This window comes from Pseudomonas oryzicola (assembly GCF_014269185.2).
Taxonomy (GTDB): domain Bacteria; phylum Pseudomonadota; class Gammaproteobacteria; order Pseudomonadales; family Pseudomonadaceae; genus Aquipseudomonas; species Aquipseudomonas oryzicola.
The window spans coordinates 2,195,094-2,637,788 of the sequence record NZ_JABWRZ020000001.1 but is presented as its reverse complement, the minus strand read 5'-3'; the positions used below and the strand labels follow the sequence as shown (position 1 = coordinate 2,637,788).

Annotated in this window: 477 protein-coding genes, 6 tRNA genes and 7 pseudogenes (2 of these 490 running past the window's edge); 220 read left to right on the top strand and 270 right to left on the bottom strand. The window is 62.8% G+C overall.

Annotated features, from left to right (window positions below):
* The 3 genes in view from HU760_RS12170 to HU760_RS12160 are tightly spaced (at most 52 nt apart) and all read right to left on the bottom strand, a layout consistent with a single transcriptional unit that may run on beyond the window.
* A protein-coding gene (locus HU760_RS12170; protein WP_186674320.1) for a translocation/assembly module TamB domain-containing protein crosses the window boundary here: on the bottom strand, positions 1-1,211 show its start. Its footprint begins 2,464 nt before the window's first position; only the first 1,211 of its 3,675 coding nucleotides appear in the window; it begins with the start codon at positions 1,209-1,211; the stop codon falls past the left edge of the window.
* Positions 1,208-2,950, bottom strand: a complete 1,743-nt coding sequence (locus tag HU760_RS12165) for an autotransporter assembly complex protein TamA (RefSeq protein ID WP_186674321.1) — start codon at positions 2,948-2,950, stop codon at positions 1,208-1,210. The genes HU760_RS12170 and HU760_RS12165 overlap by 4 nt, the downstream gene beginning before the upstream one ends.
* 52 nt (positions 2,951-3,002) lie before the next feature.
* Positions 3,003-3,653, bottom strand: a complete 651-nt coding sequence (locus HU760_RS12160) for a GNAT family N-acetyltransferase (protein WP_186674322.1) — start codon at positions 3,651-3,653, stop codon at positions 3,003-3,005.
* Between the two features lie 161 nt (positions 3,654-3,814).
* Here HU760_RS12160 and xthA point away from each other — a divergent pair, with 161 nt between their 5' ends.
* Positions 3,815-4,627: an exodeoxyribonuclease III gene (gene xthA / locus HU760_RS12155; RefSeq protein ID WP_186674323.1), complete on the top strand. Its 813-nt coding sequence runs from the start codon at positions 3,815-3,817 to the stop codon at positions 4,625-4,627.
* Between the two features lie 75 nt (positions 4,628-4,702).
* Here xthA and HU760_RS12150 read toward each other — a convergent pair whose 3' ends face one another.
* Both HU760_RS12150 and HU760_RS12145 read right to left on the bottom strand, forming a co-directional pair.
* Positions 4,703-5,455 carry an anti-sigma factor family protein gene (locus HU760_RS12150; RefSeq protein ID WP_186674324.1) on the bottom strand — a complete coding sequence of 251 codons (753 nt, stop codon included), beginning with the start codon at positions 5,453-5,455 and terminating at the stop codon, positions 4,703-4,705.
* Entirely contained in the window at positions 5,452-5,973 is a 522-nt protein-coding gene (locus HU760_RS12145; RefSeq protein ID WP_186674325.1) for a sigma-70 family RNA polymerase sigma factor, read from the bottom strand. Before HU760_RS12145 ends, HU760_RS12150 begins: the two co-directional genes overlap by 4 nt.
* A 123-nt stretch (positions 5,974-6,096) precedes the next feature.
* On the opposite strand from HU760_RS12145, the gene HU760_RS12140 reads away from it, so the two are divergent.
* The 5 genes from HU760_RS12140 (at position 6,097) to HU760_RS12120 (ending at position 10,218) form a co-directional block, all read left to right on the top strand.
* Positions 6,097-7,149, top strand: a complete 1,053-nt coding sequence (locus HU760_RS12140) for a catalase family peroxidase (RefSeq protein ID WP_186674326.1) — start codon at positions 6,097-6,099, stop codon at positions 7,147-7,149.
* A complete protein-coding gene (locus HU760_RS12135; RefSeq protein ID WP_186674327.1) occupies positions 7,146-7,679 on the top strand; it encodes a cytochrome b in 534 nt (177 codons plus the stop codon). The genes HU760_RS12140 and HU760_RS12135 overlap by 4 nt, the downstream gene beginning before the upstream one ends.
* An 84-nt stretch (positions 7,680-7,763) precedes the next feature.
* On the top strand, positions 7,764-8,969 hold the full coding sequence (locus HU760_RS12130; protein WP_186674328.1) for an MFS transporter: 1,206 nt from the start codon (positions 7,764-7,766) through the stop codon (positions 8,967-8,969).
* Positions 8,970-9,051: 82 nt separating this feature from the next.
* A complete protein-coding gene (locus tag HU760_RS12125; RefSeq protein ID WP_087500627.1) occupies positions 9,052-9,597 on the top strand; it encodes a cupin domain-containing protein in 546 nt (181 codons plus the stop codon).
* A gap of 21 nt (positions 9,598-9,618) precedes the next feature.
* Positions 9,619-10,218 (top strand): eCIS core domain-containing protein, encoded by a 600-nt coding sequence (locus HU760_RS12120; protein ID WP_186674329.1) that lies wholly within the window; start codon positions 9,619-9,621, stop codon positions 10,216-10,218.
* Between the two features lie 27 nt (positions 10,219-10,245).
* Here HU760_RS12120 and HU760_RS12115 read toward each other — a convergent pair whose 3' ends face one another.
* Positions 10,246-11,235 (bottom strand): bile acid:sodium symporter family protein, encoded by a 990-nt coding sequence (locus HU760_RS12115; protein ID WP_186674330.1) that lies wholly within the window; start codon positions 11,233-11,235, stop codon positions 10,246-10,248.
* Between the two features lie 118 nt (positions 11,236-11,353).
* Here HU760_RS12115 and ampC point away from each other — a divergent pair, with 118 nt between their 5' ends.
* Positions 11,354-12,496, top strand: coding sequence for a class C beta-lactamase (ampC, locus tag HU760_RS12110; RefSeq protein WP_186674331.1), 1,143 nt, complete (start codon positions 11,354-11,356; stop codon positions 12,494-12,496).
* Between the two features lie 299 nt (positions 12,497-12,795).
* Positions 12,796-13,128: a hypothetical protein gene (locus tag HU760_RS12105; protein WP_186674332.1), complete on the top strand. Its 333-nt coding sequence runs from the start codon at positions 12,796-12,798 to the stop codon at positions 13,126-13,128.
* A 46-nt stretch (positions 13,129-13,174) separates the two neighbouring features.
* Here HU760_RS12105 and HU760_RS12100 read toward each other — a convergent pair whose 3' ends face one another.
* From HU760_RS12100 to HU760_RS12085, 4 genes are all read right to left on the bottom strand, one after another.
* Positions 13,175-13,486, bottom strand: coding sequence for a hypothetical protein (locus tag HU760_RS12100; protein ID WP_186674333.1), 312 nt, complete (start codon positions 13,484-13,486; stop codon positions 13,175-13,177).
* A 139-nt stretch (positions 13,487-13,625) separates the two neighbouring features.
* Positions 13,626-13,814, bottom strand: a complete 189-nt coding sequence (locus HU760_RS12095) for a hypothetical protein (RefSeq protein ID WP_003253897.1) — start codon at positions 13,812-13,814, stop codon at positions 13,626-13,628.
* A gap of 139 nt (positions 13,815-13,953) precedes the next feature.
* Positions 13,954-14,274: a YbjQ family protein gene (locus tag HU760_RS12090; protein WP_003258990.1), complete on the bottom strand. Its 321-nt coding sequence runs from the start codon at positions 14,272-14,274 to the stop codon at positions 13,954-13,956.
* Between the two features lie 60 nt (positions 14,275-14,334).
* The gene (locus tag HU760_RS12085) at positions 14,335-15,219 is read right to left on the bottom strand and encodes an EamA family transporter (RefSeq protein ID WP_186674334.1); all 885 of its coding nucleotides are present in this window, start codon (positions 15,217-15,219) and stop codon (positions 14,335-14,337) included.
* A 236-nt stretch (positions 15,220-15,455) separates the two neighbouring features.
* On the opposite strand from HU760_RS12085, the gene HU760_RS12080 reads away from it, so the two are divergent.
* A complete protein-coding gene (locus HU760_RS12080; RefSeq protein WP_186674335.1) occupies positions 15,456-16,853 on the top strand; it encodes a purine-cytosine permease family protein in 1,398 nt (465 codons plus the stop codon).
* A gap of 181 nt (positions 16,854-17,034) precedes the next feature.
* On the opposite strand, the gene HU760_RS12075 is transcribed toward HU760_RS12080, so the two are convergent.
* Positions 17,035-17,646, bottom strand: a complete 612-nt coding sequence (locus HU760_RS12075; protein ID WP_170029671.1) for an FMN-dependent NADH-azoreductase — start codon at positions 17,644-17,646, stop codon at positions 17,035-17,037.
* Between the two features lie 133 nt (positions 17,647-17,779).
* Here HU760_RS12075 and HU760_RS12070 point away from each other — a divergent pair, with 133 nt between their 5' ends.
* Entirely contained in the window at positions 17,780-18,682 is a 903-nt protein-coding gene (locus HU760_RS12070) for a LysR substrate-binding domain-containing protein (protein ID WP_186674475.1), read from the top strand.
* Positions 18,675-19,034, top strand: coding sequence for an MmcQ/YjbR family DNA-binding protein (locus HU760_RS12065; protein WP_186674336.1), 360 nt, complete (start codon positions 18,675-18,677; stop codon positions 19,032-19,034). Before HU760_RS12070 ends, HU760_RS12065 begins: the two co-directional genes overlap by 8 nt.
* A gap of 75 nt (positions 19,035-19,109) precedes the next feature.
* On the opposite strand, the gene HU760_RS12060 is transcribed toward HU760_RS12065, so the two are convergent.
* Together HU760_RS12060 and HU760_RS12055 are read right to left on the bottom strand one after the other, a co-directional pair.
* Positions 19,110-19,523 (bottom strand): DUF1294 domain-containing protein, encoded by a 414-nt coding sequence (locus HU760_RS12060; protein WP_186674337.1) that lies wholly within the window; start codon positions 19,521-19,523, stop codon positions 19,110-19,112.
* A complete protein-coding gene (locus HU760_RS12055) occupies positions 19,516-20,346 on the bottom strand; it encodes an undecaprenyl-diphosphate phosphatase (protein ID WP_186674338.1) in 831 nt (276 codons plus the stop codon). Before HU760_RS12055 ends, HU760_RS12060 begins: the two co-directional genes overlap by 8 nt.
* A 299-nt stretch (positions 20,347-20,645) precedes the next feature.
* Here HU760_RS12055 and HU760_RS24705 point away from each other — a divergent pair.
* The 12 genes and pseudogenes from HU760_RS24705 to HU760_RS12000 form a co-directional block, all read left to right on the top strand.
* A pseudogene (locus tag HU760_RS24705) lies at positions 20,646-21,407 on the top strand (cache domain-containing protein); the annotation flags it as partial.
* A gap of 138 nt (positions 21,408-21,545) precedes the next feature.
* Entirely contained in the window at positions 21,546-22,280 is a 735-nt protein-coding gene (locus tag HU760_RS24700) for a methyl-accepting chemotaxis protein (protein WP_437179856.1), read from the top strand.
* Between the two features lie 190 nt (positions 22,281-22,470).
* On the top strand, positions 22,471-23,037 hold the full coding sequence (pnuC, locus tag HU760_RS12045; RefSeq protein WP_186674340.1) for a nicotinamide riboside transporter PnuC: 567 nt from the start codon (positions 22,471-22,473) through the stop codon (positions 23,035-23,037).
* Positions 23,034-23,603: an AAA family ATPase gene (locus HU760_RS12040; protein WP_186674341.1), complete on the top strand. Its 570-nt coding sequence runs from the start codon at positions 23,034-23,036 to the stop codon at positions 23,601-23,603. The genes pnuC and HU760_RS12040 overlap by 4 nt, the downstream gene beginning before the upstream one ends.
* Positions 23,604-23,901: 298 nt before the next feature.
* On the top strand, positions 23,902-24,333 hold the full coding sequence (gene fapA, locus HU760_RS12035; protein ID WP_186674342.1) for a functional amyloid chaperone FapA: 432 nt from the start codon (positions 23,902-23,904) through the stop codon (positions 24,331-24,333).
* A gap of 1 nt (position 24,334) precedes the next feature.
* Positions 24,335-24,913, top strand: a complete 579-nt coding sequence (gene fapB, locus HU760_RS12030) for a fibril amyloid subunit FapB (protein WP_186674343.1) — start codon at positions 24,335-24,337, stop codon at positions 24,911-24,913.
* A 49-nt stretch (positions 24,914-24,962) separates the two neighbouring features.
* The gene (fapC, locus tag HU760_RS12025) at positions 24,963-26,414 is read left to right on the top strand and encodes an amyloid-like fimbrin subunit FapC (protein ID WP_186674344.1); all 1,452 of its coding nucleotides are present in this window, start codon (positions 24,963-24,965) and stop codon (positions 26,412-26,414) included.
* 62 nt (positions 26,415-26,476) lie between these two features.
* The gene (fapD, locus tag HU760_RS12020) at positions 26,477-27,157 is read left to right on the top strand and encodes a fibril amyloid maturation endopeptidase FapD (protein WP_186674345.1); all 681 of its coding nucleotides are present in this window, start codon (positions 26,477-26,479) and stop codon (positions 27,155-27,157) included.
* 44 nt (positions 27,158-27,201) lie between these two features.
* Positions 27,202-27,948, top strand: a complete 747-nt coding sequence (gene fapE / locus HU760_RS12015; protein ID WP_186674346.1) for a fibril amyloid subunit FapE — start codon at positions 27,202-27,204, stop codon at positions 27,946-27,948.
* 46 nt (positions 27,949-27,994) lie between these two features.
* A complete protein-coding gene (gene fapF, locus HU760_RS12010) occupies positions 27,995-29,275 on the top strand; it encodes a fibril amyloid transporter FapF (protein WP_186674347.1) in 1,281 nt (426 codons plus the stop codon).
* Between the two features lie 135 nt (positions 29,276-29,410).
* A complete protein-coding gene (locus HU760_RS12005; RefSeq protein ID WP_186674348.1) occupies positions 29,411-31,612 on the top strand; it encodes an LTA synthase family protein in 2,202 nt (733 codons plus the stop codon).
* Positions 31,613-31,707: 95 nt separating this feature from the next.
* Positions 31,708-32,436 (top strand): DUF899 domain-containing protein, encoded by a 729-nt coding sequence (locus tag HU760_RS12000; RefSeq protein WP_186674349.1) that lies wholly within the window; start codon positions 31,708-31,710, stop codon positions 32,434-32,436.
* Positions 32,437-32,497: 61 nt separating this feature from the next.
* Here HU760_RS12000 and ureG read toward each other — a convergent pair whose 3' ends face one another.
* The 9 genes from ureG to HU760_RS11955 all read right to left on the bottom strand — a co-directional run bounded on the left by ureG (position 32,498) and on the right by HU760_RS11955 (position 39,251).
* A complete protein-coding gene (gene ureG, locus HU760_RS11995) occupies positions 32,498-33,121 on the bottom strand; it encodes an urease accessory protein UreG (RefSeq protein ID WP_186674350.1) in 624 nt (207 codons plus the stop codon).
* A gap of 11 nt (positions 33,122-33,132) precedes the next feature.
* Complete coding sequence (locus HU760_RS11990; RefSeq protein ID WP_186674351.1) at positions 33,133-33,807, bottom strand: urease accessory protein UreF; 675 nt, start codon at positions 33,805-33,807, stop codon at positions 33,133-33,135.
* Positions 33,807-34,352, bottom strand: a complete 546-nt coding sequence (locus HU760_RS11985; protein WP_186674352.1) for a HupE/UreJ family protein — start codon at positions 34,350-34,352, stop codon at positions 33,807-33,809. Before HU760_RS11985 ends, HU760_RS11990 begins: the two co-directional genes overlap by 1 nt.
* A gap of 17 nt (positions 34,353-34,369) precedes the next feature.
* Positions 34,370-34,873: an urease accessory protein UreE gene (gene ureE / locus HU760_RS11980; RefSeq protein ID WP_186674353.1), complete on the bottom strand. Its 504-nt coding sequence runs from the start codon at positions 34,871-34,873 to the stop codon at positions 34,370-34,372.
* Between the two features lie 10 nt (positions 34,874-34,883).
* Complete coding sequence (ureC, locus tag HU760_RS11975; protein WP_186674354.1) at positions 34,884-36,587, bottom strand: urease subunit alpha; 1,704 nt, start codon at positions 36,585-36,587, stop codon at positions 34,884-34,886.
* A complete protein-coding gene (locus tag HU760_RS11970; protein WP_170029652.1) occupies positions 36,584-36,901 on the bottom strand; it encodes an urease subunit beta in 318 nt (105 codons plus the stop codon). The genes ureC and HU760_RS11970 overlap by 4 nt, the downstream gene beginning before the upstream one ends.
* A gap of 19 nt (positions 36,902-36,920) precedes the next feature.
* Positions 36,921-37,223, bottom strand: a complete 303-nt coding sequence (locus HU760_RS11965) for an urease subunit gamma (protein WP_186674355.1) — start codon at positions 37,221-37,223, stop codon at positions 36,921-36,923.
* 9 nt (positions 37,224-37,232) lie between these two features.
* Positions 37,233-38,066: an urease accessory protein UreD gene (locus tag HU760_RS11960; protein WP_186674356.1), complete on the bottom strand. Its 834-nt coding sequence runs from the start codon at positions 38,064-38,066 to the stop codon at positions 37,233-37,235.
* A gap of 270 nt (positions 38,067-38,336) precedes the next feature.
* Positions 38,337-39,251, bottom strand: a complete 915-nt coding sequence (locus HU760_RS11955; RefSeq protein WP_186674357.1) for a site-specific integrase — start codon at positions 39,249-39,251, stop codon at positions 38,337-38,339.
* 214 nt (positions 39,252-39,465) lie between these two features.
* On the opposite strand from HU760_RS11955, the gene HU760_RS11950 reads away from it, so the two are divergent.
* Complete coding sequence (locus HU760_RS11950; protein WP_186674358.1) at positions 39,466-40,647, top strand: NnrS family protein; 1,182 nt, start codon at positions 39,466-39,468, stop codon at positions 40,645-40,647.
* Here HU760_RS11950 and HU760_RS11945 read toward each other — a convergent pair.
* The 5 genes from HU760_RS11945 to HU760_RS11925 form a co-directional block, all read right to left on the bottom strand.
* Positions 40,644-42,917 (bottom strand): ATP-dependent DNA helicase, encoded by a 2,274-nt coding sequence (locus HU760_RS11945; protein ID WP_186674359.1) that lies wholly within the window; start codon positions 42,915-42,917, stop codon positions 40,644-40,646. The genes HU760_RS11950 and HU760_RS11945 overlap by 4 nt on opposite strands.
* Positions 42,914-44,563: a VRR-NUC domain-containing protein gene (locus HU760_RS11940; protein ID WP_186674360.1), complete on the bottom strand. Its 1,650-nt coding sequence runs from the start codon at positions 44,561-44,563 to the stop codon at positions 42,914-42,916. The genes HU760_RS11945 and HU760_RS11940 overlap by 4 nt, the downstream gene beginning before the upstream one ends.
* A gap of 85 nt (positions 44,564-44,648) precedes the next feature.
* Positions 44,649-46,004 (bottom strand): GntR family transcriptional regulator, encoded by a 1,356-nt coding sequence (locus HU760_RS11935; protein ID WP_186674361.1) that lies wholly within the window; start codon positions 46,002-46,004, stop codon positions 44,649-44,651.
* The gene (locus HU760_RS11930) at positions 46,004-47,389 is read right to left on the bottom strand and encodes a hypothetical protein (RefSeq protein WP_186674362.1); all 1,386 of its coding nucleotides are present in this window, start codon (positions 47,387-47,389) and stop codon (positions 46,004-46,006) included. Before HU760_RS11930 ends, HU760_RS11935 begins: the two co-directional genes overlap by 1 nt.
* 510 nt (positions 47,390-47,899) lie before the next feature.
* The gene (locus tag HU760_RS11925; protein ID WP_186674363.1) at positions 47,900-48,922 is read right to left on the bottom strand and encodes a zinc-dependent alcohol dehydrogenase family protein; all 1,023 of its coding nucleotides are present in this window, start codon (positions 48,920-48,922) and stop codon (positions 47,900-47,902) included.
* Between the two features lie 206 nt (positions 48,923-49,128).
* On the opposite strand from HU760_RS11925, the gene HU760_RS11920 reads away from it, so the two are divergent.
* Positions 49,129-50,043: a LysR family transcriptional regulator gene (locus HU760_RS11920; RefSeq protein WP_225932812.1), complete on the top strand. Its 915-nt coding sequence runs from the start codon at positions 49,129-49,131 to the stop codon at positions 50,041-50,043.
* 212 nt (positions 50,044-50,255) lie between these two features.
* Here the strand turns inward: HU760_RS11920 and HU760_RS11915 are convergent, their stop codons facing one another.
* From HU760_RS11915 to gcvA (HU760_RS11895), 5 genes are all read right to left on the bottom strand, one after another.
* Positions 50,256-51,893 carry a BCCT family transporter gene (locus HU760_RS11915; RefSeq protein ID WP_186674364.1) on the bottom strand — a complete coding sequence of 546 codons (1,638 nt, stop codon included), beginning with the start codon at positions 51,891-51,893 and terminating at the stop codon, positions 50,256-50,258.
* Between the two features lie 311 nt (positions 51,894-52,204).
* Positions 52,205-53,701: a CoA-acylating methylmalonate-semialdehyde dehydrogenase gene (locus tag HU760_RS11910; protein ID WP_186674365.1), complete on the bottom strand. Its 1,497-nt coding sequence runs from the start codon at positions 53,699-53,701 to the stop codon at positions 52,205-52,207.
* Positions 53,702-53,745: 44 nt separating this feature from the next.
* A complete protein-coding gene (locus HU760_RS11905) occupies positions 53,746-54,903 on the bottom strand; it encodes an iron-containing alcohol dehydrogenase (RefSeq protein WP_186674366.1) in 1,158 nt (385 codons plus the stop codon).
* A gap of 122 nt (positions 54,904-55,025) precedes the next feature.
* On the bottom strand, positions 55,026-57,524 hold the full coding sequence (locus HU760_RS11900) for a CoA transferase (RefSeq protein WP_186674367.1): 2,499 nt from the start codon (positions 57,522-57,524) through the stop codon (positions 55,026-55,028).
* A gap of 213 nt (positions 57,525-57,737) precedes the next feature.
* A complete protein-coding gene (gene gcvA / locus HU760_RS11895; protein WP_186674368.1) occupies positions 57,738-58,661 on the bottom strand; it encodes a transcriptional regulator GcvA in 924 nt (307 codons plus the stop codon).
* Between the two features lie 80 nt (positions 58,662-58,741).
* Here gcvA (HU760_RS11895) and acuR point away from each other — a divergent pair, with 80 nt between their 5' ends.
* On the top strand, positions 58,742-59,374 hold the full coding sequence (acuR, locus tag HU760_RS11890) for an acrylate utilization transcriptional regulator AcuR (RefSeq protein ID WP_202883407.1): 633 nt from the start codon (positions 58,742-58,744) through the stop codon (positions 59,372-59,374).
* A 47-nt stretch (positions 59,375-59,421) separates the two neighbouring features.
* A complete protein-coding gene (gene acuI / locus HU760_RS11885; protein WP_186674370.1) occupies positions 59,422-60,405 on the top strand; it encodes an acrylyl-CoA reductase (NADPH) in 984 nt (327 codons plus the stop codon).
* Positions 60,406-60,487: 82 nt separating this feature from the next.
* Here the strand turns inward: acuI and HU760_RS11880 are convergent, their stop codons facing one another.
* Positions 60,488-62,014, bottom strand: a complete 1,527-nt coding sequence (locus tag HU760_RS11880; protein ID WP_186674371.1) for an FAD-dependent oxidoreductase — start codon at positions 62,012-62,014, stop codon at positions 60,488-60,490.
* Between the two features lie 263 nt (positions 62,015-62,277).
* On the opposite strand from HU760_RS11880, the gene nhaA reads away from it, so the two are divergent.
* Positions 62,278-63,639, top strand: coding sequence for a Na+/H+ antiporter NhaA (gene nhaA / locus HU760_RS11875; RefSeq protein WP_186674478.1), 1,362 nt, complete (start codon positions 62,278-62,280; stop codon positions 63,637-63,639).
* A gap of 129 nt (positions 63,640-63,768) precedes the next feature.
* Here nhaA and dctM read toward each other — a convergent pair whose 3' ends face one another.
* From dctM to HU760_RS11855, 4 genes are all read right to left on the bottom strand, one after another.
* On the bottom strand, positions 63,769-65,049 hold the full coding sequence (gene dctM, locus HU760_RS11870) for a C4-dicarboxylate TRAP transporter large permease protein DctM (RefSeq protein ID WP_186674372.1): 1,281 nt from the start codon (positions 65,047-65,049) through the stop codon (positions 63,769-63,771).
* Complete coding sequence (locus tag HU760_RS11865) at positions 65,046-65,678, bottom strand: TRAP transporter small permease (protein WP_186674373.1); 633 nt, start codon at positions 65,676-65,678, stop codon at positions 65,046-65,048. Before HU760_RS11865 ends, dctM begins: the two co-directional genes overlap by 4 nt.
* Positions 65,679-65,732: 54 nt before the next feature.
* The gene (gene dctP / locus HU760_RS11860) at positions 65,733-66,728 is read right to left on the bottom strand and encodes a C4-dicarboxylate TRAP substrate-binding protein DctP (RefSeq protein WP_186674374.1); all 996 of its coding nucleotides are present in this window, start codon (positions 66,726-66,728) and stop codon (positions 65,733-65,735) included.
* Between the two features lie 114 nt (positions 66,729-66,842).
* Positions 66,843-68,465, bottom strand: a complete 1,623-nt coding sequence (locus HU760_RS11855) for a mechanosensitive ion channel family protein (RefSeq protein ID WP_186674483.1) — start codon at positions 68,463-68,465, stop codon at positions 66,843-66,845.
* A 385-nt stretch (positions 68,466-68,850) separates the two neighbouring features.
* On the opposite strand from HU760_RS11855, the gene HU760_RS11850 reads away from it, so the two are divergent.
* The 4 genes from HU760_RS11850 (at position 68,851) to HU760_RS11835 (ending at position 74,113) form a co-directional block, all read left to right on the top strand.
* Positions 68,851-70,098, top strand: coding sequence for an MFS transporter (locus tag HU760_RS11850; protein WP_186674375.1), 1,248 nt, complete (start codon positions 68,851-68,853; stop codon positions 70,096-70,098).
* Positions 70,099-70,105: 7 nt separating this feature from the next.
* Positions 70,106-71,359, top strand: a complete 1,254-nt coding sequence (locus HU760_RS11845; protein ID WP_186674376.1) for an arsenic transporter — start codon at positions 70,106-70,108, stop codon at positions 71,357-71,359.
* A gap of 176 nt (positions 71,360-71,535) precedes the next feature.
* Positions 71,536-72,954 (top strand): DUF2252 domain-containing protein, encoded by a 1,419-nt coding sequence (locus tag HU760_RS11840; RefSeq protein ID WP_186674377.1) that lies wholly within the window; start codon positions 71,536-71,538, stop codon positions 72,952-72,954.
* Positions 72,955-73,012: 58 nt separating this feature from the next.
* Entirely contained in the window at positions 73,013-74,113 is a 1,101-nt protein-coding gene (locus HU760_RS11835) for a hypothetical protein (RefSeq protein WP_225932811.1), read from the top strand.
* Here the strand turns inward: HU760_RS11835 and HU760_RS11830 are convergent.
* The 3 genes from HU760_RS11830 to HU760_RS11820 are packed head-to-tail and all read right to left on the bottom strand — an operon-like array spanning position 74,110 to position 77,596.
* On the bottom strand, positions 74,110-75,024 hold the full coding sequence (locus HU760_RS11830) for a transporter substrate-binding domain-containing protein (protein ID WP_367615770.1): 915 nt from the start codon (positions 75,022-75,024) through the stop codon (positions 74,110-74,112). The two genes, HU760_RS11835 and HU760_RS11830, sit on opposite strands and share 4 nt — an antisense overlap.
* Positions 75,021-76,352: a putrescine-ornithine antiporter gene (gene potE, locus HU760_RS11825; protein ID WP_186674378.1), complete on the bottom strand. Its 1,332-nt coding sequence runs from the start codon at positions 76,350-76,352 to the stop codon at positions 75,021-75,023. Before potE ends, HU760_RS11830 begins: the two co-directional genes overlap by 4 nt.
* A 53-nt stretch (positions 76,353-76,405) precedes the next feature.
* Positions 76,406-77,596 (bottom strand): cation:proton antiporter, encoded by a 1,191-nt coding sequence (locus tag HU760_RS11820; protein ID WP_186674379.1) that lies wholly within the window; start codon positions 77,594-77,596, stop codon positions 76,406-76,408.
* A gap of 234 nt (positions 77,597-77,830) precedes the next feature.
* Here HU760_RS11820 and HU760_RS11815 point away from each other — a divergent pair, with 234 nt between their 5' ends.
* Complete coding sequence (locus tag HU760_RS11815; protein ID WP_186674380.1) at positions 77,831-78,403, top strand: bifunctional pyr operon transcriptional regulator/uracil phosphoribosyltransferase PyrR; 573 nt, start codon at positions 77,831-77,833, stop codon at positions 78,401-78,403.
* Between the two features lies 1 nt (position 78,404).
* Here HU760_RS11815 and HU760_RS11810 read toward each other — a convergent pair whose 3' ends face one another.
* The gene (locus HU760_RS11810) at positions 78,405-79,295 is read right to left on the bottom strand and encodes a universal stress protein (RefSeq protein WP_186674381.1); all 891 of its coding nucleotides are present in this window, start codon (positions 79,293-79,295) and stop codon (positions 78,405-78,407) included.
* A 69-nt stretch (positions 79,296-79,364) separates the two neighbouring features.
* On the opposite strand from HU760_RS11810, the gene HU760_RS11805 reads away from it, so the two are divergent.
* Positions 79,365-80,354 (top strand): universal stress protein, encoded by a 990-nt coding sequence (locus HU760_RS11805; protein ID WP_186674382.1) that lies wholly within the window; start codon positions 79,365-79,367, stop codon positions 80,352-80,354.
* 52 nt (positions 80,355-80,406) lie between these two features.
* On the opposite strand, the gene HU760_RS11800 is transcribed toward HU760_RS11805, so the two are convergent.
* A complete protein-coding gene (locus HU760_RS11800) occupies positions 80,407-80,898 on the bottom strand; it encodes a BCAM0308 family protein (RefSeq protein WP_225931945.1) in 492 nt (163 codons plus the stop codon).
* Positions 80,899-81,053: 155 nt separating this feature from the next.
* Between HU760_RS11800 and HU760_RS11795 the strand changes: the two genes are divergently transcribed.
* Positions 81,054-82,013, top strand: a complete 960-nt coding sequence (locus HU760_RS11795; protein WP_186674383.1) for a ribose-phosphate diphosphokinase — start codon at positions 81,054-81,056, stop codon at positions 82,011-82,013.
* A gap of 14 nt (positions 82,014-82,027) precedes the next feature.
* Here HU760_RS11795 and HU760_RS11790 read toward each other — a convergent pair whose 3' ends face one another.
* From HU760_RS11790 to HU760_RS11775, 4 genes are all read right to left on the bottom strand, one after another.
* The gene (locus HU760_RS11790; RefSeq protein ID WP_186674384.1) at positions 82,028-82,918 is read right to left on the bottom strand and encodes a universal stress protein; all 891 of its coding nucleotides are present in this window, start codon (positions 82,916-82,918) and stop codon (positions 82,028-82,030) included.
* A 27-nt stretch (positions 82,919-82,945) separates the two neighbouring features.
* Positions 82,946-84,565, bottom strand: coding sequence for a chaperonin GroEL (gene groL, locus HU760_RS11785; protein WP_186674385.1), 1,620 nt, complete (start codon positions 84,563-84,565; stop codon positions 82,946-82,948).
* A 111-nt stretch (positions 84,566-84,676) separates the two neighbouring features.
* Positions 84,677-86,959, bottom strand: coding sequence for a heavy metal translocating P-type ATPase (locus tag HU760_RS11780; protein ID WP_186674386.1), 2,283 nt, complete (start codon positions 86,957-86,959; stop codon positions 84,677-84,679).
* A gap of 5 nt (positions 86,960-86,964) precedes the next feature.
* Positions 86,965-87,216: a hypothetical protein gene (locus HU760_RS11775; RefSeq protein ID WP_170029627.1), complete on the bottom strand. Its 252-nt coding sequence runs from the start codon at positions 87,214-87,216 to the stop codon at positions 86,965-86,967.
* A gap of 200 nt (positions 87,217-87,416) precedes the next feature.
* Between HU760_RS11775 and HU760_RS11770 the strand changes: the two genes are divergently transcribed.
* The 3 genes from HU760_RS11770 to HU760_RS11760 are packed head-to-tail and all read left to right on the top strand — an operon-like array spanning position 87,417 to position 90,386.
* Positions 87,417-88,064 carry a BON domain-containing protein gene (locus tag HU760_RS11770; protein ID WP_170029626.1) on the top strand — a complete coding sequence of 216 codons (648 nt, stop codon included), beginning with the start codon at positions 87,417-87,419 and terminating at the stop codon, positions 88,062-88,064.
* 20 nt (positions 88,065-88,084) lie between these two features.
* Positions 88,085-89,932: an ATP-dependent zinc metalloprotease FtsH gene (gene ftsH / locus HU760_RS11765; RefSeq protein ID WP_186674387.1), complete on the top strand. Its 1,848-nt coding sequence runs from the start codon at positions 88,085-88,087 to the stop codon at positions 89,930-89,932.
* Positions 89,933-89,960: 28 nt separating this feature from the next.
* Complete coding sequence (locus HU760_RS11760; protein ID WP_186674388.1) at positions 89,961-90,386, top strand: potassium channel family protein; 426 nt, start codon at positions 89,961-89,963, stop codon at positions 90,384-90,386.
* A 6-nt stretch (positions 90,387-90,392) separates the two neighbouring features.
* Here HU760_RS11760 and HU760_RS11755 read toward each other — a convergent pair whose 3' ends face one another.
* Genes HU760_RS11755 through HU760_RS11745 form a run of 3 tightly spaced genes read right to left on the bottom strand, consistent with a single transcriptional unit; the run spans position 90,393 to position 93,884 of the window.
* Positions 90,393-92,771 (bottom strand): phosphoketolase family protein, encoded by a 2,379-nt coding sequence (locus HU760_RS11755; protein ID WP_186674389.1) that lies wholly within the window; start codon positions 92,769-92,771, stop codon positions 90,393-90,395.
* A gap of 33 nt (positions 92,772-92,804) precedes the next feature.
* Positions 92,805-93,269, bottom strand: a complete 465-nt coding sequence (locus HU760_RS11750) for a CBS domain-containing protein (protein ID WP_186674390.1) — start codon at positions 93,267-93,269, stop codon at positions 92,805-92,807.
* A gap of 57 nt (positions 93,270-93,326) precedes the next feature.
* Positions 93,327-93,884, bottom strand: coding sequence for an Hsp20/alpha crystallin family protein (locus tag HU760_RS11745; protein ID WP_186674391.1), 558 nt, complete (start codon positions 93,882-93,884; stop codon positions 93,327-93,329).
* Positions 93,885-94,078: 194 nt separating this feature from the next.
* On the opposite strand from HU760_RS11745, the gene HU760_RS11740 reads away from it, so the two are divergent.
* On the top strand, positions 94,079-94,801 hold the full coding sequence (locus HU760_RS11740) for a hypothetical protein (RefSeq protein WP_186674392.1): 723 nt from the start codon (positions 94,079-94,081) through the stop codon (positions 94,799-94,801).
* Here HU760_RS11740 and HU760_RS11735 read toward each other — a convergent pair.
* Positions 94,776-95,507: a helix-turn-helix domain-containing protein gene (locus HU760_RS11735; protein WP_186674393.1), complete on the bottom strand. Its 732-nt coding sequence runs from the start codon at positions 95,505-95,507 to the stop codon at positions 94,776-94,778. The two genes, HU760_RS11740 and HU760_RS11735, sit on opposite strands and share 26 nt — an antisense overlap.
* A 213-nt stretch (positions 95,508-95,720) precedes the next feature.
* Between HU760_RS11735 and HU760_RS11730 the strand changes: the two genes are divergently transcribed.
* The 3 genes from HU760_RS11730 (at position 95,721) to HU760_RS11720 (ending at position 98,700) form a co-directional block, all read left to right on the top strand.
* Complete coding sequence (locus HU760_RS11730) at positions 95,721-96,605, top strand: universal stress protein (protein WP_186674394.1); 885 nt, start codon at positions 95,721-95,723, stop codon at positions 96,603-96,605.
* Positions 96,606-96,701: 96 nt separating this feature from the next.
* Positions 96,702-97,271, top strand: a complete 570-nt coding sequence (locus HU760_RS11725; RefSeq protein WP_170029617.1) for a GNAT family N-acetyltransferase — start codon at positions 96,702-96,704, stop codon at positions 97,269-97,271.
* Between the two features lie 61 nt (positions 97,272-97,332).
* Entirely contained in the window at positions 97,333-98,700 is a 1,368-nt protein-coding gene (locus HU760_RS11720; protein ID WP_186674395.1) for an erythromycin esterase family protein, read from the top strand.
* 17 nt (positions 98,701-98,717) lie between these two features.
* Here HU760_RS11720 and HU760_RS11715 read toward each other — a convergent pair whose 3' ends face one another.
* Genes HU760_RS11715 through HU760_RS11695 form a run of 5 tightly spaced genes read right to left on the bottom strand, consistent with a single transcriptional unit; the run spans position 98,718 to position 103,074 of the window.
* On the bottom strand, positions 98,718-99,371 hold the full coding sequence (locus tag HU760_RS11715) for a dienelactone hydrolase family protein (RefSeq protein WP_186674396.1): 654 nt from the start codon (positions 99,369-99,371) through the stop codon (positions 98,718-98,720).
* Between the two features lie 4 nt (positions 99,372-99,375).
* Complete coding sequence (locus tag HU760_RS11710; RefSeq protein ID WP_186674397.1) at positions 99,376-100,068, bottom strand: phosphoribosyltransferase; 693 nt, start codon at positions 100,066-100,068, stop codon at positions 99,376-99,378.
* A gap of 57 nt (positions 100,069-100,125) precedes the next feature.
* The gene (locus HU760_RS11705) at positions 100,126-100,734 is read right to left on the bottom strand and encodes a hypothetical protein (RefSeq protein ID WP_186674486.1); all 609 of its coding nucleotides are present in this window, start codon (positions 100,732-100,734) and stop codon (positions 100,126-100,128) included.
* A 55-nt stretch (positions 100,735-100,789) separates the two neighbouring features.
* A complete protein-coding gene (locus tag HU760_RS11700) occupies positions 100,790-102,157 on the bottom strand; it encodes an MBL fold metallo-hydrolase RNA specificity domain-containing protein (RefSeq protein ID WP_170029613.1) in 1,368 nt (455 codons plus the stop codon).
* A complete protein-coding gene (locus HU760_RS11695; RefSeq protein WP_186674398.1) occupies positions 102,148-103,074 on the bottom strand; it encodes a universal stress protein in 927 nt (308 codons plus the stop codon). The genes HU760_RS11700 and HU760_RS11695 overlap by 10 nt, the downstream gene beginning before the upstream one ends.
* Positions 103,075-103,258: 184 nt before the next feature.
* Between HU760_RS11695 and HU760_RS11690 the strand changes: the two genes are divergently transcribed.
* Entirely contained in the window at positions 103,259-103,807 is a 549-nt protein-coding gene (locus HU760_RS11690) for a GNAT family N-acetyltransferase (protein WP_186674399.1), read from the top strand.
* A 26-nt stretch (positions 103,808-103,833) separates the two neighbouring features.
* On the opposite strand, the gene HU760_RS11685 is transcribed toward HU760_RS11690, so the two are convergent.
* A complete protein-coding gene (locus HU760_RS11685; RefSeq protein ID WP_186674495.1) occupies positions 103,834-104,760 on the bottom strand; it encodes a universal stress protein in 927 nt (308 codons plus the stop codon).
* 479 nt (positions 104,761-105,239) lie between these two features.
* Between HU760_RS11685 and HU760_RS11680 the strand changes: the two genes are divergently transcribed.
* Both HU760_RS11680 and HU760_RS11675 read left to right on the top strand, forming a co-directional pair.
* Positions 105,240-106,061: a helix-turn-helix domain-containing protein gene (locus HU760_RS11680; protein ID WP_186674400.1), complete on the top strand. Its 822-nt coding sequence runs from the start codon at positions 105,240-105,242 to the stop codon at positions 106,059-106,061.
* On the top strand, positions 106,046-107,287 hold the full coding sequence (locus tag HU760_RS11675) for an MgtC/SapB family protein (protein ID WP_186674401.1): 1,242 nt from the start codon (positions 106,046-106,048) through the stop codon (positions 107,285-107,287). The genes HU760_RS11680 and HU760_RS11675 overlap by 16 nt, the downstream gene beginning before the upstream one ends.
* Before the next feature lie 23 nt (positions 107,288-107,310).
* Here HU760_RS11675 and HU760_RS11670 read toward each other — a convergent pair whose 3' ends face one another.
* A complete protein-coding gene (locus HU760_RS11670; protein WP_186674402.1) occupies positions 107,311-108,198 on the bottom strand; it encodes a MerR family transcriptional regulator in 888 nt (295 codons plus the stop codon).
* 146 nt (positions 108,199-108,344) lie between these two features.
* Here HU760_RS11670 and HU760_RS11665 point away from each other — a divergent pair, with 146 nt between their 5' ends.
* The 7 genes from HU760_RS11665 to HU760_RS11635 all read left to right on the top strand — a co-directional run bounded on the left by HU760_RS11665 (position 108,345) and on the right by HU760_RS11635 (position 113,839).
* Positions 108,345-108,791, top strand: a complete 447-nt coding sequence (locus tag HU760_RS11665) for a PAS domain S-box protein (RefSeq protein WP_186674403.1) — start codon at positions 108,345-108,347, stop codon at positions 108,789-108,791.
* Positions 108,792-108,895: 104 nt separating this feature from the next.
* Positions 108,896-109,318 (top strand): nuclear transport factor 2 family protein, encoded by a 423-nt coding sequence (locus tag HU760_RS11660; RefSeq protein ID WP_186674404.1) that lies wholly within the window; start codon positions 108,896-108,898, stop codon positions 109,316-109,318.
* A complete protein-coding gene (locus tag HU760_RS11655) occupies positions 109,315-110,067 on the top strand; it encodes an SDR family NAD(P)-dependent oxidoreductase (RefSeq protein ID WP_186674405.1) in 753 nt (250 codons plus the stop codon). The genes HU760_RS11660 and HU760_RS11655 overlap by 4 nt, the downstream gene beginning before the upstream one ends.
* A 5-nt stretch (positions 110,068-110,072) precedes the next feature.
* Positions 110,073-111,320, top strand: coding sequence for an NAD(P)/FAD-dependent oxidoreductase (locus tag HU760_RS11650; RefSeq protein WP_186674406.1), 1,248 nt, complete (start codon positions 110,073-110,075; stop codon positions 111,318-111,320).
* Entirely contained in the window at positions 111,317-112,126 is an 810-nt protein-coding gene (locus HU760_RS11645; protein WP_186674407.1) for a DUF1365 domain-containing protein, read from the top strand. The genes HU760_RS11650 and HU760_RS11645 overlap by 4 nt, the downstream gene beginning before the upstream one ends.
* Positions 112,101-113,348, top strand: coding sequence for an SAM-dependent methyltransferase (locus tag HU760_RS11640; RefSeq protein ID WP_186674408.1), 1,248 nt, complete (start codon positions 112,101-112,103; stop codon positions 113,346-113,348). Before HU760_RS11645 ends, HU760_RS11640 begins: the two co-directional genes overlap by 26 nt.
* A 2-nt stretch (positions 113,349-113,350) precedes the next feature.
* Positions 113,351-113,839, top strand: a complete 489-nt coding sequence (locus HU760_RS11635) for a DUF2878 domain-containing protein (RefSeq protein WP_186674409.1) — start codon at positions 113,351-113,353, stop codon at positions 113,837-113,839.
* Here HU760_RS11635 and HU760_RS11630 read toward each other — a convergent pair.
* The 10 genes from HU760_RS11630 to HU760_RS11585 form a co-directional block, all read right to left on the bottom strand.
* Positions 113,813-113,959: a DUF2256 domain-containing protein gene (locus tag HU760_RS11630; RefSeq protein ID WP_186674410.1), complete on the bottom strand. Its 147-nt coding sequence runs from the start codon at positions 113,957-113,959 to the stop codon at positions 113,813-113,815. The genes HU760_RS11635 and HU760_RS11630 overlap by 27 nt on opposite strands.
* Positions 113,956-115,497, bottom strand: a complete 1,542-nt coding sequence (locus HU760_RS11625; RefSeq protein ID WP_186674411.1) for a cryptochrome/photolyase family protein — start codon at positions 115,495-115,497, stop codon at positions 113,956-113,958. Before HU760_RS11625 ends, HU760_RS11630 begins: the two co-directional genes overlap by 4 nt.
* Positions 115,491-115,796, bottom strand: a complete 306-nt coding sequence (locus HU760_RS11620; RefSeq protein ID WP_186674412.1) for a DUF6482 family protein — start codon at positions 115,794-115,796, stop codon at positions 115,491-115,493. The genes HU760_RS11625 and HU760_RS11620 overlap by 7 nt, the downstream gene beginning before the upstream one ends.
* Positions 115,793-116,329, bottom strand: a complete 537-nt coding sequence (locus tag HU760_RS11615) for a DUF3833 domain-containing protein (protein ID WP_186674413.1) — start codon at positions 116,327-116,329, stop codon at positions 115,793-115,795. Before HU760_RS11615 ends, HU760_RS11620 begins: the two co-directional genes overlap by 4 nt.
* A 2-nt stretch (positions 116,330-116,331) precedes the next feature.
* Positions 116,332-116,853, bottom strand: a complete 522-nt coding sequence (locus HU760_RS11610) for a chalcone isomerase family protein (protein WP_437179796.1) — start codon at positions 116,851-116,853, stop codon at positions 116,332-116,334.
* Positions 116,854-116,968: 115 nt separating this feature from the next.
* Positions 116,969-119,407, bottom strand: a complete 2,439-nt coding sequence (locus HU760_RS11605; RefSeq protein ID WP_186674415.1) for a TonB-dependent receptor — start codon at positions 119,405-119,407, stop codon at positions 116,969-116,971.
* Positions 119,408-119,482: 75 nt separating this feature from the next.
* Positions 119,483-120,313 (bottom strand): FecR family protein, encoded by an 831-nt coding sequence (locus HU760_RS11600; RefSeq protein WP_186674416.1) that lies wholly within the window; start codon positions 120,311-120,313, stop codon positions 119,483-119,485.
* Complete coding sequence (locus HU760_RS11595) at positions 120,310-120,834, bottom strand: RNA polymerase sigma factor (RefSeq protein ID WP_186674417.1); 525 nt, start codon at positions 120,832-120,834, stop codon at positions 120,310-120,312. Before HU760_RS11595 ends, HU760_RS11600 begins: the two co-directional genes overlap by 4 nt.
* Before the next feature lie 93 nt (positions 120,835-120,927).
* Complete coding sequence (locus HU760_RS11590; protein ID WP_225932810.1) at positions 120,928-121,713, bottom strand: DUF2238 domain-containing protein; 786 nt, start codon at positions 121,711-121,713, stop codon at positions 120,928-120,930.
* Between the two features lie 14 nt (positions 121,714-121,727).
* Positions 121,728-121,886, bottom strand: coding sequence for a hypothetical protein (locus HU760_RS11585; RefSeq protein WP_186674418.1), 159 nt, complete (start codon positions 121,884-121,886; stop codon positions 121,728-121,730).
* A 150-nt stretch (positions 121,887-122,036) separates the two neighbouring features.
* Between HU760_RS11585 and HU760_RS11580 the strand changes: the two genes are divergently transcribed.
* Positions 122,037-122,732, top strand: a complete 696-nt coding sequence (locus HU760_RS11580; protein WP_186674419.1) for a type 1 glutamine amidotransferase domain-containing protein — start codon at positions 122,037-122,039, stop codon at positions 122,730-122,732.
* A gap of 202 nt (positions 122,733-122,934) precedes the next feature.
* On the top strand, positions 122,935-123,345 hold the full coding sequence (locus tag HU760_RS11575) for a response regulator (RefSeq protein WP_186674420.1): 411 nt from the start codon (positions 122,935-122,937) through the stop codon (positions 123,343-123,345).
* A gap of 59 nt (positions 123,346-123,404) precedes the next feature.
* Here HU760_RS11575 and HU760_RS11570 read toward each other — a convergent pair whose 3' ends face one another.
* The 4 genes from HU760_RS11570 to HU760_RS24555 form a co-directional block, all read right to left on the bottom strand.
* A complete protein-coding gene (locus HU760_RS11570) occupies positions 123,405-124,211 on the bottom strand; it encodes a DUF3618 domain-containing protein (protein ID WP_186674421.1) in 807 nt (268 codons plus the stop codon).
* Complete coding sequence (locus HU760_RS11565) at positions 124,208-124,636, bottom strand: phage holin family protein (RefSeq protein ID WP_186674422.1); 429 nt, start codon at positions 124,634-124,636, stop codon at positions 124,208-124,210. The genes HU760_RS11570 and HU760_RS11565 overlap by 4 nt, the downstream gene beginning before the upstream one ends.
* Complete coding sequence (locus tag HU760_RS11560) at positions 124,636-125,235, bottom strand: hypothetical protein (RefSeq protein ID WP_186674423.1); 600 nt, start codon at positions 125,233-125,235, stop codon at positions 124,636-124,638. Before HU760_RS11560 ends, HU760_RS11565 begins: the two co-directional genes overlap by 1 nt.
* A gap of 175 nt (positions 125,236-125,410) precedes the next feature.
* Entirely contained in the window at positions 125,411-125,545 is a 135-nt protein-coding gene (locus tag HU760_RS24555; RefSeq protein ID WP_264081708.1) for a hypothetical protein, read from the bottom strand.
* Positions 125,546-125,710: 165 nt separating this feature from the next.
* On the opposite strand from HU760_RS24555, the gene HU760_RS11555 reads away from it, so the two are divergent.
* On the top strand, positions 125,711-126,931 hold the full coding sequence (locus HU760_RS11555) for a zinc-dependent alcohol dehydrogenase (RefSeq protein WP_186674424.1): 1,221 nt from the start codon (positions 125,711-125,713) through the stop codon (positions 126,929-126,931).
* On the top strand, positions 126,928-127,344 hold the full coding sequence (locus HU760_RS11550; RefSeq protein ID WP_186674425.1) for a short chain dehydrogenase: 417 nt from the start codon (positions 126,928-126,930) through the stop codon (positions 127,342-127,344). The genes HU760_RS11555 and HU760_RS11550 overlap by 4 nt, the downstream gene beginning before the upstream one ends.
* A 51-nt stretch (positions 127,345-127,395) precedes the next feature.
* Here the strand turns inward: HU760_RS11550 and HU760_RS11545 are convergent, their stop codons facing one another.
* Positions 127,396-127,920 (bottom strand): hypothetical protein, encoded by a 525-nt coding sequence (locus HU760_RS11545; RefSeq protein ID WP_186674426.1) that lies wholly within the window; start codon positions 127,918-127,920, stop codon positions 127,396-127,398.
* Positions 127,921-128,069: 149 nt separating this feature from the next.
* A complete protein-coding gene (locus HU760_RS11540; protein WP_186674427.1) occupies positions 128,070-128,303 on the bottom strand; it encodes a PLDc N-terminal domain-containing protein in 234 nt (77 codons plus the stop codon).
* 187 nt (positions 128,304-128,490) lie between these two features.
* Between HU760_RS11540 and HU760_RS11535 the strand changes: the two genes are divergently transcribed.
* The 3 genes from HU760_RS11535 to HU760_RS11525 are packed head-to-tail and all read left to right on the top strand — an operon-like array spanning position 128,491 to position 129,968.
* Positions 128,491-128,994, top strand: a complete 504-nt coding sequence (locus tag HU760_RS11535; protein WP_186674428.1) for a CinA family protein — start codon at positions 128,491-128,493, stop codon at positions 128,992-128,994.
* Between the two features lie 11 nt (positions 128,995-129,005).
* Entirely contained in the window at positions 129,006-129,512 is a 507-nt protein-coding gene (locus tag HU760_RS11530; RefSeq protein WP_186674429.1) for a hypothetical protein, read from the top strand.
* 12 nt (positions 129,513-129,524) lie between these two features.
* Positions 129,525-129,968 carry a DUF421 domain-containing protein gene (locus HU760_RS11525; RefSeq protein ID WP_186674430.1) on the top strand — a complete coding sequence of 148 codons (444 nt, stop codon included), beginning with the start codon at positions 129,525-129,527 and terminating at the stop codon, positions 129,966-129,968.
* On the opposite strand, the gene HU760_RS11520 is transcribed toward HU760_RS11525, so the two are convergent.
* Both HU760_RS11520 and HU760_RS11515 read right to left on the bottom strand, forming a co-directional pair.
* Complete coding sequence (locus HU760_RS11520; RefSeq protein ID WP_186674431.1) at positions 129,952-131,022, bottom strand: zinc-binding metallopeptidase family protein; 1,071 nt, start codon at positions 131,020-131,022, stop codon at positions 129,952-129,954. The two genes, HU760_RS11525 and HU760_RS11520, sit on opposite strands and share 17 nt — an antisense overlap.
* A 69-nt stretch (positions 131,023-131,091) precedes the next feature.
* Positions 131,092-131,388 (bottom strand): DUF6555 family protein, encoded by a 297-nt coding sequence (locus HU760_RS11515; RefSeq protein ID WP_186674432.1) that lies wholly within the window; start codon positions 131,386-131,388, stop codon positions 131,092-131,094.
* A 191-nt stretch (positions 131,389-131,579) separates the two neighbouring features.
* On the opposite strand from HU760_RS11515, the gene HU760_RS11510 reads away from it, so the two are divergent.
* Both HU760_RS11510 and HU760_RS11505 read left to right on the top strand, forming a co-directional pair.
* Complete coding sequence (locus HU760_RS11510; RefSeq protein ID WP_186674433.1) at positions 131,580-132,044, top strand: PA2171 family ribosome-binding persister protein; 465 nt, start codon at positions 131,580-131,582, stop codon at positions 132,042-132,044.
* Between the two features lie 51 nt (positions 132,045-132,095).
* Positions 132,096-132,341 carry a hypothetical protein gene (locus HU760_RS11505; protein WP_186674434.1) on the top strand — a complete coding sequence of 82 codons (246 nt, stop codon included), beginning with the start codon at positions 132,096-132,098 and terminating at the stop codon, positions 132,339-132,341.
* Between the two features lie 26 nt (positions 132,342-132,367).
* Here the strand turns inward: HU760_RS11505 and HU760_RS11500 are convergent, their stop codons facing one another.
* Entirely contained in the window at positions 132,368-133,081 is a 714-nt protein-coding gene (locus HU760_RS11500) for a DUF72 domain-containing protein (protein ID WP_186674497.1), read from the bottom strand.
* A 145-nt stretch (positions 133,082-133,226) separates the two neighbouring features.
* Here HU760_RS11500 and HU760_RS11495 point away from each other — a divergent pair, with 145 nt between their 5' ends.
* The gene (locus HU760_RS11495) at positions 133,227-133,370 is read left to right on the top strand and encodes a hypothetical protein (RefSeq protein WP_186674435.1); all 144 of its coding nucleotides are present in this window, start codon (positions 133,227-133,229) and stop codon (positions 133,368-133,370) included.
* 3 nt (positions 133,371-133,373) lie between these two features.
* On the opposite strand, the gene HU760_RS11490 is transcribed toward HU760_RS11495, so the two are convergent.
* The gene (locus tag HU760_RS11490; protein ID WP_186674436.1) at positions 133,374-133,670 is read right to left on the bottom strand and encodes a hypothetical protein; all 297 of its coding nucleotides are present in this window, start codon (positions 133,668-133,670) and stop codon (positions 133,374-133,376) included.
* A 221-nt stretch (positions 133,671-133,891) separates the two neighbouring features.
* Here HU760_RS11490 and cyoA point away from each other — a divergent pair, with 221 nt between their 5' ends.
* The 5 genes from cyoA to HU760_RS11465 are packed head-to-tail and all read left to right on the top strand — an operon-like array spanning position 133,892 to position 138,917.
* A complete protein-coding gene (cyoA, locus tag HU760_RS11485) occupies positions 133,892-134,815 on the top strand; it encodes a ubiquinol oxidase subunit II (protein ID WP_186674437.1) in 924 nt (307 codons plus the stop codon).
* A 5-nt stretch (positions 134,816-134,820) separates the two neighbouring features.
* A complete protein-coding gene (cyoB, locus tag HU760_RS11480; RefSeq protein ID WP_186674438.1) occupies positions 134,821-136,794 on the top strand; it encodes a cytochrome o ubiquinol oxidase subunit I in 1,974 nt (657 codons plus the stop codon).
* Positions 136,795-136,797: 3 nt separating this feature from the next.
* Positions 136,798-137,409: a cytochrome o ubiquinol oxidase subunit III gene (gene cyoC / locus HU760_RS11475; protein ID WP_186674439.1), complete on the top strand. Its 612-nt coding sequence runs from the start codon at positions 136,798-136,800 to the stop codon at positions 137,407-137,409.
* The gene (cyoD, locus tag HU760_RS11470; RefSeq protein WP_186674440.1) at positions 137,409-137,747 is read left to right on the top strand and encodes a cytochrome o ubiquinol oxidase subunit IV; all 339 of its coding nucleotides are present in this window, start codon (positions 137,409-137,411) and stop codon (positions 137,745-137,747) included. The genes cyoC and cyoD overlap by 1 nt, the downstream gene beginning before the upstream one ends.
* 45 nt (positions 137,748-137,792) lie before the next feature.
* Positions 137,793-138,917, top strand: a complete 1,125-nt coding sequence (locus tag HU760_RS11465) for a mechanosensitive ion channel family protein (protein WP_186674441.1) — start codon at positions 137,793-137,795, stop codon at positions 138,915-138,917.
* Between the two features lie 34 nt (positions 138,918-138,951).
* Here the strand turns inward: HU760_RS11465 and HU760_RS11460 are convergent, their stop codons facing one another.
* Positions 138,952-139,170, bottom strand: a complete 219-nt coding sequence (locus tag HU760_RS11460; protein WP_186674442.1) for a hypothetical protein — start codon at positions 139,168-139,170, stop codon at positions 138,952-138,954.
* 502 nt (positions 139,171-139,672) lie between these two features.
* Between HU760_RS11460 and HU760_RS11455 the strand changes: the two genes are divergently transcribed.
* Positions 139,673-140,182: a ferritin-like domain-containing protein gene (locus HU760_RS11455; RefSeq protein ID WP_186674443.1), complete on the top strand. Its 510-nt coding sequence runs from the start codon at positions 139,673-139,675 to the stop codon at positions 140,180-140,182.
* Between the two features lie 43 nt (positions 140,183-140,225).
* Here the strand turns inward: HU760_RS11455 and HU760_RS11450 are convergent, their stop codons facing one another.
* The 5 genes from HU760_RS11450 to HU760_RS11430 all read right to left on the bottom strand — a co-directional run bounded on the left by HU760_RS11450 (position 140,226) and on the right by HU760_RS11430 (position 147,279).
* Positions 140,226-141,104, bottom strand: a complete 879-nt coding sequence (locus HU760_RS11450; RefSeq protein WP_186674444.1) for a manganese catalase family protein — start codon at positions 141,102-141,104, stop codon at positions 140,226-140,228.
* 60 nt (positions 141,105-141,164) lie between these two features.
* Complete coding sequence (locus tag HU760_RS11445) at positions 141,165-141,584, bottom strand: con-10 family general stress protein (RefSeq protein ID WP_186674445.1); 420 nt, start codon at positions 141,582-141,584, stop codon at positions 141,165-141,167.
* A 227-nt stretch (positions 141,585-141,811) separates the two neighbouring features.
* A complete protein-coding gene (locus HU760_RS11440) occupies positions 141,812-145,945 on the bottom strand; it encodes a CheR family methyltransferase (protein ID WP_186674446.1) in 4,134 nt (1,377 codons plus the stop codon).
* 297 nt (positions 145,946-146,242) lie between these two features.
* Complete coding sequence (xth, locus tag HU760_RS11435) at positions 146,243-147,040, bottom strand: exodeoxyribonuclease III (protein ID WP_186674448.1); 798 nt, start codon at positions 147,038-147,040, stop codon at positions 146,243-146,245.
* Positions 147,037-147,279 carry a hypothetical protein gene (locus HU760_RS11430; RefSeq protein ID WP_186674449.1) on the bottom strand — a complete coding sequence of 81 codons (243 nt, stop codon included), beginning with the start codon at positions 147,277-147,279 and terminating at the stop codon, positions 147,037-147,039. The genes xth and HU760_RS11430 overlap by 4 nt, the downstream gene beginning before the upstream one ends.
* 157 nt (positions 147,280-147,436) lie before the next feature.
* Here HU760_RS11430 and HU760_RS11425 point away from each other — a divergent pair, with 157 nt between their 5' ends.
* Together HU760_RS11425 and HU760_RS11420 are read left to right on the top strand one after the other, a co-directional pair.
* Positions 147,437-147,859 (top strand): low affinity iron permease family protein, encoded by a 423-nt coding sequence (locus HU760_RS11425; RefSeq protein ID WP_186674451.1) that lies wholly within the window; start codon positions 147,437-147,439, stop codon positions 147,857-147,859.
* Positions 147,860-147,937: 78 nt separating this feature from the next.
* Complete coding sequence (locus tag HU760_RS11420) at positions 147,938-149,725, top strand: thiamine pyrophosphate-requiring protein (RefSeq protein WP_186674453.1); 1,788 nt, start codon at positions 147,938-147,940, stop codon at positions 149,723-149,725.
* 616 nt (positions 149,726-150,341) lie between these two features.
* Here HU760_RS11420 and HU760_RS11415 read toward each other — a convergent pair.
* The 10 genes from HU760_RS11415 to pedF form a co-directional block, all read right to left on the bottom strand.
* Complete coding sequence (locus HU760_RS11415) at positions 150,342-152,066, bottom strand: PAS domain-containing hybrid sensor histidine kinase/response regulator (protein WP_186676909.1); 1,725 nt, start codon at positions 152,064-152,066, stop codon at positions 150,342-150,344.
* Positions 152,050-153,213 (bottom strand): alcohol dehydrogenase-like regulatory protein ErcA, encoded by a 1,164-nt coding sequence (gene ercA / locus HU760_RS11410; RefSeq protein ID WP_170029553.1) that lies wholly within the window; start codon positions 153,211-153,213, stop codon positions 152,050-152,052. The genes HU760_RS11415 and ercA overlap by 17 nt, the downstream gene beginning before the upstream one ends.
* 89 nt (positions 153,214-153,302) lie before the next feature.
* Positions 153,303-153,575, bottom strand: coding sequence for a pyrroloquinoline quinone biosynthesis peptide chaperone PqqD (pqqD, locus tag HU760_RS11405; protein ID WP_186676911.1), 273 nt, complete (start codon positions 153,573-153,575; stop codon positions 153,303-153,305).
* Positions 153,576-153,625: 50 nt separating this feature from the next.
* Positions 153,626-153,697: a pyrroloquinoline quinone precursor peptide PqqA gene (pqqA, locus tag HU760_RS11400; protein WP_003243383.1), complete on the bottom strand. Its 72-nt coding sequence runs from the start codon at positions 153,695-153,697 to the stop codon at positions 153,626-153,628.
* 271 nt (positions 153,698-153,968) lie between these two features.
* Positions 153,969-155,489: an acetaldehyde dehydrogenase ExaC gene (gene exaC, locus HU760_RS11395; protein WP_186676913.1), complete on the bottom strand. Its 1,521-nt coding sequence runs from the start codon at positions 155,487-155,489 to the stop codon at positions 153,969-153,971.
* Positions 155,490-155,650: 161 nt separating this feature from the next.
* Positions 155,651-157,435: a PQQ-dependent alcohol dehydrogenase PedH gene (gene pedH / locus HU760_RS11390; protein WP_186676914.1), complete on the bottom strand. Its 1,785-nt coding sequence runs from the start codon at positions 157,433-157,435 to the stop codon at positions 155,651-155,653.
* 167 nt (positions 157,436-157,602) lie between these two features.
* On the bottom strand, positions 157,603-158,535 hold the full coding sequence (locus HU760_RS11385) for a quinoprotein relay system zinc metallohydrolase 1 (protein WP_186676916.1): 933 nt from the start codon (positions 158,533-158,535) through the stop codon (positions 157,603-157,605).
* 41 nt (positions 158,536-158,576) lie between these two features.
* Entirely contained in the window at positions 158,577-159,338 is a 762-nt protein-coding gene (locus tag HU760_RS11380; RefSeq protein ID WP_186676918.1) for a quinoprotein dehydrogenase-associated SoxYZ-like carrier, read from the bottom strand.
* Between the two features lie 144 nt (positions 159,339-159,482).
* The gene (locus tag HU760_RS11375; RefSeq protein ID WP_186676921.1) at positions 159,483-160,358 is read right to left on the bottom strand and encodes a substrate-binding periplasmic protein; all 876 of its coding nucleotides are present in this window, start codon (positions 160,356-160,358) and stop codon (positions 159,483-159,485) included.
* A 5-nt stretch (positions 160,359-160,363) separates the two neighbouring features.
* Positions 160,364-160,825: a cytochrome c-550 PedF gene (gene pedF / locus HU760_RS11370; protein WP_170029546.1), complete on the bottom strand. Its 462-nt coding sequence runs from the start codon at positions 160,823-160,825 to the stop codon at positions 160,364-160,366.
* A 253-nt stretch (positions 160,826-161,078) separates the two neighbouring features.
* Between pedF and exaA the strand changes: the two genes are divergently transcribed.
* Both exaA and HU760_RS11360 read left to right on the top strand, forming a co-directional pair.
* Positions 161,079-162,959 (top strand): quinoprotein ethanol dehydrogenase, encoded by a 1,881-nt coding sequence (gene exaA, locus HU760_RS11365; protein WP_186676924.1) that lies wholly within the window; start codon positions 161,079-161,081, stop codon positions 162,957-162,959.
* A gap of 79 nt (positions 162,960-163,038) precedes the next feature.
* On the top strand, positions 163,039-163,689 hold the full coding sequence (locus HU760_RS11360) for a pentapeptide repeat-containing protein (RefSeq protein WP_186676927.1): 651 nt from the start codon (positions 163,039-163,041) through the stop codon (positions 163,687-163,689).
* 248 nt (positions 163,690-163,937) lie between these two features.
* On the opposite strand, the gene HU760_RS11355 is transcribed toward HU760_RS11360, so the two are convergent.
* Entirely contained in the window at positions 163,938-164,576 is a 639-nt protein-coding gene (locus tag HU760_RS11355; protein ID WP_186676929.1) for a response regulator, read from the bottom strand.
* On the bottom strand, positions 164,573-165,850 hold the full coding sequence (locus HU760_RS11350; RefSeq protein ID WP_186676931.1) for a HAMP domain-containing sensor histidine kinase: 1,278 nt from the start codon (positions 165,848-165,850) through the stop codon (positions 164,573-164,575). Before HU760_RS11350 ends, HU760_RS11355 begins: the two co-directional genes overlap by 4 nt.
* 157 nt (positions 165,851-166,007) lie before the next feature.
* On the opposite strand from HU760_RS11350, the gene HU760_RS11345 reads away from it, so the two are divergent.
* From HU760_RS11345 to HU760_RS11320, 6 genes are all read left to right on the top strand, one after another.
* Positions 166,008-167,186 carry an ABC transporter substrate-binding protein gene (locus tag HU760_RS11345; RefSeq protein WP_186676933.1) on the top strand — a complete coding sequence of 393 codons (1,179 nt, stop codon included), beginning with the start codon at positions 166,008-166,010 and terminating at the stop codon, positions 167,184-167,186.
* 32 nt (positions 167,187-167,218) lie between these two features.
* Positions 167,219-168,208 carry a YVTN family beta-propeller repeat protein gene (locus HU760_RS11340; RefSeq protein WP_186676935.1) on the top strand — a complete coding sequence of 330 codons (990 nt, stop codon included), beginning with the start codon at positions 167,219-167,221 and terminating at the stop codon, positions 168,206-168,208.
* Positions 168,205-168,945, top strand: a complete 741-nt coding sequence (locus tag HU760_RS11335) for an ABC transporter ATP-binding protein (RefSeq protein ID WP_186676937.1) — start codon at positions 168,205-168,207, stop codon at positions 168,943-168,945. Before HU760_RS11340 ends, HU760_RS11335 begins: the two co-directional genes overlap by 4 nt.
* Positions 168,942-169,733 (top strand): ABC transporter permease, encoded by a 792-nt coding sequence (locus HU760_RS11330; RefSeq protein ID WP_186676939.1) that lies wholly within the window; start codon positions 168,942-168,944, stop codon positions 169,731-169,733. The genes HU760_RS11335 and HU760_RS11330 overlap by 4 nt, the downstream gene beginning before the upstream one ends.
* A gap of 172 nt (positions 169,734-169,905) precedes the next feature.
* Complete coding sequence (locus HU760_RS11325; RefSeq protein WP_186676941.1) at positions 169,906-170,466, top strand: PQQ-dependent catabolism-associated CXXCW motif protein; 561 nt, start codon at positions 169,906-169,908, stop codon at positions 170,464-170,466.
* A 56-nt stretch (positions 170,467-170,522) separates the two neighbouring features.
* Positions 170,523-171,188, top strand: coding sequence for a response regulator (locus tag HU760_RS11320; RefSeq protein WP_186676943.1), 666 nt, complete (start codon positions 170,523-170,525; stop codon positions 171,186-171,188).
* A 6-nt stretch (positions 171,189-171,194) separates the two neighbouring features.
* On the opposite strand, the gene HU760_RS11315 is transcribed toward HU760_RS11320, so the two are convergent.
* From HU760_RS11315 to pstS, 9 genes are all read right to left on the bottom strand, one after another.
* Positions 171,195-173,144, bottom strand: coding sequence for a PAS domain-containing hybrid sensor histidine kinase/response regulator (locus HU760_RS11315; protein WP_437179787.1), 1,950 nt, complete (start codon positions 173,142-173,144; stop codon positions 171,195-171,197).
* Positions 173,074-174,237: a nitric oxide-sensing protein NosP gene (gene nosP / locus HU760_RS11310; protein WP_186676955.1), complete on the bottom strand. Its 1,164-nt coding sequence runs from the start codon at positions 174,235-174,237 to the stop codon at positions 173,074-173,076. Before nosP ends, HU760_RS11315 begins: the two co-directional genes overlap by 71 nt.
* Positions 174,238-174,413: 176 nt before the next feature.
* Positions 174,414-175,598: a porin gene (locus HU760_RS11305; protein WP_186676957.1), complete on the bottom strand. Its 1,185-nt coding sequence runs from the start codon at positions 175,596-175,598 to the stop codon at positions 174,414-174,416.
* Positions 175,599-175,886: 288 nt separating this feature from the next.
* A complete protein-coding gene (locus tag HU760_RS11300; protein ID WP_186676959.1) occupies positions 175,887-176,513 on the bottom strand; it encodes a hypothetical protein in 627 nt (208 codons plus the stop codon).
* Entirely contained in the window at positions 176,513-177,211 is a 699-nt protein-coding gene (locus HU760_RS11295; RefSeq protein ID WP_186676961.1) for a Fic family protein, read from the bottom strand. The genes HU760_RS11300 and HU760_RS11295 overlap by 1 nt, the downstream gene beginning before the upstream one ends.
* A gap of 46 nt (positions 177,212-177,257) precedes the next feature.
* Complete coding sequence (gene pstB / locus HU760_RS11290; RefSeq protein WP_217858976.1) at positions 177,258-178,019, bottom strand: phosphate ABC transporter ATP-binding protein PstB; 762 nt, start codon at positions 178,017-178,019, stop codon at positions 177,258-177,260.
* Between the two features lie 75 nt (positions 178,020-178,094).
* The gene (pstA, locus tag HU760_RS11285) at positions 178,095-178,988 is read right to left on the bottom strand and encodes a phosphate ABC transporter permease PstA (protein ID WP_186676964.1); all 894 of its coding nucleotides are present in this window, start codon (positions 178,986-178,988) and stop codon (positions 178,095-178,097) included.
* Complete coding sequence (pstC, locus tag HU760_RS11280) at positions 178,988-179,953, bottom strand: phosphate ABC transporter permease subunit PstC (RefSeq protein ID WP_186676966.1); 966 nt, start codon at positions 179,951-179,953, stop codon at positions 178,988-178,990. Before pstC ends, pstA begins: the two co-directional genes overlap by 1 nt.
* A gap of 72 nt (positions 179,954-180,025) precedes the next feature.
* A complete protein-coding gene (pstS, locus tag HU760_RS11275; RefSeq protein WP_186676968.1) occupies positions 180,026-181,057 on the bottom strand; it encodes a phosphate ABC transporter substrate-binding protein PstS in 1,032 nt (343 codons plus the stop codon).
* Positions 181,058-181,346: 289 nt separating this feature from the next.
* Between pstS and HU760_RS11270 the strand changes: the two genes are divergently transcribed.
* From HU760_RS11270 to HU760_RS11260, 3 genes are all read left to right on the top strand, one after another.
* Positions 181,347-181,679, top strand: a complete 333-nt coding sequence (locus HU760_RS11270) for a hypothetical protein (protein WP_186676970.1) — start codon at positions 181,347-181,349, stop codon at positions 181,677-181,679.
* A 17-nt stretch (positions 181,680-181,696) separates the two neighbouring features.
* Positions 181,697-183,160 carry an MFS transporter gene (locus tag HU760_RS11265; protein ID WP_186676973.1) on the top strand — a complete coding sequence of 488 codons (1,464 nt, stop codon included), beginning with the start codon at positions 181,697-181,699 and terminating at the stop codon, positions 183,158-183,160.
* Between the two features lie 97 nt (positions 183,161-183,257).
* On the top strand, positions 183,258-183,638 hold the full coding sequence (locus tag HU760_RS11260) for a termination factor Rho (RefSeq protein WP_186676975.1): 381 nt from the start codon (positions 183,258-183,260) through the stop codon (positions 183,636-183,638).
* A 31-nt stretch (positions 183,639-183,669) separates the two neighbouring features.
* Here HU760_RS11260 and HU760_RS11255 read toward each other — a convergent pair whose 3' ends face one another.
* Positions 183,670-183,918 carry a hypothetical protein gene (locus HU760_RS11255; RefSeq protein ID WP_186676977.1) on the bottom strand — a complete coding sequence of 83 codons (249 nt, stop codon included), beginning with the start codon at positions 183,916-183,918 and terminating at the stop codon, positions 183,670-183,672.
* 184 nt (positions 183,919-184,102) lie between these two features.
* Between HU760_RS11255 and HU760_RS11250 the strand changes: the two genes are divergently transcribed.
* Entirely contained in the window at positions 184,103-184,978 is an 876-nt protein-coding gene (locus HU760_RS11250; RefSeq protein WP_186676980.1) for a universal stress protein, read from the top strand.
* 233 nt (positions 184,979-185,211) lie between these two features.
* Positions 185,212-186,439 (top strand): annotated as a pseudogene (locus HU760_RS11245) (MFS transporter).
* 6 nt (positions 186,440-186,445) lie between these two features.
* Here HU760_RS11245 and HU760_RS11240 read toward each other — a convergent pair.
* Positions 186,446-187,270 (bottom strand): helix-turn-helix domain-containing protein, encoded by an 825-nt coding sequence (locus HU760_RS11240; RefSeq protein ID WP_186676983.1) that lies wholly within the window; start codon positions 187,268-187,270, stop codon positions 186,446-186,448.
* Between the two features lie 190 nt (positions 187,271-187,460).
* On the opposite strand from HU760_RS11240, the gene HU760_RS11235 reads away from it, so the two are divergent.
* Positions 187,461-187,889 (top strand): MAPEG family protein, encoded by a 429-nt coding sequence (locus tag HU760_RS11235; protein WP_186676986.1) that lies wholly within the window; start codon positions 187,461-187,463, stop codon positions 187,887-187,889.
* Between the two features lie 33 nt (positions 187,890-187,922).
* On the opposite strand, the gene HU760_RS11230 is transcribed toward HU760_RS11235, so the two are convergent.
* Both HU760_RS11230 and dapF read right to left on the bottom strand, forming a co-directional pair.
* Positions 187,923-188,972: an alpha/beta hydrolase family protein gene (locus tag HU760_RS11230; protein WP_186676988.1), complete on the bottom strand. Its 1,050-nt coding sequence runs from the start codon at positions 188,970-188,972 to the stop codon at positions 187,923-187,925.
* A gap of 120 nt (positions 188,973-189,092) precedes the next feature.
* A complete protein-coding gene (gene dapF / locus HU760_RS11225; RefSeq protein WP_186676990.1) occupies positions 189,093-189,899 on the bottom strand; it encodes a diaminopimelate epimerase in 807 nt (268 codons plus the stop codon).
* Between the two features lie 158 nt (positions 189,900-190,057).
* Here dapF and HU760_RS11220 point away from each other — a divergent pair, with 158 nt between their 5' ends.
* The 3 genes from HU760_RS11220 to HU760_RS11210 all read left to right on the top strand — a co-directional run bounded on the left by HU760_RS11220 (position 190,058) and on the right by HU760_RS11210 (position 191,578).
* Positions 190,058-190,300, top strand: coding sequence for a hypothetical protein (locus tag HU760_RS11220; RefSeq protein WP_186676992.1), 243 nt, complete (start codon positions 190,058-190,060; stop codon positions 190,298-190,300).
* Between the two features lie 252 nt (positions 190,301-190,552).
* Complete coding sequence (locus HU760_RS11215) at positions 190,553-190,990, top strand: DUF3592 domain-containing protein (protein ID WP_186676994.1); 438 nt, start codon at positions 190,553-190,555, stop codon at positions 190,988-190,990.
* 72 nt (positions 190,991-191,062) lie between these two features.
* Positions 191,063-191,578 carry a hypothetical protein gene (locus HU760_RS11210; protein ID WP_186676996.1) on the top strand — a complete coding sequence of 172 codons (516 nt, stop codon included), beginning with the start codon at positions 191,063-191,065 and terminating at the stop codon, positions 191,576-191,578.
* Positions 191,579-191,884: 306 nt separating this feature from the next.
* On the opposite strand, the gene HU760_RS24695 is transcribed toward HU760_RS11210, so the two are convergent.
* The 8 genes from HU760_RS24695 to aepX are packed head-to-tail and all read right to left on the bottom strand — an operon-like array spanning position 191,885 to position 199,578.
* Positions 191,885-192,163, bottom strand: a complete 279-nt coding sequence (locus tag HU760_RS24695) for a helix-turn-helix domain-containing protein (protein ID WP_186676999.1) — start codon at positions 192,161-192,163, stop codon at positions 191,885-191,887.
* Between the two features lie 25 nt (positions 192,164-192,188).
* Positions 192,189-192,827, bottom strand: coding sequence for a site-2 protease family protein (locus tag HU760_RS11200; RefSeq protein ID WP_186677001.1), 639 nt, complete (start codon positions 192,825-192,827; stop codon positions 192,189-192,191).
* Between the two features lie 2 nt (positions 192,828-192,829).
* Positions 192,830-194,134: a CDP-glycerol glycerophosphotransferase family protein gene (locus HU760_RS11195; protein WP_186677003.1), complete on the bottom strand. Its 1,305-nt coding sequence runs from the start codon at positions 194,132-194,134 to the stop codon at positions 192,830-192,832.
* The gene (locus HU760_RS11190) at positions 194,131-195,975 is read right to left on the bottom strand and encodes a sulfatase-like hydrolase/transferase (RefSeq protein ID WP_186677005.1); all 1,845 of its coding nucleotides are present in this window, start codon (positions 195,973-195,975) and stop codon (positions 194,131-194,133) included. Before HU760_RS11190 ends, HU760_RS11195 begins: the two co-directional genes overlap by 4 nt.
* Complete coding sequence (locus HU760_RS11185; RefSeq protein WP_186677010.1) at positions 195,968-196,660, bottom strand: YidC/Oxa1 family membrane protein insertase; 693 nt, start codon at positions 196,658-196,660, stop codon at positions 195,968-195,970. The genes HU760_RS11190 and HU760_RS11185 overlap by 8 nt, the downstream gene beginning before the upstream one ends.
* Positions 196,661-196,668: 8 nt before the next feature.
* Positions 196,669-197,454, bottom strand: coding sequence for a phosphocholine cytidylyltransferase family protein (locus tag HU760_RS11180; RefSeq protein WP_186677011.1), 786 nt, complete (start codon positions 197,452-197,454; stop codon positions 196,669-196,671).
* Between the two features lie 13 nt (positions 197,455-197,467).
* Positions 197,468-198,667 (bottom strand): pyridoxal phosphate-dependent aminotransferase, encoded by a 1,200-nt coding sequence (locus HU760_RS11175; RefSeq protein ID WP_202883412.1) that lies wholly within the window; start codon positions 198,665-198,667, stop codon positions 197,468-197,470.
* On the bottom strand, positions 198,667-199,578 hold the full coding sequence (gene aepX / locus HU760_RS11170; RefSeq protein WP_186677019.1) for a phosphoenolpyruvate mutase: 912 nt from the start codon (positions 199,576-199,578) through the stop codon (positions 198,667-198,669). The genes HU760_RS11175 and aepX overlap by 1 nt, the downstream gene beginning before the upstream one ends.
* On the opposite strand from aepX, the gene HU760_RS11165 reads away from it, so the two are divergent.
* A complete protein-coding gene (locus tag HU760_RS11165; RefSeq protein WP_186677021.1) occupies positions 199,571-199,801 on the top strand; it encodes a hypothetical protein in 231 nt (76 codons plus the stop codon). The genes aepX and HU760_RS11165 overlap by 8 nt on opposite strands.
* 144 nt (positions 199,802-199,945) lie before the next feature.
* Here the strand turns inward: HU760_RS11165 and HU760_RS11160 are convergent, their stop codons facing one another.
* Positions 199,946-201,130 carry an MFS transporter gene (locus HU760_RS11160; protein ID WP_186677023.1) on the bottom strand — a complete coding sequence of 395 codons (1,185 nt, stop codon included), beginning with the start codon at positions 201,128-201,130 and terminating at the stop codon, positions 199,946-199,948.
* Between the two features lie 100 nt (positions 201,131-201,230).
* On the opposite strand from HU760_RS11160, the gene gcvA (HU760_RS11155) reads away from it, so the two are divergent.
* The gene (gcvA, locus tag HU760_RS11155; RefSeq protein WP_186677025.1) at positions 201,231-202,130 is read left to right on the top strand and encodes a transcriptional regulator GcvA; all 900 of its coding nucleotides are present in this window, start codon (positions 201,231-201,233) and stop codon (positions 202,128-202,130) included.
* A gap of 108 nt (positions 202,131-202,238) precedes the next feature.
* On the opposite strand, the gene HU760_RS11150 is transcribed toward gcvA (HU760_RS11155), so the two are convergent.
* The 7 genes from HU760_RS11150 to HU760_RS11120 all read right to left on the bottom strand — a co-directional run bounded on the left by HU760_RS11150 (position 202,239) and on the right by HU760_RS11120 (position 207,970).
* A complete protein-coding gene (locus HU760_RS11150; RefSeq protein WP_186677027.1) occupies positions 202,239-202,970 on the bottom strand; it encodes a hypothetical protein in 732 nt (243 codons plus the stop codon).
* 399 nt (positions 202,971-203,369) lie between these two features.
* Positions 203,370-203,729 (bottom strand): cupin domain-containing protein, encoded by a 360-nt coding sequence (locus tag HU760_RS11145; protein ID WP_186677029.1) that lies wholly within the window; start codon positions 203,727-203,729, stop codon positions 203,370-203,372.
* Positions 203,726-204,319 (bottom strand): GNAT family N-acetyltransferase, encoded by a 594-nt coding sequence (locus HU760_RS11140; RefSeq protein WP_225931881.1) that lies wholly within the window; start codon positions 204,317-204,319, stop codon positions 203,726-203,728. The genes HU760_RS11145 and HU760_RS11140 overlap by 4 nt, the downstream gene beginning before the upstream one ends.
* A gap of 326 nt (positions 204,320-204,645) precedes the next feature.
* Entirely contained in the window at positions 204,646-205,020 is a 375-nt protein-coding gene (locus HU760_RS11135; RefSeq protein WP_186677033.1) for a MerR family transcriptional regulator, read from the bottom strand.
* 72 nt (positions 205,021-205,092) lie between these two features.
* The gene (locus tag HU760_RS11130; protein WP_186677035.1) at positions 205,093-205,668 is read right to left on the bottom strand and encodes an NAD(P)H-dependent oxidoreductase; all 576 of its coding nucleotides are present in this window, start codon (positions 205,666-205,668) and stop codon (positions 205,093-205,095) included.
* A gap of 308 nt (positions 205,669-205,976) precedes the next feature.
* Positions 205,977-207,410 carry an MFS transporter gene (locus HU760_RS11125; RefSeq protein WP_186677037.1) on the bottom strand — a complete coding sequence of 478 codons (1,434 nt, stop codon included), beginning with the start codon at positions 207,408-207,410 and terminating at the stop codon, positions 205,977-205,979.
* On the bottom strand, positions 207,407-207,970 hold the full coding sequence (locus HU760_RS11120) for a cupin domain-containing protein (RefSeq protein ID WP_186677038.1): 564 nt from the start codon (positions 207,968-207,970) through the stop codon (positions 207,407-207,409). Before HU760_RS11120 ends, HU760_RS11125 begins: the two co-directional genes overlap by 4 nt.
* A gap of 143 nt (positions 207,971-208,113) precedes the next feature.
* Here HU760_RS11120 and HU760_RS11115 point away from each other — a divergent pair, with 143 nt between their 5' ends.
* Positions 208,114-209,010: a LysR family transcriptional regulator gene (locus tag HU760_RS11115; protein WP_186677040.1), complete on the top strand. Its 897-nt coding sequence runs from the start codon at positions 208,114-208,116 to the stop codon at positions 209,008-209,010.
* 604 nt (positions 209,011-209,614) lie between these two features.
* Here HU760_RS11115 and HU760_RS11110 read toward each other — a convergent pair.
* The gene (locus tag HU760_RS11110; protein WP_186677043.1) at positions 209,615-210,001 is read right to left on the bottom strand and encodes a cupin domain-containing protein; all 387 of its coding nucleotides are present in this window, start codon (positions 209,999-210,001) and stop codon (positions 209,615-209,617) included.
* Between the two features lie 72 nt (positions 210,002-210,073).
* Entirely contained in the window at positions 210,074-210,898 is an 825-nt protein-coding gene (locus tag HU760_RS11105; protein WP_186677046.1) for an AraC family transcriptional regulator, read from the bottom strand.
* Positions 210,899-211,355: 457 nt separating this feature from the next.
* Here HU760_RS11105 and HU760_RS11100 point away from each other — a divergent pair, with 457 nt between their 5' ends.
* The 4 genes from HU760_RS11100 to HU760_RS11085 are packed head-to-tail and all read left to right on the top strand — an operon-like array spanning position 211,356 to position 215,257.
* Complete coding sequence (locus HU760_RS11100; RefSeq protein WP_186677049.1) at positions 211,356-212,765, top strand: circularly permuted type 2 ATP-grasp protein; 1,410 nt, start codon at positions 211,356-211,358, stop codon at positions 212,763-212,765.
* 3 nt (positions 212,766-212,768) lie between these two features.
* Entirely contained in the window at positions 212,769-213,719 is a 951-nt protein-coding gene (locus tag HU760_RS11095; RefSeq protein WP_186677051.1) for an alpha-E domain-containing protein, read from the top strand.
* The gene (locus tag HU760_RS11090; protein WP_186677053.1) at positions 213,716-214,495 is read left to right on the top strand and encodes a transglutaminase family protein; all 780 of its coding nucleotides are present in this window, start codon (positions 213,716-213,718) and stop codon (positions 214,493-214,495) included. Before HU760_RS11095 ends, HU760_RS11090 begins: the two co-directional genes overlap by 4 nt.
* A 39-nt stretch (positions 214,496-214,534) precedes the next feature.
* Positions 214,535-215,257 (top strand): proteasome-type protease, encoded by a 723-nt coding sequence (locus HU760_RS11085; protein ID WP_186677055.1) that lies wholly within the window; start codon positions 214,535-214,537, stop codon positions 215,255-215,257.
* 222 nt (positions 215,258-215,479) lie between these two features.
* Here HU760_RS11085 and aroE read toward each other — a convergent pair whose 3' ends face one another.
* Genes aroE through HU760_RS11060 form a run of 5 tightly spaced genes read right to left on the bottom strand, consistent with a single transcriptional unit; the run spans position 215,480 to position 219,318 of the window.
* Complete coding sequence (gene aroE, locus HU760_RS11080) at positions 215,480-216,298, bottom strand: shikimate dehydrogenase (RefSeq protein WP_186677056.1); 819 nt, start codon at positions 216,296-216,298, stop codon at positions 215,480-215,482.
* Entirely contained in the window at positions 216,295-217,527 is a 1,233-nt protein-coding gene (locus tag HU760_RS11075) for a CaiB/BaiF CoA transferase family protein (RefSeq protein WP_186677057.1), read from the bottom strand. The genes aroE and HU760_RS11075 overlap by 4 nt, the downstream gene beginning before the upstream one ends.
* On the bottom strand, positions 217,524-217,979 hold the full coding sequence (locus tag HU760_RS11070; protein WP_186677058.1) for a MaoC family dehydratase: 456 nt from the start codon (positions 217,977-217,979) through the stop codon (positions 217,524-217,526). The genes HU760_RS11075 and HU760_RS11070 overlap by 4 nt, the downstream gene beginning before the upstream one ends.
* Entirely contained in the window at positions 217,976-218,374 is a 399-nt protein-coding gene (locus tag HU760_RS11065; protein WP_186677059.1) for a VOC family protein, read from the bottom strand. The genes HU760_RS11070 and HU760_RS11065 overlap by 4 nt, the downstream gene beginning before the upstream one ends.
* Entirely contained in the window at positions 218,371-219,318 is a 948-nt protein-coding gene (locus HU760_RS11060) for a ketopantoate reductase family protein (protein ID WP_186677060.1), read from the bottom strand. The genes HU760_RS11065 and HU760_RS11060 overlap by 4 nt, the downstream gene beginning before the upstream one ends.
* 90 nt (positions 219,319-219,408) lie before the next feature.
* Here HU760_RS11060 and HU760_RS11055 point away from each other — a divergent pair, with 90 nt between their 5' ends.
* Positions 219,409-220,332, top strand: coding sequence for a LysR family transcriptional regulator (locus HU760_RS11055; RefSeq protein ID WP_186677062.1), 924 nt, complete (start codon positions 219,409-219,411; stop codon positions 220,330-220,332).
* A gap of 35 nt (positions 220,333-220,367) precedes the next feature.
* Here HU760_RS11055 and HU760_RS11050 read toward each other — a convergent pair whose 3' ends face one another.
* On the bottom strand, positions 220,368-221,507 hold the full coding sequence (locus HU760_RS11050; protein ID WP_186677063.1) for a glutathione-independent formaldehyde dehydrogenase: 1,140 nt from the start codon (positions 221,505-221,507) through the stop codon (positions 220,368-220,370).
* Between the two features lie 132 nt (positions 221,508-221,639).
* Positions 221,640-221,834 carry a hypothetical protein gene (locus HU760_RS11045; protein ID WP_225932809.1) on the bottom strand — a complete coding sequence of 65 codons (195 nt, stop codon included), beginning with the start codon at positions 221,832-221,834 and terminating at the stop codon, positions 221,640-221,642.
* A 90-nt stretch (positions 221,835-221,924) separates the two neighbouring features.
* On the opposite strand from HU760_RS11045, the gene HU760_RS11040 reads away from it, so the two are divergent.
* Together HU760_RS11040 and HU760_RS11035 are read left to right on the top strand one after the other, a co-directional pair.
* On the top strand, positions 221,925-222,383 hold the full coding sequence (locus HU760_RS11040; protein WP_186677064.1) for a hypothetical protein: 459 nt from the start codon (positions 221,925-221,927) through the stop codon (positions 222,381-222,383).
* Positions 222,384-222,565: 182 nt separating this feature from the next.
* Positions 222,566-222,964, top strand: a complete 399-nt coding sequence (locus tag HU760_RS11035) for a tetratricopeptide repeat protein (protein ID WP_186677066.1) — start codon at positions 222,566-222,568, stop codon at positions 222,962-222,964.
* Positions 222,965-222,971: 7 nt separating this feature from the next.
* Here HU760_RS11035 and HU760_RS11030 read toward each other — a convergent pair whose 3' ends face one another.
* Together HU760_RS11030 and HU760_RS11025 are read right to left on the bottom strand one after the other, a co-directional pair.
* Complete coding sequence (locus tag HU760_RS11030) at positions 222,972-223,676, bottom strand: SDR family oxidoreductase (protein ID WP_186677068.1); 705 nt, start codon at positions 223,674-223,676, stop codon at positions 222,972-222,974.
* An 89-nt stretch (positions 223,677-223,765) separates the two neighbouring features.
* Entirely contained in the window at positions 223,766-224,671 is a 906-nt protein-coding gene (locus HU760_RS11025) for a LysR substrate-binding domain-containing protein (RefSeq protein ID WP_186677076.1), read from the bottom strand.
* A gap of 155 nt (positions 224,672-224,826) precedes the next feature.
* Here HU760_RS11025 and HU760_RS11020 point away from each other — a divergent pair, with 155 nt between their 5' ends.
* The 3 genes from HU760_RS11020 to HU760_RS11010 all read left to right on the top strand — a co-directional run bounded on the left by HU760_RS11020 (position 224,827) and on the right by HU760_RS11010 (position 227,008).
* Positions 224,827-225,288 carry a GNAT family N-acetyltransferase gene (locus tag HU760_RS11020; protein ID WP_186677078.1) on the top strand — a complete coding sequence of 154 codons (462 nt, stop codon included), beginning with the start codon at positions 224,827-224,829 and terminating at the stop codon, positions 225,286-225,288.
* Between the two features lie 112 nt (positions 225,289-225,400).
* The gene (locus HU760_RS11015; protein ID WP_170029481.1) at positions 225,401-226,306 is read left to right on the top strand and encodes a LysR family transcriptional regulator; all 906 of its coding nucleotides are present in this window, start codon (positions 225,401-225,403) and stop codon (positions 226,304-226,306) included.
* Between the two features lie 99 nt (positions 226,307-226,405).
* A complete protein-coding gene (locus tag HU760_RS11010) occupies positions 226,406-227,008 on the top strand; it encodes a hypothetical protein (protein ID WP_186677080.1) in 603 nt (200 codons plus the stop codon).
* 75 nt (positions 227,009-227,083) lie between these two features.
* Here HU760_RS11010 and HU760_RS11005 read toward each other — a convergent pair whose 3' ends face one another.
* The 5 genes from HU760_RS11005 to HU760_RS10985 all read right to left on the bottom strand — a co-directional run bounded on the left by HU760_RS11005 (position 227,084) and on the right by HU760_RS10985 (position 231,214).
* Entirely contained in the window at positions 227,084-227,962 is an 879-nt protein-coding gene (locus HU760_RS11005) for a DMT family transporter (protein WP_186677082.1), read from the bottom strand.
* A gap of 214 nt (positions 227,963-228,176) precedes the next feature.
* The gene (locus tag HU760_RS11000) at positions 228,177-228,671 is read right to left on the bottom strand and encodes a GNAT family N-acetyltransferase (protein WP_186677086.1); all 495 of its coding nucleotides are present in this window, start codon (positions 228,669-228,671) and stop codon (positions 228,177-228,179) included.
* 117 nt (positions 228,672-228,788) lie between these two features.
* Positions 228,789-229,724, bottom strand: coding sequence for a catechol 1,2-dioxygenase (gene catA, locus HU760_RS10995; RefSeq protein WP_186677088.1), 936 nt, complete (start codon positions 229,722-229,724; stop codon positions 228,789-228,791).
* Between the two features lie 43 nt (positions 229,725-229,767).
* A complete protein-coding gene (gene catC, locus HU760_RS10990) occupies positions 229,768-230,058 on the bottom strand; it encodes a muconolactone Delta-isomerase (protein ID WP_186677090.1) in 291 nt (96 codons plus the stop codon).
* 31 nt (positions 230,059-230,089) lie between these two features.
* Positions 230,090-231,214, bottom strand: a complete 1,125-nt coding sequence (locus HU760_RS10985) for a muconate cycloisomerase family protein (protein ID WP_186677092.1) — start codon at positions 231,212-231,214, stop codon at positions 230,090-230,092.
* 135 nt (positions 231,215-231,349) lie between these two features.
* On the opposite strand from HU760_RS10985, the gene HU760_RS10980 reads away from it, so the two are divergent.
* Positions 231,350-232,234, top strand: coding sequence for a LysR family transcriptional regulator (locus HU760_RS10980; protein WP_186677094.1), 885 nt, complete (start codon positions 231,350-231,352; stop codon positions 232,232-232,234).
* A 122-nt stretch (positions 232,235-232,356) separates the two neighbouring features.
* On the opposite strand, the gene HU760_RS10975 is transcribed toward HU760_RS10980, so the two are convergent.
* The 3 genes from HU760_RS10975 to HU760_RS10965 all read right to left on the bottom strand — a co-directional run bounded on the left by HU760_RS10975 (position 232,357) and on the right by HU760_RS10965 (position 236,283).
* On the bottom strand, positions 232,357-233,850 hold the full coding sequence (locus tag HU760_RS10975; RefSeq protein WP_186677096.1) for an aldehyde dehydrogenase: 1,494 nt from the start codon (positions 233,848-233,850) through the stop codon (positions 232,357-232,359).
* 165 nt (positions 233,851-234,015) lie between these two features.
* Entirely contained in the window at positions 234,016-235,398 is a 1,383-nt protein-coding gene (locus HU760_RS10970; RefSeq protein WP_186677100.1) for an aspartate aminotransferase family protein, read from the bottom strand.
* A gap of 42 nt (positions 235,399-235,440) precedes the next feature.
* Positions 235,441-236,283, bottom strand: a complete 843-nt coding sequence (locus HU760_RS10965; protein WP_186677103.1) for a helix-turn-helix transcriptional regulator — start codon at positions 236,281-236,283, stop codon at positions 235,441-235,443.
* Positions 236,284-236,559: 276 nt separating this feature from the next.
* Here HU760_RS10965 and HU760_RS10960 point away from each other — a divergent pair, with 276 nt between their 5' ends.
* Together HU760_RS10960 and HU760_RS10955 are read left to right on the top strand one after the other, a co-directional pair.
* The gene (locus HU760_RS10960) at positions 236,560-237,936 is read left to right on the top strand and encodes an APC family permease (protein WP_186677105.1); all 1,377 of its coding nucleotides are present in this window, start codon (positions 236,560-236,562) and stop codon (positions 237,934-237,936) included.
* A gap of 201 nt (positions 237,937-238,137) precedes the next feature.
* Positions 238,138-239,496 (top strand): 8-oxoguanine deaminase, encoded by a 1,359-nt coding sequence (locus tag HU760_RS10955; protein WP_186677107.1) that lies wholly within the window; start codon positions 238,138-238,140, stop codon positions 239,494-239,496.
* 67 nt (positions 239,497-239,563) lie between these two features.
* Here the strand turns inward: HU760_RS10955 and HU760_RS10950 are convergent, their stop codons facing one another.
* Positions 239,564-240,055 (bottom strand): GNAT family N-acetyltransferase, encoded by a 492-nt coding sequence (locus HU760_RS10950; protein ID WP_186677109.1) that lies wholly within the window; start codon positions 240,053-240,055, stop codon positions 239,564-239,566.
* A gap of 155 nt (positions 240,056-240,210) precedes the next feature.
* Between HU760_RS10950 and HU760_RS10945 the strand changes: the two genes are divergently transcribed.
* Positions 240,211-240,795, top strand: coding sequence for a biliverdin-producing heme oxygenase (locus tag HU760_RS10945; protein WP_186677111.1), 585 nt, complete (start codon positions 240,211-240,213; stop codon positions 240,793-240,795).
* 199 nt (positions 240,796-240,994) lie between these two features.
* On the top strand, positions 240,995-241,363 hold the full coding sequence (locus tag HU760_RS10940) for a hypothetical protein (RefSeq protein WP_186677468.1): 369 nt from the start codon (positions 240,995-240,997) through the stop codon (positions 241,361-241,363).
* Positions 241,364-241,405: 42 nt separating this feature from the next.
* On the opposite strand, the gene HU760_RS10935 is transcribed toward HU760_RS10940, so the two are convergent.
* Complete coding sequence (locus HU760_RS10935) at positions 241,406-241,552, bottom strand: DUF2986 domain-containing protein (protein WP_186677112.1); 147 nt, start codon at positions 241,550-241,552, stop codon at positions 241,406-241,408.
* A gap of 155 nt (positions 241,553-241,707) precedes the next feature.
* On the opposite strand from HU760_RS10935, the gene HU760_RS10930 reads away from it, so the two are divergent.
* On the top strand, positions 241,708-243,486 hold the full coding sequence (locus tag HU760_RS10930) for a phosphoethanolamine transferase CptA (protein ID WP_186677113.1): 1,779 nt from the start codon (positions 241,708-241,710) through the stop codon (positions 243,484-243,486).
* Positions 243,487-243,696: 210 nt separating this feature from the next.
* Here the strand turns inward: HU760_RS10930 and HU760_RS10925 are convergent, their stop codons facing one another.
* Genes HU760_RS10925 through HU760_RS10910 form a run of 4 tightly spaced genes read right to left on the bottom strand, consistent with a single transcriptional unit; the run spans position 243,697 to position 247,103 of the window.
* Entirely contained in the window at positions 243,697-244,230 is a 534-nt protein-coding gene (locus HU760_RS10925; RefSeq protein ID WP_186677115.1) for a PqiC family protein, read from the bottom strand.
* Positions 244,231-244,241: 11 nt separating this feature from the next.
* Positions 244,242-245,882, bottom strand: coding sequence for a PqiB family protein (locus tag HU760_RS10920; protein WP_186677125.1), 1,641 nt, complete (start codon positions 245,880-245,882; stop codon positions 244,242-244,244).
* Positions 245,866-246,510: a paraquat-inducible protein A gene (locus HU760_RS10915; protein ID WP_186677128.1), complete on the bottom strand. Its 645-nt coding sequence runs from the start codon at positions 246,508-246,510 to the stop codon at positions 245,866-245,868. Before HU760_RS10915 ends, HU760_RS10920 begins: the two co-directional genes overlap by 17 nt.
* Positions 246,507-247,103 (bottom strand): paraquat-inducible protein A, encoded by a 597-nt coding sequence (locus HU760_RS10910; RefSeq protein ID WP_186677131.1) that lies wholly within the window; start codon positions 247,101-247,103, stop codon positions 246,507-246,509. Before HU760_RS10910 ends, HU760_RS10915 begins: the two co-directional genes overlap by 4 nt.
* Before the next feature lie 149 nt (positions 247,104-247,252).
* On the opposite strand from HU760_RS10910, the gene HU760_RS10905 reads away from it, so the two are divergent.
* Positions 247,253-247,726: a YMGG-like glycine zipper-containing protein gene (locus tag HU760_RS10905; RefSeq protein WP_186677133.1), complete on the top strand. Its 474-nt coding sequence runs from the start codon at positions 247,253-247,255 to the stop codon at positions 247,724-247,726.
* 47 nt (positions 247,727-247,773) lie between these two features.
* Here HU760_RS10905 and HU760_RS10900 read toward each other — a convergent pair whose 3' ends face one another.
* The gene (locus HU760_RS10900; RefSeq protein WP_186677134.1) at positions 247,774-248,679 is read right to left on the bottom strand and encodes a LysR family transcriptional regulator; all 906 of its coding nucleotides are present in this window, start codon (positions 248,677-248,679) and stop codon (positions 247,774-247,776) included.
* Positions 248,680-248,873: 194 nt separating this feature from the next.
* On the opposite strand from HU760_RS10900, the gene HU760_RS10895 reads away from it, so the two are divergent.
* Positions 248,874-249,260: a VOC family protein gene (locus HU760_RS10895; protein WP_186677135.1), complete on the top strand. Its 387-nt coding sequence runs from the start codon at positions 248,874-248,876 to the stop codon at positions 249,258-249,260.
* Positions 249,261-249,399: 139 nt separating this feature from the next.
* Here HU760_RS10895 and HU760_RS10890 read toward each other — a convergent pair whose 3' ends face one another.
* From HU760_RS10890 to HU760_RS10860, 7 genes are read right to left on the bottom strand one after another with little or no spacing between them, the layout of a single operon-like run.
* A complete protein-coding gene (locus HU760_RS10890; RefSeq protein WP_186677136.1) occupies positions 249,400-250,770 on the bottom strand; it encodes a sensor histidine kinase in 1,371 nt (456 codons plus the stop codon).
* The gene (locus HU760_RS10885; RefSeq protein ID WP_186677137.1) at positions 250,767-251,429 is read right to left on the bottom strand and encodes a response regulator; all 663 of its coding nucleotides are present in this window, start codon (positions 251,427-251,429) and stop codon (positions 250,767-250,769) included. The genes HU760_RS10890 and HU760_RS10885 overlap by 4 nt, the downstream gene beginning before the upstream one ends.
* 2 nt (positions 251,430-251,431) lie before the next feature.
* The gene (locus HU760_RS10880) at positions 251,432-252,073 is read right to left on the bottom strand and encodes a tetratricopeptide repeat protein (protein ID WP_186677139.1); all 642 of its coding nucleotides are present in this window, start codon (positions 252,071-252,073) and stop codon (positions 251,432-251,434) included.
* Positions 252,070-252,876 carry an SDR family oxidoreductase gene (locus HU760_RS10875; protein WP_186677141.1) on the bottom strand — a complete coding sequence of 269 codons (807 nt, stop codon included), beginning with the start codon at positions 252,874-252,876 and terminating at the stop codon, positions 252,070-252,072. Before HU760_RS10875 ends, HU760_RS10880 begins: the two co-directional genes overlap by 4 nt.
* Positions 252,863-253,543 carry an iron-containing redox enzyme family protein gene (locus HU760_RS10870; protein WP_186677144.1) on the bottom strand — a complete coding sequence of 227 codons (681 nt, stop codon included), beginning with the start codon at positions 253,541-253,543 and terminating at the stop codon, positions 252,863-252,865. Before HU760_RS10870 ends, HU760_RS10875 begins: the two co-directional genes overlap by 14 nt.
* A gap of 15 nt (positions 253,544-253,558) precedes the next feature.
* A complete protein-coding gene (locus tag HU760_RS10865) occupies positions 253,559-255,019 on the bottom strand; it encodes an AMP-binding protein (RefSeq protein WP_186677147.1) in 1,461 nt (486 codons plus the stop codon).
* Positions 255,009-255,686, bottom strand: coding sequence for a thermostable hemolysin (locus HU760_RS10860; RefSeq protein ID WP_186677149.1), 678 nt, complete (start codon positions 255,684-255,686; stop codon positions 255,009-255,011). The genes HU760_RS10865 and HU760_RS10860 overlap by 11 nt, the downstream gene beginning before the upstream one ends.
* A 110-nt stretch (positions 255,687-255,796) precedes the next feature.
* Here HU760_RS10860 and HU760_RS10855 point away from each other — a divergent pair, with 110 nt between their 5' ends.
* The gene (locus HU760_RS10855; RefSeq protein WP_186677151.1) at positions 255,797-256,366 is read left to right on the top strand and encodes a hypothetical protein; all 570 of its coding nucleotides are present in this window, start codon (positions 255,797-255,799) and stop codon (positions 256,364-256,366) included.
* Between the two features lie 60 nt (positions 256,367-256,426).
* Here HU760_RS10855 and HU760_RS10850 read toward each other — a convergent pair whose 3' ends face one another.
* The 3 genes from HU760_RS10850 to HU760_RS10840 form a co-directional block, all read right to left on the bottom strand.
* Positions 256,427-258,103: an MFS transporter gene (locus tag HU760_RS10850; RefSeq protein WP_186677153.1), complete on the bottom strand. Its 1,677-nt coding sequence runs from the start codon at positions 258,101-258,103 to the stop codon at positions 256,427-256,429.
* A gap of 181 nt (positions 258,104-258,284) precedes the next feature.
* Positions 258,285-258,695 carry a VOC family protein gene (locus tag HU760_RS10845; protein ID WP_186677155.1) on the bottom strand — a complete coding sequence of 137 codons (411 nt, stop codon included), beginning with the start codon at positions 258,693-258,695 and terminating at the stop codon, positions 258,285-258,287.
* Between the two features lie 81 nt (positions 258,696-258,776).
* Entirely contained in the window at positions 258,777-259,703 is a 927-nt protein-coding gene (locus HU760_RS10840; protein ID WP_186677156.1) for an alpha/beta fold hydrolase, read from the bottom strand.
* A gap of 253 nt (positions 259,704-259,956) precedes the next feature.
* On the opposite strand from HU760_RS10840, the gene HU760_RS10835 reads away from it, so the two are divergent.
* A complete protein-coding gene (locus HU760_RS10835; protein ID WP_367615769.1) occupies positions 259,957-264,828 on the top strand; it encodes an NEL-type E3 ubiquitin ligase domain-containing protein in 4,872 nt (1,623 codons plus the stop codon).
* Positions 264,829-264,835: 7 nt separating this feature from the next.
* Here the strand turns inward: HU760_RS10835 and HU760_RS10830 are convergent, their stop codons facing one another.
* Complete coding sequence (locus tag HU760_RS10830; RefSeq protein ID WP_186677157.1) at positions 264,836-267,352, bottom strand: UvrD-helicase domain-containing protein; 2,517 nt, start codon at positions 267,350-267,352, stop codon at positions 264,836-264,838.
* Positions 267,353-267,527: 175 nt separating this feature from the next.
* On the opposite strand from HU760_RS10830, the gene HU760_RS10825 reads away from it, so the two are divergent.
* Positions 267,528-268,226 carry a pirin family protein gene (locus tag HU760_RS10825; protein WP_186677159.1) on the top strand — a complete coding sequence of 233 codons (699 nt, stop codon included), beginning with the start codon at positions 267,528-267,530 and terminating at the stop codon, positions 268,224-268,226.
* Positions 268,227-268,360: 134 nt separating this feature from the next.
* Here the strand turns inward: HU760_RS10825 and HU760_RS10820 are convergent, their stop codons facing one another.
* Positions 268,361-268,846: an isochorismatase family protein gene (locus HU760_RS10820; protein WP_186677161.1), complete on the bottom strand. Its 486-nt coding sequence runs from the start codon at positions 268,844-268,846 to the stop codon at positions 268,361-268,363.
* 156 nt (positions 268,847-269,002) lie between these two features.
* Positions 269,003-269,179, bottom strand: coding sequence for a hypothetical protein (locus HU760_RS10815; protein ID WP_186677162.1), 177 nt, complete (start codon positions 269,177-269,179; stop codon positions 269,003-269,005).
* A gap of 427 nt (positions 269,180-269,606) precedes the next feature.
* On the opposite strand from HU760_RS10815, the gene HU760_RS10810 reads away from it, so the two are divergent.
* The 10 genes from HU760_RS10810 to HU760_RS10765 all read left to right on the top strand — a co-directional run bounded on the left by HU760_RS10810 (position 269,607) and on the right by HU760_RS10765 (position 280,585).
* Positions 269,607-269,810, top strand: coding sequence for a hypothetical protein (locus HU760_RS10810; protein ID WP_186677164.1), 204 nt, complete (start codon positions 269,607-269,609; stop codon positions 269,808-269,810).
* Positions 269,811-269,868: 58 nt separating this feature from the next.
* Positions 269,869-270,735, top strand: coding sequence for an McbB family protein (locus HU760_RS10805; RefSeq protein WP_186677173.1), 867 nt, complete (start codon positions 269,869-269,871; stop codon positions 270,733-270,735).
* A 789-nt stretch (positions 270,736-271,524) separates the two neighbouring features.
* On the top strand, positions 271,525-272,730 hold the full coding sequence (locus HU760_RS10800) for a YcaO-like family protein (RefSeq protein WP_186677182.1): 1,206 nt from the start codon (positions 271,525-271,527) through the stop codon (positions 272,728-272,730).
* On the top strand, positions 272,727-273,479 hold the full coding sequence (locus tag HU760_RS10795; protein WP_186677185.1) for a hypothetical protein: 753 nt from the start codon (positions 272,727-272,729) through the stop codon (positions 273,477-273,479). Before HU760_RS10800 ends, HU760_RS10795 begins: the two co-directional genes overlap by 4 nt.
* On the top strand, positions 273,476-274,183 hold the full coding sequence (locus tag HU760_RS10790; protein ID WP_186677193.1) for an ATP-binding cassette domain-containing protein: 708 nt from the start codon (positions 273,476-273,478) through the stop codon (positions 274,181-274,183). The genes HU760_RS10795 and HU760_RS10790 overlap by 4 nt, the downstream gene beginning before the upstream one ends.
* Positions 274,184-274,530: 347 nt before the next feature.
* Positions 274,531-276,267 (top strand): type I secretion system permease/ATPase, encoded by a 1,737-nt coding sequence (locus HU760_RS10785; RefSeq protein ID WP_186677195.1) that lies wholly within the window; start codon positions 274,531-274,533, stop codon positions 276,265-276,267.
* Positions 276,268-276,273: 6 nt separating this feature from the next.
* The gene (locus HU760_RS10780; RefSeq protein WP_186677197.1) at positions 276,274-277,614 is read left to right on the top strand and encodes an HlyD family type I secretion periplasmic adaptor subunit; all 1,341 of its coding nucleotides are present in this window, start codon (positions 276,274-276,276) and stop codon (positions 277,612-277,614) included.
* A gap of 1 nt (position 277,615) precedes the next feature.
* On the top strand, positions 277,616-278,944 hold the full coding sequence (locus tag HU760_RS10775) for a TolC family outer membrane protein (RefSeq protein WP_186677200.1): 1,329 nt from the start codon (positions 277,616-277,618) through the stop codon (positions 278,942-278,944).
* A 91-nt stretch (positions 278,945-279,035) separates the two neighbouring features.
* A complete protein-coding gene (locus tag HU760_RS10770) occupies positions 279,036-279,899 on the top strand; it encodes a sensor domain-containing diguanylate cyclase (protein WP_186677202.1) in 864 nt (287 codons plus the stop codon).
* Positions 279,900-279,916: 17 nt separating this feature from the next.
* A complete protein-coding gene (locus tag HU760_RS10765) occupies positions 279,917-280,585 on the top strand; it encodes a class I SAM-dependent methyltransferase (protein WP_186677203.1) in 669 nt (222 codons plus the stop codon).
* Between the two features lie 19 nt (positions 280,586-280,604).
* On the opposite strand, the gene quiC is transcribed toward HU760_RS10765, so the two are convergent.
* A complete protein-coding gene (quiC, locus tag HU760_RS10760) occupies positions 280,605-282,512 on the bottom strand; it encodes a 3-dehydroshikimate dehydratase QuiC (RefSeq protein ID WP_186677204.1) in 1,908 nt (635 codons plus the stop codon).
* 288 nt (positions 282,513-282,800) lie between these two features.
* Here quiC and HU760_RS10755 point away from each other — a divergent pair, with 288 nt between their 5' ends.
* Complete coding sequence (locus HU760_RS10755) at positions 282,801-284,174, top strand: MFS transporter (RefSeq protein WP_186677205.1); 1,374 nt, start codon at positions 282,801-282,803, stop codon at positions 284,172-284,174.
* A 35-nt stretch (positions 284,175-284,209) separates the two neighbouring features.
* Here the strand turns inward: HU760_RS10755 and HU760_RS10750 are convergent, their stop codons facing one another.
* The 5 genes from HU760_RS10750 to HU760_RS10730 form a co-directional block, all read right to left on the bottom strand.
* Positions 284,210-285,622 carry a DOPA decarboxylase gene (locus HU760_RS10750; protein WP_186677206.1) on the bottom strand — a complete coding sequence of 471 codons (1,413 nt, stop codon included), beginning with the start codon at positions 285,620-285,622 and terminating at the stop codon, positions 284,210-284,212.
* A gap of 118 nt (positions 285,623-285,740) precedes the next feature.
* The gene (locus tag HU760_RS10745; RefSeq protein ID WP_186677207.1) at positions 285,741-286,685 is read right to left on the bottom strand and encodes a LysR family transcriptional regulator; all 945 of its coding nucleotides are present in this window, start codon (positions 286,683-286,685) and stop codon (positions 285,741-285,743) included.
* 55 nt (positions 286,686-286,740) lie between these two features.
* Positions 286,741-287,451, bottom strand: coding sequence for a YebC/PmpR family DNA-binding transcriptional regulator (locus tag HU760_RS10740; protein ID WP_186677210.1), 711 nt, complete (start codon positions 287,449-287,451; stop codon positions 286,741-286,743).
* A gap of 97 nt (positions 287,452-287,548) precedes the next feature.
* Complete coding sequence (locus tag HU760_RS10735) at positions 287,549-288,940, bottom strand: FAD-dependent oxidoreductase (RefSeq protein WP_186677226.1); 1,392 nt, start codon at positions 288,938-288,940, stop codon at positions 287,549-287,551.
* Between the two features lie 15 nt (positions 288,941-288,955).
* The gene (locus HU760_RS10730) at positions 288,956-290,272 is read right to left on the bottom strand and encodes an MFS transporter (RefSeq protein WP_186677227.1); all 1,317 of its coding nucleotides are present in this window, start codon (positions 290,270-290,272) and stop codon (positions 288,956-288,958) included.
* Positions 290,273-290,516: 244 nt separating this feature from the next.
* Between HU760_RS10730 and HU760_RS10725 the strand changes: the two genes are divergently transcribed.
* Together HU760_RS10725 and HU760_RS10720 are read left to right on the top strand one after the other, a co-directional pair.
* A complete protein-coding gene (locus HU760_RS10725) occupies positions 290,517-291,386 on the top strand; it encodes a LysR substrate-binding domain-containing protein (RefSeq protein ID WP_186677244.1) in 870 nt (289 codons plus the stop codon).
* Positions 291,387-291,441: 55 nt separating this feature from the next.
* Positions 291,442-291,813: a DUF2784 domain-containing protein gene (locus tag HU760_RS10720; protein ID WP_186677246.1), complete on the top strand. Its 372-nt coding sequence runs from the start codon at positions 291,442-291,444 to the stop codon at positions 291,811-291,813.
* Here the strand turns inward: HU760_RS10720 and tam are convergent.
* On the bottom strand, positions 291,803-292,579 hold the full coding sequence (gene tam / locus HU760_RS10715) for a trans-aconitate 2-methyltransferase (RefSeq protein WP_186677248.1): 777 nt from the start codon (positions 292,577-292,579) through the stop codon (positions 291,803-291,805). The two genes, HU760_RS10720 and tam, sit on opposite strands and share 11 nt — an antisense overlap.
* 90 nt (positions 292,580-292,669) lie before the next feature.
* On the opposite strand from tam, the gene HU760_RS10710 reads away from it, so the two are divergent.
* Entirely contained in the window at positions 292,670-292,843 is a 174-nt protein-coding gene (locus HU760_RS10710) for a hypothetical protein (RefSeq protein WP_186677480.1), read from the top strand.
* Between the two features lie 3 nt (positions 292,844-292,846).
* Here HU760_RS10710 and HU760_RS10705 read toward each other — a convergent pair whose 3' ends face one another.
* Positions 292,847-294,256 carry an amino acid permease gene (locus tag HU760_RS10705; RefSeq protein WP_186677250.1) on the bottom strand — a complete coding sequence of 470 codons (1,410 nt, stop codon included), beginning with the start codon at positions 294,254-294,256 and terminating at the stop codon, positions 292,847-292,849.
* Positions 294,257-294,580: 324 nt separating this feature from the next.
* On the opposite strand from HU760_RS10705, the gene HU760_RS10700 reads away from it, so the two are divergent.
* From HU760_RS10700 to HU760_RS10690, 3 genes are all read left to right on the top strand, one after another.
* Positions 294,581-296,005, top strand: a complete 1,425-nt coding sequence (locus HU760_RS10700; protein ID WP_186677252.1) for an aminotransferase-like domain-containing protein — start codon at positions 294,581-294,583, stop codon at positions 296,003-296,005.
* Between the two features lie 116 nt (positions 296,006-296,121).
* Positions 296,122-296,517, top strand: coding sequence for a hypothetical protein (locus HU760_RS10695; RefSeq protein WP_189665531.1), 396 nt, complete (start codon positions 296,122-296,124; stop codon positions 296,515-296,517).
* 176 nt (positions 296,518-296,693) lie between these two features.
* Positions 296,694-297,236 carry a WYL domain-containing protein gene (locus HU760_RS10690; RefSeq protein WP_186677254.1) on the top strand — a complete coding sequence of 181 codons (543 nt, stop codon included), beginning with the start codon at positions 296,694-296,696 and terminating at the stop codon, positions 297,234-297,236.
* A 35-nt stretch (positions 297,237-297,271) separates the two neighbouring features.
* On the opposite strand, the gene HU760_RS10685 is transcribed toward HU760_RS10690, so the two are convergent.
* A complete protein-coding gene (locus HU760_RS10685) occupies positions 297,272-298,009 on the bottom strand; it encodes a hypothetical protein (protein WP_186677256.1) in 738 nt (245 codons plus the stop codon).
* Positions 298,010-298,167: 158 nt separating this feature from the next.
* On the opposite strand from HU760_RS10685, the gene HU760_RS10680 reads away from it, so the two are divergent.
* A complete protein-coding gene (locus HU760_RS10680) occupies positions 298,168-298,791 on the top strand; it encodes a glutathione S-transferase family protein (protein ID WP_186677259.1) in 624 nt (207 codons plus the stop codon).
* Positions 298,792-298,838: 47 nt separating this feature from the next.
* Here the strand turns inward: HU760_RS10680 and HU760_RS10675 are convergent, their stop codons facing one another.
* On the bottom strand, positions 298,839-300,026 hold the full coding sequence (locus HU760_RS10675) for an MFS transporter (RefSeq protein ID WP_186677261.1): 1,188 nt from the start codon (positions 300,024-300,026) through the stop codon (positions 298,839-298,841).
* Between the two features lie 94 nt (positions 300,027-300,120).
* Between HU760_RS10675 and HU760_RS10670 the strand changes: the two genes are divergently transcribed.
* From HU760_RS10670 to HU760_RS10645, 6 genes are all read left to right on the top strand, one after another.
* Complete coding sequence (locus HU760_RS10670) at positions 300,121-301,044, top strand: LysR family transcriptional regulator (protein WP_186677265.1); 924 nt, start codon at positions 300,121-300,123, stop codon at positions 301,042-301,044.
* A gap of 95 nt (positions 301,045-301,139) precedes the next feature.
* Positions 301,140-302,105, top strand: a complete 966-nt coding sequence (locus tag HU760_RS10665) for a 5'-nucleotidase (protein ID WP_186677266.1) — start codon at positions 301,140-301,142, stop codon at positions 302,103-302,105.
* Positions 302,102-302,872 carry an SDR family NAD(P)-dependent oxidoreductase gene (locus tag HU760_RS10660; RefSeq protein WP_186677276.1) on the top strand — a complete coding sequence of 257 codons (771 nt, stop codon included), beginning with the start codon at positions 302,102-302,104 and terminating at the stop codon, positions 302,870-302,872. The genes HU760_RS10665 and HU760_RS10660 overlap by 4 nt, the downstream gene beginning before the upstream one ends.
* 101 nt (positions 302,873-302,973) lie before the next feature.
* Positions 302,974-304,731 carry an OPT family oligopeptide transporter gene (locus HU760_RS10655; RefSeq protein WP_186677278.1) on the top strand — a complete coding sequence of 586 codons (1,758 nt, stop codon included), beginning with the start codon at positions 302,974-302,976 and terminating at the stop codon, positions 304,729-304,731.
* Positions 304,732-304,806: 75 nt separating this feature from the next.
* A complete protein-coding gene (locus tag HU760_RS10650; RefSeq protein ID WP_186677281.1) occupies positions 304,807-305,187 on the top strand; it encodes an NUDIX domain-containing protein in 381 nt (126 codons plus the stop codon).
* A 105-nt stretch (positions 305,188-305,292) separates the two neighbouring features.
* Positions 305,293-306,507, top strand: a complete 1,215-nt coding sequence (locus HU760_RS10645) for an aldose 1-epimerase family protein (protein ID WP_186677284.1) — start codon at positions 305,293-305,295, stop codon at positions 306,505-306,507.
* A 27-nt stretch (positions 306,508-306,534) separates the two neighbouring features.
* On the opposite strand, the gene HU760_RS10640 is transcribed toward HU760_RS10645, so the two are convergent.
* The 3 genes from HU760_RS10640 to HU760_RS10630 all read right to left on the bottom strand — a co-directional run bounded on the left by HU760_RS10640 (position 306,535) and on the right by HU760_RS10630 (position 310,530).
* Complete coding sequence (locus HU760_RS10640) at positions 306,535-309,246, bottom strand: AAA domain-containing protein (RefSeq protein WP_186677287.1); 2,712 nt, start codon at positions 309,244-309,246, stop codon at positions 306,535-306,537.
* Between the two features lie 74 nt (positions 309,247-309,320).
* Positions 309,321-309,749, bottom strand: a complete 429-nt coding sequence (locus HU760_RS10635; protein ID WP_186677290.1) for a helix-turn-helix domain-containing protein — start codon at positions 309,747-309,749, stop codon at positions 309,321-309,323.
* Positions 309,750-309,843: 94 nt separating this feature from the next.
* Positions 309,844-310,530, bottom strand: coding sequence for a hydrolase (locus HU760_RS10630; RefSeq protein WP_186677304.1), 687 nt, complete (start codon positions 310,528-310,530; stop codon positions 309,844-309,846).
* Between the two features lie 228 nt (positions 310,531-310,758).
* Here HU760_RS10630 and HU760_RS10625 point away from each other — a divergent pair, with 228 nt between their 5' ends.
* A complete protein-coding gene (locus HU760_RS10625) occupies positions 310,759-311,226 on the top strand; it encodes a RidA family protein (RefSeq protein ID WP_186677307.1) in 468 nt (155 codons plus the stop codon).
* Positions 311,227-311,242: 16 nt separating this feature from the next.
* On the opposite strand, the gene HU760_RS10620 is transcribed toward HU760_RS10625, so the two are convergent.
* Both HU760_RS10620 and HU760_RS10615 read right to left on the bottom strand, forming a co-directional pair.
* Positions 311,243-312,208, bottom strand: coding sequence for a LysR family transcriptional regulator (locus HU760_RS10620; RefSeq protein WP_367615768.1), 966 nt, complete (start codon positions 312,206-312,208; stop codon positions 311,243-311,245).
* A gap of 152 nt (positions 312,209-312,360) precedes the next feature.
* Entirely contained in the window at positions 312,361-313,185 is an 825-nt protein-coding gene (locus HU760_RS10615) for an AraC family transcriptional regulator (RefSeq protein WP_186677310.1), read from the bottom strand.
* A gap of 128 nt (positions 313,186-313,313) precedes the next feature.
* On the opposite strand from HU760_RS10615, the gene HU760_RS10610 reads away from it, so the two are divergent.
* The 6 genes from HU760_RS10610 (at position 313,314) to HU760_RS10585 (ending at position 316,639) form a co-directional block, all read left to right on the top strand.
* Positions 313,314-313,832 carry a carboxymuconolactone decarboxylase family protein gene (locus tag HU760_RS10610; RefSeq protein ID WP_186677325.1) on the top strand — a complete coding sequence of 173 codons (519 nt, stop codon included), beginning with the start codon at positions 313,314-313,316 and terminating at the stop codon, positions 313,830-313,832.
* Between the two features lie 168 nt (positions 313,833-314,000).
* A complete protein-coding gene (locus HU760_RS10605; protein ID WP_186677328.1) occupies positions 314,001-314,246 on the top strand; it encodes a DUF2790 domain-containing protein in 246 nt (81 codons plus the stop codon).
* A 31-nt stretch (positions 314,247-314,277) separates the two neighbouring features.
* Complete coding sequence (locus HU760_RS10600; protein WP_186677331.1) at positions 314,278-315,294, top strand: alpha/beta hydrolase; 1,017 nt, start codon at positions 314,278-314,280, stop codon at positions 315,292-315,294.
* Positions 315,295-315,401: 107 nt separating this feature from the next.
* Complete coding sequence (locus tag HU760_RS10595) at positions 315,402-315,677, top strand: hypothetical protein (protein ID WP_186677334.1); 276 nt, start codon at positions 315,402-315,404, stop codon at positions 315,675-315,677.
* A gap of 2 nt (positions 315,678-315,679) precedes the next feature.
* The gene (locus HU760_RS10590) at positions 315,680-316,036 is read left to right on the top strand and encodes a DUF1413 domain-containing protein (protein ID WP_186677338.1); all 357 of its coding nucleotides are present in this window, start codon (positions 315,680-315,682) and stop codon (positions 316,034-316,036) included.
* Between the two features lie 243 nt (positions 316,037-316,279).
* Positions 316,280-316,639, top strand: a complete 360-nt coding sequence (locus tag HU760_RS10585) for a hypothetical protein (RefSeq protein WP_186677352.1) — start codon at positions 316,280-316,282, stop codon at positions 316,637-316,639.
* A gap of 97 nt (positions 316,640-316,736) precedes the next feature.
* Here HU760_RS10585 and HU760_RS10580 read toward each other — a convergent pair whose 3' ends face one another.
* Positions 316,737-317,591: a LysR family transcriptional regulator gene (locus HU760_RS10580; RefSeq protein ID WP_186677355.1), complete on the bottom strand. Its 855-nt coding sequence runs from the start codon at positions 317,589-317,591 to the stop codon at positions 316,737-316,739.
* 74 nt (positions 317,592-317,665) lie between these two features.
* On the opposite strand from HU760_RS10580, the gene HU760_RS10575 reads away from it, so the two are divergent.
* Together HU760_RS10575 and HU760_RS10570 are read left to right on the top strand one after the other, a co-directional pair.
* Positions 317,666-318,631 carry a DMT family transporter gene (locus HU760_RS10575; protein ID WP_186677357.1) on the top strand — a complete coding sequence of 322 codons (966 nt, stop codon included), beginning with the start codon at positions 317,666-317,668 and terminating at the stop codon, positions 318,629-318,631.
* Positions 318,632-318,808: 177 nt separating this feature from the next.
* Entirely contained in the window at positions 318,809-320,263 is a 1,455-nt protein-coding gene (locus tag HU760_RS10570) for an MFS transporter (RefSeq protein ID WP_186677360.1), read from the top strand.
* Between the two features lie 14 nt (positions 320,264-320,277).
* On the opposite strand, the gene HU760_RS10565 is transcribed toward HU760_RS10570, so the two are convergent.
* From HU760_RS10565 to HU760_RS10545, 5 genes are all read right to left on the bottom strand, one after another.
* Positions 320,278-321,129 (bottom strand): LysR family transcriptional regulator, encoded by an 852-nt coding sequence (locus HU760_RS10565; protein WP_186677363.1) that lies wholly within the window; start codon positions 321,127-321,129, stop codon positions 320,278-320,280.
* A 41-nt stretch (positions 321,130-321,170) separates the two neighbouring features.
* Positions 321,171-322,085: an AraC family transcriptional regulator gene (locus HU760_RS10560; RefSeq protein ID WP_186677365.1), complete on the bottom strand. Its 915-nt coding sequence runs from the start codon at positions 322,083-322,085 to the stop codon at positions 321,171-321,173.
* Between the two features lie 132 nt (positions 322,086-322,217).
* Positions 322,218-322,619 carry a phage infection protein gene (locus HU760_RS24690; protein WP_437179855.1) on the bottom strand — a complete coding sequence of 134 codons (402 nt, stop codon included), beginning with the start codon at positions 322,617-322,619 and terminating at the stop codon, positions 322,218-322,220.
* A gap of 365 nt (positions 322,620-322,984) precedes the next feature.
* On the bottom strand, positions 322,985-323,908 hold the full coding sequence (locus HU760_RS10550) for an NADP-dependent oxidoreductase (protein ID WP_186677370.1): 924 nt from the start codon (positions 323,906-323,908) through the stop codon (positions 322,985-322,987).
* A 55-nt stretch (positions 323,909-323,963) separates the two neighbouring features.
* Positions 323,964-324,395 carry a DoxX family protein gene (locus HU760_RS10545; RefSeq protein WP_186677373.1) on the bottom strand — a complete coding sequence of 144 codons (432 nt, stop codon included), beginning with the start codon at positions 324,393-324,395 and terminating at the stop codon, positions 323,964-323,966.
* Between the two features lie 274 nt (positions 324,396-324,669).
* Here HU760_RS10545 and HU760_RS10540 point away from each other — a divergent pair, with 274 nt between their 5' ends.
* The 3 genes from HU760_RS10540 to HU760_RS10530 all read left to right on the top strand — a co-directional run bounded on the left by HU760_RS10540 (position 324,670) and on the right by HU760_RS10530 (position 326,685).
* Positions 324,670-325,407 carry an SDR family oxidoreductase gene (locus tag HU760_RS10540; RefSeq protein ID WP_186677375.1) on the top strand — a complete coding sequence of 246 codons (738 nt, stop codon included), beginning with the start codon at positions 324,670-324,672 and terminating at the stop codon, positions 325,405-325,407.
* A 27-nt stretch (positions 325,408-325,434) separates the two neighbouring features.
* Entirely contained in the window at positions 325,435-325,689 is a 255-nt protein-coding gene (locus HU760_RS10535; RefSeq protein WP_186677376.1) for an Atu4866 domain-containing protein, read from the top strand.
* Between the two features lie 96 nt (positions 325,690-325,785).
* A complete protein-coding gene (locus HU760_RS10530) occupies positions 325,786-326,685 on the top strand; it encodes an AraC family transcriptional regulator (protein WP_186677378.1) in 900 nt (299 codons plus the stop codon).
* Between the two features lie 37 nt (positions 326,686-326,722).
* Here the strand turns inward: HU760_RS10530 and HU760_RS10525 are convergent, their stop codons facing one another.
* Together HU760_RS10525 and HU760_RS10520 are read right to left on the bottom strand one after the other, a co-directional pair.
* Positions 326,723-327,484 carry an SDR family NAD(P)-dependent oxidoreductase gene (locus tag HU760_RS10525; RefSeq protein ID WP_186677388.1) on the bottom strand — a complete coding sequence of 254 codons (762 nt, stop codon included), beginning with the start codon at positions 327,482-327,484 and terminating at the stop codon, positions 326,723-326,725.
* Between the two features lie 149 nt (positions 327,485-327,633).
* Positions 327,634-328,539 (bottom strand): LysR family transcriptional regulator, encoded by a 906-nt coding sequence (locus tag HU760_RS10520; RefSeq protein ID WP_186677477.1) that lies wholly within the window; start codon positions 328,537-328,539, stop codon positions 327,634-327,636.
* A gap of 238 nt (positions 328,540-328,777) precedes the next feature.
* On the opposite strand from HU760_RS10520, the gene HU760_RS10515 reads away from it, so the two are divergent.
* A complete protein-coding gene (locus HU760_RS10515; RefSeq protein ID WP_186677391.1) occupies positions 328,778-330,055 on the top strand; it encodes a bifunctional O-acetylhomoserine aminocarboxypropyltransferase/cysteine synthase in 1,278 nt (425 codons plus the stop codon).
* Between the two features lie 63 nt (positions 330,056-330,118).
* Entirely contained in the window at positions 330,119-330,883 is a 765-nt protein-coding gene (locus tag HU760_RS10510; RefSeq protein WP_186677394.1) for a hypothetical protein, read from the top strand.
* Positions 330,884-331,016: 133 nt separating this feature from the next.
* Here HU760_RS10510 and HU760_RS10505 read toward each other — a convergent pair whose 3' ends face one another.
* From HU760_RS10505 to HU760_RS10495, 3 genes are all read right to left on the bottom strand, one after another.
* Positions 331,017-331,160 carry a hypothetical protein gene (locus HU760_RS10505; RefSeq protein ID WP_186677397.1) on the bottom strand — a complete coding sequence of 48 codons (144 nt, stop codon included), beginning with the start codon at positions 331,158-331,160 and terminating at the stop codon, positions 331,017-331,019.
* A gap of 91 nt (positions 331,161-331,251) precedes the next feature.
* Entirely contained in the window at positions 331,252-331,614 is a 363-nt protein-coding gene (locus tag HU760_RS10500) for a hypothetical protein (RefSeq protein WP_186677399.1), read from the bottom strand.
* Between the two features lie 140 nt (positions 331,615-331,754).
* The gene (locus HU760_RS10495) at positions 331,755-332,417 is read right to left on the bottom strand and encodes an HD domain-containing protein (RefSeq protein ID WP_186677406.1); all 663 of its coding nucleotides are present in this window, start codon (positions 332,415-332,417) and stop codon (positions 331,755-331,757) included.
* Between the two features lie 367 nt (positions 332,418-332,784).
* On the opposite strand from HU760_RS10495, the gene HU760_RS10490 reads away from it, so the two are divergent.
* Both HU760_RS10490 and HU760_RS10485 read left to right on the top strand, forming a co-directional pair.
* Positions 332,785-333,027 carry a hypothetical protein gene (locus HU760_RS10490; RefSeq protein WP_186677407.1) on the top strand — a complete coding sequence of 81 codons (243 nt, stop codon included), beginning with the start codon at positions 332,785-332,787 and terminating at the stop codon, positions 333,025-333,027.
* Between the two features lie 85 nt (positions 333,028-333,112).
* On the top strand, positions 333,113-333,376 hold the full coding sequence (locus HU760_RS10485) for a DUF3077 domain-containing protein (protein ID WP_186677409.1): 264 nt from the start codon (positions 333,113-333,115) through the stop codon (positions 333,374-333,376).
* An 86-nt stretch (positions 333,377-333,462) separates the two neighbouring features.
* Here HU760_RS10485 and HU760_RS10480 read toward each other — a convergent pair whose 3' ends face one another.
* Together HU760_RS10480 and glsB are read right to left on the bottom strand one after the other, a co-directional pair.
* Positions 333,463-334,269: an HNH endonuclease gene (locus HU760_RS10480; RefSeq protein ID WP_186677415.1), complete on the bottom strand. Its 807-nt coding sequence runs from the start codon at positions 334,267-334,269 to the stop codon at positions 333,463-333,465.
* 190 nt (positions 334,270-334,459) lie between these two features.
* On the bottom strand, positions 334,460-335,368 hold the full coding sequence (glsB, locus tag HU760_RS10475) for a glutaminase B (RefSeq protein ID WP_186677418.1): 909 nt from the start codon (positions 335,366-335,368) through the stop codon (positions 334,460-334,462).
* Positions 335,369-335,782: 414 nt separating this feature from the next.
* On the opposite strand from glsB, the gene HU760_RS10470 reads away from it, so the two are divergent.
* Positions 335,783-336,745, top strand: coding sequence for a hypothetical protein (locus tag HU760_RS10470; protein WP_186677420.1), 963 nt, complete (start codon positions 335,783-335,785; stop codon positions 336,743-336,745).
* Between the two features lie 150 nt (positions 336,746-336,895).
* Positions 336,896-337,966 (top strand): DUF4365 domain-containing protein, encoded by a 1,071-nt coding sequence (locus tag HU760_RS10465; RefSeq protein ID WP_202883413.1) that lies wholly within the window; start codon positions 336,896-336,898, stop codon positions 337,964-337,966.
* Between the two features lie 167 nt (positions 337,967-338,133).
* On the opposite strand, the gene HU760_RS10460 is transcribed toward HU760_RS10465, so the two are convergent.
* Complete coding sequence (locus HU760_RS10460) at positions 338,134-338,574, bottom strand: hypothetical protein (RefSeq protein WP_059396403.1); 441 nt, start codon at positions 338,572-338,574, stop codon at positions 338,134-338,136.
* Positions 338,575-338,833: 259 nt separating this feature from the next.
* Between HU760_RS10460 and HU760_RS10455 the strand changes: the two genes are divergently transcribed.
* Entirely contained in the window at positions 338,834-339,538 is a 705-nt protein-coding gene (locus HU760_RS10455; RefSeq protein ID WP_186677422.1) for a hypothetical protein, read from the top strand.
* A gap of 89 nt (positions 339,539-339,627) precedes the next feature.
* The gene (locus HU760_RS10450) at positions 339,628-340,734 is read left to right on the top strand and encodes a hypothetical protein (RefSeq protein WP_186677425.1); all 1,107 of its coding nucleotides are present in this window, start codon (positions 339,628-339,630) and stop codon (positions 340,732-340,734) included.
* Between the two features lie 93 nt (positions 340,735-340,827).
* Here the strand turns inward: HU760_RS10450 and HU760_RS10445 are convergent, their stop codons facing one another.
* The 10 genes from HU760_RS10445 to thrS form a co-directional block, all read right to left on the bottom strand.
* A complete protein-coding gene (locus tag HU760_RS10445) occupies positions 340,828-341,613 on the bottom strand; it encodes an Abi-alpha family protein (RefSeq protein ID WP_186677427.1) in 786 nt (261 codons plus the stop codon).
* A 667-nt stretch (positions 341,614-342,280) separates the two neighbouring features.
* A tRNA-Pro gene (locus tag HU760_RS10440) sits at positions 342,281-342,357 on the bottom strand.
* A gap of 101 nt (positions 342,358-342,458) precedes the next feature.
* Entirely contained in the window at positions 342,459-342,815 is a 357-nt protein-coding gene (locus HU760_RS10435; RefSeq protein ID WP_170030400.1) for a MerR family transcriptional regulator, read from the bottom strand.
* Positions 342,796-343,098 (bottom strand): integration host factor subunit alpha, encoded by a 303-nt coding sequence (gene ihfA / locus HU760_RS10430; RefSeq protein ID WP_003250679.1) that lies wholly within the window; start codon positions 343,096-343,098, stop codon positions 342,796-342,798. Before ihfA ends, HU760_RS10435 begins: the two co-directional genes overlap by 20 nt.
* 4 nt (positions 343,099-343,102) lie before the next feature.
* On the bottom strand, positions 343,103-345,484 hold the full coding sequence (gene pheT, locus HU760_RS10425) for a phenylalanine--tRNA ligase subunit beta (protein WP_186677430.1): 2,382 nt from the start codon (positions 345,482-345,484) through the stop codon (positions 343,103-343,105).
* Between the two features lie 33 nt (positions 345,485-345,517).
* Positions 345,518-346,534 (bottom strand): phenylalanine--tRNA ligase subunit alpha, encoded by a 1,017-nt coding sequence (gene pheS / locus HU760_RS10420; protein ID WP_110743936.1) that lies wholly within the window; start codon positions 346,532-346,534, stop codon positions 345,518-345,520.
* Between the two features lie 109 nt (positions 346,535-346,643).
* On the bottom strand, positions 346,644-347,000 hold the full coding sequence (rplT, locus tag HU760_RS10415) for a 50S ribosomal protein L20 (protein WP_003250671.1): 357 nt from the start codon (positions 346,998-347,000) through the stop codon (positions 346,644-346,646).
* Positions 347,001-347,027: 27 nt separating this feature from the next.
* On the bottom strand, positions 347,028-347,222 hold the full coding sequence (gene rpmI / locus HU760_RS10410) for a 50S ribosomal protein L35 (RefSeq protein WP_003250667.1): 195 nt from the start codon (positions 347,220-347,222) through the stop codon (positions 347,028-347,030).
* A gap of 61 nt (positions 347,223-347,283) precedes the next feature.
* On the bottom strand, positions 347,284-347,835 hold the full coding sequence (infC, locus tag HU760_RS10405) for a translation initiation factor IF-3 (RefSeq protein WP_013972005.1): 552 nt from the start codon (positions 347,833-347,835) through the stop codon (positions 347,284-347,286).
* Complete coding sequence (thrS, locus tag HU760_RS10400; RefSeq protein WP_186677432.1) at positions 347,835-349,757, bottom strand: threonine--tRNA ligase; 1,923 nt, start codon at positions 349,755-349,757, stop codon at positions 347,835-347,837. The genes infC and thrS overlap by 1 nt, the downstream gene beginning before the upstream one ends.
* Before the next feature lie 337 nt (positions 349,758-350,094).
* Between thrS and HU760_RS10395 the strand changes: the two genes are divergently transcribed.
* Together HU760_RS10395 and HU760_RS10390 are read left to right on the top strand one after the other, a co-directional pair.
* Positions 350,095-350,400, top strand: coding sequence for a hypothetical protein (locus tag HU760_RS10395; protein ID WP_186677434.1), 306 nt, complete (start codon positions 350,095-350,097; stop codon positions 350,398-350,400).
* Between the two features lie 162 nt (positions 350,401-350,562).
* Positions 350,563-350,775 (top strand): cold-shock protein, encoded by a 213-nt coding sequence (locus HU760_RS10390; protein WP_003250656.1) that lies wholly within the window; start codon positions 350,563-350,565, stop codon positions 350,773-350,775.
* Positions 350,776-350,859: 84 nt separating this feature from the next.
* Here the strand turns inward: HU760_RS10390 and HU760_RS10385 are convergent, their stop codons facing one another.
* Positions 350,860-351,180, bottom strand: coding sequence for an I78 family peptidase inhibitor (locus HU760_RS10385; RefSeq protein WP_186677436.1), 321 nt, complete (start codon positions 351,178-351,180; stop codon positions 350,860-350,862).
* Between the two features lie 272 nt (positions 351,181-351,452).
* Here HU760_RS10385 and HU760_RS10380 point away from each other — a divergent pair, with 272 nt between their 5' ends.
* A complete protein-coding gene (locus HU760_RS10380; protein WP_170030407.1) occupies positions 351,453-351,665 on the top strand; it encodes a hypothetical protein in 213 nt (70 codons plus the stop codon).
* Here HU760_RS10380 and HU760_RS10375 read toward each other — a convergent pair.
* The 7 genes from HU760_RS10375 to HU760_RS10345 form a co-directional block, all read right to left on the bottom strand.
* Complete coding sequence (locus HU760_RS10375) at positions 351,637-352,638, bottom strand: nucleoside hydrolase (RefSeq protein WP_186677438.1); 1,002 nt, start codon at positions 352,636-352,638, stop codon at positions 351,637-351,639. The two genes, HU760_RS10380 and HU760_RS10375, sit on opposite strands and share 29 nt — an antisense overlap.
* Before the next feature lie 166 nt (positions 352,639-352,804).
* Positions 352,805-353,203, bottom strand: coding sequence for a D-ribose pyranase (rbsD, locus tag HU760_RS10370; RefSeq protein WP_186677441.1), 399 nt, complete (start codon positions 353,201-353,203; stop codon positions 352,805-352,807).
* A complete protein-coding gene (gene rbsK, locus HU760_RS10365; protein ID WP_186677443.1) occupies positions 353,200-354,108 on the bottom strand; it encodes a ribokinase in 909 nt (302 codons plus the stop codon). The genes rbsD and rbsK overlap by 4 nt, the downstream gene beginning before the upstream one ends.
* Before the next feature lie 15 nt (positions 354,109-354,123).
* Positions 354,124-355,146 carry a LacI family DNA-binding transcriptional regulator gene (locus HU760_RS10360; RefSeq protein ID WP_186677446.1) on the bottom strand — a complete coding sequence of 341 codons (1,023 nt, stop codon included), beginning with the start codon at positions 355,144-355,146 and terminating at the stop codon, positions 354,124-354,126.
* 4 nt (positions 355,147-355,150) lie between these two features.
* On the bottom strand, positions 355,151-356,146 hold the full coding sequence (locus tag HU760_RS10355) for an ABC transporter permease (RefSeq protein WP_186677449.1): 996 nt from the start codon (positions 356,144-356,146) through the stop codon (positions 355,151-355,153).
* Positions 356,143-357,696, bottom strand: coding sequence for a sugar ABC transporter ATP-binding protein (locus tag HU760_RS10350; RefSeq protein WP_186677452.1), 1,554 nt, complete (start codon positions 357,694-357,696; stop codon positions 356,143-356,145). The genes HU760_RS10355 and HU760_RS10350 overlap by 4 nt, the downstream gene beginning before the upstream one ends.
* Positions 357,697-357,717: 21 nt before the next feature.
* Complete coding sequence (locus HU760_RS10345) at positions 357,718-358,674, bottom strand: sugar ABC transporter substrate-binding protein (RefSeq protein ID WP_186677455.1); 957 nt, start codon at positions 358,672-358,674, stop codon at positions 357,718-357,720.
* A gap of 293 nt (positions 358,675-358,967) precedes the next feature.
* On the opposite strand from HU760_RS10345, the gene HU760_RS10340 reads away from it, so the two are divergent.
* The gene (locus HU760_RS10340) at positions 358,968-359,210 is read left to right on the top strand and encodes a DUF1654 domain-containing protein (RefSeq protein ID WP_186677458.1); all 243 of its coding nucleotides are present in this window, start codon (positions 358,968-358,970) and stop codon (positions 359,208-359,210) included.
* 19 nt (positions 359,211-359,229) lie between these two features.
* Here HU760_RS10340 and HU760_RS10335 read toward each other — a convergent pair whose 3' ends face one another.
* The 4 genes from HU760_RS10335 to HU760_RS10320 form a co-directional block, all read right to left on the bottom strand.
* On the bottom strand, positions 359,230-359,655 hold the full coding sequence (locus HU760_RS10335; protein ID WP_186677461.1) for a GTP pyrophosphokinase: 426 nt from the start codon (positions 359,653-359,655) through the stop codon (positions 359,230-359,232).
* A 91-nt stretch (positions 359,656-359,746) separates the two neighbouring features.
* Positions 359,747-360,316, bottom strand: coding sequence for an SPOR domain-containing protein (locus HU760_RS10330; protein WP_186677464.1), 570 nt, complete (start codon positions 360,314-360,316; stop codon positions 359,747-359,749).
* Positions 360,317-360,447: 131 nt separating this feature from the next.
* Positions 360,448-360,524: transfer RNA gene (locus HU760_RS10325), tRNA-Val, on the bottom strand.
* A 189-nt stretch (positions 360,525-360,713) separates the two neighbouring features.
* A tRNA-Val gene (locus HU760_RS10320) sits at positions 360,714-360,790 on the bottom strand.
* A gap of 203 nt (positions 360,791-360,993) precedes the next feature.
* On the opposite strand from HU760_RS10320, the gene HU760_RS10315 reads away from it, so the two are divergent.
* Complete coding sequence (locus tag HU760_RS10315; RefSeq protein WP_186674499.1) at positions 360,994-362,277, top strand: NAD(P)/FAD-dependent oxidoreductase; 1,284 nt, start codon at positions 360,994-360,996, stop codon at positions 362,275-362,277.
* A 121-nt stretch (positions 362,278-362,398) separates the two neighbouring features.
* Here the strand turns inward: HU760_RS10315 and HU760_RS10310 are convergent, their stop codons facing one another.
* The gene (locus HU760_RS10310) at positions 362,399-363,085 is read right to left on the bottom strand and encodes a peptidase C39 family protein (protein ID WP_186674500.1); all 687 of its coding nucleotides are present in this window, start codon (positions 363,083-363,085) and stop codon (positions 362,399-362,401) included.
* Positions 363,086-363,306: 221 nt separating this feature from the next.
* Here HU760_RS10310 and HU760_RS10305 point away from each other — a divergent pair, with 221 nt between their 5' ends.
* Positions 363,307-363,483, top strand: coding sequence for a hypothetical protein (locus tag HU760_RS10305; RefSeq protein WP_186674501.1), 177 nt, complete (start codon positions 363,307-363,309; stop codon positions 363,481-363,483).
* Between the two features lie 129 nt (positions 363,484-363,612).
* Here the strand turns inward: HU760_RS10305 and HU760_RS10300 are convergent, their stop codons facing one another.
* On the bottom strand, positions 363,613-364,365 hold the full coding sequence (locus tag HU760_RS10300; protein ID WP_186674503.1) for a TerC family protein: 753 nt from the start codon (positions 364,363-364,365) through the stop codon (positions 363,613-363,615).
* Between the two features lie 28 nt (positions 364,366-364,393).
* Entirely contained in the window at positions 364,394-364,633 is a 240-nt protein-coding gene (locus HU760_RS10295) for a hypothetical protein (protein ID WP_186674505.1), read from the bottom strand.
* Between the two features lie 134 nt (positions 364,634-364,767).
* On the opposite strand from HU760_RS10295, the gene nhaR reads away from it, so the two are divergent.
* The 3 genes from nhaR to HU760_RS10280 all read left to right on the top strand — a co-directional run bounded on the left by nhaR (position 364,768) and on the right by HU760_RS10280 (position 367,715).
* Entirely contained in the window at positions 364,768-365,661 is an 894-nt protein-coding gene (nhaR, locus tag HU760_RS10290; protein ID WP_186674506.1) for a transcriptional activator NhaR, read from the top strand.
* Positions 365,662-365,767: 106 nt separating this feature from the next.
* Complete coding sequence (gene sstT, locus HU760_RS10285) at positions 365,768-366,979, top strand: serine/threonine transporter SstT (RefSeq protein WP_186674508.1); 1,212 nt, start codon at positions 365,768-365,770, stop codon at positions 366,977-366,979.
* An 88-nt stretch (positions 366,980-367,067) separates the two neighbouring features.
* Complete coding sequence (locus tag HU760_RS10280; protein WP_186674510.1) at positions 367,068-367,715, top strand: YceH family protein; 648 nt, start codon at positions 367,068-367,070, stop codon at positions 367,713-367,715.
* A gap of 4 nt (positions 367,716-367,719) precedes the next feature.
* On the opposite strand, the gene HU760_RS10275 is transcribed toward HU760_RS10280, so the two are convergent.
* From HU760_RS10275 to HU760_RS10225, 11 genes are all read right to left on the bottom strand, one after another.
* Positions 367,720-367,908 (bottom strand): hypothetical protein, encoded by a 189-nt coding sequence (locus HU760_RS10275; protein ID WP_170030426.1) that lies wholly within the window; start codon positions 367,906-367,908, stop codon positions 367,720-367,722.
* A gap of 168 nt (positions 367,909-368,076) precedes the next feature.
* Positions 368,077-369,639: an alkyl hydroperoxide reductase subunit F gene (ahpF, locus tag HU760_RS10270; RefSeq protein ID WP_186674512.1), complete on the bottom strand. Its 1,563-nt coding sequence runs from the start codon at positions 369,637-369,639 to the stop codon at positions 368,077-368,079.
* A 126-nt stretch (positions 369,640-369,765) separates the two neighbouring features.
* On the bottom strand, positions 369,766-370,329 hold the full coding sequence (gene ahpC, locus HU760_RS10265; RefSeq protein ID WP_054884952.1) for an alkyl hydroperoxide reductase subunit C: 564 nt from the start codon (positions 370,327-370,329) through the stop codon (positions 369,766-369,768).
* 139 nt (positions 370,330-370,468) lie between these two features.
* Positions 370,469-372,952, bottom strand: coding sequence for a fimbria/pilus outer membrane usher protein (locus tag HU760_RS10260; protein ID WP_186674514.1), 2,484 nt, complete (start codon positions 372,950-372,952; stop codon positions 370,469-370,471).
* A 13-nt stretch (positions 372,953-372,965) separates the two neighbouring features.
* Positions 372,966-373,703: a fimbrial biogenesis chaperone gene (locus HU760_RS10255; protein WP_186674516.1), complete on the bottom strand. Its 738-nt coding sequence runs from the start codon at positions 373,701-373,703 to the stop codon at positions 372,966-372,968.
* Positions 373,704-373,765: 62 nt separating this feature from the next.
* Positions 373,766-374,290, bottom strand: coding sequence for a fimbrial protein (locus HU760_RS10250; protein WP_186674518.1), 525 nt, complete (start codon positions 374,288-374,290; stop codon positions 373,766-373,768).
* A 198-nt stretch (positions 374,291-374,488) separates the two neighbouring features.
* Positions 374,489-375,844 (bottom strand): glutathione-disulfide reductase, encoded by a 1,356-nt coding sequence (gene gorA, locus HU760_RS10245; RefSeq protein WP_186674520.1) that lies wholly within the window; start codon positions 375,842-375,844, stop codon positions 374,489-374,491.
* Positions 375,845-375,941: 97 nt separating this feature from the next.
* Positions 375,942-376,781 (bottom strand): UTP--glucose-1-phosphate uridylyltransferase GalU, encoded by an 840-nt coding sequence (galU, locus tag HU760_RS10240; protein WP_186674522.1) that lies wholly within the window; start codon positions 376,779-376,781, stop codon positions 375,942-375,944.
* A 255-nt stretch (positions 376,782-377,036) separates the two neighbouring features.
* The gene (locus tag HU760_RS10235) at positions 377,037-377,951 is read right to left on the bottom strand and encodes a c-type cytochrome (RefSeq protein WP_186674523.1); all 915 of its coding nucleotides are present in this window, start codon (positions 377,949-377,951) and stop codon (positions 377,037-377,039) included.
* Positions 377,948-378,598, bottom strand: a complete 651-nt coding sequence (locus HU760_RS10230; RefSeq protein WP_186674524.1) for a c-type cytochrome — start codon at positions 378,596-378,598, stop codon at positions 377,948-377,950. Before HU760_RS10230 ends, HU760_RS10235 begins: the two co-directional genes overlap by 4 nt.
* 77 nt (positions 378,599-378,675) lie before the next feature.
* Positions 378,676-379,035: a hypothetical protein gene (locus HU760_RS10225; protein ID WP_186674525.1), complete on the bottom strand. Its 360-nt coding sequence runs from the start codon at positions 379,033-379,035 to the stop codon at positions 378,676-378,678.
* Between the two features lie 160 nt (positions 379,036-379,195).
* Between HU760_RS10225 and HU760_RS10220 the strand changes: the two genes are divergently transcribed.
* From HU760_RS10220 to csrA, 8 genes are all read left to right on the top strand, one after another.
* Positions 379,196-379,498, top strand: coding sequence for a DUF1883 domain-containing protein (locus HU760_RS10220; RefSeq protein WP_004375922.1), 303 nt, complete (start codon positions 379,196-379,198; stop codon positions 379,496-379,498).
* 7 nt (positions 379,499-379,505) lie between these two features.
* The gene (locus HU760_RS10215) at positions 379,506-379,676 is read left to right on the top strand and encodes a hypothetical protein (RefSeq protein ID WP_170030435.1); all 171 of its coding nucleotides are present in this window, start codon (positions 379,506-379,508) and stop codon (positions 379,674-379,676) included.
* Between the two features lie 45 nt (positions 379,677-379,721).
* Entirely contained in the window at positions 379,722-380,810 is a 1,089-nt protein-coding gene (locus HU760_RS10210; RefSeq protein WP_186674526.1) for an NAD(P)H-dependent flavin oxidoreductase, read from the top strand.
* A 79-nt stretch (positions 380,811-380,889) separates the two neighbouring features.
* On the top strand, positions 380,890-381,648 hold the full coding sequence (gene modA, locus HU760_RS10205) for a molybdate ABC transporter substrate-binding protein (protein WP_186674527.1): 759 nt from the start codon (positions 380,890-380,892) through the stop codon (positions 381,646-381,648).
* Entirely contained in the window at positions 381,648-382,328 is a 681-nt protein-coding gene (modB, locus tag HU760_RS10200; RefSeq protein WP_186674532.1) for a molybdate ABC transporter permease subunit, read from the top strand. Before modA ends, modB begins: the two co-directional genes overlap by 1 nt.
* 1 nt (position 382,329) lies before the next feature.
* Positions 382,330-383,421 (top strand): molybdenum ABC transporter ATP-binding protein, encoded by a 1,092-nt coding sequence (modC, locus tag HU760_RS10195; RefSeq protein WP_186674535.1) that lies wholly within the window; start codon positions 382,330-382,332, stop codon positions 383,419-383,421.
* 58 nt (positions 383,422-383,479) lie between these two features.
* Complete coding sequence (locus tag HU760_RS10190) at positions 383,480-384,523, top strand: DNA topoisomerase IB (RefSeq protein WP_186674537.1); 1,044 nt, start codon at positions 383,480-383,482, stop codon at positions 384,521-384,523.
* A gap of 231 nt (positions 384,524-384,754) precedes the next feature.
* Positions 384,755-384,952 carry a carbon storage regulator CsrA gene (gene csrA, locus HU760_RS10185; protein ID WP_004375914.1) on the top strand — a complete coding sequence of 66 codons (198 nt, stop codon included), beginning with the start codon at positions 384,755-384,757 and terminating at the stop codon, positions 384,950-384,952.
* Between the two features lie 45 nt (positions 384,953-384,997).
* On the opposite strand, the gene HU760_RS10180 is transcribed toward csrA, so the two are convergent.
* The 4 genes from HU760_RS10180 to HU760_RS10165 all read right to left on the bottom strand — a co-directional run bounded on the left by HU760_RS10180 (position 384,998) and on the right by HU760_RS10165 (position 388,346).
* The gene (locus tag HU760_RS10180; protein WP_186674538.1) at positions 384,998-385,351 is read right to left on the bottom strand and encodes a response regulator; all 354 of its coding nucleotides are present in this window, start codon (positions 385,349-385,351) and stop codon (positions 384,998-385,000) included.
* A gap of 12 nt (positions 385,352-385,363) precedes the next feature.
* Positions 385,364-386,809, bottom strand: coding sequence for an ATPase domain-containing protein (locus HU760_RS10175; protein ID WP_186674540.1), 1,446 nt, complete (start codon positions 386,807-386,809; stop codon positions 385,364-385,366).
* Positions 386,810-386,814: 5 nt separating this feature from the next.
* Positions 386,815-387,972 (bottom strand): two-component system sensor histidine kinase NtrB, encoded by a 1,158-nt coding sequence (locus HU760_RS10170; RefSeq protein WP_186674542.1) that lies wholly within the window; start codon positions 387,970-387,972, stop codon positions 386,815-386,817.
* A 98-nt stretch (positions 387,973-388,070) separates the two neighbouring features.
* Positions 388,071-388,346 carry a hypothetical protein gene (locus tag HU760_RS10165; protein WP_186674544.1) on the bottom strand — a complete coding sequence of 92 codons (276 nt, stop codon included), beginning with the start codon at positions 388,344-388,346 and terminating at the stop codon, positions 388,071-388,073.
* A gap of 201 nt (positions 388,347-388,547) precedes the next feature.
* On the opposite strand from HU760_RS10165, the gene HU760_RS10160 reads away from it, so the two are divergent.
* A tRNA-Leu gene (locus HU760_RS10160) sits at positions 388,548-388,632 on the top strand.
* A 104-nt stretch (positions 388,633-388,736) separates the two neighbouring features.
* Positions 388,737-389,150, top strand: coding sequence for a DoxX family protein (locus HU760_RS10155; protein ID WP_186674546.1), 414 nt, complete (start codon positions 388,737-388,739; stop codon positions 389,148-389,150).
* A 1-nt stretch (position 389,151) separates the two neighbouring features.
* Here the strand turns inward: HU760_RS10155 and HU760_RS10150 are convergent, their stop codons facing one another.
* Entirely contained in the window at positions 389,152-389,349 is a 198-nt protein-coding gene (locus HU760_RS10150) for a hypothetical protein (protein ID WP_186674548.1), read from the bottom strand.
* Between the two features lie 259 nt (positions 389,350-389,608).
* Between HU760_RS10150 and HU760_RS10145 the strand changes: the two genes are divergently transcribed.
* The 5 genes from HU760_RS10145 (at position 389,609) to trbK (ending at position 393,212) form a co-directional block, all read left to right on the top strand.
* Positions 389,609-390,283: a polysaccharide lyase family 7 protein gene (locus HU760_RS10145; protein WP_186674549.1), complete on the top strand. Its 675-nt coding sequence runs from the start codon at positions 389,609-389,611 to the stop codon at positions 390,281-390,283.
* A gap of 222 nt (positions 390,284-390,505) precedes the next feature.
* Positions 390,506-391,516, top strand: coding sequence for an alcohol dehydrogenase AdhP (adhP, locus tag HU760_RS10140; protein ID WP_186674553.1), 1,011 nt, complete (start codon positions 390,506-390,508; stop codon positions 391,514-391,516).
* Between the two features lie 157 nt (positions 391,517-391,673).
* Positions 391,674-391,895, top strand: a complete 222-nt coding sequence (locus HU760_RS10135; RefSeq protein ID WP_186674555.1) for a hypothetical protein — start codon at positions 391,674-391,676, stop codon at positions 391,893-391,895.
* Between the two features lie 51 nt (positions 391,896-391,946).
* Positions 391,947-392,183 carry a hypothetical protein gene (locus HU760_RS10130; RefSeq protein WP_186674557.1) on the top strand — a complete coding sequence of 79 codons (237 nt, stop codon included), beginning with the start codon at positions 391,947-391,949 and terminating at the stop codon, positions 392,181-392,183.
* Between the two features lie 783 nt (positions 392,184-392,966).
* Positions 392,967-393,212: an entry exclusion lipoprotein TrbK gene (gene trbK / locus HU760_RS10125; RefSeq protein ID WP_186674565.1), complete on the top strand. Its 246-nt coding sequence runs from the start codon at positions 392,967-392,969 to the stop codon at positions 393,210-393,212.
* A gap of 376 nt (positions 393,213-393,588) precedes the next feature.
* Here trbK and HU760_RS10120 read toward each other — a convergent pair whose 3' ends face one another.
* The 7 genes from HU760_RS10120 to HU760_RS10090 all read right to left on the bottom strand — a co-directional run bounded on the left by HU760_RS10120 (position 393,589) and on the right by HU760_RS10090 (position 396,197).
* Positions 393,589-393,759: a hypothetical protein gene (locus HU760_RS10120; protein WP_186674567.1), complete on the bottom strand. Its 171-nt coding sequence runs from the start codon at positions 393,757-393,759 to the stop codon at positions 393,589-393,591.
* A 477-nt stretch (positions 393,760-394,236) separates the two neighbouring features.
* The gene (locus HU760_RS10115; RefSeq protein WP_186674569.1) at positions 394,237-394,443 is read right to left on the bottom strand and encodes a hypothetical protein; all 207 of its coding nucleotides are present in this window, start codon (positions 394,441-394,443) and stop codon (positions 394,237-394,239) included.
* Entirely contained in the window at positions 394,433-394,741 is a 309-nt protein-coding gene (locus HU760_RS10110) for a hypothetical protein (protein ID WP_186674571.1), read from the bottom strand. The genes HU760_RS10115 and HU760_RS10110 overlap by 11 nt, the downstream gene beginning before the upstream one ends.
* Before the next feature lie 90 nt (positions 394,742-394,831).
* Positions 394,832-395,059, bottom strand: a complete 228-nt coding sequence (locus HU760_RS10105; RefSeq protein ID WP_186674572.1) for a hypothetical protein — start codon at positions 395,057-395,059, stop codon at positions 394,832-394,834.
* A 75-nt stretch (positions 395,060-395,134) separates the two neighbouring features.
* Entirely contained in the window at positions 395,135-395,395 is a 261-nt protein-coding gene (locus HU760_RS10100; RefSeq protein WP_186674574.1) for a hypothetical protein, read from the bottom strand.
* Positions 395,392-395,754, bottom strand: coding sequence for a hypothetical protein (locus tag HU760_RS10095; RefSeq protein WP_186674576.1), 363 nt, complete (start codon positions 395,752-395,754; stop codon positions 395,392-395,394). The genes HU760_RS10100 and HU760_RS10095 overlap by 4 nt, the downstream gene beginning before the upstream one ends.
* The gene (locus HU760_RS10090; protein WP_186674577.1) at positions 395,751-396,197 is read right to left on the bottom strand and encodes a structural protein P5; all 447 of its coding nucleotides are present in this window, start codon (positions 396,195-396,197) and stop codon (positions 395,751-395,753) included. Before HU760_RS10090 ends, HU760_RS10095 begins: the two co-directional genes overlap by 4 nt.
* A gap of 93 nt (positions 396,198-396,290) precedes the next feature.
* On the opposite strand from HU760_RS10090, the gene HU760_RS10085 reads away from it, so the two are divergent.
* Complete coding sequence (locus HU760_RS10085; RefSeq protein ID WP_186674578.1) at positions 396,291-398,261, top strand: acyltransferase family protein; 1,971 nt, start codon at positions 396,291-396,293, stop codon at positions 398,259-398,261.
* 16 nt (positions 398,262-398,277) lie between these two features.
* Here HU760_RS10085 and HU760_RS10080 read toward each other — a convergent pair whose 3' ends face one another.
* From HU760_RS10080 to HU760_RS10050, 7 genes and pseudogenes are all read right to left on the bottom strand, one after another.
* Complete coding sequence (locus HU760_RS10080) at positions 398,278-398,655, bottom strand: hypothetical protein (protein ID WP_186674579.1); 378 nt, start codon at positions 398,653-398,655, stop codon at positions 398,278-398,280.
* Positions 398,636-399,949, bottom strand: a complete 1,314-nt coding sequence (locus HU760_RS10075; protein WP_186674580.1) for a hypothetical protein — start codon at positions 399,947-399,949, stop codon at positions 398,636-398,638. The genes HU760_RS10080 and HU760_RS10075 overlap by 20 nt, the downstream gene beginning before the upstream one ends.
* A 59-nt stretch (positions 399,950-400,008) precedes the next feature.
* Positions 400,009-401,277, bottom strand: a pseudogene (locus HU760_RS10070) (host specificity factor TipJ family phage tail protein); the annotation flags it as partial.
* Positions 401,253-401,825, bottom strand: a complete 573-nt coding sequence (locus HU760_RS10065) for a putative metallopeptidase (protein ID WP_225932808.1) — start codon at positions 401,823-401,825, stop codon at positions 401,253-401,255. The gene HU760_RS10065 and the pseudogene HU760_RS10070, both read right to left, overlap by 25 nt.
* Before the next feature lie 58 nt (positions 401,826-401,883).
* On the bottom strand, positions 401,884-402,330 hold the full coding sequence (locus HU760_RS10060; RefSeq protein WP_225932845.1) for a lysozyme inhibitor LprI family protein: 447 nt from the start codon (positions 402,328-402,330) through the stop codon (positions 401,884-401,886).
* Between the two features lie 110 nt (positions 402,331-402,440).
* Positions 402,441-402,752 carry a hypothetical protein gene (locus tag HU760_RS10055; protein WP_186674583.1) on the bottom strand — a complete coding sequence of 104 codons (312 nt, stop codon included), beginning with the start codon at positions 402,750-402,752 and terminating at the stop codon, positions 402,441-402,443.
* Positions 402,749-403,075, bottom strand: coding sequence for a hypothetical protein (locus tag HU760_RS10050; RefSeq protein ID WP_063912510.1), 327 nt, complete (start codon positions 403,073-403,075; stop codon positions 402,749-402,751). The genes HU760_RS10055 and HU760_RS10050 overlap by 4 nt, the downstream gene beginning before the upstream one ends.
* Before the next feature lie 98 nt (positions 403,076-403,173).
* Here HU760_RS10050 and HU760_RS10045 point away from each other — a divergent pair, with 98 nt between their 5' ends.
* Together HU760_RS10045 and HU760_RS10040 are read left to right on the top strand one after the other, a co-directional pair.
* Positions 403,174-403,356, top strand: coding sequence for a type II toxin-antitoxin system HicA family toxin (locus tag HU760_RS10045; protein WP_063912511.1), 183 nt, complete (start codon positions 403,174-403,176; stop codon positions 403,354-403,356).
* Positions 403,357-403,435: 79 nt separating this feature from the next.
* Positions 403,436-403,861, top strand: a complete 426-nt coding sequence (locus HU760_RS10040) for a type II toxin-antitoxin system HicB family antitoxin (RefSeq protein ID WP_186674585.1) — start codon at positions 403,436-403,438, stop codon at positions 403,859-403,861.
* Between the two features lie 260 nt (positions 403,862-404,121).
* Here the strand turns inward: HU760_RS10040 and HU760_RS10035 are convergent, their stop codons facing one another.
* From HU760_RS10035 to HU760_RS09990, 10 genes and pseudogenes are all read right to left on the bottom strand, one after another.
* Positions 404,122-404,643 (bottom strand): hypothetical protein, encoded by a 522-nt coding sequence (locus HU760_RS10035; protein ID WP_186674586.1) that lies wholly within the window; start codon positions 404,641-404,643, stop codon positions 404,122-404,124.
* A gap of 117 nt (positions 404,644-404,760) precedes the next feature.
* On the bottom strand, positions 404,761-405,441 hold the full coding sequence (locus HU760_RS10030) for a hypothetical protein (protein WP_186674587.1): 681 nt from the start codon (positions 405,439-405,441) through the stop codon (positions 404,761-404,763).
* On the bottom strand, positions 405,438-405,584 hold the full coding sequence (locus HU760_RS10025; RefSeq protein ID WP_186674588.1) for a hypothetical protein: 147 nt from the start codon (positions 405,582-405,584) through the stop codon (positions 405,438-405,440). Before HU760_RS10025 ends, HU760_RS10030 begins: the two co-directional genes overlap by 4 nt.
* A complete protein-coding gene (locus tag HU760_RS10020; RefSeq protein ID WP_186674851.1) occupies positions 405,581-405,940 on the bottom strand; it encodes a RusA family crossover junction endodeoxyribonuclease in 360 nt (119 codons plus the stop codon). The genes HU760_RS10025 and HU760_RS10020 overlap by 4 nt, the downstream gene beginning before the upstream one ends.
* Positions 405,937-406,239: a nuclease domain-containing protein gene (locus HU760_RS10015; protein WP_186674589.1), complete on the bottom strand. Its 303-nt coding sequence runs from the start codon at positions 406,237-406,239 to the stop codon at positions 405,937-405,939. Before HU760_RS10015 ends, HU760_RS10020 begins: the two co-directional genes overlap by 4 nt.
* Entirely contained in the window at positions 406,230-406,505 is a 276-nt protein-coding gene (locus HU760_RS10010; protein WP_186674590.1) for a hypothetical protein, read from the bottom strand. The genes HU760_RS10015 and HU760_RS10010 overlap by 10 nt, the downstream gene beginning before the upstream one ends.
* On the bottom strand, positions 406,505-406,903 hold the full coding sequence (locus HU760_RS10005; RefSeq protein ID WP_186674595.1) for a recombination protein NinB: 399 nt from the start codon (positions 406,901-406,903) through the stop codon (positions 406,505-406,507). Before HU760_RS10005 ends, HU760_RS10010 begins: the two co-directional genes overlap by 1 nt.
* Entirely contained in the window at positions 406,896-407,117 is a 222-nt protein-coding gene (locus tag HU760_RS10000) for a hypothetical protein (RefSeq protein ID WP_186674596.1), read from the bottom strand. Before HU760_RS10000 ends, HU760_RS10005 begins: the two co-directional genes overlap by 8 nt.
* Positions 407,114-407,305 (bottom strand): hypothetical protein, encoded by a 192-nt coding sequence (locus HU760_RS09995; RefSeq protein ID WP_061550567.1) that lies wholly within the window; start codon positions 407,303-407,305, stop codon positions 407,114-407,116. The genes HU760_RS10000 and HU760_RS09995 overlap by 4 nt, the downstream gene beginning before the upstream one ends.
* Positions 407,305-407,448 (bottom strand): annotated as a pseudogene (locus tag HU760_RS09990) (ATP-binding protein); the annotation flags it as partial. The pseudogene HU760_RS09990 and the gene HU760_RS09995, both read right to left, overlap by 1 nt.
* Here HU760_RS09990 and HU760_RS09985 point away from each other — a divergent pair.
* From HU760_RS09985 to HU760_RS09970, 4 genes and pseudogenes are all read left to right on the top strand, one after another.
* Positions 407,440-408,018: pseudogene (locus tag HU760_RS09985) on the top strand (hypothetical protein); the annotation flags it as partial. The pseudogenes HU760_RS09990 and HU760_RS09985 sit on opposite strands and share 9 nt — an antisense overlap.
* Positions 408,015-408,578 carry a siphovirus Gp157 family protein gene (locus HU760_RS09980; protein ID WP_186674597.1) on the top strand — a complete coding sequence of 188 codons (564 nt, stop codon included), beginning with the start codon at positions 408,015-408,017 and terminating at the stop codon, positions 408,576-408,578. The pseudogene HU760_RS09985 and the gene HU760_RS09980, both read left to right, overlap by 4 nt.
* 7 nt (positions 408,579-408,585) lie before the next feature.
* Positions 408,586-409,128: a hypothetical protein gene (locus HU760_RS09975; RefSeq protein WP_186674598.1), complete on the top strand. Its 543-nt coding sequence runs from the start codon at positions 408,586-408,588 to the stop codon at positions 409,126-409,128.
* Positions 409,129-409,208: 80 nt separating this feature from the next.
* Complete coding sequence (locus HU760_RS09970; RefSeq protein WP_186674599.1) at positions 409,209-409,736, top strand: hypothetical protein; 528 nt, start codon at positions 409,209-409,211, stop codon at positions 409,734-409,736.
* Here HU760_RS09970 and HU760_RS09965 read toward each other — a convergent pair.
* Positions 409,717-410,253, bottom strand: a complete 537-nt coding sequence (locus HU760_RS09965) for an NYN domain-containing protein (protein WP_186674606.1) — start codon at positions 410,251-410,253, stop codon at positions 409,717-409,719. The genes HU760_RS09970 and HU760_RS09965 overlap by 20 nt on opposite strands.
* A 110-nt stretch (positions 410,254-410,363) precedes the next feature.
* On the opposite strand from HU760_RS09965, the gene HU760_RS09960 reads away from it, so the two are divergent.
* The gene (locus tag HU760_RS09960) at positions 410,364-410,777 is read left to right on the top strand and encodes a hypothetical protein (protein WP_186674608.1); all 414 of its coding nucleotides are present in this window, start codon (positions 410,364-410,366) and stop codon (positions 410,775-410,777) included.
* Positions 410,778-411,025: 248 nt separating this feature from the next.
* Here HU760_RS09960 and HU760_RS09955 read toward each other — a convergent pair whose 3' ends face one another.
* Positions 411,026-411,196, bottom strand: a complete 171-nt coding sequence (locus HU760_RS09955) for a hypothetical protein (protein WP_170931045.1) — start codon at positions 411,194-411,196, stop codon at positions 411,026-411,028.
* Between the two features lie 151 nt (positions 411,197-411,347).
* Between HU760_RS09955 and HU760_RS09950 the strand changes: the two genes are divergently transcribed.
* The 12 genes and pseudogenes from HU760_RS09950 (at position 411,348) to HU760_RS09895 (ending at position 417,448) form a co-directional block, all read left to right on the top strand.
* On the top strand, positions 411,348-412,565 hold the full coding sequence (locus HU760_RS09950; protein ID WP_186674609.1) for a DNA-methyltransferase: 1,218 nt from the start codon (positions 411,348-411,350) through the stop codon (positions 412,563-412,565).
* 17 nt (positions 412,566-412,582) lie between these two features.
* Positions 412,583-413,506, top strand: a complete 924-nt coding sequence (locus HU760_RS09945) for a DNA cytosine methyltransferase (protein WP_186674610.1) — start codon at positions 412,583-412,585, stop codon at positions 413,504-413,506.
* A 289-nt stretch (positions 413,507-413,795) separates the two neighbouring features.
* Positions 413,796-414,395 (top strand): DUF3850 domain-containing protein, encoded by a 600-nt coding sequence (locus tag HU760_RS09940; RefSeq protein ID WP_186674611.1) that lies wholly within the window; start codon positions 413,796-413,798, stop codon positions 414,393-414,395.
* Between the two features lie 338 nt (positions 414,396-414,733).
* Entirely contained in the window at positions 414,734-414,934 is a 201-nt protein-coding gene (locus HU760_RS09935) for a hypothetical protein (RefSeq protein ID WP_186674612.1), read from the top strand.
* Positions 414,931-415,181 (top strand): annotated as a pseudogene (locus HU760_RS09930) (hypothetical protein). Before HU760_RS09935 ends, HU760_RS09930 begins: the two are co-directional and overlap by 4 nt.
* Positions 415,178-415,390, top strand: a complete 213-nt coding sequence (locus HU760_RS09925) for a hypothetical protein (protein ID WP_054883282.1) — start codon at positions 415,178-415,180, stop codon at positions 415,388-415,390. The pseudogene HU760_RS09930 and the gene HU760_RS09925 overlap by 4 nt, the downstream one beginning before the upstream one ends.
* The gene (locus HU760_RS09920) at positions 415,387-415,782 is read left to right on the top strand and encodes a DUF2591 domain-containing protein (RefSeq protein WP_186674613.1); all 396 of its coding nucleotides are present in this window, start codon (positions 415,387-415,389) and stop codon (positions 415,780-415,782) included. The genes HU760_RS09925 and HU760_RS09920 overlap by 4 nt, the downstream gene beginning before the upstream one ends.
* Before the next feature lie 43 nt (positions 415,783-415,825).
* Positions 415,826-416,089, top strand: a complete 264-nt coding sequence (locus tag HU760_RS09915; RefSeq protein WP_186674614.1) for a hypothetical protein — start codon at positions 415,826-415,828, stop codon at positions 416,087-416,089.
* 67 nt (positions 416,090-416,156) lie between these two features.
* Positions 416,157-416,708 carry a hypothetical protein gene (locus HU760_RS09910; protein WP_186674616.1) on the top strand — a complete coding sequence of 184 codons (552 nt, stop codon included), beginning with the start codon at positions 416,157-416,159 and terminating at the stop codon, positions 416,706-416,708.
* Between the two features lie 38 nt (positions 416,709-416,746).
* A complete protein-coding gene (locus HU760_RS09905) occupies positions 416,747-416,923 on the top strand; it encodes a hypothetical protein (protein ID WP_186674618.1) in 177 nt (58 codons plus the stop codon).
* A 9-nt stretch (positions 416,924-416,932) separates the two neighbouring features.
* Positions 416,933-417,175: a hypothetical protein gene (locus HU760_RS09900; RefSeq protein ID WP_186674620.1), complete on the top strand. Its 243-nt coding sequence runs from the start codon at positions 416,933-416,935 to the stop codon at positions 417,173-417,175.
* A gap of 27 nt (positions 417,176-417,202) precedes the next feature.
* Positions 417,203-417,448: a helix-turn-helix transcriptional regulator gene (locus HU760_RS09895; protein ID WP_054904585.1), complete on the top strand. Its 246-nt coding sequence runs from the start codon at positions 417,203-417,205 to the stop codon at positions 417,446-417,448.
* Here the strand turns inward: HU760_RS09895 and HU760_RS09890 are convergent.
* From HU760_RS09890 to sohB, 3 genes are all read right to left on the bottom strand, one after another.
* Positions 417,445-418,422 carry a tyrosine-type recombinase/integrase gene (locus HU760_RS09890; RefSeq protein ID WP_071984553.1) on the bottom strand — a complete coding sequence of 326 codons (978 nt, stop codon included), beginning with the start codon at positions 418,420-418,422 and terminating at the stop codon, positions 417,445-417,447. The two genes, HU760_RS09895 and HU760_RS09890, sit on opposite strands and share 4 nt — an antisense overlap.
* Positions 418,423-418,561: 139 nt before the next feature.
* A tRNA-Cys gene (locus HU760_RS09885) sits at positions 418,562-418,635 on the bottom strand.
* Positions 418,636-418,789: 154 nt separating this feature from the next.
* Positions 418,790-419,815, bottom strand: a complete 1,026-nt coding sequence (sohB, locus tag HU760_RS09880) for a protease SohB (RefSeq protein ID WP_186674622.1) — start codon at positions 419,813-419,815, stop codon at positions 418,790-418,792.
* Between the two features lie 197 nt (positions 419,816-420,012).
* Here sohB and HU760_RS09875 point away from each other — a divergent pair, with 197 nt between their 5' ends.
* The 4 genes from HU760_RS09875 to HU760_RS09860 all read left to right on the top strand — a co-directional run bounded on the left by HU760_RS09875 (position 420,013) and on the right by HU760_RS09860 (position 423,208).
* Positions 420,013-420,723, top strand: coding sequence for a histidine phosphatase family protein (locus HU760_RS09875; RefSeq protein WP_186674623.1), 711 nt, complete (start codon positions 420,013-420,015; stop codon positions 420,721-420,723).
* Between the two features lie 56 nt (positions 420,724-420,779).
* The gene (locus tag HU760_RS09870) at positions 420,780-421,097 is read left to right on the top strand and encodes an SCP2 sterol-binding domain-containing protein (RefSeq protein WP_186674624.1); all 318 of its coding nucleotides are present in this window, start codon (positions 420,780-420,782) and stop codon (positions 421,095-421,097) included.
* Between the two features lie 239 nt (positions 421,098-421,336).
* The gene (locus HU760_RS09865; RefSeq protein ID WP_186674625.1) at positions 421,337-422,404 is read left to right on the top strand and encodes a phosphotransferase family protein; all 1,068 of its coding nucleotides are present in this window, start codon (positions 421,337-421,339) and stop codon (positions 422,402-422,404) included.
* Positions 422,405-422,440: 36 nt separating this feature from the next.
* Positions 422,441-423,208, top strand: coding sequence for an SDR family oxidoreductase (locus HU760_RS09860; protein ID WP_186674626.1), 768 nt, complete (start codon positions 422,441-422,443; stop codon positions 423,206-423,208).
* Here the strand turns inward: HU760_RS09860 and HU760_RS09855 are convergent.
* Both HU760_RS09855 and HU760_RS09850 read right to left on the bottom strand, forming a co-directional pair.
* Positions 423,209-423,382, bottom strand: a pseudogene (locus HU760_RS09855) (SAM-dependent methyltransferase); the annotation flags it as partial.
* A gap of 109 nt (positions 423,383-423,491) precedes the next feature.
* Positions 423,492-423,842 carry a hypothetical protein gene (locus tag HU760_RS09850; RefSeq protein ID WP_186674627.1) on the bottom strand — a complete coding sequence of 117 codons (351 nt, stop codon included), beginning with the start codon at positions 423,840-423,842 and terminating at the stop codon, positions 423,492-423,494.
* 113 nt (positions 423,843-423,955) lie between these two features.
* Between HU760_RS09850 and HU760_RS09845 the strand changes: the two genes are divergently transcribed.
* From HU760_RS09845 to HU760_RS09825, 5 genes are all read left to right on the top strand, one after another.
* On the top strand, positions 423,956-424,246 hold the full coding sequence (locus HU760_RS09845) for an RcnB family protein (protein ID WP_186674628.1): 291 nt from the start codon (positions 423,956-423,958) through the stop codon (positions 424,244-424,246).
* A gap of 132 nt (positions 424,247-424,378) precedes the next feature.
* Positions 424,379-424,576, top strand: a complete 198-nt coding sequence (locus HU760_RS09840; protein WP_186674852.1) for a hypothetical protein — start codon at positions 424,379-424,381, stop codon at positions 424,574-424,576.
* Between the two features lie 71 nt (positions 424,577-424,647).
* Entirely contained in the window at positions 424,648-425,031 is a 384-nt protein-coding gene (locus HU760_RS09835) for a glycine zipper domain-containing protein (protein ID WP_186674629.1), read from the top strand.
* Between the two features lie 139 nt (positions 425,032-425,170).
* Complete coding sequence (locus HU760_RS09830) at positions 425,171-427,000, top strand: SLC13 family permease (protein WP_186674630.1); 1,830 nt, start codon at positions 425,171-425,173, stop codon at positions 426,998-427,000.
* A 138-nt stretch (positions 427,001-427,138) separates the two neighbouring features.
* Complete coding sequence (locus HU760_RS09825; RefSeq protein ID WP_186674853.1) at positions 427,139-428,563, top strand: GGDEF domain-containing protein; 1,425 nt, start codon at positions 427,139-427,141, stop codon at positions 428,561-428,563.
* A gap of 1 nt (position 428,564) precedes the next feature.
* On the opposite strand, the gene HU760_RS09820 is transcribed toward HU760_RS09825, so the two are convergent.
* Positions 428,565-429,326: a sulfite exporter TauE/SafE family protein gene (locus HU760_RS09820; protein WP_186674631.1), complete on the bottom strand. Its 762-nt coding sequence runs from the start codon at positions 429,324-429,326 to the stop codon at positions 428,565-428,567.
* Between the two features lie 98 nt (positions 429,327-429,424).
* Here HU760_RS09820 and HU760_RS09815 point away from each other — a divergent pair, with 98 nt between their 5' ends.
* The 4 genes from HU760_RS09815 (at position 429,425) to HU760_RS09800 (ending at position 433,118) form a co-directional block, all read left to right on the top strand.
* A complete protein-coding gene (locus HU760_RS09815) occupies positions 429,425-430,330 on the top strand; it encodes a LysR family transcriptional regulator (RefSeq protein WP_186674632.1) in 906 nt (301 codons plus the stop codon).
* A gap of 536 nt (positions 430,331-430,866) precedes the next feature.
* On the top strand, positions 430,867-431,445 hold the full coding sequence (locus HU760_RS09810; protein ID WP_186674633.1) for a cysteine hydrolase family protein: 579 nt from the start codon (positions 430,867-430,869) through the stop codon (positions 431,443-431,445).
* A gap of 149 nt (positions 431,446-431,594) precedes the next feature.
* Positions 431,595-432,638, top strand: a complete 1,044-nt coding sequence (locus HU760_RS09805; protein WP_186674634.1) for an alpha/beta fold hydrolase — start codon at positions 431,595-431,597, stop codon at positions 432,636-432,638.
* A gap of 294 nt (positions 432,639-432,932) precedes the next feature.
* A complete protein-coding gene (locus HU760_RS09800) occupies positions 432,933-433,118 on the top strand; it encodes a hypothetical protein (RefSeq protein WP_186674635.1) in 186 nt (61 codons plus the stop codon).
* Positions 433,119-433,209: 91 nt separating this feature from the next.
* Here the strand turns inward: HU760_RS09800 and HU760_RS09795 are convergent.
* A tRNA-Ser gene (locus tag HU760_RS09795) sits at positions 433,210-433,297 on the bottom strand.
* A 133-nt stretch (positions 433,298-433,430) separates the two neighbouring features.
* On the opposite strand from HU760_RS09795, the gene HU760_RS09790 reads away from it, so the two are divergent.
* The 8 genes from HU760_RS09790 to HU760_RS09755 all read left to right on the top strand — a co-directional run bounded on the left by HU760_RS09790 (position 433,431) and on the right by HU760_RS09755 (position 439,254).
* A complete protein-coding gene (locus HU760_RS09790) occupies positions 433,431-434,102 on the top strand; it encodes a Bax inhibitor-1/YccA family protein (RefSeq protein ID WP_186674636.1) in 672 nt (223 codons plus the stop codon).
* Positions 434,103-434,273: 171 nt separating this feature from the next.
* Complete coding sequence (locus HU760_RS09785) at positions 434,274-435,653, top strand: nucleobase:cation symporter-2 family protein (RefSeq protein WP_186674637.1); 1,380 nt, start codon at positions 434,274-434,276, stop codon at positions 435,651-435,653.
* Positions 435,654-435,821: 168 nt separating this feature from the next.
* Entirely contained in the window at positions 435,822-436,214 is a 393-nt protein-coding gene (gene tusD / locus HU760_RS09780) for a sulfurtransferase complex subunit TusD (RefSeq protein WP_186674638.1), read from the top strand.
* Between the two features lies 1 nt (position 436,215).
* Positions 436,216-436,575: a sulfurtransferase complex subunit TusC gene (gene tusC, locus HU760_RS09775; protein WP_186674639.1), complete on the top strand. Its 360-nt coding sequence runs from the start codon at positions 436,216-436,218 to the stop codon at positions 436,573-436,575.
* The gene (gene tusB / locus HU760_RS09770; protein WP_186674640.1) at positions 436,575-436,871 is read left to right on the top strand and encodes a sulfurtransferase complex subunit TusB; all 297 of its coding nucleotides are present in this window, start codon (positions 436,575-436,577) and stop codon (positions 436,869-436,871) included. Before tusC ends, tusB begins: the two co-directional genes overlap by 1 nt.
* Positions 436,868-437,203 (top strand): TusE/DsrC/DsvC family sulfur relay protein, encoded by a 336-nt coding sequence (locus HU760_RS09765; protein WP_186674641.1) that lies wholly within the window; start codon positions 436,868-436,870, stop codon positions 437,201-437,203. The genes tusB and HU760_RS09765 overlap by 4 nt, the downstream gene beginning before the upstream one ends.
* Positions 437,200-438,201, top strand: a complete 1,002-nt coding sequence (locus tag HU760_RS09760; protein WP_186674642.1) for a glycosyl transferase family protein — start codon at positions 437,200-437,202, stop codon at positions 438,199-438,201. Before HU760_RS09765 ends, HU760_RS09760 begins: the two co-directional genes overlap by 4 nt.
* A 93-nt stretch (positions 438,202-438,294) precedes the next feature.
* Positions 438,295-439,254, top strand: a complete 960-nt coding sequence (locus tag HU760_RS09755; protein WP_186674643.1) for a glutathione S-transferase family protein — start codon at positions 438,295-438,297, stop codon at positions 439,252-439,254.
* Between the two features lie 33 nt (positions 439,255-439,287).
* Here HU760_RS09755 and cysG read toward each other — a convergent pair whose 3' ends face one another.
* The 4 genes in view from cysG to HU760_RS09735 are tightly spaced (at most 30 nt apart) and all read right to left on the bottom strand, a layout consistent with a single transcriptional unit that may run on beyond the window.
* Positions 439,288-440,679, bottom strand: coding sequence for a siroheme synthase CysG (cysG, locus tag HU760_RS09750; RefSeq protein WP_186674644.1), 1,392 nt, complete (start codon positions 440,677-440,679; stop codon positions 439,288-439,290).
* Positions 440,680-441,960, bottom strand: a complete 1,281-nt coding sequence (serS, locus tag HU760_RS09745; RefSeq protein WP_186674645.1) for a serine--tRNA ligase — start codon at positions 441,958-441,960, stop codon at positions 440,680-440,682. It abuts the gene before it with no gap.
* A 30-nt stretch (positions 441,961-441,990) separates the two neighbouring features.
* Positions 441,991-442,365, bottom strand: a complete 375-nt coding sequence (crcB, locus tag HU760_RS09740; protein WP_186674646.1) for a fluoride efflux transporter CrcB — start codon at positions 442,363-442,365, stop codon at positions 441,991-441,993.
* Positions 442,362-442,695: the 3' end of a replication-associated recombination protein A gene (locus HU760_RS09735; protein ID WP_186674647.1), read on the bottom strand. Its footprint extends 992 nt past the window's final position; only the last 334 of its 1,326 coding nucleotides appear in the window; its start codon lies off the right edge, out of view; it ends in the stop codon at positions 442,362-442,364. Before HU760_RS09735 ends, crcB begins: the two co-directional genes overlap by 4 nt.

Below are 442,695 nucleotides of genomic sequence, written 5' to 3'. Positions count from 1 at the left end.
GTGACCTGGCTCAGGTCCCCTTGGAACGGGCTGGCCAGGCTGAACGGTCCGGCCGGGCCGTCCAGGTCGCCATTGAAACTACCTTGGAAATTGCCATCGCGATAATGCACCTGGGCGATGAAGCGCTTGAGCGTGACCTGAGGCGGCGTCTGCAGCGGGTACAGGCGCAGCCACGGGAAGTCCTGCCAGTCCAGTTGCGCGTCGCCGGCCAGCCCTTGCTGCCAGTCGGCGGTGGCTTGCAGCTTGACACGCTGGGTGTCGCTGGCGCTCAGGTCCAGGGCATCCAGCCTGGCCCCTTTGCTGTCGACCACGCCAGACAACAGCAAGGCCACTGGCGACTGCTCGGCGGGCAGACTGGCGGAGCCCGATAGCTGATAACCCGTCAGCAGGTCGCCCTTGGCATCGAGGCTGAGCTGGTTGAACTGCAGGGTGTCGGGCAGCGAGCCGGCTGGCTTGAATGCCTCGGAGCGTATCTGCAAGGCCGCCGGCAGATGCTCGGCCAGCGCCTGCAGTTGCCCGTTCAACGTGGCGTCGAGGTAACCGCTGCTGGTACCGGCGAGCTTCAGGCTCGTCTGCAGTCCACCGCTGGCGCTCAACGCCAGCTGCCAGGGCTTGCCGTCTATCGCTGGTAATTGCACCTGAGCCTGGAGTTGCACCGGCCAGTCACCTTCGGGCTGCAGGTTGCCCTGCAGCTTCAATTGCAGATCGTCGCGCTGCAATTGCAGGTTGTCGATGCGCATCCCGGTTGCGGTCCAGTGCGCTGCCAGTTGCAGGTCACCAAGCAGGTCGCTGCCGTCCAGGCGCAACTGGCCGACCTTGACTTCACCCAACTCGACAGCCACCGGCAAGCGCACGGCCGGCAACTGCAGCGGGCCGCTCTCGGCCGGCTCGGAACCGGGCGCAAAGGCCATCTCGATGCGTTGCGCCTGCAACTGGTTGATGCACAGGGTGGCGCGCAGCAAGCATGCCGGCGACCAGCCCAGCAGTGGCGCCTGCACTTCGACCTTGCTGTCGCCGTCGGCCCAGACCAGCCGGCTGGCTTGCCAGCGACCGGCCAGGCGGCCCTCGAAGTCGGTCACTTCAAGCGCGGGCACCCGGCCCAGCACCCAGCGGCTGCCCGCCTCGGTCCCCAGTAGCAGGCCCAATGCCATGCCCAGGCTCGCAATTACCCCGAGCAGGCCCGTCAGCAGGTACTTGATCACACGTTTCACAGCTCAGGCCCCATGGAAAAGTGCAGGCGAATGCCCCCTTCGTCATCCAGCGCCCTGGCCAGGTCCAGGCGCAATGGCCCGACCGGCGATACCCAGCGCACACCAAAACCGACGCCGGTCTTCAGGCTCGGCAGTTCAAGGTCGTTGAACGAGTTACCCTGATCGACGAAGGTAGCCAGCCGCCACTTCTCGCTCAGCGAATACTGGTACTCGACACTGCCAGCTACCAGGTAACGCCCGCCAATGCGATCACCGTCGCTGTTCTTCGGCGACAGGGTCTGGTAGTCGTAGCCGCGCACGCTCTGGTCGCCACCGGCGAAGAAGCGCAGTGAAGGCGGAACGTTGTTCCTGAAACCATTGGTCGCACTGCCACCGAACTGCACCCGGCCGAGCAGCCGGTGGTTGTGGCCAAGGGTGGTCAGGCCCTTGAGCAGCACGTTGCCATGCAACAGGTTGGTGTCCGAGACCAGGCCTTCCTTGGCGGCCTGCACATCGAACTGCAGGCGGTAGCCGTTGTGCGGGTCGATCCGGTTGTCACTGCGCAAGAAGGAGAAGCTGACCCCCGGCATCAGCAGGTTGCTCAACCCCGAATCATCGCCCAGGCGATACTCCTCACGCTGGTACTTGAGCGAAATTACCCGCTGCCAGCCGCTGGGCAGCTTGCTGTGCCACTCGGGGCCGACCGTCAGCAGTTTACTGAGGGTATCGGTGCCGGCGAGTTCCTCGTTCTGGTAGCCGCCAGCGAAGCGCAGCTTGTCGGTCAGCGGCGGGTCGAGCGGTATGTCGTACCACAGGCCGACGTTCTGCCGGGGTGCCGACAGTTCGGTTTCCCAGCCATAGCTGTGGCCTTGCGGGTTGACCCAGTGGCGGGTCCAGTTGGCCTTGCCACGCGGGCCGACGTCGGTCGAGAAGCCCAGGCCCAGGCCCAGGGTGCGCGGCTTGCGTGTTTGCAGGTGGACGTCCACCGGCACTTCCTCACCGACCGCAGCGGTGGGCGCTGCATCCACGCGCACGCCTTCGAAGTAACCGCTCGATTGCAGGTCGTTGTTCAGTTCGGCGACCAGTTCGGAGTCGTAGGGTGTACCCGGCTTGAACGAGACCATGCGCTGCAGCAGGTCATCGTCCAGCGGGGTGTCGCCGCCGAAGGTAACGGCGCCCAGGCGGTAGCGTGGGCCGCTCTGGTAGACCAGCTCGATGTCGGCCACGCCTGCCTGGGGGTCGACCGCCAGGCGCTGGCGGCTGAAGCGCCCATTGAAAAAGCCATAGCGCGAAGCCTGGTTCTGGATCAGCCGTTTGGCATCTTCGTAATGGCCATGGTTGAGTTGTTCACCTGCACGTAGCGCCTTGCTGTCGGGCACGCGAAAGGCCTTCAGCTCGCTGGCCGGCCCTTCGATGCGCACGATCACGTTGCGCAGGCGAACCGGCTCGCCCGGGGTGATGGTGATGATCAGTTGCGGGGAATGGTCAGCCGCGCTGGCAGGCTTGACCTCGGTATCGATCTGCGCCTGATAGTAGCCAAGTGCCTGTGCCGCTTTGCGCGCCTGCTCCTGGGCGCCGCGACTGAAGCGCAGCAGCGCTTCCTCATCGCGGTCGCCAAGGGTACCGATGTAACCTTCGACATTGGCCTTGAGCGCCTTGTTGGCCGGTTTTACCTTCACCAGCAACTCGCTCTGGCCCCATGCTGCGAAACTGGCGGCCCAGATAACCAGGCCCCAGGTCAATCTTCCTGAATACGTCATGCGGCGCATGCTACCAGAGCCGCGCGCTCAAGGGAGCCGCTGCGCTGCCCGCTCAGGCAAAAGCGGAATCGGACGAGACCGGGTTGGGATGAAAGAACACCCTCTCTCGGATTGGCCCTACAGCCACCTCTCCAATTTCTTCATAGCCCTGGCGCTGATAAAACGCCAGGTAGTGCTCGTTTCCGGTGTCCAGTACCACTCCCTGGGTGCTCGCGTCGGCTGCGCACCAGTCGTGCACAGCTTGCAACAATTGCTCGCCGTACTGCTTGCCCTGAAACTGCGGGTGAACCCCCAACAACGGCAGCACATGGACTTTTTCGCTGGGCAGACAGCTGGCCAGGGCAGCCTGGTAGTCCATGTAGCGGCGGGTGCAGCGCAGGCCGGTACCCAGCATCATGCGCAGGCGCCAGGCCCAGCTGTCGGCCACGCCCAGCCGCCGTAGCGGCGGCACGATCAGGGCCAGGGCGATCAGGCGGTCCTCCAGCAGCAGGCCGATGGCCGGCAGTTGCAGGTAGAAGTGCTGGCGAACCCACTCGCGCACCATCACCCGCAGGCGCCGCTCATAACCCGGGCGCTGGGCCTCGAAGATATAGGCGAAGGTCGGTTCGTGGCGGTAGGCGTTGTACAACAGTGAACGCGCTTCACGGCTGTAGCCGTCGTCGAGCAGGCACACACGCGCCGGAGCGGCAGTGGTTTCGGGCATTGCGGGCAAACCTCCTGGAATGGGCAGACAGTGCCTTGGGGTGCCTCAGCGAGCATCGTTCCCCCTGCAAAGCACGTTAGCAGCCGCCCCGCGAAGCCGCCATGCTGGTGATGACAGGCGATGTCAGCTAGCATCGCGCCTTTTACCGGGATTGTCTTTCCATGAAGATCGTCTGTTTCAACATCAACGGCCTGCGAGCCCGACCGCACCAGCTGGCGGCACTGATCGAAAAGCACCAGCCGGACGTGATCGGCCTGCAGGAAACCAAGGTCAGCGACGATCAGTTCCCACAGGCAGACGTGCAGGCACTGGGTTACCACGTGCATTACCACGGCCAGAAAGGCCATTATGGCGTCGCGCTGCTGTCGCGCGAGGCACCGCTGAGCCTGCACAAGGGCTTTGCCACCGATGAGGAAGATGCCCAGCGCCGCTTCATCTGGGGCACCTTCGCCGATGCCGACGGCAACCCGATCACCATCATGAACGGCTACTTTCCCCAAGGCGAAAGCCGCGACCATCCCACCAAGTTCCCGGCCAAGCAGCGCTTCTACGGCGACCTGCAGGCGCTGCTGGAAGGCCAGTTCCGCAATGACCAGCCACTGCTGGTGATGGGCGACATGAATATCTCGCCGCAGGACTGCGACATCGGCATCGGCCCGGACAATGCCAAGCGCTGGCTCAAGACCGGCAAGTGCAGCTTCCTGCCGGAAGAGCGGGAGTGGCTTGAGCGCCTGAAAGGCTGGGGCCTGGTCGACAGCTTCCGCCACCTGCACCCGGACGTGGCCGACCGCTTCAGCTGGTTCGACTACCGCAGCCGTGGTTTCGAGGACGAGCCCAAGCGCGGCCTGCGCATCGACCTGATCATGGCTTCGCAGCACCTGGTGCCACGGCTCAAGGCCGCGGGCGTGGATTACGAACTGCGCGGGATGGAAAAGCCTTCGGACCATGCACCGATCTGGCTGGAGTTGAGCTGATCGACTAGCCTTGGTGCCCCGCAGGGTCGGCCTTTCAGAAAACCAGGCCGCCCTGCGGCGGCGCACCCGTGCAGCTCACAATCCCAACCGCAACGCCTCGCCTACCCCTGCCCCGCGCACATCGTCCGCCGCGCTGACCAAGGCAAAGTTGTAGGCCCCGTGCGACCAGTACCGCGCCTCCAGCTGGCCGTCCACCCGCTGCCCATCCGGCATGCGCCGGTACTGCTCGCCCGGTGACCGCAGGAACAGGCTGATGCGCTGCCCCTTGCCATCCTCGAACACCAGCAACGCCGCCGGCCCTTGCTCGTTGCTGAGCAAGCGCGCGCCCACCGGTTTGAAACCATAACCTGCCAGGTCCGGCAACTGGCCCACGCGGCTGAAATGCCGGCCCAGCCAGTCGCGCAACTGCGCCGGGTCGCTGGCCTGGATATCCAGCGCCTCGCTGCCGGCAAACAGGCGGTGCGCCTGGACGGCATCGGCCATCGGCAGATTCGCCTGCGCCAGGGTCGCGTCGCGCACCTGCCAACCGCCCAGCCCGCCCACGCCCAATGCCAGCAGCAGCACTGCCGCCCTGGCCCAGCGGCGCTGACGGCGCTGGCGTACTTGCCGCTGCAACTGGCCCAGGTCCAGCTGCGCCGCCCCAGGCAGGTCGGCAAAGCCGGCCAACGCCGCGCGCAAGCGGCGGGCATCGGCACGCCAGCCCTCGACCTTGGCCGCGGCCTGCGGGTTGGCCGCCAGCCAGGCGTGCACCTCGGCGCGGCGTGCAGGCTCCAGGCGCTCATCGACATACGCGTGCAATTCGTCTTCGCTGGGGATCAGGCGCGTCATTTCAGTCTCCGCAAGGCTGGTGGCTGGGGGGCTCCCTCGGTCAGCTGGCGCAAGGCATTGCGCGCGCGCGACAGGCGCGACATCACGGTGCCGATGGGGATGCCAAGTGCCTGGGCGGCCTCCTTGTAGCTCAGGCCTTCGACAGTGACCAGCAGCAGCAAGGCACGCTGCTCCGCCGTCAACCGGGCAAACGCCTGCAGGTCGGCCTGGGCCTGGACGATGGCTTCGAGGTTGTCGCCAACCGGCTCTTCATCACGTTCACCACGGCCGAACCAGGACAGCCAGCGTGCATGCAGGCGCTCGCGACGTTTACCGTCGAGGAACAGCCGATAAAGGATGGTGAACAACCAGGCGCGCAGCGCATCGGCGTCACGTTGTTGAGCGCGCCGGCTCAGGGCCCGCTCGACCGTGGCCTGCACCAGGTCATCGGCGCTGCCCGGCTCGCGGGTCAGCCACACGGCAAAGCGGCGCAGGCGGGCAAGCAGTTCGCGCCACTGGTGGTCGTCCAGGTCGTGCATGGCAAGGTCCGGCCTCTGGGTTGGTCAGTGTAAGCAGCAGACGCCTGTCCGCAAATTCTATTCCCGTCGAGGGAATAAGTTTTACCTGACACCGTCGTACCGGCACCTTCACTGAACCGGACCATGACCATGAAATCACCCCTGCACGGCCAGGCCCTGGCCCTGCGCCTGGCTGCCATCGGCGCCGTGGTGCTGGCCGCCGGTGCCAGCTTTGCCTATGCCGCCGGCTGGCTCGGCGAGCCCCGGCTGACCCCACAACGGATCATCGACACGTTCGAAGCGCAGGCCGGGCATTACCCGGGTTACCGCAAGAACCACGCCAAGGGCCTGTGCGTCAGCGGCTACTTCCAGGCCAGTGGGCAAGCCGCCAGCCTCTCTACAGCGCGCGTGTTCAGCCAGCAACGGGTGCCGGTGACTGGCCGTTTCGCCATCGGCGGTGCCAACCCGTTCGCCCCGGACACCGGCATACCGGTACGCAGCCTGGCCATCCAGCTGAGCACCGACGACGGGCAGGTCTGGCGCACCGGCATGAACAACCCGCCGGTGCTGGCGGTCAGCACGCCGCAGGGGTTCTATGAGCAAGTGCTGGCGAGCGCGCCCGACCCGGCCACCGGCAAGCCGGACCCAGGCAAACTGCAGGCGTTCTTCGCCGCCCATCCGGAAAGCGCGGCGTTCCGCCAATGGGCGGCGGGCTACAAACCGAGCAACAGCTTTGCCAGCACGCAATACCACAGCATCAATGCCTTCCGCCTGGTCGACAGCACCGGCGCAGCCCACCCCGTACGCTGGCAACTTGAACCGCACACCGCGTTTGCCGCGTTACCTGCCCAGGTCGATGACAAGCAGTTCCTGCAACACGACCTGCAGCAACGCCTGGCCCAAGGCCCATTGCGCTGGACCCTGCGCCTGGCCCTGGCCGCCCCGGGCGATGCGCTGGACGACCCTGCCCGCCCCTGGCCTGCCGAACGGCGCAGCGTGGATGCCGGCACCCTGGTGCTGGAACAGGTCGACGCCCCCGAGCAAGGTGCCTGCCGTGACCTCAACTTCGACCCGCTGATACTGCCTGCAGGTATAGAAGCGTCCAACGACCCGATCCTCGCCGCGCGCTCCGCCGCCTATTCGGAATCCTTCAACCGCCGCAGCCATGAATCGCTCAGCACTGGAGCCCAGCCATGAGACCCGAAGCCTTTCACCCGATCGCCCGCCTGTTGCATTGGTTGATGGCCCTCCTGATCCTGGCCATGTTGTTCATCGGAGTGAGCATGGTCGTGGACCTGTCGCCACGTCATACCCTGCTGCTCAGCCTGCACAAGGCCACCGGCCTGGCCCTGCTGGTGCTGGTGGTGCTGCGCATCACGGTGCGCCTGGCCCTGCCTCACCCGCCTTTGCCGCACAACCTGCCGGCGCCGCAGCGTTGGGCGGCCGGGGCTTCGCATGTGCTGCTGTATGGCCTGATGCTGGGCATGCCACTGCTGGGCTGGGGCATGTTGTCTGCGGGTGGTTACCCAGCCCCGCTGGGCCTGCCGGCGATCGCTCCACACGACTTGCAGCTGTATGCCGTGTTGCGCCAGGCCCACGGCTGGGCCGGCTACCTGCTGTTTGCCACCGTGCAGGTGCACCTGGCCGCGGCCTTGATGCATGCGTGGGTGCGCCGTGACGGCGTGTTGCGTAGCATGTGGCCAGGCCCCCTGCGCCGCACCCCGTGACCGGCAGCAGACAGGGCCTTCGACGATCGATGATAATGCCCACCCACTCGGCTTACTGTTTGCCGTACTGCCCTGGACTGCCTGATGAATCTTGCAAAGGACCCTGCCACTCTCCTGCCTGCCAGCACGCTGAACCTGCGGCCGCTGTTGCTGGCCAACATGGCCTGCACCCTGTCGATGATGGCTTTTGTCGCCCTGATCGGCCCGCTTGCCCGGCAGCTTGGCATGGCCACCTGGCAAGCCGGTGCTGCGGTGACCGTGGCGGGTGTGGTCTGGGTGTTGCTGGCACGCCCCTGGGGGCGCGCAGCGGACCGCCTCGGCCGCCGACGCGTCCTGCTGCTGGGCAGTGCCGGCTTCACCCTGGCCTACTGGCTGTTGTGCCTGTTCGTCGAAGGCGCTCTGCGCTGGCTACCGGGAGCGACCCTGGCGTTCGTCGGCCTGACCGTGGCACGCGGTTGCATCGGCGCCTTCTATGCCGCCATTCCAGTGGGCTGCAACGCGCTGATCGCCGACCACGTCGAACCACAACGCCGGGCCCGCGCCATGGCCGCGCTGGGCGCCGCCAACGCCGTCGGCCTGGTGGTCGGGCCAGCGCTGGCTGCGCTGCTGGCACGGCATAGCCTGAGCCTGCCGTTCCACATCATGTCGCTGTTGCCGGCCTGCGCCTTCCTGGTCCTGCTGCTGCGCCTCAAACCGCAGGCGCTGCCGCAGCGCCATGCCCCCAGCCCGGTGCGGCTGACCGACCCGCGCCTGCGCCGGCCGCTGCTGGTGGCATTCTGCGCCATGCTCAGTGTCACGGTGTCGCAGATCATCGTCGGTTTCTTCGCCCTCGACCGCCTGCACCTGGGCCCGACCGAAGCCGCCCAGGCTGCCGGAATTGCCCTGACCACGGTAGGCGTGGCGCTGATCCTGGCACAAGTGGTGCTGCGCCAGCTGGAATGGCCGCCACTGAAAATGATCCGGGTCGGTGCCACGCTGGCGGCCCTGGGCTTTGCCTGTGGTGCGCTGGCAACCACCGCGCCGTGGCTATGGGCCTGCTACTTTGTCGCGGCAGCGGGCATGGGCTTCGTGTTCCCGGCGTTCTCCGCCCTGGCGGCAAATGCCATGCACGCCTCGGAGCAAGGCGCCACGGCCGGTTCCATCGGTGCGGCCCAGGGCATGGGCGCGGTGGTCGGGCCGCTGGCAGGCACCCTGGTGTATGCGCTGGACCCGCGCTTGCCGTTCCTCGCCGTTGCGGCCCTGTTGCTGCTGGTAGGGCTGTGGCCGATGCCCCGCGAACAAAGGGCCTGACAAGCACAGCGCGCAAGCGAGCAGAGTGTGTTTTAATGCGCATCGCTCATTATTTTTGACACCTCTTGATTACAAGGCGGCTATGGACACGGGGACGCGACTCAAACTGGTGCGTGAACGCAACAACCTCTCCCAACGGGAACTGGCCCGCCGCAGCGGGCTGACCAATTCGACGATCTCGCAGATCGAACAGAATCGCGTCAGCCCTTCGGTCAGCTCCCTGAAAAAACTGCTCGAAGGCATTCCCATGAGCCTGGCGGAGTTCTTCAGTTTCGACGAACCGGTGCGCGAAGAGCGCTACGTGTTCCGTGCCGGCGAACAGCCAGACCTGGGGCGCAACGGCCTGCGCATGCTGCTGGTCGGCGCCAGTGTCGAAGGCCGGCAGATGCGTATGCTGCGCGAACTGTATGCACCGGGCGCTGACTCGGGCGAGCCGATCGTGCATGCCGAAGGTGAAGAGTGTGGCCTGGTCACCCGCGGCACCGTCGAGTTGTGGGTCGATGGCCAGGTCAGCGTGCTCAACTCGGGCGACGGTTACTACATCCCCACGACCTTGCCGCACAGTTTCAAGAACATCGGCCCGGACGAGGCCGAGATCATCAGCGCCAACACTCCGGCGAATTTCTGACCCTTGCTGAACAGGCCCGGAATGAAGCGGATCACTATGCTGCTGGGGCTTGTGCTGGGGCTGGCCCAGCCTGCGCTGGCCGGCCAGGCGTGCCCGCCCGGGCAGTATCAGGTCTGCCTGATGGGCTGTTTCTGCGCCCCGATCGACCCCGGCCAGGCCGGGCAGATCCTCAAGGATGTGGAAAGCATGGCCTCGTCCAGCCTGACCTACGCCTTGCAGCAGGCCCGCGACGAGGCCACCGCCGACGGCGTGCAACCGATACCGTTGCATATCCGTGCGCAGCTCGAGCCCTGGTATGACTTTGCCGTGCTGGACGCGGCGCGCTACCGGGTAGGCGATGAACAGCAGGTCAGCGCCGCCAATGCGCTGTTGCAGAACCCCGATGTGAATGCCGTGACCTTGATCGACACGATCATCTTCCGGCGGGCCAGCGACGCCGAGGACAACGTGGCGCTGTGGGCACATGAGCTCAAGCACGTGCAGCAGTATCAGCAGCTTGGGGTGGAGGAATTCGCCCGGCGCTATACGCGCAATTACGACGACCTGGAGGCCCCGGCCTACAAGATCGAGGCCGAGGTTGCCAAGGCGCTGCGCGAGCGCGCTTCGGGCCAGGCCAGGTAGCGATTGCGCTGCCTCGGGCTGCAGCGGTCAGGCCGCAGAGGCCTCCTCGGCCCCCTGCTCACGGCTGGCGTAACGTTGCGCCAGCACCGCACAGACCATCAACTGGATCTGGTGGAACAGCATCAGCGGCAGGATCATCGCACCGATGCCACTGCCAACGAACAGCACCTGGGCCATCGGTACCCCGGTGGCCAGGCTCTTCTTCGAGCCGGCGAAGAGGATGGTAATGCGGTCCTCCAGGTCGAAACCCAGCAGTTTGCCCAACTGGTGGGTAGCGAACAGCACCACCGTCAGCAAAATCGCGCATACGCCAAACAATCCGGCCAGATGCTGCGGCGATACCGTGTGCCACAGCCCGGTAACTACCGCCTCGCTGAAGGCGGTATACACCACCAGCAGGATCGAGCCCTGGTCCACCACCTTCAACCAACGTGCTTTGCGCTTGACCCAGGCGCCGATCCAGCGCCGCGCGAGTTGCCCGGCCACGAACGGCACCAGCAGTTGCAGGGTGATCTTCAGCACCGCATCCAGGCCTGAGCCGGTATCACCGCTGGCGCCCAGCAGTAGCATCACCAGCAAGGGCGTGAGGAAGATGCCCAGCAGGCTCGAGGCCGCCGCGCTGCAGATGGCCGCTGGTACGTTACCCCGCGCCAGCGAGGTGAAGGCGATGGCCGACTGCACGGTGGCTGGCAAGGCACACAGGTACAGCACGCCCAGGTACAGTTCGTTGCCCACCAGCGGCACGAACAACGGTTTGAACGCCAGGCCCAGCAGCGGAAACAGCATGAAGGTGCAGGCGAACACCAACCCATGCAGGCGCCAGTGCCCGGCACCGGCAATGATTGCCTCCCGCGACAGCTTGGCGCCATGCAGGAAGAACAGCAAGCCGATCGCCAGGTTGGTCAGCCAGCCGAAATACACCGCGCCGTCGCCCGAGCAAGGCAGCACGGTGGCGATCAGTACCACCCCGAGCAAGGCCAGGGTGAAATTGTCGAACAGCAAGCGCAAATATTTCATCACAGTTTCCGTCTTGTCATCGTGCAAGGGCAGACGATAAGGTCTTCGGCCTTTCGCCGCTAACGCCGGAACCCCCACCGGTATCGCCCAACGGACACCTCCCGCACAGGACCCGCCCATGCCCTTGCCCCGCCTGGCCGCAGTTGCAGCCGCCCTCACCTTCACCCTGGGCCACAGCGCCGCCAAGGCAGACGACCAGCTGCAGGCCAAGGTCGACCGGATCATCCGCCCGCTGATGCAGGAACAAGGCATATCCGGCATGGCCGTGGCGGTCTATGCCCGCGACCACGCCTACTACTTCAGCTATGGCGTGGCCAGCAAGGACGACCCTGTACCAGTCAGCCGTGACACGCTGTTTGAAATCGGTTCGCTGAGCAAGACCTACACCGCTACCCTGGCCGCACTGGCCAGCGCCGAGGGCACGCTGGACCTCGCCGCCCCGGCCAAGCGTTATCACCCCGCACTGGCCGGGGCGCCCCTCGGCGAGGCGAGCGTGCTGGACCTGGGTGCCTACAGCGCCGACTGCCTGCCTTTGCAGTTCCCGGATACGGTGCAGACAGCGCAGCAGGTAGTCGAATTCTTCCGCCACTGGCAACCTCGGGCCGCAGCGGGCACCCAGCGCTGCTATTCCAACCCCAGCCTGGGGCTGTTCGGCGACCTGGCCGCTCGTGCCCAGCATCAACCGTTCTCGACCCTGATGAGTGAAGGCTTGCTGGCGAAGATGGGCTTGCAGAACACCTACCTGCAGGTCCCGGCCGACGCCCGGGGGCTGTATGCCCAAGGCTACGACGCCAGCGACAGGCCGGTGCGGGTCGGGCCCGGCCCGTACGCAGATGAGGCGTACGGCATCAAGACCAGCGCCAGCGACCTGCTGCGCTATGTGCGCCTCTACCTGCAACCGGAAGGCCTGCCCCCTGCTCTGGCGCAAGCTACAACCATTACCCGGCAGGGCTACTTCCAGGTCGGCGCCATGACCCAGGGCCTGGGCTGGGAGCGTTACCCGTACCCAGTCACGCTGGCAACCCTGGTCGACGGCAACAGCTCACGGCTCATTCGCGAGCCGCAGGCGACCACGCGCTTGCAACCCGCCCTGCCCGCGCTGTCGGCAGCCTGGTACAACAAGACCGGCTCGACCAACGGTTTCGGTGCCTACGCTGCGTTCGTGCCTGCCGAGCGACTGGCCATCGTCTTGTTGGCCAACCGCAATTACCCGAACGAAGCCCGCGTGCGCGCAGCCTTCGAGATCCTTTCGGGGCTGTAGTGTCGGCAACAATTGTCGAACAAAACGACACAATGTAGTGAGAAAAAATATTCACTACAAAATGGTTGACGCCGTTCATCGCCCTTGGGCATGATGAAGCCGTCTCTCTGATCGGGAGCGGTGGCAAGGGTGTTCCAGACGGCCTGCGCGGTAACGCAGGCCGTCCGTGGAGAGGGAAACTGTCCAAAAGGCAGCGTGAGAAAGCCCCTGTTGCGATGCTGCTGTAGCAGCCTTGGTAGTGCGCTACACCGTGGTAGCGCCAACTGTGAAAATCACTACGACTGGGTAATGGGGGCTTTATGATGAACTTGAACAACAATCCGACTATCGACCAATTGGCTCAGCTGTTCGCCATGCGCAAGGACAGCCTTGACGACCACCTGCTGTGGGTCAGCCAAACCGGTGAAGTGCGCCTCGACCGCCTGCCACCGAATACTGTCGAAGATGAATTCGAAGAGCACCTGCCCAGCATGCGTGCCCGCTTCAAGGTCTACCGTCGTGGCCAGGGCTACGTCGGCAAGAAGGCCGCCGCCGACACCGAGTTCGTCGGTCGCGTGCTGCAGACCCTGCAACAAGAATGGCCCGCTGCCCGCGAGCAGCAGGCCGTCAAGGTGATCGAATCGATCAATTGAGGGTTCGCACCCTTGAAAAAGCCCGGCCCATACAGGCCGGGCTTTTTCATGCCTGACGCCGACGGTTGCGGGTTGCCGGCAAAGGCAAGGCCCCGGTGGCCATCGCCCGGGCACGGTCGACACCCCAGACCAGGGCGCGAGTCATGGTCTCGCCAGGCCGCGCGGGGTAATACTCTTCCAGCAGTGCGCGCCCATCCCCGGCATACAACCCCAGGAACAACTGGGTCGCCCCCAGGCGCGACAGGCGCACCTGCACGTCCAGCGTGGTGCCGTCACTGAGCGCTTCATCATGGCTGCGGCTATGCAGTTGGGCGTCAGCCCACTGCCAATAGGTCTCTTCCCTGACTCGCATGAGCATTTAATCCTCCGTTGCGCAATGCGGCGTCAGGAAATCACAGTCTTGGCCATCGTGCGAGTGGTACCCGGCAATGCCATGAGGCGGATCAACGAATAGCAACAAAAACCCCGCCGTTCGGCGGGGTCTCGTTGGGGCGGGCTCACTTCTTCAGTGGGACCCGCGGCATGAAGCGGCCTTTTTTGCTGCGCTGCAGGTGTGCGGGTTGGAGCTGTTCGGAATCATCCAGTGTCATGTGGGCGAAACCCAGGCGGAATGCCGCCTGGCCGCAACGGACCTGGCTGTTGATCGGGAACGCATCGTTCAGGTCTTCGAAAAAGGATTCGCTCATGCCCTGTCTCCCTCCAGTGGCGGACGCGCCGGCAACCAGAAGGGTTGCCCAGGTAAACGCGACCAGTGGAAATGAGACTAGCTGGTCATTTGCAGACCGCCCGGACTGAAATACCGGGCCCGACCAGCGGCCAAACGCGCTACTTCAAGCGCACCGCCGTGCCGGTGGCAAATACCACGACCATGCCACCCTGTACCGATGGCATGCTGATCTCGAAATCCACCCCCACTACAGCATCGGCCTGCAATTGGCGTGCCCGCGCTTTCAATTCTTCGGTGGCCTGCTCCCGGGCCTCGCGCAGTGCGCTTTCCAGGGTTTGCGACCGCCCGCCGAAGAAGTCGCGGAAACGTGCAAAGAAATCGCGCACAAAGTTGATACCCTGCACCGATTCGGAGCTGACCACGCCCAGGTACTCGGCGATCGGGCGGCCTTCAAGCTGGCTGGTGGTGGAAATGATCATGGGTGCACTCCATTGGCCTGGCAAAAGAGGCCGATTCTACCAGAGTGCAGCACCGGCGATTCACGCGTTGACCGCGCGCAAGCGCTGGCCGATGCGCGCGCCGAACACGTTCACCAGCAACCCCGCCATCACCAGCAAGGCGCCCCAGCCCTGCGTTGCCGTCAGCCGCTCGCCGAGCAACAGCGCCGATGAACTCAAGCCAATCACCGGCACCAGCAGCGAGAATGGTGCTACTTTGCCGGCTGGGTGGCGCGACAGCAGCTCGCTCCACAGGCTGTAGCCCAGCATGGTGGCGACGAACGCCAGGTAGGCCAGGGCCAGCACCGAACTCCAACCGATGTTGGCCAAGGCATGACCAATGCGCTCCGGCCCCTCCAGCCACCAGGACAATGCCAGGAACGGCAGCGGCGGAATCAGCCCGCCCCAGATCACCAGCGCCACCAGGTCAACCGAGCCAAAGCGGCGGGTAATGATGTTGCCCAGGCCCCACATGGCGCCGCCGCACAGGGTCAGCACCAGCGCCAGCATCGGTACATGGCCACCGTCTTCGCTGCCGATGAGGGCCAGGCCGCTGGCGGCCACCAATAGCCCGAGCACGCTCGCCAGGCGCAGCCGCTCGCCCAGGAACAGGGCAGCAAAACCCAGCGTGAAGAACGCCTGTGATTGCAGGATCAACGAGGCCAGCCCTGGTGGCATGCCGCTGTACATGGCCTGGAACAGGAAGGCGAACTGGCCCAGGGAAATGGTCGCACCGTAGGCGACCAGCCAGCGCCAGGGCAACCTGGGCCGCCTGACCAACAGGATGGCCGGAAACGCCACCAACAGGAAGCGCAATGCCCCCAGCAACATCGGCGGCAAGCCATCGAGGCCAACCTTGATGACCACGAAGTTGACTCCCCAGGCGACGATCACCACCAGGGCGATCAGCAGGTCCTTGAGCGGCATTGCAACATCCTTCTTCCAGGCTTTTAGACATATTTCGTTACAGCATAAGGCTATTCCTTCACCGCCGACCGGCACAGTTGCGGCCCATCATTGCGCAACAGTGCCACTGTTCCATTCGCGACACCCTCGCTTGACCCTGCTTGTATATACATGCTCACATGACGCCAACGTCATCCACCTCGTGCCCCATCGATGACTGACTCGCTTGCACAAATACAATGAAGCGGAGCCACCGAATGACCAGCAAACCCGTATTCGAGCGGCGCTCGATCGACTACATCCCCGAAACTGAACGTCATGGGCGCGTGTACAGCCAGTTCACCCTGTGGCTCGGCGCCAACCTGCAGATCACTGCGATCGTGACCGGCGCGCTGGCCGTGGTGCTCGGTGGCGATGTGTTCTGGTCGTTGATCGGCCTGCTTCTCGGCCAATTGATCGGTGGCGCGGTCATGGCTCTCCATGCAGCGCAGGGCCCGCGCCTCGGGTTGCCACAGATGATCTCCAGCCGCGTGCAGTTCGGGGTGTACGGCGCGGCCATACCGATGGTGCTGGTGTGCCTGATGTACCTGGGCTTTACCGCTACCGGCACGGTACTCTCCGGGCAGGCAATCGGCCAGTTGTTGAACGTCGGCGACAGCACCGGCATCCTGATTTTCGCCAGCGTCATCGTCCTCGCTACCCTGGCCGGCTACCGGGTGATCCACTGGATCGGGCGAGTCGCCAGCGTGCTGGGGATCATTGCCTTCGTCTACCTGTTCAGCCGCATCCTGATGCTGGCCGACATCGGGCAGTTACTGGATAACCGCCACTTCAGTTGGGCATCGTTCATGCTCGCCGTGTCACTGGCAGCATCCTGGCAGATCGCCTTCGGCCCGTATGTCGCCGACTACTCGCGCTACCTACCAAGCAGCACCTCACCACACAAGACGTTCCTCGCCGCAGGGCTGGGTTCGGTGATCGGCGCGCAGGCGTCAATGGTGCTCGGGGTATTCGCCGTCGCCATTGCCGGTGGCCAGTTCGCCGGCCATGAAGTGGCATACATCGTTGGCCTGGGGGGTGCCGGAAGCACCGCAGCGCTGCTGTATTTCTGCATCGCCTTCGGCAAGGTGACCATCTCGACGCTGAATTCCTATGGCAGCTTCATGTGCATTGCCACCATCATCAGCGGCTTCCGCGGCCACCTGGCGATCAGTCGGGCACAGCGCCTGTTGTTCGTCCTGGCCATCGTCGGCGCCGCGACCCTGCTGGCCCTGCTTGGCCAGCATTCGTTTCTCAGCGCGTTCAAGTCGTTCATCCTGTTCCTGCTGACGTTCTTCGTGCCATGGAGTGCGGTCAATTTGGTCGATTACTACTTCATCACCAAGGAGCGTTACGACATCCCTGCCCTCGCCGACCCACAGGGCCGCTATGGCCGCTGGAACTGGCCCGGGATCATCGTCTACAGCGTTGGTGTGCTGATCCAGATGCCGTTCATCGACACCAAGCTGTACACGGGGCCGATGGTCGAGCACCTGGGCGGTGTGGATGTATCGTGGCTGATCGGCCTGGTAGTACCGAGCGTGCTGTACTACCTGGTGGCACGTCAGCGGGCCCACCACGCGCCCGTGTCGATGATCGTGCCTGAGAGTCACTGAGCCGCGCAGAAACGGCTTGTAGCAACCGCCAGGCCGACGCGGTCATGCAGCGCGGCCCGGATCGCGAAAAAGCCGCAAAGCGGCCCCCAGTTTCAGCGTCATCGCCGAGATCTCCGGGGCCGCCTTGCGGCTCTTTCGCGACACAAGGCCGCTGTTACAGCGTCAGCGTTTGGTACCTGACTCAGGCAGCCGCAAACAGTTCGTTGGCAATTTGCGCCTGGGCAGCGTCGATCGCCTGGCTGCGCTGCTCAGGGCCGTAAGCCAGGCCATGGGCGCGGACGATTTCCAGGTCGGTGATGCCGATGAAGCCCAGGAACACCTTGAGGAATTCCTCATGCCCGGCACCGCTCGGCTGGCCAGCGTGCAGGCCACCGGCGGTGGACACCAGCACGACTTTCTTGTTGCCGCACAGGCCTTCCGGGCCGGCTTCGGTGTAGCGGAAGGTCTTGCCGGCGACGGCAACGCGGTCGATCCAGGCCTTGAGCTGGGTCGGCACGGTGAAGTTGTACATCGGCGCGCCGATCACCACGGCATCCGCCGCCAGGAACTCTTCCAGAGTCTCTGCGCTGAGCTTGGCCTCGAAGGCCTGGGCTGCGTCGCGCACGTCTTCCGGGGTCCCCGCCGCTACCAGCGTGGCAGCAGAGAAGTGGGCGATGGCGTCGGCAGCCAGGTCGCGGTACACCACTTCCACGCTCGGGTCGGCAGCTTTCCAGGCCTCGACCACTTCGCGGCTCAGTTGGCGGGAGGCGGAATTGTCGCCCAGGATGCTCGAATCGATATGCAACAGTTTCATGGGACTCTCCTGTGAATGACGACCGCGACATTGGGCGATCACGATGGGGAGAATCCTACCGAGGGAGCCAATGGGTGATAAGTCAGCAAAAATGCGTTAGTTTGTCCCACAGATGGAACAGTGAGACATGCCCATGCAAGACCTCAACGACCTTTTCTATTTTGCTCGCGTGGTCGAGGCCGGCGGTTTCGCCGCAGCCGGTCGCCAGCTGGGCATCCCCAAGTCGCGCCTGTCGCGGCGTATTGCCGAGCTGGAAGAACGTCTGGGCACTCGCCTGCTGCAGCGCACCACGCGGCAACTGAAGCTCACCGCGGTGGGCGAGCGCTACCTGCACCACTGCCAGGCCATGCTGCTTGAGGCCGAAGCCGCCGACGAAGCGGTGGCCAGCATGAGCAGCGAACCGCGTGGGCGCTTGCGGGTGTCCTGCCCGGTGGCGCTGGCCCATGCCTTCCTGCCGGACGTGATCAGCCGCTTTCTTGAGCAATACCCGCTGGTGCAGCTGGACATGGTGCTGCTCAACCGCCGGGTCGACCTGATTTCCGAAGGCATTGACGTAGCCCTGCGGGTGCGCGATCTGGGCGATGAAGACCCGGCCCTGGTCACCCGGCGTCTGCGCCAGGCGCAGATGCAACTGGTTGCCGCCCCCGGTTTCGCCGACCACATTCGCGAACCCGGCGAGTTGGCATCGTTACCGGTGCTGGGCGCTGCCGAAGCGGACCGGCTGGTACACTTCCGCTTGTTCGGCCCGCACGGCAAACAGCAGGAAATCGCCTTGGAACCGCGCCTGGCGATCGATGATTTCGTGGTACGTAATGCGGCTGTACGGGCAGGCCTGGGGTTCACCGCGCTGCCCAGCATGTTCTGCGAGGATGAACTGGCACGCGGCGAACTGGTGCGCCTGCTGCCGGACTGGTCGTTGCCGGGCGGCTACCTGCAGGCGGTGTATCCGCACCGGCGCGGTTTGCTGCCTGCGGTACGGGTGTGGATCGACCACCTGGCGGCTTCGTTCGAGGCCTGCGGAGAACGGTATGTCTGAGCGGCACATGAGCGAAGCCCAGGTGGCAGCGTACTGCCTGAGCCTGCCGGGGGCGCGGGAAGACTACAAATGGGGCGGCGTCCGGGTATTCTCGGTGGCGGGCAACAAGATGTTCGCAGTGCTCGACCTGGCCGGTGCGGGGCTGTCGTTCAAGGTGGCTGACGAGCTGTTTCTCGGCTATTGCGATCGGCCAGGGGTGCGGCCTGCGCCGTATCTGGCACGGGCGCGGTGGATCAGCATGGCACCACCTTACCCGATGGGGCGCGACGAGCTGTGTGATTTGCTGCGGCGCTCGCACCAGCTGGTGGTCCAACGCTTGCCCAAACGGCTGCAGACGGGCTTGGTGTTGTGATCTAGCTTCGCTGGCCTCTTCGCGGCTTCACCTGCAGAGCGGGTTTACCCGAGAAGAGGCCGACACAGCCACGAATCAGCCAACGGCTAGATAACGCCCACCAAGAAACAGCCAGTCCGCCCAGAACACCTGGTGCAGCAGCACGATCCCCCAGCACACCAGCTGATACGAAACCTTGCGCGTCTTGTGCCGGAACAGCTGCTGCGCCAGCAGTGCCCCCGGCCAGCCACCCAGCAGCTCACTGGCATGCAGCACCTTTTCAGGGGTACGCCAGGCCTGGGTGCGTGCCTGCTGTTTATCCTGCCAGTACAGCAGCAGGCTGATCAGGCTCATCGCCGGGTACAAGGCCAGTGGCCACCAGGCCTGGTCGGCCCAGGCCATGCGCGTTGCGCCGAGGCCGGGCAGCAGGCACAGCAGGCCCAACAGCAGCAGCTTCAGGCGTACATTGCGCACGCCCTCCAGTCGCACTCCCCTTGCGGCCTCAGCCATGGGCGGTCGCCCAGTCAACCCAGCCGAACTGCCAGGTCGCCAGGATCAGCAGGCCGAAGGCGATGCGATACCAGGCGAACGCCGCGTAGCTGTGGTTGGCAATGAACTTGAGCAGCGCGCGCACGGCGATCATGGCAAAAATGAACGAGGTCACGAAGCCAAGTGCAAACACCGGCAGGTCGCCGGGCTGGAACAGGTCGCGGTACTTGTAGCCCGAGTACACCGCCGCGCCCACCATGGTTGGCATCGCCAGGAAAAACGAGAACTCGGTCGCTGCCTTGCGCGACAGGCCGAACAGCAACCCACCGATAATGGTCGAGCCGGAGCGCGAAGTGCCCGGGATCATCGCCAGGCACTGGATGAAGCCGATCTTCAAGGCATGGCTCCAGCGCATGTCATCCACATGGTCGACCTCCACGCGGTGCTCGCGACGCTCGGCCCAGAGCATGATCACCCCACCCACTACCAGTGCCGCCGCCACGGTAATCGGGTTGAACAGGTATGCATGGATCAGGTCGGCGAACAGCACACCCAGCACCACCGCCGGCAGGAACGCCAGCAACAGGTTGCCGGTGAAACGCCGCGCCGTCGGTTGGCTGGCCAGGCCGAAGACCACGTCGAGTATCTTGCTACGAAACTCCCACACCACCGCCAGAATCGCCGCCAGCTGAATGATGATGTTGAAAGCCATGGCCCGTTCGCCACCAAACCCGATCAGGTCGGCGACGATGATCTGGTGGCCGGTACTGGATATCGGCAGAAACTCCGTCAGCCCTTCGACCACGCCCAAGATGATTGCCTGAAAGGCAGTCCAAAAATCCATCGTTCCCCCGCTGGAGCGCTGCTCGTTGCAGGCCCCTTGTTCTTGATTTGCTTGAAATTGCCGCGCGCGGCCCGCGCTGTTTTACAGCGTCTGTTGGGCGCAAGGCCAGTAGAAAAGTTCACGCCCCCTAAAGGTTTCATCTTGCGCGGCCGAAATCCTAGCAGAGCGTCTTTGCACTCGCCTTGTACGACCGCTGCAGACTATCAGTCGCATAGCACTTAGCCATTAGTCGAGTAGGGCCCTTGCGCAAACCATGCTTGGATGCACCTGAATAAAAAGAACAATGCGGGAGCTATGGGATGAAAACCCTGAGATCGATGTCTATCAGCCGCCGCCTGTGGCTGATCCTGCTGGTCGCGGTGGCCATGCTGCTGGTGCTGGGCCTGCTGATGCTGCGCCAGATCCATGGCGACCTGTACCAGGCCAAAGCGGAAAAGACCCGCCACGTGGTGCAGACCGCAGCGGGCGTACTGACCTATTACCAAGGCCTGGAGGCGGCCGGCAAGCTCAGCCGCGAGGCTGCCCAGCAACAAGCGCTGCAAGTGGTGCGCGCGCTGCGCTACGACCATGACGACTACTTCTGGATCAACGACCTGGGGCCGAAGATGATCATGCATCCGGCCAACCCCAAGCTTGACGGCCAGGACCTGTCAGGCATCCGTGACCCCGATGGCTTTGCCGTGTTCAACGAGATGGTCGCGCTGGCCCGCAAACAGGATGCCGGCCCGGTCAATTACCGTTGGCCCAAGCCCGGTGCCAGCGAGCCGGTGGCCAAGACCTCCTATATCCAGCTGTTCAAGCCGTGGGGCTGGATCATCGGCTCGGGCGTCTACATCGACGACGTGCAGGCCGAGTTCAACCGCCAGTTGCGTGACGCCTCGCTGGTCGGCCTGGCCATCGCCCTGCTGATGGCGCTGGTGGTGATGCTGATTGCCCGCAGCATCGCTCGTCCCCTGCAGGAGGCAGTGCAGGCCATGAGCAATATCGCCAGCGGCGAAAGTGACCTGACTCGGCGCCTGGACACCCACGGCCGCGACGAAATCACTCACCTGGGCGAGCACTTCAACCGCTTCAACGGCAAGCTGCAAGGCGTGGTCGGCCAGTTGCAGGGGGCAGCCCATGCCCTGGCCCAGTCGGCCGGGCATGTGGGTGACAACGCCGGCGCCGCGCAGCAGCACAGCGCCCAGCAATCGCTGCAGATGGACCAGGTGGCTACCGCCGTCAACGAGGTAACCTACGCCGTGCAGGACGTGGCCAAGACCGCTGAGCAGGCTGCCGGGGAAATGCGTACTGCGCAGCAGCAGGTGGCGCATGGCCAGGAGGCCATCCACGGTAGCCTGGCGCAGATCGACCGGCTGTCGCTGACCATCGACCAGGCCGTGCAGGTGATCCGTGACCTGGCCGGGCACAGCACGCGCATCGGCGGCGTGCTGGACGTGATCCGCTCCATCGCCGAGCAGACCAACCTGCTGGCGCTGAACGCGGCCATCGAGGCTGCACGGGCCGGCGAGCAAGGCCGTGGCTTTGCCGTGGTCGCCGACGAGGTGCGCCTGCTGGCCCAGCGCACAGCGCAGTCGACAGCCGAAATCCACACCATGATCGAACACCTGCAAAGTCAGTCGGACGCGGCGGTCAAGGCCATCGACACCAGCAGCGAAGCCTCCCGCCAGACCGTCGAGCAGGCCCGCGAAGCGGGTGCCAGCTTGGACGCCATCAACCAGGCGCTGAACAACCTCACCGGCCTGAATGCCTCGATTGCCAGCGCCACCTTGCAGCAGTCGCATGTGGTCGAGGAGATCAACCGCAACGTGCTCGATACCGCCGGCTTGTCGCAACAGACCGCCGATGCCGCGCGCCAGTCCAGCGAAGCCGGCTTGGCGCTGGGGCGGTTGAGCGAAGAGCTGGAGCAATTGTTGCGGCAGTTCCGGGTTTAGGTCGAGAATGCCGGGGGCGCTCTGCGCCCCTTCGCCGACCGCGCCGCTCCTGTGGTCGGATCTATTGCCCCCTTGGGCTCTGTGTCGCGATGGGCTGCAAGGCCGCCGCAAGGTCACCGACGCGCTACACCTTCCCTGACCGACCCGCTACAATCGCGGCCCTCTTCGATAGTCTCTCCAAGGATCGCCGATGTCCGGCCTTGAACTCATCGCCGCCGCCCTCGGCGTCATCGCTGTCTGGCTCACGGTCAAGCAGAACGCCTGGTGCTGGCCGATCGGCCTGGTCATGGTGCTGATCTATGGCTGGCTGTTCTACGAGGTGAAGCTGTATTCGGGCATGCTGCTGCAACTGGCCTACGCCATTCTGCAACTGTACGGCTGGTGGCAATGGAAACGTCCGGGTCATGTTGAAGTTGCCCGCCAGGTCTCACGCCTGCAGCGCCCCGCACTGCTCAGCGGCCTGGCCGGCGGGGTGCTGCTGAGCGCCACGCTGGGCGCCGCCATGGCCAACTGGACCGACGCTGCCCTGCCCTGGCTGGACGCCAGCCTGACCGGGTTCAGCCTGGTCGCGCAGTTGTGGATGGCGCAAAAACGCCTGCAGTGCTGGCCGCTTTGGGTGGTGGTGGACGTCATCTACGTCGGCCAGTACCTGCACCAGCAACTCTATTTCACCGCGGGCTTGTTCGCCGTGCTCACCCTGATCGCCTTGCGCGGCTGGCTGGAATGGCATCGCGACCCGGCGCTGGTACAGCCATGAGCACGGCACAGGACATGAAGGTATTGGTGCTGTGCGGCCCGGAATCCAGTGGCAAAAGCTGGCTCAGCGGCGTGATCCAGGCACGTTTCGGCGGCATGGTGGTGGCGGAATACGTGCGCCACTTCATCGACCAGGAATGCCGCGACACCTGCTACGCCGATATCCCCACCATCGCGCGCGGCCAGCTGGCCTGGGAAGACAGTGCTCGTGCAAAGGCACCGCCACTGCTGATTCTCGATACCCACCTGCTGAGTAACATGCTCTGGAGCCAGGCCCTGTTCGGTGACTGCCCGCCCTGGCTGGAACAGGCGTTACTGGCACGGCACTACCACCTGCATCTGTTACTCAGCCCGCAAGGCGTGGATTGGGTTGCCGACGGCCAGCGCAGCCAGCCAGAACTGAGCGACCGTCAGCGTTTCTTCGATGACAGCCTGCACTGGCTGCAACAGCACACACAGGCGTACAAAATAATTGAAGGCAATTGGCCGCAACGCCAGTTGCTGGCGCTGCAAACAGTCGCTACGCTGATTGATAGCGATACGCCACCCGGCTTCACAGAGTGTTAAATCTTCGACACACCTCGTTAGGCCAAAGCCCGCGCAATAGAGGCGCTTCGCCCTGTTTCGCAGGCACTGTCAACGCGCTGAAACAGCTGGCAAAAAATCCCTTCCCGTCAAAGCCGCCACCGGCTCGCCCAATACCGCTCCGCGGCGCCTGTTTCAGGGCTGAGACAGAATACGCCGCAGTTTGTCATCTCCTTGCCCTAACCCTCTGATCGACCGAGTTTTTTCAAAAGCGGCACACCTCCTGCTGTCCCGTTCGCAACGCTGAACAGGACCAGCGCTCACAAAAGGAGCTGCCGTCGTGAGGAAAACTGACAAAGGCCTTCATCTGCTGCTGGTCTGCCTGTTTGGCGCATTGAGCCTGACTGCCCAGGCGGACAAAGGCATCATCATCATCACCCGCGACGTGCAGACGCGTAACGCGACGGTCCCGCCGCTGATCCCCGATCCGAATCCCACCACCGCCAATGCCAACCCGTCTGCCCAGGTACTCAGGCAAACCAGCGAACTGAGTGATGGCGACTTTGCCAGCATCAGCAGTGGCGCTGGCATCAGCACCCTGATTACCCAGCAGAGCAACAACCTGGGCGGTAACCTCGGCAACCAGACGCAACTGCCCAACCTTTCCGGTGGACGCGGCACCGGCTCGGGCAACGGCATCTCCAACATGGTCAATTCCAGTGTGCAGCGTGGCCTCGCCCCGCTGCAGATTCTGACTGGGGGGAGCAAGTGAGATGAAGCCCATGCTGCTGATCCTGGCCACCCTGTGCAGTGCCTCGGCCCTCGCCCAATCGCCAGCCCCGGTGGTCGACAATGCCGACATCGACAGTTCTGGCAGCCACTACCAAGGCAACCTCTCGGTCAACCAGGCCGCAGGAGACCAGCAACAGCAGGTGAATGCGCGGGCCATTGCCGTCGGGCCTGCAGCGAACGCCAGCACGCAGATACGGCAACGCCTGGCTACGCCCGCCAATCCTGCGCTGGACGCCCGCGCGCAGCTCCAGGGCAACGCCTTCAGCAACGGCAGTGGCGCCCTCGGGGTCAACCAGAGCGCCGGCGCCAATACCCAGCAAGCGAACGCACTGAGCATCAGCATCGGTGCCCAGCCGCAAAGCATCGACGACAGCGTCCTCCTGCAGCAGAACGTGGCGCTGCTCAACAACTCCGGTGCAACTGACACCCCAACAGGCCATCGCCAGGTCACGACCAGTGATCAGGCCTTCACCGGTAGCCGTGGGGTGATCCAGTTGAACCAGAGTGCCGGGGTGGGAAACCGCATGGCCAACACCCTGAGCATCCGGGTCGCGGATTGACCCAGTCAGTCAAGAACGACACTTAACCAATAACGTACGGAGAATCACCATGAAACCCTCGATGGCAATCAAGCCTCTGGTTTTCGCAATTGCTGCGGTCATGGCTGTTGCTGTACAAGCTGAGCAGAACGACCGGAGTGGCGGGCACCACAATGGTCACCATAACAACGGGCACCACAAGCCTCCTCCCACCAGGATCCCTGTGTTTGCCACGGCCAACGCCATTGACAGCCAGCGCAGCACGGGCAACAAAATCACCAACCAAGGCACCGTCAACGCGGCCGAGATGAGCAGTTCGGCCGCCGGCGCCAGCGGCAACGTGGGTGTCAACGTGGCAGCCGGCAATGGCAACCAGCAGGATAACGCCGCAGCCATTGCCAACGCGTCGTCCGAGTCCAGCCTGGACAACAGCTTCGTGTTCGGCACCGCCGAAGCCACCGCTGATGTCCGCCAGTTCAGCAACAACAACCGCGTCGACAACTGGTCCACGCAGAACTCGGCGGTCATGGCCGGCTCGGCCGATGGTGCAGAGGGCAACGTCGGCGTCAACATCGCCGGCGGCGACCTCAACCAGCAGAAAAACACCATGGCCATCGCCAACACCGGTGCCCCGCTGGGCAATGCCACCGCCACCGCCTCGGCCGAGCAGAATGGCCCGGGGCTGGTGGTGAACAATGGCGCCGACCGCACCTACCGCGTGGACACCCTCACCATCACCACCAGCAAGAGCGGTTCGAGCTCGCGTGAGGGCACCTTCAACTCGTCCGACGACCGCAGCTCGTCCTCGAGCTTCAGCGTGGCCGGCTCGCAAAGCGCCAGCTCCAGCGGTTCCAATGGCTGGAGTTCCAGCGGCTCGAGCAGCGCCAACGCCAGCGGTTCGCACAGCTCCACTGCCAGCGGCTCGAACAGCTGGAATGCCAGTGGTTCGGTGGCCGGCAACGCCAGCTCGTCCAGCAGCGCGAGCCTGAACGCCACGCTGGCCGCGGCAGCCGATGCCACCCGCACCGTGACCACCGATGACGGCCGTCGCGAGCGCACGCGCACCGACAGCTTCGACGCCTCGCTCAATGCCTCGCTCAATGTGGACGTCGACCGTTCGCGGGAAAGCGCGTACGACGCTTCGTTCGAGAAGGCATTCGACTCGTCGTACGACAAGGCTCGCCAATCGAGCTACGAGAAGTCTCGCGACTCCTCATATGAAAAGGCTCACGAGTCGTCCTATGCCAATGCATCGGAGTCGGCGTTTGAAAAGTCTGGCGAGAAATCGTCGCAATCTTCGAACGACGTGGCGAAGAGCTACAGCGAAAGCAGCGCCTACGACTTGAGCAATACCGTGTCCTTCCAAGTGCTGACCCCGACCGGCTGGGCCAACCCTGTGACCAACACTGCAACCCTTAGCGGCTCGGTGAATGGTGGCAGCGGCAACCTGGGCGTGAACGTGGCGGCCGGTGTGGGTAACCAGCAAAGCAACTCGCTGGCCATCTCCAACACCTCGTTCTGATCGCTGTGCTTGAGGCCCCCTGCGGGGGGCCTTTCCACCACAGAAAGGGAAGGCATCCGATCATGCGTATTGTCGCCTTGGCGTGTCTGCTGTGCCTGGCCTGCGTGAGTGAGGCTGCACAAATGCCACTGTCGGTGCTGCCCGGCGGCGCCGTGGTATTCAAACCCATCCAGAGTGTGCGCGAGCGCAAGTTCGCCGACCTGGTGCAACAGAAAACCGACTTCAGTTGCGGCGCCGCCGCACTGGCCACCATCCTGCGCCAGGCCTACTGGCTGGATGTGAACGAGCAACAGATCATCGAAGGCATGCTGGCCCACGCCGACCAGGACCTGGTCCGCACCCAAGGCTTCTCGATGCTGGACATGAAACGCTACGTGGAAAGCCTTGGCATGCGCGCCCGCGGCTACCGGGTGGCGCCCGAGACCCTGCACAGCGTTCGCATCCCGGTGGTGGTGCTGATGGAGGTGCGCGGCTACAAGCACTTCGTGGTCATGCAGAAGGTCGACCGGGGCTGGGTGTACATCGGTGACCCGGTGCTGGGCCACAAGCGCTACAAGGTCGACGATTTTCTCAAAGGCTGGAACGGCATCATCTTCGCCGTGATCGGCCAAGGCTACGACAAGCACAACGTCTTGCTCGACCCGCCCCTGCCACTGACCGCCAAGGGCCGGGTGAATGACTTCGCCCCGGTGCAGGACGCAGAGCTGCTGGATTTCGGTTTCATCAAAAGCGACTTCTTCTAACGACGCGGCGAACGACAAGGGGCATGACGCTCCGGGGAGCACCCATGAAACATTCACTGTGGCTTGCCATGGCCTGCCTGGCAGCCAGCCTGCCAACCCAGGCAGAGACTTTCAGACCCATCGAACTGAAGGACCAGGAACTGGCGAGCTTGCGTGGCCGTTATGTGATGCCGGGGCGCATCGTCAGTTTCGGCATCGTCATGTCCAGCACCTGGCAGAATGCCGCAGGCGATATGATAGGCGCGACGAGTACCCTGCAGATTCAGCGATCGACCATCAAGCCGCAATTCTATGTGACGATGATTGACGAGAAAGGCACTGGCACGGCGTCAGCTGGCGCATCTACCCGCGGTAGCGTGACGGGCGGCGCCGGGCTTGCTGCCACTGAAGGCGTCACCCAGGTGGTCCGTGCGGCCGGCGACAACAACAGCGCCTACAACAATGTCGACATCAACGTGACCAAGGCCAATCAGGCGCCCACCGTACAGCCGCAGGGCCAGGCGCTGGCGGCCGGCCAGACGCTGACGGGCGCCAACGGCGCAGGCGCGCTGAGCGTATCCGCCAGCGGTGTCGGTGTGCAGCTCAATATCGATGCCAGCAACAACCAGGGCAGCAGCGTGCAGCGCCTGGCCCAGGGTGGCCTGATGCAGAACACCACTCTGCTGGGCAGCGGTAACCGCGTCAACAACATCACCTCCCTCAACGTGGTGATGCGCGAAAGCGTGCCGACAGCGGCTTCGCTGAACGGCAGCCTCGACCAGCTCAAAGGTCTTCGCAGTTTCGGATATTGATCTACGCTCAGTTTCACAAAAATGAGTCGGTAGGGACGGCAATTCCATGCACCGATCGATAACGCTGAAAGCTGTTGTGTGTTTGGCCAGCCTGGCCCCGGTTACATTGCTCCATGCAGCCACCGACCCGCAGGTCGAGGCCCTCAAGCAGGAACTGACCGAACTGAAACGCCGCTACGAAGCCCAGCAGCAGGCGCTGATGGTGCTGGAGCAGCGCGTGCGCCAGGTCGAGGAAACCCCTGCAACACCCCCGCCCAAACGCCTGGTCAAATCCCCCGCCGAAGGGGTCAAGGGCGCGCAAACTGTCGCATCCGGCGCGCCGGGTACTACCGGTAGCTCCTATGGCCAGGCGCTGACAGCCGATTCCGAGCCGGCGCAGAGCGTGTCCAACCTGTATGACGAGGCCAGCGGCTTTTTCGGCGGCGGCAAGTTCAGCTTCGAGACCGGCATCACCTATACCCACTACGATACCCGCGCCCTGGTGCTCAACGGCTTCCTCGCACTGGACTCGATCTTCCTCGGCAGCATCAATCTTGACCGGATCAAGGCGGACAACTGGACCCTGGACATGACCGCCCGCTACAACCTGGCACAGCGTTGGCAGTTTGATATCAACGTCCCGGTGGTGTACCGCGAGTCCACCTATTCTTCCGGCGGTGCAGGTGGCGCCGGGGCGAGCACGTCGGACGAAACGGTGACCCGCGACCCGGAAATCGGCGACATCAACGTCGGCGTCGCCTACAAGTTCCTCGACGAAGACGAGACCTGGCCCGATGCAGTGGCCACCCTGCGCATCAAGGCCCCCACCGGCAAGGACCCTTACGGCATCAAATTGCGCGAAGTGCCCGGCAACGACAACCTGTCGGTACCGGAAAGCCTGCCGACCGGCAACGGCGTCTGGTCGATCACCCCGGGCATCTCGCTGGTCAAGACCTTCGACCCGGCCGTGCTGTTCGGCAGCCTGTCCTACACCTACAACATGCAGGACTCGTTCAGCGACATCAGCCCGCAGGTCAACAGCAAGGTGCCGGGTGACGTGAAGCTGGGCGACTCCTGGCAGATCGGCGGCGGTATCGCCTTTGCCCTGAACGAGAAGATGAGCATGTCGTTCTCGGTGTCTGACCAGTTCGCCAGCAAGAGCAAGATCAAACCGGATGGCGGTGACTGGCAGTCGATTTCCAACAGCGATTACAACGCGGCCAACTTCAATATCGGCATGACCTTCGCCGCCACCGACAACCTGACCATCGTGCCCAACCTGTCCATTGGTCTGACCGACGATGCGCCCGACTTTTCCTTCAGCCTTAAATTCCCTTATTACTTCTGATACTTGCCACCGTCCGGGCCCGCGCGCGCGGCCCGGTTTTTGGTTACCAACCTTGTAGCGAACCGTGTTCCCTGGCCCAGGCTGTTATCATCGAGCACAGATGCATGACGATTTGATGGCAAAAGGGAATTTTTTGTGAACAACCTGTCAGACCACCTAACTACCCGGTTTACCGCCCTGGCAAGCCTGGTTCTGGTGATCCCACTGGGTACGCGCGCCATGCTGGGTTGGTCCAACCCGCTCGGTTACCTGTCCGACCTGGCCCTCGGCAGCCTGCTGGTATTGCTGCTGCACCGCCGCCCCTGGTGGCTTGCCTTGCCCGTGCTACTGGCATGGGCTGCCCTGTGGGTGGCCTCGGCTGAACTGGTGAGTGCGGTGGGCAGGTTGCCCACCACCACCGACCTGGCCTACCTGGCCGACCCGCAATTCATGGAGAATTCGACCGGCGGCGGTCTCGCCCATGCCTGGCTGCCCTGGGCGCTGGGGGCCGGCCTGCTGGTCTGGCTGGCCAGCGCCTGGCATCACCGCACCCAACGCAGCCAGCCTCTGCCACGCAAGGCCTGGGCCATCCCGCTGTTGCTGTTCGCTGGCCATTGGAGCAGCCAGCAGCTGGCACCTGCCGATGCCGAGCAATGGCGGCTGTACAACCTCCCCCATCAGCTGCTGTCGGCCGCCGCTGGTGATCTGCGGCGCCACGTCCAGGGCTGGACGGGGCAGACACAAACCTTCACGCCGCTGGCCAGCAGTGGCCTGACCCAATCCGACCTGCATGGCCAGCGCCTGCTGGCCGGGCCCGGCACCGCCCGCAACCTGCTGGTCATTACCGTGGAAGGCATCCCCGGCGCCTACCTGCGGCCCAACCGCCAGGCGCTGCACAGCCGCTTCGACGAAGACCTGATGCCCAGGCTCAGTCAATGGGCCGAACGTGGCATGAACACCCCGGACTACGTACTGCACACCCACCAGACCATCCGTGGCCTGTACGCCATGCTCTGTGGTGACTACGACAAGCTGGCCAATGGCACGCCCAAGGGGGTCGAGCTGCTGACCCAGAACCAACGCAACCAGGCCTGCCTGCCGGCGCAGCTGCGCCAGGCCGGCTTCACCACTCACTACCTGCAGGGGGCCGGCCTGCGCTTCATGGCCAAGGACCGCATCATGCCACACATCGGTTTTGATGCAGTGCATGGCCAGGAGTGGTTCCGCAACAAGAACTACCTGGACTTCCTCTGGGGCAAGGACGACCGGGCCTTCTTCGAGGGTGCCCTGGACTATGTCGGCCAGCTGCAGAAGCAGGACAAGCCGTGGATGCTGACCCTGCTCACCGTCGGTACCCACCAGCCGTACTCGGCTCCCGCCGAATACCTCGAGCGCTACGACACGCCAAAACAGGCAGCGGTCGCCTACCTGGACGACGCGCTCGGTGCCTTCCTCGACGACCTCGAACGTCTGGGCGTACTCAAGGACACCCTGGTACTGGTCACCTCCGACGAGTCCCACGGCATCGATGGCGTGCGCCTGGCTTCGTCCTGGGGCTTCAACCTCACCCTGGCGCCAGAGCAGGCACAGTTGCCACGCATCAAGCGCGGCACCTACGGCCATGTCGACCTGGCCACCTCGCTGCTGGACTACTTTGCCCTGCCCATTCCCATGGCGCTTGGCGGCCGCTCGCTATACCGTGACTACGACACCGGTCGCGAAATGATTTCCTATACCAACGGCATGCTGCGCTATCACGACGGCCACGGTGTGTTCACCGAGTGCGACTTCCAGCAGCACTGCCGGCGTTACGCCAGCGAGGGCTTCATCGCCGACCAGGCACGTTACCTTGGCCCGGGCGATGACCTGCTCGGTCAACAGATCGGTGCGCTGGCAGCAGTACTCGACCAGTCCCTGCAGCACACCCCTCTGAATCTGCGCTACCAGTTCGGTAGCCCTTCGCCTATCCGCTTGCGCAAGCGCATTCATGACGAATGGGCAGACAACCTGATCGGTGCGCAATACCTGGAAATGCCCGAGGGCTCGCACACCCGCGTGCGGGTCAAGGTCCGCTCGCTGGACCGGAAACACACAGCCTATATCCAGCTCAAGGCCAAGCAGTTGGAACAGGACGTACCGTTAGGCTTGCCTGGTGAGATGAAGGTCACGGCCGACGAACCCCTGGAGATCGAGTTCAGCTTTGACAACCCGACCGCACGCAAGGCGTTTTCCTTCCATCTGCTGGGCTATGGCGGTGGCCAGGTGGAGGTGAGCGACTTCAGCGTGATCACTGCACTGCCCGGCGACGATGACACCCTGGATGAAATGGCCGACGGGCATATCGCCCATTCTGGCTGAAATCAGCTACCGCTCATCGCCCGGGAAGCGCTGCCTGTCGATTCAACCCACCGGTGCTCGACCAGTGTGTGAACCCCAAGCATGGAGACACCACCATGAGCACCCACGAAAACAGGCATCCCGTGGTTTCACGCAGCCAGTGGCTGGCGGCTCGCCGGCAACTGTGGCTGCACGAGAAGGCCGTTACCCACCACCGCGACGCGCTGGCCGCAGCCCGTCGCGCCTTACCCTGGGTCAAGGTCGAGCAGGACTATCGCTTTCACAGCCCCGATGGCGAACTGAGCCTGGCCGAACTGTTTGCCGGTCGCAGCCAGCTGCTGGTTTACCACTTCATGTTCGCCGAGGGCTGGACCGAAGGCTGCCACGGCTGCTCATTCCTGGCCGATCACTTTGACGGCGCCAACCTGCACCTGGCGCACCACGACGTGTCGCTGGTGGCGGTGTCGCGAGCGCCGTACACGCAATTCCAGGCGTTTCGCCAGCGCATGGGCTGGCGCTTCCCCTGGTATTCGTCCCACGGCAGCAGCTTCAACGAGGATTTCGGGGTAAGTGTTGGCGGCGAAGGTGAGCGTGAGTACAACTATGCACCCTATGACGGTGATGAAAGCGAGTTGCCCGGGCTGAGCGCGTTCTACCGTGAGCCCGACGGCAGTGTGTACCACACCTATTCTACCTATGCCCGCGGGCTGGATATCCTGGTCAACACCTACAACTTCCTCGACATCGCGCCACTGGGGCGCAACGAAGAGGGGACCATGGACTGGGTGCGGTACCATGACCGCTATGAAGGGCAGCCGGACAAGCCTCATTGCTGCCACAAATGATGCTGGCAACGCACCTCCCTGTGGGAGCGGGCGTGCCCGCCCCCACAGGGGCCGTGGAGTGTCAGTCGCGCACACCCAGCATGCCGCGCTCGACGATGAAGTCGATCACCGCCTGCAACCCCTCGCCCTTCTTCAGGTTGCTGAAGGTCCACGGCCGCTGCGGGCGCATGCGCTGGGTATCGCGCTCCATGACCTCCAGCGAGGCCCCCACATAAGGCGCCAGATCGGTCTTGTTGATGACCAGGAAGTCCGACTTGGTGATCCCCGGGCCGCCCTTGCGCGGTATCTTTTCGCCTTCGGCCACGTCGATCACGTAGATGGTCAGGTCAGCCAGCTCCGGGCTGAACGTGGCGCTGAGGTTGTCCCCGCCACTTTCGACGAAAATCACCTCAAGGTTGCCAAACTTGCGCGCCAACGCTTCGACCGCCGCCAGGTTCATCGAGGCGTCCTCGCGTATCGCCGTGTGCGGGCAGCCGCCGGTCTCCACGCCCACGATGCGCTCCGGCTCCAGGGCGCCGGCTTCGGTAAGGATGCGCTGGTCCTCCTTGGTGTAGATGTCGTTGGTCACCACCGCGATCTGGTAGTGGTCACGCATGGCCTTGCACAAGGCTTCGAGCAATGCGGTCTTGCCGGAGCCGACCGGGCCGCCGACACCGACGCGCAGGGGTTGTTGATAGCTTTGCATGCAGGCAGTCCTCAAGAACGGAACAAACGGGTGTATTGGATTTCGTGACACGATGAGGCAATGGCCAGCAACGGCAGGCCACTGCCGAGCTGGTCATCGCCCAGGGCCAGGGCCTGGTCGAGGACTGTAGGCAAGCCTGCAGCCAAGTCGCGCAGCAAGGTCTGGGCAGCCTGCTGGCCGAACGGCACCAGCTTGACTCCGGCCATTACCGCGCCCTCCAGCCAGGCAAAGCCATGGCCCAGGGCCAACTGGCGCAGCGGGATTGCCCAGTGCACGGCCAGCCAGGCCATGCCGCCCAACTGGGTAAGTTCGAGGCTGGCGCGCCAGGCCGGCGCCTGGCCCAGCTGCCAGCCATCGAGCAGCCGTGCCAGCGCGGCGCCGCGTTGCTGTTCCTCCAGGCGCAGCTCGGCGGTTTCGCGGTTGGCCAGCAAAAACCGGCTCCAGCGGCCAAAGGCCTCGGCGTCCTCGGCCTGGCAGGCCTGGTACAGGCGCGCCAGTACCGGCCAGTCGAGGCCGGCCAGGGTGTCGTCGATCTGTTCACGCTGCCATGCAGCGAAACCGTCCACGCCCCTTACCCAGCCCGCCTCGACCGCCCATTCCAGGCCCTGCGAGTAGGTAAAGCCGCCCACCGGCAAGCCGGGGCTGGCCAACTGCAGCAGGCGCAGCAACGCCAGGTCGCTGTCCATCAACCGGCCAGTACCAGCGCGGCGCCGGCCAGCAGGCCACCGCCAAAGGCTTTCTGCAGGCCGCTGTGCCGGCGCAACAGGCAACCGATGGCAAAGCCGGCCGCCAGCAACAGCCCGCTGACCGCAACAAAACCTGCGCTGAACTGCCAGAACGCGCTTGGCGTCGCTTCCACACCATGGGCCCAGCCATGGAACAGGGCGAACACCGGCATGGCCATGGCCAACAGCAGCTGCCGAGCGGGCAGCAACACGGCGGCGGCCGCCACCAGCAGCGATACGGCGATCAGGGTTTCCATGCCCAGCACATCGCCGAACAGATGGCCACACACGGCACCGCCGAACATGGCTGCCAGGGTAGCCGCCGGCAATGCCAGGCTGCGCCGGGTCAACGCGGCAAGCACGCCGGTACCGAGCAACATCAGCAGGTGGTCAAGGCCGGTCAGCGGGTGCAGCAAGCCATCCTGCAGCGGCTGGCTGTCGTGGCCCGGGTGGGCGAAGGCTGGCAGCGCCAGCATCAGCAGAAACAGGGCGAAAGTCTTTTTCATTGGTTACTCCAGGCAGTTCAGGAATGGGCGGGCAGGCGCACGAACGGGTGGTCGTGCGCATGACCATGGCTGTGGCTGTGGCTGTGCGCTGCGCTCTGATAGGCGCCCGCCTCCGGCTCGAACGGGGCCTGCTCGGCCTCCACCGTCAGGCCCAGGCCACGCAGCATGTCGTCCAGCACATGGTCGTGCTGGAAGCGCAACAGGCCGGGCTCGATCTGCAGCGGCACATGGCGGTTGCCCAGGTGGTAGGCCGCACGCGCCAGCAGGTGTGGGTCAGCGCAGCGCACCGTGGACACTGCTTCCGGCGCCGCCAGCACGCGGATCAACTGGGTGCCCTCGGCATCGGCCAGCAGTTCGCCGCCGCGCAACAGGTGGCCGCGCTCAAGCATCAGCCCGGCCTCGCGGCCATCGTCCAGGGTGACTCGCAGGCGGCTTTTGATCCGGCTGTCGACATCAAGGGTGACGCTGCCGGTTTCGCCTTGTGGGCCGGGTTCGGTGATTCGGCGGGTCAAGACAATCATCGGTCCTCCTTCAGAACAGGAAATAGCGTTGCGCCAGCGGCAGTTCGCTGGCCGGCTCGCACACCAGCAGTTCGCCATCGGCACGCACCTGGTAGGTCTGCGCGTCGACCTCGATCAGCGGTTGCAGGGTGTTGTGGACCATGTCGGCCTTGCGCACACGGCGGCAGCCATGGGCCACGCCAATCAGGCTGCGCAGGTTGAGTTCTTCGGCCAGGCCACGGTCCATCGCCGCCTGCGGCAGGAAGGTCATGCGCGTGGCATGTCGCGCCGCGCCGAGGGCGCCGAACATGGGCCGGTAGTGCACCGGCTGCGGCGTAGGAATGGAACCGTTGACGTCGCCCATGGGGGCGGTGACGATCATTCCGCCCTTGATCACCAGCGCCGGCTTGACCGCAAAGAACGCCGGTGCCCACAGCACCAGGTCGGCCAGCTTGCCCGCTTCCACCGAGCCCACTTCGTGGCCGATGCCATGGGTCAGCGCCGGGTTGATGGTGTACTTGGCGATGTAGCGCTTGACCCGGAAGTTGTCACTGTAGGGGCTGTCCGGCGCCAGTGGCCCGCGGCGCAGCTTCATCTGGTGGGCCACTTGCCAGGTGCGCAGTACCACCTCGCCGACCCGGCCCATGGCCTGCGAGTCGGACGAAGTCATGGCAAAGGCACCCATGTCGTGGAGGATGTCCTCTGCGGCAATGGTTTCGCGGCGGATGCGCGACTCGGCGAAGGCCACGTCCTCGGCGATGCTCGGGTCCAGGTGGTGGCAGACCATGAGCATGTCCAGGTGCTCGTCCACGGTGTTGACCGTGTACGGCAGGGTCGGGTTGGTCGAGGACGGCAACACGTTGGCCTGCCCCGCCGCACGGATGATGTCCGGCGCATGCCCGCCGCCGGCCCCTTCGGTGTGGAAGGTGTGGATGGTGCGCTCGCCAATCGCCGCCAGGGTGTCTTCGATGCAGCCGGACTCGTTCAGGGTATCGGTGTGGATCGCCACCTGGATGTCCATTTCCTCGGCAACTCCCAGGCAGCAGTCGATGGCTGCCGGTGTCGAGCCCCAGTCCTCGTGCAGCTTGAGGCCAACAGCACCGGCGGCGATCTGCTCATGCAACGCTTCAGGCCGCGAGGCGTTGCCCTTGCCCAGCAAGCCGATGTTGATCGGCAGGCTGTCGGCGGCCTGGAGCATCCGCGCCAGGTACCAGGGGCCGGGCGTGCAGGTGGTGGCATTGGTACCGGTGGCCGGCCCGGTGCCGCCGCCGATGAAGGTGGTGACGCCACTGTTGAGCGCCTCGTCCACTTGCTGCGGACAGATGAAATGGATATGCGAATCGACGCCGCCTGCGGTGACGATCTTGCCCTCGGCCGCGATCACTTCGGTACCGGGCCCCACCGGCACGGTGACGCCCGGTTGCACATCAGGGTTACCGGCCTTGCCGATCACCGCTATGCGCCCGTGCTTGATACCGATATCGGCCTTGACGATGCCCCAGTGGTCAATGATCAGGGCGTTGGTCAGGACCAGGTCCATGGCCGCGGCGGCCAGCATCTGGCCCTGGCCCATGCCGTCGCGGATGACCTTGCCGCCACCGAACTTGACCTCTTCGCCATAGACCGTGAAATCCTGCTCCACCTCGACCCACAGGGCGGTGTCGGCCAGGCGCACGCGGTCGCCTACGGTAGGGCCGAACATGTCGGCATAGGCCCGGCGGGAAATACGGCTCATGCCCTGCCCTCCAGCGCGCCCATCACCTTGCCCTGAAAGCCGTACACCTCGCGCTTGCCGGCATAGGCCACCAGCTGCACGGTGCGTGCCTGGCCGGGCTCGAAACGCACGGCGGTGCCGGCGGGGATGTCCAGGCGAAAGCCCAGGGTCGGCGCACGGTCGAACACCAGCGCCTGGTTGACTTCATAAAAGTGGTAGTGCGAGCCGACCTGTACCGGCCGGTCGCCATGGTTGGCCACGCTGACGCTGACCGTCGCGCGACCGCTGTTCAGCTCGATGTCGCCATCGGCGACCTGGATTTCACCTGGGATCATGCGGGGCTCCTGGGCAATTTCAGACGATAGGGTCATGCACGGTCACCAGCTTGGTGCCATCCGGGAAGGTCGCTTCGACCTGCACGTCGTGGAGCATTTCGGCAATGCCGGGCATTACCTGCTCGCGGGTCAGCACTTCGCGGCCCAGGCTCATCAGTTCGGCCACGCTGCGGCCATCGCGAGCGCCTTCGAGTACGGCGGCACTGATCAGCGCGACCGCTTCCGGGTAGTTGAGTTTCAAGCCACGGGCCAGGCGCCGCTCCGCCAGCAAGGCGGCGGTGAACAGCAGCAGTTTGTCTTTTTCTCTCGGGGTAAGCTCCATGGCGCTCTCTCAGGTGGCCCAGATACGCGGAGGGCAGGCCGGCAGGCCAAGAATGGCCGGGCGCAGCACATGCCACAGGCGTTGCAGGGTGCGTTGCAGGTGTTGGTTGTCATGGTCGAGCAGGCGGATCACCAGCAACGACCCGAGCAGGGTCGCGCCGGCCGGGTTGCCCAGGTGTTCAAGCAGTGGGCGAACCTGCTCCAGCACGCCCTGGTCGGCAGGTGCAGCACAGAAGGTGGCCATCAGCGGATGCCCGCCAAGCTTGGCCAGGCGCCCGCCTTCCAGGCGCAGGCGCTCATGCAGGCCGACTTCGCCAGGCAGTTCGATGCGCAAGCGGCTGTCCAGTGCACCATGCTCGAAACGCTCGTTCATCACCGGACGCCCCAGGCACAAGGTTTCCCACGCCAGCAGGCGTGCCCCCGGCTCCAGGGTGAAACGGCTGTCAAGACTGGCGCGGGCGCCGGAGAAGAAGATGCTGTCCTGGGGCAACCATTCCAGGGTGCTGTCGGCAGCCAGGTGAAAATGCTGGGCCAGCCGTGCAGTCGGGCCGATGCTGCGGTAGAACTTGCTGGCCCCGGGCATGGTCAGCAACGCGTGGCAACCTGGTTCCAGCTGGATGTTCAGTTCCAGGCGGTCGCCGGCGACAACCCCGCCGGGGGGATGCAGCACGTAGACATGGCACGGCCCCCCCTCGGGGTAGAACGGCCGCTGCACCAAGAGAGGTCCAAAATGCCGCCATGCACCAAGACGGGTCTGCGCATCGCGCCTGACGAAGCGCAACTGCAGGTAGGCGCTCCAGCCTGCGTCGTCTTGTGGTTGTTCGATCTGCTCCGCGAGCGACATCTTGCAGCCCTTGAAATTCGTGGCCTGCAGGCCGTTTAGAGGGCAAGGCATGCGCAACGACAGCGCGCGCGGCCTGACCACTCGATCAAATTCTCAGGCTGGATATAGCAGGTTGCGGGCCAACTCCGCAGGTGAACCAGGATGAAACATCTGCGCCCACCGCTCTGGTATCGGGCATGCGCGAGGCTGGCGCACAAAGCGGGGGCGTGCCCGGGCCCTGTTCAGGTGCTCACGCAGCGCCCTGCAGGAGTGCGTCAATCGGTAGGGTAATCAGTAGTCGAAGCGGTCCACCGCGCGTCGGCGCTCATTGTCATCACGCCGGTCATAGATGGCTGTGGTCTGGATATTGGCGTGGTGCGCCAGCTTCTGCGCAATCGATAGATCGTGCTCCTCGATTACCCGGGTAATGAAGGCCCGGCGGAAGTCGTGCGGCATGATCTTCACGCCTACCTGGGCACCGCGCTGGCGGGCGATGTAGTAGATGGCATGCTTGGTGATACGCGCCCGGGTGATGTGGCTGCCTCGGCGGATGCGGTTGAACAGGAACGCGTCGTCCTCGGCGCCTGCCGGCAGCTCCTGGCGGCGCAGGTCGAGCCACGCCTGCAACTTCTCGAACGCCCATGGCGGCGCGTACTTGATCAGCTGGCGATTGCCCTTGCCCAGTACCTGCAGGCTACGCGCCTCGAAGTCGACCTGGTCCAGGTCGATATCCACCGATTCGGACTTGCGCATGCCGGTACCGTACAACAAGGCGATGATCGCCGCATCACGGACACCCTGTGGCCGGGGGTCGGCTGCACACACATCCATCAGTTCGCGAATCAGGCTACGCCGCAGGTTGCGCCCCGGCGGCAGGCGGCTGCCACTGTCCGGCTTGACCTCGCGGATGCGCAGCAACTGTTCATGCTCGATCAGCCCCTGGCGCCAGGCTTCGTTCATCACCCCGCGGATGGCATTGACGTACAGCGACGAACTGTTGGGCGCATAGCCGTCGGTGCGCAGGGCCGCGACCAGGGCGATCACATGGCCGGGCTCGAGCCGGTGCCAGGGCACATCGACGATATTGCAGTCGACAAAACCCAGCCGGTCGGCAGCGTCCTGGAGAATGTAGCGCATGGTTTGCTGGCTGGATGGGGCCAGGCGGGCCATGTACTGCAGCAGCGGGTTTTTCGAAAGATCGGACACAACGTGAATCCTGTAGCGAAGCGTTGGCCAGCGGCGAACCGGCCGGCCCCTGAAGCAAGTCGAAACGACATACCAGCGAGTCGGTATGACTGCGCTGCACGCAGGTCATTCTGACACGGAGAGGTGCCATCACCTTGATATACAAGGGCTTTACAGCTGGCACGGATCGTGATCTTACCCCAATTGAAGCTCACTAACGAACCCAGGTCCGCCCATGCTCGTGCAACCGATCGATTCACGCCCACGCCAGGCCGTCTGGGGCCTGGGTTTCCGTCCATTCTTTCTCGGCGGCAGCGTATTTGCACTGCTCGCCGTGCTGTTGTGGGCCGGCGTACTTGCCGGCGTCATTGCCCCTTCACCCGCCGGCGGCATGCTGGCGTGGCATCGCCACGAGATGCTCTACGGCTTCGCCGCGGCCATCGTCGCCGGGTTCCTGCTGACTGCGGTGCAGAATTGGAGTGGCATCCCGGGCCTGCATGGGCGTGCGCTACAAGGCCTGTTGCTGCTGTGGCTGCTGGGCCGCGCGAGTTGGTTCGTAGCGCTGCCGGGCGGTTTGCTGGTAGTGATCGAGGGCAGCTTTTTGCCCCTGGTGGCGCTGGCCCTGGCACGGCCGATCGTGCAACGGCGCTTGCGCAACAACTACCCCATTGTCGGCCTGGTGCTGCTGATCGCCGCTTGCCAGTGGCTGAGCCTGGCCGGCTGGCTGCGCCAGGACGAGCTGTGGCAACGGCGCGGGGTGTTCGCCGGCTTGTGGCTGGTAGCTGCCATGATGACGATGCTGGGCGGGCGGGTGATCCCGTTCTTTACCCGGCGCGCGCTGGGCAACATGGCCCCGGCCCCTGCCCGCCCCTGGCTGGATCGGGCCTGCCTGCTGCTGAGTGTGGCGGTGCCGCTGGCCTTTGCCTCGGGCCTGGCCGACACGCCGAATATCGGCGTGGCACTGCTGTTCGGCGCCTTGTTCGCGCTGCAGGCTACCCGCCTGGTGCACTGGCATGATCGCGGCCTGTGGCGGGTTCCCCTGCTGTGGTCGCTGCACCTGGCCTATGCCTGGATTGCCATCGCCTGCCTGGGCATGGCGCTATGGCACGCAGGGGTGGCGCTGAACCCGAGCCTGGTCACCCATGCGTTGACCGTCGGTGCCATGAGCGGGCTGATCCTGGCAATGATGGCGAGGGTCAGCCTGGGTCATACCGGCAGGCCGCTGCAGGTACCGACCCGCATTGCCTGGGCGTTTGCCCTGATGCAGCTGGCGACATTGGCGCGAGTGGTACTGGCCGTATTCACGCCGTTGGGGTTGAGCCTTGCGGCGCTGTGCTGGAGCCTGGCCCTGTTGTTGTTCCTGCAACACTACCTGCCCATCTTGCTGCAGCCACGTGCCGATGGCATGCCGGGTTAACCTGCGCCCAGCTGTTCGGCCACTGGCCACCACCCCGGGAACATCTGCTGCACCCGGGGTTCGGCGAAGCGTTCGTCGATCAGCACCAGCACGCCACGGTCCTGGTCACCACGGATAACCCGGCCCGCCGCCTGAATGACCTTGCGTACGCCCGGGTACAGATAGGCGTAATCGAACCCCGCACCAAACTGCCGCCCCAGGCGCTGCTTGAACTGCTCGTTGACCGGGTTCACCTGGGGCAGCCCGAGCGTGGCGACGAATGCGCCGATCAAGCGCGTGCCAGGCAAATCCACGCCTTCGCCGAAAGCGCCGCCCAGGACTGCAAAACCGACACCACGGCCATCCGCCACAAAGCGGTCGAGGAAGCCCTGGCGGGCGGCTTCGTCCATGCCTGGCTCCTGGCGCCACAAGGGAATCTGCGCATGCTGCTCGGCCAGCAGCCCGGCCACCTGCTGCAGGTATTCGAAACTGCTGAAGAAGGCCAGGTAGTTACCGGGCATTCGCGCATACTGCTCGGCAATCAGCTCGACGATCGGCGCCAGCGAGGCCTGGCGTTGCTGGTAGCGGGTGGACACCTGGCTGGCGATACGCACTTGCAGCTGTTCGGCGCGAAACGGTGCCGCCACTTCCAGCCAGGCAGTGTTCGCCGGCATGCCCAGCAGGTCGCTGTAGAAATGCCGCGGGCTAAGCGTGGCGGAAAACAGCGTCACGCTGCGCGCCGCCTGCATGCGTGGGGCCAACAGCCGCGCCGGGCTGACGTTGCGCAGGCTCAGGGTGGCCAGCCGCCGCTTGCGCGGCCCCTGGCGCTGGCTGATGTCGAACAGGAAGTGCTCGTCGAACAGCTCGGCGACGCGGCTGAACTGCAAGGCCTGGTAGAAGAACTGCAGGACCTGCGGGTCCATTTGCGCAGGTGCCTGGTTCATCTGTTCCTGAATAAGCCCGATGCACTGCTGCAAGGCACGCAGCAGGCCTTCCGGCAGCGACTCGCTGGCCTGGTAAGGCGCGCGCTGCTCCTTGTAGAGCGCATTCCATTGCCGGTTCAGGCGGTCCAGCGCACTGACCAGCCCGACGGGCTTGCTCTGGCGCAGGGCCAGCAGTTGGCCCTGGTCGAGGCTGGCGCTGTACATGCCACGCCCGCGCTCGACCAGGTTGTGCGCCTCATCCACCAGTACCGCGACCTGCCACTGGTTGACCTGAGCCAGGCCGTACAACAGGGCGTGGGCATCGAAGTAGTAGTTGTAGTCCGCCACCAGCACGTCTACCCAGCGCGCCATTTCCTGGCCCAGGTAATACGGGCACACCTGGTGCGCCAGGGCCACGTCACGCAACTGCGCGCGATCGAGCAACGGCAGCGCGGCGGCCGCTTCGCGCGCCGCAGGCAGGCGGTCGTAGAAGCCCGCTGCCAATGGGCAGGACTCGCCGTGGCAGGCCTTGTCGGGATATTCGCAGGCCTTGTCGCGGGCAATCAGTTCCAGCGTGCGCAAGGCCGGTTGCGGCGTGGTGTCGGTGACCTGGCGCATGGCATCGAGGGCCAAGGCCCGGCCCGGTGTCTTGGCCGTCAGAAAGAACAGCTTGTCCAGGCGCTGCGGCACCATGGCCTTGAGCAGCGGGAACAAGGTGCCGAGGGTTTTGCCGATGCCGGTGCTGGCCTGGGCCATCAGGCAACGGCCGGTGCTCACCGCCTTGTACAGGGTTTCCGCCAGTTGCCGCTGGCCTTGGCGAAACGCCGGATACGGAAAAGCCAATGCCTGCAGGCCGCGGTTACGCTCGGCCAGGCGCTGCTCCTGCCGTTGTGCCCAGGCCAGGAAGCGTTGGCACTGGGTTTCGAAGAAGGCCTGCAATTCGACGGCGGTGCAGTGCTCGCTGATCAGCGTCTGGCCGTCGGTGTCCACATCCAGGTACACCAACGCCACCTCGATGGCCGGCAGTTGCCGTGCCTGGCACATCAACCAGCCGTAGACCTTGGCCTGCGCCCAGTGCAATTGGCGATGGTTGGCCGGCTGGCGTGCGAGGTCGCCACGGTGGGTCTTGATTTCTTCCAGGCGATTGCAGGCGGGGTCGTAACCGTCGGCGCGGCCACGCACCTTCAGGGTTTCGAACTGGCCTTCAAGGGCGATTTCCGACTCGTAGCCCGCTGCGCGCCGTGCCACCACCCGCCGATGCCCGTCGATCCCTTCCTGGGCGGTGGGCGATGGCGTGAAACGCAGGTCCAGGTCGCCGACCTTGGCGCTGAACTCGCACAAGGCACGGACCGCCACGCTGTAGCTCACGGCGTTTCGCTCCAGCGCACATGGCACACCGCGACGGGCAGACCGTGGGCCCGGCAGAACTCCAGCCAGCGTAACTGGTTGTCCTGCAGGCGGTCGCCGGGCCCCTTGACCTCGACCATGCGGTAGCGGCCTTGCCCGGGCCAGAACTGGATCAGGTCGGGCATCCCGGCGCGGTTGTTGCGGATATCCTGCAACAGGCGCAGGAAACACTGCTTCAAGTGCGCTGCGGGCAGGCAGGCCAGCGCCTGTGCCAACAGCGTTTCGCTGAGCATGGACCAGAACACGAACGGCGATTGCAGGCCTTGCTTGGCGGCGTAGCAGTCAAGAATGGCCTGGTGATGGCTCCCGTCGTCAAGCCGCCCCAGACAACGCTCGAACTGTGCGCTGCGCCGCTGCTGGAAGTCGCTGTCATGCAAGTCCTGCGGCGCAGCCTGGAACGGGTTGAAAAACGCGCCAGGCACCGGGGCGAAGATCGCTTCCCAGCACAGCAGGCCGAACAGGCTGTTGAACAGCGTGTTCTCCACGTAATGCACCGGCCCACCCTCCTCGGCCAGGTGTTGTCGTACGGCCTCCTCCACCCCCAGCGCGGCGTGTTCGCGCGGCAGTTCCAGCTCGATCAGTTCCAGGGCAGCTGCACGCTGGCGCGGTTGCGGCGGGCCGCCGAGCTTGCGCGCCAAGCGTGGCAGCATGCGCTCCAGCGCCTGCACTTCCAGTGCGTTGGCCGGTGCCGCGGCCAGTTGCAGCGCCAGGGCGTGCGCCTGGGGCCATTGCTCGCTGCGCTCCAGCACCCGCACCTGGCGAATACGCGCCTGGGCATGGCTGCATTGCGCGTAGACGGCCATGGCCTGCGCCCAGTCGCCCTGGCGCTCGCACTGCTGGCCCAGGGCAAATTGCAGGCGCGCATAACGCCGGGCCAGCCACGGATTCTCGCTGTGCAGGCCGTGCAGGGTTGCGAGGATCGACCCTGGGTCCTCGCCTTGTTCCAGGCGTTCGGCACACTGATGCAAAGCCATGGCCAGGTCGACCTCGGCGCGTTGCTGCAAGGCACGTGAATCGGTGCTGAACGGCACCTGTTCGTAGCGCAGCAGGCCAAGATCGGCGAGGACGAAGTCCGACCAGTCCTGGTGCAGGTTGCCAAAAAACAGCAGGCGCATGCGGTCGCATAGTGATTGCAGGCGCCACTGCAGGATGCGCAGGCCGCTGCCCGGGAACCACTCGGCCAATGGCCGGGCTTGCAGGCCCAGCGGTTGCAGTTGGGCCAGCAACTCCTGCTTGGCAGCGCGCGGGCGGCTCAGGTAGCGGGCAAAACAGCTGGCAAGCTCGTCCTTGCGCAACAAGGCGAACAGCTGCGCCAGCGCCAGTTGTGCAGGTTCCTGCACCCAGCCGAGGGCCAGCAACGGCTGCAGCGCCTGGCCGGTGTCACCGATTTCGGCATAATCGAGGCGGTCGCTGCGAAACAGCTCACCTTTGCGCATGACCATGCGCACCATCAGCGCCTGCGCCGGTTTGGCCAGCTGACCGAACGTGCGGATGAAAGCCAGTTCCTGGTCGTCGAGCAGGTCTGCGTAGCGTTGTTCGACCCACAGCAGCACCTGGCGAAAATTGTGCAGGTAGTAGAACGGGTCATCGACGGAATGGGCGATCACTGGCAATGGGGTCAGGCGGCTGGATTGGGTACTGGTTATACATACAGACCAGCCCGACTGGCAAGTGCCGTGGGTCGCGCCGCGTTCAACCCGCAATACCGACGGGCCGCCCGCAACGCAGCTCCAATGCCTGGGCCAGGCGCACCACAGCCTGTTGCAGGGCCTCGGTATGCTCTCCCATCCACACCAGCGCCAGATACTGCTGATACCGCCCCTGCAGGCTGAAGTGCGTGCCTGGTAGCGCGTGCAGTGCCGAACCCGCCAGGGCTGCGGCGATGCCCTCCCATGCCAGCGGCTGGCGAAAACGCACCCAGAGTGCCTGGCCGCCTTCAGGCGTTTCCAGCACCACTCGCTCACCGAACTGCAGCTCCAGCGCGTGTGCCAGGCATTGCACGCGCCTTTGCAGCCCTGAGCGCAGGCGTACCAGTTGTGCCTCTGCTTCCCGCTTGCCGAGCATTTGCGCAAGCGCCTGCAGGCGCAGGGGCGCAAGCCGAAACGCACGCTCGGCGAACGCACCGGCCAATAGCCCATCAGGCCCCAGTACATAGGCGTAAGGCGCCTCGGCCCCGACTACGGCTTCGAACGCCCCCATCACCAGCAGCCAGCGCGGATCGGCCCAGTCACGCAGGCGCTGGCTCGGCGGCCCGCTGTAGCAGTGCTCGCTGTCCAGATCGTTCTCCAGTAACCATACCGGGTGCCGGGCCAACAACTGGCCAAGCTGGCGCTGATAGTGTGGCGCCACCACTCGCCCTTGCGGCATGCCAAGGCACGACGGCATGACCATCATGCACACCGGCTCGCTCCCCAGCAGCCGAGCCACGGCGCGCAGGTCCGGGTTGCCGCGCGGGTCTGCCGGCACCTCCAGCACACGCATGCTGGCACGCGCCAGGGCGCGCAGCACCTGCGGGCAACAGGGCGCGTGCACCAGCACGGTCCCCCCGCGCAAGGCCAGCGCAGCCAGCAGTGTCTCCAGCAGCGCCGGTACATCCGGGGCCAGTTGCACATCCTCGGCACGCCAGTACTGGCTGGAGGAGCGGGTATAGCGCTGTGCCAGCGCAAGGCGCAGGCGGGCGCTGCCGACTTCCGCCCAGGCGGTGGCACCGTGCATGCGTTGGCGCGCCAGGCGCCGCTCGTGGCTGAACAGGGCACGCTCAAGCGTTGGCTGGGCCGGCAAGGGAGCCTGCGTGGGCATGCTCGCAGCCTCGCCTTTGGCAGCCCCCTGGATAAAATAACCCGATCTCGGCAGGCACCGAACCCGGCCCTCCTCCTCCAGCAGGTTGTAGGCGCTCTGCACGGTGGCCAGCGATACTCTCAACTGCCGCGACAGCGCACGCAGCGACGGTAGGCGGCAAGGGCCTGCGTCGGGCGCCTCGTCGATCAGCGCTATCAGGTAGCGGTACACCTTGCGATAGGCAAACTCGCCACGTGCAGCCCGCGCCATCAGGGCTGCCCTGCCGCGCTGCGCCGCCGCTCTGCCGTGCCGGGTGGCAACCACCGCAGGTGGATATCGCGTTGCGCCAGGTTGCTCATCAGGCGCCAGGCTGCCAGACGCAAGCGCCCGTCATAGATCGCCCGCAGTTGCCCCAACGGCAGGCCACTGGTGTTCACCAGCCAGTCCTTGACCGCCTCCGGGCAGGTTTTGCCCTGCAGGGCCCGGTGCAGATAGGGCAACGCCACCAGCATGTCCGCATGCCGGCACTGCAGGAACCGCTCGAGGTTCTTCCCCTGCCGGGCAAACGGACTGAACAGGACGCACACCAGTTGGGTCTGGTTGATACCGTAGGCTTTGCCAAACTGTACCTGCTGCACATCGCCGTGCCGGCTGCCGCCAGGCTTGCCAGGCAGGCGTAGCGCTGGTCGACCAGCCTGCGGCTCCAGGCTGCGGGCGCGCAGTTCGTGCAATTGCGTCAAGGCCATTGGGTCGATGAACGCCGCCAGTGGCCAGGCATCCTGGTCGGCCTCGACGCCACAACCGAGCATGAGGTCGAGTTGCTGCACTTCGAGCAAATGCGGCAGCAGGTCATCAATGGCAAACGCGCGCACAGGCAGCCCCTCCGGCACAACGCCCGCTGCCCCCCCGCCCTGGGCATCGAGCGCCCCACCGACGCTGCCATGCAGCCAGCCCAGCCCCTGGGCCAGCGTCGACAGGCACTGGTGCACCCTGTGCGGCCCCTGTGCCCCTGCCAGCCGCAGGGTGCGCCGGGCCCAGGCCAGGTAGCGCCGCCGCAGGCGCGCCGGAACGGCAGTAACCAGTGCGTCGGCAGGTGCCTGGGCCCGCAGAGCGGCACCCACGGCGTCGGCCAACTCCAGATGCAGGCGGCTACCCAACAGGGCTTCCGGCCTGGCATCCACCAGGTGGCCAAACATCAGCAGGGCATCACGCGCTTGCAGCCGCCGCTCGCCGGCTGCCGAAGGCCGAGACCTGAAGGGTACCACTTCACGCCCTTCGACCATCTGGAGCTGAACCCGCGGATCCTCCTGCAGGAACAGGACACTGAAGTTGCGTTCATGGCTTTCGAGCGTAGCGCTGTCGGCGACGGGCAAGCTGACCACCAGCACCTGCAACTGGAACGTGACCGGCGCACGCAAGGCAATGCTCAACTGCGCGGCACGCAGTATGGCCAGCAGCCGGGCACTGCGACGGTCGCAGCCCTGCAGCACCAGCAGGCGGAAGGTGCCGATGTATTCGGGCCCGCCTGCAGCCACCAGCAAGCGTTGTATCAGTAACTGCAGAGAGGCACGCTGGGCCTTGGACATGTGTTTCAACAAGCGCTCGAGCACTTGCTGGTAGATGTAGTGCATTGCTTGGTCGTGAATAGCCGTCACGGAGTCACCTCATCAACTTCAAATAGCCAATACATGCCGAACAGAACACTGCTCAAGTACATGCCTCGGCCTTACCAGAAGAAATTTCCTACAACTTAAAGGAAGTAATGACGTAACCATTCACTGTCGCCAGGCCATCGAGAAAAATCCCCCCTTACCGCTGCCCACCGCTAACAACCACCGCCCTGGCTCGTGCGTAGCCCTGCTCATCTCAAGCTCCTTGCGCAAACTATCAATGGGCCATTATCAAGGGAAGCAAAGCGAATGAAAGATACAGATGAGGGTATAAAAAGCATTCAGAAAAAATGAAAAATCACATTGACCGCGATGCAAATACAATTCAAGCCAAAAAACTTGCCGAGATATGTCGATGAATCACGACAAACTCGGTTTTCATGTAATCAGATTCGCGCATTGTTGTAGGAACCTTCTGTTTTTAGCGCCTTAACTTTTCCCCGAGGCACAAAAAACCCGGGGCAGGCCCGGGTTTTCTGATCAATCGAACCACCGTCAGTGGTGCCCCATATCCAACACCACACGCCCACCACACGGGCATTGGTCCATGTAGCGGTGCGCCTCCACCACCTGCTCGAAGGGGTACACCTTGATGATCTGGGGTGTCAGCAGCTGGTCGGCAGTGAACTGGTTGATGTCGCGCAGGGCACGCTGCAACGCCACCTGGTCCTGGCTGATACCCAGCTCCGGCTTGCCGGTGAAGTTGCCGATGCAATGCACATAGAACTGGATGTTCTTCTGGAACGCCGCGCACGCCGGGAACGGCGTCTGGTTGCCGCCTTGCAGGCCATACAGCACCAGGCTTCCACGCGGAGCCAGGACATCGCCCAACAGCGACATCTGCGGCCCGCCCATGCCGTCGAGGACCATGTCCACGCCGCGGCCGTCGGTGTACTTGCCAACCTGCAGCAGCAAGTCCTGTTCTTCGGTGACGATCACCTTGTCGGCGCCCAGGCCCAGCAGGTACTCACGCTGTTCCGCTTCCTTGGTAGCGGCAAACACCTTCAAGCCCAGGGCCTTGCCCAGTTGCACGAAGGCCGGGCCCGCGCAATGGCTGGCATCGGTGACCAGCGCGGTCTGCCCGGCCTTGGCCCGGGCCAGGTCGACATAGGCGAAATAGGCGATCAGCAGCGGCGTGTAGTGCACGCTGGCCTCGATTGGCGTGAGTACATCCGGGTAGCGGGTAATGGCAGTACGCGGCAGGACGATGACATCGCCGTATACCGGGTGGTCGTTGGCACTGGTCGCCGGGAAACTGGCCACCCGGTCGCCTACCGCGATATCCTCGACGCCTTCGCCGACCGCCGTCACCACCCCGGCCATCTCGTGGCCGATCCCCGCCGGCAGGCGAGCCTGGGACGGTGCCAGGTTCTGCCGCCAGAGCACGTCATACCAGCTGACGCCAATCGCCTCGACGCGGATCTGCACCTCGTCGGCAGCGGGTGACGGTTCGGCCTGCTCCTCGCAGCGGAGCACATCGGCAGCGCCGAACTTGTGGAAACGGATCATGCGGGACATCGCATACCTCGCCATTGTGAACCTCTAATTACCACGAACTCTATCCGGGCTTTACCGGTTAGACCATCAGTGGTCATTAATAGTCGACATGCTTGTCATCGATTGGGCACCTGACTTTCCTTGCGATTGGCCCCCGTAAACCCGTGCAGGGTACCAGCCTTTGGCCTTAAGATTCACCCCTGCACCCTTTCAGGCGAAGCGCCCCGATGAATCGAAACGACCTGCGTCGCGTAGACCTCAACCTGCTGATTGTGTTCGAAACGCTGATGCACGAGCGCAGCGTGACCCGTGCCGCGGAAAAACTGTTCCTCGGCCAGCCCGCCATCAGCGCGGCCCTGTCACGCCTGCGCAACCTGTTCGACGACCCGCTGTTCGTGCGTACCGGCCGTAGCATGGAGCCCTCGGCCCGGGCGCACGAGATCTTCGCCCTGCTGTCTCCCGCGCTGGACTCGATTTCCACCGCCGTCAGCCGCGCAGCCGAATTCGACCCGGCCACCAGCAATGCGGTGTTCCGCATCGGCCTGTCGGACGACGCCGAGTTCGCCCTGCTGCCGCAGTTGCTCAAGCGTATCCGTGCCGAAGCACCGGGCATCGTGCTGGTGGTGCGCCGGGTCAACTACCTGCTGATGCCAACGCTGCTGGCTTCGGGCGAGATCTCGGTGGGGGTCAGCTACACCAGCGAACTGCCCGCCAACGCCAAGCGCAAGGTCCTGCGCCGCAGCATGCCGAAGCTGTTGCGCGCCGACAGCGTCCCCGGCGCCATCAGCCTGGACGATTTCTGTGCCCGGCCGCATGCCCTGGTGTCGTTCGCTGGTGACCTGTCGGGGTTCATCGACGAGGCCCTGGAGGAAATCGGCCGCAAGCGCCATGTGGTGCTGGCGGTGCCGCAGTTCAATGGGCTGGGGAGTTTGCTGGCGGGCACCGATATCGTGGCCACGGTGCCGGACTACACGGCCGATGCGCTGACCGCAGCCGGTGGGCTGCGGGCGGAGGATCTACCGCTGGAGGTGCGCAGTTTCGAACTGCACATGGCCTGGCGCGGGGCGCAGGACAATGACCCGGCAGAGCGCTGGTTGCGGTCGCGGATACAGATGTTCTTTGGCGATCCCGACAGCCTTTGATCGAGCTTCACCAAACACCACAAATCCTTTTAATACAAAGGGTTATGAGGGCCAATCACATCGCCCCACTCAAAACCGAAAAGCCAGGATCGAGGCACCGCCCAGAGGCAGCGCAGCAGTGGACCGACTACCTCGACCGGCTTCGCGACAACGCCAGAATGGCGGCGCATTCGGGATTCGAACTCTTCGCATGCAACAGGCAAGATAACCGCTTAACGCCTGGGCTCGGGATGAGTCGCAAGCAAATCAATTACCGCAGCCGGCGGCGCATCAGCCTCCATCGTATTAGCAAGGGTGGCCGCATCGTCCAAAACAATTTCCGTCGCTTCCAGTTCACGCCCAAGATCTGCACGAATCATGCGAAGCAGTGACCAGGCCAGCACGCCAAGCACCGGTATCAACGGCAGCGCGACGACAATGGTAGATGTTTGCACAGCTTTCAGCCCCCCGACTTTGAGCAGGCCGATGCCGATCACCGCCAGCAACAGCGCCCAAACCACTCGCAGCCAGCGCTGAGGTTCCTCATAGCCGCTAAGCTCATTCGATGTCACTGACGCAAGCACGTAAGCTGCCGAATCAAGCGTCGTCGCCAAAAATACAAAACAAAGCAGAACGAAAGCGCCAATAACAAGACTTGAAAACGGCATGGTTTTCAAAATGGCCAGTACTGCCGCCGGAATGCCTTGTGCTGACAAAATAGCATTGACATCCAATGCGCCCGACAACTGGAGGTTAAGCGAGTAGCCACCCCAGACCGCGAAGAACACCCAGCAACCCAGGCTGCCCCAGACCAGCTCAGCCAATATCAGCTCTTTGATCGTCCGCCCGCGGGAAATACGAGCCACGAACAACCCCATCATGGGCGCATAGGCAATCCACCAGGCCCAATAGAAAATCGTCCAGTCCTGAGGAAACGTACCTTTTGCAACGGGGTCGGTCCACAGGCTCATGTGGATGAAATTATTGAGCATCAGCCCCAGGCTGTTTGCCCAGCCATTGATGAGCACCAAGGTCGGACCGACAGCCGCAGCGAACAAAAGCAGCGCAAAGGCCAGATAGACGTTGATATCGCTGAGTATCTTTATCCCTTTGCTCAGCCCGAACCACACGCTCATGCCGAACATCAACGTCCACAGGGCCAGCACACACATATCGAATACGAAGGACTGCTGTATTCCGAAGATATCCCCGGCCAAGGTCGAGACAAGAGGAACAGCCAGGCCAAGGGACGTGCCTACGCCACCGACAATCCCGAAGACCACCACCGTATCGAGGGTGAGACCGAGCCACCCATTGGACTTATCGCCAAGGGCGCCACGCGCCGCCACCGATAATCTCACCCCAGGCTGGCGGCGCACATACATCGAGTATGCAATGGGCAGAGCCGGCAAGCAGTAGAATGCCCAAGGGGTCAGCCCCCAGTGGAACTGCCCATAGGTCAATGCCCACTCTGCCGCTTCACGACTGTGTGCAGCCACATTCAATGGAGGCCCATTGAAATAATAGATCGGCTCGACCCAGGCCCAGTTGACAATGGCTATGCCGATACCACCACAAAAAATCATGGCGACCCAGCTGAAATAGGAAAACTCTGGTGTATCACTCTTGCGACCAAGGCGGATATTTCCGTAACGCCCGAACGCCATCCACAACAGGAACACGACGGTCATCAGGCCGAAAAGCAGATAGAGCCAACCAAACTTGCCGGTGGCAAAGGCGAACATTTGATTGATCACTGCATTGCCCGCGTCGGGAAATGCGATCAGCGGAACCGTAACACCGAGTATCACTGCAATCGATGGCCAAAATACCCGACCATCCAGTGCTGCACCTTCTTTCAAGTGACTCATTTGGCATATCTCCTCAGAACCGTCGACTCAACATCGAACATCTGTTGAATACAAATAGGTCAAGCACGAACCCAAGCCCCTGCTCTAACCGATTTCGTCCATGGGAGTAATGAAAGGCCACCGGCCTTTCTCGAACATATAGTGTGCTTATTATTCATATTCGCCTCTAATTTTATTTAATTATTATTTCAGCGACACAGCCAAACCGACCTCACATCGCACATGACAACCCAGGCAGCACGACTAAGCGTCAGCCGCCAGGCACTGCAATGTGTGCCTGGCGGCTGTCAGGCACACATCCTGTCCTGTCGTTACTTCATCGTCGGCATGGAGAACTCGGCGCCTTCCCGAACGCCTGATGACGGCCAGCGCTGGGTGACGGTTTTACGTCGAGTGTAGAAGCGCACGCCATCGGGGCCGTAAGCATGCAGATCACCGAACAGCGAGCGCTTCCAGCCACCGAAGCTGTGGTAAGCGACCGGCACTGGCAGGGGAACGTTGATGCCGACCATGCCCACTTTGATGTTGTCGGAGAAATAGCGCGCCGCCTCGCCGTCGCGGGTGAAGATGCAGGTGCCGTTGCCGTACTCGTGCTTGTCGATCAATGCCATGGCTTCCTGCATGCTGTTCACCCGCACGACTTGCAGAACCGGGCCAAAGATCTCTTCTTTGTAGCTCTGCATGTCCGGGGTGACGTGATCGATCAACGTGCCACCCACGAAGAAACCTTCCTCGTAGCCTGCGACGCTTGGCTCACGACCATCGACGACCACGGTGGCGCCCTGCTCTTCGGCACTGTTGATGTAGCCAACCACTTTTTGCTGATGCTGGCGGGTGATCACCGGGCCGAAGTCGTTCTTACTGTCGGTGTAGGCCCCGACCTTCAGGTTCTTCATGGCTTCTTTCATTTTGCCGATCAACGCATCGGCTGCCGCGTCCCCGACCGCCACGGCGACCGACAACGCCATGCAGCGCTCACCCGACGAACCGAATGCAGCGCCCAGCAGTTGGTTCACCGCATTGTCGATATCGGCGTCTGGCATGACGATCGCGTGGTTCTTCGCCCCGCCCAGTGCCTGGCAACGCTTGCCGTGGGCAGTGGCGGTGGCGTAGATGTACTCGGCAACCGGCGTCGAGCCCACGAAGCTGACCGCTTGAATGCGCGAGTCGCGCAGCAGGATGTCGACCGCTTCCTTGTCCCCGTTCACCACGTTCAGCACGCCCTTGGGCAAACCCGCTTCCTGCAGCAGTTGAGCGATGAACAGAGTGGAACTCGGGTCACGCTCGGAAGGCTTGAGGATGAAGCAGTTCCCCGCCGCAATGGCAACTGGCACCATCCACAGCGGCACCATCACCGGGAAATTGAACGGCGTGATACCTGCGACCACGCCCAGCGGCTGGAACTCGCTCCAGGCATCGATGTTAGGCCCGACATTCTTGCTGTGTTCGCCTTTGAGAAGCTCGGCGATCCCGCAGGCGTACTCGACGTTCTCGATGCCACGTTGCAGTTCGCCTGCTGCGTCATGCGAGATTTTCCCGTGCTCTTCTCCAATCAGCTTGCAGATCGCATCGGCGTTCTGCTCCAGGAGCTCTTTGAAACGGAACATGATGCGGGCCCGCTTGATGGGCGGCGTATCACGCCAGGCTGGGAAAGCCGCCTCGGCAGTCGCAATGGCGTGCTCCACGGTCTGGCTCGAGGCCAGGGCGACTTGGCGGGCCACTTGGCCGGTGGCGGGGTTGAAGACATCCTGGGTGCGCTTGGATTCGACAACGACTTCGCCGTTGATCAGATGACCGACAGTATTCATGTAAAACTCCACTTTTTATTATTCAGGTATGCGTTGGTGTTGAATTACCAAAGGCTTCGGTAAAGCTCGACCATCTCGGCCTCGGTCGGAACTCGGGGGTTGTTGCCTGGAGATCCGGAAGCCAGCGCCTGGGCGGCCATGGCAGGCATCAGCTCGAAGAATTTTTCGCGGTCGATTCCGAATTGAGCTGGGGTGGGGACATTCAGCTCCTCGTTGATCGCGACCAACTCTTCGAGCAGTTTTTCCACCGCGGATTGGTCGGTGTCGCCTTGCGTGGCGACACCCATGGCACGTGCGCAATCTGCGTAGCGGTCACGTGCAGCGGGGATGGAAAAGGCCGTCACTTCGGGCAGCAGCATTGCGTTGGACAAGCCATGCGGCACATGGAATGCGGCACCGATGGGACGGCTCATGCCATGCACCAAGGCAACGGAGGCCGCCGAGAAAGCCAGGCCTGCCAGGGTCGACCCCAGCATGACGGCCTCCCGCGCGGCACGGTCGGCACCGTCGTGATAGACCTTGCGCAGGTTTGGCCCGATCAGGCGCATGGCAGCCAGTGCCTGGGCGTCACTGAACAAGTTGGCTTTCTTGCTGACGTACGCCTCGATCGCATGGGTCAGGGCATCGATACCGGTGTCCGCTGTCACGCGAGGTGGCAACGAGAGCGTCAGTTCATAGTCGACCAGTGCAGCGACAGGCATGAACCCCGCCCCGACGCACAGCATTTTCTCGTCGGTCGACTCATCGGTGATGATGGTGAAACGGGTCACTTCCGAGCCGGTACCAGCAGTCGTTGGGATGGCGATGATCGGCAAGCCCATTTCAGTCACATTGCGCGGGAACTTGTAATCACGCATGACGCCGCCGAATCTGGCCAGGATGCCAATCGCTTTGGCACTGTCGATCGGGCTCCCGCCACCCAGGGCGATGATGCTGTCGTACCTACCTTCCCTGGCGGCAGACACGCCAGCTTGAATCGAAGCGACTGTCGGCTCGGGTACGGTGTCGGAGAAAACGTCGACGTTTATCCCCTGCTCTGCCAGTACTGCACTGATCCGCCCTGCATAACCCAATTCCACCATCATTCGGTCGGTGATGATGAGCGGCTTATGGCAGCCGAGGCTGTCCAGTACCTGATGAATTTGCTGGCTAGCGCCGGCACCGGTTTGCAGGATACGTGGGAGGATGCTGTTGTAAGTCATGGCTCTATCTCATTTCCTGGGCATGAACGCGCCCGCGAGCAGCCTTGGGCTCGTGTTCGCTTGTTCGGTAAATCGGCAAATCGGGGGGCATGGAAGGCCGCCCCCTCGACGCCGCAGAGCACTCAGCTCGGCAGGTATTCCTCACTCCAGGACTCGCCGATTGCGCCGGCATCCAGGAGCGACTGAATCTGCATCTCGGTATAGCCGTATCGCGTCAACACCTTGCGCGTGGAGGCACCAAACTTCTCGGCGGGTGGCAAGGCCCGGATTCGCGCTACCCGTGGACGAATGGCATACGGATCGAGCTGGGTAACCCGATGCCCGCTCGGATGGTCGCTGTAGACGCTGAAGGAATAGCTGCCATTCTCCGTCCCTGGCAGACCATCAGCGGTTCGGCTGTATTGGCTGCGCAGGTGGTCAATGTTGTCCGGCACTGCGGCGGCGATATTGGCGGCCTGGAGACGCTCTTGAAGGAAGGCACTGCTCATGCCGCCAATGACGGTTTGCAGATAGGCAGCACGATCAGGTGCAGACGCCAGCCCGGAGAATTCCCTGAGGGCTGCGAACTTGTGCAACTCGGGCTCGGAGGCATCCAGGTAGAGCCAACCATCCGCCGTCTTGTAGAACCGGGAAAGATCGCTGTAGCCAACGGCATCGCGCCCGGAAGGCTCATTGAATGGCCCTCGGCCTGGGTAGTCGTAGCAGAACGGGATCTGTACCAGATTCCCCAGCGAGGCCAGAGAGGTACGCGCCCGGTAGACTTCGCCGCAACGGTGCTTGCGATAGAGCGCCGTGGCAACACCCAGCGCGGCAGCGAATCCGCACATCACGTCGATGGTGCCGACGTGGGCATGCTCTTCCGGGGTTTCCATGCCGCCACCAAAGCGCAGCATGATACCCGTGGTGGCTTGGATCAGATCGTCATACCCCAGATAATCGGTGCGCGGTCCGCGGCGTGGGCCACCGAAGCAATCAAGCTGACAGAAGATCACCCCTGGATTCACCGCCTGCAGGCTTGCCTCATCCAGGCCCAGCGGGGCCAACTGACGATCAGGAGCGTTCATGACGATGACATCGACCTCCCGCACCAGACGATTGAAAACGTCCCGCCCTTCGGACTTGTTCAGGTCAATCAGAACACTTTCCTTGCCCCGTGCCGAAGACATGCCGAAGACCACGGTATTCCAAGGATCATAGTTAGGCACGACAGGGTCGAGCTTGATGACATCGGCTCCGAAGCGCCCCAGGAACGACGTCGAGTGAGGCCCTGCGATGACGTTGGTCAGGTCGAGAATCTTGACGCCTTCCAGCCAGCCGCCAGGCATGTCGAGCTTGGCAGGCGGCAAGGCCTGAGCCGGATGTTCGGACAGCGTGGCCAGCGCTTGCTCATAGCTCACCTCGCGACGCGAAAGCGGTGTCAGCATCGGCTCCGAGCAGCCTTCGAGCCACGCAATGGGGCCAGGCTGTTTCATGACGCCGTACTCGCGATCGTCCACCTCGACGATCAGCCCGGCAGTATTGGAATGCTCGTCATGGAGCCACTCCTGGGTCGACCTGTGAGGGGCGCCGGGGAACCGCCCTTCGCCAAAGATCACTTCCCATTGCGCGGCGGTCTTGGTCAGGAACACTTCCTTCATCCGGGCGCTGATGCGTGCGGCCCAATCGGCAGGTAGCGGATAGACGCCCAGCGATGCATTGCCTTCCCACTGGTCAATCGGCAGATAGGGGTCGTCAACTTTGGGCAAGCCGGCAGCGACCATCTCTTCGTAGATGCCCATCGCTTGCAGGCAGCGCTTGGCATGCTCGCGATGAGACGGGCAAACGGCGTAGAATTTGCGGCCATCGGCACATTCATAGGTGCGGTAGAACGGGTCGAGGAACTCCTGCAGATCCTGGTAGCTCAGGTTCATCGGCAGGTTCTCTGCACGGCGGCGCTCGCTCTCCTGCTCACGCAGTGTCTTGTAGCGCAGCGGGTACCCGTCGATCTGGATCGAGTTGTACGACAGACCTTCCATCACCGCTGATGCCAAGGGCACTTCGATCTGATCGCCCACGCCATGCTTTTCACGCGCCTGCAGTGCAAGCACCACAGAAGAGACGGCAAGCATGGTGCCATACGCTGACGCCAGAGGAAGCGGCGAGAAACTAGGGTTGATGCCCATCAGCACACGGTTCTGGCCCATGTCGGTGAAGACACCGGAAGCCGAAGCGATCACCGCCTCGGTAGCACGCCATTGCGCACGCAGCTCATCATCACTGGCAAACCCTGGAATCGACAACGTGATCAGTTCAGGACGAGTACGCCGCAGCTCTGCGAAATCGAGACCCAACCTGGACATGACACCAGGCCGGAAGTTTTCGATCACGATATCGGCACGGGAGATGAGTTGGCGAGCTTGATGCAGCCCTTCTGGCGTCTTCAGATCCAGGCGCATGCACAGTTTGTTGCGGTTGAGCGTGGCATTCGCCGGGCTGTCCCAGAGGGGCCCACCCAATGGGTCGATGTGAACGACAGTCGCCCCCAGATCAGCGAGGATCATCGCTACTGCAGGGCCTGCAATGTATTGCCCAAGATCGATGACATTGACGCCTTGCAAAGGCAATTGGTTAGAGTGTTCCATGACGATAACCCTACGTAGCCCCGAGCCAGCGAGATTTTCCGGCGCGGTTATTGTTGTTATTGAGACCTCGTACTAACCGGTCACCTGGACGACTGCAGCATCCAAGGGCTTGCGATGTGCCTGTTACTTTCAGAAATTCGAAGGCATCGCGAAAGCAATAAAAAATGGCCCTGAGGGGCCATTTTTCTTATTGCTGAGGCGCTTTGCTTATCGCTAAGGGTGTTCGCCCTCCTCCACACTGGACTCGACCTTGAACGCCTGGGCCTCTTCGCACAGCCACTGGGCAAAGGCCGCCGCATCGGGATTGACCATACTTTGGGCTGCATAGACCAGGTAGAACGCTTCCTTGGTCGGTACATGATGCCCCAGGGGTGCAACGAGCCGGCCCTCGTCCAGAAGATGCCTGACCAGTGAAGACCGCGCCAACGCAACACCCTGGCCAAGTTCAGCGATCGTCAATGCCGAGATGAGGGTGTCGAACTGCATCCCCTGAGACGAGTCAACGCTCTCTGCAGCGTTCTTCTTGAGCCAGTACCCCCACCCTTCCTCATAGCCCAGCACGTGCAGTAACGGGTGCAGGGCAAGATCCTCAGGACGTCGCAACGGACGCTCTTGCGTGATCAACGCCGGCGAACACACTGGCACCAGCGTGTCCCAGGTCAGTCGCTCGGCCTTCATGCCAGGCCAGCGCCCTTGCCCGTACCTGATTTCGAGATCGGCATCGAACTCTGTTTCATCTACCCAGATGTTACTTGCGACTCGAATGCTCACATCAGGATGCTTTGCTCTGAATCGGGGTAATCGGGGGGCTATCCAATGTGTGAAGAACACCAGACTGCTACGAATGCTGAGCGCACTACGATGGCCTTGCCCAAAGATTTCGTCCGTGGATGCGGCGAGGCGCTCAACTGACTCTCTGACCACTGGAAAGTAGGATTTACCTGCCTCGGTGAGCTCAAGTCCACGCGGGAGGCGCTTGAAAAGCGCTACGCCTAATTGAGACTCCAAGGCCTTCACCTGCTGACTGATCGCCGCTTGAGTAAGATTGAGCTCTTCAGCGGCATGCGTGAAATTCAGTAGCCGGGCAGAAACCTCGAATGCTCGAAGCCAGTTCAGGGGAGGCAAACGCTTTTTCATAACGCATCCAACACTAGGTTCATTGGGGATCGAATCGCTCAGTGGTTGACATTAGAGACGATCAGTCTAAATTACAACGCATGAATAGCTCCAAACCTACCCCCCGAAGAGGCCGACCGCCCAAAGTCGCACGTGAGCATGGCGAAACGCTTGAGCTCTTGTTGCGCTGCGGCATGGAAGTCCTCACCGAACAGGGCTTTGCTGCCACCGGCATCGATGCTGTACTCAAACGCGTGCAGGTACCCAAAGGCTCGTTCTATCACTACTTCGACAGCAAGGAAGCATTCGGCCAAGCGGTGCTGCAGCGCTATGCAGACTACTTCGCTCGAAAGCTTGATCGCTGCTTCAGCGACCTGAGCGTGTCGCCGCTGCGAAGGCTGTCCAATTTCGTGGAAGAAGCGAAAGTGGGGATGGCTAGGTACCAGTTCCGAAGAGGCTGCCTGGTAGGCACCCTCGGCCAGGAGGTATTGGTGCTGCCAGACAGCTTCCGTGAACAATTGGAAATCACCCTGCAGGACTGGGAGCAGCGCTTGTCTGCCTGCCTGGAAGAAGCGGTGAAGCTGGGCGAGGTGTCTTGCGTGCATGACTGCAAAGCCCTCGCAGCCTACTTCTGGGTTGGCTGGGAGGGTGCCGTGCTTCGTGCACGCCTGACGCAGCAAGTCCGCCCCCTGGACATCTTTTTCCAAGGATTCCTGACGGGAATCACCCGGTGATTCCTGCCGGACAATTTAAAGACAACCGGTCTAAATGAGGATAAGCAATGTTCAAAGCCATTCTGGTTGATAAGCTGGAAGATAAGTATTCGGCTCGACTCGCCGACCTGACGGATGATCAGCTACCAACCGGGACTGTGACGGTAAAGGTGGCCTACAGCACCCTGAACTACAAGGATGCGCTGGCAATCACCGGCAAGGGGCCGGTTGTTCGTCAATTCCCGATGGTGCCGGGCATTGACCTCGCGGGCACTGTCGAAGCGAGTGACGATCCTCGATACCAGCCTGGCGATCGCGTACTGCTCAATGGCTGGGGGGTGGGTGAAAGCCATTGGGGCGGGCTTGCGCAAAAGGCAAGACTGAACGGCGACTGGCTGATCCCTCACCCAGAGCGCCTGAGCGGACGCCAAACCATGGCCGTCGGTACCGCTGGATACACCGCCATGCTTTGCCTGATGGCACTGGAGCGCCATGGATTGAAACCCTCCCATGGCCCGGTGCTGGTCACAGGCGCCACAGGCGGCGTCGGTAGCTTCGCCATCAATCTTCTGGCCGGTGCCGGGTATACCGTCACTGCCGCAACAGGAAAATCCAGCGAAGAGGCTTATCTGAAAAGCCTGGGTGCAACGACCATCATCGATCGAGCCGAGCTCTCAGCCCCGGGGCGTCCTTTGGCGAAAGAAAAATGGGCAGCAGTAATCGATTCGGTCGGCAGCCACACACTGGCCAATGCCTGCGCAAGTACAATGTCTGAAGGCTTGGTGGCAGCGTGCGGTTTGGCCCAGGGCATGGATTTCCCGGCAACCGTTGCACCTTTCATTCTTCGAGGGGTAAGCCTGCTCGGCATCAACAGCGTCACTCAGCCTTTCAAGCGGCGAGTCGAAGCTTGGGATCGGCTGTCCGATCAACTGAACCTCGATGCATTATCGTTGATGACCAAAGAAATCCGCTTGGAGAACGCGATTGCAGCCGCCTCTGAACTGATGGACGGGAAGATCCGTGGCCGGTTGATTGTGGACGTGAACGGCTAGGAGGGTCGCATAATACGATGCGTTTCGTCCCTTGCTAGTGACCGTTCGTTCAATGTGCAGTCTTCAGCAGTCAGGGATACCCTCAAGCGGGCAGCAGAACGCCATGCTCCTCGAAATATCGGCTCAAGGTACATGCCTCCCCCTCAGGATCAGCCAGTGCGACATAGCTATCAGGCCGCAACAGATAAGCGGCATTCCTGGCAACGCCGGTGTTCTCGTATGCATGCTCCCAAGCGAACACATGCAGTGCAATGCCATGCTTCGCGCACCACTGGGTCAGGTCTGCCTTGGCCTCACCGAACACCTGAACTTGCCAGTCAATGGCGGCCAGTGAGTCGTAGTTGTCCGCCAACGCCCCTGGCAACCAAGGCAGACGATCGCCGCCGTGAACCTCGCCTGCCTTGCCCTGACTCAGTGGACTGTGGCGATATTCAAGCGTCGTTTGCGAAACCGCTCGAAACAGGTACTCACGCACGTTGCCACTCTTGTACGCAACGCTGGCGAACAGCGGCGCGACGCGCGTGCGCACAAAGTCAGCGAACCGCCCTTGGGCGGTAACGAACGTGAACAGCCTGTCGGTTGTATCCACCAGCTTGCGCGCGAAGGCCTGGCGTTCAATCTGGTAGCTGTCGAGCAACGTATCGGGCGCCTTGCCCTTCACCACCGCGGCCAATTTCCAGGCCAGGTTGTTCGCATCCAGAATGCCGGTGTTCATGCCCTGCCCGCCTGCCGGACTGTGGACATGCGCAGCATCGCCGAGCAGAAATGCCCGGCCACGGCGGAAATGGTCCGTGACACGATGGTGGACCCGGTAGGTGGAAAACCAGTACACCTCGGTAATCTTGAGGTTCAAGCCGTTGATGGCATCATGGCCAACGTCTGCGAACGTCAGATGCTCCGGGTGCTCGGCACGCTCGTCCCGCACGGTACCAATCAGGCGGTATCGGTCCTTTTCGCCATAGCACAAGAGCAGCACAAAATCGGACTGGTCGAAAGCGATGTGCGCCTCACCCGCAGGCTCGATGCCCGTCACCCTGACGTCCGCGACATAGAAAAGCTGTTTGTAGGTGCCGCCCTCGAAACCGCTGCCGATCTGATGCCGAACGCGCGATCGGGCGCCATCACATCCTGCCAGGTAAGTCGCCATGACCGCCTCTTCCCGCCCATCAGCCTGTTTCAGGAGGGCAGTGACATGGCTTTCACCCTCTTCGAAGGACAGCAGTTCGGTCCGCCATTCCACATCCACAGCCAGTGCCTGGAGTTGCTGCACCAGCAGGCGCTCATGGCGATCCTGGGGGTAAATCAATACAAAGGGATATGCGGAAACCCGTCTGCCCGCATCACCCAAAGGGATACGCGCCCTGTGGCGGCCGAGTGCCCACATGTTCATGGCTGGGGTCTTATACCCGGCCTCTACCACTGCCTCGGCCAGATCGAGCTGGCGATAGAGTTCCAGCGTGCGTGCTTGAACAGCCATGGCGCGAGAAGCTTCACCGGGGCCATTGTTCTTGTCGATGATCCTTGCGCTGACGCCTTGCCTGGTGAGCCACAGCGCCAGAGCCAGACCGGTCGGGCCGGCCCCCACAATGAGAACGTCGGTCTGCGCCATGATCCCACCTCGGAAATAGACAGAAACAGATGCACATGCCATCTCTTGGCATCGTTCGATCAGTATCCACTCAAGTAAACTTCAGCGAAACCCGCAGGTACGACCACTACGCAGCAGGCAAACTCACGGATGGGGTTTGGCACTTTTCGTTCATCTCAGGGCGTTTGTTCGGTAGACTACCGGGCGGGTGCCAACTGCACGGTGCAGAGCGGCAGGTTAAAGAACAGCGCAGGTCGGGCCGCCATGCGGGAGTACTTGCGCCTATGCATAAAAAGGAACTGCCTCGCGCCCAGGAACTGGCCGAGCGTGCCTTCGCCAACCTTGAACGCTTCGTACACATCGAAGCAGTCAGCGGCATTGTTCTACTGGTTGCCGCTTTGGCTGCACTGATCTGGGCGAACTCTCCAGCTGCCGACAGCTACGAAAGGCTTTGGCACACGTCGTTGACCATCGGTTTGGGCTCGCTGGTTCATTCACAGTCCCTGCATTTCTGGATCAATGATGGCTTGATGACCATCTTTTTCCTGGTCGTCGGCATGGAGATCCGTCGCGAGATCCACGAGGGCGCACTGTCCAGCCTGCGCCAAGCCACGCTACCCATGGCAGCCGCCGTCGGCGGTGTCGCCGTGCCCGCCCTGCTCTATCTGGGTTTTGGCCACGCATCGGCAGAACAACAAGGTTGGGCCGTACCGACGGCCACGGATATCGCCTTTGCCGTAGGGGTACTGGCACTGCTTGGCAAGTCGATCCCGTCCAACGTCCGCGTGTTCCTCCTGGCCCTGGCGATCATCGATGACATCATCGCAGTGCTGATCATCGCGTTCTTCTATTCAGGTGGCCTTGATTACAGCGGTTTCGGCGTTGCAGTGATCGGCCTGCTGATGGTGATCGGGCTTCAGAAGATCGGTGTGGGTGCTGCCTACGCCTATATCATTCCTGGCGCAATCACTTGGCTGGGTGTCCTGTTGACCGGAGCCCACCCGACCCTCGCAGGCGTTGTGTTGGGCTTGATGACGCCTGTAACCGCAATGCCGATGCGCGAGCGCCCGCTGGATGCAGTTACCCGTTTTACCGGAGAGCTGCTGGGACGCGCCAGGGCGCCAGAGCGGGATGCCAGCGACCTCATGCCCCCGTTGAAAAGGCTGCGCTTGGCCCAGCGTGAACTGGTGCCGCCGGTGGTGCGCATGCAAGGCACCCTGCATCCTTGGGTGGCTTTCGGCATCATGCCAGTGTTTGCCTTGGCCAACGCCGGGGTAAATCTGTCCGGAGTCGATCTGTCCGCTGAGGCTCCCCAATGGGTAATGATTGCCGTCGCTGTCGCCCTGGTAGCTGGCAAACCCTTGGGCATCGTCGGCGTCAGTTGGCTGATGGTGCGCTTGGGCTGGTGCGCGCTTCCCGCCGAAGTGAACTGGCGCAGCATTTTTTTGATCGGGTTGCTGGCCGGCATCGGTTTTACCATGTCGATCTTCATTGCCAATCTCGCCTTCGCCGATCCAGGTGCGCTGGCGGCGGCCAAACTTGGCGTGCTCTCCGCCTCGGTGCTGGCGGCACTGCTAGGCCTGGCCTGGGGGGCATATAACCTACGCAGAGCGTCTGCCGTGAGCAAAGCCGGTTCCAGCTCCTAGCGGTCTACGCTGGCACCTGACACAGCTGCCCTCTGTGTCAGGTCCGGCAGGGCTTTCAACGTCAAGCGTGCTTGGCCCCCCCAGCCATGACGGCTTGCGTCAATACAGAGACGCTTTCCTGCCCTGAGTTCACATGCCCAGCATCTCAGGCAAAACCAGCGCGATCCAGGGCACATAAGTCACCAGAATCAGGAACAACAACAGGACCAGCAACCAGGGCAATGCTGCACGCACGGTGTCCACCAGCGGCATGCCGGTCACGGCGGAGGTGACGAACAGGTTGAGCCCAACCGGGGGAGTGACCAGGCCGATTTCCAGGTTGATCACCATGATGATGCCAAGGTGCACCGGATCGATGCCCAGCCGTGTGGCGATCGGGAACAGGATCGGCGCCAGGATCAGGATGATCGCCGACGGTTCCATGAACGCGCCAGCCACCAGCAGCACCACGTTGACCACCAGCAGGAAGGTCACGGGGGTAAGCCCGGCCTCGATGACCCAGGCGGTAATCTGCTGCGGTAGCTGTTCGGTGGTCAGCACATGGGCGAAAAGCATGGCGTTGGCGATGATGAACATCAGCATGATGCTCAGCCGGGCAGACTCGAGCAGCACCTTCGGCGCTTCGCGCCAGGACATGTCGCGGTACACGAACAGCGCGATGAAGGCCGAATATACCGCCGCGACCGCAGCCGCCTCGGTCGGTGTGAACATTCCGCTGTAGATGCCACCGAGAATGATCAGGATCAGCAGCAGGCCCCAGATTGCATTGCGCGCCGCGCTCAGCCACTCGCTGAACGTAGCCCGGGGCAACGCTGGCAGGTTGCGTTTCACCGCCACTATGTAGATGACAATCATCAGGATCAGCCCGAGCATCAATCCCGGCACCACCCCTGCCATGAACAGTTTGCCGACCGAAGTCTCGGTAGCGGCGGCGTATACCACCATCACGATCGAGGGTGGAATCAGGATGCCCAGTGTGCCTGCGTTGCAGATGATGCCTGCGCCAAAAGCGGTTGGATAACCCGAGCGCACCATACCGGCGATGGCGATCGAGCCGACCGCGGCAACCGTCGCCGGGCTGGAACCGGAAAGTGCGGCGAACAGGACGCAGGCCAGCACAGCAGCGATGGCCAGGCCTCCGCGCACATGGCCGATGCAGGCGTTGGCGAAGTCGATCAGGCGCCGGGCCACACCACCGGTGGTCATGAACGCTCCGGCCAGCAGGAAGAACGGAATGGCCAGCAAGGTGTAGTGCTCGGAGGTTTCGAACAGTTTGATCGCCAGCGAGCGCACCGAGTCCTGGCTGAACAGCATGATCGCCAGTGAGCCCGCCAACCCCAGGGAAATGGCGATCGGCACGCCGATGAACATCAGCACGAACAAGGCCGTGAACAAGAACAGGACGGTCATGGTTTATCTTCCTCGTGCTCGGTCAGCTTCATGGCCTCGGAGGCTTCATCCGCAAGGCCCAGCCCCACCTGGCGGCCCATGAGGATGCGCACCATGATTTCGGCGAAGCGGATGAATACCAGGGTGAAGCCCAGCGGCACGATCAGGCCGATGTGCCACTGCATGATGCCGATATGGCCAAGGTCTTCGGCGCCGATGCCGGCAGTCAGCAAAGTCTCGATCCACTCGAAGCTGGCGACGCTCAGCAGCCCGGCATAAACCATGCAACTCGCGCAGGCTATTATTCCGATGAAGCGTTGTAGTGGCTTGCTGGCCAGCTTCACCAGCGCATCGACGCCAATATGGCCGGCGGTGCGCACGCCATAGGCCAGGCCGAAGAATATCAACCAGGCGAACAAGGCCTTGGTCAGCGCATTGCTCCAGGTCATGGCCTGGGCGGCGTCCATCACGTGATCGCCAACGGCGTTGAACAGGTCGGCCGCCCCCGGCCAATGCTCGGCCACGCTGTAGAACAGGGTGTAGAGGTTGTTGAGGATCACGTAGACGAAGGTCACCAGGGTCATGGCGGCCAGGAGAAAGACGATGAAACCTTCCTCGAAGTGTTCCCAGATACGTCTGAGGGCGTGCATGGCGCGATCTCCAGAACGAAGCCGGCCCCAACTCGCGCAGGGCCGGCTACTGGCTTACTGAGGCGTGTTGGCGGCTTCGGCGGCCTTGATCAGGTCAGCACCGATTTCACCTTCGAACTTCTTCCACACAGGCTTCATCGCATCACGCCACGCTTCGCGTTGCTCCGGGGTCAAGGTGATGATCTCGGTGGTCTTGGCATCGATGATGCGCTGCTTGTCGCCCTGGTTGAGCGCCTCGGCTTGCTTGTTCACCTCGGTGGTGACCTCGCCGACGATTTTCTCCAGTACCGGTTTCACGTCTGCTGGCAGGCCGTTCCAGAACTTGGTGTTGGTGATCAGCATGTAGTCCAGCACGCCGTGGTTGGACTCGGTGATGTACTTCTGCACCTCATGCATCTTTTGGCTGTAGATGTTCGAGTACGGGTTCTCCGCCCCATTCACCACTCCGGTCTGCAAGCCTTGGTAGACCTCGGCGAAGCTCATTTTCCGCGGGTTGGCCCGCAGGGCCTTGAATTGTTCTTCGAGCACGGCCGAAGCCTGTACACGGAATTTCAGGCCACGGGCATCCTTCGGCTCACGAAGTGGTTTGTTGGCCGACAATTGCTTCATGCCATTGTGCCAATAGGCCAGGCCGGTGATGCCCTTGTTTTCCATGGACTTGAGCAGGCCTTGCCCGGCCGGGCTCATCTGGAAGCGGTCGACGGCATGGATGTCGTCGAACAGGAACGGCAAGTCGAACAACTGGACCTGTTTGGTGTACTGCTCGAACTTGGCCAGCGACGGTGCAATAATCTGTACGTCACCGAGCAGCAAGGCCTCCATTTCCTTGCCATCACCGAACAACGACGAGTTGGGATAAACCTCGACCTTGACTTTGCCGGGCAAGCGCTCTTCCACCAGTTTCTTGAACAACAGCGCGCCCTGGCCCTTGGGCGTGTGTTCGGCGACAACATGGGAGAACTTGATGGTAATCGGCTCAGCCGCCTGGGCCAGGCCAGTAGCGCTCAAGGCAAACGCGCAGAATAAAGCTTTGATCGCAGGAGTTAACATCCGATGATTCCTCTTTATTGTTGTTGTGGCCAGTGACCTTCAGAGTCTAGGTGGCATTTGCCATATTGTTCTCCCTATCGCCCCAAAGCCCCCCAATGGTTTTCAGACAAGCGACTATTCACCCTGCCGATCACCAGCCCGTGCTGGTGCCGCGAACCAGCGTTCGGGCGGTACCCACTTCTCCTGCGCAGGATCACCCAGGTAGTGCGGCGACATGATCTGTACCCCGTACTCGTTGAACACATCCTGGATGTTGGCATGCAGCAGGCTCAGCAGTTCTGCCCGGGGCCTGGGTTCGCTCGGCACCGCCTGGGCGACCAGGCGGTATTCGGGGTAAAAGTCCGACAAGCCGGTCTGGAACACTTGCGGCCTGGGCTTTTCCAGCACGCCGTCGGTACGCCTGGCAGCTTCCACCAGCATCGCTTCGACCTGGCGCCAGGGCGTGTCATAACCGATGGTCACCACGGTATCGACGATGTACCCCTGCCCTTGCACCACACGTGAAAAGTTGCGCGTCACAGAGCCGGTGATCATCGAGTTGGGCAAGGTCAGCACCTCGCCCAGGCCGGTGCGGATCGTGGTGTTGAACATGCCGACTTCGCTCACCGTGCCTTCATGGTCACCGACCCGCACATACTCGCCGGCCTTCAAGGTGCGGGAATAGGTGAGGATCAGGCCCGCTGCCGCCTGCCCCACTATGCTCGAAGCGCCGAGCGAGATCATCAGCCCGAGCAGTACCGACAGCCCCTTGAAGGCGTCGGTACCGGAGCCCGGCAGGTACGGGTAGGCCATGACCAGAGCGAACAGCCAGATGGCCAGCGAGGTCAGGCGGGTGGTCGGTTGCAGGGTTTCTTCGGTCAGCCACCTGAGGTTGCCCGGCCGGGCCATGCGCTGCAGCAGGCGCCGGCTGAAGCCACTGATACCGCGGGCGATGAAAAAGATCATGATCGCCACGGCGATACCGGGGATCGCATCCATGATGCCCTGGAGCAGGTAACGCAACAGGTCGAGCAGGTAGACGTTGAGGCTTTCCCCCCAAGGCCGGGTGTAGGGGAACTGCGACAGCACGAAGCTCAGCCACTGGTAACTCAGCAGCAGCACCACGGCCCAGTGCAACAGCCGCAGCAGGCGCTCGATCAAGGCGTAGACCAGTTGCATGTCGAACAGCGGCATCTGCCCGAAGCGGATCTGCCGGGCGCGCTCGCGCATCAGCTGCGGCAACAAGCCTTGCAGTTTGCGCCGTGCCAGGTTGGTCGCTTTCAACAAGGCCAGGTAGATCAACGTAGCCAGTGCCGAGTAGCCCGCCGCCTTCAACAAAAAGTGCAGGCTGCGTGCCTGGCCGGTCTCGTCGACCACCTGGCGCAGCACGGCGGCGGCCTGCTCGGCCGCTGCGCGGGTATCGCCATCATCCGGGCCCAGGTCACGCGGAGCAATGATGAAGGCACGACGCCCGCCCAACAGCACCAGATGGCTATTGAGGATGGGGTCGACAGTGACCTTGAGCTCATCCGTGCCGCGCAAGGCCTCGTCGATCACCGCAGTAGCCCGTTGTACGCGCGCCGTCGGCGTTTCCCCCAGCAACGTGGCGTGGAAGGTGAAGATGTTGCGGTTGGCAACGGTCAACTGGGCAGGTTCAGCGGGGATGCCATCGGTGGCACTGCCTGTGGTTTGGTCGCCATGGCCGGCCATGGGCCGCACGGTCAACACGATCAACAGCAGGCAGAAAAGGCGCTTCATCATGAAATTCCCGGTCCTCTGTGACCATAAGGCATGCGGGTAGTGATAGCACAGCGGCTGGTGGCCCGCGTCCCGCAAAGCTACTGACGCGTGCGGAGCTTGCGCCTGGACGTGCCTACTGCATTTCAAAGCCCCGCGCGGTATGATGGACCCACGCCAGGATTGGCGATGTGCCATGGCCTTCAGAGTATCGCCAGCGCGGAAAATCGGATTTTCATCAAGTTCCATCGTGAAACGTGACATTCTCCTCGCTGTTCCACTGCCTTCGGCCATCCATCGCTCACCCGCTTCGTTACCCCATCGCGAAGCGCCCCTGCCTATCGGCTGAATCCGGCACACGCGGCTATCGCTCGCGCTCCCCCATGGCTTTCACGAGACGACCTTCTTGGCATATTCAAGGCCCCTCGCTTCCCATCACCGTGCCCTCGACTGGCTGAACTTCTTCCTTGCCGACGTACGCGACGGCCTCGGCCCTTACCTGGCCATCTACCTGCTCGCCGTGCACCAGTGGCAGCCGGCCAACATCGGCCTGCTGATGAGCCTGGCCGGCATCGTCGCGCTGCTGGCGCAGACGCCGGCCGGAGCCTTGATCGACCGCACCCCGGCCAAGCGCGCGGTGCTGGTGATTGCTGCCCTGCTGGTAACCGGCAGTTGCCTGTTGCTGCCGCTGATTTCGTCGTTCGCCTGGGTGGCCTTGACCCAGACGATCAGCGCCTTGGCAGGCTCGGTGTTCGCCCCCGCGATTGCCGCGATCTCGCTGGGTATCACCGGCCCCAAGGCGTTCACCCAGCGGGTCGGGCGCAACGAAACCTTCAACCACGCCGGCAATGCCTGCTCGGCGTTGCTGGCCGGCGGCCTGGCCTACCTGTTCGGCCCGGTGGTGGTGTTCTACCTGATGGCGATCATGACCGTAGCCAGCATCGTCGCCGTCGCGCGCGTGCCCGCCGCAGCGATCGACCACCAGTTGGCGCGCGGGTTGGCCCATGGCCCAGGCGGTGATGACCACCCTGCCGGATTCAAGCTGCTGCTGCACAACCGTACCCTGCTGGTCTTCGCGGTGTGTTGCGCATTATTCCACCTGGCCAATGCCGCGATGCTGCCCCTGGTGAGCCAGAAGCTGTCGCAGGTCGACCTGCGCCTGGCCACCCCGCTCACCTCCGCCTGCATCGTCGCGGCGCAGCTGGTGATGGTACCCATGGCGCTGCTGGTCGGGGCCAAGGCCGAGCTCTGGGGGCGCAAGCCGTTCCTGCTGGCCGGTTTTCTCATCCTGCCACTGCGTGGGGCCTTGTACGTGGTGTCCGACAACCCGTTCTGGCTGGTCGGCGTACAGCTGCTCGATGGTGTCGGCGCGGGTATCTTCGGCGCGCTGTTCCCGATCGTGGTCAAGGATCTGACCGACGGCACCGGGCGCTTCAATGTCAGCCTCGGTGCGCTGGCGGCGGTGTTCGGCCTGGGCGCCGCGCTCAGCCCGGGCATCGCCGGGCTGGTGGTACAGGCCGCCGGCTACGATGCCGCATTCCTGACTTTGGCCGCGATTGCCGGCGCCGCCTTCGTGGTGGTACTGGTCGCGCTGCCCGAGACCCAGCCCGGCGCTTCGCCATCGCCTTCCTTGACAACCCTTGCCGGAAACTGAACAGCCCATGCCCGTCAGCGAACATGCATTGATCATCTGGGCGATAGCCGCCCTGGCTACCTTTGGCGTCATTCTGCGCCCCTGGCGAATCCCGGAATACGTCTGGGCCATGGGCGGTGCCTTGCTATTGACCGGCCTGGGCCTGATCACAGCGCACAGCGCCTTGGCCGCAGTCGCCGAAGGCACCGACGTCTACCTGTTCCTGATCGGCATGATGGTGCTGGCCGAGCTGGCCCGCCAGGAGGGGCTGTTCGACTGGCTGGCGCGCTACGCGGTGCAGCACGCGCAGGGTTCCGGGCAACGGCTGTTCGACCTGGTATTCCTGGTCGGTACACTGGTCACCGTGTTCCTCTCCAACGATGCCACGGCGGTGGTCCTCACGCCGGCGGTGTACGCGGCGTGCAAGGCGGCCAAGGCCGAACCTCTGCCGTACCTGTTCATCTGCGCGTTCATTGCCAACGCGGCCAGCTTCGTGCTGCCGATCTCCAACCCGGCCAACCTGGTGGTGTTCGGCAGCCAGATGCCACCGCTGCCAGACTGGCTCCGGCAGTTCACCCTGCCATCGCTGGCGGCCATCGCCCTGACCTACCTGATGCTGCGCCTGGCACAGCGCCGGCAGATCAATCAGCCGCTGGCCTTGAGCGTGCACACCCAGCCGCTATCGGCCGGCGCCCGCCTGTGTGCGCTGGGCATCGCGCTGACCGCAGCCTTGCTGCTGGGCGCCTCGGCACTGGACATGGCGCTGGGCCTGCCAACGTTTGCAGCCGGCGTCGCGATCACGGCGCTGATCCACCTGCGCCAGCGGCGCAGCCCGATGCCGGTACTGCGTCACGTCGCGTGGGGGGTGCTGCCGCTGGTGGCGGGCTTGTTCGTACTGGTCGAAGCGGTCGCCCAGACCGGCCTGGTCGTGCGCCTTGCCCAGGCGCTGGCCACGCTGGCAGAGGCTGCGCCGGGCAAGGCCAGCTGGCTGGCCGGCGTGGGTGTCGCCATCGCCAGCAACCTGATGAACAACCTGCCCACCGGCTTGATGGCCGGGTCCATGGGGTCACTGGTGCAACTGCCGCAACAGACGACAGCTGCGCTGCTGATCGGCGTCGACCTGGGGCCGAACCTGTCGATTACCGGGTCGCTGGCGACGCTGCTGTGGCTGGTCGCGATCCGTCGCGAAGGCGAGCATGTCAGTGCCTGGCAGTTCCTGCGCCTGGGGCTGCTGGTGATGCCCCCTGCCCTGGTGGCGGCGCTGCTGGCGCTGTGGGTGTGATCAGCGGGTAGACAAAGGCGCCCGTGAACGGCGCCGTTTGCTGCTACGCTTTGAATACCTGTCCAGGAATCCGTCACGCTGGATTTGCCGGCTCACACAGAACCTAGCACAGCTGAGTTCCGTTGTTCTTCAGGCCTACCCTCTGCACATGACCTTTGCCCATCAAAGGTACCGATATGTCTGAGCCCAGGAAACGTTCGAGCAAACGCAAGCCCAAGACGATTGAAGACCTCCGGGAAGACAGGAACTTCCAGTCGCGCAAGCAGCGGCTCGAGGCCGGCAAGCGCTTGCGCGACAGTGTTCCACGGGCGGCACATGCAACGTGGAAACCTTCCTCGAAGCAGCGTGACCCGGTCGCGTTGCTGGAACAGTCCAACCGTCACCGGCATCCCGAACTGGTGCCTGTTCGCTACGGCCGCATGCTGCGCAGCCCCTTTACCTTCCTGCGTGGCTCGGCCGGCCTGATGGCGCGGGACCTTGCCAGCCTCCCCAATACGGGCATCCGAGTGCAGGCCTGCGGCGACTGCCATTTACTGAACTTTGGTCTGTTCGCCACACCTGAGCGCAACCTGATCTTCGATATCAACGATTTTGACGAAACCCTGCCCGCGCCCTGGGAGTGGGACATCAAACGGTTGGCAGTCAGTTTTGCCGTCGCGGCCCTGGACAACCGGCTCGAGCGCAAGCAGGCCCGGCAGTTGGCCATGGCCTGTGTCAGTGCCTACCGCAAGCGCATGCGCGAGTTGTCGCTGATGAGCCCGCTGGACGTATGGTATGACCGCCTGGATGCGCAAACCCTGATCGACATGGCGCCCAATGCTGCGTACCGCAAGGCACGCGAAGCGTTGATGGCCAAAGCCAGGACGCGCATCGGCGATTATCTGTACCCGCAGATCAGCGATGAGGTCGGTGGCCGACGGCGCCTGGTCGACCAACCGCCGATCCTGTTCCATGTGCATGAAGCCGATTTCGCCAAGCGGGTGAAGCTGGCGCTCAAGGACTACCGCAATTCGCTGCAGCCGGAGCGCCGGGTGCTGTATGACCGTTATCGCCTGGAAGACTTTGCCGTGAAGGCCGTTGGCATTGGCAGTGTGGGCACGTTCTGCTTTGTCGGCCTGTTCTTTTCAGCCGAAAACAACCCGTTGCTCTTGCAGTTCAAGGAGGCCTGCCCTTCGGTACTGGCGCCCTACGCCGGTGCCAGCGAGTTCGCGAACCAGGGTCAGCGCGTGGTCACCGGCCAACGGCTTTCGCAATCGGCCAGCGACATCTTTCTGGGCTGGACCGAAGGCAGCAAGGGCCGACAGTTCTTCGTCAGGCAGTTGCGTGACATGAAGATGTCACTACCGGTCGAAGGTGCGTCGTTCGAGCAGATGGCAATGTATGCCGAAGTGTGCGGGATGACCTTGGCGCGGGCGCACGCCAAATCCGGCGACGCCGCGTTGATCAGCGGCTACCTGGGTAAATCGGACGCTTTCGATAGCGCCATCGGCAGCTTTGCCCTGGCCTATGCCGGTCAGAATGCGAAGGATTACCGGGCGCTGGTCGACGCGGAAAGAAAGGGCCGGATCAAGGCGCTTCGTGAGGTAGACGATTAGGCACGTTCAACCTGTGCGCTGGTGAATGACCCGCTTGCATTTACCCGGGTGCGAAAAGATGAGACAGCAGCGTTTTTCCGGATTGCGGGCAACCTCAGGTCAACGTGCCGTGCTCGTCGCCGCCACCCTGTTGATGGCCGCCTGTTCGACACTCGGCCCCACCACCATCGAGCGCGATCGAACCGACTATGCGGGGGTCATAGCCACCACCTGGAAAGAACAGACCTTGCTCAATATCGTCAAGCTGCGGTACGCCGATGCGCCCGTCTATCTTGAGGTTTCGTCGGTGATCAGTTCCACCGCCATCCAGAGCCAGGTGAACTTGTCCGCCAGCTGGTTCAGCGGCTTGCCTGCCGACGGCAATAGCCAGGCTATCGGCGCCTCCGGCGTTTACACCGATCGCCCGACCATCAGTTACACACCGCTGTCCGGCGAACGATTTTCCCGCTACCTGCTCACCCCGCTGTCGCCAGCGGCGGTATTTTCGCTGATCCAGGCGGGCTACCCGGTGGACCGCGTGCTGCATCTGACCACGCGTGCCGCTAACGGTCTCTACAACCGCTCTGCTTCACCGTCCCGAATGCGCGCCGCCGACCCTCGCTTCTATGCCGTGCTGGATGCGCTTCGTCGCATACAACGCTCGGAAAAGCTCGGCATGCGGATCAGCCAGCGCAGCGGCGATGACAGTGAATTGTTCCTGATCGCCGACACCTCGTCGGCACAGTTGGAGGAGGACCGCCGACTGGTGCGTGACTACCTGCGCCTGCAACCCGACCAGGAAGTCCTGCACCTGACCTTCGGCTCCGTGCAGAGGAGCGATACCGAAGTGGCGCTGCTGACCCGGTCGATGTCGGAAATCTTTGCGGAAATCGCCGCCACGATCGAAGCGCCGCCCATCCATGTGCAAGAAGGGCGGGCCAACCCGGCACCCGCCCTGCCGGTTACCAGCGAATGGGACGCTCCGCTGGTGCGCATTCATTCCAGCACGCAACGCCCGGACGATGCCTACGCCGCCGTGCGTTATCGCGACTACTGGTTCTGGATTGACGACCGCGACATGAAGTCCAAGTCCGAATTCCTGTTCATCCTGGTGCTGCTTTCCCTGGCTGAAACGGGCGTAGCCCCGGAGCTGCCGGTGATCACGGTGCCGGCCAATTAGTCCGGCAATGGATACAGACTTTGCAACAGGCGGTCCTGGGCCGACAGCGGGCCCAGGTAGCGCACGAACAGCTCCTCGCCCCGCCTTCCGGCAAGCGCCTTGCTCAAGGCCCTGTCCACCAGCAACCGGAAGTCCTCATCCCCACGTGGCATAGGCAGCGCCACCCGGCTCATGACAAACATCCGCTCCGGGACCCACAGCTGCTCACGCTCGGCTTGCCGGGCCTGGTAGGCAAGCAGCACGACCCGGTCCCCCAGCAGCGCATCGACCTTGCGCTCGGCCACCCGCTGCACGCCTTCCTCGTAGCTCGACACCTCCTCGAGGGTGGATTGCAAGCCTAGCTGGCGTATCCGTTCATGGGCCCAGCGGCTGCTCAATGTGCCACGCAATACAGCAAAGCTGTGTTTGCTCAGCCCTGCGTTGATCGTTGCACGCCAGCGTGGGCCACTGTCCTGGGCCTTGCCACTGAGTGGCCCCAGCAAGGTAGCCGGTGCGTCGCGCCTGACCAGCACAGCCAGGCCGGAAGTAAAGACCGGGATGGAAAAATCCGCCACGGCACGTCGGCCAACGGTTTCCACCATTGGCGTACACACCAGGTCCACCTGCCCTTCAGTCAAGGCAGGAACCACCTGGGCCTCCGCCAGGGCGCGCCAATGCACCTGCAGGCCAGCAAGCCCAGGCGCCTGACGGATCCGCTCGACCACCGCCATGCACAGTTCCACGGCGTACCCTTGCGGGGATTGCTCGCTACCTGACGAGAACGGCGCAAGGCCTTCCATGAACCCCAGGGTCAGCACCTGGCTGTGTTGTAACCGCTCCAGGACATCGGCAGCGGCAAGCCTGTTGTCGGCTAGCCCGCAGAGCAACAGGCTTGCAAGGCACAGACCGGCGAATTTCGCTCGTTTTTTCACGACGCCCCCCCGATCGTATCCAGCACCTTGACGAAGCGCTTGGCAATGAAGCCGAACAACAGGTAACCCAGCGCCATGATCAGCGCGGCGCCAAACACGGCTTCCAGGCCCGAGGCGTACAGGGCATAGAAGCAGTAGCACACGGCGACCACCATGATGATGGCGTTACGGCGAAAAATGCTCAGCGGCACCTGTGCCTTGTACATGATCACCAGCAATCCGGTCAGTGAGGTGATGTAGGGGATGATGTTGGTCACAGCCGCCAGGTTGACCAGCTTGCTGAACTGGGCGCTGGCATTTGGCGAGAGCGTCGACAACGCAATCAGGCTTTGCAGCACGGCGCAGGTCAACAAGCCCGCCAACGGCACGCCGCGCGGTGTGACGCGGGTAAAGAGCCGGGGAAACAGCCCCTCTCCGGCGGTAACCTTGGCGGTTTCGGCCAGGGTGAATTGCCAGCCAAGCAATGACCCCACGCAGGCGATCACCGCCAGGCCCATGATCAGGTTGCCAACGGTGTCGTTGAACATACGCGCGTAGACCAGGGCGAAGGGTGCGCTGGCATTGGCCAGCTCCGGGTTGGGCACGATCCCTTGGATGACACTGGTCGACAGGATGTACACCACGGCTGCGCCAAGGGTGCCGAACAGGCAGGCCAGTGGCACATTGCGCTTGGGGTTTTCCACCGCATCCGAGTTCTGCGCAGCCGACTCCATGCCAAGAAAGGCCCACAGCGTCAGCGGGATGCTACTGGTAATGGCCTGGGCAACAGGCATCTGCCCTGGGTTCCAGGCCTCCCGGAAGGTTGTCGGGCTGAACCAGTACCAGCCGATCAGGCTCAGCCCGGCAACCGGCACGATCACCCCCCACACGCTGATCGCCCCGAGCCGACCGGTGATCTTGGCGCCGCCCAGGTTGGCCAGGGTAGTGAACCAGATCAGCATGACCGCCCCCGCCAGCAGTGGCACAGCACCGCTGCCCAGCCACGGGAAGAATGGCGTGAGGTAGCCCACCGCCGAGATGCCGATCGCCACGTTGCCGATCATCAATGAAAGAAAATACAGATACGAGCACAGGAAAAAGGCAGACTTGCCGTGCGCTTGCTCACTGTAGGCGGACATCCCGCCGGAACGCGTACAGTAGATGCCGCATTGGGCGAAACAATAGGCAATGGCCATCGACCCCACGGCGGTGATCAGCCAGGACAGCAGCGACACAGCCCCGATCTGGGCCATGCTTGCCGGCAGCATGATGATGCCCGAGCCCATCATGTTCACCGTTACCAGAGTGGTCAGCCCGACCAGGCTCATTTTCTTTGCTGGATCATCCATGCTGCACCTAGACCTAAGCGTGTCGATGAAACCGGCGATCGCGCATCACGCCATCATTCAGCGCTGCGACCGAGCCGGCGAGCCCCTGGCAATGCGCTCATCCCATGCAGTACCACGCTGAGCACGACGCAAGCGATGGTAGTAGCGATGATGGTAGCGCCTTCTTGCAATTGCGCATCCAGCACCAGCACGGCAAAGACGATCGAAGCCAGCCCACGGGGTCCGAACCAGCCGATGAACAAGCGGCTCTCGGCGCTGAGCGCGCTGCCGCTCAGGCTGATCCAGACAGGCAGCATGCGCACCAGCGACAGGCTTGACAGGGCGTAGAACCATACCGCGGGCGACAGCATTTGCGCTGCCTTGGGCGCCACGTAGGCACCAAACACCACCCAGGTCAGCAGTGACAAGGCCTCACCACAAGACTCGCCGGTCGCTAGCAGCGGCTGGGTTTCCTGCTTGAACCGGCAACCTGTCAGCAGCCCCGCACAGAAGGCGGCGATGAAGCCACTGCCACCCAATGCCTGGGCGCAGGCGAAACTCAGCAATGCCAGCGCCGGCATCACCAGCTGTTGCCACGCTTCGATCTGCAGGCAATGGCGTTGCGACAGGCGCAACAGCCCGCCCACCAGCAACGCCAGCGCCGCTCCGGTCAGGGCGCCGACGCCCAACTCCTCCAGGAACAGATAACCGGCCAAGGCAAAAGGCACCGTCGAGTGCGCTTCCGTCACCAGGGCCAGCAGCAAGAGCAGCACCGGCACACAGATGCCGTCGTTCAAACCGCTTTCCACATTCAGGCTTTCGCGCACATTGGCCGGTACCTCCGGGTTGCTGACCACGGCCTTGCCAAGGGCGGCATCGGTTGGCGCCAGTATCGTCGCCAGCAGCGCCATTTCCAGCCAGGGCATTTGCGGAAAGAGCAGCCACGCGGCAAACCATCCCGCGACCAAGGTCAGCGGCAGGCCAATGGTCAGCAAGCGTAGCGGCAGGCTGCGGAAGTGGCGCAGCTGGGCCAGATCGGCCTTGGCGGCATCACTGAACAGCACAATGGCCAGGGTCAGTTCAGCCAGCAGCCGCAAATCGTTGCGGTCCAGCGAAAGGTTCAGCAACCCCAGCCCGGATGGGCCGGCCGCCAGGCCCGCCAGCAGAAACAGCAGAGGCCCGTTGATGGGTCTGGATTCCAGCGCGCCGGCCAGGCTGGCGTAGAGCACCAGCAAGGCGGCCAGAACTGCCAGGTTCTGATACATGGCCACGCCCCGAAAGCAAAAGCCTATGCAAGAACGCTATCACTGCATCTACAGCGCGACGATGTAAAAAGCGGCAGAAGTTATCCTAGGTCAATAAAGCCGGTAATTGACATCTGCCAACTGCCGGCGGAGCACTTCGCCGTGGCGGGAATGGTCACGACTTAACTTTTATCAAGCCCGCCTTGCGCTGCCTGGGTAAGGTGCAGTGACCCAAGCTCGACAAAGGCACAGACCATGAACAGCCCACCTCCCGCAAGGGTTCGCCTGTATGACGAGGAAGAACTGGACGCAGTGCTGCGCACGATGGCCCACCAGGCATTGGCCTGCCTGCCTGCGTCGCGGCTGGCGCTGGTAGGCATTCAACGGCGCGGCGAGCCTTTGGCACGGCGCCTGCAATTGCACCTGCAGCAACTGACCGGTGCAGCGCCGTTGCCACTCTATCCGGTCAAGGTCAAGCGCTATGCCGACGACCTCAGCATCCTGCACACCCATACGCAGCTCACCGGCAACCCTGAGCTCGGCAACCTCGACCTTGCCGGTACCACCTTGCTGGTTGTCGATGACGTGCTCTACGAAGGGCATTCGCTGCTGCGCACCTGCGCCTACCTGGCCGAACTGGGCGCGCGCCAGGTACTCAGCGCAGTGCTTGTCGACCGGCACGTCTGTCGCCAGCCGGTGCATGCCGATATCGTGGGTATTCACCTGCAGGTAGCGGCGCAGGATATCGTCGAATGCCATGTGCCGCCCTACGAAGCGCAATTCTGCGTGGAAGTGCTGCGCCACGGTCGACCAGGCGATACCGCCTGATTCAGCGGGCCGGCGCGGGCCTGATCGTCAGGATGCTGCACGGCGCCTGGCTGACCAGCCGTTCGGTGGTATCACCGATCAGCTTCGCCCAACGCCTGGCTTGCACCACGCCGACCACCACCACATCGATGTTCAGGGCGTCAATCTGAGCCTTGATCACGCGCAATGGCGCGCCTTCGCTGAAATGCCGATGAGCGTGCACGATGCCATGGGCATCGGCCAACGCGTCGAAGGGCAGCTGGCGGGCGTCGCGCACCTCGTCTGCCCAGGGGCCGGCGAGGTCGGGATTGGCCAGCATGGCGATAGGCAGGTCGTAAGCCGAGAGCAGGTGCAACTGGCCCTTGCACTGCGCCACCAATGTTTGGCCGGCAGTCACCAGCGCATGGTTGAGTGCGTCATTTTCCGGCGACGGGTTGGCAACATCTACCGCTACCAGGACATTGCCAGGCACGGCCGGGGCGTTCGCCGGGACGAACAGCAACGGCGCCGCGCTCGCGTGCAGCAGCGCCTGGTCCAGCGAGTTGCGGGCGATCTGGTCGAGCAACGAGCAACCGGGGCAACCCTTGATCACCAGGTCAGGTGCATAGCGGGCGATGCAGGCAGGCAACAGGTCGCGCGGGCTGAGGCTTTCCACGGCCTCGAAGCTCAGCTGCAGCCCCAGCGCTGGCTGCTCATCGAGCAGTGCCTGCATGCCGGTACCGAAGTGCACGAAAGCGGCAGAAGGCAGCTGGGCGTCCCGCAACTCGTGACGCAGCTGCAGCTCACTGGGTTCATGGATGCCCAGCACATGCAAGGACGCGCCAGAGGTCGCAGCCAGGGCCATGGCGCGGTACAGCGCAGCGTTGGCCTGGACCTCGGTCATGATCAGCAGAATCCGGCGATACCGGTTCATCGGCCACCTCCCGGCGCGGAAACAAGGTTGTGCGCCCTTGCCATTGTCGGCGCGGGTGCTGGGCCATTCTTGATAAATATCAAGGCACCCGAGCGCCATCGCGCCACCCTACCCTTGAACCGCTGTGCCGTCATCGTGGCGGCCATCGCTGTGGAGGCCCTCATGAACGCTCTGTCGCGACTGTTACTGATCTGCCACCCAGACCTGCACCCCTCGCCTGCCTTGGCGCGTGCCCAAGCGTTGGCCAAGGCGACAGGCGCTACCTTGCACCTGGTGGTGCTGAGCCAACTGCCATCCCGCCTGGCCACCTTGGACCACGTGTTGCGCGGCAATGTCCGCCGGCAGGATGCCGAGCACCGCAAGGCCTGGCTGAACGACCAGGTCAAGGCGCTTGGCGAGCTAGGCACGACTGCCTATGCCGAAACCCTGGATGACGAAGACCCGCTCAAGGATCTGATCCGGCTGGCCCAACTGCACCGGGTCGAGATGCTGATCAAGGATGTCCGCCATGAAACCCTGGTCAGCCGCGCCCTGCTCACACCACTGGACTGGCAGCTGCTGCGCCGCTGCCCGATCCCGCTGCACCTGGTGGCCCAGGCAGACACCACACTGCCAGCTCGGGTGCTGGCGGCAGTAGATCTGGTCGAGCACGACCACGCGGTGGCCAAGATCAACGAGCGCATCCTGCAACATGCACAGGTGTTGGCGCAGCGCTGCAAGGCGCAATTGCATCTGCTGCAGGCGTATGAGCCTGGCCCCAGCTTCCTGGCCTATGCCGCCGCGCCAGTGGCGTGGACCGAGGACCGGGTCGAGGAAATGACCGGTCGGGCGCGCGAACGCCTGGCGAAGTTCGCCAGCCACTACGGTATCAAGCCGGATCACCTGCATCTGGTGCGAGGCCCCGCGCGCAATGTTGTCAGCGAATACGCCAACCAGCATGGCTTTGATGTCGTCGTGATGGGTACGGCTTACCATGAGGGCATGACCAAGGTCATCGGCAGTACCACCGAGCAAAGCCTGTACAAGGTGCACTCCAGCCTACTGGCGATCCATGCTTGATTCACCGCCTGGTGTGCACGGCGTCCTTGCGCAGGCAACCAGGCGGCAGGTTTCAATCGCGATGCCAGTCGACGCTCAGATACACCTCGCTGTCACTGTAACGGTAACTGCAGGTGCCGTCATAGGCGGCTTCCAGGTCATGGCCGATGCGGTTGGCCAGGTGCGTACCCGTGGTAGTCGCCAGCAGTTCGTCATCCTTGCAATCGACCGCGATCAGCCGTTCAAGCACATGCGTCTGCCGTTCTTGCTGTTCCGCATGGTGTATCAGCTGGCGGATCTCTTGCTCATGGGTTGCCAGGAAACGCCCGGATATGCGCACTTGTCCGGCCGCGGCACGGTCCTCGATACGGCGGCAGGCCGGGCAGACCGTCGCGTCCACCGGGCCGGGGCCAACAGGCCCATGCAGGTGCCATTCACCCTCGTGGTAGGCGGCACCACATTGCGGGCAGCGCGCGCTACCGCCCGGGCGAAGCGGTGTGGCATAAGGATCGAAAGGGTGGGACTTGAACAATTTGTCCTTGCGGCTTTTCTGATACTTGTCCATTGGCGTGCTCACTTTGCAGGTTGTGAGGATCGCAGCCCTTGGCATGCGTTGACCTGCCCAGTGTCTGCCGGCCGGCGACACAGGACTTGATAATGGTCAAACCAAGGGCTGCCCACGCTTTCGGGGTGCCGGCCATGAACGACGGAGCACAGTACATGAACCACATACCGCCGTTATTGTTTGCGTTGCAAGGTAGCGAGGGCTACGGCAATGCCGTGGCGCAACGTCTGGGCTGCAGGTTGTCGGCGCATGAGGAACGGGACTACGAGGACGGCGAACACAAGTGCTGGCCGAGCGAAGCGGTCGAAGGCCGAAACGTTATCGTGGTTCATTCGCTCTATGGTGATACACGCCACAGCGCCCACGACAAGCTGTGTCGGCTGCTGTTCTTCTGCGCGGCAATCAAGGATGCCGGTGCCATCCGGGTGACCGCGCTGACGCCCTATCTGTGTTATGGCCGCAAGGACCGCAAGGTAGAATTCCAGGATTCCACCATCACCCGCCATGTGGCCCGCCTGATGGAAAGCTGCGGCATCGACCGGGTGGTGGCGCTGGACGTGCATAACCCCAGCGCGTTCGACAATGCCTACCGCATCCCAGCCTGGAACCTGTCATGCGTGCAATTGTTTGCCCAGCGCATTGCCCCGCTGCTGGCAGAACAGCCGGTCACGGTAGTGTCGCCGGACATCGGCGGCGTCAAGCGCGCCGAGCACTTTCGCCAGGCGCTGGCACAATTGCTCGGCCGCCCGGTCAGCACCGCCCTGATGGAAAAGCACCGCCAGCACGAGGCCCTTAGCGGGGACTACCTGGTAGGCGATGTGGCCGCAAGCACCGTGGTCATTTTCGATGACATGATCAGCACCGGCCAGACCCTTCTGCACGCTGCGCAGGCCTGCCGGCAGGCTGGCGCGACCCGTCTGCTGGCCGCCGCTACCCACGGCCTGTTCACCGCCGCAGCCCAGTTGTTCGACAGCAGCATGTTCGAGCGGATCCTGGTCAGCGACAGCATCGAGCCCTTTCGCCTGCCAGCGCATTGTCGGCAGGCACTGGTTATCGTCGACACCAGCGCCCTGGTCGCCGCGCACCTGGCCCGCGGCCGCGGGCCAGCGGCATGACCAGGCGCATGCCGCTACACCACCAGGATATTGCAGGGTACCTGGTACAGCACATGCTCGGTGGTGCTGCCGAACAGGCGGTCCAGCCCACGGGCCAGCGGCCGTCCCATGACAATGACGTCCACGGCTTGTGACTCGGCGTATTCGCCCAGCACCGCGACCGGCCGACCCAGTACGAAGTGGCGGCGTTCGGGCGGTGCTCCGAAACGCTCGGCCAGCGCCGTGAAATCGTCCTCGAGTGCCTGCCGCAAGGGGCCGGCGATATCGCCGATGGCCCAGGCGGAATAACCCATGTCACCCATGTAGGCCATCGACAGGTCACAGGCATGCAGCAGATCCAGTTGCGCCCCGGTCTGCAAGGCCAGGGCACTGGCTTGCCGGACGATACCGTCGTTGCGCGCCAGCCCTTCGTCCGAGGTATCGGCCACATCCACCGCGGCCACGACCTGGCGCGGCAATGCCGGCCTGGCGGCGCCCAGCAGGTAGACCGGGGTCGGGCAGTGGCGCAGCAACTGCCAGTCCAGCGGGGTGAAGAACGCGCGCTTGAGCACCGGCTCATGCTCGACCTGCTTGAGCAGCAGGTCGGGCTGCATCTCCTGCACATGCGCCAATATGTCGTCCTGCACGTCGCTGCTCCAGGCAACCTCGGTCGTGACCTGCACGCCCGAGGCGCGCAAGGCACTCACCTGGTTTTCCAGTTGTTGGTGTTGGGTTGCCAGATAGGCCTGCCTGGCAGCTTGATGATCACCCGTTTCCAGCAGCCTGAGTTTGTCCAGTGACTCCAGCAGGGCGACAATGTGCAGGCTGGCAGAACTTGAACGGGCCAGCGCAGCCGCCTGCTCCAGGGCGCCAGCCTGGCGCAGCAGCGGGCGCATTACCAGCAGCAGGCGTTGATAGTGGCTCATGATTGCCTCCAACGGTCGGTTGGCCTGTCACTCAGGCAGCGGGGGTTGCATGGAAGGGGGGTTCTTTTCAGGGATATCGGTCATGGTGGCTTCGGTCAGCAGCAGGATGCTGGCGACCGAGACCGCATTTTCCAGGGCGATGCGCACTACCTTGGTGGGGTCGATAATGCCCGCCTCGTACAGGTCGACATAAGCGTTGGCTGCGGCATCGAAACCGATGCTACCCGTTTCGGCGAGCATCCGAGCCACCACCACGCCGGCATCCACGGCGGAATTCTCGGCGATCATCCGCGCCGGCGCTTCCAATGCACGCCGCAGAATCTGCAAGCCTGTACGCGTATCGCCTTCGCTGCCCGCCTCTTCGGCAAGCAATGCTGGCACCGCCTTGAGCAAGGCAAGGCCAGCGCCTGGCACGATGCCTTCGGCGATCGCCGCACGGGTGGCAGACAAGGCATCGTCCAAGGCGTCCTTGCGCGCCTTCATCTCGGCTTCGGAGGGCGCGCCAACGCGAATCACCGCAACCCCGCCGGCAAGCCTGGCCAGGCGTTCCTGCAGTTTTTCCCGGTCGTAATCACTGCTGCTCGCGTCGATCTGTGCACGGATCTGCGAAACGCGGGCAGCAACCGCTTGCTGGGTGCCCTTGCCGCCGATCAGCGCGGTGCTGTCCTTCAACACCACGGCGCGGTGAACCTGACCCAGCTGGGACAGTTGCAGATGTTCGAGATTGACGCCCAGCTCTGCCGATACCACGGTGGCGCCAGTGAGCACGGCAATGTCCTGGAGCATTTCCTTGCGCCGTTCACCAAAGCCTGGTGCTTTTACGGCTACCGCGCGCAACACGCCGCGAATCTGGTTGACCACCAACGTGGTCAGCGCCTCGCCGTCGATATCCTCGGCAATCACCACCAACGGCTGGCCGCTCTTCGCCACTTGCTCGAGCAGTGGCAGCAGGTCGGCCAATGCGCCAATCTTGTGGTCGCACAGCAGCACGCAGGCATCGGTCAGCTCGACCTGCATCTTCTCGGTATCGGTGACAAAGTACGGCGAAACATAACCTCTGTCGAAGCGCATGCCATCCATGATGTCGACCACTGTCTCGGTGGTCTTGGATTCCTCCACGCTCACTACACCTTCCACCCCGACCTTCTCCAGCGCATCGGCGACCAGCTGCCCGATCAAGGGATCGTTGTGCGCCGACAACGTGGCCACCTGGGCCTTTTCCTTGAGCGTACTGACCGCGCGTGACTGCGCCAGCAATGCCGCCATTACCAGCGCAAGGCCTTTGTCCAGGCCACGCTTGAGGTCGATGGCACTGGCGCCGGCCACCACATTACGCACGCCATCGGCCAGGATTGCATGGGCAAGTACCGTCGCGGTGCTGGTGCCATCGCCAACCGCCTCTCCGGTGCGCTCGGCCGCTTGGCGCAGCATCTGCGCCCCCAGGTTTTCCTCGGGGTCCTGCAGGTCGACCCGCTTGGCGATGGACACTCCGTCATTGCACACCGTCGGCCGTCCCCAGCTGTTTTGCATCAGTACCGATTTCGACTTGGGACCCAGGGTGACGCGCACGGCATCGGCGAGCTGGGTGGCGCCACTGAGGATTTTTTCCCGCGCAGCCGATCGGAAGAGGATTTTGCTATGCGGCATGATTTCGACTCCCGTACAGGCCAGGGGATGGACCACTCTGATGCTGCCAGCATCCCCTTCCCCTTCGCCTGGCGCTTGATTTTTATCAATCGCACCGGGTCATCATGCGCCTCAGCGCCGGTCCAGATGCCGGTACAAGGCATCCTCCTGTTCAAAATGCAGCTTCACCAACGTGTCCAGGCGAATAAGCTGATGCTGGATCTCCTCGGCACTTGGCGTGGCTGCTGCCTGTGCGAAATCCCCGCTCATGCGCGCCAACAAATGGATCAACCGGAAAATTTCCCGGTGCGTGTGGCTCATCGCCGCAAGCGGATCCTCACCGCCTATGTACCGGCTCAGCAGTGGGTATAACCGACGCTCGTCATCCCGCTCATGCCGCTCCAGCACGTCATGTAATGCGGCAATGAGCGCAGCCAGGTCGGTGCGCGCCTGAAGCACAGGGCGGCTGGAAAAATCCCGAGCCATCTGGCTCAGGTCTGTCAAAAGGCTTTGCAGCTGCCGATGCTCGTCCTGCAGGCGGTCCAGGTCACCACTGGCAAGCCCGTTGCGGCCATCGCCGCCCCAGGGCCCGAGCGCGCGCAATGCATTGAGGATGATCAGCAGGTCGATGCCTTCCTGCAGCACGGCACCCATCACCGCTGGCAGGTAGCCTGCTGCGGCAATGAGCATCGCCAGCATTGACAAGCTCATGCCAACCCAAACCCCCTGCCGGGCGATGTGCACGGCATTGCGGGCAATGTCCAGTGCCTCGACCAGGCGGCCCAGCCGGTCGACCAGCAGGACCACGCCGGCCGCCTGCGCCGAGGCAGTCACCCCCGCGGCCCCCATGGCTACACCGACATCGGCCGCAGCAAGCGCCGGTGCATCATTGATGCCATCGCCAACCATCAGTGTCGGCCGTTCGCGGCAACCTTCCCGCACCAGACGCGTCTTGTCTTCGGGCGAAAGGCCGGAACGCAGTTCATCAATACCCGCCCTCAAGGCAATCGTTTCGGCCGTTTGCGCCCGATCGCCCGTCAACATGACGATCTTGTCGATCCCCCGCGACCGCAGCAGGCGCAGGGTCTGAGGGGTCTCCTGGCGTACATCGTCGGCCAGCCGCAACATCGCTTTCAACTCGCCATCTATCGCCACGAAACTGCCACTGCTGGCCAGATAATCCAGTTGCCGCAAGCGCGCCTGCACCCAGCGATCATGGTCTTCCGCGCCCTGCACGTAGGCCAGGGTACCCAGGCGCACGGCCCTGCCCTGCACCTGGCCGGCAAGCCCCTGGCCTGGGCTTTCCTCTACCTGTTCCGGCGCCGTCAGCGCCAGGTCGCGCGAGCGGGCAGCGTGAACGACAGCCTGGGCAATCGGATGGGTGGATGCCTGGGCCAACGAAGCTGCCCATTGCAGTACCTGCAGCGGCATACCCTCCCCCTTGAGCTCGATCGACTGCAAGCGGGCTTGGCCGCTGGTCAAAGTGCCAGTCTTGTCGAGAAACACCTGGCGGACCCCGGCAAGTGCTTCCAGTACCTCACCGTCACGGACGAGGATATTGCGCCGAGCCGCGCGCGAGATGCCCGACAGAATGGCAATCGGTACAGCCAGGATCAGCGGGCATGGGGTGGCGACCACCAGCACGGCCAGCACCCTCTGGACGTCGCCACTGGCCCACCAGGCGAACGCCGCGAGCAGCACCGTCAGCGGAATGAACGCCAACGCGTAACGGTCGGCCAGGCGCACGAACGGTGCCCGCGACTGGCGTGCCGCCTCGGCCAGGCGCACGATGCCGGCATAGGTGCTCTGCGCCGCGGTATGTGTTGCCAGCAGCAATAGCGGCGCGCCGACATTGACCACTCCACTGGCAACCCGCTCGCCGGCATGGCGCGTTACCGGTAACGATTCGCCGGTCAATGCGGCCTCGTCCAGCGTTGCGTGAGCGCTCTGTAGCCGGCCATCCACCGGTACTATCTCGCCCAGGCGCACCAGCACGGTCTGTGCAGGTTGCACCTGGTCCACCGCAACCTCACGCAGGCCGTCCTGTTCCCGAACCCAGGCATGCTGGGGCGCGCGATCGATCAGTGCGCGCAACTCACGCTCTGCATGATGCAGGCTGAACGATTCCAGCGCACGACCAGTGGCCAGCATCAGTGCGAGCACGGCAGCCACCAGCATTTGCTCCAACGCCAAAGCGGCGGCGATTGACAGTAACGCAATCAGGTCGATGCCGGTTTGGCCCTTCGCCAGGCGCCTGGCCATTTCCACCGCCAGCACCAAGGCCATGATGGTGCCACCCGCCGCCCAGGCCACAGCGGCCCACGCAGGCCGCTGGACCGCATAGGCCATCCCCCCGGCCGCCAATGCCAGTACACAGGCCAGCAGCAGGCCGGGGTTCAACCATCGTAGCGCCATGGCGGCTACTTGCGTCTGGCCTGTTGCAGCAGTTGCTGGACCTGCTCCTGGGCCTGCGTCGCCCTGCGCAGCGCTTCGTTGGCCGTCTGCTCGACCAGGTCGATGCGGTAGCACACCTGGTCGGCACGCAAGCGGGCAGTGGCAGCGTTGTCCTCTGCCGACTCCAGGCGCGCGTCGTACTCTTCAGCGTGCCATGGGGTACAGGCGGCGCTGGCCAGCAGCAGGCTCGCCCACCCCACAAGCAGATAGCGTTGCATGGACATACCCTCACGCGTGGCGGAATACCCCAAGTATCGGTGGCGAGGCCTGCGGTGGCCTGACATTTGTCAACCTGCGAAGGCGCGTGCAAGTTGTTCTGGCTGTCTTGACCTTTATCAATCACGCCGTTCGGCGCAAGGGTAGAAACAAAGACTCAGGGCCACCCGGCCCACCTCTTGACCTGCTACCGGAGCCGAACATGAACGACCTTGACTTGCGAGACCTGGTGCTCGAAGAGCTGGAATTCAAACCCGATATCAATGCCGCCAGCATCGGTGTGACTGTGCAGGACGGTGTGGTCACGCTGTCCGGCCATGTCAACAGCTACGCCCAGAAAGTCAGTGCCGAGCGCACCGTCAAAGCCATCAAAGGCGTGCGTGGGCTGGCCGAGGAAATCGAGGTACGCCTGAACAAGCTTGAAGGTACGGCGGACGACACGATTGCCAGTCGCGCCCTGAAAATCATCGCCTGGAGTTCGGATGCCAATGTGGAAGGCATCAAGGTCACCGTGCACAAAGGTACCGTGACCCTGGAAGGCCAACTCGACTGGCAATACCAGAAGGAGGAGCTCGAACAGGCGGTCTGGCGGCTGTCCGGCGTGGTCGGCGTGCACAACCGCATCACCCTCAAAGCCCGGGCTGACGTGGGTGATATCAAACGCCATATCGAAGACGCGCTCAAACGCAGTGCGGAAATCCAGGCCGAAGGCATTCGCGTCAGCGTCAACGGCGGCGTAGTCAGGCTGGAAGGCAAGGTGCACCTGCTGCGCGAGCGGGAGGTAGTCGAACGCGCAGCCTGGTCGGTGCCTGGTGTGAGCAAGGTCGAAGACTATCTGCTGATCGCCTAGCCTTGCAGCGTGGTGGAGGGATGAGCATGAACAAGGACCAGCCCTGGAAGTTCTATCTGCTGGCAGTCGGCTTGTCGGTGCTGGCGGCGGTCCAGTTCGGCCTGTTCAGCCAACCGGCGGTGCAGGCCATCCCTTACAGCCAGTTCCTGCAGTTGCTGGAACAGCAGAAGGTCAGTGACCTGCGCGTCGAGCACGAGCGCATCCTGGGCAAGCTGCAGGAGCCCATCAACGGGCGTTCGGCATTCTCGACGGTACGTATCGACCCGGCGTTGAGTGAGCAACTGGGGCGCTCGGGCGTGGCGTTCACCGGCGTCGCCGAGGACACCGCGCTGGCGAGCCTGCTGGGCTGGTTCATGCCGCTGCTGATGATGCTGGCGCTGTGGTACTTCCTGTTCCGTGGCCTCGGCCAGAAACAGGGCCTGGGCGGGTTGATGGGCGTCGGCAAGTCACGCGCCCGGGTCTATGTCGAGCGGGACACCAAGGTGACCTTCGCCGATGTGGCCGGCATCGATGACGTCAAGGAGGAGCTGACCGAAATCGTCTCCTTCCTGCAGAACCAGGCTTGGTACGCTCGCCTGGGGGCCCATGTGCCCAAGGGTACCCTGCTGGTCGGCCCACCCGGTACCGGCAAGACCCTGGTCGCCAAAGCCATCGCCGGGGAAGCTGCCGTGCCGTTTTTCTCGATCTCCGGCTCGGAGTTCGTGGAAATGTTCGTTGGCGTGGGCGCTGCGCGGGTGCGCGACCTGTTTGAACAGGCCCGCCAGGCGGCACCTTGCATCATTTTCATCGATGAACTGGACGCCTTGGGCAAGATGCGCGGCATCGGCAGTTTCGGCGGCAATGACGAGAAGGAACAGACCCTCAACCAACTGCTGGCCGAGCTGGATGGCTTCGACCCGCGTGAAGGCGTGGTGCTGCTGGCGGCAACCAACCGCCCCGAGGTGCTCGACCCGGCACTGCTGCGCGCCGGGCGCTTCGACCGGCAGATCCTCATCGACCGGCCCGACCGCAAGGGCCGCCTGGCGATTCTCAAGGTGCACCTGCGCAAGATCGTCTACCAGCACGACCTGGACTGCGAGCGCATTGCCGAAATCACCCCCGGACTGACCGGCGCCGACCTGGCCAACCTGGTCAACGAGGCGGCCATCGTCGCCACCCGGCGCGCCAGCCAATGGGTTGAACTGCAGGACTTCACTGCGGCGATCGAACGCCTGGTGGCGGGCGTCGAACGCAAGGGCAGCGTGCTGCGCAGCGACGAGCGCCAGGTAGTGGCATACCACGAAATGGGCCATGCCCTGGCCGCCAGCAGCCTGCCGGCCATGGACCCGGTGCACAAGGTGTCGATCATCCCCCGCGCAGCCGGCGCGCTGGGGTATACCTTGCAACGGCCGACCGATGACCGCTTCCTGATCAGCACGCAGATGCTGCGTGACCGCATGGTGGTGCTGATGGCCGGGCGCGCCGCTGAAAGCCTGGCGTTCGGCCAGGTGTCCACCGGCGCTGCCGACGACCTGGGGCGTGCCACCGATATCGCCCGGCAACTGATCACCCGCTTCGGCATGAGCCCGACGTTGGGCCAGGCGGTGCTGGAGCGGCAACAGGCAAGCTATCTGGGCGAATCGATCTTGCGCCAGGAACGCAAGGACTACTCGGAACAGACTGCTCGCGAGATCGACCTGGGGATCCGCGACCTGCTGGAAGAAGCCTATGGCCGCGCCCGGGCATTGCTCGAACAACGCCGCGACGATCTGGAAGCAGGTGCGCGCCTGTTGCTCGCCAGGGAGACTATCACCCCCGAGGAATTCCCGCCATTGCTGCCGCAGGCCAGTGAGCCGGCCACCTATACTCTGGTCGACACCTCGAAATGAACCGTCAGGGCCAGCCAGGGTATCTGCAATGCTGACCGTCACCTTGATCAACATGCTGGTGGTGATTGTGGTGGTGATCATTCACTACGAATGCCTGCTGCGCCTGAACGACTGGCTCCCGCGGCTCAAGCTGTGGAGCCGGTTTCGCATAGTGGTGGGGGTATTCGGCGCGCTGCTGGCGCATGCCCTGGAGGTGTGGTGCTTCGCAGTGGTCTACTACCTGATGAACCATGCCGAGGGCTGGGGCAGGCTCAGCGGCAACTTCGACGGCAGTCTGCTCGATTGTGTGTACTTTTCCTTCACCACTTACACCACGATAGGCTTCGGCGATATTGCCCCCAGCGGCCATCTCAAATACCTCACTGGCCTGCAGGCGTTGACGGGCCTGGTGCTGATCACCTGGACCGCCTCGTTCCTGTTCCTCGAGATGCAGAAGTACTGGAAGGCCAAGTAACACCCGTCACCCACGGTTCGCCGGCGAGGTCCAGCGCCACTGGGCCACCTCCGGCATATCCTCACCATGCTCGATCAGGTACAGCTTGTGCTTCTCCATGGTCGACCAGTAGCGGGCCCGCGCCTGTTCCACTTGGGGCTGCAGGCGCGGTACATGCTCGAAGACATCGAGTACCAGCTGGTAGCGGTCCAGATTGTTGATCACCGCCATGTCGAACGGCGTGGTGGTAGCACCCTCTTCGCGAAAACCTCGCACATGGAACCGTTGGGGGTTGGCACGCTTGTAGATCAGGCGATGCACCAACGCCGGGTAACCATGGAAGGCAAAGATCACCGGCTGATCCTCGGTGAACAAGGCAGTGAAGTCACGGTCGGACAAGCCGTGGGGGTGCTGTTGCGACACCTGCAGCGCCATCAGATCGACAACATTCACCACTCTCAGCCGCACCTCAGGCGCCTGTTCGCGAAGCAGCGTCACCGCTGCCAGCACCTCCAGCGTCGGCACATCGCCGGCGCAGGCGAGCACCACCTCGGGCGCATCGTCATCATGGCTGGCCCAGGCCCAGCGACCGATACCCGCCTGGCAATGCACCGCAGCGGCTTCCCCGTCGAGCCATTGCCATTCCAGCTGCTTGCCGGCAACGATGACATTGATGTAGTTGCGGCTGCGCAAGCAATGCTCGGCCACTGACAACAGGCAGTTGGCATCAGGGGGCAGGTAGATTCGCGCAACATTGGCCTTCTTGTTGGCCAGCAGGTCGAGGAAGCCAGGGTCCTGGTGCGAGAAGCCGTTGTGGTCCTGGCGCCACACATGCGAAGTCAGCAGGATGTTCAACGACGCAATCGGCTTGCGCCACGGCACCTCGGCAGCGGTCTTGAGCCATTTGGCATGTTGATTGATCATCGAATCGACAATGTGGATGAAGGCTTCGTAGCAGGAGAACAGGCCGTGCCGGCCGGTCAACAGGTAGCCCTCCAGCCAGCCCTCACAGATGTGCTCACTGAGTATCTCCATGACCCGGCCCTGTGCCGAAAGGTGTTTGTCATCGCTACCGCAGGTATCCAGCCACATCTTGTCGGCAGCCTCGAACACTGCGTCCAGACGGTTGGACGCCGTTTCATCGGGGCCGAACAGTCGGAAGTTGTGGGACAACCGGCTGTTTTTCATGACATCGCATACATACCTGCCCAACACCCTGGTCGCCTCGGCCCGTACCTGCCCCGGCCCTGTCATCGACACGCAATAGTCCGCGTAGCGCGGAAGATCCAGCGCCCGCAGCAGCATCCCCCCGTTGGCATGCGGGTTCGCACTCATGCGCCGGCGGCCGCAAGGCGCCAGCGCGGCCAGCTCGGGCAGCAACGCGCCTTGCGCGTCAAACAGCTCTTGCGGACGGTAGCTTTCCAGCCATTGCTGCAACTGTAGCAAGTGCGTCGCTTGGCCAAGGTCCGCGAGGGGTAACTGATGGGAGCGACAGGTACCTTCGACGCGCTGCCCGTCGACGTATCTGGGCCCGGTCCAGCCCTTGGGCGTACGCAGCACAAGCACCGGCCACAAAGGCCTGTCGATGGCCTGAGGGTTTTCGGCGTGGCGCGCAAGGCGCTGAATCTGGCAGATCTTCTCGTAGATGACCTCCAGAGTCCTGGCCAATGCGCGGTGGACCTCCATGGGTTCATCACCTTCGACGAAATAGGGGTCATAGCCATACCCGTACATCAGGCTGGTCAACTCATCTTCGCTGATCATGGACAGCACAGTCGGGTTGGCGATCTTGTAGCCATTCAGATGCAGAATTGGCAGTACCGCCCCGTCCCGGGCGGGGTTGAGAAACTTGTTGCAGTGCCAGCTGGCTGCCAGCGCGCCGGTTTCCGCCTCACCATCGCCAATGACGCACGCCACGATCAATTGTGGATTGTCCAGCGCAGCACCATAGGCATGCACCAACGAGTAACCCAGCTCTCCCCCTTCGTGGATGGAGCCTGGGACATGCGGGCCGACATGGCTGCCAATACCATAGGGCCATGAAAACTGCCGAAACAGCCGGGTCATGCCAAGCACATTGCGTTCGATCGCCGGGTTCAGCTCGGTATAGGTACCGTCAAGATAGGCCTGGGCAACCAAGGCCGGCCCCCCGTGGCCGGGGCCGGTGACGAACAGGACGTTGAGGTCGTACTGGCGTATCAGCCGGTTCAGATGGGTATAGATCAGGTTGAGCCCCGGTGAAGTTCCCCAGTGCCCCAGCAACCTGGGCTTGATGTCGGCCAGCGTCAGCGGGCTTGCCAACAAGGCGTTACCCTGCAGGTAGATCTGGCCAACGGTCAGGTAGTTGGCGGCTCGCCAATAGGCATCCAGCCCTTCAAGTTCCTCGGTACTGGGAAAATCGCTCATGCTCGCCTCCTGTGGGGAATCATCCCCGCGCGCTCACAGATCCTCACCGCGCAGGTCTTCCTCCCGCCGGCTTTGCTGACGAATCAGCAGCGACAGTTCGTGCAGGTTGTCTGCCAGCAGCCCTACCAGGTCGTCCGCAGTGGCGATGCCGACCAGCAGGCCGAAGTCATCCACCACCGGGATGCGCCGGATGTTGGCCCGCCGCATGTTCAGGATGACATCGAACAGGTCTTCATTCTGGTTCGCAGTGATCAATGGTCGTGGCAGCACATCGATCGCCTGCAGGTCCTCCTGGTCCGGTGGGTTGCGCGCAATGATCCGCAAGGCCAGGTCACGATCGGTGATCAGGCCGACGGGCCGGAAACGCTCGCGGTCGACCGGCTCGGCCAGTACCAGGTCGCCGACGTGATACTGGTTCATCATGCGTGCCGCAGCGTAGATGGAGATGCCGGGTGGTGCAGTGACCACATCCCGGTTGCAATATCTGCCAATGGACATGCTGGTTACCTCTGCTGGATGGAGCGTCCCTGCTCCTGAAAGTGACCGGACCGTCATTTACTTGCTGCTGTTGATCGGGATCACCTTTTCCGGGTGAATCGCCTCGGCACGTTTGGGCAGATGCACCAGCAGCACGCCTTTGGCGAACTGCGCGTTGATCTTCTCGGCGTCGACCTCAGGAGGCAGCTGGAGCACTCGCTCGAAACTGCCATAATGGCGCTCACTCAGGTGATATTCCTTGCGTTTCTCATCGACCTCCTGATGCTTCTCGCCGCGAATCACCAGGTTGCCATTGACCAGCTTGATCTCGATGTCCTTGTCGTCCACACCCGGCAGTTCGGCACTGATGCGGTACTCCTCGGCCTGCTCGCTGATATCCATCGCCGGCATGCCATGGGTGAACAGGTCACGCCGCCAGAACGGCTCGACATCGAACGGCGTGTGGCTGAACGGCATGCGCAATGGCCGCCGCCCGAAATCCTCGAACAGGCCGTCGATCTGACGGCGCAATTGCTGAAAAGGCCGCCAGAGATCAGCAGGTTCGCTGCTGGGCGGCGCAGCTTTCGCTGGCGTGGCGGCTGGAGTGACAGGTACTTTCTTGGCTGCTTCCGACATGGCGCGCTCCTCGAATAAGTAATGCCTCCCAGGGAGACGCCTTCGATCTTGCGCGGCACGGCAGCCCCTTGCTTGACCTTTGTCAACCTGCGTGAAGCCACGGTCACCTGCCGGTTTGATCCTGGTCAAAGCGTTGCCATGGCCTGGGCATAGGCTGAATCAAGCAAGGTCACCACATACAGTGCGAGGCGACTATGGGCCGGGGCGGCAGTGCAAGCGTCCGCTTACTCGAGGCGGTGCCGGGCTCCGGTACCCAGCAATACCTGCGCCTGGCCCTTTGCAGCCCGCAACGTAGCGAAGCGATGCCAGGCCAGTACTGCCTGCTGAGCAGCCACAACGAATGCTGGCCCTGCAGTTATGTGAGCCTGCCTGGCGCCAGCGGTCGCTTTCTGGTGGCCACCTGCAGCGTGAAACCCGTGGGGCAGGCCGGTGACCTGTTCGGCTATTCCGGGCCGCTTGGCAACGCCTGGCCGCTGCCCCTGCAAAGCGCAAGGCTGCTGGCCATCAGCCGCGCCGAAGGCCTGTTGCCGCTGTTGGCGGTGCTGGATGAAATCCGTTGCTGGCTGCCTTGGGTCCAGGTGAGCTTGTCTCATGCGGGTATCCCTGCCGAACGCCTGCCAGACGCTTGTCCAACCTGGCTTGCGGCGCTGGCGCACGACAGCAGCAGCGGCTGGCTGCAATTGCAGCGAACGCTGGACACCTTTCGGCCGGACACGGTGTATTGTTGCGCGCCACCCCAGGTGGCGCGCCAGGCTGCCCGCCTGTGCTGGCAGACAGGCATTGCCGCGCAGCGCATCTGGTTGCGCACGGATCATCTGCCACGCCCAGCCTGGGGCGGCCCGCCCCACCTGGAGTGGCCTGTGCAACGCTATGACCGGGTGCTGGCGGCACTCAAGTGGGTTCCTCCAGGCGGGTGAGGTTGGCCAGGCCTTGCGGGTCGACAAGCCTGACTTCGCGCCCGCTGCATTGCAGAAACCCGGCCTGGGCGAAACGACCGAACAGCCGGCTGACGGTTTCCAGGGTCAGGTCCAGGTAGTTGGCAATATCGCCGCGCGACATCGGCAGGTTGAACACATCAGCCCGCAACCCGCGCGCCTGGTAACGCGCCGACATGCCCAGCAGGAAGATCGCCAGCCGCTGCTCGGCACGCCCGTGGCAGCAGCGCAACTGCTCGTCCTTGCCCTGGATGCCCAGGCTGAGCATATGCAACAGCTGATAACGCAGCCCCGGAATCTGGCCGGAGAGATCCATCAGCTGGTCGAGCCTGATGGCACAGACCAGCGAGACCTCCAGCGCCACAGCAAAGCCTCGGTAATGACTGGCGCCGATGGCATCCAGGCCCAGCATTTCACCGGGCAGGATGAAGCCGCCGATCCGCTCGTTGCCATCGGCGTCGAGCAGAAAGTGCTTGATTGCCCCCGAGCGCAGGGCAAATACCTGTTCCATCGGCTCTTCGGCCTTGAACAGGTACTCGCCGCGCTTCAACGGGCGGTTGCGGCGAACGATGCGCTCCAGCCTGTCCACTTCCTCCGCACTCAGGCTGGCGGGCAGACAAAGTCGGCTCAACGAGCATGCAAGGCACTTCACATGGGGCCTCGCCCCCAGATCCATAGGGCCTGACATGATGACGCCTCCGCCTTTTGCGCGTGGCCATATATTCAAACTAGCTGGCGCACTGACTGTTTGCGGGGTTGGCGACCAAGGGTCGGCCGCCCCACGGCGGGAATTGATGCAGGTCAAACCCAGCCAATGCACCTGCTGCATGCTCTAGCGTCGCGTAATGCATTACCCCTGCTTGCCTACAGAGCGGCCATGCCAACCAAGAGGGTGCCTATCATGCAAATCCGTAGCCTGGTTGTCGTTGCACCCAGTCAGAATCGCTACAGTGCGGCCATGGAACAGGCGATCGACCTGGCCACGGCCGTCGACGCCACGGTGACGGTGGCCATCCTTGGCTCGGCCGGGTCCGACGGAAAGCGCGTCGACATTCGGGCTCGCCAGAAAAGCCTGGCCACGGACCTGCTCGACAGAGGCGTTCGCATCAATGCCGAAGTCGTTGTGCTCAAGCCTGGGGTGAATGCGCTGGTCAGGCTTGCCAAGGCATGCACCGCCGACCTGCTGATCCTGGACCCGGCGCTGGTGCAGGCAGACGCTGGCGCCGACTTCGTGCTCATGCTGATGCAGCAGGCGCCCTGCCCCGTGCTGTCAGCGCAGGAACAGCCCATTCGCAGTCATGGCAAGTTGTTCGTCGCCGCGCCAGCCAGCTGCGAAGACCTTGACCAGATAGCGCTGAACACGCATGTGGTTGCAGTGGCCAGGGCCATCAGCCAAGCGCGCAAGGCCCGCATGCATCTGTTCACCGTCTACGACCAGGCGGCTTTGCTGCGTCACAGCAAGCACTACAGCCTGGCGGAAATCCCTCGCTACGAAACCCTCGTGGCCGAGGTCAGAGGCTTTGCCGCGCAGCTCGGTATCCCCGCCGTTCATCATCATCTGATCGTCGGCGCCTGTGCCCATACCCTCTGCGCCTATGCCAATCGCTGTGGCTACGACCTGGTAGTGATCGCAAGCCCGCTGAACGCCCGGCAGCGCGATACGTTGAGCTATCTGATGAACCATTTGCAATGCAGCTTGCTGGTGGTCAATGCCAACGCCAGCGATGACCGCGTGGCCAACCTTCGCTCCCCAGGCCTGTTCGATTCGCTTGTTTCACCGGCCTAACAGGCGGTGCGCGGGCAATTGACAAGTATCAAGTCAGCGCAAGGCCGAAAGCCGACACTGAACGTCCCTTGTTCATAACACGCAGAGGACATTGCCATGGCGCCCGCCGAGACTTCCCGTCCACATACCCTGCCTTCGTTTCCGACGCCCGCTGGCGAGCACTGGATCGAAGCCCTGGAAAACGGCACCCACGTACTGATCCGGCCCTTGCAAGCCAAGGACCGGGAACGCGAGAGGGCCTTCATCGAACGCCTGTCGCCCGAGTCGCGGCATTTTCGCTTCCTGTGCCAGCTCAAGGAGCCCGGCGAGGCGATGCTCGACCAACTGATGAAGGTCGACCAGGACCGACAGGCGGCTTTCGTCGCCCTGGCCCATGTCGACGGCGAACTGCAGGAAGTGGGTATTTCCCGCTATGCCGCCTGCACAGACAAGGATGAATGCGAGTGCGCCGTCACCGTACTCGACAGCTGGCAGCACCACGGCCTGGGCCGCCTGCTGCTCAAGCACCTCACCGACCATGCCCGCGCCAAGGGCTTCCGGCAGATGTACTCGATCGACTCCGCCGCCAACCAGGCAATGCGCGATCTGGCCAAGGCGGCAGGATTCACCACGGCCACCGACCCGGATGACCCGAGCCAGGTGATCCACCGGCTGGTCCTGAACTGACCCCAGGGCCGCCGCACCATCATCCCTTGTGGCGCGGCGGCCTGCCTATGGGAGCATGCCCATGAACGGCCCCTCGAAAAAATTGATGGAAAGGCTCTATGGCCAGCAGTATCAGGTCGAAATCGCCGATATCGCGCCACTGCTGCATCAATATGCCGAACCCCTGCCGGACCTGGACACACCGGCCTTCGCGGCACTGTTCGACCGCTACGCTGACGCCCGGGTGGTCCTGCTTGGTGAGGCGAGCCACGGCAGCAGCGAGTTCTATCGCGCCCGTGCAGCGATTACCCGACGGCTGATCGAGCAGCATGGTTTCAACATCGTGGCCGTCGAGGCCGACTGGCCGGATGCCGGGCATGTCGACCAGTATGTCCGGGGCCTGGCGCATTCAGCATGGAAACGCCATATATTCAGCCGCTTCCCGACCTGGATGTGGCGCAACGGCGAAGTCAAGGCCTTTGCCCAGTGGCTGCATGGGCATAATCGCCTGCTCGCCGATGACCTTCGCGTGGAGTTCCGAGGGCTGGACGTCTACAGCCTGCGTAATTCCATCCATGAGGTGCTGGCCTATCTGGACCGGGTCGACTCAAAACTGGCCCATGAGGCCCGTCGGCGCTACGGTTGCCTGACGCCCTGGCAGGACGACCCGGCGCAATATGGCCACTTTGTCGAGCGGGGCGGCGTCATGCCTTGCGAGCAACCGGTAGTCCAGCAGCTGAATGTCATGCTCGCCGAACAACTCTCCGGGCTGATACGCAATGACGAAGCATTTTTCAATGCCACGCAGAATGCCCGGGTGATCATCGCTGCGGAGCAATACTACCGCGCCATCTATCGGGGGTCGGCCGCCTCCTGGAACCTGCGCGACCGGCACATGTTCGATACCCTGCGTGCGCTGCTGGAACGCCGTGGGCCGCACGCCAAGGCGGTGGTGTGGGCGCACAATTCGCATATCGGCAACGCTGGCGCTACAGAGATGGGCTGGAAAGGCCAGTTCAACATCGGCCAGCTGTGCCGCAACGCCTTTGGGCAAGATGCCGTGCTGGTCGGCATGGCCACCGGCCGAGGCCAGGTGGCCGCCGCCGACGATTGGGATGGCGACATGCATATCAAGAATATCCGGCCCCCCCGTGCAGACAGCTGGGAGCACCAGTTCCACCTGGCCGGCATACCGGCCTCCCTCACCGACTGGCGCGACCCGCAGCGCAAGGAGCTGCGTCGGATGTTGTCGACGCCGTTGCTCGAGCGCGCCATCGGTGTCATCTATCGCCCGGAAAGCGAACGGCTCAGCCATTACTTCGACGCCGTGCTGGCCGAGCAATTCGATGCCCTGCTGTGGTTCGAGCAAACACACCCGGTCAGTGCGCTGCCGTTACCGACACGCCAGCACCTGGAGCCGGAGGACGAGACCTATCCGTTCGGTGTGTGAAAGCCTGTGGCCAGGCTTCAGGCGGCTTGCAAGTGCGTGACAAACCAGTCGCCAGCAAGGGCGGCAGCCTTGCCCAGGGTGCCAGGCTCTTCGAACAGATGCGAAGCGCCCGGCACCACTTCAAGGCGATGCGCGCAATGCAAGCTGCGCCCAACCAGGCGGTTCAACTCCAGCACCTGCGCATCGTTACTGCCTGCAATGTGCAAAGTCGGCGCTTTCACCCGCGCCAGCACCGGCCCGGCCAGGTCCGTCCTGCCACCCCGGCTGACCACTGCCGCCACCACGCCCGGGCGCTCTGCAGCCGCACACAGCGCTGCCGCGGCACCTGTGCTTGCACCGAACAAACCAACGCGCAAGGTGTGCAGTTGCGGGTCGCGCCCAACCCAGTCGACGACATCGATCAAGCGCTTGGCCAACAGCGGGATGTCAAAGCGCAATTCACCGGTCTGGTTGTCCAGCTGCTGCTCGTCCTGCGTCAGCAGGTCAAACAGCAACGATCCCAGGCCACGTGCCGCGAGCCTGTCGGCGACGTACTGATTGCGTGCACTCAGACGACCGCTACCGCTGCCATGAGCGAAGATCACCAGTGCATGGGTAGCGGTTGGCAAACGCAGGTCGGCAAGCAATTCGACACCTGGCAGCTTCATTGTCTGCGATCGTACTTCAGTCATGTCCTCACTCCTGGGCAGGCCCTTGGACAGCAGCCTGCCTGTCAGCTTGGCGCATCAGCGCGGTGACTTCGGCGTCCGAAACCTGCGGGAAGTCCTGGTACCAGTAACCAACCGAAACCATCCGCTCGGGTACCAACGGGCATACCAGTTCATCCACTTCGCCGTACATCGCCTGCAACGTTTCCGGCGGCGCGACCGGCACCGCCACCACGATCCGCGCAGGTGACTGCGCGCGCACGGCCAGGATGGCCGCCCGCATGGTCGCGCCGGTCGCCAGGCCATCATCGATCAGGATCACCACCTGATCCTTGAGTTGCAGCGGTGGGCGGCCGCCCCGGTAAGCATGCTCCCGCCGCGCCAGTTCCCGGGTTTCCTCGGCGACCACAGCGTCGAACAGCGCCGGGTCGACGGGGTAAGCCCGCAACACGTCATCGTTGAGGAATGTCACACCGCCCGTGGCAATTGCGCCCATGGCAAGCTCGGGATGAAACGGCATGCCAAGCTTGCGCACCACCAGCAGGTCGAGACGGACCTTGAGCGCAATCGCCACTTCATAAGCCACGGGAACACCCCCACGCGGCAGTGCCAGCACGATCACGTCAGACCTGCCGTCATATCCGGCTAGCGGTTCGACCAGACAACGCCCGGCCTCGCTGCGGTCTGGGAACAGCGTTTGCAGAGCAAGGTCATGTGACATGGAAACCTCCCGCGCCGCCATGGGCGCCCATCGTTTCGGTTTGTGGCTGATGCCGAGTCATGGCGTGGTCGCCTGAGCCTCTTCGGGCAGCAGGTCGAACTGCGCCAGGCAGCGTTGCTCGTCATCGGCAGTCAGCGCCTGCAAGCCGGCCACTTCCTGCAGGGGGGTTCCGAGCAAGGCCAGGCGCAGCACCCCGTTGCGCTGCAAGAACGCCTGCGCCAGGCACGTGCACACCGGTTTGCCGACCAGCGCGGCAAGCTTCTCATCCTCGGGTATGTCCACCTGAGCCTGCAGATTGGCTGCGCAGCTGTCGACGATGCGCGCCGCCGCGTTCCCCGCCAACCACAAGGTCCCCCCGCCCAACAAAACCAGGAGCAACAGCATCGCCAACAGGATGTTCGACTCCCGGGTTACCGAGCGAAGGAAGGCCAGCCTGGCCTGCCAGCCGGTTGCCTGGCCAGCGAATATGGCCTTGCCCACCGTGCGCTTCACGCCCCGCTGCACCGCCCAGCCCAGCGCCACGCTCAACGCCAGCAAGGCCAGCAATACCGCGGGGTCGCGCATCGGCAGGCGCCAGCTCGGGCTGACTGCACGATAGGCGGACGCCGCCACCAGTAGAGCGACGATGGCCACGATCCAACCCAGGCTGCCTCTGGGCCGGTGCATCCAGGCCCGCAGTTTCGCCCTCGCTTGCGTATTCATGCATACCTCCCACACCGGGCTAGCGCACCGGGTCGATGGCAACGGTTTCCTGGTAATCGGGCACACACACCTGCCAACCCAGCTCAAGGCAGATCCGCCGTCGCAATGTGTCGGCGGCATGCGGTTCGCCATGAATGACGTAGGTCTGCCGCGGCGGCCGAGTGAAGCCACGCAACCATTCGATGATCTCGTCGGCATCGGCGTGTGCGGAGAGGGTGTCCATGGCATATACCTGCGCCCGGATGGGCACATCCTCGCCCTGCAGGCGCACGCTGTGGGCACCTGCAACGATATCGGCACCGCGCGTGCCGCCGGCCTGGAAGCCCGAGAACAGGATGCTGTTGCGCGGGTTGGGCGCCAGCGCCTTGAGATGGTGCAATACCCGCCCACCGGTCGCCATGCCACTGGCGGCGATGATCACGGCAGGCTCGCGCAACTGGTCCAGATGCCTGGATTCATCCACCGTACGGACGATATGCGTGCCCTTGCACATCGCGGCGCACTCGGCCAGGGTCAGTCGATGCTCGCTGCGGAACTGCTGATACAGCACAGTGGCGTCGGTGGCCATGGGGCTGTTCAGGTACACCGGTATATCCGGGATCAGCCGGTCGCGCTTGAGCTTGTACAGGTAGTACATGAGCAACTGGGCACGGCCAACGGCAAACGACGGCACCAGGGTGATGCCATGGCGCAGGAGCGTCTGGTTGATGACCTTGGCCAGATACGCCTCGGTCGACTCGGCGGGATGCTTGCGATCACCATAGGTGGATTCCACCAGCAGCACGTCCGCCGTCCTGACCAGCTCCGGCTCGCGCATGATCGGGTCCTGCGGGCGTCCCAGGTCGCCGGAAAACAGCAAGGTCTGCCCGTCGGCATGGATCTGCACGGTGGCCGCGCCGAGGATATGCCCGGCAGTGCGCAACAGCAGCTCCATACCCTCGGCAATCACCATTGGGTGGTGCAGTTCGACCGGGCGAAACAGTGCCAGGGCGCGTTTCGCATCCTCCTCGGTGTACAGCGGGCGTGCCGGGGTATGCTTGGAGTAGCCGTGGCGATTGGCGTGTTCGGCCTGCTCTTCCTGCAAGCGGGCGCTGTCGAGCAGGAGGATTTCCGCCAGGGCACAGGTCGCCGGGGTGGCATAGATCGGCCCGCTGTAGCCTTCGCGCGCCAGTACTGGCAGGTAGCCGCTGTGGTCGAGGTGGGCATGGGTCAGCACCACCGCATCGAGCGCCCGCAAGGCCGGAGGCAGCGGCTCCCAGTTGCGCAGGCGCAGCTGCTTGTAGCCCTGGAACAGCCCGCAGTCGACCAGTATCCGGGTACTGTCACGGGTCAACAGGAACTTGCTGCCGGTCACGGTGCCGGTGCCACCCAGAAAAGTCAGTTGCATGGCGAGGGCTCCCAGGTTTCGGCCGCCTCAGGATGAACCGCAAGCACACTGCACGGCGGACGGCCGACGATGCGCTCGGTGGTGTCACCCAGCAGCTTGTCCAGCCCCTTGGGCTGCACCACCCCCATCACCACCGCATCGATATCCAGGGCGGCCACCTGTTCACGGATGACCTGCACCGGGCCACCTTCGATAAAGTGCCGGCGGTCCGCTGCGACCCCTTCGGCATCGGCCAGTTCCGCGAACGGTTCCTGCAGTGCCTCGCGCATTTCATCGATCCAGGCCTGGGTGACGTTCATGTCCGAAGCGAATACCCCGGCCAGGTTGTACGCCGACAGCAGGTGCAATTGCGCGTCACACTGCAAGGCCAGGGCCTGGGCTGCACGGATCAGCCCCCGGTTGAAGTGTTCCTGGATGGCTGGCGTCTCGCTGAACGCGGTGTCCACGGCGACCAGGATACGTTGCGGCAACGACACCGCCGCCGCCGGCACGAACTGGGTGACGCCCTTGCAACCTCGCATCAACGCACAGTCCAGCGGGGTACTGAACAAACGGACCAGGGTCGCTGCAGCCTCGCTGTCCTTGATGACCATGTCGGGCTGCAGTTCGTTGATGTAGTCGATGGCCTGGCTGCGAATGTCGTCGGCGTGCAGGCTATCGACGGTCAGCGCGACGCCACTGTTGCGGTGCCGCTCGACCAGGGCCGCCAGGCGCTCGCGATAGACTTCGTACTGGCGCTTGATATCAGCCTCGTTCAGCCGCTCTTCGCGCAGCAGGTGTTCCTCGCTCGGCTCGAACAAGCCCAGCACGTGCACGCTGGCGCCGCTGACATGCGCCAGGGCCAGGCCCCTGCGCAACGCCGCGGAATGCGGATCGACCTCGGTGAGCAGCACCAGCAGTTGTCGATATTGACCCATGGCGAACCTCCGGGCTTGCGCGGCTGGGGGGTGATGCAGGAAATCTTCCGGCCACTGGCCTGATGCCGCTTGATGCAGATCAGAAAACCGCCACCCGGCCGGAACTTGACGATTGTCAGAACCGCACCGGCGCCTGGCGTTACAACAGCAGCAGCAGGCAAACATCAGCCAACCGGGAGGCGACATGAACGGGCAGCCAACTGAACAGCCCCAGGCGTGCGAGCACTGGGTCGAAAAGCTCGCGGACGGTACGCCAGTGCTGATCCGCCCACTGCGCGAGGAGGACCACGAAAGGGACAAGCGCTTCCTCAGCACCATCGCCTACGAAACCCGGCGGTTCCGTTTCATCGCCGGGCTGAGCGGCGGCTGGCCGAGCCTGGACACGCTGCGGATGCCGGTTGATTACCACCAGCGCATGGCCTACATCGCACTGGCGCATGTCGAGGGCAAGCTGGTCCAGGTCGGTGTCAGCCGCTATGCCGGCATACCTGGCAGCCAACAGTGCGAATGTGCGGTCGCGGTCGATGAAGCCTGGCAGCGCAAAGGCCTCGGCAGGCGCCTGATGACACACCTGATCGACGCGGCGCGCAGCAATGGCTACCAGTGCATGGTGTCCAGGGACCTGGCGAACAACTACGCCATGCACCGGCTGACCAAGGCGCTGGGTTTCACCTCACGCTACCTGGGCGGCGACGTCAGCGAGATCCTCCACGAGCTTGACCTGCGCAGTTGAAAACAAGGCCCTTGCGGGCCTTGCTGCTACCCCTGGGAACGCTCCGGCGATATCACCAGCACGCTGCTGGACAGCCGGTGCAGAACCCGCTCGGCGGTACTGCCGATGAACCAGCCGATACCATGATGGTGATAACTGCCCATGACCAGCACATCGATGTCATTGTTGTCCATGAACACGGCCAGGGCCTTGGCCGGGTCGCCTATGCGCATATGGCGGTGTTCGGCGGCGATCCCGTTGCGTTCGGCAAGCGCCTGGAACGCATCGCTCTGCACTTCGTGCAGGGTCTGGGCGAGGTTCGATTCGAACAGGAAGGAATGCTCGCGGCCACCGCCGGCGTCCACGTACATGGCGCCCAGATCGTAGACATACAACAATTCGATCTGCGCGTTGCACTGCAAGGCCAGCTTCAACGCTTCGCCGATGATCTGGTCATTGAAGCCTTCAAACTGGTCTTCCGGCCGGGACAGGTCGACCGCTGCAAGGATCTTGCGTGGCAGCGCATTGCTGGCCTTGTGCACCAGGTGCAGCGGGATGCGGGTTTCGCGCAGCAGCTGGATATCCAGCGAGGTGAACATGGCGCGCATCCACCAGGGCTCGTGTTCGAATGCCTTGATCAGCATGGCGAAGGGTTGTTCGCGCAAATGCACGAGTATTTCCTTCAACGGGTGCTGTACCCACACCACTTCCGTGGTAACCGTGACCCCGTTGCGCCGCATCGGTAGCGCCTGTGTCTCCAGCCATTCACGGTGTTGCTTGACATAGCCCTCGCGCATCACAGCCAGTGCCTGGTCGTTGACCAGGCCTGCCGTGGCCAGCCCTTCCAGGTAGTCGAAAGCGACGATGTGCAGCGCCATCCCCTTGGCCTTGGCCAGCGCTGCGGCACGGTCATAGACCGGGGTCCGGCGCATCAGCGGGGAGGCAATCAGCAGCAGTCTTTGCGGGGTTTCCATGGCACACCTCTGCGGTTGCGGTACGTAACGTGGAGCATCGGCCAACCGCGCCTGGCGGACTTGATGTTTGTCAAGCACAGCCCACTGCAGACAGACGGCATGGGCCACGGCACGCAAACTTGATGCGGATCAATATCCCAGCGTTTTGACGGCGCAGGCTATCTTCATATCCGCCCTGGGCCATACCCCGCTGTCGGCAGGGACGCCTTCGTGTTGCATCAGTCAGCAGTCGTCTAGCTCATGCATGCTTTGGAGGCTCCAATGAAGGTTTGCGTCGAGAACGATACCGAACAGAACCGCTGGTGGGTTTGCATAGACGATTGCCGGGTGAGTTTCAGAACGGCCGCCGAAGCCGAGCAGTTTGCCGAGCGGCTTACAACCCGCCTCAACGCCCCACACTCCCTTGACATGCTGGCCGACGCGCACCATGCGCGCGCAGCGAAGCACACCGACCTCCGATGCACGACGAGGCTCTGAACATGACCGGCCAACTGAAAGTCACGCTGCTCGACCCGCCAGCCCCGTTGCATGCGGCAAACCCCATCCACCTGAAACCGCTGGTGTCCCTGTGCAGGGACTGCCGTGTCAGCGGCCTGTGCCTGCCCACCGGCCTGCCCGTTCTCGACCACAGCTGCCTGGGCGCATTGATAGGCCCACGCATGCGCGTTCGCAAAGGCGCAGCGTTGTTCAATGCCAACGACCCACTGACCATGCTCTATGCGGTGCGCTGCGGCAGTTTCAAGACCAGCCTGAACAGCGTCGAAGGCCAGGGCGTGGTGATCAACTTCTGGATGCCGGGTGACGTGCTCGGCCTCGATGCGATTGCCACCGAGCGCCATGTGTGCGACGCCATTGCCCTGGAAGACAGCGAAGTCTGCCCGGTACCCTACCGCCGCCTGCAAACCCTGGCGCGAGAGTTTCCGGTGCTGCAGCAAAGCCTGAACCGCTTGATGAGCCGGGAGATCGTGCGCGAGCACCAGCGTGTGCTGATGCTGTGCAACCTCACCGCCGAACAGCGCCTGGCGAGCTTCCTGGTCGGGCTGTCGCGGCGCTTTGTCAGCCGCGGCTACTCGGCCCATGGCTTCATGTTGCGCATGTCCCGCGAGGACATGGCCTCGTACCTTGGCCTGCGCCTGGAAACCGTCTGCCGTTCGGTTGCCCGCCTGCGCGCGCTGGGCATCGTCAGCCTGCATGGGCGGCTGGTGGAAATTCTCGACCCGGCTGCGCTGATGGCCCTGGAACAAGGCGGCGGAGATGCTGCGCACAAGGACGCCACGAAGGCGCCATGCTCGACACCCTGACTGTCAGCCACGGCGCCGTAGCGCTGGGCATCGGCATGCTGGTCGGGCTAGAACGCGAACGCAAGAAAGGCCGCAACGAAGACCACGCTGCCGCCGGGCTGCGGACCTTCGCCATCACCGCCCTGCTGGGCTATGTCAGCATGCTGCTGGCCGGGGCGATGCTGGTCGGGGTGGCGAGCCTGGGCCTGGTGCTGATGCTGTGCATGCACTACCGCAAACATGCCGACAAGGACCCCGAAGTCACCAGCGAGATCGCCCTGCTGCTGGTGTTGACCCTGGGCGCGCTCAGCCTCGACGAGCCTGAACTGGCCACCGCAGCCGGGGTGGTGCTGACCGTGCTGCTGGCCCTGCAGCGGGAGCTTCATCATTTCGTGCTGCAGCAACTGAGCGAACAGGAACTGCGCGACGGCCTGATGCTGCTGACGGTAGCCCTGGTGGTGCTGCCGTTGACACCCGACCGGTTCCTGGGGCCGTACAACGTGCTCAACCCGCGCACCATCTGCACGCTGGTGGTGCTGCTGATGACGGTCGGTGCGGTGGGCCATGTCGCCATGCGCCTGATGGGCCCTCGCTACGGCCTGCCCTTGAGTGCAATCGCCTCGGGCTTTGCCTCAGGCTCGGCGACCATTGCCCTGCTGGCGCACGAAGCCCGGCGCCAGGAAGTTGCCGTCAGGGCCCTGGCGGCAGCGGCCGTGCTGTCCAACCTCGCCAGTATCACCCAGTTCGCCCTGGTCCTGTTCATCATCGACCCTCGGCTGGTGCGCCCGTTCGCGACCTCCATCGGGCTCGGTGCCTTGGTTACCGTGGTGTATGGCGTACTGCTGCTGGCCCCCTGGCGGGCCCCATCAGGCGGAGCCGCGGCGCATCAGGGCGACGGCGCCTTCAGCCTCTGGACAGCCCTGATCATTACCATTGCCCTCACCGGCATCGTCCTGTTCTCGGCGTTTCTGCTGGAACATCTGGGCCACGGCGGCGTCAGCATCGCGGCGTTCGTCAGCGGGCTGGGTGATGCCCATGCGGCCATTGCGTCGGTGGCCTCGCTGGTGGTGGCCGGGCGGCTGGAGATGGTCGATCTGGTGGTGCCGGGCATGATGGCCCTGACCGGGAATACACTGAGCAAATGCCTGTTGGCGCTCAGCAATGGCGGTTTACGATTTGCCCGTTATCTGCTGCCGGCCCAGGCGATCATCCTTGGCGCGATGTGGCTAGGGCTGCTCATGCGCTGACACAGCCTGCATGCCCGCTGGAGTCACACATCCAGCACGCCCCTGAGCAAGGCGTTGAGCACCGATGCCACATCACCGCGTTGGGTATCGAGCAGGCACACCGGCGCGCCGTCGAGTAACGCCTGCGAGAGCGCAGGGCCCTCGCCTGCCAGGGCCAGCGGGCAGGCGATCTCCATCTGCAGCCAGCGCAGGCGCTTGGCCAACGCGGCATGCGCCGGCCCTTGCAGCGCGACCACGAGCGCCGCAGGTTGTACCGCCGCACACACCAGCGCCACCTCTTCCAATGGCAGAGGCCCACCCAGGACCTCGATGCGCTGCTGCTCGCCACTGAGCACCAGTGCAGTGCCCAGCAGTACCAGCTCTGCCTGTTCGTCGCCAGCCACCAGCAGCACCCGCGGCGCCGCAGCCTGGTTCAACTGCAGGCGCAGCAGCAGCCGGGCACGCAGGAAAAAATCGAGAAACAGCCATTGGCTGCGGGCCCCCGGCGCGTTGCTGCTGCGCAGTTGCTGCCACACCGGCAGCAACACCTGCCTGAGCACGGCCACTTTCGGCAACAGCGTGAACAGCTGCCCGTGCAGCGCTTCCAGCGCCTGTACATCGTAAGCGGCAGTCGCCCGCGCCAGCGCTGCGCGCCAATCGGCGAACTGCTCGTCACCCTGCCGGCACTCGACAGGCTGCCGTTCGAGCAACGGCCCCACCTTGCTGATCGGCAGGCCATTGGCAGTCCAGCGCAGGATATCGCGGATACGTTGTACATCGCCGGGCGTGTACAGGCGGTGGCCGCCTTCGGTGCGATGCGGCTGAATCAGCCCATGGCGGCGCTCCCAGGCACGCAAGGTAACCGGGTTGATGCCTGTCAGGCTGACCACGTCACGCATGGGCAGCAAATCGGTGGGGGTGGTTTCAGTCATACAGGAGTTCGTCCGCAAGGTGTGCCCATTCTAGCCTCATCCACCCCTTCTGCGGCGAGCCAGTATGGGCCATCATGTGGAAAACGCGCCGCCTGCCCTGACGAGCCAGACGACGCATGTGCGAACATACTCCCGGGTAGGCTCGAATGATCAACGCAAAGCTCCTGCAACTGATGGTCGACAACTCCAACGACGGCATCGTCGTGGCCGAACAGGAAGGCAACGACAGCATTCTCATCTATGCCAACCCCGCGTTCGAACGGCTGACCGGTTATCGCAGCGACGACATCCTGTACCAGGATTGCCGCTTCCTGCAGGGTGATGACCACGATCAGGTGGCCCTCGAACGCATTCGCGAAGCGATCCGTGAGGGCCGCCCTTGCTGCCAGGTGCTTCGCAATTATCGCAAGGACGGTAGTTTGTTCTGGAACGAGCTGTCCATCACCCCGGTGCACAATGACGCCGATGAACTGACCTATTACATCGGCATCCAGCGCGATGTCACGGCGCAGGTGCATGCCGAGCAGCGGGTGCGAGAGCTGGAGGCGGAAGTCGCGGAGTTGCGTCGGCAGCTAGCCGTACAGAAATCTTGAACAAATAATTGTACAAGGCCGTTGCGCTTGTACAATTTTAGCCATAGGCTTCAGTCATACCTGTACACATCATGTGATTTGTACAGATTTAACTGGAGCTGCACATGTCCGTCTACCTTCAGCGGTTCGCCGAGCGGTTCGCCTGCCTTCAGCGCGACAACCTGCACATCCTCAGCGAGCTATATGACGATTCGGTCACTTTCCGCGATCCGCTGCACCATATCGAGGGGCTCGATGCGTTGCGCGCCTATTTCGGCCAGTTGTATGCCAACGCGCGCGATATCAGCTACAGCTTCGCTGGCTACGACGAGGTGCGGCCAGGCCAGGGTTACCTGCGCTGGCGCTTGCGCTTCTGCCATCCGCGGCTGAAAGGCGGCGAGCCCGTCAGCCTGCAAGGTTGCAGCTTCCTGCAATGGCGCGAACGGGTGTTCAGCCACCAGGACTACTTCGACGCCGGGGCGCTGTTGTATGAGCACGTTCCGGTCGTCGGCGGCGCGGTTCGCTGGCTGAAAGGGCGGCTGACGTGAGCCGCTGCTGGCTGACCGGCGCAAGCAGCGGTATCGGCGCCGCGCTTGCCGAGCAGTTGCTCGAACAAGGCCACCAGGTCGCCGTGGGCGGGCGCCATGCCGAACGCCTGGCGCCGTTGGTGCAACGCTTCCCCGGCCAGGTACTGCTGGCGGTCGGCGATCTCGACCACCCGCAGCAGGTCGAGCAGATCGCCGCCCGGATCGACCAGGCCTGGGGCGGCCTCGACATCGCCATCCTCAATGCCGGCACTTGCGAATACCTGGAGCCGGGGCAGTTCGACCCGGCCCTGATCGAGCGGGTGCTGCGCACCAACCTGCTGGCGACCAGCCATTGCCTGGCGGCCGCCCTGCCCTTGCTGCGCGCCGGCAGCCACCCCCATCTGGTGGTGGTGGGCAGCTCGGTGTCCTGGCTGGCCCTGCCCCGAGCCGGCGCCTACGGTGCGTCCAAGGCGGCCTTGCGCTACCTGGTGGAATCACTGCGCATCGACCTGTTCAGCGAAGGCATCGACGTCACCCTGGTCAGCCCGGGGTTCGTCGACACACCGCTGACCCGGCGCAACGATTTCCCGATGCCGCAATTGTGGACAGCCTCGCGCGCGGCACGCTTCATCGTCAGCCGCCTGCCCCGGCGACCGCTGGAAATCAGTTTCCCGCGCGGCTTCATCCTGGCGCTGCGGCTGCTCGGCGGGTTGCCCGCCCGCCTGCGCCTGGCCATCGGGCTGCGCCTGGCACGCAGGCAGCAAGGGTGAAGCGCATGCGTATCGCGATCATTGGCAGCGGCATTTCCGGCCTGACTTGCGCCTACCTGCTGTCACGCCGGCATCAAGTGACGGTGTTCGAAGCCGACAGCTGGGTCGGCGGGCATACCCACACGGTCGATGTCAGCTGTGGCGGCACGACCTACGCCATCGACACCGGTTTCATCGTCTTCAATGACTGGACCTACCCGCATTTCATCCGCCTGCTCGACCAGCTCGGGGTCGCCTCGCTGCCAACCGAAATGAGCTTCTCGGTGCACGACCCGGCAAGCGGCCTGGCCTACAACGGGCACAGCCTGAACACCTTGTTTGCGCAACGGCGCAATCTGCTGTCGGTGGGTTTCTGGGGCATGCTCAGGGATATCCTGCGCTTCAACCGCGAAGCGTTGGCCGACCTCGACGCCCAGCGCCAGCGGACATACCTCACCCTCGGTGAGTACCTGCACGCCGGGGGCTACGGCCAGCGCTTCATCGAGCACTACATCATCCCCATGGGCGCGGCGATCTGGTCGATGTCGCGCACCGACATGCTCGCCTTTCCGCTGGCGTTCTTCGTACGGTTCTGCCGCAACCATGGTTTGCTGTCGGTCAACCAGCGTCCGCAGTGGCGGGTCATCCAGGGTGGTTCGCGCAGTTACGTGGAACCGTTGTGCAAACCGTTCGCCGACCAGCTCCGCCTTGAGTGCAAGGTGTACCGGGTGATACGCGACGACGGCGGGGTCACCCTGCACAGTGCCGCCGGCACCGAGCGCTTCGACAGCGTGGTGTTCGCCTGCCACAGCGACCAGGCGCTGGCCTTGCTGGAAGCGCCCAGCATCCTCGAGCGCAAGGTGCTCTCGGCTATCCGCTATTCCAGCAACGACGTGGTGCTGCATACCGACACTCGCCTGCTGCCGCCCATCAAGGCAGCCTGGGCCAGCTGGAACTATCGCCTGGGCGGGCCCGCCCAGGCGCCGGCGGCGCTGACCTACAACATGAATATCCTGCAAGGCCTGCAGGCACCGCAAACCTTCTGCGTCAGCCTCAACCAGACCGCGCTGATAGACCCAACGCAAATCCTTGCCCGCTTCCAGTATGCCCACCCGCAATACAGCCTGGCGGCGACCGCGGCACAGGCACGCCACGCCGAGCTGCAGGGCCACCTGCACAGCTATTACTGCGGCGCCTACTGGGGCAACGGCTTCCACGAGGACGGCGTGGCAAGCGCGCTGAAGGTCGCCGAACGGTTCGGAGAAACATTGTGAACAGCAAGCTTTGCCAGGGCTGGGTCGGCCATCGCCGGTTGCTGCCACGCCCGCACGCGTTTCGCTACCGCATCGGCATGTTCGACCTCGACCTCGACGATACCGACAGGCTGCCGGCGCTATCGCCCTGGCTCGGGCGCTGGCGCCTGGCGCCGCTGTGCTGGCGCGAGACCGATTACCTGCCAGACCTGACCCGCCAGGGGCTGAGCCTGGCCGATGCCGCCCGCCACCTGATCGGGCGGGCCACCGGGCAGGCGCCCACCGGGCCGGTTCGCCTGTTGACCCAGCTGCGCTGCTGGGGGTTGTCGTTCAACCCGGTGAGCTTCTACTTCTGCCACGACGCCGAGGCACACCTGGTGGCCATCCTGCTGGAAGTGCGCAACACGCCCTGGCGCGAACGCTTCCATTACGTGCTGCCGGTGCAGGCAGGCCTCGACCGGCCCTACTGCATGGCCAAGGCCTTCCATGTGTCACCGTTCCTGCCGCTGGCCATGAACTACCGTCTGCGCTTTCACCTGGATGCCGAACACGTGCGCCTGCACATGGAAAACTGGCACGCCGGGCACAAGGTGTTCGAAGCCGACCTGGCGCTGCAGCGCCAGCCACTCGATAGCCGGTCGGTGCACCGCCACATCCTGGCATTCCCGTGGATGAGCCTGCGTACCTTGTCGGCCATCTACTGGCAGGCATTGCGCCTGCTGTTCAAGCGTACCCCTGTCCATGACCACGCTGCCAGCCAGGGCAATCTGGCCGTCGGCCAACCTTGTGAGGATCCTGAGCATGCACAATCCCAGCGTGAGCGTTAGCAAGTCTCCCGGACTGGTCCCGTGGCTGGGCAGCCTGGTGCTCGCTCAGCTCGGCAAGCTGCGCCACGGTTACCTGCGGGTGACCCACGGTGGCCAGCAATGGTGTTTCGGCAGCGCCGACAGCCCCTTGCGGGCCGAACTGGAAATGCTCGACGACAGAGCCTGGCGCCTGATCGCCTGCAACGGCTCGATCGGCGCCGGCGAGGCGTATATCCACGGCTACTGGCGCAGCCCTGACCTGGCCGCCGTGACGCGCCTGTTCGTGGCCAACCTCGAGGTCCTCGACGCCATGGAAAGCGGGCTTGCCCGATTGGGGCGGCCGGCGCTGCGGCTGCTGCATTGGCTGAACCGCAACAGCCGACGCGGGGCCAGGCGCAATATCCTGGCGCACTACGACCTGGGCAACGCCCTGTTCGAACAGCTGCTCGACCCAACCATGATGTACTCGGCAGCGATGTTCGAGCATGACGGGCAAAGCCTCGAGCAGGCCCAGTTGAACAAGCTGGAGCACATCTGCCAGAAACTCCGCCTGCACCCCGGCGATCACTTGATCGAGATCGGTTGTGGCTGGGGCAGCCTGGCCATTCACGCCGCCACCCAGTATGGCTGCCGGGTGACCACCACGACACTGTCGGAAGCCCAGTATGCGCATACCCGCCAGCGCGTGGAGGCGCTGGGCCTCGCGCAACGCGTAACCGTGCTGCGCGAGGACTACCGCGACTTGCGCGGCACGTTCGACAAACTGGTGTCGATCGAGATGATCGAGGCCGTCGGCCACCGCTACCTGCCCGACTACTTCAACCAATGTGCCCGGCTGCTCAAGCCAGACGGCCTGATGCTGCTGCAGGCCATCACCATCCGCGATCAACGCTACCACCAGGCGCGCCGCTCGGTGGACTTCATCCAGCGTTATATCTTCCCCGGCGGTGCCTTGCCCTCGTTGACCGTGCTGCTGCACAACGCCACCCGGCACACGCCGCTGAACCTGGTGCACCTGCAGGATTTCGGCCTGGACTACGCGCGCACATTGCGCCATTGGCACGACAACCTGCGCCAGTCGCGCAGCGCCCTGGCAGCCCTGGGCTATGACGACGCGTTCCAGCGTCTGTGGGAGTTCTACCTGTGTTATTGCCAGGGCGGCTTCGAGGAGCGTGCGATCGGCGTGGCGCAACTGTTGCTGGCCGCGCCCAAAGCCTTGCGCGCCCCGCTTCCCGAGCATTGAGCATGACCGGGCGCGGGCTGCTGGCCAACGTCATGTGGTTGCAGGCAGGTTGGTGGCTATGTGTGTACGGGGCCCATCAGCCCTGGTTGCTCTGGCTGATCCCCCTCGGCCTGGCCTGGCATTTCAGCTGCTGCCGGGACCGCCAGGGCGAGTGGCATGCGGTGCTGCGCTGTGCCCTCGTCGGCTGGGTACTCGACAGCCTGCTGGGTATGCTGGGGGTGTTTCGCTTCGACCGTTGGCCGCTGCCACTGTGGCTGGCGCTGCTCTGGACCGTGCTGTGCTGTGGCCTGCGCCATAGCCTGGCATGGCTGGGCCGGCACACCTGGCTTGCCGCCCTGTCAGGCGCGGTGGGTGGCCCGCTGGCCTATGTGGCCGGGGCCAGGCTGGCCCAGGTCGAGCTGCCCCTGGGAACGCTGGCGACCGCTACGCTGCTGGCGGCAGTCTGGGCATTGGCCCTGCCCTTGCTATTGCGCCTTGCCACGTGGCGCTGAACGTCGGCAGCGCTCGGAGCAGTAGACCACCGCCTGCCAGCAACGCGCCCAGCGCTTGCGCCAGTTGAATGGCCGGTTGCACACCACGCAGAGCTTGCTTGGCAGGTGCTGCTTCTTCACAGGGCTGCTCCTGCATCGAGCTGCGCCAGCAACTGTTCACCACGTGCCCACACGGCTTCCCGTCGCGCCGCCGGCATGCCGTCCAGGCTGCGGTACACCAGGTGCAGCCGCGGGTTGCCGGCCAACTGCTGGCGATGGCGGATCACGAAATGCCAGTACAGCGCGTTGAACGGGCAGGCCTGCTCTTCCGTCACCTGCCTGACGTCGTACGCGCAAGCCTTGCAGTGATCGGACATGCGCTGGATATAGCGGCCACTGGCACAGTAGGGTTTGGAACCGAGAAAACCCCCGTCTGCATGCATGACCATGCCGAGGGTATTGGGCAGCTCCACCCAGTCGAACGCATCCAGGTATACCGCCAGGTACCATTCGCAGATGGCCGCCGGCAGCACCCCGGCGAGCAAGGCGAAGTTGCCGGTTACCATCAGCCGCTGGATATGGTGGGCATATCCCAGGCGCAGCGTCTGGCCGATGGCTTGCGCCATGCAGCGCATGCGCGTGCGCCCGGTCCAGTAGAAGTCCGGCAGCGCCCGCTGGCTGCCCAGATGGTTGAGCGTGGCATATTCGGGCATGCGCAGCCAGTAGATACCGTGGACGTACTCGCGCCAGCCGATCAGCTGGCGGATGAACCCTTCGGCGGCATTGAGCGGCACGCGGCCATCACGCCAGGCGTGCTCCACATCCTGGCACAGGCGGCGCACGTCCAGCAGGCCGATGTTCAGGGCGGCGCTGATACGCGCATGAAACAGGTACGGTTGGTCTTCGGCCATGGCGTCCTGATAGTCGCCGAACGCCGCCAGGCCGAAATCGAGGAAGTGCTGCCACAGCTGTTCGGCCTGGGCATGGGTGACGGGGTAGGAAAAGCCTTCGAGCGCACCGTAGTGGTCAGTGAACCGCCGGCTTACCAGGCTGATTACCGCCGCCGTGATGTCATCCACGGCAAACTGCAGCGCGAAGGGCCCGCGCAGCCCACGCGGCAGGGCCTTGCGGTTGTCGCTGTCGAAGTTCCAGGCTCCGCCGGCTGGGCCACCATCGGCTGCCAGCAACAGCCCACAGCGTTTGCGCATGCCGCGGTAGAAATGCTCCATGCGCAGCTGCGTGCGCCCCTGCGCCCAACGGGCGAAAGCACCCCGCGAGCACAGGAAGCGCGTATCCGGGTGCCATACCAGCGGCAGCTCGGCCTCCCGCAAGGCCTGTTCCAGCCGCCACTCGCCGCACTCGGTCAGGTGAATCTCATCGCAGCCCAGCGCCTGCTGCCAGCGGCGCAGTTCGCCGACGATAGTGCCAGTATTGCCGGGCTCCTCCAGCTCGACATACTGCACCCGCCAGCCCCGCTCGCGCAGGGCCTGGGCAAAGTGGCGCATGGCACTGAAAATCAGCACGATCTTCTGCGGATGGTGCGGCACATAGCTGGCTTCGGCTTGCACTTCGGCCATCAGCAGGGTGTCGCGGGCCGGGTCCAGCGCTGCCAGGCTGGCCAGGTCGAACGACAACTGGTCACCCAGCACCAGGCCCAGGCGTGACGATCGCGCTACCATTGCGTACTCAGCGACAAAGGCACCCGCAGCGGCGCGATGGGGCCGTCGCGCTGGCCGCACATTTCGTCATGCACCACTTGTTGCACCAGCATGCAGGGCACCTCCGGCCAGCCGGCGAGCAGTTGGCGCACCTCGGTTGTAGAGCGCAGGCGCGTGGCCTGCCCGTGCTCATCGCTCAAGGTCACCGGGCCGGCGCCGGTCAGGGCCCGCAGCACGTAGAAACCGCCCTCCAGTGACAGCAGTTCGAGTTCGTTGACGGCGCCGGCGGCGGCCAGTTCGGTAAGGCGTTGCAGGTTCATGGTGTGACCTCCGGCATGCGGCGAAAGAACAAGGTAACCTGGCCAACCTCGACGCCCAGCTTGCTCATGCTGGAGCGGTTGATCAGCGTGTCTTCATCCATCAGGTACATCCAGTCGTCCAGCTCCACTTCCCAGTGCCTGCCGTCTACCGGCAGGTCCAAGCGGTAGCGCCAGCGCAAGGCGTTGCCCGCCACCTGCCCGCGGGCCTCGCCGATCACATCGCCCGCGGTGCCCTTCCACTGGCCGCGGCCGTCCGGCACCAAGGTCCAGGTGCGCTGCTGTCGGGTGCCATCGCTGTAGGTGAAGTGCTCGTCCAGGATCAGCCGCTCGCCGTCGCGTCGGCTGTCGATGCGCACATGAAAGCGCTTGACCACTTCGCCGGAACGCTTCTGGAACATGCCCCAGGCTTGTACCGGCCGCGAGAAGAACGCCGCCAGGTCAAAGGCCGGTGTTTCCCGGGCATAATGATCCACGTCGACATTGCCGCAGCTGGCCAGCAGCAGGCAGGCGGTCATCAGCAGCACCTTGTACATGTTCACCCCCATGGTTGACGGCCCAGTAGGCGGGCGCGCAATTGCTGGTCCCTGGCACCCTCGCCCAGCCAGATGGCGAAAAATGCCTTGGCGAAGGCGGTATCGCCGATTTCGCGACGCAACCTGTCATCCACGTAGAAGCGGCAGCCCAGGCCTGGCAGATACACGCCAGTGATACGCTGGCCTGGGCGAACATCGACAAAAGCCGCCTCCAGCAAACCACGCCAGGCATCGAGTTGCTCCGGAGCAGCGCCAAGCCTGCGCATTTCCTTGAGGCTGGCTTGCACCAAGGTGTCGCGGGACAGTTCCACGTGGTAGCGCAGTTCAAGTGCGAACGCATGCTGCCCATCCTGGACAGGCCCGCTAGACCAGAGCCGGGCGCTGTACAGGCGCATTCCGAACCAGGTGAATTCACCGCTGCCGGACAGCTGGGCAGCAGGCACTACCGAGCGCCAGTCGGCGGGGGCCGGCCCGGCGAACAGGAGCAACAGAGCCAGCCCGGCCCAACGCGCTGCGGTTGGCATCGCCATCGCCTCGACTCAAATACTATACAAAATAAAATTATTGTACAGATATAGTCGAATTTCTATACATGGCGACTACCATCGGTCCCCACCCGCCTGGGCCGAATGATGCAGGTCACCAATTGTGCGTATAGCTGGCGGTCACCACCGCGCCGGGGGCTGGCAAGTGGCTGGTATTGTTGTTGTTGCGCAACAACTGGCTGTAGAGCGGGTAGTAGTCCCGGTTGAACAGGTTCTGGATGCCGACGCTGACCTTGTCGTCAGCAGAGACCTGGTACTGGCTGATCAGGTCGACGGTCGTATAGCTGCTCACCTCGTGCCGGCCAAAGCTGTCCAGGCCATCAAGCCTGTAGTCCTTGCCATCGAAGAACGTGGCTTGCAGGCGGTTGCTCCAGTCCAGGGTCGGCTTGTATTGCACATAGGCAGTCAGCTTCAGCGGCGGCACCCGGTAGCCGGTCATGTCCTGCCAGCCTTTGCCGTCCGGCTTCTCGCGCCCGCGCATCCAGCTCGCACTGCCCCCAGCCCCCCACACTGCATCGTCCGACAGCCAGTCGGCACTGGCTTCGACTCCATAGATGCGCTCCTTGGTCCGGGTGAGGATCAGGCCATTGTTGAAACTCTGCACGTCGCCCAGCTTGGAGGTGGTGTAGAACAGTGCCAACGTGCCGAGTGTGTTGCCGCCCAGCTCGCCGCGCCAGCCGAGCTCATAGTTGTTGGTCTTGACAGGCTCCAGGTTCGAGGCGCCAAGGTCGAAGCCACGCCGTGCATTGCGCAATTGGATGCCCACGTCAGGCAGTTGGAAGCCCTGGCTGAAGGAGGCGTAGAGCTCCTGGCCAAGCACCGGTGAATAGACGATGCCGAGGTTCGACAGCAGTGCATCGTAATGGATCTTTCCGCCCTCCACCGCCACGGGTGAAGCCGCCCTCGATTCGGACAACGGCACGAAATCATCGAATTCGGCGGTGGAGTACTCGTAGCGCAAGCCGCCGTCCACCGACCAGTGCTCGTCAAAGCGATGCTGCAGCTGGGCGAACGCTCCGGCGCTACGGGTCTTGAGTGGTGGCATGTAGGTCAGCCCGCCGATCTTGTCGAAGACCAGGCCGCCGCTGGCATCGTAAGCCGCCGGGTCGAACACATCGATCGGCATGTCGCTGCGTTCCTGGTTGTAGTCGCCGCCCCACACCAGCTCGGTGTTGCCGCTGTCGCCAAGCGGTGTGCGCAAGGTCAGGCGGCTGCCGAACACTTCGCTGTTCTGCATGATCTGGTCGACATTGCCGCCACGGGTGGCGACGGCGCGGGCATCGAAGGGCGTGAAGCGGGTGAAGTAGTCCCGGTAGTACAGCTGGGCAGAGAGCTTGCTGCCGAGGATGTCGAGGTGCTCGTACTCCAGGTTCAGCAGGGTGTTGCGGATATGGTTCTGCTCGTCCAGGTCCAGGCCCTTGATCGCGTTGGCCGGCAGCGAACCTGCCGGGTACCTGGCGACACTGGGGTCGGTGGCATGGTCGCTATCCTGGCGTGCCTCGTAGTGGCTGGCCGCGAGCTGGATACGCTGGTTGTCGTCGAGGTGCAGCCCCAGCTTGCCGCCAACGTTGTAGATGTTCGAGTCGAACAGGTCGCCCTGGCTGGGCTCCGGGGCGATGCGGTCGCCGTGCGCGTCGTATGAAGCACCGATATGGCGGGTACCGAAGTCGAAGGCATAGTCCACCGCGCCCTGCGAGCCGGCAACGTACTGCTGGAACTGCCCACCCAGGCCATCGCTGCCCAGGCGGGTCAACGGCGAGGTGGCGCTGAGGCTGGTTTCAGCCCGGTTGTCGCCACCGGCAGGCCGTGTGGTGATGGAAATGATGCCCCCCGTGGCGCCGCTGCCATAGATGGCGCTGCTGCCACGGATGACTTCGACCCGTTCGATCAGTGCCGGGTCGATGTTGGCCAGGTTGCGCGACGAGTCGCGGTTGGTATTGAGCGGCACGCCGTCGACCATGACCAACAGGCTGCGCCCGCGCAAGGTCTGCCCGTACTCGGTGACGGTGCGGCTGGAGTCGGACATGCCCGGCACCGCCTTGGCCAGTACCGTGGCCAGGCTCTCCGAGCCCTGGCGCAGCTCCTGCAGTTGCTCATGCTCGATAACGGTGGACTGCCGCGTCGCGGAAACCAGGCTGCTGCTGGTACGCGAAGCGGTGATTTCCATCTGCGCCATTTCCACGGGCGCAGTCCGGGCTGTCGGCATGGCAGTGGGTGAACCCTGTGGGACGACGACAAAGGTGCGTTCATCCCTGGCCTCGACTTGCAGGCCGCTGTCCTTGAGCAGTGTCCGAAGTGCTTCCTCGATGGTGAAGCGGCCCTTCACCGCAGGGGTCTGGCGACCTGCAGCAAGATCACTGGCGAACAGGATCTGTACCGAAGACTGCTGCGCCAGGGCGTTGATGGCCTCACCCAGCGGGGCAGCAGGCAGGTCCACGTTCACCCGTTCACGGCCTTCGGCCGACATTGCGATGAGCAAGCTACTGGCCAGTAGTGACAGGCGGAGTTGACGATTGCGGAGCGGAAAATGCACTTCTCGAGATCCTTTGTGGGTAGGCTTTTCTTGTAGCCGCCACGGACATCGAGCAACCCTACCTGCGCCTGAGAATTATTTTCGTACTGGTTTGCGCCGGATCTGCACGCTGCCATCGCCTTCCTGCTGCACCGAAACCGGCAGGATGCTCGGTAGCAGCGCCAGCAGCCGGTCGACATTGTGCGCGTCGAACACCCCGCTCAGCTTGAGCGCGGCCAGGCTCGGGTCGTCCAGGCGAATGGCTGCCTTACGATAGTGGCGCAACACCGACACTGCTTCACCCAGCGGCGTCTGCTCGAACACGATGCGCCCTTCCTTCCAGGCCATCGCCCTGGCGGCGTCAGCGTTGGTCACCGGCAGCAGTCGCCCGCCAATCGCATCAACCTGTTGCCCTGGCATGAGGCTGACAGGCGTTTGCGCCGCAGCGGCGACCTGCACGCGCCCGCGCGCCAGTGTCACGCGCACGTTGTCGTCATCCAGGCGGCGCACATTGAACAGCGTGCCTAGCACCTCGACTTTCGTCAGCCCTGCCGACACCACGAACGGGCGGTACACGGCCGAGGACACATCGAACAGGACCTGCCCGGCGTGCAGGCCGGCTTCGCGACTGCGCAGGCGCCAGCGAACATCGACGCGGGAACCGCTGTCGAGCAGCAGTCTGCTGCCGTCGCCCAGCAACACAGCGCGTTGTTCACCAATGGCGGTAGCGAAACGCTCGGTCTTGTACACGGGGTTCAGCCAGGCCAGGGCTACAAAGGCGCATGCAACCACCAGCGCAATAGCCGCCGACTTGGCCACTTTCGTGCGTGCGGGCCTGGGCGGCGGGACGGGGAACAGCTGGCGGAGCTGGTCACGATGCCGCTCCAGCGCCTCGTCCAGTGGCAACTGTTCCGGCGTGTGGCTCATGCGCACACCCCGTCACGGCCAAGCCGCTCCTTGCATGTCGCCACCCCGAGGCGCAGGTGCTTTTCCACGGTCTTGATGGAAAGCCCCAGGTGTGCGGCGACCTCGGCCTGGGGCATCTGGTGGATCTTGTGCATGATGAAAACGGCCTGGCAGCGGGGCGGGAGGCTGGCGATAGCGTTGACCAGCAGTTGGAACTCGCGCTCGGCATCATACCTGCCTCCGGGCGTCGGTGCCGGGCAGACCACCTCCGGCAGCTCGGCGAACGCCTGCACCCAGGCGCCCCGACGACGATCGCTGCGATAGCGGCTGATGGCGGTGTCGTTGGAGATCTTGCGCAGCAACGCCAGTGGTGCCCGAACGTCGTCCTTTTCGCCGCGTTCGAGCAACTGCACGCACACGTCATGCACAACGTCGCGAGCCATGCCTCGGTCGCCGAAGCGTCGGCGAATGTGGTCCACCAGCTCGTCGTAGTGACGTACCAAGGTAGACAACAGCGTCGGTTTGGCGGGCTCGAACGACACGATAGATCCTGCAAGAGCGCTAGGCTGCGAAGAGAGGCGCCAAGTGTAAATGAGAAATAATCGCGAATAAACACCCTCTTCGCTCGCGCACGCCTAGGCCGCCGGCCCTGGTCTATTGAACGCCGCCAATTGCTGGATCAACAAACACACCACAGCGCCGGACAACGCCAGGGCCATGTCCTTCTGTGCGTCCCAGGGGTCTTTCTGGGTCGCCAGGAACGCTCGCGCCCGGTCGTCGCCCAGGTACTGGCCGCCCACCCATTCGAACAGTTCATACAGTGCCGACGTCGCCAGCACCATCGACACGGTGCCCAGCGCAAGCCAGGCGCCGTTCAGGCCGGCCTTTCGTTGCAGCAGCTCCTTGATCGGCCAGACGAACAGCAGGCCGTAGCTCAGATGCACCAGCCGATCGAACTGATTGCGCTGCCAGCCCATGGCGGTATTCAGCGAGTGGCCGGTGAGCGCTTCCAGCCAGTCATCGTAGGGCACCTTGGCATAGGTGAAATGCGCGCCCAGTTCGTGAATCGCCAGTAGCACGACGATGGCCAGATAGGCCGCTGGGGAAAAGCGCCAGCGCCGACAGGTCAGTGCCAGGCTCAGCAGCAACCCTACCGGCAAGACGTTTTCCACCAGCCAGTCTGCCCGGTCCAATGGCGCCACCCCGGAGGCAAGGACCATCACCGTGGCCACTGCCAGCAGGGCTGCGCTCTGGCGGGGCGTGGCCGACGGGGCGCAACTGGCAGGCAGCCTCAGCTTCTCGTTCATGGCTTTGCGCTCGGGCCGGGCACAGATGACCGTGTCGTGCCGATCACCGGCGAGCCGTGACCGGGTCAGCCCTTGGAGCGCCTCGGGTCGGCGGCGGACATGATAAGTGTCCATCGCACTGCTCCTGTTCAAAGCGGCTCGTCATCGTCCGGGATATCCTGCTCGGCTTGGGCTGCGTCCGTGGCATCCGCATCGTTCAGTGGGGGTGACGCGGGCTTGAGGGGGTCGTTGATGAACGGGGCCTTGCCCGGCCCTTGCTCTTCAAGCCCTTCGGTTTCTGGCTGCATGAGGAATCCTCCAAGTCACCTTTACATTCGGCAACGCCATCGACGCTGCGGTTCCTGCAACGTCATGGAACGCTTTGCTGCGCGCAACCCTCCCAGAGTAATGCAGGGCGAGTCGCGCACTGCCCATTCACCTTCGGAGGACATGCTTGCATGAAGAACATTCTGATGGTCCTGACCTCTCACGACCAACTGGGCGACACCGGCAAGAAAACCGGCTTCTGGCTGGAGGAATTCGCCGCGCCCTACTACGTGTTCATCGACGCCGGTGCCGATGTCACGCTCGCCTCGCCCAAGGGCGGCCAGCCGCCACTGGACCCGAAGAGCGACGAGGCTGACGCCCAGACCGAGGCAACCCGGCGCTTCGCCCACGACACCGAAGGGCAAATGGCCCTGGCCGACACCGTACCACTCGGGGAAATCGACCCCTACCACTTCGATGCGGTGTTCTACCCCGGCGGGCACGGGCCATTATGGGACCTGGCCGAGGACGCAGATTCGCGGACCCTGCTCGAAGCGTTCTATGCCGCTAACAAGCCGATTGCCGCTGTGTGTCATGCACCCGCCGTGCTGAAGGAGGTGAAGGCACCCGACGGGCACCCGGTGGTCAAGGGCAAGCGAGTGACCGGCTTCGCCAACAGCGAAGAACAGGCGGTGGGGCTGAGCGAGGTGGTGCCGTTTCTGGTGGAGGACATGCTCAAGGCCCACGGTGGTGAATATTCCAAGGCTGCCGACTGGGCCAGCCACGTGGTCGAGGACGGCCATTTGATCACCGGCCAGAACCCCGCGTCATCCGAAGCGGTGGCCAGGGCACTGCTCAAGCGCCTGGGTCAGCAACCCGGCGCCTGACCTGGCCGGTAACTCCGGGCAACGCCAACGTGTTGCGCTGCCCGGTCTGCATCACTGCACAAAACCTGTCAGCAAAAAGGAATTTTTGGCAAACAGCCGCTGTCGCAGTGATAGCGCACTGCCACCGCCTGCATTGATTGATCGTCGCAAGCTGACCCGGAGGTCCCTTCTTTCCACCCGTGCGCGATGTTTGAGTATTGCCATGAACACCTACGAGTCATCCGCTGTTCACCCAACCATCCTGCTGGTGGAGGACGAGCCGATCCTGCGTGAACTGCTGACCTGCGCCCTGGAAGACCTGGGCGCCACGGTCTTCCCGGTGGGTACCGCCGAAGAGGGCCGGCGGCTCTCGCTACGGCAGGCATTTTCACTGCTGCTGACCGACGTCAGAACGCCCGGCCCGTTGAACGGGCTGGCGCTTGCGCAGGAACTTCATGACCGCCAACCGGCGACCCGGATCATTGTCATGAGTGGTTACCACGATGCGGCCAGCACCACGCTACCGCCAGGTGCGGTATTTCTGCCCAAGCCCTGGGCGCTTGACCAGTTGCTCGCGGTTATTGGCGACCAGTTGGGGAAGGTCAAACCGCCGAGCGTCAGACCTGCGGCCTGACCCCGGCAGCGGCCCCTTCAGCGCAGGCCGAAGGGGCTGGTGCTGCAGGGGCCGCAGGATCAGGGGTTGAAGCCCAACCCTGATGACAGGTCGGAGCCGTCAGCGCCGCGCCCCGGCCGGGCCGGCGGTTTGTCGGCCCCTTGTTCGAGCGACTGCGCAACCGCCGCCTTCACCTCGCTGCCTTTGGCCTTGAGCGTGTCGCTCAGGCGGTCGCTGCTGGCACCCATGAGCTGGTCTTCCTTGCGGGTACCCGGTAACGCCGCTCCTAACGCAGCACCCAGCGCAATGCCCAGCGCAGCCAACACCAGCGGCTGTTCTTGCAGCAGGTGGTCGAACTGGCCCTTGAGTGCGGTTGCCTGGTCACCAACCTTGTGTGCGGAACTGCGCAGGGTATCTGCAGAGGCGCCCATCGAATCCCGCGCACCGCTGCTCAGGTCACTGGCCCGATCACGCATGTCATGCGCTTTCATGCGCACTTTCTGGCTGGCATCGTGCATCGCCTCGCCTGCCGATGCGAAGGCGCCCTTCACGCTATCCACCGCCTCGCCGAGCTTGTCGCCCAGCCCCGGCCCGTGGTGCGCAGGCCCCGGATTGAACGGGCGGTTCTGGTTGAGCCCGAGCCACGCCAGGCCCAGCACGGTCAAGGTGGCAGGCACCGGGTTGTTCTTGAGGGTGGTGCCCAGGTTGGTGAAGAACTCACCGCCGTTGCCCTTGGCGTAAGCCAGTACCCGGTCGACCATCTGGCCCGGGCTCAGCCGCTGTTCCAGGGCATCCACCAGGTCACTGATATGCTCGCGTTTGGCATTGATTTCCTGTTCGAGCTGCTCCGGGTCCTTGTGCGCCTCATGTTCGAAGGAAGTAGTCATGGCAGTTTCCTCGTCAGCGTGTCCTTGTCCTGTTGCATGGCATGCAAGGTACGGTCAGGGGCCAGGTGGCCAGGCTCGAACTGTTTCTTGCCCGACTGCAGCATGATGAAGCCGATCACCACCGTGACCGCGCCCACGATCAGCGCCGCCAGCCAGGGCTGGAGCACCAGGGCCAACGCGTAGACCGCCGCCAGCAACAGCATGATGAAGCCCGCCAGGACCACGATTGCCCCGGCCGCCACGGCTGCTGTGCCGGCCTTCAGGGTGGCCAGGTTGTGCTGCAGTTCGGCCTTGGCCAGGGCCAGTTCCTTGGTGAACAGCTCCGGTACCTCACGCATCAGCTGACGCAACAGGCCACCGACGCCGACCGGGTCATCAACCGGAGTGTGCAACCCTGGGGTAGTGTGCAAAGGATCTTTGTTCATCATTCGCCTCCTTTGAGCGGATCGCGTTCGAATGGGCTGCCACTGACCGACGTGCCGGCACCGGGCCCGATCGGGTCGACCGGGGTGTAGGGTTCACGGGTGGATACGTCACTGCCTCGGTCGGGTATCACTGGCTGCGTGGCGCGTGGCGCGGTGAAGCCATGCGCTGCTGTAGCGGAGGGTGTGTCCGCATGGGTGTCGCTGGCGCGCATGAAGCGCGAAATGGCAAAACCGACGGCCACGCTGCCGGCCAGGAACAAGGCCGGATTGCTGCGCGCCAGTTGCGTGCCGCGTTGCAACAGGCTTTCGGCGCTTTGGTGGCGCACCTGCTCGGCAAACTCGCCCATGCACTCCGCCGCCTGGGTCAGGTACCGCGACAGGCCAAGGCTGTCATTGCCTTCCAGGGCCGCTGCGGCCGAACGTGCGCCTTCCTGGAGGGAGTCGAGCTGATCGGCCGCACTGTCGCGGTAATGCTCCAGCTGCTCACCACCTTTCTGCCTGGCCTCCCCCAGCAAGGCCCCGGCTTCTTCACCAATGGCATGCACGTGGTCCGGGTTGCGGTTGGGCGGAGAGGTCGAGCTTTGATCGGTCTTTTCCATCATTGCGTCCTCGAAGCGGATTGTTGGAAAAATGCCGGATTTCTGCAGGCATCCATTCGAGGGACGTAGCCACGCCTCGCCGAGTTCAGTCGTGATGATCTGTGACATTTACCCAGCGGGCCAATGAACCGCGCACCGACAACCCACGGGCCGTGCATTTGGTGCAAGGGTTTCATCAGCCATGGTAATCGGCACCGGCAATGGCCTTGAGCCGGCGCTGCTCGATGCTTATCTGCCCGGTAAGCGCATTCATGTTGGCCGCCCTCCCCCCTGTTTGCCAGTCGAGCCCGGGCGAGGGGTCAAGGTTCATTCGAGGCAGGCCCCGCGCGCCCTGCCGCCCGTTGTCTGCCCAGGCGCACAGCGAGCTCACCGAGGCAGCGGACTGCCACTGAACGATTCCACCTGAACTTTCCCTCTGCCCCTGGCTTCCCCTGCATAGAGCGTTACCTCATCCGCCACTGCAGGAGCTGAACCCATGAGAGCATTGACATACCACGGGGCCCAGGACGTCAGGGTCGACACTGTGCCTGACCCGGCCATTCAGGACCAGGACGACATCATCCTGCGGGTCACGGCCACCGCCATCTGCGGCTCCGACCTGCACCTCTACCACGGCAAGATTCCGCAGACCGAACCTGGCGATATCTTCGGCCACGAGTTCATGGGCGTGGTCGAGGAGACTGGCCGCGGCGTCACCAACCTGCAGGTCGGCGACCGCGTGGTGATCCCTTTCGTGATCGCCTGTGGCAGTTGCTTCTTCTGCCAGCTCGAGCAGTTCGCCGCTTGCGAAACCACCAACACCGGCCGGGGTGCGATCCTCAACAAGAAGAGCATCCCGCCGGGTGCAGCGTTGTTCGGCTACAGCCACCTGTATGGCGGCGTGCCCGGTGGCCAGGCCGATTTCGTGCGGGTGCCCAAGGCCAACGTCGGCCCGTTCAAGGTGCCCACCGCCCTGCCCGACGACAAGGTACTGTTCCTCTCGGACATCCTGCCCACGGCCTGGCAGGCCGTGACCAATGCCCAGGTCGGCCAAGGCTCGACCGTGGCCATCTATGGCGCCGGGCCGGTCGGCCTGCTGAGCGCGGCCTGCGCACGCATGCTTGGTGCGCAGACGATCTTCATGGTCGATGACAACGACTACCGCCTGGCATTCGCCCGCGAGGCCTACGGCGTGGTGCCGATCAACTTCGAGCAGGATGACGACCCGGCCGACAGCATCATCCGTCTGACCCCAGGCATGCGCGGCGTGGATGCGGTCATCGATGCGGTCGGCTTCGAGGCCAAGGGCAGCACCACCGAAACGCTGCTGACCACGCTGAAGATCGAGGGCAGCAGTGGCAAGGCGCTGCGCCAGAGCATCGCCGCGGTGCGCCGGGGCGGTGTGGTCAGTGTGCCCGGGGTGTATGCCGGGTTCATCCATGCCTTCATGTTTGGCGATGCCTTCGACAAGGGCCTGACCTTCAAGATGGGCCAGACCCATGTGCAGAAGTTCTTGCCCGAACTGCTCGAACATATCGAGGCCGGGCGGCTGGAGCCGGAACTGATCGTCACCCATCGCCTGGCCCTGGAAGAAGCAGCCATGGGCTACCGGATGTTCGACCAGAAGCAGGACGACTGCCGCAAGGTCATCCTCGTGCCGGGCGCTGCCGCCGGCACCTTGGGGCCAGACCACGCAGTCGGGGGGGGCCAGCCATGATCGATCCGGCAACCGGCATGCGGCCGGGCGAGCGCTACAGCGTGGAAAGCCTGGAGCGGGTGCATCAGTTTCCCGGGTTCTTCCTCGACGGCAGGTATTACCTGGGGCCCGAGCTGCTGACCGCGGTCGGCTGGCTCGAAGGGCAGCGGTTCATCTACGACGCACTCGATGCCACCGGCGAACCGGTGTTCCCGGGGCGGGCGGCCGGCGACATCAAGGACCTGACCCTGACTTTGGTCGACGGCACGCGTCTGGCGCTGACACCCATCGATGCCTGGGCAGCCGGGGAAGCCCTGCCCAGGCAACCAGGCGGGCGCCCCAAGCGGCACGACAAACCTGGCGTGCTGGCGGTTGCAGCCATGCTGCTGTTGGGTGGCTGTTGCCTGGCAGCACTGCATCGCGCACGACGGTAAGCCCGCACAGGGGGTCGCGCAAGGCCCCCTTCGACGCTAGGAGCTGTCGGCTCATGCCAGCTGAATGAACACCGCATAACCGCCCAATACGATCCAGAACAGCAGAAAGATCCAGGGCGTACGCAGCGAGAACAACAATGACTTGCGGTGCCCCGCCTGCGAGGTTTCGGCCTCGCTGAACAGTGGTGACTCGTCATAGGCCAGGCCCATCAACGGCTCGCTGCGCAGCAGGTGGCTCTGCTTCAATTGCCAGTGCTCAATGATCTTGTAGGCAGCCCGAATGCCCGGCCAGGCATTGAGTGAGCTGAGCACCCCGAGCAAGGCGAGGAACGGCGGCACGATCAGGGTGAACATCTCGCCCCAGCTCTGGTTCAGGTTACCCATCGAAGACACGAACGCAATCACCAGAAAGGACTGTGCGGTGAGGTAGGCATCGGTGCGATTGGCCAGGATGCTGGTTTCGTACTGGATTTCATGGCGGTAGAAATCCAGCCGCTCTTTTGGCGAGCCGAACATGCGGGCGTTGTGTTCGTTGATTTCGTGCTCAGGGGTAGCGGGAGTGATGATGCGTGGCACGATGGCTCCTGGAAAGTGTAGGTGATCCGGACTGCACAGGGTTCATTGATCCGGCACGGCGCGTGTGGGAGCGGGTTCACCCGCGCAAACCGGCGAAGCCGCTGCCATGCAGCGCCTCTCCCACAACGACCGTACTGCCGCCCCGCCGTCTATCCTTTGCTGTGTTCAGGTGAGGACGGCCCGGTGCCGCGCTTGATGCCGCGTGGCCCGAGCCCCCCCCAGATGGCCAGGCCGACCACCGGCAAGGCCAGCAACAGCAGCGCCCACATGGCCTTGGTTGCATCGCGTTTGTCGCTGCGGAACACACTGACGATGGCCCACAGGTCGACCAGCAGAATGATCGCCGCCACCGCGATCCAGAAATACGTCACAGGCTCGGTCATGATCGCCTCTCCTCTGGTTGGACCGGCAGCAGTGCAATGCTGCGCACCACCACCTCGTACTAAGAGGAAGCCAGCAGGCCGGGCAAAGTTCAGCAGGCTTTATCCGGCGTTGATGGGCGGCTCACATGCACTGAACCAACCGCGCAGGAAACACGTCCACCACAAAACAACGCATGAGTGACCTGCCATGGCGACCGACCCCGTACTCGAGGCCATCGACTACCTGAAAACCCACAAGCTGGTGCTGACCACTGCAGAGTCCTGCACGGCCGGCGCCATGGTCGCGCTGCTGGCGGCAGTCCCCGGCACCGGCGAGGTGCTGGAGAGCGGCTACGTGGTATACGCGCCCAGCGCCAAGAAACGCCTGCTCGGCGTCAACCCGCAGACCATCGAACGCTACGGCCTGACCAGCGAAGCAGTGGCCTGGGAGATGGCGCTGGGCGCCCTGAAAGACAGCGATGCCACGGTTGCCATTGCCTGCACCGGTGTCGCCGGGCCGGAGCCGCAGGGTGCCATCGCACCCGGCACCCTGTGTTTCGCCTGGGCCTTTGTCGGCGAGCCACTGGCCGTGTTCACCCGCACCCAGCGCTTCTTTGGCGAGCGCTCCGATGTCATGCGTCAGGGCGCCTTGTATGGCTTGTCGCACCTGGCCCATTACCACCAGCGCTGGTTGCGCGGCGAACGCGCCTGAGGGCTACGCGCATGAGCGACGACGAGCTGCTTTCAAGGCACCACCCGGTCGAGGAAGACATGCGCATGCAGCAGCGTGTCTGGCGTTTCGAACGGGTGGGCTGGTATGCGCTGGTAGTGATCGTGCTGCTGGCCCTGGCCGGCCTGTTTGGCAACGGCCCGCTCAGTGACGCCCAGGTGGCCAGTGATGACGGTCGCGTGCAGGTCGACTATCAGCGACTCAGCCGCAGCGGCACTACCGATAACCTGCGTATCACGGTGCGCGGTACACCAGGTGAAGCGGTGCAGGTGGTGCTCGGCGGCAATCTGCTGCGCGAAGCCAGCATCGAAACGATGCAGCCCGAGCCGCAAGTCTCCCGATCCCATGGCAAGTCGCTGCTGTTGCAACTCGGCACCAGCCAGGACGGCGTCGCCACCCTGTACCTGACCTTGCGCAGCGAACATGTCGGCAGGCTCGAAGGTGTGGTCAGGGCCGGGCAGAGCAGCGCCGTGCACTTCGCCACCTTCCTCTACCCCTAGGAGTTCGATCACATGGACTCGATCCTGCGCGCCACAGCCATGTACATCGCCCTGATGCTGCTGTTTCGCGTGGCCGGCAGGCGCTCGCTGGCCGACCTGACCACCTTCGACTTCGTCTTGCTGCTGATCATTGGCGAAGCCACCCAGCAGGCATTGCTGGGCGAGGATTTCTCCTTCATCAATGCCATGCTGGTGATTGCCACGCTGATCGCGCTGGATGTCGGCCTGTCACTGGCCAAGCTCAATTCCAGGCGCCTGGCCCGCCTGCTCGACGGCCACGCCACGCTGGTGGTGGAACAGGGCCGATTCCTCCATCAGCGCATGCGCCGGGCCCGGCTGACCGAAGACGACATCCTCGAATCGGCCCGCGACAGCCAGGGCCTGGAACGCGTCGAGCAGATCAAGTTCGCCATCGTCGAACGCAACGGCAAGATCTCGATCATCCCTCGGGAGTGAGCGCGGCATGCGGTTGCAGCACATACTCCAACAGGCTGGCAGCACAGGCGCTGATCCCCTCCAGCAGCACCATCTCGAAACCGTGGGTGTTCTCGGTCGGGATGGCAATGCACCCGGCGCGGGCATCGGCCCCACTGCTGAGCACTGCGCTGGCATCGGAAGCGAAATCCACCAGCAGCGCTGGCTGCGGTGCGTAGCCTGCCCGGCGGGTGGCGGCCATCAGCGCCTGCACCACGCTGCGGCTGTAATAGCCCTTCTGGTCGCCGGTATTGATGATCGGGTCGGCTGACAGGCGGGTCCCGTATTCATCCAGCACCGGCCCCACCTCCACCGCAATGGTCGTGTCGCCTGGCAGCCTGGCGGCGGCGTACAGGGCACCGGCGTTGGACTCTTCTTCATGGCTGGTCAGCACGAACCAGACATCCTGGCGCAGTTCGCTGCGCCGCCGTTGCAGCAGGTGCGCGCAACGAATCACCGCCGCCAGCGGTGCGCGGTCATCGAGAAAATGCGCGGCAAGGCAGTCCTCGACCTGGTACGGCTGCCGCCAATGCTGGCTCAGTACCACCCGTGTGCCCGGACGCACGCCGGCCTGTTCGAGTGCCTGTGGGGTCATGCGGGTGACGACATGGACGTCCTTCCATTGCACGGCGCCGGACAGCACATCGCGCCCACTCCCGGACTCCCCGCTGTTGTGCATCGAACCGTAGGACAGAACACCCGGGAGCAAGCGATGATCGCCCATGATATCGACCGGGCATACGCCAAAACTGATGGGCTGCGCGCCGCCAAGCGCCAACACCTCGAGGTTGCCATCCGGGCGGACTTTCTTGACGATCATGGCAATTTCATCAAGATGGGCCATGACCCGTATCGCCGTAGCAGGGTCGGCAGGGGCCGCTGCGCGAATGACGCCGACCAGGTTGCCGGCACTGTCGCCGTGCACCTCCTCGCAACAAGCGGCCAGCGCCCGCTGCGCGACCACCCGGACCTCATCTTCCTGGCCTCCGGGGCCACGTGCCAGCAACAGGGCATTGAGTAACGGCAGAATCTCCACGAACCTTCCCCTTCGATCAAGGGCCGCTGGTGCGGCCCTGACTACCCTCGTAATGGCCAGCGAAGCACCTCACGCTTCCCCGGAAGACCCATTCGAGAACTTCTTCACGTCTATGGGTGGGGCGACGAACTCAGGCCCCTGGCCCGACGCGCGCCAACGCACATTGGCCAGCCCGTAACGCTCGGCCATCGGCCGGCTGACCTTCTTGATCTTGTGCTGGCCAAACCTGGGGATGATCCCCACGCCGGCATCGCAACTTGCCCAGTGCCAGGCTTCGGCATTGTCCATGCGCTCCTGGCGGATGATGAACGTGCGAAATTCCCCGTGAAGCTCGTACTCGATCACAAACAACTGCGGTCCTGCCATTGGACTCTCCTCCATCGATTCAGGCTAATTGAGCCCGCGCTTGGCAAAAAGATTCATTTATTCTGACTTGCTGGTCATCACCCGCCCTTGCGCGAGCGAGCGGTACGTTGATCAACCGCTTTGAACCTTGCGACCCGCGCTTCACTCCATCGAAGGCAACCGTGATTTTTCCGAGCCCGAAGAGGTGATTCATGAACGCAATCGATCTGTTGGTGCAGGACCATGAGCTGGTGAAGAAGCTGCTGGAGGAGCTGTCCTCCACCACCGAGCGTGCAGTGAAAAAACGCACCGAGCTGCTCGAACGCATCAAGCAGGAGGTGACCATCCATACCGCCCTGGAAGAGGAAATCCTCTATCCGGCGATCAAGCAGGCCGGTGGCAAGGAAGAGGCGAAAATGTACTACGAGGCCAAGGAAGAGCACCGTGCCGTCGATTCCCTGGTGCTGCCGGACCTGCTGCAGACCGACACCGGCACCATCGAGTTCGCCGGCAGGGTCAAGGTCATGAAGGAGCTGCTGGAACACCATATCGAGGAAGAAGAAAGCGAGCTGTTCCCGACTGCCCGCAAACTGCTGGGCAACCAGGCGCTGGAAGAGATGGGCCAGGCCATGCAAGCCCAGAAGAAGCTGCTCAAGGGCGAGCTGAACGCCGCCTGACAACCGCCTGCGCGCCCCGCCGGGCGCGCAGGCGCGCCGTGGAAGCCTGTGATGGAATATTGGATCGACTTGTTGCAATGGCCCGCCATGGCCCTGACAGTTCTGGCCGCCTGGTGCATTGGCTCGCGCCGCCCTGGCCGGCGCAAGCTGGGTTTCTGCTGTTTCATTGCCAGCAACCTGCTGTGGGCGATCTGGGGCTGGCAGGTCCAGGCCTGGGCACTGATCATGCTGCAGGTTTGCCTGTGCGCGATGAACCTGCGCGGGTGGAAAAAGAACACCGCAATGGAAGCGGGCTGAGCGCCCATCCTTCAGCTTTACCTCGCTCAGCGCAGATAGCGCTGCAGCCTCAAGGCGCCCCCCACTGCAGCGCCGGAAGCCGTGTTGTCGAAGATGCACCAGGTCGGCACGCCAGCGGCGCGGCTGCGCTGCAACTGCTCGGCCAGGCGTCGAAGATAGTCATCGGCGTAGGCACTGTGATAGATGCGCGGTTCACCATGCAGGCGCCAGTAGACCAGGCCCGGCCAGCCACCTGGCTGGGCGTCGCTGTCGAAGCGTGCAGGGCTGGCTGCCACCTGGGCGATATGCAGGTCGACCAGCATCGACTGTGCGCCTTGCCAGCTGGCGTGCCTGGGTTCCAGCGCCACCGGCCCGGCATAGCGGGCGCGCAAATCGGCAAAGAATTGCCAGGCGGTTTCGCGGGTGTAGTCCAGCGAAGGGGGCAATTGCACCAGCAGGCAGCCGAGCTGCTCGCCCAGCTGGCCGCACTGGGCGAGGAACGCTTCCAACGCTGGGATGGCCTCATGCAGGCGCCGTTCGTGGGTGATGCTCTTCGGCAGCTTCACGGCAAAGCGAAAATCCGCCGGAACGGACGCTGCCCAGCGGGCATAGGTATCAGGCCGATGCGGCCGGTAGAACGAGCTGTTGATCTCGACTGCGTTCAAACCCGTGGCGTAGCGCTGCAGGTGGCTGCCAGGGGATGGAAACTCATCGGCGTACTGGCGAGGCAGGCTCCAGCCTGCGCAACCCAGATGAATCATCACGTCAACTCCCTGTTCGTTCCCCTGTGACGGCTCCTTCAATGGAACACTTTGGAGGCACGACGTTCCGTTGGTGACATCCAGTTGAACAGCTTGCGGACCAGGGCGACCTAAGCCAGGTGACCAACCTGCGAGGAGACACGCCATGATCGACCCCAACCACCCCGACCCGTATGTCGACGAGGTGCCGCACAACCCCGGCGAGCCTGTACCCGAACCGAAGCCGGAACAAGAGGCGCCCGACTGGCCAGAGGGCCAGGTGCCACCCGAGCAACAGTCCGACGGTTGAGGCTCAGCCGCCGAGCGACTCGGCGCTGAACGCCCGGCGCTCGGCGGCAACCCGCCGGGCACGCCCTACCCCCCACACCAGCGCCCGGCTCATGGTTTCACCGGGGCGCTGGGCATAGGCGCGTTCGTACAGCGCCGTGCCATCGGCCAGATACACCCCGATGAACAGCTGGGTTGCGCCTGTACGGGACAGGCGCGTCTGTACCTCCAGGCGGGTGTCGTCGTCGAGGGCTTCCTCGTGGACCTGATGGTGCAGGATCGGATCGCACCAGCTGCGGTACGTCTCGCCTCTCTTTTTCATGTGGCAGCCCTCGTTGGTGGTGTCTTCCATAGAGCGTCGGGTTCCGCCGCACAGTGCAAAAACAATCCGAACCATCGGACAGCCGGCCAGGCTGGACGCACGTCGCACACGGCCAACCGCCACTCGTCGCCAATGCGCAGATTCCATACAACCTTCCTCCGCCTGCCGTTCTTCTAACTCAACAAGCCTGAACATTCGGTAACACAATACGGGACAAACACATGGCAAAGGCATATACGGAAGCCGCCAGGCTGCTCGGCCTGCTGGTGCTCGGGGGTATCGCGCTGCAGTTGTCGGGTTGCGACATGGTGCTGTTCAACCCCAAGGGCCAGGTCGGCCTGGAGCAGCGCAACCTGATCATCCTCGCCACGCTGCTGATGCTGATCGTGGTCCTCCCGGTGATGATCATGGCGTTGGTGTTCTCGGTGCATTACCGGGCCTCCAACGTCAAAGCGCGGTATACACCGGAGTGGAGCCACTCGCGGGCTATCGAACTGGTGGTCTGGGGCGTGCCGCTGGTCATCATCATCGTCCTCGGCATCGTCACCTGGCGCTCCACCCATGCGCTGGCCCCCTACCGCCCGCTGCAGTCCGACGCCCGCCCGCTCAAGGTGCAGGTGATCGCCACCGATTGGAAGTGGCTGTTCGTCTATCCCGAACTGGGCATTGCCTCGGTCAACGAACTGGCCATGCCGGTGGACACGCCGGTGGACTTCCGGGTGACCTCGGACGGTGCCATCACCTCGTTCTTCATCCCCGCCCTGGGCGGGCAGATCTACGCCATGGCCGGCATGCAGACGCAGCTGCACCTGATCGCCAACCATGCCGGCAGCTATACCGGCATCGCCGCCAACTACAACGGCCCCGGTTTCTCCAACATGCACTTCAAGGCCCTCGCCCTCGACCCGGCCGGTTTCGACGCCTGGGTGGCGCAGGTGCGCGGTTCGCAGCGCCGCCTCGACCAGGCCAGCTACACGCAGCTGGCCAAGCCCAGTGTCGCCCACCCGGTCGAGCACTACGCCGCGGTCGACACGCAATTGTTCCAGTCGCTGATCGACAAGTACCACGGCGTCAAGCGCTCGCGCGAGGTCGAGCGACGCCTGAGCGACCCACAAGGTGATGCGCCACAACCCGGCAAGGAGTAACGCACATGTTCGGAAAACTGACCTGGGATGCCATCCCTCTCGGCGAGCCCATCATCATGTACACCCTGGCGGTGGTCGGGCTGATCGGCATCGGCGGCGTAGGGGCGATCAGCTACAAGCGCAAGTGGACGTACCTGTGGCGGGAATGGTTCACCTCGGTGGACCACAAGCGCATCGGCGTGATGTACATCGTGGTCGCCCTGGTGATGCTGCTGCGCGGTTTCGCCGACGCGCTGATGATGCGCACCCAGCAGGCCATGGCCGCCGACGGCTCGCCGGGCTACCTGCCACCGGAGCACTACGACCAGATCTTCACCGCCCACGGGGTGATCATGATCTTCTTCATGGCCATGCCGTTCGTGGTCGGCCTGATGAACATCGTGGTGCCGTTGCAGATCGGTGCCCGCGACGTGGCCTACCCGTTCCTCAACGCCGTCAGTTTCTGGCTGTTCGTTGCCGGTGCCCTGCTGGTCAACATTTCCCTCGGCATCGGCGAGTTCGCCCGCACCGGCTGGGTCGCCTACCCGCCGTTGTCCGGCATCGGCTACAGCCCGGGGGTCGGCGTGGACTACTACATCTGGTCGCTACAGATATCCGGCATCGGCACCTTGCTCACGGGCCTGAACTTCTTCGTCACCATCCTCAAGATGCGCACCACCGGCATGACCCTGTTCCGCATGCCGGTGTTCACCTGGACCGTGCTGTGCACCTCGGTCCTGATCCTGGCGGCCTTCCCCATCCTCACCGCGACGCTGTTCATGCTCACCCTGGACCGTTACCTGGGCATGCACTTCTTCACCAACGAACTGGGCGGCAACCCGATGATGTACATCAACCTCATCTGGGCCTGGGGCCACCCGGAGGTGTACATCCTGATCCTGCCGGCCTTCGGCATCTTCTCCGAAGTGGCATCGACGTTTTCGCGCAAGCGCCTGTTCGGCTACTACTCGCTGGTGTGGGCGACCATCGTCATCACCGTGCTGTCGTTCATCGTCTGGGTGCACCACTTCTTCACCATGGGCGCCGGGCCCGACGTCAACGCGTTCTTCGGCATCATGACCATGATCATTGCCGTGCCGACCGGGGTGAAGATCTTCACCTGGCTGTTCACCATGTACCGTGGGCGGGTGCGCTTCGAGACACCGATGCTGTGGACCGTAGGTTTCATCGTCACCTTCAGCATCGGCGGCATGACCGGTGTACTGCTGGCGGTGCCGGGTGCGGACTTCCTGTTGCACAACAGCCTGTTCCTGGTCGCGCATTTCCATAACGTGATCATTGGCGGTGCGGTGTTCGGCTACCTGTGCGGGCTGACCTACTGGTTCCCCAAGGCCTTCGGCTTCAAGCTCTACGACCCGCTGGGCCGCGCGGCGTTCTGGTGTTGGCTGGTCGGCTTCTATTGCGCCTTCATGCCCTCCTACTTCCTCGGTTTCATGGGCATGACCCGGCGCCTGAACCACTTCGACGTGCCGCAGTGGCGGCCATTCCTGCTGCTGGAGATGCTGGGTGTGCTGATCATCCTGTGCGGCGTGGCCTGCCAGGTCATGCAACTGGTGGTGAGCATCCGCAAGCGCCACGAAAACCGCGACCACACCGGCGACCCGTGGGATGGCCGTACCCTGGAATGGGCCACTGCCTCGCCGCCGCCGTTCTACAACTTTGCCGAGCAACCGGTGGTGCATGGCATCGACGCTTATTGGGGGATGAAGGAAAAAGGCGTGAAGACCCTGGTGGAGGCAGACTTCCGCAAGATCCACATGCCTTGCAACACCAGCCTGGGTGTGGTGCTCGGGGGGCTTGCCACGGTGATGGGCTTTGCCCTGGTCTGGCACATCTGGTGGCTGGTGATCGCCAGCCTGCTGGCCACGGTGGCGACGCTGGTGGTGCGCAGCTATGACCAGCACACCGAATACTACGTGTCGGCCGAAGAAGTCGAGCGCGTGGAAACCAGACGGCGGCAACTGCTGGCGGAGGCCTGAACCATGTCCCATATCGTGCTGAACGAAACTGCCCACCAGCAGGAGCAAGGCTACGAGGATGCCGGCTCCCTGAGCCTGTTCGGCTTCTGGATCTACCTGATGACCGACTGCATCCTGTTCGCCACGCTGTTCGCCACCTATGCCGTACTGGGCCAGGCGGTGGCCGGCGGGCCGAGCGCAGCGGACATCTTCGAGCTGCCGTATGTACTGGTCGAAACCTTCCTGCTGCTGTTCAGCAGCATCAGCTACGGCTACGCCATGCTGGCCAACCACCGCAAGGACAAACGCCGGGTGCTGCAGTGGCTGGGGGTGACCTTCCTGCTCGGCCTGGGCTTCATCGCCATGGAACTCAACGAATTCCACCACCTGATTGCCGAAGGTGCCGACCCGCAGCGCAGTGCCTTCCTGACTGGCTTCTTCACCCTGGTCGGCACCCATGGCCTGCATGTGCTGGTCGGCCTGGTGTGGATGGCCTTGCTGATGATCCAGGTGCAGCAGCGCGGCCTGTGCTGCGTCAATTCCACACGCCTGAGCTGCCTGAGCCTGTTCTGGCACTTCCTCGACATCGTGTGGGTATGCGTGTTTACCGTCGTCTACCTGTTCGGGGTGATCTGATGTCCAGTGAAAGCCAGGTCCACAGCAGTGCCGGTGCCAGCCAGAGCAGCCACCAATCCTACAACGTGGGTTTCCTGCTGGCCGCCATCCTCACCCTCGTGCCCTTCGGGCTGGCCATGTACCCGAGCCTGCCACGCCAGCTTACCTTCCTGCTGGTGCTGCTCTGCGCGGTGGTGCAGATCGTGGTGCACATGCTGTTCTTCCTGCACCTGACCACGGCACGCGAACAACGCTGGAGCCTGGTGGCGCTGGTGTTCACGGTAGTGATCATCGTGCTGCTGGTGGGGCTGTCGTTGTGGATCATGTACTACGTGCACGCCAACATGCTGGGCCTGTAGGCCCAGCCCCTGTCACCCGACCCTGACGGAAGGAGGCAAGCCCTCATGAGTGACCGCATCATTGCACTGTTCGCCGATACCACGCTGTTCGGCATTTCCATCCTCAACCTGTTGCTGGCATTGGCCGTTGCCATCGGCACCTTCCTGGTCGCGCGGGCGACCATCAGCTTCGTGCTGCGCCGGGTCCGGCGCTGGTCCGAACACGACGGCGCACTGAGCCAGGTGCTGGCCAAAGTGCTCGCCGGCACCAGCAATTTCCTCTTGTTGCTCGCCTCGCTGCTGGTCGGCCTGAGCATGCTCGACCTGCCCGAGCGCTGGCTGACGCGGGTCGGCAGCCTGTGGTTCGTGGTCGCGGCGTTGCAGATCGGGTTGTGGGCCAACCGCGCCATTGGCCTGGGCCTGAGCCGCTACTTCGCACGCCATGGCAGCAGTGGCTTGAACCAGGGCAGCGCGCTGGCCACCCTGTCGGCCTGGGGCGCGCGGGTGTTGCTGTGGTCCGTGGTGCTGCTGGCGATGCTGTCCAACCTGGGCGTCAATATTACCGCCTTCGTCGCCAGCCTGGGTGTGGGCGGCATCGCCGTCGCGCTGGCAGTGCAGAACATCCTCGGTGACCTGTTCGCCTCGTTGTCGATCGCCGTGGACAAGCCCTTCGAAGTGGGCGACTTCATCGTCATCGGCCCGCTGGCCGGTACGGTGGAACACGTCGGGCTGAAGACCACGCGCATTCGCAGCCTGGGTGGCGAGCAGATCGTGATGGCCAACGCCAGCATGATCAGCAGCACCATCCAGAACTACAAGCGCCTGCAGGAGCGGCGCATCGTGTTCGAGTTCGGCCTTTCGTACGACACACCCACCGAGGCGGTGAAGAAGGCGCCGGCGATCGTCGAAGAAGCCATCAAGGCGCAGGAGCAGGTGCGCTTCGATCGCGCCCACCTGCGTGGCTTCGGCAAGGAGGCGCTGGAGTTCGAGTGCGTGTACATCGTCAAGGACCCGGGCTACAACCTGTACATGGACATTCAGCAGGCCATCAACTTCCGCCTGCTTGAGCGTTTCTCGAAGATCGGTGCGCAGTTCGCCGTGCCGGTGCGCGCGATCAAGGTCACTGCCCTGCCAGAGGAAACCCGCGCTCAGGAGCAAGGCCGCGGGAGCCTGGGTATCCGCGGAGCATGAAGGGGCGTCCTGCCCCGTTCATGCCGCGTGAGGTTCAGGGCTGCTGATAATGGCCCGGCGAGGTGCTGGGCTGATGATCGTGTTCCAGGCGCTGCACCTGCACATCGGTGAAAGACGTTGCCTCGGTACGGTGAAGGCCCTGCAGGTAGTCGCGTGCAACCTCTCTGCTCAGGTCCTCTTCGTCGCTGCGCAACTCACAGGTGCCCGGTTGGTTGTCGAGAATGTAGCTGATCAGGTACAGGTACTTGGCCATCGAATATGCTCCCACTTGGCTGGATGTAAACGGACGACGCACTGGGTTGATCCAGCTGTGGGTGATTCCGTTCAACAGCGATGACGGCTGGCCGCAGAACATTCATTGCGGTGCAGGAAGGCACCGGCTGTGCCGGTGATCGCGGCTGCCGCTCCTACAGGTAACGCGTCAACCCGAAGCCGGCGCGGCTCACACACGTAGGAGCGGAGTTATCCGCGAAGCAGGCGAAGCGCTGGCTGGCACCGGCTGTGCCGGTGATCGCGGCTGAAGCCGCTCCTACCGGTACCGCGCAAGCCCGAATCCGGCGCGGTTCACCATGTAGGAGCGGATTTATCCGCGATGCAGGCGCCGCGGTAAATGCCACCGGCCATGCCCGCTGCCACGTGGATTGCCCAGGCCTTTAGCTCCACAGCTCCTGCTGCCATCCGTCGAGTGGTTCGACCGTTCCAGCCCTTGCGGGCCTCCCAACAGTACCTATCACTGGAACGGAGAGGTACTTGAAATGGCAACGGTACAAGACAACCTGCTGGACTGGCTGCGCGACGCCCATGCCATGGAGCAACAGGCCGAAAGCATGCTCAAGGGCCAGGCCGAACGCCTCGAGCACTACCCGCAGCTCAAGGGCCGTATCGTGCAGCACATCGAAGAAACCCAGGGCCAGCAACGTCTGCTGCTGGAATGCATCGAGCGGTTGGGGGGCAGTACGTCCACCCTCAAGGACCTGGCCGGCAAGCTCATGGCGTTCGGCCAGGCCGTCGGCGGCATGGTCATGAGCGATGAGGTGGTCAAGGGTGCCATGTCCGGCTATGTGTTCGAGAACATGGAGATCGCGTCCTACACGGTACTGATCGAAGCGGCCGAGGCAGCTGGCGACGGCGCCACGGCGCAGGCATGCAGGTCGATTCTGAAGGAAGAGGAAGCCATGGCCCTATGGCTGAAGGAGCACCTGCCAGAAATCACCCGGGCATTCCTGGCACGCTCCGCCGATCCGGATGCCGAAGCCAAGCGCTAGAATGGGCCCCGCAGCGGATCGGATGATCCGTTGCGGGGTGTCATTACAGCGGCTCGTCGCCGTTGACCTTGCCCAGTTCTGCCCCGGTCAAGGGCTGCAACTCGGGGTTGGACATTGTTCTGGCCTTCATCGCTTCGGCTGCTGCCGCCGACTGTTCGTCGAGCTGCACCGTGGCCATTCCGTCGCCTCCGTTCACCGCCGACTCGGGCTGGTCGACATAGATCCAGTCCTGGCCTTCGTTCCATGAGCCGCGCATTTCGCCGCCGTGGGACATGTTGAAATAGGTGCGGTTGACTTCCGGGTCGCCCGGCAGCTTGCCTTGCGGGAAGTTCGGCTGGATCGAGTGCAAGGCTTTTTCGAACGACAGCTGGTGAGCGATTTCACGGCTCATCAGGAACCCCAGCGCATCCTTGATACCCGGGTCATCGGTGACGTTGATCAAGCGTTCATAGACGATCTTCGCCCTGGCCTCGGCGGCAATATTGGAACGCAGGTCCGCCGTCGGCTCGCCGATGGTGTCGATGTAGGCTGCGGTCCAGGGTATGCCACCGGAGTTCACCAGCGCTGCACCACCGCCATACAACAGGCTGGTGATATGCGAATCGTTGCCGGCCCCGGTCAACGACCGGTACAACTCGCCTTCGGCTTCCACCCCTTCGGCCAGGCGCCCCTTGGCACCCTTGTTCAGCATCACCACGATCGAGCCGATGATCTCCAGGTGGCTCAGCTCTTCGGTGGCAATGTCGAACAGCATGTCCTTGCGCCCCGGGTCATCCTCGGTCACCGCCTGGGTGAAGTAGCGCATCGCTGCAGCCAGTTCGCCCTGCGGCCCGCCGAACTGTTCCAGCAGCAGGTTCGCCAGCCCTGGGTTGGGCTGCGCGACGCGAACCGTATACTGCAGTCGCTTGTTGTGCATGAACATTGGCAAATCCTCATCAGCGTGCCGAGGCGGCCATGGCCGCCTCGGTCGGTTCAATGGTGATCAGCGGTTGTCATCGCTGTTGCGACCGCCGCCATGGCTGTGCTGGCCGCCTTTGCGGCCGGCCTCGGAGGCCTTCTCGCGGTCGTTGGCAAAATTGCCGCCGGAAGCCTGCCCACCCTTCTGGCCTGCTTCGGAGGCGCGTTCAGGGTCGTTCTTGAAATTGCCGCCGGACATCTGCCCGCCTTTGTGGCCGGCCTCCGAGGCACGTTCAGGATCGTTCTTGAAATTACCGCCTGACATCTGCCCGCCCTTATGCCCGGCTTCAGCGGCGCGTTCAGGATCATTCTTGAAGTTGCCGCCCGATGCCTGGCCGCCCTTGTGGCCGGCCTCCGATGCCTTCTCGCGATCGTTGGCGAAGTTGCCGGGGTTGGTGTTGGCGCTGCCGCCCTGGTTGCTGCGTTTGTCGTCGTTGCTAGCCATGATCGTTCACCTCATGTGGTTAACACAGGTTGGTCTGTGTTCACTAATGACCGAAGGCAAACGCTGCGGAGTGAAAGTGATTTCGCTATCGCTGACGAAATGCTTTAAGCACTTGGGCACAAGATATTCGGGTTACCGAACCCTCGACGCGATATTGCTGTGGGATTTGCATCCGCGGCGCCAATTGCTGGCAAGCGGCCTTGTGTTGCACCAGGCCGCCCAAGGTTTCAAGCCTGGCCGATGCGGCAAACCGCTTCGATGGCTTCGACCAGCTCGTCGTACTGCACCGGCTTGGTCAGCCGACGATCGAACAGCGCCGCCTCGTCTGCCCGCTTGGCCTGATGGGTGCCGTAACCGCTCAGCGCGATCGTCGGGGTGAGACGGTGCTGTTTTTTCTCGCGCAAGGCGCTGACGAACTCATGCCCGTCCATTTCCGGCATGCCGATATCCGTCAGGATCACATCGAAACGTTTCTCGGCGGCCTCCTGCAGCGCCTGGCGTGGGTCGAGGTAGCTGCTGACCAGTGCGTCTTCCATTTCCAGCAGCATGCGCATCACGTCGACCACTTCCGGCGAATCGTCCACCAGCAGCACTCGCAACCCTTTCAACCGGCCATCACCATCCTCGGAGGGGTCGGCTGGTGGTAATTCGGGCTGAGCCTGGTTCGACAGCGGCAACTCGACGCTGAAGGTCGAGCCATGCCCCAACCCGGCCGACCGGGCGACCACGGCACCGCCATGGGCTTCGACCAACTGCCTGACCAAGGCCAGGCCGATACCCAGGCCATCGCGGCGGTGGCTGGCATGCCTGGCCTGTTTGAACAGTTCGAAGATGCTGGACAGGTCGGCAGCGGACAACCCCGGCCCGTTGTCGCTCACGTCCAGACGCGCGCAGTTTTCCGTGCGGCTCAGCATCACCCGCACGCGGGCTCTCTCGCCACTGAACTTCAGGGCATTGTTGAGCAGGTTCCACACCACCTGCTCGATCCGCGTCGGGTCACCATCGACCACCAGCGAGGTGCCCGGCTGGGGCAGCTCGAGGGTGATACGTGCCGACGGGTACTCCTCCGCTGCGATGGCATGGATCGACTTGACCAGGCCGACCAGGTCCAGCAACTGTTTCTTCAGTTTCAACTTGCCGGTGCGCAGGCGGGCCGTGTCGAGCAGGTCGTCGATGATGCGCGCCTGGCTGGTCACCGCGTCGTTGATGGTAGCGATGGCCTTGCTCGCCTGGACCGTGTTGCGTACCGCCGGTAGCCGACGAAGAATCTCGGCGTTGAGCTGAATCAGGTTGAGCGGATGCTTCAGTTCATGCGACATCACCGCAAAGAACTCGTCCTTGAGCATGCTGTCGCTCTGCGTCTCGGCCAGCTGTTTACTTTGCTCGTCCTGCAGGCGCTTGTGCCCGGTGAGGTCGCGGGCAATCTTGACGAAGCCTGCGGTCTCGCCGCGCAACCGGGCTGTTTCGCCACTGCAATAGAAGCGGCTGCCGTCCTTGCGCACGTGCCAACGCTCGTCCTCCGCCCGGCCATGCTCCTGCGCGCGGCGCAATTCTGCCTCGGGCACGTCGGCGGCCTGGTCCTCGGCAGTGAACAGCACGCTGAAGTGGCTGCCGACAATCTCCTCGGGGGTGTAGCCGAAAATATACTCGGCGCCCCGGTTCCAGTCGCTGACAAGGCCGTTGCCATCGAGGATGATGATGGCGAAATCCTGCGTGCTTTCCGCCACCAGGCGCATGCGTTCCTGGCCCAGGCGCAGGTCTTCTTCCGCTTCACGGCGCTTGGTGATGTCGATGAAGGTCAGCACCGTGCCGTCGATATGGTCTTCGCTGGAGCGGTAAGGCAGCAGCCGGGCAATGTACCAGCGCTGGTCGCTGCTGCTGACTTCGCGTTCCATCATGGTCAGCGACTCGTAGACGGCAGTGGCATCATCGGCCAGTTGCGGGTAGTCGAGGCGGTGCGTGATGTCCAGCAGCGAACGGCCGGTGTCCACCGGCAGCATGCTGAAAATATCCTTGGCCCGCGGGGTGAACCAACGGATGTGCATGTTGCGGTCGACGAACACCGTGGCGATGTCGGTGGAGGCGATCAGGTTGGCCAGGTAATCGTTGATCTTGTCGGTTTCCTCGACCTTGCTCTTGAGTTCGTAGTTGACCGTCAGCAGCTCTTCGTTGATCGACTGCAATTCTTCCTTGCTGGTTTCCAGCTCTTCGGTGGCGGAACGCAGCTCTTCGTTGATTGCCTGCATCTCTTCGTTCGAAGCCTTCAGCTCTTCGCTGGAAACCTCCGACTGCTCGATGGTTTCCTGCAGGTGCAACTTGGTGCGCTGCAGCTCGCTTTCGAGGCTGGCCATCACTTTGTTCTCGGTCAGCTGGTCGAACTCCAGCATCTGCTCGCCGATACTCACCGGCGCCGCATTGAAGACAATGGTGCAGACTTCCTGAGCGGTTACATCGTCCTTGTAGGGCCGTGCGGCGATGTCGAGCCAGTAGTCGGCATCGCCCTCACTGAAGCGTACCTTGCGCGACAGGGTAGCCTTGCCGCTCTGCTGCGCCTGGAACAGCGTGGTGCGCAACTCGAGCCGCAACTCGGGCATGATCAGCACCATCACGTTGCGCGCGACTTCGCCAGTCACGTAGCGCAGGAAACGCCCTGCCCCTTCGTTCATGTGCAGGATGTCGCCATTGCTGTCAACAATCATGCTGGGCGGCATCTGCTGGGCCATGGCCCGGTTATGGATGTCGGCGTAGGAAAACTTGCGCTGCACCTGTACCAGCGGCGCGGGCATTGCCAGGCTGGACAGGGTGAACCCGCCCCTGGGCATGGTCGGGGCGCGGCGGTTCACGCTGGCGCCGACCTTGGCGCGGAAGATGCGGTTACGCTTGTCTACCGGGGTGAACAGTTCAGGGCAGGCATCGGCGGATTCCGACGAACCCATGAACAGATAGCCACCAGGCCGCAGCGCAAAGTGGAACATCTGCAGCATCTCCTTCTGGATATCGCGGTCCAGGTAGATGAGCAGGTTGCGGCAGACAATCAGGTCGATCTGCGAGAATGGCGGGTCGGACAGCAGGCTGTGCTTGGCGAACAAGACCTTTTCACGAACTTCCTTGCGCACCCGGTAATGCTCGTTTTCCTTGACGAAATACTGCCGCAGGCGCATCGGCGGCACGTCGGTGACGATGGCTTCCGAATACAGCCCGGCGCGGCCAACGGCAATCGCGCGCTCATCGATGTCGGTGGCAAACACCTGCAGCTTCAGCGGGTGGGATTCGAGCTTCTGGTGTTCCGCGCTCAGGATCGCCAGGCTGTAGGCCTCTTCGCCGGTCGAGCAGCCAGCGGACCAGATGCGCACCTCTTCACGGTTGTCTTCCTCGTCCCTGGCGCTGAGCAGCGAACCCAGCACATGGCGTTCGAGGGCTTCGAAGGCCTCGCGGTCGCGGAAGAAGTTGGTAACTCCGATCAGCATGTCGCCAAGCAGCTTCTTGGCTTCATCCGAAGTTTCTTCCAGGTAACGCAGGTAGCTGGGTAGATCCGGCTGGGTCGTCACTTGCAGCCTGCGCTCGATGCGGCGCAACACGGTTGCACGCTTGTAATGCTTGAAATCGTGCCCGGTGCGGTTACGCAAGGTGCGCAGGATGTCCTGAATGACCCGCTCTGCGTCCTCGCGTGCATGCTCCTCGGTCTGTGCAGCCACTTTCAGGTCATGCGGAGCGGGCAACTTGATGGTCTGCGTGTTACGCCACAACTCCAGCAGTTTGTGCGGTATTTCTGCCACCGGCAACACCGCATCGACCATGCCGGTGGCGATTGCCGCCACCGGCATGCCGTCGAACTCGGCATCGTCGGGGCTCTGCACGATGGTGATGCCGCCCTGCTCCTTGATCCGCGACAGGCCCACCGCGCCGTCACTGCCGGTACCGGAAAGCACCAGGCAGAAGCTGTATTCCTTGTGCACGTCCGCCAGATCACGGAAGAACAGGTCGATGGCAATATGCCTGCCCAATGGCCGGGCCGACGGCACCACCTTCAGGTAGCCATCATTCATTGCCAATTGACTGGCGGGCGATATCACGTAGACATGATTCGACTCGATGCGCGAGGTGCCCGTTACCTGAATGACCGGCATGGCAGTGCAGGCCTGCAGGATCTTGTCCGCCACGCTTTCGTGGTCTGGCGACAGGTGCAGGACGATGACGAACGCCATGTCGCTGTTTGCCGGCATGTGTTCGAAAAATACTTTCAGGGCGGCAAGCCCGCCAGCAGAGGCACCGATGCCTACTACCGGGAAATTGAGATGACTTGGCACAATCCCGTCCCGCTCAGGCTTGGAGCTGGGAGAAGGTGTGATCGTCCTTTTCATTGTTGCTCTCGTATTCGATGAAACCCTGGCGAGACAGTGTGTTCTCGTGAGACTGGCGCAGGAGAGTAAAGCGTCAATGATAACAAGTATTGATCTGCCGGGCGGTCACAGGTGGCGGACTCGCACATTCGCGATATATGGCAGATAGAGCGGGGTTATTTGCGCTTTAAGTTCTACAGAAGTTCAACCTTGTATAAGTTATGAAGGCGCTTGCGCACCGGCCAGGAAGACCCGGCTGCGGCCACGCCAGGGTCCGCGGGCGCACTCGCTAGCGCTGGGGCGTGCAAGCTGGAGCAACTATGTTTGCCGGCGCCGCGTGCCCAGTTCGATCCAGGTTGGCGCATGGTCGCTGGCCCTGGCTTCGTTACGCACCCAGGCATCGACGCCCGCCCGCTTCAGGTAGGGCGCCAGGTCAGGGTTGAGCAACAAATGGTCGATACGAAGGCCGGCGTTGCGTGCCCAGTGGTTGCGGAAGTAATCCCAGAATGTATAGATACGTTCGTCGGGGTAGAGATGGCGGATTGCATCGACCCAGCCCTGCCCAAGCAGCCGGGCGAAGCACGCCCGAGACTCGGGTTGCAGCAAGGCATCCTTCAACCAGGAGCGCGGGTTGTAGATATCCATGTCGGTGGGTACCACATTGAAATCACCCGCCATCACCGTCGGGTGGCCGCTGCCGTACAAACCCTGCGCGTGCTGGATCAGGCATTCGAACCAACGCAGTTTGTAGTCGAATTTCGGCCCCGGTTGCGGGTTGCCGTTCGGCAGGTACAGGCATGCCACCAGCACGCCATGCACTGCCGCTTCCAGATAGCGGCTTTGCGTATCGTCCTCCATGCCTGGCAGGCCACGACGCACCTCCAGCGGCTCGCTGCCCCGCGCCAGGATGGCCACGCCGTTCCACGACGGCTGGCCCTGGTAGACACAAGCATAACCCGCCGCTTCGAGTGCCTGGCGGGGAAATTGCTGATCCGCCGCCTTGAGTTCCTGCAGGCAGGCGATGTCCGGCTGTTCCCGTTCCAGCCAGGCCAGCAAGGCCGGCAGGCGGCTGCGAATGCCATTGATGTTGAACGTGGCGATCTTCAGCGCTTTCATGCGTCAGGGTCGCTGACATGGGCCTGCACGGCGTCTTCAAGGGCGTGCACATGGGCATCATCGGCCAGTGCCTTGAGGGCCAGCCAGTCGTCCCAGTCAATGGCGCCATCGTCGCGCAGGGCTTCAGCGGTGCGAACCAGTTCGTGGTGGTAGGCGTCCGGTGACTCGCGCCGGTAACTGATGTCGTCGTACTGGGCATACCAGGCCGCAAGCTCGGGGATGCTGCGTTCAATGCTCATCAAGAAGCCCTCACTGTACCCTTTGCATGTAAGAGCACCGTCGTGGTGTGACGTTCAACTTCAACGCGGCAGACCGTGCGTCCTGGGCCTACGGAAAAAAACAACTTCCCGACCGTTGCCAGGGTCCCAAGCTACAGGCGCACCTGGAGACGAGATCATGAAATTCGCCCAATTCTGCCAATGGTTGTCCAACCACGCCGGACGCCCCCAGACCTTCCTCATCGCCTTGCTGCTCATCGTGATATGGGGCCTCACCGGGCCGTGGTTCCATTACAACGATACCTGGCAGCTGATCATCAATACCTCCACCACCATTATCACCTTCCTGATGGTGTTCCTGATCCAGAACACCCAGAACCGCGACAACGACATCATTCACGTCAAGCTAGACGAGCTGATCCGTGCGACCAAGCATACCGAGATGTCGGTCCTCGACCTGGAAGACATGGACAGCAAGAAGCTGCAGGCGCTACGCAAGGAATACCGGGCCCTGGCTGAAGGCGAGCAAGCCGCAGGCCTGCAACCCCGCGCGGACCAGGAGGAAGAACCGGATCAACGGATGGGCGACCAGCAACGCTAGGGCGCGGGTCACACAGGTGAAACTTTCCCGAGCCGCGCCAAGTCCAGACCCCTATCGATGACAGCCCAGGAGAACGGCATGACAGGCACGATAGGCGACTTTCTGGTGGAACGCCTGTACCAATGGGGCGTAAGGCGCATCTTCGGTTACCCTGGCGATGGCATCAATGGCGTGTTCGGTGCACTGGCCAGGGCCAATGGCAAGATCCAGTTTATCCAGGCCCGGCATGAGGAGATGGCCGCCTTCATGGCCAGCGCGCATGCCAAGTTCACCGGCGAGCTGGGCGTGTGCATGGCCACCTCCGGCCCCGGCGCTTCACACCTGCTGACCGGCCTGTACGACGCCCGCATGGACCACCAGCCGGTGCTGGCCATCGTCGGGCAGCAGGCTCGTGCGGCACTGGGTGGGCACTACCAGCAAGAGCTTGACCTGCTGTCGATGTTCAAGGACGTGGCCGGTGCATTCGTGCAGCAGGCCTCGACGCCCGCGCAAGTACGCCATCTGCTCGACCGCGCAGTACGTACCGCCGTCGGCGAACGCCGGGTCACCGCCATCATCCTGCCCAACGACCTGCAGGACCTGCCCTATCACGAACCGCCCAAGGCACACGGCACTGTGCATTCCGGCATCGGCTACAGCAGGCCCAGGGTGCTGCCCTTCGAGGCAGACCTGCAGCGCGCGGCCGACGTGCTCAATGGCGGACGCAAGGTGGCGATGCTGGTCGGTGCCGGTGCCTTGCAGGCAAGCGAGCAGGTCATGGCGGTAGCCGAGAAGCTCGGTGCAGGGGTGGCCAAGGCGCTGCTGGGCAAGGCCGTGCTACCCGACGACCTGCCCTGGGTCACCGGTGCCATCGGCCTGCTCGGCACCGAACCCAGCTACCAACTGATGAGCGAATGCGACACCCTGCTGATGATCGGTTCCGGCTTCCCATATTCCGAATTCCTGCCGCGGGAAGGCCAGGCCCGCGGCGTACAGATCGACCTGCAGCCGGACATGCTCAGCTTGCGCTACCCGATGGAGGTGAACCTGGTCGGCGATGCCGGTGAAACCCTGGCGGCGTTGTTGCCGCTGCTCGAACACAAACGCGAACGGGGCTGGCGCGACAGGATCGAAGGCTGGCGTGCGCAGTGGGACAAGACCCTGGCCAAACGCGCCCACGCCACAGCCAAGCCTCTCAACCCACAGCGCGTGGTGTACGAGCTCTCCCCGCTTCTGCCGGACCAGGCCATTGTCACCAGTGATTCCGGTTCCTGTGCCAACTGGTTCGCCCGCGACCTGCAGATTCGCCGGGGCATGCAATGTTCACTGTCCGGTGGCCTGGCCAGCATGGGCGCTGCCGTGCCCTACGCCATCGCCGCCAAGCTCGCCCACCCGCAGCGCTGCGTGGTGGCGCTGGTCGGTGACGGCGCGATGCAGATGAACAACCTGGCCGAGCTGATTACCGTGGCGAAGTACTGGCAACAATGGCAGAACCCGCAGTGGATCTGCGCGGTATTCAACAACGAAGACCTCAACCAGGTTACCTGGGAACAACGGGTCATGGAGGGCGACCCGAAGTTCGAGGCCTCACAGTCGATACCTGATGTGCCCTATCACCTGTTCGCCCTGTCCATTGGCCTGCTGGGCATCTATGTGGATCGCGAGGAGGACATCATCCCCGCCTGGGAGCGGGCGTTGGCGGCGGACCGGCCGGTGTTGATCGAGTTCAAGACCGACCCGAACGTGCCGCCGCTACCGCCGCACATCAAGCTGGAGCAGGCGAAGAAATTCGCCAGCAGCTTGCTCAAGGGCGACCCTGACCAGGCCGGCGTCATCCTGCAGACGGCCAGGCAAGTCCTCAGTTCGGTATTGCCTGGCAAGAAATGAGCAACCGGGTAGCTGCAGGTGAACCCGCACACAAGTAATGCGCCGGCTTCGCATTGACGCTGCACCTGGAGGAGCGGCTTCAGCCGCGATCACCGGCACAGCCGATGCCAGCCATCGCGCCGCCTGCATCGCGGATAAATCCGCTCCTACATGCACTACGCCGGCTCCGCGTTGACGCTGCACCGGTAGGAGCGGCTTCAGCCGCGATCACCGGCACAGCCGGTGCCAGCCACCGCGCCGCCTGCATCGCGGATAAATCCGCTCCTACATGCACTACGCCGGCTCCGCGTTGACGCTGCACCGGTAGGAGCGGCTTCAGCCGCGATCACCGGCACAGCCGGTGCCAGCCACCGCGCCGCCTGCATCGCGGATAAATTCGCTCCTACATGCACTACGCCGGCTCCGCGTTGACGCTGCACCGGTAGGAGCGGCTTCAGCCGCGATCACCGGCACAGCCGGTGCCAGCCACCGCGCCGCCTGTATCGCGGATAAATCCGCTCCTACATGCACTACGCCGGCTCCGCGTTGACGCTGCACCGGTAGGAGCGGCTTCAGCCGCGATCACCGGCACAGCCGGTGCCAGCCAACCGCTTCGCTAGTGAATGACCAGCAATGCCTAGCCCAGCAGTTGGCTCAATACTGCACGCAGTTTCCCCGGCTTGACCGGTTTGTTCAGCAGCGGCGCACCGAGCTTGTGCAAGGAGCGCCGGCACTGATCGCTGCGGTCAGCGGTGATGATCACTACCGGAATGGTACTGCCGAAATGCTCGCGCAAATGCCTGACCACTTCGCAGCCGACCACACCGTGATCCAGGTGGAAATCGGCCAGGATCAACTCCGGGGCCTGCCCCTGCAAGGCCAGCAATGCCCCAGCCTGATCGGTTGCGGTCACCACTTCACACCCCCACTGCCCAAGCAGTGCGCCCATGCTCTCGAGGATGCTCACCTCGTTGTCCACCACCAGCAGCCGCCGGCCCGGCAACGGGTTACCGGTGCCGGGCTGCGGTACGGCCGGGTGGACCGGCAGCGGTACCGCCTGGCCGAGCGGCACCTCGATACTGAACACCGAGCCACGCCCCGGCCACGAGCGCACCTCGACCCGGTAGCCAAGGATCTTGGCGATCCGTTCGACGATGGCCAGCCCCAGGCCTACACCCTTGCGGTCGGCGGCACGGCCCACGTCCAGCTGGTTGAATTCAAGGAAGATCGCCTGCAGCCGATCCTGGGCGATACCCCGCCCGGTGTCCCACACCTCCAGGCGCAGGTGCCTGCCACGGCGCCTGGCCCCCAGCAGGATCCGACCTTCATCGGTATAGCGGCAGGCATTGCTGAGAAAATTGCGCAGGATGCGCGTCATCAACCGCAGGTCGGTGCTGATGGCATAGTCGCCAATGCGTGCGCGCAGTTTAAGACCTGCCGCGTCAGCCACCGTGCGGAACTCCGAAACCAGCGGCCCGTACAGTTCGTCGAGACGATACGAGGCCACGTCCGGCTTGACCGCTGCCTGGTCAAGCCGGGAGATGTCCAGCAGATCGGTCAGCAGGTCCTCAGCGCCCTCCAGGGCTTGATGGGTACGTTCCACCAGCACTTTTTCCGCTTCCGGCAACGGCCGTTCGCGCAAGGTCGAAATCAGCAGCCGCGCAGCATTCAGCGGCTGCAGCAGGTCATGGCTGGCAGCCGCGAGGTATTTGTCCTTGCTGCGGTTGGCGGTTTCCGCAGCGTCGCGGGCATCGCGCAGGGCGCGGGCGATCTGTTTGCGCTCGGCGATCTGCTGTTGCAGGTTGCGGTTGGCCTCCAGCAGCTCGTCGGTGCGCGCAGCCACCCGTTGCTCGAGCTCGTCGTTGAGTTGCTGCAGGCGCTGCTGGGCCAGCTTGCGTTCGGTGATGTCGGCGACAAACCCTTCCACCAGGCCTTCATGGCCAGGCTTGAGCAGCAGGTTCATCAGCACATCGATATGGCTGCCATCCTTGCGGCGCAAGCGGGTTTCATAACCGTGCAGGCTGCGTTCACGGGCCAGTGTCGCGGTGATGGCGTGCAGCTCGTCGGCCTCGACGAACAGGTCGCTGGCGAAGTCGGTCAGGCACTGCAGCAATGCCTGCGGGCTGTCGTAACCAAGCATGCGCGCCAACGCCGGGTTGGCCGCGCGCATGCCGTCTTGCAGGCTGGCCTGGAAAATCCCGTGCACGGCATTCTCGAACAACCACTTGTAGCGGTTGCGTTCGGCCTCCAGCTCGTCCAGGCGGGCCGCCAGCTCCGGGTAATGGCTCTTGCGTGCCGAGTGGTCGCCCAGCCCCAGCAGCCCGGCCAGGGCGCGCTGCTGGTCGTCAGAGGGCCTCGCCATAAACCACCTCGACATCACGCTGGCTCGACGCACGCGGGTTGGTGAGGATGCACGGGTCGTCCATGGCATGTTGCGACAGGAACGGAATATCGGCCGTGCGCACTCCATGCAGGCCCAAGGTCTCATGGAAGCCGATGGCGCGTTTCAGCGCGATCAGGTGCTCCACCAGGCGCGCGCAGATCTGCCGGTGGTTGAGGCCGCGGCAGTCGATGCCCAGCACTTCGGCAATCACCTTGAAACGCTCCGGCGCCGAGCTGTAGTTGAACGCCACCACATGCTCTACCAGCACCGCGTTGCACAAGCCATGCGGCAGGTCGAGGAACCCGCCCAGGCTGTGCGACATGGCGTGGACTGCGCCGAGGATGGCATTGGAAAACGCCAGCCCCGCCTGCATGCTGCCCAGCATGATCTTCTCGCGCAGGGCTATATCGCCAGGGTTGGCGATCATCTGCACCAGGTTGCCGTTGATCAGGCGCATGGCTTCCAGTGCATGGGGGTCGGTCAGCGGACCGTGGCCGGTGGAAACAAAGGCTTCGATGGCATGCACCAGCGCGTCGATGCCGGTGCAGGCGGACAGGAACGGGTCCATGCTCAGGGTGGTTTGCGGGTCGATCAACGACACGTCGGGTACCACCGCCTTGCTGACGATGGAGAACTTCATGCGCTCCTGCTGGTTGGAAATGATCACGAACTGCGAAACGTCGGCCGAGGTACCGGCCGTGGTCGGGATCAGGATCAGCGGCGGGCTGGGCACGCGGATCATGTCCACGCCTTCGAACTCGAGGATGCTGCGCCCATGGGCGACCACGATGCCGATGGCCTTGCCGCAATCCATCGGGCTGCCGCCACCGACCGCGACAATCACGTCACAGTGGTTCTGCCGATAGATCTCGGCGCCTAGCATCACTTCCTCGACCCGTGGGTTGGGCGACACGCCACTGTACAGGCAGTAGTCGATACCCTGCGCCTGCAGGCTGGCCTCGACGTCGGCGACCCAACCGGCGGCGATCACACCCGGGTCGCTGACCACCAGGACCTTGCGCGCGCCGAAGGTCTTGGCGTAATTGGCCACGTTATGCCGGCAACCGGCACCGAAAATGATTTCAGGCGAAACGAACTTGCGAAGCGGGCTGAAACTCTGGCTCATCGGAAAGCCTGTTCTTATTGTTCTGGAAGGTAACCGCCAGCGTAAAGCATCCCGTGGCGAAAGCAACCAGACCAAAGCCTGGCCACGGCTCATTCGACCCAGCACTTGGCGCGGGCCACCTCCAGGAACGCCAGCACGTCCTCGTCGAGCCCGGTCACCCCGGGGAAACGCTGCGCCAGCCGGGCGATGACCGCCGCCACGCTACGCTGGCCGTCGAGCAGTTCGAGCACCCAGCCGGCACTGGCGTTGAGTTCGATGACGCCCCCCGCATGCAGCAACACCGGGCACGCCAGGTGCGGCTCCCAGCGCAGGCGGAAACCGCGGGCCAATGCCAGGGTCTGCTCGGGATCGATCAACTCCATAGGGGTTTGGCACACAAGGCCCGGCCATCGCAACGATGGCCGGCCAGGCATCAACGATTGGCGAAGTACATCGTTACTTCAAAACCAATGCGCAGGTCGGTGTAGGCGGGTTTAGTCCACATGGGGCGGTCCTCTTGTTATGCCGGGCGATTCCGGTAGAGGCATTAATGCATGCTCGGCGCCAGGGCCGAATGCTACTTTGGGACAGGTTTGCGGAGTGCGTTGGTAGGGGTAACACGGAGCAACTGTGGATTTGGGCATGGCAGTGCCGGTCTCTTCGCGGGCTCGCCCGCTCCCACAGGGATTGCGCAAGATCCATGGCCTGCGCGGTCCTTGTAGGAGCTGGCTTGCCTGCGATGGGCTGCAAGGCAGCCCCCAAGGCCAGCTCAGGCTTTAGAAGAAGCCCAGCGGGTTGATGTCGTAGCTCACCAGCAGGTTCTTGGTCTGCTGGTAGTGGTCGAGCATCATCTTGTGGGTCTCGCGGCCCACGCCAGACTTCTTGTAGCCACCGAATGCGGCATGCGCCGGGTACAGGTGGTAGCAGTTGGTCCACACCCGCCCGGCCTTGATTCCCCGGCCCATGCGGTAGGCACGGTTGATGTCGCGGGTCCACAGGCCTGCGCCCAGGCCGAACTCGCTGTCGTTGGCGATCGCCAAGGCCTCGGCCTCATCCTTGAAGGTGGTCACGCCCACCACCGGGCCGAAGATTTCCTCCTGGAACACGCGCATCTTGTTGTGGCCCTTGAGCAGCGTCGGCTGGATGTAGTAACCGCTGGCCAGGTCGCCGGCGAGCCGCTCGGCAGCACCACCGGTGAGCAGCTGGGCACCCTCCTCCCGGGCAATCTGCAGGTAGGAAAGGATCTTGTCGTACTGCTGCTCCGAAGCCTGGGCACCGACCATGGTCGTGGTGTCCAGCGGGTTGCCCCGGGTGATCCTGGCGATCTTCTTCATCACTTCGGCCATGAACGGCTCGTAGATCGATTCCTGGATCAACGCCCGCGACGGGCAGGTGCACACTTCGCCCTGGTTGAAGAACGCCAGCACCAGGCCTTCGGCGGCCTTCTCGATGAACGCCGGCTCGGCCTGCATGATGTCTTCGAAGAAGATGTTCGGCGACTTGCCGCCCAGCTCGACGGTAGACGGGATGATGTTCTCGGCGGCACATTTCATGATGTGCGAGCCCACCGGGGTGGAACCGGTGAAGGCGATCTTGGCGATGCGCTTGCTGGTGGCCAGGGCCTCGCCGGCTTCACGGCCAAAGCCCTGGACGATGTTCAGCACGCCGGCAGGCAGCAGGTCGGCGATCAGTTCGGCGAACACGGTGATCGACAGCGGCGTCTGCTCCGCCGGCTTGAGCACGATGCAGTTGCCGGCGGCCAGGGCCGGGGCGAGTTTCCAGGCAGCCATCAGCAGCGGGAAGTTCCACGGGATGATCTGCCCGACCACACCCAGCGGCTCATGCATGTGGTAGGCCACGGTGCCTTCGTTGATTTCCGCAGCACCGCCTTCCTGGGCGCGGATGCAGCCGGCGAAATAGCGGAAGTGGTCGGCTGCCAGCGGCACGTCGGCATTGAGGGTTTCGCGCACGGCCTTGCCGTTGTCCCAGGTTTCGGTAACGGCCAGCACTTCGAGATGCTGTTCGATACGGTCGGCAATCTTCAGCAGCACCAGGGCACGGTCCTGCACCGAGGTCTTGCCCCAGGCTTCGGCCGCGGCATGGGCGGCGTCCAGGGCGCGCTCGATGTCCTCGGCGCCAGAGCGCGGGAACTCGGCAATCGGCTGGCCATTGACCGGCGAGCTGTTGGTGAAGTACTGGCCGCCCAGAGGCGGCACGAACTCACCATTGATGAAGTTGCCGTAGCGTGGCTTGAAGGACACGATGGCGCCAGGGGTTCCGGGTTGTGCGTAGATCATGCTGAGCCTCTGTGGTCGATGCCTGTCCGGCGACAGGCGATGAACCGATGGTAAAAAGCCCCGCCTGCCGGGCGAATGCATCGTTGGCAGCGGGGCTCTCGTCATTTGGTAGTAGGGCCGCTTGCCGCCGGTTGGCTGGCGGCAAGCGGCAAGGCATGGCGTCAGCGCTTGGCGCTGGCGGTTTGCAGTTGCTTGGGCAACTTGAAGGTCCAGAGCATGCCGCCCTGGTTGAAGTCCTTGACCCGCTTGGCCACTTCGCCGCCCCACAGCGGCACCGCGCCGCCCCAGCCGGAGACCACCGAAACGTACTGCTCGCCGTCCATTTCCCAGGTGATCGGCGAACCGAGCACGCCGGAACCGGTCTGGAACTCCCAGACCTTGTCACCGGTCTTGGCATTGAAGGCCTGCAGGAAGCCTTCCGGCGTGCCGGTGAACACCAGGTTACCCTTGGTGGTCAGCACCCCGCCCCACAGCGGTGCGTAGTTCTTGTGGCGCCATACTTCCTTGCCGCTGACCGGGTCGATGGCACGCAGCACGCCGATGTAGTCTTCGTTGAGCGGCTTGATGGTGAAACCGGCACCAAGGAACGCCGCGCCCTTCTTGTAGGCGATGCCTTCGTTCCAGATATCCATGCCCCACTCGTTGGACGGCACATAGAACAGCCCGGTGTCCTTGTTGTAGGCCATCGGCATCCAGTTCTTGGCGCCGAGGAAGGCCGGGGCGACGAACACCGAGCTGCCCTTGGCTTCGCTGCCCGGCGCCCCTGGGCGGCTGGCCTCGTTGTAGATCGGCCGGCCATCCTTGTCCAGGCCGGTGGCCCAGGTGATCTTGTCGACGAACGGGAAGCCGCGGATGAACTTGCCGTTGGTGCGGTCCAGCACGTAGAAGAAGCCGTTGCGGTCGGCGGTGGCGGCCGCCTTGATCTCTTTGCCGCCGGCCTTGTAGTTGAACGAGATCAGCTCGTTGACGCCGTCGAAGTCCCAACCGTCATGCGGCGTGCTCTGGAAATGCCACTTGATGGTGCCATCGTCCGGGTTCAGGGCCAGGCGCGACGAGGAGTACAGGTTGTCGCCCGGGCGCAGGTGCGAGTTCCACGGCGCCGGGTTGCCGGTACCGAACAGGATCAGGTTGGTTTCCGGGTCGTAGTAGCCGCCCAGCCAAGGTGCTGCACCGCCGGTCTTCCACAGGTCGCCAGGCCAGGTCTTGCCTGCCTCGCCGCCGGAAATGCCGTTCTCGATCGCCTTGCCGTCCTTGTAGACGTAGCCCATGTGCCCTTCCACGGTCGGGCGCATCCACAGCAGCTCGCCGTTTTCCGGGTTGTAGGCCTGGATCTTGCCCACCACGCCGAACTCGCCACCGGCCACCCCGGTGATCAGCTTGCCGTTGACGATCATCGGCGCGGCGCTGATGGAGTAGCCTTCCTTGTGGTCGGCCACTTTCTTGCTCCACACCACCTTGCCGGTGTCTTTGTTCAACGCCACCAGCTTGGCATCCAGGGTGCCGAAGAACACCAGGTCACCGTACAGCGCCACGCCCCGGTTGATCACGTCGCAGCAGGGGCGGATGTCATCGGGCAGGCGCGCATCGTATTGCCACAGCTTCTTGCCGGTACGGGCATCCACGGCGAACACCCGCGAGTAGGAGCCGGTCAGGTACATCACCCCGTCCTTGACCAGCGGCTGGGCCTGCTGGCCGCGCTGCTTCTCACCGCCGAAGGAGAACGCCCAGACCGGCCGCAGGTCCTTGACGTTGTTGCTGTTGAGCAGGTCCAGCGGGCTGTAGCGCTGGCCCTGCACCCCCAGGCCGTTGGTCACGATCTGCTGCGGGTTCTTCGGGTCCTGGAGGATTTCTTCATTGCTGACAGCAGCGTGGGCCGCGCTGGCAAGCAGCATGGCGCTGAGCACCAGGCTCACGGCGAACACGGGACGACGTGGGGATCGGGTCATGACGGCTACCTTTGGTTTTTTTGTTGTGCCCGGGAAAATTTCCCGGTGTGCCGAGAATTCTTGGTCGCTGCCTGTTTGCCAACAATTGCCCGCAGTGCGGAGTTTTCTAGTTCCTTGGTATGGGGCTCGGCGCCGAGACCTGCGCGCCCCTTGCAGGAGCGGCCACGTCAGTGCGTGGCGTCGATGCGCCGCAACTGTTGGCGCTCGTAGCGGGGATACAGGTGGCTGACACTGCGGATCAATTCATAACGGGTCAGGCTGATACCGGCAAAGCGCTCCGGGATCGGGCTGCGTATCATCTCGGCCATGTCATCGCCACGCGCCGCGCCGGCACGCATCAGCCTATCCAGCCAGCCCAGGTAGTCACGCATCTGGGCAAACGGCCGGGTATCGCTGGCCAGCGGACCGTGGCCAGGTACCAGCTGTTTCCAGGGCAGCGCCTGCAAGGTATCCAGGTCTTTCAACCAGACCTCCAACCCTGGGCTGTTGGGCGTGGTCAGCGCCCGTTGGTAGAACACCAGGTCACCGGCAAACAGCACGCCGGTGGTTTCATCCAGAATCGCCAGGTCGGCACCGGTATGCCCACCCAGCGCCAGCAGCCGCAGGCGATGCCCGCCAACCTGATGCATACCCGGCTCCAGTACCCGGGTTGGCAACACCACCTCGGTGCCACGCATCCAGTCGCCAACCAGGCGATACATGTTCTCGGCCATGGCCTCGCCTTGCTGGCGCAGCAGCTCGCCGGTGCCGGCCAGCGCGCTGATCGGCACATCGGCGAAGGCCTGGTTGCCCAGCACATGGTCGGGGTGATGGTGGGTCAGCAACACTTCGACTACTGGCTTGTCGGTGGTGGCGGCAATGGCCTGACGCAGCGCTTCGCCGTAGCGTTTCGATGGCCCGCTGTCGATCACCACCACCCCGCTGTCGGTGACGATGAACGCGGTGTTGACGATGTTGCCACCGTTGTCCTTGGCGAAATTGGCGGTGCTGCCTTCCAGCAGCCAGGTGCCTTCGGCGATCTGTCGGGGCTTGAGGTGATAGTCCAGGTCTGCCTGGGCCGGCAGGCCCAGGCACAGCAGCAACAGCAGGATCCAACGCATGACGGGCGCCTCGGGTCGGTAAGTGAAGCCTGGCAACGCACTCAAGGCAGCGCCGCCTCGAAGCGGTTGCCGCTGTTGTCCTGCAACACCAGCCGGGTCGGCCCGGAACCGAGGATGTCGAAGCCCAGGTTGGGGTTTTCGCTGACTGCCGGATACAGCGCGAGGCTGGCCAGGCGCTGGCCATCCGCGCCTTGCAGCTCGGCATGGTTGAGGAAGAATTCCGGGATGCCGCTGACCAGGCCATTGTCCATCGGGTGGGCCACCTGCAGGCGCAGGCGGCTGCTGTCGCCGCGCGGGTAGCGCCCGCCCAGCACTTCGCCCAGGTGCTCCTCCCAGCCGGGCTGGGTGCGGACCACACTGGGCGCGGTACAACCGCCTCCGGCGGCATCGATCAGGGTCGAGCCGACATGCCACAGGCCGTCGCGAGTCAGCACCGCGGCACGCAGCGGCGTGGCCTGTTCGATACGGATGCGGATCGACAACCAGGGCAGCACGCGCTCGCCGGGTTCGAAGTCGACAATGCGCGGCAGCGGGTTGAGCTCGGCCCAGGCCAGGATCCGTACCACCTCACCGCTGAATGCCCGCGCGTCGATCTCCAGCGGCACCTGGCGTGCGTCCTCGGCGAATGGGGGCGCCAGCAGCTTGACCCGGTCATCGAAGACGAACGCTGCCTGGCCCAGCAGCTGCTTGTGGTAGAAGTCCCACATCACCGACGGCACCGGGTCCGACGTGGCATTCGGTTCGCTGGCGTGGGCTGCCCAAGGCAGCCAGCAGGCCAGCAGGAAAGTCGCTCGCCAGTTCATGGCCCGCTCCTTGATGACGCGATTATCCTTGAGCCAGCGCCGCCCCTGTGGGAGCGGGCATGCCCGCGAACACGGGCCAAGCCCGTGCCAACCACCGCAGCGCCTGCTTCGCGGGCACGCCCGCTGCCACAGGGCGATGTGCACCTACTGATACATTTCCGGCACCTCGTAGCGCAGGCCGTAACTGGCGTAGATCGCCTTCATTCGCCCCTCGCGGATCAGCGCTTCGAGCGCCTCTTCCACCGCATAGGCCAGCTGCCGGTTGCTTTCATGCACTGCCATGCCGATGTCCCAGGCCTGCTTGCCGAGGTTCGGGTAGGCGTTTTCCGCCAGGGCCAGCTGCGGGTCGGCGGCCTGGTGCAGTTGCCAGTCGACCTCGCCGCGCATGGCCATCACCGCGTCCACCTGGCCAGCCTGCATGGCGCCGAACGCTTGCTGAACGTTGGGGTAATGGTGGGTCCTGGCGCTGAGCATGCCGTTGAATACCGAGGTCAGGTAGAACGACGGCACACTGTCCACCTCGACCCCGATGGGGTGCTGCTGGAACACCGCGACACTGGCTACCGAGGCCAGGCGGCGGCGATCATAGGCCACCTGCCAGCGCTCCTGCTGATAGGGGCCGAACATCACCACCTGGGCGTTTTCCAGTTCCCCGACGTCATTGCGCCGCTGCGCGTAGGCGTGGTCGTAAGGCACACGCATCATCAGGTCGGCCAGCTGCTGGTTGCGCAGCGGGCTGCCGCGCCAGATATAATCGCGCAGGTCGTCGTCGAGCTTTTCCCCGGGCGGCGCCCAGATCAGTTGCAGGTGCACCCCCAGCGCACTGGCCAGGGCCTGCGCCAGCTCCACGTCGACTCCGCGTGGCTGGCCGTGGTCCTCGAAGCTATAGGGCGCAAAGTCCTTGTACACCGCCACCTTCAATTCGCCGGCGGCGATGATCGCGTCGTAGTTGCGTACCTGCGCCTGGGCTGCCGCGCAACACAGCAGCAGGCCAGTCAACAGCACCGCCAACAGGCGCATGGCCGTCACTCCTCGACGTGCACGCTGTCCAGGTAGGTGCGTACCGCCCACAAGGCTTCCTGGCTCAGGTAGTCGGCCATCTTCGGCATGTACACCCGGCCGTCGCGAACCGCGCCGTGGCGCACCCGCTCGACGAACCACTCGTCGCCGGCCTCACCGGCGTCGAGCATGCGCAGGTCGGGGGCGATACCGCCAGACTTCGCTTCCAGGCCATGGCAGGCGGCGCAGTTCTGGTTGTAGGCCGAGGCGCCAATTTCCACGGCCTTGTCGTGCTCGGGGGACTCGCGATACGGGTTGACCGCTGCCCAGCCGTCGCCGTCCACGGCCACACCCGCATCCTTGATCGGGGTCAGGCCCTTGGTTTCCACAGCCTGGGGCACCACATTGCCATGGGCCCAGACCGTACCGGTCAGCACAGCGCCGGCCAGCAGGCCTGCAGCAAGCAAGACGTTTCGTTGTGTTGTCATTGTTATGCCCTCACCATTGCACGCAAGGCCTCAACCACAGAGGCCGTGCCGCCATCTTAGGAACAGCCCGTGCAGCGCCGTATCCTGCTTTGGTGGCCGGGCCTTACTCCCTTGGTAGTAGGGCATGTGGCGAAGGGCCAAAAGAGGTGCCGTACGGGAACTTTTCCCGGCCAGCGCGGGAAGTTTTCCGTATCCCGCGACAACCGCACCAGCTCACCCTGTGCAGGCCAAAACTCCACAGGGAACTGCAACCATGACAACAACAACGCTACCTGCCCTTTCCCCTTTGTGCCTGAGCCTGCGTGCCTTGCTGCTGGCCGGCAGCCTGGCCCTGGGCACGGTGGCCACGGCGGCGCCTGCCGGCAAGAACGTGACCTGGGAAGACATCGCCAACGATCACCTGACCACCCAGGACGTGCTGCAATACGGCATGGGCACCAACGCCCAGCGCTGGAGCCCGCTGGCCCAGGTCAATGACCAGAACGTGTTCAAGCTGACCCCCGCGTGGTCCTTCTCCTTCGGCGACGAGAAACAACGCGGCCAGGAATCCCAGGCCATCGTCAGCGACGGCGTGGTCTACGTCACCGGTTCCTATTCGCGGGTGTTCGCCCTCGATGCCCGGACCGGCAAACGCCTGTGGACCTACAACCACCGCCTGCCGGAGAACATCCGCCCGTGCTGCGACGTGGTCAACCGCGGCGCGGCGATCTACGGCGACAAGATCTACTTCGGCACCCTCGATGCGCGGGTGATCGCCCTCGACAAGCGCACCGGCAAAGTGGTGTGGAACAAGAAGTTCGGCGACCACAGCGCCGGCTACACCATGACCGGCGCCCCGGTGCTGATCAAGGACAAGACCAGCGGCAAGGTATTGCTGATCCACGGCAGCTCGGGTGACGAGTTCGGCGTGGTCGGCCAGCTGTTCGCCCGCGACCCGGATACCGGCGAGGAAGTGTGGATGCGCCCGTTTGTCGAAGGCCATATGGGCCGCCTCAACGGCAAGGACAGCACCCCGACCGGCAACGTCAAGGCACCGTCCTGGCCGGATGACCCGACCACCGAGACCGGCAAGGTCGAAGCCTGGAGCCACGGCGGCGGCGCCCCTTGGCAAAGCGCCAGTTTCGACCCCGAGAGCAACACCATCATCGTCGGTGCTGGCAACCCGGGCCCGTGGAACACCTGGGCACGCACCTCGAAGGATGGCAACCCGCACGACTACGACAGCCTGTATACCTCCGGCCAGGTCGGCGTCGACCCGAGCACCGGCGAGGTGAAATGGTTCTACCAGCACACCCCCAACGATGCCTGGGACTTTTCCGGCAATAACGAGCTGGTGCTGTTCGACTACAAGAACCAGGACGGCAAGCTGGTCAAGGCCACTGGCCATGCCGACCGCAACGGCTTCTTCTATGTGGTCGACCGCAGCAACGGCAAGCTGCAGAACGCCTTCCCCTTCGTCGACAACATCACCTGGGCCAGCCATATCGACCTGAAGACCGGGCGCCCGGTGGAGAACCCCGGCCAACGCCCACCCAAGCCGTTGCCGGGGGAAAGCAAAGGCAAGCCGGTGGAAGTCTCGCCGCCATTCCTCGGTGGCAAGAACTGGAACCCCATGGCCTACAGCCAGGATACCGGCCTGTTCTATATCCCCGGCAACCAGTGGAAAGAGGAGTACTGGACCGAGGAGGTGAACTACAAGAAGGGCTCTGCCTACCTGGGGATGGGCTTCCGTATCAAGCGCATGTATGACGACCACGTCGGCACCTTGCGCGCCATGGACCCGAGCACCGGCAAGCTGGTCTGGGAGCACAAGGAACCCCTGCCGCTATGGGCCGGCGTGCTGGCGACCAAGGGCAACCTGGTGTTCACCGGCACCGGTGACGGCTTCTTCAAGGCCTTCGACGCCAAGACCGGCAAGGAGCTGTGGAAGTTCCAGACCGGCAGCGGCATCGTCTCGCCGCCAATTACCTGGGAACAGGACGGCGAGCAGTACATCGGCGTGACCGTGGGCTACGGCGGCGCGGTACCGCTGTGGGGCGGCGACATGGCCGAGCTGACCAAGCCGGTGGCCCAGGGCGGCTCGTTCTGGGTGTTCAAGATCCCCAGCTGGGACAACAAGACCGCACAGCGCTGACCGCCTGAGGTAACGCTTCGCTGGGGCTGCTTTGCAGCCCCCTTCGCGCTTGTCTCTCATTCCGACAGGACCTTCCGCCATGAATTACCTGCCCTTTGCCTTGTTGTTGCTGCTGTCCCCTGCCCTGGCCGCAACGACCGACGACGATGTCCCCCTGATCATCAACGGCTGTGTCATCGCCGAAGCCAGCCAATGCCCCGGGGCCGACCTGCGTGGCGCCAAGCTGGCCAACCAGGACCTGCGCAAGATGAACCTGGCCGGCGCCGACCTGCGCGACGCCGACCTGCGCCATGCCCGGCTGGACTTGGCCAACCTGGAAAAGGCCCGCCTGCAAGGCGCAAACCTGACCCGCGCCAGCCTGCAGCAAAGCAACCTGCGCCTGGCCGACCTGAGCGCCAGCAAGCTGGTGGCAATCCAGGGCTGGGGCCTGTTTGCCCAAGGCGCGCAATTCGCCAAGGCCGACCTCGGCGCGGCCTACCTGGAGTTCGCCAGGTTGTCCGGGGCGCAGATGCAGCAAGCCAACCTGCGGGCGGCGGACCTGGAGATGGCCTGGCTGAGCAAGGCCAACCTGCAGGGGGCGAACCTGGGCGATGCCAACCTGCAGGAGGCCAAGTTCGGCCAGAGCAACCTGGAGGGCGCCGACCTGCGCGGGGCGCGGCAGCATTACGGGAATTTCCAGGATGCCAACATGCAGGGGTGCAAAGGCTGCCCAGAGACCTGGGACAAATGAGCGAAGGGTCCGGCGTGACAGGTTCAGCGCCTGGGAGACCGAGCGCCGCCCGCGCGGCGCATCGCGGATAAATCCGCTCCTACATTTGTTTCGGGCCAGTAACGCCTGTGACAGACGCGCGCGGCCGCCTGGTTCATACGACGCGATATCACCGCATGCACCATAACCCCTGTAGGAGCGGATTTATCCGCGATGCGCCGCGCGAGCGGCGCTCGGGCTCACAGGCGCTGCATCTACCAGGCCGAACCTCACCCCGCCACCCGCACCACCCCCAAGTCGATCCCCAAATGCACCAGTTCAGCATGCGAGCTGACCTGCAGCTTGCTCTTGAGCAAGGTCAGGTGGTTGGACACGGTCTTGGCACTGATGCACAGCTGCTCGGCAATCGCCCGCACCGGTGTGCCCTTGGCCAGCATCACGAAGATCTCCAGCTCACGCTGGGTCATGCACTGCAGGCGTGGGTCGCTGGCTGGCTGATGCGAGGTGCAAGCCAGCTGGGTGGCCAGCGGTTGCTCGATATAGGCCTGCCCGGCCAATACTCGCTGTACCGCCTCGATCAGCACCTCGGGCGCCGAGTTCTTGGTCAGGTAACCTGAAGCCCCCGCGTCCAGCGCCTGGCGCACCAGCGGCAGTTCATCGTGCATGCTGAAGAACAGCACGCGCAGTTGCGGCAAGCGCTGGCGCAGGCGTCGGGTGGTTTCCAGGCCGCTGATACCGGGCAGGCCGAAGTCCATGATCACCAGGTTGGGTACCTGCTCCTGAACGCGCGCCAGCGCCTCTTCACCACTGGCCGCCTCGCGCACCTGCATCGTCGGCAGCACCGCCCGCAGCAGGCTGGCATAGCCCTGGCGGACCACGGCGTGGTCATCGACCAACAGGATATTCATTGCACCTCCATGGGAATGTTCACCGCCAGCGCCCAGCCGGCACCCGGGCGGCTGAGGATGCGCAGTTCGCCGCCGAGGCTGCGGGCGCGCTCGGCCATCGAGTGCAGGCCGACCCCGTGGCGCAGCGGCCGCGGCGCCCCACAACCGTTATCACGAACCAGCAGGCGCAAACCCCTGGCACTGCGTTGCAGGCGCACCCGTACCTGGCTGGCCGCGGCGTGTCGGGCGACGTTGGTCAACGCCTCCTGCAACAAGCGATACAGGTGGGTGCGGCTGGGCCCGGGCAACGCTGGCAGGCGCGCGCCGACCCGCAGGCGGCAATCGATGCCCTGGCTGGCCTGCCACTGGCTCACCAGCAGGGCAAAGGCTTCCGCCAGCGGCATGTGCTGCAGCGCCAGCGGATACAGGTCATGCACCAGCGCGCGAAAGCCCTGCTGCAGGCGCTGGCATTCAAGTTCCAGGGTGCGGGTGGTCTGCGCCACCGCTGCAGGCTGGTCGGCCACCATGCGCAGCAGGCACAGCTGGGCACGGATACCCGCCAGGTATTGCCCGAGGTCGTCGTGCAGGGCTTGCGCCAGCTGGGTGCGCTCCCGCTCCTGCACGGCCAGCAGCGCCTGGGTCAGTTGGGCATTGTCGGCGCGGGCCTGTTCCAGCGAGGCGGTCATGTGGTTGAAATGCCTGGCCAGCTGGCGTGCCTCCGGCAGGCCGGTTTCGCGCAGGCGCGCGGTCAACTGCCCGCCGGAGACCTGGCGCAGGGCCTGCAGCAGTTCATCGAGCAGCCCCATGCCCCGGCGCACGGCCCAGCGGATGGTCAGCAAGCTCAGCAACAATGCCAGGCCGCACAGCCCCGCCAACTGTTGCAGCGAGTCGCGGACTTCGTCGATTTCATCCCGCGCATCCACGGCAATCGCTACTCGGCGGCCGTCACCCAGCTCCAGCAGCCGGGAGCCCTGGTGGCGCTCGCCGAGCAGGTGGCGCCCCAGCCAGGCATCCAGGCCGTGCTCCTGCGGCATCGGCACCGCTTCATCCGCCCCCAGCCAATGGACCCGCACGTGGCGCAGGCTTTGCGTCAGCCGTGGCTGCAGGCGCGCGGGGTCACGTTCGGCGGTATCGCCGAGGTACGCCACCACCGCTTCGGCCGATTGCAACTCGCGCTCCACATCGGCCACCGCCTGGTGCAACAGCACACCGGCACAGGCCAGCATCACCAGCAGGAAAAACAACGTGACCCAAAGGTTGATCCGCCACAGGGCCGACAGGTCAATCAGGCGCATGCGCGGTTCTCCTCAGTGTGGCGAGATTGCGGCCCATCGTAAGACCGGGGCCAGCGTGGCGAATTACTACCTTGGTACCGGCCGGGCGCTACTTTCTGCATATTTCCCCGTCGTGGTGGGCTTCCTATGCTGGCGCCATCTGCCGTGGAGTCGCTTTATGCGCCAGCCTGCCCACCTTGCCCTGACCTGCCTGCTGGCGCTCACCGCCACCCTGTACGCCGCCTGGGGCCAGGCTGCGGAGCCTTTGCAGGTACGCATCGGCTACCTGGCCTATCGCCCCGACCCTGGCCCGCTGCTGTCCAACGTCATCCCCGAGCCCACCGATGCCGGGCTGCAAGGCGCCAGGCTGGCGATTGTCGACAGCAACAGCAGCGGCCGTTTCCTGCAGCAGCAATTCCACCTGACCGAGGCCAGCGTCGACAGCCCCGAAGCCCTGCTGCAAGCCGCCAAGGCCCAGCATGAGCAAGGCCTGCGGCTGTTCGTGGTCAATGCTCCCGCTGCCAGCCTGCGGGCCTTGGCTGCCGCATTGCCTGACAGCCTGCTGTTCAACGCCGGTAGCCCGGACGACAGCCTGCGCAGCAGCCAGTGCCTGGGCAATGTGCTGCACAGCCTGCCCGGCCGCGCCATGCTGGCCGATGCGCTGGCGCAATTCCTGGTACTGCGCAAATGGCAGCGGGCCCTGCTGATCGTCGGCCAGACCGATGACGACCGGGCCTACGCCGCTGCCCTGCGGCGTGCGGCAAAGCGCTTCGGCCTGCAGCTGGTAGCGGAAAAACCGTGGACCTTCGACAACGACCAGCGCCGTAGCGCCCAGGCCGACATGCCGCTGTTCACGCAAACTGCCGAGTACGATGTGGTGCTGGTGGCCGACGAACGCGGCGATTTCGGCGAGTACCTGCCCTACCAGACCTGGTACCCACGCCCGGTTGCCGGAACCCAGGGCCTGACCCCCACCGGCTGGCACAAGACCGTGGAAACCTTCGGCGCGGCGCAGTTGCAAAAGCGTTTCGAGGCCCAGGCCGGGCGCTGGATGAACGACCGCGACTTCGCTGCCTGGATGGCCGTGCGCAGTGTCGCCAGCGCAGTCAGCAAACTGCGCCAGGCCGAGCCCCGCGCCGTGCAACAGCTGCTGCTCAGCGAGCAGTTGCCACTGGACGGCTTCAAGGGCCGCAAGCTCAGCTATCGGCCGTGGAACGGCGAGCTGCGCCAGCCGATCCCGCTGGTGCAGCCGCGGGCGCTGGTCAGCACTTCGCCGCAGGAAGGTTTCCTGCACCCGTTCAACGAAATGGACAGCCTGGGCTACGACAAGCCCGAGGTCAGCTGTAGCTACCCCTGAGCCGATAACCACAACAAAAAAAGGATTTCGCCATGCCTCGCCGCCTGCTCCACCGGGCCCTGCTTTACCCTAGCCTGCTGTCGGGCGCCCTGGCGCTTGCCAGCGGCCAGGCCATGGCTGCCACCGCCTGGGTCTCCAACGAGAAGGACAACAACCTCAGCCTGATCGACCTGCAGACCCTGGAAGTCACCGAGACCTTGCCGGTAGGCCAGCGCCCGCGCGGCCTGCTGCTGTCCCACGACCACAAGCTGCTGTACATCTGCGCCAGCGACTCGGACCGGGTGCAGGTGATGGACGTGGCCACCCGCAAGATCATCAAGGAACTGCCTTCCGGCAAGGACCCCGAGCAGTTCGCCCTGCACCCCAACGACCGCTGGCTGTACGTGTCCAACGAGGACGACGCATTGGTGACCGTGATCGACACCCAGACCGACAAGGTGCTCGGGCAGATCGATGTCGGCATCGAGCCTGAAGGCATGGCGGTCAGCCCGGATGGCAAGTGGGCGGTCAACACCAGCGAAACCACCAACATGCTGCACTGGATCGACACCAGCACCCAGACCCTGGCCGAAAGCACCCCGGTCGACCAGCGGCCGCGCTTTGTCGAGTTCAGCCAGGACGGTACGCGGTTGTGGGCCTCGGCGGAAATCGGCGGCACCGTGACCATTCTCGACGTGGCCACGCGCCAGGTGCTGAAAACCCTGAATTTCCAGATCAAAGGCGTGCATCCGGACAAGGTCCAGCCGGTGGGGATCAAGCTGAGCGCCGATGGCAAGTACGCCTTCGTCGCCCTGGGCCCGGCCAACCATGTGGCGGTGGTCGATGCCAGGACCTTCGAGGTGCTCGACTACCTGCTGGTGGGACGGCGGGTATGGCAGCTGGCGTTCACCCCGGACCAGAGCCAGTTGCTGGCCACCAACGGCGTCAGCGGCGACGTATCGGTGATTGATGCGAAGAACCTCAAGGTGCTCAAGTCGGTGAAGGTCGGCCGCTACCCCTGGGGCGTGGTGGTGACGCCATGAACACGCTGGAAGTCAGTGACGTGAGCTTTGCCTACGGCCAGCGCCAGGCGCTCAGGCAGGTCACGTTCAGCCTGGCGCCCGGGCGCTTCGCCGCGCTGCTGGGCCCCAATGGTGCCGGCAAGTCGACCTTGATCGCCCTGCTCACGCGGCTCTACGACCTGCAGCAAGGCGACATCCGCGTCTGCGGCTGTTCCCTGCGCAATGCCGCACGCCCGGCCTTGCGCCAGTTGGGCGTGGTGTTCCAGCAAAGCACCCTGGACCTGGACCTCAGCGTCGAACAGAACCTGCGCTACCACGCCTCGCTGCATGGCCTGTCGCGGCGCCAGGGCAACCTGCGGGTAGATGCCGAACTGGCCCGCCAGGGCCTCGATGAGCGCCGGCGCGAGCCGGTCCGGGCCCTGAACATCGGCCATCGGCGCCGGGTGGAGATTGCCCGCGCACTGCTGCATGAACCGCGCCTGCTGTTGCTCGACGAAGCCAGCGTCGGCCTGGACCCGGCCAGCCGCCTGGCGCTCAACCAGCACCTGCGGCTACTGTGCCGCGAACAACGCCTCAGCGTGCTGTGGACCACCCACCTGCTGGACGAAGTGCACCCCAGCGATGACCTGCTGATCCTGCATCAGAGGCGCCTGGTGGCCAGCGGCACGGCCGATGCCCTGAGCCAGGCGCACGGCGGCGACCTCGACCACGCCTTTGCCCGCCTGACCAGCGCGCCCCCAGGAGTGAATACCCAATGAACGCCTACTGGCAGTGCTTCAACGGCATTCTGCTGCGCGAATGCCTGCGTTTCGTCTTGCAACGTACGCGCTTTCTCAGCGCCCTGGTACGCCCGCTGCTGTGGCTGCTGGTGTTCGCCGCAGGGTTTCGCGCGGCCCTGGGCATTGCAATCATCGAACCCTACGACACCTATATCCCCTACGAGGTGTACATCATCCCGGGCCTGGCCTGCATGATCCTGCTGTTCAACGGCATGCAGGGCTCGCTGTCGATGGTCTATGACCGCGAGATGGGCAGCATGCGCGTGCTGCTGACCAGCCCGTTGCCACGGCCGTTCCTGCTCGGCAGCAAACTGTTGGCGACGTCGTTGATTTCCCTGCTGCAGGTCTACGCCTTCCTGGCAATCGCCTGGCTGTACGGCGTGCAACCACCGGCCGCTGGCTTGCTGCTGGCGTTACCGGCGCTATTGCTGGTGGCATTGATGCTCAGCGCCCTGGGGTTGTTGCTGTCGAACGCGATCCGCCAGTTGGAGAACTTTGCCGGGGTGATGAATTTCGTGATTTTTCCGCTGTTCTTCCTGTCTTCGGCGCTGTACCCGCTGTGGAAGATGCAGGAGGCCAGCCAGTGGTTGTACTGGCTGTGTGCGGTCAACCCGTTCACCCATGCGGTGGAACTGGTGCGCTTTGCCCTGTACGAGCGGCTGAACCTGCTGGCACTGGCTGTATGCCTGGGCTTGACCGCGCTGTTCACCTTGCTGGCGATCCTCACCTTCAACCCTCAGCACGCGGCGTTGCGCAAGCCACGCTGATTTACCACGCCTGTGAACGCGCGCCCACAGGCGGCGCATCCAATCTGCAAATCGGTGCGTCCGTCCGCGCTCTCGATCTACTACTTTAGTACTGCCTTTGCTATCTGATCGTCGCATTCACAATGCACCGCCGCTGGCATGTAATGGGGCTATAACAAAAAGGACAACCCCCATGCCACGTGCCCTGCCCCGGCTGCCGCGCCCCTTGCTGGTGGCCTTTTCGCTGAGTCTGTCGCTGGGCATCGCCCAGGCTGGCACGGAACCGTTGTTTTCCGCCGCCGGGTATCGCACCAGCGTCTACCGCAGCCCGACCCCGCAGCAGGTCGACGGCGCCCAGGTGATCGACACCGCCACGCTGCAAGGCCTGCTCAAACAGACCCCCGCCCCGGTCCTGATCGACGTCTATCGGCGCCAATGGCTGCAAGGCCGCTTCATCGAAGACGAACCGCACAGCAACATCCCCGGCAGCCGCTGGCTGGCCAACACCGGCGATGGCGAGCTGAGCCCGGCCTGGCAAGGTTACTTCGCGCGCAACCTGCAAGACGCCACCGCCGGGCGCAGGCAGCAGCCACTGGTGTTCTACTGCCGTTCGGATTGCTGGTTGAGCTGGAACGCGGTAAAACGCGCGAAGGCCCTGGGCTATGACAATCTGTTCTGGTATCGCGACGGCCTGGACGCCTGGCAGCAGGCCAATCTGCCCCTGGCGCCGGCGCAACCGGAACCCTTCCCGTGAATTCGCCGATTCAATGCGTGCCCCGCTCCATCCCATAAAAACGAGGTGAAAAGGCCATGTACAAAATTCTGATTGCCGACGATCACCCGCTGTTTCGCGAAGCCATCCACAATGTCATCAGCGACGGGTTCCAGGGCAGCGAAGTCATGGAAACTGCCGACCTGGACAGCGCCCTGGCACTGACCCGCGAGCACGATGACCTCGACCTGATCCTGCTCGACCTGAACATGCCTGGCATGCACGGCCTGAATGGCCTGATCACCCTGCGCAACGAGGCCCCTACCACACCGGTGGTGATCGTCTCGGCCGAGCAGGAAAAGCAGATCGTGCTGCAGGCCATCACCTACGGTGCGGTGGGGTTCATCACCAAGTCGTCGCCACGTTTGCAGATGATCGAAGCGATCGAGCAGATCCTCAACGGCAATGTCTACCTGCCGCCGGATATCATCCGCGCCCAGAAAAGCGCCACCAGCCGGCGCCTGAACGATACCCCGAGCTTCCCGCCGGAAATGCTCCAGGCGCTGACCCGCAAGCAACTGCTGGTGCTCGAACGCATGACCAAGGGCGAGTCGAACAAACAGATCGCCTACACCCTGGACATCGCCGAAACCACGGTCAAGGCGCATGTTTCGGCGATCCTGCGCAAACTCAACGTGCACAACCGGGTGCAGGCCATCCTCAGCGCTGGCGATATCGACTTCGGGGATTACCTGCGCCGCTGAACGGGGCTATGCGCGAAGCGATGGCTGGCTGCTGGCAAGCAGGTGGCTCATCGCGGTTTTCAGCTTCATCGGCCGCACCGGCTTGTGCATCAGGGTATGGCCCAGCTCGCGGATCTGTTGCTTGAGCTCGTTGCTGTAGTTGGCGGTGATCATCAGCGCCGGTAGCGGCTGGGTGCGGCGGGCATTGATCCGCGCCACCGCATCGACACCATTGCAGTCGTTGTCCAGGTGGTAGTCGGCTATCAGCAGGTCGGCTTCGGCGTGGTAGTTGTCCACCTGGCGCGCCAGGTCCTCTTCCGACAAGGCAGTGACCACGCGGCAGCCCCAGCCCTCCAGCAGGGTGCGCATACCGGCGCAGATCGCGGCATCGTTATCCAGCACCCACACCCGTGCCCCGCGCAGGCGTTCCAGCATCGGTTCGCTGATCGCCAGGCTTGGCTGGGCCTTGGGCGCGGTGGTGCTCAAGGGTACCTCCACGGCAAACACCGAGCCTTTGCCAAGCCAGGAGCGCACCCGGATGCGGTGGCCAAGGATACCGGCGATCTTTTCCACGATCGCCAGGCCCAGGCCCAGGCCTCGGTCCTGTTGCGGGCGCTGCACATCGCCGCGCCGGAACTCCTGGAACATTTCTTCCAGGTGCTCTTCGGCAATGCCGATGCCGCTGTCCCATACTTCGATGCGCAGGCCGCCTCGCAGGCGCCGGCAGCCGAGCACCACACGCCCATGCGGGGTGTAGCGGATGGCATTGCTGAGCAGGTTGCGCAGGATCCGCGCCAGCAACTGGATATCACTGCGCACAACGGCCGAACAACTGACGAAATGCAGCTCCAGCCCTTCGCTGCGGGCCACCTGGGCATACTCGGCGGCAAGGTTGTCCATCAGCTCGCCAAGGGCGAAGGGCGCGACATCGGCCTTGATCACCCCGGCATCGAGCTTGGAAATATCCACCAGGGTGCCTAGCAGGTTCTCCACATCCTCCAGGGAGTTGCTGACATTGCGTACCAGTTGCGTGCTGTCCTGCGGTTCGCGGCTTTCGAGCAGCGCGCTGGTAAACAGCCGCGCCGCGTTCAACGGTTGCAGCAGGTCATGGCTGACCGCCGCGAGGAACTTGGTCTTCGACAGATTGGCCTGCTCGGCCTCGCGCTTGGCCTCGCGCAGGCGCGCTTCGGCGCGGCTGCGCTCCTCGATCTCACGCAGCAGTTGTTCATTGAGGCTGGTCAGTTCGGCCGTGCGTTCGCGTACCCGTTGTTCGAGGTGCTGATAGGCCTGGTGCAGCGCCTGCGCTGTATTGCGCCGCTCGGTGATGTCACGGATCAGCACGAAGATGCCGGCGACCTCGCCATTGGCCAGGCGGTTCGGCACGTAGGAACGCAGCATGTAGCGCTCCTGCCCGCTGCTGTTGGTTTCAGCGAATTCGAAGGTGACGCTCTCGCCGGCCAGCGCGCGTGCCACGTAGGCTTCCAGGCGCTGGTAATGCTGTTCGCTGTGGGCCTCGCGCAGGCGCTGGCCGAGCATCACGCCGGGTGGCCAGCAGTACCATTCTTCGTAGACCTTGTTGGTGAATTCGTAGACCAGGTCGGCGTTGAGATAGGCGATCAGCGCCGGTACGTTGTCGGTGATCAGGCGAATCTGGTGCTGGTGGGCAGTCTCGGCCCGCTGCCGCGCCTCGCTGAGCAGGCGGTTGACCGCCTTGAGCTCGGCCATTGCCTGGTTCAGGGCATCGGTGCGTTCGCGCACCTGCTCGGCCAGCACCACCGAGTGCTGAAACGCCGCGTAAGGGTCGTTGCCACGCGTCACACCGGACTCGACGCGCTCGATCAGCGCACCGTTGATACGCTGCAGCTTATGGTTTTCATGTTGCAGCCGGGTAATTTCCAGCTGCAGGTCAGCGATTGACGGGAGGCCGGTTGCGGGCAATGGCGACGCCGGTGAAGGTCTGGTTGATGTGCATGCCATTGAACTGTTCTCCGTAGGTGTTGAAGCCGATCACCCGCTGCTCTCGCAGGAACGCGCCGATCGGCTCCAGGCCGTGTTGGCCTTCCAGTTCCAGCCGCCGCAGAAAGCAATCGCAACCGATGGTCAGCAACAGAGGGCCGAGACGCTGCTGCAAGCCGTCGAACAGCTGCTGCAGGTTGGGCAACAACGGCCCGGGGGTCATGGCGGTGAGCACGATGCCGTTCTCCACCGCACAGTAGAAGCTCAGGCTCTGGTCCGGGTGCACCTGCTGGATCGCCCGCACGTAATACTGGTCATGGATGCGCACGGCCAGCGGGTGGGCAGCGAATACCTGGTGGTCGAGGTCGGCCACCGGCACGCCGATGTGCCGGGCGTACTCCTCGGCTGCCGGCTCGGCATTCAGTTCGAAGACCCGGCGCAAGGCACTGTCGGCCCCCGTGACCACCAGCTTTTCCTGCCGTGGCAGGATGTGGTGAGTGGTGAACACCTCGAAGTCGAGCCAGGTATTGACCAGCACCACCACCGCCGCGCCGTTATGGAACGCGCCGCCGAAGTACACGTGGGTGCGGGTCAGGTAGTTGTCGTCACCGGCCGAACCGCCAAAATGCGGAATATCCCCGAGGGCGGCGCTGAGCGCCGCGAGCACCATCTCCTCACGGCTGGACAGGCCGTCGAGCAGGGTCAAGGCAAAGCTGTGGCCCTTGATCGGCGCCAGGGTATTGCTGCGGCAGGTGCTGACCAGGCGCTCGACCATCTGCTGGGCATCGATGAGGCTGAAGTGCTCCATCTCATCGATCAGCTCGGTGGCGATGGAGAAATGCCGATGATCGAAGCCCACCGCGGTGATGCAGTTGCGGCCGTAGCCCAGCGGGGTGATCTCGCCGGCGCTGGTGCAACCGACCAGGCGGATACCGCCAAACCCCTGCTCCAGGGCCTCGCCCAGGACCTGCAGGTCGTATTCGGCGGAGCAGAAGAACAGCACGAAGCCCAGGTGCGGGTGCAGCAGCTGCGCCGCCAGCTCCTCGGCCGCCAGCCGGGCGTCGGTGGCCTGGGACATGGCGCTGACCACACCGTCGTTGTGAGCCTGCTGCATCCTGGTCTCCGGCGCGGTTTGGCTGAGCAAAGAGTGTACGAAGGCGATCATTGGCGACGAATGCTACTTGGGTAGCGGGTGAGCAGTTCCATGGATGTAAAGCGTCCGGTATTCGCGGCTGCCCTGCAGCCCCCGGCCACGGCGCGATGCGCACACCGCGGCTGGGGACCCGGCCATTACCAGGTCAACACCGCCCCCACCGCGAAGGTATCGGTGTCTTCGTCCTGCGCACTGGTTTCATGCCCATCGATGGAGAACTGGTTGTACTCGGCAACCAGCTTGAGGTTGTCATTGATGTCGTGGAACAGCGCGACGCCACGGGTTTCATAATCCGCACCACTGTCGACCGCGCCGTTGCCATCGTCCTTGGTCTTGCCATAGGACAGCGCCACGCGGTTCTTGCCGAACTTGTACGAGCCCTGCAGCAGGTAGCCGTCACTGTCGACATTGCGCAAGGTCGGCTCGCCCGCGTTGTTGGTGAAGAACGGGTTGATGCCCTTGGCCTGGAAGCCCGAACCGGTCAGCGACAGCCCGCCCATCTTCGCCTGCACGCCATAGCCGACACCTTTGGAGGTGACCGACTGCACCGCCGGGTCGGTGTTGTCGGAGGTCTGGTAGCTGCCGTTGAGCCAGCTGTAGATCTGCGCCCCGCCCAGGTCGAACTGGTAGGTGATCTCGCTTTCGGTACGCGGGTTTTCCTGGTAGGCCTTGCCGGTCGGGCTGCTGTCGTTGGTGTCCACCGGGTCCATGATGCCGACCGCCACCCGCAGGCCGTCCATTACCGGGGTGCGGTAGGTGATCTGCGAGGTGGGGAACGGGTATGGGTAGCCGCTGCCGATGTTGCCGAACGATACCCCGCCGCCGTCCACCAGGCCCAGGGTGTCACTGACCTGGCCATAACCGGCCAGCAGTTCGTCGAGCAGGATGTTGGAGCGGGCGAACAGGCCAAAATCCTTGCCGATCAGGACTTCGCCCCATTCCGGGTTGGCCACGGTACCGTAGAACTGGCGCACATCGATGGCGGTGTCGGTGCCGTTGGTTTCGCTGTCGTTGATGGTCACCCAGAACGACGCACGCGCGCCGAGCTTGAGGTCATCCACCTGCTTGCCCATGTTGAAGCCCAGGTAGTTTGGCAGGAAGCCCATCTTCACCCGCGACTGGCGGCGGTCATACTGCTCGCCCTCGCGATCGACATCGCTGTTGACGTAGAAGGCGTTGATATAGCCGTCGGTGGAAAACGTCGTCTGGTCCTTGTCGTACAGCATGATCTCGGCCTCGGCGACACTACTCAGGCAAAGGCTCGACAGGCTGACGGTGACAGCCGCCAGCAAACGGGGGGACAGATTCTTATTGTTGTACATGGCGCGCTCCGAAACGGGGACGGGATGTCGGAGGCGATTATCAGAAGCGGGCAAAACGCCAGAAACGCTGCTTTGGAGCGGGCTGGCGGGTGCTTTGGGCCGGTGCGTGGGGGGCGACCATTCGGGCCCGCTACCGGGTTGGGCCGGGAGGCGAGACTTAGGGTTTAGGCATTAATGGCAGGCAGGTACCAATACAAAAAGCCCGCCTTCAACCTGACGCCGTACCTGTAGGAGCGGCTTCAGCCGCGATCACCGGCACCGCCGGTGCCAGCCACCGCGTCGCCCACCTCACAATCCGAGCGCAATCGCGTCGTTTCGCGAAGCCAGCGCTTGCGGACGCAGCCGCACCGGCATTTCATAGCGGTGCGGTTGTTGCCAGGCCAGCTGTGCCTGTACATCGACAGCCGCATCCTTCACCTTCTGCGCCCAGTGTTCATCCTTCGGGCACACCACCAGCACACGGAAACCGTGATCGATGCCTTCCAGCCGCACACCTTCGGAATCATCCACATGCAGATCAATGTCGAAAGCCGAGGGCAACTTCGAAGGTGCATGGCCAAGCCCGTTCCTGGCCAGGACATGCTGGTGCCGGTCACTGTTGACCACGCCGTCGACGCGGATGCCGTAGAGCATCAGCCAGCGGCGGATATAGGACGGAGTGCGCCCCGACGAGGTGTAGATCCAGATGCTACAGCCCTGGCGGCGCAGGTCGCGGATCAGCGCGCGCGTGCCACTGCGCAGGGGTTCGCCCAACCAGCGGTGGACAAAGGCCGGCAGCTTGCTGTGTTCGGCGGCGGCGTGGTCTGCCTGGCAGGCCAGCGTGTCGTCGATGTCGAACGAGATGCGCACCTTTGGCCGGTTGAAGCGGCGTTCGATGGCCTGCCAGCCACGTTGCAGCAGTGACGAGCGGTGCATCAGCGGCACCTCTCGCAGGCAGGTACGGACACGCCATCAAGGAAGAACTTGCCCGCTTCAGGCGCCTTCGCTTCGAGGAAGGCGGCATACTTCTTCTTGATCTTGGGTAGTTCGTACAAGGCCTTGACACCGTGTTTGGCGGAATTGCGGATGACCGAGGACGGGTTGAAGTAACCCTCGGCGTTGTCCAGCGACAGCACGAAGGGCGGCAGCCCTGCGCGCATCAGCAAGTAGCTGACGATCAGCGACCCGGTGCGGTTGTTGCCTTCGATGAACAGCTGCGGCTTGCTGAGGATACGCACGTAGACACCGGCTGCGCGCTTCCACACCGAGTCACTGCGGTAGGCGCTGTACCAGTTGTAAAGGTCTTTGATGCCGCCCTCAACGTTATTGAAGAAGTGCGCTTCGGTCGCGGCGAGATGCGCAGCGAATTCCAGGCGGCGGGCGGGGTCGCTGCCGCACAGCACGGTGGCATTGATCTCCAGCATCAGGTTCAGCTGCTGCAGGTCGAAAAGGTCGATACCGCGTGCGACATACTCGTCAATCAGGGCATAGCCTTCAACCACATTCAGCAGCACCTCGTCGGTGAACGGATCGCGCGGCTCGGTGAAGTGTTCGCTGAGTTCGGCAAAACGGCCCTGCACCTCACGCAGTGCGCGCTCTACCGCTGACAGGTCAAGACGACGCGTGGCAGGCATTGGAAACCCCGAGTAACACTTCAACGGAAAATGATGCGGCCAAGGTTCAGCTGAACTTGCCGCTGATGTAGTCGGCGGTCAGTTGCTCGCGCGGGTTCTGGAAGATCTGCGTGGTCGGGCCCATTTCGACCAGGTAGCCGGTGCGGGTGCCCTGGGAAATATCGACCGAAAAGAACGCAGTTTCGTCAGCCACACGAATCGCCTGCTGCATGTTGTGGGTGACCAGCGCGATGGTGTAGTCCTTCTTCAACTCGACCATCAGTTCTTCCACCCGGCGGGTGGCGATGGGGTCGAGCGCCGAGCACGGCTCGTCCAGCAGCAGCACTTCCGGTTCGGTGGCGATGGCGCGGGCGATGCACAGGCGTTGCTGCTGGCCACCGGACAGCGACAGGCCGCTGACCTTGAGCTTGTCCTTGACTTCGTCCCACAGCGCGGCGCCCTGCAGCGCATGCTTCACGCGGTCGCCGATGTCGCCCTTGTAGCGGTTCAGGCGCAGGCCGAAGGCGACGTTGTCGAAGATGCTCATCGAGAACGGGTTGGGCTGCTGGAACACCATGCCAATGTAGCGGCGCACCACAACCGGGTCGACCCCCTTGCCATAGACGTCCTGGCCCAGGAAGTGCACGTGGCCTTCGAAGCGGAAGCCCTTGACCAGGTCGTTCATGCGGTTGAGGCTGCGCAGCACGGTACTCTTGCCGCAGCCGGACGGGCCGATGAAGCCGGTGATCTGGTTCTTGCGGATCGGTACGTGGCTGTCGCGCACGGCCATGAAGTTGCCGTAGAAGATCTTGTCCAGCTTGCAGTCCATGACGATGGGGGCTTCGCTGACCACGGGAGCGGCTTTTTGCGCAGTGGATACGTTCAAGGTCGAATGCTCCCTTTCTCAGTACTTGGGCTTGCCGAATACTCGGCTCAGAATGTTGATTACCAGCACGATCATCACCAGTACCAGCGAGGCCGCCCAGGCGAGCTCGAGCTGGTTGTCGAATGGCATGCCGGAGAAGTTGTAGATCAGCACGGCCAGCGAGGCCGTCGGGTTCATCACGGCCAGGTCGCCGTCATGCAGGATCCAGTAGTTGCTGAACAATGCGGTGAACAACAGCGGCGCCGTTTCGCCAGCGGCACGCGCCACGGCCAGCATGACGCCGGTGAGGATGGCCGGCAGGCCGGTGGGCAGGACGATTTTCCAAATCACCTGGGCCCGGGTGCAGCCCATGCCGTAGGCGGCATCCTTCATGATCTTCGGCACCATCTTCATCGACTCTTCCGCAGTCAGCACGACGATGGGCAGCATCAGTACCGCCAGGGCCACGCCGCCTGCCGGTGCCGAGTAGGTGCCGGTGGTCATCACCACCAGGGCGTAGGCGAATACCCCGGCCAGGATCGATGGCAGGCCGGTGAGCATCCTGGCGGCGAAGCGCGCAGCGTTGGCCAGCTTGCTGTCCGGGCCGAGTTCAGCCAGGAACACGGCGGCCAGAATACCGACCGGCACGGCGATGGCTGCGGCAATACCGACCATGACGAAGGTGCCGACCATGGCGTTGCCGAAGCCCCCGCCCATCTCGAAGCCGGTGGGTGGCAGCTCGGTGAACACCTCCAGGTTGAGGCGGGCACCGCCACGGGTGATCAGCATGTACAGCACAGAAACCAGCGGCACGCTGGCCACCAGCGCCGCGCACCAGGCCAGCGTGGTCAGCACCAGGCTGCGCAGGGAACGGCCCTCCAGCTTGCGCTGCAGGCTCGGCAAGGCCTTGGTCGGGGTAGTCAGGTCGGTCATCATTTGTTACCCCGCTGGGCGTAGAGCATGATCATCGAGCCGAGTACGTTCACCAGCAGGGTGATGAACATCAGTACCAGCGCGGCGTACATCAGTACCTCGACCTCGTTCGGGCCGGCCTCCGGGAAGTTCAGGGCCAGCAACGCCGCCAGGGTGTTGGCCGGGGCGAACAAGGACACGGAAATGGTGTTGGCGTTGCCGACCAGCATGGCCAGGGCCATGGTTTCGCCCAGTGCCCGGCCCAGGCCGAGCACCAGCGAACCGAAGATGCCGGTGGCTGCGGATGGCACCATCACCTTGAGGATCGCCTCCCAGTGGGTGGCGCCCAGGCCGTAGGCCGCCTGCTTGGTTTTCATCGGTACGCTGGTCAGCGCATCCTGCGAAACGGCGGCGATGGTCGGCAGAATCATGATGGCCAGCACCAGCGCGGCAGGCAGGAGCCCGGGCCCGCTCAGCGAGGTGCCAAAAAACGGAATCCAGCCCAGTTCGCTGTTCAGCCAGGTGGTCAGCGGGCGGATGGCCGGGATCACCACGTAGATGCCCCACAGCCCGTAGACGACGCTGGGGATGGCAGCGAGCAACTCGACAATGGTGCGGAAGACTGCCGCCAGCTTGGCCGGCAGGAAGTCCTGGGTGAGGAAAATGGCCATGCTGACGCCGAAGAAACCGGCGATCAACAGGGCGATCAGGGCGCTGTACAGCGTGCCCCAGATCGCCGGCAGAATGCCGTACTTGCCTTGGTTGACGTCCCATACGCTGCCGAACAACACATCGAAGCCGTGCTTCTCGATGCCTGGCAGGGCCTTGCGGCCCACTTCGTAGACCAGCGCGAAAACCAGCGCCAGTACCAGCACCACACCGATGCGAGCCAGCGCACGGAAGCTGCGATCCACCAGGAAGTCTTTCGCAGACGGCGGCTGGCATGCGGAGTGGGGGTTATCCGGGATGGCGAAAGGTGAGTTCATGGGCAAGTTCCGGGACAGGGGGCAAACACCCCCGGCCTGGCCACAGGACCACGCCGGGAGCGCCTGAAGGCGTTACTGGATGTTGGCGGACGCTTTGCGAACCTGGTCGACCACCGATGGCGGCAGCGGGATGTAGCCCATCGAGTCGGCGATCTTCTGGCCTTCGGTCAGGCTGTACTCGACCATGTCGCGCATGGCTTTGGCCTTGGCCGGGTTGCCGTTGTCCTTGCGGAAGATCATCCAGGTGTAGGAGGTGATCGGGTAGGACTTGGCACCGTCCGGGTCAGGCAGCCAGGCCACCAGGTTTTCCGGCATGTTCACCGCAGCCAGCGCCTCGGCACCGCTTTCGGCGTTTGGCACCACGTATTGGCCGGCCTTGTTCTGCAGCTGGGCGAAATCGACCTTGGCCAGCTTGGCGAAGCCGTATTCGATGTAGCCGATGGCACCTGGGGTCTGGCGCACGGTGGCAGTCACCCCATCGTTCTTCGGCGACTTGATGAACTTGTCGCTGGCAGGCCAGTTGACGGTGTTGCCCTCGCCCAGCGCTTGCTTGAAGTCAGCGTTGATCGCCGACAGGTGCTTGGTGAAGACCGCCGTGGTACCGCTGGAGTCGGCACGCACGACCACGGTAATCGGGGTAGCTGGCAGTTTCAGGTCGGGGTTGGCCGCGACGATCTGCGGATCGTTCCACTGGGTGATCTTGCCGAGGAAGATGTTCGAGTAAACGTCGCGCGGCAGCTTCAGCCCTTTCGGGTTGCCCGGCAGGTTGTACGCCAGGACGATTTCACCGGCGGTCATTGGCAGCAACTGCACGCCTTCGCCGACCTTGGCGATTTCTTCAGCCTTCATGGCCGAGTCGCTGGCGGCAAAGTCGACAGTCTTGTTCAGAAAATCCTGAACGCCCGCCCCGCTCCCCTTGGACTGGTAGTCAACGGTGACGCCGTCGGTTTCCTTGCTGAACGCCTTGAACCAGGTCAGGTAGATCGGTGCAGGGAAGCTGGCGCCAGAACCGGTCAGGCGTACGTTCTCTGCAGCGAAGGCGGCCGAAGTGGCACAGACAGAAACGGCAACGGCAAGTGCAGCAGACTTCATCAGGCGTATCATCGAAAAGCGCTCCGTGTGATGGCCGGCACACTTTGCAGCAGCAATGTTACAGCTTTGTGACCGATGAATGGCATGCCGCGGGATAGAGCCGCCCGGTCGCGCCATCACGGCGCACCCCGGCTCTCGGAGGCAACGACGCATGCGAACGCGTCTGCCGCCACGTTAACGGCCTGATATGGCGATTGCATGACCGTTCAAATGGCCCTGGTGCCCGTCTGTCGCCAGCGCGGCACCCGAGCACAGGTTACGGGCCGAACAGTGGGTGCCCCATCGGAAAAGGAGACTCGCCATGCAACTGAAAACGGTTCGATCAATGCTGCTCGCCCTGTGCCTGGGCACTATCGCCCCTCTGGCGCTGGCCGCCACCGACATCATCGACCAGCCGACCCCGGGCAGCCAGCCCCACGATAACGGCCACATGAACGGCCAAGGGGGAGCGAGCGGCTCGGGCACCCCGGCTGACGGCATGGGCACGGGCGGCACCGATGACAACGGCACCGACAGCACCGGAGGCGATGGCACTACAGAGGAGTCGGGTAGCGGTAGCGACACGGGTACCGGTGCGGGCAGTGGCAGCGGTTCGGGTGGCGCGGGTGGCAGTGGTGCAGGCTCGGGAAGCTGAGGCACCGGGTAACTGGCGTGACGACAGCTTCCGACGCTGCCTCGGCGCAGGTGCGCCTGCACAGCACCGACATCCCCGCCCGCCTCGACCGGCTGCCCTGGACGCGTTTTCATACGCTGCTGGTGCTGGCGCTGGGGATCACCTGGCTACTCGATGGCCTTGAAGTCACCTTGGCTGGTTCGCTGTCGGGCGCCCTCAAGGACAGCCCGGCCCTGGCCATGAGCAACACCGACATCGGCCTGGCCGGCGCTGCCTATGTCGCCGGCGCGGTGTCTGGCGCGTTGCTGTTCGGTTGGTTGACCGACCGCCTGGGGCGGCGCAGGCTGTTCTTCATCACCTTGTTCCTGTACATCGGCGCTACGGCGGCCACGGCATTTTCCTGGAACCTGTGGAGCTTCCTGGTGTTCCGCTTCCTCACGGGTGCCGGCATTGGCGGCGAGTACACTGCGATCAACTCGACCATCCAGGAATTCACCCCGGCGCGTTACCGCGGCTGGGTCGACCTGACCATCAACGGAACCTTCTGGATCGGCGCGGCGCTGGGCGCGGTGGCTGCGGTGGTGCTGCTCGACCCGGCCGTGGCAGGTGGCGAACTGGGCTGGCGCCTGTGCTTCGGCATGGGCGCGCTGCTCGGCCTGGTCATCCTGCTGATGCGCCTGTGGATACCGGAAAGCCCGCGCTGGCTGATGATTCACAACCAGCCGGAGGAAGCCGAGCGCATCGTTGCCGACATCGAGCGCCATTACCGGCAACGCGGCATTGCCCTTCCTCCGCTGCAGGTGCCTGCACTGCGCCTGCGTGGGCGTGACCATACGCCGCTGCGCGAGGTCTTCCACAGCCTGTTCGTCCTGCATCGGCGCCGAGCGCTGGTGGGCCTGACGTTGCTGACGGCCCAGGCCTTCTTCTATAACGCGATCTTCTTCACCTACGCGTTGGTACTGACCGACTTCTATGCCGTGCCGTCGGCGCAGGTGGGCTGGTATGTGCTGCCCTTCGCCCTGGGCAACTTCTGCGGGCCGTTGCTGCTGGGCCGGCTGTTCGACCTGGTCGGGCGACGCATCATGATCAGCGCGACCTATCTGGCGTCCGGCCTCCTGTTGACGGTCAGCGGCTACCTGTTCCAGCAACAGATGCTCGATGTCATGCAGCAGACCCTGGCCTGGATGGTGATTTTCTTCTTCGCCTCGGCTGCGGCCAGTTCAGCCTACCTGACAGTGGCAGAGACCTTCCCGCTGGAAATCCGCGCGCTGGCCATCGCCGTGTTCTATGCCTTTGGCACAGGCCTCGGCGGCATCATCGGCCCCACCCTGTTCGGCGCGCTGATCGCATCGGGGGAGCGCCTGAACGTGCTGTATGGCTACTTGTTCGGCGCGGTGTTGATGATCATCGCCGCGCTCACCCAGGCGGTGTGGGGCGTGGCAGCCGAGCGCCGCCCGCTCGAGCACGTGGCCAGGCCCCTGTCGCAGGTGAGCGACAGCTGAGCCAAGCCGGCCGGGCCAGGGGACCGTTCGTCCATTGCCCGGCACTCCGGCCATGCACAGGGTTCAACCGTGCAAGCTCACAGCAGGAGTGACGACCATGCCTCGCGGCGACAAGGATAAATACACCGACAAGCAGAAGCGCAAGGCCGAACATATAGAGGAAAGCTACGAACACAAAGGCGTGCCCAAGGATGAAGCCGAAGCCCGTGCCTGGGCCACGGTCAACAAACAGTCCGGGGGTGGCGAGAAGAAAGGCGGCTCCGGTAGCACAACCTCGTCTGCAGAAAAGAAAACCGCGCGCTCGGATTCGGCCAGGCGCGCCGCCAAATCACGTCAGGGCCACTCGCGCACCTCAGGCACTTCGCTGGCAACCCAGACCAAGGAAAGCCTGATGAAGGAAGCGCGCAGCAAGGACATCAAGGGGCGCTCCAGCATGACCAAGGCCCAGTTGGTGGAAGCGCTGCGCAAGCACGCTTGATACACCATCGAAACCTGCGGCACGACGGGGGTCAGCCAATGGCCCCCAGTCCGTTGCCAGCGATAGGCGTGGCATCGGCATCCGGGCAACGGTTGCGGCATTCACACTCGAACTCGGCTTGTGCGCGAGTCGGCAGGTTCAGGCTCAGGCGGACCTTGTCTTGCGTGTCGTAGAGGTCGTAACCCTCCCCCAGGGCGGCGGGAAAGCCAAGCCGGCGAGGATAGGTTTCTTTCTTGAGTGGCACAGCGGGAACCACAACGAAACGCGTCTGCATGATCATCCCCCTTCGGCAACACCTAAGTATTAGTATGGCTATGTGAAAGCATCAAGCTGGCTCATGCAAAAAATCGCCAGACACAGCGCTACAACCCTGTGCCGCACTCCTTTGACGTAAATCAAGCCGCCGCCCGAGGTTCGCGCGACGATGGCTGCACGCACGCCCGGCTTAGGACAAGGAGCCCCACATGAGCCCGCTGAAACACGTACTGGTAGCCACCGACCTGTCGACCTCTGCCCGCAACGCGGCGGAGCGCGCGGCATACCTGAGCAAGGCGCATCAGGCGCCACTGGACCTGCTGTACGTTGCCAACCCGGCCCCCTTCGAGCGCCTGAAGCAACTGGCTGCAACGGATGACGGCCTGTTGAAACGCGTGCTGGATACCGCTGGCGAGAAAATTCGCGCATTGGCCGCGATGCTGTTCCAGCGTTATGACATTGGCGCCGGCGTGGAAGTCGCCACCGGCTCGGTCGCCGCCGAAATCACCCGCGTGGTGCAGGACAAACGCAGCGACCTGCTGGTGTGCGGGGCCAAGGGCCAGAGCGTGGCACGCCGCCTGCTACTGGGCTCCACGGTACAGAAAATGCTCGACCGCATGCCCTGCCCCGTGCTGGTGGTCAAACAGGCGCCGCGCGATACCTATCGCACCTTGCTGGTGCCGGTCGATTTTTCGCCGGTGTCACTGCGCAGCCTCGAACTGGCCAAAACCATTGCGCCACAGGCAGAGATCGTTCTGCTGCATGTATACCAGGCCCCCTTCGAAAGCAGCATGCGCTTCACCAGCATCGATCACGACACCATCAAGCACTATCGCAATGTCATCCGCCAGGATGCACAGGAGCAACTGGCGGCCTTGAGCGCACTCGCCGGGCTGTCCGAAGCCCGGCAAATCGTGCTGCACGGCGACCCCGGCTGGCGGATAGCCGAACAGGAACAGGCGCTGGAATGCGACCTGATCGTGGTCGGCAAACAGGGGCAAGGCGCACTGGAAGAGCTGCTGATCGGCAGCGTCACCCAGCATGTGCTGAACGAGTCCCGATGTGATGTGCTGGTTGCGCCGTAAGCTGGCGTGATGTGGAGGACAGCCGTCCTCCATTGCTGCGAACGGTGGCCTGCTCTCCTGTTCTCCCAGGCCAACAACGGGTGCCACGCGCAAGGCGTTGCATCGATCGCATCGATGATTACTATCGAGCGACGCGCCTGTTGGCCTGACAAACCCGCCCCTTACAATCGCTTTCAGCTCCTCCCCGCTCCTGCGCCTGCTTCAGGCGATCTCCCCTTTCGGAATCCGATACCATGGAAAATTCCAGCCAGGCTCCTCGTGGCCTGCCCGAACATGCCCAACAAAGCGTCAAGCAACAAATGGCTGGCGATTCTCTCGGTCGCCGTCGGCGCCTTCGCGCTGGTGACCAGCGAGTTTCTGCCGGTGGGTGTACTCAACGATGTGGCCAGCGACCTTGGCATCAGTGCCGGCCACGCCGGTTTGATGGTGACCCTGCCCGGCATCATGGCCGCCCTCGCCGCGCCGTTGCTGTCGGTGGGCATTGGCGCCCTGGACCGTCGCTACCTGCTGATCGGCCTGACACTGATCATGATTATTGCCAACGCCGTGGTGGCCTATGCCAGCGACTTCAGCCTGCTGCTGTTCGGGCGCGTGCTGCTGGGCATCAGTATCGGTGGCTTCTGGGCGACCGCCATCGCCCTCAGCGGCCGCTTGGCGCCCAAGGGCGTGGGCGTTGCCCAGGCCACCTCGATCATCATGGTCGGGGTGACCCTGGCCACCGTGCTGGGCGTGCCGGTAGGCACCTGGCTGAGTGGCCTGATGGGCTGGCGCATGACCTTCCTGATCACCGCGCTGCTGGGTGTCCCCGTGCTGCTCGCGCAGGTACTGTTGCTGCCCCGGCTCAACCCGGACAAGGCCATCCGTATCAGCGACCTGCCGGCCCTGTTCATCAACCCACTGGCGCGCGTCGGCCTGATCGCCGTCCTGCTGATTGGCCTGGCGCACTTTGCCGCGTACACCTATGTCGCCCCGTTCTTCAAGCAAAGCTCCGGCTTCGACGGGCCGACCATTGGCTCGTTGCTGCTGCTGTATGGCGTGGCCGGGGTAATCGGCAATCTGTTTGCCGGTTTCGCGGCCAACCGCAGCGTACGTCATACCCTGCTGCTGGTCGCGGTGATGATTGGCACCAGCACTGCGCTGTTCCCGCACTTCGCCACCAGCCTCAGCGGTGCCGCGATGCTGATCGGGCTGTGGGGCTTCGCCTTCGGTGCGTTCCCGGCCTGCGCCAGCATCTGGATGTTCGTGGTCGCGCCGAAGGACGTCGAACGCGGCATGCCATTGTTCGTTGCCATGTTCCAGGTGATCATTGCGCTGGGCTCGTTCTTCGGCGGGCGCATCGTCGACCAGCTGGGCAGCGCGGTGCTGTTGAGCCTGGCCACGGCGCTGGTCGGCTGTGGCTTCGCCACGGTGCTGGTGCTGGGTCGTAATGTCAGCAACAGCCTGGCGGCGCAACCCGGCTGAGGGCCATCAGCGATAGCCGTGTGCCAGGTTCCACTGCTCGAACGCCTGCGCCATCCGTTGCCGGGTCGACAGGTCGGCGGGTATCAAATGTTCGATTCGCAGTGACTCCACGGTAATGTCCAGTGGCATGCCGAAGGTGGTGAAGGTAGAGACGAAACTCAACTCACCATTTGCCGTGCACACACGTGTCAGCAGCATCGGGCTGGTAACCGTTGCCTGCATGGCATTACCCGGGGGCGGAAGGCTGCTCAGGCGCTTGGCAAGGGCCGGATTGCAGGCCGACTCCCGGGCCGCACGGTGCCAGGCAGCGGCACGGACCTCCTGCGCATTTGCCAAGCGGTCACCCAGGCCCCCGGGGCTGAGCAGCGTCTCCAGCAAGTTGAGGCCTGCAGCCGAATCCTGCGGTATGCCCGCCATGGCCAACAGCAGGCCGGTGCTGACATTGGCAGCTGTAATGTTCCAGTTGTTGTCGAGGACGATGGCAGGCACCGGATTGTTCGCCTGCAGGATCTGCTCGATGGCCGCATGAACTACATCCAGGGCGGGCGATTCGAGCGGCGTTGCGGCGTAGCGAGGGGCATAGCCAGCAGCGAGAAATACTTCGTTGCAGTACTCCAGCGATGCCCCCAGGGCCGAAAGCAGGGCGTGCAAGGTACCGGGGCTCGCTCTGGCGCGGCCAGTTTCGACACAGCTGAGGTGGCGTTGGGAAACGCCGGCCATGAGCGCAAGGTCCAGCTGACTGAGCCCCGCCTGACGGCGCAGGTTACGCACATGCTGGCCCGCCGTCGTAGTTGGGGTGATGGTCTTCTGGTAGTACCGCAAGCGATCCATGCCTTACCTCCGATTAATCCTTGTGTCCTGTGTCATGACCTCACAGGTCATTGAGCGTAAAGCACCCTGTCCGTACTGTGCCAGCAAACCCTACCAAGGACAGGACCATGGCAGTTCGCCTGTTTGCGCTGGCTTCTTTGCCGCTTTTTTCGCTGTTTCCCTATCCCACCATTGACCGGGGGCGCCAGGAATGAACGGTGCATTGACGGCCTATGCATCATGCGTGGTGGTGCTGTTCCTGAAGATGTTTGCGGTGTCTTGCTACCAGGGCTTGTTCCGGTTACGTCACAAGGCATTCACCAATGCAGAGGATGCCGCTGTGTTCAAGCGGGCAGCTCGGGACCAGGAGCTGGCGCAAGTCATCCGAGGCAGCCGGGCATGGGCGAACGACCTGGAAAACATTCCGGCGTTCTTCGCGCTCGGTGGGCTGGCCATTGCCGTGAATGCCCCTGCACCCGTCACGGCCAGTCTGAGCATTGTGTTTACCGTCGCCAGAGTACTGCACACCCTGGCCTACCTGAAGGGCATCCAGCCTTGGCGAACGGCCTGCTACGGTGTCGGCATCTTCTGTTTGCTGGGGCTCTGCGCATCGCTCATGAAGACCCTGCTATTGCCGTGATCGAGCCGGCCAGGTGTCAACTGTCCAACGGCCTCAGCGATCAGCCATGGCGAAATGCTGCTGCAGGAAGCCACTGACCAGTGAGGCAATCTGCAACTGGATCTGCGTCCGCGCGCGGGCGCTATTACCATCTCGGCAAATAACGCCGTCCCCAGCCGCGTCCTCTTCAAGCAACGCCACCGCACCTGGTTTGCACGGCGACAGGAAGCTGAAGTGGCTGGCGTCCGCGATCTCGACATAGCGGCTGGTCGCCGCAGGCAGGCGCTTGGCCAGGTCGGCAGACTCCAACTGCGCCGGGAGGTCTGCCGAAGGCGCACCCGCCGCAATCACCAGCGCCGGCACCGGCAGTGCCGCCAGGCTTTCATCGCTCAGGCCTCGTGACAGGCCAAGATCCAGGGTAACGATGGCGGTGACACGGTCGTCGCGCAGATCGCCGCCCAGGCGTGCCTGCGATACCGGGTCGCGGTCGGGATTGATCTGTTTGTAAACGCTGCAACTGGACAACTGCGGATGGGTGACGCAGTCCTGGGCAAAGCGCGCGGGATCGAACCGGGCGCCGGCGATTTCCAGCGCAGTCCAGCCCCCCAGGGAATGGCCGACCACCGCGACCTGCCCTTTCGCCACCCGTCCAACCTGGTCCGCCCGGGCCATCACCGCATCAATGGCCCGGCGCAGGTCGATGGGGCGCTGCCACAGCTGTGCTGCGGCCGCAGGGCCGCGATCGCGGGTGGTGGTGCCGGGGTGGTTGACCGCCGCCACGATGAAGCCTTGGTGGGCCAGTGCACTGGCCAGCCACGACTGGTTGCCCCAGTTACCGCGAAAGCCGTGGGAAAGCACCACCAGCGGGTATGTGCCTGCAGCTGGAGGTGCGTCGTGCACGGCGAGGTCACCGATGAACACTGCGGTATCAGCGACCAGCCGGGGTGCGGCAGTGGTCGTACTCGGGTACCAGATGACCAGCTCCAGCGGGCGGGCATTTTGCTCGTCCGATAATATCGAGGCTTGGAAGCCGATGGTCTTGTAGCCAGCGAATGCCGGTAGCTGCAGGCTAATGAAGAGCAGCAGGCCGAGGACTGTTTTCATTGTTTTTGTCTTCCTTGACGGGGTTCAGTGTCGAGAGGATGCGAACCGTGCGCAGGCACCATACCAGCCATGCTGGCGGTACACCCATACATTTGCGCAGCGGGGTTGCGATGAGCGCATTCAGCCGATCTGTGACAGACACTCTTGATCCAGCCAATACCGCCCAATCTTGCACACCGGGCCCTGCATGAGGACGTTGTAGGCCTCATCGAGCTCGATGGTGATTTGCCCCCCCGGCATGTGCACGGTCACCTGATCATCAACGAACCCAAGCCGATGTGAGACTGCCGCAGCGGCACAACTGCTGGTGCCCGAAGACAGGGTGTAGCCCACGCCACGCTCCCAGATCTGCACCGTCAGGTTTCGGCGATCCACAACGTTGACGAATTGGACGTTGGTTCTGTTTGGAAAAAGTGCCAAGTGCTCAATGATTGGCCCGAATCGGCGTGCAAGTGTCTCGGTGGGTTGCTCGACGAACACTACGCAATGGGGGTTGCCCATCGACACGGGGTTCAGTTGCAGTTGCATGCCATCGACGTCCACTGCGTGGCGTTCGGTCTCAGGGAATGCCGCCATGCCCATGGCGATGGAAATGCGTCTTCCGTGGTCGAGTACCTGGCAATGAACCTTGCCGCCTTTGGTTGCCAGTTCGAACGCTTCGTCTGTAACGATGCCCTGGTCCCAAAGGTAGCGACACAGGATTCGCAGGCCGTTGCCGCTCTTCTCCGCCTCGGAGCCATCGGTGTTGAAAATACGCACCGAGAGCATTTTGCCTGGCTCGATGACAGGCACCAGGATGCCGTCACTGCCCACTCCTTTATGCCGATCGCATATCACCGAGATAGCCGGGGTCGAGAAATCGAATGGGGTATCGTCGTGGTAGACGAGATAGTCGTTGCCAGCTGCGTGATATTTTACGAACTGCATGAGTTGGGGCACCAGGACGATTCGGGGCGGGAAATGATGAAGTGTGGCTGAAACATAGCACACGACCGTTGCGCCGTTAGCGGGCCCTGGGTGGGGGCGTCACGTTGGCCGAGAGCAAACGTTATGAATACCGGCAAGCGCGGGAGGGGGAGGTGCACATGTCCGAACCTATCCAGGTAGTCATCTTCGTTGCGCTGGCTTTTCTATTTGAACGAATCCTTAAACCGTACCGGCTGCGTAAGTGGCTAGGCGTTGCAATGATCATTGCAGGACTGATTGGTAGCGTTGCGCTGAGCCGGATCCATTTGCAGAGCTTTGACCTGGGGTTGATGTCTGCCCTTGCTGTGCTGGTCGGCATCGGGTTGTTGCTGACTAGACGACGATTTGAGAGGCAAAAGTAGACGCTTGTAACCCCTTCTGCGTCGTAGCAACTTCTTGCGCAGTTGACTTATTGGTCAATAAAATAGCTGACCAAGCCCCCAAACTGATCGCAGTGAAGCCGAGGCACGGTACCGCCTGCCATCCGCAGGAGCCAATAACGGCGTCACATGTCGAAACCCGCCGGTTACCAAGCCCGCTGGCTCCGCACTTGACAGCGTGTCGCAAATTAATTGCAATGGTCGCCGTTTCAAGGATGATGCAAGGAAACTGTCATGGCCAAGACGCCATCCTCACCCCGGGGCGACTTGCTCCGCGCCCTGGTTTTCCTTCCCCTGGGCCTGTGCCTGCTCTATCTCACACTTTGGCTGGTTGACGACCGGCTGGGCTTTCTGGCTCAGGCGCAACGCGCCCAAGGCACTGTCAGCACGCTGAACGCGGGCGGCAGCCATCCCCAAATCGACTTCACCGACGCCACCGGCAAGGTAACCAGCTACCCCGAAAGCGGTTTGATCTTCGGCTACGCGGTAGGCGACCAGGTGGGCGTGCTGTACCGCCCGGAAGCGCCCGCCGCCAGCGCGATCATCGATGACCGGGGCGCGCTATGGGGGGCGAGCCTGCTGGCCGGCCTGTTCGCTCTCGTTTTCACCTTTGGAGGCGGCTACCACTTGGCCGCGTGGATTCGCCGACGCCGAACGGCGCGGCCTGTATAAGGATGTTCAGATGCATATTCCCTACCCGTCAGCGTCAGCGACTGGCGCTACAAGACCGCCAGCGGCGGCGGCTTGACCGTTGTCTTCGCCGCTGCTGCTGGCGGCGCGCTGACACTGACTGACCCGCAGGGGGTTGACCAACAGTTTCGCTACGGCTCGCTGGGTGTCGGTGTTGGCCTTGGCGCGCGCTTGCCGCGCTTTGGCAAGGTCAATTTGCATGTGCGTGGCAAGAGCGTCCGAGCGGCGGGCGCCAGCGAGGACTTCCCCGCCGTCGGCCGTGTGCTGGTGGCCGACTCGATCGCTGCCCGTGGCCTGGTTCGCGAGGACTTCGAAGGCCCTTGTGTGTTCATCGAAGGCGGGGTCGGATTGGTGGGTGGCGCCAGCGGCTCGGCAATGCTGTTCGGCCTGGACGCCAAGCTGTTGGCGATGACGGCTGCTACGCTGACGCCGATTGGCAATCTGCTTCTGCCGCACGACAGTGCCGTGCGCCTGCTGCGCTCGGCCAAGGGCGTGATCATGTCTGCCGGCCTCAACGTCGGGGTACAGGCTGGTGCTGGTGCGACGATTTCCCTCGGCGGGCTGTTCTAGGCGATTGCCGACGGACACCTGTCCAAGCCAGCTCCTACAGGTACGGCGGTCACTGTAGGAGCGGATTTATCCGCGAAGCAGGCGACACGGTGGATGGCACCGGCTTTGCCGGTGATCGCGGCTGAAGCCGCTCCTACAGGTACGCGTCAAGGGCATGCCTGTTCCCTCAGGGATCGTCCAAGCCTTCAGATGTTTGGCAGCACAGTTGCTCCCACAGCAATAGCCCCCGCCTTCAGGACTGCGCTGTAGCTGTGGGAACCGCGCTTGCCGGCGATGGGCCGCAAAGCGGCCCCGGTGTTGCCTGAATCAGCCCGCCAGCGCCAGCGTCCTGGGCACCCCGCCACGCGGCAAGTCTTCCAGGCCAACCACACCCCTTGCCAGGTAGCGACTGCGCCATTTGAACACCACTGGTGCGGTGACATTCATGCGCAAGCTGACCTCCTTGGGCGTCATGCCGCTGTCCAGCAGCAGCAGGATCGAGGCCCGGGTGACGCTGCGATAGGGCATCAGCCCTGAGCGAGCGATCTTCTGCAGTTGCGCTCGGTCTTCGTCCGACAAAAGAAATTCGAGTGCCTTCCTGGCCATGCAGCCTCCTGGTTCAGGTCCATAACTAGCCATGCAAAATGTTTCCTGGCAGTAAACTCAACAGCGTGCGGGCCGCCCACAGCAGGTACTGCCCGAGCAGCCCGGTAAACAACAAGCCAGCCACCAGCACCTGCAGGTACGGTTGCAGGCTTTCATGGCGCAACCGCCAGCGTTGCGCGCACAACGCCTGGATGCAGGTAGCCCCATCCAACGGCCGCACCGGCAGCAGGTTGACCACGACCAGAAGCACGTTGAGCGAGGCACTGGTCTCGAGGAACGCCAGCCAGGCGCCAGACCCGGCAAGCGGGCGTAGCGCCAGGCTGGCCGAAGCCAGCAGCAGGTTGGCCAGCGGCCCGGCCAACGCGGTGCACAGCAGGCCCAGGCGGCTGCTAGCCAATGGCGCGCCGAACGGTACCGCCCTGCCCCAGCCAACCAATGCACCCGGCAGGTGTGCCAGCGTACTCAGGGTAAATGCCGCGCAGGGCACCAGTGCCGTACCCAGCCACGAGCAATGCCGCAGCGGATTGATCGATAGCCGTCCGTTGTCCCGCGCCAGGTGGTCACCGAACAACGTCGCCACCAGCGCATGGGCCGCTTCGTGCGCAGTCACCGCCAGCACCAGCGCCGGCCACAGCATGGCCAGGCTTTCGATCACCCCGGCCATGCTCACTCCGCCTGCCGCGACAGCGCAGCAGCCGACGGCTCGCTGACGCCCTGCCCGATCAGTGCCTCGATAGCCGTCAGGATGGGGCCGACGGCATGGCCGAAGTTGACCACGTACTGCTCACGCAAGTGGCGGATGTTGCGCGGGTAGCGGCTGTCCTCGAGCACCTGTGGCAGGTACTCGGTCAGGCGTGGAATCTGCTCCTCGCTCAGGCGCAGGCCGATGTCATCGAGCACGGTCAGTTCCCACGGATCGTACGGCAGGTCGTTGGCCTCGGTGCCCTCACGCACCGGCTCGATGCCAACGGTGACTACCGGGCGTTCGAACAGGAAGGCGTAGTCGAAGATCACCCCGGAAATGTCCGACACCATCACGTCGCTGCGCGCCATGGCGCTGAACGGTGTCGATGAGAAGTCCCATTGCAGCCGCGGGCCATTGGGGAACAACGCCTGCAGCCCCTGGATCAGTTCGGGCTCGGACACCATGCTCTGCGGGTGCGGACGGATGATCAGGTTGATGTCCTGGGCGGTCATCGCGCTCAGCAGCTTGCTGCCGTGCAGGCGCAGCAGGCCGTTGCGCCCCCAGGTCGGCGCCAGCAGCACGGTGCGGCCTGGGCTGACCAGTTCGGGGGTCTGGTTGCGCAACTGCTCGAGCAGATCGTCGTAGTACAGGCAGCCACCCATGATCAGGGCCTTGGCCGGTAGACCACGCAATTGCTCCAGGTAGCGCAGTGTACGCTCCTGGTGCGGGCCGTTGATCACCACCGAGTCGAAGTAGTCGAACGAGTATGGCCGGTTGAACGCCTTGTCGGTCGGTGCGTGGACCAGATGCATGTAGTGGCGCACCCGTTTCGAGCGCTTGAACTGCATGACGTCCAGCCCCGGGGTGGTGGAGATGCACAGGTCGGCGCGCAAGCGCGCCAGCAATGCCCAGGCCTTGTGCCCACTACCGATGAAGCAGCCGGTTATCTCGCTCCGCGCCTGCAGCCCTGGGTCCTCGCTGTCGGAACTCAGGTACAAGGTCCTGATCCGGGCCTTGGCCAGGGCTGCCAGCAGTGGCCGGAACGTGCCGTAGTACTGCCGGCCTTCGGAATAGATGACCACCGGCCAGGCTTCCTGCACGCTGCGCTCGGCGGTGGCGGCAACACCCTTGCCGCCACCGCCGAAGCGGTAGTAAAGGCCCTTGACCGAATAGAACGCGGTGGTAACCACGCCGGCGATGAGCGAGAACAGCAGGCTGCCGGTGCCCGGATCGAGGTACAGGCCGACATAAGGAACAGTGACCGCATGGTCCAGCAACCCGGTCATTGCAGCTTGCTCCAGTTACCCGGCACCGAGACGTCGTCCTTGACCTGGTAGGTACTGAGGATCTTGTAGGAGTCGGCATTCTGCCCCTGGGGTTGCCACGGAGTCTCATACAGCTGAACCGGCTCCGTGAGCGGTTGGTTGCTGATGTGCTTGCCAGTGGCACGGTCCACGCAGCCGCCGATCACCTCGCAAACGATACCGGGCACGTTGGCATTGGAGATGAATTCGCGACTTTCCCTTGGCGCCCCGGTGGCCGCGAACGGCTTGATCAGCAGCAGGTTCTGGAACTGCGAGTACAATTCCTGCCGCTCGGCGTCGCCAACGTCCTTGAGCAATGGGTTGCGCGATGGCCAACCATGGTCGGACACCAGCACGAACATGGTGTTGTCGTAGATACCCTGCTGCTTGAACCAGTCCAGATAACGGGTCACACCATTCATCGCGCAATAGAAGGTGTCATAGATCTCCACCGTGTCCTGGCTGCGCAATTGCTCCAGTTCCTGGGCCGAAGTCGCCAGCTGCTTGTTGGGCACGCAGCTCTGGTCGAGCTTGAGCACCGCACGGGTGATGTTGTTGGCCATGAAGGTGAAAGTCGGCCCCGGTGCGTTGGTGTCCGAAAGGCCCGGCAGCGCCAGCAGCGAGAAGTAGTTCTCGAGGAACTTGTCCTCGCGCTTCCACCAGGACAGCGAGGCGCCCTGCCAGTCGCCGCCGTCGTACACCTGCCCCTTGAGGCTGTTGGGGGCCGCCTTGTACAGCGAAATCGCCAGGTACTGCTTGAGCACGCCCCACAGGTATTCGCTGTGTTTGGTCGACATGTGCGCGTTGGTCTGCTGACGGCCGACCGTGTCGATGACATGGATGCAGTCACCGGCACCCTGGGCAACGAACTTGTTGCAGTCGCCGCGGCGGGCGAAGCCGTACCAGAACGGGTCGACGTAACGCACCCCGTAGCCCTTGGCAGCAAAGTTGTCCGGATAGAGCATATAGGCCTGGTTGACCTTCTCTTCCAGGCTGTTTCCCGGGTGTTTGTTGATGTTGGCGGCGGTGTAGTCAAAACCGCCGAACACCGCTGGCAAGGCATTGAAGGTACGGTTGCCGGTAGACACCACGTTGGAGTACCAGGTGAAACCGCTCAGACGCTCCGCCGCCGCCGGGTCATGCGCCAGCAGACGAGGCATGTAACCGGCCATGGAACCGTCGATCATCAGCACGACGATGTTCTTCTCGGTCCTGGAGTACGAAATGGTCTGCTTGCCGTCATTGGCCGGCAGTGGAATCGCCGCAATCTTCGAGGCCAGGGTTACACCGCTGAACAGGGCATAGGCAGCGCAGATCAGTACGAACAGGGTCAGTGCCTTGCCGACCTGCTCGGCAAAACGGCGCACCAGCAGCCAGGCGGCCCACAGCGCCGCGCCGGCCACTACCACATCGAGCAGCGCCCGCTGGCTGGAAAAGTTCATGGCACGGGGCTCGGAGAACCTGAAGTTGTCGATCATCCCGGCGTCCAGCGGCAACAGGAAGCTGTAGACGCCGGCCACGATCAACAGCCACAGGCCGAGCACGCACAGCACCTCGAGCAGCGCGCGCGGGGCGAACTTGCCGAGCAGCGCCAACAGCGCCAGATAGGCGCTCAGGATCAGCGCATGGGTGGTCGCGTACAGGCGCAGGTAGCCTTCGAGGCCGGTGGCGTCGTCCTCGAAGCTGGTCAGCGCCAGCGGCACCGCCAGCACCAGCAACAGGTACAGGGCAAGGAACGACAGCACGAACAATTTGAGCGGTTTGTCCGCCTTGGCCGCCGCGCTGGCCGGCAGGGCAAGCGCGGGGCGGGTCGAATTAGGCATTGGAAGTCCTTCGAAGGGTCGAGCTGGAGCGGGCCACTCGATACACCAGGTTCTTGATCAGGGAAAAAAGGTTGTTGCAGGTCCAGTACAGGACCAGCCCGGCGGGCGACGGATACAGCAGCACGAAGAACAGCATCGCCACGATCCAGGTCTGCAGACGCTCCTGGGAGGACAGGTCACGGTTGTAGACATGGGCCGCCATCAGGTTGATCACGGTCATGACGATGGGCAGCAGGTTGACTCCGCCAAGCAGGCCATCGGCTGCGCCGAGGTTGGCGATACCCATGAAGTGCTCGTACTGCAGCGGCGGGTAGTCGCTGAGCAGGCCATAGGCGGCGATGAACACCGGCACCTGGATCAGCAGCGGTACCAGACCGCGCAAGGCGAACACCGGGTGGTAGTGGTGCAGGCGGTACAGGGCGGCAATCATCATGTGCCGCTCCTGGCCCGTGAAGCAGCGCTTGAACTCCTCCAGCTTGGCCTGCATCGCCGCCCGTGCCGCACGTTCGCGGCCCTGCACCTTCTCGGCGAAGTGGTAGGCCGGCAGCAGCACCAGGTTGAACACCAGGCTCAGCATCAGGATCGCCAGGCCGAAGTCGTGGGTGCGCTGATAGCTGGTCTCCAGCACCCACTGGAAACAGTGAGCGATCGGCAGGATCAGCCAGTCATGCAGAACGGCGAACATGCATCACCTCAAGCGTGGGCCAGCGCCGCGGCGCTGAACAGATCGTTGGCGATATCCAGGTCTTCGGCGGTGTCGACTTCGAACCACTTTTCCTGGCCGACCAGCAGCGCGTCGATGCGGTAGCCACTGTCGATCAGGCTGTCCATGGCGTACTCCAGGGGCGCCTTGACGCCCTTTTCGGCTACCGTCTGGCGGATGTGACGCTGCAGCAGCCCGGCGCCGGCGTGGGTCATCGCGGTGATGTTCACGGTCTTGTACGAGGCCTGCAGGGGGAACCCGGCATCGCGCACCGACTCATGCTTCCAGGCGCTCACCCGGCCACCCTCGACCAGCGCGAAAGTACCGCTCAGCTCGCTCGACCACGGTGCCAGCACGGTGGCGAAACCTTCCTCGTCGAGCCCTTGCAGCGAAGCCAGGGCACGGGTGACCAACCCATCCTCCACCACCACATCGCCCTCGAACACCAGCACATCGTGGCCCTCCGGCACCGCCTCGAGGCACAGGCTCAACGAGTGCACCGAACCTGAACGGGCATAGATCGGGTTGGTCACGAAGATGCTGTTGAGCTGTGGGTGGTTGCTGCGGATATAACTCTCGAGCACATCGCTGAGGTAGCCGACACCGACGATGACGTTGCTGACCTGGTGCGCCTGCAACTGCTCCAGCAGGCGGCTGATGATGGTCTTGCCGGCCACCTCGACCAGGCACTTGTTCTTCGCCAGGGTCTGGTCTTCCAGGCGCGAGCCAAGGCCGGCCGCCAGGATGATCACCGAAACAGGGGTTTGCTTACTCATTAGCCGATGCTCCTCAATTGAACCGGGCGAAGAATTCGCGCAGACGTTGCATGCCCGTGGCCACATCAGCGTCGCTCACGGCGTAGGAAATGCGGATACCGCTCGGGTCGCCGAAGCCGGCGCCAGACACCACGGCCACCTTGGCCTCGGCGAGGATCAGCTCGACCAGTTCGTCGGTGCTGCGCACCGGCTTGTCGCCATAACACCGGCCGATGAACCACTGGATGTCGGCGAACACATAGAACGCCCCCATCGCCGGCGCCACACGCAGGTGCTCGATACCGGCCAGGGCCTCGTGGATGACCTGCAGGCGCGCGTCAAGAATCGCATTGGCGGTGGCGATGAAATCGGCCGAGTCGTCGAGTGCCCGGGACACCGCGACCTGCGCCACCACGTTGGGGTTCGAGGTGGTGTGGCCCTGGAGGTTTTCCATGGCCTTGATCACCTGCTCCGGTGCACTGACGTAACCCAGCCGCCAGCCGGTCAGCGCCATGCTCTTGGAGAACGAATTGACGATGACCGTGCGTTCCTTCAGCTCGGGCATCAGCGTGACGATGCTGTGATGCTCGCCGCCGTTGCGGATCAGCCGCGAATAGCATTCGTCGAAGATAATCCACAGGTCGTGACGGATGGCCAGCTCACCGATGCGTCGCAGGGCTTCGCTGTCATAGACCGCGCCAGTAGGATTGTTCGGTGTATTGATCAGAATCGCCCGGGTCTGTGGGGTAATGGCTGCAGCTACACGCTCGGCAGTCAGCTGGTAGCCCTCCGGCCGTGTATCGACCAGCACCGGCTTGCCGCCGGCCAACTCGATCTGGGTCGGGAAGGTTACCCAGTACGGGATCGGAATGATCACCTCGTCACCCGGGTTGATCAGCACCATTGCCGCATTGTAGAGCGCCTGCTTGGCGCCTGCGGTCATCCCGACCTCGTTCCAGGCGTAGGCCACGCCCAGCTGCTCGCTGACATGCGCAGCCAATTGTTGGCGAATCTTCTTCTCGCCGAGGGCGGGCGTGTAGGTGTTGCATTTGCCCCTGATCGCCTCGATGGCGGCCTTTTTGAGGCTATCGAGAGTGTCGAAGTCGAGTTCGCCGGCGGCAAAGTTGATCACCGATTCGCCGCGTTCCTTGAGTTCGTTGGCGATGCCGCGCATGCGCGAGGTGCTCGGCGCAACGACCAGGTCATTGCGCAAGGCCAGAGTTGGGCTGGTCATTATTTGGTACCCGGAATGAGTTCGAGGATTTCCTTGATCGACAGGCAGCGAGGCTCGACTTCGAGCGTCCGCCCGGACAACAGAATATTGTCGGCCACCTGTTTCATTGCCATATAGGCGGAGCGCAACATATGGTTGGCATAAATGACAATATTGAACCCTTCTGCCTCGAGCGCCTCGAACGGAATACTCGAATAACTGGTCGGCACACACACCAGCGGCACAGTTGGATGACGCTCGCGGAACGTCCGGGCAAAGGCGAAGATTTCGTCCGGCGTTTCCTGGCGACTATGAATCATTATCCCGTCGGCACCCGCTGCAACATAGGCATCGGCCCGGGTCAGTGCATCGTCAAGACCGGCATCGAGGATAAGGCTTTCAATGCGCGCAATGATCATGAAGTCACTGGAAATTTGCGCACGCTTGCCCATGCGAATCTTGTTGCAGAAGTCTTCGATAGTTTCCTGCTGCTGGAAGACGTCATTGCCGAACAACGAGTTCTTCTTCAGGCCGGTCTTGTCTTCGATGATGACCGCCGACACCCCGAGGCGCTCGAGCGAACGGACGTCAAACGCAAAGTGCTCGGGCTTGCCACCCGTGTCGCCATCCATGATCAGCGGCTTGCTGGTAACTTCGAAGATATCATTGACATTGGCCAGCCGATCCTTGATCGCCAACACTTCGATATCCGGCTTGCCACGCGCAGTAGAGTCGGTCAACGAGCTGGACCAGAAACCATCATAAACCCGCAGTTCGCCGTCGACCGTTTGCGAGGCATGTTCGGCAAGAATTGCGGATATCGGGTTATGGGCCTCGAGAAAACGCAGGCAACGCTTATCGCTTAGTAAGTTCCTGAGTGATGCAGCGCGGCGATCTGCAGAAATAAATTTGAAGGCTGCTTGAGTGCTCATTATTTTCCCCCGGCAAAAGTTGGCCATTACACCGAACATAAACATTCGGCGCCCCTATGTACTGACCTCTATTGTTCTCGTGCAGCAGACGACATACCCGACAAGTCGGGCAGTCCTGTTCGTCAACAGCGATGCCCACCAGGCGCAGCTGGCGGCCACCTTAAAAAAGCATAGCCACAAGGCAAAAGCAACAAATTATTACAATCTTATTAACACGGCTTGATTCGACGGAAACAAACTATGCGCCATCCCGAGCACGATTCGTTTACTTATTATTATGCACCCGAAAGTACCCACCCCATAGGCCAGGACCCATATTCAGGAGGCTTCGCCGTTAATGATCAGGCCAACATTCATCAAATATGAATTAACGTACTTTCCCTCCAGCAACTTCCTGGTCCGCCGCTGCCGGGTGGGCCATTGGCAGCAGCACGGCAGGCCGTTGGGCGCAGGCCAAGGCACTGATCGCCAATGCCAGCGCAGCCAAGGCATACACCCAGACCGGCGCCATCAAGGGCAGCACCACCGCCGCCAGCAGGGGCCCGACACCTGCCCCGATATCGCGCCACACCGCATTCGCCGCCAACGCCCGGACGCGCTGCTGCCCGGGATTACGCTCGGCGACTATCGGTACCACCAGTGGCAATTGCAACGCGCGCAGCACCAACACCAGGCCACCACCTGCGACCAGCCAGTGGCAACCGAATGCCACCAGCGCCCCGGCGGTGAGTAGCGCTAACCCGAGCAGCATGCGCGTCGCCCCCCAACGCTGCGCCAACATGCCGCCCAGCGGGCTGAGCAGCAGCTCGGACAGGTAGCGAACCGCCAGCAACCCGCCCGCGACCAGCACTGCGTCCGCTCCCAACAACTGCTGTGCCAACAGCGAAAGACCGATGATGAACAGGCCATCCAGGGTCAACCCCTCGGTGAATGACCAGACCGCCACGCTGTCCGGTCGCCGGAAGCGGCGATGCTCTGCAGGCAATCGATGCGCCGCAGCGGGCAGTCTTCTGGCCAGCCATACCCCAAGCAGTGAGCTGGCCACCATTGCCAGGAAGATCAGGCGAGGCCCGTGCTCCAGGCTCAGCAGCGCCCCCAACGGCAACGCCACCATCGGGCCAACGGCAACCAGCGCTCGCGAACGTCCGCTGCGGCGCGCGGCGCCAGCAGCCTGCGCAGTCGCCATGACCTGGGTCGACAGGTTCAGCGCTGCATAGGCCAGCCCCCAGAGCAGACGCAGCAACAACAAGGCCCAAAATCCGCAGAGCGTGGCATAACCCAACGCGCACAATGCCGCGCAGCCGGCCGCCACCATCGAGCTGGGGCGGTCTCCCCAGCGGGCGTAGCCCTTCATCACGTAGTGGTAGCCGAAGATTCGCACCAGCCGGTTGGCCGCCAGCAAGATCCCGGCCTCGCCCAAGGTAATGCCGAACGCCTGGTATTGCATCGGCAGCAGCAGGTAGAGCAGGACGTCGCCGGGCAAGCACAGGCTGAGGATCAACGCTGCGCGCAGCGAAGCCCGATCAGCGAAGCAGATGGTGGTGGCACCCATGGACGACGACCAGGACAAGTAGAGCGGCATTCAGAGTGGCGTGAAGCAGCGCCGCTGACAAACGCTTTAATTGTGCGTCTGATGTCAGTAAATTAGACACATGATCAGCGACCTCCCCCCCTTGAACGCCGTCCGCGCCTTTGCCTCTGCCGCGCGTCACCAGAGCTTCAGCCGTGCTGCCGAAGAGCTGCATGTCACCCACAGTGCAGTCAGCCGCCATATACGCCTGCTTGAAGAGCACCTGGGCGTACTGCTGTTCGAACGGCGCAATCGGCAGTCAGTACTCACCCCGATCGGCCAGGCGTACTACCAACAGATCAGCCTGGGCCTGGCGCAAATCGCCAACGCCACCCAGGCACTGACCCGCAGTAGTGCATCGCGCAAGGTGACCATCAATGTGCGCCCGTCCTTTGCCGTGCGCTGGCTGATCCCACGGTTACCCGATTTCATGGCGCAGTTCCCGGAGATCAAACCGGAAGTCGTGACCAGTACCCTGGCCCCGGACCCATCGCGTGAAGCCTTCGATGTGGTGGTGCGCCGTGGCAGCTCGGGCTGGGCGGCCAATCTGGAGCCGAACGTGTTGCTCGAGGACGACCTGCTGCTGGTTGCGGCCCCTTCCCTTCTGCAGGCGATACCGGTCCAGGCGCCAGCGGATGTGCTGCGCCATACCCTGCTGTCGGGCAGGACACGCAGTGGCGATTGGCAGGCCTGGTGCAAGCTGGCCGGGGTCAACCAGGCAAGGCAACAGCCGGCGCTGCAGTTCGATCACATGCACCTGGTGCTGCAAGCAGCCGTCGACGGCCTTGGCGTGGCGCTGTGCCCGGCCTCGCTGCTGGGCAAGGACCTTGCCACTGGCCGCCTGTACAACCCCCTGCCCCATCTACGCCTGCCGCTGACTCGCTATTACTATGGCGTGTCGCAGGATGCGGTTGCCGAGACGCAGGTGTTCATCGACTGGATGTTTTCCCGGTTCCAACACGACACCGCTGCCCCCGCCTGACTTACCAACGGTCTGGCGCCTGGCGTCGACGGCGTATCAGGAAAGTGACTGTAGCAAAGTAAAAGAGTCACGCTCGGCGTGACTCTTTTACTTCAGCGGACTGCGCTTTTAAAGTGACTGCAGAGAAATACTGGCATTTGTCGAGTCTTGCGGACTATCAGCGTCCATCCAGACCCACTGAGTACCGTCGCCTTGCAAGTTGTTACTGATACTTTGAATCTGCGTCGCGACAATGTTGACCGCGCCGGGTTGCGAAGCGGTAGGCCCGATATTGGTGACTTGCCCAGCCAGCAAGCCGTTGGACGTTTCATTCACAACAAACACCGTCGCAGCAGCTTCGCGGAACTGACACGAGATAAACTGGGTGATCTTGCTGACGATGGTCAGATTCATCCATTTTGATGGCGGCACCGCATAATAGCGACTGTATTTGTTGAACGGGTACTGCTCGCCGTTGGCCTGCAAGGGGTTATTGCTAAGCCCGCTGGTGTTGGTCGGCATGCTGGTACTGCCCAGCCACAGTTCGACCTGGGCCATGCCACTGTTGCTGGGTAACGAGACCGAAATAGTCTGGGTGTCGGTACCCGAGACAAAGCCCATCGAGGCCAACCCTGCATTAGCCGTGGTACCTGGCACGGTAATGTGTGCCGGCGGCTGGCTATTGCTCCATACCACACTGACGGTGGCATTGTTGTCATTCCCCGCCGAGTTATAAAGGAAAATCCCATATATCTGACCCGGACGTAACGTGGTGCAGGTGGCGGTATCCCCCGGATTCAAAGTGATCCTCTGGCCACCATTCCAGTTGATTTGTGATGCGGCGATAGCGAAGCTTTCCATTTGGATAGTCCTTTAATAGATCCGTCATGATTGGCGCGCGTACATCCTTAATATCCGTTGCGCGATTACGAGCTTAGTCAGCGGGAAAAAAAAGGCTATCGCGTGATTAGAATCATTGGCGATTAGTGAAATATGGCTAAAAGCCATTTATCTTTCCTGATTAAACGGCGGCTATCTCCATGCAAATGGATAGTGCAACAATGCCTGTAATGACAAATGGATGCCTGCTACTTTTCGGATTCTACTGACTATTCCCAGCGCTTCGGCTGTGCGACCAACGGCACGCCGTCGCGTTTCCCACCATCGGCAATACGCGGATGGTGAGTGCGGCCTTGTTGCGAAGGGGCTGCGCAGCAGCCCCGGCAGTTTTCAGGCAGACTCTGGCACGCCCTCCCATGCCTAGTTCGCGGGCAACAGGATCACGAAGTTCTTTTTCATGTCTTCCAGCACGGTCCATTTGCCCTTGGCGCCCGGTTCGATGATGAACGTGTCGCCAGCGGCCAGTGTGATGGGCTCGCAACCCTCAAGCTCGATGACACAGCATCCACTCAGGACATGGCAGAACTCCCAGACTTTGTAGTCGATGCGCCACGCTCCGGTGCTGGCTTGCCACTCACCGGAAATGCGACCTTGCTGTTCATCGTGATAGTACTTGGACGTCAGCGTATGAGGGGTGCCTTCCACAATCTCTTCAAAAAAAGGAAGATCGCGCACCGGTTGGATATCGAGTTCGCGGAACACGGTCAGTTTCTGGGTCATGGTTTTTTCTCGAGCACGTTGTGGTTAGGGCGATACATCAAATAGGCTTCACCGGTTACGCCCAGCATCGGGTGCGGAACGATCTGGCAGGTTTTGACGATTTGAAAACCGTGACGTTCGTAGAAGCGGCGTGCACCGTGGTTTTCTGCATAGTCGATCAGGCACAGCCCATCCAGGCCAGCGTCATCAGCGCGCTGCTGGGCGTGGCGAAGAAACTGGGCGCCCAGCCCCTGGCTGCGCCAAGCCTCATCCAGGGCCAGGCTGGATATGTACAAGGTGTCAGGTATTTCCATGTCGGAATAAGGCGCAAGGACCGGGTCAGTCTCGACCGGCCTGTCAGGGGTCTCGCGCAAGGCATAGCTGTGCATCATGCCGATGACCCGGTCTTCGAAAGTGGCCATCAGGCAGTTCTTGTAAGAAAAGTCGCCCTGCTCCCTGGCATAGCGAGACGCACCGACACTCAGCAATGCTTCTCCAGGTGCGGCAAGCTTGCTCCATATGTAATCGGCCATGCCTTCCGATGTCAGTTGAAAGAAGCGCGCTATATCGTGCGCGTCCGAGGCTTGAGCGGGTCTGAAGTCGACAGGCATGTACGGTGCTCCCATGGGATCGGGTGATTGGTTTTCAAGGATTGCGCCTTTGACAGGGTGGCAGCGTAGGCGGGTTGAACGGCGCCCATCATGCTCTGGGCGAACACCGTCAGCACGGCGTGCGACGTTGCCCCATGCTCAAAGGCACGTGGCTGTCCAATGGCTAAGGACTGGGGAAGCGATCGTGCAGTTGCCGGAGGTAGTGGCTAGCTCAGCACAATCGGGAATAAACCCACGTCATTTACAAGTTTGCACCACCCATCCTTGGTCGAACCCGCTCCTGCGGCGATCGCATTCAGATCGGAGCCAGCAGCTCGCTTCGTTGCTTATGGCAGACGCTCAAGCCCGCACTGATACCTGGCACCTGCAAGGCTTGCTTCAAACGCCTCGAGCCCTGCGTATATCTGTTGCAGCCCAGTGATTTGCCCCAGCACTTCGCGTTTCTTGTCGGCAATGGCCTTGCCCGCCAACTCCCACGGCAAATCAGCACCCTGATGCGTCAGCAGAATCGTTTGCAGTTCTTTCAGTTTGAAACCCAACTGCTGCGCGCATTTGATGAATGTCAGCAGCTCGACACTCTGCTGAGTGTAAACGCGGTACTGCCCCTGGCGCTCGGGCGGCGGCAGCAGGCCGATCGCTTCATAGTGGCGGATGGTCTTGACCGTGGTGCCCGACAGTTGGGCGGCTTTGCCGATATACATGAATGTCCTTTTCATAAGGGAGCGGGACATCATTGCATGGCGCCAGCGGTTCGGGAACCACATAGCAGCAGGTCAGCTGGCGATGCTTCGTGCCAGTTCGAGCCAGGTTCCACGCCGCCGCGCGCTGGAGCCGAGCAGCGGCCCGAACATCAGGGTACGCAGCGTTCTGATACCGCAGAACTGCAACGTGGTCTTGCGCACTTGGTGAAGGCCAGGCATGCGATACACCCAGCGGTAGTACCACGGCGGTGTATCCATCGTCACCAGCAGATGCGCTGTTCGCCCCTTGAGCAATTGTTCGGGGAAGGCCTTGCCCGCCCTGTACTGAAAGGCGAAACCGGGCAGGAACACGCGGTCGAAAAAGCCTTTCATCAATGCAGGGATGCCGCCCCACCAAATGGGGTAGATAAAGGCCAGGTGCTCGGCCCAGGTGATGTCGGCCTGGGCCCTGAGCAGGTCGGGTTCCAGTGGCTGCGCTTGCCGGTAGCCGCTGCGCAGCACCGGGTCGAAGCTCAAGGCATCAAGCCGTAACACCCTTACATCATGGCCGGCACTTCTGGCCGCCTCGGCATAACTCTCGCTCAGCGCTGCGCAGAAACTCTCGCTTGACGGGTGCCCCAGCACCACTAGTACTCGTTTGCTCATCATCACTTCATCCTGAACATGAAGCGTGCAGGGTAAAGCCTGACCCTAACGGGAGAGTCAACTGCTCAGCCTGCTTTGCGGCCGTTGCAGTGCGTGACATCCAGCGGCCAGGGCTAGAAATTCGTACCCGTGACGGACTCTCTTGCCTTGGGGCTTGCGTGGATTCGGATGTGTTCGCCTTGGGGTATGTAGCGCCTATGAGATCGGGGCCGCGCGGGCGCGCTCGATCTCATGGGCAATGAGGTTGTCTCGGGTCGAACTTCATCCATGACACGCTAATGATAAAAATCGATGTCTTGGGATTCAGTGCATTAGTTAGAAACTGATGCTCTAGGCATGCCTTGCAGTGTGCTTATAAGGGCAGCGAGTAAGTTCAATGAGGCTCCCGCGCAAAGGGCAAATTGAGGCGCAGAGTCGGCGGGAAGCAGGTTAAAGAGCAATGTCATGATGACAGCACCAGCCGTTTGCCCGAGTAGGCGAGCGGTACCCTGCATGCCCCCAGCCGCACCACTCCGACTCTTTGGCGCCGCGAGGAACATGTTGCGGTTGTTGGCCACGTTGAAGAGGCTGAACCCGACACCGCAGAGCATGGTCAGCGGCACAAGGATGATTAGATTTTCCCGCAGAGGCCAAAGTGCAGCCCCTGTTAATCCTGTGGCAAGACAAACTCCACCCACGGAGCAGAGCCAGGCAGTCGAACATCGGTTTGCTAGGCGGCTCGCTAGCGGAGCGAACAGGGCGACTGTTAAAGGCCAGGGAATCATATAGAGGCCTGTCTCCAGCACCCCTTGTCCGAGGCCATGCTGCAGGTAGAAGGGCAGCGCTACCAAGCCTGCAGTTAGCCCGGCAAAGGAAAGCACGGATGCAATAACCGAAATACGGAATGAATTGGAACTGAGTAGATCTAGCGGAATCAGTGGTGCTTCCTTCTGCCGTTCACGTTTTACCAATAGCGCCAGTTGGATAGCAGAAATAGTCAGTAATGCTGCAGCCAGCACAGGGTGTTCCGTGATGACGCCAGCGGCTATGACCAGTGACGCAAATGTTCCGGCATCCAATGCCATGCTCAACAGATCGGCTTTACGCGCGGTACCGTCCACTACCGGTAGTGCGCCAGCCGCTAGCATTACCCAGAGCCCGAAAGGGAGCAGAACAGCAAACAGCCATGGCCAGGCGACCACGACGAGAATCGCAGCTCCCAAGGCGGGCCCTGCTGCTGATGACAGAGCAACAACAAGTGCATTCCAGCCTATCGCCGCGCCTAACTGATGGCTCGGTACAACTTGGCGCAACAGTGCAATGGCGAGAGCCATAATTGCCGCACCTCCCAGCCCCTGGAGCAACCGCGCAGCAATCAGCCAGGAGAGCGTCGGGGCCACAGCGCACATCAGCGTACCAGCCAGAAAAATCGCAATGCCCCAGCGAAATACCTTGCGGTAACCAAGACTTTCTCCCAGTGCCGCACAGGGCAGCAACGTGGTCAAAAGGGCCGCCTGGTTAGTGGTGATGATCCAGATTGATAACGCTGGAGGCACTTGCAGCGATTGGGCAATCGTTGGCAGAGCCGTATTAGTTATTGCGGTGTTGAGTACCACGAGTGCCAGAGCTGCCAGCACTGAGGCGATGGCAGCGAGGTGCCGCGGTGCGGGTAGCAGTAGGCGCGCATCCAAAGCATGCTCCGTTGCGGCAGCATGCTCAGGTTGTGGGGCGCGGACGCCGGTTTCGGGAGCAGGATCGCGTTTCATGACTTCAGCCATCCGGGGGTACACTGGATAGCCGGGACCCAGTCACCATCCTGCTTGACGTACCTTGTTAGCTTGCCGGCCTCTTGGTCTTCCTTCTTCAAGTCTCGCTCGGTGAAGCGAAAGAGCAACGCGGGTCCGCTGATGCACTGCGTATCGTGGATATCGCCAGGCAAGAAGACCAGAGTTTGACCGGCGCTCACCGTTGTGGATCCGCGCTTCACCAGTTTCACCTTGCCATCCGAGTCCTGAACCTTGGCATAGGTGCCCATTTCTATTTCACCCTGCTGCACTGCGTAAATGACCCAGCTCCGACCGTGATCATGAGGCGGCCGGTAGAGCCCTTCAGGCTCGGTATGTGCCAGCAGTACAAATCCGTTGTCCGGATCTCGGTGCATCTCTTGTTGAGCCGGTGCTTGCTGGTGCAGTTCAGCCAGCCAGGGCTCGGTGGCAGGTGTCTTCAGGAGTTCATCCAACTGCTGCTGGCAGCCGGCGACCACTGCAGAACTTAGCGGTGCCCAGATTGATTGGACACGCTCGACAAATCTGTTCAACGAGCTCATAGATTCTCTCCTCATTCAGTTCGGTACGGTTGTGCCGATGGAGAGAACTGTATTCAGCGTATACGTATGGCGGAAGGCGCAATAATTGCACTTTATAGTTGCGCCGGACGCTATATGTCAGCGGATTGGGCTAAGATGAGGCTATGTCAAATCCAGACCTCAATCTGCTCATTACCCTCGACGCAGTTCTTGCTGAAGGCAGTGTCACGCGTGCAGCCAAACGCCTACGCCTCAGCCCCTCAGCCATGAGCCGGGCACTTGCGCGGCTTAGAGAAACCACTGGAGATCCGCTTTTAGTCAGGGCGGGACGAGGGCTCGTGCCAACTCCCAGGGCGATCGAGCTGCGTGAGCATGTCGCTCAGCTTGTGCGTGATGCACAGGAAGCTTTGCGGCCAGCGGAGCTCCTTGACCTCGAAACACTGGAGCGGACCTTCGCAGTCAGGACCAGTGAGGGGTTTGCTGAGAATTTTGGTCCGGCCCTTATCGCACATGTTGCGCAAAAGGCACCAGGAGTAAGACTGTTCTTTATGCAGAAGCCGGACAAAGACAGTAAACCATTACGCGATGGAATCGTGGATCTAGAAACCGGCGTCATAGATCTGGCCTCTGCCCCCGAGCTCAGAGGCCAGGCTTTGTTCAGGGACAATTACATTGGCGTGGTACGCGCCACGCATCCACTGAGCCGCGGCACAATCACTTCGGAAAAGTATGCGGCTGGCATGCATATCTCCGTATCACGAGAAGGGTTGGAAAAAGGTCCCTTGGATGACGCGCTGCTGTTGCTCGGGCTGCAACGAAGAGTAGTAACGATAGTCGGTGGCTTTTCGACCGCGTTAGGATTGGCTCGGGGCTCAGACCTCATCGCAACCGTGCCAGAGCGCCATACCGCGAGTTTGCGCGACGGTATGTATAGCTTCCCGCTTCCATTCCATATGCCGGAGTTCACCGTTTCATTGCTTTGGCATCCACGATTCAGTGCAGATCCCGCTCATCGATGGCTTAGAGATTTGATCCTGCACGTTTGCAAGAAAGGTGAATAGGTTCGGTGCTCTGTGAACCTCTACATATTTACTGATGTTTGCTCAACTTGCCGGTAATCAGTCCGCTTTTGGCCGATTGCTGTCCTCCACGAAGGGCAGCTATGGGTCGGAAGCTGCTGGTCACGAATGACCGCTATCGACCCATAGCGGACTGTCCTGTCTCGGGGCTTGCGTGGTGCCTGATGTGCTTGCCTGAAGATCTTCATTGCCTATGAGATCGAGCGCCGCCCGCGCGGCGCATCGCGGATAAATCCGCTCCTACATTTGTTGCAACGTGGCCATGCCTGTGAGGCCACGGTTGTCAGCCTTGTTGGTATGACGGGATTTCTGGGTGGGCATTGATGCCGCCTCGCATGCCTTGGGATATGCACCAAGGCAGGCAACCATGGCGTAACAGGTTCGGCACGTTGCAACAAATGTAGGAGCGGATTTATCCGCGATGCGCCGCGCGGGCGGCGCTCGATCTCATAGGCAACGAAGATCTTCAGGCAAGCACATCAGGCACCACGCAAGCCCCGAGGCAGGACAGTCCGCTTCGGGTCGAAAGCAGTCACTCACCCTACCGCTCTCGCCCCTGAAACACTTCGCCCTTGGCCACGTCGATTCAGATCCAGACGTCATTCACCGCCGTTCGCTCCTCTCCTTCATGACCGGTATTCAACACACCGCGCGGTTCGATCATCATCAGTTTCGCTTCCGCCAGCGCCGCTGTCCTGTGCTTGACGCCGCGCGGCACCACATACAGTTCGCCGGCATTCACATGAACGCAGCCATGCGGGAGATCGATGCGCAAGACGCCTTCGAGTACCAGGAACGCCTCATCGGTTTCCGGGTGCGAGTGCCAGATGAACTCACCTTCGATGCGCACCACCTTGAACTGGTAGTCGTTCATTTCCGCGACCACCCGTGGGCTCCATTGTTGTTCGATCAACCCGGCCTTGTAGGCCAGGTTGACAGGTTGTGACACGCGTTGTTGATGGGCTTCGGACATGACAGATCCTCTCTGGTTGGAACGCTCAGGCTAGCGAACCCAAAGCGCGCTGCTCTTGTACGATCCTGCAACTCAGCGGGCAGGCCGCAAGCGCTCCAGCCAACGCAGCGGCGGTACGCCGTAGGTGCGGGTGAAGTGCCGGGTCATGTGGCTCTGATCGTGAAAACCGGCAGCGAGGGCGGCGTCGACCAGGGTAAAGCCATCCACGATCAGCCTGCGAAAACAGTCCAGACGGCGTAGCGTGACAAAACGGTAAGGGCTGGTGCCGTAAAGGGCACGGAAATCTCGTGACAAGCTCCACCGCTCACGCCCGCTGGCCTGTTCGAGCATCTCCAGCGTGATGCCCAGGTGCAGGTGCTCCATGATGAACGCCCTGGCCCGCTCGGCCGCGCGGTAGTCCAGACGTTTGCGACCGCGTGGCTTGCCGCCGACCGCACGCAGCGCCATTGCCAGGTCGTACAGGGCGTCCTGCGCTTCCAGTGTTTCCAGAGGATGATCCAACGCCTGCACGAAGGCCTCGCTGGCGCTGTACAGGCGCGGGTCACAGGACAATCCGCCAGCGATGAAAGGCAACGGCTCGCCGCCCAGCACGTTCTGGATCAGCCCAGGGTCGATGTAGGCCATGCGGTAGCGAAAGCCCATGTCGGTGCCCGCCATGCCGTCATGTACTTCGTCAGGGTGCAACACGAGCGTGTTGCCAGGCACACCGTGGCGCAGCGCCCCTTTGTAGTGAAAGCTCTGCACACCGGCCAGGGTACGGCCGATCGAGTAGGTATCGTGACGATGCGGGTCGTAGCCATGGCCGCCGAACCACGCTTCGATGCGCTCCACGCCGCCTGGCATGGCGCTGCGGATGACCCAATCGGAGGGGGCCGACCGGTCTGCTTGTGCTTTCATCAATATGCCTGCCGCTACGCTGCCATCCAGTGGCTGTACGCCATCCTATTGCAGAAAGCGGCAGGCACCCAGTCGATTTTCTGACCGATGGCCACCATCGGGATTGGCAAGCACCAACTCGGGTCAAAACCTGCAGCCATGCGCAGAATGCGCCTTTTTGATGCATGCCCACCGGTAGCCCTGCATACAGTCCTGTCACGAGCACTCGCTGCGCAACAGTATCCAGTAAAGAAAAACCAACCATTCCAAAGACTTGCCGCTCCCTCACCACAACTCCCGCGCTACGCCGGGCTTTCGGCACCTTCATTGCAAAGGCTTCTTGCAGGCAAGACACACTTGCCTGACCGAATCAGAGGCTCACGACAGAAACAGGACCCACCTACCCCAGCAAGGCCGCACCCAGAAATGTGTAGATGAACCGCAATGAAGCTGCCGGCAACGGTGGCAAGGAGTGGGTATGTCCCGGGCATTTTTCAATGAAATGTACGAAACGAACGGCAGTTGCCGCCCGCATTACCAGGAGTTCGCCCGCTGGTTGGCCAACACCCCGATGGAGTTGCTGGAACAGCGCCGACGCGAAGCCGACCTGCTGTTCCACCGCGCTGGTATCACCTTCACCTTGTACGGTGACGAACAGGACACCGAGCGCCTGATCCCCTTCGACATCATCCCGCGCAGCATTCGCGCCAGCGAATGGCGCATGGTCGAGCGCGGCTGTATCCAGCGCGTGCAGGCCCTGAACCTGTTCCTGGAGGATATCTACCACGACCAGCGCATCCTCAAGGCCGGCATCATCCCGCCCGAGCAAGTGCTGGCCAACGAGGGCTACCAGATCGCCATGCAGGGCCTGGGGCTGCACCGTGGCCTGTATGCCCATATCGCCGGCGTCGACCTGGTCCGCGATGGCGATGGCAGCTACTTCGTGCTGGAAGACAACCTGCGCACCCCCAGCGGGGTCAGCTACATGCTCGAAGACCGCAAGATGATGATGCGGCTGTTCCCCGAGCTGTTCGCCGCCCAGCGTATCGCCCCGATCGACCACTACCCCAACCTGCTGCTGGACACGCTCAAGAGCGCCAGCCCGCTGGACAACCCGACCGCCGTGCTGCTCACCCCCGGGCGCTTCAACAGCGCCTATTTCGAGCATGCCTTCCTGGCCCGGGAAATGGGCATCGAGCTGGTCGAGGGCGCCGACCTGTTCATCCGCGACGAACATGTCTACATGCGTACCACCGCCGGCCCACAGCAGGTCGACGTGATCTACCGGCGCCTGGACGACGATTACCTCGACCCACTGTCGTTCAACCCTGACTCGATGCTGGGCGTGCCGGGGCTGATCTCGGTGTACCGCGCCGGTAACGTGGTGCTGGCCAACGCCGTGGGCACCGGGGTCGCCGACGACAAGTCGATCTACCCCTATGTCGACGACATGATCCGCTTCTACCTGAGCGAAGAGCCGATACTGAACAACGTCCCCACCTGGCAATGCCGCAGGCCGGCCGACCTGTCGCATGTCCTGGCCCACCTGCCCGAGCTGGTGGTCAAGGAAACCCAGGGCTCCGGTGGCTACGGCATGCTGGTAGGGCCGGCATCGACCCGTGCCCAGATCGACGAGTTCCGCGCCCGCATCAAGGCCCGCCCGCATGCCTACATCGCGCAACCCACCCTGTGCCTGTCCACCTGCCCGACCTTCGTCGACAGCGGCATCGCGCCGCGCCATATCGACCTGCGCCCGTTCGTGCTGTCCGGCAGTGAAACCCGCCTGGTGCCAGGCGGCCTGACCCGTGTGGCCTTGCAGGAAGGCTCGCTGGTGGTCAACTCGTCGCAAGGCGGCGGTACCAAGGACACCTGGGTGGTGGAGGACTGAACCATGCTTTCGAGAACCGCTTCCGACCTGTACTGGATGTCACGCTACCTGGAGCGCGCGGAAAACCTGGCGCGCATGCTCGAGGTCAGTTACTCGCTGTCACTGATGCCCCAGGCCGGGCGCAGTGACGGCCATGCCGAGCTGGCCATGTCGCTGCTGGCATCGGGGACGCTGGACGACTACCGCCGCCGCCACGGCGAGCTCGACAGCGAGCGCATGCTGCACTTCTTCGCCCTCGACGCAACCAACCCCAGCAGCATCTATTGCTGCCTGCAGGCGGCCAGGACCAACGCCCACGCGGTGCGTGGCCGCATCACCGCCGACATGTGGGAGAACATCAACGCGACCTGGATCGAGATGCGCAATATTGCCGGCAATGGCCTCGGCCGTTATGGCATCAGCCAGTTCTGCGAATGGGTCAAGGAACGCTCGCACCTGTTCCGCGGGGCAACGTCGGGCACCATCATGCGCAACGATGCCTACAGCTTCATCCGCCTGGGCACCTTCCTGGAGCGGGCAGACAACACCCTGCGCCTGCTCGATGCCCGCTACGAAATGTTTGGCGAGGCGTCCGAAGAGGTCAGCGACGACTCTGCCCGCGGTTATTACCAGTGGAGTGCCTTGCTGCGCGCGCTGACCTCCTACGAAGCCTTCAACGAGTTGTACCGGGCCGCGCCCAGTGCCCGGCCGGTGTCCGAGTTGCTGTTGCTGCGGGTGGACGTGCCCCGCTCGTTGCACGCCTGCATCGAGGAGCTGGACCAGATCCTTGCCAGTCTGCCAGGCAGCAGCCGCCGCGCCGCCCAGCGCATGGCCGCCGAGCTCAATGCGCGCCTGCGCTACACCGCCATCGACGAAATCCTCGAAGCCGGCTTGCACCCATGGCTGAGCGACTTCATCGGGCGCATCAATCAATTGGGCCAGGCGGTCCACCACTCCTACCTGGAGGTCGTATGAAACTGTCCATTCGCCACGACACCACCTACAGCTATGCCAGCGACGTGTGCAACAGCATTCAGTTCCTGCGTCTGACGCCGCGCAGCAGCGAGCGCCAGCGCATCGACGCATGGCAACTGGACCTGCCCTGCGAAGTCAAAGGCCAGATCGACCCGTATGGCAACATCCTGCACGTGTTGACCCTCGACAAGCCCCACGGCCACCTGGCCCTGACGGCGAGCGGCCAGGTGGAGATCGACCCGGAATGCGAGCAGGAGGCCGGCGACCAGTCGCCATTGCCGTTCCTGCGCGGCAGCCACCTGACCCAGGCCGATGACACGCTCAAGGCCTTCGCCAACCGCCACTGCGGCGAACACCGCGACCGCGCGGCGCTGACCGGGTTGATGCAAGGGCTGGCCGAGCACATGCCCTACAGCCCGGGCGCGACGTCGGTGGGTACCACCGCCATCGAAGCGTTCAGCGGTGCTGCCGGGGTCTGCCAGGACCACACCCACGCCTTCCTCGCCTGCGCACGCAGCCTGGGGATACCGGCACGCTACGTTTCCGGTTACCTGTGCACCGAAGACGAGCAGCACCTGGCCAGCCATGCCTGGGCCGAAGCCTGGGTCGACGGCGCCTGGTACAGCTTCGACATCACCAACCGCCTGACCCGGCCAGAGCGACACCTGAAGCTGGCAGTGGGCCTGGACTACCTCGACGCCTGCCCGGTCAGGGGCGTGCGCCGTGGCGGCGGTGCCGAATCGCTGCAGGCCAGCGTCCATGTGCACCGCCAGTGACAGGCGCTGCCCCATCATGAAAACAACAAGGGAAACAGCATGACCTACTGTGTCGCCATGCACCTGGCGGACGGGCTCGTCTTCATCAGCGATTCACGCACCAATGCAGGCATCGATCAGATCGCCAGCTTTGCCAAGCTGTTCGTGTTCGGCGTAGCGGGCGAGCGCCTGATCGTCCTGCAGACCGCTGGCAACCTGGCAACCTCGCAGTCGGTGGTGAACCTGCTGCGGCAGCGCACCCGCGGGCCCGGCCCCCACTTGCTGAACGTGGCCACGCTGTACGATGCAACGGTACTGGTAGCCGACACCCTGCGCGAAGTGGTCAGCCGGGACCGCAGCAAGTTGTCGGCCGGGATCGACCTGAGCAGTTCGTTCATCGTCGGAGGGCAGATTGCCGGCGATCCGATGGCCATCTACAACGTCTACGCGCAGGGCAATTTCTTCCAGGCCACGCCGGACACACCGTTCCTGCAACTGGGCGAAAGCAAGTACGGCCGACCGATTCTGGACCGCAACCTGGGTTTCCACACACCGCTCGATGAAGCCTTGCGCTGCGGCCTGATCTCGTTCGACTCGACCATTCGCAGCAACCTCTCGGTGGGCATGCCGCTGGACCTGCTGGTGTACCACAAGGACAGCCTGGAAGCGCCGGAACGGCAACGCATCACCAGCGACGATGCCTATTACCAGCAGATCCGCAGGCAGTGGAGCGACGGCTTGAAACGGTTGTTGGCCGAGCTGCCCGCGCCGCCCTATGGCTGAATCGATACGGTGCTGATTTCCAGGCTGGCGCTGTATCTCTGCAGGAGCGGTTACCCGCGACGCGGGCGACGCGATGGATGGCACCGGCTGTCCCGGTGATCGCGGATAAATCCGCTCCTGCAGGTACGGTGTCAACTGTAGGAGCGGATTTATCCGCGAAGCAGGCGACGCGGTGGATGATAGCCCTGGCCTTCCGGTGTTCGCGGCATGCCCGCTCAGGGCCTATGCCAAGGGAATGGTCAGGCGGTCGATCACCGCCCGGGTTTCCGGGCGCACTCCGCGCCACCAGGCAAAGGCTTCCGCCGCTTGCTCCACCAGCATGCCGACACCGTCGGCCAGGCGCGCCACACCTTGCCCCTGGGCCATGCGCAGGAACGGCGTCAGGCCTTTGCCATACGCCAGTTCGTAGGCCAGCCGTGTCTGGCCCAGCACATCGTCCGGCAGCGGTGGCAGCTCACCGCTGAGGCTAGCGGAGGTGGCGTTGACCACGATGTCGAACGCCTGCCCCTGCAGTTCCTCATAGCGGCTTATGCGCAGGCGCGGGTGGTCCAGTTCGTTGCGCAAGGTCAGTGCCTTGGCCATGTCGCGGTTGGCCAGCACCAGCTCGCGCGGCCCGGCCTGCAGGAACGGCAGCAACGCCCCGCGCACCGCGCCACCGGCGCCGAGCAGCAGCACCCGGCGATTGGCCAACGGCTCACCGAGGTTGTCTTCGATATCGCGCAGCAAGCCAATGCCATCGAAGTTTTCGGCGAAGATCCGGTCATCCTCGAACTTCAACGCATTGGCCGCCCGCGCCAGCTGTGCGCGTTCGCTGCGCTGGTCGGCCAGCTCGAACGCGCGCAGCTTGAACGGCGCGGTGATGTTCATGCCCAAGCCGCCCTCATTGCGGAACTGCAGCACCTGAGCCTCGAATCCTGCGAGTTCGCCCTCGATGGCACCGTACGCCAGGGATTGCCTGGTGGCCTGGGCGAACAGACCATGAATCAAAGGGGACTTGGTGTGGTTGATCGGCCGGCCGATCACTGCATAGCGGTCGTTCATGGTGTATCTCCGTGGGTGAACAGCACACCGTCTGCCTGCATGGCGGTGATTTCTTCAGGGCTGAAACCAAGCCCGGCGGCCACTTCGGCATTGTGCTGGCCCAGGTCCGGGGCCACCTGGCGGATGGTGGTATCGCAGTCGGAAAAGCGGAACGGCAGGTTCGGCAGGCGCAAGGTGCCGTAGCGCGGGTGCTGCTGCTCCAGCACCATGCCACGCGCCTGGATCTGCGGGTCGGCCACCACCTCGTCGATGCGCTGCACCTTGGCGCTGGGAATATCGACCGCATCGAGCAGTTGCAGCACATCTGCGACCCGACGTGCGCCAACCCAGTCACGGACCACGGCGAGGATCGCCTGGCGATGCGCATTGCGCCCGTTCAGGCTGTGGTAGCGGCTATCGTTGCCGAACCCGGGTGGGCCACCGTTGGCTTCGAGCATCGCGGCAAAACGTTTCCAGGCATCGTCGACCTGGGCGGCGATCACCAGGTCGCCATCGGCGGCGCGGAACACGCCGTACAGGGTCGAGGTCGGCATGTCGTGGCCGGTCTGTTCGGGCAGGACAGTGCCGTCGGACAAGGTGTAGCACTGCACCGCGTACTCATGCATCGACACCAGCGTGTCGTACAGGGCCATGTCGATGTGCTGGCCGCGGCCACTGTTGACCCGGCCCAGCAGCGCCGCATTGATCGCCGCCACGGCATGGATGCCGGTGTACATGTCGCCCAGGGAAATGCGCAGCAACGGCGGCGCTTCGCCCGGCACGCCGACCATCTGCATGATCCCGCTCTTGGCCTCGGCGATCAGCCCGAAGCCGGCGCGGTGGGCATCCGGCCCGGTGTGGCCGTAGGCGGAGATCGAGCAGTACACCAGGCGCGGGTTGCGCGCCGCCAGCTCGGCATAGCCCAGGCCCAGTTTGTCCAGGGCACCGGGGCGGTAGTTTTCGATGAACACGTCGGCCGAGTCGGTCAGGCGCTGCATGAACGCCTTGCCGCGGGGGTCCTTCATGTTCACGCTGACGCCTTGCTTGCCCATGTTCAGCTGCAGGAAGTAGCCGCTCTGCTGATCGTCCAGGGTGAACGCGTGCTGGCGGCCGGCATCGCCGCTGCCGGGCCGTTCGACCTTGATCACCTCGGCTCCCAGCGCTGCCAGGCAGCGGCCCACGTAGGGCCCGGCGAGGAAGTGGCTGTAGTCGATGACGCGGATACCCGCCAATGGCAGTGCCTGGCTCATGCCTGCGCCCTCCGCGGTACCATCAGCCGGTGCTCGCCACGCTGCACGACCTCGCCGTGCTGGTTGATCAGTTCCGATGGCAAGACCACGATGCCCCAGCCCAGGCGGCTGTTGCTCGGGCGCATCGCCCCCACGCGCATGCGCACGTGCAGCACATCGTCGACCTTGATCGGCAGCACGAAGTCCCAGGTCCAGCCCAGCGACATGCCCGGCACGAAGCGGTACTCGCACTGGGTCTTCAGGCCGTCGGCGATCGACAAGCCGAACAGGCCATGGGCAACCAGGCAGCCGAAATGGCTTGCATTGGCATACGCCTCGTCGACATGCACCGGGGTGTGGTCACCGGTGAGGTCGGCGTAGGCCAGGATGCGTTCGCGGGTCACGGTGTAGCTGGGGCTGATGCATTCATCGCCTTCGCGGGCATCGTCCCAGTATTTTTCCACCACGCTCATGCCTGCACCTCCGCACGCGGGTCGATGGCCAGTGCCTGGGCGACGCACTGCGCCGGCCTTGCCTGGATGAATTCGACGGCCAGGCCGTCGGGCAGGCGCAGCCAGTTGCGGCCCTGGGGCATTTCGCTGACGCCGAAACGCTGGGCGGCAGCCAATGCGGCCTCAAGGTCTTCGCACATGATGCCCAGGTGCGCCAGGCGCCCTTCCGGGCCGGTGAAGTCCGGCTGGTGGATGAACTGCAGGCCACCGAGGGTCCAATACTGCGCAGGCTGCTCGACGTCGCCCTGGACCTCGCGCATGCTCATGCCGCACACCTCGCTGAAAAAGCGGATGTGCCAGTGGATGTCGCGCACCCAGAACGCAACGTGTTCAAGGTAGGCTTTCGGCTGGCTCATGGATGACTCCCCTTCTGCTGATCGGCCATGGCGCGCTCGATACCCTTGATACAGGCCACCAGGGTCGCGTTGACCGGTGTAGCCACGCCATGGCGCTGGCCCCAGCGCACAACGGAGCCGTTGATGAAATCGATTTCGCTGACCGAGCCCTTTTCCAGGCTCTGCAACATCGAAGTGCGGAAGCTCGCCGGCAGGCCCTCGGCGGCCAGCCGCCACGCGGCGTCCGGGTCGGCAAGGCTCAGGCGGATACCGGCACGTTCGGCGACGGTGATGGCTTCGGCCACCGCTGCCTTGGCGGTGCTTTCCAGCAGCGGCTCGCTGTACAGCTGACCATAGCTGAGCCGGGTAATGCCGCTGAGTGCGCCAGTGGCGACGTTGACCAGCAGCTTGTCCCACATGGTGCCGAGAATGTTGTCGCTGACCGTGGTGGCGAGCCCGGCGCCGTTGAACACCTCGGCGATGGCCTGCACACGTGGGGTGCGTTTGCCGTCGAGTTCACCGATGAAGGTCTGCTTGCCGGCCACACCGGCCCGGATCGAACCTGGGGCCAGCAGCACGCCGCCGACGTAGGTCTTGCCGGCCAGTACCCGCTCCGGGCCTACGGCCTCGGCCAGCAGGTCTTCGTGGCCAAGACCGTTCTGCAGCGACAGCACCAGCGTCTGCGGCCCGATCAGCGCGGCAGCACCGGCGATCGCCTCGCGGGTGTGGAACGACTTGACCAGCACCACCACCAGGTCGGCCACACCGACGTCTTCGGCGGCGCAGGCGGCATTCACCTGTACCTGCCGCACGCCGCGCTCGTCCTGCACTTGCAACCCGTGCCGCTGCATCGCCTCGACATGCGCGCGGCCACGGTTCAACAGCCAGGTTTCATGCCCCGCCTCGCTCAAGGCTGCACCAATGGCGCAACCCAGGGCGCCGGCACCCAGAATGCAGATTTTCACGTCGCAGACCTCCTGTGGTTTGCGACTACCTTATGCAGCAGGGCTTATTTGCGCTATACAATAGCGTCAATACACGTATTGAGATTTGCAATGACGACCGCACTCGACACCTTGCCCGATCCCAAACTGCTGCAGCTGTTCGATGTGCTGTACCAGTGCCACAGCGTGACCCGGACGGCAGAGCAACTGGGCCAGAGTCAACCGACCGTGAGCATCTGGCTGGGCCGCTTGCGCGAAGAACTGAACGACCCGCTGTTCGTGCGCACCCCGGGCGGCATGGCCCCTACCCCGCGGGCTGACCAGCTGATCGGGCCCTGCCGCGAAGTGCTGGAATCGCTGCGGCGCCTGACCACCTGGGCACCGCAATTCGATCCGGCCACGACGCAGCGGCGCTTTCGCCTGTGCGTCAGCGATGCGAGCCACATCACCTTGCTGCCCAGCATCCTCAACCACCTGCGCAGCCATGCGCCCGGCATTCGCCTGGAAGCGGCACGCATCGATGGCAATACCGAAAGCGCCCTGGAATCGGGCGAAGCGGACCTGGCCATCGGCTTCGTGCCTTGGCTCGGCGCGGGCATGTACCAGCAGGTGTTGTTCGAACAGGACTGGGTCTGCCTGAGCAACCCGCACCACCCGCGCCTGGGCCAAGGCATCAGCGTGGCGCAGTACCAGGCCGAAGGGCATGTGCAGGTCAGTGCCGGGACCGGGCAGAAGTTGCTCGAGGCCGGCCTGGCGCGGGCCGGCATCGAACGCAGGATCATGTTGGAGCTGCCGGGCTTTCTCGGCCTGGGCATGATTGTCGGGTCGACCGACCTGGTGGCCACGCTGCCACGGCACATCGGCCAGACGCTGGCCGCCATGCATGGTTTGCAGGTGCACGATTGCCCGTTTGCGGTAGAAGGTTTCACCGTCAAGCAGCATTGGCACGCACGGTACCAGCAGGACAGCGGCAATCGCTGGATGAGGGAGGTGATCCGGGCGTTGTTCCAGAGCGCAGGCAGTCAGCAGCGCTGACCCTGCTTCCGTCCGTGGAGGCAGGGCATGATGGATCAGGCAGCAGGCTTGAGCACCACCTTGGTCCAGCCATCATCCCGCGCATCGAAATGCTTGTAGGCATCGGGGCCTTCGGCAAGCGTCAGGCGATGGGAGATGATCTGCGAAGGCTTGGCACGCCCATGATGGATGAGCGCTGCAAGGCGCCGGTTATAGGCCTTGACGTTCGCCTGGCCGGTGCGGATATGTTGGCCCTTGAACCAGAACGCGCCGAAATCGAAGGCCATCTTGCCCTCTTTTGCCAGGTCGTTCTTCGCCCCCGGGTCTTCTGGCACGAACACCCCCACTACGCCTATACCACCGGTAGCCTTGGTCGAGGCAACCAGGTTGTTCATGGTCAGGTAATTGACTTCATGGCCATGCCTGTTGCAGCACTGATAGCCCACGCATTCGCAGCCCCGGTCGGTGCCTTTGCCGTGGGTCAGGTTCATGATTTCTTCCACGGCCTTGTGCTCGACGGCGTTGATCGGCGTTGCCCCAAGCCGCGCGGCAAGCTGCAGCCGATCTGGCTGGTTGTCTACCACGAACACCTGCGAGGCGCCCTTGATGATTGCCGAGTAGGCCGCCATCAGCCCCACTGGGCCGGCGCCATAGATCGCAATACTTTCGCCCGGCTGCAGACCGGCCAGCTCCGTTGCGTGCCAGCCAGTGGGGAAGATATCCGCGAGCATGACGTAGTCGTCTTCGCGCTCCTGGGCGTCCTCCGGCAGCACCAGGCAGTTGAAATCAGCGTAAGGCACACGCAACAACTCTGCCTGGCCACCTTGATAGGGGCCCATGTCGGCGAAGCCGTAGGCAGCGCCGGCGGCCCCCGGGTTGGCCGTGAGGCAGAATCCGGTCAGGCCTTTTTCGCAGTTCTCGCAGAACCCGCAGCCGATATTGAAGGGCAGGCAGACACGGTCACCGACCTTGACCCGGTCGACCCCGGCGCCCACCTCGATCACTTCGCCAAGGTTCTCATGGCCGAACACACGCCCGGCTTCGAACGAGGTACGGCCCTCATACATGTGCAGGTCGGAGCCGCAGATATTGCTGGTGGTGATGCGTACCAGCACGTCAGTGGGCTTTTCGATTCTTGCGTCCGGTACATCCTTGACGGCGACGTCACGCGGGCCGTTATAGACGATAGCTTTCATACTGAACTCCCGAATGTCAGGGGCACGAAAGGCACCCTACCTTGTTGGGGTAATGGCTTTGCCCTCAGTGTTCAGCCTGTGTGTGACCAGCCGGATCAGTGGCGCTAATCACCAGCGCGCCAGCGGTGGCTCTCAGCCCGTGAACAAATACTTGCCGTTGACTTTCCAGGGCCCGACGAAGGCGAAATCCGGGAAGATCTTGCCCCGGACGTACCAGACAAAAGCCAGCAGAACGATATTGATGGCCATCACGACAGTGGTGGTTGCCGGGTCGGAGCGTGGCCGAAAAGGGCTCCTGGACAGGTGATGCTCAGGGATTGGATCCATGCGTATTCTGTCGGGTTAGCGGAACTCGAAACCGAACCCAATGTCGTATTGGCTACCAAGCACCCCTGCGCCTTCTGGAGGCGAACAAACATGAGAAAAACCCTGGTAGCCCTCTTTACTTGTGCCTTTGCGTTCGGCGCAACTGCCTTGTTGCCAGCCGATGTTTCACCGATTGCCTCGGCGTATGCCAAAGGCGGCGGCGGTGGCGGTGGCCACGGTGGTGGCGGCGGCCATGGCGGCGGTGCCGGCCACGGCGGCGGGCTGGGCGGTGGTCAGGGCGCTGGCAAAGGTAGCCACACTGGCAATGGCATGGGCCTCAGCGATGATCACGCCGGCAAGGCCACGCGCGACCATGGCTTGAGCGGCAACCACTACGGCAGCTCGCGCAACAGCGACAACGGCCACGGCACTACCACCTCCGGTGTTGCCCAATCCAGGGACACCCGCGGCCTGGCGAAATCGACGGCGATCTCCGCCACTACCCCGGGTGACCACAACACCAAAGGGCTGAGCGGCGCAACCCGAAACTCTTCGAAGAACGATCGCTGAACCGTAGCAGCGACTTCGTCGGGCACGGTTGAAAGCCTGCACGCTCCAGCAGCGACCCCCAGCTGCTGGAGCGTGCAGATGAATCTCGCTGAACCACCCGACCAACCCATCATCTCCCCCGACAACATTTCCCTCGCTGCACGGCTCGCACAACCGCCAGGGCCTTGTCGAGACCACCGCCGATGCCCAATACACCTATCCTGTCAGCCTTGCTGTGGTTGTTCAGCGCCATCATGGCACCCGCTGCACTGGCCGGCGAGCGCTCGCCACCGGCGCGCAGCAACAATGCCTCGACCGCGCTGATCGAAACAGCGTCGCAACAGTATGCCGAAGGCCAGCTGGACCAGGCGGCGGCCACCCTGGAGCGCGCGCTGCACATCCAGCCAAACAACCCGGCGACCTTGCACTACCTGGGCGTGCTGCGCCTTGAGCAAGGCCAATTCGAACAGGCCGAAACCCTGGCGCTGCGCTCCAACCTGCGGGTCGGCGCCAACCATGCGTTACGCAATCGCAACCTGCAACTGATAGAGGCCGCGCACAACGCCCGGCGCTCAGGCATGCTGCCGACCGCTGCGCATTGACGGCGGCCTAGACACTACGCGTCAGGCCACCATCGACCCTGATGTTCTGCCCGGTGATATAGGCGGCGCCTTCGCTGGCCAGGAAGGCAATGGTGGCGGCGATTTCCTCGCTGGTGCCATAGCGTTTGAGCGGTACGCTGTCGCGACGCTGCTCGGTGGCCGGCAGGCTGTCGATCCAGCCAGGCAGCACGTTGTTGATGCGCACGTTGTCGGCGGCGTAGGTATCGGCGAAGATCTTGCTGAACGCGGCCAGGCCGGAACGGAACACCGCCGAGGTGGGGAACATCTCGTTGGGTTCGAATGCCCAGGCGGTGGAGATGTTGATGATGCTGCCACCCTTCTGCCGTTGCATGATCGGCGTCACCAGGCGGGCCGGGCGGATAACATTGAGCAGGTAGGTGTCCATGCCCTTGTGCCAGTCTTCGTCGCTGATCTCCAGGATCGGCGCGCGCGGGCCGTGGCCGGCACTGTTGACCAGCACGTCGACGCGTCCCCACTGCCCGACCACGGCATCGACCAGGCGCTGCAGGTCGGCAACCGACTGGTTGCTGCCGGTAACGCCGATACCGCCCAGTTCCCTGGCCAACGCTTCGCCCTTGCCCGAGGACGACAGGATACCGACCTTGAAACCGTCGGCGGCCAGGCGGCGTGCCGCTGCGGCGCCCATGCCGCTGCCACCGGCGGTGATGATGGCCACTTTTGCTTCTGACATGTTGCCTCCTTCGCTAATCCAGCACTGTGTTTGCAAGTGCATTCACACTAGCAGCCACGCTGGCAGCGAGGGAGGCAGCCCGGCTTCGCCTAGACGATAGATTTCCTATCGCCTGCCTGAGCCTGCAACCACGCCCTGACAAGCTGCAGGGCCGCCGGCGCCTGCCGCTTGCGCGGCCATACCAGGTAAAACGCCTTGTCCAGCCGCAATTGCTGGGGGAACACCTGCACCAGGCGCCCGGCAGCCAGGTCGTCGCTGACGAAGGCCTGGCTGGCCAGGGCGATGCCCTGCCCGCCAATCGCGGCTTCGATGGCCAGTGAAGTTTGGTTGAAGCGCACGGTCCGGGCGCTGGCCGGCGAATGGCCTGGGAACACTGCTGCGTAGAACTGCGGCCAGAAGTTGTGCGCATCGTGCAATGCCACATAACGCTGCAAGGCGGCGAAATCGCCGGGCCGCCCCATTTCGGCCAGCAACCCGGGGCTGGCCACCGCGACCACTGTGGGGGCCATCAGCAATTCAGCGTTCAGCCCCGGCGCAAATGGCGGCTGGCCATAACGCACGGCCAGGTCCACACCGTCGGTATGAAAGTGGGAAAGCCGGTCGGTCGCCAGTACCCGCAGGTCAATCTCGGGGTGGCGCTCGGCAAAGTGCCCGAGCCTGGGGATCAGCCATTTCGAGGCAAAGGTTGGCGTCACGCTGACGGTGAGGTGGGACGGCACCGGGCGCAACAAGCGCGTGGCTTCCTCGATCATTGCCAGGGCGCTGCGCACGCTGGTGCTGTAGGCGTGCCCGGCATTGGTCAGGCCAAGGCCGCGCGGCAGGCGCTCGAACAGGCGCACCTCCAGGCTGGCCTCCAGCCCGCGAACATGCTGGGCGACAGCCGCCTGGGTCACGCCAAGCTCCTCGGCCGCCAGGCGGAAGTTGAGGTGACGCGCCACCACTTCGAACACGCGTAGCGCATTGAGCGAAGGCAAACCGGGGTAACCTGCAGGCATGGCGATGGTTTTTCTATCGGCTGGACATTGCGCGAGGCTAACCTTGTCAGCCAAGGAAGTCGATGCCTGGCGCCCGTACAGCGCCGGTTTCGATTGCGGCAACGGCGTCCTGCTGGGCAAACTGGAGAACCGCACGTGCAGACAAGGATGATGCCATGCAGATACGCCCACTGACCCACGATGATCTGCCCCACGCCAGTGCCCTGTGCCTGGATGCTTTCACCCAGGCGGTCGCGCCCACGCTGCCAGCGCAGGGTGTGGCAACGTTTGCCAGGGTGGCAGCGGCCGACGCGTTTGCCGAACGCATGCAAGGCGACAACCTGATACTGGTCGGGGTGGTGGATGGCGCCATGGTGGGCCTGGTCGAACTCAAGCAAGGCTGCCATATCGCCATGTTGTTCATCGCCCCCCGCTGGCAACGCCAGGGCATCGGCGCGCGCCTGATGAACGCAGCGCTGGAACACGCCAGGGTGGAGGTCGTGACCGTCAGGGCATCACTGCCTTCGGTACCTGCCTACCAACACTACGGTTTCACACTGGCAGGCGAGGTGAATGCGTTTGCCGGGATGGTCTATCAACCCATGGAGAAGCGCTTGCCCGGCTGGCGTGGGCAATGAAACGCGCACCCAGGTTGTATGCCGAACGCCCTGCGCACATCCCTACAAGGCACAACCCCCGGCAACATGCTTCACTACAGCGCCAACCCCCCTGTTCCGGAACCCGAGCCCCATGAACCGCAACGACCTGCGCCGCGTCGACATGAACCTGCTGGTGTTGTTCGAAGCCCTGATGATCGAACGCAACCTGACCCGCGTCGGCGAAAAGCTGTTCATTACGCAGCCCACCGTGAGTGCCGCGCTCGCGCGCCTGCGCGAGCTGTTCGACGACCCGCTGCTGATCCGCAACGGCCGGGCCATGGAGCCCACGCCAAGGGCCATGCAGATCTTCGCCGAGCTGGGCCCGGCCATGGACGTGATCTCCGCTGCCATCAGCCGCGCCCGCGAGTTCGACCCGGCCAGCAGTTGCAACGTGTTCCGCCTGGGGTTGTCGGACGATGCCGAATTCGGGCTGTTCCCGGCCCTGCTCCAGGCCCTGCGCGAAGAAGCCCCGAACCTCAGCGTGGTGGTGCGGCGGGCCAACTTCCTGCTGATGCCGGGGCTGCTGGCCAGCGGCGAGATTTCGGTCGGCGTCAGCTACACCACCGACCTGCCGGCCACCGCCAAACGCCGCAAGCTGCGCGACATCGGCGTACGGGTATTGCGCGCCGACGACCGCCCAGGCCCGCTGACCCTCGACGAATACTGCGCCCGCCCGCATGTGATGGTGTCATTCTCGGGCGACATGAGCGGCAACATCGACCTCGACCTGGCGCGCATCGGCCGCTGCCGCAAGGTGGTGCTGGCGGTGCCGCAGTTCGGCAGCCTGCGCGCCTTGCTGCGCAATACCGAACTGATCGCCACGGTGCCGGACTATGCCGCCTGTGCCTTGGCCGACGATGGCAGCCTGCGCGCCGACCCGGCGCCGTTCGACATCACCGAGGCCGAGCTGTCGATGGTCTGGAGCGGTGCCCAGGACAACGACCCGGCCGAGCGCTGGTTGCGCGAGCGCATCCTGCAGTTCATGGCGGCGCGGTAAACCATCGACCTCATCGATAGCCACCATGAATGCCATCGAGTTCCGCTGCGCCTGGCCCGGGCGGAAGATGGCGGCATTCCCTGATGGATGAGGCCTCCCATGAAAACCGGCATGCTCGCAGCCCTGCTCGCCTTGCTGGCCGCCCTCGGCGGCTGTGCCAGCCCGGCCAGCACCGACACACAGCCCTACGGGCACTTCCATGCGGCCACCGCCCTTTCCAGCGTCGCCCTGGCCCCTGGGCAGCGAGTCGCGGTGTTGCTGGGGCGGGACGCCGAGGCCACCCTGGAATACCTTGGCAGCCATCAAGCCCAGGCCACCACGCCGGCCCGGGGCCAGCGCATTCCGGTTCCGGTAGCGACCCTGAACAGCGAGAGCCAGGCGTACGACTGGCTGGCACGCTCGCTGGCGCAGCAGTTCGCCGAAGTGACCTTCTATGACGACCTGGACACACTGCTGGGCGACCACCCGGATGTCATCGTGCTGCTCGATAGCGAAAGCCGCCTGGCCAGTGCCGAGATCGAAAGCCGGGTAGTGGCGCGCTTCTTCGACGACCAGCTGACCTACATCGGCCGCGCCGAAGGGCGGTCGCACAAGCGCCTGGGCGATGTGGCGCGGGTGGCCGCGGACGAACGCGCGGTGCAGGCCGATGCCTTGCGCGACTTTGACGATTCGCTGCAGGTGCTGTTGAAAAGGCGGGCTTGAGGGCCCTTTCGCAGGCAAGCCCGCTCCCATAGGCACACCAGCTGGCTTACTGGCGACAGGGCCGCTGCAGGCATGCTACTTGCCCCGCTGCATCCATGCCGCGCCCAGCCCACTCAGGCAGATCACTGCGATACCGACCAGGCTCAGGGTGTCCGGCACCTGGCTGTAGACCACCAGGCCCAGCAACCCGGCAAACACGATCTGGCAATAGCTGAACGGCGCCAGCAACGCCGGCGCCGCATGGCGGAAGGCCTGGGTCAGCAGCAGGTGCGCAGTCATGCCGAAACCGCCCAGCGCCAGCATCAGCAGCGCATGGTCCCAACGCGGCACCTCCCAGAAAAACGGCACCAGCGCACTCATGGCCAGGGTGTTGCACAACCCCGCATAGAAGTTGCTGGTGGTCGGGCTATCGTGCGCCGCCAGGATGCGCGTGAGCAATTGATAGAAGCAGAAGCCCAGCGCCGAACCGAACGGGTACAGGATCGCCGGGGTGAACATCGCGCCTCCCGGATGCACCACCACCAGCACGCCGATGAAGCCCATCACCACCGCAACCCACTGCCCCACCGTGACCCGCTCCTTGAGCAACGGCGCCGACAGTGCAGTGACCAGTACCGGAGCGAGGAAGTTGACCGCAGTCGCCTCGGCCAGCGGCAGGTACTGCAGGCCGCTGGTAAACAGCAGGCTGGTACTCAGCAGGCTCAAGGCACGCAAGGTCTGCAGCAGTGGGCGGCGGGTGCGCAGCACGTTGAGCCCGGCCTTGGGCAGGAAGATGCCGGCCATCAGCAGCGTGTGCACCACATATCGCGCCCATACCACCATGATGATCGGGTACAGGCCGCCAAGGAACTTGGACAAGGCATCGTGGCTGGCGAACAGGAATGTCGCCATCACCACCAGGGCGATGCCGCGCAGCGGTTGGTTGATTCCGGACAGCGGTGTGCTGGAACTCATGGCGCTCTCGATGACGGCGCGGCTGGATATGGCGCCAGGGGAAGGCTGCGCAGGCACAGCCTGGCAGATACAACAGTTCGGATTCTAGAAGAGATGCCAGAGCATAAGGAAGTTCCCTCCCCGCTTGCTCCTGGCCAATGGCGATTTGTGTTCGCTGATCGACCACTTTCTACTTCGGCTGCTGGCTCAAGAGGCAGGACGACCCGCAACGACTTCAATGACGAGCGCCCGTGACCAGGAGATTGAACAACTCCGGTTCGTCTTCAAAGGCCATTGCCTGCGCCGGGCGCGACAATCCTGCCACCACGGCGTTGCAGAAGGCCACGGCCGGTACGTCCTGGGCGTAGCAGCGCAACAGCCAATCGCCCTCGCCCTGCAAAAACTGCAACGCCACCGCGCGGCCGATGCCCTGCCGGCGGTACTTTTTCAGGATGAACAGGTCGGCCAGCTCGAACGCCTCGATACCAGGCAGTTCGCTGCGCTCCACCAGCACGAAGCCGGCGATGAAGCCGTCTGCCAGCACCAGGTAGGCACCCCAGCCATCGGTTTCCCAGTAACGTTGCAGGTGCTCGTCGTGGATGTAGAAGCGGCCATCCACCTCGACGTCTTCCTGCTCCCAGTCGGACGACTCGTAGGCGTAGAACTGGTAGAGGTTGCGGATCAGCGGGGCCTGGTCGGCGGTGGTCGCCAGCAGTTCGATGGGCAGCATGGTGCGGGGCTCGGGTAAAAGGCGGATTCTAGATCACTTGCCCCTGGCAGGAAAAAGCCCAGGCCCTCCCCGCACGGAAAGGCCCAGGCAAAAACACGTGTCAGCGCGCTTCAGCGTTCAGGGGTTTTGCAATGCCCGCGGGCGCTGGCTGCGCGCCTCCGCTGCCGGGGCCTTGGCTGCCTGCAGGCGGAAGTCGAAGGCCAGCTCGGCAAAGCGCTCGCCCTGCACACCGCGGTCGCGGGCTTTTGCAGCATCATCGACAAAGCGCAGCTCGCCGACCAGCCCGTCGCGGGTGGCATAGGCAAAGTCATCCCACAGGTACTGGTCACCGGCAAAGTTGATCTGCGTGGTCAAATGACGGTGCCCGGGCGCCGAGATGAAGAAGTGCACATGCGCCGGGCGCTGGCCGTGGCGGCCGAGCAGGTCCAGGCATTCCTGGGTCGGCCCCTGTGGATCGCAGCCATACCCCGAGGGCACGATGGAGCGTGCGCGATAGCAGCCCTCGGCATCGGTGATGATGCGGCGGCGCAGGTTGTACTCGGACTGGCTGGAGTCGAAGTAGGAGTAAGTGCCCTGGGTATTGGCGTGCCACAGGTCGACCGTGGCGCCGGCCAGCGGCTTGCCGTCGGCACCGAACACCCGGCCCTGGAGGAACATCACCACGCCCGGGTCGGTGCCGTCGTCCATGCGCGCTTCACCCTGCGCCAGCGGCGCGCCCGCCACATACAGCGGGCCCTCGATGGTACGCGGGGTGCCGCCGGTCAGGCCGGCCTCGGCGTCCTTGGCGTCCTGCAGCAGGTCGAGGAAGTGCTCGAGGCCCAGGCCCGCCGCCAGCAGCCCGGCTTCGTTGCGGCCACCCAGGCGGTTGAGGTAGTCCACGGCATGCCAGAACTCGTCCTCGGTGATGTCCAGGTCCTCGATCAGGCGGGCGCTGTCCTGCAGCACGCGCAGGATGATCTGCTTGAAGCGCGGATTGCCTGCGGCATGGCCCAGGCCCGCCACTTCGCTGAAGAACGCTTGAACATCGGCAGTGTGGGAAATCTTTACGGTCATCGTGCTTACCTCATCTTGTTCTTGTCGGGCTCACAGGTGCGAATCAGCGGTCGTCGCTGCGGATCGACGAGGGGTGTCGGCACAAGCCGTCGACCTCGATGTCCATGTACGGGAACAGTGGCAGTTGCATCAGGGTGTCGTGTAGCGCTTCGACACTGGCTACATCGAACACGCTGTAGTTGGCATAGTGCCCGGCGATGCGCCACAGGTGCCTCCAGGTACCTTCGCGCTGCAGGCGCTGGGCCAGTTCCTTTTCGTCGGCCTTGAGCCGGGCAGCCTTGGCCGGGTCCATGTCGACTGGCAGTTTCACGGTCATCTTCACGTGGAACAGCATGGGGAAGTCTCCTTGCGTATGACTGGATCGTTCAGTAGCGGCGGGCGAAGCGCGCCAGGCGCTGCTCGTCCAGGGTCAGGCCCAGGCCAGGGGTGCGTGGCAGGTGCAACTGGAAATCGCGGTACTGCAGCGGCTCGTTGACGATTTCTTCGGTGAGTAGCAGCGGCCCGAACAGTTCGGTACCCCAGGTCAGCTGGCGCAGGGTAAGGAAGGCATGGGCCGAAGCCAGGGTGCCGATCGAACCTTCGAGCATGGTCCCGCCATACACGGCAATACCGGCGGCTTCGGCAATTTGCGCGGTGCGCAGCACGGCGCGCGGGCCGCCGTTCTTGGCGATCTTCAGGGCGAAGATGCTGGCCGCGCCGTCGGCGGCCAGGCTGAAGGCGTCTTCGACGCTTTCGATCGATTCGTCGGCCATGATCGGCGCCGGGCTGCGCTGGTTCAGGCGCACCTGGCCACTGCGGTTGCTACGTGAGATCGGTTGCTCGATCAGGTCGATGCCGTTGTCGCCGAGCACCTGGCAGGCGCGGATGGCCTGGGATTCGTCCCAATACTGGTTGACGTCGACCCGCACGCTGGCACTGTCGCCCAGCTCGCGCTTGATCGCCAGCACATGCTTGAGGTCCTGCGCCACCGGGTTGGCGCCGATTTTCAGCTTGAACACCCGGTGTCGGCGGCTTTCCAGCATTTGCCGGGCTTCGGCGATGTCGCGGGCGGTATCACCACTGGCCAGGGTCCAGGCCACTTCCAGGCTGTCGCGCACACGGCCGCCGAGCAGTTCGCTGACCGGCAGGCCGAGGCGCTTGCCTTGCGCATCGAGCAGGGCGCTCTCGATGCCCGACTTGGCAAACGTGTTGCCCTTGGCCAGCTTGTCCAGCTTGAGCATGGCGGCATTGATGTTGTCTGCCGGCAGGCCGACCAGCGCCGGCGCCAGGTGCGCATCGACGTTGGCCTTGATGCCCTCGGGGCTTTCGTAGCCGTAGGCCAGGCCACCGATGGTGGTGGCCTCGCCGAGGCCTTCGACGCCATCGCTGCAGCGCACCCGCAATACCACCAGGGTCTGCTGTTGCATGGTGTGCATCGCCAGCTTGTGCGGGCGGATGGTCGGCAGGTCGACGATAATGGCTTCTATACGTTCAATCAGCGCGCTTGTCATTGTTGCCAGGTCCCGTTATATCGGGCTGACAGTTGCAGGCCCGAATGGTGCATTTACTTGATCGCTCAAGGATTGCGCGAGACCCTGATGGCCGTCCAATATCGAATGAATCTCCCACCATACCCTGGAGGTCTGATGGAACTGCGCCACCTGCGTTATTTCAAGGTGCTGGCCGAGACCCTGAACTTCACCCGTGCCGCCGAGCTGCTGCACATTGCCCAGCCACCGCTGAGTCGGCAGATCAGCCAGCTCGAAGACGAGCTGGGCACGCTGCTGGTGCTGCGCGAACGACCGCTGCGGCTGACCGAGGCAGGTCGCTTCTTCTACGAACAGACCTGCACCCTGCTGCAACAACTGCACAACATCAGTGACAACACCCGCCGCATCGGCCAGGGCCAGCGCCAATGGCTGGGTATCGGCTTCGCCCCCTCGACCCTGTACACGGTGTTGCCGGAACTGATCCGCGAACTACGCCAGGACAGCGAACTGGAGCTGGGCCTGAACGAAATGACCACGCTGCAACAGGTGGACGCGCTGAAAAGCGGGCGCATCGACATTGCCTTCGGGCGCATTCGCATCGATGACCCGGCGATTCAGCAGCAGGTGCTGTGCGAAGACCCGCTGGTGGCCGTGCTGCCCAAGGGCCACCCGCTGGCGGGCGCGCCGCTGAGCCTCGCCGAACTGGCGGGCGAGGCGTTCATCCTCTACCCGGCCAACCCTCGGCCCAGCTATGCCGACCATGTACTGGCGCTGTTCGCCCAGCACGGCATGAGCATCCGCGTCAGCCAGTGGGCCAACGAACTGCAGACTGCCATTGGCCTGGTGGCTGTCGGCGTGGGCGTGACCCTGGTGCCGGCCTCGGTGCAACAACAGCACCGCACCGATATCGAATACGTCGCCCTGCTCGACAGCGGAGCCGTCAGCCCGATCATCCTCAGCCGGCGCAAGGGCGACGTGAGCCCGATCGTGCAGCGCTGCCTGGCATTGATTGCCCAGCAAGCCAACTCCCACAGCATGTAGGAGCGGATTTATCCGTGAAGCGGGCGACGCGGTGGATGGCACCGGCTGTGTCGGTGATCGCGGTCGAAGCCGCTACAGGGCCGGCGCAGGGCCGTAAGGCAGCCGCGATCGGTCAACCGGCATCAGGCGCGCAGTTGATACCAGGTGGTCTTGAGCTGCGAATACTTGTCGAACGCATGCAGCGACAGGTCGCGACCAAACCCGGACTGCTTGCCACCGCCGAACGGCACCGCCACATCCAGCGCATCGACCGTGTTCACCGACACCGTGCCGGCCTTCAGCGCCCGCGCCACGCGGTGGACCTGATTGAAGTCATCGCTCCACAGCGACGCCGCCAGGCCGTAGATGCTGTCATTGGCCAGGTGCACGGCCTGCTCCTCGGTGTCGAACACGCTGACCGCCAGCACCGGCCCGAACACCTCCTCCCGTGCCAGGCTCATGTGGCCCTCGACACCGGCGAAAATGGTCGGCTCGATGTAATTGTCCGAACCGTCGATCGTCAGGCGCCGGCCCCCGCACACCCGCCGTGCGCCGTCCTGCCCTGCGCGGGCGATGGCCGCCTCGATCCGGCCAGTCTGTTGCGCATCGACAATCGCACCGGCCCGGCTCGCCGGGTCCAGCGGATTACCCGGCAGCCACTGGCGGGCCTTGGCCTGCAGGCGCTCGATGAATGCGTCATGGATGGAACGCTGCACATACAGCCGCGAGTTGGCCGAGCACACCTCACCCTGATTGAAGAAGATGCCGAATGCGGCCCGTTCCGCGGCGAGGTCCAGGTCCTGGCAGCTGTCGAACACCAGGTTGGGGCTCTTGCCACCGCACTCCAGCCATACCTGCTTGAGGTTGGACTGCGCCGAATACTGCATGAAGTACTTGCCCACCTGGGTGGAACCGGTGAACACCAGGCAATCCACGTCCGGGTGCAGGCCCAGCGCCCGTCCGGCCTGCTCGCCCAGGCCCGGCAGCACGTTCAGCACACCTTCCGGCAGGCCGGCCTGCAACGCCAGCTCGCCCAGGCGCAGGGCCGAGAACGGTGACTGCTCGGCCGGCTTGAGGACCACGCTGTTGCCGGCGGCCAGCGCCGGGGCGAGCTTCCACGCGGCCATGTCGAGCGGGAAATTCCACGGCACTACCGCAGCGACAACCCCCAGGGCCTCACGGGTAATGGTGGCCAACGCGTTGGGTGCGGTGGGTGCCACCTGGTCGTACAGCTTGTCCAGTGCCTCGCCATACCAGGCGAACACCTGCGCCGAGCCCGGCACGTCGAGGTTGCAGGCGTCCATGACCGGCTTGCCCATGTTCAGCGAGTCCAGCAGGGCCAGTTCTTCGCGATGGGCCATGATCAGCTCGGCCAGGCGCAGCAGGACCTTCTTGCGCTCGACCGGCGCCATGCGCGGCCACGGGCCATGTTCGAAGGCGCGGCGGGCGCTGGCGACGGCCAGGTCCACTTCGGCCTGGCCGCAAGCGGCAACCTGTGCCAGCACGGCGTTGGTGGCGGGGTTGATGGCGGCGAAGGTGGCGCCGTCCTGGGCGTTGGCGGGCTTGCCGTCGATCAGCGCCTGGGCCGGGAGATGCAGGCCCGAGGCGCGTTGTTGCCAGAATTCGAGGGTGTACATTTGTACTCCTGGTTACGGTTGGAGCAGCGTTTTCACAAGAGCTACGCAATTTCTATGGGAGCGGGCGTGCCGGCGAATCAGGCGCTGCGATGAATGGCACCGGCTTCGCCGGTGTTCGCGGGCTCGTCCGCTCCCACAGGGAAATGTGGTGCCCTTACCAGCGGTTCAGAACTTGCCGACCAGGCGCGCCGTGCGGTCCACGGCGATGCGGGTCTTTTCCACCAGCTCATCCAGCTCGCTGTGGTTGGCGACCAGGGCCGGGGCCATGATCATCCGGCCCAGGGTCGAGCGAATGATCACCCCTTGCTCGAAACCGAAGGTGCGGCATTGCCAGGCCAGGTCGTTCTCGTTGGCAAAGCGCTTGCGCGTCGGCTTGTGCTCGGCGAACTGCAGCGCCGCCACCAGGCCGGCGCCCTGCACCTGGCCGATCAACGGGTGGTCGGCGAACACTTCGCGCAGGATGCGCTGCAGGTACGGCCCAGTGTCGTCCCTGACCTGGCGCACGATGCCTTCGTCACGCAGCGCTTTCAGGTTGGCGATGGCCACCGCCGCCGCCACCGGGTGGCCGGAATAGGTCAGGCCGTGGGCAAATACCCCGCCCCGCTCCACCAGCGCTTCGGCGATACGCTTGCTCAGCACCAGGCCGCCCATGGGCACGTAGCCGCTGGTCAGGCCCTTGGCGATCGACAGGGTGTCGGGCTCGAAGCCGAAGTACTCATGGGCGAACCATTCACCGGTGCGGCCAAAACCACCGATCACTTCGTCGGCACACAGCAGCACGTCGTACTGGCGGCAGATGCGCTGGATCTCGGGCCAGTAGCTCTCCGGCGGGAAGATCATGCCGCCGGCGCCCTGGAACGGTTCGGCGACAAAACCGGCGACGTTCTCGGCACCCAGTTCGAGGATCTTTTCCTCCAGCTGCAAGGCACAGCGGCGGCCGAACTCGGCCGGGCTCAGGTCGCCGCCTTCGGCGTACCAGTACGGTTCGTCGATGTGCGCCACGTCCGGGATCAGCCCGCCCATTTCGTGCATGAACTTCATGCCACCCAGCGCCGTGGCGGCCAGGGTCGAGCCGTGGTAGCCGTTCCAGCGGCCGATCATGATCTTCTTGGCCGGTTGGCCGACCACCTGCCAGTAGCGGCGCACGGTGCGGATCAGCACCTCGTTGGCCTCGGAGCCGGAGTTGGTGTAGATCGCGTGGCTGTAATGCGCCGGCAGCAGGCTGAACAACAGTTCGGACAGTTCGATCACCGCCGGGTGGGTGGTGTGGAAGAACATGTTGTAGTAGGCCAGCTGGTCCATCTGCGTGGCAGCAGCGGCGGTCAGGTCGCGACGGCCATAGCCGAGCTGGGTGCACCACAGGCCGGACATGCCATCGAGGTAGCGCTTGCCCTCGCTGTCCCACAGGTGCAGGCGTTCTCCCCCGACGATCACCCGCGGCCCTTCGGCGTTCAGCGCTTTCTGGTCGAGGAAGGCATGGATGTGGTGCGCGGCGTCGGAAGCCTGGTAGTCGCGGGTCTGGCGTTGCGGGGCGAAAGGCGCATTCATTGTTGGTTTTCCTTTGCGGTGGGGGTGCAGGGCTGCCGGCGCTCAGCGCAGCTTGCCCATGTAGCTTTCCAGCGGGTCCTTGCCCAGCACGCCCTGGGCATTGGCCAAGGCGTCGATGAACAGGGAAAACAGCTCGGACTGGGTGCCGATGTCGAGCTTGGCGTAGACGTTCTTGCGGTGCGACTTGATGGTGTCTTCCGACACGCCCAGGCGTTCGGCCAGCGACTTGGTGGAGTGGCCCCGCAGGATCAGTTGGGCGATGCGGCACTCGCGCTCGGTGAGCAATGAGCTGCCGAAATTGTTCAAGGCCGCATGGATGCGCTGCTCAAGGATGTTCTCGAAGCGCCCGGCACGGCTGTCGAGCCCGGCGAAGTGCCTGCCGAGCACCGCCAGCACCCACGGCGTAATGCAGCCGAACAGTGCGCGGCTGTGCCCATCGAGCTTGTCGGTGAAGGCCAGCGACACGGCCAGGCTGTGCCCGGGCACAAGCTGCAGGATGTAGTTCAGCTCATCCCGCAGGTGCGAATGGCGGTAGAACGACTGGTAGTACTCGCTCACCTCGAAATGGTCCGGCGCCACGTCGAACAGGCCATAGCAGCCAGACTCGAGCTGCTCCACGCAAGCACCGTAGAACGGGTCGAGCAGGTAGAAGCCCGACAGGTAGCGGCTGACATTGCCTTCGGGCTGCCAGGGTGCCTTGTCGTCCTGCTCGAACAATGCGCTGGGCATGCCGTGGTGCGGGTAGAGGTACACCGTGGTCGCCTGGATCGGGTGGATCACGCCCAGTGCGGCGAACAGGCTGGCAGCAAAGCCCGAGCGGCCGATGGCCTCGGTGACCTTGGCCTGGTGCTCGAACCACTGTTGTGTAAGCAATCGATGGGTCACGGTGGGCCTGCCATAGCGTAGGGCACCGCCACAGTGCGGTGCGTTGTTGGGCAGATACTCCCATGGCGGCGCCTGCATCGAAATCACCCTTTGGGGTGAGCGCCTGCGCGCCTCGTCCGGCTCACCCCAAAGGGTGATTCCGGGTACCTGCGGGGTGTGGGAGCATCAATCCGCCCCACGCTGCGAGCCCCGCGCTCGACCTCCTTGCACAACGCCCACCGGCAGCGAGCCCTCTCGCCTGCTGCGGTGTCCTGCATCCCTTTCCAGGAGTTAGCAATGCATACAACAACAAGTACAGCCCATTTCCCCGCCGCGCATGCCTCGTCCCCAGCCCCCACCGGGCGCTTCCGCACGTCCATGGGCATGACCGCCCTGATCCTGTTCGGCCTGGCCTACATGGTGCCACTGGCCGTGTTCACCACCTACGGGCTGGTTACCCAGATGACCAAGGGGCACCTGCCCACCGCCTACCTGCTCACCCTCGCCGCCATGCTGCTGACCGCCTACAGCTATGGGCGCATGGTCCAGGCCCACCCCTATTCCGGGTCGGTGTATACCTACACGCGCAAGGCGTTCGGCAGCCACATCGGCTTCATCACCGGCTGGACGCTGCTGCTCGACTACATCTTCCTGCCATTGCTCAGCTACCTGCTGATCGGCATCTACATGGCGGAATATTTCCCGGCCATTCCTGCCTGGGTGTGGGTGCTGGGCTCGATTGCCCTGGTGACCTTCCTCAACCTGATCGGCATCGAATCCATCACCCGGGTCAACTGGCTGCTGGTAGTGCTGCAGCTGGTGTTCATCGTGGTGTTCGTCGCTCTGTCGATACGCAACCTCGGTCACCAGGCCGAACCGCTATCGCTGCTGGCGCCCTTCCATCACGACGGCTTCAGCGTGCCCCTGATCATGACCGGCGCCGCCGTGCTGTGCCTGTCGTTTCTGGGCTTCGATGCGGTGTCGACCATGGCCGAGGAAACCAGCAACCCGACCTACCGCATCCCCATGGCAATCCTCGCGGTGTCGCTGATCGGCGGCCTGCTGTTCCTGGTGGTGTCGTACTGCGCGCAGATGGTGTTCCCCGACTGGGGCAACTTTGCCGACCCCGATTCGGCGTCGGTGGACGTGATGCGGCGGGTGGGCGGTGAACTGCTGGTGACCGCCTTCACAGCCACCTATGTGGCGGGCTGCTTCGCCTCGGCCATGGTGTCCCAGGCCAGCGTGTCGCGGGTGCTGTTCGCCATGGGCCGCGACGGCGCACTGCCGCGGGCATTCGGCCAGCTGCTGACGAAAAAGCGCGTGCCGGCGGCGGCCATCGTGCTGGTCAGCCTGCTGTCGCTGGTCGCCCTGGTGATCACCCTCGACACCGTGGCCAACATGATCAGCTTTGGCGCGTTGTTCGCCTTCTCGGCGGTGAACCTGGCAGTGGTCAAGCACTACCTGGTCGACCGCCGCTTGCGCGGGGTGCGTAACTATCTGCTGTATGGCGTCGTGCCTGGCCTGGGCTTTCTCAGCACGCTGTGGCTGTGGAGCAGCCTGACCCACCTGTCGTTCAGCATCGGCCTGTGCTGGATGGGCGTGGGCCTGGTGGTACTGCTCGGGCTGACCCGGGCGTTCCGGGTGAAGCTGCCGGAGTTGCAGATGGCCGAGTGACAAATACGCCTGCGCGATCCCTGTAGCAGCGGCGTGAACCGGTGCCATTCACCGTGTCGCCCTTCGCGGGTAAACCCGCTCCCACAAGGAGCGCGCAGGCCCCAGGCCTGGAGGATGTATACAATCCAGAAAAACTCTGTTTACATGTTGCAGCGCCTACGACAGCGACAATCGTCGCTGGGTATTGCGCAGGCACATGCTATGCCCAAGACGCTATTGGTAAAAAACGCCGCCCTGCTGGTCACCATGGACGGCGAACGCCGCGAGATCAGCAACGGCGGCCTGTTCATCGAAGACAACCTGATCCGTCAGGTCGGCCCCAGCGACACCCTGCCCCAGCATGCCGACGTGGTGCTGGACATGGCCGGCAAGGTGGTCATCCCTGGCCTGGTCAACACCCACCACCACATGTACCAGAGCCTCACCCGCGTGGTGCCGGCGGCCCAGGACGGCGAGCTGTTCAACTGGCTGGGCAACCTGTACCCGATCTGGGCACGCCTGACCCCCGAGATGATCGCGGTGTCGACCCAGACCGCCATGGCGGAACTGCTCCTGTCCGGCTGCACCACCTCCAGTGACCACCTGTACATCTACCCCAACGGCTGCAAGCTCGACGACAGCATTCACGCCGCCGACGAGATCGGCATGCGCTTCCACGCCGCCCGCGGCAGCATGAGCGTGGGCCGCAGCCAGGGCGGCCTGCCGCCTGACGCGGTGGTGGAAAGGGAAGCCGACATCCTCAAGGAGTCCCAGCGCCTGATCGAGGACTACCACGATGCCGGTCACGGCGCGATGCGCCGCATCGTGGTGGCGCCGTGCTCGCCGTTCTCGGTCAGCCGCGACCTGATGCGCGAAGCGGCGGTGCTGGCGCGCCAGTACGGCGTGTCGTTGCACACCCACCTGGCCGAAAACGTCAACGACATTGCCTACAGCCGCGAGAAGTTCGGCATGACCCCAGCCGAATACGCCGAGGACCTCGGCTGGGTCGGCCACGATGTGTGGCATGCCCATTGTGTGCAACTCGACCAGCACGGCATCGAACTGTTCGCCCGCACCGGCACCGGTGTGGCCCACTGCCCGTGCTCGAACATGCGCCTGGCCTCGGGCATCGCCCCGGTACGCAAGATGCGCGACCATGGCGTGCCGGTAGGCCTGGGGGTCGACGGTTCGGCCTCCAACGACGGCGCCAGCATGATCGGTGAAGTGCGCCAGGCCTTGCTGCTGCAACGGGTCGGCTTCGGCCCCGACGCGATGACCGCGCGCGAAGCGCTGGAAATCGCCACCCTCGGCGGCGCCAAGGTGCTCAACCGCAACGACATCGGCGCCCTCGCCCCCGGCATGGTCGCCGACTTCGTCGCCTTCGACCTGGGCCACGTGGCCTATGCCGGCGGCCACCATGACCCGCTGGCGGCGCTGGTGTTCTGCACCCCGACCCAGGTGCATACCAGCGTGATCAATGGCCGCGTGGTGGTGCAGGACGGGCAACTGCTCACCGTCGACCTGCCACGGGTGCTCGAGCGCCATAACCAGCTGGCGCACCAGCTGGTGAGCGGCGGATAGCAAGGCTGGCCGCGTGTCACGACCGGGCTGCCAGGCAGCCTGTCGTGACACTGGCCGCTGCGGATGCTCAGAGGGCCATGACCATCTCATGCCAGGCCATGCCACCGTGCTCCGAAGGCGATGGCTGCACATACTGGTAACCCATCTTCTGGTACAGCGGCACATGCTGCTGCTTGCACATCAGGTGGATGGTCTGCTTGCCCGCGGCCTTCATGCGCGTGACGAACTCGTCCATCAAGCGCCTGGCGTAGCCTTTGCCCTGGTGCGCCGGGTCGACCACCACCGACATGATCACCACGTTCGGTGCTTGCGGGTCGTGCCCGACCAGTTCCTTGAAAGCTTCATCGGCCATCACCACCTGGTGGGCGCAGCCGCTGTTGATGAAACCGACGATTTCTCCCGCCTGCTCCAGCACCAGGAAGCCTTGCGGGTACTGCGCGATACGGGTACGGATCTTCTCCAGTGTGGCCGCTTCATCCCCTTCATAGGCACCGATCTCGATGGCGTAGCAACGCTCGGCATCTGCGACGGTTGGGGTGCGGAACTGCGGGGTGTTCATGACGGGTTTCCTTGACGATAGTGGGCAAAGCGGCCGCCATGGTAAATGACTACCCACCTGGGCAGGCAGCTTTCTCAAGCCCGTTGCGTGGTGCTTGCTGGCGGTCACCGATGACAAGCATCATGGCGCATTGCCCACTCGCGATGGATATGCCGATGGCCTCAGTGCCGCTACCGCCCACCGAACCCGGCCGCTGCAAACGCTTGAAGGCTGCCAGCAGCCAGGCCCACGACGATGTCGATCAACGGGTGATGGCCGCCAGACCTTTCGCAACTCGCGAGCGCTACGGCCATTTCCTGCAGGTGCAGCATCGTTTTCACGGCAGCCTGCTGGCGTTGTACCGCGATGAACAACTCAACCTGCTGCTGCCTGGGCTGGCGCAGCTGTCGCGCTTTGCCGCAATCGAGCACGATCTGGACGCCTTGGGCCTGCCAGTGCCTGCGCCCCCTCGACAGGTCTGTGCCAGCCCGGCCCAGGCCCTGGGCTGGCTGTACTGCAGCGAGGGGTCGAACCTTGGGGCTGCGTTTCTGCTCAAGCATGCCCAGCGCCTGGGGCTGGACACCGACCTGGGTGCCCGCCACCTGGCGCCGCCTCCACAGGGCCGGGCGTTGCCCTGGCGCCAGTTCGTCGCCAGGCTGGATGGCCTGTCGCTGAATGCGCAGGAAGAAGCCGAGGTGGTCGCTGGCGCGATCGCTGCGTTCGGCAGCTATCAGGCGCATCTGCGAGCAGTGTTTGCCTGAATCTGCAACCGCTGATCGGGTTGTTTCAAAAGTTGTACAACTTGTTGCCACAGCGAACTTTTTCCCGTTTGCCGGTCTATGTGGGAGGCACAGAAAGGTAGCGGGACGCGAGACAGATTCGCCAACCACCTGCTGGCCAGATGGCTCAATTTGTTCTCAGAGGTTGGCTTCGCTCATGAAAATACATGTCGCAAGGTGGATGTTGCTCGGCCTGTTCTCGTTGGCGGCAATGGGCACGGCGTCGGCAACGTCCATGAAGGCGTCCGTTGCGGCTGCCCCGGCCGGGCAATCAGCGTCGCAGCCTGCCGGCAGCCCTTGGCCGAACCTGGCCAGTGTGGCCGCTGGGCAACCGGCCACGTTGCTGGCCCACGATGACGACCGCTGGCATGACCATAGAAGCGACTGGCGCCGCGAACAGTGGCGCCGCGAGCAGGCCCGACGTGACTGGGAGCGCCGGCGCGACTGGGAATATCGCCGCGACTGGGAACGCCGCCGTGACTGGGAGCGCCGCCATGAGCGGGCCATGCACCAACGCTACCATGACGATGATCGTTACTACCGCCGTTGATCCTCGGCAGCCTGCGCGGTCCTGAAGGGCCGCGCGGGTCCATCAGATGGCGCTATCCGCCGCCGCCTCGGCTTCCATCTTCAAGCGGTCGGCCTTGCAAATGTACTTTGGCTTGCGCGGCGCCAGTTTCGCGCTGGCCTTCTTGGCATGCGCCTGCAACAGCTGCTTGATCTTCTTGCGACGGTTCATTCTGGTTCGACCTGTCAGTGCGGTTTGGCTGGAGGCATCATACCTTGCCTGGGTCGACACCTCATTGACGTTATTTTCACACGCGGCAGATTAGCGTCACGCCCTTTACCGGCGCCGCACAGATCCGCGGGCCGCCACGGTACGACGAGGCATACGTGTCACATACTCCATCCCCTTCTTCGCCCAAGCGCGTGGACTGGGCCGGCCTGGGCTGGCTCCTGTTGTTCTTCTGGTACTTCTCGGGCGTGACCCAGGCACTGCTGCTGTTCAGCGGCACCACCGGCTTCGCCGGTTTCCGCGACGCCCTGTTCCTCAGCAGCCTGTGGCTGGCCCCGGTGCTGCTGCTGCCGCGCTTCACCCGCGCCACCGCAGCGGCCATCGGCCTGGTTCTGTGGGCCGCATCGCTGGTGGGTTTGAGCTACTTCGGCATCTATCGCCAGGAGTTCTCGCAAAGCGTGATCTTCGTGATGTTCGAGTCCAACACCGCCGAGGCCGGTGAGTACTTCAGCCAGTACTTCAGCGCCTGGCTTGGCCTGGCGCTGTTGCTGTACACGCTGGTCGCGGTGTTGCTGTGGAAGCGCGTGCGCCCGGTCCGCCTGCCGCTGCGCAGCCGCCTGCCGGTGGTCGCCCTGTTGCTGCTGGCCAACCTGGTGTACCCGTTCTACAAACAGATGGTCACCCAGCAGCGCAACTTTGCCGACGCCGTAGAAAAGGTCCAGCAGCGCATGGAGCCGGCCGTGCCCTGGCAGTTGCTGGTCGGCTACCGCCAGTACCGCCAGCAACTGGACAACATGCAGCAGTTGCTGGCCCGCAACGCTGCACTGCCGCCCCTGCAGAACCTGCAAGACAGCAGCGGTACAGCGCCACGCACGCTGGTGCTGGTGCTGGGCGAATCGACCACCCGCGAGCACATGCACCTGTACGGCTACAACCGCGACACCACGCCCAACCTCGATGCGCTGGCTGCCAGCGACGAGGGCCTGACGGTGTTCCGCAATGTGGTGTCGCCACGCCCGTATACCATCGAAGTGATGCAGCAGATCCTCACCTTCGGCGACGAGCAGAACCCGGACCGTTTCCTCACCGATCCGTCGCTGATCAACCTGATGAAGCAGGCCGGCTACAAGACTTTCTGGATCACCAACCAGCAGACCATGACCAAGCGCAATACCATGCTGACTACCTTCTCGCAGCAGACGGACGCGCCGGTCTACCTGAACAACCAGCGTAACCAGAATGCCAGCCAGTACGATGACGTGGTACTGGCACCGTTCGAGAAGGCCCTGCAAGACCCGGCGCCGAACAAGTTCATCATCGTGCACCTGCTGGGCACGCACATGGACTATCGCTACCGCTACCCGGACGACTACGCGCACTTCACCGACCGCCAGGGCGCCCCCGGCGTGCTGACGCCCGAGCAGGTGGAAACCTACAACTTCTACGACAACGCGGTGCGCTACAACGACTATGTGGTCTCAAGCCTGATCAAGCGTTATTCGGCCACCACCCCCAATGGCTTCCTGCTGTACCTGTCCGACCATGGCGAGGACGTGTACGGTTCCGGCAACCACGACCGCCTGGGGCGTAACGAAGGCGCGCCGACCCGACCGATGTACACCATCCCGTTCCTGCTGTGGACCTCGCCAAGCTGGCGGGCCGAGCACCCGCGCGACTTGCAGGCGATGGCCGAGCGCCCCTACAGCAGCTCGCACCTGATCCACACCCTGTCCGACCTCGCCGGGCTGAGCTATGACCGCTACGAACCGGCCAAGAGCCTGGTGAGCCCGCAGTTCGTCGTGGCACCGCGCTGGATTGGCGACCCGTACCGCAAGAATGGCCTGCGCGAATTCGACCACCTGCCGCTGGACAACGCCGAGCAGGCGCAGCAGACGGTCAGTAACAGCCAAGCGCAGAGCGGTGCAGGCCCGAACTGACGGTGGGTAATTGCGCCCCTTTCGCGACACAACGCCACGCCTGTCCAGCTAACGCGGTCCCTGTAGGAGCGGATTTATCCGCGAAGCAGACGACGCGGTGAATGACACCGGCTGTGCCGGTGTTCACGGGCATGCCCGCTCCGGCAAAGCCGGGCAAGCCGCCAGGTCTTGAGCAAGACAGAAGCTTGCACAAGCTCAACCTCGCTTCGGTCAGGCCGGCTGGCTACAACTCCCCTGGCGGGCACTGCTTCGTACGGCCTCGGCCAGCTTGCGCAGGTTGGCCTGGTGGGCATTGACCAGGCTGGCGATGCTGTTGTCCGCTGGCGTTTGCAGCGAGGTGCGGCAGGTCAGCTCGGCCCGCCCCGGCTGGCTCAGGCGCCACAGGGCTTCCAGCGAGGCGTAGCGCCCCGGCACCATGTCGAAGCGCTGCACGTCCACGCGCAGCAGCGCCTTGCTGCTACCCACCGGCCCGCCCAGTTGGTCTTGCAGGGCACTGCGGAATTCATCCACCAGGTTGGCCCCCCACCATTCCGTCTCGAGGATGGCCAGGCCGCTCTGCCCTTGCCGTACCACCAATTGCGGGCGATCCACCTGCGGCGGCACCGCCACCCTGACCACCTGGATGCGTTGGCCGCCGTCACGCAGCGGCTCGCTCGGCACCAAGGTGTGATAGTTGTTCGGCGTGCTGCAGCCCCACAGCAGCGCCAGCAGCCCGGCCCCACATACATTGCGCAGTCGTTGCATCGGCTGTCTCCTCAAGGTTCCAGGCCCGCGGCCCCGGCCGCTTTTGGCCGACCACGAATCAGCGATTCGGGGTGGCGGCCCAGGTAATCGGCAAGGTCACGCAGCGAACGCGACATGCGCTCCAGTTCGTCCAGGGTCTCGCCCATCCGTTCGCGCTGCGGCGAGTCTTCGGCAATCGCCGAGTTGGCCGTACGCAGGGTCTTGTGCATCTCGTCCAGCGCCACCTGCACCTCCGGCAACGTCTGGCCATTGAACTGCTTGAGGCTGGCACGCAGCTCGCGCAGGCTGCCGTCGAGGTTGCTGGCGATGCTTTCCAAGGGCAGTTTGCTGATGCGCTCGACTACCCGTTGCAGCTGTTCCTGCAATTGCTCCAGGCTGCCGGGCAGCGTGGGAATGGTGATCGGGTCGGCCTTCTTGTCGAAGGCAACCTTGGGCGCGTCCGGGTAGAAGTCCAGGGAAATGAACATCTGCCCAGTGATCAGGTTGCCACTGCGTGCCTGGGCCCGCAGCCCATGTTCGACGAAGGTGCCGATCAGGCGCCGGGCACCGTCCATGTCACCCTCGCTATGCTTGAACGCAGCGAGCATCTTGCGGTGCACCGGCCCCAGCCGCTGAGGGTAGATCACCGCATCGACCACGACCGGAAACGCCTGCCGGGTAGCATCGTAATCGAGCTTGATGGAGGTCACCCGGCCAAATTCCACGCCCTTGAACTCCACCGGCGCGCCCACCGACAGGCCGCGCATGGCCTGGTCGAAGCGCAACTGCAGGTACTGCGCCTGGCCACTGGGCGGTGCCAGAGCGGTATCCCGGTCGGCAAACAGCTGGAAGCGCGCCTGGTCGGCAGCGGGCTCGGCTTGCGGGGCGAAGTCGGGCGAGCCAAAAGCCAACCCGCCCACCAGGATGGACGACAGTGACTCGGTATCGACCTTCAGGCCATTGGCACCGATCTGCATGTCGACGCCGCTGGCGTTCCAGAAACGCGTATCGGCGGTGACGAAGCTGTCGTAGGGGGCCTGCACGAACACACCAATCTCCACGCCCTTGCCATCGCCCTGCAGGGCAAACGACACCACCTCGCCCACCGGGATCTTGCGGTAGTAGATCGATGAGCCGACATCCAGCGAGCCGAGGTCGCTGGCAGTGAGCACAAAGCGCTTGCCTTTTTCGTCATAGGTGATCGGCGGTGGCAGTTCCAGGCCGACAAACGACTTTTCCGCCACGTTCGACTCGCCGGCATCCGCGCCGATGAAACTGCCCGAAAACAGTGTATCCACCCCGGAAACGCCGCCGACCCCGATGCGTGGCCGCACCACCCAGAAGCGCGCCCCCTGGGTGGCGAAGGCGCGGGCATCGTTGGACAACTGCACCTTGGCGACCACGCTCTTCTTGTCGTCGGCCAACTCCACCGTAGTGACTTCACCAATCACCACGCTGCGGTACTTGACCTGGGTCTTGTGGGCCACCAGCCCCTCCCCGGTGTGGAAGGCAATGGCAATGACCGGGCCCTGCTGCATCCAGTTGCGCACCACCAGCGACGCGCCGATCAAGATCGCCACGATCGGCACTATCCATACCAGCGACACGTTCCAGCGCCGGGTGCGTACCTCGACCTGCCCGGCGCCATCGTGGTTGTCAGTCTGCTGCCCCATCAATCCGGTCCCCCTCGTTGGCATGGCGATCCCAGATCAGCCGTGGATCGAAGCTCATCGCAGACAGCATGGTCAGGACCACCACCATGCCGAAGAACAGGATGCCCACCCGCGGCTCGATGGTGCCCAGCCCTCGCAGCTGCACCAACGCCGCCACCAGCGCCACCACCATCACATCGAGCATCGACCAGTAACCGATCAACTCGACGAAGCGGTACAGCTGCGAACGTTGCCGGCAGGCCCAGGTAGAACCGCGCTGGGCGGTGTACAGCAACAGGCCGAGCGAGAAGAACTTGATGGCCGGCACGCCGACGCTGGCAATGAAGATGATCAGCGCGATGTCCCACGCCCCGGCCTCCCAGAACTCCACTACCCCGCCGCCAATGGTGCTTTCGCTGCCACTGCCGAGCATCTCGGTGTGCATCACCGGCAACAGGTTGGCGGGGATATAGAAAATCAGCGCGGCCAGCAGAAAGGCCCAGCCGCGGCTGATGGCATTGGTCTTGCGCCGGTGAATGGGTGCACCGCAGCGGCTGCAGGTGTGTGCACCATTGCCCAGTTGGCAGGCCTGGCCACAGCCATGGCACAGGCACAGGCCCAGGTCTTCGGCGCTGGCCGGGGTGTTCATGGCTGTTGCCACAAGTCGCGGATGTCCTTGCCGGCGACATGGATGATCAGCATGCTCAGCGCGGCCAGGGCCAACAGGCCGATGCCGGGGATGACCTCGAGCAACCCCGCCAGTTTGATCACCGCCACCAGCGCCCCCAGCAGGCACACTTCCAGCATGCTCCACGGCCGCAGGCCTTCCAGGCTGCGCATGCACACGGCAAAACCCGGCGCGCGCTGGCCGGCCAGGGCAAAACCCAGCAGCCAGCACAACAGCCCGATCTGCAGCACCGGCGCCACGATGATGGACAAGGCCATGACCAGGGCGATGAAGGTGATGCTGCCGTGGCTGAGGATCTGCACCGAATCCCACAATGTCGCCGAATGAGTCAGCCCCTGCATGCCGATGGTCATCACCGGGTAGAAGTTGGCGAACACCAGCAGGATACCGCCCGTCACGCTCAGTGCCAGCCGTTGCTGCACGGTCAGCGAGGTGTACCGGTACAGCACGCCGCCACAGCGCTGGCACAGGGCCCGCTGATGCTTGAGCAGCGGCGCCCGGTGGTACACCGAGTCGCAATATTCGCAGATGATCAGGTGCTGGGTCTGGCTCATGGTGCTTCCACACGTGGCCCCGGTTCAGGCCGGGATGCGCCGGCGAACAACGCTTGATATCCGGTTTAGCCCATCTGGGCAAAACTGCCATCCGCTCGGCCAGGGCGAACTATTCTGAGAGTCGGGATCCTGCCCGCTGGAGGTGTAGCATGCGTAGGTCGACGTGGAGTTACCTGGTGGTGCTGCTGTGCGCGGCCCCGGCTGCCCTGGCGCAGTCGGTGGTGCCGCTCAAGGGCCAGAGCAGCCAGCAGATGCAGCTGGATATCAACGACTGCAATACCGTGGCGACCAATGCCGCGAACAGCGCCGCGACCTCCAACGACCCGCATGTCGGTGGCCGCGTGCGTGGTGCCGCCGCTGGCGCGGTTGCCGGTGCAGCGGGCGCACAGGTGCGCGGTAACCAGCACGACGCGCTGTATGACCGGGCCAGTGACGATGCCAAGCAGGCGTACCGGCAGAACCGTGCCGGCGAGGTGGCTGCCGCCGGTGCCGCCGTCGGCGGCATGCGCCAGCGCCAGGAGCGCCGCGAGGACCGCCGTGGCCAGGACGAAGCGCAGGCGCAGGCCCATGCCAGTGCCTATGCCGGCTGCCTGCAGGGGCGCGGCTATCAGGTCAATCCCTGAGCAGCCGGCACGCCATGCCGCGGCAGTGGCGGCATGGCGTGCCCGTTTCAGAACTTCGCCAGTTCTTCCCGGCAGAATTCGACGAACAACTGAGCCGGCTTGGTCAGTTGCACCCGCTTCAACCAGGCTGCAGCCAGCCCGGACAGCGCGACCGGCTCGGCGATATCCAGCATGGCCAGGCGCTGGCCGTCGTAGGTATACGGCGAATGCGGGCGCGTCACCAGCAAGGAAAAACCGAAGCCCTGCCCGACCATGCCGCGCACCATCTCGATCGAGGGCGAGCTGAAGACGATGTTCGGCGTCAGGCCCATTTCGTTGAACAGGCTGACGAAGTACGTGCGGCTCGGGGCCACGTCCAGCAGGATCATCGGCTCGGGGCACAGATCGCGCAGCGACACCTGAGCCTGGCCGGCAAACCGGTGCTGCTCGGGCAGCAGCACATACGGCTTCTGCGGCGGCATCAGCGGTTCGGCTTCGATGGTGCCGTCGAGGTCGTGATCATAGAGAAATGCCAGGTCGAAGGTGCCGGCAGTCAGGCCCTGGATCAGGTCCTGCTGTTCGCCATCTCGCAGACGGATGTCCACTCCCGGATAACGTTGGCGAAAGCCGGCAATCAGCCGCGGCAGGTACAGCGGGGCCACGGTTTCGAAACAGCCGATGTCAATCTGCCCGGCCACGGTGTCGTTATCGGCCAGGGCGTTCTGCTCGAACTCGTGGGCCATCTGCAGCAGCGACTTGGTCTTGGCGTAAAAGCGCTTGCCACTGGGCGTCAGCGACACGCCCTGGGCGTGGTGGCGGATGAACAACTGCACGCCAAAGCTCTCTTCCAGGCTCTTGATCGCCGTGGAGATGGATGGCTGGGCAATGTACAGCTGGCGCGATGCCTCGGCAACGCTACCGGCCTCCACGGTGGTCACGAAGTATTTGAGTTGTCGCAGGGTATAGGCAGCCACGGGCACCTCGCTGGCGCCACTCCGGGCGCTGGAATCATGCCTGCCACTTTACCCCTCGGCAGCTGGCACGTGGGGGCCAGGTGGTGAAGGATTTACCTATGGCTTGAACAGGTTTTTCGTAAGGGCGCCACTGGTCAAATACCCCCAAGCGTCTTTACTGGTATTCATCGGCCCCAAGCATACGGTGTGTGTCTATGAAGATCGTGGTCACCAGCATCCTTGTCGACGACCAGGCCAAGGCCTTGGCTTTCTACCACTATGTACTCGGCTTCGAGCCCAAGCACGACATCCCCATGGGCCGACACCGCTGGCTGACCCTCACCTCCCCCAACGACCCCAACGGCGTCGAACTGCTGCTGGAACCCGACGCGCACCCGGCCGCCAAGGCCTATAAGGCTGCGCTCAAGCAGGACGGCATCCCGGCTACCTCGTTCGGCGTGCGCGACATCCAGGCCGAGTACACCCGGCTGTGTGCAGCGGGCGTGCAGTTCACCCAGCCGCCCACCGCCATGGGGCCGGTGACCGTGGCGGTGTTCGATGACACCTGCGGCAACCTGATCCAGATCGCCCAGAAGCACTAGGCTATGTGTGAAAAGTCTTGAGACGAAGGTCAGGCAAGGCGAAAACAGCCGAGGAAGCGGCGTTTACGGGTTGTAAATGAGCATTCCGAGGCTGTTTGCAACGCAGCATCACCGAGTATCAAGGCTTTGCACACAGAGCCTAGGCAGGGGTTATCGGTAGCCACAGGGTCGCACGCAACCCATGCGGCAACTGGTTGCGCAGCGCCACGCTGCCGCCCAACCGCGCCATGATGGTACTGACAATCGATAACCCCAGCCCCGCGCCATTGGCCGAGCCCTTGCTGTAGAACCGTTCGAACACCCGCTGTTGGTCGGCCACGGCGATGCCCGGCCCTTCGTCGTCGACACTGACCCATAGCGCCTGCCCTTCACGCTGCAGGGTCACGGTGATGCGCCCGCCCGGCGGTGAATGGTCGACGGCATTGGTCACCAGGTTCTGCAAGGCGATGCCCAGCGCGCCGGCGTCGGTATGCACATGGTAGTCGCCAGCGGCGATATCCAGCGAAGGCTCGAGCCCACGCTCCAGTATCCACGGGGTCAGGTCGGCCAGGGTCTCGGCCACCACCCCCTGCAGGTCGACCAGCGGCCAGTCACGGCGACCGGGTCGGGGCTCCAGGCGGGCCAGGGTCAACAGTTGGTTGACCACCCGGGCAAGGCGGTCGACACCCCCCATGAGAAAGCCCAGGGCCTTGTCCCGCTCGGCGGTGCTGGCGGCATTGAGGGCGTTCTGCGCATGCAGGCGCAGGACCGCCAAGGGGGTGCGCATCTCGTGGGCGGCATCGGCGATAAAACGATGCTCGCGGCTCAGCAGGTCGCCGATCTGGCCGAGCAGGCGGTTGATCGCCGCTTGCATCGGCTCCAGTTCCTTCGGCAGTGGCACCAGTTGCAGGGGTTCGAGTGAGTCGGCGTGGCGGGCACGGATGACCCTGGCCATGTTCTGCAGCGGCCGCAGCCCCCAGCCGATAGCCGCCCACACCAGCAAGGCCAGGGCCAGGCTGCCGAACAGGAATGGCAGCAGCGTGTGCCGCACGATGCGTTCGACCAGGTCGATACGCACGTCGCTGCGTTCGCCAACCCAGATCACCCAGCGCTTTTCCGGGACCGGCAAGACGAAGCTGCGCCAGCGTTGCGTACCCACCACCACATCGGCGAAGCCCGATACCTGCGGCGGCTGTTGTAACTGCGGAGCACTGGGCGTGTGTACCAGCAAGGTGCCGTCGTCGGCCCATACCTGGAACGCCAGCTTGCTCTCGTAGGGGTGCCCGACCCGGTGCCGCCCGGCTTTGCTCAACGCCTCGTCGAAGGCGCGGTACAGCTCAGCACGGCTCTGCTCCTGCACCGGCAGGCTCATGATGCCCTGCAGCAGCCGGGCATTCTGTGCCAGGTGGGCGTCGTACACCTCGGCGATTTCGTGGCGGCTGTCGTGGTAGTTGTACAACGCCAGCAGACCGCTGCCGAGCAGCAACAGCAGCATCACCCGCCACAGGGTGCGTTGGCGCAGCGAGTTCATGCCTTGCCTTCCACCAGGTAACCGATCCCGCGCACGGTACGGATCAGCCCGTTGAAGAGCTTCTTGCGCAAGTGGTAGATGTTCACTTCCAGGGTGTTGCTCTCGGGCTCTTCATCCCAGCCGTACAGCAACTGGGTCAGGCGCTCGCGGGTGAATACCTTGCCCGGCTGGGCCAGCAGTTCGTGCAGCAGCAGGTATTCCTTGGGCGTGAGCACCACCTGCTGGCCCTGGTAATGCACCTGCTGGGTAGCCGGGTCCAGGCATACCCCGGCGTGCTCGATGAGTAACCGCGCGCGGCCGCTGCTGCGGCGCAGCAAGGCCCGCAGGCGGGCCTTGAGTTCGTTGAGGTCGAAGGGCTTTACCAGGTAGTCATCGGCGCCGGCGTCCAACCCGGCGATACGATCGTCGGTGGCGTCGCGCGCAGTCAATACCAGCACCGGCAGGCTGTTGCCGGCGGCGCGCAGGCGCCGCAACAGCTCGATGCCATCCAGGCGTGGCAAGCCCAGGTCGAGGATGGCCAGGTCGAACGTCTCGTGACACAGGGCATGCAAGGCGCTGGCGCCATCCTGCAGCCAGTCGAGGGTATAGCCCTCGCGGCGCAGGCCGTCACAGATCCCCTCCCCCAACGCAACGTCATCTTCCACCAGCAGCAGGCGCATGCTCAATCCTGTTTGTCCTTGATCGCTTTGAGTAAAGCATCGATTTCACCGCGCCGGCCCTGGTCCGCCAGTTCCCGGCCTGGCCGGGGCGGTGCCTGCAGGGCCTTTTGCAGGGCGGCGCGGGCTTCATCATAGCGCTTGAGCCGGTACAGGTGGTCAGCCCAGAAGTAATTGCTGTCGATGCCGTCGGGGTTGATCGCCAGTGCCTGGCGCAGCAGGCCCTCGGCCTTGGCCTGGTCGCCGAAGCTCAGCGGCCAGCCCGGCACCTGGTCATACAGCGCGCCCAGGCTGGTGTAGGCCGAGCCCTGCAACGCCTTGGGGTCCGCGGCCAGGGCCTGTTCCAGGCTGGCGCGGGCGGCCTTGACCTTGCCCAGGGCCCCCAGCCCCCCTGTGGCACCCGCCCAGCTGCTGTTGACGATGCCATCCCAGATCAGTGGCTCGGCCGCGCCCGGGTGCTGACGCACCAGCGCTGCCGACTGTACCGCCAGGGCCTCGAACGCCCCGGCACGCTGGGCTTCAGGCATCTCATAGCGAATCACCGCCCAACGCTGCTGAATGGCAGCGAGCTGCTGGGTGCCATTCTGGTCAAGGGCCCAGGTGAATGGGGCGATGGCCAGCAGGCTGGCCAGTAACAGACGTTTCATTTGCTCGACTCCTTGTTGTGCCAGGTGCTGTAGCGGCGAATCAGCGGCAGTTGCTTGCGCAGGGCGCGGTCGACCACGCCCGGCAACATGCCGTTGAGGCGCACGAAGAGTTTTTCCGGCCAGCCCAGGTACAGTTCGCTACGCTCGGCCTGCACCGCGTCGAGCACCGCGCGGGCCACGTCCTGCGGGTCGTCGACGCCCACCTTCAAGGCCTGGTTGAGGGCCTGCGCGGCACTGCTGTTCATCGCCGTGCGGGTGGTGCGCGGTGCCGCATACAGCACGTTGACCGAGGTATCGGCCAGCTCGCGGCGCAGCGCCTCGGAAAAACCGCGCAAGGCGAACTTGCTGGCGCAGTAGGTGGCATAGCCGGGGTAACCGATCGAGCCATAGATCGACCCCACGTTCACCACCAGCGCACTGGGCTGCTCGCGCAGCAGCGGCAGGAACAGGCGGGTCAGCTGTATGGCGGCCTTGACGTTGAGATCGAACAGCTCGTCCAGGGCGGCTTCGTCCAGCTGTTCGAGCAAGGCGAAGCGGTTGACTCCGGCAGCGTTGATCAGCAGGTTGCAGTAGCCCAGCGCCCGGGCCGCTGCCAACACATCGCGGCGGCCTTCGGCACTGCGCAGATCGGCTTGCTGCCAGTACAACTGCTGCGGGTAGCGTGCCATCAGCTCGGCCAGCTTGCCCTTCTGCCGGCTGACCGCCAGCACCCGCGCACCGGCGCTGCACAACTGGTCTGCCAGTTCCAGGCCGATACCACCGCTGGCACCGGTGAGCACCGCCACGCAATCAGGCAGGCGCATGCTGGGCCTCCTGCTGCGCGGCATGCGGCAGCCCTTCGAACATGGCGGTGTACAGGCGATACACCACTTTGGCGGCGTGGATCACCGCCTGATGATCCTCAGGGTCCTCCAGGCGGTTCATCAGGCCACGGTAAGTGGCCATATGGTCCTGGTCCAGCGCGCCATGGGAACTGAGGTAGCTGAACGCCCGGTCCGGCAGGCCGAGGCTACCCTGCAGGGTCCCGGCGGCCTGGGTCGCGAGGGCAATGCTGGTGCCTTCGAGGACGTTGACCATGCCGAACAGCCCGACCGGGTTGCCACGGGCGATCTGATCGTAGAGAAACGCCACCATCAGCTCGATCGGCAATGCCGGACGGCCACTCGCCACCTGCAGCGGGTCGCCACCACAGGCGGCGATGTCATCGAGAATCCAGCGCTCATGGCCGTACTCCTCCTCGATGTACTCGCACACTGCGCCGCGCAGCCACTCCAGCCGCGTCGGCAAACGCGCTCCGCAGGCCATCATCAGCGGCACGGTATGCCGCACATGGTGGTAGGCCTGGGTCAGAAACGCCACATAAGCCTCGAGGCTGGCCTTGCCGGCCAGCGCGTCGCGGATGACCGGGACATTGAACAATGCCGTACGCTCGTCGGCGGTTTGGTGTTGCAGCCTATCGAAAAAGAGCATGGCAAACCTCGTGGGTCATTGAAGGTCGGTTAACAAGCTGTGGTAACACCGCAGGATCTGTTCGCGGCGCGGCCGGCCGTTGGCGGTCAGGGTTTGCCCGGCGGCGCTCAAGGGTTCGGGCAGGCGCCGCCAGGCATGCACCCGGGCGTAGTCCGGCAGCCCGGCGTTGGCCTGGCGCACGGCTAGCTCGAGCGTGTGGTCATCGGCGTGCGGGTCCAGCGGCCAGAGCAGCGCCAGGTTGTGTGCCAGGCCTTCGCCGTGGACGAAGGCCTGGGCGATCACCCCGCCCTGGGTCAGCTCGGCCTCGACCCACTCGGGGTTGACGTTGCGCCCGAAGCTGGTGCTGTACTGGTGCTTCTTGCGCCCGGCCAGGTAGAGGAAACCGTCGTTGTCGAAGTGCCCGAGGTCACCGGTCGACAACCAGGGTGCGTCGAACGCTGGCTCGCCCAGGTAGCCGAGCAACGCCGAGCCGGCCACCTGCACCTCGCCATCCTCGGCAATGCGTACCTGCACATGCGGCAGCGGCCGGCCGACACTGCCCGGGCGCCTGGCGCCGGGGCGGTTGAGGCACACTACCGAGGCACATTCGGACAAGCCGTAACCTTCGAACACCGGTAGCCCGACCGCCTCGGCACGCGCCAGCAGGCTCGGCGCCACCCGTGCCCCGCCTACCGCCACGAAGCGCAACGGCCCCACCCGCATCAGGCCACGCTCGATGGCCGTGACCAGGCCGAGCAGCAGCTGTGGCACCAGGATCAGGCTCTCGGCACCACTCAAGGCGATGGCTCCCAGCAATTGCTTGAAGTCGACCTGGCTGGCGCCACGGAAACCCAGCTGCGCCTGCGGGTACAGGACAATGCTCGCCCCGGCCAGCAGGGCCGCATACAGGCCGAGGTTTTCCAGCAGCACTGCCAGCGGCAACACCGCCAGGTACCTGGTCGGTGCCGTCGGGCGGCTGGCGGCCTCGAGTTCGCGCGCGACCCGCAGCATGGCCTCGGCACCCAGGCAGACCCCCTTGGGTGCCCCGGTGCTGCCGGAGGTGTAGGTAATCTTTGCAGTGCCCGCTGGCAAGTCCACGCCCGCGCTCGGCGGGCGGCTCCAGAAGCGCTCGCCGGCACTGAAGCCGCAGGCCTGCAGATCGTCCGCGAAAGCCTCGTCGGCCAGCGCCAGCACCGCGCCACTCTGCGCCAGGCAATGACGACGCTGGGCACTGCTGAAGAACGCCGGCAGGATGACGGTGGGGCGCGCCGCGAACAGCGCAGCCAAGTCCCAGAGCAGCGCTTGTGGCCCGTTTTCCAGGGCCAGGACGAAAGTGCCCGGCGGCTGCGCGCTCAGCCAGGCCTGGCGTTGTTCGACCTCATCCAGCAACTGGCGATAGGTGAAGCGCTCGGCAGCCCCCAGCAGCGCCGGTTGCGCCCCCCGGTGGCGGGCATGCAGTTGCAGCACTTCCTTGAACAGCTGGCATTCATGCGGCATGGCCAGCCTCCGGCACGCTGCTGGGCAACCCCAGTCGTTCGAACACACCGCCACGGGCCAGGGCTGCATGGCCGTAACCGATGCTGCCGACGAACACCTGCGGATGCTGCGCGTAGTAGCTGCCCCAATTACCGGCGTCGCCATTCAGCCGACCAGGATCGGCCATGGCCAATGCCGTGGGCACCAGGCCCAGGCGGTGGAAACTGTTGACCAGGGTCGCGGCCCCGGTAAAGGCTACCCATTGCAGGCCGCGGGCGGCCAGCAGCCAGGTCACGGCAATGATCATGATCCGCGCACTGCCAGCGCTGAGCGCGGCCAGGTTACCCACTTCGACCAACTGCGCACGGCTCACCGGGCTGGCTGCCAGCCGGGTCACGGCCACCTCCAGCGGCTCATCCAGGTAACGTTCGATAAAGGTCGGGCCGGTGCTGGCCTGGCGGATGCCCACAGCGGCCATCAAGCGCCCGTGGCTGTCGTGCAGGCCAAGCAGTTCGGGCAGGTAATGCTGCACATCGGCATGGTGGGCGCAGGCAAAGCGGGCATGAATGAACTGCTCCAGCTCGTCGCGCCCTGGTTCGCCCGGGTGTTTCAGGGTCAGATGGGCGAGGCGGTCGCCGTGGCTGCCGATCGCCAGCGGAAACAAGCTGGGGCTGTCTGGCTGGGTCATAGCTGTCCCCCTTCAAGTAGGTGTCGAGGGGGAGTATCGGGGGCGAATCTGAAGCCAATCTGAAGTGCTACATTTGCCATGGTCCGCAAGCGCACTCACAAGGAACAAAGATGCGCCACGAATTCAGCGAAGTGCTCAACGACCTGGTCGACTATTTTCTGCTTGGCGATATCCAGCTGCTCGAGCGCTTCAAGCTGGAACACCAGCTGCCCGACGACCTGGCCCATGCGTTCACCCACGGCGACAGCGGCGACCAGGCGGTACGCGAAGGCATCGTGCTGCCGCTGGCAGGGGTCGACAACCTGCCCTACCGTATTCTGTTCACCCTGGACCAGCACACCCCGGCCCTGCGTGAACCCGGCAGCCGCCTCAAGCACCGCCGCAACGGCTACGTGCTGCGGGTCGAACACGGTGCACTGATGCTGTACACCTGGCGCATCCTGCAACATTTCACCCCCAAGACACTTGGCGACCTGATGGCGCGCTACCAGGTGCCGGGGCGCCCGATCATCACCCTGGACAATGGCTGCTATGACGTCGAGGTGCTGGCCGGCGCGCTGGTGCGCGATGGGCTGTACGAACCGGCGTTCGAGTTCGTGCTGACCAAACGCTGGAGCCAGGGTGAGGCAGCGGCGGTGGATACCGGGTATGCCTTCGGCTTGCGCGGGTACTTTGACTGACCGCTGGCCAGTACCAGCCCCTTCGCGGGTTCACCCGCGAAGGGGCTGGTGCCCCCCGTCTCAGGCGTGATGGATATCCCGGTCCTTGGTCTCCGGCAGGAACAGGATACCCAGCACCGCAGTCATCACCGCGATCACGATCGGGTACCACAAGCCGTAATAGATATCGCCGGTCGCCGCCACCATGGCAAACGCCACGGTCGGCAGGAAACCGCCGAACCAGCCGTTGCCGATGTGGTACGGCAGGGACATCGAGGTATAGCGGATACGCGCCGGGAACAGCTCTACCAGCCACGCGGCGATCGGCCCGTAGACCATGGTCACGTAGATCACCAGGAGGGTCAGCAGCAACAGCACCATCGGGTAATGGATCTTTGCCGGGTCGGCCTTCTCCGGGTAGCCCGCCTCTTTCAAAGCGCCGCTCAGGGTGGCGGTGAAGGCCTCGCTCTGCGCCTTGAAGTCGGCCGCCGCCAGGCTGCTGCCGTCAAAGCTTGGCAGTACCCGTTGGCCAATGCGGATCTGCGCCACGCTGCCGGGCTCGGCCGCTTCGTTGGTATAGGGGATGGCCCGCTTGGCCAGCAGGCTCTTGGCGATATCGCACGAGCTGGTGAATCTGGCCTTGCCCACCGGGTCGAACTGGAACGCGCACTGGCCAGGGTCGGCTACCACCACCACCGGGTTCTGCTCCTGGGCGACGAACACGTCCGGGTTGCCGTACTGGGTCAGTGCCTTGAAGATCGGGAAGTACGTCAGCGCTGCGATGATGCAGCCGGCCATGATGATCTTCTTGCGGCCGATGCGATCGGACAGGCTGCCGAAGAAGATGAAGAATGGCGTGCCGATCAGCAACGAGCCGGCGATCAGCAGGTTGGCGGTCTGTGGCTCGATCTTGAGCATCTGCAGCAGGAAGAACAGCGCATAGAACTGCCCGGTGTACCACACCACCGCCTGCCCGGCAGTACCGCCCAGCAGCGCCATGATCACCACCCGCAGGTTGTCCCAGCGGACGAACGACTCGGTCAGCGGGGCCTTGGACGCCTTGCCCTCGGCCTTCATCTTCATGAACACCGGCGACTCGTTGAGCTGCATGCGGATGTACACCGAAATGGCCAGCAGCAGGATCGACAGCAGGAACGGCACGCGCCAGCCCCAGGCCTCGAATACCTCGGTGCCCATGGCGGTACGGCAGGCCATGATCACCAGCAGCGACAGGAACAGCCCCAGGGTGGCAGTGGTCTGGATCCAGGCGGTGAAGAAGCCACGTCGCCCCTTGGGCGCATGCTCGGCCACATAAGTGGCAGCGCCGCCGTACTCGCCGCCAAGCGCCAGCCCTTGTAGCAGGCGCAGGGTGATCAGGATGATCGGTGCCGCGACACCGATGGTCGCGTAGCCGGGTAGCAGGCCGACCACCGCCGTGGACAGGCCCATGATCACGATGGTGATGAGGAAGGTGTGCTTGCGCCCGATCAGGTCGCCCAGGCGGCCGAACACGATGGCGCCGAACGGGCGTACGGCAAAGCCGGCGGCAAAGGCCAGCAGGGCAAAGATGAACGAAGTGGTTTCATTGACCCCGGCGAAGAAATGCTTGGCGATGATCGCCGCCAGTGAGCCGTACAGGTAGAAGTCGTACCATTCGAACACCGTGCCCAGGGACGAGGCGAAAATGACCTTGCGCTCCTCCCGGCTGATACCGCGTTGGGGCGCGCTGCCCGTGGATGCTTCGTCGAGAACCGCCATGGGGTGCCTCCGTCTTGTCGTCATGCAGGCCGGGAGCACCTCATCCGCTGTTTCACCGTCGCACCCAGGCCCTGGGGGCTTGCTTTGGTTATGCGAAGCACGACGAGGCAGGCCGCCTCGGATCGCAGCAAGGTTACTGAAGCATAATAGGCTTTGGCGGAATAGCCACTGCGGGCCGCGGCTACAGCACCGGCCCTTTCAGCTCGACCTGGTTGCCATCCGGGTCGTAGCAGTACAGCGACAGCCCCTCACCTTCAGCGCCATAGCGTTTTTCGGCTGGCGCCACCTGCACCCCCGCGGCTTGCAGGTATGCCCTCAGTGCCGGTTCGTCGAACGGCTCGATGCGCAGGCAGAAATGGTGCAGGTTGCGCCCCTCGGCCCCCGGTGCCGCACCGCCAGGCTGGCCCAGCGGGCCGTCGAGGGTGACCAGGTCGATCATCGCCGTGCCGGTGGCCAGGTGAACCATGCCCAGGTCTTCGCGCACGCGGCTGACCGTGCAGCCGAGCAGCTCGGTGTAGAAGGCAATGCTGCGCGGCAGGTCACTGACCCGCAGTACCAGGTGGTCGATGTGCTTGATGGCAAACGGGCGCATGCCGGGCTCCTTGTGGTGGTCGGCTTCCAGAGGCAACGCCCATCACCATAGCTCACGGGCACATGCCCCGACCATATCCCGCTATTCGTTCACCAAGCGTTGCAGCACGCCCCCTTCATGCCGGGCCAGGATACGCAGCAACTGGTCGACCAGGGCCCGGTCCGGTGCATCCAGGTGGAAGTGGTGCCCGCCCGGGTGCCAGGACACCTTGGCGTGGCTGGGCAAGGCCGCCTGGCGCCGGGTAAAGGCCTCACCGGTGAATGCTCCCTGACGACCGAACAGCAGGTACAACGGGCAGCGGATCTGGCTGAGCAGCTCGCAGGCTTCGCGCTCGGTCAGCGGCATGGGTTCGGGCAGCACCAGGCGCGGGTCGTGGCGCCAGCAATAGCCATCGCCCAACTGCAGCAGGTCGCGCAGCGCCAGCAGGCGTGCCGCTGCTTCCGACAGCTCGGTGTCCAGGCGTTCGCGACGTTGCTCCAGCGCGGTGTCCAGGTCTTCGAAACGGCACACGTCCGGCTCGGCGAAACCCTGCAGTTGGCTACGCTGGACCATGCGCTTGAGCCGGTAGGCGCGGGCCAGATGTTCGACGCGGTCGTGCTCGGCCACGGTGAACGGTGCGCCCATGCCGTCGAGGAAGGTCATGCTGGCGATACCGCTGGTCATGGCCGCAAGGAGCGATGCCACGCCGGTGCCCATGCCATGGGCCAGCACATGAAACTGCCCCAGGCCCAGGCTTTCGGTCACCGCCAGCATGTCCTCGGCATGCTCCCACAGGTAATAACCACTGTCGTGGCGGCGATGATCGGAGCGGCCGTGGCCGACCAGGTCAGGGGCGACCACGAAGCAACCTTCGAGCATCGGTGCCAGGCGCTCGAACGAGGCGGCATTGTCCAGCCAGCCGTGCAGGGCCAGCACCGGTATGCCGTCCTCCGCCCCCCAGGTGCGTACCGCTATTTCAATACCGTCGAGGTCCAGCAGGTGATCCTTGGGACTGCACAGCGAATGCATCGTAGTTCTCCCTGATAGAGCGCCGGCCCATGGCCAGGCATCACATGACACCGGCCCATACCCCATACGCCGGCGCCATCCACACGACATGCCTACCCCATGCCTTGCTCCACCATCTCCCAACAGCCCTGCCCGCGCTGCTCCCCTACCGACGCTCTCGTGCACAGGACCGACCTTGCATTCACCTAAATACCACCGTGTGCCGAGGCGAACCCTGTCGACTGATGCCTCCATTGACCACGGAGTCTTCCGCATGACCAGCACACCCTTGCCTTTCCATCAGGCCCAGATTGTCCGTAACCTGCCCAGCTGGTGCCGAACGATGCACCCCGAGCATACCCGCCGCGTCGTGCAGAGCATCCGCAAGGACTACCTCGACGAAAATGGCTCGCCTTACGCTTGGTACGCTGCAGCCAGCGATGAAGACCAGGCGCATTTACGGCAGCTGATCAGCGCCCGCGATGCCGGGTTCAAATCGCTGCGCGGCCTGCTCGAGGACTTCAAACAGATCAGCGAATTCTGCAAGCCTTTGCTCGACAGCGGGCTGGGCCCGGATGTCAAAGCGGACCAGGCCCAGTACCTGCACCAGCCGTTCAAGGAGTACACCACGCTGGTGAATGTCCCCGGCTTCGATTTTTCCCTCGGCGGTGACGATAGGTACATCAAGCGCCCCGAAGGGCCGCCCCAGAAGCGCTCGCTGCTGGAGGCCGCCCTGCACAATTTCGAAGGCACCGACGAAGTGGGCCCGTTCGACACCCTGACCCTTGGCCCGGACAGCGACGCCTCACTTCCTGGGCTGGAACCCGAAGCGTTCGTGAACCTTTGCCGAAGCCTGGACCTGGGCCGGCAGTATCAAGACCACCTGCAGAGTATCCATGAAGGCCCCAGAAAAGCCGCAATCGAGCAGCAGTGGATCGATGCAAGCCAGCAGGCACTGAAAACCGAGGCGATGATCGCTTACCTCAAGAGCCTGCTGACGCTCAAAGGTCGCGATGCCCTGGTACAGCTATGCGACAACGAAAGCACGCCTCGCTATGGCGAACACAAGCTTCGCTGCTGGCGCTTCAGCCTGCTCGGCATCCCGATTCATGGCGTACTGCTGCTGGGCCCTGATGAAGCCGACCAGACCAACCCCTGCATGCTCTACATTCCCCAGGATGCACAACACCCGCTGAGGGAGTTCGCTTCTTTGCAAAAGGCCGGTGCTCACATACGTCAACGCCTGCTGCAAACCACGTTTCGCCAGCACTTGATCAGCTTCGCTGACAAGGACCACCAGGTCGAGTTCAGCCGCAAGCTCGAACATGCCCTGTTCGAGCAGGGTACCTCCACGCGCAGACCCAAGGACAAGCCTGAACTGCACTTCAAGCGAACCCGCCTGGCGCATCCCATCTGGCAGGTGCTGTACACAGACCACAAGCGCCGCCTCAAGGCAACTGCCAGAACGATCGCGGTACCAACCGCCGATGCCGATGCCAAGGCACGCAAGGAACGGCTGCAACACTGGCTGGACGCCGGCATGAATGTTCTGAACGTGGCCGCCTTCTTCGTGCCAGGGCTGGATGCCGCGATGCTTGGGGTATTCGCCTACGACCTCATGGATTCGGTGTTCACCGGGTTCGAAGCCTGGGAAGAAGGCGATACCCAGCAAGCACTGCAACAACTCGAGTCGCTGGCCATCAATGCCGCCGTTGTCGCCGGCTTCGCCGCCGGCAGCAGCGCGCTCAAGGCATCGGGGTTCGTCGATGCGCTGGAAAGTGTCTTGAAAGGTGGCCGCGAACGGCTTTGGCACCCTGACATGGGCCCTTACAGCACCTCGGACTCCTTGCCGGTCGGCATGCCGACAAATTCCGAAGGGCTCTACATCTTCGATGGCAAAAGCCACGTCTGGCTGCAAGGCAAACTGTACGAGGTGTTCGAAAGCGACGGGCAGTGGCATGTGCGCCATCCGAACGCCGCCGATGCCTACGCGCCGGCCTTGCGCTACCTCGGCGACCAGCGTTGGCAATTGGCCCATGACAACCCGCTCGAATGGGACGATGCGCAGTTGCTCGAAGGGCTGGGCCAATTCAGCCAGGGGCTGGATGCGTCGGAGCAACTTGCCGCGTTGCGTATTACCGGCGTCGATGCAGACACCTTGCGTCACAGCCAGGTCAACGGCTCGCGGCCGCCGGCTCTGCTGGCCGATGCCTTGCTGCGCCTGCGACTGACCAACGACGTGCAGAGCATCATCACCCGGGTGCGTCACGGCCTGCCTTTGGCTGCGCATATGAACTTCGCGCTGCCGGAATTGGTACAACTGCCGACCTGGCCCGCGAACTACAGGCTGAAGGTCTTCACCGGTGCCGAAAAATGGGGAGCGGCAGACTATTTCGGTGCGGAGCCAAAAGCAGACACAGTACAGATCGAGATCGGCCGCGAAGAGCTTGACGATGGCGAACTGAGCAAGGTTGTCCTGGCGGGGATGGATGAAGATGTCATAGAGCAGCTGCTACCCGATACGCCAGCAGAGCAGCGCCCGAACGCCCTTGACCAGCTATTGGCCAACCGCCTGTCAGCACGCCGTCGCGAAGTCTTCGCGAGCATGCTGAAACGCCATCGGGTACCGCTTGGCGACGACGCGAAGACCTTGGGCCGCCAGTTCCCCGGTTTGCCTGACAATGCCCTGGAAGAGCTCGTCGCGCATGCCGACAGCGCCGAACGCGATCGCCTGAAAAGCGGACGCGTGCCCTTGCGCGTGGCTGAAGAAGCTCGCTACCTGCAGGCCCGCGCCCGCCTCGATCGTGCCTTGACCGGCCTGTACCGAGCAGACCTGGCCAATGATGACAGCCAACTGCTGCGCGATGCATTGGTAGCCGAACAGCCGCAGGCGACTGAGGCCGAAGTGTTCGCCAGCGCCGTCGCCGACCGCTCGGGCTGCGCCGTACTGCTGGGCCAGCAGCCGATCAAGCCAGGCTTTCGCTCGCCCATGCGCCTGGCACATGGACGATTCGGTTACCCACTCAGTGGCCGAGGCACAGGCCCGATCAGCGCATACGCCGCAACACGTCGGCTCAGGTCGCTTTTCCCCTCGCTGAACAGCAGCGAGATCAGCGCCCTGAGGGTCAAACTGAGCCAGACCGGTGACCTGGGCGCGGCAGTGCGGCGACTGCAGGCAGAGTGGCAAGGCCTGAAACGCTATCTGGATACGTGGTACATGAGCCCAGGTGACATCAGCGAGCGTTTCGAGCGACAAAAATGCGCCGAGCAACTCGAGGCTGCCTGGCGGCGGGAGGGTCCCGCCAACCTGGGCACGCTCGTTCTGGAGCGAATGCAGTTGCACGAGTTGCCAGCGATCACAGCCAGCCTGCTCCACATCCGTGAGCTCAAGCTGAACGAGCTGCAGCTGCAACGACTCGACAGCACGTTCCTGTCACGTTTCCCCAACCTGGAAGTACTGGAAGTCACCAACAACCGAGAAATCGACGGGGAAGCGCTGTTCCAGGCACTCGAATCGGTACCCAGGCTGCGCACACTGGACCTGACCAACAACACCCTTGCTACCCTCTCACCCACCGCACAGCGAGTGCTGGCAGCGATGCCGAACCTGCGCCGGCTGAACCTGCGGCGCAACCAGCTGACACTGGATGAAGCGACATTGAAGTTCCTCTGCGGTCGGCCTCTGGATGTCCTGAAGCTGGGGCACAATCGCATCACGCTCGATGAAAACCTCGCCACGCGCTTCCAGGACATGATCCATCCGCAGCGATTGGAGCTGGACTTCAACCCACTGCAGCACGCACCTGATGTGCGCTACATGGCGCGGTTGCAGCACCTGAACCTGTCCGACGCTCATTTGCAGGCATTTCCACAGGGCTTGGGCACCCTGATGAACCAGTCACAGTACCAGTTGCGCTACCTGGACCTTTCATCCAACCGCATTCACCATGTTCCGGACCTGGCAAGCATCCTGCGCAGTCCTTATGCGCGAGACGTCGCCGCCCGCTTGCCCGAGCGCCGCTGGTTCTTCAACTACAACAATCTGGAAGCCGAGTCGGCCAGGCGGCTGCGAGCCAGTGGCGTCAATGTCTTCGAGCACGCCCCCGACAGGCAGGAGTGGCAAGGGTTCTGGCGCGATGCCGCGACCGACCGTCAGAAGCAGCTTTGGTCCGACCTGTTCGATCAGAACGATAATGGCGACCTGCAGGCAGTGTTGGAGCGCCTTACCGACTCGTTGGAAGCAAGAAGGGATGCTGAAGGCCTGCGTGCGCGAGTGTGGGAACTGTTGGAGCACGCCCATGGGGACACGGCGCTGCGCGAGCGTTTGAACGAGGTGGCGCAATCCTTCCCGCCAACTTGCGGTGATGCCGGCGCCGAAGCATTCAGCGCTCTGGAAGTGGAATTGCTGGCCAACCAGGCGTCAGGTTGGGCACGGGATACGGCCAAGCCGCTGCTCGACCTTTACCGCAAGTTGTACCGTCGCGAGAAAGTCAACGAACTGGCCGATCGCATCAGCCTGCGACGCGGCCTGCGCAAGCAGGCGCTACAGGCACATGCCGGCCAGTTACCGGCTCGTGATGAGCTGGATGTCCCGGCGGCCTTCCCCGATACGGACCTGGCCAGGGGCTTGGTCGACGACATCGAAGTCCGCCTGGCACTGCGCCAGTCCTTGAGCGGAAAGCTCGATTTCCCCGAACCCAGCAGCGGCATGCTCTATCGCGATACCGCAAGGATCAACCAGCAAATCATCGACAACGTTCGCGCTGCCGTGCTGGAGCTCGATGCGGACACCACCGCCAGGCAGCAGTGGATCAGCGAACAGCCGGCCTGGGTTGGCTACCTCAAGCGCCAATATGCCAGCCAGTTCGAAGCCATTAGCGACTTCTGGCGCCCAGGCCTTGATTACCTCATTTATTGCCTGGACGAAAGCCAGGAGCCGATCACTTACCTGGACGACGCGATAATCAAAGTATTGTTCCCGAAAAAGCCCGTACCGGCGCTGGACGAAAACGGCACATTGCGCAGGGTTCCGCTCAATGAGCAAGCGTATGTCAAGGCCACGAACGCCTTGGCCCAGGCACAGCAGGAGGTGGAAGCCGGGCTACTGCTGAGCCTTACCCGGCAAGCGGACATCCTCGATGCCTGAACACTGATCAATGACCACGCAGGTCTTCGAAGAAGGCCTGCCGCCCATCCACCTGGCTCGACGCACGCGGCGCTGCCGCCGCCTCTGCGTTGGCCGCCTCCACATGCCAGTAGCAGTGCCTGATCGCGCGGGTTACCGCCACGTAGGCCAGGCGCTGCACTTCTTCCTTCTGCGCGGTATCGAACGGCTGGGCATCACCGGCCTTGCCCAGCCCGGCCTGGCGATACACCTGGTTCTTGTAGGGCGAGCTGGTCAGGTACTGGCAGTCGCCCAGCATGAACACTGCATCGGCCTGCAAGCCCTTGGCACTGTGGTAGGTCAACTGGCGCAGGCGGCGCTGCTCGGCCGGCAACGCCGCTTCGGCGTGCAGCACGCCTTGCAGGTGCTCGTTCATCAGCGCCCTGTCGCTGCCCTTGCGGTAAAGCATCATCACCGTCTCGCCACGCTGGTAGTGCTCGATCAGGGTTTCACCCAGGGCTGCCTCGTCACGGTCGAACACCTTGACCGGCGAGCCTGGCAACTCGGCCGCCGGGCCACTGGCCCGGGCTTTCTTGCCGGCTATCGCCGGGGTGCCCTTGACCAGATGCTCGGCCGCGTCGATCACCTGCTGCTGGCAACGGTAGTTGTCGACCAGCATCACCCGGGTGTTGGCCGGCGACGGGAAGGCCTTGGTGAACTCCATGAAGTACTTGGGCGAACTGCCACGCCAACCGTAGATCGACTGCCAGTCATCGCCGACGCACAGCAGCGACGAATGCTGGGCATGGCGCCCGATGTGCATCGCCGGGCCACGGCGGCGGATCTCGGCGAGGCTGGCGCGCAGCCAGCTGACGATCTGCGGCGACACGTCCTGGAACTCGTCGATCATCAGGTGCGCCAGCGGCCGCAGCAATGGGTCGGGCAGCAGTTGCAGGTTTTCCGGGTTGTTTTCGCCGAACAGGGCAAACATGCGGTTGTAGCTCATCACCGGCGGCGACTGGTCCAGCAGGTGCGCCTCCAGGGCCTTCCAGTACAGGGCCAGGGCCTCGAAGAACAGCGCATCGCTGTCGCCGGAGGGGAAGCTCATCGCCGCCACGGCAGTGTTCACTTCCAGGCCGAGGTTCTCGATGAAATTCGCCGCACCGACAAAGGCATCGAGCAGTGGCGCCGGGGCCAGTTCGCCCTTGACCTTGTATTCGAAGCCGGGGCCGGCCACGGCATCACCGGCCAGCGAGGCTGCCAGGCGCCGGGCCATGGCGTAGTTGTCGAGCCAGATCAGCGGCTGGTCGCAAAAGGCCTGCAACAGGGTGCGCTTGACCGCCCACTCGGCACGCACCGCCAGCTTGGCGCCGGGGCGCTGGTACTGCGCGCTTTCCGCAGGGTCGAAGCCGAGCACAAGCAAAGGCCCCTGGCCGGCCAGACGACCGTGCACATGGAAGCGGCTGCCACGGATCTCGATGGTCTCGCGGCAGGGTTCGATGCCCTTGATCGGCCAGGCGCCGGCGGCGAACCACAGGTCTTCGATCACATCGCACAGTTCTTCGTCGCGCTGGGCAGCCAGCTGGGTTACCTGGGCGCGCTTCTGCACATCGGGGTTGTTCGGGTCCAGCGGCTTCAGTTGCAGTGCTTCGCTGCGCAACAGGCCGACCAGCTCGGCAAAGCGCGGGCTCTCGCCCAGCAGGGTGCTGTAGCACTGGTTCAGCTGCTGGCGCTGGGCATCGTTCAGGCGCAGGTCGAACGGGTTGCTCTCGGCCTCGGCTTCACGCCCGGCTGGCATCTCGTTGCCCAGCGTTTCGAACGCGCGCACCTGGCCAAAGCCCGGCAGGCTGCGCACTAGCGGCAGGATGCGCGAGTGGAACGTGCGCACCAGCTCGCGGGCCTGTGGCGGTTGCAGGTTGATCTGCCACAGGGCGAAAACCTGCAGCAGGCGCTTGATGAAGTCCTTGCGCGACTCGCGGGTGAAGGTGACCACGGTCATCGCATCCAGCTCGTAGCCCAGGTAGTGGCGCAACAGCAGGATGCGCAGCACCAGCGAGGTGGACTTGCCCGCCCCGGCCCCTGCCACCACGCAGGTGGACGGTGTGTCACTGAAAATCAGCTTCCATTGCGCGGCACTGGGTTGCGCCTCGGCGGGCAGACGCTGGGCGACATCGGCCTTGAAACGCTTCTTCAGCTCGGCAGTCAGGGGCAGGCGCCAGTCATCGAACAGGTTGTCATCCCGGCCCGGCACGGCGGCCATGTCTGGCCGGGTGTCACGGATCACCAGCACCTGGCGCCCGGCCTCGTAACCTTCCACCCGCCCGCGTTCGAACCCCTCACGCACGCCATCGGCATGGCCACTGCGCTGGCCGCTGGCGTGGCCAAGGAACCAGGAGTCGCGGTGCTGGGCCTGCAGGCGGGTCAGGCCACGCCCCAGCAGGCGGGCCGCCAGGCGGCGAAACCAAGGCAGTTGTGCAGGAGGGGTAAGGTCGGCGGGGGCCTGGGGTTGCTCGTGGGCCACGGTCACTCCGTTGAAAAACAAAATCAGCGGGCATGTTCGCCGCATCGACAAGAAATCGCCAGCGAATGCTTGCAGATCAGTGGATTAGGCGATGAAGCGAACAAAACACGCCACCTATATAATCGATTTTACTGATTATTTTGAGTCGATATTTACGCTTATTTTCGATGCTTCTTTGACGCATCATGGCCTCATTCCACCTGATTCAAGGAGCACGACCATGCTGCAACTGCGACCGTTCGAAAGCCTTGGCCATGCCAACCACGGCTGGCTCGACGCCCACCACCATTTCTCCTTCGCCGAATACTACGACCCGGCGCGCATGCACTGGGGCAACCTGCGGGTATGGAACGACGACCTGATCGCTGCCGGCAGCGGCTTCCCACCGCATCCGCACCGCGACATGGAAATCATCACCTATGTGCGGGAAGGCGCCATCAGCCACCAGGACAGCCTGGGTAACAAAGGCCGTACCGAAGCCGGCGACGTGCAGGTGATGAGTGCCGGTACCGGCATCGTGCACAGCGAGTACAACCTGGAAGACGTGGATACGCGCATCTTCCAGATCTGGATCGTGCCGGAGCGTACCGGTGAAGCACCGCAGTGGGGCACCCGGCCGTTTCCCAAAGGTGAGCGCGGCGAAGGCTTCGTGACCCTGGCCAGCGGCCGCGCGGGTGATGAGGACAGCCTGCAGATCCGTACCGATGCCCGCCTGGTGGCTGCCACCCTGCGCGCCGGTGAAACCGCCGAGTACCGCTTCGATGCCGCACGCCGGGGCTACCTGGTGCCGGCCAAGGGGCTGGTGGAGGTCAACGGGCTGCGGGCCAAGGCGCGCGATGGCGTGGCGATCGAGCAGGAGCAGGTGTTGCGGGTGACCGCCATCGAGGACAGCGAGATCGTGCTGGTCGACGTGGCCTGAAGCTTACGTCTGACGGCTTGATGCGGCCGCTCCTCAACCTGGAGCGGCTTCAGCCGGTGCCAGCCACCGCGTCGCCTGTTTCGCGGATAAATCCGCTCCTACATGGCCTGAGCGGCTTCAGCCGCGAACACCGGCTAGCCTCGCACGGCCAGTTCGGCAAGCACCTCGGCGGAGGTGGTGACCTGGCGGAAGTGATGCTTCCACAGGTCGATGCCCAGCTTGCCCGATCGATCCAGCGAGGAGCCGACTGTCATGTCGGTGACCAGGGTGGGCATCAACCCGGCATCGAACAGGGCAAAGCCAGCCGCCAGTACACAGGTCTCGGTCTGTAGCCCACACACCAGCACCCGCTCCACGCCCAACTCGCGGATGTATGCGATAGCCTCGACGCTCTGCCCATAGCCATGCTTGACGAAGACCTGGTCAGCCTCGACCAGGTTTTCGTCCTCGGCGGCCGGGTGCCAGCCGAGCTGGCGTTCGAAGGGGGTGACCTGTTCGTCGTGCAGTTCGACCGAGGCAATGGTGGGAATGTTTGCTGATAACCGGCGCAGGCCATCGACCAGCCACTCTGGCGGGCTGAAGGTGGACTGGACATCGACGATGAGCAAAACCTGGCGCATGGGCGGCTTCCGGCACTGGCAAAAGGCGCGGAGTATAACGTGTCTTCCCCCCGATAGCGCCCCACGCCTCTGCTGAAGCGGCCTTGTCGTTCTGCCCCCAAGCAGCAGAACGAACTCAAATGTTCGTCAAAGCACAACATCTTCTCGATTCAGGCGTTACGGGTAAACCGTATTGATGCCCGCAGGCGGTATCTGATAATCGCCCAGCTCTTCAGCCAGCTCCGCTACGCAGATGACCCGCGGGGTTCCATTCGGCGCAAAAACCTCTTGGCCGTCCAGCGCATTCAGAGCGACCTCGTCATGGTTGCTCCTCAAGCTGTCATGCACCTTCACCGGTTCGCTCCCTAATTTTGGTTCTGCGGCCAAACGCCGAACGCGGTGATATTGTCCGAGGCCGGTTATATTCTTTGAGACAGACGTATTAAGTTACAATTATTGGTTTTTAAACAACACCCACGTCGCACTCTGCGAATTTTCAAGACCTACATATCAAATACGACCAGTCTGCTATTTATCAAAGAAGTACCCTAGTCAAGAAACCGAATTTTCCTACCCTCGACTCAGTCGTTTAGCGCACCCACCAACCCTATTTCGATATAGCTCGAAGCAACTTATCAGAAACATCCCACAAACAGCTTCATATATAAACAGCGCACAACTCTAAACCGTAAGGCACAGCCAGCGAAACAATTGACGCTTGTCAATTTACGTTCTAGAACTCCCACTACTCCGCATTTCGCGGAGAAAAAAGGAGAATCAAATGAACGATGAATTTGGAGTTACCTTAATGAGTCTGCAGCTTTCTAAAGAATGCGAGTTAGAGGCAGAGTTTTTTGGCGGGTCTGGTAGTGCAGGAGGTTGTGGTGGTAGTGGAGGCTGCGGAGGTGGCGGAGGGTGCAACGGAGGCAGTGGCGGTTGCAAAGGTGGAGGAAATGCTATTACCAACCGCGACCCCGAGGATTAATAGGTAATCAGCGAGCGTCCTGCAAACAGGGCGCCCGCACCGACTTAGAGGACCGAATATGAATCAGATGCGCATTTATAACTATGAAATTCTTAACTTCGACCAACAGCCTACGATTTATTCAAACACGGGCTTCAGTAAAATAACTGACCCAAGAATGGTTAGCGTATTGCAGCGCCTTGAAGAAAAGCAGGAAGAAACCATTAACAAGGCTGAACTTGAGCAAATCATAAAGAACGAGCAACTCGACCCAACAGCAACAGTTGCTTTTCTGAAGTCACTCACAATTATTGGAGAACCTGCCGTATCACCCTACTTCAAGAAAACCTCCGTTTTCACTGATTGGGAAGTTTCCACCGAACTGAAATGCAGCTTGACAAAGCGACTTGGTGGAAAAATTCAGTTTCATACAACCCTTCCTGTGGAAACCATCCCCACAGACCAACCAACACTCTTCATATTCGTTTACCTAAAGCTAAAACCCAAAGAACTTAGAACGATTTACACAAACCTCGCCCAGAGGAATCCTCATTGCGGCTTCAGCGTAGGCTTCATAAGCGGGCGACACTTTCACTTAACGGCGGCGTATATTCCCGACGTGGGTAACCCATGTGCTTTTTGTACGCTCGACCGGATAGCTCACTACGAAACCTTGAGATCCAGCCAACACTACTGGAGCAAGATATGGACTTTCTGCCTAACCAGGAAAATTGATTTACCCACGACAAAAATTGACGAGTTTCAAAATGCACTCATCCTAGGAACAATTACGTCGTTTTCGCACCAACTTACTTATCATCAGAGAGCCAGGCGAACCCAAGACCAAGTTTTACTATCAAGAACACTTGACTTAACTAGCGGAGAAACTACAGAAGACTGTAATGTCCACTGGCCATTTTGTGAATGCTTAGGATTAAAACCATGAATATCTCTCATGACCAATATTTAAAATACACTCAACAGGATGTACTAGACGAAACTCTTTTTTTCCATGCCAAGGGCAACTATGTGACCCACGACTCTGTTCGACACATGAGTACGCTCCATCACATTCCTGCCAGTGAATTAGACAAACTAACCGGCAACGAACTCAGATTAAATATACTTGACAACGAACCCTCCGACCAATTTTTTTTAGCGCCTTTGTCTTCAGATCACCAGCTATGCAGAACAGACTCTTGTGACAGATTCGATGGTCGACCACTGTCTTACGACTCCCTCCGAGCCCTCCTCTCTCCGCTGCTCATAAAAGACAATTCAACCTACAGGAGAGGCTATCCAAGCGGCGGGGCCCTCTATCCGGTCGAGGTGTTTTGCGTAAACCTTAATCATGATAGTAATCCTTGGCCGGGTGGTAGCAGCGTATTACATCTATTACCCGCCTCGAAGACTTTCGAACTGCACACCCCTGAAATCAACCTGCAGAAACTCAGAAGCGCGATCACCTCTCAAGCTGCAGATACGGGCTCAGCGAGCTGGGCTCTAATTTACTTCATCTACCTTCCAAAAGCGCTATTCAAATATCGGTACAGGGGTTACCGCTTAGCACTAATGGAAGTTGGATCAATGTACATGCTAATAGATTTACGCTGCAAAGAACTCAGTTTGAGAAGTCGACCCTTGTCTGGTTTTACCGACCATGAAATCACTCGACTGCTCAGGCTGAACCCTGCATTACTTCTACCTGCATGTATTCAACTAGTAGGCTAAAACAATGAACACCCTTAACGAAGTACATACACCCAACCATGCTGATTTTGTATTTCACCGCCCAAATGCAGTAGCGCACTTTCCGCACAGTATCGAATGTGCCACACGCTGGCAAACCTATGGATCAAGCAGTGGCTGGTCAACCGTTTTAGCAAATAGCGCTCTTGGAGAACACTTCGAGCGCAAGCATTTTTACCTAGACATTCCGACACATAAACTTAGCACCCTAGACCTAGAACTAACCCCTGAAGAATGTGACGCATTCTATACAGCATTTACGCAAACCTCTAGCACTTACACGCATGACGACCTGAAAACACTTCAACTAAGCTTTACTAACGCATATAGATTAACCAACTTCACAGCATGCAGAATCCCCACAGCCTGCATTTCAATTTTACCTAGCGAAAATCCTACAGACAACTTGATCTACCCAATGAGGGACACTTGCGGATGTAGTGCACACGTTACTTTGGAGCATTCAATCACCGGAGCGCTAAAAGAGTCGTTAGAGCGACAATTCTTGCTACGGTTCTGGCTGACAGGCGTATGCACTGAATCTCTCGAATTCGAACAGGGCTACGCAGCGCTCAGGAACAGCGCAAGCCTACAACTGTTCAGAGAGCTAAAAAAGTCTGGAAAACTAACCATACTCAATCTTACCGACAACAACTCTCCCGGCAGCTGCATCTTGCTTTATTATGGAAACGACAACAACCAAAGGCAACCCGTTCAATATTGCGCAGGAATGGCTTATGCCAAAAACACCAGCGACGCCTTAGAAAAAGCAACAATAGAATTATGGCAAACTTTCCGATTCATGCACTCCCTCTATAACGAACCATTCAAAACAGACAACATTGAAGACCCATATTTGCGACACTTTATCAATTGCAACCAATATGACACCTACCAAAACATTACCAATATCGCCAAACAAGAGACCCGCAACACTGCGCAGTTGAACCCAACAGAATTTAACCTAAACAATATCATATCCGCAATAAATAGACAGAACCTAGACGGATACCTGTATGTATCGCAGTCAAATTTCAATAAGTCTACCCTATATTTCTGCAAATACGTTTCACCAAATTTATTCCTACACATGAACAACGCCTCACATTTCAATCTGCGCAATCGATATTCTCAATCGTTTGAAAATAGCATCCTTCCGAAACAATTAAACAAAATGGTGCCATTCCCATGAATAGTCATACCATCTCCTTAGCATCACAACTCAATGGAATTTTAAAAATATCCCGGATATTAATTAAAGAACATCTTAGAGAACCCTCCGCCCTTCTGTGGACAGGCCTCGCCCCTTGCCTGATGTTCATGATCGTGACATCCAGCTACCGGCCAGGCAGCATGGATTACCAGACGGATGCCGCCTGGTTCTACGCATACATTTCCGCAAACGTGGCGTTTTTCGGCTTCAGTTTCTACCTGATCGGGCGTCGCGAAAGTGGCTTCATTCGCTCGTTCATCTACCAACGAAAGGCCATCCTCCTGTTCCTTGCCTCGCACACTACCAGCTACACGATAATCAGCATCCTTTACTGCAGCTTGTTCTATGCCGCGACCAAACCACTCTACGGCCACTACTCGCTGACTGAGTTTGCTGTGTTGCTGGCCGGCTTCTACACTGGATACTTGGCATTTTCCTGCATCGGTCTCGCCATCGCCGCACTGCCGCTGAAGTTCAGCACCGCCGGCACTTTGTTTTCCGTGGTCTCTTTCCTGATGCTGGTTTCCGGTTATGCCGCGGCGGCCCACGCCCCACTCGCCCACTCGTGGGTCAACAGCGTCAATCCGCTATTCCTGACCACACAGATTGTCAACGGCACTTACTCCTTGTCAGGCAGTTTCATCGCCGCCTGGGCCGCGTTGTCCGCAGGCTTGCTGTTGACGGCCAGGTACTTCCGGATCCAACCCATCTGGAGTCGATACTCATGAACATCCTGACCCTTGACCGTATTGGTTTCGCCTACACTGCCGAACCGTTTCTAGAAGACGTATCTCTGCATTTGGCCAAAGGTGAGACAGTTGGAATACTAGGCTGCAATGGGGCCGGCAAGACCACGTTGTTCGACCTTATCTGCGCATTGAGAGCGCCTCGCAGCGGGAACATCGTCAATGCCTCGCACCGACAGGTATATCTGACCCAGGTGCTGACGCCTCCTCCAGCATTGCGGATGGTAGACGCCGGCGCCCTGGTTACCCTGCTGAACGCAGCCTGCGCGCCCAGTCATGCGGATATCCTTTCACGGCTGTGCACCTGGTCCCCTGCCCTCGGCCGGCGGTATGCCGAGATATCCCGGAAAAAGGCCTCCACCTGCAGCTATGGCGAGATTCGCAGCTATTTCACCCTGACGCTTTTGCTGATGGACAGCGACCTGATCATTCTCGATGAACCTACTGCCGGCGTGGATCCGGAATTCCGGCATTACATATGGCTTGGCATCAGCAGCGCCTGCAAGGACGGCGCAAGCGTGCTGGTCTCATCGCACTACACGCAGGAAGTCGTCGACTGCTGCGATCGGTTCTACATGCTGGCGCGCGGCCAACTCGATGCGTTCGCAAGCGGCGAACAATTTCTGGCAGCACACCAGGCGACCACACTCGACGAGGCCTTTATCAATGCCTCGATGCAGAGTTGACGTCTGCGCAGCAGGTGTGAAGGCATGGCACCGGCGTGTCCGTGAAGCATCCGCAACGGTGCCATCGCTGTGTGCTGTCAATATTTCGTCCGGAACGCTTGCAAGCTGCTGAGAATGCGTTGCAAGCGGATGTTTTCCCGCCACTTATAAAGGGTTCAAAGTAGCGATAGAGCAAATCGATATTATCGGTCGTTTCGCTGCAACCTACGCTCCAACATATGAAAGCAACGCGGCGCGTTGGTCCACTTGCCCTTCAAGCGCCCCGCCTGTTAGCCGACCAGAAGCCACGACTACCGCTGTACGGGGCGCCGCAACGGGCTTCCCCGTTTTGTGAAAGGGGGCCACTGATGCACAAGCCGCCACGCAGCCGTTCCGAACTGGCCGAGGTATTGTTCAGCCTGCGTCGCAGCTTTTTCGCCCTGGGCGCCTTCAGCGGTGTGATAAACGCCATGATGTTGACGCCAGCGGTATATATGTTGCAGGTGTACGACCGCGCGCTGGTCAGCCGCAACCTCACCACCCTGGGCATGCTCACGTTGCTGGTCATCGGCCTGTACATGATGATGTCGGCACTGGAGATGATCCGCACCCGGGTACTGATCCGGGTCGGCAACTATCTGGACATGGACCTCAACCGGCGCATCTTCAGCGCCGCCTTCGAGCGCAACCTCAGCCGTGCCGGCGGCAACCCGGCCCAGGCCCTGCATGACCTGGCACAGGTGCGCCAGTTTCTCACCGGCAGCGGCCTGTTCGCCTTCTTCGATGCACCCTGGACGCCGATCTACCTGCTGGTCAGCTACCTGATCCATCCGCTGCTGGGGCTGGTCACGCTGATCGGCTCGCTGATCCTGGTGGCCCTGGCCTACCTCACCGAGAAAGCCACGCAAAAACCCTTGGCCGAAGCCAACCAGGCGGCCCTGTCGTCAGCCAGCTATGCCAACAACAACCTGCGCAATGCCGAAGTGATCGAGGCCATGGGCATGCTGCCGGCGATCGGCAAGCGCTGGTATCAAGGCCACCTGCGCATCCTGCAGATGCAGACACTGGCCTCCGACCGTGCCGCACTGATCAGCAGCACCGGGCGTTTCGTGCGCATTACCTTGCAGTCGGTCATCCTCGGTACCGGCGCACTGCTGGCGATCGAAGGCAAGATCACCCCGGGCATGATGATCGCCTGCTCGATCCTGGCCGGCCGTGCCCTGGCCCCGGTAGAACAGGTGATTGCCTCGTGGAAGCAGTTGCTGGGTTGCCGTTCGGCCTGGGGCCGGCTGAACGAGCTGCTGCGGGACTACCCGCAGCGGCCATCGGGCATGCCATTGCAACGCCCACTGGGCATGCTGGCCGTGGAAAACGTGATCGCCAGCGCCCCCGGCAGCAACACGCCCATCGTGCGTGGGGTGAGCTTCAGCCTGACCCCGGGCGAAAGCCTGGGGATCATCGGCCCGTCGGCCTCGGGCAAGTCCACCCTCGCCCGCCTGCTGGTCGGCGTATGGCCGGCCCAGGTCGGCAAGGTGCGCCTGGACGGCGCGGACATCTTCAACTGGAACAAGGCCGAACTGGGGCCCTGGCTTGGCTATCTGCCACAGGACGTCGAGCTGCTCGAGGGCACCATCGCCGAAAACATTGCCCGCTTTGCCGAAGTGGACAGCGAAGCGGTGATCCGTGCGGCCCGCAGCAGCGGCGTGCACGACATGATCCTGCGCTTCCCGCAGGGCTATGACACCCGCCTGGCGGCCGATGGCTCGCCACTCTCCGGTGGCCAGAAGCAACGCATTGCCTTGGCCCGCGCGCTCTACGGCGAGCCCAACCTGGTGGTGCTTGACGAGCCCAACGCCAACCTCGACGACGTCGGGGAAAAGGCCCTGGTCGATGCACTGGCCGAACTCAAGGCGCGCGGGGCAACCGTGATCCTGATTTCCCATCGGCCCAACGTGCTGTGCGCGGTCGACCAGGTGCTGATGCTGCGTGACGGCGCCGTGCAGATGCTCGGCAGCCGCGACGAAGTGTTCACGGCGCTGCGCAAGGCCAGCGTGATCCCGGCGGCGAGCGCGGCACCGCTGGCTTCGGTGAAAGCACGGGAGTGACCGCTCATGCCGATGACCCACCACACCGAGTTGATTCCCGCCGAGGCCCCGCACCTGATTGACCTGGACGCCGGCCGGCCGGCCCGCTGGGGCCTGTGGCTGGTGATCGCCGGCTTTGGCGGTTTCCTGCTGTGGTCGGGCCTGGCCCCCCTGGATGCCGGGGTGGTCGCCACGGGCACGGTCAAGGTCACCAGCAACCGCAAGGCGGTGCAGCACCTGAGTGGCGGCACGGTCGAGGCGATCCTGGTGCGCGAAGGCGACGTGGTGAAGAAGGACCAGGAAGTGGTACGCCTCGACGCGCTACGGGCAGTGGCCGAACAGGGCGCGGTCAGTGCCCAGTACATTGTCGGCAAGACCGTGGAAAACCGCCTGGAAGCCGAGCGCGACGGCCGTGACAGCATTACCTTCGACCCTGCCCTGCTCAAGCGCTATGGTAACGACCCGCGCCTGCTGGCGGCCATGGACCTGCAACAGCGCCTGCTGGAAACCCGCCGCGCCGGCCTGGCCGGCGAGCTGAGCATCCTCAAGGAAAACCTGGCCGCCACGGCGGTACAACTCAAGGGCCTGCAGCAGGTGTACGGGGCCCGCGCCTCGCAGATCGGCTTCCTCAACCAGGAACTGCAGGGCACCCGCGTGCTGGCTGCCGAAGGTTATGTGCCGCGCAACCGCCTGCTGGAACTGGAGCGCAACAATGCCGACCTGTCCGCCGGCCAGGCCGAGAACCTCAACAACATCGCCCGGGCACGCAGCCAGGCCACCGAGATCAAGCTGCGCATCCTCCAGCGCCAGCACGACTACCTGAAGGAAGTGGAGTCGCAACTGACCGACACCGCCAAGGAAAACACCACCCTGGCCGACCGCCTGCGCGCGCTGGACTATGAGGTGACCCACACGGTGATCCGTTCGCCGATCGACGGCATGGTCCAGGCGCTGAGCATTGCCACGGTCGGCGGCATCATCCAGCCAGGGGCGAAGATCATGGAAGTGGTACCGCTCGACCAACCGCTGCAGGTCGACGCGATGATCCCGGTGCAGGCCATCGACAAGATGGTTCCTGGCCTGGACGTGGACATCGCCTTCCCGGCCTTCAACCATGCACGCACACCCAATATCCCGGGGCGGGTCAAGACCGTGTCCGCCGACCGCCTGATCGACGAGGAAAGCAAACAACCGTTCTACCTGGCCCAGGTGGAAGTGACCCAGGCCGGCATGGGCCTGCTCGGCAGCAACCACATCCGCCCCGGCATGCCGGCCACCGTCACCATCAAGACCGGAGAACGCAACCTGCTCAGCTACCTGCTCAAACCGATGCTCGAACGCGTGGATGCTGCATTCAAGGAGCAATGACATGAACCGCCCGTGCCTGATGCTGTGCCTGTTGGGGGTGGCCATGCAGGCCAGCGCCATGGACCTCAAGCAAGCCTGGGACCTGTTGCAGTACCAGGGCCCGATCTACCAGGCCGCCGTGCACGAGAAACAGGCCGGCAGCGAGAACCGGGCGATCGGCCAGGCCGGGTTGCTGCCACAGATCAACGCCGTGGGCTATTTCAACAAGATCAACGGCAGCCAGAGCCAGTATGGCCTGGACAGGGACCTGGATTACGACTCCAAGGGCGCCAGCGTGCGCCTGCGCCAGCCATTGTTCAACAAGCAGAAGATGGCCGAGTACCGCCAGGGCCAGCAACGTGCCGAGTACAGCGTGGCGGTGTTCGATGCCAAGAGCCAGGACGCTGCGGTGAGCCTGGCCGAAGCCTACTTCGACGTGCTGCTGGCCAGCGAAACCATCAACCTGGCCAAGGCCAAGCTCAATGCCTTCGAAGAGCAGCTGGCGTCGGCCAGGCGGCGCATGGAACTGGGTGACGGCACCGTCACCGACATCGACGAGTCGGTTGCCCGCCGCGACCTGGCCGAAGCCGACCTGATCGAAGCCCAGGACAACCTGGTCAATGCCCGCCGCAAGCTGGAGGAGTTCATCGGTGAAACCCCAGCGTCGCTGACCACCTTGCAGCCCGGTTTCAGCACCCCACCGCTGCTGCCGGACAACCTGCAGGACTGGCTGGTCAAGGCCCAGGCCGACAGCCCCCTGATTCAAGCCCGCCGGCATAGCTATGAGGTGGCCGCAGAAGAAGTGAAACGCGCCCGCGCCGGGCACTGGCCAACCCTGGACTTCGTCGCGGGCTATACCGCCAGCAGCAGCCAGTCGATTTCCGAGCTGAACCAGCGCAACCATTACAGCTCGGTCGGGCTGGAGCTGAACATTCCGCTGTACAGCGGCGGCGGCACCAGCGCCCTCACCCGCCAGGCCGGCGCCAACAGTTCCAAGGCCCTGGATGAGCTGGACGCCGCCCGCCAGGCGGTGATTTCCGAAACCACCCGTGAGTTTCATGGCGTGCAGAGTGGCGCCTTGCGTGTCCAGGCGCTGGAAAAGGCGGTGGCCTCCAACGAGCGCTCGCTGCTCTCGACCCGCAAGGGCTTCAAGGAAGGCGGCACCAGCACCAACTCGGATGTGCTCAATGCCGAGGAGTTGCTGTACGACGCCCGCCACGACCTGTTCGAGGCGAAGTTGAACTACCTGTTGTCGCGGCTGCGCCTCGCCTCGTCGGTCGGTAGCCTGGGCGACGACGATATCCAGCAGATCAACGACTACCTCGGGCCAGAGCTGGTGGTCAGCAATTGAGTGTCGGCCGCTGTCGCCGCGGCAACGGTGCTTGCCGCAGGTTGCCGGATTCAGGCTATGATCGGTCACCCTGCCGCGGACGTCCTGACCCATGCCCGTAGACCTGCAAACGTTGTACCCCAGGCTGATCCACCTGATGCTGGACACGGTATTCGTGGTCGATCGCAACAACCAGATCGTCTTCGTCAGCGATGCCTGCGAGGCGTTGCTGGGCTACCAGGCCAGCGAACTGGTCGGCACCCTGATCACCGACTACATGCACCCTGACGACCTGGCGATGACCCGCGCCTCGATCGTGCGAGTGATGAGTGGCCACCCTCATTACGACTTCCGCAACCGCTATATCCGCAAGGATGGCGGCGTGGTGCATATCCTGTGGGCGGCCTGCTGGTCCGACGAGGCCAATGCCCGCATCGGTGTGGCGCGGGATGTGACCGCCCAGTGCCAGGCTGAAGAGGAGCTGCGCTTCCTGGCCCACCATGACCCGCTGACCCGGCTGGCCAACCGCACCAGGTTCAATGAACAGCTGGACACCGCCCTTGCTGCGGCCCGCCGCCATGATCGGCCACTGGCCCTGCTGTTCCTCGATATCAATGATTTCAAGCAGATCAACGACAACCACGGGCACAGCATGGGCGACCGGGTGCTGTGCACCCTGGCCCGGCGCCTGGAAAGCTGCGTGGGCGCCACCGACACGGTAGCGCGGATGGGCGGTGACGAGTTCACCGTGCTGCTGCCCGATTGCCCCTCGCCAGAGGTCATTGCCGAGCGCGTGACACGGATACTGGCGACCATGGCCGAGCCGCTCGGCGCCGAATTCGCCGGCATCGCCACCCCCACCTGCAGCATCGGCGTGGCCTGCTTCCCGGAGGACGGCAACGACGCCGACACACTGCTGCGCCATGCCGACGGGCAGATGTACCGGATCAAACGTCAGCGCGCGGCGGCCGGTTGACCGCGAGGATACCGACCATGCACAACCCGGAAGAGGCCTTGCTCGCCAGCTGGCAGCACAATGCCCAGGCGTGGATCGCAGCCGTGCGCAGCGGCGCTATCGCGAGCCGCCGCCAGGTCACTGACCAGGCCATCCTGTTGGCCATCCTGGGCCGTCAGCCGCAACGCGTGCTGGACCTGGGCTGTGGCGAGGGCTGGTTGCTGCGCGCACTGGGCGAGCGTGGCATCCAGGCAGTGGGGGTCGACGCAGACCCGGCACTGGTGCAAGCCGCGCGCGCTGCGGGCAGCGCACAGGTGCACCTGGCCCGCTTTGCCCAGCTGGCCAATGGGCAAGCGCAGGTAGGCCAGGACTACGACCTGATCTGCGCCAACTTCGCCCTGTTGCAGCAGGACATCATTCCGTTGCTGGCGGTCATGCGCGACTTGCTGTTGCCCGGTGGCGCGCTGGTGGTCCAGACCCTGCACCCGTGGAGTGTGGCCGATGGTGAATACCAGGACGGTTGGCGGGAGGAGTCGTTTACCGAGTTGGCCGGGGATTGGCAGGTGATGCCCTGGTACTTCCGCACCCTGGCCAGTTGGCTGACTGCGCTGGACATGGCCGGGTTGCGGCTGGCCAGCCTGCAGGAGCCGCAGCACCCGCAGAGCGCGGTGCCGCAGTCACTGCTGATGATAGCTGAACGCCCCTGAAGCGATCAGGGGCCAGCGTTCAGAGCACCGGCTTTCGCACTGCCCCACTGCGGGCCTTGGCCATGGCCGCCAGGCGCACCGCCACGTTGGCCGCACCGTAACCGGCATAGCCGCCCTTGCGCTGGATGATCTCGAAGAAAAAGCGCTCCTCGAACGGCTCGGTGTACACATGGAACAACTCGCCACCCTGCGCATCACGGTCGTACAGCACGTTGTAGTACGCCAGTTCGCTGAGGAATTCGTCATCGAAATCGAAGCGCGCCGCCAGGTCGTCGTAGTAGTTCAGCGGAATTTCCAGCAGCGGCACCCCGGCCAGCTTGGCACGCGCCACTTCACGGAAGATGTCGTCACAGTCGAAGGCAATATGGTGCACACCTGAACCCCGGTAGCTGGACAGCGCATGGGCAATGGCGGTGTTGCGGTTTTCCGAGATATTCAGGGGCAGGCGCAAGGTACCGCACTGGCTGCGCAGGGCGCGGCTCTTGACCAGGCCGTAAGGGTCGGGCAACACCACTTCATCGTCGGCGGCGAAGCCGAACAGGCTCTTGTAGAACAGCACCCAGCTGTCCAGCGATTCAGCCGGCAGGGCCAGCGCCATGTGGTCGATGCGGCGCAGGCCACCGGTGGCGCTGGCGTTCTTGTCCAGGCTGAAGTCGGTGTCATACAGGGTCTGGCCGGCCGTGCCCTGCTCCACCAGGTACAACAGGCTGCCATCCGGTGCACGTACCGCCGGCACTTCGCACTCGTTGGGGCCGACCAGGCCACGGAACGGTTGGCCACGGAAGGCGGTGGCGCGCTTCAGCGCCGCTTGCTGGTCCTTGACCCGCAGGGCAGTGGCGCACAGCGACGGGCCGTGGGCCTCGAAGAAGTTGTGACCAAAGGAATACGGTTCGGCGTTAAGGACGATATTGATATCGCCCTGGCGCAGCAGTTGCACCTCTTTGCTGCGGTGCTTGCCGGCTTCGGCAAAGCCCAGGCGCTTCAGCCAACCGCCCAGGCGCGCGCCAACGGCTTCGTCAACCGCGAATTCGAGGAACTCGACACCGTCATAAGTGCTGGCCGCCGGTGGGCTGAACAGCACGCCGGGTTCGATCGGCGTACCCTCCTGCTCCAGGCGCAGGCGAGTCTGCTCTTCGAGGTACAGCAACGAGCGCAGGCCGTCGGCGGCATTCTGCCGGGGCGGCGCGGCGCGGAAGCCGTCATTGAATATTTCCAGCGACAGCGGGCCGCGGTAGCCGGTGGCCAGGATCGGCGCCAGGAAACCGGCCATGTCCATCTCGCCCTGCCCCGGGAAACAGCGGAAGTGGCGGCTCCACTCCAGCACGTCCATGGCCAGGATCGGCGCGTCGGCCATCTGTACGAAGAAGATCTTGTCGCCGGGAATGTCGCGGATCGCCCGCGGGTCGCCCTTCAACGACAGCGTGTGGAAGCTGTCGAGGATTACCCCGAGGGCCGGGTGGTCAGCCTGGCGTACCAGGTTCCAGACTTGCTGGTAGGTGTTGACGTGGCGGCCCCAGGCCAGGGCTTCGTAGCCAATGCGCAGGCCGCGTTTGCCGGCGTGCTCGGCCAGCAGGCGCAGGTCGTCGACCAGCAATTGCTCCTCTCCCAAGGCATCGGCCTGGACGTTGCTGCACACCAGCACCAGGTCGGTGCCCAGTTCCTGCATCAGGTCGAACTTGCGCTCGGCACGGTCGAGGTTTTTCTGCAGGCGGTCGCGGCGGCAGCCTTCAAAGTCTCGAAATGGCTGGAACAGGGTGATGGCAAGGCCTGCATCAGCACACATCTGCCGTACCTGGCGCGGGCTGCCGGCGTAATAAAGCAGGTCGTTCTCGAAGATCTCGACGCCGTCGAAACCGGCGGCGGCGATGGCTTCGAGCTTTTCCGGCAGGGTGCCGCTCAAGGACACAGTGGCGATCGAACGCTGCATGGCGGGAGTTCCTTGTTGTTAGAGGCTGACGGTGCCAGGCGCAAGCAAGCACCGGTCACCGTTTCTGGCACGATCGATTATTCGCAGGTAAAGTCGGCGCTTCAATATTTTTGTACGGAATGGTTAGTTTTGCGTTCGATTACCGCACAAAACCCGTTCTGACGAATTGCTAGACCGCCGGCCCGTGGTCAACATGAACCACAACGCAGGCCCACCGGCCGCTGCCCCCCTGCCCTTGCGAAAGCGATGGCCGACCCTGCGCAAACAACAATAACAACGGAGACAACGATGGCTCACTCCAGCTCGCAAGCCAAGAAAGCGACCGCCAGTGGATGGATAGGCTCGGCACTCGAGTACTACGACTTTTTCATCTACGCCCAGGCCGCTGCGCTGATTTTCCCGCAGATATTCTTCCCCAACACCGACCCGAAAATGGCCATCATCGCCTCGCTGGCCACCTACGGCGTGGGCTACCTGGCGCGCCCGGTCGGCGCCTTCGTGCTGGGCCACTGGGGTGACACCCGCGGCCGCAAGAACGTCCTGCTGCTGTGCATGTTCCTGATGGGCCTGTCGACCATGGCCGTGGGCCTGCTGCCCACCTACCATGACATCGGCCTGCTCGCCCCGGCCCTGCTGGTGGTGCTGCGCCTGGTCCAGGGCTTTGCCGTGGCCGGGGAAATTTCCGGTGCCAGTTCGATGATCATGGAGCATGCGCCGTTCGGCCGCAGAGGCTACTTCGCCAGCTTCACCCTGCAAGGCGTGCAGGCCGGCCAGGTACTGGCAGCAGCGGTGTTCCTGCCCCTGGCCTACTTCATGCCCAGTGAGGCCTTCAATGACTGGGGCTGGCGCATTCCGTTCCTGATGAGCGCCTTCGTGCTGGTTGCCGGCTTCATCATCCGCAGGGAGGTACATGAAACACCGGCCTTCGTGAAGGAAGAGAAGCAGGACAAAGTCGCCAAGTCGCCGATCCGCGAGGCCTTCCGCCACAGCTGGAAGCACATGGTGCTGGTGATGTTCATGGCCCTGATGAACGTGATTCCGGTGGTGGCCACCATCTTTGGTGCCGCCTATGCGGTGCAGCCGGCCTATGGCATCGGCTTCGACAAGAGCGTGTACCTGTGGATCCCGGTCGTCGGCAACATCGTCGCGGTGCTGGTGATTCCGTTCGTCGGCAACCTCTCCGACAAGATCGGCCGCCGCCCGACCATGATCGCGGGCTGCCTGGGCTCGGGCCTGCTGGCCTTCGTCTACCTGTATGCGATCAGCATCCACAACGTACCGCTGGCGTTCGCCACCTCGATCGTCATGTGGGGCATGGTCTACCAGGGTTACAACGCGGTGTTCCCCAGCTTCTACCCAGAACTGTTCCAGACCCGCTACCGCGTGTCGGCCATGGCCATCGCCCAGAACATCGGCACCATGCTGACCGCCATGCTGCCGGCACTGTTCGCCCTGGTCGCCCCGCCCGGTTCGGACAACATCCCGCTGGTGATCGGCGGGCTGGCGTTCTTCATCACTTGCCTGTGCGCCCTGGCGGCCTACATTGCCCCGGAAACCCATCGTTTGTCGATGGAAGACCTGGGCAACCCGCAGGCCAAGCCGATGGAGAAAGCGGCGTATGAAGCCAGCCGCAAAGGCAGCTTTCAGGCGGTGAGCCACTGATGGATCGCCGGGGCCGCAATGCGGCCCCGGCAATCTCAACCTACGACCACATCCTGCAACCGCTGCCACAACCGCTCGACGTCCCCGCGCTCGGTCGGCAACGCCCCGATCGACACCCGCACCATCCAGCGCCCATCCAGCATTGCCGGCGTCACATAGGCATCCCCGGACGCATTCAGCCGCTCGGCCCAGCCCTTGGTATGCGCATCCAGCGCTTCGCCCTCCAGCCCCGCTGGCCGATGGCGAATGCACAAGGTCTGCAACGGCACCGGTGCCAGCACTTCCCAGTCCACCGCCGCATTGACCTGCGCGGCCAGCCACTGGGCATTGCCCAGGTCACGCCGCAGACGCGCCTGCAACGCTTCAACGCCCTCGCTACGCAACATGAACCACAGCTTCAACGCCCGGAACCGGCGGCCCAGCGGGATGCCCCAGTCACGCAGGTTCTTCACCTCGCCATCCACCGCTGATTGCAGATAGCTGGGGTTGGTGCTCATCACCCGGATCAGGTGCTGCGGGTTGCGCACATAATAGATCGAGCAGTCGAAAGCCACGCCCAACCACTTGTGCGCATTGACCACTACCGAGTCGGCCAGCTCGATACCGTCCCACATCCAGCGGCACTCCGGCAGGATCATCGCCGAGCCGGCCATGGCCGAATCCACATGCAGCCACAGGCCATGGGCCTGGGCGATCGCGCCGATCGGGCGCAGCGGGTCGAGCGCTGTAGTGGCCGTGGTACCGGTGGTGGCGACCACGGCGCAGGGCTGGTTGCCAGCGGCCAGGTCCTGCTCGATCGCTGCCTGCAATGCCTGCGGGCGCAGCGCGTAGTGTTCGTCGGTCGGGATCAGGCGGATGTTGTCGCGGCCAAAGCCGGCCAGCAGCGCCGCCTTGTCCACCGAACTGTGGGCATGGGCACTGACGTAGACGATCAGCGGCCTGGCCTGGGCCTGCAGGCCGCCGCGCACCAGGGCGTAGTCGCTGGTGCGCTCACGGGCACAGATCAGTGCCACCAGGGTGCTGGTGGAGGCGGTGTCCTGGATCACCCCGCTCCACTGCTCGGACAAGCCGAGCAGCTGGCGCAGCCAATCGAGGGTGGTTTCCTCCAGCTCGCTCAGGGCCGGGCTGGATTGCCACGACAGGCCGAGTACCCCCAGGCCGGTGCTGAGGAAATCGCCGAGCACCGACGACAGGCTGCCGTTGGAGGGGAAGTAGCCATAGAAATCCGGGTGTTGCCAGTGAGACAGGCCGGGCATGAGCAACTGGTTGACGTCGTCGATGATCGCGGCGAAGGGTTCGCCTTGCTGGGGGGCGCTGCCGGGCAAGGCGGCCTTGAGGTAGCCGGGCTCGACCTGGGCCATGACCGGGCGTTCGCCGACACTCTGGCGGTAGTCGGCGATCAGGTCGATCAGCTGGTGGCCGTACTGGCGGAATTGTTCGGGGGTCACGTGGCGCTCCTGTGGTTTATCTACTGCCTGTACCGGCGACAGGGCCGGTACAGGCAACACAATGCCCCCAGTCTAGGCAGCTATCGCGCAGTGAATAACCCCGCTTCGCGCATACCTGCTATGGCAAACCCGCATGCCCGCCCTGCACGCCGAACTGCGACTGGCGCCACAACTCGAACACCCGGTTGCGCAGCCAGCGGTGCTCGGCCGAGGCCTGCAGGCGCTGGTGCCACACCACCCAGTAACGCTGGCTGTGATCGATGAAGCCCAGCGGCCGCCAGGCCAGCTGATGCAGACGGCACAATTGCCGGGCGATGTGCTCGGGCACGGTGGCCACAGCCTGGCTGTTGGCGATCACCTGCACGGTGGCGGAGAAGAACGGCACCTCCAGGCTGACCCGCCGCTGCAGCCCCTGGGCACGCAGGTGGCGGTCGATGAAGCTGTCCTTGTCGCCGCCGCCGGAAATCCGCACATGCTTGTACGCCAGGTAGTCGGCCTGGCTGAGCGCGCCGCAGGCGGCCAGCGGGTGGTCGTGGCGCATCAGGCACACGGCGCGGTCCTCGCCCAGCAGGCGCCCGTGCAGGTTGGGAGGCGACTCATCGAACAAGGTTGTGGCCAGGTCGATCTCGCCACTGGCCAGCAAGGCGTACTGGCCGGCCTGCCAGGTGCGGTATTCCAGCGATACGCCCGGTGCTTCGCGCTCCAGCGCCACCACCAGCAGCGGCAGCATGTGCTCGGCCACGTAGTCCGAAGCGGCCAGGCAGAAGCGCCGCTCGCAACGCGCCGGGTCGAACACCGCGGGCTGGCGCAGGGCATGCAGCTCTTCGAGTATCTGGCGTAGCGGTTCGACCAACGCTTCGGCGTGTTCGCTCAGCACATAACCACGGCCCTGGCGCACCAGCAGCGGGTCGTCGAAGGCTTCGCGCAGGTGGGCCAGCTGCCGGCTCAGGGCGGACTGGCTGACGCCCAGGCGCTCGGCGGCGTGGCTGAGGTTCTTCAGTTGCAGCAGGTGGTCGAGGGTACGCAGGTGGGCGAGGCTGAGGGAGGCGAAGATGGGGTTCATGCAGGCTCCCCTGGCTTGCCAGCGATGGGGCCGCAAAGCGGCCCGGGTACGCAGATCAGTCAGTCAAACCGACGTACACGTTCTGCACATCATCGTTTTCGTCGATCGCCTCGAGGAACGCTTCCACCTCGGCCAGCGCCTCGGCACTCAGGCTGGCTGCGCTCACCGGGTTCTTCGGGGTGTAGCCGATCTTCGCCGAGGTCACGGTGAAGCCATGTTCCGGCAGGGCCTTCTGCACGGCATCCAGGTCGGTGGTGTCGGTGATGAACAGGGTCGAACCCTCTTCGTCGCCTTCCTCGAAGTCCTGGGCACCGGCTTCGATGGCTGCCATCTCCGGGTCGGCGTCGCTGTTGGCGGTGGCTTCGATCAGGCCGACGTGGTTGAAGTCCCAGGCCACCGAGCCGCTGGCGCCCAGCTGGCCCTTGCGGAACAGCACGCGGATCTGCGCGACGGTGCGGTTGACGTTGTCGGTCAGGCACTCGACGATCAGCGGCACCTGGTGCGGGGCGAAGCCTTCGTAGCTGACCGCCGAGTACTGCACGGCATCGCCATCCAGGCCCGCGCCCTTGCGGATGGCACGTTCCAGGGTTTCGCGGGTCATCGAGGCCTTCTTGGCCTGCTCGATGGCCAGGCGCAGGCGCGGGTTCATGTCAGGGTCGGCGCCGGACTTGGCGGCGATCTGGATCTCCTTGGACAGCTTGCCCATGATCTTGCCCTTGGCGTTGGCCGCGGCTTCTTTATGTTTGGCTTTCCACTGTGCGCCCATGTCGACTCTCTTGTTTCAGCGGCCGGTTCAGGAAGCGACCGGCCAAAAGTGGGTGCAGTTTATACGCCCTCAGGCATGCGATCGACAAGAAATCTCGTCAGCCTTTATCGGCTTTGCCCGCTGCCGCGGCAAAGCGTGCCAGGCGCACGTCCAGCCGACGCGGGCGCAAACCGTGGTCTTCGGCGCGCTCCTTGCGGCGGATGGCATTGCGCACCAGCAGCGAACCGAGGTAGCGGATCGGCTCGGGCGGGAACCACCCCAGCGGCCCCTGGACCAGCGGCGAGCGCGTCCACGGGTTGTCCAGCCCCAGGGCCAGCGACGAGAGGATCTGCCCGCCCATGTGGCACGGGCCGACCCCGCTGCCCGAATAGCCGAAGCCGTAGAACACGTTGCCCTGCCCGTGCAACCGGCCAAAGAACGGCAAACCGGTCACCGAACGGTCCGACGGCCCGTTCCAGCTGGCCGCCAGCGGCACCTCGGCCAGGGCCGGGAAGAACCCGCCCAGGCTTTCGCGTAGCAGTGGCCGGTATGGCGAGGGCTGGTCGAACACCGGCAACATGCGCCCGCCATAGGCGAAGGTATTGCCGCCTTTGCCAAGCATCAGCCGGCCATCGGAGGTGTTGTGGTAGTAATGCACGAAGATGCGCGAGTCGAGCACGCTGATACCGCTGTCCAGGCCGATCTGGCGCAGCAGGTCGGGGCACGGCTCGGTAATGACCATGTCGCTGGAAACAATCGCCACGCTGCGCTCGAACTGCGGGAAGGCGCGCGCCATCCAGGCATTCAGGCCGAGCACAACGCGATCGGCGCGCAGCGTGCCATGGGGTGTGCGTACCTGTACCGGGGCACCGTGCTCCAGGCCAGTCATGGGCGTGCCCTCATGAATGCGCACTCCGCGCTGCAAGGCCACCCGGCGCAGGCCGCGCACCAGCTTGCCCGGCTGCACCGTGGCCGCGGCCGGCGAGAACCAGCCCTCCAGGTGCCGCGCCGAGCCCGCCAGGCGCTGCACCTGGCCCAGCGGCAGGCGGCGGAACGAATTGATGCCCTGGCGCTGCAGCGCGTCGATCACCGCGTCGCTGGCCCCCACCTGCGCCGCGTTGGTGGCGGTGTACAGCGTGCCGTCCAGGCGATAGTCGCAGTCGATGCCATTGGCGGCACAAAACGCACCGATCTCACCGATACTGCGCTCCGACTCGCGCACCAGGCGCACCGCCTCGGCCACGCCGAACAGGCGCTCCAGGGTGAAGTACTTGGCCGACCAGGACAACGCGCAGCCACCGTTGCGCCCACTGGCGCCGGCACCGCAGATATCGGCCTCGATCAGCACGATGTCCAGGGCCGGCTGCGCCTCCTTGAGCATCAGCGCAGTCCACAGCCCGGTGTAGCCACCACCGACGATGCACACATCGCAACGGGCATCGCCAGGCAATGGCGGGCACACCGTCTCTTGTGCCGAATCCAGGGCTTGTTGCAGCCAGAAGGGTCTCATTTGCTCACTTTCCTTTCAGGTCCGCAATGGCTTGATTGCCATGCTGGTGTCAGGTACCAGGTCGGCGCTCGGCGCGGCGCTGGCCGGGCGGCTGTTCCAGTGCGGCAGCAGTACCAGTGCCGAGAACAGCGCACAGCCGGCAAACACGATGAACACCGTGACGCCGTCGAAGTAGCCCGGTAGCAGCCCGCCCAGCACAGCCCCTACCGAACCGCAGCCATTGACGAAGCCTGCCGCGGTGGCGCCGGCCTTGGCGGTGCCGAAGTCGATCGCCGCAGCGCCACTGATCATCGAGTCCGGCCCGTACAGGGTCAGGCCCATGATGAACAGCAAGGCCACCACCAGCATCACACTGCCGGTGTGCATGGCCGCCATGAATGCCGCCAGAGTCACGGTCAGCAGTACCAGGCTGATCACGCAGGCCGGCATGCGCCGGGCGCCGAACAGTTTGTCCGAAGCCAGGCCGATCAGGATCGGCCCGAGCAGCCCGGCCAGTTCGAAGGCCGTGGGGATGATCGCTGCGCCCACCTTGCCCACCGAAGGCATCTGCTCGAAGACAATCACCGGCCCCCACAGCAGGATGGCGTAGCGCGCCGGTTTCAACAGGAAATAGGCAAGCCCCAGGGTCAGCACCGTACGGTTGCGCAGGATTTCCTTCAGCGGTGCCCACAAGCTGCACAGGTTGCCGCTCGGGGCCATGCTCTGTGGTTCGGGTTCGACCGCCGGCAGGCCGACGTCTTCAGGCTTGTTGCGCTGCAGGATGAAGAACAGCACCGCCACCAGCGCCACCACTGCGGCGCTGGAGAAGAACGCCGCGTGCCAGGTGCCGACCAGGGTATAGGCCCACCAACCGGCGAACGGCGAGGCCACCAGGCCACCGAAGGCGTAGCAGGAGCTCCACAGGCCCAGCACTCGCCCCCGCTGCACCGCGGGGAAGAAACTGCCGATGTTCTTGCACAACCCGGCCCATCCGGTGGATTGCGCCAGGCCCTGCACCAGCATGCAGGTGGCGAAGATCGGGAAGGTGGCGTAACTGCCCATCACCACGGCAGCGCCTGCCGAAATCAGCAGGCCGCCGAGCACCACCACGCGCGGGCCGAAGCGGTCGGCAAGCATGCCCCAGGTGAACTGGCCCGCGGCATAGGCGGCCAGGTAAAGGGCGTCGAGGTTGGCCATGGCGGCCTTGTCGAGCATGAAATTCGGGTCTTCGGCGATGCCCAGCTTGGCCACCGAGAAGGCCTTGCGGGTGAAGTAAAAGGCGGCGTAGGCCAGCCAGGTGATGGCGAAAATCTGGATGCGCCAGCGTTTCAACGTGGCTAGGGACTGGTTCATTTAAGTCTGACCTCTTGCTCAAGTGTGCCGGCAGAATGTGAAGAAACGCCTGTCTTGTTCTTGTGTTGCGCACAGCGATGACGGGGGCTGTCATCGGGTCAGATGGCGCCGTGTGGGGGCCATGGCCCTGGCGGCACTTGTGGTGCCAGCGTCGGGCTGAGATGCATGGAAACAGTTGCGCTAAGATAAATAAAATCGATTTATCGTATTTCACACATAAGCCCAGTTTGTTACCGAGGTCGTCATGTCGGTTTCCCACGCACAACTCAAGGCCTTCCATGCCGTGGCGGTTCACGGCAGCTTTACCCGCGCCGCCGAAAAGCTGTTTCTTACCCAGCCCGCAGTGTCGGACCAGGTGCGCAAGCTGGAGGAGCGCTTCGGCGTCTTGCTGTTCCACCGCAACAAGCGTTCGGTGCAGCTCACCGACCTCGGTGAGCGCCTGCTGGGCATCAGCCAGCGCCTGTTCGCCTGCGAGGCCGAGGCCCATGAACTGCTGCAGGACTCGCGCGCCCTGCACACCGGCAGCCTGGTGCTGGCAGTGGATGCGCCGGTGCACGTGCTGCCGCAGATCGCCCGCTTCTGCCGGCGCTACCCGGGCATCCAGGTGAAGATCGAGACCGGCAACACCGATGAATCGCTGGCCCGGCTGTTCAGTTACCAGGCCGACCTGGCCCTGCTGGGCCGGGATGTCGACGACGAGCGGCTGCATTGCCTGCCGCTGCGCCGCGACCCGATGGTGGCGTTCGTCGCGCACCAGCACCCGTGGGCCAGCCGTGGCTCGATCAGGCTGGCGGACCTGGACGATATGCCGCTGGTACTGCGCGAACCCGGCTCGGTGACGCGGCAGACGCTGGAGGAAGAGATGCAGCGGGCCGGCCTGCGGATTCGCCCGGCGATCCAGGTGGAAGGCCGCGAAGCCGCCCGTGAAGCAGTGGTGGTGGGGATTGGCGTTGGGGTGGTGTCGGCAGCAGAGTTTGGCGCGGATGCGCGGGTATGCGCGCTGCCGATTGTGGATTGCCAGCGGCACCTGACCGAGACTTTGGTGTGCCTGCGTGAGCAGCGCACGCGACGGGTGGTGGCGACCTTCCTGCAGATGGTTGAGCAAGCGCGGTAAGCTGCACAGGCGCCCCGACTATGCTGGGGTAACTCACTCCTTCGGCACTCACCCCATGCTCTTGCGCCTCGCCGCCGACACCCTGGTGCTGCTGCACCTGGCCTTCATCCTGCTGGTGCTGTTCGGTGGCCTGCTGGTGCTGCGCTGGCGCCCCGCCCTGCTGCTGCACCTGCCGGCCCTGGCCTGGGGCCTGGCGGTGGAATACCTGCACCTGGGCTGCCCGCTGACTGCCTGGGAAAACCACATGCGCAATGCGGCCGGTGACGCCGGTTATCAGGGCGGTTTCGTCGAACATTACCTCTGGCCGCTGATCTATCCCGTTGGCCTTACGCCGTCGGTACAGCTGCTGCTGGGCAGTGTCGCGCTGCTGCTCAACCTCGGCATCTACGCATACGTGGCCTGGCGCTGGCGCCGCCCTAGCGGGTAGCCACCACGAACAGGCGCGGGAACGGCAACAGCACCTTGCCATCGCTGGCCGGTGGGTAGTCGCGCTGCATGGCCTGCAGGTACATCTGCAGGAAGTCGGCCTGCTCCTGTTCATCGAGCTTGGCCAGATACGGCCTCAACGCCGAGCCCTTGAACCACTCCACCACCGCTTCGGCGCCGCCCATCAACGGGTGGTGATAGGTGGTGCGCCACACATCCACACGCGCGCACAACGGGCTGAGCAGGTCATAGTAGAACGCCGCGTTGTGCCGCGGCGGCAGCTGGAAGTCGGCGAATTTGGCTGCCCAAGGGCCTTGGCCGGCGATCTCGCGCAATTGCCGGTGGGCCGGTTCGTCAAGGTTGTCCGGGGTCTGCACCGCCAGGCTGGCGCCTTCGCTCAGCTGGCGCACCAGGTGCGGGTACAGTGAGGCATGGTCCGGGAGCCATTGCAGCGAGGCATTGGCCAGGATAAGGTCCTGGGGCTCGGCGGCGGACCAGCCGGCGATGTCGGCAACCAGCGTGCGCACCCGGGGGATGCACAGCCGCTTGCGTTCGCGGGCCTTGTCGATCATGTCCGGGTCGCTGTCCAGCGCGGTCACCTGGGCGTCCGGGTAACGTTGCAGCAGCACCTCGGTGGAATTGCCGGGGCCGCAGCCCAGGTCGGTAGCGTGGCGCACCGGGCGTGGCGGCACGGCGCCAAGCAGGTCGCGCACGGCGCGGGTACGCTCATCTTCGAACAGGGAATACTGGTTGGCGGACCAGGCCATGGGCAACTCCTTCTGGCGAATAGTGGGGTCAGCATATTGCTATCTGTCGACAAGCGGAACTGGCTGACCTGGTTGCAGGTCATTCCTTGCATGCGCATGAAGACTTACCTGACCCTTGCCATCCTGGCCCTGGTCGCCACCGCTGCCCTGCTCGGCTCGCCGTGGATGAACCAGCGCTTTCACATGCCAGCGGAAAAAAACCATGCCCAACAACGCGAAACGGCCGGGTCCTCAAGGGAGCCGGCCGTTTCGCCCAGCGAGTGACGCTTAGTGCTGCTTGCCGGAACGGATCTGGTGCACCACACCCATCGCCACCACGATTGCCGCAGCGATACCGGTGGAGATGACCAGGATCTGGTAGTCAGGCATGAAAGCCATGGTCACCAGGGCGGCGACGATGAAGGCGATCACCAGGTAGGTCAGCCATGGGAACAGCCACATCTTCAGGCGTACTTCCTTGCCTTCGGCAATCAGCTTGCGGCGCATGCGCAGCTGCGAGAAGGCAATCACCAGATACACCAGCAGGGCGATCATGCCGGTGGTATTCATCAGGGTTTCCAGCACGTCCTTCGGGCGCAGGGTCTCGCTGAAGTTGATCAGCGCACAGAAGATGGCCACGGCGCACGAACCCATGATCGCATACACCGGTACACCGGTACCGGCGCGGGTGATCTTGAAGAACGACGGCGCGTCGCCACGCTGGGCCAGGGAGAACAGCATGCGCGAAGCGGTGTAGTGGCCCGAGATCAGGCAGCTGCTCACCGAGGTCAGCACCACGAAGTTCATCAGCAGCTCGGCGTACGGCACGCCCAGCAGTTCCAGGGTGCGGCGATAGGCGCCATAGCCGGAAACGCCCAGCTGCGGGTCGTTCCACGGTACCAGGCAGACGATCAGGAAGATCGAGCCGACGTAGAACAGGCACACACGCCAGACCACCGAGTTGGTCGCCTTGACGATCTGCGTGGCCGGGTCCTTGGCTTCGGCTGCGGCAATGGTGACGATTTCCGCGCCGAGGAAGGCGAACATCACCCCGAGCAAGGCACCAATCACGGTGGTGATGCCATTGGGCATGAAGCCTTCGGCAGTGAGGTGGCTGATGCCCCGCACTTCACCGAACTGCCAGATGTTCAGCACAGCCGCAGTACACACGATCAGGAAGCAGACGATCGCGATCACCTTGATCAAGGCGAACCAGAACTCGAATTCACCGTAGTGCTTGACGTTGAAGAAGTTGACGGTGATCAGCAACAGGGTCGTGGCCAGCACGAACACGTTGACGCTGACATCGGGGAAGAAACCGTGCAGGATCTTGCCCGCCACATAGGCCTCCCAGGCCATGAGGATGACCCAGTACCACCAGTACAGCCAGCCGATGGTGAAACCGGCCCAACGGCCGATGGCACGGTCGGCGTAGGTGGAGAACGAACCGGTGTCCGGCGAGGAAGTCGCCATTTCACCCAGCATGCGCATGATCAGTACCACCAGGATGCCGCCTGCCAGGTAGGCCAGGACAGCGGCTGGGCCGGCGCTGTGGATCACGCTGCCGGAACCGACGAACAAGGCGCCGCCGATAACCCCGGCGATCGACATCATCGTCAGGTGGCGCGACTTGAGCGAGGCACTGAGTTTGCTCTCGTGCCCGCTTTTCGCGGTGGTGGTTGTGGATGTTGCGTCCATCAGTTGTGTACCCCGTGCTTCTTTTTATCCAAGGAAATCCGTGAAACCCCGATGGCTGGCGGTTTCACCTGTACATCAGTGCTAATGCGCGCAGGATGGTGTGATGAACACACGCAGGCCTTCCATGGCGGCCTGCTGACGCGCCCCAGGGCTGGCGCCTGGGGCGAACTGAACATGCTTTATGTGGCGATATCTGACACCTAATGTAAAAATGTCCGGCGCAGAGAACCATGCACAGTGGCATGAAACTCGCACTGCACTGTACAGGCCGCCAATGCAGTACACCGCGCAAGCGCCTGGCGTTTCACACCCTGAAGGTCCCGAATGCTGCAATTACATCCAGACTCCTCCACGCCGCTGGTCAACCAGATCATCGACGGGCTGCGCGAGTTGATCGACAACCAGACCCTCAAGCCAGGCGCCAAGGTCCCGTCCATTCGCGCCTTTGCCGCGACCTATTCGGTCAGCACCTTCACCGTGGTCGAAGCCTACGACCGCCTGGTCGCCCAAGGCTTGCTGGTGAGCCGGGGCAATGCCGGCTTTTTCGTCAACCGCGCGGCGGGCGACCTGCTGGACCCGCACAACGTCGACGCCGATACAAGTCGACCAACGTTCAACTCCGAGTGGTACCTGCAGCAGATCTTCGAAATCCGTCAGTTGCCGTACAAGCCAGGGTGCGGCTGGCTGCCCAACGACTGGATGTACGAAGACGGCCTGCGCCGCGGCCTGCGCCAGGTGGCTGGCAGCCCGCTGGAGCTGTCGGGCTATGGCGACCCCATGGGCCTGCTGGAATTGCGCGCGCTGACGGCGCAGAACCTGCAGCAGGAACTGTCGATCGTCGCCAACCCGGCGCAACTGATGCTCACCCATGGTGCCAGCCAGGCCCTGGACCTGGCCGCGCGCACACTGGTGCGCCCGGGTGATGTGGTGCTGGTGGACGACCCTGGCTACCCCAACCTGATGAGCATCCTGCGCACCCAGGGCGCGACCCTGGTCGGCGTGCCACGCACACCGGCCGGCTACGACCTGAACCACCTGGAGCAGCTGCTCACCCACCACCGCCCGACGGCCTTCTTCACCCAGCCACACCTGCACAGCCCGACCTGCTCGCGTACCCCGCTGCCGCAACTGCACCGCCTGCTGCAACTGGCCAGCCAGCACGGCTTCCGCCTGGTGGAAAACAACCTGTACGCCGACATGATCGCCGAACCGCAGCCCTGCCTGGCCAGCCTCGATCACCTGCAGCAGGTGGTCTACGTGGGCAGCTACTCGAAGAGCATTTCGCCGAACGTGCGGGTCGGCTACCTGTTGGCCAACCCCGAACTGATGCAGAAACTGCTGCACCTGAAGATGCGCTCGGGCCTGACCACGTCGCAGGTGATGGAACGCGTGGTCTACGCCGCGATCATCGACGGCCGCTGGCGCAAGCACCTCAAGCGCCTGCGCCAGCGCCTGGCCGAGGCGCACCAGGAAGTTGGCCGGCATCTGCACCGGTTGGGTTTCGAGTTGTTCATCGAATCGGATGAGGGCATGTACATCTGGACCCGCCACCCGGCGATTCCAGACAGCGCGGCTCTGCTGGATGATGCGCTGGAGAAAGGCATCATGCTCGGGCCTGGGCAGTTGTTCATGGTCGATGCCAAGGCCACCGGGTGGATGCGCTTCAATGTGGCGTTCAGTACCGAGCCTGCGATGTGGGAGTTGCTGGAGAAGGTGTTGGTGAAGCATGTGCGCCGGAGTGGAAGATAAGAGAGCTCTTGTGCCTCCATTATTGCGGCGCTGCAGCAGGCCTGGCAGGCACTGGACACGATAGTGGCCAATTAGTAGCATCCAGCCCAAATGGACATCACGGACACCTTCAGGTCATGGATCGCACCACCGGCGTCATTCACCGCCCGATACACCATTCCATCCGCCCTTCGATTACCTGGGAAGAAGCCTGGAAAGGGCCCGACGAAGGCTTGATCCGCTGTTGGGAAATTGGCCGTGAGCGGGCCATGAATCAACCAGAACTCGCCCGGCGCTGTATCGATGGCGCGCTGCCGGTGCTGGGCTGGAAAGGCGGGCATGATCGGGTGTTGAAAAAGCCGATGAAATACGGCTCTTTCAAATACCTGGCGCAATGGCAGGGCCTTCGTGGTGAAGACCTGTTAATCGACACGCGAACCGAGCTGACCATCACCTGTCGTCACACCGGCATGCTGACCACCTTCACCCCGGATCAGGAAAAATACGCCAACGCTTTGCTCTTGGTGGAATAGACCCGGACGAAGCGCGAATCACCCAGCGCTCGGTGGGCGCAAGCAAGCCACCTGGACACGTCCCGACCGCAAAGGCGCGCGAAAACTTGGATCCTATCCTCTGAAAAGGTATGCTGGTGATAGCCAAGCGCCACTATTCAGACCAAGTTGCAAGCCTGCTTTCAAGGACGAACCTTTTGCCCAGCCACCCCACCCGCCACACCATCGCCCGCCAGTGGCAACTGCTCAAGCTGCTACCCGGCCGCCACCCGGGGATGAGCTCCACCCAGTTGCAGGCCGCCTTGGAAACCGTGGGCTATAGCACCAGCAAACGCACCGTCGAGCGCGACCTGGTCGAGCTCGCGGCGCTGTTCCCGCTGCGCTGCAACAGCAAAGGCATGCCGTACGGCTGGTACTGGCAACCCGGCCTGAGCCTGGGCGAAGCACAGCAACTGCAACCTGACGTGCTGGCGCCCCCAGACCAGATCGAACTGCATGCCTGGGTCGACGACGCGCTGGCCCAGCGCTTGCAAGCGCAGCCACTGGCCACGGACATGCAACTGACCGCGCACGCGGATGGCGGCGCCACACTGGTGGCCACGGTCGACGACAGCCGCGCCCTGATGGGCTGGCTGTTGTCCCAGGCTGGCTCGATTCGCGTACTGGCGCCGCAGGCTCTGCGCCTGGCCATGCTCGAGCAGTTGCGGCAAAGCCTGGCGCTGCACGACAGCGGTAGTTGAGCGGCAGGCAACGGTCATCAACTCACCGCCAGCGGCTAGAGAGGTTGCGCCTGACGCAGGTTCCGACGCGCCAGGCAGGCATACCCCAGGCCCAGCACACTGAAGGCCAGCACGCCCAGCAGCGCCATCAGTTCGCGGCTGTAGCGCGCCACCCAGGCCGGGAAGCCGATGACTTCGCGGTAGACTTGCACGTCGGCCTCGCCATCGGCATGGCTGATGCTGATCCCGCCCTGGCGGATCTGCGTGTAGTCCGCATCGAAATACACCCACACCTTGCACGCGCCACCTGGCTCCATGGCCGGGATTTCCACCTGCGCGGTCGCGGCCTCGACGATGGTGTCGTTGCCAGCCGTGTCGCGCACCTGCACCAGGCCCTTGGCCGGCAGGCGAACTTTCACCTGGCGCACCGGCGTATCACCGCTGTTGCGCAGCTCGATGAACAAACCGGTACGGTGGTCGACCAACCCGGCCTCGAACGGTTTGGCGAACAGCTGGGTGTAGGGTGCCTGGGCCATTTCGACCAGCCGTTCGACCTGGTCGTGGCTCAGCCCGCCTGCGCTGATGGTGTTGATACGCCCCTGCAATTGTTCGTACTTGAGCTGCTCGCTGGCCTTGCTGATGCGCTCGCTGAACTGGCTGGGATAGGTGAGGTAGGCGTAGGTCAGCGATGCCTCCAGGCGCGGGCTGCCCCTGAGCACCCCATAAGCGGCCAACAGGACCATCAGGCCGATCAGCACGGCCACGAGGAGTTTCCCCACCTTGTCCCAGCTCAATGCGTATTTCCTTCTGTGGTGATAGCGGCGCTGCAAACCGACCAAGGGTGCCAAGTTCGCGCCTCTCAGGCAAGCCTGACCAGGTCGCTTGCGCCTTGCGCTTGACCAGGCCACAGCAGTGGCGGACGATCAACTTCCCCCACAAAAGGACGAATACCATGCTACGGATATTGGGCAGAGCCTCTTCGATCAATGTACGAAAAGTCCTGTGGGCGTGCGCCGAGTTCGAAGTCGCGTACGAGCGCGAAGACTGGGGCAACGGCTTCCAGCCCACGGACAGCGCCGAGTTCCTCGCGCTGAACCCCAACGCCATGGTCCCGGTGATCCAGGATGGCGACTTCACCCTGTGGGAATCCAACAGCATCATCCGCTACCTGGCCACCCGCTACGGTGCTACGGCGTTCTACCCCAGCGAGGCGCAGGCCCGAGCCAGGATCGACCAGTGGATCGACTGGCAGGCCTCGGACCTCAACCGCGCCTGGAGCTACGCGTTCATGTCGCTGGTCAGGCACTCGCCGGCCCATCAGGACCCACAGGCCCTCGCGGCCAGCTGCGCGGACTGGGCGCGCTACATGCGCATCCTCGACCGCCAGCTGGCAAGCACCGATGCCTATGTGGCTGGCAGCCAGTTCACCCTGGCCGATATTCCCATCGGCCTGTCAGTCAACCGCTGGTTCGAAACGCCACTGGAGCACCCGCACCTGCCGGCCGTGCGCGATTACTACGAGCGCCTGAGCGAGCGCCCGGCCTATCACCTGCATGGCCGTAACGGTACGCCGTGACAATCTCCGACTGATGCCCGCGAAGGGCCGCAGAGCGGCCCGACGCCTTACGCGGCTGCCCGCCCCGCCAGCGCCTGCACCCGCCCACGCCCACGCCCACGCCAGGCAAGCATCAGCACCATCAGCAAGCCAAGCGCTGCCGTCGCGGCCCCCGCCAGGGCGATCGCCGGGTAGCCCAGCCCGGCATTGATAACCGCCCCGCCCAGCGCCGCACCAATCGCATTGCCCAGGTTGAAGGCTCCGATGTTCACCGCCGAGGCCAGGTTGGGCGCATCCTTGGCCGCCTCCATCACGCGCATCTGCAGCGGTGGTACCAGGGCAAAGCTGGCGGCGCCCCAGACCAGGATCGCCAATGCGGTCGGCAGCGACCAGCCCAGCACCAGCGGAAACACCAGCAGTACCGCAATCAGGATGGCCAACGACACGATCAGCGTGCGATCGACAGAGCGGTCCGCCGCCTTGCCACCCCATACGTTGCCCAGGGTAAGGCCAACACCGAACAGTACCAGCATGGCCGTGACGAAGGTGGTGGACGCGGCCGCCTCGTTCTGCAGGATCGGCGCGATGTAGGTGAACACGGTGAACATCGCACTGGAGCCCACCACGGTCAGCAGCAACGCCGCCAGCACCGGCCAGCGCCCGAGCACGCGCAGCTCGGCCATGGCCCCGTCACCCTTGGGCGACGGCACATTGGGCAGCGCATACCAGAGGCTGCTCATGGCAACCAGGCCGAGCCCGGCGATGCCCCAGAATGCCGTACGCCAGCCGAGCAGTTCACCGAACCAGGTGGCCAGCGGCACGCCGCCGATGGCGGCCAGGGTCAGGCCCATGAACATCGCCGCCACCGCACCGGCACGCTTGTCGGGTGGCACCACGCTGGCCGCGACGATCGAGCCGATGCCAAAGAAGGCGCCGTGGTTGAGCGAGGTAACCACGCGGGCCACCAGCAGGCTGGCGTAGTCGTCGGCCAGGGCTGACAGCAGGTTGCCGAGGGTGAAGATAGCCATCAGCCCGATCAACAGGTAACGCCGCGGGACTTTCATCGTGGCCAGGGTCATCAGCGGTGCGCCGATCAGCACACCCATGGCATAGGCACTGACCAGCAACCCCGCAGCCGGGATCGAGACGCCAAGGTCGGTGGCGATACTGGGCAACATGCCCATGGGGGCGAACTCGGTGACACCAATGCCAAAGGCACCGATGGCGAGTGCGACCAGCGGGGGATTGATACGCATGGCAAACTCCTTATCTGTGCCGCAAATGCTACGATCCACCAGCTGGCTGCACTAGACTGCATTTTTGCGAACCACCTTTGCTGACGAGGCACAAATGGACTTCAGCGGACGATCCGGAGAAATGGAGATATTCGCCAAGGTGGCGCAAGCGGGCAGCCTGTCCGCCGCAGCGCGGGCGCTGGGCCTGACGCCTTCGGCGGTGAGCCGCATCCTGGCCCGTACCGAACAGCGCCTGGGCACCCGCCTGCTGCTGCGCACCACCCGGGCGATCACCCTTACCCCGGAAGGCGAGGCGTACCTGCGCGGCGCACGGCGGGTGCTGGCTGACCTGGACGAAGTGGAGCAAGCCATTACCGACCAGGGCGTGCCACGCGGGCGCTTGCGGGTCAGTGCAGCGCTGGGCCATGGCCGGCTGACCGTGGTGCCGCTGCTGGCGGCGTTCAGCGCGCGCTACCCGCAGGTGCTGGTCGACCTTACCCTCAGCGACGAAATAGCCGACATCACCGGCGGCCAAGCCGACGTGGCGCTGCGCTTCGGCCCGCTGCCGGACAGCTCGTTGAGCGCCCGTGCCATCGGCGAAACCGGCCAGGTCATCGTGGCCTCCCCCGACTACCTGCAACGCTGTGGCACACCCCTGGTGCCGGAGGACCTGGCCCGGCACAACTGCCTGCGCTTCAACTTCCGCCGTGCCGCGCCGGACTGGCCGTTCCGGCGTGACGGCCAGGTCTTTGCGCTGAAGGTCAGCGGCAACCTCGAATGCAGCAGTGGCGAAGCCCTGGCGCAACTGGCCACGCTCGGCGCCGGGATTGCCCGCATCGGTACCTTCACCGTCGCCGACGACCTCGCCAGCGGGCGCCTGGTACCGTTGCTGGAGGCCTACAACCCGGGTGACCGCGAGCCGATCCATGCCGTATTCGTCGGTGGCCCGGCAATGCCGGCGCGGGTGCGGGTGTTCGTCGACTTTCTGGTCGAACAGCTTCACCACGCTGGGCCTACCGAGAGTGCCAGGCTTGGCTAGCACAGCCTCGCGCGCACCCTGTAAAAGGATCCTTGGCGGGTGAATCCGCGCCCACAGGGTACACTTGCCTTCAGCACAGGCTCAGGAGTTGCTTCATGCCCTACCCCATCGAACAGAAGCTGGTCATCGGCGTGGCTTCGAGCGCGCTGTTCGACCTCAGCGTCTCGGATGACATCTACCAGGCCCAGGGCGTCGAGGCTTACCGCCAGCACCAGCAGCAGAACCTGGACGAACCGTTGCCCAAGGGCGTGGCATTCCCGTTCATCCGGCGCTTCCTCAGCATCAACCAGGCGTTCCCCGAGCAGTTGCCGGTGGAAGTGGTGCTGCTGTCGCGCAACTCGCCGGAAACCGGCCTGCGGGTGTTTCGCTCGATCGACCACTACCAGCTGGACATCACCCGCGCGGCGTTCATGTCTGGCCGTTCACCTTACGAGTACATTCCGGCGTTCAATGCCTCACTGTTTCTCAGCGCCAACGAGGAAGACGTGCAGAAGGCGATCGACGCCAACTACCCCGCCGGGCGGGTGCTGCCGACGCGTATCTACGATGACGAGATCGACACCGAGTTGCGGGTGGCCTTCGACTTCGACGGGGTAATCGCCGACGACGAAGCGGAGAGCGTGTACAAGCGTGACAACAGCCTGGACGACTTCCAGAAGCATGAGCGCATGCACATGGCCACCCCGCACGCGCCGGGGCCGCTGGCCGACCTGTACCGCAAGCTTTCGCTGATACGCATGCTGGAAGACCGCAAACTGGCCGAAGACCCGACGTACAAACGGATCTTGCGCATCGCGATCGTCACGGCACGCAACGCGCCTTCGCATGAGCGGGTGGTGACTACCTTGAAGAACTGGGGCGTATCGCCGGATGAGTGTTTCTTCCTCGGCGGGATGGAGAAGCCCAGGGTGTTGTCGATCCTCAAGCCGCATGTGTTCTTCGATGACCAGCGTAGCCACCTGCAGTCTTCGGCAGGCAATCTGCCGATGGTGCATGTGCCGTTCGGTGTGGCGAACAAGGTACTTTCAGCGCCGGTCTCGCCGCCGGAAGGTGTTGCATGAAGCTCATCCCCGGGCTGGCGGGCCAGGCCAATGTACTGCTATGCGGCGCCAGCCAGGGCATCGGCCTGGCGCTGTGCACGGCCTTGCTGGCGCGCGACGATGTGCGCCAGGTCTGGGCCGTGTCGCGTCAGGCCAGCAGCAATGATGCGCTGCTGGCCCTGGCCAGGCAGCACGCTGGGCGAGTGGCGCTGGTGGATTGCGATGCCCGCGACGAGCAGGCACTTGCGGCCCTGGCACGCCAGGTGGGCCACGGCTCCGAGCACCTGCACCTGGTGGTCAGTACGCTGGGCATTCTCCATCAGGAAGCCAGCAAGGCAGAAAAGTCACTGGCGCAACTGGACCTGGCCGGCCTGCAGGCCAGCTTCACCACCAATGCGTTCGCGCCGCTGCTGTTGCTCAAGCACCTGCTGCCGCTGCTGCGCCGGCAGCCCGCCACGTTCGCCGCACTGTCGGCCCGGGTCGGCTCGATCAGCGACAACCGGCTGGGTGGCTGGTACAGCTACCGCGCCAGCAAGGCGGCATTGAACCAGTTGCTGCACACGGCCAGCATCGAGCTGAAACGCCTGAACCCGGCCGCTACCGTACTGGCCGTGCATCCGGGCACCACCGATACCCGGCTGTCGCGGCCGTTTCAAGGCAACGTGCCGGCGGGCAAACTGTTTACCCCGGCGTTTGCCGCACAGTGCCTGATCGAGCTGGTGGGGCGGCTTGGGCCGGCCGAGAGTGGCAGCTTCTGGGGCTGGGATGGCCAGCGCATCGAGTGGTGAGCGAAGGCTGCCGCTGGCGCAACCGCAAGCGCCAGTGAACCTTTGCGGCAAGCGGGGCTCAGTTGTGCAAAGCGCGCTTGCCGCTCCGACAAAGGATTGCCATGGGACATGCCCCCTCCACCGCCCTGCCGCGGGTTCGCGTCGAGCGTGAGCTGAGCCTGCGCGCGGTGCTCACCGGCATCGCGCTGGGCATCCTGCTGACGCCCTCGAATGTGTACGCGGGCCTCCGGATCGGCTGGTCATTCAACATGTCGATCATTGCCTTGCTGGTCGGCTTCGCCGTGTGGCAGAGCCTGCCAGGGCGCAGCAAGGGCCGGCCGGTGTGGACGCTGCACGAAAGCAACATCAACCAGACCGTCGCCTCGGCCGCCGCGTCCATCGTTTCCGGCGGGCTGGTGGCGCCGATCCCTGCCTATACCCTGCTCACCGGCCACCAGCTGGACCCGTTGCCGATGATGGCCTGGGTGTTCTCGGTAAGTTTCCTCGGCATCTGGATTGCCTGGTATCTGCGCCCCACCCTGCTCGATGACCATGGCCTGAAATTCCCGGAGGGCATGGCGACCCTGGAGACTTTGCAGCAGATCTACCAGCAAGGCCACGAAGCCATGATGCGGATCAAGGTGCTGTGCAGCGCCGCGTTGCTGTCGGGGTTGGTGAAGTGGATCGACGGCTTCGTCTGGGCGATACCGCGCTGGGCCCCCACGCCGGTGCTCGAGCGCCTGACCTTCACCCTCGACCCTTCGCTGATGCTGGTCGGTTTCGGCGGCATCATCGGCATTCGCGTGGGCCTGACGTTGCTGCTCGGTGCCGCACTGGCCTGGGGCGGGCTGGCTCCGTGGCTGATCGAACATGCGCTGGTGGTGCTGGCGCCGAACGCCAGCGGCCCTCAGTTCGCGGCGCTGGTGGAATGGCTGCTGTGGCCCGGGGTCAGCCTGATGGTATGCGCAACCCTGACCTCACTGTCGGTTCGCCTGTTGCAGATGCCCCGGCAAAGGCCCACCGAACTGCGGCAACACAAGGGCGAGCGCGCGCGGATGCGGTTTTCCCTGACGCCGGCTGCCGGGCTGCTGTTGTCCATGGTCCTGGTGGTAGCGCTACAGGCGTTGCTGTTCGGCATCGACTGGTGGATGGCGCTATTGAGCATTCCCCTGGCGGTGTGCCTTGCCGTGGTCGCTGCGCGTGTGGTTGGCGCCACCGGTATTGCGCCGATCGGCGCCATCGGCAAACTGTCGCAGCTTAGCTTCGGCCTGGTCGCCCCGGGCCAGGTGGCGATCAACCTGATGAGCGCCAACACGGCTGGTGGCGCGGCCGGGCAATCCACCGACCTGATGAACGACTTCAAGGTTGGCCAGGCGATCGGCGCAACGCCGCATCGGCAACTGATTGCGCAGTGCATCGGCATCTTCATCGGCAGCGTGGTGGCCGTGCTGGTGTACCGGATGCTGATTCCCGACCCGCAGGCCCAACTGCTCACCGCGCAATGGCCTGCACCCGCCGTGGCAACCTGGAAGGCCGTGGCCCAGACCTTGACGCAGGGGCTGGGGGCGCTGTCGCCGGCGCTGCGTTGGGCGATCGTCGCGGGTAGCGCGGCAGGCATGCTGCTGGGTGCCCTCGACAGCCTGCTGCCGCACCGGGCGGCGCGCTGGCTGCCGAGCACCGCCGCGCTGGGGCTGGCATTCATATTACCGGCGTCGATCAGCATGATGATGGGGCTTGGCGCGCTGCTCACCTGGCTGGTCGGTTGCCGGTGGCCGAGCGTTACCGAGCGGTTCGCGATCACCGCCGCAGCGGGGCTGATTGCCGGGGAAAGCATTACCGGGGTGGGCGCGTCGTTCTGGGAAATGGTGCGGGCGCTGTAACCGTTGGTGCCGTTCCGACGTTGCGTTGGAACTTTGCCTGCCGTTTTGTGGCCTCCTCTGCAGGAGGTACTGAACATGACCAGCAAGGAACGTCACTCGACCGTCATGTGCCTGCAAGCTGGCAAGGTTCTGCTGGTGCGCAAGGCGACCGGCGAATGGTCATTGCCCGGTGGCAAGATCGATCCCGGGGAAACCCAGCTCGATGCAGCCCGGCGGGAATTGCGCGAAGAGACGAGCCTGGAAATGCTCGATGCGCAGTTCCTCGGCCACCATGTATTCGATGCCGAAGAACACTGGCTTTATCGAATGGCCGTGTCGCCCGGGATGACGCCCCATCCCTCGCACGAGATCGTGGAATGCCGCTGGTTCAGCGGCGATGAGCTCAACCAGGCGCCAGTGAAACCGAAGGACCTCGAATTGCTCAGGCGCGAGGGCTGCATCGGTAGCAGAGCGTGAGGGCACTGCGGCCCAGGGTTTCGGCGAAAGTACCGTTTAGCACGCTTGCTGAAACGTTTTTGTAGGTCTATAAAATGGGCACAATTCCAAGAAAGGCTGCTGCCCATGTTTCCCCTCAAACGCTTCGTTGCGCTTAGCGCCCTGTGCGCGACCTCCCACGCCATGGCCTGGGATTATGTCCTGCTCGACACCGACAAGGCTGCCCAGAACTGGCAGATCACCAGCCAGCAACTGGGCGTGAAAACCGACAAGCCCTTCAGCGTTACCTTGCGCACCTTGCACGGGGGACGGCAGGAAGGTGTCAGCATCGTCGACATCGATAACGGCACGATGAAACTGTCGGTCGTGCCGACGCGCGGGATGAATATTTTGCAGGCCTCGGTCGGTACTGTGCGCCTGGGCTGGGATTCACCGGTCAAGGAAGTGGTCAATCCATCCTTCATCGAACTCAACGGGCGCAATGGCCTGGGTTGGCTGGAAGGCTTCAACGAGCTGGTCACCCGCTGCGGTTACGAATGGGTCGGCCACCCTGGCATCGACAATGGCGAACTGCTGACCCTGCACGGCCGGGCCGCCAACATTCCCGCCAACAAAGTCACCCTGCACATCGATGAACAACCACCGTACGCCATCAGCTTGCGTGGCGAACTGAAAGAACAGGCATTCAAGAAGGTCGACTTCACCGTCGCCACCGAAGTGGTCACCGAACCCGGCAGCGTGACGTTCACCGTCAACGACACGCTGACCAACAATGGCGACTATGCGAAGGAATACCAGGCGCTGTACCACAGTAACTTCAGCACGCCGTTCCTGGAGCAAGGCGCGCGTTTCGCCGCGCCAGTGAAACAGGTGTCGCCGTTCAACGACAAGGCCAAGGGCGACCTGCACGACTGGCAGACCTATCGTGCACCAACCCGGGACTATGACGAAACGGTCTACAACGTGGTGCCGTATGCCGATGCCAAGGGCGATACCTTGACCGTGCTGCACAACAAGGCTGGCAACCTGGGCGTTGCGGTCGGTTTCAATACCGCCACACTGCCGGTGTTCTCGCTGTGGAAGAATACCGACACCCAAGGCCAGGGCTACGTCACCGGGCTGGAGCCGGGGACCAGTTTTTCCTACAACCGCCGTTACCAGCGGCCACTGAACCTGGTGCCGACCATTGGCCCGAAGGAACACAAACAGTTCCACATCCGCTACAGCTTGTTGGCGGACAAGCCAGCGGTGGACAAGGCCTTGAAGCAGGTGAACGAGATCCAGGGTGGGCGCGAGACCGAGGTGCGGCAGACGCCATTGGTTGACCTGAGCAAGGGCTGATGCCGGCCGGGGCCGGCCCAGTGCTGCTCAAGCGCCCGGAACAGGGCCGGCCCACTGCCCAAGGAACTCGCGCAGTTTGCGCTCGATGTCACTCTCAACCGTCCGCAGCCGCAGAATGGGAATGCCACTTCCAGCCAGGATTTCGTTCTTCATGGCGTCCCGCGCCGCCTGCACGGGGTGGTCGTGATAGCCGCCATCGACCTCGATCACCCCTACCGGTGCCTTGCCGACTTTGAAATAGATCACGAAATCGCAACTGGCGCGCCGCATGAACGCCCGCTGGGTTTCCGTCCAGGCGGGGTTGCTCGGCGATGCGAGCTTGTCCAGGCGGATCTGCGTGTGGTACTTCAACGCCTGGCACGCCGGGGCCGACAGCGCTTCGCGCAGCAACTGCGCGACGATCTGCTCGGACTTGTAGCGTGAATCCTCCGGCCGCAGACGCGCGTTCAGGCGTGCCAGGGACTGGTCGTACTCGCGGTACAACAAGTCGAATGCCGACACCACCGGCGCCCGCACGATCTGCTCGTCCTGCGCGTAATAGCTGATATAGCGGATCAAGGCGGCGAGGTGGCCATGGTTGCCGGTGAACACATCGTCACCGGTCACCAGGGTGAAGCGATGCTTGGCCCGCGACACTGCCACGTTGATCATGCAAGGGTCGTCGACGAAATCCAGGCGTCTGTGCGCCTGGTTGTAGCGCTTCTTGTCCAGCACGGTAGAGAAAACGATCTCGTCGCATTCGCGGCCCTGGAACTTGTGCACGGTGTCGTTGACGAAGTCCGCCGGCAAGTGCGTGTTGGAGAGGCTGACCTGGGCCCGGAACGGGGCGATATAACCGCGCCCTCCTTCATCCACGCCGACAGGCTGCCCCTCATCTTCGAGCACCTTCAGCAACGATTCCAGCTCGCGCAGGTTGGTGTTCTTGCGTGCGTGGTTGCCCTTGGCGGTCAGCACCAGGCGCAGGGGCTCTTCGCCGTTATCCACGGTCATTGGCACCAGTGCATTGTCGTAGAACTGCTGGTTGCAGAACTGAATGATCCTGGGGTGGCATCGGTAATGCTCCTTCAGCAGCGTCCTTGGCAGTGCACCCCGGAACACGGCAATACACGAGTCCAGCAGGCTGTGGCGCTCGCAATCGTAGGCTTCGGCCGGCGCCTGAAGCCCCAGTTTCACTGGGATGTGCGGCAACTGGCGGTTGTCGCCGACGACGATCAGGTTCTTGGCGCAGCCCAGTGGCAGGATGCCCGGCACGATGTCCTGCAAAGACGCTTCGTCGATGATCACGTAGTCAAGGACCGCGCCCGCCGCAATCGAATTGACGATGGAATGCGTGCCGCTGCCCAGAATGGGAAAGCGCTGCACGAAGGCATCGAAGTCGCTGCGGTAGGTTTTGCCATCGAAGCTGCCACGCGGCGCTGCCCGGCCCTGCAGATGCTGCTTCAGATGCTGCATCGATGCTGTTGTCAGCGCTTCCAGCAAGGCCGTGAAATTGGCACGCGCCAAGGACTCACGGCACGCCCGCAGCTCGGCTTGCTTAGCCTGCAGCGACTGGTCGTAGTAATGCATCTGCAGGGCATGGAACGCGGCCATGCGCGCCTCGCCCGCGGCGAACGGCTTGGTGCGAAAGACCCTGAACTTGAACAGCAGCTCGATGCGGTCCTTGAGCTGAACGCGCTGCTCGCCAAGGTGCGCCAGGTAGGCCATGAGGTCGGCCGTCTTGCGCGGGGTCAGCCCGTACTTGTCCAACGCGCCTGTGGCCTGCACACCGTTTTCTGCCTGCCACTGCTGCAGGTAGCGCCGCTCGATGAGCAGCTCGTCCAGTTCGATCTGCAGCTGTGCCGCCCGGTTGTGGTCTTGCAGATGCTGCTTCAGGCGGGCCAGCAAGTTCTGTATCTCTTCCAGGGACGGTGCCGGCCCGGGTGTGCTGGAGGGCCACGCAGGCAGGTTGGCGAAAAAGGCCTCGCGGTTATCCTTGTTGCCAAGCTTGGCTACCAGGTAGTCCAGGCCGCATTTCGCCAACTTTTCGTAGACGTTTGCCACCGCCGCGTTGTTGTTGGACAGCACCGCCACCGTCTGTCCGCGCAACAGGATGTTGGCGAGGATGTTGAGGATAGTCTGGGTCTTGCCAGTGCCCGGTGGGCCTTCGATCACGCTGATCTGCGCGCTGAACGCCCGCTCGACAGCCTGGTACTGGCTTTCGTTCAGCCCGAACGGATAAATGAGCCCCTGGCCTGGCGCCAGCGTGCCGTTACGCCCGGTGCAATAGGCTTGCAAGGCCGTGCTGGCGCTGGCAGGCAGTTTGCCCAATTGCGCCACGACATTGCTGGCTATTTCACGATCGGACTCTGACTGCGCTTGAGCCTGCCGGGCACTCGCAACGGCCTTGAAATAAGCGAACACCGGCGTATCCCTGATCGAGGTAGGCGCGGTAAAGACGATGCCGTCCATCTTGTGGACATAGGGCATGTCGGTACCCGGATAATGCACCACGGCATATCGCTCGCCGTAGATCACGGCCTTTTCGATAGGCTTGACGATCGTGCTGCCGGGCCTGGACAGCAGCACATTGCTCAATTCGCGGGAGGGTGAAACCCTGCAGTTACTGAGCGGGCGGATGTATTTTTTCCCAGACGGAAAATGACAGGTCAGTGCCAGGGCTTCGTACTTGTCGCTCCAGCGAATCGTCCAGTCGCTGATCGTTGCGGTCTTGTCCTCACCGTCCACCTGAATCGAAACCATATTCCCTTGGTCCTGTGCGCATGACATCCGGTTACGTGCACCGGACTCTCTTCCTGTGAGGCCCCATAGTGCCATTACTGTGCGCAGGGTCGATAGCTGGCTGTGCGTTTCGCTGTATGCCGACGATGACTCCCGAACGCCTGTTGCTGCCACCTCTGCGGCGTCATGCCTTCGGTCTTGAAGAAGGTCCGGCAGAAGTGGGACTGATCGTAGAAGCCGCACGTCAGTGCAATGTCCACGAGCAGCATGGTGGACGTTTCCAGCAATGCCTTGCTCTTCATCACCCGCTGCTCGCGCAGCCATTGCTGCGGGGGCATACGGGTACGTTGCTTGAACATGCGCGAGAAGTGGCTGCGGGACAATGCGCAGGCTTCGGCGACTTCGGCTACCGAGATACCGGTGTCGAGCTTTTCCAGCATGAGTTGTTTGGCGGCTTCTACCTGCCAGGCGCCGAGCGGCGCCGTTGGAGCCGGCACAGTGGCCGGCACGGTGGAGTTATTCATGTTCTCACCCATTCACACGGTAACCGGGTGCGCGTGCTGCGGCGCACCCTTGCATCGATCACCAGCCCCGTCACAGGGGGCTACCGGTGACGGTTCAGACAGCGGCCGCGACCGGTGCCAGGGTCGGGCCATGCTGAACGCGCTCAGGCGCCTTGTGCACCATGGTGTAGGCGTAGTCGACGCCCATGCCGTAGGCGCCGGAATGCTCTTTCACCAGCGCCATCACGGCATCGTAGGTGGCCCGGTTCTTCCAGTCGCGCTGCCATTCCAGCAGCACCTGCTGCCAGGTCACCGGCACCACGCCCGCCTGGATCATCCGCTGCATGGCGTAATCGTGGGCGTCCTTGCTGGTGCCACCGGAGGCATCCGCCACCATGTAGATTTCATAACCGGCATCGTGCATTGCCGACAGGGCGAAGGTGGTGTTGCACACCTCAGTCCACAGGCCGGAAACGATCACCTTGTTGCGGCCGTTGTGCTTGAGCGCGTCACGCACCTTCTGGTCATCCCAGGAGTTCATCGAGGTGCGCTCCAGCAGCGGAGCGTCCGGGAACACCGCGAGCAGCTCCGGGTAGGTGTGCCCGGAAAAACTCTCGGTCTCGACCGTGGTGATGGTGGTGGGCACGTCGAAGATCTTCGCTGCCTTGGCCAGGGCCACGGTGTTGTTCTTCAGCGTCTGGCGGTCGATGCTCTGCACGCCGAAGGCCATCTGCGGCTGCTGGTCGATGAAGATCAGCTGGCTGTTGAATGGGGTCAGAACTTCGGTTTTAGGGTTGCGCATGGTTGTTTCCTCTCCGCTGGATGATGGTCAGTCGCACCGTTCGCGGTGCATGCCTCGGCGTCGTCGCCGCTTGAGGTCGAGCACAAGATAGCGAAACAAGGCCGGTATCGGTGGCGCATTTTTGCGCTCATGGAAGCTCATTAATGCGCCACCAGGTGCGGAAGTGCGCTGCTAGCATTGCCTGTCCATGCGGGTCAATCCGGCCCGCTCACCTGCAGGGGAATGCACATGGCAGCTTCACAACCACTCAACAAAGACACCGCTTACTGGGGCGTTCCCTGGGAGGATGCCTATGGCTATCCGCAGGCACGCCGGGTCGGTAACGAGATCCATGTGTCGGGCCAGTTCAACCATGACCAGGACGGCAACCTGGTCGCCCCGGCGCCGCTCGATACCGACGGCAGGCCCAGTGACTTCTCGGCGATGGGCGAGCAGATGCGGGCCTCCTACGCCAACATTGCCAAGCTGCTCGCCCTGTATGGCGCAACCTTGCAGGATGTGGTCGAGGAGACGCTCTACGTGCTGGACATGGACGCGGCCTTCGCCGTCGTCGGCAAGGTACGCAAGGCGGCATACGGCACTGAGCGACCTCAGTGCGCAAGCAACATCATTGGTGTCTCCAGGCTTGCCCAGCGCCCGCAATTGATCGAGATCGCCTGCAAGGCCGTGATTGGCGCCGGCGCATCCGGGCGCTAGCTGGCCCGGGCTGGCCTCAGCTGGCCGGGAGGTGCCCTTCGACCAGGGGCTTCTGCTCGGCGACGGCGGCGGCACAGAAGGTCATGAAGGCTTTGACTCGCCACGACTTGCGAATGTCCTGGTGAGTCAACAGCCACAGTTCATCCTGCAGCTCTGGCACCACCGGGCCGGCACGGACCAACCCCGGAGTGATGTCGCCCAGCATGCAGGGGAGAAAACCGAACCCAAGCCCTGCCGCGATGGCCGCGCTCGCGGCGGCGACGGAATCGGTGCGGTACACGATGCGCTCGGGGGCGACCCGGTTCTCGACGTAACTCGTCGCCCGCAGACCGCCCAGGGCGGCAGCATACGAGACCCATGGCTGCTCCCCTTCGAAAAGGGCTGCCGCACCTGCCTGGCCGGCACAGCAGTACGGCGCCCAGGCGATGTTGGCCAGCTTGCGGCCGACCAGGCTGTCGGCAGGTTTGCGCGTCGCCCGGATGGCGATATCCGATTCGTCCCGGGCCAGGCTCAAGGTCTGGTTGCCGACCAGTACTTCCAGGGTGATGCCCTCGTTCAGCGCCTTGAACTCAGCGATGATCGGGGTGAGGAAATACAGCAGCAGCGAGTCGCTGGTGGTGATCCGAAGCTTGCCGAGGGGGCCCTGGCCGGCACGGGAAACCCGCCGCGTGACGCTGACGATGTCCAGCTCCACGCGCTCGGCCAGCGCCCGCAGTTCGGCACCTTCGGCCGTGAGCAGGTAGCCCGACTTGCGGTGATCGAACAAGGCGATGCCCAGGGTGCGCTCGACCTGGGCAATACGGCGCGAAACGGTGGACACGTTCACCCCGAGCTTCTTGGCCGTAGCGGCACGATTGCCACACTCACTGAGGGTCTTGATGATGCGCAGGTCGTCCCACGACAGCTGGCTGACAGCCTCGCCTGCGTCCCACTTCGCAGGGGTAGCCGAAGCGGGCTGAAGTTTTCCAGTGAGTGATTGCACAGGGTCCGATCCACAGGCGAATGCGCCGATGATACGAGAAGCGCCGGGTTAGACCAAGTTGTCTGCATTACAGCGCTGCCTGGTCGCTCGACAAGCGGATCACCGTCTTGCTCGTACCACGACCTTCCGCGACCTGGCGAAACGCGCAGGCCCTATGCCGAACCCTGTTTAAGCCAAGCCTTCGGGCTCGCGCCAACCTTGCGCCGGAAAGTCCGGGCCAAGGCCGACGGGCTTTCATAGCCGACCTCATCGGCAATCAGCGCGATCGGGCGGCCCTCGCGCAGGCGCTTCTGGGCCAGGCTGATGCGCCAGTTGGCCAGGTAGTCCGCCGGGGTCATGCCCACGGTGTGGCGAAAGTGCGCGGCAAAGCTGGCCCGCGACATGCCTGAACGGTCAGCCATTTGCGCCACCGACCAGTTGTGCTGTGGTTCGCTGTGGATGGCAACCAGTGCCCGCGCGAGCTGGGCGTCGGCCAGCCCGGCCATCATCCCCGAGGTAATGCTGCGGTTGGCGACGAGGTGGCGAAGCAGCTGGATCACCATCAGCTCGAACAGGCGATTGAGCATGACATCGCGGCCACATTCGTCGCCGGAGGCTTCGGCAAACAGCCAGTCGAGGGTACCGGTCAGCATTGGCAGTTCGCGCAGTGGCTTGATGATGAAATCCGGCAAGGCCAAGGTCAGCGGGTTATTGGCACCGCCCTCGAACTGCAAGGTGGCACAGACCAGCTCCGCCTCATCGGCTTCGGTCGCCACCAACCGGTGTGCCTGCGGGCGCACCGCCAGGATCAGGCTCGGTTCGTTCAGTTCCACAACCTGCCCGTGCTTGTCCCTGAAGGCGAGGCGGCCGGCACGCAGCAGGTGGGCGTACCCCACCCGCTGTTGCCCATCAAGGTCGGTGGTGCCGCAGAAGCCGCCCTGGTGAAACGTGGCGGCATGCAGGTTGAAGTGTTTGAGCAACGTCGACAATCGGTCCATGGTGCGCTCGGGTCTAGACGATCTGTTGCATAATTTCGATGATCTGCAGCCGAAAGGAAAGCCCGGCTCCCTAACATTGACTCCAAGCTTGATCGACAAGCCCGTTAATCAACCCTTGGAGAATAACCATGACTCGTATCGCTGCCCTCTCGCTGGACCAGGCACCTGCTGCCTCGCGCACCGCCCTGGAAGGTATCCAGAAAGGCCTCGGCTTCATCCCCAACGCCTTCCGCACCCTGGCCCACTCCCCTGCTGTATTGAACGGTTACCTGGGCCTGGCCCAAGCCCTGGGCAAAACCTCGCTGAGCGCCGCTGAACGTGAAGTGGTCGCCCTCGCCGCTTCGCAGGTGAACGGTTGCGACTACTGCCTGGCCGCGCACGCTTTCTTTGCCGGCAAAGCGGGCCTGAGCGATGAGGCGATCAGCCAGGCCCGCAGCGGCACGCTCAGCGCCGTTGCCGCACTGGCGCGGCAGGTCACCGAAAGCCGCGGTCAGCTGACCGACCAGCAGATTGCAGCAGCCCGTGATTCGGGTATCGACGAGGGCAAGATCGTCGAGGTGGTGGCGCAGGTGACGCTGTTAACCCTGACCAACTACCTGAACAACATCGCCATTACCGATATCGACTTCCCGCCGGCAGCCCGCTAGCCAAACCATCCGGCTATCGCCGCTCAGCGGCGATAGCCGGGGCTAATGCAGCGTTTCAATCAGCGCCATTACGGAAATATATTTTGCGCGCTAAATATTATCGCGCAACATACCAGTCAACCAGCAAGCAGATGCTGATGCCACTATCCCAGCTAACGGAGCATGACCATGAACTTCAGCAAAGCAATCGCCATCGCCAGCTTGACCTTCGGTGCCAGCTTCGGCGCCTTCGCCCAGCCCGCCTCGCCGTACCAGTACGGCACGCATCTGGACATCGCTCAAGTCATCGCCATAGATGCCCCGGCCAACGCCAGCGGGCACACCAGCACCGCCACCCTGACCTACCGCGACAGTGACGGCAAGGTGCAGAAGGTCAGCTACCTGCGCCCGACCACCTCCGCCAACCAGAACTGATCACCCTACCCAGCGCCCCAGGAGCTTGACCATGAAACTCTCCCGCCCTCTCGCCGCCGGCCTGCTTGCGCTCGCCGTCACCAGTGCCTTCGCCGCCGGTAGCCCCGGTGTGGAAAGCACTACCCAGGCTTTCCTCCAGGCCCTTGAAGCCGGTGGCGGCAAACCGCTGGAAACCCTGGCGCCGAAAGACGCGCGTGCCGTGCTTATTGGCGCCCAGGCCAGCGTGAAGGTCGACGTTTCCGGCATCCAGGTCGAGCGCCGCACTATTGCGGTCGACGGCCAGGCCCTGGAGATCCGCGTGGTACGCCCACAGGGGGCGAAAGGCGAGTTGCCGGTGTTCATGTTCTTCCATGGCGGTGGCTGGGTGCTGGGTGACTACCCGACTCACGAACGCCTGATCCACGACCTGGTGCTTGGCTCCGGTGCGGCGGCGGTGTACGTCGACTACACGCCATCGCCGGAAGCGAAGTTCCCCACCGCCATCAACCAGGCCTACGCCGCCACCCGCTGGGTTGCCGAAAACGGCAAGCAGATTGGTGTCGATGGCAGCCGTCTGGCGGTAGTAGGCAACAGCGTTGGTGGCAACATGGCAGCGGTTGTCGCGCTCAAGGCCAAGGAGGCCGGCACGCCGAAGCTGCGCTTCCAGGCCCTGCTGTGGCCGGTAACCGACGCCAACTTCAACAACGGCTCGTACAACCAGTTCGCCGAGGGCCATTTCCTGACGCGCAACATGATGCAGTGGTTCTGGGACAGCTATACCAGCGACCCCAGGCAGCGTGACGACATCCATGCCTCGCCGCTGCGCGCCAGCCTGGAGCAGTTGAAAGGCCTGCCACCCGCGCTGGTCCAGACTGCCGAGATGGACGTGCTGCGCGACGAAGGCGAAGCCTACGCGCGCAAGCTGGGCGCTGCCGGTGTCCCGGTGACCGCCGTACGTTACAACGGCATGATCCACGACTTCGGCCTGCTCAACGTGCTCGGCCAGGTGCCCGCTACCCGCAGTGCGATGGACCAGGCGGCCCAGGCGATCAGACAGCACCTGCAGTGATCATGGTTGCTTACGCTCACTCTTCTTAGAGGCCTAAGAATTCTATGATTGACACAGAAGCCTTAGATGAGCAAAATCCGAGACGTCAACAACGAGGATATGCACCTATGGATAATCGCCACGTACCTAGCCCCGCTGATGCCCACTTCCAGGCCTGGTTTTTGGCTGAAGCGGCGCTGCGTATGAATGCTCGCTTGCTGCAAAAGGATCAGGTCAGCCACGTGCGTAAGCTTGTCGGCGAAGAAATCTGGGAGCGCCTGGACGGCAATGGCAATATGTTCGGCAAGCATGTAGCCCTAAACCTGGAGTATTTTTCGTTGGAGTTCGACAAGCATCAAGGTACTCGCTCGATGTACCGCCGCCGCGAAGATACCCCGGTGTAACCATGACTCTACAAATCCAACTGGAACTGACCGGCGCTCTGGAAAAATGGGCGCGAGAGCAAGCTGACCCCGCGCAGGCAGTCGTACAGGCACTGAGCACCTGTGTTTTAACGGAGTTGACACCATTCGAGGCTGCGGCTGCGATGCTCAAGGACAAGGTTAAAGCCTTGCCGATGGGTTTCGAATTCAACATTCAGCAGGTTATAGGACACGACACCTGGCAGGTCCTGAACCGTGAATCGCGACTAGGTTTGGGCCGATACGTGCGAGCGAACCAAGAGGCATTTGGGCTTGTGTTCGTTAGGAAAAATTCATCCAATCATGCAATCTACAAGCGCAACGAATCAGATGATATTTAGCGCCAGGTAAATTCTCGCGTCGAGTTTTGAACCGCCGCTTGGTCTTGTGGGCACGTTAAATGGCTGCTGACGGCCATTTTCGGCCCTCCACGAAAGGCCGATATGGGTCGATAGCGAACAGACGCAAAGAAAAGGCCAGCGATTTTACGGCTTCGCTATCCATTGCAGGCAAATTGCTGCAGCCTGCCTCCAGGCGCCGCCCGAATGGCTCTCGTGAACAACCCGCCGTAAGAGCTATGGTAAATGGAAGAAATAGAAACGATCACCGCCCCAGCCGGCAGGTTCGCGGTCAGGGTCGCCGCCTGGGAAGCGCGCAACAGCCAATGGGTGTATGTGCCCTCGCTCCTTGATATGCACACCCAGACGGTCATTTTTGCGTTCGCCAACCCGCATTGGTCCATGGACCAGGCCACTTGGCGCAGTGATGCGACGGTTCATTTCGTGCTCCGAAAATTTCCGGGCGATCATTATCCGGCGACACTGGAGCTCTTGGTGAATTGCGCCAATCAGACTGCGGCCGTGGGGGCAGGCGCCGAACACAGTCTTGCCGAGATCGAGCAGGCACTGGAGGCCGCATTCGAAAAAAAACCCAGTACGTCCTGAGCATCGATCGGTCACCCCGACGGCCTTGCTCGCGCGCCCCCCTGTAAGGCGATTGAACACCCGCGGGGAAGCCGGGGGTTGAACACGCGCCTCTCGCCTACAACCGAAACGATTGCCGCATCGCCCGCGCCAGCAAAGTCACGGCGGCATCCCCGCCCGATGCCGGGCTGCGCACGAAGAGGATGTCGTGGTCGGGAATGGCCGGCAGCCCTTCAAGAATCTGCATGCGCTCGGTGACCTTGGCCCGGTCGATCACACTGATGGCCAAGCCGGCCTCCACACAAGCTTTGACGGCCTGGTTGGAATGGCTTTCGAGGATGATGCGCGAGCGGCGTCCCGAGGCCTTGAGTGATTCGACCATGGCCTCACGATAGGGGCATTGCAAGGCATGCGCAGCCAGCGGCAACGGGTCGCGAAGTACCGCTGCCGCGTTCATCGGCCCGACCCAGACCGGCGTGGTCGACAGCAGTCGCTCGGCATCGGGCCCGAGCGTGCCTTCGACCTGGGCGATGACCGCTGCCTGCAATTTGCCGCGCCGGACCAGCTCCCTCAGGGCATGGCTCGGCCCGGTCCTGAGTTCGAGCACCACATTCGGCCAGGCAGCGCTGAACATCGGCAAGATATCGCGAATCACATGAGCCGCGTATTCGTCAGGGACGCCGAGCGTGATACGCCCGGCCAGATCCGGCCCGTGCAGCTCCGCCAGCACCTGATCATGGGTGCGTAACAGCTCGGCAGTCGAATTGAGCAGCCGCCGACCCAGGGCCGTCAACGATATGGACTGGTTGTCGCGATTGAGCAACCTGCCGCCGGCGACGGCCTCCAGGCGTTGAATGTGAACGCTGACAGCCGCCGGGCTTTTATGCAGCTGCTCGGCCGCAGCGCTGAATTTGCCGATGCGCACCACGGCATGGAAGGTACGCAGGAGGTCGATATCGAGCGTGGTCGCCATGATTCAATATCCGTAAAGAACTGCTGCACATATTTTTGATTTATCAGATTACGCCGATTTCGTAGTGTCGGGGTATGAACCAGCACCTGCCGATCCCGCTCCCCACGCCGACCCGTCGCCCCTGGCAGCGGGCCCTGCCGCTGCCCTTGCTTGAAGCCGGGCTGCTGCTGACCTGGAGTTCAGGGGTTATCGGCGCACGCTTTTCCATCGACCATGCCCCCGCCCTGCTGGTGGTGTTCTGGCGCTGCCTCGTGGTGAGCCTGCTGTTGTTGCCGTTCGTCTGGCGGGCCCTGTGTCATACGCCATTTGCCGTGTTGCTGGGCCACGCCGGCATCGGCCTGCTGGCCATGGCGGGCTACCTGACCGGCGTGACGCAGGGCATTGCCCTGGGTGTGCCCGCCGGCCTGGCCGCGTTATGTGCCGACCTGTTGCCGCTGGGCATGGCGCTGCTCGCAGCGCTGGTACTGGGCGAGCGCCTGCCGCTGCAGGTGTGGGTCGGCCTGATCGTCGGGCTGTTGGGGGTGCTGTGGGTGACCCACGATGCGCTGATGCTGGGCACTGCACCGATGTGGGCCTATGGCCTGCCCGTGGCCGGCATGTGCTCGCTGGCGGTCGCCACGTTGTGGCAACAACGCATCGAGGTACAGCCGATGGGCCTGTTGCCCAACCTCTGGCTGCAGTGTTTCGTTTCCAGCTTCGCCTTCGCCGCCATCGAAGGCAGCCAACGCAGCCTAGCACCGGTTGCCAGCGCAGGCTTTGCACTGAGCGTGTCGTGGACCGCAGTCCTGTCGACGCTTGGCGGCTATGGGTTGTACTGGGTCTGCCTGCGCAGGTCCTCGGCCACCCGCGTCGCCAGCGTGCTGTACCTCAGCCCACCGATCACCCTGCTCTGGGCCTGGGCGATGTTCGATGAGCCGTTGTCCTGGCAGATGGCAGCGGGGATGGCGCTATCGGCGGTCGGCATCTGCCTGGTGGTACGCGCCGAGGCCCGGCAAGCCAGCCGCGACGAGCGCAAGCCCAACCACCCTACCCCGCGCTGAGGTGACGGCGCCACTGACAGCGATGAACCTTGCGCGTGCAGTTTCGTAAGGCGCGAGCCTGGGTGTGATCCCCTAGAGTGTGGCCCATCGGCCAGCCACGAGCGGGCGACAGCCCTGTTCCAGCAAATGCTGGCCTGCACGCGTATCGAACCTGAGTTGCCACACAGGATGCCTGTCATGTCTCGAATCGAAAACGAAGCCAGCGAACTCCGGCGCTGGTTGATGTTCGCCATCTTGCTGGTCGGTGCGTTTCTGCCGCCGCTGGATTTCTTCATCATCAACGTCGCGCTGCCCTCGATACAGGCCGACCTGGGCACAGGTGCCTCTGCCGAGCAGCTGGTGATCGCATCCTACGCGACGCTCTATGCCGTGACGCTGATCACTGGCGGGCGTCTTGGCGACCTGTATGGGCGCGGGCGGATGTTCTTCATCGGCCTGCTGGGCTTCGCCGCTGCTTCGCTGCTATGCGGCGTGGCGACTGCGCCATGGGTACTGGTGCTCGGACGCGCCTTGCAGGGCGTGAGCGCCGCCGTGATGGCGCCGCAGGCACTCGCCTCGGTACAGGCGATTTTTCCGGCAGCGGAAAGACCATTGGCCCTGAGCCTGTACGGCGCCGTGTTTGGCCTGGCGTCAGTGATCGGCCAGGCGCTGGGTGGCGTGCTGATCGCGCTCGACCTGTTCGGCATGGGCTGGCGCGCGATATTCCTGGTCAACCTGCCGGTTGCACTGCTGGTGATTGCATTCGGTATCCCCGTGCTCAAGGACACCCGTGCGCTGCAGGCAAGCAAACTGGACCTGGTGGGTACGGCGTTGTCGATGCTGGCCCTCGGCGCCCTGGTCGTGCCGCTGATCGAGGGCCGCGAAGCGGGATGGCCGTGGTGGGCGTGGCTGTCGCTCGCCGCTGCGCCTGTACTGGGGGCGTTGTTCTGGCGCTACGAGGCGCGCCTGCACCGCGCCGGCGGAACCCCTTTGCTGGCACCGGCCGCGCTGCAAGCCCCCGGGCTGGGCCGGGCGTTATCCATAGCGCTGTGCTTCTACGCCATTGGCGTGTTCTTCCTGCTGTTTTCCATCTACCTGCAAGGCGCACTGCATATGACCGCACTGCATGCCGGCCTGGTCTTCCTGCCGTTCGGCGCCGGCTTCCTGATCGGACCGCTCTCGGTTCCCCTGCTCAGGCGCGTGCTTGGCGGTTACGTGAACCCGCTAGGCATGGCGCTGGAGGTCATCGGCTTGCTCTGGCTGGGTTGGCTGATGTCAGTGACTCCCCCTGGCCTTGCCCCGCCTTTCACGTCCCTGGCGGTCATCCTGTTCCTGATCGGGCTGGGACAGGGCTTGGCCCTGCCGACGTTGATGCGCCTGGTCACGGGCCGGGTCGCACCGGCGTATGCCGGGATGATCGCAGGCATCACCAGCGCGACCTTGCAGATCAGCACCTCGCTGAGCGTGGCCGTCATCGGCGGCGTGTTCTACACCGTGCTGGGGGACCAGGTAACGGCAGCTCGTATCAGCCACGCCTTCATGGTCGCCGTGCTATGCGTGGCCGCCTGCCTGGCTGTAGGGGTTGCGCTGAGCCTGACGTTGGCGCGGCAGCCGGCACCGCTGGCAGAGGCAGCGGCGATGCGCCCGAGCTGAGCGCCGGCAACCTGCTACCCCGCGCCGATCATGCTGGAGGCAAGGTCGGCCAGGGCGCGCAGCCGGTCCAGCTGACGCATGTCGCGGTGATAGCCCATCCAGATGTCCCGCCCCGGCGGTGGCTGATGCTCGTCCAGCAGCCGCAGGCCGGGTACCGAGTCGCCGAGCACACGTGGCAACACGGCAACCCCAAGCCCTTGTGCGCACATCTGTGCCTGAACCGTCCGGCTGCTGCTGGTGAACACGGTGCGGGCCTGCGGGTAACGCTGTTGTACCCAGTGCACATCCGGGTAATGAGCCTGGGCAACGTTCATCAGGATGAGCCCCAGCCCCTCGCCGTCCGGGTGTGGCGCCGGGGCACGCAATGCGGTGTAGAGCCCGTATGGCAAGGTCGTGAGCTTGCGCTGGACGATGTCAGGCTCGGTGAAGGGCACGATCCGGAAAGCGATGTCGGCATCGCGACGGGCAAGGTCGAACAGACGATGCCCGGCAATGACTTCGGGCACGATCAATGGATACCGTCGTGCCAGTTCGGCCAGCACCGGCGACAGCACGAGGCAGGCGAACCAGTCGGCCGAGGAGATGCGCAACAGCCCCTCCGGCTGATCGCCATGCCCCGCCAGGCGACGTTCGATGGCCAGCGCATTGTGCTCCATGGCGAGTGCCAGGTCGAGAATCCGCTCGCCATTGTCGGTGAGCACCAGCCCCTGGGCGGTACGCAGAAAGAACGCTTGCCCACTGGCCTGTTCGAGCACCTGCAAACGCCGACCGACCGTCGGGTGACTGACCCCCAACGCCTTGGCGGCCCCTCCCAACGAGCCACTGCGGGCAATCGCCAGGAAGATCCGCATGTCACTCCAGTCCATGCAGCCCTCTCGTGCCAGAATGCGTGATGGCAAGCCGCACCTCACCCGAGAGACCGAAACTTCGCGATATCGCGGCTTGGCGGCGCCCCGAACATCCGGCTGTACTCCCTGCTGAACTGTGACGGGCTTTCATAGCCCACCTTGAACCCGGCCGTAGATACATCAAGCCCCTCCGACATCATCAACCGGCGCGCATGCTGCAGGCGCAGTTGTTTCTGGTACTGCAAGGGGCTCATGGCGGTAACCGCCTTGAACCGATGATGTAGCGTGGAGTTGCTCAAATTGACGTAGCTGGCGAGCTCATCGATGCGCAACGGCTGCGCATAGTTAATGTTCAGCCATTCGATAGCCCGGGTGACGCGGTGGGTCTGGCTGTCGGCAATGGCTATCTCGTGCAAACGCTGGCCCTGCTGGCCTTTGAGCAGCCGGTAGAAGATTTCCCTAAGGGCCAAAGGTGCCAATGCCGGGATGTCCGATGGCGTATCCAGCAGACGCACCAGTCGCAACATGGCCTCCAGCAACGAGGCATCGATCCTGTCCAGGTACAGCCCGCGGTGGGGCGGTTGCCCTGGCACGCCGATCGGGCTGACGTCTGCGATCAGCTGAGCGATTTCCGCCGGGTCGATATCCAGGCGGATACAGAAATAGGGCAGCTCCGCCGATGCCTCAGTCACTTGCCCGGCCAGAGGCAGCGTCACAGAGACGACCAGGTAGTTCAATGGATCGTAGGTATAGCTCTCATCCCACAGCTGGACCTGTTTGCGGCCCTGCACGATTACGCATAACCCAGGTTTATGAACCGTGTGGATGACATCGGTTGGCGAGTCGCTGCGGATGAAGTGCAGCGGATCGATCGCTGTCGGGTACACGCCATAGGTCGGTGCGAAACGCTGCATGGTCGATGCCAGCTCGGCCCTGAGGCGGGTCAGCTCTTCATCCCGTTCAATCACCACCATTACCTCCCGTCAGGCTGTGCCGATTGCAGAGGATAGGTGGGTTTGCAGTAGTTTGGGTAGAGGCTCCAGCGAACACATTCAAATGCAAAAGCCCGGCGTCGCCGGGCTTCGTGGGAGGATAGCTCATGGGCATCAGACATAGCGGGAATGAACCGCATCATTTTCAGCCATTTGGCCAGCTTTGAGACGGTCCGAACCGTCCTCAGCCACCCGACGATCAATGAGGCGATCGGCACCTCCCTCCGCCACACGACGATCATTGAGACGATCAGCACCTCCCTCCGCCACCCGACGATCATCGAGGCGATCAGCACCTCCCTCCGCCACCCGACGATCATTGAGGCGATCAGCACCTCCCTCCGCCACCCGACGATCGTTGAGGCGATCAGCACCTCCCTCCGCCACCCGACGATCATTGAGGCGATCGGCACCTCCCTCCGCCACCCGACGATCATTGAGGCGATCGGCACCTCCCTCCGCCACCCGACGATCATTGAGGCGATCGGCACCATCCTCAGCCACCAGTGGCGCCATGGTGTGTTTGCAAGACTGCTTCCAAATGCCGATCTCCTTGGCGGGCAGCGCCATCGAACTTGCGCTCAGTACAGACAAGGCGATTCCAATCATCATGTGGTTGACTTGGTTCATGACAGCGTCTCCGTAATTGGCGATGGATTCGTTGCCGGTTTGTCAGTGCAAAGCGTGACGTTGATTCCTGAATACTGCAGGCGCGGTCGCTCTGATGGCCGGCGGCAGAAGCGGGTTCGCTTGCTGCATGGGCTCAGATTAAGGCCGCGGTGATACGGTCGTTATTTGTTTCCTGCGCGGAATTTGCTCATTCCTGCGCCGCGCGCTCCTGCAGGCACTTTGACTCGAGCACAGGGCATGGTTGGTGCGGGTCAACGATGCACATCCAAAACCAGTTTGCCGCGGGTATGTCCCCTCCGGCTCAGCGCCAGAGCTTGCGCCGCGTTGGAGAGCGGAACGACCTCAACTTCGATCTGAAGCTTCTCCTCAGCGAACAATTTCGCGATCTGCGCTAACTGGTGCCCGTCCGAGCGGGTAGCGAAATGCTTGCCAGCGACGCCGTGTTCGGCAGCTATCTGGGGGTCGGGTGCGCTGACGGGTGACACAAGTACCCCGCCTCGTTTGATAACTGTCCAGGACCGGGCTTGGGTTTCTCCGCCAACCAGGTCGAGCACCACGTCGACATCTGTGGCCAGTTCTTCGAACTGTTGCGCGGTGTAGTCAATGAATTGCTGGGCACCGAGTGACTCTAGATATTCTCGATTTCTGGCCGAACCCGTTGCCAATACGTAAGCGCCGGCCAGGCGTGCCAGCTGGACGGCGAAGCTGCCGACTCCCCCCGCAGCACCATGAATCAGTATTTTCTGGCCGGGTTGAAGGTTGGCCTGTTCATGCAGTGCTTGCCATGCCGTGAGCGCTGCGGCAGGAACACCACCGGCATGGAGGCGCGGTAGACTGGCGGGCTTATGTGCAAGCCTGTCGGCGGTTGTCAGAACCTGGGTCGCATAGCCGCCAACTATCCCTATGAAGCCGAACACCTCATCACCCACCCTGTATTCGCGAACGTTCTTTCCAATTGCTGCAACGGTGCCGGCAACCTCGACTCCGGGTGTATAAGGCAATGGCAGCGGGATGAACTGCTGCATGGCCCCGGAGACGATCTTCCAGTCGATCGGATTGATTCCGCTGCCGGCTACGTTGATCAGAACCTGATCATCGCTGGGCAGCAGATCTGGAAATTCCCGAAGCGCCAGCCCTTCAACCTGGCCGTACTGTGCAACCTGGATAGCTTTCATAAGTAGTTCCGCCTGTAGGTAATGATGTGTCTGGGCGTGTGGCGCCGCGCTTCGGTTACTGGCGACGCGCGTCGAAGCTGAAGCGGCCTGCGCCATAGGCGACGATCTGCAGCAAGCCACCGGCCATCGCGATGTTCTTGAAGAAGTGAATGAACTGATTCTGGTCGGCCAGGGCACCGTGGAAGATCCCTGCAGTAAGCACACTGAAAAGTGCCAACCCTGCAGCGACAATGCGGGTGCGATAGCCGGCAATCAGCGCTACGCCACCCGCCAGTTCCACCAGCACGGCCAGAGCCAACGCCAAAGTGGGAAACGGCAAACCGACAGCGTTGATGTAGCCGATCGTCATGGCCGGCGCACTTAGTTTGGATACGCCAGAAAGAATGAAAATCGCGCTGAGAAAAATGCGTCCTGCGAGTGCGGCAGCGCTGGCCGTTGCAAGCGAGGAGTGCGAGGCAGAACTGCTGGGAGTGGCGCTATCGGGCATGGCTTGTATTCCTTCAATGCAGCATTTCGAAATGAAACGCGGGTTGAAGGGAAGTGTGGGCCAGCGCGCCTTGGCTTAATAGCCGTTTAATTTCTGTGTTTATGTTCGAAAAAATAGAAAAGCTGCGTTCAAGCTGATGCCATCGATCCCTCATGCAGAATCGTGCATACCATCCGCAGGATCTGCATAACCCGGCCCAGCCCAGGCTTCTTACTCTTGCTTCACCACCTGCCTGTCGGCGGGGGTTTCTTCAGCCAGGAACAGGAGTGAGAAAATGCACGGCATTGAACAAAAAGTCATCGTGATCACCGGCGCCAGCAGTGGTATCGGCGAAGCAACCGCACGCTTGCTTGCCAGCAAAGGCGCGCGTGTGGTGCTGGGTGCCCGCCGCACCGATCGCCTGGAAGCACTGGCCAGGGAGATTCGTTCAGCAGGCGGCATTGCTGATGTCCTGGCGCTGGATGTCACCCGCCTGGATGACATGCAATCGTTCATCGACTTCGCCGTCGAACTGCATGGCCGCGTCGATGTGCTGATCAACAACGCCGGCGTCATGCCGCTTTCCAAGCTCGAAGCGCTCAAGGTCGATGAGTGGAACCGGATGATCGATGTCAACATTCGCGGCGTACTGCACGGCATTGCCGCAACGCTGCCGCTCATGCAACAACAGCGTGACGGGCAGATCATCAACATTGCCTCGATCGGTGCCTACGCCGTGAGCCCTACCGCTGCGGTGTACTGCGCCACCAAATATGCCGTACGGGCTATTTCCGAAGGCTTGCGCCAGGAGGTGGGCGGTGACATCCGGGTCACCGTCATTGCCCCGGGCGTCACCGAGTCCGAACTGGCCGACAGCATTTCCGATGAGTGCGGGCGTGCCGAGATGCGCGAGTTCCGCAAGATCGCGATTCCAGCCTCAGCCATTGCCCGGGCGATCGCCTACGCCGTAGAACAGCCTGCGGATGTCGATGTCAGCGAACTGATCGTGCGCCCAACCGCAAGTCCATTCTGAATGCCCTGCCGACAGCGAGGAAAAGCCATGGCTGAACCATTTGGAGATCAGGACAAATACGTTGGCATGTGGGTGACGGCTGATGGCCATATTCGCCATGAACTATTGCCTGGCGGCCGCTACGACGAAGCCCGCGGAAGGCAACAAAGCGCCTATCAAGGTCGTTATTGGCTGGAGGGTGACCACATCGAGTATGTGGATGACACCGGGTTCACTGCTGACGGGGAGTTTCGCAGCAACGTGTTGTATCACGCGGGGATGATCCTTTATCCCGAGCGTTGAAGCGCAGGCCGGAATGGAGACATTCCGGCTTTTTTTATCGGCGTCGCTAAACTGGCGTTTTCCAGGCGACTATCAGCAAGAGAGGCGACGCTACCCATGAACGTCATCGAGCGGACTTCTGCCCATGGTCTGGAGGCCTATATCCGTGGGCAGCGGCTTGCCGCCTCGGATGTCCTGGCCGATCGCGACATGCTGGTGCAGATCTTCAACCGTGAGCGCGAACAACGTAGCTTCATCGTCCCCGCAGTTGCCGAGCCCCTGCTGGTATGGATCATCTCTGGAGACGCTACCGTGGTGGAACGCGAGCTTGGCGGCGAGTGGCAAAGCAGCCGGGTGGCCAGGGGTGATTTCTTCCTGACGACCTCGGCACAACCTTACGAAATGCGCTGGAAAGTGGACGGCACAGCACCCTTCGAAGTGATGCACATCTACCTCGGCATTCCGCTGCTGGAGAAAGCCATTCACGAGGTGTTGGGCGGCGTTGTGCAAGCGCTTCGCCTGCGTGAAGTCTCGGGCGGGCGTGACGATGAGTTGTCCGTTCTGCTGCAACAAGTGCAGCGGGAACTGACCGGGCAACGGCCCAGCCCGCTTTATCTTCAGGGGCTGGCCCAGTGCCTTGCCATTCACCTTGCGCGCAACTACCTGGACGACTCAGCGGACGATATCGTGCGCCGCAATGCCCTCCCCGCTTACAAGCTACGCCGCGTGTTGTCGGCAATGGAAGCCAACCTGGCCGGGGAATTCCAGCTCGGGCAGCTGGCCGAGATTGCCGGGATGAGCGAGTACCACTTCAGCCGGCTGTTCAAGAAGGCTGCGGGCTACTCGCCTTCCCAGTTCTTTATCCGGCTGAGGATGGCAAGGGCGCGGCAACTGCTTGTGGAAACGGACCGGAGCGTCATTGATATAGGGCTTGAGGTTGGCTACAGCAGCCCCAGCCATTTTTCCCAGGTGTTCAAACGAGAGGTTGGCGTTACGCCCACTCAATACCGCAAGTAGCGAGTGGGGCAACGCCATCCACAGGTTCCGGCGAGCATCACCCCACTGCGACGCTCATGCCGCCGTCGGCCATGACCACCGAACCGACAATGAAGCTGGCGCGCTCCGATGCCAGGAAGGCGACGATTTCGGCGATTTCCTGCGGTGCTGCCGCCCGGCCGATAGGCGCAGACTTGCCGTGCTCCTGCAAGAAGCCGCGACCATCCTCCATGAAATGGTTCAAGAGGTTGGTCACCACGTCACCGACGCCAATGGCGTTGACCCGGATGCCATGTTCAATCGCCTCCAGCGCCTGGGTACGGGTCAATTGCGCCAGTGCGCCCTTGGACGCGGTGTAGGCCGCGATACCGGGGAAGGCGAAATAGGAGGCGTAGGAGGCAATATTCACGATCGCCCCGCTCTTGTTCTTGATCATTTCCTTCATCGCTTCCCGGGAATGCAGGAACGCCCCCGTCACGTTGGTTTGCATCTGCCATTCCCAGTCTTCGCGGGTCATCTCGAGCAGCGGTTTGTACAGAATGCGACCGGCGTTGTTGACCAGCACGTCCAGCTTGCCAAAGTGCTCGACCGCAAGCGCCACTGCCTGCTCGGCAGCACCGTCGACCGTGATGTCAGCAACAAACGGAACAAGGCCAGCACGCTCGAGTGCGTTGACTGCGGGGTCGATGTCCTCGGCGATCACCTTCGCACCGCGAGCGTGAAGGAGTTCGGCGGTGGCCTTGCCGATGCCGCTGGCCGCGCCGGTGACCAGCACGACTTTGCCTGCCACTTCGTTTGGGGTTGGGGTGAAGTCGGTCATTTTCTCGTCTCCAAGTCAGGAATGGGTTGTCGCTTTCGACGGTGCCAATTTCTTCCTTTTCGACGTAGGCCGCCCTGGCGACCTTGCTCTGGCTGTCGGAGTTTTGCTTGTTTCGACCTGGGAGGTCTGGTTCCACTCAGGTGGACACTTCAGAGTTCGCCAGCTTGCTGGCTGAAGCGCTCGATGAGCCACCGCCCCGCCGGCCCAGGCGGTGAGTCAGTGCGGTAAATAGCATCAAATGCGTAAGCGCCGCCTTTGCAATCAGGCAGATCGAGTTCGACCAGGTGCCCTGCATCGAGGTCCGCTTGCACCATGGCGACCGGCATATTGCCCCAGCCGATGCCTTCCTTGAGCAACATGTGCTTCGCGCCCAGGTCCGCGAGCCGCCACGTGTGCGGGCTCACCACGGCAAAATCTCGGTCGCCGGTCAGCGCTGATCGGTCTGATAGCACCAGCTGAACGAAATTTCGCGCCGCACCCGGTTCATTGCCGCCGCCGCTGGCGAGTGGGTGCGCGGGGGCAGCGACGGGTACCAACTGCACGCTACCCACGCCGACACGCTCAAGGCCATCACGCCCGATGTCCAGCGGGCCGCTGATCCCGATCGCAGCTTGCTTTTCGATAACCCGCTGAGTGACCGCACCCAGTGCTTCCATGTGAAGGTGCAAGGTCACCGTTGGAAATACCTGGCTGAAGGTCTTGAGCGCATCTACCACCCGCTCTGCAGGTAACATCACGTCTAGCGCAAGGTGAACTTCTGCTTCAAGCCCATGCAATAGCCCGGACACCTTCGAGCGCAGCCCGTTAACGCCGTTGATGATCGTTCGTGCTTCGGCAAGCACGGTTCGTCCAGCCTCAGTCAGCTGTGGCTTGCGTGTGGTGTTGCGGTCAAAAAGCGATACGCCAAGCTGCATCTCCAGGTTTGAAATGGCATAGCTCACTACCGAAGTAGCGCGGTGCAGTGTTCTTGCCGCACCGGCGAAGCTTCCCACCTCTACAACCGTCAGGAACACTTTCAACTGGTCCAGGGTCGGGGTGCCAGGGTCCGAAATCATTTTCACCCGCTCGAGCATGTTGGATTGCAGCATCCTATTTGGGGCTCAACCCTATGTCGATAACGTGGTGATCGCCAGTTATCAGCAAATCGCTGGCACCGGGGGGGTGATCTGCCGTCCACGGGCTCTATCAGCCACTATCGGGCCCAGCGTCATGACATCTAGCCACTCACCCTTGACCCACGCCCTCCGCGCGCCACATGCTCGGCCACTCCACCCACGCTCAAGGAACGATTGCATGAAGCTGGAAACCCTCGCCATCCACGCAGGCTTCAGCCATGACCCGGCCACCCGGGCCGTGGCCGTGCCGATCTACCAGACCACCTCGTTCGCCTTCGACGACACCCAGCACGGCGCCGACCTGTTCGACCTGAAGGTCGCCGGCAACATCTACTCGCGCATCATGAACCCCACCAACGACGTGCTCGAACAGCGCATGGCGGCGCTGGAGGGCGGGGTCGGTGCGCTGGCGGTGGCCTCGGGCATGGCGGCCATCACCTACGTCATCCAGACCGTCGCCGAAGCGGGCGACAACATCGTCTCGGTGGCCAAGCTGTACGGCGGCACCTACAACCTGCTGGCGCACACCCTGCCGCGCATGGGCATCCACACCCGCTTTGCCGCGCATGACGACATCGCTGCCCTGGAAGCCCTGATCGACGAGCGCACCAAGGCGGTGTTCTGCGAGTCCATCGGCAACCCCGCCGGCAATATCGTCGACATCGCCGCGCTGGCCGAGGCCGCCCACCGCCATGGCGTACCGCTGATCGTCGACAACACCGTGGCCACCCCGGTGCTGTGCCGGCCGTTCGAGCATGGCGCGGACATCGTCGTGCACTCGCTGACCAAGTACATCGGCGGCCACGGCACCAGCATCGGCGGCATCGTCATCGACTCCGGCAGGTTCCCCTGGGCCGAGCACAAGGCGCGCTTCGCCCTGCTCAACACCCCCGACCCGTCCTACCACGGCGTCACCTACACCGAAGCCTTCGGCCCGGCCGCGTTCATTGGCCGCTGCCGCGTGGTGCCGCTGCGCAACACCGGCGCCGCGCTGTCGCCGTTCAACGCCTTCCTGATCCTGCAAGGCCTGGAAACCCTGGCCCTGCGCATGGAACGCCACACCGAGAACGCGCTCAAGGTCGCCCGCTACCTGCAAGCCCACGAGCAGGTCGCCTGGGTGAAGTATGCCGGCCTGCCCGACCACCCCGAGCATGCCCTGGCCCAGCGCTACACCGGCGGCAAGCCGGCGTCGATCCTGTCGTTCGGCATCAAGGGCGGCCAGGCGGCCGGGGCGCGCTTCATCGATGCGTTGCAACTGGTGGTGCGCCTGGTGAACATCGGCGACGCCAAGTCACTGGCCTGCCACCCCGCCTCCACCACCCACCGCCAGCTCAACGACGAAGAGCTGGAAAAAGCCGGCGTACCACGCGACATGGTGCGCCTGTCGATCGGCATCGAGCACAGCGACGACATCATCGCCGACCTCGCCCAGGCCCTGGAGGCCAGCCGCGGCTGACCCCTGCGCGCCCCACCCAATGCCGACGGCGGGCGCATTCTGTGCTACAACGGATTCCTTGCAATGACCCTGTTCTACCTGAAACTCATCGTTACCCCGCTGCTGATGTGGGCCATCTCCCTCGCCTCGCGGCGCTGGGGCGGCCTGCTGGGCGGGCTGCTGTCCGGCCTGCCGGTTACCTCGGCGCTGGTAATGACCTTCCTGTGCCTGGAACAAGGCACCGCCTTCGCCCTGGGCGCAGTACCCGGCGCGCTGGGCGGCCTGGCCGCAGTGCAGGCCACCTACACGTTCTACCTGTTCGCCACGCGCCGGCTCGGCATTGCCACGGCCGTGTTGCTGGCGATCCTGTTCTACGGCCTGGCTGCCTACGCGTTCACCCACTGGGGCAGCCTGTACCTGTCGATTGGCGTGGCGCTGCTGCTGATCGGCGTATTGATACGCGCCAGCGGCCGCGAGCCCAGACCGGACACCCTCGCCCGCCCCCGCCATCGCTATTGGGAGATCCCCCTGCGCATGGTGTCGCCAACCGCGCTGCTGATGCTCACCACCCGGTTGGCCAGCTGGTTGGGGCCGGCGACCAGCGGGATGCTGGCGCCGATCCCGGTCATTGCCTGGCCGCTGGTGGTGTTCGCCCACATGCAGCATGGCCGCGCCGGGATGGCGGCGATGGTGCGCGGCAATGCGATTGGTGCGGTGGGGGTGATTGCGTTTTATCTGGTAATGGCAGGATTGCTCGATGCCTGGGGCGTTGCCATTGCCATCAGCCTGGCCATGGTTTGTGCCGTGGGGCTGACCGTTGGGTTGGCGGGCGTTTTGCGGCGAGGATGACATGTCGGGCCGCCCTGTCGCGTTGAAACTGAATGCGCGCGCTCCGCTTACCCTGTCGGAACGGCTTTAGCCGCGTAAAGTCCAACGCGGTGCATGGCACCGGCTGCGCCGGTGTTCGCGGCTAAAGCCGCTCCTACACGCTCTGCCTGTCATCATCAGCCAGGCCATCATCCGCCTGGCCATCGCCGCCCTCCTCTTCGTTCATGAGCGGGTCGTCATCAGGGTCGGGGATAGTCGGCCGATCGGGGTCAACTGCCGGGTCGGGTGAAGTGGGCAAGTCAGGGTTCGTACCGCCTTGTGCACTCGGATCGGGGTTCATCGCTGCATACCTCTCAAGAAAACTGTGTGAACCATTTTCGGGCCACCCATCAACGCGATTGCGGATGCTCGGCAGAAACCGAATTGTTGGCCTCCACGTCGTGCATCTCTTCCTCGATAGGGCCCTCGTCATCCGCAGGTAGCGGGACTTCCCCGTCACCGCTGCCGGCTTGCTCGTCTTTGGTCCTTGCGCTGCCGTTGTCCCGATCCAGCTGCCCGTCCTGGTCCGACCCCGGGTTGCCAGGCGGTGGGTCCCAATCGACGGGGCGCTTTTCCGACCATGCCTCGCCAACGCCTTGCCTGGACTCGGATCCGGTCTGCTCAAGGCCGGAGCCATGGCCTGTGCTGGTGTCGGGCGCGGTTGGCGCAGAGCCTGGGGACGGTGCTTCGGGGCCGTTCTGCTGGATTGCCATGGGCGTTCTCCTGGGTTGGCGCAATGAAGGTGCGCTTGAACGTCGGACGGAAAACGGCTGGGGTAGTGCCTTGGGTGCGACCGGTGGCGCAAAAGGCTGGCGCGGCGGTTGAGTGGGCTGGCGTTTCGCGGCCACTGACATCAATCGGCGCTGGCGGCCCCGATCTCATCCATGAAATCCGCCAGGTACGCTTCGAGCCGGGCGTGGCGTATGGCGGCGAGGCGAGCCCCTTCAACTGTTTGAAAGCCCGACGCAAGCTTGAGCAGCTTGGTATGGAAGTGCTCGATGGCGTATCGCCCGTCCTGGTATTCCCTCCCCTGCGCAACAGGGTTCGCGAAGTCGTAGAGCGCCGATCCCATCCGCCCCGACACGTAGAAACATCGGGCAATACCCAACGCACCGATAGCGTCCAGGCGATCGCTGTCTTGAAGGATCCGGGCTTCGAGGCTCTGGGGTTCGAAGCCAGCGGAATAGCTGTGGGTTTTCACCGCGTGCGCCACCTGCACAACACGCGGCGCTGGCCAGCCCATGGCAGTGAGGATGGATGCGGCCTTGTCTGCCGACAAGCTCGACGCCTGGCCACGCAACGGGGAGTTCTTCTCGACCGCGACACAGTCGTGCAGCACTGTGGCAGCGAGCAGCACTTCGAGGTCACCGCCCTCTGCCCGCTGGATGCGCTGCGCGTTTACCCATACGCGATGGATGTGCGCGAGGTCGTGGGAGCCATCGTGGTGGTCTGGTGGGAGATGTTTCAGCAGTTGAGCGGCGAGGTGCTGGAAAGGGGCGAAAGCTTCGCTGGTCATCGCTGGTGCGTTCCATTTCGGTTGAATGCGCTGCAGCAAGCGCTACAAGCTGTGAAGGATAACGTGCGAAAAATCAGAAATAGGCACTTCCCTGTAGGCCGTTTCCCAAAGATACTCCCTGCGCCTGTTTTTCGTTGCACATGGACAACGTGGATTTTAGTCTCGGCTGGTCGCTGCCAATTCAGCGACCGGTTTTGACGGACCGTTGACGCTGTCCACATGTGCTCACTGTTATGGTGGCTGTACGTGCGGGCACCCTGTGGTGCGCCGAGTGCCAACGTCTCGGTCCGTCAACCCGCGTACAGCTACCACCCATTGCTTGACGGCATGCCCGTGGTAGCTCCACCTTCTACGTTGGAGTTTCGCCATGCTCAAGGTCGTCCCCGATCCACCCCACACCCACCAATCCCTCGAAGACACATTGATCCAGGCAACGGATTACGCGTTGTGCGCGTCGACTGTCGTACGTCAGGCAATGCTGCTGCATCCCAAGTCATCGGCATCAATTCTCATGATGGCGTCGATGCATGAGCTGGAGACGCTACGCGTCCTGCTTGAGCAAGCGCTGATCCAGGTGCAAATGCCCTCTGAGCCACGAACCTTGCACTAAGGCTTCAATGATGTGTCGCCTGGGCTGCCTTATTACCGGCGATAGGGCCAGCGCAGGCATTAGAGATTTTCGGGGAGATTGAACAATGTCCACTGAAGAAACCAAATGCACCGTCGGCAAGACCACTTTCTACCAAGGTGCAAACCAGACCCATCCCCTCTTCCGCATCGAAGCCGGCATCCCTTGCCAGAGCGCCCGCGAACAGGCCTCGGAATTGATGGGCTACGCACGGGACCTGACCCTGGACGGCTTGATGGAAGACAAGCCTCAGCTGATATGGGCTTCGCACTACCTGTGCGCGTTAGCCAAGGCGCTGATGGATGACGCCGAGTTAGGCATGATGCGCTGAATTACCCTTCACCACACCTTCAAGACCTAGCGTGCCCAGTTTTGAAGGTGTGCTCCAGCTACCCAACCCGCCTCGGTGTACACTGTCTACTGAGGCTCAATTACCCATCGCCCGCGCAACATCCCTTTCAACGCATCAATGCTCAATGTCATATCCCGCTTGCGATGGACCACCGCGTGACAGTTGGCGCACAACGTCACGAGATCTGTCTCAGGGTTCACGACCTTCTCGCCACCAAAGTCCGAAATCGGTACGACATGGTGCACATGAATGAAGCCCTTAGCGTGTTCGCCGTATGCCTGCTCGAAATCAAACCCACATGCCTTGCAGTCGAGGCCGTGGATAGCAATGGCCTTCATCCGCAGATCTTTTCGGCGTTCGTAACGGGTTCCAAAGTAGCTTGTTTTGCTACCCTCACTGGCAGACTCAAAGGTAAGCGAGCCGTCCTCCATATCCGCTACAGGCTCATCGACCGCCGAAGGCAGCAGCTTCGCGTGGCTTAGGATGGCGTCGTAGTCGGTTTGAGAGATAGGCCGGACCCCGTCACGCCAGTAGTTGCGCACACGGCTGGCCGGGATAGTTTCCAGATACTCGCCGGCAATTTTCGAGGGGACGGCATTTTCAAACGGAGTGAAGTTTTCGATTAGGGCAAACAGGTCACCCTTGTCACTTCGCCGGTCGGCGTAGACCTTGCCTATACGCGCCTTACCAAAATAATGCGGATCGGCGCTGAGGCGGACAGAAGCAAAGGCTTTATCTTTGATACGCCCCTTGTAGTAGACCACCTCGGTTCCCTGAGCAAGCCAGGTTTGGTATCGCTTGGGAAAATGATAGACGGCGCCTGTCTCATCTTCCCACTGCGACGTGTCGTTTTCTACGATGACAACGGGCATTCCCTATTCCTCTCGGCTGATGGCAAAAGCCTATCAAAAAAGAGGAAATTTCCTACATGGCAATGACAAAAAACGATAGCGCCGCGGCGTGGTCCATTTCGCTACAACCAACGCCGCTACGCGCGCATTTTTCTAATTGACGATCGCCTTTGCTGACCCGCTCACATCCCCGGTATCTGGCCAGCCCTGGTCAGAACACCGACCACCCTATTCGCGAACTCAACAGCTCAAGCGCCGCCATCCCGGCCAGAGAGTTGCCCGCAGCGTTCAGCTCTGGTGACCACACGCACACAGTGAATTGCCCCGGCACGATCGCCACGATGCCACCGCCCACACCACTCTTGCCCGGCAGCCCCACGCGGTAGGCGAAATTGCCCGCCTCGTCATACAGCCCGCTGGTGGCCATGATCGAGTTCACCTGCTGGGTCTGGCGCGGGGTGAGAATCTGCGAGCCGCTGTGCTTGCAGAAACCATCGTTGGCCAGGAAGCAGAACGCCCGGGCCAGGTCGAGGCAGTTCATCTGCAGTGCGCAGTAGCTGAAGTAGCTACGCAGCACCGTTTCGACCTCGTTATGGAAGTTGCCGAACGACTGCATCAGGTACGCCATGGCCGCGTTACGCGCGCGGAATTGGTATTCCGAATCAGCAACGCGCGCATCGATCGAAATATGTGGGTTGCCCGACAGCCGCCGCACGAAATCGCGCATCGACAAGGTAGGTGCTGCAAAGCGCGACTGGTTGATATCGCAGATCACCAACGCACCCGCGTTGATGAACGGATTGCGCGGGCGCCCGCGTTCGAACTCCAGCTGTACCAGCGAGTTGAACGGCTGGCCGGAGGGCTCATGGCCGAGCCGCTCCCAGATGGCCTCGCCCGAGTGGCCAATCGCCTGGACCAGGCTGAACACCTTGGAAATACTCTGCACCGAAAACGGCACCAGGGCGTCGCCTGCGCAGTGATAACTGCCATCGTTGCCATACACGGCGATGCCCAACTGGTTCGCCGGCACGTCGGCCAGCGCAGGGATGTAGTCAGCCACTTTGCCCTTGCCGATCAAGGGACGTACTTCTTCGAGAATCTCGTTCAACAGCGTTTGCATGGAGGGCCCTGTATCAATCCCCAGACGACGGCTTAGGGGTAGTGTTCTTGACGAATGTTAAGCGGGAGAAATCACACATTCGACAAGAAATGGCCGAGACTACCATGCCGGACAGTGGCCACGGGGCCAGCAAGTTCTGTGCCTCTAGGCCTCAGTGAGCGAGCCAACGGAAACGCATGGCCGCGTGTCCATGCAGAACCTCAGTTCCAGCTTCTGCGCTCCCCATCTCACAGCAGGATTTTTCTGAGCCTGCCACGCTTTGAAACCTTCTTCGAACACTGGTATGGTCCGATTTAGAGCGTTTCATGGTAAGGGAGAGGAATGAAGATTTGGGCATGTGCGAGGGGTGCAAACGGATTCATCAACCGAGAGGATGGTCGGTACAAGCTATTCTTCATTTGGCAGGTCCTCAAGATGCGCCGTCTGTACCCTGCGGAATTCAGGTCGCTGACCTTCTTTAGTACCCATTCCCGCCTAGAGAAGCGCCGTGAGATGGTCGCCGTAAAGAATGGATATTTTCGGTACAAGAGCGTCGATGCTCTGGCTACTCGATCTAGTGATAGCGATGGAGAATCCCTTCCACACGGCTATCTCATAGCAATCCTCTCACAGCTTCAAACGATCAATTTCAAGATTGATGATGAGGTCGTCCCATTCACGTTCACGCGCCTTGTAGCAGAGGAAACAAGGCTGCGATTCGGGAACGGCAATGTCTACGTTCCTGACCTATATGGCGAATTTACCTCTGACAACCCATTCTACAAGAAGTGGGGCGGCAAGCTGGCGATTGAGGTCTGCTACTCCAATCCATGCAGCTTGCAAAAGGTCGTCGATTTCCGTGACCACGGAATCCCCATTATCGAAATCAAGATAGCCAAAAGTACTAACATTGAGACATATATCGATAAACATGACATTGAAGGCAGTATCGAACGCGGCTACCGAAAAATTAGCGATATCGCTTCAAGCCAATTGTTTTGCAAAGTCCTCTCTGACCCAGTAAGTGTTGAATTTTATCAGGACTATGTTAGGCAAGCTGAGAAATATCGAGCGGAGCAGGCAGAGAAAACCAGAAAGGAAATGCTGGCAATTTTTAGAAAGTACCGTGAGACGGAATGTCTTGCTGCTGATTTATCCAAGCAACGTGACAGTATTGCTGAAGCGAAAGGTTTGCTGGCGAAGGACAAGGTTGCCTTGATGGCTTCCAATGATGACCTCACGCAAATCGTTGAACAACTAAAAATCGAGCTGGCAAAATACAAAACGGCGTATGTCAGCAGGGGCAATGAGATCGAAAGCTTGAAAGGTGACCTCGAGAATGCCAAGCCGGGTTTTTGGACGAAGGTCTGGCGGGCTATTAGCTCTGCAAAGGCATAATAGAAATCACCTAAAAAGGCTTTTCGGTTGATCTGATTGTGGTCGTATCTTTCGCCTGGGTTTGTTCTCTTGCTCGATAGCACTGTAAGATTGTCGCGGAGCCTGGTCAGCTATGGAATGCACCCCGAATAGCACCATATAAAGATACGCTTGGATTACCGTCCATCTGAACAAGATGGCCCCTTCCGCTCGCCCGAGACAGACATGATCCATCCAAGAAAACGCCGCTCGATCAACCAAGTGAAAGAAGAGATTTCTGAGCAAGTGCTCCGCGAACGCCTTCCGGAACAGTGGGTCATCCATCAGTACGGCGCCGACTACGGCATCGACTGCGTGATCGAGCTATTTGACCTCGTGGAGGGCGATGCCACGATAGCAGAGACACTGGGTGAGAACATTTTTGTTCAGCTAAAGGGATCCAGCTCGATCAATTACGGTACTCGGCGGGCATACCACAGAGCAAACGTTGCAAAGGGTCCGCTAGCAGAAAATCGCGACGAGTACGACGACATCCCTGTCGCAAAATTCCAGCTTGAGATGTCCGAGATTTTAACGGTACAGGCTATGGGCGTAGCGGTGCCGGTCCTCTTAATTCTCGTCGACACCAACACCAAAGACGCATATTTTGTTTGCCTGAATGACTACATCGACAAGGTGCTGATCCCTGAAGACCCTCTGTACTATGAGAAAGGTCACAAAACTATCAATATCCCATTAGCAAACAAAATCAGCCTCCATGAAGACCACTTGGTTCCGCTTCGGGCTTACGGCAAGCGCTCAAAAATGTATGGTGCATTTGGGACCTTCCACTACCAGCAGCAAGAAATACGGCGGGCGCGAGGGATGAAGCGCGTAGCAGAAAATATGTCCCGAGAAGGCGTCATTGCCATGATTAAGAGCTTCACATCCGTAGCCCTCCGCCTTGACATCTGGAAAGGGCATGAATTTTGGAAGCCAATGGCCTGGAGCCATGCAGACCTTACGGATATACTCGAAAACATTGAGTCTGGTCTCGCTTCAGATAATTTGGACGCCCTACTCGAATATTGTGATAATTACGCCTGGCACAAACTTGCCAACCTATCAAGCATGTATGAAGAACTGGTCAGAGAATGGTTTATGCCTACCAGTCTATCCGCTGTTTGCTCCTACCCCTCTCCTCCAATCGAGACGGCTGACGCCACTGATGCTGTGAAAAGAAACGCCGAGGAGCGCCCTTAATCACGCACATAAATCCCTCCTAACCGAGGCTCTTGACATTTCGGGCTTAGACCAAGAGCGGTTACCAGGGGGCTGGCGATCATTTAAAGGTTGACGAGCCAGCCCCCAGCGTTTGATCTTATCAGTTGATACATTAGGAAGGAGTAGCCACGTAAGACTGCCCCTGGTCAGACCACAAGATCTATCTTTCTCTTTTTGAAGGATTTAATGACACGGTGATGCCACTCACGGATGATTCTTGTTGTATCGACTTCGTTTACGCACTTTTCCAGAGTACCTCGCGGTTGAGGCAATGTCCGTCCATCCAGTTCCCAATCTAATACCCGAATTGGCCTACGATGGACGATCCAACCAAGTGAGGGATCCTCATCGGCCACTTCATACCAACCGCCTACAACCTGGACTAGCGCTATCAACTGCCCGCCATTCTTCACGGCAACTATATCGTTGACTTTCATATCATTACGGAAGGCATCGATAGTAAATTTACCCGCCTCCCAGTCTCCCAAACCAATAATTTTCTTGTGTTCAAGAATCGAGTGCACATTTTCCTCGGCAAAGGATGTGTCATCTGGGTGAATTTGCATGTGCCAGTAGGTAGGAGTCATGTTTATCCCTTAGATATGACTGATGTGATGACCTAGACAACCGTAGTGCCGCGCGTCAAGCTATCACCTGGCCATTACAGAGTCGAGTGCCCCGATGGGCTGCACTAAACCGGAATCAGACGCAGCTCAGAGGCGTGAGCAGCCACACCTATACACAGCGGCTTAAAGACTTCAAGTCAAATAGCAAATGATTACGTTTACTCGATCGCCTATTCTGATAGGACTAGCAAGCGATAGCGCCCCGATGAGAGGTGTTCCAATGCAAGAGATTGCGGTAATTCTAACCCAATGGAAGGCCTCCCTTTGCCGAGAGGTTGAGGTCGGCAGCCTATACACCAGGAACAAAATCGCACACAAATGGAAGGCACCCTGGCGCGGATTGCTACTGCGGGAGTCGGTGGCCTGGCGCGTGCAGGATCTCTTGGAGCAGTCGCACGCTTTGTACGTAGCATCTCAGCTGCTTGGAGCCCGAATTTTGCTGCGCAGTGCCTTCGAAACGGTTGCTGTGTTAATTCATTTAAATCAAGAGACTCGCAAAGTTGTTTCGGGAAAGCAGGATTTCCACGAATATTCCAAAAGAACTACGATGCTTTTGCTGGGTTCTCGCAACGAAAGCACACCGCACACATCTATTAATATCCTGACCGTCCTGAGCAAAGCGGAGAGTCGCTATCCGGGCCTTAACGAATTGTATGCAGCGCTTTCCGAGTGCGCACACCCCAACTATGAAGGGATGCTGTTTGGATACTCAAAATCTGAAATACAAAGCCATTCCACAAAATTCGTAAATCGGTGGAGTAAGCTCTATAGCGCCAGCCATGAAGACGCTATGAGCGAATGCATGGCGATATTCGATACTGAGTATAACGAAGAATGGCCACGCGCATTTGAGGCTCTGGAGCAATGGATTGAGAGCAATGATGCGACATTGGAGATAACCAAACCATCATCATCGTCCATTTAGGTCCCCATGAGAAAGCCACGACAGAGCTTGTTAATCATTTTCAAGGAGCAGGTATTGCTACAGATTTTCGATAAAGGACTATTTTATAAATGATGTCACCCTCACTCGAATCAGCCATCCAGGCAGCTGCCGGTCGGATCAGTCACTTCATTGAGGTCCATCGCGGCAATCCCGGCGTCAGCTTCAGTGACCACGTCAAGCAGAGGCGAAGGGAAAAGGTCGCCCACGCTAGCTCATTTAAGCTCATTTATCTCGACACACTCGCTTGGAAATGCCTAGCAGATTTCCGGCAAGGCAAACCCACTCTGACAGAGGCAATGAAGGAATTTGGTGCGAATATTGAGCAGGTTGTTCAGACGGGCCGTTTCGCATTCCCCATTGGGCTCCCAACCTATTACGAGCTCGCCTCGATGACCGACCCGCTCACGCAAGGCACGTTGAGGATACTGGTTGACGAGCTTTCCAGGGGACTTTGCATCCCACCGCACCATGATCGCGTAGGCCTGGAACTGGAATCGCTCCGGACGGAACACATTAGCCAAGCTCAAAGGCTAGAAGCATTTATTTGTAGCCCTATTGAGATGATGGGAGTACCAATGCTCTCCCTGCCAGCCTTCGTTAAGGCCTATGTAGACCAGACGACATTCAATAAAGCTTTTTTTGATGCTCTATTTGAGCTTCCCTTCTCGATCCAATTAGAAATCGCTAGCGATGCGCCAAGAAAGTGGGACAACACCCGCGGTATTGCTGCTCTAAATGAGGGCAAGGCCCAGTATCAATTTGAGGTGCCAAATCTTAATACGGGCATATTCCTTGAACTGAAAGGTGGAATCGAAGCCTGGTTCATCAATGAAGACAAGCCTCTTAACCACGAGCAAATAGCTTCAGATGCGCAGCAAGCAATGAGACTTTGGAAGCAGGATCCTGCTTCCCATGCATTGCCGACACTGCGCATTCTCAGCTCGCTTTATGGCCTGATGCGATTTGACCCGAACCGTCGGTACAAGAACGGAGACCCAAATGATTACCTAGTCGCAGCAACCGCCCTCCCCATTGCCAAAGCGCTTTTCACTGACAGAAAATTTGCAACTCTCCTGTCCGACAAGAGGATTGGTTTGGGCAAGTTCTCGAATTGCGACATCGTGAGCGGCTTCGAGGAGATGTCTCGGTACCTCAAAGAACAGATGAAATACTAGCTAGGCCGTCCAGGAGCGATGACGCTCTCGACGTCATCGGTCCTAGGATGTTCAAGCTGTTGAGCGATAGGCTGTATGTAATCACCCAGCAGATCAAATACGATCTTGGGGAGTAACTGCGAAGCTTTCCACCGAGACTTCTTTAACGCACGCGCGGTAAAACAATGAGCCAAACCCGGTCAGGGTGACAGCCCAGCACTCATTGTGGTGACTCAAACCACGCGCCAGTGTGTACTCCGGATCGTTTACATATTCGAGCAGCCCCAGAGAGTGCAAATGTCCAATGTAAACTTGTAGATGCATTGGCCACAAGAGTTTATCTGGGACCAATACAGAATCCCATTCAATATCAGTCGACTTAATCCCCTGTCGGTTAAGATGCTCTACGATACCTTTAGATGAGTTAGACCAGTCCGACGTCGCTCGGCCAAAGTAATTTTTTGGCTTGGACTCTGCAAGCGAATCAATCACCCTTATTTCATCAGGTGATAGTTGAGAAATTATGGTCAAGAATGCAGGATGGGCATCTCCCACCCGAGACCTATCGAATCCAGCGGAGAGAAGCTCCACGTAGATTTCAGTCAGTAGATCGCCATCTTCTTGGTATCGCACTTTCTCCAAAATAGGCAAAGCCAAGCACGGCGCAGGGCAAATTCTATGTTCTGAAGGTGCTCTGAACGCTGCGCGCTTGAAAAACATGGCAACCCTATCTTGCAGCATCGCCGAAAACTGCAAGGGCGCTAGGGCGAGTCTCAAGGTTTTAGCTGCGTCCACACCAATCTTGGAAATTTCGCGAATGGTGTCTTTCACGCCATCTGAATATGCCTCCTTCGCCACCTCACCAGCTTGGGCAGGAAGCTCCACATTAACATCAAGCATACATTCCTCCATGACAATAAATGACACCAGCTCGCCTTGTAAGCCATCTGCGGATCCACAACCACGCAATGTAAAATAGCATCAAAAGTCACAGCATTCAGCTCTGCGCCAGCGTCAGGCAATGGGCTTATTTCTAACGATCAGTAAGTGAAAATGTTGCTTGGTGCATACGCCCGTGCAAGCTGCACCTTATCTTTCTAGAGCCCTGATCCCCGCGTGTAACGCAATTTCTTTCGGTAAGGTACCGTGCGTTACCGTGAAAAAAAACGTTACGAGAGCAAATTCGCGGTTACCCGCAGCTGTATCGGTGAGCGTAGCCTGCACTCCATGGACCACTGAAACCTGTCTAGCAACACACTGTAGGCTTCGCCCAGGCCTCACAGTAAGCGAGCACAGCTCACCATCGGCCCAACGTTTCGCGTCAGCTTTGCGCCTGTTAAGCGTGGCGGGACGCTGGGCAGCATCCCTCACGACATGCGCACGACAAGGCCCCCATATTTGGACGGCCGATCGCTATGATGGGATCGTGGCGTGGCACACAAAGCTCAGCTAACACATCATCCAACGTGATGTGCCCTTCGTGTGCCCTAAAATGGATGAGACCTAAAATTATCGCGCATAAAAAAAATCCAGGTACTCGTAAGTACCTGGATTCTTTGGAGTTTTTTGGTCGGGACGGAGTGATTCGAACACTCGACCCCTTGCACCCCATGCAAGTGCGCTACCGGGCTGCGCTACGCCCCGACTACATTCTCACAACCTCTGAGAACGCTGAAGAATTTACCCTAACCTCCTGATAAATGAAAGCTTTTTCTCAAAAAAAATTTCATTCACCACCAACCAGGTCACTTCTTCAACACCACCAACACATCCTCCAACTCGACAATCATCTGCCGAATCAGCTGCTTGTACTGGCTCGACTCATCCTTGGCCTCCTCACTGGAGAGCCTCAACCGCGCCCCACCAATGGTAAAGCCCTGGTCATAAAGCAGCGCACGAATCTGGCGAATCATCAGCACGTCCTGGCGCTGATAATACCGCCGGTTCCCCCGCCGCTTCACGGGATTGAGCTGGTCAAACTCCTGCTCCCAATACCGCAGCACGTGCGGTTTTACCGCACAAAGCTCACTCACCTCACCGATGGTGAAGTACCTTTTGCCCGGTATGGGGGGCAGTTCGTCGTTATGGCTTGGTTCCAGCATAGGCCTCAACCCGGGCCTTCAACTTCTGCCCTGGACGAAAGGTGACGACGCGCCGTGCGGTGATCGGGATTTCTTCCCCAGTCTTGGGGTTGCGGCCCGGCCGCTGGCGTTTGTCGCGAAGGTCGAAGTTGCCGAAACCGGACAGCTTGACCTGCTCGTTCTCTTCAAGTGCGTGCCGAATTTCTTCGAAAAACAGCTCGACCAGCTCCTTGGCCTCACGCTTGTTAAGCCCTAGCTCCTCGTACAGCCTTTCGGCCATCTCAGCTTTCGTCAGAGCACCCATGCCGTTATTTCCTTAACGTGGTGTTCAACCTTTGTTCGAGCGAGGTGAGGATGTTTTGCAGTGCGGCGTTCACCTCATCGTCGTTAAGAGTGCGCGATGGATGCTGCCAGGTCAAGCCGACGGCCAGGCTTTTTCTATCAGGATCAATGCCTTTACCCTGGTAGACATCAAACAGCCTGAGGTCTGTGAGCCATTCGCCTGCATTGTCACGAATTACTTCAAGCACCGCGCTAGAAGCTACATCACGTCCTGCGATCAAAGCCAGGTCACGACGGGTTTCCGGGAACTTGGACAGCTCGCTGAACTTCGGCAGGCGGCCTTCGACCACGTCACCCAGCACCAACTCGAAGAGGAACACCGGGCGGTCCAGGTCCAGGGCCTTGGCCAGCTCTGGGTGGATGGCGCCGAGGTAGCCAACCAGCTTGCCGTCACGCTCGATGGCGGCAGTCTGGCCTGGGTGCAGGGCTGGGTGCTTGCCGGCGCTGAAGGTGAAGTCGCTCAGCGCGCCGGAGTAGCCCAGCAGGGCTTCCACGTCGGTCTTCACGTCGAAGAAGTCGACGCCGTCGCGGCCGTTGGCCCAGCCTTCCGGCAGGCGGCTGCCGGTGACCACGCCAGCGATCATCGGTTGCTGCTGCAGGTCGCCGAGCTGGCCGACGAAGCGCAGGCCGCTTTCGAACAGGCGCACGCGGTCTTGCTGGCGGTTCAGGTTGTGCTGCAGGGCCTTGACCAGGCCCGGCCACAGCGAGGCGCGCATGGCGGCCATGTCGCTGGAGATCGGGTTGGCCAGCAGCAGCGGCTCTACGCCCGGGCTGAACAGTTCGAACAGTTTCGGGTCGATGAAGCTGTAGGTGATGGCTTCCTGGTAGCCGCGGGCAACCAGCAGGCGGCGCAGGGTCGGCAGGTCGCCGCGGGTTTCCGGCTTGCCTTGCGGCGCCAGGCGGGCTTGCGGGTAGCGTACCGGCAGGTTGTTGTAGCCGTACAGGCGAGCCAGCTCTTCGATCAGGTCCACTTCCAGGCTGATGTCGAAGCGGTGGCTCGGCACGTTCACCGTCCACTGCCCTTCCCCGCTCTTGGTGGTGGTCAGCTCCAGGGCGTTGAGCAGTTGCTCGACCTGGGCGGGGTCCATTTCCATGCCGAGCATCTGGGTGATGCGTTCGGCGCGCAGGGTCACCGGGGCGACTTGCGGCAGGTGCTGTTCGCTGACGGCTTCGACCACCGGGCCGGCTTCGCCGCCGACGATGTCCAGCAGCAGCTGGGTGGCGCGCTCCATGGCTTCGCGGGCCAGCTGCGAGTCGACGCCGCGCTCGTAGCGGTGCGAGGCATCGGTGTGCAGGCCGTAGGAACGGGCTTTACCAGCGACGGAAATCGGCTCGAAGAAGGCGCTTTCCAGGAACAGGTCGCGGGTTTTTTCGGTGTTCACACCGCTGTGCTCGCCACCCATGACGCCGGCGATGGCCAGGGCGCGGGTGTGGTCGGCGATGACCAGGGTGTCGGCGCGCAGGGCCACTTCCTGGCCGTCGAGCAGCACCAGCTTCTCGCCTTCTTCGGCCATGCGTACGCGGATGCCGCCGTTGATTTCTGCCAGGTCGAAGGCGTGCATCGGCTGGCCGAGTTCGAGCATCACGTAGTTGGTGATGTCGACGGCAGCGTCGATGCTGCGCACGTCGCTGCGGCGCAGGCGCTCGACCATCCACAGCGGGGTCGGCTTGCTCAGGTCGACGTTGCGGATGACGCGGCCCAGGTAGCGTGGGCAGGCCGCCGGGGCGCTGACTTCGACCGGGCGCACTTCGTCGTGGGCAGCCGCTACGGCTGGCACTGCCGGGCGGGTGACCGGGGTGTCGTACAAGGCGCTGACGTCGCGGGCCAGGCCGGCGATGGACAGGCAGTCACCGCGGTTCGGGGTCAGGCCGATCTCGATGCTGGCGTCGTCCAGGCTCAGGTACTGGCGAATGTCTTCACCTACCGGGGCGTCGGCGGCCAGTTCCAGCAGGCCGTCGTTCTCTTCGCTGATCTGCAGCTCGGCAGCCGAGCACAGCATGCCGAAGGACTCGACGCCGCGCAGCTTGGCCTTCTTGATCTTGAAGTCGCCGGGCAGTTCGGCGCCGATCATGGCGAACGGGATCTTGATGCCTGGGCGGACGTTGGGGGCGCCGCACACCACCTGGAAGGTTTCCTGGCCGTTGCTGACCTGGCACACGCGCAGCTTGTCGGCGTCCGGGTGTTGTTCGGTGGCAAGGATCTCGCCCACGACGATGCCGCTGAACTGGCCGGCAGCGGGGGTGACGCTGTCGACTTCGAGGCCGGCCATGGACAGGCGGGCGACCAGTTCGTCACGGGAGACTTGCGGGTTTACCCAACCGCGCAGCCACTGTTCACTGAATTTCATGCTGTTCTTCTCCTGGAAATTGCGTCGATTGGCCTAGCGGAATTGGGCTAAGAACCGCAGGTCGTTGTCGAAGAACAGACGCAAATCGTTGACGCCATAGCGCAGCATGGCCAGGCGCTCGGCGCCCATGCCGAAGGCGAAGCCTTGGAATTCTTCCGGGTCGATGCCGGACATGCGCAGCACGTTCGGGTGCACCATGCCGCAACCCATCACTTCCAGCCAGCCGGTCTGCTTGCACACGCGGCAGCCTTTGCCGGAACACATCACGCACTGGATGTCGACTTCGGCGGACGGCTCGGTGAACGGGAAGAACGATGGGCGGAAACGCACCGCCAGTTCTTTCTCGAAGAACACCCGCAGGAACTCTTCGATGGTGCCCTTGAGGTCGGCGAAGTTGATGTCGCGATCGATCAGCAGGCCTTCGACCTGGTGGAACATCGGCGAGTGGGTGATATCCGAGTCGCAACGGTATACGCGGCCCGGGCAGACAATGCGGATCGGCGGCTGGGTGGACTCCATGGTCCGCACCTGCACCGGCGAGGTGTGGGTGCGCAGCAGCATGTTGGCATTGAAGTAGAAGGTGTCGTGCATCGCCCGCGCCGGGTGGTGGCCAGGGATGTTGAGCGCTTCGAAGTTGTGGTAGTCGTCTTCCACCTCGGGGCCTTCGGCAATGCCGTAGCCAATGTGGGTGAAGAACTGCTCGATGCGCTCGAGTGTACGGGTGATCGGGTGCAGGCCACCGGTGGCCTGGCCGCGGCCTGGCAGGGTGACGTCAATGCATTCGGCCGCCAGGCGAGCGCTGAGCTCGGCTTCTTCGAAGGCCGCCTTGCGGGCATTGAGCACCACGGTAACGCGCTCTTTGGCGTCGTTGATCAGCGCGCCGACTTTCGGCCGCTCTTCGGCTGGCAGGTTGCCCAGGGTCTTCATCACCTGGGTCAGTTCGCCCTTCTTGCCGAGATAATTAACCCGGATCTGTTCCAGGGCATTGATGTCTTCAGCGCGCTCCACAGCTTCCAGGGCTTGGGAGACCAGCGCATCCAGGTTTTCCATGTACAGACTCCAGATACGAAAATAGGGGAAGAGCTTTGAAGGCTCTTCCCCTATCGATGACGTTCAATGCCCGACGGCGCTGGCGCCGCCGGGTGATTGTCGCGGGTACTTAAGCCAGAACGGCTTTAGCTTTCTCGACAATCGCAGCAAACGCCGCTTTTTCGTTCACTGCCAGATCGGCCAGAACCTTACGGTCGATTTCGATCGAAGCCTTTTTCAGGCCAGCAATCAGACGGCTGTAGGACAGACCGTTGGTGCGGGCACCGGCGTTGATACGAGCGATCCACAGTGCGCGGAACTGACGCTTCTTCTGACGACGGTCACGGTAGGCATATTGACCAGCCTTGATGACCGCCTGCTTGGCAACGCGGAATACGCGCGAGCGTGCACCGTAGTAGCCTTTAGCCAGTTTCAGAATTTTCTTGTGACGCTTACGAGCGATGACGCCACGCTTAACACGAGCCATGAGTAACTTCCTCTATCTAAACCAGAATTAACGTACGCGCAGCATGCGCTCGACTTTTGCCACGTCAGACGGGTGCAGCAGGCTGGCACCGCGCAGTTGACGCTTACGCTTGGTCGACATTTTGGTCAGGATGTGGCTCTTGAAAGCGTGCTTGTGCTTGAAGCCGGAAGCGGTCTTCAGGAAGCGCTTCGCAGCACCGCTCTTGGTTTTCATTTTTGGCATGTTGGAACTCCGCATTCGATAAAATTACACAATAATCATCAGGCCTGCCGTGCCCGGGAGATTACTTCTTCTTTTTGGGGGCGATGACCATCATAAGCTGGCGTCCTTCCATCTTAGGATGCTGCTCAACGGAGCCGTATTCGGCGAGGTCGGCTTCGACCCGCTTCAACAGTTCCATGCCCAGCTCCTGGTGGGCCATCTCACGGCCGCGGAATCTCAGAGAGATCTTGGCCTTGTCCCCATCGGTAAGGAAACGTACCAGGTTGCGTAGTTTTACCTGGTAATCCCCTTCTTCCGTCCCTGGACGAAACTTGATTTCTTTAATCTGGATCTGCTTCTGGTTTTTCTTGGCTTCGTTGGCCTGCTTCTTCTTCTCGAAGAGGTGCTTGCCGTAGTCCATCACCTTGCAGACGGGCGGCTGCGCGTCGGCAGAAATTTCCACCAGATCCAGCTTCGCTTCATCAGCGATACGAAGCGCTTCATCAATCGAGACGATGCCAATCTGCTCGCCGTCAGCGCCAATTAACCGAACCTCGCGTGCCGAGATATTCTCGTTGATCGGGGCTTTCGGTGCAGTTCGTTTATCGTTTCTCATTTCACGCTTAATAGTCATTACTCCGATTCTAGGCGACCGCGCTGGGCAACAGCGCTGTTGAGCAGCTGCGTGAATTCAGCCACCGGCATGGAGCCGAGGTCTTTGCCTTCACGGGTGCGTACGGCGACGGTCTGCGTTTCGACTTCGCGATCCCCTATAACCAAAAGGTACGGGACCTTGAGCAAAGTATGCTCGCGGATTTTAAAGCCGATCTTCTCATTTCTCAAGTCCGACTTGGCACGGAAACCGCTACCGTTCAGGGTATTTTCCACCTCGAGGGCGAAATCGGCCTGTTTGTCGGTGATGTTCATGATCACCGCCTGGGTTGGCGCCAGCCAGGCCGGGAACACCCCGGCATAGTGCTCGATCAGCATGCCGATGAAGCGCTCGAACGAACCGAGGATGGCACGGTGCAGCATGACCGGGCGCACCCGGCTGTTGTCTTCGGCGATGTAGCTGGCATCCAGGCGCTCGGGCAGGTTCGGGTCGTACTGCAGGGTACCGCACTGCCAGTTACGGCCGAGGCAGTCGCGCAGGGTGAACTCGATCTTCGGCCCGTAGAAGGCGCCCTCGCCCGGCTGGTATTCCCACTCCAGGCCCGATTCGTTCAGGGCGTCGGCCAGTGCACCTTCGGCACGGTCCCACAGCTCTTCGGAACCGACGCGCTTGGCGGGGCGGGTCGACAGCTTCATGGCGATGTCGGTGAAGCCGAAGTCCTTGTACACGTCCAGGGTCAGCTTGATGAAGTCGGCGGCTTCCTTCTTCACCTGCTCTTCGGTGCAGAAGATGTGCGCGTCGTCCTGCACGAAGCCACGCACGCGCATGATGCCGTGCAGGGCGCCGGACGGCTCGTTACGGTGGCAGGCACCGAACTCGGCCAGGCGCAGCGGCAGGTCACGGTAGCTCTTCAGGCCCTGGTTGAACACCTGCACGTGGCACGGGCAGTTCATCGGTTTCACCGCGTAGTCGCGGCTTTCCGACGAGGTGGTGAACATGTTCTCGGCGTAGTTGGACCAGTGGCCGGAACGCTCCCAGAGAATGCGGTCGACCACTTGCGGGGTCTTGATTTCCTGGTAGCCGTTGGCGCGCTGTACCTGGCGCATGTACTGCTCGAGCACCTGGTACACGGTCCAGCCGTTGGCATGCCAGAACACCATGCCCGGGGCTTCTTCCTGCAGGTGGAACAGGTCGAGCTGCTTGCCGATCTTGCGGTGGTCGCGTTTTTCGGCTTCTTCGATGCGCTGGATGTACGCGGCCAGCTGCTTCTTGTCGGCCCAGGCGGTGCCGTACACACGTTGCAGCTGCTCGTTCTTGGCATCACCGCGCCAGTAGGCGCCGGACAGCTTGGTCAGCTTGAACGCCTTGAGGAAGCGGGTGTTCGGCACGTGCGGGCCGCGGCACATGTCGACGTATTCTTCGTGGTAGTACAGGCCCATGGCCTGCTCGTCCGGCATGTCTTCGACCAGGCGCAGCTTGTAGTCTTCGCCACGGGCCTTGAACACGTCGATGACCTCGGCACGCGGGGTCATCTTCTTGACCACGTCGTAGTCCTTGTCGATCAGCTCCATCATGCGCTTTTCGATGGCGGCCATGTCTTCAGGGGTGAAGGGGCGCTCGTAGGCGATGTCGTAGTAGAAGCCTTCGTCGATGACCGGGCCGATGACCATCCTGGCGCTCGGGTACAGCTGCTTCACCGCGTGGCCGACCAGGTGGGCACACGAGTGGCGGATGATCTCCAGTCCCTCTTCATCTTTAGGGGTGATGATCTGCAGGGTGGCGTCGTTGTGGATCAGGTCGCAGGCATCGACCAGCTTGCCGTCGACCTTGCCGGCCACGGTGGCCTTGGCCAGGCCGGCGCCGATGGAAGCGGCGACTTCGGCTACGGATACGGCATGATCGAACGAACGTTGACTGCCATCGGGAAGAGTAATAACGGGCATGGCGCCTCCTCTCCTAGTGGTGACCCCTACCAAAGGTCACGTGGGTTGGGATGAGCCAGTACAAGATCCGACCTGCCTTCCTGCACAGGAAGCCTGCCTCACAGTGGCAGAAGCCTTTCGGCTTGCGGGGGACGAACCAGAGTGACTGGAAAGAAAAAAGATAGCTGCGGCGCGCAACGGCGCGACCACAAGCCGGGCATGCTAGCACGCGGGTTGGGCGCCACGCAGAAATATTTGGAAATTACGCCGTTTGGGTGAACTTACACGGAAAATTTCCTATCAGACCTTGGGAAGCAACCTACTCTTGATGAGACATTTACCCAAGGAGTAACTGGTTATGCGAGTTCCGTCTCTTCTGGCCCTGGCGGCCGCTGGCGCCCTGCTGCTGCCCGTGGCTGCAAACGCCGGCAACTTCCCAGCCGGGAAGGAGGCCGCCTACATGACCCAGTGCACCCAGGTGGCCAGCGGCCAGGGCGTTGACGCCGCAACCGCGAAAAAGCACTGCGATTGCGGTGCCCAAGCCATCAAAAAGAATTTCACCGACGCGGAAATCGCCGACCTGGACAGCAAGGATGGTGTCGATGCCAAGCTGATGCAGAAGGCGCAGACCGTGGTGAAACGAGCCTGCGCACCGAAGAGCTGAAACCTTACAGCCAGAGCAGGCCAGCCATTCTTTGCGCTGGATCAATATCCTGCGAAGGTAAAAGGCGCTAGATGTGCAGAATTAGACTATGATGTGTCCCGTGCTCCGTAGCCTCGGCCGCATTGCACCACTGAAAAAACTAAATGTTCTGGAGATTCACCCATGTCCAATCGCCAACAAGGCACCGTCAAATGGTTCAATGATGAGAAAGGCTACGGCTTCATCACCCCAGCAGGCGGCGGCGACGACCTGTTCGTTCACTTCAAGGCCATCGAATCCGACGGCTTCAAGAGCCTGAAAGAAGGCCAGACTGTTTCCTTCGTCGCCGAGCGCGGCCAGAAGGGCATGCAGGCTGCACAGGTTCGTCCGGAGTAATTCGGATAGCTGTAGAAAAACCCGCCCTTGTGGCGGGTTTTTTTATGGCCGCCTTTCTTTGTGGGAGCGGCCTTCAGGGCTGGGTCAACCGCAGTTGACCCGGGTCACCTTGCCCTGCTCGTCCACATTCAGGTTCAGGCGCTCGGAGCGGTACTCCAGGGTGACCACATCGTGCGGCTTGAGAATGCGCGCCATCTGCGAGCCACTGGCCTTGCGCGCCTGCTCCAGCAATTCGGCGCTGGCCGGCTTGCCAAGGGTGAAGTCGGCGCCGCTGGCTTCGCAGCGGCCATCGTTGCCAGCCGGCGCGGCCGGCGTAGCGCCACCACCAGCATTGCCACCAGTGCTGCAACCAGCCAGGACAGCAGCGACCGCCAGGGTTGCCAGGTAAGCACGGGTACGGAACATGAAGCCTCCTAATTCGGTCCGGAAACTGCCTGATCCGACAGTTCCACTGTTCTTTTGTTGCAAAACCGGTCAAGTTTGCCTCAACCAGGCGGCACAGGCGAAAAAGCAATCGTGACCGGATTTTGCACAAGCCGCCGCATTTGCCATATGCTTAAGTCGCAAGGTCAATGACGCAAAGTCATGATTTAGTGCAAGAAGTGGAGCGCACCCCGCCTCCATCGAACACCAGGGTCAGTGTTCGTCCTTCGTCCGGGCCCCCAATGAGAGCGTTAATGAGCAGCCACAGCATTGTTGCCGATATCAAGGTCAAATGGGCCGAAGGCCAGAGCGCGTACAGCCCCGGAACACCAGAAGAGTTGCTACTGATTGCCATCGACCTGCTGGTGCGCGACCGCGGCAGCGAGGCGGCGCGCAGCTTCATCGACCAGGTGTTCGAACGCTACGCGCCGCATGCGGCTATTCCAATCGGGCCAAACGGGCGCTGAGCAGGTCGAACAGGCCCTGGGCATCGCCCTCCTGCACCCACATCACGTTGGCAGGCTGCTTGAGCACACCGTACCAGTCGGCAATGGTCTGGCCGAAGGTGGGGCCTTCGCGGCTGTCGATGCTCATATGGATGCGCCGGCCGCTGAACAGCTCGGGCTTGAGCAGATAGGCGATGACGCTGGCGTCGTGCACCGGGCCGCCAGGCATGCCGTACAGGTCCATGTCGTGGGTGATGTAGGCGTTGAGTATGTCCACCACGCGCTGGCTGGCCTGGTTGTTCACGGCTGCCAGCTGCTTGAGGCGGGCGTCACTGGTCAGTAGCTTGTGGGTGACGTCCAGCGGCAGGTAGGTCAGTTGCACGCCGCTGGCCAGCACCACTTCGGCAGCATGCGGGTCGGCGTACAGGTTGAATTCCGCCGCCGGCGTGATGTTGCCGCCGTTGAAGTGGGCACCGCCCATGACCACCACCTGCTTGATGCCTTTGACGATGTCCGGGCGCTGGACCAGCGCCAGGGCCAGGTTGGTCTGCGGGCCGAGCATGGCGATGGTGATGCTGTGCGGCTTGGCGGCGCCGAGGGTGTCGACCAGGTATTGCACGGCGTTGCCCTGGGCCAAGGGCGCTTTCGGTTCCCCGACCTCGACACCGGTGAGGCCTTCCTCGCCATGCACTTCGGCGGCGTAGATCGGCTTGCGCACCAGCGGGCGGCCGGCACCGGCATACACCGGGATGTCATCGCGGCCAGCCCATTCGCAAGCCAGGCGGGCATTGCGCGAGGTTTTTTCCAGGCGCACGTTACCAGCCACGGTGGTGATGGCGCGGATGTTCAGTTCATCGGGCGAGGCCATGGCCAGGAACAGCGCGACCACGTCGTCGGCGCCGGGGTCGCTGTCGATGATCAGGTCGATGGGGGCGGCCTGGGCGGTAGCGGCGGTGGCCATGAAGGCGATTCCTTGTAGCAGGGGTTTGAGCATGGGTGGCACTCCTGTTGCCAAAGCGAAGGTCTGCAAGAGCGGCCTTGCGTCGCGATGGGGCGTGAAGCGGCCCCAGGTTTTCAGCTTCGCAGCCAACATTGCCGGGGCCGCTTCGCGCCCCATCGCGACACAAGGCCGCTCCCACAAAAACAGCGTGTCTTGACGGTTAGAACGTGACGCCGGAAATCAGCGCGATGTTGCTGTAGGGCTGGCACTCGCCGGTGCGCACCAGCGCACGCGCGCTGCGCGACAGCACCTTGAAATCCTCATGGCTCAGCCATTCACGCTTGCCCAGCTTGCCTTTGAGCCGCTCGATCTCGACCAGCGCCGGCGGCACCACTTTCTGCATCTCTTCGGCCAGCACGTGGCGCTCCACCTGCAGTTCGCTCAACACCACGCGCAATACACTGGCGAAATCCGGCAGGCCAGGCGTCACGGCCAGGTCGATCAGTTCGACACCTGGCGGTACCGGCAACCCGGCATCGCCGATCACCAGGATGTCGCCATGCCCCATGCCGGCAATGGTACGTGACAGGGCAACGTTCAGCAGCGGGGTTTTCTTCATGGCGCAAGCTCCGCCAGGTAGGGAATCGACGGCTGGGCACCGGCGCGGGTAACCGACAACGCTGCGGCGCGCTGGCCAAAGGCAATGGCGTCGCCCTCCTCCAGGCCGCGTACCAGGCCAGCGGCAAAGCCACCAATGAAGGTGTCGCCGGCAGCGGTGGTATCCAGCGGCTGCACCACCGGTGCGGGGAAATGCCGGTGGCCCTGGGCCGTGACCAGCAACGCCCCTTGCGCGCCCAGGGTAATGATCACCTTGCCCGCACCCAGCTGCAGCAAGCGCTCGCCGGCGCGCCGGGCACTGTCCAGGTCGGTCACCGCCACACCGCTCAGGGCCTCGGCCTCGCTTTCGTTGGGGGTGAGGTAGTCGATATGCGCGAACCAGTCGGCTGGCAGCGGGCCGGTGGCGGGCGCCGGGTTGAGGATGACCTGCTTGCCCAGTTCATGCCCCCTGGCCAAGGTCCAGGCCACGGTTTCGGCCGGCACCTCCAGCTGGCAGATGATGATCTCGGCCGCCTGCAGCAGCGCATCGAAGCGTTGCACCGACCGGGGTGTCAGCAGGCCATTGCCGCCCGGGATGATGACGATGCAGTTCTGGCTGGCCGCATCCACGGTGATCAGCGCCACACCGCTGGACACGCCCGGGCAGGTTTCGATCGCCCGGCAATCGACGCCTTCTACATACAAGGCCTGGCGCAGTTGCTGGCCGTAGGCATCGTCACCGACGTTGCCGATCATGGCCACGCTGCCACCCAGGCGCGCCACGGCCACGGCCTGGTTGGCGCCCTTGCCGCCAGGCACGGTGAAAAAGCTTTCGCCGGGGAGCGTTTCGCCGGCCCGGGGCAGGCGCTGGGCGCGGGCCACCAGGTCCATGTTGAGGCTCCCGACCACCACGACCTTGGCACTCATGACATTTCCTTAGCGTTAGCGGTAATCATTGAACAGGTCCGGGCGTGGCCCGGTGGACTCGCGCAGCACCAGGCGCGGGGCGACGATGCGTTGTTCCGGCGCCCCCTGCCGAGGGGTACCGATGCGCGCCAGCAACAGCGAGGCGGCGCTTTCGCCCAGCTCGCGGATCGACTGGCCCACGGTGGTCAGCGGCGGATACACATAACGGCTGAGCTCGATGTCGTCGAAGCCGATCACCGACAGCTCGGCGGGCACGTTGAGCTGGCGTTCGGCCGCGGCGCGCAGCACACCGAAACCGATCATGTCGTTGCCGGCGAAAATCGCCGTTGGCCGCTTGCCCTGCAGCACTTGCGCCGCCGCCGCATAACCGCCCGGGCTGGTGAAGTCGCAGTGCAGCACGCGGTTGCCCTCGGCCGCTACGCCGGCCTCGGCCATGGCGCGCCGAAAGCCGCTCAGGCGCAGCTGGGACACCCCGGTTTCGGCGGGGCCGCCGATGTAGGCGATGTCACGGTGGCCAAGCTCCAGCAGGTGGCGGGTGGCCAGGTAGGCGCCCAGTTCGTGGTCGATGCGCACCAGGTCGGCTTCCACGCCCTCCAGTTCGCGGTCGACGATGACCATCGGCGTGCGCACCCCGGCCAGGCTTTGCAGCAGGTCGCTGTCCTGGCCCACCGAGGCCACCACCAGGCCGTCGATGCGCTTTTCCAGCAACACACGCAGGTAGCTGCGCTGCTTCTGCGGGTTGTCATCGGAATTGCACAGGATCACGCAATAGCCGTTGCGTTCACAGGCATCCTCGATACCCCGCGCCAGCTCGGCGAAGTACGGGTTGACACTGTTGGGCACCAGCAGGCCGATGGTGGCGGTGCTGCGTGCCTTCAACGAACGCGCCACGGCGCTGGGCACGTAGTCGAGCTCGGCAATGGCGGCTTCGACCTTCAGCCGCACCTGTTCGCTGACCGGGCGGGTCTTGTTCAGCACATGCGACACGGTGGTGTAGGAAATGCCCGCCAGTGCCGCGACGTCTTTGATGGTTGCCATGTTTTCAGTTCCGCCGGCCCGCACGCCGGCTACGGTAAGTGTCGAGCACCACGGCGATGACGATCACCGCCCCGGTGATGATGCGTTTGGTCGGCTCGCTGGCACCGATCTGCGCCAAGCCGGCGGCCAGCACGGAAATGATCAGCACGCCGAAAAAGGTACTGATGACCGAGCCACGCCCGCCCATCAGGCTGGTGCCGCCAATCACCACGGCGGCGATCACCTGCAGCTCAAGGCCGGCGCCGGCGTTGGGGTCGGCTGCCTCCAGGCGCGAGATCTGGAACAGCGCGGCCAGCCCGGCAAGCAGGCCCATCAGGGCGAACACCAGCACCTTGTAGGGGCGCGGATCGATGCCGGCCAGGCGCACGGCCTCTTCGTTGGTGCCGATGCCGATCAGGTATCGGCCAAACACCGTACGCGTCAGCACCAGCTGGGCCAGCACGATCACCAGCAAGGCGATGATGAACGCCGGCGAGATGCCGAACGCGACAGGGTTGGAGAACCAGGCATAGGTGTCGCCGATATAGGCGGTGCGCGAGTCGGTGAACTGGTAGGCCAGGCCACGGGCCATTTCCAGCACGCCGAGCGAAACGATGAACGACGGGATGCGCCAGGCCACGGTAACGCCGCCAGTGATGCTGCCGGCCAGCGCCGCCACGGCCATGCCCAGCAGGGCGGCGGGCAGCATGCCCCAGCCCCAGCCAAGGATCGCCACGCTGACGGTCGAGGCGGCCAGCGCCAGCACCGAGCCCACCGACAGGTCGATGCCACCGATGATCAGCACGAAGGTCATGCCCACCGCCAGCACCATCAGGTCGGGGATCTGGTTGGCGAGGGTACTGAAGGTGTTGTACGACCAGAAGTGGCTGCTGAGGAACGAGAACAGCACGATCATTGCCAGCAACGCGCCGGCCAGGCCCAGGTAGGTACCCAGGCCAAAGTAGGTGCCACTGCGGCGCAGCGGTGCGGCGCCCTGGCTGTCGAGCGGGGTGGTTTTCATGCATCCATCCTGGGGGCTGCATCATGCAGCAGTGCGTCACGTTTCTGATAACCGGCAAAGGCGGCGGCCAGCAGCTGGTCCTGGCTCCAATGGTCACGCTCGAAGGTGTCGATCAGGCGTCCGGCCGAGAGCACGGCAATGCGGTCACAGATCAGCATCAGCTCGCGCAGGTCGCTGGACACCACCACCAGGGCCTTGCCCTGGCGCGCCAGTTCGGCCAGCAGGCCATAGATGTCGAACTTGGCACCGACGTCGATGCCACGGGTAGGCTCATCGAACAGCAGCACCTGGCAATCACGCTCCAGCCAGCGGCCGATCACCACCTTCTGCTGGTTGCCGCCGGACAACTCGCCAACCACCTGCTGCGGGCCGGCACTGCGAATGCGCATGGCCTGGATCTGCCGGGCGGCCAGGGCCTGCTCGGCCTGGCCATCGAGCACACCAGCGCGCGACACCGCACCGAGGTTGCCCAGGGCGATATTGGCGCTGATCGACTGGGTCAGCAGCAGGCCCTCGCCTTTGCGGTCTTCGGTGATCAGGGCGATGCCGGCCTGCACCGCGGCCTTGGGCGAGTCGATGGTGACCGCCTGCGGTGGCTGGCCGAGCGCGATACTGCCGCTGTCGGCCCGGTCGGCGCCGTAGATCAGGCGCAACAGCTCGGTACGGCCGGCGCCGATCAGGCCGGAGATGCCAAAGATCTCCCCTGCCCTGACTTCAAACGACACCTCACGCACCTTGTCACCGCGGCTGAGCTTGTCGACCCTGAGCAGCGGCGCACCGATGTGCCGACGGCCCAGGTCGATGTGCTCGCCCAGTTCGCGGCCGACCATCAGGTTGACCAGTTCGGCGCTGCTGTAGCGCTGGATCGGCTCGTCACACACCAACCTGCCGTCGCGCAGCACGACGATGCGCTGGGCCACGCGCTGCAGTTCTTCGAGGCGGTGGGAAATGTAGACGATGGCCACGCCACGCCGGCGCAGGCGTTCGATCTGGGTGAACAGCAGCTCCACCTCACGCGCGGTGAGCATGGCGGTGGGTTCGTCGAAGATCAGCACATGGCAGTCGCCAATCAGGTTGCGGGCGATCTCGACCATCTGCTGGTGGCCGATGCCCAGCTCGCCGACCGGGGTATCCGGGTCGATGGCATCGAGGCCGACCTGGGCCATGGCGGCCGTGGCCAGCTGGCGCAGGCGCTTTTGGCTGATCCAGCCGAAGCGGCTGGGCAGGTTATCGAGGAACAGGTTTTCCGCCACGGTCAGGGTGGGCAGCAGGTTCAGCTCCTGCATGACCATGCGCACGCCGAGGCGCTCGGCCTCGCTGCGGCTGCCGGGCGCATAGGCCTGGCCGCGATAGCTCATATGCCCGGTGGTGGGTGTTGCCAGGCCACTGATGAGCTTGGACAGCGTGCTCTTGCCGGCGCCGTTCTCGCCGGTCAGGGCCAGCACTTCACCGGCGCGCAGGCTCAGGCTGACCTCGGCCAGCACCGGCTGGGCGTAGCTCTTGCCCAGGCCGCTGGCGGCGAGCACCACTTCGTTGGCCGATGCAGGCATGGCCGCTTCTCCCGCCAGCAATCAGGGTTTGGTGATGAGTTGGACCGGGGTCTGGATGACGTTGTCGGCATCCACCTCGGGCTTCTCGCCCTTGACCATTTTCAGCGCCGCCTGGATGCCGTACACCGCCTGCTGGCTGGCTGCCTGGTCGAGGGTGGCGAGCACGCGGCCATCCTTGAGCATGGGCTTGATGGCATTGATGTTGTCATAGCCCACCACTTGCACCTGGCCAGCCTTGCCGGCGGCGCGCACGGCCGACACGGCGCCCAGGGCCATGCTGTCGTTACCGGCCAGCAGGGCTTTCAGGTCCGGGTATTCGTTGAGCATGGAGGCGGCGACGGCGTTGCCTTTGTCGATTTCCCAATTGCCGCTCTGCACCGAGACGATCTTGACCTGCGCAGCGTCCATGGCGTCCTTGAAGCCGGCGGTGCGCTGCTGGGCGTTGGTGGTGGTCGGTACGCCTTCGATGATGCCGACCTGGTCGCCGGCCTTGAGCTTCTCGTTGGCCAGGTAATCGCCAACCAGGCGTGCGCCCTTGCGGTTGTCGGGGCCAACGAACGGCACGCTGATGCCCTTGCTCTTGAGCAGTTCGGGGTCCAGGCGGTTGTCGATATTGATCACTACCACGCCCTGGTCCATGGCCTTTTTCACCGCGGATACCAGCGCCTTGGAATCGGCCGGGGCGATCACCAGCGCTTTGGCACCGGCGTTCACCATCTGTTCGACGATGCGGATCTGTTCGCCGGTGTCGGTTTCGTTCTTGATGCCGTTGGCGATCAGCTCGAATTCGTCAGGGTGGGCTTTCTGGTAGTCCTTGGCACCGTCTTCCATGGTGCGGAAGAACTCGTTGGCCAGTGATTTCATCACCAGGGCAACCTTGGGCTTGTCTTCTGCATGAGCCGCAGAGAATGGGATGGCGAAAGACAGCGAGGAAACGACAGCGAGGGCCAACAGACGACCGGGGAACGGCAGCTTCATGGACGATGACTCCGAATTTTGTGGTTTTTATCGGATAGCAAACGTTTGCGATACCTAACTATGGAAACAGTACCGAGGTTTGTCAAATCCGTTTGGCTGTCGGAGGTCAACGAACTGCCAGGAGGATTATCCAGAAAACTTCTGCAAAACCGAACACCTTTTCCTGCGCTTGCATGAAATCCCGGCAGGAATACTGCCCGGTACGGCGTGCAGAGGTTGTGCCGACAAGCTGTTGCGAAATAACCTACAGTGAAATACTGTATGCGTATACAGCAAAAACAAGGGAAACACCCGTGTCCAACACTGCCTCCGCCACCCCAAACAGCTATCAACTACTGGGTATGCGCATCCAGAAGATCATCAACAGCCCCACTGCCCAGCGCAGCCGGGCGGCCTTGATCTTCCGCCTGGAACAGGAAACACCCGAAGACTGGGAAACCTTGCTCGCGGAAATCGCCGAAAACGACAACGTCACCCTCGCCCATCGCGACGATGGCGGCGTGCAGATTTTCTGGACCGTGCCCAAGGAAGATTGACTGCAGGCGCCCGCAGCCCTCAGGCCAGCGCCTGCAGATAGGCACTGGCCTCGCGGTAACGGGCCAACCGCGCCAGGTCGGCAGGGCCTGGGCATGGAATGCGCGAAAGGTCGCTGTTGTCGGCCAGGTCGGCCAGCTTGACAGTGCGCGCCAGAGGGTCATCGCCCAGGCGCACCACGAAATCCTGGTAGGCCTCGCCCTTGCGGCGGCTGAGCGCCAGCAAGGCGGCGAGGATTTTCAGCGCGAAACCTTCGCGCGCCAGGTCGGATAGGGTCAGCGGGGTATCTTCGATCACATCGTGAAGCACCGCGACAATCCGTTGTTCAGGTGTGGAAACCCGCATCATTACGCGTAACGGGTGGAGGATATACGCCGCGCCACCCTTGTCGTATTGCCCTTCATGCGCCCTGGCGGCCACGGCAATGGCCCGCTCCAGTGTAGCCATGAGGCCCTCCCCGTTCGGCTTCTTCCTGCCAAGCATAGCTAAACTTGTGCCGCCGCGGACCGTGCAGGAGCGGCTGCGCAAGGCTTTTCAGTCAGCGAGCGGCGCCGTGCTGGATCACGACCGAGTCGGTACCCAGCTTGGCCATGACCTCGGCCTTGCGGGCTTCGGCTTCCTCACGGGTCGGGAAAGGCCCCATCAGCACCACGGGCTTGCCGTTGCGGTACTCCACCGAGGACGGAATGCCCTTCTCGATCAGGCGTGCGGTCATGTCGCTGAGCGCGCCCATGTTGGCGCCCTGGATCACTTCCACGTCCCAGCCTTGCGGGGCCGGCTGGCCAGCCAGGGCCTCGGCGCGGCGCTGCAGGTCGGCGCCGCCACACATCTCGCGGATGCGCAGGTTGTTGCCGCTGTCATCGACGATGATTTCGTACTGGCCATCACGCTTGATCGCCACATAGCTGCGGTAGGGCTCGTACTGCCCGGCATCGTCCTTGCCACGCACCTGGCCACAGATGGTGCCCTGGGTGTCGATCCGCACGTTGCCGAACTTGGCAGTCTTTGGGTTGTGCAGGTGTTCGGCCACTTGCTTGTGCACGCCTTCGACTTCGTTTTCACAGCCCGCCAGGGCGAACAGTGCCATTACCACAGCCAGTTTGCGCACGCGTGTACCTCCAGATTCGAAGAGGCGGATTCTAGCACGCCGGGCAATGCACCGAACCGCGACCAAACGTTACAGCCTGCCTCTTGCGCATAGCAAAAAGGGCGATCATTGCTGATCGCCCTTTTCGGATTTGGTAGGCACAATTGGACTCGAACCAACGACCCCCACCATGTCAAGGTGGTGCTCTAACCAACTGAGCTATGTGCCTGTCGTGTGGTGCGCATATTAGAGATCAAATACACGGCTGTAAAGCGTTTTTTTCAGAAAAATCAAAAACTTTCGATAACCGCATGCGACGGGGCAGCCTGGCGTCGCAATCGCCAACGCAACGGCCCGGCGCCACGTGGAATCGCAATGAAAAAAGGGGTGACCCTTGCGGATCACCCCTTCTTCGATTTGGTAGGCACAATTGGACTCGAACCAACGACCCCCACCATGTCAAGGTGGTGCTCTAACCAACTGAGCTATGTGCCTGTCGTGTGGTGCGCATTCTACGCATTCCAAAACCCCTGTCAACACTTTTTTTCGCGCTAAGCTACTGAATCATAAACTCTTTATAGAAAGGTGCGCGGGCCCGGGCCGAGTAAAGGATTTTCAACGGACGACTAGCGGGTGTTTATTATTATTGATAGCATCGGTACATTCGTTAAAAATATAAAACACGAGGTTCCTGCAGCATGGCAAACACCCCCTACCCCCAGTCCTACTACGCCGCCTCGGCCAACCCGGTGCCGCCACGTCCGGCGCTGCAGGGTGAGGTGGAAACCGATGTGTGCATCATCGGCGCCGGCTATACCGGCCTGTCCAGCGCCCTGTTCCTGCTGGAGAACGGCTTCAAGGTCAGCATCGTCGAAGCAGCCAAGGTCGGCTTCGGCGCGTCAGGCCGTAACGGTGGCCAGATCGTCAACAGCTACAGCCGTGACATCGATGTGATCGAACGCACGGTCGGCCCCAAGCAGGCGCAACTGCTGGGCCAGATGGCCTTCGAAGGCGGGCGCATCATTCGTGAGCGCGTGGCCAAGTACAACATTCAGTGCGACCTGAAGGACGGTGGCGTGTTCGCTGCCCTCACCAGCAAGCAGATGGGCCACCTGGAGTCGCAAAAACGCCTGTGGGAACGCTTTGGCCACAATCAGCTGGAGCTGATGGACCAGAAGCGTATCCGCGAAGTGGTTGCCTGCGACAACTACGTGGGCGGCATGCTGGACATGAGCGGTGGCCACATTCACCCGCTGAACCTGGCCCTGGGCGAGGCGGCGGCGGTCGAGTCGCTGGGCGGCATCATCTATGAGCAAACCCCGGCCGTACGCATCGAGCGTGGTGCCAACCCGGTGGTGCACACCCCGCAGGGCAAGGTCCGCGCCAAGTTCATCATCGTTGCCGGCAACGCCTACCTGGGCAACCTGGTACCGGAGCTGGCCAGCAAATCCATGCCATGCGGCACCCAGGTGATCACCACCGAGCCGCTGGGCGAGGAACTGGCGCGCACCCTGCTGCCGCAGGACTACTGCGTCGAGGACTGCAACTACCTGCTCGACTACTACCGCCTGACCAGTGACAAGCGCCTGATCTTCGGCGGTGGCGTGGTATATGGCGCGCGTGACCCGGCCAACATCGAGGCGATCATCCGTCCGAAGATGCTCAAGGCCTTCCCGCAGCTGAAGAACGTGAAGATCGACTACGCCTGGACCGGCAACTTCCTGCTGACCCTGTCGCGCCTGCCTCAGGTCGGCCGTATCGGCGACAACATCTACTACTCGCAGGGCTGCTCGGGCCACGGGGTGACCTATACCCACCTGGCAGGCAAGGTGCTGGCCGAGGCCATGCGTGGCCAGGCCGAGCGCTTCGATGCCTTCGCCGGCCTGCCGCATTACCCGTTCCCGGGCGGGCAGATGCTGCGTGTGCCGTTCAGCGCCCTGGGGGCCTGGTACTACAGCCTGCGCGATCGCCTGGGCTTCTGATGTAGGCAGGCCTGACCTCTTCGCGGGTAAACCCGCTCCCACAGGGACATCACTGGACCTGAGGGCAGCGGGTTTCCTGTGGGAGCGGGTTCACCCGCGAAAGGGCCGGTACAGATAAAAGCTATTTGCCCAGGCTGTTGACGGCCTGTTTCGCCGCAATCTCCTGCCCCGCACGGGCGAGTTCATCGGCAGCCTGCAACCAGCGCTGGCGGTCGACCTGGGCCGGCAGTTGCCGCGGTGGCTGCACCAGCACCGCCCAACTCCCCTGCCTGGCCCATGCCGAGGCAAAATCATCGAACGCCATCAGTTGTCGCCGGTGCATGCCCGAGCGCAACAGCACCCGTTGCTTGTAGCGGTCATAGCCAATCAGTACGGCATAACGTGGCTCACCCCACCAGGCCGCGCCATCCTCATAACGCAACAATACCGGGTTGCCCGCCGCCACCTGGATCAGCAGCGCGTCCAGCTGCTTGTCCAGCGGATACACCACCATGCCGTAGTCACGCGCCACCCGAGGGATACTGCTGTCCAGCGCGTCGGCGCCCTGGGGCAGGTTCAACGGCTGGTCCAGCAGCCCCGGGGGGATGGGCGCGCCCTGCTGCGACAGGACCGCCGCCAGGGCCATGGCGCCACTGTGGTTGGCGTTGCCCCGGTAGAACGGCACGCTGCTGATTTCGACCCGCTGCGGCAGGCTATTGAGGCTTGCAGGTGGCGTACCGGCACAGCCGGCCAGGCTGGCTGCCATCAGGCAGGCCAGCAGCAACCGGCGCGAGGCGGTGATTGCCGACTTGAAGGAATCTTGCTCCATGGACACTCGCTTGTTCCAACGCCAGGCAGGCAGCGCCCGGCTCCGCCATCGATCATAGGGTGGACAGCGACGCGGGTATAGCCCGGCACCGGCCAGAAGCGAAACGGCCAAACAATAGACCTTTGGTCAATGGAACGTCACAGGCGAAAGGCTAGACTAAAGGAGTGTCTGTAAGGCAAGCGCCGGCTGGCCGAGCGCGGCCCGTAGAGATGGAGGCACAGATGAGCCTGACCGTGGCAATTCTCATGCTGGTGGGCATGTGGCTGAGCGTCGCAGCCGCCATGCTGTGGGGCGTGATGCGTATCGTGCGGCGCCATTCCCACCATCACCTGCCGCCGCAGGCCCCTGCCCGGATGCAACCTGCGCACCGGGCACGACGGCATGCCGGGGTGCACTGAGCAGCAATTTCCTCATCCCCATTCGCGGGCAAGCCCGCTCCCACAGGGGCAGCACAGGCCTTGAAAGCGGTGCTGTCCGTGTGGGAGCGGGCTTGCCCGCGAATGGGGCGCAACGCGCCCCTTGCTACATCACCCTTGCGCCGCCTCGCGCTTCAACCGCGCCCGACGGGCGAGGATGTTGAGGATCTCGATCGCCGTCGAGAACGCCATGGCCGCATACACATAACCCTTCGGTACATGGGCGCCGAAACCTTCGGCAATCAGCGTCATGCCGATCATGATCAGGAAACCAAGGGCCAGCATCACCACGGTCGGGTTGTCGTTGATGAAGTTGGCCAGCGGGTCGGCGGCCACCATCATGACGATCACCGCGGTGATCACGGCAATGATCATGATCGGCAGGTGCTCGGTCATGCCCACGGCGGTGATGATGCTGTCGACCGAGAAGACGATGTCCAGCAACAGGATCTGGAAGATCGCCGCGGCAAAGCCCAGGGTAACCGTCGAGGAAACCTTGGCTTCTTCCTTGGCACCGTGCGGGTCGACGTTTTCGTGGATTTCCTTGGTCGCCTTCCACAGCAGGAACAGGCCACCGGCGATCAGGATCACGTCCTTCCAGGAGAAGGCGTTGCCGAACACTTCGAACACCGGGTCGGTCAACTGGACGATCCAGGCTACCGTGCTGAGCAAGGCCAGGCGCATGACCAGGGCCATGCTGATACCGATACGGCGAGCCTTGGAGCGATACTCCACCGGCAGCTTGTTGGTCAGGATGGAGATGAAGATCAGGTTGTCGATGCCCAGTACAACTTCCATGGCCACCAGCGTAGCCAAGGCAACCCAGGCAGTAGGGCTAGCGACGAGTTCCAGCAAGTATTCCATTGTTCACATCCTGCAGCAGCGGTTGGGGTCAGATTTCCTGGGTGTCTTTGTGCTTGTCGGCGTTCTCGGGCGCGCGCCCGTCACTGCCGATGGCCTCGCTCAAGGCCTGCTGAGCGGCTTTGTTGGTGTCGTCGATCGCCTGCTTGGCCGACTGCGCGGCCTGGTCGAGCAACTGCTGGGCAGACTTCTCCGCCTGCTCGCAACCAGCCAGGGTGAACAGGGCCAAGGCTAGCACCAGCGGCGTACCGATGGATTTGAATTGCAGCATGGGTTCCTCGCTTGTGGGTTCCGGTGGCGCACAGGGCGCCTGATGGAAGCGCATTTTAAAGAGGTGCAATACATCAGGAAAATTCGTTTTTTCAGCGGTTATACTTCGGTTTTTACGAATCCGGAAAAACACCGATGCTCAACTACCGGCAGTTGCACTACTTCTGGGCCGTGGCCAAGACCGGCAGCATCGCCCGCGCCAGCGAACAGCTGAACCTGACGCCGCAAACCATCAGCGGGCAGATCAGCCTGTTCGAACAGACCTATGGTCTGGAACTGTTCCAGCGCGTCGGGCGCCAGCTGGAACTGACCGAAACCGGGCGCCAGACGCTGGTCTATGCCGAGCAGATGTTCCAGCTGGGTAGCGAGCTGGAGGCGATGTTGCGGGCCGGCCCGCAGGAGCAGATCCTGTTTCGCGTCGGCGTCGCGGACGTGGTGCCCAAGTCCATCGTCTACCGCCTGCTGGCGCCGACCATGGAGCTCGACGATGTGCTGCGCATCAATTGCCGCGAAGACAAGCTTGAACGGTTGCTGGCCGACCTGGCGATCCAGCGCCTGGACCTGGTCATCTCCGACAGCCCCATGCCCAGCCACCTGGATATCAAGGGCTACAGCCAGAAGCTGGGCGAGTGCGGGCTGAGCTTTTTCGCCACCCCGGCCTTGGCCCGACAGCATGCCGGGCCCTTCCCCGGCTGCTTGCAGGATGCGCCCTTGCTGATCCCCGGCCAGGAGACCGTGGTACGCAGCCGCTTGCTGCGCTGGCTGGGCGAGCAGCAGGTGCAGCCGCGGATCGTCGGCGAATTCGACGACAGTGCGCTGATGCAGGCGTTCGGGCAATCGGGCAGCGGCATCTTCGTCGCGCCCAGCGTGATCGCCGAGGAGGTGTGCCGCCAGTACGGTGTGCAACTGATCGGGCAGACCGAGGCCGTACACGAGTCGTTCTATGCCATTTCCGTGGAGCGCAAGGTCAAGCACCCGGGAATTGTGGCGATTACCGAGGGGGCGCGGCGGGAGTTGTTTCATTGGTAACCGGGGTGGGCTCTTCGCGGGCCACCCGGCGAAGAGGCCACCCCTGTTCGACAAAGGTCTATGGTAAAGTCGCGCCCTTTTCGAACATGTCGGGATACCGCTGCACATGACCCCTGTCCTCCGCTTCATCAACCGCACCAGCCTGGTGACCCAGATCGTCATCGGCCTGATCGCCGGTATTGCCCTGGCCCTGCTTGCGCCTGCCATCGCCCGTGACATGGCCTTCCTCGGCAAGGTATTCGTCAGCGCCCTCAAGGCGGTGGCTCCTGTGCTGGTATTCATCCTCGTCATGGCCTCGATCGCCAACCACCGCCACGGCCAGGAAACCCATATTCGGCCGATTCTCTGGCTGTACCTGCTGGGTACCTTCGGCGCCGCGGTAGTCGCCGTGGTCGCCAGCATGCTGTTCCCGTCGACCCTGGCACTGAGCGCCAGCGAGGCCACGCTGAGCGCCCCGGGCGGCATCGGCGAAGTGCTGCAGAACCTGCTGCTGAGCGCGGTCGACAACCCGATCAACGCCCTGCTCAATGCCAACTTCATCGGCGTGCTGACCTGGGCCATCGGCCTGGGCGTGGCCCTGCGCCACGCTGGCGAAACCACCCGCAACGTGGTCGAGGACCTGTCCACTGGCGTGACCCTGATCGTACGCGTGGTCATCCGCTTCGCCCCGCTGGGCATCTTTGGCCTGGTCAGCGCCACCCTCGCCCAGTCGGGCCTGGACGCCCTGCTCGGCTACCTGCACCTGCTGGCGGTGCTGATCGGCTGCATGCTGTTCGTGGCGCTGGTGATGAACCCGCTGATCGTGTTCTGGAAGATTCGCCGCAACCCCTTCCCGCTGACCCTGTTGTGCCTGCGCGAAAGCGGTATCACCGCGTTCTTCACGCGCAGCTCGGCAGCCAACATCCCGGTCAACCTGGCCCTGTCGGAACGCCTTGGCCTGCATGAAGACACCTATTCGGTGTCGATCCCGCTGGGCGCTACCATCAACATGGCCGGTGCTGCCATCACCATTACCGTGCTGACCCTGGCGGCGGTGCATACCCTGGGGATCGTGGTGGACATGCCGACCGCGGTGCTGCTCAGCGTGGTGGCTGCAATCTGTGCCTGCGGTGCATCGGGGGTGGCGGGCGGCTCGCTGTTGCTGATTCCGCTGGCGGCCAGCCTGTTTGGCATCCCCAGCGAGATTGCCATGCAAGTGGTGGCGGTGGGCTTCATCATCGGCGTGCTGCAGGATTCGGCCGAGACGGCACTGAACTCTTCGACCGATGTGCTGTTCACCGCGGCGGCGTGCCAGGCTGAAGAGCGGCGCAACGCTTGAGGTAACAGGGGCCGCTTTGCGGCCCCAATTGCCTTGTACGATGGCATTACCTACCCTAGTGGCCTTTCCCCAGCAATGAGACAGGGCCATGTCAGAACACCAAACCGCAGGCGAAGGCCGTTTCAACAGCATCGAGATCCGCATCCTCGGCTCGCTGATCGAAAAGCAGGCCACCAGCCCGGAAAGCTACCCGCTGACCCTCAATGCCCTGGTGCTGGCCTGCAACCAGAAAACCAGCCGCGAGCCAGTGATGAACCTGAGCCAAGGCCAGGTCGGCCAGGCCCTGCGCGCCCTCGAAGGGCAAGACATGGCCCGGCTGCAAATGGGCAGCCGCGCTGATCGCTGGGAGCATCGGCTGGACAAGGCGCTGGAACTGGTGCCAGCACAACTGGTGCTGATGGGCCTGATGTTCCTGCGCGGGCCGCAAACCCTCAACGAACTGCTGACCCGCAGCAACCGCCTGCATGATTTCGATGACATCGAACAGGTCCAGCATCAGCTTGAGCGCCTGATCGCGCGCGGCCTGGCCTTGCACCTGCCACGCCAGGCCGGCCAGCGTGAAGACCGCTATACCCACGCCTTGGGCGACCCGGCAGAAATCGAGGCGATCCTGGCTGCTCGGCAGCAGGAAGGCGCCTCACGCAGCAGTGCCGGGAGTGTGTCGGAAGAACGTGTCGAAGCCCTCGAAGCCCGCATTGCCGCGCTGGAGGCCCGCCTGGCCGCGCTGGAAGGCTGAGCCGTCACGGCTCCGGGTCGGGGAAATTGCGGCAGCTCTTGCGCTCGGCCAGCTCCCGGTCAGTGGGGCGCTGGTCGACGAACACGGTGCGGCCGTCGGCGTAGATTTCCAGGTAGCCCCAGTGCAGGTCTTGCTCTTGTTGCCCGGGCTTGGGCGGGACTAGCCACCAGGGTTCGCGGCTGATCAGGGTCATGGGTCGGGTTCCTGAAGGTGTCTGCAGTAAGCATAGACATCCTTGGTTGTTGCTTTGCTTGTGCCGGCCCTTTCGCGGCTAAAGCCGCTCCTACGGGTACTGCACAGTTTTCGAAACCTGCGTAGTACCCGTAGGAGCGGCTTTAGCCGCGAAGAGGCCGGCCCAGGCTTATGCCGGCGCCGAAGTGCGGATCAGGTGATCGAAGGCTGCCAGCGAAGCCTTGGCGCCCTCGCCCACGGCAATCACGATCTGCTTGTACGGCACCGTGGTCACATCACCGGCAGCGAACACACCCGGGATGCTGGTCTGGCCCTTGGCATCGACGATGATCTCGCCACGCGGCGACAGCTCCACGCTGCCCTTCAGCCAGTCGGTGTTCGGCAGCAGGCCGATCTGCACGAAGATACCCTCCAGCGCTACCTCGTGCTGCTGCTCCGTGGTGCGGTCCTTGTAGCGCAGGCCGGTCACTTTCTCGCCATTGCCCAACACTTCGGTGGTCAGCGCGCTGGTGATCACCTTGACGTTCGGCAGGCTGTGCAGCTTGCGTTGCAATACCGCATCGGCGCGCAACTGGCTGTCGAATTCGATCAAGGTCACCTGGGCGACGATGCCGGCCAGGTCGATGGCCGCTTCCACACCCGAGTTGCCACCCCCGATCACCGCCACGCGCTTGCCCTTGAACAGCGGGCCATCGCAATGCGGGCAGTAGGCCACGCCACGGGCGCGGTATTCCTGCTCGCCCGGCACGTTCATTTCGCGCCAGCGCGCTCCGGTGGCCAGGATCACGGTCTTGGCCTTGAGCGAGGCGCCGCCGGCCAGGCGTACTTCATGCAGGCCGCCATCGGTGGCCGGGATCAACGCTTCACCGCGCTGCAGGTTCATGATGTCGACGTCGTATTGCTTGACGTGTTCTTCCAGGGCCGTGGCCAGTCTCGGCCCTTCGGTCTCCTGCACCGAGATGAAGTTCTCGATGGCCAGGGTATCGAGTACCTGGCCGCCGAACCGCTCGGCCGCGATACCGGTGCGGATGCCCTTGCGCGCGGCATAGATGGCTGCCGAGGCGCCAGCGGGGCCACCACCGACCACCAGCACGTCGAAGGCATCCTTGGCGTTGATCTTCTCGGCCTGGCGAGCGCCTGCGCTGGTGTCGATCCTGGCGAGGATTTCTTCCAGGCCCATGCGGCCCTGGCCAAACACTTCGCCGTTCAGGTAGATGCTCGGCACCGCCATGATCTTGCGCGATTCCACTTCGGCCTGGAACAGCGCACCGTCGATCGCCACGTGGCGCACGTTGGGGTTGAGCACGGCCATCAGGTTCAGCGCCTGGACCACGTCCGGGCAGTTCTGGCACGACAGCGAGAAGTAGGTTTCGAAGGTGAACTGGCCTTGCAACGCCTGGATCTGCTCGATCACTTCGGCACTGGCCTTGGACGGGTGGCCGCCGACTTGCAGCAGGGCCAGCACCAGCGAGGTGAATTCGTGGCCCATGGGGATGCCGGCAAAGCGCAGGCTGATCTCGCCATTCGGGCGGTTGAGCGAGAATGACGGACGACGGGCGTCATCACCATCCACGCGCAGGGTAATCAGGTTCGACAGGCCGGCGATTTCCACCAGCAGGTCGTGCAATTCGCGGGACTTCGCGCCGTCGTCGAGGGAAGCAACGATCTCGATCGGCTGGGTGACCCGCTCCAGGTAGGTTTTCAGTTGCGATTTAAGCGTGGCGTCCAACATACGGGGCGATTCCTTTTTCAAAACTCGGATACAAAAACGCCCAGGCGATGGCGCCCGGGCGTTTCTACGGGGCGGTAGAGGGTTCAGCTTTGGCGGCTGCACACCGCCCACGGCTTGCTCACGGACTTAGATCTTGCCGACCAGGTCCAGCGACGGCGCCAGGGTGGCTTCGCCTTCTTTCCACTTGGCCGGGCACACTTCGCCCGGGTGGGCGGCGACGTACTGGGCAGCCTTCACCTTGCGCAGCAGTTCGGCAGCATCGCGGCCTACACCACCGTCGTTCAGTTCGACGATCTTGATCTGGCCTTCCGGGTTGATCACGAAGGTACCGCGATCGGCCAGGCCGGCTTCTTCGATCAGCACGTCGAAGTTGCGCGAGATGACGTGGGTCGGGTCACCGATCAGCGGGTACTGGATCTTGCCGATGGTTTCCGAAGTGTCGTGCCAGGCTTTGTGGGTGAAGTGGGTGTCGGTGGACACACCGTAGATCTCCACGCCCAGTTTCTGGAACTCGGCGTAGTTGTCAGCAAGGTCACCCAGTTCGGTCGGGCAGACGAAGGTGAAGTCGGCCGGGTAGAAGAACACGACAGACCACTTGCCTTTCAGGTCGGCTTCGCTGACCTGGACGAACTCGCCCTTGTGGTAGGCGGTGGCGTTGAACGGTTTGACCTGGCTGTTGATGATAGGCATGAGAGACGCTCCTTCATGGGTTGGAATCAGTTGACGGAGAGAATCCTAACCGCTGGTCGGCGATTAGGCTCATTGGCAAACCTCATGCGCGTCATTGGTTTTGGCTATAAAGCCTCGGCCTTGATAGCTGCTTTGCCTTCTAAGCCTCCCCGCGCCTGCAGGTGTGCACCCGCTGCAGCTGGCTGTCGGCCAGCTGGTAAACCAGTGAACATTGCTCATCAGGCGCGTCGCCCCACTTGACCAGCAGCGTGCCGGCATCCCTGTCGGTGCGCACATGCAGCCGGCTCCCCTGCCCGACCATGCCCAACTCAAGGGCCTGCTCACCGGCCTGCCCGGCAAAGACCAGCGCGCCGAAAGGCAGTGCGCTGCCATCCGCGAAACGAGCCCGCAGGGTGAAGTGGCGACCGCTGCGCGTCGGGTAGTGCAACAACGAGGCAGCACCAGCCCGCGGCACCACCGATTGGGCGGTCAGCTGCAATTCGGTATCGCGGGACATACCTTTGGGGTCAAGTTCGATCGTGTTGACGTGGTAAGGCAACAGCGATGGCATGACCGCGAAACCGCGCCGGTCGAGACTGACCTGCGGGTGCTGCCGCAAGCGCGCAGCATCGGCACCGGGCGCATGCACGATGGCGAAGCTCTCGCCCAACGGCGGCGCATTGATCACGCCACCGGCATGGGCGACCACAGCACCTTGCGCCCCCAGCGTCGCCTGGCGATAGCCACGCCGGCTCGACAACGACCCCTGCAGATCACCACTCGCCCCGCGGTGCTGCAGGTTGGCGTCAAAACCACTGTCGGCCCGCTCGCCGTCCTGGCGCACCAGCGCCAGCCCATGGCCCCATTGGCCGTACTCACCGGTCACGCCTCGCCAACGAACGCTGGCGCTGCCCTGACCGCGCGAATCGCTGTTCAGGACCGTACTGACCGACGAGCGACGTCGCCCGCCAAGCGGCATGCTGGCAGTGAACATGAGGGCATCGACAGCATGGCCTGTCACAGCCTGCTCGCGGCTCAGGTTGATGCCATAGCTGAGCGTCCCGATGTGGTTGTTGTAGCCGACGCTGTAGCTTTCGGTACGCCCCCTGCCGGCCCAATGCTGTCGCAGGCTGGCCCGTAAAGTGAAGCGAGCGCCCCGATCTCCCACCGGTTGATCCACACCCAGGCCGGCCTGCCAACGCAGCGGGTCGATCCGCGCACCACCCACGGCACGGGCATAGTCGTTGAAGCTGTAATAGCCTGGTCCCTCGCTACGGATCAACGTCGCGCTCAAGTCGGTGCCGGTAGTACTCAAGCGCTGACGCCAGCCCAACCGCCAGGCCTGGCCACGAACCTGCCGATTCCGGGCAGGCTCGGCACTGGCGTGAAACCCCGTCAGGCCCAGGGCGCCCAGCCCGGTGTTCATGGCGACACCCATGGCACTGGCCAGGTAATCCTCAGCCAACCAGATACCGCCGTGCACGCTCAGGTGGTTGTCCAGGCCTTGCTGCCAACTGCCTTGCACGAAGCCCGGGCCCGAGCGCCCGTATGCTTGACGCCAGACGCCACTGGCCAGTTCGAAACGCCTTGCACCGGGGCGCAGAGCCAGTGGCGCGGCAGCATAGGGCTGAATGAAGGTGCGTACACTGCCATCCGCCTCGCGCAGCGTCACCTCCAGGTCATCATGCAGGTCGCTGGCGTGCAGGTTATCGATCTCGAACGGGCCCGGCGCGACGGTGGATTCATGGATCAGCACACCACGCTGGCGAATGCTCACCAATGCGACGCTGTTGGCGACGCCTTTCACCACTGGGGCAAAGCCGCGTTGCTGCTCCGGCAGCATGCGCTGGTCGCTGCCCAGCAGTATGCCGCGCATGGCGCTGCCCTCGAACACTTCCGACCGGCTATAGCTATCGCCGATGGTCAATTGCGCAGCCCAGCCGGGAATATCCCGCTGCACCGATGTTGCAGTGGCTTGATAACGCGAAGCGATACCTGAGGAAGCCTGCCAGCTGCCTTCGTGGCGCCAGTACCAGCGGCCGCTGTTGAACCCGGAACGTACCCCCAGATAGGCCTGGCGCGTGGCATTGCCCTGTTCAAGGTCATGCTGCTCATACAGGTTCAGGCGGTAGTCGAAAAAGCCGGCAGTGATGCCGCTGTCCCAGTTTTCCGCCGGCAGGTATCCGCCGGGCAAGCGCTGCAAGGCTTGCTGCGGGATGCTCAGGTCCAGCCTCAAGTTGGCGAAATCCAGCGTTTCACGGGACTCCGCAACGATGCTGCTCAGCCCTGCGCAGGCTTCATCCTGGGCGAGCAGGTCGGTGCTCTCACGGCCAAGGCGGCGCAGGTCCACGCCCAGCTTCTGCAGCAAGGTTTCGCTGTAGCAAGGTATCGCCTGACCACTTGGCCCCTGCGCCCGCAAAAGCACATGATGGCGCCCCAGCCACTGCTGATTCAGCATCACGTCGAGAGAGTACCTGCCCTCGGGCACTATCGTGTCTTGTTCGTAGCGGCGCAGGTCGGCTGAGGTTCCCTGGCGGAGCAGGCCGGCATCGAACTCGATGGCGTTTGCCGGGGATGCGAGCAAGCCCAGCAACACACCCGCGGTTGAACGGCAACGAAGGTTGAATGGCAATGGCTGACGCATCGTACACTGCGCCTCAGTTTGCCAGGTGCACGGTCACCGCTTGCGGCGCGTCACGCACCGCCCCGTAGTCATCGATGAAGGCATAGTGCAGTCGAGCAGTTGGCTGGCCCGCCAGGCGCTCGACGCTGAAGCGGGTACTGGCGAACGGCAGCACGTGGTTGGGGCCAAGTTCCAGTGGGGGCTGGCGGTCATGCTCCACGGTCACCCTGGCCAGGTTGACCACATAAGGGCTGGCATTGCTGGCCGTCAGCACCCATTGCTGGCCTTCACGCAGCAACTGCCAGGTAACCCGGCGGTGGGCGTCAACGGCCTTCCCCGGCAGCCCTGCCGGCCGATACAGCAATTTGATGCGTGAACGCAGCGCCACCTGCAGCGCATTGCCCCAACCCTTGGGGGGTACTTCAAGCACATTGAGCCAATACAGGCTTTCGCGGTCGGCGGGCATTGCATCACCGCCATGAAACAGCCTCAGGCTCTGCCCTTTGCCAGCATCGAGGCGAAACATGGCGGGCATCACGTTGAACGGCACCTGCAGGTCCTGCACCTGGCTCTGGGGCCGACCATCATCGACCCAGGCCTGAACGAGCGAGGGTGTACTGCCGACATTGCTCAGTTTGACCGTGACTTCGGACTGATCGGCAGGAAACACAACCCGCGTGTTGGCGATGACCACATTGGCGGCAAGCGGCGGTGATGCCAGGCAGACGACCAGCAGCAGGCCGCGCCGCAAGGCGTTGGAGAAGAAACGCATGATGTAGGTGCTCAGGAACGTTGAAAAAGGCAGCCCTGGAGCGGGCCGCCTTCAGAGAGATGTCATGGATAGTCCAGCGAGTACTGCACGCGGGTTGCCACCAGGCCAGGCGTAGTGCCACCGGTGGAGTAGTAGCGTGCGGTGTAACGCAATGTCGCATTGCCGCTGACGATCGGTACCACCTGCGAGTTCTGCGAGCCCTTTGGCGCCGCCAGGTTCATCGGTGCCTGCTTATCGTTGAGCAGTTCCACCTGGACGTTCTCGCTACCGCCTGCATCCACGATGAGGCGCCCTTCCGGACTGATGGTCGGGCCAGTTTCGAAATAGGTCGACACCTGGGTAACACCTGGCGAGCAGTTGGTGAGGTTCAGCTGGAAGGGCGTGTTTCCGGCAGTCTGACCGGGGCTGGCAAGCAGTGCCGCGTTCACCGGTGGCAACGAGACCGGCAGGTTGCCGCTACCCCCATTGATTTGACAGGTTGGCGCCTCTATCAGGCCGTCCAGGCTGATCTGGCCATAATCGGCGTGTGCTGCCGGCGCCAGGAAGAACAGCATGCAGCAGCCCGCAAGCAACGACTTCGAGTTCATAGTCACCCTCTTTACTCATGGAAATAACCAGGCATTGGCTGCCGGGCCCCGGCCGCTGGATGCGGCGCGGTGCAGTATCAGTAAGGTGACGCGGGAAAACTGTAGGCTGACTCAACAGTCGAGCTGTTGAAATTTACCCTACCGAGGTAGGAAGCATGACCTCCTGTATACGAGGCCATGCTTTCCGCCGGGTTGCCATCAGCGTGTGATGGTACGCAGGGTAACGAACTCTTCGGCCGCAGTCGGGTGAACGCCGATGGTCTCATCGAACTGCTGTTTGGTGGCGCCTGCCTTGAGTGCGATACCCAAGCCCTGGATGATCTCGCCGGCATCCGGGCCGACCATGTGGCAGCCCAGCACCTTGTCGGTCTCGGCATCGACCACCAGCTTCATCAGGGTCTTTTCCTGGATGTCGGTGAGGGTCAGCTTCATGGCACGGAAGCGGCTTTCGAAGATCTGCACCTTGTGCCCGGCTTCCAGGGCCTGCTCTTCGGTCAGGCCCACGGTGCCGATCGGTGGCTGGCTGAACACTGCGGTGGGGATGTTGCGGTAGTCTACCGGGCGGTACTGCTCGGGTTTGAACAGGCGCCGCGCCACGGCCATGCCTTCGGCCAGGGCCACCGGGGTGAGCTGCACGCGGCCGATCACGTCACCGATGGCCAGGATCGACGGTGCGGTCGTCTGGTACTGATCGTCGACCCGGATGAAACCGCGCTCGTCCAGTTCCACGCCAGTGTTCTCCAGGCCCAGGTTGTCAAGCATCGGGCGGCGGCCGGTGGCGTAGAACACGCAATCGGCAAGCAACTCGCGGCCGTCGTTGAGGGTGGCCTTGAGGCTGCCATCTTCGAGCTTGTCGATGCGCTGGATGTCGGCATTGAACTGCAGGTCCAGGCCGCGCTTTTCCAGCTCTTCCTTGAGGTGGGTGCGCACCGAGCCGTCAAAGCCACGCAGGAACAGATCGCCGCGATACAGCAAGGTGGTGCTGGCGCCCAGGCCGTGGAAAATGCCGGCGAACTCGACCGCGATGTAACCGCCGCCGACCACCAGCACCCGGCGCGGCAGCTGCTTGAGGTAGAACGCTTCGTTGGAGGTGATGGCCAGCTCCTTGCCCGGGATGTCCGGCACCTGTGGCCAGCCACCGGTGGCGATGAGAATATGCCTGGCGCTGTAGCGCTGGCCTTCCACTTCCACTTCATTGGCACCGGTCAACCGCGCATGGCCCTGCAGCAGGGTGACCCCGCTGTTGAGCAGCAGGTTGCGGTAGATGCCATTGAGGCGTTCGATTTCCCGGTTCTTGTTGGCGATCAGCGTTCCCCAGTCGAAGTGCCCTTCCTCCAGGGTCCAGCCAAAACCTGCGGCCTGCTCCAGTTCGTCGGCAACGTGCGCGCCGTATACCAGCAGCTTTTTCGGCACGCAGCCGACGTTTACGCAGGTACCGCCCAGGTAGCGGCTCTCGGCCACTGCCACTTTCGCCCCGAAGCCGGCGGCAAACCGCGCCGCGCGCACACCGCCGGACCCGGCGCCAATCACGAACAGATCAAAATCGTAGGCCATGTATTCAGTCTCCTAGGCAGGCGCCCAGCATAACGCCGTTGGCTGCCGCAAACAAAAAAGCCACCCCGAGGGGTGGCTTTCCGGCCAGCAGGGCTTATCAGTAAGCCTTGCCAGTCTTGTAGTAGTTCTCGAAGCAGAAGTTGGTCGCATCGATGTAGCCTTCGGCACCACCGCAGTCGAAACGCTTGCCCTTGAACTTGTAGGCAATCACGCAGCCATTCTGCGCCTGATGCATCAGCGCGTCGGTGATCTGGATCTCGCCACCTTTGCCCGGCTCGGTGTTGGCGATGATGTCGAAGATATCCGGGGTCAGGATGTAGCGACCGATGATCGCCAGGTTGGACGGAGCATCTTCCGGCTTTGGCTTCTCGACCATGTTGGTGACGCGGAAGATGTCGTCACGGATCATGTCGCCGGCGATCACGCCGTACTTGTTGGTTTCCTGCGGGTCGACTTCCTGGATGGCGACGATCGAGCAGCGGAACTGGTTGTACAGCTTGACCATCTGGGTCAGCACGCCGTCACCGTCCGGGTTGACGCACAGGTCGTCCGCCAGCACCACGGCGAACGGCTCGTCGCCGATCAGCGGGCGGCCGGTGAGGATGGCGTGGCCCAGGCCTTTCATTTCGGTCTGGCGGGTGTAGGAGAACGAGCACTCGTCGAGCAGGCGACGGATACCGACCAGGTATTTTTCCTTGTCGGTGCCCTTGATCTGGTTTTCCAGCTCGTAGCTGATGTCGAAGTGGTCTTCCAGGGCACGCTTGCCGCGCCCGGTGACGATGGAGATCTCGTTCAGACCGGCATCCAGTGCCTCTTCAACGCCATACTGGATCAGTGGCTTGTTGACCACCGGCAGCATTTCCTTGGGCATGGCTTTGGTAGCGGGCAGGAAGCGGGTGCCGTAACCGGCTGCCGGGAACAAGCATTTTTTGATCATATACGTCCTTACAAAAGGCTAGGCCTGTGGAATTCGGCGCAGTCTAATCAGGCGGCAGTCACCTTACAATGCCCTGCCGCTGGCCGACCGTTGGGAAGATAGAGATAACCCAGTGTAGATAGTTCCAAGGGAACGTAAATATTGCTGTCAGGGATGGCCAGGGTGGCGTTCGCCTGCACCGGCCTCTTCACGGGTAAACCCGCTGCCACAGGGCATTGCAGCCGCAGCTCCCCGCGAAGAACCCGGTACAGGCCATCAGCTGCCGGTGCCCTGCCCGATCAGCACTCCGTCCACCTTCTGCCCATACAGGTTCACCCCGTCATTGGCGTGGAACTTCAGCCGTGTCTTCTCGATGGAGCCTTCCACCAGACGTGGGTCCTGCGGCCGTTCATGGCGGTTGATCCAGGCCGCCACGTCCCAGGCCTGCTGGTCACTGAGGCTGCCCGGCTTGCCCAGCGGCATGTTGTACTTGATGAACGACGCTGCCGTGTTGATGCGGTGCATCCCGGCCCCCCAGTTGTACGAGTCCTTGCCCCACAGCGGCGGCATCACGTACTCACCGGCCACTTGCTGCCCTTCGCCGTTGTCGCCATGGCAGATCGCACACTGCTCGCGGTACACCTGCTGGCCACGTTTGAAGTCGTAGCCGCCCTTGGGCTGCGCCACCTCCGGGTAACCGCGCCCGGCAATCTCCACGCCCGTCGGCGCCTTGGTCGACAACCAGTAAGAGTACACGGCCAACGCCGTCATCTGCGGGCTGTCGGCAGCCGGCGGCTTGCCGTTCATGCTGAACTGGAAACACCCCTGGATACGCTCGGCGTAGGTGTTGACCTTGTCGTTTTTCTTGCGGTAAGCGGGGTACATCGGGTATGCCCCCCACATCGGCGCGGAATGCGCCAGCCGGCCCTGGTCAAGGTGGCAGTTGCTGCAGTTCATGCCGTTGCCCACGGCCTCAGGCATCAGCCGACGGGTGTCGACGAACAATGCATGCCCCTCACGCACCATCTTGCCGAAGGCATTGTCGGGCAAGTCGCTTTCGGCTGGCGGCACGAACTGCGGCGCTGCCTGCACCCCGGGCACTTTCAACTGAGACTGGTCTTCCATGGCGATCTGGGCGGCCTGGGTACTGCCCATGGCCAGCAGCAGCAGGGCTGGAATCATTGGTTTCATGGCATGACCTCCTGGCCGGCGGGGCGGGCGAAGAATGCGGCAACGGCCTTGATCTCGTCATCGGTCATGGCCTTGGCCACGCCGACCATCAGCTGGTTGGGGTCATTGCTGCGGTTGCCGTCACGCCAGGCATTGAGTTGCGCCACAAGGTAACTGGCGGGCTGGCCGGCCAAAGGCGGGAAATGCTCGCCAACCCCGCCACCGCCCGGGCCATGGCATTGCACGCAGCCAGGAATCTGCCGGCTCCAGTCGCCGTACAGGGCCATGCGGGTAGTGGGGTCAGCGGCAATCTGCTGCCGACGCAGCTCGCCTGCAGGGCCTGCCGGCAGGCTGGCCAGGTAGCTGCTGACCGCTTTGATCTCATCCTCGGTCAGGGCCTTGGCAAGCGGCTCCATCACCGGCTGCTTGCGCCTGCCGTTGCGCCAGTCATCCAATTGCTTGCTGAGATAAGCGGCAGGTAACCCGGCCAGGCGCGGGAAGCCGGCTGCAGCAATACCCTTGCCGTCCGGGCCATGGCAACCCAGGCAAGCCATGGCGGCGGGGTTGGCCCCGCCCTGGGTGAAGACTTTCTGGCCATCGGCGGCATGCGCCGTGGGCCAGGCCAGGATCAGCAGGCTGCCGATCAAGGCGCGACTCAGCGGTATCATCACGAATCTCCTTTTCTCTTGTTATAAGCTTAGGCTTAAAACATATAAGCAAAAGGAGCGTGATCAGTTGCCCTGGGTCAACTACCGGAGATGCATTGGGTGGCTGCGGTGCGCACGTCGCCCAGGCGCAGCGGGAAGTTGTTCAGCCGCTCGTGCAACTTGATGCTGCTGCCGCTGCCGCGCTTGTCGATGTCCACCAGCGCCGCCGGGCCCGCGCCCGAGCTGAGCTTCTGCGGCACGATCAGGCGCAGGCCATCGCCACGCTGTTCTTCCTGCAGCGGGTCACGCGTATCGGCCAGCTTGTGCTTGACGCAATCGGCATAGGCGCGGGGAGACTTGCCAGAAATAACGTCCAGCGTTTCATGCGATTGTTCCAGCTCCGCGACACTCACGCAGCCACCCAGCGTCACCGACAACGCCGCCACCATCCACTTCATTTGCTGCACCTCTGCCATCAAGAATCCGCTTCGACCACGACCAGGCGTTTTTGCTCCCTGCTTTGGCAGATTTATCTGCGCCTGGCCGAACTGCGCGGCAGTGTAACCCGACATCGTGGTATCGTTTGCCTTTGCAGAACCAATCCTTGCGGAGCATCACATGAAATTCGTACACCAGCGCGAGCACCTGAACGAGGACGACATCGTCGTCATCGAGTGCTCCCAGCGCTGCAACATCCGCCTGATGAACGACGCCAACTTCCGCAGCTTCAAGAATGGCGGCCGTCACACCTACCACGGCGGCCATTTCGACAAGTTCCCGGCGAAGATCACCGTGCCCAGCACCGGCTTCTGGAACATCACCATCGATACCGTGACCACGCGCCCGATCTCGGTGACCCGCAAGCCAACCTTGACCCACAAGATCAAGATCGTCCGTCGTTCGTCGTCGAAACTCAGGTAAGGCCACCATGACCCAGACCATCAAGTACGTCATCAAATACAAACTCGACGGCCAGCGTCGCTGGGACTTCGCGCAGATGCCCGACGCCTCCCTCGAGCAGGCCCTGGAAGCCCTGCGCAAGATCCACGGCGAAGACGCCGAGAAGATCAGCGACATCCAGGTCAGCAAAGCCTTGTAAGCCCCTCACCCGCGCCGCGCCGCTCACCCGCGCAAGGAGAACCGCATGAGCCACTGGCCCGACCACCGTATCCTCGACCTGCTGGGCATCGAACTGCCCATTCTCCAGGCACCGATGGCCGGGGCCAGCGGCGCGCCCATGGCCATTGCCGTGGGCCTGGCGGGCGGGCTGGGGGCCCTGCCCTGCGCCATGCTCACGGCTGACCAGGTGCGCGCCGAGATCGCCGCCTTCCGTGCCGGTTGCCCGGGCCGCCCGCTGAACCTGAACTTTTTCTGCCACCAGCCGCCAGCGCCCGATGGCGAACGCGATGCACGCTGGAAGCAGGCACTCGAGCCGTATTACCGGGAAGTGGGTGCGGATTTCACCGCCCCCACCCCCGTGTCCAACCGTGCGCCTTTCGACGAACAGAGCTGCCAACTGGTCGAGCAATTGCGCCCGGAGGTGGTGAGCTTCCACTTCGGCCTGCCCCAGCCCGACCTGCTGCAACGGGTAAAGGCCAGCGGTGCCAAGGTGCTATCCAGCGCCACCACCGTGGAAGAAGCGGCATGGCTGGAGCACCATGGCTGTGACGCAATCATCGCCATGGGCTATGAAGCGGGCGGCCATCGCGGCATGTTCCTCAGCGAGGATATCACCAGCCAGATCGGTACCTTCGCCCTGGTGCCACAGGTGGCCGATGCGGTCAGCGTACCGGTAATTGCCGCTGGCGGCATCGGAGACCATCGCGGCCTGGTCGCAGCACTGGCCTTGGGTGCCTCGGCGGTACAGATCGGAACGGCTTACCTGTTCTGCCCCGAGGCCAAGGTCTCGCCGGCGCATCGCCAGGCACTCGACAGCGCGCCCGCCAGCGACACAGCATTGACCAACCTGTTCACCGGCCGCCCGGCGCGTGGCATCAACAACCGCCTCATGCGCGAGCTGGGGCCGATGAGCGAGCTGGCACCACGCTTCCCGCTGGCCGGTGGCGCACTGATGCCGTTGCGTGCGATCACCGACCCGCTGGGCAACAGCGATTTCAGCAATCTGTGGTCGGGGCAGGCGTTGCGCCTGGGCCGGCACCGGCCAGCGGGCGAGTTGACCCGCGAAATCGCCGAGAAAGCGCTGGCCGTGGTCGGGCGAGCGACATTTTCATAAGCAGGCTCGGCCTCTTCCAGGCCCACGGCCTATCGCTATATAGTTAAGGATATAACGATAAGCCCAAGGAGCTGCGTCCATGCGTACCCGCCTTCCCCGCCCGGCCGCCATCACCCTGGGTAGCCTGCTCGTCCTCAACACCGCCTGGGCCACCGAAGTCCAGGTCGCGGTCGCAGCGAACTTCACCGCCCCCATGCAGGCCATCGCCCGCGACTTCCAGAACGACACCGGGCACAAGCTGATCGCCGCCTATGGTGCCACCGGGCAGTTCTACGCACAGATCAGGAATGGCGCCCCGTTCGAAGTGTTCCTCGCCGCCGACGACAGCACCCCGGCCAAGCTCGAGCAGGAAAAGGCCATCGTTCCAGGCTCGCGTTTCACCTACGCCATTGGCACCCTGGCCCTGTGGTCGGCCAAGCCTGGTTACGTCGACAGCCAAGGCCAGGTGCTGCAGGACAACGCCTACCAGCACCTGGCCATCGCCAACCCGAAAACCGCACCGTACGGCCTGGCCGCCGTCCAGGTACTGGACAAGCTGAAGCTCACCGAGGCCACCCGGCCCAAGCTGGTAGAGGGGCAGAACATCACCCAGGCGTTCCAGTTCGTCTCCACCGGCAACGCCGAGCTGGGCTTCGTCGCCCTGTCGCAAATCTACAAGGATGGCAAGGTCGAAAGCGGTTCGGCCTGGGTAGTGCCATCATCCCTGCACGCGCCGATTCGCCAGGACGCAGTGGTGCTGGAAAAAGGCAGGGACAACCCCGCCGCCAAGGCGCTGGTCGAGTACCTGAAAGGCCCGAAAGCCGCGGTAATCATCAAAGCCTACGGTTATGAAATCTGATGCCGCTGGACGCCAGTGACCTGGGGGCTATCTGGTTGACCGTGAAACTGGCCAGCCTGACCACCCTGATCCTTTTAATCGTCGGCACGCCGATCGCGTGGTGGCTGGCGCGCACAGGTTCGTGGCTGCGCGGTCCGGTGGGCGCGCTGGTGGCCTTGCCGCTGGTGCTGCCGCCCACGGTGATCGGCTTTTACCTGCTGATCGCCCTCGGCCCGCAGGGTTGGCTGGGCCAGGCGACCCAGGCGCTGGGTCTGGGCAGTGTGGTGTTCAGCTTCAGCGGCCTGGTGATCGGCTCAGTGATCTACTCCATGCCGTTCGTGGTCCAGCCGTTGCAGAATGCCTTCGCCGCCATCGGCCAGCGCCCGCTGGAAGTGGCCGCCACGCTGCGCGCCAGCCCCTGGGATAGCTTCGTCCACGTGGTGCTGCCGCTGGCCCGCCCAGGCTTCATCACTGCCAGCATCCTCGGCTTCGCCCATACCGTGGGCGAGTTCGGTGTAGTGTTGATGATCGGCGGCAATATCCCGGACAAGACCCGGGTGGTCTCGGTGCAGATCTTCGACCACGTCGAGGCCATGGCCTATTCGCAAGCGCACTGGCTGGCTGGTGCCATGCTGCTGTTCTCTTTCCTGGTGCTGCTGATGCTGTACACCGGACGGCGCGGCAAAGCTGGCTGGAGCTGACATGAGCACATCGATTGTGGCGCGCCTGAAACTGGCTCGTGACGACTTTACCCTGGATGTCGACCTGCAGCTGCCCGGGCGCGGCGTCAGCGCATTGTTTGGCCATTCGGGCTCCGGCAAGACCAGTTGCCTGCGTTGCCTCGCCGGCCTGGAACGGGCTGCCAGTGCCTATATCGAGGTCAACGGCGAGGTCTGGGAAGACAGCGCGCGCGGCTACTTCCGACCACCGCACCTGCGCCCGGTAGGCTATGTGTTCCAGGAGGCCAGCCTGTTCGCGCACCTGACGGTGCGCGGCAACCTGGAATTCGGCTGGCGCCGGGTAGCCCCAGCCGAGCGCAAGGTCAACCTTGACCAGGCTTGCCAATTGCTGGGCATCGGCCATTTGCTGGCACGCCGGCCTGCGACCTTGTCCGGTGGCGAGGCGCAGCGGGTGGGTATCGCCCGCGCACTGCTCAGCAGCCCGCGCCTGCTGTTGATGGACGAGCCGCTGGCGGCCCTCGACGGGCCACGCAAGCGCGAGATCCTGCCTTACCTGGAACGCCTGCACGACGAGCTGGACATCCCTCTGGTGTACGTAAGCCATGCCCAGGACGAAGTGGCACGGCTGGCTGACCACCTGGTGTTGCTGGAGCAAGGCCAGGCGGTGGCCAGCGGCCCGGTCGGCGAAACCCTGGCCCGCCTCGACCTGTCGCTGGCCCAGGGCGAAGATGCCGGCGTGGTGTTCGCCGGCCTGGTGGTGGGCCACGATCCACACTACGACCTGCTCACCCTGCGCCTGCCCGGCAACAATGGGCCGCTGCTGCGCATCGCCCACCCGGCCCAGGTGATGGGCAGCACCTTGCGGGTCAAGGTGCAGGCGCGTGACATCAGCCTTGCGCTGACCGCCGATGGCACCTCGAGCATCCTCAATCGCCTGCCGGTGCGCGTGCGCCAAAGCCGGCCAGCGGCCAACCCGGCCCATGTGCTGGTCAGCCTGGATGCCGACGGCAATGCCCTGCTGGCGCGTATCACCCGCTTCTCGGCAGACCAGCTCGGCCTGCACCCGGGCCAGCTGCTGTTTGCCCAGATCAAGTCGGTGGCCTTGCTGGGCTGAGCATCCACCGCGTGGCCGCTGTCCATTGATCAGTCAACCTGATCGAGGCCTGCCGCCGATGCCCGACTGCCCGCTCCCCGCAACGCTGCATTACGTCGATGACAGCCAGCCTGGCCTGACCCGTCGACGCTGGCGAGACCGCTTCATCTACCTGGACGCCGAAGGCCAGCGGGTACGTGACCCGGACACCTTGGCACGTATCGCCGCACTGGTGATCCCCCCGGCCTATACCGACGTGTGGATATGCGCCGACCCACAGGGCCACTTGCAAGCGACGGGGCGCGATGCCCGTGGCCGCAAGCAATACCGCTACCACGCCCAATGGCGGGAAATGCGCGACCAACACAAATATGGGCGCATGCTGGCCTTCGCCCACGCGTTGCCGAAGCTGCGCAAACAACTGGAGGCGCATCTGGCCCGCCCGGGCCTGGATCGGGAAAAGGTCATGGCCCTGGTGGTCAGCCTGCTGGACCACACGCTGATCCGCATCGGCAACCAGCGCTACCTGCGCGACAACAAGTCCTACGGCCTCACCACCCTGCGCAACCGCCACGTGCAAGTCAAAGGCAGCACTATCCGCTTCCAGTTCCGTGGCAAGCGTGGCGTCGAGCACAACGTCACCCTTAACGACCGACGCTTGGCCAGCCTGCTCAAGCGCTGCATGGAACTGCCCGGCCAGGCGCTATTCCAGTACCTGGATGAAGATGGCCAACGCCATAACGTCGGCTCCAGCGAGGTCAACCAGTTTCTGCAGCAGTTGACCGGCGCCGATTTCACCGCCAAGGACTACCGCACCTGGGCCGGCAGCCGCCTGGCCCTGGACTTGCTGCGGCCGCTGGCCTGGGAGCCCGAGAGCGAAGCCCGGCGCCAGGTCAGCGCCATCGTCCGCCAGGTGGCCACGCGCCTGGGCAATACCCCGGCCGTGTGCAGGCGCTGCTATATCCACCCGGCAGTACTGGAACACTTTGCCTCGGGGCGCCTGGCCAACTTGCCGAAAAGCCGCGTGCGCAAAGGCCTGGACCGTGAAGAAGTGGCTTTGTTGCTATTTCTTCAGGCGCTTGAGGAACAGCCGGACCATAAACCGGGTCTATTCAGCCCATGATGCGAAGAAATTTCCCATTGGGCACCAAGCCCCCTATTCTTGCCAGCGAGCACCTTGGCCGACAACCCCTGACGGTTTGCTTCGGCACCTGCGACTGAAGACACACAACAGAATTTATCTGTCGGGGAATTACTATCCGCCGAAAGCGTCTTTAATGAGAAGGAAGAGGGACCAGCTCCCGCCGCCGTGGCAACTAGCCCGGCGGACTTTTATATCACCAAGGAGAACTACATGCTGATACTCACCCGTAAGGTTGGCGAAAGCATCGTCATCAATGATGACATCAAAGTCACCATTCTGGGCGTCAAGGGGATGCAGGTGAGGATCGGTATCGATGCACCGAAAGATGTCCAGGTTCATCGTGAAGAGATCTTCAAGCGGATCCAGGCCGGCAGCCCGGCCCCGGAAAAGCACGACGACTCGCACTGAAGGACCTGCCTCAAGCCGCACGGATGCGCTTGATCGCCCCGCGCTTCAGGTGTCCAGAAGCTCGCGCACCTTGGCGATCATACAGTCCATGTCGAACGGTTTGTCGAACACTGCGGCAAACAGGTCGGGGCAGCCCTGGTTGGCTTGCGCACCACTCATGAGGATGACCGGCAAGTCGCTCAGGGCCGGGTCTTCGCGCATGGAGCGCACCAGCTCCTCGCCATTGAGCAGCGGCATCATGTAGTCGGTGATGACCAGCTGAACGCGCTTTTCCTTCAGCGCTTCCAGGGCTTTCAAGCCATTGCTGGCCTTTTCCACCAGAAAGCCTTCGTCCTCCAGGGCAAAACCGAGGATGTCGGCAATCACGTATTCGTCATCGACGATCAGGATGGTGTTCATTGGCCCGCCCCGTCAGCCACTCCCCTGCGGCACCGGCGTTCCTGAAAGCACACCACAGGCGCCTTCGAACGCCTTGCGCAAGGTAATGCCTTGGGGCCCGATCTGCAGCTCGTGCAAGGCAGGGTCGTGATGGCTGTCACGCACCTTGAGGATCGACAGCATGCGCCGCAGCTGCGAGTCCAGTTCGACGAAACGCATCAGCATCAGGTTGTCGACGATGCTCGACAGGTCTGGCGCCGGGGCGCTGATTTCCGCACCGAAAATATCACGCATCTCCCAGGTCAGCATCACGCTTACGTCGCGCGCGCGCAGCTCGCCGGTCAAGGCGCGGAAAAATGCATTGAGCCGCGCCGGGTCGATGGCCAGGCGGCTGAACGCCCCCAGGCTGTCGATCAGCACGCGTTTGCTGCCTTGCGCTTCGACACGCTCCAGCAGCCGCGCCCCAACCTGATCGAGCAAGCCCTCGGTGGTTGGCTGCCAGCACAGCTGCAGGCTGCCGCGCTGCTCCATCGCGACAAAATCGTGCCCCAACGACGCGGCCTTGATGCGCAAGCGCTCCGGCGTTTCGTAGAAGCCGAAATGCAGCCCCGGTGCCTGCGGGCTGCTGGCACCGAGGAAGGCCAGGCCCAATGAGGTCTTGCCAATACCGGAGGGCCCGATCAGCAGGCTGACCGAGCCCGTGGCCAGGCCACCGCCAAGCATTTCATCCAGGGTTGCCACGCCGCAGCTGACCCGCTCCCGGGTGGCAGTGCCCGCAGAGCTGGGGTGGCCGAACAGCGACTCCAGACGCGGGTAGACGTGCAGGCCGGCTTCATCGATGAGGCATTCGTGGCGCCCTGACAACGCCGCACTACCCCGCGTCTTGCGCAGCTGGATATGGCGCACGGCACGGCTGCCGACCAGTTGCTCGCCCAGCTCGATCACGCCGTCGACCATGGTGTGCTCGGGGCTACCCTCTTCCAGGCGCGCACTGGTCAAGAGCAGCACGGTGCAGCCGGCAAAGGCTGCATGGCCCTGCAATTCGGAGACGAACTTCTTGGTATCCAGCGTGGTTTCTGCGCGCACACGGGCATTGAGCACGCCATCGACGATCAACAGGCTGGCCTGTTGCCGGGCGATTTCCTGGCGCAGCAGGCGCACCACCGCGTCCAGGCCCTCCTGCTCCAGGGTGTCGAAGGCACTGACGAACTGGATCGGGTCGCCGACCAGCGACGGGTCGAAAAACTCCAGGGTCGCCAGGTACTGGAACAGCCGCTCGTGCGACTCGCTGAGCAAGGTCGCCACCAGTACCCGGCCACCGCCACGCACATGCCCGCAGGCCAGCTGGTTGGCAAGAATGGTCTTGCCGGCCCCCGGCGGGCCCTGAACGATGTAGGACGCACCGGCCACCAGGCCCCCCTTCAACAACGCATCGAGCCCTTCGATGCCCGTCACCAGCCGCCTGAGTGCCTGAGCCATGGTGTCTACCTGTCGAGTTGGCTGTCCGTCTGGTCCTGATAGATTGGCAAGTAAAGCTGCATGCAAGTTCCCTGGCCGGGTTCACTTTTGACGCAGATGGCGCCACCGCTCTGTCTGGCAAAGCCGTACACCTGGCAGAGGCCCAGGCCGGTACCCTTACCGAAGGGTTTGGTGGTGAAAAACGGCTCGAAGATCCGCGGCAGCACCGCCGGCGCAATACCCTCGCCGCTGTCTTCCACTTCGAAACGCACGAAACCACCGTGCAGCCCTTCCACCTCGCCAGCCAGCTCGACCACATCGACCGTCAGGCCGATCCGGCCCTGCCCGGTAATGGCATCGCGGGCATTGAACAGCAGGTTGAGCAGCACCATCTGCAACTGCCCGGCATCCACCTCGATCAGCGGGAGGTCCGGTTGCAGCAGCACTTTCAGCTCTATCGACCCCGGCAGCGCATGTTCCAGAAGGCCGCGAGTGGCGGCGACAAGGCTGGCCGGGGCGACACGGGTCACATCGAACGTGCGGTGGCGGGCAAAGCTGAGCAACTGCTGAGTCAGTTCAGTGCCTCGCTGCCCGGCGTCGAGAATGTGCTGCAACATACGCTGGGCGCGTGCCGGGTCCCTTGTGGACAATGCCAGGTGCGCCGAACTGATGATGATGGTCAACAGGTTGTTGAAGTCATGAGCCAGGCCACCGGTCAGTTGGCCGAGCGCTTCCAGCTTCTGTGCCTGGAACAGCTGGGCGCGTACCGCATCCAGTTGCAGCGCCGCCTCGCGGCGGTCGGTGATATCGCGGATCACCTTGGCCAGGCCAACGACCTGACCATGGTCATCGTGGACCACATGCAGCACGGCCAAGGCCCAGAACTGCGTACCGTCCTTGCGTACCCGCCAGCCTTCGTCCTGCGCCCCGCCCTGTTCCAGCGCCTGACGCAGCAGGCGCTCCGGGCGACCCTCGGCACAATCCTGCGGGGTAAAGAACAACGAGAAATGCTGGCCGATCACTTCATCGGCGCGGTAACCCTTGATGCGTTGCGCACCGGCATTCCACGACACCACATGGCCGGTCGGGTCGAGCATATAGATGGCGTAATCCACCACCGACTGGACCAGTTGCTCATAGCGGTGGTCTGGCATGACGGGGTCGAAACAGTCGGCTGAAACCATGCAAACTCCACCGGTACGGCAGGAAAGGAAAAATACACGCGGCCGAGCGCAACCACCAGCCTGCTCGCGCGTGGCTGGGCTCAGGGGGTTGGCGCAGCTCAGTGTTCGGAGTCGACCGATACCGAGCCGATGCACCACGGCATCGTCACTTTGAGCAGCCACAGGCTGACCAGCAGTATAAAGCCACCACCGGCCAAGGCCATCAGCTGCTGCGGCTGAGCGTGTTCGGCATCGAACCCCAGCATCAGCAAATAAATGCCGAGGCTGATCAGTGCAACGTACAGAAAGGCGCCCAACACGAGCACCTGCGCGAACAGCAGCCGCCATAATAGCCGTTGGTACAGGATACGCTGCGAAGCTTCGGATCGAGTCATCGCCGCACACTCATTGGATCCAATAGAAGAAGGACAGTGGCGCATTGACAGCAAGGTGTCAATTGCTCCTTCGACCGACCCCTTCTCTGTTGATCATAGGTGCTGTGGTTGACGCAACTATAACGATGGGTTATAAAGCGCGCTTGAATGCGAAGCCCTTCTGCTTAGAAGCGAGCCGGTCCTCACGACCCCTTCAAGCGTGCGAGTGTGGTGGAATTGGTATACACAGCAGACTTAAAATCTGTCGGCGTGAGCCTTGCGGGTTCGAGTCCCGCCACTCGCACCAAATTCCTTTGAAAAGGCGCCTTTAAGGCGCCTTTTTGTTGCGCGTCAGCAAGCCTCGCCGCAGCTGCTAGAGTGGAGCATGTACTGGTCCACTGGAACGCTACCATGCGCTACTCACTGTTCGATGGTCAACGCGACCTGCTCTTGTTGGTCGCCCGGGTAACACTGATGATCCTGTTCATCTTGTCTGGCTGGGCCAAGCTGACCGGTTTCGACGGCACGGTCGGCTACATGACCTCGCTGGGCGCCCCTGCCCCGATGCTGGCAGCGGCCGTTGCCGTGCTCATGGAGTTCGTTGTCGGCATCCTGCTGATCCTCGGTTTTTACACCCGGCCACTGGCCTTCCTGTTCGCCCTGTTCGTGCTGGGTACCGCGCTGCTGGGCCACCCATTCTGGAACATGGTCGACCCGGAGCGCAGTGCCAACCTGACCCAGTTTCTGAAAAACCTCAGCATCATGGGTGGCCTGCTGGCGCTGGCCGTCAGCGGCCCCGGGCGTTTTTCAGTAGACGGCCGCTGAATCAATCCTCTTCGCAGTCGTCGAACCACGCTGGGTGATCGCGCTCTTCGTCATCAAGGTCATCCAGCGTTTGTTCGTCTTCCTCTATGTCATCCTCGACGCCTCGGGCATCGGCTTCTGCCTCACTGTCGTCGTACAGGAATTCGTGATCAAGCAGGTGATCATGCTCGGGTTCGTGCAGGTCGTCTTCGTCGCGCATGCTGGCTCCTGGGCTCGTGGCAGGCCTGTATAGGCTGATCAGCTGCACAGGTCAATGCATCACCGTTTAATGCTGGGTTAACCGGCCGAGTCCAACCTGCAGGCTCTCCCTTCAAACGTTGCTTGCCCGCCTTTCCCGGCGGGCTTTTTTATTGCTGCCACTCCCCCTCCGTCCAGTGCAGTGAAATCACAGGGAACCCGGCCCATGCTGGCCAGGCTCGCAAATGATGCAGGACCTTTGTTTTTCAAGGAGAGCATCCATGACTGTAAACATCGACACCCTGATCATTACCACCCCTGTAGCCAAATCCGAAACCGACCCGGTCGCCCTGGAATTGACCGGCGCCCAGGCGCTGGCCACCCTGCCCGACGTGGTTGCCCGCCTGAGTGATGGCTCGGTGCGCCTGACCGCCCCGACCAAGGGCGCCTCCAGCAAAAGCACCCACCGCACCCGCTGCGAGTGGAAGGAACCCGTCTACTGGGCACTGAACAGCGCTGCCCGGCACCGCAACCACCAGACCATGGTGCTGGAGAAGGTCAACCTTGCGCAGAAAGTGGTGATTGCCCAGCTGCATGTCAAAGACGATGACAGCCCACCTATCAAGGTATTCTGGAACAAGGCCAGAATAACCGTCGGTTTCCGTACTGAATTCAACCAGCTCACTACCAGCAGCAGCACGGTACTGACCGATGTCCCGCTGGGGGCGCGCTTCGACATCAGCATCGAGGTAACGGCGGCCGGCGCCTGCACGGTCAGCGCCAGCTGCAATGGCCGCACCGGCACAACCTCGGGGCTCCAGCTCAACGAGACCTGGGCCACGCGCACACTGAACTTCCATGGTGGGGTGTACAACCAGGTGGACTACACCGATACCACGCCGCCCGAGGACGGCTCGGTGTGCGTGATCAGCCAGCTTGACCTGAGCCATGCGTGACATCCCGATCACCTGAGCTTCACAAAATGCTGACATCCGGCTGGGCACACTGACCCTGCTCCCTAATGTTCTTACAGCCCGCCGCATCCTTGCCGCGGGCTTTTCTTTTTGCGGCATACGCAGCGCCTCTGAGCATGACCTGAAGCAGTTTTACCGTACCGGCCCGGGGCTATGCTTAGCCGGCGATAAGCAAGCCCATTCGGAACAGATACGGAGGCTCGTATGAAAGCTGCTGTTGTTGCACCAGGCCGTCGCGTAGAGGTGGTGGAGAAGTCCCTGCGCCCACTCGAACACGGCGAGGCGCTGCTGAAGATGCAATGCTGCGGTGTGTGCCACACCGACCTGCATGTGAAAAATGGCGACTTCGGTGACAAGACCGGTGTGGTGCTGGGCCACGAAGGTATTGGCGTGGTCCAGGAGGTCGGGCCGGGCGTTACCTCGCTCAAGCCAGGCGACCGGGCCAGCGTGGCTTGGTTCTACCAGGGCTGCGGGCATTGCGAGTACTGCAACAGCGGCAACGAAACCCTGTGCCGCGAAGTGAAGAACGCCGGCTACACGGTAGACGGCGGCATGGCCGAAGCCTGCATCGTCAAGGCCGACTACTCGGTCAAAGTGCCCGACGGCCTCGACTCCGCTGCTGCCAGCAGCATTACCTGCGCCGGTGTGACCACCTACAAGGCGGTGAAGGTCTCCAACATTCGCCCCGGCCAGTGGATCGCCATCTACGGCCTCGGTGGCCTTGGCAACCTGGCGCTGCAATATGCCAGGAATGTGTTCAACGCCAAAGTGATCGCCATCGATGTCAATGACGAGCAGTTGCGCTTCGCCAGCGAGATGGGCGCCGACCTGGTGATCAACCCGCGCACCGAGGATACCGCCAAAGTCATCCAGGCGAAGACCGGGGGCGCCCATGCGGCAGTGGTGACTGCGGTCGCCAAGGCTGCCTTCAACTCGGCGGTCGATGCCCTGCGTGCAGGGGGACGACTGGTGGCCGTCGGACTGCCATCGGAAGCCATGGACCTGAATATTCCGCGCCTGGTGCTGGACGGTATCGAAGTGGTCGGTTCGCTGGTCGGCACCCGGCAAGACCTGCAGGAAGCCTTCCAGTTTGCCGCAGAAGGGAAAGTGGTGCCGAAGGTCACCCTGCGCCCTATCGAAGATATCAACCACATCTTCGAGGAAATGCTGGAGGGCAAGATCCAAGGAAGGATGGTGATTCAGTTCGAAGGTTGATGTTCACGTGCGCTGGCTGTGGCTGCAGCGCACGCTACCCCTTGATAAAAGCGAACCAACCGGCGCGGCCTGGGCTCTAGTTGCTGGTAAGCGCAGGAATTTCTGCCTGGCAACCTGCCGGGCCTGAGATGAAACAGGGTTTGAAGGGGTGGACAGCATGACAGAAGAAGAAGCAAAAGATGTGCTTGAGCGGATCGAATACGAGCTCAGCCTTGGTCAGCCGCACACTGCGACACAAATCGTCATCCACGATCTGGGCTTATGGGCTTATCTGGAAAAGACCAGCGGCCTCATCGCCAGTGGCGGTGTGCTGTTCGATAGGCCAGTGTTGCTGGAGCCAAAATGCGATGCTTCCTTCACGGTAATGTCCAAGCCGTGAGTCGGAGCGCCTTCGCAGACAGGCGACTGGTCAGCTAATCGGGGTACAGACATGAGCATCCGCAGCTTGGCGAAGAACCTGCCACCCGACCCAGGCAATGAAGGCTGGGTGCTCGGTTGGGGTGTGCTGAGAGACCGCTATCCTTGGCATTTCGTCGATGTTTATGCCGACCAGAAGACGGCCAGGGCCGAGGCACAGCGCCGTGGGCATGGCTACGTTGTGGAGTTCGGTTCGCACCGCTTGGGGTCGGATGAATTCATCTGTGGGGTAAGCCCGCCTGAAGGCTAGCGCCTGCTCATGAGGCGAGGCCGCGGGGCCGCCCCGCCTTACATCTTGCCGATCAGCTTGAGCAGCCCGCCGGCACTTACTCCATAGCATTGAACGAATGATGTCCTCTCTCTGGGTGCGTTGGCCGGGACCTGCAATGTTCTTGAGTGTGGTTTTTCCACGATGATGCTCTGGAAACTGGCAGCGCCCGCGCTTGACTCGTAAAACATGAGATATGATTTCGCCCCCGCTGCTCTCATCCAGAGCAGCGGTTCGGCTGCGTCACGCAGCCACTGCAGATTCGCCGCCACTGGGCCAGCAGGGTGCTGTTCAACGGAGGTGGGGCTTGATAGGACGCAAACCTCAGGCCGAGGAATTGACTGTCGAGTGCACCGCAACATGTGCTCTGTAGCGAAAGTTAACGCTCAAGGATAGATTCCATGCTCAAAAAAATGCTCTGTGCCACCGCTATCGCTATTGCGACATGCTCGATTTCTGCGTGCGCGGAAGATATCAAGGAACCAACGTGCTCAGATCTAAAGCGTAATGACCAGGAAATGCTGAAGAAACAGCACGCCAAGTATCCAGAGCTCATGCGTCAATTGCGAGACAAATGCCCTAACCAAGGCAGTGGAGGCTTCGTGCCGAGCACTGCAACCAAGGGCATCATCAGATAACTGAGTGTGCTCTTCTGCGAGTGCCATATAATTGCTATCAGAACTGGCATCAACTGGACGCTGTCGCCGGCAATCCGCGATCGCCCCTAAATGACGTAGACGGAATATTATTTACAAGGACCGAAAAATGGACATCAGATTGGCCAAGCTTACTGCAACTCTAGGACTGGCTGTGATCTTGGCAGGTTGCACGGAAGAGAAGGTGCCTGAACCAACAGCAGACAATTGCGCCCCTGAGATGTACCAGAAAAACCTCGCTAGTTTGTCAAAAGAATCGAGCCGGAACGAGTTCACTGCGAACTGCAAGAGCTTCCTGGCCGCAAAAAAAATGACTTCATGGAAGTTTGAAAAAAGCGCCGAAGACAAATACTGAATCCTTCAGCATGTCGAGCCGCGCCCCGCTGGAAAAGGAGCCTGACGGCTCCTTTTCCAGCTTCGGCGATTAGTCAGCGCGCTTCACAGGCGTCCACTACTCGGATGGTTTCAAATCCTCACATCTGTCGATCAAGTCATCGGCCTTATCGTTATCCGGGAGTTTCTCCCAATATTCAGGCGTGCAATGCTCTTCCGACACGGAATAGTCCAGATCATCGGCGGCCATGATGGGCGTCGATAGCATCGCAGTAGAGATAAGCAGAAAAGCGCTTAGCTTCATAATTTCATTCCTTTGAAGTGGTACACCGTTATACAGATTTTCAAACCCATATGAAAACGCCGCCAATGTCGGCTGCGTTAAGAACTACAATGGATCAGGGCTTGAACCCTTTGTCCTTGCTCCGGTCTGGCGGGGTGATTTTCCAGAATTTTTCGCTGGCCTCTTGCTGCTCCTTCGCCTTCTTCTCGGCCTCGGACTCGAAGCAACCGCTCAACGACAGCGCAGCAACGGCAACGAGCATGGCGCCAATGATGGTGCGTTTCATAAGGATCCTTCCTGTGAAAATGGTCGGGCGTTATACCATCTTTCGCAAAATCTGACACCAACGGGCTACCCGTCAGCGCCGTCCCCCTCTTAACCGATAAACACCTTCCCGGCGAAGGCAGCGCCATCGCCAAGCCCGCGAAAGGCTGAAATTTCGGAACTCAATGCCTTTGGTTCAGGAACTCATGGCTTTTTTGAGACACAAAGAAAAACCCCGCAGACGTTAATCCGCGGGGTTTTCGAATGGTGGAGGCCGAGGTCGGAATCGAACCGGCGTAGACGGATTTGCAATCCGGTTTCAACGTGCTATTTTGTTGGTGTAAACCTTACAACCCCTTGTATTTCAAGGATTTCCCATAATTAAACTGTATATTTATACATCATCATTTGGGACATTCGATGTCCCAGATTTGTCCCACGCTTCCTACCCTTCCTCTCTGGCGCACTGCCGACCGATTCCCTTCCTTTATATAGCCGCTCACAGATCAGCGCATTCCAGCGCCCACAGCCTGGCCGCCTCGGCCAGCTCAAGCATGTCCACCAGGTCACCCTCGTCGATCTCCTGCCGCCGATGCGCGGCATAGGCCATTTCACTGAGCACAGCCGCGCGGCCATCCGGATCTTCTACCAGGGCGACCTGATCGTCCAGTTCAGCCACCCAGGCCTGCGGCAGGTCAGTTGCCATACTCGCCTACCGCCCGGCACCACCACGACTGCGCGTACAGCACGCCGTCGATCTCCTCGATCCCATTGATGTTCATCCCGAGCTGGGCCATGCCGTTGACCTTGGCATCGTGCAGCCGCGGAATGATGTCGGGCCCAGGCGTTGGGTTGAACACCCAGGCCTGGGTCGACTCCCGACCCAGCGGCTCACTGTGGTGGTCGCCGATGTGAATGTCGGCCCGCAGAGGCTGGATTTTCTTTAGCTGATCGGAAGGGATGGCCACGCCATTCACGCGGCGGCGAACGAGGAGGAAGTACATATAGCACCAATACTGTATATCTATACAGCATTGAAGCATACTCCTCCCAGCGCCTCTACTACCAGCCAGCGGTTTCCCACCGGCGGCTGCTTAGCTTTTCGGCAAAAGTGCTGATGCCGTTGTCTGCAGCGCCTTCGCCTTTGCCGCTACAGCCTTGTCACACTCAGAGTTTCTATCTATAGCCATTTCTCTGATGCAGGCCTCTGCTGAGCTTTCAAGATCGGTTTTAGCTTCCATGATGTTGATAGCCATTGAGCCGACAAAAAGGCCTGCTACCAAGGTAAAGGTGACGGTGATGAAAGGTGCTGAGTACGACATGGATATCTCCGACAATATTTAGGCGCCATTATTTCGCCAGCTTAGGCATGGAGCACAATTGTCCGCAACAGCTATCTACTGGCAAGCTGCCACTGCCGCTTGGAGCTGCTTTTCGTACCCTGCCCGCTGTCGTAGTTCGGCCAGAAGCGCCCGCACCTTTACCTCCAGGCTGTCGGCCTTGCGCAGGCCAGCGGACGCCCAGGGTGGCACCGCGACTTCAGGCGCCCGGCACGGTACCTGCACCGGTACCTCGACGCGCACGTACTGGACCTGCGGCTCAACACGACCGCCGCAGCCTGCCAGCGCCAGCGCCCACAAAATCAGCAGCATCCTCATAGATCAAGCTCCTTGTCGATAATTGAGGAAGCGGCAGCGCACTGGTCGCCGCCGGTACGCTCCTGCAGCAGGCGATTCGCTGCGCCGTAGTCAAAATTCGCGTTGGTTCTGGCTTCCTCCATCCCCTGCTTGGCTCTTGCCTGACGCTCGTTCGCAGCCAGCGCCAGGTCGCCCAAGGCCTTCCCTTGCTCTGCAGCCAGGCCGGCCAGATTGTTCCGGGCAGCGGCGCATGCAGCCACTTGGTCCTGGGCAGCATCGAGTGCTGGGCGGAAACGGCTGGTAGTAGCCCAACTGCCAACAATCATTCCAGCCAGGATCAGCAGGCCCGCTCCAGCAGTGCGCGCAAACCAGATATTCATGCCAGTGCTCTCCGCACACCCTCGTCAATCACCTGGTCCGGGTACGGGTTGCCACCGTTCTCATGCACGATGATGCCAACCACCAGGCCACGCAGGGTGGTCGGGTCCTGGATGCTGATCGGGTCGGTTGGGCGCACACCCAAGCGCTTGGCAACTGCTTCTGCGTAGGCCTGGGTGTCGTTCTCGCTGCTCGGCGCCCAGCGGCTAATGGTCTCGAGCACGGTATCGATGCCCTTCCCGCCCACCCCGGGCATGCCGTCTTTGCAGCGGTAGTTGATCAGCAGCTTGCCCAGGGCGCGGATGCCATTCTCGGGCTCGTCGAACCGGGCGAAGCGCGGCTTGGCCACGCCAACCTCCAGGCCGAGCTGGCCCTGCCAGGCGTTCCGTGGGTTGAAATCAATGTTGCCGGGGTTGTTGTTTCGGACCCCTCGAGGTGTTGCCATTGGTTTTCTCCAGGCACAAAAAAGCCCGCAACATGCGGGCAAAACGGTATTATCCGCCGTTGGTTCAGCGGCCCCATGACAGGGAAATCAAAAATGCAAGGCAAACACTTAGCCTACCGCCCGGATATCGACGGGCTCAGGGCATTGGCCGTTTTGGCTGTGGTAATTTTTCACTTCAATAAGAAATGGCTACCTGGCGGTTTCGTCGGAGTTGACATTTTCTTTGTGATTTCGGGATTTCTTATTACCGGGATCGTGACGAGACAAGCGGCCGCTGGAAACTTCTCGTTTACTGACTTCTACATGCGGCGAGTTCGACGAATTCTGCCGGCAGCCTTGTTTGCAACGCTGGCTACCCTGTTGTTCGGCTCGGTCTTCATGTTGCCGGACGATGCGAAGGCCCTATCTCTGTCAGCTATCGCGTCAACGGTGTCGGCTGCAAACATCTATTTCTGGAAATTCCTCGACACCAGCTATTTCGCGTCGTCGTCAGATACTGTGCCGCTGCTGCATATGTGGTCCTTGGGCGTCGAGGAACAGTTCTACCTGATTTGGCCCGCCCTGCTCCTGATCACATTGAAGTTTGGGGGCAGAGCCGCAACGGTTGGAGTAGCAACGCTGATCGCTGCAGCCTCTTTTGGGTACGGGCAGATCAAGTTGGCGACCGACCCGACCTTTGCCTATTACATGCTTCCAGCTCGTGCAGGGGAGCTGCTTATTGGTGGAATCGCTTTCTTTGGTGCAGAGGCGTTCAAGGGGCGGGTTAATCCACTATATGCCCAAGTCATGGCGGCAGCAGGCGCACTTCTGCTCGCTTGGTCACTCGCCTTCGTTCGTGAAGCAGAAGGATTCCCCGGCTTTATTGCGGTTGTTCCCGCCTTCGGCGCTGCCTTGGTAATGGCAGCAGGAAGCTTTGGTAAGACTTTGGTTGGTGGCGCTCTGGCTATCCGTCCAATGGTAGCGACCGGCCTGGTGTCTTTCTCGCTCTACCTTTGGCATTGGCCAGTCCTGGCATTTTATCGCTACGCCTTTGGTGAGCCGGACACCCTTGGCAACTTAACCTGTGCCGCCGTCATGTTCGCGCTGACCATGTTCAGTTACCACCTGATCGAGGTTCCATTCCGAGGTAATAAAGGTTGGAAGTTCACTCTGGCGATACCGACATCCGCGGCGGCTGCGCTTTCCTTCGCTGGCATCCTGTACGTGAGTAATGGCTTGATCGCACCGATCAACCCAACTGGTTATCAGGAAGCATTGGCAGCCAATCGCTCTGGCTCTGAGCCAGCGGCATCAGCTCCTTACGTTTGCCAGAATGCATTCAAGCCAGAGCTGTTCACTGCGGAAAAATGCATATTTGGTGACACTACAAAACCGGTTACCGCCCTACTCATTGGTGACTCGAACGCAGCGCATTTTGCCGGCTATCTGAACGAGATTGCCAAGGCCCAGGGCGTAGCCATGAGAAACGTCGAGCACCATGCATGCCCGCCATTTCCTGGGCAGAGAAGCGTTCGGTACATCAAGGAAGGGTATAAGGTAAGTTGCCCATCCTACTTTGCTGAAGTTCAAAGGCAGATGGCCAAATACGACACAATTATCGTTGGCGCAAGCTGGCCATCTTACTATCCAGTGGACAAAGTAGCGTTCTTCGAAGATTTCGACGCAATGCTCGACGAGCTAAGCATCAGCGGAAAGCGCATAATTGTTGCGCTAAAAGCACCGACATTTAACGCTATCGACAGACAATGCTCTGAGAAAGCATTGAAAATTCCATTTATCGATTGCGGCGGCAAAACTATTCTTGCCGACTCTGGAGAAATGAACATCAACAAGGAAATCATCAAGCGTGTAGAGCAACGCGCCAATGTTTCCTACTTCAGTGTGCGCGATCTTATCTGTGATGGGAAAACTTGCTCAGCATTCTCTGGCAAGACACAGCTCTACTATGACGGCGGACACCTGAGTCGTGCTGGCTCCGAGAAGCTCGGACAGATCGCCGTGAAGACGGGGATGATTCCGAAATCCCTGCTCAACCTCTCCCGCCAGGATGTTGCCGACAACTGACCATCAAAAGCACCGGCTACCGATACTCGGTCAGCCGGTAAGCAACGTTGGCTGTAACGCTGGCGCGGTTGTAGACCTCCAGCGTGCAGCTGGATGCAAAAGTGAACGGCGGAACGAACGCTACTGAAACCGAAGTCCCGCCGATCACCCTGCTGACATCCTCTATCAAGACCGAACCATCGCACGTCAGACGGAAACCCACGTCGTTTCCATAGATCACACCGCCTGCGAAATAGCCGGTGTCTGTGCGAGAAAAAGCCATCGCAAAAGACGTAGCGGCAACGGAAAGCGAACCAGAGCTTTGCCGTGTAGCGCCGCCTGCCATCAGGTAGATTGGATGCGAGTCACGCTGATTTTGATTAAAAACTATGCCCCTACCCGTGACCTTGTTCACACCGCCGGCTTGGTAAACGTGGGAAGCATTTAGGGCTACACCATTTACCGTTGCGTTTGTTACAGAAATATCTGCCCCCCCCTTCTGGCATGATGAAGTTAAACGCCGGTGTGGATCCGGTAATTACAGCGTCAACCGCCACAACTTTCGCATCAAGGCTGGCACGTATCGCTGCTGATGTACAGCCAGAAAAAATAGCGCCTTGAGCAGCCAGGAAGCAGCGTCGAGCATCGATGCCATATTCCCGACCGCTAACATTAGATAGATTGGCATAAACCGTTGACCCCCGAGAAACATCAATACCAATCCCGGTAGTGCCGGTTGCGACGAGCTCAGCAATGTTGGCGTTCGATCGATGAGTGACAGTGATTGCAGACACTAGGCTGTCATAGGCATATGCGTGCATTGCATCGAGGGTACTGTTGCCCGCAACGATGATGTTTGAACCTGCAGACTGAGATGGGTCTGATGTCCGAACAACTCCCTTGAACGACCTTATGTAGCCGTAACTTCCGGCATTGAGCACATAGCCATACACAGTTGGAACGCTTTCCATATCAACCAGAATATCCCATACCGGCGCCCTCGACCTAATCGACAAAAAACCTATCTTACTGGTCCTAGCTACGATTTGATCCAAGCCTATATCAGAATTTGAAGCATGCTCAAAGTCTGCCGCAGGATAAACAACAGAATCAACGGACTTGATCGTGACAAACGACAGGTCCTTGTCAATAATCCTAAACCCCTTCTTCAGTCGATGACCTGATTCAACCACTACATCGACTCTAAACTCCTTGCTCGCACCTTTTGTGTAAAGGTCATCAAGAGCCGACTGAATATCTGGATAATCAGACGGAATTTTTACAATAATATTTTCAGAGACCGGAATAACTTCCTTATTGACTCTAACCTTAAAGTCTCTGTCCACCTGAGTCACAAGCTCTGCCTGATCGTCAAGCCAATCACCTGATAGAACCACTGGAAATGTCGCAGGAAGCCTGGCGCTGTATAAAATGTTTTCCCGCATTAAGAGCTGAGTCGATCTTTCGACAACCAGTGGCTGCCCATCTACATAATTAAGAACAACAGGCTCATACCCCTGATTTGCCAGGAAGTCGTTTACCTGCTGTTCAAGGCCAAAAACAGTTTTCCTGGGCGCCCCCAAGCGATCAGGCACGCTCCGCTTTGACCGATCATTTGCCCATAAATCTATAATGCCGGCGTTATCATTAAGGTCAAAAGGACTGCTAGATCCGTCAGAGCCAACAGGGTTGCCAGTGTTGTAGCGCATAGATTCTCCGGGCAAAAGAAAGCCCGCTCATCGGCGGGCATGCTCGATTAGGTTTCCGGTCAGGCCGGCGGGAATTGATCGTCGTAGGTGTAAACGCGGGCGTCGTAGGGCATGCCCTTCATGGCGACGTTGCCGTTTGCTGGGTCGGAACTGGTGATCAGGGTTGGATAGGCCCAGCGTGCTGCGGGACCGAACAGGATGTGCGGAGGCTCCAGTGGCCCGTGGACCTCCGGCGTAAAGTCGAGGGCATCGACACGCGCCGCGTACGGATCAACCTGCGTTGCGTTCCACGGCCCGGATAGCGTGCCATCCTGCTTGCGAACCCCAATCAGGTGCTCGCCGCCGGCGCTGAAGTCCAGCGGCTCGGACGAGGTCAGCAACGTTCCCGACCCCGTCACCTCAAAGGCCAGCAGAATCGCGCTCTGGCACCCCTTAGGCCTGTCGTCGGCAACCGCGGCGAAACTGAGATAGCCACTGTTGCTGCCGTCCATCTCGGTTTCCCAGGTGTAAACGTCGGTTCTGAACTTCTGGTGGCCACGGCGGCGCATGCCGATGCGCCAGGCTCTGGTCCTGTCGCTGATGCCGGGCATCTTGATCTTCTCGACCTTGTTGCCCAGGTCACCTGGCCAGCGGCACTCGACCGTTTCCCACGCCCAGGTGGTGCGCGAGAAGTACTCCACATCCACGCCGTCAAAGTCGTTGATCGACGGCATGGCGCCGCTTATCTTCAACATCTTGGTCATGTTCTGCGGCGAGTAGGTCTGCGTCTTCGGGCCGTATGTGACATCGAACGCAGCCCGGGCGCTGTCACGCACAGGCCGTAGCAAGCCACGGAAAGTAACCAGTTCGCCGAACCCGCACGCCAGGGCGTTGTTCACCATGTCCTTCACGGTGATCGTCGCATCCAGCGTCTCGTCGTAGGTGTCGCCGCGGGCCACGCAGATCTCGTGGAAAGCCTGCCACTCGGGAAGGTCAAGGTCGTCGTCCGTGTATCCGCGCTGCTTCAGTTGGTGGATGCAGTACGGCACGATGTCTCGCGTTGGCCCGGTTCCACCCTCCATCAGCGGCAGAATGCGCGTTGCCTCGACGCTGACCTGGCTTTCCGATTGGGCCGAGAGCCGGTCGCCGCCGCGTATTCTGCAGGTCATCACCGTTAGGCCTGGATAGCTCGTCGGCGAGTTCTGCATCCGCCCGCGGAGATCCGTCCAGGTTGCGTCGTCGCGGGCCTCGTCGTTGATTCGCCCCGGGCGGTCCTTGTACAGCTTGCGGACCCTGGCCTCTGCCCGCATCGGGTATGGCAGTGTCACCCGGTCGGTGAAGCCCTGGGCCAGGCAGTCTGCGAAGTGGTGCGCCATGCGCGCCAGCGGGGATAGTTCCTGCGCCGCCTCACCACGCCGACAAATTCTTCCAAGTCGTGCCCGCGCAGGTACAACTTGGGCATTCCGTCCTGTCTGAACTTGGGTGCGCCGAACTCATCGGTCGCCTGGGCGATGTGATACAGCTCGTGTTCGACCAGGGCACAGAATTCGGCGTCGGTGCACTGGGCACAGTAGTCGGCGGCCAGGGTGATGAGATAGTCCGGCTCCTCGCCGAACCACTCCCGCATCTGCTGCTCTTGCCGGGCCTTCTGCCATCCGCCAGCGCGGAACATTAGCTGCTCGGCCTGACCAAGTACCACCCGCCCCTGCTTGGCGAACCCAGTCGACGCCCAAAGCACGCCGATGTTGGCGTCGATCAGGTGCGCGTGATCGGGGTTATGGATGCTGCCGGTGTCGGCGAGGATCTCGCTTTGCAACCAGTCCCATACGCCGGTGGCCGGGCGAAGAGTCAGCCATAGGGAATTAAGCAGATCAGCCGGGGGCGTTGGTCTGCTCATGGATCACCTGCATTTTGAAATGATGACGTGTCGCCGGTATTCGTGAAGCCTGCTGGGTTTACCACTCATCCAGGTCGCGGAGACGCTGTATCTGATGCTTGTACTCGCACACTGTCTGATAGGTAGCGCTCGCGGTCCCAGTGGTCAGAGCACCTACTACACCGCAGTCAGCCTTGACGAACTGCTCCCACGACGCTTGCGCCTGCGGCAGCATGGCGGGTACGTCTTTCGGGAGCCAGCCCTTATCGGCATCTTCCTGGACTCCAGCAAGCTTCTTCTGGTACTTCTCGTTCACCGCATCCTTAGCCGCCTCCCGCATTGCATATGCGCAAAGACCTGAATCCTGGGTGGTTTTGGTCTCCGGCTTCCTCAAGCACTGCTGCCAATCGGCCTCCAGCTTCGCCGCGAACTGGCGCACTGCGGCATCCAGTGATTCCTCCCGGCCAACATCAGCGTGGGCCGCACCGACCACGAGCAATGATCCCATGCAGATCGCCTTGAACATACTTGTCACGTGCCTCACTCCTTGTGGTGGCTATACGGGGACTGCATGATGCTGCAAAAAGAAACTGAGTGCCACCAGACTGCGCTCGTTGATTTTGTAGCGTGGACTGGTCAACCAGAACGCTTGCACATGTCGCAATCCAGGCGCTGGCAGATCCAACGCTTCACCCTGGGCCAGTAGGTGACCACGAACATGTGGCGCAAGCCTGCCAGGGCTAGGGCGACATGCATGGTCACCCCGGCTGTGTTCGGGGTGAAGAACATGCGGTCCGACCTGGCCAGGATGGCGTAGCCGCTCAGCGCGATGATCGAGTACAGGATTTTGCCTATCACCCCATCACGCACTTTGCCGCTCAGGACTGCCCAAGAGGCCCACAACGCAATCACGCCAGCCGCCAACGCATTGATGTATTCAAGAATCATCCGTTTGGCCCTCCGAACTTGGACCTGATGACAGACCAGAGATCGGCGGCTTTGATCGCCCTGGTGACGGCGGCAATGAGGGAGCCACCGAAGGTGCCGAGCAGAAACCCTACCCCTGCCACACTGCGCGGTTCCACGATGCCGAAGTAGGCGCTGACCATTCCGGTCAGGTAGTGGGCGCAGGCCATGCCGGTGAGCAAGAACAGTATCCAGGCTTTTCGGTCCGTCAGATCGTCCTTGTGCCACCGGGTGGCAACCAAGGCCCCCAATAGGCCCGCTATAGCCCAGTCGAGCTTTTCGAGCAGGCGGTGAAAAAGCTCCATGCGCTCGGCTCCCGCTGGAATCAAATTAATAACTCAAATTTGCTGTACATAAAGCAAATTTGCTGTATAATGAACTCACACAACAACGAGGCGAGGTGATGAGTTACAACGAGTTCAAACGGTGGCTGAAAGCCAGAGGAGTAAGGTTCGAATCGTTAAACGGAACGAGCCATTTCAAACTCTACTTCGAAGGCAAACAAACGATCTTTCCGGATCACGGTGCAAAAGAAATGAAAGAAGGAACCCGGAAAGGAATTATCAAGCAACTGGGGCTCAAATGAGCCCCTACCACCGTTTGAGTCGAATCATCGCCTCGCCTCGCGAACATCACTCAGAGAGCCGCCCAAGGGAGGGCTAGAAATGTTTGACTACCCGGTAACTGTGCATACCGAAGACAGTCCAGGTGTTGCGCTCACCTGCGACACTATTCCCGAGTTCAACGCCGCCGGGGATGACCTGGAGGAAGCTTTGGCCGAGGCCGGCATCCTGATGCCTGCCGCGCTTTCGATTTACGTTGATCAACGCCGAGCGATCCCCAAAGCCCCGGCACCTGAAGAGGGCCAGCCCGTAGTAACGCTGACCGCACTCACCGTGGCGAAGATCGAATTGTGGAACTCGATGGTCGAAAAAGGCATGCGCAAGGCCGATCTGTGCCGCCTGCTCGGTGTAAGTCAGAGCCAGGGCGACCGGCTAGTGGACTTCATGCACGGCACGAAGCTGGAGGCTCTCGAGAATGCACTGGCCGCGCTCGGTAAACGCCTGGTGGTGTCTGTCGAGCCGGCCTGAATCTTTGTGGGTCTCTCCCAACCTGTCCGCCGAAGACCATTGCAGCGCTGGCCCCCCAATGCACCAGTCTCGCCGATCCGGTCACGCGCCACCCTGAAAGCATGTGAGGTCAGGGTGCGCGGGCTGCCGGTGTTTTTCCGTACACCACACTACCGGCTAGCAGTGTCCAGACTGTCCCGTTAGGGCCTGCCCTGGCTGCAGTTGCTTTCTTTCGCGCACAAAAAAGCCCAGCGCTTGGCCGGGCTTTCGGGTCTAGCTAATCAAACACCAGACACGATGATCTGAAGTGTTCTGAGCTCTGTTGCAGGGTCAAAAAGCAACTCCACCCCCGACTGGGTTAGCTTTTTCACCCTCGGGGTGAAGTCTCCGACAAACTGAACACCAGTCACCTCATTGGGGAAATGAATGGGGAACGTCAGTGACCTTGAGGATTCAAACGCCGGGACATCAATTGATAGTTTTGCGACCAGCGTTCCATTGCGAAAAATTCTGTAAGCGCCATTCGCATTATCACTGGACTCAACGACGAACCCTTCTTTCTGCATTCTGTACTTCTCCATGACTACAGGGTCAATCTTAGAAGCCATTTCAGGGTCTTTTTCAAGGACGTTTGCAAGCTTTGCCATCTCGCCAAAGCTCAAGGTGATATCGCCAAGCCTTAATTCTTTCGCCCTGGACATTAGGTCAACAATCGGATGACGGAAAATCCATAAAGCCGTTAAAAACGCTGTAGGCCACGCAAGGTGGCCTACAAGGGTCGTATATGTCTCGAAAATCGTCAATCGCGCATTCCCTGACGCTCGATGAAGATTAGCACTCCTCAACACGCGCAGGAATGACAGGATGGAGCAAATTTACGACATGGCGACATGATATTGCAAGCCCTTTTGAGGGCCTTTTCACGCCGCCTCGTCGAACAGCACGCCAATCGCTTCAAGCATGTGCTGGGCCTCGGTCAGCGCCTCGTTCACCAGCGACTCCAGCGCGCCCTTGATTGCCCGGTTCCAACGCTGGTAGGTGCGCTCGGTCAGGCCTTGGGAATCCCAGTTGGTCATATCGTAGTTCGACTCGGCCAGGACGATCATCTCGCCCGGCTTCACCTCGGCCACGGCACGGGCGTGCTTGTTGGCGCGCTCAGCAGCGGCAGCAGCAGCCTTGTTGCGCCAGTCCCACTGCCCCTCCCGTTCGTTTTCGCGAGGATCAGGCACCTTGAACTGGGGCACCTTGCGCTGAATTCCCTTCGTTTGCTGCGGAACAGCCCAGACCAGAACTGCCTGCTGAGTGAAGCGCTTCGGCGCCGGGGTTGGCACGATGGCGACCAGACGGCCAATGGAATCAATCTTGCGCCCCTTGTGCGTGCTGTACTTCGCCACCAGGGCATTCCAGTGTCGCGGACTGAGCTGGGCGTGCAGCAGCTTGTGCACGATGGAGTCAGCCAGCAGCGCGGCATCTTTCCCCGATATCTCGCCCTTGAGCTTGCTGGCCTGCACCCGAGGCTCGACATTGCAGCCGCCGGCGCTGTTGATCGTCTCGGCCGCCAGGGCGCGGACCACTGCCGATACCACGTTCTGATAGCTCATTGCTTGCCCCCTGCCTGCTTGGCCTTACTCAAGATGAATTCTTCGTAGCTGCGCTTGCGGCGCACGGCGCCTGCCCAGGACAGCGCCACACCGGCCACCACCATCAGGGCGGCCAAAATCAGGAATCCCCATGCTGGTGTCATGCTGCTGTCTCCTGTGCCTGTATGCGTACGCGCACGGCGCCGCCCTTGGTCGTTTCCTTGCTCACCCTGATCTGGGTAGCAAAAACGTTGTCGTCGATGCCCAGGGCATCTGCCAGGCCGTCACGGCCGGCCTTGAACATCGCCAGCAGGTTGTCGTCGTCGCGCCGCCGGCGATCGGGCGGCACGAACTCCAGCATGAGCAGTGCATCACCCTCCGGAGGCTGGATGCCTGCTTGCCTGGCTAGGAGAAAGCAGGCATAGCGATAGGTCTTCGCCGCCTTGCTCTTTCTGGACCAGTGCACTCGCGCATTTGGGCTGCATGCGGCCGGTGGCCACGGTAGTGTCAGTTCCATCAGGCAGCCCCCTTCACGGTCAGAATGCCGGCCCGGATAAGGGCCTCATGAGTCTCAGCGATCGCCCGAGGCATGTCGGACCAGTCCACCTCGCCCTTCCCACGCCCGTCGAGTACGTCGTGGCATGCGCTGCAGGCGTAAACCGCCACGGTATCGAAGCCCTTCATGCCCATGCCCTTCTGCCCGCAAGGCAGGTGGGCCAGCACGGTGGTCTCCGGGTTGAAATTGCATGTGCCGGGAATCCGGACGGTGCATTCTTGGCCTCGTGCGCTCTCGCGCACCTTCTTGCTGACTACGCGCATGGCTCGGCCTCCTTGGCTTTCTGCTGCTCGGGCTCGAAGTCGCCGCGCAGGGGCATAAGGCTCGTCTCTGCGTATGCCACGCTGCGGTTATCACCAGGTCGGGCGCAGATCCACCCACGCGCCAAGGCGGTGTAGGTCAAGCCATCAGGGCCCTTGAACGCTTCCCCCGGGGAAAGCTTGTGGAGGAGGTCAACCACCGTGCCAGCAGGCACGCCGGGAACTGGGTAGATGGTCAGTGCCAGGTCGCCTACGTTGAACTTGCTCATCAGTACCGCCCTCCCCACCGATCCGGCTCAGTCCAGCGCACGCCATGCTCGGCGCCGAAGGCGTGCATCACTTCGAACAGGTCGCTGAACCACTTCAGCGACTGCTTGCGGGTCGAGACGCCCAGAACAACGAAGCCGCCGTCGATGCCAGGAACCGCGTCCTGCTTCTGCACCGCGGCGCTGAAGATGTGCTTCCAGTCCTCGTCTGTGAGCTTGCGGCCGTACCACTCCACCTGCTGGGAGACGTCACGAAGCATTGCCCACATCTTCCGGTTGCATACGTCGGGACGCTTCTCGTCCTTGATGACCACCACCTTGGGCTTGGTCAGGTCGATGGCGTGCAGGGCGCCGTAGAGGCGGTTGAGGTCCTGGGCGCTACGAAGAGCGAACTCAGACACTGGCCACCTCCTGCAGCTGCTTTTCCACGGCACGAACCCGAGCGGTGAGCTCGCTGATCTCATTGAGCAGGCCCAGCGCGACTTCCTCCACGGTCGTCTCACCGAGGAACTTGTCCAGGGCATCGGTGTGACGCTCGAAAGCATCGCTACCCGACCGCCAGGAGGCCACAACAGACCACAGCAAGGGCTGAAGTTTTTTCTTGTCGACGGTCATACGCCCTCCCCGGCCGGCTGTCCGGCGCGCTCAAACTCAACGTGATACCCGCGCTTCTGGCTTCCATCGGCCATCACGACGCGGCGGTCTGCGCCCTTGGTCATGCGGACAATTTCGCGGCCTTCGACGACCTGCGCGAAGCCCTGGCTCTTGAGCTGGGCGACTGTGATTTCTTGTGCAGGGGTCATCAGATGGCCTCCTTGCCGCGATGCGATTCCCAGTCGAACAGGACGACGATCAGATTTCCCTCGCGCAGGCGGTCAACGCAGCGCTCGCCCATGGCCACCGGCAACTGCTCGGCATCCAGGTTGGAAATCACCACGGTTGGGGCTGGAAGGTCCTCGAAGAGCGATTTGACGACGGCCACGAGGTGTTTGCTGGTGAAGGCGACAAGCGAATCTGCCTGGGCCGGGAGATCGGCCACACCGTCAAAATCCAGCTCTGGTTCATGCAGGACGGCCAACGCGGCGAGGTCGAGCAGTACGGGTGCACCCGGTACCAGTACAAGACCAAGTACGGCATGACCACCGATGGCGAGGCGCCGAAGAAGTCGCTGACCGATGCCATCAAGAAAGCCCTGTCCATGCTGGGCTTCAGCGCCGACGTGTTCCTGGGCATGTTCGATGACGTGAATTACGTGCAGCAGCTTCAGGCCGAGCAAGCGATCGAACAGGCCGAAGACCGCCAGGCCGAGATAGAGCGCCAACAGCAGGAGCGGCTGGACTTCATCAAGGACACGATCGAGACCATGCAGAAGGCGGTAACGCCGCATGAGCGCAAGAAGATCCACGATCACGCAGTTCGCAGGCTAATCGCCCGCAAAGACGAGAGAGGCGCCGCCCGGATCTCCCTTGAATTGAAGAACCTCGAAGCCGGCAAGGCACAGGAGGCTGCATCATGACCCAGCTCTACGCACTCACCGACCAGATGGCCGAATTGGCCGCAATGTGTGACACCGACGATGAAGGCCTCAAGCAGGCCATTCAGGACACCATGGCCGGCATCCAGGGCGAGTTCGAGGTGAAGGCAGACAACATCGTCATGCTGCGCCGGAACATCGAGGGCGACATCAGCGCGATCGACGCGGAAATCGACCGCCTCAACGAACTCAAGCGCATCAAGGCCAACAGCGTCACGGCCATCACCGACTACCTGCGCCGGAACATGGACGCGGCCAACATCAAGACGATCAAGCGCCCGCTTTTCACCATCAGCCTCGTCACCGGCAAAGAGAAGGTAATCGTCGACAACGAACAGGCGGTACCGGATGAACTGACGTCTGTGGTGACCAAGATCGCACCGGACAAGAATGCCATCGCCGCCAAGCTCAAGGCCGTCCGCGAGCACAACGAAGCCGTGCACAAGCGCATGGCTGCCGGCGAAGACTGTGAAGACGAACTCATCCCAGAGCCAGCCTGGGCGCACCTTGAGCGCGGCGAGAGCTCGATCCGCATCAAGTGAGGCAAGCATGAACCAATCCATCGACCTGGAGGCCGCCAAAGCGGCCTTCTTCGCGTCTGGCGGCCAACTCGTCGTGCTGGAGGGCTTCACCTATCGGCCACTGCCTCCGCGCAAAGGCCCTGAAGCTCAGCCAGCGCCGGCTTCAAAGGCGCCCGCCAAGAAGGCCGCACCATCGCCACGCAAGGAAAAAATGAAAGCCCGCGCCGACCAGGTTGCGGAGATGGCCAAAACCATGACCTGCCAGCAGGTCCACGAGGCCACTGGCATTTCTAAGCAGGCCCTATTCCGAGCGGCCCGCGAAGGCAACTTCGTTTTCCGGCGCCCGGAGCGGAAGAAGTCGGCAAACAGCAAGCGGGACGCCCAACGCCAGATCCAGCGGAACCTGAAGCGGATCGAGGAGCTGAAGGTGGTCCAGCGGATCTGCGCGTTGCGGGATACCGGCCTGCACCGCGCCCAGGTGGCCGAGCAGTTGAGCCTCAACTATGGGACGCTGGTCAACATAATCGAGCGCAACGGTATCGACTTCCCACGGGTACGCATCAGGAAATGAAAAAGCTCAACAACTGGTCCGCCAGCGCCGGCGGCAAGAACAATTCAACCTACCGCCCAGCGGATTGAAGGAGGTGCCGAATGGCTATGACGCCCCAAGAGCGCGACAAGCGCCGGCGCGAGAAGGCCGAGCGCCTGCAGGAAGAAGACCTGCGCTTGAAGGTTCGACCAGGGACTAAACAGGCCCTGCTGGAACTGATGGAATGGGCCGGGATCGAGGAACAGGGCGAGGCGATGACGCTGATGATTCATCACGTCGAGGCTCTCGGACATCACGCACTGTTCAGGATTGCGCGCCACGAAATCAAAGGTCACCGGGTTGTGGCGCGGACTGAACCGTTGAGGCTGTCAGCCAGGAAGCGAACTGGCCAGCACCTGCGAGCGATTTGCGGCTGGGCTGACACGACGTACAGCCAGATGATCGAGGCGCTGATCCATAGCATTCACGCCCTGGGCGCGCTGCACGCGGCGAAGTTTCTCACCCCGCCGCGGCACGAAATCAGCATCTCGCCAAGGCTGGCCTTGGCCTTCGCGCGGAAAAGCATGCTGATGATTCAACAAGACCCGGGGGATGAGGTCGTTTGCCCAGTTAGCGAGAAAGGTGATTGAGGTAAGGATCCAGCTCAACGAATTTGGTTGCTGCTTGCTTGAGTTCGCGAGAGGCGTGCTTCCAGAACACTACATGGACTGCAATTCCACGAGCCTTCAATTTCTCAATGGCCGGAACATAGTCTGCATCGCCAGCAACAAGCGTGATTTCGTCACCGGGCTGAAGAACCGTGAAGGAATCTTCGATCATCGTAGCCACGATATCCGTATCAATCTTCTTTTCATGATTTACGACGTTTCGGTCGTAGGTCGTGACTTGGAAGCCGTTGCGTCGCGCAGCATCCCACACGGAGTCATTTTGCGGTGGCCGAGAACCGAAGAGCGCCGCCTTGCGCACATCTGCCTTGTCTCCACCTGCAAACTGGAAAAGCTTCCCGAAATCAAGCTTCCAGCTATGGTCGCAGATCTTGTTTTGCACTGCTGCCCACACGTCAGGTGCCAACCCGTTCGCATAAGCAGCAACATGCATTCCCTCGATCCAGACGTTGGAATTGTCCACATAAACCAGGTTTGCCATTCGATCTCCTAATCCGGCTCCGTGCCGGTCACCCGTAATACCCCATCCCAAACCAAATTGCCACCATGCCGCATCCGGCCACGGAGGGCGGCGCATGCATGGAGAAAGCCATGAGCAACTACAACTGCGACTACGTCCGCCGAACCTACGACGTGCCGGCCGAGATCGGGCGCCGAGTCATCGCCAACGGTGAGCCAGTCGTGATAATGGCCGACCGTGGCCACTACATCGGCGTCATCCTCGACAGCGATCCGAAGAAGCGCATTCGCAACTACCACCCCACCTGGGAGATGCAGTACGGCGAAATGGCCGAGAAGCTGCCGCTGAAGCAGTGGGAAGTTCTCGCCAATGGCATGTACGACTGGGATGACGTTCGGTACATGCTGGGCGATGCGCGCCACTACGTGCAGCGCGTGTGGGCAGCGACCCGCAGCCAGGCCAAGTACCGGGCCTATCAGGAACTGGCCGAGTGCTTCAACGACGACGCCACAGCAATGCTGACCTTCAAGGTGCGCGCCGCCTGACCCTCCGGTGCTGCCCGCCAGCGCAACCGCGCATATGAAAACGCCGCCTATGTCGGCGGCGTTAAGAAAAGCGGTGCGTCAGGGCGTGTAACCCTTGCTCTTGCTGCGATCAGTAGGACCGCCCATGTCCCAAAAGTCCTTAGACTTCTGCTCGTCGATTTGGGCCTGCTTCTCTGCGTCTGACTCCAGACACCCACTGAGCAACCCAGCGCTGACTAAAGCAATGATAGCTAGTGCGAAGGCACGGATCATGGCTTGAACCCTTGGTCCTGGCTCTCGTCTGGCGGAGTGATTTTCCAAAATTTCTCGCTGGCTTCTTGCTGCTCCTTCGCCTTCTCTTCGGCCTCGGATTCGAAGCAGCCGCTCAACGACAGCGCAGTAACAGCAACGAGCATGGCGCCAATGATGGTGCGTTTCATAAGGATCCTTCCTGTGAAATGGTCGGGCTTTATAGCAAAGATCGAATCCTTCCGCAAAAACTGACACCAAGCGCTGCCCGCCAGCGCCTTCCCCTATCAAACGATGAACGCCTCCCCGGCGAGGGCGGCGCCTGCACGCCTGGAGCCTGCCATGACGTACATGCTTCACCTTGGCGACTGCATCGAGGCGATGCGGGACATGCCCGATAACTCGATCGACAGTATTGTCACCGACCCGCCCTATGGACTGAGCTTCATGGGCAAGCGCTGGGGTTACGACGTGCCCAGTGTCAATATCTGGGCAGAGTGCCTGCGAGTGCTCAAGCCTGGCGGCCATCTTCTGGCGTTCGCCGGCACCCGCACCCAGCACCGCATGGCCGTCCGTATCGAGGACGCGGGCTTCGAGATCCGCGACATGATCGCGTGGGTGTACGGCTCTGGCTTCCCAAAGTCGCACAACCTCGGCGGCGCCTGGCAAGGCTGGGGCACCGCACTCAAGCCAGCATTGGAGCCGATCACCATGGCACGCAAGCCCCTGATCGGAACCGTGGCGACGAACGTTCTGACGCATGGCACGGGGGCGCTGAACATCGATGGGTGCCGCATCGGTGACAGCAAGTCTGTGCCAGCCAGCCTCAGCAGAGCTGCAGCGGGCAATAGCTTGTCTGGCTCGGCTGATGGATCTTTGCGCCGAGAGACCGGCGATGAGTCTGGACGTGACCCGAATGTTGGCCGTTGGCCCGCCAACCTGATCCACGATGGTAGCCCGGTAGCTCTCGAGCAGTTCCCTGACGCCCCAGGCCAACTCGCCAACGCCAGCACCAACAGCGAAGCCAGGAAGACTCAAAACGCCTACGGAGCCATGCGGCGCGGCCGTGGCGAAGAACCATCGGCCAACAGCAGCAATGCCGGACTGGTCGGGTTCAGGATGAAGCCTGGCGAGCGCCGCATGGACTCAGGCAGCGCAGCGCGGTTCTTCTACTGCGCCAAGGCGAGCCGCGCCGACCGCAACGACGGTCTTCCTGTCGGCGAGCAGCCGGCCGTGGCCGCCGGGGCCACCATGCGGGAGCGCGAGAACGCCGATTGGCCAAAGCGCAATGGGAACCACCACCCCACGGTCAAGCCGACTGATCTGATGGCCTACCTGCTGCGCCTGGTAACCCCGCCTGGCGGTACCGCCCTCGACCCGTTCATGGGAAGCGGAAGCACAGGCAAAGCCGCCATGCGCGAAGGATTCAACTTCATCGGCTGCGAGCTAGACCCGGAGTACTTGGCGATCGCCAAGGGACGTATTGAGCACGAGCTGGCGAAAGCTGTCGCCTTGCGGGAGCCGCCAGCTGAACAACAACTGAGCCTCTTTGGCAGCTGACATTACAGCGAGACACCATGACCACAGCAATCGACCTGTTCGCCGGCCTCGGTGGATGGAGCACCGGCGCGCGCGCCGCAGGCGTCCAGGTTCTCTGGGCGGCAAACCACTGGCCGGTAGCCGTTGAATGGCACAGCGCCAACCACCCCGACACGCAGCACGTATGCCAGGACCTGCACCAGGCACGCTGGGAGCAGGTACCGGCACACGACATCCTGCTGGCTTCGCCCTGCTGCCAGGGCCACGCCAAGGCCCGCGGCAAGAAGTCGGGCAATCCCGAGCACGACGCCTCGCGCTCGACGGCCTGGGCGCCGGTATCGGCCCTTGAGTTCCACCGGCCGCAGGCGGCAGTGATCGAGAACGTGCCAGAGTTCACCGACTGGCTGCTCTACCCAGCTTGGTTGCAGGCCATCCAAGCGATGGGCTACCAGTGTGCGCCGCACATCGTGGACTGCGCAGACCTCGGCGTGCCGCAACACCGGGTGCGCCTGTTCATGGTCCTGACGCGCAGCAAGGCCCCACTGATGCTGCAGTTACCGCAGGAGCGGCATGTGCCGGCAAGCACCTTCCTCGACTTCGACGCCGGGCGCTGGTCTCTCATCGAGAAGCCAGGCCGGGCCCAGGCCACGCTCGACCGGGTGCGCAACGGCCGCCAGCGCTTCGGGGGCCGGTTCATCATGCCCTACTACGGCAAAGGCTCCGGTACCACCGGCCGCGACATCAACCGGCCGATCGGCACCATCACCACCTTGGACCGCTGGGCCCTGGTCGACGGTGACCGTATGCGGATGCTCAGCGCCAGCGAGGCCCTGGCCGCAATGTCCTTCCCGGCAGACACCCTGCGCCCGGACAACCACCGGCTGACCATGCACATGGCAGGAAATGCGGTACCGCCTCTAGCTGGTCAGCGGGTGATTGAGGCACTGCTTAAAGCTGCTTAGCCGTAAATTGCTGTCGAAGAAGTAATCAGCGGCGCCGGGTGAGTAACGCGCTGTGTTGCGAGCCAAGTTCTCGTTCCATCTACATCCAGCCTTCGCCCATTAACTGCCAGCTCACCGGCAAGGGTTCCGGATAACCGGTAGTGACCACATCCATCAGGACAATTTAGCTCTGTCCAATCACCAACGGTTTGGAACCGCTCGGATTCAGTACCGCACACGAAGCATTCCATGTTGCAGCCCTCCTTGTAGTGGCTAATTGACTCTAGACCAATTCTCTTGAGGTATCCCCATGCCCACAGAAAACCGATCCAGCAACACAGAGATGGTCAGCGTGCCGCGTGAGCACGAACTGAAGATCCGACAGACCCCGCTGGCTGACTTGCTCAGCGGCCTCAAGACCGGCGAGGTCCGGGATTGCTCAGACCGTGAGTTCGCCGTCGGCGACACGGTTCTGCTCCGCGAGATCGACGATTCCCGCGACTACACCGGCACGGTTCTACGCCGGACTATCACCCATGTGCAAAAGCACTACGGCCTGCCGGATCACTTGTGCGTGCTGAGCTACGGCCAACCAGCCCCGCAGCCCCACCCCGAGGCTATAGCCTGGATGGTTGGTACTGCCTTCTGGTGGACCAAAGTAGAGGCAGAGAGGGATGCGGCGGCGACTGGGCTGCCGATTGTTGGACTGGGTCCGATGACCTATAGCGCTGAGGTTGAACGGCTGCGCGCTGCGCTGAAGTTCTACGCAGACCGCGAGCATTACCACTTCGAAAGCGGAAATTGGGACACCGTGAGCGGCGAACCGCTGAACATCCTTTGGTGCGGCGACGAACCGGACTTCATCGAAGATGGCACCGTTGCCCGTGCCGCCCTGGAGCGCAAGCTATGACCGGCACCATGCAACCATCGGCAGAGTACCGAAGCGTGACTATTCCAGTGTGCCAAGACCACGGTGGCTTCCACTCCATTAAGGTCACCCTGCCGTGGGTGTGCAGGGTTTGTGGCAGGCCACGCGGTGAACCCTTCGCGAGCGTCAGCTACGACGGCAGCAGGCGTCTTCAGGTCCACTCTTGGAACAACCCGTGCGGCCATGTCGAGAAGAACCACGACGTGCGCAGCGACCTGGGTATGTTCGCCTGAGCCCCACCGGAGCACATTTGTACTCCACTCCGCTGTAACCCCTCTCCCCTCTATTCACTGCCGCGATATGGCGGCCAAGGACGCCCTGTGCCTGAAATCAAGCGGACCTACCTGATCGGCTACCTGTGCAAAGTCGGCGGCGGCAGGCTCTTCCATGAGCGCGACACCGATGACGCCCCAACTCGCCAGCAAATCGAAAGCATGGAAGCGAAGCTGGCCGCTGACAATGGACTGCCCTGCGCAATCACGTCGATATCTCTGATCCAGAACTGCAAGGTGCAGCCATGACCCGCCTCGCCCTCTGCCTCCTGCTGCTGGCCACCGGTGCCAGCGCAACCGAGAACGTCATCGACGTGCAGCACGACAGCAAGCGCGGCGTCACCTGCTACCTGCTGAATGGGGTCGGCATCAGCTGCATCCCCGACAGCCAGCTGCAGGCCGGCAACGAGCGCCAGCTCTCCCCGCACGAAACCAACCCGAACCTATACCCGCTCTGGCGCCTGGGCGCTGGATTGATGAGAGGTATGAGATGTGAGCAAGGTAATCCACTTGGTCTCGCACTTCTGGTGCTTCGACGATCATGACTGCCAGATCGCGTGCAACCAGGCCGGCGAAGACATGGACGGATCTGATCGACCGCAAGAGGTCACCTGCAAGAAGTGCCTACGGGTCTACGCGGCGCACGAGCGGCAGGGCCAGGAACAACGCAGAAAGCGCTTGGCCGCACAGCAGGTGGCGCCATGACCGACCTGATCGAAGTGAGGGTATCCAACCTGGTCGGCGAGGCCTTGGGCTGGGCAGTAGGAAAGGCAGAAGGCCTGGACCTGCAACTGGCCCCGCCCGGCTACAACGGCGTTCCGTGGCGGGTGTTTGCGCGGTACCAAGGTCAGGCCATCGAACACACCAAACGCTTCAACCCGTGGGAGGACTGGGCGCTGGGCGGCCCTTTGATCGATAAGTACAAGCTTGATCTTGGCGCGCCGCTGGAGAACAAATCAGGCCCCTGGAATGCCAACACCGAATGGGGTCACCCGTTAGGCCAGAAAGGCGAAACGGCTCTGGTTGCGGTCTGTCGTGCAATCGTAGCCCACATGCTCGGCGATACCGTCCAGGTGCCCAAGGAGCTGATGCCATGATCGCCCTCGCCTACATGGCCTACCTGATCTACAGGGGGCCGCGATGACCGAAATGAGCAAGATCTACCCGCACATGACGGAGAAAGAAGAGCGAGAGCACTTTCGGAAACTGCTCGAAGAGGAAGAGCGCCAGCGCATCGCCCAGTTCGCGCAGCTCAAGGCCGAGGAACATCACACCCACTGTCGCGACTGTGGCAGGTTCGTCGACAAGAGCCGCTGGCTGCTGAAGGCCTCGGCATGGGCGCAGCGCGGACAACGCCCACTATGCGCGCCATGCTTCGCCGAATACGACTTCGACTACGGCTAATTCCAGCCTAACCCCTCCCCCTACTACTCAAGCCCGCCGACATGCGCGGGCATGGAGAGCTATTGCCATGATCATCGACGATGTGATGACCGACAAGATCACGCTCCACGGCCTGGGCTTCGTCCAGGTGCAGCTGCAGGGCGACCAACGCCTGCACGTGTGGCACCCCGAACTGCCGCGGCGCAGTTGCCTCGAGCACTCGGCCATTCACGATCACCGCTTCAGCTTCGTGTCCCGTGTGCTTGTCGGCGAACAGATCAACCATCGATACGAGCCTGTGCGGCACGCCGATGGCGAGTTCGTGTTGTACCTGCATGAAGGGAAGCGCCAAGCCGGTGGCGGGCGTCCCTGGACGCCGGATGGCCGTGCCGATATGGCCCACCAAGGAACCGACCTGATCTATGCAGGGGGTGAATACCTTACCTACGCCTACGACTACCACAGAACCGAGCCAGGTGGTGACGGCCGGGTAGCGACCATCATGCGGAAGGATGCCGAGTTCCCGGAAGGTGCCCACTCCACCTGCCGCTACGGTATCCAGCCGGACACAGACTTTGACCGCTACCAATGGCCCGCCGCTCGACTCTGGGAAGTCGTGCGCGAAGTGCTGCTGGCCTGACCACCAACCTGCCGCCACCGGCGGCGTGGAGACCATCCATGAACCTGATCGACTGCTACGTCACGAAGATCCTCGGCGAGCCGTACCGCAAGTTCGGCGCCTGGTGGGTCGATGTCGAGTACAACGCTTGGGGCAGCACCAGCAAGACCAGGCTCATGTTCCGCACCGAGGAAGCCGCCCGCGCGGCGAAGGTCGGGCACAAATTCACGGCCTGAGGATTACCCATGACCACCCCATTCAAGGCCTACACCCTGGGCGAGGACTTCGCCGTCAGGGAGGTCACCATCGTGCGCAAAGGCCTGTTCTGCGTGGACAGCAAAGGCATGAAGCACCCGCGGCCGAAGTTGTTCACCAGCGCCAAGGCCGCGCAGGACAAAGCCAGGAAGTGGCTCGCTGACCGTGAGGCGCAGCTGGCCAGAGAAAACGAGCTGCATGAGCAGCGCAAAAAGATAGTCGCATCCTACTGATGCCGCCGGGTGCGGCAGGAGCCCCACATGGAACCAGAAATCATCCACATCCCCGAACTGGCCAAGCTCCTTGGCCGGTCCGAATCCGCCATCCGCAGCGCCCGGCAGGCCGGGGCATCCTGGCTGCCGCCGTTCTTCAAACAAGGCAGCCGGATCTGCTGGCGGGTCAGCACGGTGCGCCAGTTTTTGCAGGAGTGCGAGAGCGGACTGCACACTCCGGCGAAGCCAGGCCGGAAGCGCCAGGCGCCCCCGACGCTCGCCAGCGTGCGTTAACCGAGCTTGTCAGCCAGGGTATCGGGGCACAGATGCGTGTAGCGCTTGAGCATGCTCAAGGACTTGTGCCCCGTGATTGTGCTGACCTCCATCATCGACAGACCTTTTTCGAACAGCCTCGACGTCCCTTCATGGCGAAGGTCATGGAAATGCAGGTCTTCAACGTTAGCCGCCCGGCAGGCCCGGGTGAAATATTGGCTGACCGAGTGCGGGACCAGGGAGAACACCTTGCCATCCAGGCGCGCCGGCAGCGACTCCAGCAGATTGCGCGCCCGGACAGACAGCGGGACCAGTCGACGGGTACCGTTCTTGGTGTCTTCCAGAATCACGTGCTTCGCTTTGACGTTCTCGCGACGGAGCGTCAGCAGTTCGCTACGGCGCATCGCCGTCTCTACCGCAATACCGATGATCGCCGGCATCTCAGCGTGGATATCGCCTGCCGCCTTGATCACATCCTTCAGCTCCTGGGCAGTCGGCCGCCGATCGCGCGACTTCGCCCCCTTCGGCATTCTCAGCCGAGCTACCGGGTTGCTCAGCCCCTCAATACCCCAGTCCTTGATGGCCACTGTATAAAGGTGGCTGATCACCGCCAGGTCGAGCTTGACCGTCGCGGTGGACTTCCCTTCCTTGAGCTCATCATCCCTATATGCAGCCATATCGCTTGACCGGATCGCGGCCAGGCCCTTCTTCGCCAGCTTGTGCTTCTTCCACTTGGCGATGCGGGTCATTTCCTGCTTGGCGCCCTTCTTGGCTGAAGTCACCTCGCGGGAGTAGCGGTCAAGGGCCTCTTCCAAGGTCGTGCTCTCCGCCTCGCGCATGTCGACGAACCTGGCGCGCGACATGTCGCCTTCGATTTCGGCAGCCCAGCGCTGGGCCTCGGCCTTGGTGTCGAAGGTCGCGGAGAGGGTCGGATATCCTTTTCGGCGGATCTTGGTCCGCCATGCCCCGTTGGGGCGCTGCTCGATAGTGGCCATGCACCGGATTTTGCCGGGGACCCGTGGGACATGCAATTTCTTCGAGTGTCCCAGGATTGTCCCAAATGGCCGGGGCCAGCAAAATCCGCAGGCATGAAAAAAGCCCCGCAACCTCAATGGCTGCGGGGCTTTAGAATAGTGGAGGCCGAGGTCGGAATCGAACCGGCGTAGACGGATTTGCAATCCGGAGCATAACCACTTTGCTACTCGGCCTCAAAGTTCGGATCTAGCTGCTTGCGCTTCACTATCTCCTTGAAACGCTGAACTTTTTTCAAAGTTTGTTGCGTTTCGATGGGCGCCATTATGTCTGCATTCGTTTAACCTTGCAACCCCCTGAACAAAAAAAAATTTCAACGGGTTCAAGGTGTTAGCGCAGGCGGCCAAGTTTACTCCATAAACCCACCACGGTGTTCTCCACCGTGCCGCTGGCAGCCATGCCGATGCGCTCCTGCAGGCTCTTGCGTTCGGCATAGTGCAGGTGGAACAGGTTGGCCGTGCGTGCGCGCTCGCTGAGGTATTCGTCGCTGGTCTGCAACTCGTCCACCAGCTTGCGGTTGAGTGCCGCAACGCCCAGCCAGACTTCGCCGGTGGCCACTTCGTCGATGTGCAGCTGCGGGCGATAACGGGCGACGAAATCCTTGAACAGCTGGTGGGTGATGTCCAGGTCTTCCTGGAACTTCTCCCGCCCCTTCTCGGTGTTTTCGCCGAACACGGTCAGGGTGCGCTTGTACTCGCCGGCAGTGAGCACTTCGAAATCGATGTCGTGCTTTTTCAACAGCCGGTTGACGTTGGGCAATTGCGCCACCACGCCGATGGAGCCCAGCACGGCGAACGGTGCGCTGACAATCTTCTCGCCGATGCACGCCATCATGTAACCGCCGCTGGCAGCCACCTTGTCGATGCACACGGTCAACGGAATGCCGGCCTGGCGAATGCGCGCCAGTTGCGATGCGGCCAGGCCGTAGCTGTGTACCAGGCCACCCCCGCTTTCCAGGCGCAGTACCACTTCGTCATGTGGGGTGGCCAGGGTCAGCAGCGCAGTGATTTCGTTGCGCAGGCTTTCGGTGGCAGAGGCTTTGATATCGCCATCGAAGTCCAGCACGAAGACCCGGCCCTTTTCCTCGGCCTTGCCCTTTTTCTTCTGCTGCTGTTTTTCCGCCTTGGCCTGCTGCTTGCGCAACGCCTTGAGCTGGGCCTTGTCGAGCAAGCCGGACTCCAGGCGCTCACGCAGGTCCTTGTAGAATTCGTTCAGACGGGTGACCTGCAATTGCCCGCCCGGTTTACGCCGCCCTTTGCCACGCAGCCCGGCGATGGCCGACAGCACCACCAGGATGGCGATGACCAGGGTGGCGGTTTTGGCGAGAAAGCTTGCGTATTCGGCAAGAAACTCCACATTGACTCCTTAAATGCCTGCGCCACAACGGCGCGTAACTGTAGCAAGCATACCGTTGCGCCTGAGGTGCTGCCAGCCGGTGCAAACGCTGGCAACATCTTTCAAACAACCTTTTCAAACGCTTGTATGTTTTTTCGTTGACAGCCCGTGTGCCGCATCCTAACCTCGCAGCAACCTCCAACAGGCCGGAACCTTCCGTGGGCAACCTCTACCTGATCCGACATGGCCAAGCCTCCTTCGGCGCCGAGGACTACGACGTCCTCTCGCCGGTGGGCGTGCGCCAAAGCCAGGCCCTCGGTGAACACCTGGCCCAGCTCGGCGTGCGCCTGGACCGCTGCGTGGCAGGCAACCTGCGCCGCCAGCAGGATACCGCGCGCCTGGCACTGGAAGCCCTGCACGCCAGTGGCTGCCCGGTGCCGGCTGTTGAGACCGATGCCGCGTTCAATGAGTTCGATGCCGACGGCGTGATCCGCGCCTTGCTACCCGGGCTGCTGCCGGACGAGCCTGATGCCCTGCACATCCTGCGTAATGGTGCACAGCATCGCAGCGAATTCCAGCGCCTGTTCGCACTGATGGTACAGCGTTGGTACGAGGGCGAGCATGCCGACGATGGCCTGGAAACCTGGCAGGCCTTCACCACTCGGGTGCGCGATGGCCTGCACCGCGTACTCGATGGCGCCGCCGGCAGCGAGAATATCGCCATCTTCACCTCGGGCGGCACCATTGCCGCCCTGCTCCACCTGGTTACCCGTATTACCCCCGGCCAGGCGTTCGCGCTGAACTGGCAGATCATCAACACGTCGCTCAGCCAGCTGAAGTTCCGCGGCCGCGACGTGGCACTGGCTTCCTTCAACAGCCAGGCCCATGTGCAACTGTTGAAGGCGCCGGAGCTTGTCACCTATCGATGAGCCCGGCTTGTTGTGTCCCTGCGGGGACGTGTAAATCACTCTATAAGGAATGCGCCATGACCTCCGTAGCTGATGCCGTCAAAAAGATGCAAGAGAAGTTCAACCCATCCGCTGCCGCCGGCCTGGACCTGGTGTTCGGCTTCAACATCACCGACGAAGACAAGCACTACGCGCTGATCGTCAAGGACGGCACCTGCGACCTGCAGGAAGGCGAAAACCCGGATACCAACTGCACGCTGGTGATGGACAGCGAAACCCTCAAGGGTATCGTCAGCGGCGAAACCGACGGCATGCAAGCGTTCATGAGCGGCAAGCTGCGCGTTGAAGGCGACATGATGCTGTCTATGAAGCTCAGCGAGCTGTTCCCATCCTGAGGGATGGGAAGCCCGGAAGAGCGAAAGACCGAAGCCTGAACGGCTTCGGTTTTTTTTTGCCCTCAGCAGGCTTGCGCTGGCTGTCTGCGGGAGCGCGTCGAGCAAACAATGCAGCTTTCATCAAGGCAGTTGATCGAGCAGCAACACCCGCACCTATAGGGCACCTGGCACGCTTGTTCCAACCTCACCAGCGCATTAGATTAGCCAATAGTCCTTGCGATCGAGAATAAGGAAAACGCATGACGCTCACCGACCAGTCCACCCAGGTACGCCCCGGCGAAGAACTCGATGCAGCCGTCATCGACCCTTACCTCAAGGCCAATATTCCCGGCCTGGAAGGCCTGCCGCGCATCACCCAGTTCCCCGGCGGTGCCTCCAACCTCACCTACCTGGTCAGCTACCGGGACCGCGACTTCGTGCTGCGCCGCCCGCCGTTCGGCCAGAAGGCCAAGTCGGCCCACGACATGGGCCGCGAATTTCGTATCCTCAACCAGCTGAACAGCGGCTTCCCGTACTGCCCCAAGGCCTTCGTGCACTGCACCGACATCAGCCTGATTGGCGGCGAGTTCTACGTCATGGAACGGGTCAACGGCATCATCCTGCGCTCGGACATCCCGGCCGAACTGGACCTCGATGCCCCGCGCACCGAGGCCTTGTGCAAGAGCTTCATCGACCGCCTGGTGGAGCTGCACCAGGTGGACTACAACGCTTGCGGCCTGGCCGACCTCGGCAAGCCACAAGGCTATGTGCAGCGCCAGATCGAAGGCTGGACCAGCCGCTATGAAAAGGCCCTGACCCCGGACGCCCCGCGCTGGGAACAGGTGACCGCCTGGCTGCGCGAAAAGATGCCCGCCGACCACCCACGCCCGGCCATCGTGCACAACGACTACCGTTTCGACAACGTGATCCTCGATGCCGCCAACCCCATGCACATCATCGGTGTGCTGGACTGGGAAATGGCCACCCTCGGCGACCCGTTGATGGACCTGGGCAATAGCCTGGCCTACTGGATCGAGGCCGATGACCCGGCGCCGATGCAACTGATGCGCCGCCAGCCCAGTAACGCGCCGGGCATGCTCAACCGTCGCCAGTTCGTCGACTACTACGCCGAGCGCGCCGGCATCCGCCTGGACAACTTCGATTTCTACTATTGCTACGGCCTGTTCCGCCTGGCCGGCATCGTCCAGCAGATCTACTACCGCTATTACCATGGGCAGACCCAGGACAAGCGTTTCGCCCAGTTCATCCACATGAACCGCTTGCTGGAACAGATGACCCTGCAGGTTATCGCCAAGTCCAGCCTCTGAGCACCGACCTCGACGACGGATAACAAGGAAACCAGCATGTCCAAGACCCACCTGTTCGACCTCGACGGCAAGATCGCCTTCGTTTCCGGCGCCAGCCGCGGCATTGGCGAGGCGATTGCCCACTTGCTGGCGCAGCAAGGTGCCCATGTGATCGTGTCCAGTCGCAAGCTCGACGGCTGCCAGCAGGTTGCCGAGGCCATCATCGCCGCGGGTGGCAAGGCCACTGCGGTGGCTTGCCACATTGGCGAACTGGAGCAGATCCAGCAGGTGTTCGCCGGTATTCGCGAACAGTTCGGTCGGCTGGATATCCTGGTCAACAACGCCGCCACCAACCCACAGTTCTGCAATGTGCTGGACACCGACCCGGGCGCGTTCCAGAAGACGGTGGACGTCAACATCCGTGGCTATTTCTTCATGTCGGTGGAGGCTGGCAAGTTGATGCGCGAGCAGGGCGGCGGCAGCATCATCAACGTCGCATCGATCAACGGGGTTTCGCCTGGCCTGTTCCAGGGCATTTATTCGGTAACCAAGGCGGCGGTCATCAACATGACCAAGGTCTTCGCCAAGGAATGCGCGCCGTTCGGCGTCCGCTGCAACGCCCTGTTGCCGGGCCTGACCGACACCAAGTTCGCCTCGGCCCTGGTGAAGAATGACGCCATCCGCAACGCCGCGCTGCAGCAGATCCCGCTCAAGCGCGTGGCCGACCCCAGGGAAATGGCCGGCGCCGTGTTGTACCTGGCCAGCGATGCCTCCAGCTACACCACCGGCACAGCACTCAATGTCGACGGTGGGTATCTGTCCTGATCAGGGTTTGATTGCCATCAGCGTATAGCTCAGGGGCAGGCGTGCTGGCTGGTCACGCAAGCGCCACTCGCCATCGTCACCCTTGACCATCTGCCCCGGCAACGCCTCCCACGGAATGCTCTGGTGCTGGACCAGGGCAGTCAGTTGCAAGCCCTGGTCCAGCAAGACCTCGCCATACATCATTGGCGCAGCACAGCTGCTCGGCCAAAGCCCGCGCTTCGGCCAGCGATGCTGCCGAATAGTCCAGCGAATGCGTCATCGCCTGTACCGGCGCATTCGTGGGTTACAGGCAGGTCGCCGCCGCCGCCCGGCGCTGCAGCGCCACGCCATCGTTTTTCTGCGTGTAGAAATCCACCCGTGCCCCGCCGGCTTGCGGGTACACATCCACGAACGCTTCGGCTTCACGGGTATAAACCGTGAACCCGCCCTGCTTGCGCGGTTCCAGATAGCCGCTGGCGTCGTCGCCGAACACCTTATCCTCCTGCCAACTGAACTGGATGCACTGGGCCACCAGCTCCGGCGCCTTGTGCGAGTCGAGCTGCGCGGTCGGCTTGCCGCCGCGGGCCGTTTCCATGGTTGCAGAAGCACAACCCACCAGCATCAGTGCCGCGGCCATCGGCAGAATCGCACGCATGTTCCATCCTCAGGGTAAAAAAGAAAGCGACTCTAGCACTGGCGGGCATCGTGAGTGAATTGCCTGGTGCAAACCGCTGTCGCAGCTAAGACATGCCGCCATGAGGAATCGTCATGAAACTGCACTACCTGCTGCTTGCCGCACTGCCCTGCCTGCCCCTGACCGTCGGCGCCGCGCCGTCCAGCGAAGAAAGCATCACCGCCCCGGAAACCCACAACCGCGAGCTCAAGGTCGGCGACAAGGCGCCTGACCAGTACAAGCGCGATGACCAGGCTCTGAAGGACTGGAAAGGCAAAGGCCTGCCGGCACCAGAGAAGGAAAGCCACTGGGTACGCATGGGCGATCACTACGTGCTGGTGCAGATCACCAACGGTGTCGTGCTGGCGATCCAGCCAGCGCGCTGAAGCTGCCTGCATCACGCCATCCACTCATCGCTGGCACGACAAATATTTTTGCCGGCCAGCGAAACCAAATGGAGCGATTCCAGTCTCACGGGATGTGCCGTAAACCGTTGCGGATCAAGGACCTATATCGTGATACCCCGTCTTGCAAGCCTTTCGCTGATCGCCGTTGTCCTGCTCACTGCAGGGTGCCATAGCCATCGCTACCATGACGACGACGATGGCTGGCGGGACCGCGACCATGAGCACCGCCACCACCATCGGCATGATCGCCATGACGACGACGATGATGATGACGATCGTGATTACCGCGGTGACCGCTACTACCGCTGAAACGTCTTCTCCCCCAGACCCGCCGCCCGTGCGCGGCACTTTCACCTGATGATTCCTTCGAGGTTCGTATCATGCGCTTGACTCTGCCTTCCCTTGCCCTTGGCCTGCTGCTGTGCCAGGGCGCTTTCGCCGGTGACGGTACTGCCGCCATTGGCGGTGGCCTGGGTGGTGTTCTGGGTAACGTTGTCGGCCAACAGATCGGCGGCCGCACCGGGGCGGCCATTGGCGCCGGCCTCGGCGGCGCAGCCGGCAGTGCGGTAGGCGCAAGCAAAGGCAACCGTACCGAAGCGGCCATCGGCGGTGGCCTGGGCTCGGCCGGTGGTTCGCTGCTGGGCGGCGCGGTGGGCGGCAAGACCGGCTCCACCGTGGGTGCAGGCCTGGGCGGCGCGGCCGGTGGTGCCATCGGTAACCACCTGGGCGACAATGGCGGCAGGCACCACCGTCACCGCCACTGATGCCAGTGACCGAGGGGCCGCAATGCGGCCCCTTGTGTTTTGCAAACCCTGCAGTACATCAATACCTCCTTCAGCACCATCCGGCACACTGCCTGCTAGTGTCTAATGTGCCCCCTGTGTGAAGGAACACCCCCGCCCCATGAACCAAGAGCTGCTCTGGGTCCTCGGCCTGTTGGCCACCGTCATCATCCTGTTCGTCGTCAACCGCCCGCGCATGGACGTGGTCGCGCTATTGGTGATCCTCGCCCTGCCGCTGTCGGGCATTCTCACCGTGGAGCAGGCACTGGCCGGTTTCAGCGACCCCAACGTGGTGCTGATCGCTGCGCTGTTCGTGATCGGTGAAGGCCTGGTGCGCACCGGCATTGCCTACCGCATCGGCGAGTGGATGAGCGAACGGGCCGGCAACAGCGAAGCCCGCCTGCTGGTGCTGCTGATGGTGGCCGTGGCGGGGCTGGGATCGATGATGAGCTCCACTGGCGTGGTGGCGATCTTCATCCCGGTGGTGCTGAGCATCGCCGCGCGCCAGCAGCTTTCACCCAGCCGGCTGATGATGCCACTGGCCTTCGCCGGCCTGATCAGCGGCATGCTCAGCCTAGTGGCCACGCCGCCCAACGTGGTGGTGCACAGCGAGCTGGTGCGCCATGGCGAAGCGGGCTTCAGCTTTTTCAGCTTCACCCCGTTCGGCGTGGTGGTGCTGGTGCTGGGCATAGGCTACATGCTGCTGACCCGGCATTGGCTGAATGGTGAGGTACGCAAGGACGGCCGGGTGGAAAGCCGCCGCACCTTGCTCGACCTGGTACTGGACTACAAGCTCAACGGCCGTGAGCGGCGCCTGCGCATCCGCCCTCATTCGCCGCTGATCGGCCATACCCTGGGCGAACTGGAGCTGCGTACCCGGCATGGCGCCAACGTGATCGGTATCGAACGCCAGCACAAGTTCACCACGCGGGTGATTGCTGCCGATTCCGGTACCGTGCTGCAGCAGGGTGACGTGCTGCTGCTGGACCTGTTCGCCAACCATGACGACCTGCGCAGCCTGTGCCAGTCCATGCAGCTGGAGCCATTGCACTTCAAGGCAGCGTATTTCATCGACCAGTCGCAGGAGCTGGGCATGGCCGAGGTGTCGCTACCACCCGGCTCGCAACTGATTGGCAAGAGCATCCTCGAACTGGCCTTTCGCACCCGTTTCGACCTCAACGTGGTTGGCCTGCGCCGCGAACAGGCAGCGATCGACGCGCAACTGGTGGAAGAGAAGCTGCGCCTGGGTGACACCCTGCTGGTGGTCGGCCCATGGAAGGCGGTGCGCCAGCTGCAAAGCCGGCCCAAGGACTTCCTGGTCCTGAGCCTGCCTGCGGAAATCGACCTGGTCGCGCCCGCGCGCAGGCGTGCACCGCAGGCGCTGCTGAGCCTGGCGGTGATGGTCGGCCTGATGGTCAGCGGCGCGGTACCCAACGTCATTGCCGCGCTGATCGGCTGCCTGCTGATGGGCGCAGGCCGCTGCATCGACATGAACAGCGCCTACCGGGCCATCCATTGGCAAAGCCTGGTACTGATTGTCGGCATGCTGCCCTTTGCCCAGGCGCTGCAGAAAACCGGTGGCATCGACCTCGCCGTGGGCGGGCTGGTCAGCGTACTGGGCGGTGCCGGCCCAGGCGCCATCCTGGCCTGCCTGTTTGCGGTCACTGCACTGATCGGCCTGTTCATCTCCAACACCGCCACTGCGGTATTGATGGCCCCGGTCGCCGTCAGCACCGCCGCGCAGCTGGGCATGTCACCCTACCCGTTCGCCATGACCGTGGCGTTGGCCGCCTCGGCCGCGTTCATGACACCGGTATCCTCGCCGGTCAACACCCTGGTGCTGGGCCCCGGACAATACCGCTTTGCCGACTTCGTCAAGGTCGGCGTGCCATTCACCCTCCTGGTGATGCTGGTGACGGTCTTGATGGTGCCGTGGTTCTTCGGGCTGTGAGGCAATGACAGCCAATGCAGGCAATTTGGCATTATCCCGGCCGATCGCGGCAGATTGACATCAAGTACCCTGACGAAACACACTGATACGTCATTGCCCCAGGTGCTACCAGCCGTTGTCCTGGATTTCGTTTCCGCTTTGCCGGTCGAGCCCATGGTTTTTCCAGCCCAGTCGCGCTTGCTGCACGTCGTCATTCTGCTTGCCTTGACCTTCGCCCTGACCCTGGGCGGTATCCTGGCCCGTCCGATCGAATCACTGTCGCTGTTCTGGCCGGTCAATGCGGTACTCGCCGGGGTGTTGCTGCGCTTCCCGCGGCAGGCAACGCTGACGGGCTTCGCCCTGATCTGGCTGGCCATGGTTGGCGCCGACCTGCTGTGCGGCAGCGCCTGGGTACCAGCCCTGTGGTTCAACCTGTGCAACCTGGGCATGGTGGTCACGCTGTGGCAGTTGCTTTCGCGCTTGCCACGCCTGCACCAGCGCATGCGTACCCCCCACGGCGTAATCAGCGTGTTCGCCGCTTGTGCCGCCGGCGCCATGGTAGCGGCCAGCATGGCAACCCTGATGGCCGCCCCCTGGTTCGAACAGTCCTTGCACGCTACCTGGCTGGCCTGGTTCAGCGAACAGTTCTCTACCAGCGTGCTGGTGCTGCCAGTGCTGCTTACGGCGCCCTCGGCACGCGCCCTGGTACGTGGCGGCGCCCAGGCCATCCGCCTGGCACCGTTACTGGTACTGCTGGCTTCGCTGGCGCTGGGCATTGCTTTTGGCGGGCCCGGGGCCATTGCGTTCCCGATTGCCGCGCTGTTGTGGTGCGCCTGGACGTATTCACCGTTTCTGGTTGCCCTGTTGACGCTTACCGCCGGTAGCACACTGATCGTGGCGGTGGCGCAAAACCTCATGCACTTCATCGTGCCGCAGAGCGAGCTGGGCGTGACCACCCTGGTGTCTGCGCGCCTGGGCATTGCCATGCTGGTGCTCGGGCCGCTGGTGGTCGCCTGCGTCAGCCAGGCCAACCGCAGCCTCATGGCCCGCCTGGCGCATCAGGCCACCATCGACCACCTCACCGGCGCGCTCACCCGCAGTGCCTTCACCCGCCGCGCCAATGCCCTGCTGGACAGCCGTCAGCAACACGCCCAGGCGCTGCCGCTGACCCTGATGATGCTGGACATCGACCACTTCAAGGCCGTCAACGATGCCCATGGGCATGCGGTGGGCGACCAGGTGCTGCGCCAGTTTGCCGGAGCCCTGCAAGACCAGTTGCACGATAGCGAACTGTTCGCCCGCCTGGGCGGCGAGGAGTTCGTCGTGATCATTCCGGGCCTGGCGCCCGACCGCGCCAAGTTCACTGCCGAACGCCTGCGCCGCGCCGTCCAGGAGCTGCATGTGGTGCAGGCCGACCAGCGCCTGCAGATTACCGTGAGTATCGGCCTGGCCGGTTGTGCCGCCGACACGCCAGCGCCCACCCTGGACGAACTGCTGGCGCGCGCCGACCAGGCGCTGTACCGGGCCAAGGCACATGGCCGCAACCGCGTGGAGCAGGCCGAGGCGCAGCGCCAGGTGATCTGAGCTAGCCGGCCAGCAAGTCCCATGACAGCTTGGCGATCAGCACGCACAACAGCACCAGGAACAGTCCGCGTACAAAACCCGCCCCCTTGCGCACCGCCAGCCAGGTACCGGTCAGCGCGCCGATGACGTTGCACGCGGCCATGGGCAGGGCGATGGCATACAGCACATTCCCCGAGGGCACGAAGAACACCAGCGCCGCCAGGTTGGTGGCGATGTTGACCAGCTTGGCCGACGCCGAGGCGTGCAGGAAGTCCAACGCGAAGAAGCGGATGAACAGGAAGATCAGGAAGCTGCCGGTGCCCGGCCCGAACAGGCCATCGTAAAAGCCGATCGCGCCGCCGATCAGTACTGCCAGGCACTGCTCCTTGCGGCCGATCTTCGCGGGCTTGTGCAACGTGCCGAAATCCTTCTTGCAGAAGGTGTAGAAGGCCATCAGCACGATCAGCACCAGCACCGCCGGGCGCATCACGCTGGGCGGCACCAGCGACACCGTGGCAGCTCCGGCAAACGACATGACGAAGGCACTGAGCGCCGCTGGCACGATCAGCCCCCAGTCCAGCGTCACCTTGCGGATGAACGAACGGGCCGCGAACGACGTGCCACAGACCGACGCCAGCTTGTTGCTGCCAAGCAGTGCCGCCGGTTGCGCCGTGGGCAACACGTTGAACAAGGCCGGAATCTGGATCAGTCCGCCGCCACCGACGGCAGCGTCGATCAACCCTGCGGCGAAGGCGAACACGGAGAGCACAGCGATATCCATCATGATGCGGTTCCAGGCAGTGAAGACGTCCGCAAGGCTAATCAAAGTGCTGCGCTTGTGTTGAAATGCCGCATTGCGAAAACTGCAACGAGGAACAGTCAATGGCATTGGACATGCTGCGGGAAATCCAGGCCTTCGTCAGCGTGGCGCACAAGCGCAGCTTTGTCGCTGCCGCCCGCGCCCTGGGCCGCTCGCCAAGCGCGGTAACCCGCGCAGTACAGACCCTCGAAGACAACGCTGGAAGCAAGCTGCTGAACCGCAACGCCAGCGCCGTCAGCCTGACCGAAGCCGGCGAGCGCCTGTTGCCACATGCCGAGCGCTTGCTGGATGTGCAACGTGACGCCGCCGATGAACTGGCCGCGCTCAGCGGCAGTGCACAGGGCTGGATCCGCTTCGCCGTGCCGCAGCTGCTGGGTGAACATGTGCTGCCCCAGGTACTGGCCGAGTTCTCCCGTCGCCACCCGCAGGTAACACTGGACGTGCAGTACAGCGACGGGGCCCTCGATCCGCTGCAAGGCAAATTCGACTTCGTGGTGCGCGGTGCCTTTCCGCAATCCAGCGAGTTGATCGGTTACCCGCTGTGGGATTACCAGCGTCACCTGTATGCAAGCCCGGCGTACCTGGCATCGGCAGGCACGCCGCAGCACCCCGAAGAGCTGCACGGGCACGCACTGATCCTGCACACCGCCCCACGCATCCTCAAAGCCTGGCACTTCTGCCGTGACGGACAGATCACCAGCCTGCGCCCAAGGCCAAGGTTGCGCCTGGATTCAGGCGACGCGGTGTATCACAGCACGCTGGCCGGTGCCGGTATCGCCCGCCTGGCTGCCTGGGTCGGCGAAACGCAGGTCAGGGCCGGGCGCCTGGTGCGGGTATGCCCGCACTACCGCCTGACCTCCAGCAGCGGCCAGGACGCGCAGATGCATGCCGTTTACCCTGCCGGCGGGCTGCCGGCGCGCGTACGAGACTTGCTTGAGGCCCTACGGCGCGCCGGCATGGGTTACTGAAACACCTCGAAACGACTGTTCAAATTCTGCTCAATTTAACAGAGCCCGCCGTGTGCTTGGCTTGCAGCACTTTATCCACAGACCTACCCACGTTTTTTGTGGACAGATTTCCCAGCGTAAAGAATGACTTATCGTACAAATCGGTAGGGTGAATCGGCCAAAAAAAGCACAGCAGCAGGCCCGCCCGAAAGCCGGGCAGGCCGCGCAGATGTGGCGTGTGTAGAAATCAAGTTCAGCTTGGCGGGATGGTGCCAAGAATACCAATCAGCAGGGTCAACAATAGAAAACCACCCAGGAACAGCGCGAGCTTGCCCATCGGAACCTCAACAGTATGGATGCGGGAATAGGCCTATTGTCCGGCCTGGGCTGATACGGTTACAGATTCAGGTTTATGGAAAAAAAGCGGATCAGATACCAAGCCCTGCTTGCGTCGCTGGGCTGCGCAGCAGCCCGTCCGGATATTCACGCAGGCTGCCCAGTCATTCCCGCTGTGCTAGGGTCAACCGCTCGAACCTGCCAAGGAGTGCCACCCCGCCATGACCGCTTTCGCCGTCAACGCAGCCCTGCTGCTGATCGACCTTCAGGCTGGCATCCATCACCCACGTCTGGGCCGGCGTAACAACCCCGAAGCCGAACTGCGCATGGGCGAGTTGCTGGCTGCCTGGCGTCACTCGGCACGCCCGGTGGTTCATGTACGCCATCTGTCACGCTCCGTGGATTCGGTGTTCTGGCCAGGCCAGTCCGGTTGCGAATTCCAGCCTGCTTTCACGCCACTGGCGAGCGAAACGCTGTTCGACAAACATGTGCCCGACGCCTTCGCCAACTCCGGCCTGGAGCGCTGGCTGCACACCCGTGGCATCCACCAACTGGTCATCGCCGGGGTCATTACCAACAACTCCGTGGAATCCACCGCCCGCTCGGCGGGCAACCTCGGTTTCGACGTGGTGGTGGTCGAAGATGCCTGCTTCACCTTCGACCTGCACGACCTGCAAGGCCGGTTGTGGCCTGCAGAGGATGTGCATGCGCTGTCGCTGGCCAACCTGGCCCTGGATTATGCGCGTATCTCGCGCACGGAACAGGTACTGGCTGGCAGCACGCTTGCGGGCGGCCGCTGACCCTCCGGTATTTGTATCTTCATGTGTACAGACTGAGCCCTGATACACAACCATGCGGCTGCAGGCCGAGCGGACATATCCCCGATACAGCCCTCATCTTTACTGGTACCCATCAACCCGCACCGATGGCTTCGCCAAGGAGATGCCCAATGTCTGCCCGCCACTCGAGCACTGCCCTGCCACGCCGTTTCAGCCGTACGCTGCTTGCCTGTGCCCTGCTGCCGCTTGGCCTGATGGCGCCGAATATCGCCACGGCTGCGTCACAGCAGGTTCAGCCAGCCGCCAGCGTGACGGATGACTTCGGCCCGCTGAAACACATCAACGCCGGCGTGCTCGACGTGGCCTATGTCGAGCAAGGCCCTGCCGACGGCCCGGTAGTGATCCTGTTGCATGGCTGGCCCTACGACATCCACAGCTTCGAACACGTCGCACCAGCCCTCGCCGCCAAAGGCTACCGGGTGTTGGTGCCCTACGTACGCGGCTATGGCCAGACCCGCTTCCTGTCTGCCGCCACCCCACGCAACGCCCAGCCAGCAGCGCTGGCCAGCGACCTCATCGCGTTCATGGACGCGCTGCATATCCAGCGTGCCGTGCTCGCCGGCTTCGATTGGGGCGCACGCACGGCCGACATCGTCTCGGCACTGTGGCCCGAGCGGGTCAAGGCGCTGGTGTCGGTCAGCGGCTACCTGATCAGCAGCCAGGAAGCCGCCAAGGCCCCCCTGCCCCCCAGCGCCGAACTGCAATGGTGGTACCAGTATTACTTCGCCACCGCACGCGGCCAGGCCGGCTATGAGCAGAACCGCCATGCCTTCGCCAAACTGATCTGGCAAACCGCCTCCCCCAAGTGGGCCTTCGACGATGCCACCTTCGAGCGCAGTGCCAAGGCTCTGGACAACCCCGACCAGGTAGCGATCACCGTGCATAACTACCGCTGGCGGCTGGGACTGGCCCAAGGCGAAACACGCTACGACCCGCTTGAAGCCAGGCTGGCCCGCTTCCCTGGCATCAGCGTGCCGACCATCACCCTGGAGGGCGACGCCAACGGCGCCCCGCATCCACCAGCCGAAGCCTATGCGCAGCGCTTTACCGGCAAGTACCAGTACCGGCTGATCAGCGGCGGGATTGGCCACAACCTGCCCCAGGAAGCACCGCAGGCGTTCATCCAGGCAGTTGTGGATGCGGATCACCTTTAACGTCGCGGCCGGCAATTGCTACAGAACGTTTCAAAAAGCACGGCAGGCCCAGTATGGAGCCGAGTGGATGGCCTGCACTGCCCGGAACCGATGGCGACCCGCTAGCACGGGGGATGGAGACGGGTTGCTTAGACATGAGTTGAAACGAGGGTTGTAGGATCATTTTCCATGCAACGTAGGAAGTTTCCTATCAGCGAGCATCGCCTGTATGAAACATCAGTTTCTCCGGCAAATTCGAGCTGCTACGGTCCAGTTTTCCTACAACGGCAAGGAGGCCTACAGCATGAGAAAAACATGGACCCATTCAATTCCTCGGCCCTGAAACTGCAGAAAAATCTACTTAACCTGCGCCTGGAGCGTGATCGCCTGAGGAGGGAGGGCAAGGACATGGAAGCGGACGAACTCGCGGGAACGATCGCGCGGATAGAAGAGACGATGCGCAAATTGCCGGACGGCATGAAGCCGATGACCTTGCAATAAGGGCTGCGCAAGGCATTCGTGCGGGGCGCCGGTTTTCCCGGCCGCGGAAAGACAAAAGCCCCGAATAATCGGGGCCTTTGTTGAAGAAATATGGCGGAAGCGTAGAGATTCGAACTCTAGGATAGTTGCCCATCGACGGTTTTCAAGACCGTTGCCTTAAACCACTCGGCCACGCTTCCAGCTCGTTTTGCGGCCGCCATCATACCGTAATGAAACAAGCTGTCAAACTCTCTGTGTCGCGGGTTGCGGCAGCTCTGATAGACTTCAGGCATCCGAACGTTCGAAACCACAGGTTCATCAAGGAGTGTCGCCATGCGCGAACAGGATTACGCCGTACACCACGGCCAGCAGGTCGAGCAGCAGGAGATCAGCAAGGTCCTGCGCAACACGTACAGCCTGCTGGCGCTTACCCTCGCCTTCAGCGGTGTTATGGCCTTCGTGGCCCAGCAGATGCGCGTCGGCTACCCGAACGTGTTCGTGGTGCTGATCGGCTTCTACGGGTTGTTCTTCCTCACCAACAAACTGCGTGATTCCGCCTGGGGCCTGGTGTCCACCTTCGCCCTCACCGGCTTCATGGGCTTCATCCTCGGCCCTATCCTCAACCGTTACCTGGGCATGGCCGGTGGCGCCGAGGTGGTCAGCTCGGCATTTGCCATGACCGCGCTGGTGTTCGGTGGCCTGTCGGCCTATGTGCTGATTACCCGCAAGGACATGAGCTTCCTCGGCGGCTTCATCACCGCAGGCTTCTTCGTTCTGCTGGGCGCGGTGCTGGCCAGCTTGTTCTTCCAGATCAGCGGTCTGCAACTGGCGATCAGCGCCGGCTTCGTACTGTTCTCGTCGGTCTGCATCCTGTTCCAGACCAGCGCGATCATTCACGGTGGCGAACGCAACTACATCATGGCGACCATCAGCCTGTATGTATCGATCTACAACCTGTTCGTCAGCCTGCTGCAACTGTTTGGCATCATGGGTCGTGACGACTGATTGAGTGCCGCCTGAACAAGCCCGCTTCGGCGGGCTTTTTTGTGCTTGTCGGATGATCGCAGCGATGAGCCGTGAACATCGGCAAAGGCGGTACCATCGTGCTTTTCTCTACCCCAATCCACCCGCACCCCGTAGAATGCGCTCCTTTTTTCACCGGGGCAGCTTTCAGCCATGAGCTCACACGAACACAGCCCGGGCGCGGCGGCGCCTGCCAATGAACTGGTGCTTGGCCTGGAGGACAGGCCACGGCTGTTGATCGGCCTGCTGGCAGCCTTGCAGCACCTGCTGGCGATCATCGTGCCGATCGTCACCCCGGGCTTGCTGATTTGCCAGGCACTGGGGGTTTCGGCGCGGGATACCAACCTGATCGTATCGATGTCGCTGGTGATCTCCGGCATAGCCACCTTCGTCCAGTGCAAGCGCTTCGGGCCGTTTGGTGCCGGGCTGCTGATAGTCCAGGGCACCAGCTTCAACTTCGTTGGCCCGCTGATTGCCGGCGGCGCGCTGATGGTCAAGCAAGGCACGCCGGTCGAAGGGGTAATGGCCGCAATCTTTGGCGTGGTCATCGCCGGCTCGTTCGTCGAAATGGGGGTGTCGCGCATCCTGCCCTTCGTCAAACGCCTGATCACCCCGCTGGTGACCGGCATCGTCGTGCTGATGATCGGCCTGACCCTGATCAAGGTCGGCCTGATCAGCATGGGCGGTGGTTTCGGCGCCATGGCCAACGGCACGTTCGCCAACGGCGAGAACCTGCTGCTGTCGGGCGTGGTACTGGCGATCATCGTCGTCCTCAACCGCATCCCGGTGGTGTGGATGCGCAGCTGTGCCATCGTCATCGCCCTGGCGGTCGGCTATGCGCTGGCGGGCTACCTGGGCCGCCTCGACTTCACCGGCATGCATGAAGCGGCGCTGTTCCAGGTACCAATGCCGCTGCACTTTGGCCTGGGCTTCTCCTGGGCGCTGTTCATTCCAATGCTGGTGATCTACCTGGTGACATCGCTGGAAGCCATCGGCGACGTCACTGCCACCAGCAAGGTATCGCGCCAGCCGGTCGAAGGGCCGCTGTGGATGCAGCGGATCAAGGGCGGCGTTCTGGTCAATGGGGCCAACTCTTTGCTTGCCGGTTTCTTCAACACCTTCCCGAGCTCGATCTTTGCGCAGAACAACGGCGTCATTCAGTTGACCGGTATCGCCAGCCGCCATATCGGTATCTGGATCGCCCTGATGCTGGTGCTGCTGGGCCTGTTCCCGAGTGTTGCCGGGGTGATCCAGGCAGTGCCGGAGCCAGTACTGGGTGGTGCAGCCATGGTCATGTTCGGGGCAGTTGCGGCTTCAGGTATCAACATTCTGGCCAGCACCCGGCTGGATCGTCGCGCCCTGCTGATCATCGCGGTATCGCTGGCCCTGGGCCTGGGTGTGGCGCAGGTACCGGAGTTCCTGGCGCACATGCCGACGGCCATTCGCAATGTGCTGGAGTCGGGCGTGGCGACTGGAGGGATTTGCGCGCTGGTGCTGAACTGGTTCCTGCCGGAGGGCAAGGAGCAGATTTGAGTCGCGGGCGATGGAGGCTGCTTTGCAGCCCTTCACGGCACGAGGCCGCTCCAAAGGTGTGCGTGATCCTGTAGATCCACGCGCAACAGAAAGCCCGGCCCGCAGGCACAAGCGGGCGCGGGCTTTTTTGCTTTATCATTGGCACCATTCCTTTCGCATGAGTTACCCATGAAATTCGCTATCGCGGTGTTCTCCCCGGCCCATGCGCCCTCCTCGCGGCGCGCCCTGCGCTTCGCCGAGGCGGTGCTGGCCGGCGGACATGAGATTGCCCGGCTGTTTTTCTATCAGGACGGGGTACACAGCGCCTCGGCCAACGTGGTCGCGCCCCAGGACGAGCTGGATGTGGCCGGCCAGTGGCGTGCCTTTATCGAGACCAACCAGCTGGACGCCGTGGTATGCATTGCCGCCGCCCTGCGCCGTGGTGTGCTCGACGAGGCCGAGGCCAACCGCTACCAACGCCCGGCCGTGAACCTGCCCAAGCCCTGGGAGCTGTCGGGGCTCGGCCAACTGCACGAGGCAGCCCAGGTTGCTGATCGCCTTGTCTGCTTCGGGGGTGACTGAAATGGCTAAATCGTTATTGATCATCAGCCGCCAGGCTCCCTGGAACGGCCCATCGGCGCGTGAGGCGCTGGACATCGCCCTGGCTGGCGGTGCGTTCGATCTGCCACTGGGCATGCTGTTCCTCGACGACGGGGTATTCCAGCTTGCACCGCACCAGCAGCCCGCTGCCGTGCAACAGAAGAACCTGGCTGCCAACCTGCAAGCGCTGCCAATGTTCGGTGTCGAGGAACTGTTTGCCTGCAGCCACAGCCTCGCCCGGCGCGGCCTGGCTGCCGACAGCCTCGCGCTGCCGGTACAAGTGCTCGACGACGCCGCTCTGGCTACGCTGCTCGCCCGTTTTGACCAGGTGGTAACGCTCTGATGACGACCTTGCATGTAATTGCCCACTCCCCCTTTGGTGACGAGCGCCTGGCCAGCTGCCTGCGGCTGCTGGGTGCCGACGATGCCCTGCTGCTGTGCGGTGACGCGGTATACGCCCTGCGCAGTGGCAGCGAGCCGTACCGCCAGTTGCAAGCCGCCAGCCTGGCTCAGCGCCTGTTCGCCCTGGATGAGGACGTACACGCCCGCGCGGTTGCCAACGAACTGGCCAAGGCCGTGGACTACGCAGGTTTCGTCGAACTGTCGCTGCATTACGACAAGGTCAACAGCTGGCTATGAATACGCTCACCGTTGGCGATCGGACGATCGCCCTGGACAAGGACGGCTTCCTGGTCGACCTGCAAGACTGGTCACAGGCCGCGGCCGAGGCATTGGCGGCGCGCGAAGGCATCCCGCTGACTGCAGATCACTGGGAGATCCTCGAACTGCTGCGCCAGTTCTACCAGGAATACCAGCTGTCCCCGGCCACCCGCCCGCTGATCAAGTACACGGCCCTCAAGCTGGGCCCGGCCAAGGGCAATAGCCCACACTTGAACCGCCTGTTCAACGGCACTCCCGCCAAACTCGCCGCCAAGCTGGCGGGCCTGCCCAAACCGACCAACTGCATATGACCCAGCCACGCCCGCTCATACTGGAAACCCCGGCCGAACACCCGTTCGCCGAATTCGTGCGTATTCTCGGCAAAGGCAAGCGCGGCGCGCGTGGCCTGACCCGCGAAGAGGCGCGCGCGGCCATGACTCTGCTGCTGGAAGACAAGGTCGAAGACGCCCAGCTCGGCGCTTTCCTCATGCTGCTGCGGCACAAGGAAGAAAGCGCAGAGGAACTGGCCGGCTTCACCGAGGCGCTGCGCGCGCAGCTGCAAGCCCCGCGCATCGCCGTGGACCTGGACTGGCCCACGTATGCCGGCAAGAAACGCCATCTGCCCTGGTACCTGCTGGCCGCCAAGTGCCTGGCCAGCCATGGTGTGCGCATCCTGATGCACGGCGGCGGCGCACACACCGCCGGGCGCATGTACACCGAGCAACTGCTCGACCTGTTGCAGATCCCGCCGTGCCGCAACTGGGCTGCCGTCGGTGACGCACTGCACCAGCATCAGCTGGCTTTCTTCCCGTTGCAGGATTGGGCGCCGCAATTGCAGCGCATGATCGACCTGCGCAACATCTTGGGCCTGCGCTCACCGATCCATTCACTGGCGCGCATGCTCAACCCGCTGGGCGCACGCTGTGGCCTGCAGAGCATCTTCCACCCCGGTTACCAGGCGGTTCACCGCGAGGCCAGCCGCCTGCTGGGCGACCATGCGCTGGTGATCAAGGGCGATGGCGGTGAGATCGAGGTCAACCCTGATGTCATCAGCCATCTTTATGGCACCACGGCAGGTGAGGCCTGGGACGAAGAGTGGCCGGCATTGAGCGAGCGCCGTCACGTCAAGCCGCCAAGCCTGCAACCGGAGCATTTGCTGGCCTTCTGGCGTGGCGAGGTTGAAGACAGCTACGGTGAGAAGGCCGTCATCGCAACCATGGCCTTGGCACTGCGCGGCCTGGGCCAGGCCCGCGAGCAGGCGTTCGCAACAGCCCAGGGCTATTGGCAAGCGCGGAATCGATCGATCTAGTCGATCATAACACCCGGATCTTTGCGTTATTTTTTCGAACGATCTGGCCTAGACTGGGCTCCAACGAGAAACAATTTGTTCCAGGAGCTCACCATGGGCCTTTTGATCGATGGCCGCTGGCATGACCAGTGGTATGAAAACGGCAAGGACGGCACGTTCAAACGCGAGAACGCCCAGCGCCGCAATCAGTTGCCCGCCCCCGAAGCCGGCCGTTACCACCTGTATGTCTCGCTAGCTTGCCCATGGGCACACCGCACCCTGATCGTCCGCGCCCTCAAGGGCCTGGAACCACTGATCGATGTGTCGGTGGTCAGCTGGCTGATGCAGGACCATGGCTGGACCTTCGATCAGCAGCAAGGCTCCTCTGGTGACCACCTCGACGCCCTGCAGTATCTGCACCAACGCTATACCCAGGACGACCCACACTACACGGGCCGCGTGACAGTACCGGTGCTGTGGGACAAGCAAGCCAAGCGCATCGTCAACAACGAATCGTCGGAGATCATCCGCATCTTCAACAGCGCGTTCAACGAACTGACCGGCAATACGCTGGACCTCTACCCTGCGCCGCTGCGCCCGGCTATCGAGGCATTGAACGAGCGCATCTACCCGGCGGTGAACAACGGCGTATACCGCGCAGGCTTCGCCACCACGCAGGAGGCCTACGAGGCGGCGTTCGACGACGTATTCAACGAACTGGATTATCTGGAAGACCTGCTCAGCCGCAACCGCTACCTGGCAGGCGAGTACCTGACCGAAGCCGATGTGCGCCTGTTCACCACCCTGGTGCGCTTCGATGCGGTGTACCACGGCCACTTCAAGTGCAACCTGCGGCGCCTGAGCGATTACCACAACCTGTCAAACTGGCTGCGCGAGCTGTATCAATGGCCAGGCGTGGCGGGTACGGTGAACATGGAGCATATCCAGAAGCACTATTACATGAGCCACAAGACCATCAACCCGAACGGGATCGTGCCCAAAGGGCCGCTACAGGACTTCAGCCTGCCGCATGATCGGGAACGGTTGCCGGGCGAAGGGATCTGGCAGGCTTGAGACTGCCGGGGCGGCGTAGCAGCCCCGGCCGTTTCAGCTGTTCTGCGAACCTTCGAACCAGGCCAGCTTGTCACGCAACTGCACCACTTCCCCGACAATCACCAGGGTTGGCGCATGCACTTCATGCCGCGCCACCAAGTCCGGTAGGTCTGCCAGGGTGCCGGTGAACACCCGCTGATTACGCGTGGTCCCCTGCTGTACCAGCGCTGCCGGGGTACTGGCTGCGCGGCCATGGCGAATCAGCTCGGCACAGATGGTCGGCAAACCGACCAGGCCCATGTAGAACACCAGGGTTTGCGCCGGTGCCACCAGGTCGTCCCAAGGCAGGTTGCTGGTACCATCCTTCAGGTGCCCGGTCACGAAGCGTACCGACTGCGCATAATCACGGTGAGTCAGCGGAATCCCGCCATAGGCGGAACAGCCACTGGCCGCAGTAATGCCCGGCACCACCTGAAACGGAATGCCCTGCTCGGCGAGCTCTTCGATCTCTTCGCCACCGCGCCCGAAAATGAACGGGTCGCCGCCCTTCAGGCGCAATACTCGCTTGCCCTGCCGGGCCAGATCGACCAGCAGCCGGTTGATCTGGTCTTGCGGCACGGCATGGTCGGCACGGCGCTTGCCCACATAGATACGCTCGGCATCGCGCCGGCACATCTCGATGATTGCCGGTGCCACCAGGCGGTCGTACAGCACCACGTCGGCCTGCTGCATCAGGCGCAAGGCACGGAAGGTCAGCAGGTCCGGATCGCCCGGGCCAGCCCCCACCAGGTACACCTCACCGCCTTGCTGTACCGGCGCACCGTCCACCATCGCCTGCAGCAGGCGCTCGGCCTCGGCGCCCTGCCCGGCCAGCTGGCGTTCGGCGACCGGGCCCTGGAACACGGTTTCCCAGAAGCCACGGCGCTGGTTGACGTCCGGGTACAAGGACTTGACCTTGTGCCGGAACCGCGCTGCCAGGCCGGCCAGCTCGCCATAGGCCGATGGGATCCAGGCCTCGAGCTTGGCACGAATCAAGCGCGCCAGCACCGGCGCGTCACCGCCGCTGGAAACTGCAATCACCAGGGGCGAGCGGTCAACGATCGCCGGGAAAATCACCGTGCACAGGGCCGGCGCATCCACCACATTGACTGGCAGACTGAGGGCCTGCGCGTCGGCCGACACCTGGGCATTGAGCCCAGTGTCGTCAGTGGCTGCGATCACCAGCAGGCAACCGACCAGGTCGGTTGCCTGATAGCCACGCACCAGCACCTCACCGCCACCTTCCCGGGCCAGCGCGGCCAATTGGCCGTCGACCTCCGGCGCCACCACGCGCAGCGCGGCACCGGCATCGGCCAGCAGGCGCGCCTTGCGCAGGGCGATCTCGCCACCGCCGACGACCAGCACGCGGCCGCCCTGCAGCTTGTGGAACAGCGGCAGGTAATCCATTTAGCGGATGACCTCGACGCCGCCCATGTACGGCTTCAGCACCTCTGGTACGCGGATCGAACCGTCCGCCTGCTGGTAGTTTTCCAGCACGGCGACCAAGGTACGCCCCACCGCCAGGCCGGAGCCATTGAGGGTGTGCACCAGCTCTGGTTTGCCGGTTTCCGGGTTGCGCCAGCGGGCCTGCATGCGGCGCGCCTGGAAATCGCCGCAGTTGGAGCACGAGCTGATTTCACGGTACTTGTCCTGGCTCGGCACCCACACTTCCAGGTCGTAGGTTTTCACTGCGCCAAAGCCCATGTCGCCGGTGCACAGGGCCAGCACGCGGTATGGCAACTCCAGCAGCTGCAGTACGCGCTCGGCGTTGGCGGTCAGGCCTTCCAGGGCTTCCATCGACTTGGACGGTTCGACGACTTGCACCATCTCGACCTTGTCGAACTGGTGCTGGCGGATCATGCCGCGGGTGTCGCGGCCGGAAGCACCGGCTTCGCTGCGGAAGCACGGGGTGTGGGCCACCAGCTTCAGCGGCAGTTGCCTGGCATCGAGGATTTCACCCGCCACCAGGTTGGTCAGCGACACTTCGGCGGTCGGAATCAGGTAGAAGTCAGCCTCGCCTTCGCGGCTGATCTTGAACAGGTCTTCCTCGAACTTCGGCAGCTGGCCGGTACCCTGCAGGGCCGGAGCTTGCACCAGGTACGGGGTGTAGTGCTCCTCGTAACCGTGCTCACCGGTGTGCAGGTTGATCATGAACTGCGCCAGGGCGCGGTGCAGGCGGGCGATCGGCCCGCGCAGCACGGCAAAGCGGGCGCCAGACAGTTTGGCGGCGGCTTCGAAGTCCAGGCCACCGCTGATTTCGCCGAGGGCGACGTGGTCCTTGATTTCGAAGTCGAAGTTTCTTGGCGTGCCCCAGCGGCGCACTTCGACGTTGTCGTCTTCGCTGGCACCGACCGGTACGCTGGCGTCCGGCAGGTTGGGGATGGTCAGCAGGATGCCGTCCAGTTCGGCCTGGATGCCATCCAGCTCGGCTTTGCCGGCCGCCAGTTCGTTGGCCATGCGCTCGACATCGGCCATCAGCGGCGCAATGTCTTCGCCCTTGGCCTTGGCCTGGCCGATGGACTTGGAACGGGCATTACGCTCGGCCTGCAGTTGCTCGGTGCGGGTCTGCACCGCCTTGCGGCGCTCTTCCAGTGATTCGATGCGCGCGACATCCAGGCTGAAGCCACGGGAGGCCAGGCGATCCGCCACTTCCTGAAGTTGGCCGCGTAACAGTTTGGAATCGAGCATATCGTTCTCTCGTTATGTGTAGGTGTTGGTTCAGAATCGGGTCAGGGACAGGCCGGCCCAGGTCGCGAGCAGCCCGCCCACCACGCTGATAGCGGTATAGCCCAGCGCCAGCGGCACTTGCCCGCTTTCCAGCAGGCGTACGGTATCCAGCGACAGGGAGGAAAACGTCGTCAGGCCGCCCAGAAAGCCGACGATCAGCCCGGCGCGCAGCTCGATCGGCACCATCGGCTTGTGCAGGAACAGGCCATACAGCAGGCCGATCAGCAGGCAGCCAACCAGGTTGACCGCCAGCGTACCGAGATAGAAGTGCCGTGGCCAGTGGGCAACCACCCAGTTGGAGGTGGCAAAGCGCAACAAGGTACCGGCAATACCGCCCGCACTGACGGCGGCAATCAAGGCAATCACGGCTTTCTCCGCTGTCTGGGGCTGCTGCGGTCGAGGTCGGCCAGGTGGCGCAGCTTCTCGCCAATTTTCAGTTCCAGGCCTCGCGGCACTGGCTGGTAGTACTGGCGCGGTTCGAGCGCTTCGGGGAAGTAGTCCTCTCCGGCGGCGTAGGCGTCGGGCTCGTCATGGGCATAGCGGTACTCGTCACCGTAGCCCAGTTGCTTCATCAGTTTGGTCGGCGCGTTGCGCAGGTGCAGCGGCACTTCCAGCGAACCATGCTCGGCGGCCTCGCGCAGGGCGGCCTTGAAGCCCACATACACCGCATTGCTCTTCGGCGCGCAGGCGATGTAG

Coding starts and splice junctions, on each gene's coding strand:
- HU760_RS10460 (WP_059396403.1), bottom strand. CDS start 338,574: ATGACTCCTACCTACTGGCACATGCAAATTCACCCAGATGACACATCC.
- HU760_RS10855 (WP_186677151.1), top strand. CDS start 255,797: ATGCGCCACGAATTCAGCGAAGTGCTCAACGACCTGGTCGACTATTTT.
- HU760_RS11925 (WP_186674363.1), bottom strand. CDS start 48,922: ATGTCCCGCATGATCCGTTTCCACAAGTTCGGCGCTGCCGATGTGCTC.
- HU760_RS10175 (WP_186674540.1), bottom strand. CDS start 386,809: ATGGCTCAGGCACTCAGGCGGCTGGTGACGGGCATCGAAGGGCTCGAT.
- HU760_RS12125 (WP_087500627.1), top strand. CDS start 9,052: ATGGACACGGGGACGCGACTCAAACTGGTGCGTGAACGCAACAACCTC.
- HU760_RS11915 (WP_186674364.1), bottom strand. CDS start 51,893: ATGAGTCACTTGAAAGAAGGTGCAGCACTGGATGGTCGGGTATTTTGG.
- HU760_RS11705 (WP_186674486.1), bottom strand. CDS start 100,734: ATGCACCGGCCCAGAGGCAGCCTGGGTTGGATCGTGGCCATCGTCGCT.
- HU760_RS10850 (WP_186677153.1), bottom strand. CDS start 258,103: ATGGCGGTTCTCGACGAAGCATCCACGGGCAGCGCGCCCCAACGCGGT.
- HU760_RS10615 (WP_186677310.1), bottom strand. CDS start 313,185: ATGGACCGATTGTCGACGTTGCTCAAACACTTCAACCTGCATGCCGCC.
- HU760_RS09860 (WP_186674626.1), top strand. CDS start 422,441: ATGTCCAAGACCCACCTGTTCGACCTCGACGGCAAGATCGCCTTCGTT.
- HU760_RS11660 (WP_186674404.1), top strand. CDS start 108,896: ATGTCCGTCTACCTTCAGCGGTTCGCCGAGCGGTTCGCCTGCCTTCAG.
- cyoA (WP_186674437.1), top strand. CDS start 133,892: ATGGCAAAGGCATATACGGAAGCCGCCAGGCTGCTCGGCCTGCTGGTG.
- pedF (WP_170029546.1), bottom strand. CDS start 160,825: ATGACAACACAACGAAACGTCTTGCTTGCTGCAGGCCTGCTGGCCGGC.
- glsB (WP_186677418.1), bottom strand. CDS start 335,368: ATGCAAACGCTGTTGAACGAGATTCTCGAAGAAGTACGTCCCTTGATC.
- HU760_RS10765 (WP_186677203.1), top strand. CDS start 279,917: ATGCACAACCCGGAAGAGGCCTTGCTCGCCAGCTGGCAGCACAATGCC.
- fapC (WP_186674344.1), top strand. CDS start 24,963: ATGAAACCCTCGATGGCAATCAAGCCTCTGGTTTTCGCAATTGCTGCG.
- HU760_RS10945 (WP_186677111.1), top strand. CDS start 240,211: ATGGCCTCAGTGCCGCTACCGCCCACCGAACCCGGCCGCTGCAAACGC.
- HU760_RS11220 (WP_186676992.1), top strand. CDS start 190,058: ATGTCCGAACCTATCCAGGTAGTCATCTTCGTTGCGCTGGCTTTTCTA.
- HU760_RS10335 (WP_186677461.1), bottom strand. CDS start 359,655: ATGGCTACACTGGAGCGGGCCATTGCCGTGGCCGCCAGGGCGCATGAA.
- HU760_RS10920 (WP_186677125.1), bottom strand. CDS start 245,882: ATGGGGCAGCAGACTGACAACCACGATGGCGCCGGGCAGGTCGAGGTA.
- nhaR (WP_186674506.1), top strand. CDS start 364,768: ATGCTCAACTACCGGCAGTTGCACTACTTCTGGGCCGTGGCCAAGACC.
- aroE (WP_186677056.1), bottom strand. CDS start 216,298: ATGAACGACCGCTATGCAGTGATCGGCCGGCCGATCAACCACACCAAG.
- HU760_RS11715 (WP_186674396.1), bottom strand. CDS start 99,371: ATGACTGAAGTACGATCGCAGACAATGAAGCTGCCAGGTGTCGAATTG.
- HU760_RS10520 (WP_186677477.1), bottom strand. CDS start 328,539: ATGATTTCGGACCCTGGCACCCCGACCCTGGACCAGTTGAAAGTGTTC.
- HU760_RS11100 (WP_186677049.1), top strand. CDS start 211,356: ATGTCCCGGGCATTTTTCAATGAAATGTACGAAACGAACGGCAGTTGC.
- HU760_RS11455 (WP_186674443.1), top strand. CDS start 139,673: ATGGCAACGGTACAAGACAACCTGCTGGACTGGCTGCGCGACGCCCAT.
- HU760_RS10890 (WP_186677136.1), bottom strand. CDS start 250,770: ATGAACTCGCTGCGCCAACGCACCCTGTGGCGGGTGATGCTGCTGTTG.
- modB (WP_186674532.1), top strand. CDS start 381,648: ATGCCGCTGGACGCCAGTGACCTGGGGGCTATCTGGTTGACCGTGAAA.
- pstS (WP_186676968.1), bottom strand. CDS start 181,057: ATGATACGCCTGATGAAGTCTGCTGCACTTGCCGTTGCCGTTTCTGTC.
- HU760_RS10380 (WP_170030407.1), top strand. CDS start 351,453: ATGAGCAGCCACAGCATTGTTGCCGATATCAAGGTCAAATGGGCCGAA.
- HU760_RS11105 (WP_186677046.1), bottom strand. CDS start 210,898: ATGAAAGCACAAGCAGACCGGTCGGCCCCCTCCGATTGGGTCATCCGC.
- HU760_RS11125 (WP_186677037.1), bottom strand. CDS start 207,410: ATGAAACGCGATCCTGCTCCCGAAACCGGCGTCCGCGCCCCACAACCT.
- HU760_RS10075 (WP_186674580.1), bottom strand. CDS start 399,949: ATGCGCTACAACACTGGCAACCCTGTTGGCTCTGACGGATCTAGCAGT.
- HU760_RS11355 (WP_186676929.1), bottom strand. CDS start 164,576: ATGAATATCCTGTTGGTCGATGACCACGCCGTGGTCCGCCAGGGCTAT.
- fapB (WP_186674343.1), top strand. CDS start 24,335: ATGAAGCCCATGCTGCTGATCCTGGCCACCCTGTGCAGTGCCTCGGCC.
- adhP (WP_186674553.1), top strand. CDS start 390,506: ATGAAAGCTGCTGTTGTTGCACCAGGCCGTCGCGTAGAGGTGGTGGAG.
- HU760_RS11020 (WP_186677078.1), top strand. CDS start 224,827: ATGCAGATACGCCCACTGACCCACGATGATCTGCCCCACGCCAGTGCC.
- HU760_RS11515 (WP_186674432.1), bottom strand. CDS start 131,388: ATGGCAGGACCGCAGTTGTTTGTGATCGAGTACGAGCTTCACGGGGAA.
- HU760_RS11840 (WP_186674377.1), top strand. CDS start 71,536: ATGTCTGAGCCCAGGAAACGTTCGAGCAAACGCAAGCCCAAGACGATT.
- acuR (WP_202883407.1), top strand. CDS start 58,742: ATGAATAGCTCCAAACCTACCCCCCGAAGAGGCCGACCGCCCAAAGTC.
- HU760_RS11110 (WP_186677043.1), bottom strand. CDS start 210,001: ATGTCCGAAGCCCATCAACAACGCGTGTCACAACCTGTCAACCTGGCC.
- HU760_RS10580 (WP_186677355.1), bottom strand. CDS start 317,591: ATGGCGACCACGCTCGATATCGACCTCCTGCGTACCTTCCATGCCGTG.
- catA (WP_186677088.1), bottom strand. CDS start 229,724: ATGACCGTAAAGATTTCCCACACTGCCGATGTTCAAGCGTTCTTCAGC.
- HU760_RS11130 (WP_186677035.1), bottom strand. CDS start 205,668: ATGATGAGCAAACGAGTACTAGTGGTGCTGGGGCACCCGTCAAGCGAG.
- pheS (WP_110743936.1), bottom strand. CDS start 346,534: ATGGAAAACCTGGATGCGCTGGTCTCCCAAGCCCTGGAAGCTGTGGAG.
- infC (WP_013972005.1), bottom strand. CDS start 347,835: ATGACTATTAAGCGTGAAATGAGAAACGATAAACGAACTGCACCGAAA.
- HU760_RS10395 (WP_186677434.1), top strand. CDS start 350,095: ATGCGAGTTCCGTCTCTTCTGGCCCTGGCGGCCGCTGGCGCCCTGCTG.
- HU760_RS10640 (WP_186677287.1), bottom strand. CDS start 309,246: ATGGTTTCGATTCAGGTGGACGGTGAGGACAAGACCGCAACGATCAGC.
- HU760_RS11315 (WP_437179787.1), bottom strand. CDS start 173,144: ATGGCATGCACATCAACCAGACCTTCACCGGCGTCGCCATTGCCCGCA.
- catC (WP_186677090.1), bottom strand. CDS start 230,058: ATGCTGTTCCACGTGAAGATGACCGTGAAACTGCCAGTCGACATGGAC.
- HU760_RS11720 (WP_186674395.1), top strand. CDS start 97,333: ATGAACGGCCCCTCGAAAAAATTGATGGAAAGGCTCTATGGCCAGCAG.
- HU760_RS09865 (WP_186674625.1), top strand. CDS start 421,337: ATGACGCTCACCGACCAGTCCACCCAGGTACGCCCCGGCGAAGAACTC.
- HU760_RS11385 (WP_186676916.1), bottom strand. CDS start 158,535: ATGCGTTGGATCCTGCTGTTGCTGCTGTGCCTGGGCCTGCCGGCCCAG.
- HU760_RS10740 (WP_186677210.1), bottom strand. CDS start 287,451: ATGGGCGCACAGTGGAAAGCCAAACATAAAGAAGCCGCGGCCAACGCC.
- HU760_RS11535 (WP_186674428.1), top strand. CDS start 128,491: ATGGCGACCGACCCCGTACTCGAGGCCATCGACTACCTGAAAACCCAC.
- HU760_RS11460 (WP_186674442.1), bottom strand. CDS start 139,170: ATGGCCAAGTACCTGTACCTGATCAGCTACATTCTCGACAACCAACCG.
- modA (WP_186674527.1), top strand. CDS start 380,890: ATGCGTACCCGCCTTCCCCGCCCGGCCGCCATCACCCTGGGTAGCCTG.
- HU760_RS11195 (WP_186677003.1), bottom strand. CDS start 194,134: ATGACCGGGTTGCTGGACCATGCGGTCACTGTTCCTTATGTCGGCCTG.
- fapD (WP_186674345.1), top strand. CDS start 26,477: ATGCGTATTGTCGCCTTGGCGTGTCTGCTGTGCCTGGCCTGCGTGAGT.
- HU760_RS10050 (WP_063912510.1), bottom strand. CDS start 403,075: ATGGAGCTTTTTCACCGCCTGCTCGAAAAGCTCGACTGGGCTATAGCG.
- HU760_RS10060 (WP_225932845.1), bottom strand. CDS start 402,330: ATGTTCAAGGCGATCTGCATGGGATCATTGCTCGTGGTCGGTGCGGCC.
- tam (WP_186677248.1), bottom strand. CDS start 292,579: ATGGCCTGGTCCGCCAACCAGTATTCCCTGTTCGAAGATGAGCGTACC.
- HU760_RS11330 (WP_186676939.1), top strand. CDS start 168,942: ATGAACGCCTACTGGCAGTGCTTCAACGGCATTCTGCTGCGCGAATGC.
- HU760_RS11500 (WP_186674497.1), bottom strand. CDS start 133,081: ATGATTCATCTGGGTTGCGCAGGCTGGAGCCTGCCTCGCCAGTACGCC.
- HU760_RS10305 (WP_186674501.1), top strand. CDS start 363,307: ATGAGCCTGACCGTGGCAATTCTCATGCTGGTGGGCATGTGGCTGAGC.
- HU760_RS11145 (WP_186677029.1), bottom strand. CDS start 203,729: ATGACCCAGAAACTGACCGTGTTCCGCGAACTCGATATCCAACCGGTG.
- HU760_RS11175 (WP_202883412.1), bottom strand. CDS start 198,667: ATGACCAGCCCAACTCTGGCCTTGCGCAATGACCTGGTCGTTGCGCCG.
- HU760_RS09900 (WP_186674620.1), top strand. CDS start 416,933: ATGACCACCCCATTCAAGGCCTACACCCTGGGCGAGGACTTCGCCGTC.
- HU760_RS11215 (WP_186676994.1), top strand. CDS start 190,553: ATGGCCAAGACGCCATCCTCACCCCGGGGCGACTTGCTCCGCGCCCTG.
- HU760_RS12145 (WP_186674325.1), bottom strand. CDS start 5,973: ATGCACGACCTGGACGACCACCAGTGGCGCGAACTGCTTGCCCGCCTG.
- HU760_RS12105 (WP_186674332.1), top strand. CDS start 12,796: ATGATGAACTTGAACAACAATCCGACTATCGACCAATTGGCTCAGCTG.
- HU760_RS12085 (WP_186674334.1), bottom strand. CDS start 15,219: ATGCCGCTCAAGGACCTGCTGATCGCCCTGGTGGTGATCGTCGCCTGG.
- HU760_RS11000 (WP_186677086.1), bottom strand. CDS start 228,671: ATGCTGCCCATCGAACTGCTGGCGACCACCGCCGACCAGGCCCCGCTG.
- HU760_RS11770 (WP_170029626.1), top strand. CDS start 87,417: ATGAACGACCTTGACTTGCGAGACCTGGTGCTCGAAGAGCTGGAATTC.
- HU760_RS11810 (WP_186674381.1), bottom strand. CDS start 79,295: ATGAACCGGTATCGCCGGATTCTGCTGATCATGACCGAGGTCCAGGCC.
- HU760_RS11665 (WP_186674403.1), top strand. CDS start 108,345: ATGATCAACGCAAAGCTCCTGCAACTGATGGTCGACAACTCCAACGAC.
- HU760_RS11440 (WP_186674446.1), bottom strand. CDS start 145,945: ATGAAAAGGACGATCACACCTTCTCCCAGCTCCAAGCCTGAGCGGGAC.
- HU760_RS11635 (WP_186674409.1), top strand. CDS start 113,351: ATGACCGGGCGCGGGCTGCTGGCCAACGTCATGTGGTTGCAGGCAGGT.
- ercA (WP_170029553.1), bottom strand. CDS start 153,213: ATGAGCCAGAGTTTCAGCCCGCTTCGCAAGTTCGTTTCGCCTGAAATC.
- HU760_RS10390 (WP_003250656.1), top strand. CDS start 350,563: ATGTCCAATCGCCAACAAGGCACCGTCAAATGGTTCAATGATGAGAAA.
- HU760_RS10535 (WP_186677376.1), top strand. CDS start 325,435: ATGGCTGAACCATTTGGAGATCAGGACAAATACGTTGGCATGTGGGTG.
- HU760_RS11115 (WP_186677040.1), top strand. CDS start 208,114: ATGTCAAATCCAGACCTCAATCTGCTCATTACCCTCGACGCAGTTCTT.
- HU760_RS10835 (WP_367615769.1), top strand. CDS start 259,957: ATGACCAGCACACCCTTGCCTTTCCATCAGGCCCAGATTGTCCGTAAC.
- HU760_RS10190 (WP_186674537.1), top strand. CDS start 383,480: ATGCCCGACTGCCCGCTCCCCGCAACGCTGCATTACGTCGATGACAGC.
- HU760_RS10585 (WP_186677352.1), top strand. CDS start 316,280: ATGGAAGAAATAGAAACGATCACCGCCCCAGCCGGCAGGTTCGCGGTC.
- HU760_RS09870 (WP_186674624.1), top strand. CDS start 420,780: ATGACCTCCGTAGCTGATGCCGTCAAAAAGATGCAAGAGAAGTTCAAC.
- HU760_RS10925 (WP_186677115.1), bottom strand. CDS start 244,230: ATGCAACGACTGCGCAATGTATGTGGGGCCGGGCTGCTGGCGCTGCTG.
- HU760_RS10065 (WP_225932808.1), bottom strand. CDS start 401,825: ATGAGCAGACCAACGCCCCCGGCTGATCTGCTTAATTCCCTATGGCTG.
- HU760_RS11380 (WP_186676918.1), bottom strand. CDS start 159,338: ATGAACTGGCGAGCGACTTTCCTGCTGGCCTGCTGGCTGCCTTGGGCA.
- HU760_RS09960 (WP_186674608.1), top strand. CDS start 410,364: ATGAGCAACTACAACTGCGACTACGTCCGCCGAACCTACGACGTGCCG.
- HU760_RS11675 (WP_186674401.1), top strand. CDS start 106,046: ATGCTCGACACCCTGACTGTCAGCCACGGCGCCGTAGCGCTGGGCATC.
- HU760_RS11865 (WP_186674373.1), bottom strand. CDS start 65,678: ATGCACGCCCTCAGACGTATCTGGGAACACTTCGAGGAAGGTTTCATC.
- HU760_RS09820 (WP_186674631.1), bottom strand. CDS start 429,326: ATGATGGATATCGCTGTGCTCTCCGTGTTCGCCTTCGCCGCAGGGTTG.
- HU760_RS10165 (WP_186674544.1), bottom strand. CDS start 388,346: ATGACTCGATCCGAAGCTTCGCAGCGTATCCTGTACCAACGGCTATTA.
- HU760_RS11270 (WP_186676970.1), top strand. CDS start 181,347: ATGCAACTGAAAACGGTTCGATCAATGCTGCTCGCCCTGTGCCTGGGC.
- HU760_RS10745 (WP_186677207.1), bottom strand. CDS start 286,685: ATGAACCCCATCTTCGCCTCCCTCAGCCTCGCCCACCTGCGTACCCTC.
- HU760_RS11540 (WP_186674427.1), bottom strand. CDS start 128,303: ATGACCGAGCCTGTGACGTATTTCTGGATCGCGGTGGCGGCGATCATT.
- HU760_RS09785 (WP_186674637.1), top strand. CDS start 434,274: ATGAGCTCACACGAACACAGCCCGGGCGCGGCGGCGCCTGCCAATGAA.
- HU760_RS24690 (WP_437179855.1), bottom strand. CDS start 322,619: ATGGCGCCACTGGTGGCTGAGGATGGTGCCGATCGCCTCAATGATCGT.
- HU760_RS09890 (WP_071984553.1), bottom strand. CDS start 418,422: ATGGCCACTATCGAGCAGCGCCCCAACGGGGCATGGCGGACCAAGATC.
- cyoC (WP_186674439.1), top strand. CDS start 136,798: ATGTCCCATATCGTGCTGAACGAAACTGCCCACCAGCAGGAGCAAGGC.
- HU760_RS11920 (WP_225932812.1), top strand. CDS start 49,129: ATGAATCGAAACGACCTGCGTCGCGTAGACCTCAACCTGCTGATTGTG.
- HU760_RS10780 (WP_186677197.1), top strand. CDS start 276,274: ATGCCGATGACCCACCACACCGAGTTGATTCCCGCCGAGGCCCCGCAC.
- HU760_RS10445 (WP_186677427.1), bottom strand. CDS start 341,613: ATGCTTGATGTTAATGTGGAGCTTCCTGCCCAAGCTGGTGAGGTGGCG.
- HU760_RS11240 (WP_186676983.1), bottom strand. CDS start 187,270: ATGGATCGCTTGCGGTACTACCAGAAGACCATCACCCCAACTACGACG.
- dapF (WP_186676990.1), bottom strand. CDS start 189,899: ATGCAGTTCGTAAAATATCACGCAGCTGGCAACGACTATCTCGTCTAC.
- HU760_RS11300 (WP_186676959.1), bottom strand. CDS start 176,513: ATGCACCGCTCGTCACTGCTGCAACGTGGCTGGCAGGCCATCGAACGC.
- HU760_RS10225 (WP_186674525.1), bottom strand. CDS start 379,035: ATGAAGTGGATGGTGGCGGCGTTGTCGGTGACGCTGGGTGGCTGCGTG.
- acuI (WP_186674370.1), top strand. CDS start 59,422: ATGTTCAAAGCCATTCTGGTTGATAAGCTGGAAGATAAGTATTCGGCT.
- HU760_RS11430 (WP_186674449.1), bottom strand. CDS start 147,279: ATGAGCATTGAACGCAGCATCCCCGAGCTTGCGGCCTGGTATGCCCAG.
- pnuC (WP_186674340.1), top strand. CDS start 22,471: ATGTCCGGCCTTGAACTCATCGCCGCCGCCCTCGGCGTCATCGCTGTC.
- HU760_RS12095 (WP_003253897.1), bottom strand. CDS start 13,814: ATGAGCGAATCCTTTTTCGAAGACCTGAACGATGCGTTCCCGATCAAC.
- HU760_RS10670 (WP_186677265.1), top strand. CDS start 300,121: ATGGACTTCAGCGGACGATCCGGAGAAATGGAGATATTCGCCAAGGTG.
- HU760_RS11140 (WP_225931881.1), bottom strand. CDS start 204,319: ATGCCTGTCGACTTCAGACCCGCTCAAGCCTCGGACGCGCACGATATA.
- HU760_RS11190 (WP_186677005.1), bottom strand. CDS start 195,975: ATGCCTAATTCGACCCGCCCCGCGCTTGCCCTGCCGGCCAGCGCGGCG.
- HU760_RS12075 (WP_170029671.1), bottom strand. CDS start 17,646: ATGAAACTGTTGCATATCGATTCGAGCATCCTGGGCGACAATTCCGCC.
- pstC (WP_186676966.1), bottom strand. CDS start 179,953: ATGAACTCACCTTTCGCCATCCCGGATAACCCCCACTCCGCATGCCAG.
- HU760_RS10145 (WP_186674549.1), top strand. CDS start 389,609: ATGACTGTAAACATCGACACCCTGATCATTACCACCCCTGTAGCCAAA.
- HU760_RS11250 (WP_186676980.1), top strand. CDS start 184,103: ATGAGCCCGCTGAAACACGTACTGGTAGCCACCGACCTGTCGACCTCT.
- gcvA (WP_186674368.1), bottom strand. CDS start 58,661: ATGAAAAAGCGTTTGCCTCCCCTGAACTGGCTTCGAGCATTCGAGGTT.
- HU760_RS11120 (WP_186677038.1), bottom strand. CDS start 207,970: ATGAGCTCGTTGAACAGATTTGTCGAGCGTGTCCAATCAATCTGGGCA.
- HU760_RS12120 (WP_186674329.1), top strand. CDS start 9,619: ATGAAGCGGATCACTATGCTGCTGGGGCTTGTGCTGGGGCTGGCCCAG.
- HU760_RS10135 (WP_186674555.1), top strand. CDS start 391,674: ATGACAGAAGAAGAAGCAAAAGATGTGCTTGAGCGGATCGAATACGAG.
- HU760_RS12090 (WP_003258990.1), bottom strand. CDS start 14,274: ATGATCATTTCCACCACCAGCCAGCTTGAAGGCCGCCCGATCGCCGAG.
- rbsK (WP_186677443.1), bottom strand. CDS start 354,108: ATGAGTGCCAAGGTCGTGGTGGTCGGGAGCCTCAACATGGACCTGGTG.
- HU760_RS11050 (WP_186677063.1), bottom strand. CDS start 221,507: ATGAAAGCTATCGTCTATAACGGCCCGCGTGACGTCGCCGTCAAGGAT.
- pqqD (WP_186676911.1), bottom strand. CDS start 153,575: ATGGAGTTGATCGATCCCGAGCAGACCCTGGCATTGGCCCGCGGTTTC.
- HU760_RS11335 (WP_186676937.1), top strand. CDS start 168,205: ATGAACACGCTGGAAGTCAGTGACGTGAGCTTTGCCTACGGCCAGCGC.
- rpmI (WP_003250667.1), bottom strand. CDS start 347,222: ATGCCAAAAATGAAAACCAAGAGCGGTGCTGCGAAGCGCTTCCTGAAG.
- HU760_RS10150 (WP_186674548.1), bottom strand. CDS start 389,349: ATGCGCGACGAAGACGACCTGCACGAACCCGAGCATGATCACCTGCTT.
- HU760_RS10935 (WP_186677112.1), bottom strand. CDS start 241,552: ATGAACCGTCGCAAGAAGATCAAGCAGCTGTTGCAGGCGCATGCCAAG.
- HU760_RS10655 (WP_186677278.1), top strand. CDS start 302,974: ATGGGACATGCCCCCTCCACCGCCCTGCCGCGGGTTCGCGTCGAGCGT.
- HU760_RS11950 (WP_186674358.1), top strand. CDS start 39,466: ATGCTCGTGCAACCGATCGATTCACGCCCACGCCAGGCCGTCTGGGGC.
- HU760_RS10540 (WP_186677375.1), top strand. CDS start 324,670: ATGCACGGCATTGAACAAAAAGTCATCGTGATCACCGGCGCCAGCAGT.
- HU760_RS10360 (WP_186677446.1), bottom strand. CDS start 355,146: ATGGCAACCATCAAAGACGTCGCGGCACTGGCGGGCATTTCCTACACC.
- HU760_RS11685 (WP_186674495.1), bottom strand. CDS start 104,760: ATGGAAACCCCGCAAAGACTGCTGCTGATTGCCTCCCCGCTGATGCGC.
- HU760_RS11560 (WP_186674423.1), bottom strand. CDS start 125,235: ATGGAAAAGACCGATCAAAGCTCGACCTCTCCGCCCAACCGCAACCCG.
- aepX (WP_186677019.1), bottom strand. CDS start 199,578: ATGAGCACTCAAGCAGCCTTCAAATTTATTTCTGCAGATCGCCGCGCT.
- HU760_RS10660 (WP_186677276.1), top strand. CDS start 302,102: ATGAAGCTCATCCCCGGGCTGGCGGGCCAGGCCAATGTACTGCTATGC.
- HU760_RS11015 (WP_170029481.1), top strand. CDS start 225,401: ATGAACCGCAACGACCTGCGCCGCGTCGACATGAACCTGCTGGTGTTG.
- HU760_RS11625 (WP_186674411.1), bottom strand. CDS start 115,497: ATGGTAGCGCGATCGTCACGCCTGGGCCTGGTGCTGGGTGACCAGTTG.
- HU760_RS10680 (WP_186677259.1), top strand. CDS start 298,168: ATGCTACGGATATTGGGCAGAGCCTCTTCGATCAATGTACGAAAAGTC.
- HU760_RS10010 (WP_186674590.1), bottom strand. CDS start 406,505: ATGAGCAAGTTCAACGTAGGCGACCTGGCACTGACCATCTACCCAGTT.
- HU760_RS12115 (WP_186674330.1), bottom strand. CDS start 11,235: ATGAAATATTTGCGCTTGCTGTTCGACAATTTCACCCTGGCCTTGCTC.
- HU760_RS11510 (WP_186674433.1), top strand. CDS start 131,580: ATGAACGCAATCGATCTGTTGGTGCAGGACCATGAGCTGGTGAAGAAG.
- HU760_RS09790 (WP_186674636.1), top strand. CDS start 433,431: ATGCGCGAACAGGATTACGCCGTACACCACGGCCAGCAGGTCGAGCAG.
- ureC (WP_186674354.1), bottom strand. CDS start 36,587: ATGAGCCGTATTTCCCGCCGGGCCTATGCCGACATGTTCGGCCCTACC.
- HU760_RS10840 (WP_186677156.1), bottom strand. CDS start 259,703: ATGCATTCGCTGTGCAGTCCCAAGGATCACCTGCTGGACCTCGACGGT.
- HU760_RS10875 (WP_186677141.1), bottom strand. CDS start 252,876: ATGCGCCTGCCTGATTGCGTGGCGGTGCTCACCGGTGCCAGCGGTGGT.
- HU760_RS10130 (WP_186674557.1), top strand. CDS start 391,947: ATGAGCATCCGCAGCTTGGCGAAGAACCTGCCACCCGACCCAGGCAAT.
- HU760_RS11700 (WP_170029613.1), bottom strand. CDS start 102,157: ATGCAACTGACTTTTCTGGGTGGCACCGGCACCGTGACCGGCAGCAAG.
- sstT (WP_186674508.1), top strand. CDS start 365,768: ATGACCCCTGTCCTCCGCTTCATCAACCGCACCAGCCTGGTGACCCAG.
- HU760_RS10710 (WP_186677480.1), top strand. CDS start 292,670: ATGCGCATGAAGACTTACCTGACCCTTGCCATCCTGGCCCTGGTCGCC.
- HU760_RS10980 (WP_186677094.1), top strand. CDS start 231,350: ATGGAACTGCGCCACCTGCGTTATTTCAAGGTGCTGGCCGAGACCCTG.
- HU760_RS11575 (WP_186674420.1), top strand. CDS start 122,935: ATGAACACCTACGAGTCATCCGCTGTTCACCCAACCATCCTGCTGGTG.
- rplT (WP_003250671.1), bottom strand. CDS start 347,000: ATGGCTCGTGTTAAGCGTGGCGTCATCGCTCGTAAGCGTCACAAGAAA.
- HU760_RS11820 (WP_186674379.1), bottom strand. CDS start 77,596: ATGTATCAGAACCTGGCAGTTCTGGCCGCCTTGCTGGTGCTCTACGCC.
- HU760_RS24695 (WP_186676999.1), bottom strand. CDS start 192,163: ATGGCCAGGAAGGCACTCGAATTTCTTTTGTCGGACGAAGACCGAGCG.
- HU760_RS11935 (WP_186674361.1), bottom strand. CDS start 46,004: ATGGCGCGGGCTGCACGTGGCGAGTTTGCCTATCGCAAGGTGTACCGC.
- HU760_RS10725 (WP_186677244.1), top strand. CDS start 290,517: ATGTCGGTTTCCCACGCACAACTCAAGGCCTTCCATGCCGTGGCGGTT.
- HU760_RS09905 (WP_186674618.1), top strand. CDS start 416,747: ATGAACCTGATCGACTGCTACGTCACGAAGATCCTCGGCGAGCCGTAC.
- HU760_RS10350 (WP_186677452.1), bottom strand. CDS start 357,696: ATGCCTGCATCGGCCAACGAAGTGGTGCTCGCCGCCAGCGGCCTGGGC.
- HU760_RS11255 (WP_186676977.1), bottom strand. CDS start 183,918: ATGATCATGCAGACGCGTTTCGTTGTGGTTCCCGCTGTGCCACTCAAG.
- xth (WP_186674448.1), bottom strand. CDS start 147,040: ATGAAAGCGCTGAAGATCGCCACGTTCAACATCAATGGCATTCGCAGC.
- HU760_RS10830 (WP_186677157.1), bottom strand. CDS start 267,352: ATGCGGCGAACATGCCCGCTGATTTTGTTTTTCAACGGAGTGACCGTG.
- HU760_RS11295 (WP_186676961.1), bottom strand. CDS start 177,211: ATGCCTGCCACGCGTCGTCTTGACCTGTCAGCGGTAGAGCGCGCACTG.
- trbK (WP_186674565.1), top strand. CDS start 392,967: ATGGACATCAGATTGGCCAAGCTTACTGCAACTCTAGGACTGGCTGTG.
- HU760_RS11025 (WP_186677076.1), bottom strand. CDS start 224,671: ATGCCTGCAGGTTACCCCGGTTTGCCTTCGCTCAATGCGCTACGCGTG.
- fapF (WP_186674347.1), top strand. CDS start 27,995: ATGCACCGATCGATAACGCTGAAAGCTGTTGTGTGTTTGGCCAGCCTG.
- HU760_RS12150 (WP_186674324.1), bottom strand. CDS start 5,455: ATGACGCGCCTGATCCCCAGCGAAGACGAATTGCACGCGTATGTCGAT.
- potE (WP_186674378.1), bottom strand. CDS start 76,352: ATGGATGATCCAGCAAAGAAAATGAGCCTGGTCGGGCTGACCACTCTG.
- ahpC (WP_054884952.1), bottom strand. CDS start 370,329: ATGCCTATCATCAACAGCCAGGTCAAACCGTTCAACGCCACCGCCTAC.
- HU760_RS11550 (WP_186674425.1), top strand. CDS start 126,928: ATGATCGATCCGGCAACCGGCATGCGGCCGGGCGAGCGCTACAGCGTG.
- HU760_RS10480 (WP_186677415.1), bottom strand. CDS start 334,269: ATGCCCGTTGTCATCGTAGAAAACGACACGTCGCAGTGGGAAGATGAG.
- fapE (WP_186674346.1), top strand. CDS start 27,202: ATGAAACATTCACTGTGGCTTGCCATGGCCTGCCTGGCAGCCAGCCTG.
- modC (WP_186674535.1), top strand. CDS start 382,330: ATGAGCACATCGATTGTGGCGCGCCTGAAACTGGCTCGTGACGACTTT.
- HU760_RS10940 (WP_186677468.1), top strand. CDS start 240,995: ATGTTGCTCGGCCTGTTCTCGTTGGCGGCAATGGGCACGGCGTCGGCA.
- HU760_RS11640 (WP_186674408.1), top strand. CDS start 112,101: ATGCACAATCCCAGCGTGAGCGTTAGCAAGTCTCCCGGACTGGTCCCG.
- HU760_RS11055 (WP_186677062.1), top strand. CDS start 219,409: ATGACGACCGCACTCGACACCTTGCCCGATCCCAAACTGCTGCAGCTG.
- HU760_RS10030 (WP_186674587.1), bottom strand. CDS start 405,441: ATGAGCTATCAGAACGTGGTATCGGCAGTGGTCCGCGCCCTGGCGGCC.
- HU760_RS11570 (WP_186674421.1), bottom strand. CDS start 124,211: ATGACTACTTCCTTCGAACATGAGGCGCACAAGGACCCGGAGCAGCTC.
- HU760_RS10115 (WP_186674569.1), bottom strand. CDS start 394,443: ATGGCAACTGACCTGCCGCAGGCCTGGGTGGCTGAACTGGACGATCAG.
- pstB (WP_217858976.1), bottom strand. CDS start 178,019: ATGGACTGCAAGCTGGACAAGATCTTCTACGGCAACTTCATGGCCGTG.
- tusD (WP_186674638.1), top strand. CDS start 435,822: ATGAAATTCGCTATCGCGGTGTTCTCCCCGGCCCATGCGCCCTCCTCG.
- HU760_RS11710 (WP_186674397.1), bottom strand. CDS start 100,068: ATGTCACATGACCTTGCTCTGCAAACGCTGTTCCCAGACCGCAGCGAG.
- HU760_RS09940 (WP_186674611.1), top strand. CDS start 413,796: ATGCCCACAGAAAACCGATCCAGCAACACAGAGATGGTCAGCGTGCCG.
- HU760_RS10985 (WP_186677092.1), bottom strand. CDS start 231,214: ATGACAAGCGCGCTGATTGAACGTATAGAAGCCATTATCGTCGACCTG.
- HU760_RS11900 (WP_186674367.1), bottom strand. CDS start 57,524: ATGGAACACTCTAACCAATTGCCTTTGCAAGGCGTCAATGTCATCGAT.
- HU760_RS11260 (WP_186676975.1), top strand. CDS start 183,258: ATGCCTCGCGGCGACAAGGATAAATACACCGACAAGCAGAAGCGCAAG.
- HU760_RS12060 (WP_186674337.1), bottom strand. CDS start 19,523: ATGGCTGAGGCCGCAAGGGGAGTGCGACTGGAGGGCGTGCGCAATGTA.
- HU760_RS11325 (WP_186676941.1), top strand. CDS start 169,906: ATGCCACGTGCCCTGCCCCGGCTGCCGCGCCCCTTGCTGGTGGCCTTT.
- cyoD (WP_186674440.1), top strand. CDS start 137,409: ATGTCCAGTGAAAGCCAGGTCCACAGCAGTGCCGGTGCCAGCCAGAGC.
- HU760_RS09810 (WP_186674633.1), top strand. CDS start 430,867: ATGACCGCTTTCGCCGTCAACGCAGCCCTGCTGCTGATCGACCTTCAG.
- HU760_RS10575 (WP_186677357.1), top strand. CDS start 317,666: ATGAACCAGCACCTGCCGATCCCGCTCCCCACGCCGACCCGTCGCCCC.
- HU760_RS10905 (WP_186677133.1), top strand. CDS start 247,253: ATGCGTAGGTCGACGTGGAGTTACCTGGTGGTGCTGCTGTGCGCGGCC.
- HU760_RS10700 (WP_186677252.1), top strand. CDS start 294,581: ATGCTGCAATTACATCCAGACTCCTCCACGCCGCTGGTCAACCAGATC.
- HU760_RS10275 (WP_170030426.1), bottom strand. CDS start 367,908: ATGACCCTGATCAGCCGCGAACCCTGGTGGCTAGTCCCGCCCAAGCCC.
- dctM (WP_186674372.1), bottom strand. CDS start 65,049: ATGACCGTCCTGTTCTTGTTCACGGCCTTGTTCGTGCTGATGTTCATC.
- HU760_RS10705 (WP_186677250.1), bottom strand. CDS start 294,256: ATGGACGCAACATCCACAACCACCACCGCGAAAAGCGGGCACGAGAGC.
- HU760_RS11350 (WP_186676931.1), bottom strand. CDS start 165,850: ATGCGCCTGATTGACCTGTCGGCCCTGTGGCGGATCAACCTTTGGGTC.
- HU760_RS10775 (WP_186677200.1), top strand. CDS start 277,616: ATGAACCGCCCGTGCCTGATGCTGTGCCTGTTGGGGGTGGCCATGCAG.
- HU760_RS09950 (WP_186674609.1), top strand. CDS start 411,348: ATGACGTACATGCTTCACCTTGGCGACTGCATCGAGGCGATGCGGGAC.
- HU760_RS09835 (WP_186674629.1), top strand. CDS start 424,648: ATGCGCTTGACTCTGCCTTCCCTTGCCCTTGGCCTGCTGCTGTGCCAG.
- HU760_RS10845 (WP_186677155.1), bottom strand. CDS start 258,695: ATGCGCCCGTTTGCCATCAAGCACATCGACCACCTGGTACTGCGGGTC.
- HU760_RS12040 (WP_186674341.1), top strand. CDS start 23,034: ATGAGCACGGCACAGGACATGAAGGTATTGGTGCTGTGCGGCCCGGAA.
- HU760_RS10530 (WP_186677378.1), top strand. CDS start 325,786: ATGAACGTCATCGAGCGGACTTCTGCCCATGGTCTGGAGGCCTATATC.
- HU760_RS10720 (WP_186677246.1), top strand. CDS start 291,442: ATGCTCTTGCGCCTCGCCGCCGACACCCTGGTGCTGCTGCACCTGGCC.
- HU760_RS10025 (WP_186674588.1), bottom strand. CDS start 405,584: ATGACACCAGCATGGGGATTCCTGATTTTGGCCGCCCTGATGGTGGTG.
- HU760_RS10495 (WP_186677406.1), bottom strand. CDS start 332,417: ATGACCAGCGAAGCTTTCGCCCCTTTCCAGCACCTCGCCGCTCAACTG.
- HU760_RS10355 (WP_186677449.1), bottom strand. CDS start 356,146: ATGAAAACCACCCCGCTCGACAGCCAGGGCGCCGCACCGCTGCGCCGC.
- HU760_RS11745 (WP_186674391.1), bottom strand. CDS start 93,884: ATGTCGGAAGCAGCCAAGAAAGTACCTGTCACTCCAGCCGCCACGCCA.
- ureE (WP_186674353.1), bottom strand. CDS start 34,873: ATGATTGTCTTGACCCGCCGAATCACCGAACCCGGCCCACAAGGCGAA.
- exaC (WP_186676913.1), bottom strand. CDS start 155,489: ATGATCTACGCACAACCCGGAACCCCTGGCGCCATCGTGTCCTTCAAG.
- HU760_RS11835 (WP_225932811.1), top strand. CDS start 73,013: ATGAGACAGCAGCGTTTTTCCGGATTGCGGGCAACCTCAGGTCAACGT.
- HU760_RS11725 (WP_170029617.1), top strand. CDS start 96,702: ATGGCGCCCGCCGAGACTTCCCGTCCACATACCCTGCCTTCGTTTCCG.
- HU760_RS12160 (WP_186674322.1), bottom strand. CDS start 3,653: ATGCCCGAAACCACTGCCGCTCCGGCGCGTGTGTGCCTGCTCGACGAC.
- HU760_RS10450 (WP_186677425.1), top strand. CDS start 339,628: ATGATGTCACCCTCACTCGAATCAGCCATCCAGGCAGCTGCCGGTCGG.
- HU760_RS10230 (WP_186674524.1), bottom strand. CDS start 378,598: ATGATACCGCTGAGTCGCGCCTTGATCGGCAGCCTGCTGATCCTGGCC.
- HU760_RS10045 (WP_063912511.1), top strand. CDS start 403,174: ATGAGTTACAACGAGTTCAAACGGTGGCTGAAAGCCAGAGGAGTAAGG.
- HU760_RS10960 (WP_186677105.1), top strand. CDS start 236,560: ATGCATACAACAACAAGTACAGCCCATTTCCCCGCCGCGCATGCCTCG.
- HU760_RS10735 (WP_186677226.1), bottom strand. CDS start 288,940: ATGAGACCCTTCTGGCTGCAACAAGCCCTGGATTCGGCACAAGAGACG.
- HU760_RS10110 (WP_186674571.1), bottom strand. CDS start 394,741: ATGTACTTCCTCCTCGTTCGCCGCCGCGTGAATGGCGTGGCCATCCCT.
- HU760_RS11750 (WP_186674390.1), bottom strand. CDS start 93,269: ATGTCCATTGGCAGATATTGCAACCGGGATGTGGTCACTGCACCACCC.
- HU760_RS09915 (WP_186674614.1), top strand. CDS start 415,826: ATGACCGAAATGAGCAAGATCTACCCGCACATGACGGAGAAAGAAGAG.
- HU760_RS12000 (WP_186674349.1), top strand. CDS start 31,708: ATGAGCACCCACGAAAACAGGCATCCCGTGGTTTCACGCAGCCAGTGG.
- HU760_RS10885 (WP_186677137.1), bottom strand. CDS start 251,429: ATGCGCCTGCTGCTGGTGGAAGATGACGTTGCGTTGGGGGAGGGGATC.
- HU760_RS11065 (WP_186677059.1), bottom strand. CDS start 218,374: ATGAGCCAGCCGAAAGCCTACCTTGAACACGTTGCGTTCTGGGTGCGC.
- HU760_RS10470 (WP_186677420.1), top strand. CDS start 335,783: ATGCGCCGTCTGTACCCTGCGGAATTCAGGTCGCTGACCTTCTTTAGT.
- HU760_RS09800 (WP_186674635.1), top strand. CDS start 432,933: ATGGACCCATTCAATTCCTCGGCCCTGAAACTGCAGAAAAATCTACTT.
- HU760_RS11150 (WP_186677027.1), bottom strand. CDS start 202,970: ATGGAAAGCTTCGCTATCGCCGCATCACAAATCAACTGGAATGGTGGC.
- HU760_RS10895 (WP_186677135.1), top strand. CDS start 248,874: ATGAAGATCGTGGTCACCAGCATCCTTGTCGACGACCAGGCCAAGGCC.
- HU760_RS11800 (WP_225931945.1), bottom strand. CDS start 80,898: ATGGACAAGTATCAGAAAAGCCGCAAGGACAAATTGTTCAAGTCCCAC.
- galU (WP_186674522.1), bottom strand. CDS start 376,781: ATGATCAAAAAATGCTTGTTCCCGGCAGCCGGTTACGGCACCCGCTTC.
- HU760_RS11495 (WP_186674435.1), top strand. CDS start 133,227: ATGATCGACCCCAACCACCCCGACCCGTATGTCGACGAGGTGCCGCAC.
- HU760_RS11590 (WP_225932810.1), bottom strand. CDS start 121,713: ATGGACACTTATCATGTCCGCCGCCGACCCGAGGCGCTCCAAGGGCTG.
- tusB (WP_186674640.1), top strand. CDS start 436,575: ATGACGACCTTGCATGTAATTGCCCACTCCCCCTTTGGTGACGAGCGC.
- HU760_RS10595 (WP_186677334.1), top strand. CDS start 315,402: ATGGATAATCGCCACGTACCTAGCCCCGCTGATGCCCACTTCCAGGCC.
- HU760_RS10515 (WP_186677391.1), top strand. CDS start 328,778: ATGAAGCTGGAAACCCTCGCCATCCACGCAGGCTTCAGCCATGACCCG.
- HU760_RS09995 (WP_061550567.1), bottom strand. CDS start 407,305: ATGACCCCTGCACAAGAAATCACAGTCGCCCAGCTCAAGAGCCAGGGC.
- HU760_RS11185 (WP_186677010.1), bottom strand. CDS start 196,660: ATGTTCGCCGTTCTGCATGACTGGCTGATCCTGCCGATCGCTCACTGT.
- HU760_RS11795 (WP_186674383.1), top strand. CDS start 81,054: ATGAACCACATACCGCCGTTATTGTTTGCGTTGCAAGGTAGCGAGGGC.
- HU760_RS10500 (WP_186677399.1), bottom strand. CDS start 331,614: ATGGCAATCCAGCAGAACGGCCCCGAAGCACCGTCCCCAGGCTCTGCG.
- HU760_RS11755 (WP_186674389.1), bottom strand. CDS start 92,771: ATGAGCGATTTTCCCAGTACCGAGGAACTTGAAGGGCTGGATGCCTAT.
- HU760_RS10955 (WP_186677107.1), top strand. CDS start 238,138: ATGCCCAAGACGCTATTGGTAAAAAACGCCGCCCTGCTGGTCACCATG.
- HU760_RS10210 (WP_186674526.1), top strand. CDS start 379,722: ATGAGCCACTGGCCCGACCACCGTATCCTCGACCTGCTGGGCATCGAA.
- HU760_RS11580 (WP_186674419.1), top strand. CDS start 122,037: ATGAAGAACATTCTGATGGTCCTGACCTCTCACGACCAACTGGGCGAC.
- HU760_RS09970 (WP_186674599.1), top strand. CDS start 409,209: ATGGCTATGACGCCCCAAGAGCGCGACAAGCGCCGGCGCGAGAAGGCC.
- HU760_RS11010 (WP_186677080.1), top strand. CDS start 226,406: ATGAAAACCGGCATGCTCGCAGCCCTGCTCGCCTTGCTGGCCGCCCTC.
- HU760_RS10770 (WP_186677202.1), top strand. CDS start 279,036: ATGCCCGTAGACCTGCAAACGTTGTACCCCAGGCTGATCCACCTGATG.
- HU760_RS10865 (WP_186677147.1), bottom strand. CDS start 255,019: ATGCCGCATGAATGCCAGCTGTTCAAGGAAGTGCTGCAACTGCATGCC.
- HU760_RS10975 (WP_186677096.1), bottom strand. CDS start 233,850: ATGTACACCCTCGAATTCTGGCAACAACGCGCCTCGGGCCTGCATCTC.
- HU760_RS10665 (WP_186677266.1), top strand. CDS start 301,140: ATGCCCTACCCCATCGAACAGAAGCTGGTCATCGGCGTGGCTTCGAGC.
- HU760_RS11620 (WP_186674412.1), bottom strand. CDS start 115,796: ATGAACCTGCAACGCCTTACCGAACTGGCCGCCGCCGGCGCCGTCAAC.
- cysG (WP_186674644.1), bottom strand. CDS start 440,679: ATGGATTACCTGCCGCTGTTCCACAAGCTGCAGGGCGGCCGCGTGCTG.
- HU760_RS10625 (WP_186677307.1), top strand. CDS start 310,759: ATGGCAGCTTCACAACCACTCAACAAAGACACCGCTTACTGGGGCGTT.
- HU760_RS10880 (WP_186677139.1), bottom strand. CDS start 252,073: ATGAAACGTCTGTTACTGGCCAGCCTGCTGGCCATCGCCCCATTCACC.
- HU760_RS11965 (WP_186674355.1), bottom strand. CDS start 37,223: ATGGAGCTTACCCCGAGAGAAAAAGACAAACTGCTGCTGTTCACCGCC.
- HU760_RS10695 (WP_189665531.1), top strand. CDS start 296,122: ATGGATCGCACCACCGGCGTCATTCACCGCCCGATACACCATTCCATC.
- HU760_RS10295 (WP_186674505.1), bottom strand. CDS start 364,633: ATGCTGCAATTCAAATCCATCGGTACGCCGCTGGTGCTAGCCTTGGCC.
- HU760_RS11880 (WP_186674371.1), bottom strand. CDS start 62,014: ATGGCGCAGACCGACGTTCTCATTGTGGGGGCCGGCCCGACCGGTCTG.
- HU760_RS11650 (WP_186674406.1), top strand. CDS start 110,073: ATGCGTATCGCGATCATTGGCAGCGGCATTTCCGGCCTGACTTGCGCC.
- HU760_RS09760 (WP_186674642.1), top strand. CDS start 437,200: ATGACCCAGCCACGCCCGCTCATACTGGAAACCCCGGCCGAACACCCG.
- HU760_RS10785 (WP_186677195.1), top strand. CDS start 274,531: ATGCACAAGCCGCCACGCAGCCGTTCCGAACTGGCCGAGGTATTGTTC.
- HU760_RS11450 (WP_186674444.1), bottom strand. CDS start 141,104: ATGTTCATGCACAACAAGCGACTGCAGTATACGGTTCGCGTCGCGCAG.
- HU760_RS12130 (WP_186674328.1), top strand. CDS start 7,764: ATGAATCTTGCAAAGGACCCTGCCACTCTCCTGCCTGCCAGCACGCTG.
- HU760_RS10950 (WP_186677109.1), bottom strand. CDS start 240,055: ATGAACACCCCGCAGTTCCGCACCCCAACCGTCGCAGATGCCGAGCGT.
- HU760_RS11505 (WP_186674434.1), top strand. CDS start 132,096: ATGGAATATTGGATCGACTTGTTGCAATGGCCCGCCATGGCCCTGACA.
- HU760_RS10870 (WP_186677144.1), bottom strand. CDS start 253,543: ATGCTCTTTTTCGATAGGCTGCAACACCAAACCGCCGACGAGCGTACG.
- HU760_RS10630 (WP_186677304.1), bottom strand. CDS start 310,530: ATGCGCAACCCTAAAACCGAAGTTCTGACCCCATTCAACAGCCAGCTG.
- HU760_RS12065 (WP_186674336.1), top strand. CDS start 18,675: ATGTCTGAGCGGCACATGAGCGAAGCCCAGGTGGCAGCGTACTGCCTG.
- HU760_RS11045 (WP_225932809.1), bottom strand. CDS start 221,834: ATGGATCCAATCCCTGAGCATCACCTGTCCAGGAGCCCTTTTCGGCCA.
- HU760_RS11985 (WP_186674352.1), bottom strand. CDS start 34,352: ATGAAAAAGACTTTCGCCCTGTTTCTGCTGATGCTGGCGCTGCCAGCC.
- tusC (WP_186674639.1), top strand. CDS start 436,216: ATGGCTAAATCGTTATTGATCATCAGCCGCCAGGCTCCCTGGAACGGC.
- HU760_RS12055 (WP_186674338.1), bottom strand. CDS start 20,346: ATGGATTTTTGGACTGCCTTTCAGGCAATCATCTTGGGCGTGGTCGAA.
- quiC (WP_186677204.1), bottom strand. CDS start 282,512: ATGCAGCGTTCGATCGCCACTGTGTCCTTGAGCGGCACCCTGCCGGAA.
- HU760_RS10970 (WP_186677100.1), bottom strand. CDS start 235,398: ATGAATGCGCCTTTCGCCCCGCAACGCCAGACCCGCGACTACCAGGCT.
- groL (WP_186674385.1), bottom strand. CDS start 84,565: ATGCCGCATAGCAAAATCCTCTTCCGATCGGCTGCGCGGGAAAAAATC.
- HU760_RS09815 (WP_186674632.1), top strand. CDS start 429,425: ATGGCATTGGACATGCTGCGGGAAATCCAGGCCTTCGTCAGCGTGGCG.
- HU760_RS10605 (WP_186677328.1), top strand. CDS start 314,001: ATGAACTTCAGCAAAGCAATCGCCATCGCCAGCTTGACCTTCGGTGCC.
- ihfA (WP_003250679.1), bottom strand. CDS start 343,098: ATGGGTGCTCTGACGAAAGCTGAGATGGCCGAAAGGCTGTACGAGGAG.
- HU760_RS10180 (WP_186674538.1), bottom strand. CDS start 385,351: ATGAACACCATCCTGATCGTCGATGACGAATACGTGATTGCCGACATC.
- HU760_RS24700 (WP_437179856.1), top strand. CDS start 21,546: ATGGACCAGGTGGCTACCGCCGTCAACGAGGTAACCTACGCCGTGCAG.
- HU760_RS10315 (WP_186674499.1), top strand. CDS start 360,994: ATGGCAAACACCCCCTACCCCCAGTCCTACTACGCCGCCTCGGCCAAC.
- HU760_RS10560 (WP_186677365.1), bottom strand. CDS start 322,085: ATGGTGGTGATTGAACGGGATGAAGAGCTGACCCGCCTCAGGGCCGAG.
- HU760_RS10545 (WP_186677373.1), bottom strand. CDS start 324,395: ATGCCCGATAGCGCCACTCCCAGCAGTTCTGCCTCGCACTCCTCGCTT.
- HU760_RS09895 (WP_054904585.1), top strand. CDS start 417,203: ATGGAACCAGAAATCATCCACATCCCCGAACTGGCCAAGCTCCTTGGC.
- HU760_RS10120 (WP_186674567.1), bottom strand. CDS start 393,759: ATGAAACGCACCATCATTGGCGCCATGCTCGTTGCCGTTGCTGCGCTG.
- HU760_RS11235 (WP_186676986.1), top strand. CDS start 187,461: ATGAACGGTGCATTGACGGCCTATGCATCATGCGTGGTGGTGCTGTTC.
- HU760_RS11585 (WP_186674418.1), bottom strand. CDS start 121,886: ATGCAGCCAGAAACCGAAGGGCTTGAAGAGCAAGGGCCGGGCAAGGCC.
- HU760_RS09850 (WP_186674627.1), bottom strand. CDS start 423,842: ATGCGTGCGATTCTGCCGATGGCCGCGGCACTGATGCTGGTGGGTTGT.
- HU760_RS10810 (WP_186677164.1), top strand. CDS start 269,607: ATGAACGATGAATTTGGAGTTACCTTAATGAGTCTGCAGCTTTCTAAA.
- HU760_RS10590 (WP_186677338.1), top strand. CDS start 315,680: ATGACTCTACAAATCCAACTGGAACTGACCGGCGCTCTGGAAAAATGG.
- HU760_RS11780 (WP_186674386.1), bottom strand. CDS start 86,959: ATGGCGCTACGATGGTTGAACCCCGGCCTGCTGCTGGCCTGTGTACTG.
- HU760_RS10525 (WP_186677388.1), bottom strand. CDS start 327,484: ATGACCGACTTCACCCCAACCCCAAACGAAGTGGCAGGCAAAGTCGTG.
- HU760_RS11600 (WP_186674416.1), bottom strand. CDS start 120,313: ATGAGCCACACGCCGGAACAGTTGCCACTGGACGAGGCGCTGGAGCGG.
- HU760_RS11160 (WP_186677023.1), bottom strand. CDS start 201,130: ATGGGTGCCACCACCATCTGCTTCGCTGATCGGGCTTCGCTGCGCGCA.
- cyoB (WP_186674438.1), top strand. CDS start 134,821: ATGTTCGGAAAACTGACCTGGGATGCCATCCCTCTCGGCGAGCCCATC.
- HU760_RS11565 (WP_186674422.1), bottom strand. CDS start 124,636: ATGAACAAAGATCCTTTGCACACTACCCCAGGGTTGCACACTCCGGTT.
- HU760_RS11320 (WP_186676943.1), top strand. CDS start 170,523: ATGTACAAAATTCTGATTGCCGACGATCACCCGCTGTTTCGCGAAGCC.
- ahpF (WP_186674512.1), bottom strand. CDS start 369,639: ATGTTGGACGCCACGCTTAAATCGCAACTGAAAACCTACCTGGAGCGG.
- HU760_RS11610 (WP_437179796.1), bottom strand. CDS start 116,853: ATGCCAACCGCAGCGCGTTGGGCCGGGCTGGCTCTGTTGCTCCTGTTC.
- HU760_RS24555 (WP_264081708.1), bottom strand. CDS start 125,545: ATGAACCTTGACCCCTCGCCCGGGCTCGACTGGCAAACAGGGGGGAGG.
- HU760_RS10000 (WP_186674596.1), bottom strand. CDS start 407,117: ATGACCGTCGACAAGAAAAAACTTCAGCCCTTGCTGTGGTCTGTTGTG.
- HU760_RS10170 (WP_186674542.1), bottom strand. CDS start 387,972: ATGGTTTCAGCCGACTGTTTCGACCCCGTCATGCCAGACCACCGCTAT.
- HU760_RS10675 (WP_186677261.1), bottom strand. CDS start 300,026: ATGCGTATCAATCCCCCGCTGGTCGCACTCGCCATCGGTGCCTTTGGC.
- HU760_RS11905 (WP_186674366.1), bottom strand. CDS start 54,903: ATGACTTACAACAGCATCCTCCCACGTATCCTGCAAACCGGTGCCGGC.
- HU760_RS10095 (WP_186674576.1), bottom strand. CDS start 395,754: ATGAATATCTGGTTTGCGCGCACTGCTGGAGCGGGCCTGCTGATCCTG.
- HU760_RS11415 (WP_186676909.1), bottom strand. CDS start 152,066: ATGGCGAGGCCCTCTGACGACCAGCAGCGCGCCCTGGCCGGGCTGCTG.
- nhaA (WP_186674478.1), top strand. CDS start 62,278: ATGCATAAAAAGGAACTGCCTCGCGCCCAGGAACTGGCCGAGCGTGCC.
- HU760_RS10375 (WP_186677438.1), bottom strand. CDS start 352,638: ATGCTCAAACCCCTGCTACAAGGAATCGCCTTCATGGCCACCGCCGCT.
- HU760_RS11680 (WP_186674400.1), top strand. CDS start 105,240: ATGACCGGCCAACTGAAAGTCACGCTGCTCGACCCGCCAGCCCCGTTG.
- HU760_RS10635 (WP_186677290.1), bottom strand. CDS start 309,749: ATGAATAACTCCACCGTGCCGGCCACTGTGCCGGCTCCAACGGCGCCG.
- HU760_RS10820 (WP_186677161.1), bottom strand. CDS start 268,846: ATGCGCCAGGTTTTGCTCATCGTCGATGTCCAGTCCACCTTCAGCCCG.
- HU760_RS10915 (WP_186677128.1), bottom strand. CDS start 246,510: ATGAACACCCCGGCCAGCGCCGAAGACCTGGGCCTGTGCCTGTGCCAT.
- HU760_RS09945 (WP_186674610.1), top strand. CDS start 412,583: ATGACCACAGCAATCGACCTGTTCGCCGGCCTCGGTGGATGGAGCACC.
- HU760_RS11815 (WP_186674380.1), top strand. CDS start 77,831: ATGAACAGCCCACCTCCCGCAAGGGTTCGCCTGTATGACGAGGAAGAA.
- pheT (WP_186677430.1), bottom strand. CDS start 345,484: ATGAAATTCAGTGAACAGTGGCTGCGCGGTTGGGTAAACCCGCAAGTC.
- HU760_RS10485 (WP_186677409.1), top strand. CDS start 333,113: ATGTCCACTGAAGAAACCAAATGCACCGTCGGCAAGACCACTTTCTAC.
- gcvA (WP_186677025.1), top strand. CDS start 201,231: ATGATCAGCGACCTCCCCCCCTTGAACGCCGTCCGCGCCTTTGCCTCT.
- ftsH (WP_186674387.1), top strand. CDS start 88,085: ATGAGCATGAACAAGGACCAGCCCTGGAAGTTCTATCTGCTGGCAGTC.
- HU760_RS11525 (WP_186674430.1), top strand. CDS start 129,525: ATGGACTCGATCCTGCGCGCCACAGCCATGTACATCGCCCTGATGCTG.
- HU760_RS09955 (WP_170931045.1), bottom strand. CDS start 411,196: ATGAAACGCACCATCATTGGCGCCATGCTCGTTGCTGTTACTGCGCTG.
- HU760_RS11375 (WP_186676921.1), bottom strand. CDS start 160,358: ATGCGCCTGTTGGCGGTGCTGTTGACTGGCCTGCTGCTGTGTTGCGCG.
- HU760_RS11070 (WP_186677058.1), bottom strand. CDS start 217,979: ATGAGCGTGGTGGAAAAATACTGGGACGATGCCCGCGAAGGCGATGAA.
- HU760_RS10550 (WP_186677370.1), bottom strand. CDS start 323,908: ATGAAAGCTATCCAGGTTGCACAGTACGGCCAGGTTGAAGGGCTGGCG.
- HU760_RS10215 (WP_170030435.1), top strand. CDS start 379,506: ATGACCCAGACCATCAAGTACGTCATCAAATACAAACTCGACGGCCAG.
- HU760_RS10260 (WP_186674514.1), bottom strand. CDS start 372,952: ATGCGTCAGCCATTGCCATTCAACCTTCGTTGCCGTTCAACCGCGGGT.
- HU760_RS11465 (WP_186674441.1), top strand. CDS start 137,793: ATGAGTGACCGCATCATTGCACTGTTCGCCGATACCACGCTGTTCGGC.
- HU760_RS10650 (WP_186677281.1), top strand. CDS start 304,807: ATGACCAGCAAGGAACGTCACTCGACCGTCATGTGCCTGCAAGCTGGC.
- HU760_RS10310 (WP_186674500.1), bottom strand. CDS start 363,085: ATGGAGCAAGATTCCTTCAAGTCGGCAATCACCGCCTCGCGCCGGTTG.
- HU760_RS09965 (WP_186674606.1), bottom strand. CDS start 410,253: ATGGCAAACCTGGTTTATGTGGACAATTCCAACGTCTGGATCGAGGGA.
- HU760_RS09830 (WP_186674630.1), top strand. CDS start 425,171: ATGAACCAAGAGCTGCTCTGGGTCCTCGGCCTGTTGGCCACCGTCATC.
- HU760_RS10455 (WP_186677422.1), top strand. CDS start 338,834: ATGCAAGAGATTGCGGTAATTCTAACCCAATGGAAGGCCTCCCTTTGC.
- HU760_RS11425 (WP_186674451.1), top strand. CDS start 147,437: ATGAAATTCGCCCAATTCTGCCAATGGTTGTCCAACCACGCCGGACGC.
- serS (WP_186674645.1), bottom strand. CDS start 441,960: ATGCTCGATTCCAAACTGTTACGCGGCCAACTTCAGGAAGTGGCGGAT.
- HU760_RS11690 (WP_186674399.1), top strand. CDS start 103,259: ATGAACGGGCAGCCAACTGAACAGCCCCAGGCGTGCGAGCACTGGGTC.
- HU760_RS10040 (WP_186674585.1), top strand. CDS start 403,436: ATGTTTGACTACCCGGTAACTGTGCATACCGAAGACAGTCCAGGTGTT.
- HU760_RS10730 (WP_186677227.1), bottom strand. CDS start 290,272: ATGAACCAGTCCCTAGCCACGTTGAAACGCTGGCGCATCCAGATTTTC.
- HU760_RS10300 (WP_186674503.1), bottom strand. CDS start 364,365: ATGGAATACTTGCTGGAACTCGTCGCTAGCCCTACTGCCTGGGTTGCC.
- HU760_RS10250 (WP_186674518.1), bottom strand. CDS start 374,290: ATGAACTCGAAGTCGTTGCTTGCGGGCTGCTGCATGCTGTTCTTCCTG.
- HU760_RS11180 (WP_186677011.1), bottom strand. CDS start 197,454: ATGAGTAAGCAAACCCCTGTTTCGGTGATCATCCTGGCGGCCGGCCTT.
- HU760_RS10100 (WP_186674574.1), bottom strand. CDS start 395,395: ATGAGGATGCTGCTGATTTTGTGGGCGCTGGCGCTGGCAGGCTGCGGC.
- HU760_RS10825 (WP_186677159.1), top strand. CDS start 267,528: ATGCTGCAACTGCGACCGTTCGAAAGCCTTGGCCATGCCAACCACGGC.
- HU760_RS11530 (WP_186674429.1), top strand. CDS start 129,006: ATGAGCGACGACGAGCTGCTTTCAAGGCACCACCCGGTCGAGGAAGAC.
- HU760_RS10805 (WP_186677173.1), top strand. CDS start 269,869: ATGAATCAGATGCGCATTTATAACTATGAAATTCTTAACTTCGACCAA.
- HU760_RS12135 (WP_186674327.1), top strand. CDS start 7,146: ATGAGACCCGAAGCCTTTCACCCGATCGCCCGCCTGTTGCATTGGTTG.
- HU760_RS10345 (WP_186677455.1), bottom strand. CDS start 358,674: ATGAAGCTGCCGTTCCCCGGTCGTCTGTTGGCCCTCGCTGTCGTTTCC.
- pstA (WP_186676964.1), bottom strand. CDS start 178,988: ATGACCGACCTGACTACCCCGACCAAGGCCTTGCCGAGCCTGCAGCGC.
- HU760_RS11740 (WP_186674392.1), top strand. CDS start 94,079: ATGGGCCGGGGCGGCAGTGCAAGCGTCCGCTTACTCGAGGCGGTGCCG.
- pedH (WP_186676914.1), bottom strand. CDS start 157,435: ATGACCCGATCCCCACGTCGTCCCGTGTTCGCCGTGAGCCTGGTGCTC.
- dctP (WP_186674374.1), bottom strand. CDS start 66,728: ATGTTAACTCCTGCGATCAAAGCTTTATTCTGCGCGTTTGCCTTGAGC.
- HU760_RS11420 (WP_186674453.1), top strand. CDS start 147,938: ATGACAGGCACGATAGGCGACTTTCTGGTGGAACGCCTGTACCAATGG.
- HU760_RS10220 (WP_004375922.1), top strand. CDS start 379,196: ATGAAATTCGTACACCAGCGCGAGCACCTGAACGAGGACGACATCGTC.
- csrA (WP_004375914.1), top strand. CDS start 384,755: ATGCTGATACTCACCCGTAAGGTTGGCGAAAGCATCGTCATCAATGAT.
- HU760_RS11085 (WP_186677055.1), top strand. CDS start 214,535: ATGACCTACTGTGTCGCCATGCACCTGGCGGACGGGCTCGTCTTCATC.
- HU760_RS09845 (WP_186674628.1), top strand. CDS start 423,956: ATGAAACTGCACTACCTGCTGCTTGCCGCACTGCCCTGCCTGCCCCTG.
- HU760_RS11670 (WP_186674402.1), bottom strand. CDS start 108,198: ATGACTGAAACCACCCCCACCGATTTGCTGCCCATGCGTGACGTGGTC.
- HU760_RS10755 (WP_186677205.1), top strand. CDS start 282,801: ATGGCTCACTCCAGCTCGCAAGCCAAGAAAGCGACCGCCAGTGGATGG.
- exaA (WP_186676924.1), top strand. CDS start 161,079: ATGACAACAACAACGCTACCTGCCCTTTCCCCTTTGTGCCTGAGCCTG.
- HU760_RS10090 (WP_186674577.1), bottom strand. CDS start 396,197: ATGGCAACACCTCGAGGGGTCCGAAACAACAACCCCGGCAACATTGAT.
- thrS (WP_186677432.1), bottom strand. CDS start 349,757: ATGCCCGTTATTACTCTTCCCGATGGCAGTCAACGTTCGTTCGATCAT.
- HU760_RS10280 (WP_186674510.1), top strand. CDS start 367,068: ATGTCAGAACACCAAACCGCAGGCGAAGGCCGTTTCAACAGCATCGAG.
- HU760_RS11695 (WP_186674398.1), bottom strand. CDS start 103,074: ATGGGTCAATATCGACAACTGCTGGTGCTGCTCACCGAGGTCGATCCG.
- HU760_RS11910 (WP_186674365.1), bottom strand. CDS start 53,701: ATGAATACTGTCGGTCATCTGATCAACGGCGAAGTCGTTGTCGAATCC.
- HU760_RS11790 (WP_186674384.1), bottom strand. CDS start 82,918: ATGAGCCACTATCAACGCCTGCTGCTGGTAATGCGCCCGCTGCTGCGC.
- xthA (WP_186674323.1), top strand. CDS start 3,815: ATGAAGATCGTCTGTTTCAACATCAACGGCCTGCGAGCCCGACCGCAC.
- HU760_RS10570 (WP_186677360.1), top strand. CDS start 318,809: ATGTCTCGAATCGAAAACGAAGCCAGCGAACTCCGGCGCTGGTTGATG.
- HU760_RS10860 (WP_186677149.1), bottom strand. CDS start 255,686: ATGACCCAGCCAGACAGCCCCAGCTTGTTTCCGCTGGCGATCGGCAGC.
- HU760_RS10790 (WP_186677193.1), top strand. CDS start 273,476: ATGAACATCCTGACCCTTGACCGTATTGGTTTCGCCTACACTGCCGAA.
- HU760_RS10610 (WP_186677325.1), top strand. CDS start 313,314: ATGACTCGTATCGCTGCCCTCTCGCTGGACCAGGCACCTGCTGCCTCG.
- HU760_RS11490 (WP_186674436.1), bottom strand. CDS start 133,670: ATGAAAAAGAGAGGCGAGACGTACCGCAGCTGGTGCGATCCGATCCTG.
- HU760_RS10105 (WP_186674572.1), bottom strand. CDS start 395,059: ATGTCGTACTCAGCACCTTTCATCACCGTCACCTTTACCTTGGTAGCA.
- HU760_RS11095 (WP_186677051.1), top strand. CDS start 212,769: ATGCTTTCGAGAACCGCTTCCGACCTGTACTGGATGTCACGCTACCTG.
- HU760_RS11200 (WP_186677001.1), bottom strand. CDS start 192,827: ATGGCCGGGGTGATCGAAAGCCTGGCCATGCTGTGGCCGGCGCTGGTG.
- HU760_RS11990 (WP_186674351.1), bottom strand. CDS start 33,807: ATGGACAGCGACCTGGCGTTGCTGCGCCTGCTGCAGTTGGCCAGCCCC.
- HU760_RS12070 (WP_186674475.1), top strand. CDS start 17,780: ATGCAAGACCTCAACGACCTTTTCTATTTTGCTCGCGTGGTCGAGGCC.
- gorA (WP_186674520.1), bottom strand. CDS start 375,844: ATGGCCTACGATTTTGATCTGTTCGTGATTGGCGCCGGGTCCGGCGGT.
- HU760_RS11230 (WP_186676988.1), bottom strand. CDS start 188,972: ATGAAAACAGTCCTCGGCCTGCTGCTCTTCATTAGCCTGCAGCTACCG.
- HU760_RS10645 (WP_186677284.1), top strand. CDS start 305,293: ATGTTTCCCCTCAAACGCTTCGTTGCGCTTAGCGCCCTGTGCGCGACC.
- HU760_RS11345 (WP_186676933.1), top strand. CDS start 166,008: ATGCGCCAGCCTGCCCACCTTGCCCTGACCTGCCTGCTGGCGCTCACC.
- HU760_RS11615 (WP_186674413.1), bottom strand. CDS start 116,329: ATGTACAAGGTGCTGCTGATGACCGCCTGCCTGCTGCTGGCCAGCTGC.
- HU760_RS11340 (WP_186676935.1), top strand. CDS start 167,219: ATGCCTCGCCGCCTGCTCCACCGGGCCCTGCTTTACCCTAGCCTGCTG.
- HU760_RS10565 (WP_186677363.1), bottom strand. CDS start 321,129: ATGGACTGGAGTGACATGCGGATCTTCCTGGCGATTGCCCGCAGTGGC.
- ureG (WP_186674350.1), bottom strand. CDS start 33,121: ATGCAAAGCTATCAACAACCCCTGCGCGTCGGTGTCGGCGGCCCGGTC.
- HU760_RS10490 (WP_186677407.1), top strand. CDS start 332,785: ATGCTCAAGGTCGTCCCCGATCCACCCCACACCCACCAATCCCTCGAA.
- nosP (WP_186676955.1), bottom strand. CDS start 174,237: ATGCAGCAGGCTCACAACGACGGTGTGGTCAGCGCCATGTCCCAGGCC.
- HU760_RS11075 (WP_186677057.1), bottom strand. CDS start 217,527: ATGAGCCAGGCACTGCCATTGGCGGGTATCCGCGTCATCGACTACAGC.
- HU760_RS12165 (WP_186674321.1), bottom strand. CDS start 2,950: ATGACGTATTCAGGAAGATTGACCTGGGGCCTGGTTATCTGGGCCGCC.
- HU760_RS12100 (WP_186674333.1), bottom strand. CDS start 13,486: ATGCTCATGCGAGTCAGGGAAGAGACCTATTGGCAGTGGGCTGACGCC.
- HU760_RS11135 (WP_186677033.1), bottom strand. CDS start 205,020: ATGTATATCGGCAAAGCCGCCCAACTGTCGGGCACCACGGTCAAGACC.
- HU760_RS11735 (WP_186674393.1), bottom strand. CDS start 95,507: ATGTCAGGCCCTATGGATCTGGGGGCGAGGCCCCATGTGAAGTGCCTT.
- HU760_RS11555 (WP_186674424.1), top strand. CDS start 125,711: ATGAGAGCATTGACATACCACGGGGCCCAGGACGTCAGGGTCGACACT.
- HU760_RS10435 (WP_170030400.1), bottom strand. CDS start 342,815: ATGCTGGAACCAAGCCATAACGACGAACTGCCCCCCATACCGGGCAAA.
- HU760_RS09975 (WP_186674598.1), top strand. CDS start 408,586: ATGAACCAATCCATCGACCTGGAGGCCGCCAAAGCGGCCTTCTTCGCG.
- HU760_RS11730 (WP_186674394.1), top strand. CDS start 95,721: ATGCAAATCCGTAGCCTGGTTGTCGTTGCACCCAGTCAGAATCGCTAC.
- HU760_RS09805 (WP_186674634.1), top strand. CDS start 431,595: ATGTCTGCCCGCCACTCGAGCACTGCCCTGCCACGCCGTTTCAGCCGT.
- HU760_RS11855 (WP_186674483.1), bottom strand. CDS start 68,465: ATGAAGCGCCTTTTCTGCCTGCTGTTGATCGTGTTGACCGTGCGGCCC.
- HU760_RS10510 (WP_186677394.1), top strand. CDS start 330,119: ATGACCCTGTTCTACCTGAAACTCATCGTTACCCCGCTGCTGATGTGG.
- HU760_RS12080 (WP_186674335.1), top strand. CDS start 15,456: ATGACCAGCAAACCCGTATTCGAGCGGCGCTCGATCGACTACATCCCC.
- ampC (WP_186674331.1), top strand. CDS start 11,354: ATGCCCTTGCCCCGCCTGGCCGCAGTTGCAGCCGCCCTCACCTTCACC.
- HU760_RS11760 (WP_186674388.1), top strand. CDS start 89,961: ATGCTGACCGTCACCTTGATCAACATGCTGGTGGTGATTGTGGTGGTG.
- HU760_RS10385 (WP_186677436.1), bottom strand. CDS start 351,180: ATGTTCCGTACCCGTGCTTACCTGGCAACCCTGGCGGTCGCTGCTGTC.
- HU760_RS09920 (WP_186674613.1), top strand. CDS start 415,387: ATGACCGACCTGATCGAAGTGAGGGTATCCAACCTGGTCGGCGAGGCC.
- HU760_RS11090 (WP_186677053.1), top strand. CDS start 213,716: ATGAAACTGTCCATTCGCCACGACACCACCTACAGCTATGCCAGCGAC.
- HU760_RS11360 (WP_186676927.1), top strand. CDS start 163,039: ATGAATTACCTGCCCTTTGCCTTGTTGTTGCTGCTGTCCCCTGCCCTG.
- HU760_RS10800 (WP_186677182.1), top strand. CDS start 271,525: ATGAACACCCTTAACGAAGTACATACACCCAACCATGCTGATTTTGTA.
- HU760_RS10015 (WP_186674589.1), bottom strand. CDS start 406,239: ATGCGCGTAGTCAGCAAGAAGGTGCGCGAGAGCGCACGAGGCCAAGAA.
- rbsD (WP_186677441.1), bottom strand. CDS start 353,203: ATGAAGAAAACCCCGCTGCTGAACGTTGCCCTGTCACGTACCATTGCC.
- HU760_RS11305 (WP_186676957.1), bottom strand. CDS start 175,598: ATGTACAACAATAAGAATCTGTCCCCCCGTTTGCTGGCGGCTGTCACC.
- HU760_RS09755 (WP_186674643.1), top strand. CDS start 438,295: ATGGGCCTTTTGATCGATGGCCGCTGGCATGACCAGTGGTATGAAAAC.
- HU760_RS10235 (WP_186674523.1), bottom strand. CDS start 377,951: ATGAAACCAATGATTCCAGCCCTGCTGCTGCTGGCCATGGGCAGTACC.
- HU760_RS11005 (WP_186677082.1), bottom strand. CDS start 227,962: ATGAGTTCCAGCACACCGCTGTCCGGAATCAACCAACCGCTGCGCGGC.
- HU760_RS10795 (WP_186677185.1), top strand. CDS start 272,727: ATGAATAGTCATACCATCTCCTTAGCATCACAACTCAATGGAATTTTA.
- HU760_RS09910 (WP_186674616.1), top strand. CDS start 416,157: ATGATCATCGACGATGTGATGACCGACAAGATCACGCTCCACGGCCTG.
- HU760_RS11030 (WP_186677068.1), bottom strand. CDS start 223,676: ATGTCAGAAGCAAAAGTGGCCATCATCACCGCCGGTGGCAGCGGCATG.
- HU760_RS11445 (WP_186674445.1), bottom strand. CDS start 141,584: ATGGCTAGCAACGACGACAAACGCAGCAACCAGGGCGGCAGCGCCAAC.
- HU760_RS10600 (WP_186677331.1), top strand. CDS start 314,278: ATGAAACTCTCCCGCCCTCTCGCCGCCGGCCTGCTTGCGCTCGCCGTC.
- HU760_RS11970 (WP_170029652.1), bottom strand. CDS start 36,901: ATGATCCCAGGTGAAATCCAGGTCGCCGATGGCGACATCGAGCTGAAC.
- HU760_RS09765 (WP_186674641.1), top strand. CDS start 436,868: ATGAATACGCTCACCGTTGGCGATCGGACGATCGCCCTGGACAAGGAC.
- HU760_RS11775 (WP_170029627.1), bottom strand. CDS start 87,216: ATGCAACGCTATCTGCTTGTGGGGTGGGCGAGCCTGCTGCTGGCCAGC.
- HU760_RS11040 (WP_186677064.1), top strand. CDS start 221,925: ATGAGAAAAACCCTGGTAGCCCTCTTTACTTGTGCCTTTGCGTTCGGC.
- HU760_RS11845 (WP_186674376.1), top strand. CDS start 70,106: ATGCCCGTCAGCGAACATGCATTGATCATCTGGGCGATAGCCGCCCTG.
- HU760_RS10255 (WP_186674516.1), bottom strand. CDS start 373,703: ATGCGTTTCTTCTCCAACGCCTTGCGGCGCGGCCTGCTGCTGGTCGTC.
- HU760_RS10055 (WP_186674583.1), bottom strand. CDS start 402,752: ATGATTCTTGAATACATCAATGCGTTGGCGGCTGGCGTGATTGCGTTG.
- HU760_RS12140 (WP_186674326.1), top strand. CDS start 6,097: ATGACCATGAAATCACCCCTGCACGGCCAGGCCCTGGCCCTGCGCCTG.
- HU760_RS10155 (WP_186674546.1), top strand. CDS start 388,737: ATGCGCTACTCACTGTTCGATGGTCAACGCGACCTGCTCTTGTTGGTC.
- HU760_RS10910 (WP_186677131.1), bottom strand. CDS start 247,103: ATGAGCCAGACCCAGCACCTGATCATCTGCGAATATTGCGACTCGGTG.
- HU760_RS09980 (WP_186674597.1), top strand. CDS start 408,015: ATGACCCAGCTCTACGCACTCACCGACCAGATGGCCGAATTGGCCGCA.
- HU760_RS11035 (WP_186677066.1), top strand. CDS start 222,566: ATGCCCAATACACCTATCCTGTCAGCCTTGCTGTGGTTGTTCAGCGCC.
- HU760_RS11960 (WP_186674356.1), bottom strand. CDS start 38,066: ATGTCGCTCGCGGAGCAGATCGAACAACCACAAGACGACGCAGGCTGG.
- HU760_RS10085 (WP_186674578.1), top strand. CDS start 396,291: ATGCAAGGCAAACACTTAGCCTACCGCCCGGATATCGACGGGCTCAGG.